Annotated in this window: 444 protein-coding genes, 5 tRNA genes, 1 other RNA gene, 1 riboswitch and 1 other annotated feature (2 of these 452 running past the window's edge); of the genes, 210 read left to right on the top strand and 240 right to left on the bottom strand. The window is 66.6% G+C overall.

Annotated features, from left to right (window positions below; all coding sequences use genetic code 11):
• From ACQY72_RS13610 to ACQY72_RS13600, 3 genes are all read right to left on the bottom strand, one after another.
• On the bottom strand, positions 1-346 hold the start of the coding sequence (locus ACQY72_RS13610; protein WP_428154199.1) for an SLC13 family permease. 1,430 nt of this gene lie to the left of the window's left edge; the window shows 346 of its 1,776 coding nt (coding positions 1-346); its start codon is at positions 344-346; its stop codon lies beyond the left edge, outside the window.
• A gap of 101 nt (positions 347-447) precedes the next feature.
• Positions 448-1,593 (bottom strand): HAAS signaling domain-containing protein, encoded by a 1,146-nt coding sequence (locus ACQY72_RS13605; protein ID WP_428154198.1) that lies wholly within the window; start codon positions 1,591-1,593, stop codon positions 448-450.
• Entirely contained in the window at positions 1,590-1,925 is a 336-nt protein-coding gene (locus ACQY72_RS13600; RefSeq protein ID WP_428154196.1) for a PadR family transcriptional regulator, read from the bottom strand. Before ACQY72_RS13600 ends, ACQY72_RS13605 begins: the two co-directional genes overlap by 4 nt.
• 208 nt (positions 1,926-2,133) lie before the next feature.
• Between ACQY72_RS13600 and ACQY72_RS13595 the strand changes: the two genes are divergently transcribed.
• Both ACQY72_RS13595 and uvrB read left to right on the top strand, forming a co-directional pair.
• The gene (locus ACQY72_RS13595) at positions 2,134-5,529 is read left to right on the top strand and encodes a class I SAM-dependent DNA methyltransferase (protein WP_428154194.1); all 3,396 of its coding nucleotides are present in this window, start codon (positions 2,134-2,136) and stop codon (positions 5,527-5,529) included.
• A 197-nt stretch (positions 5,530-5,726) separates the two neighbouring features.
• The gene (gene uvrB, locus ACQY72_RS13590; RefSeq protein ID WP_428156714.1) at positions 5,727-7,955 is read left to right on the top strand and encodes an excinuclease ABC subunit UvrB; all 2,229 of its coding nucleotides are present in this window, start codon (positions 5,727-5,729) and stop codon (positions 7,953-7,955) included.
• Between the two features lie 7 nt (positions 7,956-7,962).
• Here the strand turns inward: uvrB and ACQY72_RS13585 are convergent, their stop codons facing one another.
• From ACQY72_RS13585 to ACQY72_RS13570, 4 genes are all read right to left on the bottom strand, one after another.
• Positions 7,963-8,886: a hypothetical protein gene (locus tag ACQY72_RS13585; protein WP_428154193.1), complete on the bottom strand. Its 924-nt coding sequence runs from the start codon at positions 8,884-8,886 to the stop codon at positions 7,963-7,965.
• A complete protein-coding gene (locus ACQY72_RS13580) occupies positions 8,883-9,542 on the bottom strand; it encodes a HipA family kinase (protein WP_428154191.1) in 660 nt (219 codons plus the stop codon). Before ACQY72_RS13580 ends, ACQY72_RS13585 begins: the two co-directional genes overlap by 4 nt.
• Positions 9,543-9,800: 258 nt before the next feature.
• Complete coding sequence (locus tag ACQY72_RS13575) at positions 9,801-10,016, bottom strand: hypothetical protein (RefSeq protein ID WP_428154190.1); 216 nt, start codon at positions 10,014-10,016, stop codon at positions 9,801-9,803.
• Positions 10,017-10,152: 136 nt separating this feature from the next.
• Complete coding sequence (locus ACQY72_RS13570; protein WP_428154188.1) at positions 10,153-10,959, bottom strand: hypothetical protein; 807 nt, start codon at positions 10,957-10,959, stop codon at positions 10,153-10,155.
• Between the two features lie 184 nt (positions 10,960-11,143).
• On the opposite strand from ACQY72_RS13570, the gene ACQY72_RS13565 reads away from it, so the two are divergent.
• Both ACQY72_RS13565 and ACQY72_RS13560 read left to right on the top strand, forming a co-directional pair.
• Positions 11,144-11,710 carry a hypothetical protein gene (locus ACQY72_RS13565; protein WP_428154187.1) on the top strand — a complete coding sequence of 189 codons (567 nt, stop codon included), beginning with the start codon at positions 11,144-11,146 and terminating at the stop codon, positions 11,708-11,710.
• Between the two features lie 294 nt (positions 11,711-12,004).
• Positions 12,005-13,489, top strand: a complete 1,485-nt coding sequence (locus tag ACQY72_RS13560; RefSeq protein WP_428156713.1) for a DEAD/DEAH box helicase — start codon at positions 12,005-12,007, stop codon at positions 13,487-13,489.
• Positions 13,490-13,621: 132 nt separating this feature from the next.
• Here ACQY72_RS13560 and ACQY72_RS13555 read toward each other — a convergent pair whose 3' ends face one another.
• Both ACQY72_RS13555 and ACQY72_RS13550 read right to left on the bottom strand, forming a co-directional pair.
• Entirely contained in the window at positions 13,622-14,968 is a 1,347-nt protein-coding gene (locus ACQY72_RS13555) for an OmpP1/FadL family transporter (protein WP_428154186.1), read from the bottom strand.
• 162 nt (positions 14,969-15,130) lie between these two features.
• A complete protein-coding gene (locus tag ACQY72_RS13550) occupies positions 15,131-15,898 on the bottom strand; it encodes a competence/damage-inducible protein A (RefSeq protein ID WP_428154185.1) in 768 nt (255 codons plus the stop codon).
• Positions 15,899-15,997: 99 nt separating this feature from the next.
• Here ACQY72_RS13550 and map (ACQY72_RS13545) point away from each other — a divergent pair, with 99 nt between their 5' ends.
• From map (ACQY72_RS13545) to ACQY72_RS13510, 8 genes are all read left to right on the top strand, one after another.
• Positions 15,998-16,816, top strand: a complete 819-nt coding sequence (gene map, locus ACQY72_RS13545) for a type I methionyl aminopeptidase (protein ID WP_428154184.1) — start codon at positions 15,998-16,000, stop codon at positions 16,814-16,816.
• Between the two features lie 77 nt (positions 16,817-16,893).
• The gene (locus ACQY72_RS13540; protein ID WP_428154182.1) at positions 16,894-17,475 is read left to right on the top strand and encodes a hypothetical protein; all 582 of its coding nucleotides are present in this window, start codon (positions 16,894-16,896) and stop codon (positions 17,473-17,475) included.
• 104 nt (positions 17,476-17,579) lie between these two features.
• Positions 17,580-18,305 (top strand): RadC family protein, encoded by a 726-nt coding sequence (gene radC, locus ACQY72_RS13535; protein ID WP_428154180.1) that lies wholly within the window; start codon positions 17,580-17,582, stop codon positions 18,303-18,305.
• Complete coding sequence (locus ACQY72_RS13530) at positions 18,302-18,826, top strand: GNAT family N-acetyltransferase (protein ID WP_428154178.1); 525 nt, start codon at positions 18,302-18,304, stop codon at positions 18,824-18,826. The genes radC and ACQY72_RS13530 overlap by 4 nt, the downstream gene beginning before the upstream one ends.
• A 57-nt stretch (positions 18,827-18,883) precedes the next feature.
• On the top strand, positions 18,884-19,126 hold the full coding sequence (locus ACQY72_RS13525; RefSeq protein ID WP_426023988.1) for a BolA/IbaG family iron-sulfur metabolism protein: 243 nt from the start codon (positions 18,884-18,886) through the stop codon (positions 19,124-19,126).
• A gap of 3 nt (positions 19,127-19,129) precedes the next feature.
• A complete protein-coding gene (locus ACQY72_RS13520; protein ID WP_428154176.1) occupies positions 19,130-20,032 on the top strand; it encodes an oxidoreductase in 903 nt (300 codons plus the stop codon).
• Positions 20,033-20,126: 94 nt separating this feature from the next.
• Entirely contained in the window at positions 20,127-20,480 is a 354-nt protein-coding gene (gene grxD / locus ACQY72_RS13515) for a Grx4 family monothiol glutaredoxin (protein WP_428154174.1), read from the top strand.
• The gene (locus ACQY72_RS13510) at positions 20,480-20,920 is read left to right on the top strand and encodes an acyl-CoA thioesterase (RefSeq protein ID WP_428154173.1); all 441 of its coding nucleotides are present in this window, start codon (positions 20,480-20,482) and stop codon (positions 20,918-20,920) included. The genes grxD and ACQY72_RS13510 overlap by 1 nt, the downstream gene beginning before the upstream one ends.
• On the opposite strand, the gene ACQY72_RS13505 is transcribed toward ACQY72_RS13510, so the two are convergent.
• A complete protein-coding gene (locus ACQY72_RS13505) occupies positions 20,904-21,284 on the bottom strand; it encodes a hypothetical protein (RefSeq protein WP_428154171.1) in 381 nt (126 codons plus the stop codon). The genes ACQY72_RS13510 and ACQY72_RS13505 overlap by 17 nt on opposite strands.
• Before the next feature lie 277 nt (positions 21,285-21,561).
• Between ACQY72_RS13505 and ACQY72_RS13500 the strand changes: the two genes are divergently transcribed.
• Positions 21,562-22,665, top strand: a complete 1,104-nt coding sequence (locus ACQY72_RS13500) for an NADH:flavin oxidoreductase/NADH oxidase (RefSeq protein WP_428154169.1) — start codon at positions 21,562-21,564, stop codon at positions 22,663-22,665.
• A 13-nt stretch (positions 22,666-22,678) separates the two neighbouring features.
• Here ACQY72_RS13500 and ACQY72_RS13495 read toward each other — a convergent pair whose 3' ends face one another.
• The 3 genes from ACQY72_RS13495 to rpsD form a co-directional block, all read right to left on the bottom strand.
• On the bottom strand, positions 22,679-25,039 hold the full coding sequence (locus ACQY72_RS13495) for a bifunctional diguanylate cyclase/phosphodiesterase (RefSeq protein ID WP_428154167.1): 2,361 nt from the start codon (positions 25,037-25,039) through the stop codon (positions 22,679-22,681).
• A 99-nt stretch (positions 25,040-25,138) separates the two neighbouring features.
• Positions 25,139-25,519 carry a hypothetical protein gene (locus ACQY72_RS13490; RefSeq protein ID WP_428154165.1) on the bottom strand — a complete coding sequence of 127 codons (381 nt, stop codon included), beginning with the start codon at positions 25,517-25,519 and terminating at the stop codon, positions 25,139-25,141.
• A 196-nt stretch (positions 25,520-25,715) separates the two neighbouring features.
• A complete protein-coding gene (rpsD, locus tag ACQY72_RS13485) occupies positions 25,716-26,333 on the bottom strand; it encodes a 30S ribosomal protein S4 (RefSeq protein WP_428154164.1) in 618 nt (205 codons plus the stop codon).
• A gap of 250 nt (positions 26,334-26,583) precedes the next feature.
• On the opposite strand from rpsD, the gene ACQY72_RS13480 reads away from it, so the two are divergent.
• Entirely contained in the window at positions 26,584-26,805 is a 222-nt protein-coding gene (locus ACQY72_RS13480) for a hypothetical protein (RefSeq protein WP_428154162.1), read from the top strand.
• A gap of 16 nt (positions 26,806-26,821) precedes the next feature.
• Here the strand turns inward: ACQY72_RS13480 and ACQY72_RS13475 are convergent, their stop codons facing one another.
• The 7 genes from ACQY72_RS13475 to ACQY72_RS13445 all read right to left on the bottom strand — a co-directional run bounded on the left by ACQY72_RS13475 (position 26,822) and on the right by ACQY72_RS13445 (position 31,630).
• Entirely contained in the window at positions 26,822-27,757 is a 936-nt protein-coding gene (locus tag ACQY72_RS13475; RefSeq protein WP_428154160.1) for an MBL fold metallo-hydrolase, read from the bottom strand.
• An 87-nt stretch (positions 27,758-27,844) separates the two neighbouring features.
• A complete protein-coding gene (locus ACQY72_RS13470) occupies positions 27,845-28,456 on the bottom strand; it encodes a superoxide dismutase (RefSeq protein WP_428154158.1) in 612 nt (203 codons plus the stop codon).
• 107 nt (positions 28,457-28,563) lie between these two features.
• Positions 28,564-28,788 carry a hypothetical protein gene (locus ACQY72_RS13465; RefSeq protein ID WP_428154156.1) on the bottom strand — a complete coding sequence of 75 codons (225 nt, stop codon included), beginning with the start codon at positions 28,786-28,788 and terminating at the stop codon, positions 28,564-28,566.
• 40 nt (positions 28,789-28,828) lie between these two features.
• Positions 28,829-29,668, bottom strand: coding sequence for an S-formylglutathione hydrolase (gene fghA / locus ACQY72_RS13460; protein WP_428154154.1), 840 nt, complete (start codon positions 29,666-29,668; stop codon positions 28,829-28,831).
• A complete protein-coding gene (locus ACQY72_RS13455) occupies positions 29,665-29,826 on the bottom strand; it encodes a hypothetical protein (protein ID WP_428154152.1) in 162 nt (53 codons plus the stop codon). The genes fghA and ACQY72_RS13455 overlap by 4 nt, the downstream gene beginning before the upstream one ends.
• Before the next feature lie 3 nt (positions 29,827-29,829).
• Positions 29,830-30,213 (bottom strand): VOC family protein, encoded by a 384-nt coding sequence (locus ACQY72_RS13450; RefSeq protein WP_428154150.1) that lies wholly within the window; start codon positions 30,211-30,213, stop codon positions 29,830-29,832.
• Positions 30,214-30,523: 310 nt separating this feature from the next.
• Positions 30,524-31,630, bottom strand: a complete 1,107-nt coding sequence (locus ACQY72_RS13445) for an S-(hydroxymethyl)glutathione dehydrogenase/class III alcohol dehydrogenase (protein ID WP_428154148.1) — start codon at positions 31,628-31,630, stop codon at positions 30,524-30,526.
• A 250-nt stretch (positions 31,631-31,880) separates the two neighbouring features.
• Here ACQY72_RS13445 and ACQY72_RS13440 point away from each other — a divergent pair, with 250 nt between their 5' ends.
• Positions 31,881-32,537, top strand: a complete 657-nt coding sequence (locus ACQY72_RS13440; RefSeq protein WP_428154146.1) for a DUF6624 domain-containing protein — start codon at positions 31,881-31,883, stop codon at positions 32,535-32,537.
• A gap of 31 nt (positions 32,538-32,568) precedes the next feature.
• Complete coding sequence (locus ACQY72_RS13435; protein WP_428154144.1) at positions 32,569-33,270, top strand: NAD-dependent deacylase; 702 nt, start codon at positions 32,569-32,571, stop codon at positions 33,268-33,270.
• A 60-nt stretch (positions 33,271-33,330) separates the two neighbouring features.
• Here ACQY72_RS13435 and ACQY72_RS13430 read toward each other — a convergent pair whose 3' ends face one another.
• Positions 33,331-33,882, bottom strand: a complete 552-nt coding sequence (locus ACQY72_RS13430) for an OmpA family protein (protein ID WP_159849344.1) — start codon at positions 33,880-33,882, stop codon at positions 33,331-33,333.
• 375 nt (positions 33,883-34,257) lie between these two features.
• Between ACQY72_RS13430 and ACQY72_RS13425 the strand changes: the two genes are divergently transcribed.
• The 16 genes from ACQY72_RS13425 (at position 34,258) to ACQY72_RS13350 (ending at position 47,562) form a co-directional block, all read left to right on the top strand.
• A complete protein-coding gene (locus ACQY72_RS13425; RefSeq protein ID WP_428154143.1) occupies positions 34,258-35,106 on the top strand; it encodes a hypothetical protein in 849 nt (282 codons plus the stop codon).
• Between the two features lie 436 nt (positions 35,107-35,542).
• A complete protein-coding gene (locus ACQY72_RS13420; protein ID WP_428154141.1) occupies positions 35,543-37,000 on the top strand; it encodes a protein adenylyltransferase SelO in 1,458 nt (485 codons plus the stop codon).
• A 123-nt stretch (positions 37,001-37,123) separates the two neighbouring features.
• Positions 37,124-37,639, top strand: a complete 516-nt coding sequence (locus tag ACQY72_RS13415) for a DUF2975 domain-containing protein (protein ID WP_428154139.1) — start codon at positions 37,124-37,126, stop codon at positions 37,637-37,639.
• Positions 37,640-37,651: 12 nt separating this feature from the next.
• A complete protein-coding gene (locus tag ACQY72_RS13410; protein WP_409719844.1) occupies positions 37,652-37,870 on the top strand; it encodes a helix-turn-helix domain-containing protein in 219 nt (72 codons plus the stop codon).
• 96 nt (positions 37,871-37,966) lie between these two features.
• Entirely contained in the window at positions 37,967-38,407 is a 441-nt protein-coding gene (locus ACQY72_RS13405) for a hypothetical protein (RefSeq protein ID WP_428154137.1), read from the top strand.
• Positions 38,404-38,601, top strand: a complete 198-nt coding sequence (locus tag ACQY72_RS13400; RefSeq protein ID WP_428154135.1) for a helix-turn-helix transcriptional regulator — start codon at positions 38,404-38,406, stop codon at positions 38,599-38,601. The genes ACQY72_RS13405 and ACQY72_RS13400 overlap by 4 nt, the downstream gene beginning before the upstream one ends.
• 57 nt (positions 38,602-38,658) lie before the next feature.
• A complete protein-coding gene (locus tag ACQY72_RS13395; RefSeq protein ID WP_428154133.1) occupies positions 38,659-39,630 on the top strand; it encodes a TraB/GumN family protein in 972 nt (323 codons plus the stop codon).
• Positions 39,631-39,829: 199 nt separating this feature from the next.
• On the top strand, positions 39,830-40,249 hold the full coding sequence (locus tag ACQY72_RS13390) for a DoxX family protein (RefSeq protein WP_428154132.1): 420 nt from the start codon (positions 39,830-39,832) through the stop codon (positions 40,247-40,249).
• Positions 40,250-40,586: 337 nt separating this feature from the next.
• Entirely contained in the window at positions 40,587-41,069 is a 483-nt protein-coding gene (locus tag ACQY72_RS13385) for a MerR family transcriptional regulator (RefSeq protein WP_135193530.1), read from the top strand.
• Between the two features lie 3 nt (positions 41,070-41,072).
• Complete coding sequence (locus ACQY72_RS13380) at positions 41,073-42,857, top strand: acyl-CoA dehydrogenase C-terminal domain-containing protein (RefSeq protein WP_428154131.1); 1,785 nt, start codon at positions 41,073-41,075, stop codon at positions 42,855-42,857.
• Between the two features lie 134 nt (positions 42,858-42,991).
• Positions 42,992-43,207, top strand: a complete 216-nt coding sequence (locus ACQY72_RS13375) for a hypothetical protein (protein WP_428154130.1) — start codon at positions 42,992-42,994, stop codon at positions 43,205-43,207.
• Positions 43,208-43,236: 29 nt separating this feature from the next.
• The gene (locus ACQY72_RS13370) at positions 43,237-44,400 is read left to right on the top strand and encodes an acyl-CoA dehydrogenase family protein (RefSeq protein WP_428154129.1); all 1,164 of its coding nucleotides are present in this window, start codon (positions 43,237-43,239) and stop codon (positions 44,398-44,400) included.
• A gap of 14 nt (positions 44,401-44,414) precedes the next feature.
• Positions 44,415-44,744: a hypothetical protein gene (locus ACQY72_RS13365; protein ID WP_428154127.1), complete on the top strand. Its 330-nt coding sequence runs from the start codon at positions 44,415-44,417 to the stop codon at positions 44,742-44,744.
• Positions 44,745-45,016: 272 nt separating this feature from the next.
• A complete protein-coding gene (locus tag ACQY72_RS13360) occupies positions 45,017-45,301 on the top strand; it encodes a GIY-YIG nuclease family protein (protein WP_428154125.1) in 285 nt (94 codons plus the stop codon).
• Between the two features lie 45 nt (positions 45,302-45,346).
• Positions 45,347-46,066, top strand: a complete 720-nt coding sequence (locus ACQY72_RS13355) for a 16S rRNA (uracil(1498)-N(3))-methyltransferase (RefSeq protein WP_428154123.1) — start codon at positions 45,347-45,349, stop codon at positions 46,064-46,066.
• A 134-nt stretch (positions 46,067-46,200) separates the two neighbouring features.
• Positions 46,201-47,562, top strand: a complete 1,362-nt coding sequence (locus tag ACQY72_RS13350) for a glutamate--cysteine ligase (RefSeq protein ID WP_428154121.1) — start codon at positions 46,201-46,203, stop codon at positions 47,560-47,562.
• Here the strand turns inward: ACQY72_RS13350 and ACQY72_RS13345 are convergent.
• Positions 47,559-48,284 carry a hypothetical protein gene (locus tag ACQY72_RS13345; RefSeq protein WP_428154119.1) on the bottom strand — a complete coding sequence of 242 codons (726 nt, stop codon included), beginning with the start codon at positions 48,282-48,284 and terminating at the stop codon, positions 47,559-47,561. The genes ACQY72_RS13350 and ACQY72_RS13345 overlap by 4 nt on opposite strands.
• A gap of 110 nt (positions 48,285-48,394) precedes the next feature.
• On the opposite strand from ACQY72_RS13345, the gene ACQY72_RS13340 reads away from it, so the two are divergent.
• From ACQY72_RS13340 to ACQY72_RS13310, 7 genes are all read left to right on the top strand, one after another.
• On the top strand, positions 48,395-49,966 hold the full coding sequence (locus tag ACQY72_RS13340) for an ATP-binding protein (RefSeq protein ID WP_428154117.1): 1,572 nt from the start codon (positions 48,395-48,397) through the stop codon (positions 49,964-49,966).
• Positions 49,967-50,021: 55 nt separating this feature from the next.
• Positions 50,022-50,276: a type II toxin-antitoxin system ParD family antitoxin gene (locus ACQY72_RS13335; RefSeq protein ID WP_428154115.1), complete on the top strand. Its 255-nt coding sequence runs from the start codon at positions 50,022-50,024 to the stop codon at positions 50,274-50,276.
• Positions 50,273-50,581: a type II toxin-antitoxin system RelE/ParE family toxin gene (locus ACQY72_RS13330; RefSeq protein WP_428154114.1), complete on the top strand. Its 309-nt coding sequence runs from the start codon at positions 50,273-50,275 to the stop codon at positions 50,579-50,581. Before ACQY72_RS13335 ends, ACQY72_RS13330 begins: the two co-directional genes overlap by 4 nt.
• Positions 50,578-51,327, top strand: coding sequence for a DUF72 domain-containing protein (locus ACQY72_RS13325; RefSeq protein ID WP_428154112.1), 750 nt, complete (start codon positions 50,578-50,580; stop codon positions 51,325-51,327). The genes ACQY72_RS13330 and ACQY72_RS13325 overlap by 4 nt, the downstream gene beginning before the upstream one ends.
• A gap of 75 nt (positions 51,328-51,402) precedes the next feature.
• Positions 51,403-52,464: an NAD(P)-dependent alcohol dehydrogenase gene (locus ACQY72_RS13320; RefSeq protein ID WP_428154110.1), complete on the top strand. Its 1,062-nt coding sequence runs from the start codon at positions 51,403-51,405 to the stop codon at positions 52,462-52,464.
• Positions 52,465-52,595: 131 nt separating this feature from the next.
• Positions 52,596-53,321, top strand: a complete 726-nt coding sequence (gene phbB / locus ACQY72_RS13315) for an acetoacetyl-CoA reductase (RefSeq protein WP_428154109.1) — start codon at positions 52,596-52,598, stop codon at positions 53,319-53,321.
• 100 nt (positions 53,322-53,421) lie between these two features.
• Complete coding sequence (locus ACQY72_RS13310; RefSeq protein ID WP_428156712.1) at positions 53,422-54,138, top strand: DUF4908 domain-containing protein; 717 nt, start codon at positions 53,422-53,424, stop codon at positions 54,136-54,138.
• A 265-nt stretch (positions 54,139-54,403) separates the two neighbouring features.
• Here the strand turns inward: ACQY72_RS13310 and gloB are convergent, their stop codons facing one another.
• Entirely contained in the window at positions 54,404-55,126 is a 723-nt protein-coding gene (gene gloB / locus ACQY72_RS13305) for a hydroxyacylglutathione hydrolase (RefSeq protein ID WP_428154108.1), read from the bottom strand.
• Between the two features lie 46 nt (positions 55,127-55,172).
• Between gloB and ACQY72_RS13300 the strand changes: the two genes are divergently transcribed.
• The 5 genes from ACQY72_RS13300 to ACQY72_RS13280 all read left to right on the top strand — a co-directional run bounded on the left by ACQY72_RS13300 (position 55,173) and on the right by ACQY72_RS13280 (position 59,848).
• Positions 55,173-55,913 carry a class I SAM-dependent methyltransferase gene (locus ACQY72_RS13300; protein WP_428154106.1) on the top strand — a complete coding sequence of 247 codons (741 nt, stop codon included), beginning with the start codon at positions 55,173-55,175 and terminating at the stop codon, positions 55,911-55,913.
• A 48-nt stretch (positions 55,914-55,961) separates the two neighbouring features.
• Complete coding sequence (locus tag ACQY72_RS13295) at positions 55,962-56,486, top strand: SixA phosphatase family protein (protein WP_428154104.1); 525 nt, start codon at positions 55,962-55,964, stop codon at positions 56,484-56,486.
• The gene (locus ACQY72_RS13290; RefSeq protein ID WP_428154102.1) at positions 56,483-56,827 is read left to right on the top strand and encodes a DUF952 domain-containing protein; all 345 of its coding nucleotides are present in this window, start codon (positions 56,483-56,485) and stop codon (positions 56,825-56,827) included. Before ACQY72_RS13295 ends, ACQY72_RS13290 begins: the two co-directional genes overlap by 4 nt.
• Entirely contained in the window at positions 56,824-57,870 is a 1,047-nt protein-coding gene (locus ACQY72_RS13285; protein ID WP_428154101.1) for a quinone-dependent dihydroorotate dehydrogenase, read from the top strand. Before ACQY72_RS13290 ends, ACQY72_RS13285 begins: the two co-directional genes overlap by 4 nt.
• A gap of 70 nt (positions 57,871-57,940) precedes the next feature.
• The gene (locus ACQY72_RS13280; RefSeq protein ID WP_428154100.1) at positions 57,941-59,848 is read left to right on the top strand and encodes an ATP-binding protein; all 1,908 of its coding nucleotides are present in this window, start codon (positions 57,941-57,943) and stop codon (positions 59,846-59,848) included.
• Here the strand turns inward: ACQY72_RS13280 and ACQY72_RS13275 are convergent.
• Positions 59,824-60,252 (bottom strand): very short patch repair endonuclease, encoded by a 429-nt coding sequence (locus ACQY72_RS13275; RefSeq protein WP_428154099.1) that lies wholly within the window; start codon positions 60,250-60,252, stop codon positions 59,824-59,826. The two genes, ACQY72_RS13280 and ACQY72_RS13275, sit on opposite strands and share 25 nt — an antisense overlap.
• A gap of 51 nt (positions 60,253-60,303) precedes the next feature.
• Entirely contained in the window at positions 60,304-60,789 is a 486-nt protein-coding gene (locus ACQY72_RS13270) for a peroxiredoxin (RefSeq protein WP_428154097.1), read from the bottom strand.
• A 126-nt stretch (positions 60,790-60,915) separates the two neighbouring features.
• On the opposite strand from ACQY72_RS13270, the gene ACQY72_RS13265 reads away from it, so the two are divergent.
• Entirely contained in the window at positions 60,916-61,485 is a 570-nt protein-coding gene (locus ACQY72_RS13265; protein ID WP_428154096.1) for a YqgE/AlgH family protein, read from the top strand.
• A 23-nt stretch (positions 61,486-61,508) separates the two neighbouring features.
• Here ACQY72_RS13265 and ACQY72_RS13260 read toward each other — a convergent pair whose 3' ends face one another.
• From ACQY72_RS13260 to ACQY72_RS13240, 5 genes are all read right to left on the bottom strand, one after another.
• Entirely contained in the window at positions 61,509-62,345 is an 837-nt protein-coding gene (locus tag ACQY72_RS13260; protein WP_159846172.1) for an outer membrane protein, read from the bottom strand.
• Positions 62,346-62,484: 139 nt separating this feature from the next.
• Positions 62,485-64,185, bottom strand: a complete 1,701-nt coding sequence (locus ACQY72_RS13255) for a bifunctional protein-serine/threonine kinase/phosphatase (RefSeq protein WP_428154094.1) — start codon at positions 64,183-64,185, stop codon at positions 62,485-62,487.
• Between the two features lie 62 nt (positions 64,186-64,247).
• Positions 64,248-65,030: a sulfite exporter TauE/SafE family protein gene (locus ACQY72_RS13250; protein ID WP_428154092.1), complete on the bottom strand. Its 783-nt coding sequence runs from the start codon at positions 65,028-65,030 to the stop codon at positions 64,248-64,250.
• Positions 65,031-65,034: 4 nt separating this feature from the next.
• Positions 65,035-65,571 carry a rhodanese family protein gene (locus tag ACQY72_RS13245; protein WP_428154090.1) on the bottom strand — a complete coding sequence of 179 codons (537 nt, stop codon included), beginning with the start codon at positions 65,569-65,571 and terminating at the stop codon, positions 65,035-65,037.
• 5 nt (positions 65,572-65,576) lie between these two features.
• The gene (locus ACQY72_RS13240) at positions 65,577-65,909 is read right to left on the bottom strand and encodes an ArsR/SmtB family transcription factor (RefSeq protein ID WP_428154088.1); all 333 of its coding nucleotides are present in this window, start codon (positions 65,907-65,909) and stop codon (positions 65,577-65,579) included.
• Between the two features lie 71 nt (positions 65,910-65,980).
• Between ACQY72_RS13240 and ACQY72_RS13235 the strand changes: the two genes are divergently transcribed.
• The gene (locus ACQY72_RS13235) at positions 65,981-66,847 is read left to right on the top strand and encodes an MBL fold metallo-hydrolase (protein ID WP_428154087.1); all 867 of its coding nucleotides are present in this window, start codon (positions 65,981-65,983) and stop codon (positions 66,845-66,847) included.
• Between the two features lie 4 nt (positions 66,848-66,851).
• Here the strand turns inward: ACQY72_RS13235 and ACQY72_RS13230 are convergent, their stop codons facing one another.
• From ACQY72_RS13230 to ACQY72_RS13220, 3 genes are read right to left on the bottom strand one after another with little or no spacing between them, the layout of a single operon-like run.
• Positions 66,852-68,519, bottom strand: a complete 1,668-nt coding sequence (locus ACQY72_RS13230) for a putative bifunctional diguanylate cyclase/phosphodiesterase (RefSeq protein WP_428154086.1) — start codon at positions 68,517-68,519, stop codon at positions 66,852-66,854.
• Between the two features lie 31 nt (positions 68,520-68,550).
• Positions 68,551-69,129 carry a GNAT family N-acetyltransferase gene (locus ACQY72_RS13225; protein ID WP_428154084.1) on the bottom strand — a complete coding sequence of 193 codons (579 nt, stop codon included), beginning with the start codon at positions 69,127-69,129 and terminating at the stop codon, positions 68,551-68,553.
• A 35-nt stretch (positions 69,130-69,164) separates the two neighbouring features.
• Complete coding sequence (locus ACQY72_RS13220) at positions 69,165-69,752, bottom strand: TetR/AcrR family transcriptional regulator (protein WP_245159315.1); 588 nt, start codon at positions 69,750-69,752, stop codon at positions 69,165-69,167.
• Between the two features lie 65 nt (positions 69,753-69,817).
• On the opposite strand from ACQY72_RS13220, the gene ACQY72_RS13215 reads away from it, so the two are divergent.
• The 4 genes from ACQY72_RS13215 to ACQY72_RS13200 all read left to right on the top strand — a co-directional run bounded on the left by ACQY72_RS13215 (position 69,818) and on the right by ACQY72_RS13200 (position 75,095).
• On the top strand, positions 69,818-70,654 hold the full coding sequence (locus tag ACQY72_RS13215; protein WP_428154083.1) for a metal-dependent hydrolase: 837 nt from the start codon (positions 69,818-69,820) through the stop codon (positions 70,652-70,654).
• Between the two features lie 90 nt (positions 70,655-70,744).
• Entirely contained in the window at positions 70,745-72,253 is a 1,509-nt protein-coding gene (locus ACQY72_RS13210; protein WP_428154082.1) for a DUF1800 domain-containing protein, read from the top strand.
• Entirely contained in the window at positions 72,250-73,443 is a 1,194-nt protein-coding gene (locus ACQY72_RS13205; protein WP_428154081.1) for a DUF1501 domain-containing protein, read from the top strand. The genes ACQY72_RS13210 and ACQY72_RS13205 overlap by 4 nt, the downstream gene beginning before the upstream one ends.
• Before the next feature lie 49 nt (positions 73,444-73,492).
• Positions 73,493-73,556: a sequence feature (sul1 is cis-regulatory element that is thought to sense ions involved in sulfur or methionine metabolism; They are found in Alphaproteobacteria), on the top strand.
• Between the two features lie 54 nt (positions 73,557-73,610).
• Positions 73,611-75,095 carry a SulP family inorganic anion transporter gene (locus tag ACQY72_RS13200; protein ID WP_428154080.1) on the top strand — a complete coding sequence of 495 codons (1,485 nt, stop codon included), beginning with the start codon at positions 73,611-73,613 and terminating at the stop codon, positions 75,093-75,095.
• A 7-nt stretch (positions 75,096-75,102) separates the two neighbouring features.
• Here ACQY72_RS13200 and ACQY72_RS13195 read toward each other — a convergent pair whose 3' ends face one another.
• Positions 75,103-75,330 carry a hypothetical protein gene (locus ACQY72_RS13195; protein WP_428154079.1) on the bottom strand — a complete coding sequence of 76 codons (228 nt, stop codon included), beginning with the start codon at positions 75,328-75,330 and terminating at the stop codon, positions 75,103-75,105.
• Between the two features lie 237 nt (positions 75,331-75,567).
• Here ACQY72_RS13195 and ACQY72_RS13190 point away from each other — a divergent pair, with 237 nt between their 5' ends.
• Positions 75,568-75,780 carry a cold-shock protein gene (locus tag ACQY72_RS13190; RefSeq protein ID WP_008260410.1) on the top strand — a complete coding sequence of 71 codons (213 nt, stop codon included), beginning with the start codon at positions 75,568-75,570 and terminating at the stop codon, positions 75,778-75,780.
• Positions 75,781-76,356: 576 nt separating this feature from the next.
• Here the strand turns inward: ACQY72_RS13190 and ACQY72_RS13185 are convergent.
• The 3 genes from ACQY72_RS13185 to ACQY72_RS13175 form a co-directional block, all read right to left on the bottom strand.
• Positions 76,357-77,199 (bottom strand): alpha/beta hydrolase family protein, encoded by an 843-nt coding sequence (locus ACQY72_RS13185; protein ID WP_428154077.1) that lies wholly within the window; start codon positions 77,197-77,199, stop codon positions 76,357-76,359.
• A gap of 254 nt (positions 77,200-77,453) precedes the next feature.
• Complete coding sequence (locus tag ACQY72_RS13180) at positions 77,454-77,873, bottom strand: BLUF domain-containing protein (RefSeq protein WP_428154075.1); 420 nt, start codon at positions 77,871-77,873, stop codon at positions 77,454-77,456.
• A 78-nt stretch (positions 77,874-77,951) separates the two neighbouring features.
• Positions 77,952-78,320, bottom strand: coding sequence for a winged helix-turn-helix transcriptional regulator (locus ACQY72_RS13175; protein ID WP_428154074.1), 369 nt, complete (start codon positions 78,318-78,320; stop codon positions 77,952-77,954).
• A gap of 94 nt (positions 78,321-78,414) precedes the next feature.
• On the opposite strand from ACQY72_RS13175, the gene ACQY72_RS13170 reads away from it, so the two are divergent.
• On the top strand, positions 78,415-79,293 hold the full coding sequence (locus ACQY72_RS13170) for an SDR family oxidoreductase (protein WP_428154072.1): 879 nt from the start codon (positions 78,415-78,417) through the stop codon (positions 79,291-79,293).
• A 62-nt stretch (positions 79,294-79,355) separates the two neighbouring features.
• On the opposite strand, the gene ACQY72_RS13165 is transcribed toward ACQY72_RS13170, so the two are convergent.
• From ACQY72_RS13165 to coxB, 11 genes are all read right to left on the bottom strand, one after another.
• Complete coding sequence (locus tag ACQY72_RS13165) at positions 79,356-79,910, bottom strand: NADPH-dependent FMN reductase (RefSeq protein ID WP_428154071.1); 555 nt, start codon at positions 79,908-79,910, stop codon at positions 79,356-79,358.
• 212 nt (positions 79,911-80,122) lie between these two features.
• A complete protein-coding gene (locus tag ACQY72_RS13160; RefSeq protein WP_428154070.1) occupies positions 80,123-81,337 on the bottom strand; it encodes a M16 family metallopeptidase in 1,215 nt (404 codons plus the stop codon).
• A 55-nt stretch (positions 81,338-81,392) separates the two neighbouring features.
• Complete coding sequence (locus ACQY72_RS13155) at positions 81,393-82,133, bottom strand: SURF1 family protein (protein WP_428154069.1); 741 nt, start codon at positions 82,131-82,133, stop codon at positions 81,393-81,395.
• Positions 82,130-82,531 carry a DUF983 domain-containing protein gene (locus tag ACQY72_RS13150; RefSeq protein WP_428154068.1) on the bottom strand — a complete coding sequence of 134 codons (402 nt, stop codon included), beginning with the start codon at positions 82,529-82,531 and terminating at the stop codon, positions 82,130-82,132. Before ACQY72_RS13150 ends, ACQY72_RS13155 begins: the two co-directional genes overlap by 4 nt.
• On the bottom strand, positions 82,528-83,436 hold the full coding sequence (locus ACQY72_RS13145; RefSeq protein ID WP_428154067.1) for a cytochrome c oxidase subunit 3: 909 nt from the start codon (positions 83,434-83,436) through the stop codon (positions 82,528-82,530). The genes ACQY72_RS13150 and ACQY72_RS13145 overlap by 4 nt, the downstream gene beginning before the upstream one ends.
• A gap of 271 nt (positions 83,437-83,707) precedes the next feature.
• On the bottom strand, positions 83,708-84,148 hold the full coding sequence (locus tag ACQY72_RS13140) for an NUDIX domain-containing protein (protein ID WP_428154065.1): 441 nt from the start codon (positions 84,146-84,148) through the stop codon (positions 83,708-83,710).
• The gene (locus ACQY72_RS13135; protein WP_428154064.1) at positions 84,145-84,681 is read right to left on the bottom strand and encodes a cytochrome c oxidase assembly protein; all 537 of its coding nucleotides are present in this window, start codon (positions 84,679-84,681) and stop codon (positions 84,145-84,147) included. Before ACQY72_RS13135 ends, ACQY72_RS13140 begins: the two co-directional genes overlap by 4 nt.
• Positions 84,678-84,851 (bottom strand): hypothetical protein, encoded by a 174-nt coding sequence (locus ACQY72_RS13130; protein ID WP_346494853.1) that lies wholly within the window; start codon positions 84,849-84,851, stop codon positions 84,678-84,680. Before ACQY72_RS13130 ends, ACQY72_RS13135 begins: the two co-directional genes overlap by 4 nt.
• A gap of 4 nt (positions 84,852-84,855) precedes the next feature.
• Positions 84,856-85,833 (bottom strand): heme o synthase, encoded by a 978-nt coding sequence (cyoE, locus tag ACQY72_RS13125; RefSeq protein WP_428154063.1) that lies wholly within the window; start codon positions 85,831-85,833, stop codon positions 84,856-84,858.
• A gap of 152 nt (positions 85,834-85,985) precedes the next feature.
• Positions 85,986-87,671 carry a cytochrome c oxidase subunit I gene (gene ctaD / locus ACQY72_RS13120; protein ID WP_428154062.1) on the bottom strand — a complete coding sequence of 562 codons (1,686 nt, stop codon included), beginning with the start codon at positions 87,669-87,671 and terminating at the stop codon, positions 85,986-85,988.
• Positions 87,672-87,686: 15 nt separating this feature from the next.
• Positions 87,687-88,700 carry a cytochrome c oxidase subunit II gene (coxB, locus tag ACQY72_RS13115; RefSeq protein ID WP_428156711.1) on the bottom strand — a complete coding sequence of 338 codons (1,014 nt, stop codon included), beginning with the start codon at positions 88,698-88,700 and terminating at the stop codon, positions 87,687-87,689.
• 254 nt (positions 88,701-88,954) lie between these two features.
• Here coxB and ACQY72_RS13110 point away from each other — a divergent pair, with 254 nt between their 5' ends.
• From ACQY72_RS13110 to ACQY72_RS13085, 6 genes are all read left to right on the top strand, one after another.
• The gene (locus ACQY72_RS13110; protein ID WP_159846234.1) at positions 88,955-89,299 is read left to right on the top strand and encodes a PadR family transcriptional regulator; all 345 of its coding nucleotides are present in this window, start codon (positions 88,955-88,957) and stop codon (positions 89,297-89,299) included.
• On the top strand, positions 89,296-89,895 hold the full coding sequence (locus ACQY72_RS13105) for a DUF1700 domain-containing protein (RefSeq protein ID WP_428154061.1): 600 nt from the start codon (positions 89,296-89,298) through the stop codon (positions 89,893-89,895). The genes ACQY72_RS13110 and ACQY72_RS13105 overlap by 4 nt, the downstream gene beginning before the upstream one ends.
• Positions 89,892-90,674: a GIN domain-containing protein gene (locus ACQY72_RS13100; protein WP_428154060.1), complete on the top strand. Its 783-nt coding sequence runs from the start codon at positions 89,892-89,894 to the stop codon at positions 90,672-90,674. Before ACQY72_RS13105 ends, ACQY72_RS13100 begins: the two co-directional genes overlap by 4 nt.
• Before the next feature lie 251 nt (positions 90,675-90,925).
• Positions 90,926-91,954, top strand: a complete 1,029-nt coding sequence (locus ACQY72_RS13095; protein ID WP_428154059.1) for a UbiA family prenyltransferase — start codon at positions 90,926-90,928, stop codon at positions 91,952-91,954.
• 14 nt (positions 91,955-91,968) lie between these two features.
• Positions 91,969-92,796 carry a DUF3298 and DUF4163 domain-containing protein gene (locus ACQY72_RS13090; protein WP_428154058.1) on the top strand — a complete coding sequence of 276 codons (828 nt, stop codon included), beginning with the start codon at positions 91,969-91,971 and terminating at the stop codon, positions 92,794-92,796.
• On the top strand, positions 92,796-93,008 hold the full coding sequence (locus ACQY72_RS13085; RefSeq protein WP_428154056.1) for a hypothetical protein: 213 nt from the start codon (positions 92,796-92,798) through the stop codon (positions 93,006-93,008). The genes ACQY72_RS13090 and ACQY72_RS13085 overlap by 1 nt, the downstream gene beginning before the upstream one ends.
• 18 nt (positions 93,009-93,026) lie before the next feature.
• Here the strand turns inward: ACQY72_RS13085 and ACQY72_RS13080 are convergent, their stop codons facing one another.
• The 5 genes from ACQY72_RS13080 to ACQY72_RS13060 form a co-directional block, all read right to left on the bottom strand.
• Complete coding sequence (locus ACQY72_RS13080; protein WP_428154055.1) at positions 93,027-93,980, bottom strand: alpha/beta fold hydrolase; 954 nt, start codon at positions 93,978-93,980, stop codon at positions 93,027-93,029.
• A gap of 37 nt (positions 93,981-94,017) precedes the next feature.
• Positions 94,018-94,218, bottom strand: coding sequence for a helix-turn-helix transcriptional regulator (locus tag ACQY72_RS13075; RefSeq protein WP_039244155.1), 201 nt, complete (start codon positions 94,216-94,218; stop codon positions 94,018-94,020).
• Complete coding sequence (locus ACQY72_RS13070; protein ID WP_428154054.1) at positions 94,215-94,622, bottom strand: hypothetical protein; 408 nt, start codon at positions 94,620-94,622, stop codon at positions 94,215-94,217. Before ACQY72_RS13070 ends, ACQY72_RS13075 begins: the two co-directional genes overlap by 4 nt.
• 94 nt (positions 94,623-94,716) lie before the next feature.
• A complete protein-coding gene (locus ACQY72_RS13065) occupies positions 94,717-96,009 on the bottom strand; it encodes a surface lipoprotein assembly modifier (RefSeq protein WP_428154052.1) in 1,293 nt (430 codons plus the stop codon).
• Positions 96,010-96,050: 41 nt separating this feature from the next.
• The gene (locus ACQY72_RS13060; RefSeq protein WP_428154051.1) at positions 96,051-97,796 is read right to left on the bottom strand and encodes a transferrin-binding protein-like solute binding protein; all 1,746 of its coding nucleotides are present in this window, start codon (positions 97,794-97,796) and stop codon (positions 96,051-96,053) included.
• 180 nt (positions 97,797-97,976) lie between these two features.
• Between ACQY72_RS13060 and ACQY72_RS13055 the strand changes: the two genes are divergently transcribed.
• Positions 97,977-98,627 carry a class I SAM-dependent methyltransferase gene (locus ACQY72_RS13055; protein ID WP_428154049.1) on the top strand — a complete coding sequence of 217 codons (651 nt, stop codon included), beginning with the start codon at positions 97,977-97,979 and terminating at the stop codon, positions 98,625-98,627.
• Between the two features lie 22 nt (positions 98,628-98,649).
• On the opposite strand, the gene ACQY72_RS13050 is transcribed toward ACQY72_RS13055, so the two are convergent.
• Positions 98,650-99,198, bottom strand: coding sequence for a type 1 glutamine amidotransferase domain-containing protein (locus tag ACQY72_RS13050; RefSeq protein WP_428154047.1), 549 nt, complete (start codon positions 99,196-99,198; stop codon positions 98,650-98,652).
• A gap of 106 nt (positions 99,199-99,304) precedes the next feature.
• Between ACQY72_RS13050 and ACQY72_RS13045 the strand changes: the two genes are divergently transcribed.
• The 4 genes from ACQY72_RS13045 (at position 99,305) to ACQY72_RS13030 (ending at position 102,788) form a co-directional block, all read left to right on the top strand.
• Complete coding sequence (locus ACQY72_RS13045) at positions 99,305-99,694, top strand: hypothetical protein (protein WP_428154045.1); 390 nt, start codon at positions 99,305-99,307, stop codon at positions 99,692-99,694.
• Positions 99,695-99,771: 77 nt separating this feature from the next.
• Complete coding sequence (gene ypfJ, locus ACQY72_RS13040) at positions 99,772-100,623, top strand: KPN_02809 family neutral zinc metallopeptidase (protein WP_428154043.1); 852 nt, start codon at positions 99,772-99,774, stop codon at positions 100,621-100,623.
• A gap of 63 nt (positions 100,624-100,686) precedes the next feature.
• On the top strand, positions 100,687-102,324 hold the full coding sequence (gene pgm / locus ACQY72_RS13035) for a phosphoglucomutase (alpha-D-glucose-1,6-bisphosphate-dependent) (RefSeq protein ID WP_428154041.1): 1,638 nt from the start codon (positions 100,687-100,689) through the stop codon (positions 102,322-102,324).
• A gap of 5 nt (positions 102,325-102,329) precedes the next feature.
• On the top strand, positions 102,330-102,788 hold the full coding sequence (locus tag ACQY72_RS13030) for a hypothetical protein (RefSeq protein ID WP_428154040.1): 459 nt from the start codon (positions 102,330-102,332) through the stop codon (positions 102,786-102,788).
• 3 nt (positions 102,789-102,791) lie between these two features.
• On the opposite strand, the gene ACQY72_RS13025 is transcribed toward ACQY72_RS13030, so the two are convergent.
• Both ACQY72_RS13025 and ACQY72_RS13020 read right to left on the bottom strand, forming a co-directional pair.
• Positions 102,792-103,580 carry a TSUP family transporter gene (locus tag ACQY72_RS13025; protein WP_428154039.1) on the bottom strand — a complete coding sequence of 263 codons (789 nt, stop codon included), beginning with the start codon at positions 103,578-103,580 and terminating at the stop codon, positions 102,792-102,794.
• Between the two features lie 47 nt (positions 103,581-103,627).
• Positions 103,628-104,575: a retropepsin-like aspartic protease gene (locus ACQY72_RS13020; RefSeq protein WP_428154037.1), complete on the bottom strand. Its 948-nt coding sequence runs from the start codon at positions 104,573-104,575 to the stop codon at positions 103,628-103,630.
• Between the two features lie 327 nt (positions 104,576-104,902).
• On the opposite strand from ACQY72_RS13020, the gene thrC reads away from it, so the two are divergent.
• On the top strand, positions 104,903-106,297 hold the full coding sequence (gene thrC / locus ACQY72_RS13015; protein WP_428154035.1) for a threonine synthase: 1,395 nt from the start codon (positions 104,903-104,905) through the stop codon (positions 106,295-106,297).
• A 66-nt stretch (positions 106,298-106,363) separates the two neighbouring features.
• On the top strand, positions 106,364-107,362 hold the full coding sequence (locus tag ACQY72_RS13010; RefSeq protein WP_428154034.1) for a hypothetical protein: 999 nt from the start codon (positions 106,364-106,366) through the stop codon (positions 107,360-107,362).
• 18 nt (positions 107,363-107,380) lie between these two features.
• Here the strand turns inward: ACQY72_RS13010 and ACQY72_RS13005 are convergent, their stop codons facing one another.
• The 3 genes from ACQY72_RS13005 to ACQY72_RS12995 all read right to left on the bottom strand — a co-directional run bounded on the left by ACQY72_RS13005 (position 107,381) and on the right by ACQY72_RS12995 (position 110,905).
• Complete coding sequence (locus ACQY72_RS13005) at positions 107,381-107,695, bottom strand: CsbD family protein (RefSeq protein ID WP_135194776.1); 315 nt, start codon at positions 107,693-107,695, stop codon at positions 107,381-107,383.
• A 501-nt stretch (positions 107,696-108,196) separates the two neighbouring features.
• Positions 108,197-109,150, bottom strand: coding sequence for a homoserine kinase (gene thrB, locus ACQY72_RS13000; protein WP_428154032.1), 954 nt, complete (start codon positions 109,148-109,150; stop codon positions 108,197-108,199).
• A 3-nt stretch (positions 109,151-109,153) separates the two neighbouring features.
• Positions 109,154-110,905, bottom strand: coding sequence for a Gfo/Idh/MocA family oxidoreductase (locus tag ACQY72_RS12995; protein WP_428154030.1), 1,752 nt, complete (start codon positions 110,903-110,905; stop codon positions 109,154-109,156).
• Positions 110,906-111,323: 418 nt separating this feature from the next.
• Positions 111,324-111,440, top strand: a riboswitch (SAM riboswitch).
• A 75-nt stretch (positions 111,441-111,515) separates the two neighbouring features.
• Here ACQY72_RS12995 and metX point away from each other — a divergent pair.
• The 4 genes from metX to ACQY72_RS12975 all read left to right on the top strand — a co-directional run bounded on the left by metX (position 111,516) and on the right by ACQY72_RS12975 (position 114,346).
• On the top strand, positions 111,516-112,556 hold the full coding sequence (gene metX / locus ACQY72_RS12990) for a homoserine O-succinyltransferase MetX (protein ID WP_428154029.1): 1,041 nt from the start codon (positions 111,516-111,518) through the stop codon (positions 112,554-112,556).
• The gene (gene metB / locus ACQY72_RS12985; protein WP_428154027.1) at positions 112,553-113,749 is read left to right on the top strand and encodes a cystathionine gamma-synthase; all 1,197 of its coding nucleotides are present in this window, start codon (positions 112,553-112,555) and stop codon (positions 113,747-113,749) included. The genes metX and metB overlap by 4 nt, the downstream gene beginning before the upstream one ends.
• Positions 113,750-113,801: 52 nt before the next feature.
• Positions 113,802-113,876, top strand: a tRNA-Glu gene (locus ACQY72_RS12980).
• Between the two features lie 203 nt (positions 113,877-114,079).
• Positions 114,080-114,346: a hypothetical protein gene (locus ACQY72_RS12975; protein ID WP_428154026.1), complete on the top strand. Its 267-nt coding sequence runs from the start codon at positions 114,080-114,082 to the stop codon at positions 114,344-114,346.
• On the opposite strand, the gene ACQY72_RS12970 is transcribed toward ACQY72_RS12975, so the two are convergent.
• The 4 genes from ACQY72_RS12970 to ACQY72_RS12955 form a co-directional block, all read right to left on the bottom strand.
• Complete coding sequence (locus ACQY72_RS12970; protein WP_428154024.1) at positions 114,347-115,291, bottom strand: hypothetical protein; 945 nt, start codon at positions 115,289-115,291, stop codon at positions 114,347-114,349.
• Positions 115,292-115,295: 4 nt separating this feature from the next.
• Positions 115,296-116,456: a glutamine-hydrolyzing carbamoyl-phosphate synthase small subunit gene (gene carA / locus ACQY72_RS12965; RefSeq protein ID WP_428154022.1), complete on the bottom strand. Its 1,161-nt coding sequence runs from the start codon at positions 116,454-116,456 to the stop codon at positions 115,296-115,298.
• An 82-nt stretch (positions 116,457-116,538) separates the two neighbouring features.
• Positions 116,539-118,776, bottom strand: coding sequence for a glycoside hydrolase family 3 N-terminal domain-containing protein (locus ACQY72_RS12960; protein ID WP_428154021.1), 2,238 nt, complete (start codon positions 118,774-118,776; stop codon positions 116,539-116,541).
• A 247-nt stretch (positions 118,777-119,023) separates the two neighbouring features.
• Positions 119,024-119,803, bottom strand: a complete 780-nt coding sequence (locus ACQY72_RS12955; protein ID WP_428154019.1) for a ZIP family metal transporter — start codon at positions 119,801-119,803, stop codon at positions 119,024-119,026.
• Positions 119,804-119,870: 67 nt separating this feature from the next.
• Between ACQY72_RS12955 and proB the strand changes: the two genes are divergently transcribed.
• Genes proB through ACQY72_RS12935 form a run of 4 tightly spaced genes read left to right on the top strand, consistent with a single transcriptional unit; the run spans position 119,871 to position 122,888 of the window.
• Positions 119,871-121,040, top strand: a complete 1,170-nt coding sequence (proB, locus tag ACQY72_RS12950) for a glutamate 5-kinase (RefSeq protein WP_428154017.1) — start codon at positions 119,871-119,873, stop codon at positions 121,038-121,040.
• Positions 121,037-122,314, top strand: a complete 1,278-nt coding sequence (locus tag ACQY72_RS12945; protein ID WP_428154015.1) for a glutamate-5-semialdehyde dehydrogenase — start codon at positions 121,037-121,039, stop codon at positions 122,312-122,314. The genes proB and ACQY72_RS12945 overlap by 4 nt, the downstream gene beginning before the upstream one ends.
• Before the next feature lie 36 nt (positions 122,315-122,350).
• Positions 122,351-122,566, top strand: coding sequence for an AbrB/MazE/SpoVT family DNA-binding domain-containing protein (locus ACQY72_RS12940; RefSeq protein ID WP_039244746.1), 216 nt, complete (start codon positions 122,351-122,353; stop codon positions 122,564-122,566).
• Positions 122,553-122,888 (top strand): type II toxin-antitoxin system PemK/MazF family toxin, encoded by a 336-nt coding sequence (locus ACQY72_RS12935; RefSeq protein ID WP_428154013.1) that lies wholly within the window; start codon positions 122,553-122,555, stop codon positions 122,886-122,888. The genes ACQY72_RS12940 and ACQY72_RS12935 overlap by 14 nt, the downstream gene beginning before the upstream one ends.
• Positions 122,889-122,946: 58 nt before the next feature.
• Here ACQY72_RS12935 and ACQY72_RS12930 read toward each other — a convergent pair whose 3' ends face one another.
• Entirely contained in the window at positions 122,947-125,322 is a 2,376-nt protein-coding gene (locus ACQY72_RS12930; protein ID WP_428154012.1) for a membrane-bound PQQ-dependent dehydrogenase, glucose/quinate/shikimate family, read from the bottom strand.
• Positions 125,323-125,589: 267 nt separating this feature from the next.
• Between ACQY72_RS12930 and ACQY72_RS12925 the strand changes: the two genes are divergently transcribed.
• The 5 genes from ACQY72_RS12925 to ACQY72_RS12905 all read left to right on the top strand — a co-directional run bounded on the left by ACQY72_RS12925 (position 125,590) and on the right by ACQY72_RS12905 (position 133,738).
• Entirely contained in the window at positions 125,590-127,017 is a 1,428-nt protein-coding gene (locus tag ACQY72_RS12925; protein ID WP_428156710.1) for an NAD(P)-dependent oxidoreductase, read from the top strand.
• Positions 127,014-131,525, top strand: coding sequence for a glutamate synthase large subunit (gene gltB, locus ACQY72_RS12920; RefSeq protein WP_428154010.1), 4,512 nt, complete (start codon positions 127,014-127,016; stop codon positions 131,523-131,525). The genes ACQY72_RS12925 and gltB overlap by 4 nt, the downstream gene beginning before the upstream one ends.
• A gap of 35 nt (positions 131,526-131,560) precedes the next feature.
• On the top strand, positions 131,561-132,874 hold the full coding sequence (locus tag ACQY72_RS12915) for an ammonium transporter (protein ID WP_428154008.1): 1,314 nt from the start codon (positions 131,561-131,563) through the stop codon (positions 132,872-132,874).
• Between the two features lie 126 nt (positions 132,875-133,000).
• Positions 133,001-133,423: an Hsp20 family protein gene (locus ACQY72_RS12910; RefSeq protein WP_425986043.1), complete on the top strand. Its 423-nt coding sequence runs from the start codon at positions 133,001-133,003 to the stop codon at positions 133,421-133,423.
• Positions 133,424-133,486: 63 nt separating this feature from the next.
• On the top strand, positions 133,487-133,738 hold the full coding sequence (locus tag ACQY72_RS12905) for a DUF1150 family protein (protein ID WP_135194761.1): 252 nt from the start codon (positions 133,487-133,489) through the stop codon (positions 133,736-133,738).
• 1,237 nt (positions 133,739-134,975) lie between these two features.
• Here ACQY72_RS12905 and ptsN read toward each other — a convergent pair.
• From ptsN to ACQY72_RS12865, 8 genes are all read right to left on the bottom strand, one after another.
• A complete protein-coding gene (gene ptsN / locus ACQY72_RS12900; protein ID WP_428154006.1) occupies positions 134,976-135,440 on the bottom strand; it encodes a PTS IIA-like nitrogen regulatory protein PtsN in 465 nt (154 codons plus the stop codon).
• 79 nt (positions 135,441-135,519) lie between these two features.
• A complete protein-coding gene (gene hpf, locus ACQY72_RS12895) occupies positions 135,520-136,182 on the bottom strand; it encodes a ribosome hibernation-promoting factor, HPF/YfiA family (protein ID WP_425987075.1) in 663 nt (220 codons plus the stop codon).
• A 62-nt stretch (positions 136,183-136,244) separates the two neighbouring features.
• Complete coding sequence (rpoN, locus tag ACQY72_RS12890) at positions 136,245-137,744, bottom strand: RNA polymerase factor sigma-54 (protein ID WP_428154005.1); 1,500 nt, start codon at positions 137,742-137,744, stop codon at positions 136,245-136,247.
• Between the two features lie 251 nt (positions 137,745-137,995).
• Positions 137,996-138,784 carry an LPS export ABC transporter ATP-binding protein gene (lptB, locus tag ACQY72_RS12885; protein ID WP_428154003.1) on the bottom strand — a complete coding sequence of 263 codons (789 nt, stop codon included), beginning with the start codon at positions 138,782-138,784 and terminating at the stop codon, positions 137,996-137,998.
• Positions 138,785-138,811: 27 nt separating this feature from the next.
• Positions 138,812-139,300, bottom strand: a complete 489-nt coding sequence (locus ACQY72_RS12880) for an LptA/OstA family protein (RefSeq protein ID WP_428154001.1) — start codon at positions 139,298-139,300, stop codon at positions 138,812-138,814.
• A gap of 2 nt (positions 139,301-139,302) precedes the next feature.
• Positions 139,303-139,962 (bottom strand): LPS export ABC transporter periplasmic protein LptC, encoded by a 660-nt coding sequence (gene lptC / locus ACQY72_RS12875; RefSeq protein ID WP_346494171.1) that lies wholly within the window; start codon positions 139,960-139,962, stop codon positions 139,303-139,305.
• Between the two features lie 7 nt (positions 139,963-139,969).
• Entirely contained in the window at positions 139,970-140,584 is a 615-nt protein-coding gene (locus tag ACQY72_RS12870) for a ribonuclease D (RefSeq protein ID WP_428153999.1), read from the bottom strand.
• A 180-nt stretch (positions 140,585-140,764) separates the two neighbouring features.
• Positions 140,765-140,851, bottom strand: a tRNA-Leu gene (locus ACQY72_RS12865).
• 224 nt (positions 140,852-141,075) lie between these two features.
• Here ACQY72_RS12865 and ACQY72_RS12860 point away from each other — a divergent pair.
• The 3 genes from ACQY72_RS12860 (at position 141,076) to ACQY72_RS12850 (ending at position 143,955) form a co-directional block, all read left to right on the top strand.
• On the top strand, positions 141,076-141,930 hold the full coding sequence (locus ACQY72_RS12860) for a WecB/TagA/CpsF family glycosyltransferase (RefSeq protein ID WP_428153998.1): 855 nt from the start codon (positions 141,076-141,078) through the stop codon (positions 141,928-141,930).
• Positions 141,931-142,029: 99 nt separating this feature from the next.
• Complete coding sequence (locus tag ACQY72_RS12855; protein WP_428153997.1) at positions 142,030-143,361, top strand: FAD/NAD(P)-binding protein; 1,332 nt, start codon at positions 142,030-142,032, stop codon at positions 143,359-143,361.
• Between the two features lie 57 nt (positions 143,362-143,418).
• The gene (locus ACQY72_RS12850) at positions 143,419-143,955 is read left to right on the top strand and encodes a polysaccharide biosynthesis/export family protein (RefSeq protein WP_428153996.1); all 537 of its coding nucleotides are present in this window, start codon (positions 143,419-143,421) and stop codon (positions 143,953-143,955) included.
• A 17-nt stretch (positions 143,956-143,972) separates the two neighbouring features.
• Here ACQY72_RS12850 and fliE read toward each other — a convergent pair whose 3' ends face one another.
• From fliE to flgB, 3 genes are read right to left on the bottom strand one after another with little or no spacing between them, the layout of a single operon-like run.
• Positions 143,973-144,275, bottom strand: coding sequence for a flagellar hook-basal body complex protein FliE (gene fliE / locus ACQY72_RS12845; protein ID WP_428153995.1), 303 nt, complete (start codon positions 144,273-144,275; stop codon positions 143,973-143,975).
• A 10-nt stretch (positions 144,276-144,285) separates the two neighbouring features.
• On the bottom strand, positions 144,286-144,705 hold the full coding sequence (gene flgC, locus ACQY72_RS12840; protein ID WP_197458415.1) for a flagellar basal body rod protein FlgC: 420 nt from the start codon (positions 144,703-144,705) through the stop codon (positions 144,286-144,288).
• Between the two features lie 27 nt (positions 144,706-144,732).
• Positions 144,733-145,137, bottom strand: coding sequence for a flagellar basal body rod protein FlgB (flgB, locus tag ACQY72_RS12835; RefSeq protein WP_135194750.1), 405 nt, complete (start codon positions 145,135-145,137; stop codon positions 144,733-144,735).
• Between the two features lie 144 nt (positions 145,138-145,281).
• Between flgB and ACQY72_RS12830 the strand changes: the two genes are divergently transcribed.
• The 3 genes from ACQY72_RS12830 (at position 145,282) to ACQY72_RS12820 (ending at position 146,930) form a co-directional block, all read left to right on the top strand.
• Positions 145,282-145,557, top strand: coding sequence for a FliO/MopB family protein (locus ACQY72_RS12830; RefSeq protein ID WP_428153994.1), 276 nt, complete (start codon positions 145,282-145,284; stop codon positions 145,555-145,557).
• Entirely contained in the window at positions 145,554-146,537 is a 984-nt protein-coding gene (gene fliP / locus ACQY72_RS12825; protein WP_428153992.1) for a flagellar type III secretion system pore protein FliP, read from the top strand. The genes ACQY72_RS12830 and fliP overlap by 4 nt, the downstream gene beginning before the upstream one ends.
• Before the next feature lie 114 nt (positions 146,538-146,651).
• Complete coding sequence (locus tag ACQY72_RS12820; protein WP_087120554.1) at positions 146,652-146,930, top strand: HU family DNA-binding protein; 279 nt, start codon at positions 146,652-146,654, stop codon at positions 146,928-146,930.
• Positions 146,931-147,121: 191 nt separating this feature from the next.
• Here ACQY72_RS12820 and ACQY72_RS12815 read toward each other — a convergent pair whose 3' ends face one another.
• A complete protein-coding gene (locus tag ACQY72_RS12815; RefSeq protein WP_428153991.1) occupies positions 147,122-149,965 on the bottom strand; it encodes a tetratricopeptide repeat protein in 2,844 nt (947 codons plus the stop codon).
• A 146-nt stretch (positions 149,966-150,111) separates the two neighbouring features.
• Between ACQY72_RS12815 and ACQY72_RS12810 the strand changes: the two genes are divergently transcribed.
• Positions 150,112-150,501 carry a DUF983 domain-containing protein gene (locus ACQY72_RS12810; protein ID WP_159846369.1) on the top strand — a complete coding sequence of 130 codons (390 nt, stop codon included), beginning with the start codon at positions 150,112-150,114 and terminating at the stop codon, positions 150,499-150,501.
• Here ACQY72_RS12810 and ACQY72_RS12805 read toward each other — a convergent pair.
• The 32 genes from ACQY72_RS12805 to ACQY72_RS12650 form a co-directional block, all read right to left on the bottom strand.
• A complete protein-coding gene (locus ACQY72_RS12805; protein WP_428153990.1) occupies positions 150,498-151,070 on the bottom strand; it encodes a nucleotidyltransferase family protein in 573 nt (190 codons plus the stop codon). The two genes, ACQY72_RS12810 and ACQY72_RS12805, sit on opposite strands and share 4 nt — an antisense overlap.
• Before the next feature lie 453 nt (positions 151,071-151,523).
• Positions 151,524-152,360: a bifunctional hydroxymethylpyrimidine kinase/phosphomethylpyrimidine kinase gene (gene thiD / locus ACQY72_RS12800; protein WP_428153989.1), complete on the bottom strand. Its 837-nt coding sequence runs from the start codon at positions 152,358-152,360 to the stop codon at positions 151,524-151,526.
• Positions 152,357-152,701 carry a DMT family transporter gene (locus ACQY72_RS12795; protein ID WP_112861289.1) on the bottom strand — a complete coding sequence of 115 codons (345 nt, stop codon included), beginning with the start codon at positions 152,699-152,701 and terminating at the stop codon, positions 152,357-152,359. Before ACQY72_RS12795 ends, thiD begins: the two co-directional genes overlap by 4 nt.
• A gap of 42 nt (positions 152,702-152,743) precedes the next feature.
• Positions 152,744-153,100, bottom strand: a complete 357-nt coding sequence (locus ACQY72_RS12790) for a DMT family protein (protein ID WP_428153987.1) — start codon at positions 153,098-153,100, stop codon at positions 152,744-152,746.
• 65 nt (positions 153,101-153,165) lie between these two features.
• Positions 153,166-153,969 (bottom strand): dihydropteroate synthase, encoded by an 804-nt coding sequence (folP, locus tag ACQY72_RS12785; protein WP_428153985.1) that lies wholly within the window; start codon positions 153,967-153,969, stop codon positions 153,166-153,168.
• The gene (locus ACQY72_RS12780; RefSeq protein ID WP_135194741.1) at positions 153,966-154,268 is read right to left on the bottom strand and encodes a winged helix-turn-helix domain-containing protein; all 303 of its coding nucleotides are present in this window, start codon (positions 154,266-154,268) and stop codon (positions 153,966-153,968) included. The genes folP and ACQY72_RS12780 overlap by 4 nt, the downstream gene beginning before the upstream one ends.
• 3 nt (positions 154,269-154,271) lie before the next feature.
• Positions 154,272-154,925 (bottom strand): hypothetical protein, encoded by a 654-nt coding sequence (locus ACQY72_RS12775; protein ID WP_428153984.1) that lies wholly within the window; start codon positions 154,923-154,925, stop codon positions 154,272-154,274.
• Positions 154,926-154,987: 62 nt separating this feature from the next.
• On the bottom strand, positions 154,988-156,202 hold the full coding sequence (locus tag ACQY72_RS12770) for an acyltransferase family protein (RefSeq protein WP_428153983.1): 1,215 nt from the start codon (positions 156,200-156,202) through the stop codon (positions 154,988-154,990).
• Positions 156,203-156,469: 267 nt separating this feature from the next.
• The gene (gene ftsH, locus ACQY72_RS12765; protein WP_428153982.1) at positions 156,470-158,428 is read right to left on the bottom strand and encodes an ATP-dependent zinc metalloprotease FtsH; all 1,959 of its coding nucleotides are present in this window, start codon (positions 158,426-158,428) and stop codon (positions 156,470-156,472) included.
• Between the two features lie 86 nt (positions 158,429-158,514).
• Positions 158,515-159,759, bottom strand: a complete 1,245-nt coding sequence (gene tilS, locus ACQY72_RS12760) for a tRNA lysidine(34) synthetase TilS (protein ID WP_428153981.1) — start codon at positions 159,757-159,759, stop codon at positions 158,515-158,517.
• On the bottom strand, positions 159,750-160,595 hold the full coding sequence (locus ACQY72_RS12755) for a tol-pal system protein (protein ID WP_428153979.1): 846 nt from the start codon (positions 160,593-160,595) through the stop codon (positions 159,750-159,752). Before ACQY72_RS12755 ends, tilS begins: the two co-directional genes overlap by 10 nt.
• 41 nt (positions 160,596-160,636) lie before the next feature.
• Positions 160,637-161,779: a DUF3667 domain-containing protein gene (locus ACQY72_RS12750; RefSeq protein ID WP_428153978.1), complete on the bottom strand. Its 1,143-nt coding sequence runs from the start codon at positions 161,777-161,779 to the stop codon at positions 160,637-160,639.
• A gap of 126 nt (positions 161,780-161,905) precedes the next feature.
• Positions 161,906-162,469, bottom strand: a complete 564-nt coding sequence (gene pal / locus ACQY72_RS12745; protein ID WP_409716593.1) for a peptidoglycan-associated lipoprotein Pal — start codon at positions 162,467-162,469, stop codon at positions 161,906-161,908.
• A 141-nt stretch (positions 162,470-162,610) separates the two neighbouring features.
• Positions 162,611-163,993 (bottom strand): Tol-Pal system beta propeller repeat protein TolB, encoded by a 1,383-nt coding sequence (tolB, locus tag ACQY72_RS12740; protein ID WP_428153976.1) that lies wholly within the window; start codon positions 163,991-163,993, stop codon positions 162,611-162,613.
• 105 nt (positions 163,994-164,098) lie between these two features.
• Positions 164,099-164,929, bottom strand: a complete 831-nt coding sequence (locus tag ACQY72_RS12735) for a hypothetical protein (RefSeq protein ID WP_428153975.1) — start codon at positions 164,927-164,929, stop codon at positions 164,099-164,101.
• A 56-nt stretch (positions 164,930-164,985) separates the two neighbouring features.
• Positions 164,986-165,453 (bottom strand): ExbD/TolR family protein, encoded by a 468-nt coding sequence (locus tag ACQY72_RS12730; RefSeq protein WP_428153974.1) that lies wholly within the window; start codon positions 165,451-165,453, stop codon positions 164,986-164,988.
• 3 nt (positions 165,454-165,456) lie between these two features.
• Positions 165,457-166,209, bottom strand: coding sequence for a protein TolQ (gene tolQ / locus ACQY72_RS12725; protein ID WP_346494221.1), 753 nt, complete (start codon positions 166,207-166,209; stop codon positions 165,457-165,459).
• Positions 166,210-166,375: 166 nt separating this feature from the next.
• Positions 166,376-167,089, bottom strand: a complete 714-nt coding sequence (locus ACQY72_RS12720) for a CPBP family intramembrane glutamic endopeptidase, BDIM_20840 family (protein ID WP_428153973.1) — start codon at positions 167,087-167,089, stop codon at positions 166,376-166,378.
• A gap of 82 nt (positions 167,090-167,171) precedes the next feature.
• The gene (locus ACQY72_RS12715) at positions 167,172-168,266 is read right to left on the bottom strand and encodes a helix-turn-helix domain-containing protein (RefSeq protein ID WP_428153971.1); all 1,095 of its coding nucleotides are present in this window, start codon (positions 168,264-168,266) and stop codon (positions 167,172-167,174) included.
• A 33-nt stretch (positions 168,267-168,299) separates the two neighbouring features.
• Positions 168,300-168,731: a hypothetical protein gene (locus ACQY72_RS12710; RefSeq protein ID WP_428153970.1), complete on the bottom strand. Its 432-nt coding sequence runs from the start codon at positions 168,729-168,731 to the stop codon at positions 168,300-168,302.
• A 28-nt stretch (positions 168,732-168,759) separates the two neighbouring features.
• A complete protein-coding gene (gene ybgC, locus ACQY72_RS12705; RefSeq protein ID WP_428153968.1) occupies positions 168,760-169,221 on the bottom strand; it encodes a tol-pal system-associated acyl-CoA thioesterase in 462 nt (153 codons plus the stop codon).
• 291 nt (positions 169,222-169,512) lie between these two features.
• Positions 169,513-169,896: a hypothetical protein gene (locus ACQY72_RS12700; protein WP_428153967.1), complete on the bottom strand. Its 384-nt coding sequence runs from the start codon at positions 169,894-169,896 to the stop codon at positions 169,513-169,515.
• Positions 169,893-171,359, bottom strand: coding sequence for an alpha/beta fold hydrolase (locus tag ACQY72_RS12695; protein ID WP_428153965.1), 1,467 nt, complete (start codon positions 171,357-171,359; stop codon positions 169,893-169,895). The genes ACQY72_RS12700 and ACQY72_RS12695 overlap by 4 nt, the downstream gene beginning before the upstream one ends.
• 87 nt (positions 171,360-171,446) lie before the next feature.
• Positions 171,447-171,722 (bottom strand): BrnA antitoxin family protein, encoded by a 276-nt coding sequence (locus ACQY72_RS12690; protein ID WP_428153964.1) that lies wholly within the window; start codon positions 171,720-171,722, stop codon positions 171,447-171,449.
• Positions 171,715-171,975 carry a BrnT family toxin gene (locus ACQY72_RS12685; protein WP_428153963.1) on the bottom strand — a complete coding sequence of 87 codons (261 nt, stop codon included), beginning with the start codon at positions 171,973-171,975 and terminating at the stop codon, positions 171,715-171,717. The genes ACQY72_RS12690 and ACQY72_RS12685 overlap by 8 nt, the downstream gene beginning before the upstream one ends.
• Complete coding sequence (gene ruvB, locus ACQY72_RS12680) at positions 171,972-173,009, bottom strand: Holliday junction branch migration DNA helicase RuvB (RefSeq protein ID WP_428153962.1); 1,038 nt, start codon at positions 173,007-173,009, stop codon at positions 171,972-171,974. The genes ACQY72_RS12685 and ruvB overlap by 4 nt, the downstream gene beginning before the upstream one ends.
• A 223-nt stretch (positions 173,010-173,232) precedes the next feature.
• Positions 173,233-173,865 (bottom strand): Holliday junction branch migration protein RuvA, encoded by a 633-nt coding sequence (ruvA, locus tag ACQY72_RS12675; RefSeq protein WP_428153961.1) that lies wholly within the window; start codon positions 173,863-173,865, stop codon positions 173,233-173,235.
• Positions 173,862-174,380, bottom strand: coding sequence for a crossover junction endodeoxyribonuclease RuvC (gene ruvC, locus ACQY72_RS12670; protein WP_428153960.1), 519 nt, complete (start codon positions 174,378-174,380; stop codon positions 173,862-173,864). Before ruvC ends, ruvA begins: the two co-directional genes overlap by 4 nt.
• 59 nt (positions 174,381-174,439) lie before the next feature.
• Positions 174,440-174,805, bottom strand: a complete 366-nt coding sequence (locus tag ACQY72_RS12665; protein WP_428153959.1) for a hypothetical protein — start codon at positions 174,803-174,805, stop codon at positions 174,440-174,442.
• A gap of 24 nt (positions 174,806-174,829) precedes the next feature.
• Positions 174,830-175,348, bottom strand: a complete 519-nt coding sequence (locus ACQY72_RS12660) for a hemerythrin domain-containing protein (protein ID WP_428153957.1) — start codon at positions 175,346-175,348, stop codon at positions 174,830-174,832.
• Between the two features lie 99 nt (positions 175,349-175,447).
• The gene (locus ACQY72_RS12655; protein WP_428153956.1) at positions 175,448-176,794 is read right to left on the bottom strand and encodes a hypothetical protein; all 1,347 of its coding nucleotides are present in this window, start codon (positions 176,792-176,794) and stop codon (positions 175,448-175,450) included.
• 159 nt (positions 176,795-176,953) lie between these two features.
• Positions 176,954-177,727 carry a YebC/PmpR family DNA-binding transcriptional regulator gene (locus ACQY72_RS12650; protein ID WP_428153954.1) on the bottom strand — a complete coding sequence of 258 codons (774 nt, stop codon included), beginning with the start codon at positions 177,725-177,727 and terminating at the stop codon, positions 176,954-176,956.
• Between the two features lie 136 nt (positions 177,728-177,863).
• Between ACQY72_RS12650 and ACQY72_RS12645 the strand changes: the two genes are divergently transcribed.
• Positions 177,864-178,064, top strand: coding sequence for a hypothetical protein (locus ACQY72_RS12645; protein ID WP_428153953.1), 201 nt, complete (start codon positions 177,864-177,866; stop codon positions 178,062-178,064).
• A gap of 89 nt (positions 178,065-178,153) precedes the next feature.
• On the opposite strand, the gene ACQY72_RS12640 is transcribed toward ACQY72_RS12645, so the two are convergent.
• A complete protein-coding gene (locus ACQY72_RS12640) occupies positions 178,154-179,002 on the bottom strand; it encodes a DUF2971 domain-containing protein (RefSeq protein ID WP_428153952.1) in 849 nt (282 codons plus the stop codon).
• Positions 179,003-179,115: 113 nt separating this feature from the next.
• Positions 179,116-179,550 (bottom strand): acyl-CoA thioesterase, encoded by a 435-nt coding sequence (locus tag ACQY72_RS12635; protein ID WP_426024295.1) that lies wholly within the window; start codon positions 179,548-179,550, stop codon positions 179,116-179,118.
• Between the two features lie 133 nt (positions 179,551-179,683).
• Here ACQY72_RS12635 and ACQY72_RS12630 point away from each other — a divergent pair, with 133 nt between their 5' ends.
• Positions 179,684-180,814: a zinc-dependent alcohol dehydrogenase family protein gene (locus ACQY72_RS12630; RefSeq protein WP_428153951.1), complete on the top strand. Its 1,131-nt coding sequence runs from the start codon at positions 179,684-179,686 to the stop codon at positions 180,812-180,814.
• On the opposite strand, the gene ACQY72_RS12625 is transcribed toward ACQY72_RS12630, so the two are convergent.
• Complete coding sequence (locus tag ACQY72_RS12625) at positions 180,804-181,655, bottom strand: ribokinase (protein ID WP_428153950.1); 852 nt, start codon at positions 181,653-181,655, stop codon at positions 180,804-180,806. The two genes, ACQY72_RS12630 and ACQY72_RS12625, sit on opposite strands and share 11 nt — an antisense overlap.
• Positions 181,652-182,590: a nucleoside hydrolase gene (locus tag ACQY72_RS12620; RefSeq protein ID WP_428153949.1), complete on the bottom strand. Its 939-nt coding sequence runs from the start codon at positions 182,588-182,590 to the stop codon at positions 181,652-181,654. The genes ACQY72_RS12625 and ACQY72_RS12620 overlap by 4 nt, the downstream gene beginning before the upstream one ends.
• A 101-nt stretch (positions 182,591-182,691) precedes the next feature.
• Here ACQY72_RS12620 and ACQY72_RS12615 point away from each other — a divergent pair, with 101 nt between their 5' ends.
• Positions 182,692-185,580: a M16 family metallopeptidase gene (locus tag ACQY72_RS12615; RefSeq protein ID WP_428153948.1), complete on the top strand. Its 2,889-nt coding sequence runs from the start codon at positions 182,692-182,694 to the stop codon at positions 185,578-185,580.
• A gap of 449 nt (positions 185,581-186,029) precedes the next feature.
• Positions 186,030-187,859, top strand: a complete 1,830-nt coding sequence (thiC, locus tag ACQY72_RS12610; protein WP_428156709.1) for a phosphomethylpyrimidine synthase ThiC — start codon at positions 186,030-186,032, stop codon at positions 187,857-187,859.
• A gap of 2 nt (positions 187,860-187,861) precedes the next feature.
• On the opposite strand, the gene ACQY72_RS12605 is transcribed toward thiC, so the two are convergent.
• Positions 187,862-189,832, bottom strand: a complete 1,971-nt coding sequence (locus ACQY72_RS12605; RefSeq protein ID WP_428153947.1) for a BbrUII/HgiDII family restriction enzyme — start codon at positions 189,830-189,832, stop codon at positions 187,862-187,864.
• A 180-nt stretch (positions 189,833-190,012) separates the two neighbouring features.
• Here ACQY72_RS12605 and ACQY72_RS12600 point away from each other — a divergent pair, with 180 nt between their 5' ends.
• Positions 190,013-190,696: an AAA family ATPase gene (locus ACQY72_RS12600; protein ID WP_428153946.1), complete on the top strand. Its 684-nt coding sequence runs from the start codon at positions 190,013-190,015 to the stop codon at positions 190,694-190,696.
• Between the two features lie 330 nt (positions 190,697-191,026).
• Positions 191,027-191,923 carry a hypothetical protein gene (locus tag ACQY72_RS12595; protein WP_428153944.1) on the top strand — a complete coding sequence of 299 codons (897 nt, stop codon included), beginning with the start codon at positions 191,027-191,029 and terminating at the stop codon, positions 191,921-191,923.
• A gap of 179 nt (positions 191,924-192,102) precedes the next feature.
• Here ACQY72_RS12595 and ACQY72_RS12590 read toward each other — a convergent pair whose 3' ends face one another.
• The gene (locus ACQY72_RS12590; protein WP_428153943.1) at positions 192,103-192,759 is read right to left on the bottom strand and encodes a DsbA family oxidoreductase; all 657 of its coding nucleotides are present in this window, start codon (positions 192,757-192,759) and stop codon (positions 192,103-192,105) included.
• A gap of 65 nt (positions 192,760-192,824) precedes the next feature.
• The gene (locus ACQY72_RS12585; protein WP_428153942.1) at positions 192,825-193,706 is read right to left on the bottom strand and encodes a DUF1206 domain-containing protein; all 882 of its coding nucleotides are present in this window, start codon (positions 193,704-193,706) and stop codon (positions 192,825-192,827) included.
• A gap of 131 nt (positions 193,707-193,837) precedes the next feature.
• Between ACQY72_RS12585 and ACQY72_RS12580 the strand changes: the two genes are divergently transcribed.
• Both ACQY72_RS12580 and ACQY72_RS12575 read left to right on the top strand, forming a co-directional pair.
• On the top strand, positions 193,838-194,038 hold the full coding sequence (locus ACQY72_RS12580) for a hypothetical protein (RefSeq protein ID WP_428153941.1): 201 nt from the start codon (positions 193,838-193,840) through the stop codon (positions 194,036-194,038).
• A gap of 107 nt (positions 194,039-194,145) precedes the next feature.
• The gene (locus ACQY72_RS12575) at positions 194,146-194,841 is read left to right on the top strand and encodes a Crp/Fnr family transcriptional regulator (RefSeq protein ID WP_428153940.1); all 696 of its coding nucleotides are present in this window, start codon (positions 194,146-194,148) and stop codon (positions 194,839-194,841) included.
• On the opposite strand, the gene ACQY72_RS12570 is transcribed toward ACQY72_RS12575, so the two are convergent.
• Genes ACQY72_RS12570 through ACQY72_RS12560 form a run of 3 tightly spaced genes read right to left on the bottom strand, consistent with a single transcriptional unit; the run spans position 194,838 to position 197,292 of the window.
• Positions 194,838-196,280: a sensor histidine kinase gene (locus ACQY72_RS12570; RefSeq protein WP_428153939.1), complete on the bottom strand. Its 1,443-nt coding sequence runs from the start codon at positions 196,278-196,280 to the stop codon at positions 194,838-194,840. The two genes, ACQY72_RS12575 and ACQY72_RS12570, sit on opposite strands and share 4 nt — an antisense overlap.
• Positions 196,277-196,957: a response regulator transcription factor gene (locus ACQY72_RS12565; protein WP_159846531.1), complete on the bottom strand. Its 681-nt coding sequence runs from the start codon at positions 196,955-196,957 to the stop codon at positions 196,277-196,279. The genes ACQY72_RS12570 and ACQY72_RS12565 overlap by 4 nt, the downstream gene beginning before the upstream one ends.
• Positions 196,957-197,292 carry a hypothetical protein gene (locus ACQY72_RS12560; RefSeq protein WP_428153938.1) on the bottom strand — a complete coding sequence of 112 codons (336 nt, stop codon included), beginning with the start codon at positions 197,290-197,292 and terminating at the stop codon, positions 196,957-196,959. Before ACQY72_RS12560 ends, ACQY72_RS12565 begins: the two co-directional genes overlap by 1 nt.
• Before the next feature lie 217 nt (positions 197,293-197,509).
• On the opposite strand from ACQY72_RS12560, the gene ACQY72_RS12555 reads away from it, so the two are divergent.
• From ACQY72_RS12555 to ACQY72_RS12530, 6 genes are all read left to right on the top strand, one after another.
• Positions 197,510-197,884 carry a hypothetical protein gene (locus ACQY72_RS12555; RefSeq protein WP_428153937.1) on the top strand — a complete coding sequence of 125 codons (375 nt, stop codon included), beginning with the start codon at positions 197,510-197,512 and terminating at the stop codon, positions 197,882-197,884.
• 155 nt (positions 197,885-198,039) lie between these two features.
• The gene (locus tag ACQY72_RS12550) at positions 198,040-199,875 is read left to right on the top strand and encodes a Ca2+-dependent phosphoinositide-specific phospholipase C (RefSeq protein WP_428153935.1); all 1,836 of its coding nucleotides are present in this window, start codon (positions 198,040-198,042) and stop codon (positions 199,873-199,875) included.
• A 141-nt stretch (positions 199,876-200,016) separates the two neighbouring features.
• A complete protein-coding gene (locus tag ACQY72_RS12545; RefSeq protein WP_428153934.1) occupies positions 200,017-202,782 on the top strand; it encodes a TonB-dependent receptor in 2,766 nt (921 codons plus the stop codon).
• A 45-nt stretch (positions 202,783-202,827) separates the two neighbouring features.
• Positions 202,828-203,409 (top strand): RNA polymerase sigma factor, encoded by a 582-nt coding sequence (locus ACQY72_RS12540; protein ID WP_428153932.1) that lies wholly within the window; start codon positions 202,828-202,830, stop codon positions 203,407-203,409.
• 87 nt (positions 203,410-203,496) lie between these two features.
• Positions 203,497-204,486, top strand: a complete 990-nt coding sequence (locus ACQY72_RS12535) for a FecR family protein (RefSeq protein WP_428153930.1) — start codon at positions 203,497-203,499, stop codon at positions 204,484-204,486.
• A gap of 72 nt (positions 204,487-204,558) precedes the next feature.
• Complete coding sequence (locus ACQY72_RS12530) at positions 204,559-207,564, top strand: TonB-dependent receptor (protein ID WP_428153929.1); 3,006 nt, start codon at positions 204,559-204,561, stop codon at positions 207,562-207,564.
• Positions 207,565-207,588: 24 nt separating this feature from the next.
• On the opposite strand, the gene ACQY72_RS12525 is transcribed toward ACQY72_RS12530, so the two are convergent.
• From ACQY72_RS12525 to ACQY72_RS12510, 4 genes are read right to left on the bottom strand one after another with little or no spacing between them, the layout of a single operon-like run.
• Positions 207,589-210,810: an efflux RND transporter permease subunit gene (locus ACQY72_RS12525; protein ID WP_428153927.1), complete on the bottom strand. Its 3,222-nt coding sequence runs from the start codon at positions 210,808-210,810 to the stop codon at positions 207,589-207,591.
• Between the two features lie 10 nt (positions 210,811-210,820).
• Positions 210,821-212,020, bottom strand: a complete 1,200-nt coding sequence (locus tag ACQY72_RS12520) for an efflux RND transporter periplasmic adaptor subunit (protein WP_428153926.1) — start codon at positions 212,018-212,020, stop codon at positions 210,821-210,823.
• Entirely contained in the window at positions 212,017-213,270 is a 1,254-nt protein-coding gene (locus ACQY72_RS12515) for a TolC family protein (RefSeq protein WP_428153924.1), read from the bottom strand. Before ACQY72_RS12515 ends, ACQY72_RS12520 begins: the two co-directional genes overlap by 4 nt.
• A 54-nt stretch (positions 213,271-213,324) precedes the next feature.
• On the bottom strand, positions 213,325-213,666 hold the full coding sequence (locus tag ACQY72_RS12510) for a hypothetical protein (RefSeq protein WP_428153922.1): 342 nt from the start codon (positions 213,664-213,666) through the stop codon (positions 213,325-213,327).
• A gap of 85 nt (positions 213,667-213,751) precedes the next feature.
• On the opposite strand from ACQY72_RS12510, the gene ACQY72_RS12505 reads away from it, so the two are divergent.
• Positions 213,752-214,495, top strand: a complete 744-nt coding sequence (locus ACQY72_RS12505) for an NRDE family protein (protein WP_428153920.1) — start codon at positions 213,752-213,754, stop codon at positions 214,493-214,495.
• A gap of 8 nt (positions 214,496-214,503) precedes the next feature.
• Here ACQY72_RS12505 and ACQY72_RS12500 read toward each other — a convergent pair whose 3' ends face one another.
• Genes ACQY72_RS12500 through ACQY72_RS12490 form a run of 3 tightly spaced genes read right to left on the bottom strand, consistent with a single transcriptional unit; the run spans position 214,504 to position 219,173 of the window.
• Positions 214,504-215,628 carry an osmoprotectant NAGGN system M42 family peptidase gene (locus ACQY72_RS12500; RefSeq protein ID WP_428153918.1) on the bottom strand — a complete coding sequence of 375 codons (1,125 nt, stop codon included), beginning with the start codon at positions 215,626-215,628 and terminating at the stop codon, positions 214,504-214,506.
• Between the two features lie 10 nt (positions 215,629-215,638).
• Positions 215,639-217,408 carry an N-acetylglutaminylglutamine synthetase gene (gene ngg, locus ACQY72_RS12495; protein ID WP_428153917.1) on the bottom strand — a complete coding sequence of 590 codons (1,770 nt, stop codon included), beginning with the start codon at positions 217,406-217,408 and terminating at the stop codon, positions 215,639-215,641.
• Positions 217,398-219,173, bottom strand: a complete 1,776-nt coding sequence (locus ACQY72_RS12490) for an N-acetylglutaminylglutamine amidotransferase (protein ID WP_428153916.1) — start codon at positions 219,171-219,173, stop codon at positions 217,398-217,400. The genes ngg and ACQY72_RS12490 overlap by 11 nt, the downstream gene beginning before the upstream one ends.
• A gap of 64 nt (positions 219,174-219,237) precedes the next feature.
• Between ACQY72_RS12490 and ACQY72_RS12485 the strand changes: the two genes are divergently transcribed.
• The gene (locus tag ACQY72_RS12485; protein WP_428153914.1) at positions 219,238-219,756 is read left to right on the top strand and encodes a MarR family winged helix-turn-helix transcriptional regulator; all 519 of its coding nucleotides are present in this window, start codon (positions 219,238-219,240) and stop codon (positions 219,754-219,756) included.
• 3 nt (positions 219,757-219,759) lie between these two features.
• On the opposite strand, the gene ACQY72_RS12480 is transcribed toward ACQY72_RS12485, so the two are convergent.
• Positions 219,760-220,587 carry a hypothetical protein gene (locus ACQY72_RS12480; protein WP_428153913.1) on the bottom strand — a complete coding sequence of 276 codons (828 nt, stop codon included), beginning with the start codon at positions 220,585-220,587 and terminating at the stop codon, positions 219,760-219,762.
• An 89-nt stretch (positions 220,588-220,676) separates the two neighbouring features.
• On the opposite strand from ACQY72_RS12480, the gene ACQY72_RS12475 reads away from it, so the two are divergent.
• A complete protein-coding gene (locus tag ACQY72_RS12475) occupies positions 220,677-222,086 on the top strand; it encodes an SLC13 family permease (protein ID WP_428153912.1) in 1,410 nt (469 codons plus the stop codon).
• Positions 222,087-222,161: 75 nt separating this feature from the next.
• On the opposite strand, the gene ACQY72_RS12470 is transcribed toward ACQY72_RS12475, so the two are convergent.
• Together ACQY72_RS12470 and ACQY72_RS12465 are read right to left on the bottom strand one after the other, a co-directional pair.
• Complete coding sequence (locus ACQY72_RS12470) at positions 222,162-223,427, bottom strand: PQQ-dependent sugar dehydrogenase (RefSeq protein WP_428156708.1); 1,266 nt, start codon at positions 223,425-223,427, stop codon at positions 222,162-222,164.
• 38 nt (positions 223,428-223,465) lie between these two features.
• Positions 223,466-223,879, bottom strand: a complete 414-nt coding sequence (locus tag ACQY72_RS12465) for a DUF2231 domain-containing protein (RefSeq protein ID WP_428153910.1) — start codon at positions 223,877-223,879, stop codon at positions 223,466-223,468.
• Between the two features lie 201 nt (positions 223,880-224,080).
• Here ACQY72_RS12465 and ACQY72_RS12460 point away from each other — a divergent pair, with 201 nt between their 5' ends.
• Positions 224,081-224,863, top strand: coding sequence for a lysostaphin resistance A-like protein (locus tag ACQY72_RS12460; RefSeq protein WP_428153909.1), 783 nt, complete (start codon positions 224,081-224,083; stop codon positions 224,861-224,863).
• A gap of 68 nt (positions 224,864-224,931) precedes the next feature.
• On the opposite strand, the gene ACQY72_RS12455 is transcribed toward ACQY72_RS12460, so the two are convergent.
• From ACQY72_RS12455 to ACQY72_RS12395, 13 genes are all read right to left on the bottom strand, one after another.
• A tRNA-Arg gene (locus ACQY72_RS12455) sits at positions 224,932-225,008 on the bottom strand.
• A gap of 218 nt (positions 225,009-225,226) precedes the next feature.
• On the bottom strand, positions 225,227-225,697 hold the full coding sequence (locus ACQY72_RS12450; RefSeq protein ID WP_428153908.1) for a hypothetical protein: 471 nt from the start codon (positions 225,695-225,697) through the stop codon (positions 225,227-225,229).
• The gene (locus tag ACQY72_RS12445; protein WP_428153907.1) at positions 225,694-226,284 is read right to left on the bottom strand and encodes a response regulator; all 591 of its coding nucleotides are present in this window, start codon (positions 226,282-226,284) and stop codon (positions 225,694-225,696) included. The genes ACQY72_RS12450 and ACQY72_RS12445 overlap by 4 nt, the downstream gene beginning before the upstream one ends.
• Positions 226,285-226,288: 4 nt before the next feature.
• On the bottom strand, positions 226,289-226,633 hold the full coding sequence (locus ACQY72_RS12440) for a hypothetical protein (RefSeq protein ID WP_428153906.1): 345 nt from the start codon (positions 226,631-226,633) through the stop codon (positions 226,289-226,291).
• 2 nt (positions 226,634-226,635) lie between these two features.
• Positions 226,636-227,178: a chemotaxis protein CheD gene (locus tag ACQY72_RS12435; protein WP_428153904.1), complete on the bottom strand. Its 543-nt coding sequence runs from the start codon at positions 227,176-227,178 to the stop codon at positions 226,636-226,638.
• Positions 227,175-227,564, bottom strand: a complete 390-nt coding sequence (locus tag ACQY72_RS12430; RefSeq protein WP_008262387.1) for a response regulator — start codon at positions 227,562-227,564, stop codon at positions 227,175-227,177. Before ACQY72_RS12430 ends, ACQY72_RS12435 begins: the two co-directional genes overlap by 4 nt.
• Before the next feature lie 15 nt (positions 227,565-227,579).
• A complete protein-coding gene (locus ACQY72_RS12425) occupies positions 227,580-228,617 on the bottom strand; it encodes a protein-glutamate methylesterase/protein-glutamine glutaminase (protein WP_428153902.1) in 1,038 nt (345 codons plus the stop codon).
• Positions 228,614-229,477 carry a CheR family methyltransferase gene (locus ACQY72_RS12420; protein WP_428153901.1) on the bottom strand — a complete coding sequence of 288 codons (864 nt, stop codon included), beginning with the start codon at positions 229,475-229,477 and terminating at the stop codon, positions 228,614-228,616. Before ACQY72_RS12420 ends, ACQY72_RS12425 begins: the two co-directional genes overlap by 4 nt.
• The gene (locus ACQY72_RS12415; RefSeq protein WP_159846579.1) at positions 229,474-229,929 is read right to left on the bottom strand and encodes a chemotaxis protein CheW; all 456 of its coding nucleotides are present in this window, start codon (positions 229,927-229,929) and stop codon (positions 229,474-229,476) included. The genes ACQY72_RS12420 and ACQY72_RS12415 overlap by 4 nt, the downstream gene beginning before the upstream one ends.
• 3 nt (positions 229,930-229,932) lie before the next feature.
• Positions 229,933-232,161 (bottom strand): chemotaxis protein CheA, encoded by a 2,229-nt coding sequence (locus ACQY72_RS12410; RefSeq protein ID WP_428153899.1) that lies wholly within the window; start codon positions 232,159-232,161, stop codon positions 229,933-229,935.
• Between the two features lie 43 nt (positions 232,162-232,204).
• Positions 232,205-232,570: a response regulator gene (locus tag ACQY72_RS12405; RefSeq protein ID WP_428153897.1), complete on the bottom strand. Its 366-nt coding sequence runs from the start codon at positions 232,568-232,570 to the stop codon at positions 232,205-232,207.
• Positions 232,567-232,842, bottom strand: coding sequence for an STAS domain-containing protein (locus tag ACQY72_RS12400; protein WP_428153895.1), 276 nt, complete (start codon positions 232,840-232,842; stop codon positions 232,567-232,569). The genes ACQY72_RS12405 and ACQY72_RS12400 overlap by 4 nt, the downstream gene beginning before the upstream one ends.
• Entirely contained in the window at positions 232,842-234,713 is a 1,872-nt protein-coding gene (locus ACQY72_RS12395) for a methyl-accepting chemotaxis protein (protein WP_428156707.1), read from the bottom strand. Before ACQY72_RS12395 ends, ACQY72_RS12400 begins: the two co-directional genes overlap by 1 nt.
• Before the next feature lie 526 nt (positions 234,714-235,239).
• Here ACQY72_RS12395 and ACQY72_RS12390 point away from each other — a divergent pair.
• Genes ACQY72_RS12390 through ACQY72_RS12375 form a run of 4 tightly spaced genes read left to right on the top strand, consistent with a single transcriptional unit; the run spans position 235,240 to position 240,077 of the window.
• A complete protein-coding gene (locus ACQY72_RS12390; protein WP_428153893.1) occupies positions 235,240-236,673 on the top strand; it encodes a two-component system sensor histidine kinase NtrB in 1,434 nt (477 codons plus the stop codon).
• Entirely contained in the window at positions 236,670-237,281 is a 612-nt protein-coding gene (gene fixJ / locus ACQY72_RS12385) for a response regulator FixJ (protein WP_428153892.1), read from the top strand. Before ACQY72_RS12390 ends, fixJ begins: the two co-directional genes overlap by 4 nt.
• A gap of 34 nt (positions 237,282-237,315) precedes the next feature.
• Positions 237,316-239,805, top strand: a complete 2,490-nt coding sequence (locus ACQY72_RS12380; protein ID WP_428153890.1) for a helicase-related protein — start codon at positions 237,316-237,318, stop codon at positions 239,803-239,805.
• Positions 239,802-240,077 (top strand): RNA-binding S4 domain-containing protein, encoded by a 276-nt coding sequence (locus ACQY72_RS12375; RefSeq protein WP_428153889.1) that lies wholly within the window; start codon positions 239,802-239,804, stop codon positions 240,075-240,077. The genes ACQY72_RS12380 and ACQY72_RS12375 overlap by 4 nt, the downstream gene beginning before the upstream one ends.
• A 32-nt stretch (positions 240,078-240,109) precedes the next feature.
• Here the strand turns inward: ACQY72_RS12375 and ACQY72_RS12370 are convergent, their stop codons facing one another.
• A complete protein-coding gene (locus ACQY72_RS12370) occupies positions 240,110-240,736 on the bottom strand; it encodes a YceI family protein (protein ID WP_428153888.1) in 627 nt (208 codons plus the stop codon).
• Positions 240,737-240,923: 187 nt separating this feature from the next.
• Here ACQY72_RS12370 and fdxA point away from each other — a divergent pair, with 187 nt between their 5' ends.
• The 3 genes from fdxA (at position 240,924) to ACQY72_RS12355 (ending at position 243,423) form a co-directional block, all read left to right on the top strand.
• The gene (gene fdxA / locus ACQY72_RS12365; RefSeq protein WP_159846606.1) at positions 240,924-241,265 is read left to right on the top strand and encodes a ferredoxin FdxA; all 342 of its coding nucleotides are present in this window, start codon (positions 240,924-240,926) and stop codon (positions 241,263-241,265) included.
• Between the two features lie 301 nt (positions 241,266-241,566).
• Positions 241,567-242,097, top strand: coding sequence for a CarD family transcriptional regulator (locus ACQY72_RS12360; RefSeq protein ID WP_428153887.1), 531 nt, complete (start codon positions 241,567-241,569; stop codon positions 242,095-242,097).
• A 456-nt stretch (positions 242,098-242,553) separates the two neighbouring features.
• Entirely contained in the window at positions 242,554-243,423 is an 870-nt protein-coding gene (locus tag ACQY72_RS12355) for a beta-1,6-N-acetylglucosaminyltransferase (protein ID WP_428153886.1), read from the top strand.
• A 72-nt stretch (positions 243,424-243,495) separates the two neighbouring features.
• On the opposite strand, the gene ACQY72_RS12350 is transcribed toward ACQY72_RS12355, so the two are convergent.
• The gene (locus tag ACQY72_RS12350) at positions 243,496-244,005 is read right to left on the bottom strand and encodes a DUF3617 domain-containing protein (RefSeq protein WP_428153885.1); all 510 of its coding nucleotides are present in this window, start codon (positions 244,003-244,005) and stop codon (positions 243,496-243,498) included.
• A gap of 193 nt (positions 244,006-244,198) precedes the next feature.
• Here ACQY72_RS12350 and rpmB point away from each other — a divergent pair, with 193 nt between their 5' ends.
• Together rpmB and ACQY72_RS12340 are read left to right on the top strand one after the other, a co-directional pair.
• Positions 244,199-244,504, top strand: a complete 306-nt coding sequence (gene rpmB / locus ACQY72_RS12345) for a 50S ribosomal protein L28 (protein WP_409716457.1) — start codon at positions 244,199-244,201, stop codon at positions 244,502-244,504.
• 118 nt (positions 244,505-244,622) lie between these two features.
• A complete protein-coding gene (locus ACQY72_RS12340) occupies positions 244,623-246,344 on the top strand; it encodes a M1 family metallopeptidase (protein WP_428153883.1) in 1,722 nt (573 codons plus the stop codon).
• A gap of 7 nt (positions 246,345-246,351) precedes the next feature.
• Here ACQY72_RS12340 and ACQY72_RS12335 read toward each other — a convergent pair whose 3' ends face one another.
• A complete protein-coding gene (locus ACQY72_RS12335; RefSeq protein WP_159846619.1) occupies positions 246,352-247,128 on the bottom strand; it encodes a transglutaminase-like domain-containing protein in 777 nt (258 codons plus the stop codon).
• Positions 247,129-247,361: 233 nt separating this feature from the next.
• Between ACQY72_RS12335 and ACQY72_RS12330 the strand changes: the two genes are divergently transcribed.
• Positions 247,362-249,530, top strand: a complete 2,169-nt coding sequence (locus ACQY72_RS12330; RefSeq protein WP_428153882.1) for a histidine kinase dimerization/phosphoacceptor domain -containing protein — start codon at positions 247,362-247,364, stop codon at positions 249,528-249,530.
• A gap of 48 nt (positions 249,531-249,578) precedes the next feature.
• Complete coding sequence (locus ACQY72_RS12325; RefSeq protein WP_428153881.1) at positions 249,579-250,505, top strand: DMT family transporter; 927 nt, start codon at positions 249,579-249,581, stop codon at positions 250,503-250,505.
• Positions 250,506-250,627: 122 nt separating this feature from the next.
• On the opposite strand, the gene ACQY72_RS12320 is transcribed toward ACQY72_RS12325, so the two are convergent.
• Positions 250,628-250,831, bottom strand: a complete 204-nt coding sequence (locus ACQY72_RS12320) for a cold-shock protein (RefSeq protein ID WP_135194657.1) — start codon at positions 250,829-250,831, stop codon at positions 250,628-250,630.
• A gap of 195 nt (positions 250,832-251,026) precedes the next feature.
• The gene (locus ACQY72_RS12315) at positions 251,027-251,788 is read right to left on the bottom strand and encodes an extensin family protein (RefSeq protein WP_428153880.1); all 762 of its coding nucleotides are present in this window, start codon (positions 251,786-251,788) and stop codon (positions 251,027-251,029) included.
• Between the two features lie 112 nt (positions 251,789-251,900).
• Here ACQY72_RS12315 and ppk2 point away from each other — a divergent pair, with 112 nt between their 5' ends.
• The gene (gene ppk2, locus ACQY72_RS12310) at positions 251,901-252,650 is read left to right on the top strand and encodes a polyphosphate kinase 2 (RefSeq protein WP_428153879.1); all 750 of its coding nucleotides are present in this window, start codon (positions 251,901-251,903) and stop codon (positions 252,648-252,650) included.
• 6 nt (positions 252,651-252,656) lie between these two features.
• Here the strand turns inward: ppk2 and ACQY72_RS12305 are convergent, their stop codons facing one another.
• Genes ACQY72_RS12305 through tsaD form a run of 3 tightly spaced genes read right to left on the bottom strand, consistent with a single transcriptional unit; the run spans position 252,657 to position 255,227 of the window.
• Positions 252,657-253,034 (bottom strand): Rieske (2Fe-2S) protein, encoded by a 378-nt coding sequence (locus ACQY72_RS12305; protein ID WP_428153878.1) that lies wholly within the window; start codon positions 253,032-253,034, stop codon positions 252,657-252,659.
• Positions 253,027-254,025, bottom strand: coding sequence for an NAD(P)H-dependent glycerol-3-phosphate dehydrogenase (locus tag ACQY72_RS12300; RefSeq protein WP_426024400.1), 999 nt, complete (start codon positions 254,023-254,025; stop codon positions 253,027-253,029). Before ACQY72_RS12300 ends, ACQY72_RS12305 begins: the two co-directional genes overlap by 8 nt.
• 26 nt (positions 254,026-254,051) lie before the next feature.
• Positions 254,052-255,227: a tRNA (adenosine(37)-N6)-threonylcarbamoyltransferase complex transferase subunit TsaD gene (gene tsaD, locus ACQY72_RS12295; protein WP_428153877.1), complete on the bottom strand. Its 1,176-nt coding sequence runs from the start codon at positions 255,225-255,227 to the stop codon at positions 254,052-254,054.
• Between tsaD and hemC the strand changes: the two genes are divergently transcribed.
• The 4 genes from hemC (at position 255,226) to ACQY72_RS12275 (ending at position 257,528) form a co-directional block, all read left to right on the top strand.
• Positions 255,226-256,179: a hydroxymethylbilane synthase gene (gene hemC / locus ACQY72_RS12290; RefSeq protein ID WP_428153876.1), complete on the top strand. Its 954-nt coding sequence runs from the start codon at positions 255,226-255,228 to the stop codon at positions 256,177-256,179. The two genes, tsaD and hemC, sit on opposite strands and share 2 nt — an antisense overlap.
• On the top strand, positions 256,176-256,883 hold the full coding sequence (locus ACQY72_RS12285) for a uroporphyrinogen-III synthase (protein ID WP_428153874.1): 708 nt from the start codon (positions 256,176-256,178) through the stop codon (positions 256,881-256,883). The genes hemC and ACQY72_RS12285 overlap by 4 nt, the downstream gene beginning before the upstream one ends.
• Positions 256,884-256,924: 41 nt before the next feature.
• A tRNA-Thr gene (locus ACQY72_RS12280) sits at positions 256,925-257,000 on the top strand.
• A 174-nt stretch (positions 257,001-257,174) separates the two neighbouring features.
• The gene (locus ACQY72_RS12275) at positions 257,175-257,528 is read left to right on the top strand and encodes a helix-turn-helix domain-containing protein (protein WP_159846652.1); all 354 of its coding nucleotides are present in this window, start codon (positions 257,175-257,177) and stop codon (positions 257,526-257,528) included.
• Here ACQY72_RS12275 and ACQY72_RS12270 read toward each other — a convergent pair whose 3' ends face one another.
• Genes ACQY72_RS12270 through ACQY72_RS12255 form a run of 4 tightly spaced genes read right to left on the bottom strand, consistent with a single transcriptional unit; the run spans position 257,529 to position 259,185 of the window.
• On the bottom strand, positions 257,529-257,900 hold the full coding sequence (locus ACQY72_RS12270; RefSeq protein ID WP_372691303.1) for a hypothetical protein: 372 nt from the start codon (positions 257,898-257,900) through the stop codon (positions 257,529-257,531).
• Positions 257,897-258,379: a hypothetical protein gene (locus tag ACQY72_RS12265; RefSeq protein ID WP_428153872.1), complete on the bottom strand. Its 483-nt coding sequence runs from the start codon at positions 258,377-258,379 to the stop codon at positions 257,897-257,899. Before ACQY72_RS12265 ends, ACQY72_RS12270 begins: the two co-directional genes overlap by 4 nt.
• Positions 258,376-258,711: a hypothetical protein gene (locus ACQY72_RS12260; RefSeq protein WP_428153871.1), complete on the bottom strand. Its 336-nt coding sequence runs from the start codon at positions 258,709-258,711 to the stop codon at positions 258,376-258,378. The genes ACQY72_RS12265 and ACQY72_RS12260 overlap by 4 nt, the downstream gene beginning before the upstream one ends.
• 27 nt (positions 258,712-258,738) lie before the next feature.
• Positions 258,739-259,185 (bottom strand): helix-turn-helix domain-containing protein, encoded by a 447-nt coding sequence (locus ACQY72_RS12255; protein WP_428153869.1) that lies wholly within the window; start codon positions 259,183-259,185, stop codon positions 258,739-258,741.
• Positions 259,186-259,342: 157 nt separating this feature from the next.
• On the opposite strand from ACQY72_RS12255, the gene metK reads away from it, so the two are divergent.
• Positions 259,343-260,548 (top strand): methionine adenosyltransferase, encoded by a 1,206-nt coding sequence (metK, locus tag ACQY72_RS12250; RefSeq protein ID WP_428153868.1) that lies wholly within the window; start codon positions 259,343-259,345, stop codon positions 260,546-260,548.
• Positions 260,549-260,554: 6 nt separating this feature from the next.
• On the opposite strand, the gene ACQY72_RS12245 is transcribed toward metK, so the two are convergent.
• From ACQY72_RS12245 to ACQY72_RS12230, 4 genes are all read right to left on the bottom strand, one after another.
• Complete coding sequence (locus ACQY72_RS12245) at positions 260,555-261,823, bottom strand: pentapeptide repeat-containing protein (RefSeq protein WP_428153867.1); 1,269 nt, start codon at positions 261,821-261,823, stop codon at positions 260,555-260,557.
• Between the two features lie 53 nt (positions 261,824-261,876).
• Entirely contained in the window at positions 261,877-262,506 is a 630-nt protein-coding gene (locus ACQY72_RS12240; RefSeq protein WP_428153866.1) for a bifunctional diaminohydroxyphosphoribosylaminopyrimidine deaminase/5-amino-6-(5-phosphoribosylamino)uracil reductase RibD, read from the bottom strand.
• Positions 262,503-263,216: a 2,3-diphosphoglycerate-dependent phosphoglycerate mutase gene (gene gpmA, locus ACQY72_RS12235; protein WP_428153865.1), complete on the bottom strand. Its 714-nt coding sequence runs from the start codon at positions 263,214-263,216 to the stop codon at positions 262,503-262,505. Before gpmA ends, ACQY72_RS12240 begins: the two co-directional genes overlap by 4 nt.
• 241 nt (positions 263,217-263,457) lie before the next feature.
• The gene (locus ACQY72_RS12230) at positions 263,458-265,983 is read right to left on the bottom strand and encodes a TonB-dependent receptor (protein ID WP_428153864.1); all 2,526 of its coding nucleotides are present in this window, start codon (positions 265,981-265,983) and stop codon (positions 263,458-263,460) included.
• 350 nt (positions 265,984-266,333) lie between these two features.
• Between ACQY72_RS12230 and rpsT the strand changes: the two genes are divergently transcribed.
• The 8 genes from rpsT to gyrB all read left to right on the top strand — a co-directional run bounded on the left by rpsT (position 266,334) and on the right by gyrB (position 274,605).
• A complete protein-coding gene (gene rpsT / locus ACQY72_RS12225; protein WP_135194610.1) occupies positions 266,334-266,603 on the top strand; it encodes a 30S ribosomal protein S20 in 270 nt (89 codons plus the stop codon).
• Positions 266,604-267,104: 501 nt separating this feature from the next.
• Complete coding sequence (gene dnaA / locus ACQY72_RS12220) at positions 267,105-268,535, top strand: chromosomal replication initiator protein DnaA (RefSeq protein WP_428153863.1); 1,431 nt, start codon at positions 267,105-267,107, stop codon at positions 268,533-268,535.
• Between the two features lie 108 nt (positions 268,536-268,643).
• The gene (gene dnaN, locus ACQY72_RS12215) at positions 268,644-269,762 is read left to right on the top strand and encodes a DNA polymerase III subunit beta (protein ID WP_428153861.1); all 1,119 of its coding nucleotides are present in this window, start codon (positions 268,644-268,646) and stop codon (positions 269,760-269,762) included.
• 4 nt (positions 269,763-269,766) lie between these two features.
• A complete protein-coding gene (locus ACQY72_RS12210; RefSeq protein WP_428153860.1) occupies positions 269,767-270,279 on the top strand; it encodes an STM3941 family protein in 513 nt (170 codons plus the stop codon).
• Positions 270,276-271,397 carry a DNA replication/repair protein RecF gene (gene recF / locus ACQY72_RS12205; protein WP_428153858.1) on the top strand — a complete coding sequence of 374 codons (1,122 nt, stop codon included), beginning with the start codon at positions 270,276-270,278 and terminating at the stop codon, positions 271,395-271,397. Before ACQY72_RS12210 ends, recF begins: the two co-directional genes overlap by 4 nt.
• A gap of 45 nt (positions 271,398-271,442) precedes the next feature.
• A complete protein-coding gene (locus ACQY72_RS12200) occupies positions 271,443-271,679 on the top strand; it encodes a ribbon-helix-helix domain-containing protein (RefSeq protein ID WP_428153857.1) in 237 nt (78 codons plus the stop codon).
• Positions 271,676-272,008 (top strand): type II toxin-antitoxin system RelE/ParE family toxin, encoded by a 333-nt coding sequence (locus ACQY72_RS12195; protein WP_428153856.1) that lies wholly within the window; start codon positions 271,676-271,678, stop codon positions 272,006-272,008. Before ACQY72_RS12200 ends, ACQY72_RS12195 begins: the two co-directional genes overlap by 4 nt.
• 170 nt (positions 272,009-272,178) lie before the next feature.
• Positions 272,179-274,605, top strand: coding sequence for a DNA topoisomerase (ATP-hydrolyzing) subunit B (gyrB, locus tag ACQY72_RS12190; RefSeq protein ID WP_428153855.1), 2,427 nt, complete (start codon positions 272,179-272,181; stop codon positions 274,603-274,605).
• Between the two features lie 334 nt (positions 274,606-274,939).
• Here the strand turns inward: gyrB and ACQY72_RS12185 are convergent, their stop codons facing one another.
• The 5 genes from ACQY72_RS12185 to ACQY72_RS12165 all read right to left on the bottom strand — a co-directional run bounded on the left by ACQY72_RS12185 (position 274,940) and on the right by ACQY72_RS12165 (position 282,159).
• Positions 274,940-275,191, bottom strand: coding sequence for an excalibur calcium-binding domain-containing protein (locus ACQY72_RS12185; protein WP_428156706.1), 252 nt, complete (start codon positions 275,189-275,191; stop codon positions 274,940-274,942).
• Between the two features lie 198 nt (positions 275,192-275,389).
• Positions 275,390-276,013, bottom strand: coding sequence for a hypothetical protein (locus ACQY72_RS12180; RefSeq protein WP_428153854.1), 624 nt, complete (start codon positions 276,011-276,013; stop codon positions 275,390-275,392).
• A gap of 52 nt (positions 276,014-276,065) precedes the next feature.
• Complete coding sequence (locus ACQY72_RS12175; RefSeq protein WP_428153853.1) at positions 276,066-279,158, bottom strand: AAA family ATPase; 3,093 nt, start codon at positions 279,156-279,158, stop codon at positions 276,066-276,068.
• A complete protein-coding gene (locus ACQY72_RS12170) occupies positions 279,155-279,799 on the bottom strand; it encodes an ABC-three component system middle component 1 (protein ID WP_428153851.1) in 645 nt (214 codons plus the stop codon). Before ACQY72_RS12170 ends, ACQY72_RS12175 begins: the two co-directional genes overlap by 4 nt.
• Positions 279,796-282,159 (bottom strand): ABC-three component system protein, encoded by a 2,364-nt coding sequence (locus ACQY72_RS12165; RefSeq protein WP_428153850.1) that lies wholly within the window; start codon positions 282,157-282,159, stop codon positions 279,796-279,798. Before ACQY72_RS12165 ends, ACQY72_RS12170 begins: the two co-directional genes overlap by 4 nt.
• 172 nt (positions 282,160-282,331) lie before the next feature.
• On the opposite strand from ACQY72_RS12165, the gene ACQY72_RS12160 reads away from it, so the two are divergent.
• Positions 282,332-283,339 carry a hypothetical protein gene (locus tag ACQY72_RS12160; RefSeq protein WP_428153849.1) on the top strand — a complete coding sequence of 336 codons (1,008 nt, stop codon included), beginning with the start codon at positions 282,332-282,334 and terminating at the stop codon, positions 283,337-283,339.
• Positions 283,340-283,800: 461 nt separating this feature from the next.
• Here ACQY72_RS12160 and ACQY72_RS12155 read toward each other — a convergent pair whose 3' ends face one another.
• From ACQY72_RS12155 to ACQY72_RS12135, 5 genes are all read right to left on the bottom strand, one after another.
• On the bottom strand, positions 283,801-284,700 hold the full coding sequence (locus tag ACQY72_RS12155) for a hypothetical protein (RefSeq protein WP_428153848.1): 900 nt from the start codon (positions 284,698-284,700) through the stop codon (positions 283,801-283,803).
• A gap of 101 nt (positions 284,701-284,801) precedes the next feature.
• Positions 284,802-287,309 carry a S8 family peptidase gene (locus ACQY72_RS12150; protein ID WP_428153847.1) on the bottom strand — a complete coding sequence of 836 codons (2,508 nt, stop codon included), beginning with the start codon at positions 287,307-287,309 and terminating at the stop codon, positions 284,802-284,804.
• Positions 287,263-288,300 (bottom strand): AAA family ATPase, encoded by a 1,038-nt coding sequence (locus ACQY72_RS12145; RefSeq protein WP_428153845.1) that lies wholly within the window; start codon positions 288,298-288,300, stop codon positions 287,263-287,265. The genes ACQY72_RS12150 and ACQY72_RS12145 overlap by 47 nt, the downstream gene beginning before the upstream one ends.
• 278 nt (positions 288,301-288,578) lie before the next feature.
• Positions 288,579-288,794, bottom strand: coding sequence for a DUF4287 domain-containing protein (locus ACQY72_RS12140; RefSeq protein ID WP_428153843.1), 216 nt, complete (start codon positions 288,792-288,794; stop codon positions 288,579-288,581).
• A 250-nt stretch (positions 288,795-289,044) separates the two neighbouring features.
• Positions 289,045-289,329, bottom strand: coding sequence for a nucleotidyltransferase family protein (locus ACQY72_RS12135; protein WP_428156705.1), 285 nt, complete (start codon positions 289,327-289,329; stop codon positions 289,045-289,047).
• A 283-nt stretch (positions 289,330-289,612) separates the two neighbouring features.
• Here ACQY72_RS12135 and ACQY72_RS12130 point away from each other — a divergent pair, with 283 nt between their 5' ends.
• From ACQY72_RS12130 to ACQY72_RS12115, 4 genes are all read left to right on the top strand, one after another.
• Positions 289,613-290,032, top strand: coding sequence for a hypothetical protein (locus ACQY72_RS12130; protein WP_428153841.1), 420 nt, complete (start codon positions 289,613-289,615; stop codon positions 290,030-290,032).
• 888 nt (positions 290,033-290,920) lie between these two features.
• Positions 290,921-292,474, top strand: coding sequence for a Mu transposase C-terminal domain-containing protein (locus tag ACQY72_RS12125; RefSeq protein ID WP_428153840.1), 1,554 nt, complete (start codon positions 290,921-290,923; stop codon positions 292,472-292,474).
• On the top strand, positions 292,471-293,535 hold the full coding sequence (locus ACQY72_RS12120; RefSeq protein ID WP_428153839.1) for a TniB family NTP-binding protein: 1,065 nt from the start codon (positions 292,471-292,473) through the stop codon (positions 293,533-293,535). The genes ACQY72_RS12125 and ACQY72_RS12120 overlap by 4 nt, the downstream gene beginning before the upstream one ends.
• Positions 293,532-294,173 (top strand): TniQ family protein, encoded by a 642-nt coding sequence (locus ACQY72_RS12115; RefSeq protein ID WP_428153838.1) that lies wholly within the window; start codon positions 293,532-293,534, stop codon positions 294,171-294,173. The genes ACQY72_RS12120 and ACQY72_RS12115 overlap by 4 nt, the downstream gene beginning before the upstream one ends.
• Here ACQY72_RS12115 and istB read toward each other — a convergent pair.
• The 3 genes from istB to ACQY72_RS12100 all read right to left on the bottom strand — a co-directional run bounded on the left by istB (position 294,154) and on the right by ACQY72_RS12100 (position 296,887).
• Complete coding sequence (gene istB, locus ACQY72_RS12110) at positions 294,154-294,864, bottom strand: IS21-like element helper ATPase IstB (RefSeq protein WP_428156704.1); 711 nt, start codon at positions 294,862-294,864, stop codon at positions 294,154-294,156. The two genes, ACQY72_RS12115 and istB, sit on opposite strands and share 20 nt — an antisense overlap.
• Before the next feature lie 31 nt (positions 294,865-294,895).
• A complete protein-coding gene (gene istA / locus ACQY72_RS12105) occupies positions 294,896-296,434 on the bottom strand; it encodes an IS21 family transposase (RefSeq protein ID WP_428153837.1) in 1,539 nt (512 codons plus the stop codon).
• Between the two features lie 216 nt (positions 296,435-296,650).
• Positions 296,651-296,887: a helix-turn-helix domain-containing protein gene (locus ACQY72_RS12100; protein WP_428153836.1), complete on the bottom strand. Its 237-nt coding sequence runs from the start codon at positions 296,885-296,887 to the stop codon at positions 296,651-296,653.
• A 40-nt stretch (positions 296,888-296,927) separates the two neighbouring features.
• Here ACQY72_RS12100 and ACQY72_RS12095 point away from each other — a divergent pair, with 40 nt between their 5' ends.
• Positions 296,928-297,362 carry a helix-turn-helix domain-containing protein gene (locus ACQY72_RS12095; protein WP_428153835.1) on the top strand — a complete coding sequence of 145 codons (435 nt, stop codon included), beginning with the start codon at positions 296,928-296,930 and terminating at the stop codon, positions 297,360-297,362.
• Positions 297,363-297,400: 38 nt separating this feature from the next.
• Positions 297,401-297,736 carry a hypothetical protein gene (locus ACQY72_RS12090; protein ID WP_428153834.1) on the top strand — a complete coding sequence of 112 codons (336 nt, stop codon included), beginning with the start codon at positions 297,401-297,403 and terminating at the stop codon, positions 297,734-297,736.
• A 14-nt stretch (positions 297,737-297,750) separates the two neighbouring features.
• On the opposite strand, the gene ACQY72_RS12085 is transcribed toward ACQY72_RS12090, so the two are convergent.
• From ACQY72_RS12085 to ACQY72_RS12065, 5 genes are all read right to left on the bottom strand, one after another.
• On the bottom strand, positions 297,751-298,029 hold the full coding sequence (locus ACQY72_RS12085; RefSeq protein ID WP_428153833.1) for a hypothetical protein: 279 nt from the start codon (positions 298,027-298,029) through the stop codon (positions 297,751-297,753).
• Entirely contained in the window at positions 298,026-298,589 is a 564-nt protein-coding gene (locus tag ACQY72_RS12080; RefSeq protein ID WP_428153831.1) for a polymorphic toxin-type HINT domain-containing protein, read from the bottom strand. The genes ACQY72_RS12085 and ACQY72_RS12080 overlap by 4 nt, the downstream gene beginning before the upstream one ends.
• A gap of 71 nt (positions 298,590-298,660) precedes the next feature.
• Positions 298,661-298,927, bottom strand: coding sequence for a hypothetical protein (locus tag ACQY72_RS12075; RefSeq protein WP_428153830.1), 267 nt, complete (start codon positions 298,925-298,927; stop codon positions 298,661-298,663).
• A gap of 2 nt (positions 298,928-298,929) precedes the next feature.
• Entirely contained in the window at positions 298,930-303,135 is a 4,206-nt protein-coding gene (locus ACQY72_RS12070) for an RHS repeat domain-containing protein (RefSeq protein ID WP_428153828.1), read from the bottom strand.
• Complete coding sequence (locus ACQY72_RS12065) at positions 303,135-303,497, bottom strand: hypothetical protein (RefSeq protein ID WP_428153826.1); 363 nt, start codon at positions 303,495-303,497, stop codon at positions 303,135-303,137. Before ACQY72_RS12065 ends, ACQY72_RS12070 begins: the two co-directional genes overlap by 1 nt.
• Before the next feature lie 251 nt (positions 303,498-303,748).
• On the opposite strand from ACQY72_RS12065, the gene ACQY72_RS12060 reads away from it, so the two are divergent.
• Positions 303,749-305,965, top strand: a complete 2,217-nt coding sequence (locus ACQY72_RS12060) for a hypothetical protein (protein ID WP_428153825.1) — start codon at positions 303,749-303,751, stop codon at positions 305,963-305,965.
• Between the two features lie 811 nt (positions 305,966-306,776).
• Here the strand turns inward: ACQY72_RS12060 and ACQY72_RS12055 are convergent.
• On the bottom strand, positions 306,777-307,511 hold the full coding sequence (locus tag ACQY72_RS12055; RefSeq protein ID WP_428153823.1) for a hypothetical protein: 735 nt from the start codon (positions 307,509-307,511) through the stop codon (positions 306,777-306,779).
• Positions 307,512-307,706: 195 nt separating this feature from the next.
• Complete coding sequence (locus tag ACQY72_RS12050) at positions 307,707-308,366, bottom strand: hypothetical protein (RefSeq protein ID WP_428153821.1); 660 nt, start codon at positions 308,364-308,366, stop codon at positions 307,707-307,709.
• Between the two features lie 240 nt (positions 308,367-308,606).
• Here ACQY72_RS12050 and ACQY72_RS12045 point away from each other — a divergent pair, with 240 nt between their 5' ends.
• From ACQY72_RS12045 to ACQY72_RS12035, 3 genes are all read left to right on the top strand, one after another.
• Positions 308,607-309,686 (top strand): hypothetical protein, encoded by a 1,080-nt coding sequence (locus ACQY72_RS12045; protein ID WP_428153820.1) that lies wholly within the window; start codon positions 308,607-308,609, stop codon positions 309,684-309,686.
• Positions 309,687-309,766: 80 nt separating this feature from the next.
• On the top strand, positions 309,767-310,462 hold the full coding sequence (locus ACQY72_RS12040; protein ID WP_428153818.1) for a CPBP family glutamic-type intramembrane protease: 696 nt from the start codon (positions 309,767-309,769) through the stop codon (positions 310,460-310,462).
• Between the two features lie 131 nt (positions 310,463-310,593).
• Entirely contained in the window at positions 310,594-311,316 is a 723-nt protein-coding gene (locus ACQY72_RS12035) for a hypothetical protein (protein WP_428153816.1), read from the top strand.
• A 28-nt stretch (positions 311,317-311,344) separates the two neighbouring features.
• On the opposite strand, the gene ACQY72_RS12030 is transcribed toward ACQY72_RS12035, so the two are convergent.
• Positions 311,345-312,343 carry a L,D-transpeptidase family protein gene (locus tag ACQY72_RS12030; RefSeq protein ID WP_428153815.1) on the bottom strand — a complete coding sequence of 333 codons (999 nt, stop codon included), beginning with the start codon at positions 312,341-312,343 and terminating at the stop codon, positions 311,345-311,347.
• Positions 312,344-312,458: 115 nt separating this feature from the next.
• On the opposite strand from ACQY72_RS12030, the gene ACQY72_RS12025 reads away from it, so the two are divergent.
• Complete coding sequence (locus ACQY72_RS12025; protein ID WP_428153813.1) at positions 312,459-313,013, top strand: hypothetical protein; 555 nt, start codon at positions 312,459-312,461, stop codon at positions 313,011-313,013.
• Between the two features lie 4 nt (positions 313,014-313,017).
• Here the strand turns inward: ACQY72_RS12025 and ACQY72_RS12020 are convergent, their stop codons facing one another.
• The 7 genes from ACQY72_RS12020 to ACQY72_RS11990 form a co-directional block, all read right to left on the bottom strand.
• Positions 313,018-313,335 carry a hypothetical protein gene (locus ACQY72_RS12020; RefSeq protein ID WP_428153811.1) on the bottom strand — a complete coding sequence of 106 codons (318 nt, stop codon included), beginning with the start codon at positions 313,333-313,335 and terminating at the stop codon, positions 313,018-313,020.
• A gap of 1,014 nt (positions 313,336-314,349) precedes the next feature.
• Positions 314,350-314,790 carry a hypothetical protein gene (locus ACQY72_RS12015; RefSeq protein ID WP_428153810.1) on the bottom strand — a complete coding sequence of 147 codons (441 nt, stop codon included), beginning with the start codon at positions 314,788-314,790 and terminating at the stop codon, positions 314,350-314,352.
• Between the two features lie 87 nt (positions 314,791-314,877).
• A complete protein-coding gene (locus ACQY72_RS12010) occupies positions 314,878-315,261 on the bottom strand; it encodes a DUF6491 family protein (protein ID WP_428153808.1) in 384 nt (127 codons plus the stop codon).
• A gap of 26 nt (positions 315,262-315,287) precedes the next feature.
• A complete protein-coding gene (gene mnmC / locus ACQY72_RS12005) occupies positions 315,288-317,120 on the bottom strand; it encodes an FAD-dependent 5-carboxymethylaminomethyl-2-thiouridine(34) oxidoreductase MnmC (RefSeq protein ID WP_428153807.1) in 1,833 nt (610 codons plus the stop codon).
• 83 nt (positions 317,121-317,203) lie between these two features.
• Positions 317,204-317,518, bottom strand: a complete 315-nt coding sequence (locus tag ACQY72_RS12000; protein WP_428153805.1) for a hypothetical protein — start codon at positions 317,516-317,518, stop codon at positions 317,204-317,206.
• Between the two features lie 131 nt (positions 317,519-317,649).
• Positions 317,650-318,516 (bottom strand): flagellar motor stator protein MotA, encoded by an 867-nt coding sequence (gene motA / locus ACQY72_RS11995; protein WP_159846706.1) that lies wholly within the window; start codon positions 318,514-318,516, stop codon positions 317,650-317,652.
• 84 nt (positions 318,517-318,600) lie between these two features.
• Positions 318,601-320,400, bottom strand: coding sequence for a long-chain-acyl-CoA synthetase (locus ACQY72_RS11990; protein WP_428153803.1), 1,800 nt, complete (start codon positions 320,398-320,400; stop codon positions 318,601-318,603).
• A gap of 331 nt (positions 320,401-320,731) precedes the next feature.
• Between ACQY72_RS11990 and ACQY72_RS11985 the strand changes: the two genes are divergently transcribed.
• Complete coding sequence (locus ACQY72_RS11985) at positions 320,732-321,313, top strand: hypothetical protein (protein ID WP_428153801.1); 582 nt, start codon at positions 320,732-320,734, stop codon at positions 321,311-321,313.
• Positions 321,314-321,368: 55 nt separating this feature from the next.
• Here the strand turns inward: ACQY72_RS11985 and ACQY72_RS11980 are convergent, their stop codons facing one another.
• Together ACQY72_RS11980 and ACQY72_RS11975 are read right to left on the bottom strand one after the other, a co-directional pair.
• Positions 321,369-322,691: a PQQ-dependent sugar dehydrogenase gene (locus tag ACQY72_RS11980; protein ID WP_428153800.1), complete on the bottom strand. Its 1,323-nt coding sequence runs from the start codon at positions 322,689-322,691 to the stop codon at positions 321,369-321,371.
• 11 nt (positions 322,692-322,702) lie between these two features.
• A complete protein-coding gene (locus tag ACQY72_RS11975; RefSeq protein ID WP_428153798.1) occupies positions 322,703-323,254 on the bottom strand; it encodes a lipocalin family protein in 552 nt (183 codons plus the stop codon).
• A gap of 147 nt (positions 323,255-323,401) precedes the next feature.
• Between ACQY72_RS11975 and cysD the strand changes: the two genes are divergently transcribed.
• The 3 genes from cysD to ACQY72_RS11960 all read left to right on the top strand — a co-directional run bounded on the left by cysD (position 323,402) and on the right by ACQY72_RS11960 (position 327,411).
• Entirely contained in the window at positions 323,402-324,370 is a 969-nt protein-coding gene (gene cysD / locus ACQY72_RS11970) for a sulfate adenylyltransferase subunit CysD (RefSeq protein WP_428153797.1), read from the top strand.
• Entirely contained in the window at positions 324,370-326,295 is a 1,926-nt protein-coding gene (cysN, locus tag ACQY72_RS11965) for a sulfate adenylyltransferase subunit CysN (protein WP_428153795.1), read from the top strand. The genes cysD and cysN overlap by 1 nt, the downstream gene beginning before the upstream one ends.
• 69 nt (positions 326,296-326,364) lie before the next feature.
• Complete coding sequence (locus ACQY72_RS11960; protein ID WP_428153794.1) at positions 326,365-327,411, top strand: mechanosensitive ion channel family protein; 1,047 nt, start codon at positions 326,365-326,367, stop codon at positions 327,409-327,411.
• Here the strand turns inward: ACQY72_RS11960 and ACQY72_RS11955 are convergent.
• Entirely contained in the window at positions 327,399-329,543 is a 2,145-nt protein-coding gene (locus tag ACQY72_RS11955) for a malate synthase G (protein ID WP_428153792.1), read from the bottom strand. The genes ACQY72_RS11960 and ACQY72_RS11955 overlap by 13 nt on opposite strands.
• Before the next feature lie 240 nt (positions 329,544-329,783).
• On the opposite strand from ACQY72_RS11955, the gene ACQY72_RS11950 reads away from it, so the two are divergent.
• Positions 329,784-330,158 carry a hypothetical protein gene (locus ACQY72_RS11950; RefSeq protein ID WP_346494473.1) on the top strand — a complete coding sequence of 125 codons (375 nt, stop codon included), beginning with the start codon at positions 329,784-329,786 and terminating at the stop codon, positions 330,156-330,158.
• 19 nt (positions 330,159-330,177) lie between these two features.
• On the opposite strand, the gene ACQY72_RS11945 is transcribed toward ACQY72_RS11950, so the two are convergent.
• Positions 330,178-330,324, bottom strand: a complete 147-nt coding sequence (locus tag ACQY72_RS11945) for a hypothetical protein (RefSeq protein WP_428153791.1) — start codon at positions 330,322-330,324, stop codon at positions 330,178-330,180.
• A gap of 199 nt (positions 330,325-330,523) precedes the next feature.
• On the opposite strand from ACQY72_RS11945, the gene ACQY72_RS11940 reads away from it, so the two are divergent.
• Together ACQY72_RS11940 and ACQY72_RS11935 are read left to right on the top strand one after the other, a co-directional pair.
• A complete protein-coding gene (locus ACQY72_RS11940; protein WP_428153790.1) occupies positions 330,524-332,122 on the top strand; it encodes a hypothetical protein in 1,599 nt (532 codons plus the stop codon).
• Between the two features lie 31 nt (positions 332,123-332,153).
• The gene (locus tag ACQY72_RS11935; RefSeq protein ID WP_428153789.1) at positions 332,154-333,785 is read left to right on the top strand and encodes a peptide chain release factor 3; all 1,632 of its coding nucleotides are present in this window, start codon (positions 332,154-332,156) and stop codon (positions 333,783-333,785) included.
• A 35-nt stretch (positions 333,786-333,820) separates the two neighbouring features.
• Here ACQY72_RS11935 and ACQY72_RS11930 read toward each other — a convergent pair whose 3' ends face one another.
• Complete coding sequence (locus ACQY72_RS11930; RefSeq protein ID WP_428153788.1) at positions 333,821-334,489, bottom strand: OmpW/AlkL family protein; 669 nt, start codon at positions 334,487-334,489, stop codon at positions 333,821-333,823.
• 213 nt (positions 334,490-334,702) lie between these two features.
• Between ACQY72_RS11930 and ACQY72_RS11925 the strand changes: the two genes are divergently transcribed.
• Both ACQY72_RS11925 and ACQY72_RS11920 read left to right on the top strand, forming a co-directional pair.
• Positions 334,703-335,041: a hypothetical protein gene (locus ACQY72_RS11925; protein WP_428153787.1), complete on the top strand. Its 339-nt coding sequence runs from the start codon at positions 334,703-334,705 to the stop codon at positions 335,039-335,041.
• A gap of 111 nt (positions 335,042-335,152) precedes the next feature.
• Entirely contained in the window at positions 335,153-336,367 is a 1,215-nt protein-coding gene (locus ACQY72_RS11920) for a hypothetical protein (protein WP_428153785.1), read from the top strand.
• A gap of 4 nt (positions 336,368-336,371) precedes the next feature.
• Here the strand turns inward: ACQY72_RS11920 and cysQ are convergent, their stop codons facing one another.
• Positions 336,372-337,199 (bottom strand): 3'(2'),5'-bisphosphate nucleotidase CysQ, encoded by an 828-nt coding sequence (cysQ, locus tag ACQY72_RS11915; protein ID WP_428153784.1) that lies wholly within the window; start codon positions 337,197-337,199, stop codon positions 336,372-336,374.
• 95 nt (positions 337,200-337,294) lie between these two features.
• On the opposite strand from cysQ, the gene chpT reads away from it, so the two are divergent.
• The 3 genes from chpT to ACQY72_RS11900 all read left to right on the top strand — a co-directional run bounded on the left by chpT (position 337,295) and on the right by ACQY72_RS11900 (position 339,249).
• Positions 337,295-337,966, top strand: coding sequence for a histidine phosphotransferase ChpT (chpT, locus tag ACQY72_RS11910; RefSeq protein WP_428153782.1), 672 nt, complete (start codon positions 337,295-337,297; stop codon positions 337,964-337,966).
• Positions 337,967-338,059: 93 nt separating this feature from the next.
• Positions 338,060-338,437 carry a response regulator gene (locus ACQY72_RS11905; RefSeq protein ID WP_159846751.1) on the top strand — a complete coding sequence of 126 codons (378 nt, stop codon included), beginning with the start codon at positions 338,060-338,062 and terminating at the stop codon, positions 338,435-338,437.
• Positions 338,434-339,249 (top strand): CheR family methyltransferase, encoded by an 816-nt coding sequence (locus tag ACQY72_RS11900; RefSeq protein ID WP_428153781.1) that lies wholly within the window; start codon positions 338,434-338,436, stop codon positions 339,247-339,249. The genes ACQY72_RS11905 and ACQY72_RS11900 overlap by 4 nt, the downstream gene beginning before the upstream one ends.
• A 276-nt stretch (positions 339,250-339,525) precedes the next feature.
• On the opposite strand, the gene cckA is transcribed toward ACQY72_RS11900, so the two are convergent.
• From cckA to ACQY72_RS11870, 6 genes are all read right to left on the bottom strand, one after another.
• Positions 339,526-341,574 (bottom strand): cell cycle histidine kinase CckA, encoded by a 2,049-nt coding sequence (gene cckA, locus ACQY72_RS11895; RefSeq protein ID WP_428153780.1) that lies wholly within the window; start codon positions 341,572-341,574, stop codon positions 339,526-339,528.
• Positions 341,571-342,701, bottom strand: coding sequence for a flagellar biosynthesis protein FlhB (flhB, locus tag ACQY72_RS11890; RefSeq protein ID WP_428153779.1), 1,131 nt, complete (start codon positions 342,699-342,701; stop codon positions 341,571-341,573). Before flhB ends, cckA begins: the two co-directional genes overlap by 4 nt.
• Complete coding sequence (fliR, locus tag ACQY72_RS11885; protein WP_428153778.1) at positions 342,694-343,467, bottom strand: flagellar biosynthetic protein FliR; 774 nt, start codon at positions 343,465-343,467, stop codon at positions 342,694-342,696. Before fliR ends, flhB begins: the two co-directional genes overlap by 8 nt.
• Positions 343,467-343,730 (bottom strand): flagellar biosynthesis protein FliQ, encoded by a 264-nt coding sequence (gene fliQ / locus ACQY72_RS11880; RefSeq protein ID WP_017505641.1) that lies wholly within the window; start codon positions 343,728-343,730, stop codon positions 343,467-343,469. The genes fliR and fliQ overlap by 1 nt, the downstream gene beginning before the upstream one ends.
• Positions 343,731-343,812: 82 nt before the next feature.
• Positions 343,813-345,489 carry a response regulator gene (locus ACQY72_RS11875; protein ID WP_428153777.1) on the bottom strand — a complete coding sequence of 559 codons (1,677 nt, stop codon included), beginning with the start codon at positions 345,487-345,489 and terminating at the stop codon, positions 343,813-343,815.
• Positions 345,486-346,985, bottom strand: a complete 1,500-nt coding sequence (locus ACQY72_RS11870; RefSeq protein ID WP_428153776.1) for an ATPase domain-containing protein — start codon at positions 346,983-346,985, stop codon at positions 345,486-345,488. The genes ACQY72_RS11875 and ACQY72_RS11870 overlap by 4 nt, the downstream gene beginning before the upstream one ends.
• Before the next feature lie 354 nt (positions 346,986-347,339).
• Here ACQY72_RS11870 and folE point away from each other — a divergent pair, with 354 nt between their 5' ends.
• The 4 genes from folE (at position 347,340) to ACQY72_RS11850 (ending at position 354,415) form a co-directional block, all read left to right on the top strand.
• Positions 347,340-347,924 carry a GTP cyclohydrolase I FolE gene (gene folE / locus ACQY72_RS11865; RefSeq protein WP_159846769.1) on the top strand — a complete coding sequence of 195 codons (585 nt, stop codon included), beginning with the start codon at positions 347,340-347,342 and terminating at the stop codon, positions 347,922-347,924.
• 64 nt (positions 347,925-347,988) lie between these two features.
• The gene (locus ACQY72_RS11860; RefSeq protein WP_428153774.1) at positions 347,989-349,146 is read left to right on the top strand and encodes an acyltransferase family protein; all 1,158 of its coding nucleotides are present in this window, start codon (positions 347,989-347,991) and stop codon (positions 349,144-349,146) included.
• 139 nt (positions 349,147-349,285) lie between these two features.
• The gene (locus tag ACQY72_RS11855) at positions 349,286-350,959 is read left to right on the top strand and encodes an MFS transporter (protein WP_428153773.1); all 1,674 of its coding nucleotides are present in this window, start codon (positions 349,286-349,288) and stop codon (positions 350,957-350,959) included.
• Positions 350,960-351,049: 90 nt separating this feature from the next.
• Positions 351,050-354,415, top strand: coding sequence for a hybrid sensor histidine kinase/response regulator (locus tag ACQY72_RS11850; protein ID WP_428153772.1), 3,366 nt, complete (start codon positions 351,050-351,052; stop codon positions 354,413-354,415).
• A gap of 12 nt (positions 354,416-354,427) precedes the next feature.
• Here ACQY72_RS11850 and ACQY72_RS11845 read toward each other — a convergent pair whose 3' ends face one another.
• A complete protein-coding gene (locus ACQY72_RS11845) occupies positions 354,428-355,039 on the bottom strand; it encodes a response regulator transcription factor (protein ID WP_428153770.1) in 612 nt (203 codons plus the stop codon).
• 165 nt (positions 355,040-355,204) lie between these two features.
• Between ACQY72_RS11845 and ACQY72_RS11840 the strand changes: the two genes are divergently transcribed.
• From ACQY72_RS11840 to ACQY72_RS11825, 4 genes are all read left to right on the top strand, one after another.
• Positions 355,205-356,560 (top strand): DcaP family trimeric outer membrane transporter, encoded by a 1,356-nt coding sequence (locus ACQY72_RS11840; RefSeq protein WP_428153769.1) that lies wholly within the window; start codon positions 355,205-355,207, stop codon positions 356,558-356,560.
• Positions 356,561-356,564: 4 nt separating this feature from the next.
• Positions 356,565-358,523 (top strand): acetate--CoA ligase, encoded by a 1,959-nt coding sequence (acs, locus tag ACQY72_RS11835; RefSeq protein ID WP_428153768.1) that lies wholly within the window; start codon positions 356,565-356,567, stop codon positions 358,521-358,523.
• A gap of 69 nt (positions 358,524-358,592) precedes the next feature.
• Entirely contained in the window at positions 358,593-359,588 is a 996-nt protein-coding gene (locus ACQY72_RS11830) for a bile acid:sodium symporter family protein (protein WP_428153766.1), read from the top strand.
• Between the two features lie 39 nt (positions 359,589-359,627).
• A tRNA-Gly gene (locus ACQY72_RS11825) sits at positions 359,628-359,701 on the top strand.
• 47 nt (positions 359,702-359,748) lie between these two features.
• On the opposite strand, the gene ACQY72_RS11820 is transcribed toward ACQY72_RS11825, so the two are convergent.
• The 5 genes from ACQY72_RS11820 to ACQY72_RS11800 all read right to left on the bottom strand — a co-directional run bounded on the left by ACQY72_RS11820 (position 359,749) and on the right by ACQY72_RS11800 (position 363,372).
• Positions 359,749-360,711: a TraB/GumN family protein gene (locus ACQY72_RS11820; protein WP_428153765.1), complete on the bottom strand. Its 963-nt coding sequence runs from the start codon at positions 360,709-360,711 to the stop codon at positions 359,749-359,751.
• 42 nt (positions 360,712-360,753) lie between these two features.
• Positions 360,754-361,404 (bottom strand): hypothetical protein, encoded by a 651-nt coding sequence (locus ACQY72_RS11815; protein WP_428153763.1) that lies wholly within the window; start codon positions 361,402-361,404, stop codon positions 360,754-360,756.
• Positions 361,401-361,607, bottom strand: a complete 207-nt coding sequence (locus ACQY72_RS11810; protein ID WP_039244055.1) for a helix-turn-helix transcriptional regulator — start codon at positions 361,605-361,607, stop codon at positions 361,401-361,403. Before ACQY72_RS11810 ends, ACQY72_RS11815 begins: the two co-directional genes overlap by 4 nt.
• A gap of 3 nt (positions 361,608-361,610) precedes the next feature.
• Positions 361,611-362,069: a hypothetical protein gene (locus ACQY72_RS11805; protein WP_428153762.1), complete on the bottom strand. Its 459-nt coding sequence runs from the start codon at positions 362,067-362,069 to the stop codon at positions 361,611-361,613.
• A gap of 85 nt (positions 362,070-362,154) precedes the next feature.
• Complete coding sequence (locus ACQY72_RS11800; protein ID WP_428153760.1) at positions 362,155-363,372, bottom strand: DNA recombination protein RmuC; 1,218 nt, start codon at positions 363,370-363,372, stop codon at positions 362,155-362,157.
• A 113-nt stretch (positions 363,373-363,485) separates the two neighbouring features.
• Here ACQY72_RS11800 and ACQY72_RS11795 point away from each other — a divergent pair, with 113 nt between their 5' ends.
• On the top strand, positions 363,486-363,842 hold the full coding sequence (locus ACQY72_RS11795) for a hypothetical protein (protein WP_428153759.1): 357 nt from the start codon (positions 363,486-363,488) through the stop codon (positions 363,840-363,842).
• Between the two features lie 6 nt (positions 363,843-363,848).
• On the opposite strand, the gene recR is transcribed toward ACQY72_RS11795, so the two are convergent.
• The 3 genes from recR to ACQY72_RS11780 all read right to left on the bottom strand — a co-directional run bounded on the left by recR (position 363,849) and on the right by ACQY72_RS11780 (position 365,623).
• Positions 363,849-364,451 carry a recombination mediator RecR gene (recR, locus tag ACQY72_RS11790; RefSeq protein ID WP_159846808.1) on the bottom strand — a complete coding sequence of 201 codons (603 nt, stop codon included), beginning with the start codon at positions 364,449-364,451 and terminating at the stop codon, positions 363,849-363,851.
• Positions 364,451-364,780, bottom strand: a complete 330-nt coding sequence (locus ACQY72_RS11785) for a YbaB/EbfC family nucleoid-associated protein (protein ID WP_428153757.1) — start codon at positions 364,778-364,780, stop codon at positions 364,451-364,453. Before ACQY72_RS11785 ends, recR begins: the two co-directional genes overlap by 1 nt.
• A gap of 120 nt (positions 364,781-364,900) precedes the next feature.
• Positions 364,901-365,623, bottom strand: coding sequence for a c-type cytochrome (locus ACQY72_RS11780; RefSeq protein WP_428153755.1), 723 nt, complete (start codon positions 365,621-365,623; stop codon positions 364,901-364,903).
• 142 nt (positions 365,624-365,765) lie between these two features.
• Between ACQY72_RS11780 and ACQY72_RS11775 the strand changes: the two genes are divergently transcribed.
• Positions 365,766-366,488: a 3-deoxy-manno-octulosonate cytidylyltransferase gene (locus ACQY72_RS11775; protein WP_428153753.1), complete on the top strand. Its 723-nt coding sequence runs from the start codon at positions 365,766-365,768 to the stop codon at positions 366,486-366,488.
• Positions 366,489-366,913: 425 nt separating this feature from the next.
• On the opposite strand, the gene nudC is transcribed toward ACQY72_RS11775, so the two are convergent.
• Positions 366,914-367,834, bottom strand: coding sequence for an NAD(+) diphosphatase (nudC, locus tag ACQY72_RS11770; protein ID WP_428153752.1), 921 nt, complete (start codon positions 367,832-367,834; stop codon positions 366,914-366,916).
• Positions 367,835-367,882: 48 nt separating this feature from the next.
• On the opposite strand from nudC, the gene ffs reads away from it, so the two are divergent.
• From ffs to ACQY72_RS11755, 3 genes are all read left to right on the top strand, one after another.
• An RNA gene (gene ffs / locus ACQY72_RS11765) (signal recognition particle sRNA small type) lies at positions 367,883-367,976 on the top strand.
• Between the two features lie 209 nt (positions 367,977-368,185).
• Positions 368,186-368,488, top strand: a complete 303-nt coding sequence (locus ACQY72_RS11760) for a biopolymer transporter ExbD (protein ID WP_428153751.1) — start codon at positions 368,186-368,188, stop codon at positions 368,486-368,488.
• Positions 368,489-368,585: 97 nt separating this feature from the next.
• Positions 368,586-370,430, top strand: coding sequence for a DNA polymerase III subunit gamma/tau (locus ACQY72_RS11755; protein ID WP_428153750.1), 1,845 nt, complete (start codon positions 368,586-368,588; stop codon positions 370,428-370,430).
• Positions 370,431-370,440: 10 nt separating this feature from the next.
• On the opposite strand, the gene ACQY72_RS11750 is transcribed toward ACQY72_RS11755, so the two are convergent.
• Together ACQY72_RS11750 and ACQY72_RS11745 are read right to left on the bottom strand one after the other, a co-directional pair.
• Positions 370,441-370,995, bottom strand: coding sequence for an ActR/PrrA/RegA family redox response regulator transcription factor (locus tag ACQY72_RS11750; RefSeq protein ID WP_135194551.1), 555 nt, complete (start codon positions 370,993-370,995; stop codon positions 370,441-370,443).
• An 87-nt stretch (positions 370,996-371,082) separates the two neighbouring features.
• Complete coding sequence (locus ACQY72_RS11745; RefSeq protein WP_428153748.1) at positions 371,083-372,537, bottom strand: ActS/PrrB/RegB family redox-sensitive histidine kinase; 1,455 nt, start codon at positions 372,535-372,537, stop codon at positions 371,083-371,085.
• Between the two features lie 44 nt (positions 372,538-372,581).
• On the opposite strand from ACQY72_RS11745, the gene ACQY72_RS11740 reads away from it, so the two are divergent.
• From ACQY72_RS11740 to ACQY72_RS11730, 3 genes are all read left to right on the top strand, one after another.
• On the top strand, positions 372,582-373,205 hold the full coding sequence (locus ACQY72_RS11740; protein WP_428153746.1) for an SCO family protein: 624 nt from the start codon (positions 372,582-372,584) through the stop codon (positions 373,203-373,205).
• A gap of 101 nt (positions 373,206-373,306) precedes the next feature.
• A complete protein-coding gene (locus tag ACQY72_RS11735) occupies positions 373,307-374,587 on the top strand; it encodes a polyhydroxyalkanoate depolymerase (RefSeq protein WP_428153745.1) in 1,281 nt (426 codons plus the stop codon).
• Positions 374,553-375,272, top strand: coding sequence for a M48 family metallopeptidase (locus tag ACQY72_RS11730; RefSeq protein WP_428153744.1), 720 nt, complete (start codon positions 374,553-374,555; stop codon positions 375,270-375,272). The genes ACQY72_RS11735 and ACQY72_RS11730 overlap by 35 nt, the downstream gene beginning before the upstream one ends.
• 164 nt (positions 375,273-375,436) lie before the next feature.
• Here ACQY72_RS11730 and ACQY72_RS11725 read toward each other — a convergent pair whose 3' ends face one another.
• Positions 375,437-377,533 carry a PBP1A family penicillin-binding protein gene (locus ACQY72_RS11725; RefSeq protein ID WP_428153743.1) on the bottom strand — a complete coding sequence of 699 codons (2,097 nt, stop codon included), beginning with the start codon at positions 377,531-377,533 and terminating at the stop codon, positions 375,437-375,439.
• 106 nt (positions 377,534-377,639) lie between these two features.
• Entirely contained in the window at positions 377,640-378,590 is a 951-nt protein-coding gene (locus tag ACQY72_RS11720; protein ID WP_428153742.1) for an alpha/beta fold hydrolase, read from the bottom strand.
• 114 nt (positions 378,591-378,704) lie between these two features.
• Here ACQY72_RS11720 and ACQY72_RS11715 point away from each other — a divergent pair, with 114 nt between their 5' ends.
• On the top strand, positions 378,705-379,826 hold the full coding sequence (locus ACQY72_RS11715; protein ID WP_428153741.1) for an aromatic ring-hydroxylating oxygenase subunit alpha: 1,122 nt from the start codon (positions 378,705-378,707) through the stop codon (positions 379,824-379,826).
• A 159-nt stretch (positions 379,827-379,985) separates the two neighbouring features.
• On the opposite strand, the gene ACQY72_RS11710 is transcribed toward ACQY72_RS11715, so the two are convergent.
• Positions 379,986-381,002, bottom strand: coding sequence for an adenosine kinase (locus ACQY72_RS11710; protein WP_428153739.1), 1,017 nt, complete (start codon positions 381,000-381,002; stop codon positions 379,986-379,988).
• Positions 381,003-381,094: 92 nt separating this feature from the next.
• On the opposite strand from ACQY72_RS11710, the gene ACQY72_RS11705 reads away from it, so the two are divergent.
• Positions 381,095-381,967: an ATP-grasp domain-containing protein gene (locus ACQY72_RS11705; RefSeq protein ID WP_428153738.1), complete on the top strand. Its 873-nt coding sequence runs from the start codon at positions 381,095-381,097 to the stop codon at positions 381,965-381,967.
• Here the strand turns inward: ACQY72_RS11705 and ACQY72_RS11700 are convergent.
• Both ACQY72_RS11700 and ACQY72_RS11695 read right to left on the bottom strand, forming a co-directional pair.
• Positions 381,964-382,416: a chemotaxis protein CheW gene (locus ACQY72_RS11700; RefSeq protein ID WP_428153736.1), complete on the bottom strand. Its 453-nt coding sequence runs from the start codon at positions 382,414-382,416 to the stop codon at positions 381,964-381,966. The genes ACQY72_RS11705 and ACQY72_RS11700 overlap by 4 nt on opposite strands.
• Positions 382,416-383,858, bottom strand: coding sequence for a methyl-accepting chemotaxis protein (locus ACQY72_RS11695; protein WP_428153734.1), 1,443 nt, complete (start codon positions 383,856-383,858; stop codon positions 382,416-382,418). Before ACQY72_RS11695 ends, ACQY72_RS11700 begins: the two co-directional genes overlap by 1 nt.
• A gap of 220 nt (positions 383,859-384,078) precedes the next feature.
• Here ACQY72_RS11695 and ACQY72_RS11690 point away from each other — a divergent pair, with 220 nt between their 5' ends.
• Positions 384,079-384,564: a MarR family winged helix-turn-helix transcriptional regulator gene (locus tag ACQY72_RS11690; RefSeq protein ID WP_428153733.1), complete on the top strand. Its 486-nt coding sequence runs from the start codon at positions 384,079-384,081 to the stop codon at positions 384,562-384,564.
• Here the strand turns inward: ACQY72_RS11690 and nth are convergent.
• Both nth and ACQY72_RS11680 read right to left on the bottom strand, forming a co-directional pair.
• Positions 384,561-385,304: an endonuclease III gene (gene nth / locus ACQY72_RS11685; RefSeq protein ID WP_428153731.1), complete on the bottom strand. Its 744-nt coding sequence runs from the start codon at positions 385,302-385,304 to the stop codon at positions 384,561-384,563. The genes ACQY72_RS11690 and nth overlap by 4 nt on opposite strands.
• Entirely contained in the window at positions 385,301-386,602 is a 1,302-nt protein-coding gene (locus tag ACQY72_RS11680; RefSeq protein WP_428153730.1) for a flavin monoamine oxidase family protein, read from the bottom strand. Before ACQY72_RS11680 ends, nth begins: the two co-directional genes overlap by 4 nt.
• 134 nt (positions 386,603-386,736) lie before the next feature.
• Between ACQY72_RS11680 and ACQY72_RS11675 the strand changes: the two genes are divergently transcribed.
• The 5 genes from ACQY72_RS11675 (at position 386,737) to ACQY72_RS11655 (ending at position 391,360) form a co-directional block, all read left to right on the top strand.
• Positions 386,737-387,843 carry an HlyD family secretion protein gene (locus tag ACQY72_RS11675; RefSeq protein WP_428153729.1) on the top strand — a complete coding sequence of 369 codons (1,107 nt, stop codon included), beginning with the start codon at positions 386,737-386,739 and terminating at the stop codon, positions 387,841-387,843.
• The gene (locus tag ACQY72_RS11670; protein ID WP_428153728.1) at positions 387,840-389,450 is read left to right on the top strand and encodes a DHA2 family efflux MFS transporter permease subunit; all 1,611 of its coding nucleotides are present in this window, start codon (positions 387,840-387,842) and stop codon (positions 389,448-389,450) included. The genes ACQY72_RS11675 and ACQY72_RS11670 overlap by 4 nt, the downstream gene beginning before the upstream one ends.
• Positions 389,450-390,070 carry a TetR/AcrR family transcriptional regulator gene (locus ACQY72_RS11665; protein ID WP_428153726.1) on the top strand — a complete coding sequence of 207 codons (621 nt, stop codon included), beginning with the start codon at positions 389,450-389,452 and terminating at the stop codon, positions 390,068-390,070. Before ACQY72_RS11670 ends, ACQY72_RS11665 begins: the two co-directional genes overlap by 1 nt.
• A 49-nt stretch (positions 390,071-390,119) precedes the next feature.
• The gene (locus tag ACQY72_RS11660) at positions 390,120-390,893 is read left to right on the top strand and encodes a creatininase family protein (protein WP_428153725.1); all 774 of its coding nucleotides are present in this window, start codon (positions 390,120-390,122) and stop codon (positions 390,891-390,893) included.
• 68 nt (positions 390,894-390,961) lie between these two features.
• The gene (locus ACQY72_RS11655; protein ID WP_428153724.1) at positions 390,962-391,360 is read left to right on the top strand and encodes a phasin family protein; all 399 of its coding nucleotides are present in this window, start codon (positions 390,962-390,964) and stop codon (positions 391,358-391,360) included.
• Between the two features lie 130 nt (positions 391,361-391,490).
• Here the strand turns inward: ACQY72_RS11655 and ACQY72_RS11650 are convergent, their stop codons facing one another.
• The 4 genes from ACQY72_RS11650 to ftsY form a co-directional block, all read right to left on the bottom strand.
• On the bottom strand, positions 391,491-392,282 hold the full coding sequence (locus ACQY72_RS11650; RefSeq protein WP_428153722.1) for a hypothetical protein: 792 nt from the start codon (positions 392,280-392,282) through the stop codon (positions 391,491-391,493).
• Positions 392,283-392,519: 237 nt separating this feature from the next.
• Complete coding sequence (locus ACQY72_RS11645; protein ID WP_428153721.1) at positions 392,520-393,134, bottom strand: MarR family winged helix-turn-helix transcriptional regulator; 615 nt, start codon at positions 393,132-393,134, stop codon at positions 392,520-392,522.
• Positions 393,135-393,232: 98 nt separating this feature from the next.
• The gene (locus ACQY72_RS11640) at positions 393,233-393,853 is read right to left on the bottom strand and encodes an inner membrane-spanning protein YciB (protein ID WP_428153719.1); all 621 of its coding nucleotides are present in this window, start codon (positions 393,851-393,853) and stop codon (positions 393,233-393,235) included.
• Between the two features lies 1 nt (position 393,854).
• A complete protein-coding gene (gene ftsY / locus ACQY72_RS11635; RefSeq protein WP_428153718.1) occupies positions 393,855-394,790 on the bottom strand; it encodes a signal recognition particle-docking protein FtsY in 936 nt (311 codons plus the stop codon).
• 119 nt (positions 394,791-394,909) lie between these two features.
• Between ftsY and ACQY72_RS11630 the strand changes: the two genes are divergently transcribed.
• The 3 genes from ACQY72_RS11630 to ACQY72_RS11620 all read left to right on the top strand — a co-directional run bounded on the left by ACQY72_RS11630 (position 394,910) and on the right by ACQY72_RS11620 (position 396,219).
• Positions 394,910-395,122, top strand: coding sequence for a ParD-like family protein (locus tag ACQY72_RS11630; protein ID WP_372691386.1), 213 nt, complete (start codon positions 394,910-394,912; stop codon positions 395,120-395,122).
• Positions 395,119-395,886, top strand: a complete 768-nt coding sequence (gene map / locus ACQY72_RS11625) for a type I methionyl aminopeptidase (RefSeq protein WP_428153716.1) — start codon at positions 395,119-395,121, stop codon at positions 395,884-395,886. Before ACQY72_RS11630 ends, map (ACQY72_RS11625) begins: the two co-directional genes overlap by 4 nt.
• A 63-nt stretch (positions 395,887-395,949) precedes the next feature.
• Positions 395,950-396,219: a hypothetical protein gene (locus tag ACQY72_RS11620; RefSeq protein WP_428153714.1), complete on the top strand. Its 270-nt coding sequence runs from the start codon at positions 395,950-395,952 to the stop codon at positions 396,217-396,219.
• Positions 396,220-396,300: 81 nt separating this feature from the next.
• On the opposite strand, the gene pelA is transcribed toward ACQY72_RS11620, so the two are convergent.
• Positions 396,301-397,614: a pectate lyase gene (gene pelA, locus ACQY72_RS11615; protein ID WP_428153712.1), complete on the bottom strand. Its 1,314-nt coding sequence runs from the start codon at positions 397,612-397,614 to the stop codon at positions 396,301-396,303.
• A 221-nt stretch (positions 397,615-397,835) separates the two neighbouring features.
• Here pelA and ACQY72_RS11610 point away from each other — a divergent pair, with 221 nt between their 5' ends.
• The 4 genes from ACQY72_RS11610 to ACQY72_RS11595 all read left to right on the top strand — a co-directional run bounded on the left by ACQY72_RS11610 (position 397,836) and on the right by ACQY72_RS11595 (position 401,887).
• A complete protein-coding gene (locus ACQY72_RS11610) occupies positions 397,836-399,881 on the top strand; it encodes an NAD(+) synthase (RefSeq protein WP_428153711.1) in 2,046 nt (681 codons plus the stop codon).
• Between the two features lie 125 nt (positions 399,882-400,006).
• Entirely contained in the window at positions 400,007-400,231 is a 225-nt protein-coding gene (locus ACQY72_RS11605) for an alkylphosphonate utilization protein (RefSeq protein WP_159846931.1), read from the top strand.
• Positions 400,232-400,272: 41 nt separating this feature from the next.
• A complete protein-coding gene (locus tag ACQY72_RS11600; RefSeq protein WP_428153710.1) occupies positions 400,273-401,409 on the top strand; it encodes a CobW family GTP-binding protein in 1,137 nt (378 codons plus the stop codon).
• A gap of 61 nt (positions 401,410-401,470) precedes the next feature.
• A complete protein-coding gene (locus ACQY72_RS11595; protein ID WP_428153708.1) occupies positions 401,471-401,887 on the top strand; it encodes an endonuclease domain-containing protein in 417 nt (138 codons plus the stop codon).
• A 3-nt stretch (positions 401,888-401,890) separates the two neighbouring features.
• Here ACQY72_RS11595 and ACQY72_RS11590 read toward each other — a convergent pair whose 3' ends face one another.
• From ACQY72_RS11590 to ACQY72_RS11580, 3 genes are read right to left on the bottom strand one after another with little or no spacing between them, the layout of a single operon-like run.
• Entirely contained in the window at positions 401,891-402,931 is a 1,041-nt protein-coding gene (locus ACQY72_RS11590) for a 1,9-bis(guanidino)-5-aza-nonane synthase (protein WP_428153707.1), read from the bottom strand.
• A gap of 42 nt (positions 402,932-402,973) precedes the next feature.
• The gene (locus ACQY72_RS11585; RefSeq protein WP_428153706.1) at positions 402,974-403,348 is read right to left on the bottom strand and encodes a four helix bundle protein; all 375 of its coding nucleotides are present in this window, start codon (positions 403,346-403,348) and stop codon (positions 402,974-402,976) included.
• Between the two features lie 49 nt (positions 403,349-403,397).
• Complete coding sequence (locus tag ACQY72_RS11580; RefSeq protein WP_428153705.1) at positions 403,398-404,663, bottom strand: type III PLP-dependent enzyme; 1,266 nt, start codon at positions 404,661-404,663, stop codon at positions 403,398-403,400.
• Between the two features lie 240 nt (positions 404,664-404,903).
• On the opposite strand from ACQY72_RS11580, the gene ACQY72_RS11575 reads away from it, so the two are divergent.
• The 8 genes from ACQY72_RS11575 to ACQY72_RS11540 all read left to right on the top strand — a co-directional run bounded on the left by ACQY72_RS11575 (position 404,904) and on the right by ACQY72_RS11540 (position 413,296).
• Positions 404,904-406,133 carry a DUF2254 domain-containing protein gene (locus ACQY72_RS11575; protein ID WP_428153703.1) on the top strand — a complete coding sequence of 410 codons (1,230 nt, stop codon included), beginning with the start codon at positions 404,904-404,906 and terminating at the stop codon, positions 406,131-406,133.
• 107 nt (positions 406,134-406,240) lie between these two features.
• Positions 406,241-407,050, top strand: a complete 810-nt coding sequence (gene phnC, locus ACQY72_RS11570) for a phosphonate ABC transporter ATP-binding protein (protein ID WP_428153702.1) — start codon at positions 406,241-406,243, stop codon at positions 407,048-407,050.
• Positions 407,047-408,072, top strand: a complete 1,026-nt coding sequence (phnD, locus tag ACQY72_RS11565) for a phosphate/phosphite/phosphonate ABC transporter substrate-binding protein (protein WP_428153701.1) — start codon at positions 407,047-407,049, stop codon at positions 408,070-408,072. The genes phnC and phnD overlap by 4 nt, the downstream gene beginning before the upstream one ends.
• Positions 408,069-408,881 (top strand): phosphonate ABC transporter, permease protein PhnE, encoded by an 813-nt coding sequence (gene phnE / locus ACQY72_RS11560; RefSeq protein ID WP_428153699.1) that lies wholly within the window; start codon positions 408,069-408,071, stop codon positions 408,879-408,881. Before phnD ends, phnE begins: the two co-directional genes overlap by 4 nt.
• A 91-nt stretch (positions 408,882-408,972) precedes the next feature.
• Complete coding sequence (locus tag ACQY72_RS11555) at positions 408,973-410,034, top strand: substrate-binding domain-containing protein (RefSeq protein WP_428153698.1); 1,062 nt, start codon at positions 408,973-408,975, stop codon at positions 410,032-410,034.
• Positions 410,035-410,117: 83 nt separating this feature from the next.
• A complete protein-coding gene (gene galU, locus ACQY72_RS11550; RefSeq protein ID WP_428153696.1) occupies positions 410,118-410,996 on the top strand; it encodes a UTP--glucose-1-phosphate uridylyltransferase GalU in 879 nt (292 codons plus the stop codon).
• 260 nt (positions 410,997-411,256) lie between these two features.
• Positions 411,257-412,054, top strand: a complete 798-nt coding sequence (locus tag ACQY72_RS11545) for an enoyl-ACP reductase FabI (RefSeq protein WP_428156703.1) — start codon at positions 411,257-411,259, stop codon at positions 412,052-412,054.
• 57 nt (positions 412,055-412,111) lie between these two features.
• Positions 412,112-413,296, top strand: coding sequence for a benzoate/H(+) symporter BenE family transporter (locus ACQY72_RS11540; protein ID WP_428153695.1), 1,185 nt, complete (start codon positions 412,112-412,114; stop codon positions 413,294-413,296).
• Between the two features lie 51 nt (positions 413,297-413,347).
• On the opposite strand, the gene ACQY72_RS11535 is transcribed toward ACQY72_RS11540, so the two are convergent.
• Positions 413,348-413,743, bottom strand: a complete 396-nt coding sequence (locus tag ACQY72_RS11535) for a DUF3597 domain-containing protein (protein ID WP_428153694.1) — start codon at positions 413,741-413,743, stop codon at positions 413,348-413,350.
• A gap of 51 nt (positions 413,744-413,794) precedes the next feature.
• On the bottom strand, positions 413,795-414,496 hold the full coding sequence (locus tag ACQY72_RS11530; RefSeq protein WP_428153692.1) for a glutathione S-transferase N-terminal domain-containing protein: 702 nt from the start codon (positions 414,494-414,496) through the stop codon (positions 413,795-413,797).
• Positions 414,497-414,659: 163 nt separating this feature from the next.
• Here ACQY72_RS11530 and ACQY72_RS11525 point away from each other — a divergent pair, with 163 nt between their 5' ends.
• Positions 414,660-414,833, top strand: a complete 174-nt coding sequence (locus ACQY72_RS11525) for a YegP family protein (protein WP_312084158.1) — start codon at positions 414,660-414,662, stop codon at positions 414,831-414,833.
• Here ACQY72_RS11525 and rimM read toward each other — a convergent pair.
• From rimM to ffh, 3 genes are all read right to left on the bottom strand, one after another.
• The gene (gene rimM / locus ACQY72_RS11520; RefSeq protein WP_428153690.1) at positions 414,830-415,357 is read right to left on the bottom strand and encodes a ribosome maturation factor RimM; all 528 of its coding nucleotides are present in this window, start codon (positions 415,355-415,357) and stop codon (positions 414,830-414,832) included. The two genes, ACQY72_RS11525 and rimM, sit on opposite strands and share 4 nt — an antisense overlap.
• Before the next feature lie 69 nt (positions 415,358-415,426).
• Positions 415,427-415,969, bottom strand: coding sequence for a 30S ribosomal protein S16 (gene rpsP / locus ACQY72_RS11515; protein ID WP_428153688.1), 543 nt, complete (start codon positions 415,967-415,969; stop codon positions 415,427-415,429).
• Between the two features lie 25 nt (positions 415,970-415,994).
• Positions 415,995-417,536, bottom strand: a complete 1,542-nt coding sequence (ffh, locus tag ACQY72_RS11510; protein ID WP_428153686.1) for a signal recognition particle protein — start codon at positions 417,534-417,536, stop codon at positions 415,995-415,997.
• A 313-nt stretch (positions 417,537-417,849) separates the two neighbouring features.
• On the opposite strand from ffh, the gene ACQY72_RS11505 reads away from it, so the two are divergent.
• Together ACQY72_RS11505 and ACQY72_RS11500 are read left to right on the top strand one after the other, a co-directional pair.
• Complete coding sequence (locus ACQY72_RS11505; RefSeq protein WP_428153685.1) at positions 417,850-419,055, top strand: saccharopine dehydrogenase C-terminal domain-containing protein; 1,206 nt, start codon at positions 417,850-417,852, stop codon at positions 419,053-419,055.
• Positions 419,056-419,071: 16 nt separating this feature from the next.
• Entirely contained in the window at positions 419,072-420,244 is a 1,173-nt protein-coding gene (locus tag ACQY72_RS11500; protein WP_428153684.1) for a carboxynorspermidine decarboxylase, read from the top strand.
• Positions 420,245-420,283: 39 nt separating this feature from the next.
• On the opposite strand, the gene ACQY72_RS11495 is transcribed toward ACQY72_RS11500, so the two are convergent.
• The 7 genes from ACQY72_RS11495 to ACQY72_RS11465 all read right to left on the bottom strand — a co-directional run bounded on the left by ACQY72_RS11495 (position 420,284) and on the right by ACQY72_RS11465 (position 426,212).
• Positions 420,284-421,660: a S41 family peptidase gene (locus tag ACQY72_RS11495; protein WP_428153683.1), complete on the bottom strand. Its 1,377-nt coding sequence runs from the start codon at positions 421,658-421,660 to the stop codon at positions 420,284-420,286.
• 297 nt (positions 421,661-421,957) lie between these two features.
• Positions 421,958-423,037: a murein hydrolase activator EnvC family protein gene (locus ACQY72_RS11490; RefSeq protein ID WP_428153681.1), complete on the bottom strand. Its 1,080-nt coding sequence runs from the start codon at positions 423,035-423,037 to the stop codon at positions 421,958-421,960.
• A 1-nt stretch (position 423,038) separates the two neighbouring features.
• Positions 423,039-423,503: a 23S rRNA (pseudouridine(1915)-N(3))-methyltransferase RlmH gene (gene rlmH, locus ACQY72_RS11485; RefSeq protein WP_135194509.1), complete on the bottom strand. Its 465-nt coding sequence runs from the start codon at positions 423,501-423,503 to the stop codon at positions 423,039-423,041.
• 4 nt (positions 423,504-423,507) lie between these two features.
• On the bottom strand, positions 423,508-423,942 hold the full coding sequence (rsfS, locus tag ACQY72_RS11480) for a ribosome silencing factor (protein ID WP_159847318.1): 435 nt from the start codon (positions 423,940-423,942) through the stop codon (positions 423,508-423,510).
• 144 nt (positions 423,943-424,086) lie between these two features.
• Positions 424,087-424,752: a nicotinate-nucleotide adenylyltransferase gene (locus ACQY72_RS11475; protein ID WP_428153678.1), complete on the bottom strand. Its 666-nt coding sequence runs from the start codon at positions 424,750-424,752 to the stop codon at positions 424,087-424,089.
• Between the two features lie 78 nt (positions 424,753-424,830).
• Complete coding sequence (locus ACQY72_RS11470; RefSeq protein ID WP_428153676.1) at positions 424,831-425,706, bottom strand: alpha/beta fold hydrolase; 876 nt, start codon at positions 425,704-425,706, stop codon at positions 424,831-424,833.
• A gap of 17 nt (positions 425,707-425,723) precedes the next feature.
• Complete coding sequence (locus ACQY72_RS11465; RefSeq protein ID WP_428153674.1) at positions 425,724-426,212, bottom strand: transcriptional repressor; 489 nt, start codon at positions 426,210-426,212, stop codon at positions 425,724-425,726.
• Positions 426,213-426,329: 117 nt separating this feature from the next.
• Between ACQY72_RS11465 and ACQY72_RS11460 the strand changes: the two genes are divergently transcribed.
• On the top strand, positions 426,330-427,106 hold the full coding sequence (locus tag ACQY72_RS11460) for a SapC family protein (protein WP_428153672.1): 777 nt from the start codon (positions 426,330-426,332) through the stop codon (positions 427,104-427,106).
• Between the two features lie 60 nt (positions 427,107-427,166).
• Here the strand turns inward: ACQY72_RS11460 and ACQY72_RS11455 are convergent, their stop codons facing one another.
• The 3 genes from ACQY72_RS11455 to ACQY72_RS11445 form a co-directional block, all read right to left on the bottom strand.
• Positions 427,167-427,574 (bottom strand): acyl dehydratase, encoded by a 408-nt coding sequence (locus tag ACQY72_RS11455; protein WP_346494556.1) that lies wholly within the window; start codon positions 427,572-427,574, stop codon positions 427,167-427,169.
• A 23-nt stretch (positions 427,575-427,597) separates the two neighbouring features.
• Positions 427,598-428,629 carry an NADP-dependent oxidoreductase gene (locus ACQY72_RS11450; protein ID WP_428153670.1) on the bottom strand — a complete coding sequence of 344 codons (1,032 nt, stop codon included), beginning with the start codon at positions 428,627-428,629 and terminating at the stop codon, positions 427,598-427,600.
• Between the two features lie 308 nt (positions 428,630-428,937).
• The gene (locus ACQY72_RS11445; RefSeq protein ID WP_372691417.1) at positions 428,938-429,732 is read right to left on the bottom strand and encodes a response regulator; all 795 of its coding nucleotides are present in this window, start codon (positions 429,730-429,732) and stop codon (positions 428,938-428,940) included.
• 198 nt (positions 429,733-429,930) lie between these two features.
• On the opposite strand from ACQY72_RS11445, the gene ACQY72_RS11440 reads away from it, so the two are divergent.
• From ACQY72_RS11440 to obgE, 6 genes are all read left to right on the top strand, one after another.
• The gene (locus tag ACQY72_RS11440) at positions 429,931-430,134 is read left to right on the top strand and encodes a NepR family anti-sigma factor (protein WP_428153668.1); all 204 of its coding nucleotides are present in this window, start codon (positions 429,931-429,933) and stop codon (positions 430,132-430,134) included.
• Complete coding sequence (locus ACQY72_RS11435) at positions 430,131-430,742, top strand: sigma-70 family RNA polymerase sigma factor (protein ID WP_135194501.1); 612 nt, start codon at positions 430,131-430,133, stop codon at positions 430,740-430,742. The genes ACQY72_RS11440 and ACQY72_RS11435 overlap by 4 nt, the downstream gene beginning before the upstream one ends.
• Before the next feature lie 102 nt (positions 430,743-430,844).
• Entirely contained in the window at positions 430,845-432,539 is a 1,695-nt protein-coding gene (locus ACQY72_RS11430) for a sensor histidine kinase (protein WP_428153666.1), read from the top strand.
• A 56-nt stretch (positions 432,540-432,595) separates the two neighbouring features.
• Positions 432,596-432,733, top strand: a complete 138-nt coding sequence (locus ACQY72_RS11425) for an entericidin A/B family lipoprotein (RefSeq protein ID WP_017505506.1) — start codon at positions 432,596-432,598, stop codon at positions 432,731-432,733.
• 96 nt (positions 432,734-432,829) lie between these two features.
• On the top strand, positions 432,830-434,284 hold the full coding sequence (locus ACQY72_RS11420; protein ID WP_428153665.1) for an NAD-dependent succinate-semialdehyde dehydrogenase: 1,455 nt from the start codon (positions 432,830-432,832) through the stop codon (positions 434,282-434,284).
• A 52-nt stretch (positions 434,285-434,336) separates the two neighbouring features.
• On the top strand, positions 434,337-435,383 hold the full coding sequence (gene obgE / locus ACQY72_RS11415) for a GTPase ObgE (protein WP_428153663.1): 1,047 nt from the start codon (positions 434,337-434,339) through the stop codon (positions 435,381-435,383).
• Here obgE and ACQY72_RS11410 read toward each other — a convergent pair whose 3' ends face one another.
• Positions 435,384-436,523 (bottom strand): AI-2E family transporter, encoded by a 1,140-nt coding sequence (locus tag ACQY72_RS11410; protein WP_428153662.1) that lies wholly within the window; start codon positions 436,521-436,523, stop codon positions 435,384-435,386.
• Positions 436,524-436,621: 98 nt separating this feature from the next.
• Here ACQY72_RS11410 and ACQY72_RS11405 point away from each other — a divergent pair, with 98 nt between their 5' ends.
• The 9 genes in view from ACQY72_RS11405 to ACQY72_RS11365 are tightly spaced (at most 55 nt apart) and all read left to right on the top strand, a layout consistent with a single transcriptional unit that may run on beyond the window.
• Positions 436,622-438,184 (top strand): helicase HerA-like domain-containing protein, encoded by a 1,563-nt coding sequence (locus tag ACQY72_RS11405; protein ID WP_428153660.1) that lies wholly within the window; start codon positions 436,622-436,624, stop codon positions 438,182-438,184.
• Between the two features lie 50 nt (positions 438,185-438,234).
• Entirely contained in the window at positions 438,235-438,795 is a 561-nt protein-coding gene (locus ACQY72_RS11400; protein WP_425981774.1) for a NifU family protein, read from the top strand.
• Positions 438,796-438,850: 55 nt separating this feature from the next.
• Positions 438,851-439,435, top strand: a complete 585-nt coding sequence (locus tag ACQY72_RS11395; RefSeq protein ID WP_428156702.1) for a helix-turn-helix domain-containing protein — start codon at positions 438,851-438,853, stop codon at positions 439,433-439,435.
• 45 nt (positions 439,436-439,480) lie between these two features.
• A complete protein-coding gene (locus ACQY72_RS11390) occupies positions 439,481-439,888 on the top strand; it encodes a helix-turn-helix domain-containing protein (RefSeq protein WP_428153658.1) in 408 nt (135 codons plus the stop codon).
• Between the two features lie 10 nt (positions 439,889-439,898).
• On the top strand, positions 439,899-440,579 hold the full coding sequence (gene tsaB / locus ACQY72_RS11385) for a tRNA (adenosine(37)-N6)-threonylcarbamoyltransferase complex dimerization subunit type 1 TsaB (RefSeq protein ID WP_428153657.1): 681 nt from the start codon (positions 439,899-439,901) through the stop codon (positions 440,577-440,579).
• A complete protein-coding gene (rimI, locus tag ACQY72_RS11380) occupies positions 440,576-441,019 on the top strand; it encodes a ribosomal protein S18-alanine N-acetyltransferase (RefSeq protein WP_428153655.1) in 444 nt (147 codons plus the stop codon). Before tsaB ends, rimI begins: the two co-directional genes overlap by 4 nt.
• A gap of 27 nt (positions 441,020-441,046) precedes the next feature.
• Positions 441,047-441,532, top strand: a complete 486-nt coding sequence (locus ACQY72_RS11375; RefSeq protein ID WP_159847368.1) for a Fur family transcriptional regulator — start codon at positions 441,047-441,049, stop codon at positions 441,530-441,532.
• A gap of 44 nt (positions 441,533-441,576) precedes the next feature.
• Positions 441,577-443,013, top strand: a complete 1,437-nt coding sequence (gene miaB / locus ACQY72_RS11370; protein WP_428153653.1) for a tRNA (N6-isopentenyl adenosine(37)-C2)-methylthiotransferase MiaB — start codon at positions 441,577-441,579, stop codon at positions 443,011-443,013.
• Positions 443,013-443,598, top strand: partial view of a PhoH family protein gene (locus tag ACQY72_RS11365; protein WP_428153651.1) — the 5' portion only. 401 nt of this gene lie beyond the right edge of the window; only the first 586 of its 987 coding nucleotides appear in the window; it begins with the start codon at positions 443,013-443,015; the stop codon falls past the right edge of the window. The genes miaB and ACQY72_RS11365 overlap by 1 nt, the downstream gene beginning before the upstream one ends.

Here is a 443,598-nt window from a genome sequence, read left to right as displayed (position 1 = left end):
TGGCCAGGGCCCCGACATTCTTGGTCACCATGGACAGCAGGGTTACCGCCGTCGTCAGCACCGGAACCTGGCTGCGTTCGGTCTTCAGGTGCGGCAGGACCCGCTTCAAGGCCATCTCGACGATGCCCGAACGCGCAAAGGCCGCCGACACCACCAGGGCGCAGGCGATGATCACCGTCACGTCGTTGGCGAAGCCGGCGAACGCGTCCTCCGCCGGGATCACGCCGATGGCGAGACCCGCGACCAGCGCCGCCAGCGCCACCAGATCATAGCGGAAGCGGCCCCAGATGAAGGCCGCCACCGTCAGGCCCACCAGGCCGAACGCCAAACCCTGTTGTAATGTCACGCGATAACCCAGCCCCGATGCGGTCCAGAACGGCGCCGCTTGGCCCCAACGGCGCAACCGCCTGAAGGTTCAGCCCCTACCGTCGCGGAAGGGGCTGATTTTCAGCGACCGACGATAAGGCGCGCCCCCGCCCGAACCACCCGCACCACCTCGGCCGCAAAGGCCCAGGCCACCACGACCATCAGGATCGTCGCCACACCGCCGACGTCCTCGCCGGAACGGCCGATCAGCACCCGCACCCGCTCCACGAAGTCGGTTACGGTTCCGACCCAGATCAGCGGCGACAGCGCCGACCAGAACCAGACCCACAGCAGGCCCCAGGCCGCCGCAATCCCGAACGCCAGATCGCCCAGCGCCGTCAGACGCACGTTTCCGCCCGACGCCGCCCGCATCAGGTCGAACCCGACACGACAGGCCGCGAACAAGGCGACCGGCCAATAGGCGACCCGCACCATCTCGCCCAGGATCCGCCCGTAATCGACGCCGTCGACGACGCCCGCCAGATCCTCTGGCCGGATCGGCGCGACCTGCAGCAGGCCCGTCCACCACAGCAGCACGACGGCCCAGCCGATGGCGCTGGCTACCGCGCGGGCCACCGGCGACATCTCGGCGCTCTTGCGCACCTCCGCGCCGGGCTTGGCCTCGGGTTTTGCCTTGGACGAAGACCAGTCGCCGCGCGCCAGCCGTTGGCCCCACTGATCGGCGTCGAAATCGCCGCCCAGTTCGAACAGGCCCAGATCCTTGACCCGCCACCTCGCGATGAAGTCCGGCTTCTTCTCCTGCCGCTCCAGCACGAAGCCGGCGACGGTCAGCAGTCCGATGATGGTCACGGCCCCGCTGAACAGGCTGGCGATGCCCTGCCCGATCGCCTGGCCCACATAGACATCGCCGACCAGCACCCGCACGGCCAACCCGACCAGGGTCACGCAGGCCATGACCGACAGCCCGACCTTCACCCCGAACATCCACCAGGGATAGAGTTCCGGCCCGATCAGCGCCTGGGGGCCCGAGCGATAGCGCGCCGCCACGGTCAGCGGATGCCCGACCTCGCGCAACAAGGCCTCGACCTCGTCGTCGCTGGGCGCACGACCCAGCCGCGCCTCAAGCGCCTCCAGCCGATCCATGATCTCGTCGCGCAGCTCAGCGACGATGTCGTCGCGACTGTCCTTGGGCAACTGCGCCGCCAAGGCCTTCAGATAACGTTCGACCAGGTCCATGCCCGTCTCTTCCTCTTTCCCGGTGTTCACAGCATCTTCTCCAGCGAGGCCGACAGGCCGCGCCATTCGGTCGCGAGCCGTTCCAGCATCGCCTCGCCGCGCGGCGACAGGCGATAGAAGCGCTTCTTGCGCCGCTCTTCCTCGCGCCATTCGCTGTCGAGGAGGCCCTGACTCTCCAGCCGGCGCAGCAGCGGATAGAGGGTGCTCTCCTCCATCTCGACCCCGACCTCGCCCAAGGCGACCCGCAGCGAATAGCCGTATTGCTCGCGCCGCAAGCTCGCCAGCACCGCCAGGATCAACGACCCCCGCCGCAGCTCCAACCGCAAGCTCTCGAACAGCAGCGCCTCATCATTTTCGCTCACGCGCCATCTCCTTGCATCACATAGTGTGTGATACACAGTGTATGCGGCATACTGTGTGAGGGAGTCAAGCGATGGAAAAGCGTCCCAATGCTTCCAAGGGCGGCCTTAAGCTCAACCTTGGGCTGACACAGGTTGCGACCAATCAACCTTTAATTGTATTCACACATCTTGAGCCTGTAGCGGGAGGCTCGGCCTTTGGGGTAAGGCTGTGCAGTGGGAAGAATTCACGGTGCGTTGGCGCGATTTGGCCGGCGGGGCCGAACGCGCCGACTATCAGATGTTTCTGGGCGAGCTTTGCGACGTCCTCGGGCTGCCGCGCCCCAATCCGGCCAGCGCCGACATCAGGCCGTGGTACCGCTTCGAGCATCCCGTCCAGGGCGATAACGGTCAGCCGAAACGCATCGACCTCTACAAGCAGGACGCCTTCATCCTTGAGGCGAAGCAGACGCGGCTCAAGGGCAAGGATAAGGCCATTCCCGGCCAGATGGATTTGCTGACGCCCGAACAGGACGCGGTCCAGACCAGAGCGCCCGCACTGGACGCCCTGCTGAAGAACGCCTTCGTCCAGGCGCGAGAATACGCCTGGCGGCTGGACCCCGACCACGACCGCCCGCCATTCATTCTGGTCTGCGACGTGGGCCGCAGCCTGGATGTCTACGCCGACTTCACCGGCCAGGGTCGCGCCTATCGTCCATTCCCGAACGCCAAGACGAATTCCATCGCCTTGGCGGATCTGGGCGATCCCGAGGTGCAGGATCGGCTGCGCGCCATATGGACCGATCCGCATTCGCTAGACCCCGCCCTGAAGCGCGCAAAGGCGACGCGAAGCATCGCCGGACATCTGGCCGAGGTCTCGAAAAGCTTGGAGCGCGAGAAGCATCCGCCGCAGGAGGTGGCGACCTTCCTGATGCGCTGCCTCTTCGCCATGTTCGCCGAGGATGTCGGCCTGCTGCCGTCCGACAGCTTCACGGCCATGCTGAAGAGGGCGCAGGACAATCCCGACCCAAACGCCTTCGTTCCGTTGGCGTCCCAACTGTTCGAGGCGATGGACGTGGGCATGTTCGCGTTCGGCCTGGACGCGCAGGTGCGTCGCTTCAATGGCGCCTTCTACAAGAACCGCCGCGCCTTTCCCTTGAGCCGCGAAGCCCTCGGTGCCCTGATCGAGGCCTCGAAGGCCGACTGGAAGGAGGTCGAACCGGCCATCTTCGGCTCCCTGCTGGAACAGGCGTTGAATCCAAAAGATCGGTCGCGTCTGGGCGCGCACTATACGCCTCGGCCCTATGTCGAAAGGCTCGTCAATGTCACGGTGATCGAGCCGCTGCGCGGGGATTGGGAGGCGGTTCAGGGCGCGACCGAACAGGCCAAGACCGAAGGCGATCTCGCCGCCGCTGTGCGTGTCGTCGCTGAATTTCATACCGCGCTGACCGGCATCCGCGTGCTCGACCCTGCCTGCGGTACGGGCAATTTTCTCTATGTCACGCTGGAGCTGATGAAGACGCTGGAGAACGAGGTGCTTCACCTTCTCTCCGCGCTCCAGGCCGAGGCCGGTCTCAAACCTGACCTTCTGCGCCGCGACATTCTGCCGAGCCAGTTCTTCGGGCTCGAACTGAACCCGCGTGCGGCGGCCATCGCCGAACTGGTGATCTGGATTGGCTATCTCCAGTTCCTCTATCGCAACGGCGACATTTCGACTCGCGATCCTGTGCTTGAGGACTATGGCGCCATCAATCCCGTCGCTAGCCGGCGAACGCCGGCCGATCCCTTCGTCGACGCCGTCCTGCTGCATGACGGGCCGATCGTCGGAGGCGGCGGCGACACCTATCCCAATCCCCGCCTGACGCCTTGGCCCGCTGCGGACTTCATCGTCGGCAATCCGCCCTTCATCGGCGGCAAGGACATTCGCGCCGAGCAGGGCGACGCCTATGCCGAGGCGCTGTGGAAGGCGCACCCCGCCATGAACGACAGCGCCGACCTCGTCATGTACTGGTGGGATCGCTGCGCGGCGATCCTGACGGCCAAGGCCTCCAGACTGCGCCGTTTCGGCCTCGTCACGACAAACTCCGTCACACAGGTCTTCCAGCGTCGGGTCATGCAGCGGTGGATGAACGCCAAGTCGCCCTTGTCCTTGGTCTTCGCTATCGACGACCATCCCTGGACCCGCGCGACCAAAGACGCCGCCGCCGTCCGTATCGCCATGACCGTCGCTCAGGCCGGAGCGCACGAGGGGCGGCTGTTGACCGTCTCGCGCGAGGCTGCGCTGGACACCGATCAGCCGGAGATCGAAACGAAGGAACGCATCGGCGTCATCAACGCCGATCTGACGGTGGGTGTGGACGTCACCAGGGCCGCGCCGTTGAAGGCCAATGACGGCCTGTGCTCGCCGGGCGTGAAGCTCCACGGCGCCGGCTTCATCGTCAGCCGGTCGGAAGCCGAGCATCTCGGCCTGGGCCGCCGCGTCGGACTGGAGGCCCATATCCGCCCCTATCTCAACGGGCGGGACATGACGGCCCGTAGTCGCGGCAAATGGGTGATCGACCTGTTCGGCCTGCCCGTTGAACAGGTGCGCGATGCCTATCCTGAGGTTTATCAGCATCTGGCGCAGACGGTAAAACAGGAAAGAATCACCAACAATCGGGCCGCCTATCGTGACAACTGGTGGATTTTCGGGGAACCCCGCAAGGAACTTCGCCCCGCACTTGAGCGCATACCGCGCTATATCGTGACGGTGGAGACGGCCAAACACCGAGTGTTCCAGTTTCTTGACGCGAGCATTTTGCCGGACAATCGACTGGTTTGCTTCGCATTATGCGACGCCTCATCACTGGCGACATTGAGTTCCAGCATTCATGTTGCCTGGGCTCTAGCGACCGGTGGCAGTCTTGAAGATCGACCGATCTATACCAAGAGCCAAGGGTTTAACCCTTTTCCCTTCCCCGCTTGGACCGATGCTCAACGCGCCGCCTTGGCGCAAGCGGGGGAGACGCTTGACGCTTTCCGCAAGCAACGTCTGGCGGAGCAGCCGCAGCTGACCTTGACCCGCCTCTATAATGCGCTGGAGGGCCACCGCGCCCACGTCGCCACGGGGCGAGTGATGACGCCAGAAGAGGCCGCGGACTTCGATGCCGGCTCGGTCCTGATCCTGGACGAGATCCATAACGACATCGACCGGCTGACGCTGGAGGCCTACGGCTGGCCCGCCGAGGAGAGCTCTGAGGATCACCTCGCCCGTCTCGTGGCGCTGAACGCCGAACGCGCGACCGAGGAGGCGCAAGGCCAGATCCGTTGGCTGCGTCCCGACTATCAGGCGCCGCGTTTCGCCCCTCGTCAGGCCGCCGGCGCCGACACGCGCGACCTGATCGGAAATCTGCCAATGGCCAAGGTCGCTCGCCTCACCTTCCCTCCGGATCGTACGGGCCAGCATCTGGAAGTGCTGTCGCGTCTGCATGCCGCCCGCCGCCCCCTATCCGCCGCCGACATCGCCTCCACCTTCAAGGGGCGCGAAGTGTCGCGTCGCGTCGATGGCGCCCTACAAGCGCTCGCGAGACTGGGATACGCCGAGCCCACGCCCGACGGCCGCGCCTATCACGCGCGCCGCGCGGCCTGACAAGCGGGTCGCAACCGTCTGGGCCAAGGCGCGCTATGGCGTGACCCATTCGCACGCACTAAGTTCTGTTCATGAACCGTTCTTCGACGCCGAAGCCCGCCGCCGCCAAGCCGGCCAAGCCCGTTCACGTGCCCAATCCGGGGGTGCAGGAGGCGTCGGCGCAGTTCGTGCGCGATACGGGCAAGTCGGCGAAGTCGATGCCGATGTTCGCTCCGGTCACCGGCCCGCGCCTGACGCCGGAGGAGCCCATCGCGGCGCCGGCCGACTGGGTGCCGCACCGCCCCTCGCACGAGGGCAAGAAGAAGGGCGGCCGCTTCCGGCTGGAGACGAAATACACCCCCGCCGGCGACCAACCGACCGCCATCGCCGAACTGGTGGCCCAGGCGGGCGAAGGCGACCGCGACCAGGTGCTGCTGGGCGTCACTGGGTCTGGCAAGACCTTCACCATGGCCAAGGTCATCGAGGAAACCCAGCGCCCGGCCCTGATCCTGGCCCCGAACAAGACTCTGGCGGCCCAGCTCTACTCCGAGTTCAAGAGCTTCTTCCCCGACAATGCCGTCGAATACTTTGTAAGCTACTACGACTACTATCAGCCAGAAGCTTACGTTCCGAGAACTGACACTTACATTGAGAAGGATTCGTCGATCAATGAGCAGATCGACCGGATGCGGCACTCGGCGACGCGGGCGATACTGGAACGCGAAGATGTCATCGTCGTGGCGTCGGTGTCCTGCATCTACGGCATCGGGTCGGTGGAGACCTATACGGCGATGACGTTCACGCTGAAGGTCGGGGACCAGATCGATGAGGGCAAGCTGCGGGCCGATCTGATCGCGCTGCAGTACAAGCGCAACGACCTGAACTTCGACCGCGGCATGTTCAGGAAGCGCGGGGACGTGATCGAGATCTTCCCGGTCCACCTTGAGGACCGCGCCTGGCGCATCAGCCTGTTCGGGGACGAGCTGGAGGCGATCCAGGAGTTCGATCCCCTGACCGGCAAGAAGACCGCTGACCTGACCGAGATCACCGTCTACGCCGCCAGTCACTATGTCACCCCGCGCCCGACGCTGAACCAGGCGACCAACGGCATCAAGGCCGAGCTGAAGGAGACGCTCGACTGGATGGTCGAGAACGGCAAGCTGCTGGAGGCGCAACGCCTCGAACAACGCACCCGTTTCGACCTGGAGATGATGGAGGCCACCGGCAGCTGCGCCGGCATCGAGAACTATTCCCGCTGGCTGACCGGCCGCGCCCCCGGCGAGCCGCCGCCGACCTTCTTCGAATACATCCCCGACAACGCCCTGCTGTTCGTGGACGAGAGCCACGTCACCATCGGCCAGATCAACGGCATGTTCCGGGGCGACTACCGCCGCAAATCGACGCTGGCGGAATACGGCTTCCGCCTGCCCTCCTGCATCGACAATCGCCCGCTGAAGTTCGAGGAATGGGAGGCCATGCGCCCCCAGACGGTGCACGTGTCAGCCACCCCCGGCCCGTGGGAGATGGAACAGGCCGGCGGCGTCTTCGTCGAACAGGTCATCCGCCCCACCGGCCTGATCGACCCGCCGGTCGAGATCCGCCCCGTCTCGGGCAAGACCCGCAACCAGGTCGACGACGTCATCGACGAGGTCAAGGCGACGACCGCCAAGGGCTACCGCAGCCTGGTCACCACCCTGACCAAGAAGATGGCCGAGGATCTGACCGAATATATGCATGAGCAGGGCATCCGCGTCCGCTACATGCACTCCGACGTCGATACGCTGGAGCGGATCGAGATCCTGCGCGACCTGCGTCTGGGCTCGTTCGACTGTCTGATCGGCATCAACCTGCTGCGCGAGGGGCTGGACATCCCCGAGTGCGGCCTGGTCGCCATTTTGGACGCGGACAAGGAGGGCTTCCTGCGCTCCGAGACCTCATTGATCCAGACCATCGGCCGCGCCGCGCGCAACGTGGACGGCCGTGTCATCCTGTACGCCGACCGCATGACCGGCAGCATGGAGCGCGCCATCGCCGAGACCGACCGCCGCCGCGAACGCCAGGTCGCCTACAACACCGAACACGGCATCACCCCCGAGAGCGTCAAGCGCGACATCAAGGAGATCATGGCCAGCCCCTATGAGTCGCGCGAGATGGACCGGATCACCCGGCCGGGCGTGGCCGAGGCGTCCAAACCCTTCGTCGGCTCCAACTTCCAGGCCGCCCTGCGCGACCTGGAAGGCCGCATGCGCGAGGCCGCCTCCAACCTGGAGTTCGAGGAAGCCGGCCGCCTGCGCGACGAGATCAAGCGCATGAAGCTGATGGACCTGGAGTTCGCCAACGAAGCCCTGACGGGGGCGGGGGAAGAGGTGGACAAGTCGGCGCCGAAGCGCTGGCGGGCGGATGCGGCGGCGGAAGCGCAGGAGCGGTTCAGGAAGGGGCGGCTGTAAGGGGGCTCTAAGCGGCTTCCAGCTTGAGAATATGCTCTCCAATTTCCCTAACTGTTGCCATCGGAAGTAGCCTTATTTGCTTACTATCAGCTTCTTCCTCAAGAACGTTTAGAGCTAATTTTAGATTGTTATGCTGAACATCACTCAATTGAGGATCATTTTTTAACGGAGCCTGGACGATCATTTCATGTTTTCGCTTCAACATAGATCCTTCCTCGCGGCCCATTTCCACGCTTAGATCCCACATCCTTCTCTTTATGTTTGTAACAGACTGAGAACGACTTGCGAATAAAGTTCCAAAATTCGCTACTACCTTAACACCCGCGTAATCGATCGCAGCCTCATAAGAAGGACGGCGCCTACCTGATTTCGAGACGAGCGGACTAAAATATCTTGCGTATGTTGGTCTTTGATCAGCCACATATTCCCAAACCAGAAGCGGCAACCGCTCCTTTGAACCAGAAACGGCCTGTGGAACGACTTTATTCGCCACGATCTCGGCTTGTTCTTGTATTGTCAAATGCTGCTCAGCAGGATGCTCGAAGAGCGGCGATGACGCTTCTAACCATCTCAAAGCCAGTGACCTCCAATCACTTGCCTCTGCATCGCGGAAATCACCGAGATGAACGCCAGACACTGGTGACTCGAAATCTCTCACAGCGCCCACGCCATCCGTCAAAAGTCTCGCCTGGATCGCCTCCAAAGCAACCGAAGCCGCGAATATCGCGTCCTCGGAACGACCCGCAAATAGGCACTCGAGCTTGTTGAGACGATTAGCAGCTAAAAGATGCGCCTCCCGCTCGTCAGTGACAATCAAACCTATCGTCAGCCGGTCTTGGGAGAATTGGACCGGGTGAAAAAGAATAGGGGCCCAGCGAAAGCGCTTGTGGTCTTTGGCTACCGGAAAATCAGCGACGTTGAGATCCATCATGCAACCAAAACACTGAGTGCAGCAGCGGTAATAGATGGGAGGTGAGTTCGACGATCTTTTATGAATGCCGTTACAGCATCTTGCTCCGTAGCAGAAAGGAAACGTCTCGCTTGGGAAAGAGAAACGGCCGTATCTAATAGCACATCAGGAAGCACAACTCGCTCCACAGCCCTCTTCGCTACGACCATGCGCTGGTCAACAGGAATTTTTGGTGTCAGCCATACGGAGATTTTGTTCTGATACGCGGCAGAAGGATCCAAGGCTGTCGCGACCCAAGACGGACCACTAAAACAGCGCCCATGATCAATCATCCAGAAACTTCCGCCATCGACCAACACATTTCCAATATTACGATCAACATTTGCACACCAAGTATCAACACAGTATAGGGCGTCGATATCTTTCCACTGTACGATGCGTTGAACGATGGCGTTATAAACGCTCTGATCAGCAACATTGTAGAATTGCTTCAGAGAAGGTGCCTCCGCGTCTTCGCTAGCCAGTACAAAGGCTGAGCCGTCAGCGGCAGTAGGTGCCTTGCCGACAGGCATGATCCCAATCGGCACCATAGCAAGGTGTACGCGCGGCATGGGCAAACCTAGCGCTTGGCCCAGCGCAGCCACCAAGAGCTCATTCGCCAATTCGCGAGCATCCAAGTCCTTTATTTAAGCCAGTTTGATATCGCCCGACGCGAGCAGAACCTCCCCATGAAAAGTGTCATTAACACCTTTGTGTGCGATCGGCTTCGCACCCCTTTGTACGGTAGCTAAGCCAATCTCAAGACTGGGGTGCGAAGCGGCACCCGGGAAGGGAACGACGTTGTCGCTCATCAAATAATGCCTGCTTATTATTGGTGAAGCGCAGTCGGCACGCTGAGACTGCAAACTTTATTCCGTCAGATTGTAGACCAGAAGTCAACGCAACAGCCGACCCTGCGATGATTCGAGGAAGATCGCGTTGCTGAGCCTTAAACCAAGTCGAACTTTACGCCCACCCCAAGGCCGGCGCAGCGCGTCTAAGGTGGCGTCACAGCGTCCAACTCCAAGGAAATGTTCAAATCGCACGCGGCCGGTCTCCATTTTGGCAGCATTGGCGGTACAGATCAGTCTGCGGGTGTTGATGGTTGCCATGATCCGTCTCCCCGTGAGGAGAAAGCGGGCTGACGCGCGTATGACGGATCGGTTCGACGTAAGCCGCTGAGGCCTGCCCTCATTCGACCTCGCTCCGCTCGCCCACCTTCTCCCGCAAGGGGAGAAGGATCAGGCCTCACAACTCATCCAGCGTCTTCTCCCACTCCTCCATCGTGACGATCCCGCGCCAGGTGCCCAGATAGAGGTCGATCCCCTGGGAGATGCGGCGGTCCTGTTCGCGCTCGATGACGGGGTCGAGGCCGGCTTCGCGGAGTTGGGCCTCAAGCGCGGCGATGCGGCGGTCCAGCTGGACGCGGCGGGCCAGTTGGGCCTCACCCCATTCATCGTTGGCGCGCTCAAGCTTCTGTTTGACCTGCCAGTACTGGCCGCGCAGTTCCCAGTCGCTCTTGTCGCTGGTGTTCATGGCGAAGCGGTTCTCGGCCTCGGCGTGGTTGGTCAGGATGTCGAAGACCAGTTTCAGGGGCGCGGTCTTGAGCGTCAGGCGGGCGCCGCGCGACGAGGCGCTGCGGTCGGCCAGTTTGCGATAGGTCTCGGCCAGGGCCGCCAGGGCGCGGGCCTGGGTGAAGTCCTGGGCGTGGAGGGCGCGGCCCGAGGCCTGGGCCGCAGCCTCGGCCAGGGCGGCGGGGTCGTTGGGGTCGGATTCGGGGGCGTCGGGCGCATCCTCGAACGGGCCGAACTCGTCGGTCGGAACTGGCGCAGGGGCGTCGGGCGTGGGCGATGACGCCTTTGCGGGCCTGGCCGGCGACCGGCGCGGGGCGTGGAGGTATCGGGACCAGCCCTCCTTCGTCGCGCGGGCGCGCAGGGCGGGCACGGTGACGTCGTAGCGGGCGGCGACCTGACGGGCGTCGTCGCCGGCGAGGTAGTCCTTGCGGATCTGGCTCCAGATCTCGGGGGACACGATCTTGTATCTGCGTTTTTCCATGCCGCCAGTATGGGGCGGGCGCTACCTCAGGCCGGAAGACGGCCGATTTTCGATGTCAAACCGCTGATTTCATACAGATCGACATGTAAAGTTGGACGCGCCAGCCAGCGTAATGACGCTGCTTGCCCCTCACCTCTCCCCGCCTGCGACCGATGCTGACGCAGGGGTGGAGCACAAGTGGCGAATGAGCCAGGGCATACATCGCAAGATCCGGCCGGACGCCGTCTGGGCCGAGGTGCGCAAGGCGTGGGAGGACGGCGAGACGGCGCGGTCCGTCGCCGCACGCTATGACGTGGGGGTCCATGCCCTGTGGAAGCGGCGCGAGGCGGAGGGGTGGAAACGGCCCGATCCGGCGCAGGCGGGGCCGATCGAGCCGGCGGAAGGCTGGGACCGGCATATCCAGGCGCGGCGCGACGCCTTTTCCGCACAGCTGGAGGAGGCGCGGGCGCTGGCGGAATGTCTGGCGGCGGCGATGCGGGACGAGCGGCTGACCAGCGCGCCGCACTGGCATATTCCGTGGCTGTATCATTGGCGGGCGACGCATCTGGGGCCGGAGGCGACGGCGCGGGATCGGGCGCGGGCGCGCGAGACGGGACAGCCGTGGGCGGAGCGGTTCTGGGACGACGACGGCAGGCTGAAGCCGCTGGCTTGGCTGGATCTGGAGATGGCGCGGCTGCATCCCGAAGAGTGGCGCGCGGCCATCGGACTGCCCGACGGCCTGCCCGAGGCGGCGACGCGATACGCGCCCTGATGTGTGCGGCAGTTGACTTATCGGCGATAAGCGCCCATTTGCGCTGCGTCGCACAATCGCGATCTCCGGCGTCTCCAGCGCGTGTGGGTCTGATCCAGACCTGTCTGTAGAAGCCGCCGGCCCCTCATATCCATTCGCTGCCCGGACACGCGGGGCGGCGCCCGATCCACCCCGCAGGCCTCGTTTTCGAGGCCCCGTCGGGACTGGCGGTGCGCGGCCCGACGGCGTCATGCCATGGCCGATGCGCGTCGCCGCTACGCGAAAGACAAAGCTGTGAGCATCACCTTCGAATCCATGGGCCTGAACAAGGCCCTTCTGCAGGCCCTGGCGTCGACCGGCTACACCACGCCGACCCCGATCCAGGAAAAGGCCATTCCTGACGTCATGGCCGGCAAGGACCTGTTGGGCATCGCCCAGACCGGCACCGGCAAGACCGCCGCCTTCGCCCTGCCGATCCTGCATCGCCTGGCCGAAAACCGCATCGCGCCCAAGCCGCGCACGACCCGCGTGCTGGTCCTGTCGCCCACGCGTGAGCTGGCCACCCAGATCGGCGACAGCTTCAAGGCCTACGGCGCCCACCTGGGCTTCCGGGTCGCGGTGATCTTCGGCGGCGTGAAATACGGCGGCCAGGAACGCGCCCTGCAACAGGGTCTGGACATCCTGGTCGCGGCGCCCGGCCGTCTGCTGGACCACATCCAGCAGAAGAACCTGGACCTGTCGCAGACCGAAATCTTCGTGCTGGACGAGGCCGACCAGATGCTGGACCTGGGCTTCATCAAGCCGATCCGCCAGATCGTCTCAAAGATCCCGGCCAAGCGTCAGAACCTGTTCTTCTCGGCGACCATGCCGACCGAGATCGGCAAGCTGGCGGGCGAACTGCTGAAGGACCCGGTCAAGGTCCAGGTCACGCCGCAGTCGACCACGGTGCAGCGTATCAGCCAGTCGGTCGTCTATATCGAACAGGGCCGTAAGCGCGCCCTGCTGACCGAGATGTTCTCGGATCCCGAATACACGCGCTGCCTGGTCTTCACCAAGACCAAGCACGGCGCCGACAAGGTCGCGGCCTATCTGGAAGCCGGCGGCGTCGAGGCCGGCGCCATCCACGGCAACAAGTCCCAGCCCCAGCGTGAACGCACCCTGGCCGCCTTCAAGGCCGGCAAGCTGCGCGTCCTGGTCGCCACAGACATCGCCGCGCGCGGCATCGACGTGGACGGCGTCTCGCACGTCGTGAACTTCGAACTGCCGCACGTGCCGGAATCCTATGTCCACCGCATCGGCCGCACCGCGCGGGCGGGCAAGGACGGCACCGCCGTCAGCTTCGTCGCCGGCGACGAGATGAAGCTGCTGAAGGATATCGAAAAGGTCACGCGCCAGAAGATCCCGGCCATCGACCGTCGTAACGACAAGGCCCTGGGCCAGCTGGACGCCACCATCATGGCGACCGGCGTCGGCAAGAAGGCGACCATGCCGGAACGCGAAGGCGGCGACCGTGGCGAAGGCGGGCGCGGTGAAGGTCGCGGCGGTCGTGGACGCAGCCGCGTTCCTCACCGTGACGGCGTGCGCCCGGAAGGCGGCGGCCAACCCCATCGCCAGCGTCGCGCCCGTCCCGGCGAGACCCCGGCGGCCCCGCGTCCCGAACGCGCCTACAACCCCCTGGCCGGCGAGCGCGTCCCGTCGATCAACGACAACGTCAAACCGGCGGAAGGCGAAATGAAGCGCCGCCCCCGTCGCCGCCCGTCCAATGGCGGCAAGGGCTATGTCGGCGGCGCCAAGGCCTGATCCGAAGGACCGGGGGCGTTCGCCCCCTCCACCCCGCTTCGCGCGGTCCCCCTCCCCCGTGAACGGGGGAGGATAAAAAAACGGCGGCTCCTGCGAAGGAGCCGCCGTTCTCATGTCAGGCGTGTGCGGACCTTAGAAGGCCCAGGTCGCGCCCATCGAGAAGCCGACGCCCGAGCCTTGCGATTCGCCGCGCAGGTTCGAGATGACCAGGCCGTTTCCATAGACGTCGCGCGTGTCGTTGATCGTCGCGGTGTCGATGTCGATGTAGGTGACGGCGCCGTCGAAGGTCATCGAGCCGACCGTCTTGGACAGGCCGGCGGCGTAGAGCCAACGGTCGCCGTCCGGGATACGGGCGGTGCGGTGATCGTCCGAGGTCGGGGTCGGGTCGTAGCCCAGACCCGCGCGGAAGGTCATGGACGGATCGATCTTGTAGTCGAAGCCGACCGCGCCGGTGGTGACGTCGTCATAGTCCTGGACGATGGTCGAGCCGCCACCGGTGTAGGCCACGCGGATGGCGTCGAACTCGCTCCAGCCGATCTGGTTGACCTGGGCGTTCAGGGTCAGGCGATCGTTGACGGCGTAGCGGGCCGAGACGGTGGCGTACCAGGGCGTCGTGAAGGAGGCGCCGCCGTCAGCCGAGACGTTGGCGCCGGCCAGGACGCCGGTCAGGCCCGAGATGTTCACCGAACCTTCCAACTCGTGCTCGATCTTGGAACGGTAGGACAGACCCAGGTCCAGCTTGCCGAAATGCATCTGGGCGCCGGCGTTCCATCCGTAATCCCAGCCGTCGCCTTCCAGTTGGTTGCGACCGTCGGTGGACGGCGAGACGGCATAGTCCGCTGCCAGGACAGCGGCTGAGATGTTCGGCAGGGCCGACGACAGGGTCGCCTTGGCGTACTGGGCGTCGAAGCCGACGCCGAGGTCCAGCCAGTCGGTGACCGTCATGGCGGCGACCAGGCTGACGTTGGCCGAACGCAATTCGGACGTCAGGGCGTCGTAGCGCGCGAAGTCGGTCGGCTCATACTTGGTGGTGAAGTTGTAGGGCGCCTGAACGGCCAGGCCGACGTTGAAGCGGTCGCCGATCGGCATGGACACGGCGAAGTTCGGCACGATGCCGCTTTCGACCACTTCGTGGACGTGCGGGTCGCCGTTGACGGGGACGGTTCGGCTGGCCACACCGAAGCGGGGCAAGGGGACGTTGTAGGTCAGGCTGGAGCCGCGGTCATCGACATCGGAATCCAGGATCAGGCCGTGTGCGCCGAGATAGACTTCGCGCTGGGCGCCGGCGATGGCGGCGGGGTTCCACCACAGGGACTGCACGCCCTTGTCGGCGCCGACGCCGGCGTTGGCGCGGCCCTGGGCGCGCGTCGATTGTTCCTGAACATAGAAGGAGCCGGCCATGGCCGGGGCGGCGACGCCGGCCAGAAGGGCGGTCGTCAGGGCGAGCCCGCCCACGCGGGCGAAGTTCCTGGAGGTCATTTCAAACACCTAAGTAAACGTCGACCGCATTCGGCGCGGTCGATCCGGGGAGGAACCCACTCAGCGTTCACGGCGCGAAAGCGTTGCGGGCAAGGCCCCCATCGGACCGGAAACAGGCGAAACCGTGGCGCCTGAGCCGCACATGATCACGGCTTTGCGAGGTTACGTCGCGGCAACATCGATGCTCAGATTACGGAGTTCGGCGATCAAATCTTGCGCTGCAGCCTCGACGAGGCCGGCGTTGCGGCCACGGATGACCAACTGGGTTCCAATCTCGCCGACGCTGCCGTGCCCGAAAGGATAGCTGCCGAACGACAGGTCACGGCGCATATTTGCGGCGGCCCGCAGCACATCTGCCACAGCCCCCTCGCCCACCCCACTGACCTTCAGCGTCCGAGCATGAACGACGGCGCCGGTGCGCAGGCGCGGCGCCACATCCTCAAGCATCGCCTGCATGATCTTCGGCACGCCGGCCATGACGAAGACATTGCCGATCTGGAAGCCCGGCGCATCGGTGACCGGATTGGCGATCAGCACCCCGGCCTGAGGAATGCGGGCCATGCGACGGCGCGCGGCGTTGAAGTCGTCGCCATAGCGGCGCGCCAGGATGGCCATCGCCTCGGGATGCTCGGGCAGGGCCACGTCGAAGGCCGCCGCGACGGCGTCGGCGGTGATGTCGTCATGCGTCGGGCCTATGCCGCCGGTGGTGAAGACATAGTCCCAGCGTGATCTGAGGGCGTCGAGCGCCTCGATGATCCGGTCATGATCGTCGCCGACGACCCGCGCCTCCATCAGGTCGATCCCCAGCGCGGCCAGGAAGCGGGCGATGGTGTTGGTGTTCGTATCCTGGGTGCGGCCCGACAGGATTTCGTCGCCGATGACCAGGACGGCGGCGGTAGGCCCGGCAGCAATAGGATCGACGTCGGTCATGCGGGGAATCCAAACTCGGGGTTGAGGTTTCATGCTATAACGACCATCTGCGGCGAACGGATTGCGCCGTATCATCGCCTTTTGCAGACCGATCGCCCCATGTACGAAACGCCCGAAATCGAAACCGACGTCCTGGTCCGCTCCAGCGCCATCCGCGTCCACGAAGCCGAAGACTTCGAGGGGATGCGCAAGGCCGGCCGTCTGGTCGCCGAGGCGCTGGACATGATCGCCGCCCATGTGAAGCCGGGCGTCCTGACCAGCACGCTCGACGATCTGGTGCGCGAGTTCACCCTGGACAACGGCGGCCTGCCCGCCTGCCTGGGCTACAAGGGCTATGAAAAGACCGTCTGCACGTCGATCAACCACGTCGTCTGCCACGGCATTCCCGGCGACCGGGTGCTGAAGGACGGCGACATCGTCAACATCGACCACACCGTCATCGTCGACGGTTGGCACGGCGATAGCAGCCGCATGTATGCGGTCGGTGAGATCAATGCGCGCGCCAAGAAGCTGATCGACGTGACCTATCAGTCGCTGGATCTGGGCCTGGAACAGGTCAAGCCGGGCAATACCTTCGGCGACATCGGTTTCGCCATCCAGAAGTTCGTCGAGGCCCAGCGCATGAGCGTGGTTCGCGACTTCTGCGGCCACGGCATTGGCCGCGTCTTCCACGACAGCCCCAACGTCCTGCACTACGGCCGTCGCGGCGAGGGGGCGGTGCTGAAGCCCGGCATGTTCTTCACCGTCGAGCCGATGGTCAACCTGGGCAAGCCGCACGTGAAGGTGCTGTCCGACGGCTGGACCGCCGTGACACGCGACAAGTCCCTGTCCGCGCAGTGCGAACACACCATCGGGGTGACGGAAGACGGGCTGGAAATCTTCACGGCGTCGCCGGCGGGGCTGTTCCGGCCGAACTAAGCGCATTACCGGGATTTCATTTGATGCGCAGGCGGCGTCTTCCCATGATCCTTCGGGATCGCGGAGAATAGCCAGATATGATGAAGCGGCTTCTAGTGACGACCGGCATGGTTTTGGCATTCGCCATGCCCGCCTTGGCGCAAGACGCCGCGGTGGTATCCGACAATCCGGAAATGGCGGCGATCCTGGCGTCCGACCAAGCCGTTCGGCAAGACCTCAGCGCGGTTTTGGCGGGAGGGCGGGCTTACGCTGAGCGCATGATCGCCGAGGACGCGATCCGCAGAGGGCAGGTGCGCGCTTTGCTGGAGGCAGATGCTCTGAAGACCGCAGCCGACTTCCACGCTGCCGCCTTCGTCTTCCAGCACGGCTCCACGCCTGACGATTACCTGCTGGCCCATAGCCTGGCCTTGGCCGCCGTCGCGAAGGGCTCGACAGAATCGACCTGGATCGCGGCCGCGACGCTGGACCGATATCTGCAGATGACGGGAAAGCCGCAAATCTACGGCACCCAGACGACGGTGCGGCGAGGACAGCCTCCGACACGCGATCCGTATGACCATGCCCTTGTACCCAACAGCGTTCTCATCGCGCTGGGCGTCCCGACCCAAGCCCGTGAGGAAGCGCTGAACGCGACCCAAGGCGCTTCGACGACGCCATAGCCGGCTTGCTGCGAAATGACGCGGCGCTGGCACACGTTGAGCTTGCGCGCGCGCACGGATCGACCGATCCTGTGACGGTTGCGCATCTGCGAGCCTGACGGCGTATGACTGACGAGATTTCGACCAAGCCGATCCCGCGCCACAGCGGCCATCGCGACCGTCTGCGCGAGCGGGCGGCGAAGGGCGGGCTGGGGGCCCTGCCCGACTATGAGCTGCTGGAGATGCTGCTGTTCCGCAGCGTGCCCTACAAGGACACCAAGCCGCTGGCCAAGGATCTGCTGGCGCGGTTCGGGGGGCTGGAGGGGATCGGGGCGGCCAGCCATGAGGCGATCGAGGATCAGGTCGCGCGGTCGATGGGCTATGCCGTCGGCAAGGCGACGCGGGCGATCGCGCTGGACCTGCAGCTGATCTTCGACGTGACGCGGCGGATCGCGCGCGAGCCGACGGCGAAACGGCCGGTGATCTCGTCGTGGACGGCGCTGCTGGCCTATGTCCGGGTCGCCCTGCAGCACGAGCCGCGCGAGCAGTTCCGGGTGCTGTATCTGGACAAGAAGAACCAGCTGATCCTGGACGAGGTGCAGAACCGGGGCACGGTCGATCATGCACCGGTCTATCCGCGCGAGGTGATCCGGCGCGCGCTGGAGCTGTCGGCCAGCGCCCTGATCCTGGTCCACAACCATCCGTCGGGTGATCCGACGCCCAGCCGCGCCGACGTCGAGATCACGAAACAGGTTGTGCAGGCCGGGCGCGCGCTTAACGTCGAGGTTCACGACCACTTGGTCGTCGGCCGCGACGGGGTGGCCAGCTTCAAGCAACTGGGCCTGATGTGAACGACAGGATTCTGACGACCGAACGACTGATGCTGAGCCCGGTCTCGACCGAGGATTTCGACGATCTGCTGACGCTGTGGTCGAACGAGGACTTCACGCGCCACATCATGGGCCGCGTGCTGGGGCGCGAGGAGGTCTGGTTCCGGCTGTTGCGCGACATCGGCCATTGGGCCGCGATGGGCCACGGCAACTGGACGATCCGGCTGCGCGACGGCGGGGCCTATCTGGGCAGCGTGGGGGTGTTCGACTATCGCCGCGAGCTGGAGCCGCCGTTCGAGGCGCCCGAACTGGGCTGGGGCGTCGCGCCGGCGTTCCAGGGCAAGGGCTATGCGGCCGAGGCCCTGACGGCGGTGCTGGGCTGGGCCGACCAGACGCTGGAGGGGCGCACCGTCTGCATGATCGCACCGGAGAACCTGGCCTCGCTGAAGCTGGCGGCGCGGGTCGGTTATCGCCCCTATGCGACCGCGACCTACAAGGATTACACGGTTCAGCTGTTCGAAAGGCCGGTTCGAGGCGCGTAGGTCGCCATTAAGGTTTATGCGCCAAAATCGCGCCGAACGAACCGCGAGTCCTGTGTCATGCCCATGCCCGTCGAAACGCTGCGCCAGCATCTGGTCGAAGCCTTTCCCGACGCCCAGATCGACATCGAGGACCTGGCGGGCGACGGCGACCACTATCGCGCCCGCATCGTGTCCAGCGCCTTTGCGGGTGTGCCGCGCGTGCGCCAGCACCAGATGGTCTATGCCGCGCTGAAGGGTCAGATGGGCGGCGAGCTTCATGCCTTGGCGCTGGAAACCTCGGCGCCCGAGGCGGGAAACTGACCGATGCGCTATAGGCCCTTCGGCGCCTCGGGCGCCGCCATCTCCAACCTGACGCTGAACTTCGGCGCCGATGCGCTGAAGCGCGGGCGCGAAGCGGGGCTGGACCTGCTGTATTCGGCGCTGGAAGCGGGCGTCAACAGCTACCGCCTGGACAGCGCCGACCCTGTGGCGGCCGAGGTGCTGGGCGAGGCCCTGTCGCACGTGGATCGCAAGCTGGTCTATGTCAGCCTGACTCTGGGGGCCGGCGACGGACGTGGCGAAGACAGGGATTTTTCCGCCCAGGGCATGACGGCCGCCATCGACCGGGTGCTGCACTTCTCGGGACTGGGCTGGATCGACGTGGCGGTGCTGCACGAGCCGGGCGAAACCGAACTGGCCCAGTCGTCGCTGAGCGCGCTGAAGGCCATGCGGGCGACCGGGCGCATCAAGCTGCTGGGCATCGCGGGCGGCGGCGAGGTGATGGACGCCTATGTCTCGACCGGCGCGTTCGACGCCCTGCTGACCCCCTTGGGCATCAATGCCGACTGGAAGGTCCGCAACCGCATCCGCTCGGCGCGCGAACACGACATGTCGGTGTTCGCCTATGACTTCTACACCGACCGGCGCTCCGGTCCGCGCATCGCGCCGATCTTGAAGAAGGGCCTGTTCGGCATCGGCGCGCAGAAGCGGCCGCCGGATTCGCCGCAGAAGGACGCCTTCGGCTTCCTGTATCGCACGCAGAACTGGACGGCCGAGGCGATCTGCCTGGCCTACGTTCTGACCGATCCGACGGTGTCCAGCGTGATCGTCAACGCCACCGACACCGACCGGCTGGCGCAACTGGCGGCCGCGCCCGAGCGCGACATGCCGCCTGGCCTGGCCGCGCAGATCGAGATGGCGCGCGTCGTCGCCAGCCAGGCCGCCTGACGCAGAGCGACCCGCGCCATACAGATCGTCGCGGACGCCTTGACCGCGCCCTCTCGGCTCCCTAGCTGACGGGCTTCACGAAAGGCCCTTTCCCGTGACCGATACTGCCCAGACCGCCGATCCCGCTCACGCCTTCATCGGCGAAACCGTCGCTCAGAACGACGTCGTGCTGTTCATGAAGGGCACGCCCGACCAGCCGCGCTGTGGCTTCTCGTCGCTGGCGGTGCAGATCCTGGACCATGTCGGCGCCGCCTTCGTGGGCGTGGACGTGTTGCAGGACGAGGCCCTGCGCGAAGGCATCAAGAGCTTCACCGACTGGCCGACGATCCCGCAGCTCTATGTGAAGGGCGAATTCGTCGGCGGTTCCGACATCATCCGCGAGATGTTCCAGGCCGGCGAACTTCAGGCCCTGATGGTCGAGAAGGGCGTGCCGCTCGGCGAGGCCTGATGGCCCGCAAGACGCTGACGCCGCGCGAGGACCGCGAGGTCTTCGTCGTGCCGCTGCACGTGCGGCCCGAACACATCGACGCCAATGGACACGTCAACAACGTCGTCTATGTCGGCTGGCTGCAGGACGCAGGCACGGCTCACTGGAACGCGCGCTTCGACGAGGCGACGCGGGCGAAATGGTCTTGGGTCGCAACCCGGCACGAGATCGACTATCTGCGCGGCATCGAACCGGGCGCCCAGGACGTGGTCGCGCGCACCTGGGTCGGCGATCCGCAGGGGCCGCGCTTCACCCGCTATGTCCGCATCGAGGACGCCCAGGGCCGCGTCTGCGCCCAAGGCGTCACCGAATGGGTGCTGGTCGACGCAGCGACCCTGAGGCCCCAGCGCATTCCGCCCACGATGCTGGCGGTGTTCGAGACGCCTATTTCAGCGCATTGAGGATCCGCGCCGGGGTTCCGGGCTCAAGGCCCAGGTCTGCGTAGGTCCAGCGCAGTTCGACGCCGTTCGGGACCAGGGCCTTGCACAGGTCCGGCTTGGTGCGACGCAGGGTGATTTCGGTCGGCGTGTTGTCCGACACTGACACTTCGAAATCGGACGCCTGGGTGCAGCCGTTGGAATCGACACGCGCGATCAGGGCGCCGTCGGCAAAGCGGGCCTCGCGAATGGCCTCGGCCGGCGGGGCGTCGTTGCGGGTGACATTGACCGAGACGTTCTCGCCCGCATCGCTGTCGTAGATGACGCAGGCCGACAGCAGCGGCGCGACCAGGGCCGCGACCGCCAGACCCTTTGCAAGACCCCGCATCACTGACCCGAGGCCGGGGCGGTGATGACCCGCGTGGTCGGCTTTTCGGTCGAGACGATGATGCAGCCCGACAGCAGCGGGGCGGCGATGGCGATGGCGAGAGCGAGACGAAGCATTTGGTGTTCCCCTTTGAAAGCTTGACCCTTTGTGCCGTGAGGGCCGGTCCTGCACACGTGAATAATCGGCAAGCTGGATGAACAATCGGACAGGGTCGGGGTTGAATGCGTCCGCAACCGCCATAGCTACAGTCCCTCCCCTTTCCTTCGGATCGCCTCTCATGAGCCTGCTGTTCTCGCCCCACGCCGTGGGGCCTCTGACGCTGAAGAACCGCGTCGTCATCGCCCCGATGTGCCAGTATTCCGCCGTCGATGGCGTGCCCCAGCCCTGGCACGTGCAGCATCTGGGCAAGCTGGCGATCTCGGGCGCAGGCCTGGTCATCGTCGAGGCGACGGGGGTTGAGGCGGCGGGCCGCATCACGCCGGACGACACCGGCTTGTGGAACGACGCCCAGGAAGCCGCCTTCGCCCGGATCATCAGCGACATCCGCACCTACAGCGACACGCCGATCGGGGTTCAGCTGGGCCACGCCGGGCGCAAGGCCTCGACCAGCGCGCCGTGGAAGGGCGGTCGCGCCCTGGGCGCCGACGAGGGCGCATGGGAGACGTTCAGCGCGTCGGCCGAACCGTTCAAGGACGACTGGCACACCCCGACGGCGATGACCCAGGCCGACATGGACCGCGTCGTCGCAGCCTTCGAGGACGCGGCGCGCCGGGCGGACCGGGCCGGGTTCGACCTGGTCGAGTTGCACGCCGCCCACGGCTATCTGCTGACCCAGTTCCTGTCGCCCCTGTCCAATCACCGCACCGACGACTTCGGCGGCGGGTTCGAGAACCGGGCGCGCTTCCCCTTGCGGGTGGCGCAGGCCCTGCGCGACGCCTGGCCCCGGACCAAGGCGCTGGGCGTGCGGTTCAACGGGTCGGACTGGGTCGAGGGCGGCATCGCGCCGGACGAAGTCACGGCCTTTGGTCAGGCCCTGCACGACATGGGCTATGACTATCTGCACCTGACGTCGGGCGGCAATGTCGCGCGCGCCGACATTCCGGGCGCCGAGCCGGGCTATCAGCTGCAGTTCGCACAAGCCGTGAAGGCCGCGACGCCGGACGCCAGCGTCATGGCCGTAGGCATGATCTTCGATCCGCAACAGGCCGAGGACATCGTGGCCTCGGGTCAGGCCGACCTGATCGCCGTCGCGCGTGCGGCGCTGGACGATCCGAACTGGGCGCACCATGCGGCCGTGGCCTTGGGCGAGGACGAGAACCTGCCGCCGCAGTACGAGCGGGCGGGCAAGAAATATTGGCCGGGCTACGGCAAGGCCGGCTAGGCAGGCGGCCTGATCAGGCCGCCTTCTCCAGCGCGGGATCGACAGCCCACAGCACCCGCGCCGCCGCCTGGACCTCGCTCTCGGCTGTCTTTTGCGGACGGCCGAGCAGATAGCCCTGAACCTCGTCGCAGCCCTGGTCGCGCAGGAAGGTCAGCTGCTCCAGCGTCTCGACGCCCTCGGCCAGAACCGGGATGTCCAGGCTCTCGCCCAAGGCCAGGACAGCGCGGATGATGGCGGCGGATTGCGGTCCGCCGTCCAACTCCGACATGAAAGAGCGGTCCAGCTTGATCTTGTCGAACGGGAAGGCGCGCAGGGTGGACAGCGACGAATAGCCGGTGCCGAAGTCGTCCATGGCGATGGAGACGCCCAGCAGCTTGAGCTGGCGCAGCACATGGGTCGTGCGCTCCATGTCGGTGATCATGGCCGTCTCGGTGATCTCCAGCTCCAGCCGGGCGGGCGACAGGCCGGTCTCGATCAGCACCTGATGCACCAGGCGCGGCAGATCCACGTGGCCCAGCTGGACCGGCGACAGGTTGACGGCGATCTTGTGCGGCTCGGCCCATGTAGCGGCCTCGGCGCAGGCGGTGCGCAGCACCCATTCCCCGATCGGCAGGATCAGGCCATTCTCTTCGGCCAGGGGAATGAAGTCGGCCGGCGATATGAAGGTCCCGTCAGGCTGGATCCAGCGCAGCAGAACCTCGTAGCCCGTGATGTCGCCCGTATCGACGGCGGCCTGAAGCTGCCAGTTCAGGCTGAACTGACCCTGGTCCAGGGCCTCGCGCATCTGCTGGGCCATGCGACGGCGCGTGCGCACCGCCTCGTCCATCTCTTCCTCGTAGAAACAGACATCGGTCCCCAGCGAGGCCTTGGCCCGATACATGGCCAGGTCCGCATCGTTGATCAGGGCGGATACGTCATGGGCGTCGTCGGGCCAGATCGCGATGCCGGTGCTGAGGCCGCAGGCGACCTCGGCATGGTCCAGAACGACGGGTTCGGTGACGGCGTCGCGCAGGCGCGCCACCAGGTCCAGGGCGTCGTCGCGGTGGCGGATCGGCATGACCGCGACGAACTCGTCTCCGCCCAGGCGGGCCACGAACTCGTCATGACGCAGGCAGGCCCGCATGCGCTCGGCGATCTGGACCAGCAGCTGATCGCCGGCGGCGTGGCCGTGGACGTCGTTGACCTCCTTGAACCGATCCAGGTCCATGGCGAGCAGGGCGACCTTGGTCGGCGCCGTGATGTCCGAAGTCTGGCGCGTCAGCCACTCCAGGAAGGACGAACGGTTGGGCAGGCCGGTCAGGCCGTCGTTGCGCGCCAGATGGGCGATGCGACGTTCCTGGGCCAGGCGCATGCGCAGGTCGCGCACGGCATAGATCATGACATCGGTCACGACGGCGTGTCGGCCGTCGCGCCGCACGGCGATCTCGACCGGGATCTCGGTCTCGCCCGCCCCGACCAGTTTGGATTGTGTCAGGCCGCCTACCGTCAGGTCGGCGGTATTGGACAGCCAGCGCGACAGCGGCTCGCCGACCAGGACGTCATGCGCCACGCCCGCCAGGTCGGCGAAGGCGGCGTTGGCGGCCAGGATCAGGCCGCCCTGCTCGACCACCATGCCGTCCACGCTGCCCTCGATCAGATGATCGAGACGCGCCTTGGCCTGAAGCCGGGACTGCATGTCCAGGGCGTGGCTGGCGACGCCGGTGCCCAGCATCATCAGGCCGACGGCGGATGCCGCGAAGGCCAGGACGATGTTGGCGCTGTTGCTGGCGATGAGATCCGCCGACGGCGCGAGCGGAATGACGGTCATGGCCGCCATGCCGGTGAAGTGCAGCGCGACGATGCCCAGCACCATCAACGCGACGGGCGCCACCTGTCCCGAACGCCGCGCGCGGTTGAACGCCAGCCCACCGAACAGGACGGCCCCGACGATGGAGGCGACGACATAGGCGGTCGACCAGTGGATGACGGCGTCGGTCGCAAAGGCCGCCATGCCGGTATAGTGCATCGCCACCACGGTCAGGCCGAACAGCACGCCGCCGATCTCGGCCGAGAAGCGCAGGGTCCGCGAGGCGACCCACAGGGCCAACGCGCTTCCGCCGATGGCCACGCCCAGGGAGACGCCGGTCAGAACCGGCTCGTAGCTGACGCTCGTGCCGGGCTCATAGGCGATCATCGCCACGAAATGGGTGCACCAGATCGTCGCCCCGGTCGCCACGGCGCCCATGAAGGCCCAGGCCAGGCGCGTGCCCTTTTCGGCGGCGCGCAGGCGGCGATAGAGGCGGAAGGTGATGATGGAGCCGATCAGGCAAAGACCGGCGGATAGCGCCACCAGCCAGAGATTATGATCGTCGGTCAGGCACGTGAAAAAACGCATGAAAGCTACAGACCGTGGAGAAGACAGCCTGGCTTCATAACAGCAGAGAATTTAATCAGACGCGCCCGAACAGGCTTAACCAATCCCTACACGGACGGATCAGGAGCGCGGCAGCTGATAGGGGTTGTTGACGCTGATGGGCGAGCCGGGCGGCAGGCCCAGTTCCTCGAACGACCATTTCAGCTCGACGCCCTCGACCAGATCCTGGCGGCACTTGTCCTCGTCGATGCGACGCAGGGTGATGACGGCGGCGCCGCCCTGCAGGCTGACGATGGGGATCAGGTCCTCCTTGGCGGTGCAGCCGTTGGAGCTGACCCAGAAGACGGCCTCGTTCTTGGTGAAGGCGGCGGCGTGGATCGGCTCCAGCGCGCCGGGCATGCCCTGGGTCGAGACGGTCGGCTCGCTGGCGGTGGCGCAGGCGGCAAGGCTCGCTGCCGCGGCGGCGATCAAACCCAAGCGTCCGATGATGGAGTCGCGCACCGACGACCTCCCCTGTCTCTCAAAGCCTGAACGGGCCGAGAATGCGCCTGTTCGCCCGCAGAGGGAACAGGAGAAAAAACGAAAGGCCCCGGACGAATCCGAGGCCCTTCAAACTGAAACCTTCAAAGGGACTATCGACGGGCTCAAGCAGCCCGAAGGGCGATAGCCCCCTCAAAGAGAGCTTCGTAAGCCTTGCTTACGAAGCGTAGTATTCGACGACCAGGTTCGGTTCCATCTTCACGGCGTACGGCACGTCCGACAGTTCCGGCACGCGGACATAGCGGACCGAGAACGAACGGTCCGACAGCTCCAGGTAATCCGGCACGTCGCGTTCCGACGACGTCTGGGCTTCGATCACCAGAGCCATGCTGCGCGACTTTTCCTTCACCGTCACGACGTCGTCCGGCTTCACGCGGTAGGAGGCGATGTCGACCTTCTTGCCGTTGACCAGGACGTGGCCGTGGTTGACGAACTGACGGGCGGCCCAGACGGTCGGGACGAACTTGGCGCGGTAGACGATGGCGTCCAGACGCGATTCAAGCAGGCCGATCAGGTTTTCCGAGGTGTTGCCCTTGCGACGCGTGGCTTCGTCGTAGGTCTTGGCGAACTGCTTCTCGGTGATGTTGCCGTAGTAGCCCTTGAGCTTCTGCTTGGCCTTCAGTTGCAGACCGAAGTCCGAGACCTTGGACTTGCGACGCTGACCGTGCTGACCGGGACCGTAAGAACGCTTGTTGACCGGCGACTTGGCGCGGCCCCACAGGTTCTCACCCATGGCGCGGTCGATCTTGTATTTGGCGCTGTGGCGCTTGGACATTCTATTCTCTTTTCTACGATACGGCCCGGCATCCCCTCGATTGGGAATGCGATCTCAACGGCGGTCCACGCATCTTCCGTCATCAATCCCGCCCCTGGCGAACCAGAGGCATGGAAGGCGGCGCTTATGGCCAGAGGGGCCGACAGAGTCAAGCCGGACGGGCCGTTAAGCACGATGGAATGGAACGATCGTCAGATTCCGCCCTTCATTCGATGCAACCGAACACTGCGCAAGGACAAGGAGGAGTGGAATGCAGACTGAATCCAAAAGCTTTCAAACCGGCCTGTCCGACAAGGCGGTGGAAACCCTGAAGAAACAGCTGGTCGATCTGGTCGAGCCCCTGACCGATCATCAGCTGTTGGACCTCGCCGACGGCATCCACGAGATGCTGCGCCAGCGCCGTGCGGTCAGGCAGCACCATGCCGAACGCATGAACGAGCGCGTTCGGCAAGGCGTGGACCTGAGGGTCTGATCTCTATTTAGCCGCCCTACTTGGCCGACTGAGCCTCCGAGATGAACATCGCCCGCCCCTCTCGCGTGGCGATCTTGCCCAGGCCCGGGAAGGGGAAGTGATAGGCGTAGATGTGGGCGCCCGAGTTGCGCAGCGCCGTCACCTCGTCCAGTCGCGCCTTCTCGCCCGCCGCCTGATCGTCGTCATAGCCGACGTTCCAATCGGGATGTTCAACCGACAGGATCCAGTGGTGCATCAGGTCGCCGGTGTAGAGCAGCTGGTTCTGGCCGTCGGCGATCAGATAGGCGACGTGGCCCGGCGTATGGCCCGCCGTGTCCTGGGACGTGACGCCCGGCGCGACCTCTCCGCCCGGCGCGAAGGCCTGGACCTTGGGCGTGACGATGCGCACCAGATCGGCCAGCTCGGGATTGGCGCGGATCGAGGCCCACTCCGCCTGCGACATCCGGATCGCCGCATTGGGGAAGGCCAGGCCGCCGCTGCGGATCAGGCCGCCGACATGGTCGGGGTGGCCGTGCGAGATCAGCACATCGGTGATGGAGGCCGGATCGACACCGGCCTTTTGCAGGCTGTCCATCAGCTGGCCCTTGCCCTCGCCCAGGCCGGTGTCGAACAGCAGGGTCCGGTCGCCGTTCCTGACCAGCAGCGGGTGGATTTCCAGCATGATCGGGTCGGCTGGCTGGCCGGCGGCGGTCAGGGGCGCGGCGACCGCCTGCGGGTTCAGGCCGACGCCGAACACCTTGTTGTCGTTCGGCACGGGGTTCTCGCCGTCGAACAAGGCGATGGCGTCCAGCGCGCCGATCTTGAACCGATAGACCGGCTTTTCCGCCGGTGCGGCGACCGTCTGCTGAGGCGTCGGCGGGGCGTGATCGCCGGGCCTCTGCTCGCTCGCCGGCTGCTGGCACGCCGCCAAGGTCAGGCAGGCCAGGGCCGCCCCCGTCATCATCATCCGCATCGCTTCAATCTCCGTGTGCAGGAGAAGAATCGAAAACGCCCGCCGGAGGTTCCGGCGGGCGTCGTCATGTCTCGATCCGAAGGCGCCTTACTTGGCGGCGGCGTACAGTTCGTTGACCTTGTTCCAGTTCACCACCGACCAGAACGACTTCAGATAGTCGGCGCGGCGGTTCTGGTATTTCAGATAGTAGGCGTGTTCCCAGACGTCGGCGCCCAGGATGACTTCGCCGCGCTCGTCCACGACATCCATCAGCGGATTGTCCTGGTTGGGGGTCGAGGTGATCTTCAGCTTGCCGTTCTGGACGATCAGCCAGGCCCAGCCCGAGCCGAACTGTGCGGCGCCGGCGGCGTTGAAGTCTTCCTTGAACTTGTCCATGCCGCCCAGGTCGGCGTCGATGGCGGCGGCGAGTTCGGCCGACGGTTCGCCGGCCTGGTCGACCGGGGCCAGCAGTTCCCAGAACAGGCTGTGGTTCCAGTGACCGCCGCCGTTGTTGCGAACGGCCTTGGGCGCAGTCGAGATGCTGGTGAAGATTTCTTCCAGCGACTTGCCTTGCAAACCGGCGTCGGCATCGACGGCCTTGTTCAGGTTGTCGACATAGGTCTGGTGGTGCTTGTCGTGGTGGAAGGTCATCGTCTCCTTGTCGATGGCCGGCTCCAGCGCGTCATAGGCGTAGGGCAGCGGGGGCAGGGTGAAGGCCATGGGAGAGCTCCTTTTCCGACAGATCTTGATAGGCAGCACATAGGCGCCCGTTCGTAAAACCCAAGCGACAAAGCCCGGATTCGTTCCGACTTATCGGCCCGGAACGGTCAAGCTGGCAAGTTCGCCTTCAGGCATTCGCGCACGGCGCGCTTCACGTCGCCCGGCGCATTGGGCTCGTCCACGCCCTCGGCGGCGAAGACGGCGCGCACGGCGGCGTCCAGACCCTTGGGCAGGGCCTCGATCACCTTCTTCTGGCCCTTGGCGTGCAGGCAATAGCCCACCTCGCGGCACAGGGCGGAAAACATCGGTTCGTAGGGATCGGAAGCGCTCATGGCGCCCCTCTATCACCGCCAAGCGATCAGCGACAGTCGGTCACGCCTTCAACCGCTTGGCGTGGAAGGCGACATGGTCGGCGATGAAGCTGGCCATGAAGAAGTAGGAGTGGTCGTAGCCGGGCTGCATACGGATCGTGACCTTCTGGCCGGCGGCGTCGGCGGCGGCTTGCAGCAGTTCGGGTTTCAGCTGGTCGGTCAGGAAGCTGTCGGCGTCGCCCTGGTCGATCAGGATGTCGTCATAGACGCCGCGTGCCGCGCCGGCGGCGATCAGTTTGGCGGCGTCGTGGCGTTCCCAAGTCGTACGGTCGTCTCCGAGATAGGCGGTGAAGGCCTTTTCGCCCCAGGCGCACTGTGTCGGCGAACAGATGGGGGCGAAGGCGGAGACGGATCGGAACAGGTCGGGGTGGTTCAGCGCCAGGGTCAGGGCGCCGTGGCCGCCCATCGAATGGCCGCTGATGGCGCGGGCGCCCGTGGTCGGGAACGCGGCGTCGATCAAGGCGATCAGTTCGTCCGTGACATAGGTTTCCATGCGGAAATGCGCCGCCCAGGGGGCCTGCGTGGCGTCCAGATAGAAGCCTGCGCCCTGGCCCAGGTCATAGGCCGGATCGTCGGCCACGCCGTCTCCACGCGGGCTGGTGTCCGGCGCGACGATGATGACGCCGTGTTCGGCGGCGGCCTGGTAGGCGCCGGCCTTGGTGGTGAAATTGTCCTCGGTGCAGGTCAGGCCGGACAGCCAGATCAGGACAGGGAAAGGCCCCTCCCCGCCCGGCGTGAAGACCGACAGGGTCATGGGCGTGCCAGTCGTTGTGCTGTCGTGCTTCAGATAGCGGAGGGTGCCGCCGTGGACGGCGTGGGTCTTGGTGGTTTCGAAGGTCATTTGGTCTGAACCCCTGTCGTGTCTTTGGCATCGCCCGAACGCGCTTCGGCGATGATGAGATCGCGCAGATAGTCTTCCAGCGCTTGGCCTCGTGATCGTGCAATCAAGCTCAGCCGCGCAATCAGATCGTCGTCGAGTTCGAATGCGAGATCCGCCATCGTTCACCCCACCCGGTGCATGGCGACGATCTTGTTGCCCGATGGATCGCGCAAATAGGCCAGGATCATCGGACCGAACGGGCCCTGGCGCTCGCCGGGCGGGTCTTCGATGGCGCGACCGCCTGCGGCGACGCCGGCGTCATGGAAGGCCTGGACCATCTCGGGCGTCTTGGCGTGAAAGCCGATGGTGCCACCGTTGGCGTGGCAGGCGGGATCGCCGTCGATCGGCGCGCCGACCGCGAAGGCGCCCATGCGGGTGCGCCACCAGTAACGGCCCTTGGGATCCGGCCCCTGCCCAGGCTCGACACCCAGGGCGCCGAGCGCCGCGTCATAGAATTTGCGCGACGCCTCGATGTCGTTGGCGCCGACGATGACGTGGGTAAACATGGTCAAACCTTCCGATCTTTGGATTCTGCTTCTATTACAGCAACATAATGCCACGACGAGTTCGTGGTCATCAGAGCATAGCGATCAGCGATGTCATGCTGGTTTCTAGTGATTTCCAAGTGATGAGATCTGTCCCGAGCATTCTTCCGCAAAGAGGAATTGACAACTTCATCTCCCGTCAGATGCCGCGCCTGAAGACGACGCAGAACCTCGACCATTTCGCTGTCCGACAACGACCCAACCGGCAACCGTCGCTCGTAGGTTACCTTCAGCCCATCGTATCCGGTGATGCGCCAAAAGCTGGCCATGGTCAGAACACCACCACGCTACGAATGCTCTTGCCTTCGTGCATCAGGTCGAAGGCCTTGTTGATGTCTTCCAGGCCGAAGGTGTGGGTGATCATCGGGTCGATCTCGATCTTGCCGTCCATGTACCAGTCGACGATCTTGGGTGTGTCGGTGCGGCCGCGCGCGCCGCCGAAGGCCGAACCGCGCCAGACGCGGCCGGTCACCAGCTGGAACGGGCGGGTGGCGATCTCCTTGCCGGACTCGGCGACGCCGATGACGACGCTCTCGCCCCAGCCGCGGTGGCAGGCCTCAAGCGCCTGGCGCATGACGACCGTGTTGCCGGTGCAGTCGAAGGTGTAGTCCGCGCCGCCGCCGGTCAGTTCGATCAGGTGGGCGACCACGTCGGGCACCTCCTTCGGATTGACGAAATGGGTCATGCCGAAGCGACGGCCCCATTCTTCCTTGTCAGGGTTGATGTCCACGCCGACGATCATGTCGGCGCCGACCATCTTCAGCCCCTGGATGACGTTCAGGCCGATGCCGCCCAAACCAAAGACCACGGCATTGGCGCCCGGCTCGACCTTGGCCGTATTGACCACGGCGCCAACGCCCGTCGTCACGCCGCAGCCGACGTAGCAGGCCTTGTCGAACGGGGCGTCCTTCCTGATCTTCGCTACCGCGATCTCGGGCAGGACGGTGAAGTTCGAGAAGGTCGAGCAGCCCATATAGTGGGCGATGGCCTGACCCTTGTAGCTGAAGCGCGACGTGCCGTCGGGCATGACGCCCTTGCCTTGCGTCGAGCGGATCGAGGTGCACAGGTTGGTCTTGCGCGACAGGCACGACTTACACTGGCGGCATTCCGGCGTGTACAGCGGGATGACATGATCGCCGACCGCGACCGAGGTCACGCCCGGTCCGACCTCGACCACAACGCCCGCGCCCTCATGGCCCAGGATGCTCGGGAAGATGCCCTCGGAGTCCAGACCGTCCAGCGTATAGGCGTCGGTGTGGCAGATGCCGGTGGCCTTGATCTCGATCAGCACCTCGCCGGCGCGCGGCCCCTCCAGATCGACCTCGACGATCTCCAACGGACGTTTGGCCTCGAAGGCGACGGCGGCGCGGGTTTTCATGACGAGGACTCCTTGGTTTGCGCCTGTTTCTCACGAGCGACGCCGGGAAGGCCAGCCCGTCCGCCCATGAAGGCTGCTGAATTTTTTTGAGTGCACTTTCGTGCAGATTTTTGAGATCGGTTCGCAGAAGTTCAGGACATCTGATGTGTAGAGCATGATGACGTCAGGATCGGACGTGTCCTGGCACACGACAGGCTTGCATCATTCACGCGCGACAATAGTCTGACTTGGCAACGAAGAGACTCCTTTCATGCTGGCCTGGTTCCTCGTCGCCGCCTTGAGTTTGGCCGATCTTTCCCCCGCAGCGGAGGCTGCGCTTCGTCCCTTGACCGAGGCCATCGCGACGGCACGCGCCAAGCAGACCGCCCTGCCGGAGAACCCGACACCCAGGGAAAGACTGGAGCTGGCGCTGGCCCTGGATCAGGAGCCGTTGAAGGCGATGCACAGCATCGATCTTTCGGCCCTTTCCGAAACGGATCGACTTGCCGCGCAGGCAGAGGCCAAGGCGCGGCTGGACGTCATCAGTGACGAGACGGTGGTCACGGTTCTGTCGCTGGTTCCGCCCGAGGGCTGGTTCTCCAACGCCGTCTATGGCCAGGATGCAGCGACGGGAGCCTTTCTGGTCATCCAGCACGCCGATACGGCGTTGCAGAAACGGTTCCTGCCCGCGCTGGAAGCGATGTCCAAGCGGGGCGAGGCGCTGAAGTGGCAGTATGCGATGATGTACGACCGCATCGCCGTCGCCGAGAACCGTCCGCAGCGATACGGCACCCAGATGCAATGCGTCGCGGGTCGCATGGTCCCGGCGCCGACAGAAGAGCCGGAACGGCTGGAACAACGCCGCGCGCCAATGGGTTTTCGCTGGCCGGACTACGCCGCCTATCTGGCGAACTTCGGCGCTTGCTGAACGCGCCACAGGTCGGTCAGGAGATCGCGCCATGAACCTCGTCGTCCTGACCGGCGCCGGCATATCGGCCGAAAGCGGCGTGCCGACGTTTCGGGCGGATGACGGGCTGTGGTGCGGGCATCGGGTTCAGGATGTGGCGACGCCGGAGGGTTATGCGGCCGACCCGGCCCTGGTGCAGGACTTCTACAATCAGCGCCGGCGACAGTTGGCGGATGTCCGGCCCAATGCGGCGCATCGGGCGCTGGCGGATCTGGCGGCGCGGTGGGAGGGCGACTTCCTGCTGGTGACGCAGAACGTCGACGATCTGCACGATCGGGCGCACGCGCAGACACCGCCCGGCGCCGGGTTCGAACTGATCCATATGCATGGCGAGTTGTTGAAGGCGCGCTGCACCCGGTCGGGCGTTGTCATCGACTGGACGGCGGACATGGCGGCGGATCAGGCCTCGCCGCATCATCCGCAGGGCCTCATGCGGCCGCACATCGTCTGGTTCGGGGAGATGCCGCTGGAGATGGAGCGGATCGAGGGGGCGCTGGAGGCCTGCGACCTGTTCGTCTCCATCGGCACGTCCGGGGCGGTCTATCCGGCGGCGGGCTTCGTCCAGGCGGCGCGGTATGCCGGGGCGCGGACGGTGGAGATCAATCTGGAGCCGACGCAAGGGGCGCGCCTGTTTGACAAGGGGGTCTATGGGCCGGCGACGCAGGCCGTGCCGGGCTTCTTCGAAGGCCTTTAGAGACGAAAACGGCGGCCGCTGCGAAGCGGCCGCCGTTCCGGTCTTTGAAGTCGAAGGCGGTTAGGCCAGTACGACGATGGTCACGCGGCGGTTCTGCGAACGGCCTTCCGGCGTGTCGTTCGAGGCCACCGGCTGTTCCTGACCATAGGAGATGGTCGCCATCCGGTTCAGGGCGACGCCCTGACGGTTGAGGAAGCGACGCACGGCCTCGGCGCGCTGCTCGCCAAGCTCGTCATTGTGCTGGGGCGTGCCGGTCGCGTCCGTATAGCCCTGGATTTCGAGATAGACGTTCTTGTTCTCGCCAGCCAGACGCTGGGCGAACTGGGCCAGGCGTTGCTCGGCTTCGGGCGACAGAGCCGCCGCGTCGGTGGGGAATTTCACGGAATCGTCCGACAGCACGACCTGATAGAGGAACTTGCCCTCGGCCAGCTTGTGCGCGTCGTTGGCGCGCTGGAGCGCCTGGCCCGCCGTGCCTTCGACGCCGGTCACGCGGGTATCGACGACTTCCACCTGATCACGCACGAAACGATGGCTGGCGCAGCCGCTGGCCGCAAAGCCGAGGGCGATGAGGGCGCCGCCGACGACCGCCGTCCTGAGTTTCGATCTGCTCAAGTTCTGTCTCCTTCTTGCCGGGAGCGCCACACCCGTTTTTGCGCCAGATGAAAATGGCGTAGGGCACAAGGCGGAGTAATGACGTGCTTTGGGCAGGATCATGTCAGCTTGACCATAACAAGATGGGGTATTTCGCGTTATTCTTGCGCCGACATGGAACCGGGCAGTCAGATCAACCGTTGCGCCGCCGACGGTCGAGGCCGGAGGGCGGGCAGGCTGATCTATCGCTGATCTGCAACGCCGCCCGGTTGTATTCGGCTCAGCGCCACTTTCCTGACGCGACCCGATGTTTTCAACAGGGCCTGAAGTTTTTTACAGGCATTCTGTTGTGATGACCATGCGGCACGGTGTTCAACAGTCATCACGGATAGGCGATTGAGCGCCGGCCGATCACGACGCCGGGCACGACGCTGGGCGCTGGCGGCGACGCCGATTCTGGCCGCCCATGCCGGGCTGGCCCTGCTGATGACGGCGCGCGCGTCGCCTGAGCCTCTCTTGTCCGAGCCGCCTCTGGTGATGGTCGAACTGGTCGAACCGCTGCCCCCTCCCCCGCCACCGCCCGCGCGGGTCATCGCCCCCGATCCCTCGCCCAAGCCCGACGCGCCGGCCGCAGCCGCCCAGTCCGCCGCCCCCGCCAAGCCCGCGCCGCAACGCCGGCCGCCTGCGGTTGCTGCGGCCCGTCCACGGCTGGTCGTCGCCAAACGCCCGCCAGATGTCGAACCCCTGCCCGCCGCGCCTGCGCCGCCGGGACCGCCGCTTCCCTTGCTGGGCGCGGCCCAGATCGCCGGCGCCATGACGGTGGGCGCAGGGCCGGGCGGCGGGGGCGGAACGGGGGTGGGCGGCGGCGGCGGATCGGGCGGGACCGGCGCGGGCTCCGGGTCGGGCGGTGGGTCTTGCGACATGGTGCGCTGGGTTCAGGACGCGGTGCGTGACGACCAGGCGGTGCGCCGCGCCGTCATCGCCGCGTCTCAGGACATGGACGCCAACGGACGCGCCATCCTGGTGTGGAACGGCGACTGGCTGCAGAGCCGCAACCAGTCGGGCAAGGGCCTGGCCGGCGTGCGCCAGGCCATCGCCCTGGAAGTCGCCTTCGCCCCCGCCGAGTGCAAGAGCCAGAGGATGACCGGCCTGGCGGTTCTGAAGCTGGAAGACCGCCCCGGCGGCGCGCAGCTGGCGCTGGGCAAGAGCAGTTGGCGGTGGTCGGACCTGCTGGGGGCGGGTTAGGGAAACCCGACACGGTTTCAGACTCTGCGGCGTGAAAAACACCGTCTGAATAGTGCAATTCGTCTGAAATCGGCCCCTCCGGCTGCGCGACGCGTCCGATGCGGACGAGCGGACGCAGGATCGCACGGTTTTGGAGCGCGGGCAGGAAGAGGACGCTGATGGGCGGTAGGGCGTTGAACGCGTTGAGTTCAGGTGGCTGGAATAGGATGGCTGCCCCTTTCTTTCGTCATCCTCCGGCAAGCAGCTTGCGGCGCAGACCGGGGGAGCCAGCGGCGCCGAAGGCAATGCGTCGGCCGCACGATGTTCAAAGCGGCATGTCTGCGACAGGATCGCGCTCGCGCGCGCCGCTGGCTCCCCCGGTCGCTTCGCGCCGGAGGATGACGAAAGAAGAAAGAGGCGGTTGCGCTCCCCCCTTCGGACACGCACCTAGCCTCCCATGCCCGTCTCCCCCGCCTACCGCCCCGAACCGCGCTTCTTCGATCTGGGCTCGGACTATGCCGATGCGGTTCAGGCCGCTGACTTCCCGCAGACGACCTTGCGGTTCCGCAATGACCGCGCCGCAGCAGAAGTCGGGCTGGAGGGGCTGAGCGAGGCGGAATGGATCACCGCCTTCGGCCGGTTCGAACCCCTGCCGGGTCAGCCCGGACCGCTGGCCATGCGCTATCATGGCCATCAGTTCCGCCACTACAATCCAGACCTGGGCGACGGGCGCGGGTTCCTGGCGGCGCAGATGCGCGAAACGCCGCCCGCTCAAGCAACGAGCGACCGCGTCGCGAGAGATAGCGCCCCAGGTCGACTTCTCGACCTGGGAACAAAAGGAACGGGCCGAACGCCGTGGTCGCGCAGCGGGGACGGGCGGCTGACGCTGAAAGGCGGGGTGCGCGAGGTGCTGGCGGCGACGATGCTGGAGGCGCAAGGCGTTCCGACCAGCCGCGCCTTCTCCCTGATCGAGACCGGCGAGGCGCTGGAGCGCGGGGACGAGCCGTCGCCGACGCGGTCCGCCGTTCTGGTGCGGCTGTCGCACTCCCATGTGCGGTTCGGGACGTTCCAGCGCGCGGCCTATCTGGGTCGCCGCGATCAGATCGAGGCGCTGATCGAACATGTCCGCACCCTGTATCACCCCGGCGTCGCCGCCGGGGACGCGCCCGGCCTGCTGACCGCCATCGTCGATGCCTCGGCGAAACTGACCGCGCGCTGGATCGCGGCGGGGTTCGTGCACGGGGTGCTGAACACCGACAATCTGAACGTCACGGGCGAGAGCTTCGACTATGGCCCCTGGCGGTTCCTGCCGGAATACGACCCGGCCTTCACCGCCGCCTATTTCGACCAGACCGGCCTCTACGCCTTTGCGCGCCAGCCCGAGGCCGTGTTCTGGAACCTGACGCAGTTGGCGGGGTGTCTGAAACTGGTCGCCGATGTGGAGCCGTTGACGGCGGCGTTGAACGGGTTCGGGCCGGCCTATATCCGCGAACTGCGCGCCGCCTTCCTGATGCGGCTGGGGGTGCGCAGCCTGGGCGAGGCGGCGGATCAGCGGCTGGTGGATGCGACCCTGGCCCTGTTGAGAGAAGGCGGCGCGGCGATGCGGTGGGAGCCGGTCTTCTTCGACTGGTTCGGCGGCTTCGCCTCGTCGGCCCGCGCCCTGTCGGGACCGCGCGCGAAACTGTATCAGGGCGAGGCCTTCGACGCCTTCCGCTTCGCCTTGATGGAACACGAACCCGACCGGATCGAACGGCTGGAACACCCGATGTTCGCCGCCCGCGAGCCCGAGGAGATGCTTATCGACGAGGTCGAGGCCATCTGGGCCGCCATCGCGACCGACGACGACTGGGGGCCGTTCCAGGCCAAGCTGGCCCGGCTGGAGGCCGCCCGCGTCGCCTGGGGCTTCAGCGCCTGAGGCCGAACCTTACGAAAGCTTCATCTCGTTTATCGATAATGTTCTTGCTCGTTTATCGATAAATCCATATCGATAGTCACCAAGGCGGTCGCGGAGGGCGACCCGATTGGAAGGGCTATCAAGATGAAACTCGTCGGCAAACGATCGGCCGCCAGCGCCCTGCGGTGGCTGCTCGGCTTCCTCAATGTCTTCGTGATGCTGGGCGCCATAGCCGTCGGCTGCGCCCTGATCGCCAGCATGATCGTCGGCGTCGACTGGATGGACGCGCTGCGAAATGGGACGGCTCCTGACGGGAACATCGAAATCACCGGCCGCCTGACATTGCTCGGCGCCGTCATGGCCTGCGGTTTCACCTGGTGGATCATCAATCGGCTGCGGCGCATCCTGCTGTCGGTCAATCAGGGCGACGCCTTCGAGTTCGCCAACGTCAAACGCCTGCAGGGCGTCGGGTTGGGCCTGATCGGGATCCAGTTGACGGCGCTCCTGCTGGTCTTCGTGGCGCCGCAGAGCATAGGCCAGTCGCCGTCCGACTATGACTTCGACCTGGGGTCCTGGCTGGGCATTCTGGTGGTCTTCATCCTGGCCGAGGTGTTCCGGCAGGGGTCGGCCATGCGCGACGAACAGATGACCACGGTCTGAGAGGGGCGCGCCATGATCATGATCCAGCTGGACCGACTGCTGCTCGAACGCCGCATGTCCCTGACCGAACTGTCCGACCGCGTCGGCGTCACCCTGGCCAATCTGTCGATCCTCAAGACCGGCAAGGCCCGCGCCGTCCGCTTCTCCACCCTGGACGCCCTGTGCCGCGAACTGGACTGCCAGCCCGGCGACCTGATCGTCCAGACGCCGGGAGTGCATCCCGACACCTGAAAATAGCAAGCGTCATTGTCTCTATGTAAATGACGCTTGACTTACAGTTGATGCAGATCGTAAAGCTCCCTTGTCACAACGACAGGGGAGCTTGTCATGAAACATCTCGAACGCACCGAATACACCCACGACCAGAAGACCGTCATTTCCATCGCCGCAGCCCTGGCCGCCGTCAGCCTGACCGCCAAGGTCGACACGCCCTTCTGGCCCAGCAGCCTTGGCGTCCCGCCCTCGCTGGGCCTGGTCGTCATGCTGATCGGCCTGACGCTGGCGATGATCCATTATAATGGCGTCTGGTGGCGCGGGCTGGACGAGCCGACGCGCCACGCGCACCGCAAGGCCTGGTGGACGGGCGGCAATCTGGGCGTCGTCGCCGGCGCCGCCGCACTGGTCGCCCTGCTGAACAACGGCGTGACCCTGGCGGAACCGCTGTTGCACGGCCCCGCCGCTTGGGCCGCGACCGGCTTTCTTTGCCTGCTGGGGGGACAGGCGGTCGGCTATGGCCTGGCCCTGCTGCTGAACCGGCGGGCCGGATGAGCCGGGTCGCCAACCGCGTGCGCGACCTGCGCAACCAGCAGCAGATGTCGCTGGGCCAGCTCAGCCGAAGTCTCGGCGTCTCTCACCTGACCCTGCGCGCCATCGAAACGGGTCTCTATGCGCCGTCCCTGATCCTGGCGGTCCGTCTGGCCCGCACCCTGAACCATCCGGTCGAAGACCTCTTCGCCGTCTGACCCGGTGGCGGCATCCCGCGCCGCGCCGCACCCAAACCTGAAACCAAGGATACGACCATGAACCTCCAGATCGTTCTGGGGCGCGCGGCCTCGCGCGTCCAATCCATCGGCGCTGGCATGGCGCTGGGCCTCGCCGCCTGGGCCGCCATCTTCGCCGGCGAAGCCTATGCCGAGACGCCCGTTGCGCCTTCGCCCGTCGCGATGGCCCCCATCGCCCGCGCCGCTGGCGACGGCCCGCCCCTCTGGGTCATCCGGGACGCGGATTCCACCGTCTATCTGTTCGGCACGATCCATCTGCTGAAGCCCGGCACGGCCTGGGGATCGGACAAGGTGGACGCCGCCTTCGACAGCGCGACCGATGTCTGGTTCGAGGTCGCCAACCCGGACGACCAGGCCGCGCTCGTGCCGGTATTCCAGCAATACGGCCTGTCGCCGGATCGCACCCTGTCCAGCTGGCTGACGGTCGACGAACTGGCGACCCTGGCCAAAGCCGCCCCGGCCGCCGGTCTGACTGCACAACAGATCGATCCGTTCCGCCCGTGGTTCGCCGCCCTGATGATCGCCACAGGCCCGCTGACGGCGGCGGGATATGACCCCAAGCTGGGCGTCGAGATGAACCTGCGGACCCGGGCGCTGGCGGCCGGCAAGACCATCCACGGCTTCGAGACCATCGACCAGCAAATCGGCGGCCTGGCCCGGATGAGCGACGCGGGTCAGATGACCTATCTGCGGCATTATCTGAAGACCTATGACAGGGCCGCCGCCGATCTGGACCGCGTGGTCGCCGGCTGGATCGCAAGCGATCAGGCCGCCATGGCGCAATATGCGCACGACAACGGCCGCGCCATCTCCGAAGAGACGCACCAGATCTTCATGGCGCGCCGCAACGCCGACTGGGCCGACCAGATCGAGACCCTGCTGAAGGGGTCCGGCACCAGCTTCATCGCGGTGGGTCTCGGTCACCTCGCCGGGGACGACGGCGTGCAGGATCTGCTGGCGGCGCGTGGAGTATCGGTGATCCAGCACTAGGTCGCCGCGCGTATCGGGGTTGTGAGGCGTCGGGAATCGGATCAGACGCCCCGGCCCGTAACATAAAGTCATCAGCCGATGTCATCAGTTGATGTCATCGCCTGATGACAAATATCGAAAGCGCCGCTATATCCCCCCTTGCGAACGGCGATCCCCAATCCGATATCGCGACTGTTACGAAATCAGGTTCCTCCCCCCGATGACCACCTCAACCTTCACCACCGCCCCCTCGCGCAGCCGCGCCGCCTACGCCAACATCGCCCTTTGGACGCTGCAGGGCTGGATCGCGATGTTCTTCATCGCCGCCGGCTACGCCAAGCTGACCGAGCCGATGACCAACCTCATCAATCTGATGGGCTGGCCGGCGGTGGCGCCCGAGAACATGGTGCGCGGCCTGGGCGTGGTCGAGATCGTGCTGGCCATGGGCGTGCTGAGCCCGCTGATCTCGTGGCGCATCGGACGCCCGCTGCTGATGACGGCGGCGACCGGCCTGGTCGTGCTGGAATCCACCATGCTGGTCGTCCATGCGATGAGCCAGGACGCGGGGCTGGCCGTGGTCAACGCCATCCTGCTGGCCTTCACCGTCCCGGTCCTGCTGGGTCGTCGCAAGGCTATCTGAAAGAGATCGAACGCCGGACTCCTCTCCCCCCTGTAGTCCGGCGTTTGCGCCCGGAACCTCCCCCCAGGTTCCGGGCTTTTTCTTGGCCGCTGCGACGCCCGCGACAGCGGGCTTGGTGCGAACGGAGTGGTTCGTCACAACGATCACGACGAAGCCACAGCGCGCACAACGATATTCGTCGTGTTCGTCGTGAACTCGCCGTGCTCGTTGTGATGAACGCCTTTATACAAGGCCCGCTAGCGCGGGCAGGGCAGCTCCAAAGGCACGGATAAGAAAGCTTACCCTTACGTGCGCGTAAAGCGCTTCCCTTTACGCGCACGTCAAGTTATGTTGGGTCATGGCCACCGCCGACGACCACCGCACCTATTCCATCCGCCAGCTCTGCCGCGAGTTCGGCGCCACGGCGCGCGCCCTTCGCTTCTATGAGGACAAGGGCCTGCTGACCCCTGCGCGCAAGGGACAGACGCGCGTCTATGACGCCCGCGACCGCGCCCGGCTGAAACTGATCCTGAGGGGCCGCCGCATCGGCTTCACCCTTCAGGAGATCCAGGACATGATGGATCTCTATGATCAGAAGGACCACAACGTCCATCAGATGGCGGTGGCCCTGGTGCGGCACCGCGCCCAGATCGCGGCGCTGAAACAGCAGCTGGAAGACATCGAAGGCGCCATCGAGACGGCCGAACAGGCCTGCAACTGGATGGAATCCAAGCTTTCCGAACACCGCCCCGACCTGCTGCCGGGCGCCGAAGACTATGAGAAGCTGCTGCGTGCGCGTCTCAACCACGACCATCACCACCCCTTCAAAGCAAGAGCGTAATCCATGGCCTACAAGGCGCCTGTCCGCGACTTCACCTTCATCCTGAATGAAGTGCTGGAGATCGACCGCTACACCAACCAGCCGGGCTTCCAGGACGTCTCTTCGGATCTGGTCGGCCAGATCCTGGAAGAGGGCGCCAAGTTCGCCGACGAGGTCATCGCCCCGATCAACAATCCGGGCGACAAGGAAGGCTGCCACTGGGCCGAGGGCGGCGTGGTGACCGGTCCCAAGGGCTGGAAGGAAGCCTACAAGGCCATGTCGGAAGCCGGCTGGATGGCGCTGGCCGCCGACCCGGCCTACGGCGGTCAAGGCATGCCCAGCGTGGTGGCCTCGGCCTTTGGTCAGATGACGGCCGGCGCCTCCGCAGCCTTCTCGATGTATCCGGGCCTGACGGCCGGCGCCTATGCGGGCATCCACGCCAACGCCTCGGACGAACTAAAGCAGAAATACCTGCCCAAGATGGCGACCGGCGAATGGTCGGGCACGATGAACCTGACCGAGCCGCAATGCGGCACCGACCTGGGCATGGTGCGGACCAAGGCCGTGCCCAACGGCGACGGTTCCTATTCAATCACCGGCCAGAAGATCTGGATCTCGGCGGGCGAGCACGACTTCGCCGACAACATCATCCACACCGTCCTGGCTCGCGTCGAAGGCGCGGTTCCGGGCATCAAGGGCCTGTCGTTGTTCGTCGTGCCCAAGTTCCTGGTCAACGAGGACGGTTCGCTGGGCGAGCGCAACACGCTGGAATGCGCCGGGCTTGAGCACAAGATGGGCATCCACGGCAACGCCACCGCCGTGATGCAGTACGACGGCGCCAAGGGCTGGCTGATCGGCGAAGAAGGCCGCGGCATGAACAACATGTTCGTGGTGATGAACGAGGCCCGCCTGGGCACCGGCCTGCAAGGTCTGGCCATCGGCAACGCCGCCTATCAGGCCGCCGTCGAGTTCGCCAAGGACCGCCTGCAGGGCCGCAGCCTGACCGGACCCAAGAACCCGGAAGGCCCCGCCGACAGCATCATGGTCCACCCCGATGTGCGCCGCATGCTGCTGGAGGCCCGCGCCTTCGTCGAAGGCGGCCAGGCCTTCATCCTGTGGACCGCGCTGCACGCCGACCTGGAGAAGTCCGAAGACGAGGCCGTCGCCACCAAGGCCAAGGACTACATGGGCCTGCTGACGCCCGTGCTGAAGGCCTATCTGACCGACAAGGGCTTCCACGTCGCCTCGCTGGGCATGCAGGTCCACGGCGGTTCGGGCTACACCGAACACTTCCCCGCCTCGCAGTATCTGCGCGATGCCCGAATCACCATGATCTACGAGGGCACCAACGGCATCCAGGCGCTCGACCTGGTCGGGCGCAAGCTGCCCGCGGCCGGCGGTCGCGCCATCATGACCTGGTTCGGCGAGATCGACGCCTTCGTCGCCGAGAACAGCGGCTATGAGGCCATAAAGCCCTTCGTCGAAGGTCTGGCCGACACCAAGGCCAAGCTGCAAGACGGCACCATGTGGCTGATGCAGAACGGTATGGCCAACCCGGACAACGCCGGCGCCGCATCGACCGACTATCTGAACGTCTTCGGCATCACGGCCCTGGCCTATATGTGGGCCCAGATGGCCAAGGTGGCGCAAGCCCAGGTCCAGGCCGGATCGACAGACCCCTACTACGCCACCAAGCTCCAGACCGGCCGCTACTTCGTCGAACGCATCCTGCCCGACGCGGACGCCCACCTGAAGAAGATGAAGACCGGCGCCGACGTCCTGATGGCCATGCCGGCCGAGGCGTTCTGAGAAAAATGAGACAGGCCGTCACCGCACTTACAATGACCGTGATCCTCGCGGCTTGTGGACAAGGTGGCGGCCAGCGTTTCGATGCTAACGCCTGGAGAAATCAAACCGACGCTCACCCTGTTCGAACAAGCATGGTGGATGATCTGCTCCATAGCGAAACACTACGCGGCAAGGCGCGGGCCGAGGTCGGCGCTCTACTTGGCCCACCCACCCAAACGGACAAATGGAACGACTGGGACCTAGTCTATTGGTTAGGCCCCGAACGCAGCTACATCGCCGTAGATTCCGAGTGGCTGATCGTCCGGTTCGACAATGATCGCGTCTCCGACGCCCGTCTGGTCCGCGACTAATCCGCGTTTAAATAGAGCTGGAACAACCGATGAACGTGCTGGGCAGCCCCGACCCCGATTTCATGCGTGAAGAAGAGATCACCCTCTTCTCCGACAGCGTCGGCAAATGGATCGACGAGCACGCGCCGCCGGAGAAGGTCCAGTCCTGGATCGCAAACTCCAGCGTGCCGCGCGACCTGTGGACCCAGGCCGGGACCGACGGCCTGCTGGGCCTGTCGATGCCGGAAGAAGACGGCGGCATGGGCGGCGACTATCGGCATGAAGTCGTGCTGATGCGCCAGCTGGGCTGGAAGGGCGCGGACCATTTCGGCATCTCGTTGCACAACGCCATCGTCGCCCCCTACATCTGGCACTACGGCACCGAGGAGCAGAAGGCGCGCTGGCTGCCGCGGCTCCAGTCCGGCGAACTGGTCGGCGCCATCGCCATGACCGAACCGGGCGCGGGCTCGGACCTGCAAGGGGTCAAGACCACGGCGGTCAAGAGCGGCAACGGCTATGTCGTCAACGGCTCCAAGACCTTCATCACCAACGGGCAACTGGCCAACTTCATCATCGTGGTGGCCAAGACCGATCCGGCAGAGGGCGCCAAGGGCACGTCGCTGATCGTGGTCGAGACGGACGGGGCGGAGGGCTTCGAACGCGGCCGCAACCTGCACAAGATCGGCATGGAGGGGAACGACACCTCCGAGCTGTTCTTCAATGACGTGAAGGTTCCGGGCGAGAACATCATCGGCGGCGGCGAAGGCCAGGGCTTCGTTCAGCTGATGCAGCAACTGCCCCAAGAACGACTGAACATCGCCGTCCAGGGCGTCGCCGCCGCCGAGCGCGGGCTGGAGGCGACGCTCGCCTACGTCAAGGAACGCAAGGCCTTCGGCAAGCGCGTCATCGACTTCCAGAACACCCAGTTCAAGCTGGCCGAGGTCAAGACCAAGCTCACCGTCGCGAAGGTCTTCGTCGACCACTGCATCGACCTGCACCTAAAGGGTCAGCTCGACGCGGCCACCGCTTCGATGGCCAAATACTGGGTCACCGACATCCAGGGCGAGACCCTGGACGAGATGCTGCAACTGCACGGCGGCTATGGCTACATGAACGAATACGCCATCGCCCAGCTGTACAAGGATGCGCGGGTGCAGAGGATCTACGGCGGCACCAACGAGATCATGAAGCTGTTGATCGCGCGCACGCTTTAAGGCGCGAGGGCAAAATGGCGCTGATCGAAAAAGGGCCGTTCGAACGGTTTCGCGACTGGCTGGCTCAGCGACTGAGGCCGATCGCCAAACCCGTCGCCACGCCCTTCGTCCACCCGCCACGCGACATCATCTGGCGCCAGGAGGGCGCGGGCCCTGGCGAGTGGACGGAACTGGTTCGCCGCGCCGACGGCCTCTACAGCTTCGCCGAATGGAAGCGGCAAACGGTGTCTGCGCCGGGAATTGCGCCTTGGGAGACGGAGTTTCCTGTCTTTGAATCCGGCCTGTATGGAGCCGAGGATGAAGCGCGCCAGGCGATGATCGAGCATATCGAGCGGTTGGCGTGACCATCGACATAAGCGCGCTGAGCGGTTGTAAGCACTGACCGCGACACACGCCAAGTAATGACTTAAGGTTGCTTATGGCGACCGTGAAGAAAGGCATGATCACACCTCCCAACGAATGGTGGAAACACCTTCGATGGGCGAAACGCGCCTTCTGGAAAGGCGAGCGCAAGGCCGCCAAGGCTCAGGCTTCGACCCACGCCGACGACAACTGACACCCAACCTCCGCTCATCCCCGCGAAAGCGGGGACCCAGTGCTTTCGGGACGCACGCTGTTGGCCTTCTTTACCTACATCGTCGCCAGCCAAAGGAACGGAACCCTCTACACGGGCTCGACTGAAGACATCATTCTGCGCACCGCCCAACATCGAGACAAACTGTTCAAAGGCTTTTCCGCAAAGTATGGCTGCGCCACCTTGGTCTGGTTTGAAATGCACGCCAGCCGCCACGCGGCCTTCGTGCGCGAGCGCCAGATCAAGAAATGGAATCGCGTCTGGAAACTGGAGCTGATCGAAAGGTCGAACCCAGGCTGGCGCGATCTGTTCGATGACCTGTTCTGAGGCTCTCACTGGGTCCCCGCTTTCGCGGGGATGAGCGGATTTGAGATGATACGATTACATGTGAAGGGCGACCTGAAAGCCGCCGCCCCCGTCGCCCCGACCCTCGACCAGTCGCGCTATCTGACCCAGGTCATGCGGTTGAAGATCGGCGACGACCTGCTGGTGTTCAACGGCCGCAACGGCGAGTGGCGGTGCTCGGTCGCCGAAGTCCTGAAGAAGGGTGTCATCCTGCGCGCCGAGGAACAGGTGCGGCCCCAGATCCATGGCCCGGACCTTGAGCTGATCGTCGCGGTGGTGAAGAAGGCGCGGATCGAGACCATCGTCGAAAAGGCCGCCGAACTGGGCGCGCGCCGGGTGCGGCTGGTGCTGACCAAACGCACCAACGCCGACCGCATCCGCCTGGACCGGCTGGACGCCATCGCCGAGGAGGCGGCCGAACAGACCGGGCGGATGGACGTGCCCGCCGTCGACGATCCGATGAAGCTGGACGCCGTGCTGGATGGCTGGGAGGCCGGGCGTCGGCTGATGTTTTGTGACGAGACCGGCGGCGCTCCGGCGATGTCGGCACTGCGCGAGGCAGGCGAAGGTCCGTGGTCCATCCTGATCGGGCCGGAGGGCGGTTTTTCGCCGGAAGAAGGCGAGCGGCTGCGGTCCCTGCCCTTCACCACCGCCGTCTCGCTAGGTCCGCGCATCCTGCGCGCCGACACCGCCGCCATCGCCGCCATGACCCTGTGGCAGGCGACCGTGGGTGATTGGGAACGATAAGTGCGCCCCTCAAGCAGCGAGCCGCCGCGCGGCGAGCGTTAGGGAAAGAACAAAGCCCTCTTGAGCCACGCGGCAATCTTGCCCATCTAGCCGCGACACACGGTCGCTTACGATGCGCCCGAAGGGACTGACGCATGACCGACAACGCGCCGCTGACCCGGACCGCCCTCATCGAGGCCATGTCCAAGGGGGCCAAGCCCAAGGACCAGTGGCGCATCGGCGCCGAGCACGAGAAGTTCGGCTTCGACAAGACCACCTTGGCTCGCCCCGGCTACGAAGGCCCGAACGGCATCAAGGCCATGCTGGAGGGTTTGCAACGCTTCGGCTGGTCGCCGGTCGAGGAGAACGGCGTCCTGATCGGGCTGGAGCGCAGGAACGCCGAGGGCTTCATCGCCTCGGTCAGCCTGGAGCCGGGCGGTCAGTTCGAACTGTCCGGCGCGCCTTTGCTGACGATCCACGACATCTGCAACGAGACCGGCCAGCACCTGATGGAGGTCAAGCAGGTCGCCGACCAGATCGGCGTCGGCTTCCTGGGCGCCGGCTTCGACCCGTTGTGGACGCGCGAACAGGTGCCGGTCATGCCCAAGGGCCGCTACGACATCATGCGCGCCTATATGCCCAAGGTCGGGACCCTGGGCCTGGATATGATGCTGCGCACCTGCACCATCCAAGCCAATCTCGACTTCGATTCCGAGGCCGACATGGTGGTCAAGTTCCGCACCTCGCTGGCGCTGCAGCCGATCGCCACCGCCCTGTTCGCCTGTTCGCCCTTCACCGAGGGCCGTCCGAACGGCTTCCTGTCGGCCCGCGCCAACGTCTGGACCGACACCGACGCCGACCGCACCGGCATGCTGGGCTTCGTGTTCGAGGACGGCTTCGGCTTCGAGCGCTATGCCGACTATGCGCTGAACACCCCGATGTATTTCGCCAAGCGCGACGGCCGATACGTCGATGCCTCGGGCCAGTCGTTCCGCGATTTCCAGGCCGGCAAACTGCCCGCCCTGCCCGGTGAATATCCGACCCTCAAGGACTGGAACGACCACCTGACCACCCTCTTCCCCGAGGTGCGGCTGAAGGCCTATCTGGAGATGCGCGGCGCCGACGGCGGTCCGTGGAGCCGGATTTGCGCCCTGCCCGCCCTGTGGGCCGGTGTCCTGTACGACGCCCCGTCGCTGGCCGCCGCGTGGGACCTGGTCAAGGACTGGGACATCGCCGACCACGAGCGCCTGCGCCGCGACGTGACGCGGCTGGGCCTCAAGGCGGAAGTCGCCGGACGCAGCGTGCGCGACATCGCCGTGGATCTGGTCAACATCGCCAAACAGGGCCTGAAGAACCGCGCCAAATTCTCGGGCGGCATGGTGGACGAGCGCGGCTATCTGTCCGAACTGGAGGACATCGCCGACAGCGGCGTCACCCCGGCCGAACGCCTGCTGGACCTGTATCACGGCGCCTGGCAGGGCGATGTGAGGCGGATCTACGCCGACTTCGCCTATTAGGGCACGGTGTAGTCCGAGCAATCCGGCAGCTCGCTGTCCGGCCGGTATTCGCCTGCCACTGCGTCGAAGGTGAAGCGGCGGCTGTAGCTGCATTTCGGATCACGCACGGTGACCAGGTCGGCGGGTTTCAAAGGCGGCTTTTCCAGCGAGTCCTCGGAACGCGAGGCACCGCGCGGATAGGCGGTCGCCGTGGTGACGTAATCGAACACGGGCATGTCGCCCGCCTCGCCTGAGGCCGTCAGCACAGCGTCGAAACTGTATTCGTCGTGACAGGCGCCGGCCCGCTGCTCCATGTCTTCTTCGCTGAAACAGGCGCGGATCGTCAGCGAGCCCCGGATCGGCACGGCCAGGATCGGCGTGGTCCCGGCGTCGCCGCGCGCATCCAGCCGATACAGCCGCAACTCCGTCGCCTGGCCACCGCCGCCGGAATACATGCTGCTGAGCCCAACCTCGACCCCGGCCAGGAAACCGCCGTCGGGCAGGCGCGCCAGCCGGACCCACGGCTGGAAGGTCTCGACCGCGCCGTCCGGGGCGTCCAGCCCCGGCGGCAAGTCGCCGACGGCCCGCACGATGGGTCGCACGACCGGCTCCTCGTCCTGCACCAGCCCCACGCACCACGCCCCGTCGGCCGTGCAGGCCCGGTCGTCGGTGAGGGTCAGCGGCTGCAGCCGGTCGGACGGGGCGGCCTGGACGGCGGCGATCAGGAGAAGGGCTGTGATCATCGCGCCATCCTAGCCGACATCGGCTCGCACGCCAGCGCAGACCGTCGTTCGCTGCAAAGGTCAGCTTAACGGATAGGCCTTAGGGTGACCTCAGTTCGAGAGAGTGCGCCATGACGTGTATGCCTGTGACGGCCCTGGCCTTCCCCACCGCCGACGTGGACCTGGACACCTTCTTCGACGTGTCGCTGGACCTGCTGGTGGTGCGTGAGCTGGACGGGCGGGTCGTCAAGGCCAGCGCCTCGTGGTTGACGATTCTGGGCTATCACCCGGAAGAGATCGAGGGCCGCGACCTGCCGCGTCTCATCCATCCCGACGACCTGCCCGCCACACGCCAGAGCATCGTCGAGGTCGAAAGCCGTCGCCCCGGCGACCCCGTCCTGGGCCAGATCAACCGCTATCGCCACAAGGCCGGCCATTACGTCACCGTGGAATGGCGCGCGCACCGGCTGGGGAACCGGGTCTATGGCATCGCGCGCGACGTGACGGAAAAGGTTGCCGCCGAAAAGGCCCTGCGCGAGGCCACCGCCGCCGCCGAGGCCGCCAACCACGCCAAGTCCGACTTTCTGGCCAATATGAGCCACGAGATCCGCACGCCCCTGAACGGCGTGATCGGCATCGTCGACGCCTTGTCGCGCACCGACCTGACCCCCGAACAGGCCGAGATGGTGGCCTTGATCGCCAGTTCGGGCGTGACGCTGGAACGGCTGGTGTCGGACATTCTGGACGTGTCCAAGATCGAGGCCGGCCATCTGGATCTGGAGACCCGTCCCTTCGATCTGGACGAGGCCCTGGCCGCGCCGCTGGATGTCATGCGCCTGCGGGCCGAGGCCAAGGGCCTAAGCTTCGACATCCGCCGCGACGCCGATGCACGCGGCCTGTTCGTCGGCGACAGCACCCGTATCCGCCAGGTGCTGGACAATCTGTTGTCCAATGCGATCAAGTTCACGCATCAGGGCTCGGTCGGCGTCGCCATCGCGATGGACGAGGGGACCGACGGCCTGACCCAGCTGACGCTGCGGATCGAGGATACCGGCGTCGGCTTCTCGGCCGATCATGCCGCGCGCCTGTTCGACCGCTTCAGCCAGGCGGATGCGACCATCACCCGCCGGTTCGGCGGCACGGGCCTGGGCCTGTCGATCTGCCGGTCACTGGTCGAGCTGATGGGCGGGCGGATTTCCGCCGCCTCGACGCCCGGCGTGGGCAGCCGGTTCACGGTCGAGATCCCGCTGACGCGCGCCGCCTCCCTGACCGACCACGATGCACGACAGCGCGCCCGCGCGGCCGAGGCCGAACGGCCCCTCGCCGCCCTGCGCGTGCTGCTGGCCGAGGATCACCCCGTCAATCAGCGCGTGGTCCAGCTGATCCTGGCGGCCCACGCCATGACGGTCGTCACCGTCGGCGACGGCGAACAGGCCCTCGCCGCCTTTCAGGCCGAGACCTTTGACCTGGTGCTGATGGACATGCAGATGCCGGGGATGGACGGTCTGACCGCCACCCGCGCCATCCGCGGCTTCGAGGCTGACCGCCCCTCCAATCAACGCACTCCCATCGTCATGCTCAGCGCCAACGCCATGGCCGAACACCGCGACCAGGCCCAGGCCGCCGGCGCCGACCTCCACGTCCCCAAACCCATCACCGCCGCCAGCCTGCTGGCCGGGATACAGGCGGCGATGGCGGCCTGACCGACAGGTTGACAAACCTTGCCAAGCGCCCAAACTCTTGGAGAGGAGGCCGACCATGGCGACGATGAACATCTCCCTGCCCGATCCGATGAAGGCCTGGGTCGAGGAACAGGCGAAATCCGGCCGCTACGCCAACACGTCTGACGTGGTGCGCGACCTGATCCGCCGCGAGCAGATCAAGGCCGACAAGATCGCCAATATGCAAAGGCTGATCGACGAAGGCCGCGCCAGCGGCATCAGCGACCGCACGCCTCGTCAAATCTTTGAGGATGTCAAAGCCGAGTTCGAGCGCCGCAAGGGCGCCGCGTGAACGGCTATCGGCTCAGCACCGCCGCCGACATCGATCTTACGGCGATTTTCTGGGACGGGATGGAACGGTTTGGGACTGCACAAACCGAACGATACCTGGAAAAGCTCGAAGGCCTTTTCGCACACATCGCCGAGTTTCCCCGTAGCGCCAGGTTGAGAACGGAACTGACACCGCCAGTCCACGTCTATCCAACTGAGGCGCATATGATCATCTACCAGATTGAGGATGATGGCGTAGCGATTTTACGCATCCGGTCGGCTCGTGAGAACTGGATTGCCGCGCCCTTGGAAGATGACCCACAATGACCCACCCCATCCACGTCGGCGTCGGCGGCTGGACGTTCGAGCCGTGGCGTGGGGTGTTTTATCCCGAGGGCCTGGTCCAGAAGCGCGAGCTGGAATATGCGGCGTCGAAACTGACCTCGATCGAGATCAACGGCACCTATTATTCGACCTTCAAGCCCGACAGCTGGCGCAAGTGGCGCGACGAGACGCCGGCAGATTTTGTCTTTTCGGTCAAGGCCAGCCGCTACTGCACCAATCGCAAAATCCTGTCCGAAGGCGGCGAAAGCTTCAACAAATTCCTGTCCCAGGGCCTGACCGAGCTGGGCGACAAGCTGGGGCCGATCAACTGGCAGTTCATGGGCACCAAGAAGTTCGACGCCGAGGATTTCGAGGGCTTCCTGAAGCTGTTGCCCAGGGAAAAAGACGGGGTGCGGTTGCGCCATGCGCTGGAGGTTCGCAACCCGACCTTCGCTGTCGAACAGTTCTACGACCTGGCCCGCAAATACGGCGCGGCCATCGTCTACGCCGTCGATGACGAGGAGCCGACCTGGCCCCAGATCGACGAAGAAACGTCTGACTTCAGATACGCCCGGCTGATGTCCAGCCGCGAAGACGAGCCGACCGGCATGACGACGGCCGAGCTGGCGGCGGTTGCGGATCAGGCCAGAGCCTGGGCCAAGCGCGGCGAGGTCTTCGCCTATTTCATCTCGGGCGCGAAGGTGCGGAACCCGGCGGCGGCTCAGGCGCTGATCGGCAAGCTGAAATAGGCCGAGCCGTCTTGCGACCGCCCGGCTGGAGCCACATCTAGGCTCCGCCCACCGCAAAGCCTGAAGGACTTTCCCATGCCGATCGCCACACGCGCCTTCGCCGCGACCGCCGCCGACAAGCCGCTGACGCCCTACAGCTTCGATCGCCGCGATCCCGGCCCGGACGACGTGCTGATCGACGTCAAATACTGCGGCGTCTGCCACTCCGACCTGCACGCCGCGCGCGGGGAAATGGGCGGCCAGTCCTATCCGCTGGTGCCCGGCCACGAGATCGCCGGCCTGGTTAAGGCGGTCGGATCGAACGTCACCCGCTTCAAGGAAGGCGACCGCGTCGGCGTCGGCTGCATGGTCGACAGCTGTCGCGAATGCGCCTCGTGCCAGGAAGGCGTCGAGCAGTACTGCATCCCCGGCTTCACCGGCACCTATGGCGGCAATGACAAGAAGGGCGGCACGGCCGAGGCCATCACCCAGGGCGGCTATTCCGACCACATCACGGTCGATCAGCATTTCGTCCTGTCGATCCCCGACAGCCTGGCGCTGGACGTCGCGGCGCCCCTGCTGTGCGCCGGCATCACCACCTATTCGCCGCTGAAGGAATGGGGCGTCGGACCGGGCTCCAAGGTGGCGGTCATCGGCCTGGGCGGTCTGGGCCATATGGCGGTCAAGCTGGCGGCGGCCATGGGGGCGGAGGTCACCGTCCTGTCCACCTCGGACCGCAAGAAGGCGGACGCCGAGCGGATGGGCGCCAAACACTTCCTGATCAACTCCGACAAGGACGCGATGAAGGCGGCGGCAGAAAAGTTCGACCTGATCATCAACACCGTCTCGGCCACGCACGAGATCGCCAGCCACGTCCAGCTTCTGGCGCGTGACGGCACCATGATCATGCTGGGCCTGACGACCGAGGGCCTGCCGGTCTTCGCCCTGCCGCTGCTGTGGCGTCGTCGCCGCATCGCCGGCTCGCTGATCGGCGGCATCAAGGAGACGCAGGAAATGCTCGACTTCTGCGCCGAGCACGGCATCGCCTGCGACATCGAGACCATCGCCCCGGACCAGATCAACGACGCCTACGAGCGGATGCTGAAGTCCGACGTGCGCTATCGCTTCGTCATCGACATGGAAAAGCTGGCCGCCTGACGCCCGAGGAACGCGACGGAAGCATGAAACTTCCGTCGCGTCAGATTCACGCCTTGCACGCATCGGCTGCCTCGTTAATCCTGAGACCCGACAAGGCCTTCCAAGGGCCAGCATAGGGACAGGAGACGATTATGACGCGCGTAGCTTTCGTGACGGGCGGGACCCGCGGCATCGGCAAGGCGATCGTTCAACGCCTCAATGAGGACGGCATCCGCGTCGCCGCCGGCTATTCCGGCAATGACGAGGCCGCCCAGGCCACGGCCAAGGCGCTGGGCGTCATGGTGGTCAAGGGCAACGTCGGCAGTTTCGACGACTGCGCCCGCGCGGTGCAGGAGGTCGAGGCCGAACTGGGCCCGATCGACATCCTGATCAACAACGCCGGCATCACCCGCGACGGCTTCTTCCACAAGATGAGCCACGATCAGTGGTCCGACGTGATCCGCGTCAACATGGACAGCGTCTTCAACATGACGCGCCAGGTGATCAACGGCATGCGCGACCGGGGCCACGGCCGCATCGTCAACATCTCCTCGATCAACGGCCAGAAGGGTCAGATCGGCCAGACCAACTATTCCGCCGCCAAGGCCGGCATGATCGGCTTCACCAAGGCGCTGGCGCTGGAGAATGCGCGCAAGGGCGTGACCGTGAACTGTATCGCGCCCGGCTATATCGACACCGAAATGGTCGGCGCCATGGACCCCAAGGTTTTGGAAAACATCATCAGCCACATCCCCGTCGGTCGCCTGGGCAAGGGCGAGGAGATCGCGGACATGGTGTCCTGGCTGGTCGGCGAGCGTGCCGGATATGTCACAGGCTGCACACTCTCGTTGAACGGCGGTCAGTACCTGGTGGGTTGAGGGCGCCTTCGCCCAAAATCCGCCGCGCGCGGGTTTCATCAAGACAGTCATGAAGTTGTTGGGATCGGTCACGGCGAAAAAATCGCCACGCGTGACTGCGATGGCCGTCGCCGCCATCGCAGTCATCGGCGTGGGCGTTGTCGCGCCTGTGGTCGTCCCGTCCGAAAGCCACGCCCAGTCACGCCGCACGGTCCCTCCGACCGCCCGCTATGTCAGCAGCAACGGCCAGGGCTTCATCCTGGACACCTCCGGCTCGCGTCCCCTGATGCGGCTGGAGCGGTCGACCGAGGTCTGGGTGCTGCGTCCCACGCCCGCGCCGCGCGGCGACATCATCTATCGCAACGACAACGGCGATCAGGTGCTGAAGGTCACGCCCGACGGCGGCGTCACCCTCTATACGACCACGGCGCCCCAGGGCTCGCCCGCTTCGCGCGTCGGCGATGCGCAGGGTTTGGCCAATGCGGCCATGACCGGCGCCCAGCTGGTCGATTACTTCATGCGCCAGAGCTACCGCGCCAGCCAGGCGATGGGGCGGTTGATCGTCATCGACGTGGACATCCAGCCCGGCTCGGAACAGGTCGCCGCCGACACCGTCTCGGCCGCCAGCGACGCCATCGTCCGCATGGCCCGCTCGTCCAACCTGCGCGCCCAGGTAGAGCGCGTCCGTCGCGTCGTCGTCTCCGACCAGGGCCGTCCGTCGGTCACCCTGGTCCAGGGCACTTTGCGGATCGTCATCGACGCCGACGCCGGCATCGCCGGTCGCCCGTCGTCCGCCCGGATCGTGCGGGTCGTGGGCGGCGAGGCCCTGAACCGCTGAATTCTACTTTGGGTTCGGCGGAGGCGGGTCGATGAAACCCATTGGCGCGATTCAAGAAGGGGTTCATCACAGCGATCACGACGAGGTCACGACGAACACGACGGAGCCGTGCCGGTTCGGAGAATCTTGATGGCCTGCGGCGCGGCGAAGCCGCAGTATCAGCGACGGCCTGGCCATGAGGGCGGGCAGCAGACGCGCGTTCGGCGCCGTCGTGGTCGTTGTGACCTCGTCGTGACCGTTGTGATGAACGCCTTCGCCAGCGCCTCTAAAAAGCGTCCTTGCCCGCCCGGCGCGCGGCGAACTGATCCGCATCCGTCGCGGTCAGGAACGGATTGAACCGCTTCTCCACGCCCAGCGTCGTCGGCACGGTCGGTTCGCCCCGGTCCCGCGCCGCAAAGATCGCCTCGGCATGCGACAGGGTTTCGGGCCGGTCGTCCAGGCTCAGGGTGAAGCGGGCGTTCGACGCCGTATATTCGTGCGCGCACCAGATCACGGTCTGATCGGGCCAGGCCTTCAGGCTCTGCAGGCTGGCGAACATCTGCTCCGGCGTGCCTTCGAACAATCGGCCGCAGCCCAGGGCGAACAGGGTGTCGCCGGTGAATGCCAGGTCGTCCGCCGGTGCGTGGAACACGACATGGCCCAGGGTGTGGCCGGGCGTCGCCGTGACCTCGAACCGCGTCTCGCCCACCATCACCACGTCGCCGTCCGCGACCACGCGGTCCAGCGGCGCGACCTTGCGCACCTCTTCCGGCCCTACGATCTCGCAGCCCGTCTCGGCCTTCAACCGTTCGTTGCCCTCGGTGTGATCGGGGTGCCAATGGGTGTTCAGGATCAGGTCCAGCCGTCCCCAGCCCAAGCCTTCCAGCTCCTCCAGAATCCGCGCTGCATCAGGCGTATCGACCGCCGCGACCACGCCCGTCGCGGCGTCGCGGATCAGGAAGCCGTAGTTGTCGCTGCGGCAGGGGAACAGATGCACATCCAGGGTCATGCGCCCATCCTAGCAGCAGGGCCGCCGACAGGCCTATAGTGTGCCCATGCGGCGCAGCATCGACGAGCTTCGAACCTTTTACGGCGAGCCGACCGGGGCGCTTGCGCGACGGCTGGTGGCGCGACGGCTGGACGACGCCTGGGGCGAGGCGGCCGATTGCGACGTTCTGGGCATCGGCTATGCGACGCCGTGGCTGGACGCCTTCGTCGGCGCCCGGCGCGTGGTCGCGGCCATGCCCGGCGGCCAAGGGGTCGAACACTGGCCCACGGTCGGACGCAACCGCACCCTGCTGGTGGACGACCGCCGACTTCCCTTTCCCGCCGGATCGTTCGACCGCATACTGCTGGTCCATGCCCTGGAGGAGGCGGACGATCCCGCCGCCCTGCTGCTGGAAGCCGTGCGGGCGCTGGCCCCCACCGGGCGGATCATTCTGGCGGCGGCGGCGCGGGGCGGCCTGTGGGCGCGGGCCGACAACACCCCCTTCGGTCATGGCCGCCCCTTCACCCGACGCCAGCTGGAAGGTCTGGTGCGCGACGTGGGGCTGGAGCCGATGGCCTGGTCCCAGACGCTGTATGCGCCGCCCTGGGCGCCGATGCTGAGGCTGGCCGACGGGTTCGAACAGGTGGGCCGCCACGTCTTTCCCGGAACCGCCGGCCTGATCCTGCTGGAGGCCTCGCGCCAGAACTATGCCCGCATCCGGCCCAGCGGCCATGCCCAGCGCGTCGCCGCCCCGGTCCTGACGCCCCAACCGGCGGCCCTGTCGTCGCGACGAAAGCCGCACAGCTGACGCGGAGTTGACACCCGCGCCATCTGGTCGCGGAGGGGAAACCGCCTTATGGCGAAGATCATGCACCGACTGATCCTGATGCGGCACGCCCAGGCCGAAACCTCCGCCCCGTCCGGCGGCGGCGACGAGGCCCGCCCCCTGTCCGCCGCCGGCCGCGCCGAGGCCGTGCTGATGGGGCGTGCGCTGGCCGAGCGGGGGCTGAAGCCGGACCTGGCCCTGGTCTCCGGCGCCGTGCGCACCCGCCAGACCTGGGAGCAGATGCACGACGCCTTCGGCGACGTCGAGGTCCGCGACGAGGCCGCCCTGTACAACGCCCCCTCCGACGTGATCCGCCGCTTCGTCGAGGCCAGCGAGGACGAGGCCGGCTGCCTGCTGATCCTGGCCCACAATCCGGGCGTCCATGTGCTGGCGGCCGAATATCTGATCGAGAGCGCCGCCTCTCCGGCGGTCGTGGACCGGCTGTCGGGCGGTTTCCCGACCGGCGCGGCCGCCCTGTTCACCGTCGATGTGGCGGGACGCTGCACCTACGAAGGCTTCCTGACGCCGCGTGCCTTGGGCGCGCCTTCAGCATGACCGACATAGCCTACAAGATCGTCGACGCCGCCGAATGGCGCGCCGCAATCGCCGAGGGCCGCTATGACGGCGCGCCGGTCGATCTGGCCGACGGCTACATCCACATGTCGACCGAGGCGCAACTGGCCGAGACCGCGCGGCGTCACTTCGCCGGGCGCGGCGACCTGCTGCTGCTGACGGTAAATCTGACCCGCTTCGGCGACGACCTGATCTGGGAGCCTTCGCGCGGCGGCGAGCTGTTCCCCCATCTCTATGCGCCACTGCCCGTCGCCGCCGTCACCGCATCGCGCGGCTTCTCGGTCACGGCCGACGGCCACATGGCGTTCGAGGACGACCAATGAGCCTGGCCGATTTGGGCGCCGCCCTGCTGAGACGGCTCGACCCGGAACAGGCGCACCAGCTGGCGATCAAGGGTTTGGCGCTCGCCCCCCTGCCTTCGCCGCCCGCCGACGATCCGATCCTGCATACGCGTCTGGCGGGTCTGGACCTGCCCAATCCGGTCGGTCTGGCGGCGGGTCTGGACAAGAACGGCGAGGCCCTGCGCGGCCTGTCGCGCCTGGGCTTTGGTTTCGTCGAATGCGGCTCGGTCACCCCGCGCGCCCAGGCCGGAAATCTCAAACCGCGTCTGTTTCGCCTCAGCGAGGACCGGGCCATCATCAACCGGATGGGGTTCAACAACGCCGGGCTGGACGCCTTCGCCGCCCGACTGGATCGCCGCCCCTCGGGCGTGGTCGTCGGCGCCAATCTGGGGGCCAACAAGGATACCGAGGACAAGGCGGCGGACTATGTTGCGGGCCTGGAGCGACTGGCCGGTCGCGCATCATACTTCACCGTCAACATCTCCTCGCCCAATACGCCGGGCCTGCGCGCGCTTCAGGGGCGTGAGCAGCTGGACGATCTGCTGGGCCGCATCGACGCCGCCCGCCCCGTCGCCGGCCCCGACCGCGTCCCCGTCTTCCTGAAGATCGCGCCCGACCTGATCGCCGACGAGATCGGCATGATCGTCGAGGCCTCGCTGGCCCACCGGATCGACGGCCTGATCGTGTCCAACACCACGCTGGAACGGCCCGACACCCTGCGCTCAACCGACGCGCACGAGATGGGCGGCCTGTCCGGCGCGCCCATCCGTCCGTTCGCGGAAAAGGCTTTGCGCGCAGCGGCCGAGGCGGCGGCCGGTCGCCTGCCCCTGATCGCGGTGGGCGGCATCGACAGCGGGGCCGAGGCCTATGCCCGCATCCGCCTGGGCGCCACGGCGGTCCAGATCTATTCCGCCCTTATCTACGAAGGGCCGGGCCTGGTCGCCCGCATCAAGCGCGACCTGGCCGCCCGGCTGCGCGCCGACGGTTTTTCCACAGCAACCGAGGCGATCGGCGCGGCCCGTTGACGGAGCGTTAGGCTCGATCGGCATATTTTAGCCGATACGAACGACCGGCGTTCGTCCTTAGAGGGCCTGCATGAAATCGACCGTCGTCGATAAGGCTGAAAGCGGCTGGACCGCCGCCTTGCGCCAACGTCGTAGCGCGCTGGTGCAGCGCGTCGCCTCGGGCTGCGCCGTGGCCCTGGTGGTCACGCCGATGGTGGGCGTCTGGTTCAGCCTGAGCTGGATCGTCCTGTATGTGGCGTGCCAGGGCATCGAACTGGTGGTCTTCGGTCCCTTCACGCGCGGCGACAAGGGCGAGATGTCCAAGGCGCGCAAGATCGCCGGCTGCATCGCCCTGGCCGTCAGCGCTACAGTGTTCGGCGGCCTGTCCCTGGTGATGTGGCAGATCGGCGGCCCTCTGGGCGGGGTCTGCGCGGCCCTGATGCTGCCCGCGATCATGCTGTCGTCCATGACGACCGCCGCGCGTTGCCAGCCGATGATGATCGCCAGCCTGGCGCCTCAACTGCTCTATCTGATGGCGACGCCCTTCTTCGCCTATTCGTTCGGCGCGCCCGCACCGCTGGTGATGACGGCGGCGGCGACGGTGGTCCTGTACGCCTTCTACGTCGTCGTCACCTGGCAGCGAATGAGCGACGCCACGACCGATCTGATCCGCGCCCATGCCGAGGCCCAGGACCTGCGCCTCACGGCCGAACGCAGCCTGGCCGATCACACCGCCTTCCTGGCCGCCGTCGGTCACGACCTGCGCACGCCCATCGGCGCCATCCTGACCGGCGCCGCCGAACTGCGCGCGCCCGACGCCCAGTCTCGCGCCAGCGCCAACCTGATCACCGACGCCGGCCTGATGATGAAGGCCCTGTTGGACGACCTGCTGGACCACAGCCGTATCGGCGCGGGCCGCATGACGGTCGAGGCCAATGACTTCGACCTGCGTCAGATGCTGGCCCAGACGCTTCGGCTGTGGCGCGGCCTGGCCGACGCCAAGGGTCTGAGGCTGCGCGTCGAGGGCGCCAACGGCGTCCCGCGCCAGGTCAAGGGCGACGTGATGCGCATCCGTCAGGTGCTGAACAACCTGATGTCGAACGCGATGAAGTTCACCGAGGAAGGTCAGATCACCCTGCGGGTCCAGGCCTGGTCCGAGGAGCCGTCGGGCTACGCCCTGTTGTTCGAGATCGTCGACACCGGCCCCGGCATGACGACCGACCAGTTGGCGCGCCTGTTCACCCCCTTTGACCAGACGGCCGACGGCGTCAGCGCCCGCTATGGCGGTTCGGGCCTGGGCCTGGCGATCAGCCGCAATCTGATCGACCTGATGGGCGGACGCCTGACGGTGCGCAGCACGCCCGGCCAAGGGTCGCGCTTCACCGTCTCCCTGATCCTGCCCAAGGGCGAGGACGCCGAACCGATCACCGAGATCGTCGAGGAAAGCCGCCTGGACATCGCCCGGTCGCTGGCTCCCTTCATGCCCGCCGTCCAGGCCGTCGTCGCACCCGAGCCCGAGCCGGCGCCCGAACCGACGCCCGAACCTGCGGCGACCGAAGCCGAGGCCGAAGCCGGCGACGCCGACGACGCCGACGACCAACCCCTGCGCCTGCTGGTCGTGGACGACCACGACATCAACCGCCGCGCCGTGCAGTTGATCCTTCAGCCGCTGGGCTGCGAGATCACCACCGCCGCCGATGGTCTGATCGCGCTTCAGCGCTGCGAGGAAGCCGTCTTCGACGTCATCTTCATGGATGTGAGGATGCCCGAGCTGGACGGGCGCGAGACCACGCGCCGCCTGCGCAGCGGCGGCGGACCCAACGCCCGCACGCCCGTCGTCGCCGTCACCGCCGACACCGCGCCCGAGGATGTCGCGGCCTGTCAGGCGGCCGGCATGGCCTATTTCGTCTCCAAGCCCCTGACGCCCACAGCGCTGATCGGCGCCCTGCAACACGTCCTGGACGAGACCGCCGCTCAGGCCCGGACCGAGGCCGCCTGACCTTTCACGGCAGCGACCAAAGTCGTCGCAAAGTCGGGGCGCCGCATCTCGCATTCCCAGACCGTCACCACGCGCCACCCTGACGCCTCCAGCGCCTGAACGGCGGCGGCGTCGCGCACGCGATTGCGGGCGATCTTGGCGATCCAGTATTCGGCGTTGGTCTTGGGCTGGCGCGCGCCGCGTGCGCAGTCATGGCCGTGCCAGAAACAGCCGTGGACGAACAGGGCGATCCGGCGGCCCTTCATCACGACATCCGGACGACCGGGCAGACCCGCCCCGCCCAGCCGATAACCGATCCCGGCCGCACGCAGAGTCCTGCGCACGGCCAGTTCCGGCGACGTATCCTTGCCCTTCACGCGACGCATCACGGCGCTGCGTTTCTCGGGGCTGAAGACGTCCGTCATAACCGTGGGGCCGCGCTCAAGTAGCGAAGCGATAGAGCGGCCCGACAAACATCAAAGCTGAGCCAGCAGATGCTCGGCCGACGAAACCTTGAACTCGCCGCCCTGTTCGATGTTCAGCTGGGTGACGGTGCCGTCCTTGACCAGCATCGAATAGCGCTGCGAGCGCTCGCCCAGGCCAAAGCCCGAACCGTCCAGCACCAGGCCCAGGGCCTTGGTCAGTTCGCCGTTGCCGTCGGCCAGCATGACGATGCTGTCGTCGGTGATGTCCTGGCTGTCGGCCCAGGCCTTCATGACGAAGGCGTCGTTGACCGAGATGCAGGCGACCGTATCGACGCCCTTGCCCTGGATGTCGGCCAGATGATCCTTGAAGCCCGGCAGGTGGCGCGCCGAGCAGGTCGGGGTGAAGGCGCCGGGCACGGCGAACAGGGCCACGGTCTTGCCCGCGAAGATGTCGGCGGTGCTGACGGGCTTGGGCCCCTCGGCGGTCGCCTGGGCGAGGGTCGCGTTCGGGATGCGATCGCCGATCTGGATGGTCATGATTGTCTCGCTGAGGTTGGGGCTGACGGGGTAGGAAACACCGCCTGCGACACATAGAGAGCGCCGCCGGGACCGCAAGCGTCCGCTCGACTTGCAAGCGCCGCTTTCGCGACCGATGATCGGATGATGAGCCAAGCCTCCACCCTGACCGGCCGCCTGCTGGTCGCCATGCCCGGTATCGACGATCCCCGGTTCGAACACGCCGTCATCCTGATCTGCGCCCACGGCCCCGACCATGCCATGGGGCTGCGGCTGGACCGACCGGCGCCGGGGGTGGATCTGAAGACGGTCCTGGACAAGCTGGAGGCCCCGGCCCCGGACCAGTCGATCGGCCGTGCGGTCCTGATGGGCGGGCCGGTCGAGCGCGAGCGCGGGTTCGTGCTTCATACCGACGACTGGATGATCGGCGACGACAGCCTGCCGTTCGGCGACGGCCTGGCCATGACCGGCACGCGCGAGGCCTTGGCCGCCATGACCGACGAGGTCTCGGGGCCGAGCCGTTCCGCCCTGCTGCTGGGCTATGCCGGCTGGGGCGAGGGTCAGTTGGAAGGGGAGTTGGCCGATAACGTCTGGCTGACTGCCGACGCCGATCTCGATCTGATCTTCGACGGCGAACACACGTCGAAATGGACCCGCGCCCTGGCCCAGATGGGCGTGGACGCGGCCATGTTGTCCAGCCAGGGCGGCCGGGCCTAAACCCAGCCGCCCCATTTCAGGACCTAGAAGCGGTAGTTCATGCCGATGCGGAACATGTGGGTTCCGAACTTGCCGTTGCTGCGGATCATATCGGTACCCGTGGTGTTCGGGGCCGAGATGAAGGGGTTGGCGGCCGGGGTCGTGCCGGTGTTGCCGACGCGGATCACCGGGCTTTCCACGTCCAGCGAGGTGTACAGGTATTCGCCGTTGACGGTCAGGCCGCGACCCAGGGCGTATTCCACGCCGCCGCCGGCCTGCCAGCCGTCGCCGTCATCGCTTTCGCTGGTTTCGGTGAAGCTGTTGGCCTGGTTCGAGGTGCGGAACTTGTTCTCGAACTTGCCGTAGGCATAGCCGCCGGTGCCGTAGATCAGGGCCGGGCCATAGGCGTAGCCCAGCTTCAGACGGGCGGCCGCCGTGCTCTCCAGCTCGCGCGTGAAGGTGTAGAAGGCCGGGGTGGTCGAGAAGCCGGTCACCGAGTCCTGGACGTTGTTGACGCTGTATTCCGCCAGGGCGCCGACGACGAAGTTGCCGAACTGCATGTCGTAGCCGGCGCGGACGCCCGCTTCGACACCGTCGTTGTCGTCACGGCAGCCTGTGCCGGGCGCGGTGCTGGTCGCCATGCCGCCGCAGTAGCCGGGGCTGAAGGCGTTGGCGCCGAGGGCGGTCGAGACCTGGTCGCCGTAGCGGCCGTCCAGATTGCGGTCGAAGCCGAGGTTTTCGTCGCCGTCGTCGTTCGACTGGTTATAGCCGCCGAAGATGCCGACGTAGGGGCCGGACCAGTCGGGGGCCACGGACTGCGCCAGGGCGGGGGTGGAGACCATGGCCAGCGCCAGGGCGCTGGATGCGAGTGTCTTGATCATTGGGGGAGGCTTTCGTGCCAAAACTTGCGGGCGCGACGTCCCCGCTCGCCGTCACAAAAGCCAAAACCGGCCACAGGTTCCCTGACGTCGCATCGCTAAATGTCGCACATCCAAAAGCTGTGTTGCGACGTATGGGGGCCTAACGCGTCGTCATCGACACCAGCAGCGCCAGCAAAAGCAGCAGGCTGACCCCCTGCCAGAACCGCACCGGATCGCGTTCGATCAGGGACAGTTGGCGCGGCGGCGGAGCGGCGACGGCGCTGCCGGTTTCCAGCACATGGATCAGCTCCTCCACATCCTCGAACCGCTCGTTCGGATCGACGGCGACGGCGCGCATGATGGCCGCCTCCAGCCAGGCGGGCATGTCCGGCCGATGCCGCGTCGGAGCAACGGGCGCACGGTCGAAGCGTGGCGCATCGGCCGGATCGACCTCGCCCCACGGATAGGTGCGGGTGAACAGCCGATACAGCGTCACCCCCAGGGCGAACTGGTCGGTGGCGGCGTTCCCGCTCTCGCCCGCATACATCTCGGGCGCCTTGTAGCCGGCGGTGCCGGGCGCCTCGGCCTCTGCGAACTCCTCGGCCAGCCTGAGCCGCGCCACCCCCAGATCGACCAGCTTCAGCCCGCCGTTCGTCTCCAGGATCACATTGTCCGGCTTGATGTCGCGGTGGGTCACCCCCGCACGGTGCAGGGCCGACACCGCCCGCGACAGACGCAGGGCCACGCCGATCCCCTCTGCGATCTCGAACGGCCCCTCCTCAGCCAATCGCGCATGCAGGGTCTGACCGGCATAAAAGGGCTGTGCGATATACAGACGGCTCTGGCGGCCCGCATCCAGGCTCAGCACCTTGCCGACGAACGGGCTGTCGATGCGCCGCCCGATGAAGGCCTCGCGCAGGAAGGCGGTGCGCGCGCCGCGCTCTGACACCACGGCGGGCTTGGGAAACTTCAACACCACCATGCTCCCGTCGCCCAGCGTGTCCTTGCCCAGGAACAGTCGCGTATAGCGCCCGTCCGCGACCAGCCGCTGCAAGGCGAAGCCGTCGACATTGTCGCCCACGGCGGGCGGCGGCAGGATGGCCAGACCTTCCGCCTCGGCCGTGATCGCCTCCCAGTCGGGCGCGCCGGTGCGGACCACGTCGATGACGATGGCGGTGGCGTTATCGCGCGCCCCCGCCGCCTCGACCTCGGCCAGAATCGCCTTTGCGTCCGCGTCGGGCGAGCTGCGTCGCCCCAGCAGGCCCGCGATCACCGCGTCGGTCAGCACCCCATGCACCCCGTCGGTGGTCAGCAGCAACCGGTCGTGCGGCTCCAGCCGCACCTGACGCACGTCCAGCTTCACGTCCGCCTCGATGCCCACCGCACGATACAGCACATGGCTGAGCCCCTGCTGGGCGCGCGTATGATCCTCGGTCAGCCGCGTCAGCACCCCGTCACGGAAATGCCAGGCCCGGCTGTCGCCGACATGCAGAGCCGTCGCCTCGCGCCCGCGCAGGATCACCGCCGTGAAGGTGGTCGCCGCCGCCTCCATCGCCGGATCGATCTTGCCGCGCGAATGGAGCCAGCGGTTGAAGCCCCGCAGCGCCTTGATCCCGTTGGCGGCGATGCCGTTCAGCGGGTTCTGGTCCAGATAGCCGTCGATGAAGCTGCGCGTCGTCAGCTCCGCCGCCATCCGCCCCGCCTTGGACCCCGACACCCCGTCCGCGATCACCGCCACCACCCCATGCTCGCGCTGCTCGGCCGCCGTGCCGATATGGACGCCGCCGAAATCCTGATTGTCCGCCTTGGGCCCCTGCAAGGTCGCAAAGCCGGCGGCGATCTCCAGTCTGGCGTCTGTCATGGCGGCGAGTGTCCGGGATTTATGATCCTATGGCTAGACGCCTCACGGACGATGCCTTGGCCTCAAAGCGCCAGAACCGCGCGAACCGCGACATAGGCGGCGACCACCAGGATAAGCCCGGCGAACAGGGCGCGGCCCAGCGCGACATTGGCGCCCAGTCGGCGCGCCAGCGGCAGGCCGGCCGCCGTGCCCGCCACCCCGCCCACGGTCATGGCCGCGACCAGACCCGGATCGATCCAGCCGGATAGGGCGTAGTTGCCGGCCGTCGTGGCCCCGAAGGCCGCCACACTGAGCAGGGACGTCGCCTGGGCGGTCGCCAGGCTCATGCCCGTCGCCGCCATCAGGCCGGGCACGATCAGGAACCCGCCGCCGATGCCGAAGAAGCCCGCCGCCGACCCGACCCCCGCCCCGGCCAGGCCGACATTGGGCGACATGGCCCAGTTGAGTCGGGGCTCGGCGCGAACGACGACGGGCTTGGGCCGCAGCATCGACACGCCCACCGCCGCCATGGCGACCGCGAAGATCAGCAAAAGCTGATGGCCGTCGATCATCTTGGCCAGGGACGACCCGAACCAGGCGCCCGCCGCCCCGGTGACGGCGAACAGGATGGCGCAGGGCCAGCGCACCCGCCCGGCCTTGGCCTGGCCGGCCAGGGCGGTCAGGGCGTTCAGCGACACCCCCGCCGCCGAGACGCCGACGGCGACATGCGGATCACGAACGCCGACGACGTAAAGCAGCAACGGCACCGCCAGCACCGACCCGCCGCCGCCGAACAGCGTCAGCAGCAGGGCGACGACGCCGCCGCTGAAGGCGGCGAGGCTCAGGCTTAACAGGTCGGTCGTCATGGCGTCAGGCGCCCCCAGCCGCGCTTCTGTTCCAGGGCATGACGGCCAGCAGACGCGCCATGCCGCAGAAGCCGGTGGCTCCCGCAAAGAACAGGCCGGCGCCGACGAAGGCGGACAGGCCCCAGAAGGCGGGATGCACCAACAGGCCGAGCGCCGCCCCGGTCAGGATCAGACCGCCGGCTGTCATCTGCACCTGCCGCATCAGCTCGATGGGCTTGGACCGGTCGGTGCGGGTCGCCAGGCCTTGCCTCTTCCAGGCGTCCAGCCCGCCGTCCAGGACGAAGGCCTGACCCGGAACCTGGGCCGCCAGGCGGTCGCAGTTGACGCCCGTCCGGTTTCCGGTCCGGCAAGTGAAGATCACGTCGCGCCCGTCCGCAAGGTTGCGCGCGGACTCATCGAAACTGGACAGCGGCGCATGGACCGCGCCCGCGACATGTTCGCGGACGAACTCGTCCTGTTCGCGAATGTCGATCAGGACGGCGCTGTTTTCCATCAGGCGGCGCGAGACCTCGGCGGGGGACAAGGGGGTCAGGACGGGCATCGGGGTCATTCCTTTTCGGGGACAAGAGGGGGACAGTAGATTTCAGCCAGGACGGCGATCACCTTCAGCACGGCCGGGTCGGCGATGCGGTAGAACACCGCCGTGCCGTCGCGCCGCGTCGCCACCAAGGCCTCGTCCCGCAGCTTGGCCAGATGCTGGGACAGGGCCGACTGCGACAGGCCGACCAGCGGCAGAAGCTGGCCGACCGACATCTCGCCCTCGCCCAGTTGGCACAGGATCATCAGCCGTTTCTCGTTGGACAGAGCGCGCAGCAGGGCCGCCGCCTCGCCCGCGCTGGCCTGGAAACGCTCAAGTCCGATGGTTTGAAGGTCGATCATGAGCCGCAATATATTCGCGCTTGCTAAATTAGCAATACCTAATATGTTGAAGCGCGAAAGGAGCCTTCCCCATGGCCCACAACCCCAACGTTCGCGGCTTCTTCGACCCCGCGACCCATACCGTGACCTATCTGGTCAGCGACCCGGCCACCGGCATGGCCGCCATCATCGACCCGGTGCTGGATTTCGACGCCGCGTCCGCCCGCACCTCCACCCGATCGATCGACGCCGTGATAGCGGCGCTCGAAGGCGCGGGCCTGACGTTGGCGATGGTGCTGGAGACCCACGCCCATGCCGATCACCTGACGGCCGCCGCCCATCTTCGGCGCGCGACGGGCGTCTCCATCGGCATCGGCGCCCATATCACCGAGGTGCAGTCGACCTTCGCCCCCCTGTTCGGGGCCGATGACGTGCGCAGCGACGGTCGGGCGTTCGACCATCTGTATGGCGACGGCGACTCATTCGCTCTGGGCGAGCTTTCGGTCGAGGTGATCCACACGCCGGGCCATACCCCCGCCTGCGTCAGCTACAGGATCGGCGACGCGGTCTTCACCGGCGACACCCTGTTCATGCCGGACTACGGCACGGCCCGCACGGACTTCCCCGGCGGCGACGCGCGAACCCTCTATCGGTCGATCCAGCGCCTGCTGACCCTGCCCGACGACACCCGCGTCTTCGTCGGCCACGACTATCTGCCGCAGGACCGCACCGACTACCGGTTCGAAACCACCGTCGCCGATCAGCGCGCCCATAACATCCACGTCGGCGGCGGGATCTCTGAAGAGGATTTCGTGGCCATGCGCGAAACCCGCGACGCTGCCTTGGGCGCGCCCCAGTTGATCCTGCCGTCGCTCCAGGTCAACATCCGCGCCGGCGACCTTCCGCCGCCCGACGCCGGCGGACAGCGCTATCTGCGCCTGCCGCTAAACGCGATCTGACGCCTTAAGCCGAGCGCTGCTTCAGCGGGGCGGTGCCGTCGGCCAGGCTTTCGGCCAGATAGACCTCCGCCTCCTGGGCCGGGAGCGCCGGCGCATAGCCGAAGCCCTGGCCGTAGTGGCACTGGGCTTCCAGCAGCAGGGCGGCCAGTTCGGCGTTCTCGACCCCTTCGGCGACGACTTCCAGTTCCAGATCGCGGCCCAGGTTGACCACCGACTTGACGATCTTGGCCGAGCCCTCGTCCTTGTTCATCGTCAGCACGAAATAGCGGTCGATCTTCAGCGTATCGAACGGCAGGCGCGCCAGATAGGACAGGGACGAGAAGCCGGTGCCGAAGTCGTCCAGCGCCAGCGACGCCCCGACGTCCTTCAGCGACTGCAGCACCTCGGCGGCGCGCGCGGTGTCGCGCATGATGTCGCCCTCGGTGACTTCCAGCTTCAGCGCGCCCCTGGGCAGGCCGCTTTCCTTGATGATGCGCGCCACGTCCTCGCACAGGTGCGGGCGTTCGATCTCGCCGACCGACAGGTTGACGCTGCAGAACATCTTGCCGGCCAGCGGATGGCGTTCGATCCATTCCGCCAGCTGCCGCGCCGACTGGGTCATCATCAGCAGGCCCAGGTCGTTCATCATGCCCAGATCGGCCGTCAGGCCCAGGAACTCGTCCGGCGGCACCAGGCCGCGCCGCGGGTGACGCCAGCGCGCCAGGGCCTCGAAGCCCGCCACCGCCCCGGTGTTCAGGTTCACGATGGGCTGGAAGAAGGGCACGATCTCGCCGCGCACGAAGGCGTTCCGCAGGTCCGCCTCCAGCGCCAAACGGCTTAAGGAGTCGCTTTCCAGCGCCCGGCCATAGGCGGCCGATCCGCCGCGCCCGGCGCCCTTGGCCGATTCGACCGCCAGCTCGACCCGGCGCAACAGTTCGGCGGCGTCGGGCGCATCCGGCCCGCCCTCCACCATCACCGCCCCGATGGAGACGGTCGGATAGATGTCGAAGCCCGCCACCCGCAGCGGCTGCTCCAGCGCGTCCCGCACGCGATAGCTGGTGTGCGAGGCGGTCCTGGGCACGATGATGGCGAACTCGTCCTCGCCGATCCGCGCCGCCGAGGCGTCCTTGTTGAAGGCGGCGGCCAGGCGCGAACCCAGGGCCGACAGCACCAGGTCGGTGCGTTCATGTCCCAGCGCCTCGTTCAGGCGCCGCAGCCGGTCGACGTCGCCGACCACGATCTCGTATTCGCCGGGCTGGGTCAGAACCTCGCCCACGCGCGCCAGGAAGGCGCGACGGTCCAGAAGGCCCGTCAGCGTGTCGCGATCCGATCCGGCGAACTTGGTCTCCAGCGCCACGACGCCGGCGGCGCGCAGTCCGTCCTCCAGCCAGACGCCGCGCCAAAGGCAGGTCTCGGACCCGCGCATCCGCAGGCGCACGGCGACCTCGGCCCCCTCGTCCTGGGGCTTCAGCATGCGTTCGGCCAGGCTGCGATCCTGAGGCATGGCCAGGGCGACAAAGCCGGCGGCCGTGCATTCCGGGGCCAGCGGCCCCAGGCCCAGCGACCGCGTCGCGCCGGTGAAGCGCAGTTCGTCCGTCGCCGGCGTCCAGACCCACAGCGCCGTATCGGCGGCGGCCAACGCCTCGATGGCGGTCGTGGCGTCCCAGGCCAGCGATCGGGATCGTGGTGTCACGCGTCTCGCCCTTCCAGACGGCCCCCGGCCGTCAACGCTCGTCCTCGACCAGGCCGAACAGCAGATGATCTGCCCACTCGCCGTTAATTTTCAAATAAGCGCGAGCCCGACCTTCGTTGCGAAAGCCCGATTTCTCCAGAACCCGGCGCGATCCGTGGTTGCTCGGCAGGCAGGCCGCCTCCAGCCGGTGCAGTTTCAGCTTGTCGAACGCATAGCCGACCACCGCCTGCACCGCCGCCGTCGCCACGCCTTGGCCGGAATGGGGCTGGCCGATCCAGTAGCCCAGCGTCCCGGTCTCGGCGACGCCGCGCCGCACATTCGACAGGGTCACCGCCCCCGCCAGGGTCTTGCCCCCGTCCACCAGCACGAAGAAGGGCCAGGCGTGGCCCAGTTCCATCTCGCGCGCATAGATCGACAGCCGACGCCGGAACGCCGCCTTGGTCAGGTCGTCCTCGGGCCAGGCCGGCTCCCACGGTTGCAGATAGTCGCGCGACCCGTCACGCAGCGTGGACCAGGCGGCATAGTCGCCCGCGCGCGGCGGCCGCAGCAGCACGCCGTCGCCCCGGACCACCGGCCCGGCCACATCGCTCATCCAGTCCAGCAGGGCCATGACGCCTCATACAACAGGAGGATTGTGGCCTGAACTCACGGTTCCGCCAAGACGGTCGCCGTCAGCTTTAACGCCAGCTCGCGCCCCAGGCCCTCGGGCGCGCCCAGCATCGGCGTCAGGATGTCGCCGATCAGCCCCTCGGCGAAGGCCATATAGGCCGCCGTCATGACCAGGGACCGCGCCCGTTCGGCCGCCCGGGGATCGTCGGGCGCCATGGCCGCCAGCCGGTCGGCTAAATCCCGCACCACCCCGCCGAAGCTTTCCGCCCGCCCCTGTTCGCGCGCCAGGGCCAGCCAGGCCGCCATCTGCGACGCCCCGCCCTTGCCGAAGGCGTCGAAGACGACGGTCATCAACCGATCCGGCTCCACGCCCTCGCGCCCCTCGCCCGACCCTTCGTTCAGGCCCGCCTCGATCCGTTCGGCCAGATCGCGCACCATCGCGTCCATCAGCGCGCCCTGAAGCCCGGCGGCCGAGCCGAAATGGTGGATCAGATTGGCGTGGCCCACGCCCATCCGCTCGCCCACGGCCTTCAGCGTCACCGCCGCCGGGCCGCCGGACAGCAGCAGGTCGCGCGCCGCCTCCAGCGCCTCTTCGCGCGCCACCGCCCCGCGTCGGCGCTTCATCGGACCATTAGTTGACATTGATGTCAGTTAACTCCATATTCCTCTCGACATCGAGGAGCAGAACCATGGCGAAATCCGCCACCCCCGCCGATCTCCAGATCAAGCCGCGCGACCTGCATATCGACCGCGAGGCCCCGACGCCACGCTGGTGGCTGAACGGCGACCCGTTCGGCACGGCCGTGATGAACGCCCTCAGCCTGACCTTCCCCGATGGCGAGCGGTTCTTCATCCAGTCGGTCAAGCGGTTCGCCAAGGATACGCCCGCGAACCTGGCCGCCGACATCCGCGCCTTCACCGTTCAGGAAGGCGCCCACACGCGCGAACACATGGCCTTCAATGCCATCACCGCCCGCGCCGGCTACGAGACCGCCGAGATCGAGGCCTATGTCACGGCCCGCCTGGATCTCGCCCGCGCCCGCCCGGCCATCGCCCAGCTGGCGGCGACGATGGCGCTGGAGCATTTCACCGCCGCCTTCGCCCATCGGCTTCTGGCCGACCCGGACCTGCTGAAGGGCTCGCCCCACGACCTGGCCCGCCTGTGGCGCTGGCACTCCATCGAGGAGATCGAGCACAAGGGCGTGGCCTATGACGTCTTCCTTCACGCCACCCGCGACCTCAGCCCGCTGAAGCGCTGGCGGTTGCGGCGCTGGGCCATGTTCCTGACCACCCTGCTGTTCACCCGGACGGTGCGCGAGACGACCCTGATGCTGCTGAAACAGGACGGCATCGTCGGCTGGAAAGCGCGTTGGGGCCTGTTCCGCTGGCTGTGGCTGAAACCGGGCCTGTATCGCCGCATGCTCGGGGACTATGTCGCCTTCTACAAACCCGACTTCCACCCGTGGCAGGTGGACGACCGCGACCTGATCGCCGACGCCGAGGCAGGCCTGGCCCAGCCCGCCTGACCCAGCCGGCCTGATCCTCTGATCCGATCTCGCGACGGAGTTTTCGCACCGGCTGCGTTACACTCTGCGGGGACGGACGAGGAGAAGGCCATGGCTTCATCACCGACCGACGCCGCCATCGCCCTGACCCGCTTGGGTCTCGGCGCCAGGCCCGGCGAGATCGAACGCGTCGCCGCCGATCCGCGCGGCTGGGCCACGGCCCAAATCCGGCCCCAGGGCGCGCCCCAGCCGTCCGGCCAGTTCGCCGACACCGCCCAGCGCGTCGCCCAGTATGTCGACTATCAGAGCGACGCCGGTCAGGTCCGTCGTGACCGACGCACAGCCCCCGAGGCCGTCTCCGCACCCGCGTCCATGACGGGTGACAGGGTCCCGACCGCGCCCGCCTCCGATCCCGATCCCGATCCTGGGGCCGTCGCCCGGCGCGAGGCCCGTCAGGCCGCCCGCCGCGACATCACCCAGGACACGGCGCAGGAATTCCTCGCCCGCGCCCAACTGGGCGCCACGACCGACGACGGGTTCGCCGAGCGGTGGGCGCTGTTCTGGGCCAACGCCGTCACCGTCTCGGCCGTCAAGTTCGCCAGCGGCGCCTTCGTCGGCCAGTACGAGCGCGAGGCCATCCGCCCGCACGTCTTCGGCCGGTTCGAGGATCTGGTTTTGGCCGCCGAACAGCATCCCGCCATGCTTCTGTATCTGGATCAGGCCCGCTCGGTCGGCCCCGACAGCATGGCCGGCGCGCGCCGCAACGCCGGGCTGAACGAGAACCTGGCCCGCGAGATGATGGAGCTGCACACCGTCGGCGCCGATGGCGGCTACACTCAGGCCGACGTGACCGAACTGGCCCGCGCCCTGACCGGCTGGTCGATCCCCACCGCGCGCGACAACCGCCAGACCGCCCGCCCTCGTCGCGCGCGCACGATGGCCGCTCAGATCGAGCCCGGCCCCGACGGCTTCGTCTTCCGCGCCAATGTCCATGAACCGGGTCCGCGCACGGTGATGGGCAAGACCTATCCGGCGTCAGGCTTGGCCCAGGGTCAGGCCATCCTGCGCGACCTGGCCCGACATCCGGCGACCGCCAAACGCCTGTCGCGCCGCCTCGCCGCCCATTTCGTCGCCGACGATCCGCCACCGGCCCTGGTCGCCCGCCTGGAAGAGGCCTGGACCCGATCCGGCGGCGACCTGGCCCAGGTCGCCCGCGCCCTGGTCGAGGCGCCCGAGACCTGGACGCCACAGCCCGCCAAGATCAAGACGCCGTATGAGTTCGTCGTCTCCACCCACCGCGCTGTGGGAACTCGACCCGAGCGGATTCAGCCGCTGCGTCAGGCCCTGCTGGACATGGGCCAGCCGCCGTTCGCGGCGCCCTCCCCCGAGGGCTGGCCCGACGCGGCCGCCGACTGGGCCGGTCCCGACGCCCTGGTCAAACGGCTGAACTGGTCGCGCACCGCCGCCGACGCGGCCCAGGCGGCGGACCCGAACGCCGTCGCCACCTCCGCCCTCGGTGCGCGCCTCAGCGACCGCACCCGCCTCGCCGTCGCCCGCGCCGAAAGCCGGCCCGAGGCCCTCACCCTTCTCTTCATGTCGCCGGAGTTCCAACGCCGATGACCGCCCTCAATATGAACCGCCGTCATCTGTTGGCCGCCGCCTCGGCCGGGGTCGGCCTGGCCTTCGCCGGGCGGGTCGGCGCCCAGACCGCTGGCCCGGCCAACAAGCTGGTCGTCGTCATCGCGCGCGGCGCCATGGACGGCCTGTCCGTCACCGTCCCCCATGGCGATCCCAACTACGTCCCGTTGCGCGCCGGGCTGGCCATCCCCGCCCCTGGCGAGGCGAACGGCGCCCTGGCGCTGGGCGAAGGTTTCGGCCTGCACCCCGCGCTCGCCGGCCTGCACGACCTGTATGGCGCCGGGCAGATGCGGTTCGCCCCGGCCGTGGCCCTGCCCGTCCGCATCCGCTCCCACTTCGACGCCCAGGACGTGCTGGAAAATGGCGGCGAGGGTCTGCGTCAACAGACCGACGGCTGGCTGAACCGCGCCATCGTGGCGGCGGGCGGCGCGTCGCTGAAGGGCCTGTCGATCGGCGCCCAGACGCCGTTGATCCTGCGCGGCGACGCCCCCGTTTCAAGCTGGGCGCCCGGCGGTCAGGTGCGCGGCGGCGACCGCATTGCTTCCCTGCTTCAGGACCTCTACGTCGAGGATCCGATGCTGGGTCAGAACCTGGCGCGCGGCCTGGCGACCGAGGAACTGGTCGGCCGGGGGCAGAACATGGACGGCGAGGACGGCCGCCTGCGCCGCAACGACGTCCTGGACCTGGGACGCGCCGTCGCCCGGCTGATGTCCGGCGCCGAAGGGGCCGACATCGTCGCCGTCTCCCTGGACGGCTGGGACACCCATGCGGGCCAGCGCGCGCAGCTTCAAACCCGGCTGACTGGCCTGGATCAACTGGTCACGGGTCTGAAGGACGGGCTGGGCGAGACATGGTCGCGCACCGTCGTCGTCGTCGCCACCGAGTTCGGCCGCACCGCCCGCGCCAACGGCACGCAAGGCACCGACCACGGCACCGGATCGTCGCTGTTGCTGGCGGGCGGTGCGATCAGGCGCGGCGGCCCCATAGGCGACTGGCCGACCCTGGCCGACAACCGTCTGTTCGAGAACCGCGACCTGGCGCCGACGATGGACATCCGTTCGGTGTTCAAGGGCGTGCTGCGCGACCACCTGGGCGTCGACCGCGCCGCCCTGGACGGCCGCGTCTTCCCCGGCAGCGCTGCCGAGGCCCCGGTGCTGGAGGGCCTGGCCTAGCCGCCACGCTTGCTTTTCGCGGCGCAACATCGCATCAGGACGCCATCACCTTGGACCCGGCCCTGTTCGCAGGCGACGGGTGGCTATCCCCGCCGCCGATCCGCTGGGAAACCGAACCGCCTTGAAACCGAACTGTCGGGCGCGGCTCATCCAGATGAAATCCTGAAATGTCCATCATCGCCTCCGCGCGCCAGCAATGGCTCGCCAACCCTCGCCGCGACCTGCTGGCCGGGACCGTCGTGGCCCTGGCCCTTATCCCGGAAGCCATCGCCTTTTCCATCATCGCCGGCGTCGATCCGGCCGTCGGCCTGTACGCCAGCGTGGTTATCGCCGTGACCATCGCCTTCGTCGGCGGGCGCCCGGCCATGATCTCGGCCGCCACCGGGGCCATGGCCCTGCTGATGGTCACGCTGGTTCGCGACCACGGCCTCGAATATCTGTTCGCCGCCTCCGTCCTGTGCGGGGTGTTCCAGATCGTCATCGGCCTGCTGAAACTGGGCCGCTACATCAAGTTCGTCAGCCGCAGCGTCATGACCGGCTTCGTCAACTCCCTGGCGATCCTGATCTTCCTGGCCCAGATGCCCGAACTGATCGGCAGGGGCTGGATCACCTACGCTCTGGTCGCAGCCGCCCTGGTCGTCATCTACGGCTTCCCCCGCATCACCAAGGCCGTGCCCTCGCCCCTGGTCGCCATCGTCGCCATCAGCGCGGTGGTGATCGTGCTGAAACTGGACGTGCGCACCGTCGGCGACATGGGCCAGATGCCCACGACCCTGCCCATGTTCCACCTGCCTGGCGTTCCCCTGACGTGGGAGACGCTGGCGATCATCGCCCCGATCTCGGCGACCCTGGCCTTCGTGGGTTTGCTGGAAAGCCTGCTGACCGCCAATCTGATCGACGACATCACAGACACCCCGTCGGACAAGGATCGCGAGACGCGCGGTCAGGGCATCGCCAACATCCTGTCGCCCCTGTTCGGCGGCATGGCCGGATGCGCCATGATCGGCCAGTCGATGATCAACGTCACCTCCGGCGCGCGCGGGCGGCTGTCCACCCTGTGGGCCGGTCTGTTCCTGCTGTTCCTGATGCTGGTGCTTCAGGATTGGGTCGCGCAGATTCCCATGGCGGCCCTGGTCGCGGTCATGATCATGGTCTCGGTCGGGACGTTCGACTGGTCCTCGGTGCGGAACCTGCGCACCCTGCCCTTCCAGTCTTCGGTGGTCATGATCGCCACCACAGTCACCGTCGTCGCCACCCATGACCTGTCCAAGGGGGTGATCCTGGGCGTGCTGCTGTCGGCGGTCTTCTTCATGCGCAAGGTCGGCAAGACGATCACGGTCACCGAGATCGAGACGCCCGAGGACGGCGTGCTGCGCTACCACGTCTCAGGCCAGCTGTTCTTCGCCTCGGCCGACCTGTTCGCCGCCAGCTTCGAGCATCACGGCCATCCCAGGCGCGTCGAGATCGATCTCAGCGACGCCCATCTGTGGGACCTGACCGGCGTCGCCGCGGTGGACAAGGTCGTCTTCCGCTATCGCCGCCAGGGCGCCCAGGTCGAGGTGGTGGGCATGAACGACGCCGCCCGCACCCTGGTCACGCGGGTGGGGCGGTTCGAGAAAATACATTTGCCGGACGGGGCCGGCGCGCACTGAGCAGGGGTCAGGCGGCGTCCGAAGCCTGCTCCGCGTCAGCGTTGGCGACAGCGTCCGGCTTGGGCATCTTGCAGATGCGGTTCAGGTCGGCGCGGATCGAACTGCCCTGGAAATGCGAGATTTCGGCGCCGGAATAGCCCTCGCCGGACAAGGCCTTGACGACGTCGCCGGTGTTCAGACAATCGGGCGAACGGGCGAGCTGGTAGGCGCGCTCCACGACGTGGGTGCGGTTCATGGTGGGAGCCTTTCGTGCCCCCTAATAACGTCCGCCAAGCTAAACCGTTCCGGTCGTTGAATTTCCTTCACATCGCCCGCGCTTGCATCCGTCACAAATATCTGCGCACATATAGCTCGTCGATCTCTCTGCGTAACGCCCACTCTCTCTGCGAACGCACGAGTCAAGGCCGCTCCCATTCAGACCCGACAGGCCGCAGGGGCGTTCCCTCGGTCAACTTCTAACGGAGGTCTTATAATGGCTACCGGCACTGTTAAATGGTTCAACCCCACCAAGGGTTATGGCTTCATCCAACCCGACGACGGCGGCAAGGACGTTTTCGTCCACATCTCGGCCGTTGAAGGCGCTGGCCTGCGCGGCCTGGATGAAAACCAAAAGGTTTCCTATGAGCTGGAGCGCGACAAGCGTTCGGGCAAGGAATCCGCTGGCCAGCTGCAAACCATCGGCTGATTTCAGCTTCACAGCTGATATGGCGACGGCGGCTCCTGATGGAGCCGCCGTTTTCAATTCTGGGCCTAGGCCGCCTTTAGCTCGGGCTCGTCTTCGAAAGATTGGTCGGCAGGCCCGGCAGTGCAATCCTCGGTCCAAATTTCCTTGGGGTCGGCCATCGGGGCTGGGCGGGCTTCATCTCTTCGTTTCATGTGCGCGCCCAGACTTGCGAGCAACGATGACAGGAAGCCACCGAGTTCTAGAACCTGATGGTCAAAGTGATCTTCATCTTGATAGAGAGGCACATGGGTTCGCGTCCAATAACGCTGTTCCCCATATCAGCGTTCTAGAAAGAATTTCGTTCCATTTTACTTGGATATGAGGAAATAAAAATCCGTCAGTCGTCTGGCATCCTGCGTTTATGTCTTTGATATCGACGACGCATATTTGCCGCGAAGACAGAAATCGAAGAGCGACTTCATAGATCTTTCAAAGAAATACTGCCTCGATATCAGGCGCTGACAAATCCCCCAATGACGATGTGCTGTCCGAACAGCCCGGACCCTCTGCGGATGCCTATTCGACGACAGCGCCCGCTCAGCGCCCGAAACAGGTCCGTTCGATGAAGCTCTGCGCGGCGGCCGAGGCTTCGGACGGATTGTGACCGCCGTCGAACTCCAGCGCAGCGAACGGCGCCTTGGCGACGCGCAGGGCCTCGACCAGAGGCGCATAATGGTCCGCAAAGGGCGCCGCCGGATCCTTGCGGCCGCCGGCGACGAAGATCGGACGATCCGCGAGGTCGGGCGCGCGTTGGGCCAGACCGGACGTGGCCGCATCGCGCGTGATCGCAGTCATGAAGCCATCGACGCCGTCGGGACCGAAACGGGTCGTCTCGGGTTCGGCGGCGAAACTGTCCAGATCCGTCTTCCAGGCCGCGCGATAGTCCGCGTCCGTGCCCCAACGCGCGCCGATCACGCCCATGTCGGCGGGAACCAGGGCCACGGCGCAGCGCACGCTGTGATCCGCCGCCGCCGTCTGCAACGCGACCCAGCCGCCATAGCTGACGCCGATCACGCCGATCTTCGCGGGGTCCGCCCCACTGGCGGGATCGGTCTTCAGCCAGGCCACGGCCGCCGCCCCGTCCTCGCGCGAATGCTGCAGGCCGATGGACCCGCCGGAGGTTCCCGTGCCGCGATACTGGGTCAGCAGGACGCTATAGCCGGCCTTCTGCAGATCCGTGGCGATGCGCGGGATGTTCGGCCCGGCCGGGAAGCCGTTGAACAGAACCACGGCCGGGCGCGCGCCTTCGCCGACGCCTTGCAACAACCGCGCCGACATGGCGGCGTCGCCAGACGGTATGGACACGTCCCGCGGCGCTTCCTGCGCCAAGGCCAGAGCCGGCAGCAGCGCAGCGCCCAGCGCGATCATCACAGTCTTCATGTCATCCCCGTCCTTGTTCAGCGCCACGCCGCGAATGCGGAGCGGAAGCCGTCCAGGGCCTAGTGACATGCCTGGCTAAACGGCACAGCTTACCGTTCGCTCATGACAGGGATTTCATGGACTGCGCTACGCACCGCTCAGCCCTTCGTCTTGTCGATCCACGCCGCGAAAGCATCGGTGCAGTTTTTCAGAAAATCGTGCGTGCCGAGCCAAAGGCCCCCTGCGACGCCAATGGACGCCAGCCCAGGCATGGATCAGTACGGGCCGCTTTCGGCCTTCTGCTCGCCGACCATTTCGAACAGGAGTTCGGTCAGATCCGTCATCGAGGGCGTTCTATCGTCGATGATCGCAACCAGCCTGACCTGCCCGTGAGGCGTGAAGCGCGGCGCGATCATGGCCCAGTCGGCAAAGCGCCGATGCTGGATCGGCACACGATCCACGATCACCATGTCGCAGTGACGCGTATCCATCGCGAGCTTCAGCACCAAAACATCCAGCGACCCGTGCGACCCTTCCAGAACCTGGGCAAAGCGGGATGACGTGAACGCCAGGGCTCCGATGATGTTGTTGGCCCGGTTGTTTCGAACCGACTGTTCGACGATGTCGGAGACGCCGATCAGCGCTTCCGCAGGCCCTGTCGAGCGGCTGACGTAAGCCAAGCGTTCCAATTCCATTGGCTTTCGCCCCCTATGCAGGGACGTGGTCACCTTCACCGCAGAGAGTCGAGTCAGAGGCCGGGCCCCTGCACAACATCAGCGCGCCCCCGCATCCGACATGCGCGGCAGTTTGCGGCCCCATACCACCAACCCTTCGATGAGCGGTTGCATCTCTTTGCCGGTCGGGGTGAGGGAGTATTCCACCTTGGGCGGAACCTGGGCGTAGACGGTGCGCAACACGACACCGTCAGCCTCCAACTCCCGAAGCTGTGCGGTAAGCATCTGCTGTGTGACGCCGGAGATTGCACGATGCAGTTCGCTGAAGCGCATCACCCCTCCCATGAGGTGATAAACGATGTGCAGCTTCCACTTGCCGCCGATGGCGCCGACGGCGCGCACGACCGGGCAGTCCAAGCTATCGGGGGCGCAGCACGGCGATACGTCCTCTTCCACCTGAATCTCCATAGTATGATTTTCCATAGTATGACGCAAAATTATGCGTACTACCTATCATCTTGGCAATCCATATATCTCTCGCTCCCACGAAGGAGTGAACGAGATGAAGAACGTCCTGGTTATCGGAGCAACCGGGCCTCAGGGCCACGCGGTCGCCGAACAACTTCTCGCCGCCGGCTTCAGGGTCCGCGTATTGGCGCGCGACCCGGTCAAGGCAGAAGACCTCGCAAACTTGGGCGCGGAAGTCCTAGTCGGCGATCTTGATGACGCAGCCTCAGTCGCGGCCGCAGTCGAAGGGCAGGAGGGAGTTTTCCTCACGGTGGGATTCTTCACGGGAACCCACACGCATGCGAGAAACGTGATCGAGGCCGCCAAAAAGCAAGGCGTTCAGCGCATCGTCTGGAACGTCGCAGGCCGGGTTCTGGAGCAGGACATCGGCAATCCGGCCATCGACAAGTGGCGCCTGATCATGTCGGACCTTCAAGCCAGCGGCGTTCCTTTCACCGTCCTCCAGCCGACGGTTTACATGGAGAACTTCCTCAATCCGGAGATTGCAAGGCAGGTCGCCGCCACAGGCGTGCTTGCCTATCCAATGCCCGCTGTCGCTCGCACCCAATGGATCAGCCACCAGGATGCGGCTGCCTACACGGTTGCCGCCTTTCAGCGCGCCGACAGCGAGAGCATGGTCGTTGACGTCAGCGGGCCCGAGGATCTCACCGGTCCGGAAATCGCCGAAAGATTCGGCAAGGCGCTAGGCCGCGACATCACGTTTCGCCCGATGCCGCCCCAGGAGTTTGCTGGGACGTTCCCACCGGAGATGGACCCCGAACCCATCGTACGACACTACTCGAATGTCTTTGCACATCCCGAGATCATGACGTCCAACGTAGATCATCAGGCCTCGCTTGAGGTGTTGCCGATCACGCCCCTCACATTCGAGGACTGGGTGCGCAGATACCGAGACGCGTTCACCAGCCACTGATCCAGGTGCGGCCAAGCCGTGGCTACTCGCCCAGGCTTGGCCGTTTCGCCAGAGTGGAAGCTTCAAGCCTTCGTCTTGTCGATCCACGCCGCGAACGCATCCGTGAAGCTCTTCAAGAACGCCCTCGTATCGTCCTTCTTCAGCTTGCCGTCGTCGTCCAGCAGGTCGGCGACGTTGCCGATATAGGCCTCGGGCTGCTGCATCGTGGGCATATTCAGGAAGACCAGGGGCTGGCGCAGGTGGTGGTTGGCGCCGAAGGCCCCGATGGCGCCGGGCGAGATGCTGACGATGGCGGCGGGCTTGCCCTGCCAGATACTGTGGCCGTAGGGGCGCGAGCCGACGTCCAGGGCGTTCTTCAGGGCGCCGGGGATCGAGCGGTTGTATTCGGGCGTGACGAACAGCACGGCCTGCGTGGTCTCGACCTCCTCGCGGAACCGTTCCCAGGCGGGCGGCGGGCTGTCCGTCTCCAGATCGGGATTATAGAGCGGCAGATCGCCGATCTCGATCAGTTCAAGTTCCAGCCCCGGCGCGGCGATGGCCTTCATCTCCAGGCCGATGGCGCGGGAATAGGCGCCTTCGCGCAGGCTTCCGACGATCAGGGCGACGCGGACGGGCATGGGAAGTCTCCGGGCTGGACAGGTTCAAGCGCCAGCATAACCGATCCCGACGCCCTACGTTCCCCGAAGATACAACTCCGTCACCCTCGGGCTCGTCCCGAGGGCCCACCTTTCATCAGGCACGATCCGCTGTTGTCGAGACGCGGTTTAGATCAGCGACACATCCGCCGTAGGCCCTTGGGACGAGCCCGAGGGTGACGGGAGTGGAGGGCTTACCCCCCGAACAGCGCCGCCGCGAACGCCTCGCCTGCTGGTCCGGCCGACTTCGGCCCCAGCACGGCGCTGGCCGCCTGACCGGACGCCAGCAACCGTCCGCCGACCGCGCGAACGTCCTCAACCGTCTGAGCTTCCAGCTGTTCGGTCATCGACAGGCTGGAGCGCGGCGCGCCGAAGATCAGGGTCTGGGCGGCGTTGCGGCCTGCCCGGCTCATCGGGTTTTCGTCCGACATCCACAGACCGGCCTTCATCACCGCCTTGGCCCGCGACAGTTCCTTTTCGGTCGGGCCGGTCTCGGCCATGGCCCGCACCTCGCCCGCCGCCACCTCGGCCAGTTCCTTCGCCCGATCCGCCGCCGCCCCGGCGTAGATACCCAGCACGCCGGTGTCCTCGTACGGCTCCTGATAGGCGTCGATGGCGTAGGCCAGACCCCGCTCCTCTCGCGCGCTCTGGAACAGGCGCGAGGCCATGCCGCCGCCCAGGATCTCGCCGAACAGCCGCATGGCCGACAGGGCCGGGTCGGTCGCCGACAGGGCCGGCAGTTGGAACACCAGATTGGCCTGTTCGATCTTGCGCGTCAGCTTGGCATGACCGCCGACGAAGGCCGCCGGGGCCGGGGCGTCGACCGGGGTCGCCACCGCATCGCCGAACCAGCGCTCGGCCAGGGCCAGCAGTTCGGTCTCCTCCACCGCGCCCGACACCGACACCACCATCCGGTCGGGCGAATACAGCCGCGCGCGCCAGGCCTCGACCGTCGCCTTCTCCGCCGGCTTCAGGCTGGCGATGGAGCCCAGGATCGGCCGGCCCAGCGGCTGTCCGGTAAAGGCGCGGGTCTGGACCATCTCGAACACATGGTCGTCGGGCGTGTCGAAGGCCTCGGCGATCTCCTGGGCCACCACGTCCTTTTCCCGCTCGATCTCGGCGGGGTCCAGCGTGGGGCGGAACACAAGGTCCGACAGCACCTGCATCGCCAGCGGCAGCGAACCGTCCAGACCCCGCACCTCGAAACTGGTCCGCTCATATCCGGTGGAGGCGTTGATCGTGCCGCCCTCGGCCTCGATCCGTTCGACGATCTCGCGCGCGGCCATGTCGCCGGCGCCCTTGAACACCAGATGTTCCAGCAGGTGCGACCAGCCCGAGCGATCCTCCGCCTCCCACCGCGCCCCGCCCTTGACGGTGACGACGACGGCCAGGGTCTTGAGCCCCGGCATGGGGTCGCAGATGACGCGGACGCCGTTGGACAGGGTGTGCAGGGAAGTCAGGACTTTATTCTTTCCTATCGCCTCGCACGCGGTGCGAGGCTGCTTGAGGAGCGTCTTTCTTGGCTCGACGCCGAAGCAGGGCCACATAGAAACCCACCAGCGCGATCGCCAGTCCGAACCATGTCATCGCATAGCCCAGATGGTTGTTCGAAAAGGCCGCAGGCGGCGCGGACGGCCTCAGGGCCGGGAACTCGGGATTGACGGCGGTGACGGCGAACACGGCTTCCGGCCGCACTGGACCCGTGACGTTCAGCGCCCTGGCCATGGCGGCGGTGTCGCGGGCGTAGAAGCGGCCGTCCCTCGGTGCGGGGCTCATGGCGCCCGGCTTGTCGAAGGTGCGGAGCTCTCCGACCAACACCAGCGGCAGGGTGGTCTCGACCACGCGCGGCCGCGCCGTCACCCCGTCGCCGACGAAGCCCCGGTCGATCAGCAGGCTGAAGTCCGCGCCTGCCGGTTTGCACGCCGAGATCAGCCGCACGCCGGCCTCCCCGTCATGAATGGACTGAAGCTCGATGAAGGGCGCGCTGGCCAGGCCCGGACAGACGATCAAGGCCTTGCGGAACTCCAGATCGCCCTCGCCCAGAACCTGATCCAGCGGCGCAGGCGGTTTCGCCGCCGCCGCATCGGCCGCCGCGATCAGGCCTTCCTTCCACTTCAGCCGCTCGACCTGCCACACGCCCAGGCCGATCAACAGGATCAGGGCCAGGACCGTCAGCACGGTCAGTATCCAGGGAAAACGCTTCATCGCTGATTCCGGTATTGCAGCCCGATCATCAGCCCCCGTCCCGGCCGCATCAAGGCCAGCGACAGGGCCACGACCAAAGGCAGCCAGACGATCAGATGCACCCACATCGGCGGATGAAATTTAATTTCGACGAACAGGGCCGAGAACCCGACGATAAATCCGGCGATCTGCATGATGAAGCTGGCCGGGCCGTCGCCCGTCTGGATGGTCGAATAATCCAGGCCGCAGACCGCGCAGGCCGGCGCCACCTTCAGAAAGCCCGCGAACAGCGCGCCCTGACCGCACCGGGGACAGCGCCCGCGCAAGGCCGCCCTGACCGGCGTGTCGGAAACGACGACGGCGCGGGACGATCCCTCGTCCCGCGCCGTCTTGAGGTCTTCAGGACCGTCTTGGATCAACCGAAGACGACATAGACGAAGGCGAACAGGAACAGCCAGACCACGTCCACGAAGTGCCAGTACCAGGCCGCCGCCTCGAAGCCGAAATGCTTCTGCGGGGTGAAGTCGCCGGCCAGCAGGCGGATCAGGCAGACCGCCAGGAAGATGGTGCCGATCAGGACGTGGAAGCCGTGGAAGCCCGTCGCCATGAAGAAGATCGAACCATACAGGCCCGAGTTCACGGCCTCTTCGTTGAAGAACAGGTGCTCGTGCAGGATGTGGTGATACTCATAGGCCTGAACGCACGTGAAGATCACGCCCAGCGCCACGGTGATGCCCAAGGCGATCTTGGCGCCCTTGCGGTCGCCGACCTGGATCGCGTGGTGCGCCCAGGTGACGGTGCAGCCGCTCAGCAGCAGGGTCACGGTGTTCAGCAGCGGCAGCTGCCAGGGGCTCAGGACCTCGACGCCCTTGGGCGGCCAGGTCGACCAGGCCTTGGCGGTGTCGGCCCAGGTCCCGACTTCCGGCGTCAACGCCCGCGATTCATGGAACAGGGCCATGTCGAAGAACATCCAGAAGAAGGCGACGAAGAACATCACCTCCGACGCGATGAACAGGATCATGCCGTAACGCAGGCCGATGGAGACGACCGGCGTATGGTCGCCCGCCTTGGATTCCTTGATCACGTCCGCCCACCAGCCGAAGGCCGAGATCAGCACGCCGGCCAGACCGGCGAAGAAGACGCCCGGCTTGCCCTCTGCCAGGAAGTTGGCGGCGATCGGGCCGCCGTCCGCCGGGGCCAGACCCTTCATCCAGATCACCGCGCCGATGAACATGATGGTCGCCGCAACGGACGACAGCAGCGGCCAGGGGCTGGGCGGCACCAGATGATAGTCGTGCTGCGGAGTGGCGTGGGCGTCAGCCATGTATCGCGTCTCTTCGTCGGCCAGAGTCGGTTGTTATAGCGGCTATAGCGTCCCCCTTTCCCCGACGCCAGAGCCGCGCCGCCTTTCGGCCTTGTTCAAGGCTGGGACACGCCGACATCTTTTCTCGTCACCCTCGGGCTTGTCCCGAGGGCCCACGCTGGATGCGTCTCCTATCTCACGGATGTTGCACAAACCGGAGCTCACGACTGGCTTCGAGTCAGACCCGCCGTAGGCTCTCGGGACAAGCCCGAGAGTGACGGTGACTTTGTACTCAGGCGTGGGATGTCTTCAACGCCGCGAACGCCTTGGCGGAAAAGGCCGACAGCGGCTGGGGCAGGTCCACCAGGTCGAACCAGCCGATCTCCGACAGCTTGTCCGGCTCGGTCAGCGTCGCCTCGCCGGTGAAGTCGCGCGTGACATAGATCAGCGACACCCAATGCTGGCCGTCGGCGGGAATGATCTCTTCGGCCAGGCACAGGAAATCGACGGCGCCGATCTTGAGCCCGCTCTCTTCCTCGGCCTCGCGGCGGGCGGCCTCGATGCTGGGCTCCATCAGGTCGACCTTGCCGCCGACGATGTTCCAGAACCCGGCCTCGGGCGCCTTGAGCCGCTTGCACAGCAGCACCCGTCCATCGGCGCGCTGGATCACCAGCCCGCAGCCGACGCCGGGAAAATCGACGCCCGGCCCACCTTTCTTGGCTTGGGGCGTCACGCCTTGGGCGCGTCCGGGGACGGATAGAAGGTGTAGCTCAGGGTGATGTCGCGCACGCCCTTGGCCTCGCGGTCGGCGGCCATTTCGGGGGCGATGAAATATTGCATCGGGAACTGGCGCGTCTCGCCGGGCGCCAGCGTCTGGTCGGTGAAGCAGAAGCATTGCAGCTTCAGGAAATACTGCCCCGTCTGTTCCGGCTCGACATTGTAGCTGGCCCGCACGAACAGCGGCTTGTCCGAGGTGTTGGTCACGTCGAAATAGGCCAGGCCCGTCTCGCCGATCCGCACGCGCTGCGTCGACTGCTCGGCCTTGAAGGTCATCGGCAGGCCGCGGACATTGGTGTCGAACCGCACCAGCACCGTCTCGTCCAGCACGATGTCCGAGGCCTTGTCGGCCTTCATCGTCGTGCCGCCGAAGCCGGTGACCTGGCAGAACATCCGGTACAGCGGCACCGCCGCGAACGCCGCGCCCGTCATCCCCATCACGCCGAAGACGCAGATGATGGCGATCAGATTCTTGCGGTTCGCGTTCATTGCGCCGTGGTCCCCGTCGCCGCCTCCAGCAGCGCCCGCTCGCTCGCCTGGTTCTGCTGCAGCCGCAGGACGGTGGTGCTGAAGACCAGCACGATGAAAGCGACCAGGGCCGCCGCGATCCAGACGTTGCGGCGCTTGCGCGCGCGAAGTTCCTCAGGCGTCAGACGCATGGTTTTACGCTCCCAGACCGGACAAGGCCTCGACCAGAAGGGCCGAGAACAGGGCCATCAGATAGAGGATGGAAAAGGCGAACAGGTCTCGCGCCGGTTTGGCCTGGGCGCGCACATCATACAATGCGGCCTCGCGTCCCACGGCCTCGGCCTTGTCGGGCTCGTCGCCCGCGCGCGAGCGATACAGGCGCAGCGCCAGGCCGAGGAAGCCCACGCCGCCGGCGACCGAAACCACCAGATAGATCAGGCCACCCAGACCCACGAAGGCGGGCGCGATGGCGACCGGCACGAACACCAGGGTGTAGAGCAGGATCTGCAACCGCGTGGATTTCGCCCCGCGCGCCACCGGCATCATCGGAATGCCCGCCTTGGCGTAGTCGCCGGCCGAATAGAGCGCCAGCGCCCAGCTGTGCGGCGGAGTCCACAGGAAGATGATGGCGAACAGCAGCCAGGCCTGCCACGGCGCCTGGCCCGTCGCCGCCGCCCAGCCGATCACCGGCGGAAAGGCGCCCGCCGCCCCGCCGATGACGATGTTCTGGGGCGTCCGACGCTTCAGCAGCAGGGTGTAGAAGCCGGCGTAATAGACGATGGTCATGGCCAGCAGACCCGCCGCCAGCCAGTTGGTGTTCATCCCCAGCAGCATGACCGAGAACAGGCTCAGGATGACGCCGAACGCCATCGCGTCGTTCTTCTTGACCCGCCCCGCCGCCACCGGACGGCCGCGCGTGCGCCGCATCAGGGCGTCGGTCTCGCCTTCCAGCGCCATGTTCAGCGCGCCGGCCGCGCCCGCGCCCACGGCGATGCACAGCACGGCGATGGCCGCGACCAGCGGATTGATCGACCCCGGCGCCACCACCAGGCCTGTCGCGGCGGTGAACACCACCAGCGACATCACGCGTGGCTTCAACAGCTGGAAGAAATCCTCCGGCTGGGCGGTCGAGATGGCGGGTGTGTTGAGGTCAGTCGGGGTCACGATGGTCATCTTCTACACCGTCACCCTCGGGCTTGTCCCGAGGGTCCACACATCCACGATACGAAAAGGGCCTCGAACATTCCGCCCGAGGCCCTTCGCAGTCTTTTGAGTCCGCTTCCGCCTTGGGCCCTCGGGACAAGCCCGAGGGTGACGGGAGGGGTTTAGTGTTCTTCTTCCTTGATCACAGGCAGTTCGTTGAACTGGTGCGTCGGCGGCGGCGAGGACAGGGTCCACTCCAGGGTCGTGGCGCCTTCGCCCCACGGGTTGGCGACGCCCGGACGACGACGGATCGCCGCCTCGGCCAGCATGATCAGGAAGACCAGCACGCCGAAGGCCGTGATCGCATAGCCGACCGACGACACGTGGTTCCACAGGGTGAACGCCTCGGGATAGTCGATGTAGCGGCGCGGCATGCCCTGCAGACCCAGGAAGTGCTGCGGGAAGAACACCAGGTTCACGCCCACGAACATGATCCAGAAGTGGGTCGCGCCCAGGAACTCGTTGTACTTCACGCCGAACATCTTCTCGAACCAGTAGTAGAAGCCCGCGAAGATGGCGAAGACGGCGCCCAGCGACAGGACGTAGTGGAAGTGGGCCACCACGTAATAGGTGTCGTGCAGGCTGTAATCGATGCCGGCGTTGGACAGGACCACGCCGGTCACGCCGCCGACGGTGAACAGGAAGATGAAGCCGATCGCCCACAGCATGGGCGTCTTGAAGCTGATTGACCCGCCCCACATGGTGGCGATCCAGCTGAAGATCTTCACGCCCGTCGGCACCGCGATGATCATGGTGGCGGCGATGAAATAGGCGCGCAGATTGATGCTCATGCCGACCGTGTACATGTGGTGCGCCCACACGATGAAGCCGACGAAGCCGATGGCCACCATGGCGTAGGCCATGGCCAGATAGCCGAACACTGGCTTGCGGCTGAAGGTCGAGACGATGTGGCTGATGATGCCGAAGCCCGGCAGGATCAGGATGTACACTTCCGGGTGGCCGAAGAACCAGAACAGGTGCTGGTACATGACCGGATCGCCGCCGCCGGCGGGATCGAAGAAGTGGGTGCCGAAGTTGCGATCCGTCAGCAGCATGGTGATGGCGCCGGCCAGAACGGGCAGGCTCAGCAGCAGGAGGAAGGCGGTGATCAGCACCGACCAGGCGAACAGCGGCATCCGGTGGATCGTCATGCCCGGCGCGCGCATGTTCAGGATGGTGGTGATGAAGTTGATCGCGCCCAGGATCGAGCTGGCGCCCGCGACGTGCAGGGCGAAAATGGCCAGGTCGAAGGCCGGCCCCACGTGGCCCGTGGTCGACAGCGGCGGATAGGCCGTCCAGCCCCCGCCGAAGCCCTTGCCCGGTCCCCCGTCGACGAACATCGACAGGATCAACAGACACCAGGCCGCGACCAGCAGCCAGAACGAGATGTTGTTCATGCGCGGGAAGGCCATGTCCGGCGCGCCGATCATGATCGGCACGAACCAGTTGCCGAAGCCGCCGATCATGGCGGGCATGACCATGAAGAAGATCATGATCAGGGCGTGGGCCGTGACCACGGCATTGTAGCCGTGCTTGGACTGCTCCACGAGACCCAGCAGCTGGATCGACGAGCCTTCGCGGAAGATCTGGATGCCCGGCTCGGCCAGTTCCCAGCGGATCAGACCCGACAGGGCCCCGCCCACGATGCCCGCCATGATGGCGAACATCAGATACAGGGTGCCGATGTCCTTGTGATTGGTGGACAGGAACCAGCGGGTGAAGAAGCCCACCTTGTGGTCGTCGTGATGATGGTGGTCGTGAGCGTGACCGAGGTCGGTCGCGTCGCGGGTTACGGTAGCGTCAGCCATATGTCTGTTCGCCTCTTACTGGGCGGCCGGCGCGGCGGGCGCCGCGGCGGGAACGGGTTGGGCGGCAGGAGCGCCAACGGGGGCGGTTGCGCCCGCCTCCGGGGTCGCGGCGGCTTCGCCGGCGGCGGGCGTCTCGGAGGTCGCGGCAGCCGGAGCGGCGGCGGCCGGCGCGGGCTCGGCGACCTTGGGGGTCATCGATCCGCCCTTGGAGGCGATCCACTGTTCGAACTGGGCCTGGGTCACGACCCGGATTTCCAGCGGCATGAAGGCGTGGTCGACGCCGCACAGTTCCGAGCACTGGCCATAGAAGACGCCGGTGCGCTCGGCCTTGAACCAGGTGGTGTTGATCCGGCCTGGAACGGCGTCGGTCTTCAGGCCGAACGCCGGCAGGGCGACGGCGTGGATGACGTCGGAGGCGGTGATGACCAGTTGCACGGTCTTGCCGACCGGCACGACCATCGGCTCGGTCGCGGCCAGGCGATACGGCACGCCCTTGGCCTTGGCTTCCTCTTCCGGGAGCATGTTGGAGATGTATTCGGCGACGCCCTGGTCCGGGTACTCATAGGCCCAGTTCCACTGGTTGCCGGTCACCTTCACCGTCACGTCCGGCGTCGGCATGTCGTGATAGGCGAACAGCAGGCGGAACGAGAACAGGGAGATGAAGACCAGGATCACCACCGGCAGCACGGTCCAGATGATCTCGACCGTGGTGTTGTGGCTCCAGCGCGCGGGCGTCGGATTGGACTTCTTGTTGTAGCGGAACACGATCCAGGCCAGCAGGCCCAGCACCAACAGGGTGATGGCCGTGATGATCGGCATCAGGATCACGTCGTGGAAGAAGTGCGCATCGTGCTTCAGCGGCGACGCAGCCGGCTGCAAGCCGATGCCGCCCGGCGTCGGCTGGCCCATCAGGTCCTGCGCCCACGTCGGCGACGCGGCGAACATCGCCAGTCCGGCGCCCAGAACGATCGAAGACGCAGAAGCCGAAGCCCCTTTGAGCGTCCCTAGGGCTCGCTTGCCCATCCCCATACGAGACTTCCCCATAAAACCGTTTTGCAGCAGATACTTGCGAATGGCTCGCAAGAGATCACGCTGGCGCGATTCCCACGCCCGGCGATCTCGGTCACCTATCGGATCGCTTTCGGCTTGCCAAGCGATCAACGCCACACAGGCCGCAAAGCCGCCTCCAACTCGCCTCGATTAAATCGCTGTCATGTTTCGCCAGCTACCTTGCGTCACAAGATACCTTGCCGTAGTCAATGGACATCAACAGGAGAGCCGAGGTGCCTGAAACCATCGAGATACAGCTGAAGAAGGGAGTGCTTGGACTGTGCGTCCTGGCGCTTCTGAACCGGGCGGACAGCTACGCCTACGAGATCGCCAGCCGCCTGTCGGACGCGATCGATATGGGGGAAGGAACCATCTACCCCCTGATGCGCCGCATGCAGTCGGACGGACAGGTGGAGACCTATCTGGTCGAATCCTCCGCCGGGCCTTCGCGCAAATACTACCGACTGACCGAAGCGGGCCGGGGGGCCCTCGCCGCCCAGACTGCCGAATGGTCCGCCTTCACCAAGGCCGTCGACGCCATCGTGGCGAACGACGCCGATCAGGGAGCCGCACAATGACGCGCGCCGAGTTCATCGATCGTCTGAAGGAAGGCCTCGTCGGCCTGCCGACCGCGACCGCCAACGACATCATCGCCGACTATCAGACCCATTTCGACGACGGCATCGCCGCCGGCCGGACCGAGGCCGAGGTCGCAACCGCCCTGGGCGATCCGATCCGCCTGGCCCGCGAGCTTAAGGCCGAGGCCGGCATCCAGCGCTGGCATCAGGAGAAGAACCCCTCCGCCGCCGCCGCCGCCGTCTTCGCGGTCCTGGGCCTGGGGGCGCTCGACATTCTGATCCTTCTGCCCCTGCTGATGGGCGTGGTCGGGACCGTGTTCGGCTTCTTCATCGCCGCCATCGCCCTGTTCATCTGCGGCGGCGTGATCATGGTCGCCGGGCCCTTCGCCGGCTTCCCCGGCGGTCCGTTCGCGGCGATCCTGATGGGTCTGGGCCTGATGGCCGGCTCCGTCTTCATCGGCGCCCTCTTGGCCATCTTCACCATCTGGCTGGTCAACGGCGTCGTCTGGTTCGCCCGCCTGCACTATCGCCTGCTGAAGCCAGCGCTGGAGTCTTCGCCCGTCCAACCCACCTCGACCTCGGGAGTTTCGGCATGATCCGCACATTGTTCATCATCGCCGGCGCCGCCCTGGTGCTGTGCCTGGTCACCGTCGGCGGCGCCCTCGCCATCGGCGGCCACGACCTCCAGCGCCACGGCTGGGCCTGGACTTTCAAGGACGACAACGGCGAAAGCGTCCGCTTCGAGCGGGTCAAGGGCGGCGGGACCGACGACCTCGGCCCCCTCACCACCCGCACCCTCGCCTGGACCGGCGGCGAGAGCCTGACCGTCGATTCCAGCATCGACGTCGAATACATCCAGGGCGACGCGAACACCGTCGTGATCACCGGGCCCAAGGGTCTGACCGACCGGGTCCGCCTGGTCGACGGCCGGCTGGACCTGGGCGACGGCGACGAACGGGTCGTGTTCGGCTGGGACAAGGGTAACTTTTCCGCCCGCTCCGAGCGTGACGAGCTGAAGGTCGTGGTCACCGCGCCGAAAGTGAACCGGTTCAACGCCAACGGTTCGGGCGACCTGCTGATCAACGCCTATGACCAGCCGTCGCTGGCGGTGGACATCGCCGGCTCGGCCGAGGTTACGGCCTCGGGTCGCACAGACGATCTGAAGGTGGAGATCGCCGGCTCGGGCGACGCCTCCCTCGGCGACCTGACGACCCGCGACGCCTCGGTGGACATCGCCGGCTCCGGCGACGCCCGCATCGCCCCGACGGGCCAGGTCAAGGTCGTCATCGCCGGCTCCGGCGACGTCGCCCTGGCCACCCGCGCCGCCAATGTGAACAGCACCGTCACCGGCTCCGGCGAGGTCTATCAGGACTGATCGACGCGACGTCGTCGAACCGAAGGGGGCTGGATCCATCCAGCCCCCTTTTTTTCTTCCCTCTCCCGTTGGGAGAGGGCTTGAGCGCACGACGGCGCAGCCGTCGTTCTGGCGCGAAAGGGTGAGGGTCGAATGGTGCGAACTGGCCCACCGCCCGGCCCTCATCCCGCCCTCCGGGCCACCTTCTCCCACCGGGAGAAGGATATTTCTCCGCCCTTCACCCCCCGCCCCATTCCCGCTAAGTCACCCGCATGACTTTCGCCCCCCTTCCCGACGCCGGCGCCAACTGGGTCGATCGGCATGCGCCGGAGGGGCTGAAGCCCTGGCTGAAGCTTGGGCGGTTCGACCGGCCCATCGGCATCTGGCTGCTGCTGCTGCCCGGCTGGCAGGGGATCGCACTGGCCCTGGCCCAGTATCGGCAACCGCCGGGCCTGTATGACCTGTGGCTGTTCGTCGGCTTCGCCATCGGCGCCTGTCTGATGCGGGCGGCGGGCTGCGCCTTCAACGACATCGTCGATCGCGACTTCGACGCCCAGGTCGCCCGCACCGCCCAGCGCCCCATTCCGTCGGGCCGGATCAGCGTCAAACAGGCCTGGGCCTTCGTGGTGGCGTGCAGCCTGATCAGCCTTTTGATCCTGCTGACCCTGCCGACCGTCGCCATCCTGTTGGGCGTCGGGTCGCTGGCCCTGGTCGCGGCCTATCCCTTCATGAAGCGGATCACCTGGTGGCCGCAGGCCTGGCTGGGCCTGACCTTCAACTGGGGGGCCCTGATGGGGTTCGCCGCCGCCCTGCCGCTGGCGGCTGCGGCGCTCCTGCTGCCCGCCGACATCGCCGGCGAGTTCCGCCCCTTCCTGTGGTCCCCGAGCAGCGACAGCGGCCATGCCATCGCCCTGGCCTGGCAGGCCTATGTCCCCGCCATCCTGCTCTACCTCGGCGGCGTCTTCTGGACCCTGGGCTACGACACCCTCTATGCGCTGCAAGACATCGAGGACGACGCCATGATCGGCGTGAAGTCCTCGGCCCGCCGTCTGGCCTCGGCCGTGCGGCCGGGCGTTGCGGTCTTCTATGTTCTGACGGTGATACTGGCCGCCCTGACCGGAATGGCCGCCGGCCTGGGTCCGCTGTTCTGGCTAGGCCTGGTCGCCTATGCCGCCCATCTGGCGCGTCAGGTCGTCCGCCTCGACCGCAACGACGGCGCCCTGGCGCTGAAACTGTTCAAGTCCAACCGCGAGGCCGGCTTCGTCCTGCTGGCCGCCATCGCGCTCGGATCCCTGGTTTGATGAAGGAGCCTCTCATGCCTCACGCCGCCCGTATCCTGCTGTTGTCGGTCGCCGTCGCCGCCACCCTGGCCGCCTGCCAGCGCAAGGAGGACAAGACCCAGGCCCCGGCCAAGGCGACGCCCGCCGCCGTCGCCGCGCCTGTGTCCAACACCCCGGTCGGCTATGACAGCAAGACCCCCTACGCCACCGTCAAACTGACCCTGCCCCAGGCGGTCAAGACCACGCCCGCCCTGCACGCCGCCCTCTATGCCGACATGGTGCGCGACCTGAAGCAGTTCGAAGAAGGCGCCCAGGCCGATCTCAGCGAGGCCGGCGGCGGCCCCAACCCCTATGAGAAGACCATCGCCTTCGCCCCCGGCGCCGAGACCGCCAAACTGGTCAGCCTGGCCCGCACGAACTTCGAGTTCACCGGCGGCGCGCATCCCAACACCAGTTTCGACGCCGTGATCTGGGACAAGACGACCAACAAACGGCTGGGCTTCGCCGACCTGTTCCGGCCGGGCGCCGACCTGTCGGTGCTGGACAAGGCCCTGTGCGCGGCCGCCAACGCCGCCAAACAGGCCCGCTCGCCGGGGTCTGAAACCGCCACCCTGGACGGCAAGATGTGGACCTGCCCCAAGGCCGTCTCGACCCCGTTTGTCCTGACCCCTGGCACGACGCCGGGCAAGGCGGGCGGCGTCACCTTCCTGATGGGGCCGTATCAGATCGGCCCCTATTCGGACGGCCCCTACTGGATCGCCCTGCCGCAGAGCGCCTTCCGCGCCCTGCTCAACCCCGCCTACGCCGACCAGTTCGACGGCGCCCCCGCCAAGGCCGGCGACGTGACGCCGAAGAACGGCTGATGACCGAGATTTCCGTCAAGATCGCCTATGAGGCCGCCTTCATTTTCATTCGCGAATACTACATTCGCGACGGGGGTAATTCGCAGGACATTGAAAGTCTTCTCAGCTCAATGATTCCGGGTCCTTCTGGACGATCAAGCGATCCTGCGATGAGAGAATTCTTCGAGGACGCCGTGGGCCAAGCGCTGAAGGAAGAATCCTCGCCGCTTTGATGCGGTAATCTTGGTAGCTCACTTCGCCAGGAACGCCTCCACCAGTTCGGCGAACCGCTCCGGCTGGTCGGCCATGATGAAGTGCCGCGACCCATCCACCCGCACCAGCGTCACCCCCGGCAGGGCCGAATACTCCCGCCCCCACATCCCGTCGGCCATCGCCGCCGGCGCGCCGCCGTCCGCATCAGAGGCGTAGATCGCCGTCACCGGCGTCGTCATGGCCGCCAGCCCCGGCCGCGCATCCGTGGTCATCACGTCCTTCAGCGCCGAGGCCACGGCGTGCCGGTCGCTGGCCAGCGACCAGTCGACGATCCGCGCCTGTTCGGCCGGCGTCCGCGACAGCGCCTTGGCCGTCGCCTCCTGCTGGGTGCGGAAGTCGGCGTCGTCGGCGTTCAGGATCATTCCCGCCGCCCGGTCCGCAAAGGGTCGCGCGCTCTCGGCCGTGGCAGTCGGCCCGTACATGGCGCTGTAGAAGGGCAGGGAATCCACCGTCATCAGCCGTCCGACCAGTTCGGGATGCTGCTGCGCCAGCAGCAGGCCGCTCAACCCGCCCATCGAATGGCCGATCACCGCCGGCCGATCCAGTCCGGCCTCGCGGATATAGCGCGCCAACTCTTCGACCTCTGGCTGGACGAAGGCCCCGTCGCCATGCGCCCACGCCTCGCCGGCGAACCCGGCCAGCTGCACCAGATGCACCCGGCGCGTCGCCTTCAGCCGATCCGCCGTCGTCCGCCACACCTCGCGAGACGAGGCCAGGCCGGGGATCAGGATCACGTCAGGCCCCGCCCCGACCACCTCGACCGACAGCCGGTCCGAGACGAAGGGAGCGGCGGCCGCAGGAACCGCGCGGCTCGTCTGAGGCTCGGCCCGCGCCTGATCGTTCGCAACGGCGCAGGCGATCAGAACGCCGAGGATGACGGCAAGGCGTGGCGGGGCGAAGACGCCCCGGCAAGGGCGAATGAAGTTCGACATCACAGTCTCCAATTGTAAGGTTATTCTGACTTTTCGGTCAGCCCGCGTGGGGGTTCTCGAATATCTCTTCGACCGGCCGTTCGAACACGGCGGCGATCCGATAGGCCAGGTCCAGCGACGGATCGTGCCGCTCGGTCTCCAGGGCGATCACCGCCTGGCGCGACACCCCCAGCGCCTGACCCATCTGTTCCTGGGTCCAGCCGCGCTCGACCCGCAGAAGCTTCAAACGGTTCTTCATCGGCTGGTCTTTATGAAGGGCGACACGACGCCATACATCGCCCAGAACACCGGCACGATCAGCCAGGTCTGCATATGCGGCGCCTCGGCGAAACTCTCGCCAAAGCCCCAGAAAGTCGCCACGGCCATCGCCAGGCCCGCCGCCACGATGAACTGTTTGGCGGTCACGCCCCGCACGAACTCGTCGCTTTCGCGCATCAGCGCCAAGGTCGCCCAGATCTGACCGATCACCGGCGCCGACAGCACCGCCGCCAGTCCCCACGCCGCCGGCGTCCCCACGACCTGATCGAACGCGTCGGTCGTCATCATCGATATGCAGATCGCGACATAGGGCACGGAAAACGCCATCGTGCGAATGATATAACGCCGATGCGCGGGCGTTCCGCTTTTCCAGGCAGCAAACATCTTGGGTCTCCTTATGTAACGACAACCTTACACCACGCTAATGTCATGTCAACCTGACCTTTTGTCAGGCTTGGCTAACATCGAGTAGGACCGCCTAGAAGGCTCGCACCACCCCGATTTCCGCTGCGACGCGACTGTAATCATAGATGCCAACGGTGGATTCGTTGTCCTCGAAACTGACCCTGACGGTCGGCGCGAAACCCGCCCAGGAAACCGCCCGCATCGTCATCCCTGCTCGCGCGGTCAGCAGCCACTCGCGCCGGCGCTCGGGAAACAGGAACAGCCGTTCATCGCCCTCGGTTCGCCGCGCCCCGCCCGAGGCGTAGATCGTGCCCCATCGGGTTTCGCGCCAGCCTGCGACCGTGACCCCGCCGGCCCAGGTCGCATAGCCCGGATCATTGGCCGTCTGTCGCGTGACGGAGGTCGCCAACGACAGCCCCGTCGCCGCGCTCAACGCCCGTTCATACGACAGCGACAGATCGTAGATTGCCCCGTCCTGCAGCGCGTTCTTCTCGTATCGCGCCTTGCTGGCGCTGCCTGAGGTCACCAGCTGCGATCGGGCGTCAACGGCGTGGACCCAGTCCACGGTCGCGGTCCGCGTGCGCGCGTAGCTTTCACCCCCGAACCAGCGATAGGTCTGTCCCACCGAGGGGCTCACCTTGTCCGCATCGCCCCGCCACTCCACCCCCAGCAGGGCCGAGGCCGAGATGTCGTTGAATCGGTCGTCACCATAGACATTGGCGAGGCCCGCAAAACGCGGCAGCAGCGAAATCCGATCGTTCAGACGGAGCTTTGCGAAGGCCTGTCCGACCGCGCGGCCACCCAGGCCGGATTGCGCGCGTGCGTCCTCCGACAGGGTCAAGGGCGCGATGATGGTGTCCAAGGTGCGGGCCTGGGTGGCGCGGTTGATGTTGCTGTCCGGCGCCAGGGCCAGCTCGATCGAGCCGCCGAACCGCTTCTGCGAACGCAAGGCCGCTGCGAACCGCTCGACCATCGGCGCGGCGTCGGGCGGAATGCCCGCCGCCTGGGCCTGACGCAACTCCCGTCGCGCCTCAGATTCCCGGCCCAGGGCGGCCAGCATGCGCGCCAACTCCAGCCGCGCGGCGATCACATCCGGCTTCTCGTCCAGCAGGGCGCGAAACGCCACCGCAGCGTCGGAGAACCGCCACAGATCGGCCAGCGTCAGCCCCTTGCGATAGCGCGCCTCGGCCCGGACGTCGGCGTCGGGATCTCTGGCCAAGGCGTCATACAGAGCCAGGGCGTCATCGGCGCTTCCCGCGTCTCGGCGCGCGTCCGCCAGGTCGAACAGCTGCGCCGCGCTCAGTCCCTCGATGGCTTCCTGCGCCTGGGCGTCCACGCCCGCCAGCAAGGCCAGGCACGCGCCCATGGCGACCCCCCGCCACAGGCCGCACCGATCATGCCGCCGCCTCACCGACGGCGTGCGACCGTAGCGCCCGTGATCAGCGTACCGCCCGATTGAACCGCTTCGGGCACGCGCAGGGTGAAGTCGCCGCCGATCTCTTCGCCGGAGGGGCCGAAGAATCGCGTGACCATGTCCCCGACCGACGCACCGTCCCGCGTAATCGTGGCGGCGCTGGTCTGTGATGTCAGCCGACCCGAGAAATCGTAGCGTCCGAAATCGACATTGCCGCTGTCGGCCCGGCCATCGAGGGCCAGGGCGCCGGTAAAGGCCTGGCGGCCGAAATCGACATCGAAGCTCGACGATCCGCGTACGTCATAGTGGACGCCGGAGGTGCGGTTTCCGGCCGCGCCATAGACCACGCCCTCGTATCGCGCATTGCCCGTTCGCGCCGCCAACAGATTGGCCGGCGTCTCCAGGCCATAGACGAAGTGGTGATACTGCCGCTCCGTTTCCACGGCGTTTCGCGCCACGCTCTGCCAGCGCCCCAGGCTTGCATAGGTCAGGGCCAGTTCACGGTTGGCCGGGCCCACCTTGTAAAGCTCCAGCCGAACGTCGGAACTGGCGAACGTCTTCTGGTAGGTGGTGAAGTTCGCATCGCCGCCGGTGATGATCGACGCAGTCGTGAACTCCCCGCCGGCCATGTTGGAGAGACCGGGGCCGAAGGACAGGTTTCCGCTGGTCCGATCCTGCAACTGGCCGATCATGCGATAGGTCCGCACATCCGTGCCGGGGCGACCGACGAGATCGGTCATGAACAGTCCCATGCCCTGCGCATAGAAGAGTTGCGGGGTGACCAGATCCGCCAGCGTCAGGTTGACGGGTTGGGCCGCGCCACGCTGCCCGGTGAAGCTGCCGGCTGCGGTTGCGCCATCGGCGTTTGTCGCGCTGAAACTGGCCCCCAGTTCCTCGGCGCCAGGGCCATAGAACCGGCCGGACAACGAACCGGACAGTTTCGCATTGCGACTGCCGAAGGTCACATTGCCCGAGAAGGTCGGATCGCCGCTGGACACCAGACCGGCGCCGATCAGCTCGATACCGCCGCCGACGACACCGCTTCCGGTAATCAGCCCCGTTTCCGTCAGATAGGTCTGGGTCGAGAAGACGCCGGCCAGGAAATCGACGTCGAACCGGCCCTCTCCCTGCAGCACGCTGGGTTCGAAGCCAGGCACGGTGCTCAGGGCGAAGACGTCGATGGCGAAGTTGGCGCGGCCGGTGCGCGGCGTGGCGGCGACGGGCGTGTTCAGCCCATAGACGAAGGTGGCGAACTTGTCGTTCTGGCGGCCTGCATTCGAGCTGGATTGCTGCCAGATGCCCAGGCCGACATAGCGATTGGGCGTGTTCCCGGAATAGGGGGTCGTAACCAGGGTCAGTCGATCATTACCCGCCGCTCCCGCCTTCAGGAACCGGGTCTCGCCTGGAACGCTCGTCGATACGACATCGGCGTTCGAGAAGGTCTGTGACCGTCCCGGCAAGGTCAGGGTATAGCTCTTGACGGCGGCGTTATAGGCCACAGAGAGGGTGGCGGGCGCGCCGCCGCTGCTGACGGTCGTGCCTGAGACGGTGTTGAACATGCTGTCGGACGTCGCCGCAGGTCCGGTGAAGGTCTGATCGACCCGCAAATCCGTGATCAAACTATTGGTCGGGGTCAGAGGAAGGCCCGGGTCACCGCCGTTTCCACCGCCTCCGCCGCCGCCACAGGCTGCGAGAATTGCCGCCGTCAGCGCCAGCGCGCCAGATTGAAGAATACGCATGTCGGACGCCCCACCTCTTAACGATGCCGATATCGAGCAGGACGCGGCCGGGGTCAAGCCAGCACAATCAGGACTGGATGAAAACGGAATTGGAAATCGCGCTCAGCGCGCAATCCCGCTCAGGCTGAAGCCACAAGACAGGTGAGCCAAAGTCCTCGATTTCAGCTAGTAGGCCACCCGATGACTGTCCTCGACCCCGCCGCCTTCATCCTCGCCAACACGCGTCTCCAGCCTGTGCCGCACGCGCCGGAGATCTCGTTGTGGCTGGCGAACGAGATCACCCCGATCTGGCGGCTGACGGAGGAGGAGCTGGGCGAGATGGGTGTGCCACCGCCCTTCTGGGCCTTCGCCTGGGCGGGCGGACAGGCGCTCAGCCGCTATATTCTGGATCACCCGCATGAAGTCGCCGGAAAGCGGGTGCTGGATTTCGCCGCCGGCTCGGGCCTGGTCGGGGTGGCGGCGATGCAGGCCGGCGCGACATCGGTCCTGTGCGCCGACATCGATCCCTTCTGCCGGGCGGCGGTGGACGCCAATGCAAGAGCCAACGGCGTGACGCTGCACTTCACCCAAGCCAATCTGCTGGACGCCGCCCCGCCGGATGTCGAGGTCATCTGCGCCGGCGACATCTGCTACGAACGCCCGATGACCGACGCCGTCCTGGCTTGGCTGGCCCAGGCCCGCGCCAGGGGAACGCGCGTCCTGATCGGCGATCCGGGGCGCACCTATTTCCCGCGCACGGGCCTGGATTTTCTGGCCGAATACCGCGTCCAGACCTCGCGAGAGCTGGAGGACCAGGAGATCAAACGGTCCTCCGTCTGGGCCATGCCTTAGGTCCCGGCTTACGCAGATTGGCCTAGTGCCGACCCTCGCCGAATTCCTCGATCATCTTGGCGTTGAAGGCCGGGATGTCGTCGGGCTTGCGGCTGGTGACCAGGCCCCGATCCACCACCACCTCTTCGTCCACAACGATCGCGCCCGCGTTCGTCAGGTCGGTGCGGATGCTCTCGAACGCCGTCAGGGTGCGCCCCTCGACCACGCCCGCCTCGATCAGCAGCCAGGGCGCGTGACAGATGGCGGCGACCGGCTTGCCCGCATCGAAGAAGGCCCGCACGAACTTCACCGCATCCGCATCGGCCCGCAGCAGGTCCGGGTTCGCAACCCCGCCCGGCAGCAGCAGGGCGGAGTATGACGCCGCATCCACCGCCGCCACCGCCTTGTCCGCCGTCACCTTCTCGCCCGGCGTCAGATGATCGAAGCCCTGGAACTCGCCGGCCTGCAACGACACGATCTCGACCACGGCGCCCGCATCCTTCAGCGCCTTCATCGGTTCATTCAGTTCGATCAACTCGACGCCGTCGGTCGCCAGGATGGCGACGGTCTTGCCGGAAAGGGTCTGGGCCATGGGATATGCTCCGTGTTGGAAAGAGGTTCGGCGCGATGAACCCACGACAAGTCAAAGGGTTGCGGCTCCGCTTGGCGCGACCGGCCTGCGCCCCCACATCCCCTCCATGCGACGCATCCTGACCCTGACGGCCCTGCTGGCGGCGAGCGCGACGCCCGCCCTGGCCCAGACCTATCCCCAGCCCGGCCGGCCCTATCCGACCTATCCGGGCGGCGTTCCTGCGGCCATCGCCGACCAGCATCGCTACGAAAACGACCGCCTGCGCACCCAATCCCAGTCCAACGCGAACGAGGCCCGCCAGCAGCAGATCGAGACCCAGCTTCGCCTGCGCGCCATCGAATCCGCGCGCGAAGCGGCGGCGTCCTACGCCCTGCCGCCCCGCCCGCTCTACAACCCCGAGCAGGAGCGGGCCTTGCGCCAGTCCGCCGCCGAACGCCGCCAGCAGACGGCCCAGGGCATGAGCCAGATCGACGACTGGCTGAACCGTCCCCAATGAAGCGTCACCCTGACGCATCCCTTCCCTTGCCCTTGCGTTCCGGCCTAGCTTAGGGGCGATCAGGCGGAGAACGACACATGCGCTGGCAGGGCGGACGGACAGGCGGCGGTGTCGAGGATCGGCGCGGCATGGGCGGCGGCGCAATCGCGGGCGGTGGCCTGGGCGTGGGGGTCCTGGCCATCATCGGCTATCTGGTCTTCGGCATCGATCCCTCGACCACGACCCAGTTGGCCAGCCAGTTCGGCGGAGTCGGCGCGGAACAGCAGCAGGGCCAGGTCGGCACGCCGAAGGATCAGGCCGGACGCTTTGTCGATGTCATCGGCAGCAACATCGATGATGTCTGGGCGCAGAAGCTGAAAGGCTATCAGCGCCCCAATGTCGTCATCTACGAACAGGGCACCCAGACCGGCTGCGGCATGGGCCAGTCCGCGATGGGCCCCTTCTATTGCCCGACCGACAAGACCGTCTACCTAGACCTCGGTTTCTGGCAGGAGATGGAGACCCAGTTGGGCGCATCGGGCGCCGACTTCGCCCGCGCCTATGTCATCGCCCACGAGTTCGGCCATCACATCCAGACCCTGACCGGCACATCGGATCAGGTTCGTCAGGCCCAGCAACGCGCCGCCGGTCAGGCCGAGGCCAACCAGTATTCCGTCGCCTTGGAGCTTCAGGCCGACTGCTACGCCGGCGTCTGGGCCAAGAACGCCGCAGCCGTCTCGAACGGTCAGGTCGCCCTTGAACCCGGAGACATCGAGGAAGGCATGAAGACCGCCCAGGCCATCGGCGACGATACCCTGCAGCGCCGCGGCGGCGGTCGGGTGTCGCCCGAAAGCTTCACACATGGCTCTTCGGCCCAGCGGGTCGAATGGCTGCAGCGCGGCTATCAGTCGGGCGACCCGGCGTCCTGCGACACCTTCAGCGGCGCCTGATCGCCTCCACGCGACCCTTCCGCCTGCCCGCGCGTTTTACCGTGCCTGAAAAACGATAGACCCATGCACCCCCACGCCGGCCTGACCGCACGCCCCGAAGACCTGATCGACCTCGACGCCCTGATCGGCGCCTATGAGGCGGTGCGGCCGGACATGACCGACCCGATGCAGCGGGTGGTGTTCGGCACCTCGGGCCACCGGGGCTCCAGCCTGGACGGCGCCTTCAACAAGGCCCACATCCTCGCCATCGCCCAGTCGATCGCCGAATACCGCGCGGCCCAGGGCGTCGACGGCCCGCTGTTTCTCGGTCGCGACACCCACGGCCTGTCCGAGCCCGCCTTCCGCACCACACTGGAAGTCCTGATCGCCAACGGGGTCGAGGTGCTGATCGACGCCCGCGACGGCTTCACCCCCACCCCGGCGGTCTCGCACGCCATCCTGACCTACAACCGCACGAACACGCGTAAAGCCGACGGCGTCCTGATCACCCCGTCGCACAATCCGCCCCGCGACGGCGGCATCAAATACAATCCTCCCTCGGGCGGCCCGGCCGGGGGCGAGGCCACCGCCGCCATCGCCGCCCGCGCCAACCAGTTGATAGAGGGCGGCCTGACCGAGGTCCGGCGCATCCCCTTCGCCCAGGCCCATGCGGCGGCGGGCCGGTTCGACTACCTGTCCGCCTATATTGACGACCTGCCCAGCGTGCTGGACCTGGACGCCATCCGCAACGCCGGGGTCCGCATCGGCGCCGATCCGCTGGGCGGCGCGGCCGTCGCCTATTGGGGCGAGATCGCCACGCGCCACCGGCTGAACCTGACGGTGGTCAACGACGCCGTCGATCCGCGCTGGGCCTTCATGCCGCTGGACGCCGACGGCAAGATCCGCATGGACTGTTCGTCGCCCTGCGCCATGGCCGGTCTGATCGGCATGATGAAGGGCGGCTCGGCCTACGACGTCGCCTTCGGCAACGACGCCGACGCCGATCGCCACGGCATCGTCACCCCCGACGCCGGGCTGATGAACCCCAACCACTTCCTGGCCGCCGCCATCGCCTATCTGTTCGCCAATCGGCCCGCCTGGGGCGCGGACGTGGCGGTGGGCAAGACCCTGGTCTCATCATCGATGATCGACCGCGTCGTCGCCGGAATGGGGCGCCGCCTCTTGGAAGTCCCCGTCGGCTTCAAACATTTCGTGCCCGGCCTGCTGGACGGAACCGTCGGCTTCGGCGGCGAGGAATCGGCCGGCGCCTCCTTCCTGCGCCACGACGGCACGGTCTGGACCACCGACAAGGACGGTCTCCTCCTGTGCCTGCTGGCCGCCGAGATTCAGGCCCGCACGGGCCAGAGCGCCAGCCAGCTCTACGCCGGACTGACCGACCAATACGGCGCGCCCGTCTATGCCCGCGTCGATGCTCCGGCGAACCGCACGCAGAAGGCCCGCCTCGCCGCCCTCAGTCCCTCGGACATCACCGCCACCACCCTGGCCGGCCAGCCGATCACCGACATCCTGACCAAGGCCCCCGGCAACGGCGAGGCCATCGGCGGCCTCAAGGTCGTAACCGCCGACGCCTGGTTCGCCGCCCGCCCCTCGGGCACCGAGGATGTCTACAAGATCTACGCCGAGTCCTTCCTCGGCCCCGACCACCTGGCCACCGTACAGGCCGAGGCCAGGGCCGTGGTGGCGACGGCGCTGGCGGGCTGAAGTCCGTGAGCGTCCGGCGCTTCGAGATCTTCGCAGACTATTTCCAGTTCTACGTCTGCGACGAGACCTACGTCACCGACACCGCCGCCCTGTGGGGCCCGGCCAGCGACCCCATGCTGGCCGTCGGCCCCGACCTGATCGCTGTGGGAACGGCGCGCAACATGCTGGTCCCGGTCGAGCTCGAAATACTGCCCGCAGAGCCGACGCCCGACCCGGACGCCTGGGACCAGGTCCGCGACTGCGGCCTCAACCTGTCCAGCGGAACCCTGATCGTGTTCGGCTGCACCGACGATCCGGCCGAGGCCGAGCGCATCGCCGTGCCCGCCGGCGACTATGCCGCCCGCGTTTCGCACGGCGGACTGGACACCCTCTCCGAAGACGGCCTGGACGGCGACGACCGCTATCGCATCCAGCTCTGGCCCGGCGCGGTGCGTCCGATGACGGTGGTCAAAGGCCCCGCCTAGGCTTCAGATCAGGCCCTCGACCCACGCCCTCAGCGGATTGGCGGGATCGGACAGCAGCTTGATCACCATGCCGATGCAGATCACCACCAGCAGCGGCCGGATCAGCTTGGGCCCGAACCGCATGGCCGCGTGCGAGCCCAGCCAGCCGCCCAGCACCTGACCCACCGCCATGATCAGGCCGATGGCCCACAGCACATGGCCGCCGATGGCGAACACCACCACGGACACCAGATTGCTGGAGAAGTTCAGCGCCTTGGTATGGGCCGTGGCGCGGGTCAGCCCCATCCCCATCAGGGTCACCAGGGCCAGGGCGAAGAACGACCCCGCGCCGGGACCGAAGAAGCCGTCATAAAAGCCGATCCCGCCCGCCACGGCCCCGAAGGCGAAGGGCGTCAGCCGCGCATGGACATCCTCGTCGCTGGCCTTGGGCCCGACCAGGAAATAGACCGCGATCCCCGCCAGCAGAAGCGGCAGCAGCACCATCAGCCAGGTCGCATCGACGAAACTGACCACCACCGCGCCCAGGGCGGCGCCGATAACCGTGGCGATCAGCGGCCATTTCAGCAGGGCGAAATCGATCCGTCCCTTGCGCCAGAAGGTCCAGGTCGCCGAGGCCGTGCCGAAACTGCCCTGAATCTTGTTGGTGGCGATGGCCGCCACTGGATTGACCCCGACCGCCAGCAGCACGGGCACGGTGATCAGGCCGCCGCCCCCGGCGATGGCGTCCACGAACCCCGCCGCCACGGCTGCGGCGAACAACAGGGCGATGATTTCCGGGGCGAACTCGATCATGGCGCGGACCTAGGCCGTTCCCTGACGCCGATCCAGCCTCGATTTCGTCAGGCCCCGACCGTGATCTCCATCGGCCGTTCGACGAACAGGCCCGGCCCGCCCAGGTCCAGCGCCAGACGCCGGTTCTCGAACGCCGCCATCCCCACCAGCGCCTTGGGAAAGCCGGGCACGGCGACGTCGTCATAGATAGCGACTGCCGCCTGGCGATACAGTTCATCGCCAATCGTCAGGGTGCGGACGATCACCGTCTCCGCCCCCACGACGCCGCCCAGGACGATACTCTGGCCCGCCGTCCGTTCGCGCCCGTCCAGCAGCCCCGCCGCCTGCGCCGTCTCGCGCGTCACGGCCAACACGGCCGAGGCGCCGGTGTCGATCACCGCATTGACCGTCGCGCCCTCGACCGTGATCGCCGCCTGCAGCGCCTTGCCCGCGCGGGTCACGGTTATGGGCGCCAGCGACGGAGGCGGCGTCCAGCCTTCGCGCACCAGGAACCGCATTCGATGCTCGGCCGTATCCAGCTCCAGCACCAGCTCGCGCAGCACATCCTGACCCAGGATCAGCGCCGCCCCCAGCCCCTGTTCGCTCGCCAACGGCCCCAGCCCCAGGATCGCCGCCCGCAACCCGTCCAGCCGCAGGCCGCCCACCACAACATCCAGCGTCGTCCCGCGTCCGACCTGCGCATCGCCGCCGACGCCGTAGGCCACCATCGGAATATTGAAGACGTTCGTCAGCCCCAGCGTCTCGACCAGCGACCGATCGATCACCGAATACTGCGCCCCGGAATCGATCAGCGCCCGCACCGGCTTTCCGTTGACCGTCACCTCCACCGTCGGCGTCGCCGCCCGAGGCTCGGCATAGGCCAGCCAGCCGGTCGATCCGCCCGCCGCAAAGACGACCGACGGCCCCTTCCACACCACATGATCGCGCAGCCACCAGGCCCCGCCCACACCGCCGGCGACCAGCCCCAGCCGGATCAGAAGATCGCGTCGTCTCATCGCCCAGACATGGACCGTCGCGACGATCGGCGCCAGCGGGGCAATGGTCGCAACGCCCCTACCTCTCCCCCATCCGTCATCCTCGCCCTCGTGGCGAGGATCCAGACGCCCGGTCTTCCCGCAGCCCGCACTACCGGCATGCACCGGGAGTCTGGATCCCAGGGACAAGCCCTGGGATGACGGAGTGTTTTGACGGCAGTCGTGAGTAAAACCCGGCATGGTTTTGTCGCATACGCCCGCAACTGCCGAACAGCCGACAATTTCCTCCCCCGAACGATCAGAAACCGGGTGACGCAGCGTCCTCCGCTGGCTACGACCTCAACCATCATGAGCACCTCCAGCGCCCGCTACGTCTCGACCCGAGGCCAATCGCCCGACTCCAACTTCGCCGACGCCCTGCTGCGCGGCATCGCGCCCGACGGCGGCCTCTATATGCCGACCGCCTGGCCCACCCTGTCGCCCGCCGCCTGGACCGGAAACGCCGACTACAAGTCCATCGCGCTCCAGACCATCGCCCCCTTCATCGGCGACGCCCTGCCCGCCGGCGCCCTGGACCGCGCACTGGACCGCCTGACCGCCGGCTTCGACCATCCGCTGGTCACGCCCCTGGTCGAGTTGGAGCCGGGCCTGTTCGTGATGGAGCTGTTCCACGGCCCGACCGCCGCCTTCAAGGACCTGGCGATGCAGCTGGTCGCCAGCCTGACGGACGAGGCCCTGGCCGCCTCGGGTGAGCGCCTGACCATCCTGACCGCCACATCCGGCGACACCGGCGCCGCCGCCGTGCGCGCCTTCGCCGGCGCGAAATCCGTCGATCTGGTCGTGCTCCACCCGCTGGACCGCGTTTCGCCGGTGCAACGCAAGCAGATGACCACGGTCGAGGCCGACAACGTCCTGAACCTGGCTGTGCGCGGCGATTTCGACGATTGCCAGCGTCTGGTGAAGAGCCTGCTGGCGGACGAAAGCTTGCGCCAACGCGGTCGCCTGTCCTCGGTCAATTCGATCAACTGGGCGCGGCTGGCGGGCCAGATCCCCTACTATGTCTCCGCCACGGCCCAGCTAGGCGGCCCGGCCACCTTCGTCGTCCCCACCGGGAACTTCGGCGACGCCTTCGCCGGCATCGCCGCGACGAAGATGGGCCTGCCGTCCAACGGCTTCGTCGCCGCCGTGAACCAGAACGACGCCCTGGCCCGCGCCATCAACGACGGCCTCTATTCGCGCCGCGCGGCGGTCGAGAGCGGCAGCGTCTCCATGGATGTCCAGGCGCCCTCCAACTTCGAACGTCTGGTATTCGAGGCGACCGGCCGCGACGCCGACGCCACGCGCGCCGTGTTCGAGACCTTCGCCCGCGACGGCGCCGTCGCCTTCGATCCCGACCTGCTGGCGGCTTTGCGCGCCCAGGTCTCGGCCGTCTCCATCGACGAGACCGAAACCCGCGCCGAGATCGCCCACGCCCATGAGACCTGGGGCCGCGTCGTCTGCCCGCACACGGCCGTGGCCCTCGCCGCCGCCCGTCGTCAGGACCGCTCCAAAGGCCCCGTCGTCGCCCTGTCCACCGCCCACCCGTCCAAGTTCGGCGCCTTCGTCTCCGACGTCCTGGGCTTCGAACCAGAACCCGCAAACGTCATCGCCGCCCTGGGCGATAAGCCCGAGCGGTTGACGGTTATCGATGGAACGATGGAGGCCGCCTTGTCCGCGATCCAACACCGGGCGACAGCGCTTTAACCAAGCCTATGCACCGCGCCTTAGGTTGCGATCCGCCAGACATAAGGCGCAACCACGGGGTGAGTCATGATCCGAACGGATAAGAAGGCTTTCGGCGTCGCCGCTGCGTTTGCGGCCGCCTTCTACTTCTTTTGCTTGAAGAACGGCCTGCTCTTCCTTCCGGTCCTGTTCAAGAGCTTTGACAAGCTGATCATCTGGCTGGCGCTGGGCGCAGCCGGCTACGTCACCCTGTTCGCCGGAGCGCATTTCGCCATGCGCCGCCTCAAGTTCGGCGGACGGGGCGCATATGCCCTCGCAGGGGCCATGTCGCTGGCGATCATGTTCATTCTGCTTGATCTGACGGCCGCAATCGACGCCTTCCAACAGGGCTATGGATTGGTGCGAGTCATAGCGCCCGGCATTTTGGGAGCGATCTTCGGCTTCCTCTACGCCTATCGCGCCGGCTGGGATCAGCCGGATGACATCGAGGGTCTCGCCGAAAGGATTGCATCGACGTCGGGAGACCGGTCTTCACCCGCTTTGGTCGAAACTGGCGTCACGACATATTTCGACGGCCCCGTTCAGGTGCGGACGTCCGTTCCGATCATGTTGCTGGCGGCCTTGTTCGGCTCAATCCTGATGGGCGTCGCCACTGTGCTCAGCAAGGCGGGCTGGGAAGCGCTTATGCTACCCGAGCGAGCGATGGGCCCCGTGTTGCAACATGGAATAAATGCGATCCTGGCTTACTCGCTTGAGGCGACCATGCTCGGCATCATCACGATTTTGCCGATGACAGTCATGATCTGCGCCGGCCACTACGCGCTGCGAGGCCTCGGAAAGACGAGTCCTGTTGCATTCTTCGTCGTGGGCCTCACAGCGCCGATCCTGTTCACCATTTTCACGCTTGGCATGTTTATGGTTATTGGCGTGTCGCTCATTATTCCAATGGGAATAGCGATGGTCGTTTACAGACACATGGCGGGCCTAGAACCTCGCCCTGTTCGCGAGGATATTCTCGCCAAGGATCACAGAAACCTTGTCGGGGCCGACCACCCGCGTCGCCGCTTCGGTCGCGTCATCCGGTAAGCCGGCCCCTTAAGTGTTTTAGCGACGACCGCCGCGGGTCAGCATGCCCAGCAGCATCAGGCCGACGCCTGCGACCGACAGGGTGGTGACCAGCGGACGCTTGCGGGCCTCGGCGGCGACGGTGCGGGCCTTGTCGCGATAGTCGGCGGGCACCTTGTCGACCAGACGATCGACCGAATCCATGGCTTTGCCGAAGGTTTCGAGCGAGCGGCCCTTGGCGTCGTTATAGGCCCCTTCGACCTGCATCTTCTGATCGCCGACCAGATTGCCGAAAGCCTTTTGGGCCTTGCCTTGAGCTTGCGAGGCTGCGCCGTTGATTTGTTCGTCGGTCATGGTGTCATCCTTGGGGAGAGAGCGGCGATCTCGCCGTTGCTGCATCAAAAGCCCGGTGACGCTTTCGGTTCCAGCGACCTGCCGACGCAGGCAGCGCGATCCTTTCCCTCCCCGCTCCGGGGAGGGTGGTCGCGCAGCGACCGGGTGGGGGCGGCCCGGCAGGGACGCGAGTGCTGGATCGGCGACGGATCGGTGCGCGGTCACTCGGCCGCCCCCACCCGACCTCGCCTGCGGCTCGGCCACCCTCCCCGAACGGGGAGGGAAAGGAAGCCGCATCCCTCCTAGTTCTGGAAGCGAGGCGTCGTGATTTCAATCACCTACCGGCCGACAGCGGCAATCGACCATCCAGCCCCAAAACCGTGAGACACTGTCCCTCCGATCTTTGACATCGCCGCCGTCCCCAATTGCACTGTCTTGCACTTTGCACGCGTTTTCCGAGTGCAATGCAATTTCCAGATTGAGACGAAGTGCACACATTGCACTGTGTTTTTCGCAGTCGATTCAGGCCGGCTCCACCGCCCGCCAGTGGTCCATGCGGCGCAGGAAGACCGCCGGATCCTTGGGCGTCACCAGGTTGGCCGGGTCGTGGAAGATCCGGTCGTGCAGCCGCGTCACGGTGAACCGCAGCGCCGCCGCCTCGCCCAGACGCGGCAGGGCCGCCCGCTCGGCCGCGCTCAACGGCCGCACCGTCTCATAACCCCGCTGGAAGGCCGCCAGCGCCTCGGGGATCGCCCGCCCCTCGGCGTCGAACCCCCAGGCGGACAAGGCGATGGCCAGGTCGTAGGCGAAGGCGCCGGTGCAGCCGAAATAGAAGTCGATCACCGCCGATACCGCGCCGTTCTCGAACAGGATGTTGTCGGGGAAATAGTCGGCATGGATCGCCCCGCTCGGCAGATCATCCGTAAACGGATCACCCAGCCTTCCCAGCGCCGCCTCCACCCGGTCCAGCAGCCCCCGATCCTCGACTGACGCCCTCGCCGCGCCCCCCGCACAACGATCCGCCAGCCTGCGCCACATGGCCGGTCCGACCGGGTTGTCACGCCCCAGTTCGAAATCGACCGCCGTCAGATGCAGCCGCGCCAGCACCGCCCCGGCCGCCGCCTGATCGGCCGCAGACGGCGAGCGCAGCCAGGCGCCGGTCTTCCATTCGATCACCGCCGCCGCCCGGCCGTTCAGCCGCCCCAGCCAACCGCCCGCCCGGTTCTCGATCGGCGTGGGGCAGGCGAAGCCTTGCGACGCCAGATGCGCCGTCAGCCCCAGGCAGAAGGGTAGCGACGCTTCGTCCGTCCGCCCCTCGAACAGCGTCAGGACGAAGCGCCCCTGCGTGGTGTCCAGCCGATAGTTGGTGTTCTCCACCCCCTCGGCGATGGCCGTCAGTTGGACCACCTCGCCGATGTCGTAACCGGCCAGGAACCCCTTGGCCTGGGCCAGCGAAACGGGGGTGAAGACGGCCATGACCTAGTTCAGGCCCGCATCGGCGCGGCGCGCACGCACGATTTCGGCCAGGTCCGCCATGATGCTCTCGGTCGTGGCCCAGCGCCCGGCGCCCCGGCCCCGGCAGCGCCAAACCCGGCCGTCGGCGCCGTAGACCTTCAGCGCATTGCCCTCGCCCCGCAGATTGGAGAACAGCGGATCGCCGTGGTCGGCGTTCAGCTTGACCGAGGCCTGGATCACCCCGTCCTTCAGATGGGCGGCGCCGATCTGGCGCACCCCGCCTTCGGCCGAGGTGGCCTCGGTCAGGTGGTCGCGCGGCACCTCGCCGTCGGGCGAGCGGCCAAACGCCTCGTGGCACAGCAGCCGCACCTTGGCCGCCGCATCCAGCCCTTCCAGATCCGACGACGGATCCTCCTCCGCAAAGCCCGCCGCGCGGGCGTCGGCCAGGGCCTCGTTGAAGGCGGCGCCGTCGCCCAGCCGCTCCAGCATGAAGTTGACCGTGCCGTTCAGCACCGCCTCGAACCCGACCACCTCGCCGGCCGCGCGGGCGGCGCGCACCGTCTCGATCATCGGCGATCCGCCCCCGACCGAGGCCGACCAGAAGATGCGCCGACCGTGCGCCTTCGCCAGGGCCTGAAGCCCGCCCGGATCGCGGCTGACGGCCTGTTTGTTGGCGCTGGCCACGTCGCAACCGGCCTCCAGCGCGGCGCGGATCACCGCATGACCGGCCTCGCCTTCCGACAGTGCCTCCAGCACGATGTCGGGCTGCTTGGCCCACAGATCGTCGGCGTTCGCCGTGAACAGCGAGGCCGGACAGGCCACGTCACGCGCCTTCTTGGGATCGCGCACCAGCACCCCGACCACGTCATAGCGCGGATCAGCCAGCAGCCGCCCCAGCACCCCGCCGCCGACCACGCCGCATCCCGCGACCGCAACCTTCAGCGGCGGCAGGGCGGGGGCCGGTCCCGGAGGCGCCGATTTGTCGCTGATGGTCGTGCCGTCGGCCCGGTCCAGCGCCGCGACCTCGATCTCAACCCCCCGGCTTTCGCCCAGGTCGATGGCGTCATGCTGAACCAGCGCCCCGCCCAGCTTGCGCGCCACGTCCCAGGACGCGCGGCGATAGCGCAGGGCCGGGGCCGTATTGTCGTTGGGATCATGGTCGTAAAGGCCGTCCACATCCTTGACCAACCGCACCCGCTTCAGCCCCAGTTCGGCCGCCAGGAAGACCGCCGTCAGGTCCGATCCGCCCCGCCCCAACAGGGCCACCTTGCCGTCGGGCCGCACGGCGCCAAAGCCAGGCACCACCACCACCTCGTGCCGGTCCAGCGCCTGTTTCAGCTGGTCGGGCCGCAGGCCGCAGGGGCGCGAATGCTCCGGCTCGCCCTCCGCCACGATGCCCAGTTCGCGCACCGACAAGGCGCAAGCGTCCAGGCCGATCCGGTCGCAGGCGATGGCCACCAGGGCCGCCGACTTCTCCTCGCCCAGGGCCACATAGCCGGGCAGAAGGTCGTTGGAATGGGCCAGGCCCAGGGCCCGCGCCTCGCCCAGCAGCCGGTCGGTCGCCCCCCCGAAGGCCGAGACCACCGCCACCACCTTGCGCCCCGCCCGCACATGGCCATAGACGGCGGAGGCGACCAGCGGCGCCTCCGCCGGGCTGCGCAGGATGGACGAGCCGAACTTCAGCACCACCACTTCGGGGGCGGCCAAGCCTGGTGAGGGCTGACTGCTGGGGTCGAGGCTCTCGGATTTCTCTACGACGGCGAGGGTGGCGGACATCAGGGTTCTCGAAAAAGTCGGGATGGGGTGGGGTGAAATAGAAAAACCCCGCCAGGCGGACCGGGCGGGGTTCGGGTTCTGCGGTTGCCGGGGTTCGGCGCGCTAAACTCGTCCCGCCCGTATGGGCATGGTGGTGGTGGTCGTGCCGGTGGCGCCAATAATCATGCCGAAACGCGTCGCGGCGAGGCCGGCGACGGTGGAAAGTTCGGCGATGAGCGAGCGCTGTTGCACAGGGCAGGTCCGGTTGAAATCTGAGCCTAGGGTGATCGGACCACCCCCGTCCTGTCAAGCAGCGATGGATGATTTTTCCGCGACAGACCGATTTTCGCTCATTTCACACCCAGCCGCATCGCCCGGCGACTACTAATGGCATGAATTTTCCGCTTGACCGGCGCCGCCTGTTTGATCAACGTAAAGTCACTCATCAAGACCAGCCGAGGGATTAGGCCCTTTGACGCTGGGGCAACCATCGGGTCTTACAACTCGAAACGGTGCCAACTCCTGCGAGATCCTTCGGGATCGCGAGAGATGAGTGGAGCATCGGCGATACGACGCTCCACGATCTGTCACCGCATCGAGCCTTGCTGAGCGAGAACGATGCGGAACGACGATGACACTGGCTGAAACCTCCCTGCTCGAAGACCCCGACTGTCGCATCGCGACAGCCAAGCCTGCCGTCCGTGAACGCGGCGGCGCCCGCGACGTCATCGTCCCCATTCCCGCCGACTTCCGCCTGGCCTCCGGCGAACGGCTGAACCAGCCCAATATCGTCGGCCGCCTGCACGGCCGGATCGGCGCGCCCGTCGTCGTCGTCGCCGGCGGCATCTCGGCCGGTCGGTTCGTCCACCGCACCGAGACCAACGGTCTGGGCTGGTGGTCGGGCGCCGTATCGGTGCGCGGCCCCATCGACCTGAGCCGCTTCCAGGTCCTGGCCGTCGACTTCGCCCCCGGCGCCGAGTTCCTGGAAACCCCCGTCACCATCACCACCCACGACCAGGCCCGTCTGCTGGCCCTGGTGCTGACCCATCTGAAGATCGAGCGCGTCTCCGCCTTCGTCGGCTGCTCCTACGGAGGCATGGTCGGCCTGGCCTTCGCCGAACTGTTCCCCGACTGGGCCGAGCAGCTGATCGTCGTCTCCGCCGCCCACCGCGCCCACCCCCAGGCCACCGCCTGGCGCGGCATTCAGCGCCGGATCCTTCAGTTCGCCGTCGCCGCCGGCCACCCCGAGGAAGGCGTCGCCCTGGCCCGCGAGCTGGCCATGACCACCTATCGCACGGCCGAGGAATTCCACGACCGGTTCGAGACCACCGCGCCTCAGGCCGCCGGCGGCGCCTATCCGGTCTGCGACTATCTGACGGCGCGGGGCCAGGCCTACCGGACCCACACGACCCCGGCCCGCTGGCTGTCGATGTCCGACTCGCTGGACCGCCACAGCGTGACGCCCGAGGCCATCACCACCCCGGTCACCCTGATCGGCTTCACCTCCGACCGGCTGGTGCCGATCGACGACATCCGCGAGCTGGCCGCGCGGTTGCCGACCCTGTGGCGCTTCGTCGAGGCGCCCTCCCTCTACGGCCACGACGCCTTTCTGAAGGAGGACGCCTTCGTCGGCGACATCCTCCGCGCCGCCTTCAAGGATATCAAAGCATGACCCGCCGCCCCCCTTCTTTGCGTCAGGCCGACCCGCACACCATCGCCGCCCGCACGGGCGTGGATACGGACACGGCCCACGGCGCAGTCATGCCGCCGCTCTATCTGTCGTCCAACTATTCCTTCGCCGGTTTCGAGCAGAAGCGGAAATACGACTACAGCCGCTCGGGCAACCCGACCCGCGACGTGCTGGCCGAGACCTTGGCCGAGCTGGAAAGCGGCGCGGGCTGCGTCATCACCGCCACCGGCATGGCCGCGGTCGACCTGCCCCTGGCCCTGCTGGAGCCCGGCGACCTGCTGATCGCGCCGCACGACTGTTACGGCGGCACCTGTCGCCTGCTGAACGCTCGCGCGAAGAAGGGCCATTTCGAACTGCTGCTGGTTGATCAGGGCGATCCCGTCGCCTTCGAGGCCGCCCTGGCGCTGAAGCCCAAACTGGTCCTGGTCGAGACCCCGTCCAACCCCCTGCTGCGCCTGGTCGATGTCGCCGACATCTGCACCCGCGCCCATGCAGCCGGCGCCAAGGTCGTCTGCGACAACACCTTCCTGTCGCCGGCGCTACAGAACCCGATCAAGCTGGGCGCCGACTTCGTCGTCCACTCGACCACCAAGTTCATCAACGGCCATTCCGACGTGGTCGGCGGCGCCGTGATCTCGGCCGACGCCGAGGATCACCAGACCCTGGCCTGGTGGGCCAACTGCACCGGCGTGACCGGCTCGCCGTTCGACGCCTATCTGACCCTGCGCGGGGTCCGGACCCTGTTCGCCCGGATCGAGCGGCAACAGGCCACGGCGGGCAAGATCGCCGAGCTGCTGAACGCCCACCCGGCGGTCAAGGTCGTCCACTATCCCGGCCTGGCGTCCCACCCCAACCACGCCCTGGTCGCCGCCCAGCAGGCCGGGCCGGGCGCCATGCTCAGCTTCGAACTGGAAGGCGGTACGGACGCGGTGCGCGACCTGGTCGAGGCGCTGGAGATTTTCACCCTGGCTGAATCGCTGGGCGGGGTCGAAAGCCTAATCGCCCACCCCGCCACCATGACCCACGCCGCCATGACGCCGGAGCAGCGGGCCACCGCCGGCATCGGCGACGGCCTGGTGCGCCTGTCGGTCGGGCTGGAGCATGTCGAGGATCTGATCGCCGACCTGTTCCCTGCGCTGGACGCCGTCATCCCTGCGAAGGCGCAGGCCGCCTGATTTTTTGCTTGCAGAGGGGGCCGAACCGGGGCAAATGCGCCGCCCCGGCCGCGGTCCCTTCGTCTATCGGTTAGGACGTCAGGTTTTCAACCTGAAAAGAGGGGTTCGACTCCCCTAGGGACTGCCACCGGGTTTCAGATATTCGGAAAGTCGAGCTATCGCTCCGATCCCGGATTAAGATTTCGGTAACTATTTTGTTCGGAACCGAGCATTAAGCCCTTCGATTCACGGACTTTTTTCGGACGCACTCAGGAACTATCCACAGGGACTGTGGTTAACCCACCGTTAGCTCGGCGCAGAAGCGCCTCTCCCTCCTGAACCGAGACACCCATGTTCATCGCCATCGCCCGCCCGGCGGTGGAGCCCCAAGGCCCCGACGCCGTCGCCGTCCCCGGCTCTCCCGCCATCGCCGAAATGTCGCCCCGCGCCCTGCATGCGCGCCTTCTCGAAAACGCCGCCCAGCGCCGCCTGCGCGGACTGGAACGCCGCCGCGAACAGCGGATGGACGACGCCGACTACTGGCTGCACGCCGCCCCCATCGCCGTCAGGAAGGCCAGCGCCCTGCGTGAAGAGCGCAGTTTCGCGCCCCTGCCCTAATCAGCGAAGTTCGGGCGTCCGGCGGCGCAGAGAGGCCTTCAGCTTCTCCAGCTTCTGGCCCGCCGACTTGGGCCGCACGCGCTTGCGGTGCTCCAGCCCGCCGCCCCACAGGGCATGGACCGGCGCATCCAGATGCGGATGGCGGTCGTGCTGGTGGACGATGGGGCTGAACCCGCCGTCGGGATTGATCACCTTGCCGTCCGCAAAGGTCAGGCCCTCGCCGGGCGTCAGGCCCAAGGTCGCCACGCGGCCGTAGTTGGGCCGGATCGACGCGCCGACCAGCCCCTGATGGATCGCCATGTTGAAGCCCGCCTGATCGGCGCCGAAGGCCCCGCCGAACTCCGAACGCGGGGTGGCCGCCAGCGACAGGATCAGCCGCGACAGGCGCGAAACTTCGGCGCGCGGCCCCAGGATCGTGCCGACGCACAGGCAGGCCTTGTCGGCCAAAGACGCCGCGATCCCTTCGCCGAACAGGGCGCGCAGATATTTCATGTTGAAGGCGTGATCGGCAAGCGGCGCCTCGGCCTCGACGAAGGCCTCCAGACCCTCGGGCGCCGGCGCGAACGGCGCGGCCTGGAAGATCACGTCGCGCACGTCGCACGCCAAGGCAGCACCCGGACGATCCCCCAGCAGGCCGGCGAAAGCCACGAACCGCTGCATCACCGGATGCGGCGCCCATTCGCGCCAGACGGGCGCATCGACGGCGGTCACGTCATGCTGAGCCAAGAAGGCGCGCAGCGCCGGCTCGGCGTCCACGACCAGGGCGACCGGCCCGTCGAACACGGCCCTCAGCGACAAGACGAAGGGGGCGATGTCGGCGGCGTCGTATCCGGTGGCGTAGCCGACCACCACGTCGCCATCGGGCAGGGGCGCGATCCCGCGTCCGACCTCCAGCGCCTGGGCCAGCCAGTCCAGATAGTCTGACCGCACCGCACCCTGTTTCATGGCGTCAGCGCGGCCCCATCAGGTCTGCGAACCGGTCGAACAGATACAGGCTGTCGGCCGGGCCGGGCGAGGCCTCCGGGTGGTGCTGGACGCTGAAGATCGGCTTGTCCTTGACGGCGATGCCGCAGTTGGTGCCGTCGAACAGGCTGACGTGGGTTTCGGTCACGGCGTCGGGCAGGCTGTCGCGATCGACGGTGAAGCCGTGGTTCATCGACACGATCTCGACCTTGCCGGTGGTCAGATCCTTGACCGGATGGTTGGCGCCATGGTGGCCCTGTTCCATCTTCACCGTCCGGGCGCCCAGGGCCAGGGCCAGCATCTGGTGACCCAGGCAGATGCCCATCAGGGGCTTGCCGCTGGCGACCAGTTTCTGAATCTCGGGCACGGCGTATTCGCCGGTCGCGGCCGGATCGCCCGGACCGTTGGACAGAACCACGCCGTCGGGATTGCGGGCCAGAACCTCTTCCGCCGTCGTCGTCGCCGGCACTACGGTGATCCGGGCGCCGGTCGAGGCCAGGGCGCGCAGGATGTTGCGCTTCACGCCATAGTCGATGACGACCACGTCCTTGCGGCCTTCAGTCTTCGGATGACCTTCCGGCCATTCCCACAGGCCCTCGTCCCATTCGAACGCCTGCAGCGTCGAGGCGGGCTTGGCAAGGTCCAGGCCGACCAGGCCGGTCCAGGCGCGGGCCTGGGCGATCAGGGCGTCCAGATCGAACTGGCCGTCCGGATTATGAGCGATGACCGCGTGCGGGGCGCCCTTGTCGCGGATGATCTTGGTCAGGGCGCGGGTGTCCACGCCGGCCAGACCCACCACGCCGCGCCGCTTCATCCAGTCGTCGAAACTGGCGTCCGAGCGATAGTTGGCCGGATCGGTCGGCACGTCGCGGAAGATGGCCCCGCGCGCCGAGGTCTCGGACCCGCCGCCGATCTGTTCGATGTCCTCGACATTGGTGCCGGTGTTGCCGACGTGCGGGAAGGTGAAGGCCAAGATCTGGCTCATGTAGGACGGGTCGGTCAGGATTTCCTGATAGCCGGTCATGGCGGTGTTGAAGACCACCTCGCCCAGGGCCGAGCCGGTCGCGCCGACGCCGATCCCCTGCAGGATCGTGCCGTCGGCGAGCGCGAGAACGCCGGTGGCGCCCGGAAGTAGCTTGGTCGTCATGGGCGCGCTCCTAAAACCGAATCCGGCCGATACGAAGGCCGGAGGCAAACGGCGGCGTCGTTAAGCCCTGCAGTCGCCGGGGTCAACGACCATCGGTGATGGAAGCCGGTCCGATCAGCTGGAAAGTCGCCGTCGCCCCGCCCTGGGCGTGCGGCGCCAGCCACACGTCGAACAGGCCCGGCTCGATGCGCCAGGTCTCGTCCGCCCCGATGAAGCCCAGTTGGCGAGGGTTCAGGGTGAAGGTCACCTTCTGGCTCTCGCCCGGACGCAGCGACACCCGCTTGAAGTCCTTCAGCAGCCGCCCCGGCTGGGTCAGGCTGGCGACCCGGTCGTGGATATAGAGCTGAACCAGTTCCTCGGCCGCGTGCGATCCGGTGTTGGTCACGGTCACCGCGACGTCCAGCGTGCCGGCCCACTGCAGCTTGTCGCTTTCCATCTCGATCGGCCCATAGCTGATCGCGCCATACGTCAGGCCATAGCCGAACGGATAAAGCGCCGTATTGGGCGTCTCGCGATAGCGGGACTTGTATTCCTCGGTCGCCAGATCGGGATTGGCCGGGCGGCCGGTCGTCTTGCGGTCGTAGGAATAGGGCTGCTGGCCCGACTTGTGCGGGAAGCTGATCGGCAGACGCGCCGACGGACCGTGATCGCCGAACAGGACGTCGGCGACCGCATGACCCATCTGTTCGCCCAGGAACCAGGTCACGACGATGGCCTGGGCGTTCTTGACGTTGCCTTCCAGCGCCAGGGCACGGCCGTTGCGCAGCAGGATGACGATGGGCTTGCCCAGGGCCGTCATGGCGTCCACCAGCGCGACCTGCGGCGCAGGCACCACGATCTCGGTGCGCGACTGCGCCTCGCCCGACATATTGGTCGCCTCGCCGATGGCCAGGACGATGACGTCGGCGTCGCGGGCGGCCGCGATGGCCTGTTCGATCCCGCCGTCCAACGGCGCCTCGACGCCCGAGCCGCGCGCGATGGTCAGACGCTGGGGATCGCTCATGGCCGCACGGAAGCCGGCCTCCAGCGAGACGCGACGCTCGGGCGCGCCCCAGATGGTCCACGGCCCCCAGACATTGTCCACGTCGTCGGCGAACGGACCGATCAGGGCGATCTTCTGGCTCTTGTTCAGCGGCAGCAGGCCGTTGTCGTTCTTCAGCAGCACGACCGACTTGCGGCCAGCCTCGCGTGACAGTTCGATATGTTCGCGCGCGCCCACGACCGCCTTCTCGCGCACCGGATCGGTGCCGCGATAGGGATCGTCGAACAGGCCCAGCGCCGCCTTGGTGTTCAGGACGCGGCGCACCGCCTCGTCCAGACGCGCCATCGATACCTCGTTCGAGGCCACCAGGCTGGGCAGATGCTCCAGATACAGGCCCGACACCATCGACACGTCCACCCCGGCGTTGAACGCCAGACGCGCAGCGTCGCGGCCGTCCTCGGCGAAGCCGTGGGCCACCAGTTCCTGCTCCGAGGTGTAGTCGGAGAGCACGAAGCCCTCGAAGCCCCACTCCCCGCGCAGGATGTCGGTCAGCAGCTTGCGGCTTCCCGACGCCGGCACGCCGTTCACGTCGTTGAAGGCGCTCATGATCGACAGGGCGCCGGCGTCCACCGACGCCTTGAACGGCGGCAGGAAGACCCCGCGCAGCGTCTGCTCGCTCATGTCTGTGGTGTTGTATTCCATCCCCCCGACGGCGGCGGAATAGGCGGCCATGTGTTTGGCGGTGGCCAGGACGGCGTCGCGGTCGTCCAGCCCCTTGTCGCCCTGGAAGCCGCGCACGCGGGCGGCGGCCAGCAGATTGTTCAGCAGCACGTCCTCGCCGGCGCCCTCGACGTTGCGGCCCCAGCGCTGGTCCCGCGCCACGTCCACCATGGGGGCGTAGGTCTGGTGTACGGCCGAGGCCGCCGTCTCGATGGCCGAGGCGCGCGCGGTGCGACGCGCCAGTTCGGTGTCGAAGGCCGCGGCTTCCGCCAGCGGCACCGGGAAGATGGTCGACAGGCCGTGGATCACATCCGCCGCGAACAGCAGCGGGATCTTCAGCCGGCTTTCTTCCATCGCCACCTGCTGGATCTGGCGGCCCGTCTCGGCGCCGATGCCGTTGAACAGGCTGCCGACCTTGCCTTCGCGGATCAGGGCGGTGACGCGCGCGGGATCCCCCGTGCCGTCCAGCGGGTTGACCGCCGTGGGCATCCAGCGGAACGGATCGGCCAGCAGATTCAGCTGGCCCGCCTTCTCCTCGACGGTCATGGCCGCGATCAGATCCTCGATCTTCTGGCGGTGACGCGCGACGGTGCGGGACGCTTGGGCGGATACAGGCATGGGGAAAACTCCGGCGCCCATCAGGGCCAAAAGCCCCAGGCCAGACAAGAAATTTCTACGGGAAGCCGCAGGCTTGAGAGGTCGCGTCATTTAAGCTGGCGCTCCTTGCGGGGGACTAATCGAGCAGCGAGAGCGCAGGCCTAGCCCTTCGCGCACGACGGCTTCAACCCCCGCCGGCCATGTAAATCGATGTAACGCCCCGGTGCGCGGTCACGCCGCGTTTCATGCAAGGGCTTCATCCCCAGCTTCATCCCAGAGCGATATCAAGGAACATCATCCCCACCAGGCCGATCATCAGGCCGATCATCGAGCCCTCGCCCTTGGACTTCTCGCGGGTCTCGGGAATGATCTCGGCGGTGACGACATAGATCATGGCCCCGGCCGCCAAGCCCAGACCCCACGGCAGGGCGCCGGGAAGCACATCGACCACGCTGGCCCCGATCAGCCCCCCGACCGGCTCGACCAGCCCCGACGCCACGGCGGCCAGGAAGGCGGGCCAACGCCCATAGCCCAGGGTCGCCATCGCTGCCGACACCGCCAGCCCCTCGGGCATGTTCTGGATGCCGATGCCCAGGGCCGTCGACAGGCCCTGATGCATGTCGCCGCCGCCGAAGCTGACCCCCACGGCCGCGCCCTCGGGGAAGTTGTGAAGGGTGATGGCGATGATGAACAGCCAGATGCGCCGCGACAGGTCGCGCGACCCCGCCGGGCCGATGGCCAGCATGTCCACCGGCGCGAACCGGTTCATCAGGCCGATCACCGTCGCCCCGATCAGCACCGCCGCCCCCATGACGCCGGCCGCCGCCGCCTGGCTGGACCCGCCGGCCTGCAGCACGTCCACGCCGGGAATGATCAGCGAGAAGAAGGACGCCGCCAGCATGACCCCGGCGGCGAAGCCCAGCAGCGCGCTCTGGGTCTGCACCCCCGCCTTGCGAAAGAACAGCAACGGCACGGCGCCGACCGCCGTCATCATGCCCGCCGCCAGACTGCCGAGACCGCCAGCCGCGATCGGGGAAAGGGATTCCATCATCCGCCTGCATTGCGGCGCGACGCGGCAAGAGACAAGCCCGAACCGCCGCGTTAGAGAAAGCTTCATGTCCCAGGCTGTCGCCCTTCCCAAAAGCCCAAGCCCTGGAGCCGACGCGGCTTCGGCCCTGGCGGCCGCCCGCCGCGTCGTGGTCAAGATCGGTTCGTCCCTGCTGATCGACGCGGCAACGCGTCGGCCGACGCGCGACTGGCTGGCCGCCGTCGCCTCGGATCTGGCGGCGCTGAAGACCCAGGGGCGCGAGGTCATCGTCGTCTCGTCCGGCTCCATCGCACTGGGGCGGGGACGGCTGCCAAACCTGGGCGCGCGGCTGGAGGACAAGCAGGCGGCGGCCTCGGTCGGTCAGTCCCTGCTGATGGCCGCCTGGTCCGAGGCCCTGGCCCCGCACGGCCTGATCGCTGGTCAGGTGCTGTTGACCCGCGACGACACCGAACGCCGCCGCCGCTGGCTGAACGCTCGCGCCACGGTCGAGGCCCTGCTGGCCCACGGGGTCATCCCCATCGTCAACGAGAACGACACGGTCGCCACCGAAGAGATCCGCTATGGCGACAACGACCGGCTGGCGGCGCGCACGGCCCAGCTGGCGCGGGCGGACCTGCTGGTGCTGCTGTCGGACGTGGACGGCCTCTACACCGCCGACCCGCGCCACGATCCGAACGCCGCTCACCTGCCCCTGATCGAGACCCTCAGCCCCGACATCCTGGCCATGGGCGGGGGCGCCAACGCCGATGCGGGCGTGGGGACCGGCGGCATGGCGACCAAGCTGGCGGCGGCCCAGATCGCGCGCTCGGCCGGCTGCGCCACCATCATCGCCTCGGGCCAGACCCTGTCCCCGCTGTCGGCCGTTCGCGACGGCGCCCGCGCCACATTGATCGCCGCGCCCGACGGACCGATGGCCGCCTACAAACAGTGGATCGCCGGTAGCCTGTCGCCGGCCGGGACCCTGACCCTGGACGCGGGCGCGGTCACGGCGCTGAAGGCCGGCAAGAGCCTGCTGCCCGCCGGAGTCACCGGCGTGTCCGGCGGTTTCGAAAAGGGCGACTGCGTGCGCCTGACCGACCCGGACGGGCGCTCGGTCGGGGTGGGCCTGGCCGCCTACGCCGCCGACGAGGCCGCGCGCATTCGCGGCCGACGCTCTGACGAGATCGAGACCCTGCTGGGCTATCGCGGAGCCTCGGTGCTGATCCACCGCGACGACATGGTGCTGGACGACCGATGACCGACCTGAAGACCCGAATGCTTGCCCCCAAAATGCTAGAAGCGGGCCAGCGCGCCCGCGCCGCCGCTGCCGCCTTGCGCGAAGCCCCCGCCGCCGCCCGCACCCGCGCGCTGGAGCTCTTGTCCGCAAAGCTGGCGGCGGCCGAGCCCGCCCTCCTGGCCGCCAACGCCCGCGACGTGGACGCCGCTCGCAAAGGTGGCATGACCGAGGCCCTGATCGACCGTCTGTCTCTGACGCCCGGCCGCGTCGCCGGCATGGTTCAGGCCGTGGCCACCATCGCCGCCGTGCCCGACCCCCTGGGCGTCGAGACCGAACGCTGGACCCCCGCCAACGGCCTGGACATCGCCCGCGTCCGCACCCCCATCGGCGTGCTGGGCGTGATCTACGAGAGCCGCCCCAACGTCACCGCCGACGCCGCCGCCCTGTGTATCCGCTCGGGCAATGCGGCCATCCTGCGCTGCGGCTCGGACTGCCTGCAATCCTCCCTGGCCATCGCCGCCCTGATCGCCGAGGCTTTAGCCGAGGCCGGCCTGCCTGCCGATGCAATCCAACTGGTCGATACGCCTGACCGCGAAGCCGTCGGCCTGATGCTGACCGGCCTGGACGGCGCCATCGACGTGATCATCCCGCGCGGCGGCAAGAGCCTGGTCGCCCGCGTCCAGGCCGAGGCCCGCACGGCGGTGCTCAGCCACCTGGAAGGCCTGAACCACACCTATCTGCACGAAGCCGCCGATGTGGACGCCGCCCGCGCCATCGTCCTGAACGCCAAGATGCGCCGCGTCTCGGTGTGCGGGGCGACCGAGACCCTGCTGGTGGACCGGGCGGCGGCCGAACGCTTGCTGCCCCCCGTCGCCGCCGACCTGCTCGCCGCCGGCTGCGAACTGCGCGGCGACGCCGCCGCCCGCGTCCTGGTCCCCGAGATGAAGCCCGCGACTGACGCCGACTGGACCACCGAATATCTGGCGCCCATCCTGTCGGTGCGGATCGTGGACGATCTGGACGCCGCGACCGATCACATCGCCCGCTACGGCTCGGGCCACACCGAGGCCATCGTCACCACCGACACGGCCGCCGCCGAACGGTTCGCGGCGCGTGTGGACAGCGCCATCGTCCTGATCAACGCCTCGACCCAGTTCGCCGACGGCGGTGAGTTCGGCTTCGGCGGCGAAATCGGCATCTCCACCAACCGCCTGCACGCCCGAGGCCCGGTCGGCGCCGAACAACTGACCACCTACAAATACGTCGTGCGCGGCCAGGGGCAGATCAGGCCCTGACTTGCCGCCGGTAAGGAAATTCCTTACCTTCTTCCCATGATCAAGAGCCGCCTGACCTCGAAGGCCCAGACCACCATCCCCCAGGCCGTGCGCGCCGCGCTGAGCCTGCAGGACGGCGACGAGCTTCAATACGATCTGGACGGCGACCGGGTGATCCTGCGCAAGGCCCGCAGGGCGCCGGCGGAAGATCCCTTCGCGGCGTTCGACGAATGGGACAGCGACGCGGACCGTAAGGCCTATGCCGGACTTTGAGCGCGGCGACGTCGTCCGCGTCCCCTTCCCCTACACCGACCGCAGCACCCGCCAGCACCGCCCGGCCCTAGTCGTTTCCGATGGACCGCTGGGCGACGGGGACAGGCTGTTGTGGGTCGTCATGATCACCAGCGCGGACAACCGGCCGTGGGCCGACGATGTGCCGTTCGGCGACAGCTATACCGACGCTGGACTGCCCGCGCCCTCCGTCGTCCGCCCCGCCAAGATCGCGGCCATCGATGTAGCTGTTGCGACCCACCTCGGCCGCATCGACGACGAGCGGCTGGCGCGGACGATGGCTGTCATCCGCGCCACGCTCTGACATTCATTTCATCTCGGCCTCAAGCAGCGCGAAGCGCGATAGGCCCAGCACACAGAGCCTATGCTCTGCCCTTGGGCAGGGCGTAGGCGATCACATAATCGCCTTCCGGCGTCTCCATGAAGTGATGGCCGGCGGCCACGATCACCAGATACTGGCGGCCGTTCTGCTCATAGATCATCGGGTTGGCCTGGCCGCCTGCGGGCAGGACGTCGGACCAGACGGTCTTGCCCGTCTCGATGTCGATGGCGCGGATCAGGTCGTCGGTCGCCGAGGCGATGAAGATCAGACCGCCCGCCGTGACCACCGACCCGCCGTTGTTGGGCGTGCCGATCTCCAGCGGCAGCATCGAGGGGATGCCAAACGGGCCGTTCTTGCGGGCCGTGCCGAACGGACGGTCCCACAGAGTCTTGCCGCTCTGCACGTCGATGGCGCGGATCCCGCCATAGGGCGGCTCCTTGCACAGCAGGCCAGTGAAGGGCAGCCGCCAGCCCGCATTCACGTCGATGGCGTAGGGCACGCCCATCTGCGGGTCGCCGGCGCCCTCGGCCTTGGAGCCCTCGCCGGTCTTTTCTTCCTGATAGCGAGGGTCGTCGCGCGGGAACCAGCCCCGCTTGTCGGCCTCGGCGCGGGGCACCAGACGGTTGTAGTTGGGCATGTCGTTATAGTTGGCGATGATCACGCCGCGGCGCGGATCCAGCGCCACGCTGCCCCAGTCCGAACCGCCGTTGTAGCCCGGATATTCGATGAAGCGACGGTCGGCGGTCGGGGCTGTGAATTGGCCCTGATAGGAGGCCTTCTTGAACTGGATGCGGCAGACCATCTGGTCGATGGGCGACATGCCCCACATGTCCGCTTCGCGCAGGTCGGGCTTGGCCAGCGAGTTGAACAACGAATAGGGCTGGGTCGCCGCGCGCTGGGCCGGTTCGACGCCGCCGCGTGGGGCGGGACGATCCTGAACCCCGTGCAGAGGCTGGCCTGTACGGCGATCCAACACGAAGATCTCGCCGCGCTTGGACGGCAGGATTACGGCCGGAACCACGCCCCCTGCGGTCGGCATGTCGACCAGGGTCACCTGCGAGCCCAGGTCATAGTCCCACACGTCGCGACGCACGGTCTGGTAATGCCAGCGCGGCTTGCCGGTCGTGACGTCCAGGGCGACCAGCGAACTGGAATACTGGTCTTCCTGAGGCCGGCGCAGCGACGAATAATAGTCGGCGGCCGAGTTGCCCATCGGCAGATAGACGAGGCCCAGGGCCTCGTCCGCCGTCGCCGTGGTCCACATGTTGGGCGTGCCGGGGGTATAGGTCTGGCCCGCCGGCGGCGTTGTGGTGGTTTCGGGACGCATCATGTCCCAGGCGAAGCGCAGTTGGCCGGTGATGACGTCATAGCCCTGGATCACGCCCGAGGCGTTCCAGCGTTTCTGGCCGTCCAGCACCTGGTGGCCCGTCACGATGACGCCGCGCACGATGACGGGCGGCGAGGTGATCGAAACCATGCCGGGATAGGGGTTCCCCATCCCTTCCTTGATGCTGACTGCGCCATTGGTTCCGAAGGCCGGGCAAGGCACGCCGGTCTTGGCGTCCAGCGAAATGATGCGGCCGTCCAGCGTGCCTTCGATGATGCGGGTCGCGCAGGGCTGGGCCTGATCGACGTTCGGCACGGCGTAATAGGTCACGCCCCGGCAGGCCGCCGTATAGGGGATCTGTTCGTCCGGCACCTTGGGATCATAGGTCCACTTCTGCTTGCCGGTGTTGGCGTCCAGGGCGAACATCCGGTTGCGGGCCGAACACAGATAGACGGTGTCGGCGATCTTCAGCGGCGTGGTCTCCGCGCCGAACCGCTCGCCGGGCAGGTCGCCCGTGCGGAAGGTCCAGGCCCGCTCAAGCTGGCCGACATTGTCCTTGTTGATCTGGTTCAGCGGCGAATAGCGCTGGGCGGCGTCCGAACCGCCATAGGCGGGCCAGTCCATGCCGGCCTTGATCAGGGCGGGATCGCCGAACGGTCCCCGCGCGCCCGGCACCGGGCTGTCGACACGGGCCTGGTTCACCTGGCCGACGACCAGGCCGAACACCACCGTCAGGACCGCCAGGCCCAGGGCGCCGAAGCCGGCCGTCTTGCCTCCGCCACGCGACCGCAGCACCGGCAGGGTCGCCAGCACCAGGAACATCAACACCAGAGGGCCGACCAGGCGTGGCACCATGGCCCAGCCGTTCAGGCCCTTTTCCCACAGCGCCCAGATCACGGTGGCGACGAAGACCGCCCCATAGACCCACGCCCCGCGAACGTCGCGATAGACAAGCAAAAGGCCTGCTGCGATCAGCGCCAGGCCTGCGACCAGATAATACCAGGAGCCGCCCAGGGTCGCGAGTTGCACGCCCCCGACGGTCAGGACCAGACCGATCACGGCCAGCAAAAGACCGAGAAGCAGCGTCAACCACCCTCCCAGTCCGGTCGGGGTTGTCCATCGCGGCATGATCGCACTCTCTGGCTGCAGATTGAGCCTCGGCAACGCTTGGGCGCCGCGTGGGTTCCTAATTGTCGCACCCCGGAACAAAAGGCCGTTGCGCCGCACACGCCTCCACAGAGCAACTTTTGACGACGAAACATCCGCAATTGGATGATTTTTTCTTTTTCAACGGCTGAGAACCGCTCGCGGCAATAATATTTGCCTTGAACCGAGCGTTTGCGGCATATGCGCGGTATGCATAAGACCCTGAAGCAAGGCGGGACTTTCGTCGTCGAACCACGCCGCCTCTCGAAGGCCTCGGCCGAACTGCGCGCTCGCGGGTTCGGCGAGATCACGATTCCGCCGTCCACCGAGACGGCCGAGAAACAGGCGTCGCGCTGCACCGACTGCGGCGTACCGTTCTGCCAGAACGCCTGCCCGCTTCAGAACAACATCCCCGACTGGCTGCGCCTGTCGGCCGAGAACGAGCCGCGCGAGGCCTGGCGCGTCGCGGCCCTGACCTCGACCATGCCCGAAATCTGCGGCCGCATCTGTCCGCAGGACCGGCTGTGTGAGGGCTCGTGCACATTAAACCAGTCCGGCTGGGACGCGGTGACCATCGGCTCGGTCGAGGCCTGGCTGGGCGACCAGGCCTTCGCCAACGGCTGGGTCGAACCGATCCGCCCGGCCGCCGAGCGCGGCGAGAGCATCGGGATCGTCGGCGCCGGCCCGGCCGGTCTGGCCGCCGCCGACCGTCTGCGCACCGAGGGCTATCAGGTCGTCGTCTATGACCGCCACGACCGCGCCGGCGGCCTGCTGATCTACGGCATCCCCGGCTTCAAGCTGGAGAAGCACGTCGTCCAGCGCCGCGTGGATAGGCTGATCGACGGCGGCGTCCAGTTCGCGCTGGGCTGCGAAGTCGGCAAGGACGTGACCCTGACCGAGCTGCGCGAGCGCCACGACGTGGTCCTGCTGGCCATGGGCGTCTATCAGCCGCGCATCCTGTCGGCGCCCGGCCGGGGCGCGGACTCGACCGTCGAGGCCCTGTCCTATCTGACGCACCAGAACCGTCGCGACCTGGGCGACGCCGAACAGGACGGCTGGCACGAGGCGCGCGGCAAGCGAGTGGTCGTGATCGGCGGCGGCGACACCGCCATGGACTGCGTCCGCACCGCCGTCCGTCAGGGCGCTGCCAGCGTCACCTGCCTGTATCGTCGCGACCGCGAGAACATGCCCGGCTCGGCCCGCGAGGTCGTCAACGCCGAGGAGGAAGGCGTCGTCTTCGAATGGCTGGGCGCGCCCAAGGCCCTGTTGTCCCAAGGCGACACCGTCACCGGCGTGCGCGCCGCGCGCATGCAGCTGACCGAGGCCGCCCCCGGCCAGCGTCGCGACATCGTGCCCGTTCCCGGCGCCGACTTCGACATTCCCGCCGACATCGTCATTGAGGCCCTGGGCTTCTCGCCCGAGCCGTTCGCGGCGCACGAGCCCGATCTGCGCCTGCGCGACGACGGCACCATTAAGGTCGGCTCCATCAGCTTCGCCACCAGCCTGCCCGGCGTCTTCGCCGCCGGCGACGCGGTGCGCGGCGCCTCCCTGGTCGTCTGGGCCGTCCGCGAAGGCCAGGACGCCGCCGCCGAGATCGACCGCTACTTCAAGACCCGCACCGAGGAGGTCGCGGCATGACCTGGCTGAACAAGTACAATGAGACCCGCGACCGGCTGGAAGCCGGCCACGCCTATGACCGCGCCTCCGAGCGTGACGCCTGCGGCGTGGGCCTGGTCTGCTCCATCGACGGCACGCCCCGCCGCGACGTGGTCGAATATGCGATCCGCAGCCTGAAGGCCGTGGCCCACCGGGGCGCGGTCGATCCCGACGGCCTGTCGGGCGACGGCGCCGGCATCATGTGCGAACTGCCCCAGGGCTTCTTCGCCGAACAGGTGGCCTCGATCGGCCAGTCCCTGCGGCCCGGCCCGATCTGCGTCGGCCAGGTCTTCCTGCCGCGCACCGACCTGGGCGCCCAGGACCGCGCCCGCGCCATCGTCGAGACCGAGGCCCTGCGCGCCGGCTTCTGGATCTATGGCTGGCGCCAGACGCCCATCGACCTGTCGGTCGTGGGGACCAAGGCCGGGGCGACCCGGCCCGAGATCGAACAGATCATGCTGGCCCCGCCGCTGGACGACGCCGGCCAGCCGCTGGACGGCGAGGCGCTGGAGCGCGAGCTGTATCTGTGTCGCCGCCGCATCGAGAAGACGGTCAAGACCGAAAACCTGGCCGCGGTCTATATCTGCACCCTGTCCGCACGCTCCATCGCCTACAAGGGGATGGTGCGGGCCGAACTGCTGGGCGACCTCTATCCCGACCTGGAGGACCCGCGTTTCGTCTCGGCCTACGCCGTCTTCCACCAGCGCTATTCGACCAACACCTTCCCGGAATGGAAGCTGGCCCAGCCCTTCCGCATGATGGCCCACAACGGCGAGATCAACACGCTGAAGGGCAATCTGAACTGGATGAAGTCGCACGAGATCCGCATGGCCGCACAGGCCTTCGGGGACCGCGACCGCGAGGTGAAGCCGGTGGTTCAGCCGGGCGGGTCGGACTCGGCCGCCCTGGACAATGTCATGGAGGTGCTGGTCCACGCCGGCCGCCCCGCGCCGATGGCCAAGGCCCTGCTGATCCCTGAGGCCTGGGCCAAGGACGACGTCGTCATGCCGCCCGAGCACCGGGCCTTCTACGCCTATTGCAATGCGGTGATGGAGCCGTGGGACGGCCCGGCCGCCATCTGCGCCGCCGACGGCCGCTGGATCGTGGCGGGCAAGGACCGCAACGGCCTGCGCCCCCTGCGCGCGGTCGAGACCGTCGACGGTCTGCTGATGGCCGGGTCCGAAGCCGGCCTGGTGCCCATCCCCGAGAGCCGGGTGAAGCGCCGCCTGCACATCGGTCCCGGCAAGCTGATCGCCGTCGACATGAAGCACGGCCGTCTGTACGACGAGCACGAGGCCATCGACGCCCTGTCCGCCGCCCACCCCTATACCGAGTGGCTGGACAATATGGTCGATCTGGAGCCGATCATCGGCCCCGGACCCGAACCGCGTTCGGCCTCGGGCGAGGCCCTGACCCGTCGTCAGATCGCCGCCGGATACAGCCGCGAGGACCTGGACCTGCTGCTGGACGCCCTGGTGCGTGACGGCAAGGAGGCGGTCGGCTCCATGGGCGACGACGCCCCGCCGGCGGTGCTGTCGGCCCTGCCGCGTCCCCTGTCGCATTACTTCCGCCAGAACTTCAGCCAGGTCACCAACCCGCCCATCGACCCGCTGCGTGAAGCGGGCGCCATGAGCCTGAAGACCCGGTTCAAGAACCTGGGCAACATCCTGGCCGAGGAAGCGGCCCAGACCGACGTCTTCGTTCTGGACAGCCCCGTCCTGACCAACGGCATGTACGAACGGATGGTCGAGACGATTGGCGCCGGTTCGACCGTGGTCATCGACTGCAGCTATGACGTGCCGTCCGAGGACGCGCGCTCAGGCGCCGGCCTGCGCGCCGCCCTGGACCGGATCATGGACGAGGCCGAGGCCGCCGCCCGCGACGGCGCGGCCCTGATCGTGCTGACGGATCAGGCGGGAGCCGTGGATCGCTTGGCCGCCCCGATGATCCTGGCCACCGCCGGGGTCCACGGCCGCCTGACCAAGGCGGGCCTGCGCTCCTACTGCTCCATCGTGGTGCGCACCGCCGAGACGCTGGACCCGCACGGGTTCGCGGTCCTGGTCGGGGTCGGCGCCACCACCGTCAACGCCTGGCTGGCCCAGGATCTGTTCCAGGAGCGTCTGGACCGGGGCCTGTATCCCGGCCTGACGCTGCGCGACGCCTGTCTGAACTACAAGGCCGGCATCGAGGCGGGCCTGCTGAAGACCCTGGCGCGCAAGGGGATCAGCGTCATCTCCGCCTATCGCGGCGGCTGCGAGTTCGAGGTGCTGGGCCTGTCGCGCGCCCTGACGGCCGAGTTCTTCCCCGGCGCCCCGTCGCGGATTTCCGGCATCGGCCTGGCCGGTCTGGAACAGGCGGCGATGAAGCGGCACAAGGTGGCCTGGGGCGAGGCCCTGCCCTCCCCCGCCATCGGCGGCTTCTTCAAGATCCGCTCGGGCGGCGAGGCCCACGCCCACGAGGCCAAGACCATCCACCTGCTGCAGGACGCCTGCAATCGGGGCGACTACCGCCGCTTCAAGCAGTTTTCGGAGGCCGTCCGCGCCCAGGCCGACCTGTCCTTGCGCGACCTGCTGGACTTCCGCGAAGGCACAGCCATTCCGCTGGACCAGGTCGAGAGCGTGTCGGACATCCGCCGCCGCTTCCTGACCCAGGCCATGTCGCTGGGCGCCCTGGGCCCCGAGGCGCACGAGACGCTGAACATCGCCATGAACCGCATCGGCGCCCGCTCGGTCTCGGGCGAGGGCGGAGAAGACCCGGAACGCTATCACCCGCGTCCGAACGGCGACGACGCCAACTCGGCGGTCAAGCAAGTCGCCTCGGGCCGGTTCGGCGTCACCGCCGAATATCTGAACCAGTGCCGCGAGATCGAGATCAAGGTGGCCCAGGGCGCCAAGCCCGGCGAGGGCGGGCAATTGCCCGGCTTCAAGGTCACCGAGTTCATCGCCCGGATGCGCCACGCCGTGCCCGGCACCACCCTGATTTCGCCGCCGCCGCACCACGACATCTATTCGATCGAGGACCTGGCCCAGCTCATCTACGACCTGAAGGCCATCAACCCCGATGCGCGGGTGACGGTGAAACTGGTGTCCGCCTCGGGCATCGGCGCCATCGCCTCCGGGGTGGCCAAGGCCAATGCCGACGCCATCCTGATCGCCGGCCACAACGGCGGCACAGGCGCCTCGCCCCAGACCTCGATCAAGCACGCCGGCCTGCCGTGGGAGATCGGTCTGGCCGAGGCCCATCAAGTGCTGACGCTGAACAACCTGCGTGGCTCGGTCACGTTGCGCACCGACGGCGGGGTCCGCACCGGGCGCGACGTGGTCATCGCCGCCATGCTGGGGGCCGAGGAATACGGCGTCGGCACCGCCGCCCTGATCGCCATGGGCTGTCTGATGGTGCGCCAGTGCCACTCGAACACCTGCCCCGTCGGGGTCTGTTCCCAGGACGACCGCCTGCGCGAGAAGTTCACCGGCACCCCCGACAAGGTGGTCAACCTGTTCACCTTCATCGCCGAGGAGACCCGCGAGATCCTGGCCTCCATCGGCGCGCGGACGATGGACGAGATCATCGGCCGCACCGACCTGCTGCGTCAGGTGCGCCGTGGCGGCTCGCACCTGGACGACCTGGACCTGAACCCCCTGCTGGTTCAGGTGGACGAGGGCGCGGCCGGCAAATGGGCCGACAAGACGACCCGCAAGCCCATCGCCGACAGCCTGGACGCCCGGGTGTTGCAGGACGCCGTCCGCTTCCTGGACCGCGGCCAGACGCTGGAGCTGTCCTATCCGCTGAACAACACCCAGCGCACGGTGGGCGCCGCCGTCTCCTCCGCCATCGTGCGGCGCTTCGGCCCGCAGGGACCGGCCGGGCGGCTGAAGCTGCGTCTGGAAGGCATCGCGGGCCAGAGCTTCGGCGCCTTTGCGGCCAAGGGGCTGGAACTGCATCTGACCGGCGAGGCCAACGACTATGTCGGCAAGGGGCTGTCGGGCGCGGAGATATCGGTCCGCACGCCCGAATGGCGCGAGGATCAGCTGATCTGCGGCAACACCACCCTGTATGGCGCCACCTCCGGTCGGCTGTTCGTGGCCGGCGCGGCGGGCGAGCGGTTCGCGGTGCGCAACTCCGGCGCCGAGGCCGTGGTCGAGGGCCTGGGGGCGCACGGCTGCGAATATATGACCGGCGGCCGGGTGGTGGTGCTGGGCTCGGTCGGATGGAACCTGGCGGCGGGCATGAGCGGCGGCGAGCTGTTCGTGCTGGACCAGCCGGGCTTTGCCGAGCGGGCCTTGAACGGCGACCTGGCGGGCGTGTCCGACATCGACGCGGCGGCGGCCGAACGGCTGCGCGGCCTGGTCGAGGCGCACCTGGCGGCGACCGCATCCCCGCTGGCCCGACGCCTTCTGGGCGACTGGGACAACACGCTGCAAAGGTTCGTGCGCATCGTTCCGTTGACGGACATTGTCACCCGGTCGGAACGGCTTAAGACTTCCGCCTGACCTCGTTTTCTTCCTCTCCTCCCCGAGACGAATTCATGACCCGACATGCCGCCCTCGTCGCCACACTCGTCGCGGGGGCGGCGTCGCTGGCGTCTCCCGTCCTGGCGTCGCCCGCCTTGCTGGCGCACCAGAAGCCGCTGATCATCGATACTGCGGCGACGGCCTGGATCCTGACCTCGACGGCGCTGGTCCTGCTGATGACTTTGCCGGGCCTGGCGCTGTTCTACGGCGGCATGGTGCGCAAGAAGAACATAATCAGCGTCATCGCCCAGTCGGCGGCGGCTTTCGCCATCGTCTCGGTGCTGTGGTTCCTGGTCGGCTACAGCCTGTCGTTCGGCAAGGGGCCGGAGGCCATCAACGGCTTCATCGGCGGGGTCCAGGCGGCCTTCCTGAACGGCGTGACGGCCCAGACGGCCCACAGCCTGCTGCCTGGCTTGCCGGAACTGCTGTTCGTCAGCTTCCAGATGACCTTCGCCATCATCACCCCCGCCCTGGTCGCCGGCGCCTTCGCCGAGCGGATGAAGTTCTCGGCCAGCCTGCTGTTCTTCGCCCTGTGGCACCTGATCGTCTATGCGCCGATCTGTCACCAGGTCTGGGGCGGCGGCTATCTGGGCGGGCTGGGCGTGCTCGATTTCGCGGGCGGGGCGGTGGTCCACGTCAATGCAGGCGTCGCCGGCCTGGTCTGCGCCCTGGTGCTGGGGCCGCGCCACGGCTTCGGACGCGACAACATGGCCCCCGCCAACCTGGTCTATAGCGCCATCGGCACCGGCCTGCTGCTGGTCGGCTGGCTGGGCTTCAACGCCGGGTCTGCGGGCGCCGCCGACGCACTGGCCGCCACGGCCGCCTTCAACACCATCCTGGCCGCCGGCGCTGCGGCGCTCGGCTGGATGACCATCGAATGGTTCGACCGCAAGCGCCCGACCCTGCTGGGCCTGCTGTCCGGCATCGTCGGCGGCCTGGTGGCCATTACACCCGCCGCAGGCTTCGTCGATCCCAAGGGCGCCTTCTTCATCGGCCTGATCGCCGGCCCGGCCTGCTATGCGGGCGCGGTCTGGCTGAAACACGCGCTGAAGTACGACGACACCCTGGACGCCTTCGGCGTGCATGGCGTCGGCGGCATCGTCGGCGCCCTGCTGACCGGCGTCTTCGCCACCACGACCGTCAACGCCCTGTCCGACGGGGCCACGGTGTGGAAACAGGCCATCGGCCTGGGCGGCGTCATCGTCTGGAGCGCGGCGGGCACCTTCGTCGTCCTGATGATCTGCAAGTTCACCACCGGCCTGCGCGTGACCAGGGACGAAGAGGTCGAGGGGCTGGACTATACCCAGCACGGCGAGGCCATCCACTAACCGGCCCACAGGGCCCGGGGCGCGGGCGGTTGATCCCGCCCCCGTCCGCCCCCATCTTCATCTGTGACGGAAGGTCTTGCCGATTGCGGGGGACCGGCCGCTCGGTCGCTTTATTCGAGGACCCAGATGACGACGACGCGCACCATCCTGTTCGACAGCCCCTTCCTGCTGGGGTTCGACCACACCCGCGCCCTGATCGACCGCGCCGCCAAGGCGACGGCCGAAAGCTATCCGCCCTACAATGTCGAACAGATCGGCGAGGCGGGCGTGCGCATCAGCCTGGCCGTCGCCGGGTTCGCGCCCGACGAACTGGCCATCACCCTGGACGGCCGCCAACTGACCATAGCGGGCAAGCGCGACGACGCCGGCAAGGGGGAACAGGCCTTTCTGCACCGAGGCATCGCAGCACGCGGCTTCGTGCGCAACTTCGTGCTGGCCGACGGGCTGGAGGTCGAAGGCGCCCGGCTGGAGCACGGCCTGCTGCACGTCGATCTGATCCGCCCCGAGTCCGAACGCCAGGTGCGTCGAATTCCCATCACGGTCGGCTGAAAAGCATAGCCGTTCGAACCGCCCGGCGATCCGGGCGTTGTCAAACTGAAGGAGGCGGTCCTAATGACGCCGATGACGATGACCAAGGAAGATTTTGCAGGACTGGGCGCCCCCGACCTCGTCTATGTGCGAGAGATCAAGGCGGCCGACCTGCTTGAGGAAGCGGTCGAGATCAAGGACGTGGACCTGAACCCCGGCCAGTCCCTCTATGCCGTCCACAGCGCCGACGGCGAGCGCCTGGCGGTCATGATCGACCGCGACACCGCCTTCGCCGCCGCTGTAGCGCACGAGCTGGAGCCGGTTTCGGTTCACTGATTGCAATGATGGGGTCAGGTTTTCGAGTGGTGCAAGCGGTATCACCGCCAAATCGACAACCCTGCGATGTTTTCTACGATCAAGCAGTTGCGCGCCTTGAGTGTGAAATATAACCTCAAGGTTGAGCTAAAATGCTCGCTCTAGCGGGGAGCTACAGCCGGAGGTTCCGCAGATGCCCCGGCTATCTGCCTTGGGATGGGGACGATGAAGCCCAATAATCCACCACCCTCAACCTCGGAGTGGCCTCCAGAAGACTTAGTTGATCACCACATGGAGGACTGGGCAGAGTATGAGCCTGATTGGCCAAGGACATATTACGAATACATCCTAATTCCGGTGCTCAACGCGTTTCACAAAGTCGGAATGCCTGTAAAAATTGATCCCCGCTTAAAGACCGACCGAGATTACTGCAAGGCTTGGCTTCGATGTTTGCGGCGCAGCCGAGAGCGTGGCGCGAAAGAAAAAGCAGAAACACGCGTTGATCAAATGCCTGATCCAGGCCCCAGAGTGCGATTTAGGGACTTTTTTGACTAAGCCCTTCCGACAGGTCCCGGCGCGATACGTTCTGCCAAAGCTCTCAGATCATGCTCAACCTGAAGGCCTGCGTTAGCTGCAAGGTCAGCCAGGATCAAAAGCGCCCTGTGAATGTGCGCTTCTACGGCATCGCTAGACATACGTATCTCCAACCCGATTCCAGGCTGGTGTTATAATATAAACTAGGCAGGTGGCCTATGATCTTGCTCAGCACCACAATCAGTTAGGCTGAGCGCGAGCTTGCGAGCCTCTGGCGCGAGCGGATCCCCTAACTCTTCCAGCATATCCGCCAGTTGGCGTTGCATGTCTGCGACGTAGGACTTGATTGCGGATCTAGCTACTACGCTACCCATCACACACCCTCCGCGTTTTGTTACACTTGTTACAGGTTGCAATGTTTAGCGCCGCAAGCAAGCGCAAAATGGAATGTCCGCGGGCCTACCGCTGGCGCACCTCACATGCGCGGGCCACCCCAAACTGGGTATGGCGCAGGTCGACTTTTAGGGAATTCCCACGCCAACGATCGCAAACCAGGAAACTGCCAAACTACACTTTCAAACCAAACTGGGAGGTCTGTGGGGGTGCGCCCAAATCCTGCGGGTCAGAACAGCACTGAAATCCACTCAGCACTTGAGTTTTGTGGCCAAGCTTCCATCGAATTCGTAATGATGGGGCGGCGTGACGAACGCCGCCTTCATTATGCTTAGGCGGCGGTGGCGGCCGTGTCCTTGACGAACAGCGCCCGGATCGCATCGGTGGTGCGCGCCTGGCGTAGTTGTTCGCGCAGTTCCGGCGACCGCAGCGCGCGCGACACCGCCGCCAGCGCCCGCAGATGCTCCGCACCCGCCTTGGACGGGGCGTACAGCCCAAAGATCAGGTCCACCGGACGATCGTCCACGGCGTCATAGGCCACGGGCGTATCCAGCCTCACGAAAACGGCCGTCACCTGGCTGACTTCGTCCAGACGCGCATGCGGCACGGCCACGCCGGATCCCAGTCCGGTCGAACCCAGCGCCTCACGCTCCATCAGGGCGTCGAAAATCTTCGATTCGTCGATGCCCAAGGCGTGAGACGTCGCCTCGGCCAGCGCATGCAGCGCCTGTCGTTTGGACGACGCGCCGCCGCGCAGCACCACGCCCTTGGGCGCGAGCAGATCACCGATGTCCATCAGACAACCTCGATACACGCAGAGACAACGGCGCGGGCGCCCGTTTAGAGGCTCCCGCGCCGAAGTCAAACTTGGCTGTTCAGTTCACTGAGCCGTTGGTCTTGGTCTTGCCATTCGTCGCGCTGGCGATTTCAGGGTCGATCCAGCCCACATTGCCGTCCGGGCGACGATAGACGACCGCCAGGCCGCCATGGGCCGCATTGCGGAACAGGACGACGGGGTAGCCCGTCATGTCCAGCTCCAGCACCGCACGTCCGACCGTGATGGTGCGGATTTCGTGCTCGGTCTCGGCGATGACCATGCCCACCGGCGGCGGGCCGTCGTTCTCGCCGGTGTCGCCGAAGACATCGTCCTCCACGCTGTCGGGATCGCGCAGCACGATGCTGCGTGCGACTTCGCGGGCGGCGTTCTCGGTCTTCTCGGGCGACAGACCCTTGGGTCCGATATGGTGATCCTTGAGCCGACGCTTGTAGCGACGGACCCTCTTTTCGAGCCGATCCAGCGCCTCGGTGAAGGCGGAATGAGCGTCGCCGCCCATGCCGGTCGTCACCAAAGTCTGGCCCGACGCGAGGCGGACCCAACAGTCCACCTTGAAGTTGTGGCCGTCCTTGGACACCACGACCTCGGCGTCTTCACCGCCTCGGGCGAAGTATTTTCCGACCCCGTCTTCGAGTTCCTGGGAGATGCGCGAGCCTAACGCTTCGCCGACATCCACTTGCTTGCCGCTCACTTGGACTTGCATACGGATAGAACGCTCCCGACCGCATTTGGTGTCAATCGGGATCACCGTTTTGTGGTTACGCTTCAGGCGGTCTTCATCATCCGGCGGCGCTCGACGGACGACGGAATCCTCAAGGCTTCCCGGTATTTGGCGACGGTTCGGCGCGCGATGTCGATGCCCGTTTCCTTCAGGATTTCCACAATCTTGTCGTCGGACAAAACGTCGCCCTCCAGGCCCTCGCCGTCGATCATGGACTTGATCCGGTGACGGACGGCCTCGGCCGAATGGGTCGATGCGCCGTCCACCGACTGAATGGCGGCGGTGAAGAAGAATTTCAGCTCGAACACGCCGCGCGGGGTGGCGATATATTTGTTCGAGGTGACGCGGCTGACCGTCGATTCGTGCATGCCGATGGCGTCGGCGACGGTCTTCAGATTGAGCGGTCTCAGGAACTCGACGCCGAACGCCAGGAAGGCGTCCTGCTGGCGCACGATCTCCGACGACACCTTCAGGATGGTCTTGGCCCGCTGATCCAGCGACTTGACCAGCCAGTTGGCCTGGGCGGCGCAGTCGGCGACGAAGGTCTTTTCCGTATCGGACCGCGCGCCCGCCTGGACCAGGCCGTGATAGCGCTTGTCCACCAGCAGACGCGGCAGGGTGTCGGCGTTCAGCTCGACCCGCCAGCCGCCGGCCGGGTCGGGCCGCACATGGACATCGGGCACCACCGTCTGGGCCGGCTCGCCGCCGAAGCCGGCGCCCGGGCGCGGGGTCAGCGCCTTCAACTCGGCGATCATGTCGGTCAGGTCCTCGCCGTCGACGTCGCAGACCTTCTTCAGCCCCGCCAGGTCGCGCCTGGCCAGCAGGTCCAGATTGTCCAGCAGGGCCGCCATCGCCGGATCGAACCGATTGCGCTCGATCAGCTGCAGCTTCAGGCATTCCGGCACCGACCGCGCCATGACGCCGGTCGGCTCGAACCCGTGGCAGACGGCCAGCACCGCCTCGATCCGTTCCAGCGGCACGCCCAGCCGGTCGGCGAATTCGGCCAGTTCCCCGCGCAGATAGCCGCCCTCGTCCGTCGCATCGATCAGGGTCAGGGCGACGCCTTGGTCGGCGACCGAAAACCCGGCCGACGAAGCCTGGGCCTGAAGATGTTCCCACAGGGTCGGCTCGTGCGTGTCGGGCCGTTCGCCGTCGCCCTCGAACATCTGGCCGCCCTTGCCGGCGCTGGACCAGTCCGACAGCCCCGGCTGGGCCTCGTCGGTCATCCGGTCGCTGGTGCGCTCGCCCGGCGCCGCGTCGCCATAGACATCGTCCGAGCCGGCATCCATGCCGGACACGGAGTCATGCCCGACCCCGTCGCCGAAAGACATTTCGCTGTCGGACGCCGCCTCGACCCGCTCGACCGGCTCGGGCGTCTCGCCCTCCGGCTCCTCGCGTTGCAGCAGCGGATTGCGTTCCAGCTCGGCCTCGACGAAGTCGTCCAGCTCAAGGTTCGACAGTTGCAGCAGCTTGATCGCCTGCTGCAGCTGGGGCGTGATGACCAGCCCCTGCCCCTGCCTGACCTCTAACCTTTGCCCGATCACGTTCGAAATTTTCCTGCCCAGCCGCCGAGTGGCCCGGAACTTGCTGGGACAGAATGTCGCCTAACCGGTTAACGCGAGACGAACGCCACATCGTCTCCTCCCCGTCGCGTAGCGACGGGGAGGTGGCGCGGCGCTCTTCGCGCCGTGACAGAGGGGTTCTTCACCGCATCACAGACGCCCGTGGGACTTCAAGAGCCCCTCCACCACTTCGTGGCCCCCCTCCCCGCTTCGCAGGGAGGAGACGACGTAGATCAAACGTAGTTTTCGCCCAGATACACCCGGCGCACTTCGGCGTCGTAGACCGCCTCGTCCGACGTGCCTTCGAACAGCACGGCCCCATTCGAGATGATCGAGACCCGGTCGGTGATGTCCAGGGTCTCGCGCACATTGTGGTCGGTGATCAGCACGCCGATGCCCTGGCTGGCCAGGTAGCGGATCACGGTGCGGATGTCGGCGATGGCCAGGGGGTCGATGCCGGCGAAGGGTTCGTCCAGCAGCATGAAGGACGGCCGGCCCGCCAGCGCGCGCGCGATCTCGACCCGACGCCGCTCGCCGCCCGACAGGCCGGTGGCGGGGGCGTGCCGCAGGTGGTCGATGTGCAGCTCGTTCAGCAGCCGGTCGGTCTCGGCGCGAATCTGGTCGCGCGGATAGTTCAGCTCGACCACCGCCTTGACGTTCTGCTCGACGGTCATGCCACGGAAGATCGAGGCTTCCTGCGCCAGATAGCCCAGGCCCATGCGGCTGCGCTGATACATCGGCTGGCCGGTGATGTCCTCGCCGTCCAGCCAGATCGTGCCCGAGTCCGGCGGGATCAGGCCGGTGATCATGTAGAAACAGGTCGTCTTGCCCGCGCCGTTCGGGCCCAGCAGGCCCGCGACCTCGCCGCGCTGCACCGTCAGGGACACGTCACGCACCACCTGACGCGGCCCGAAGGACCGGGCGAGGTTCAGCACCCGCAGACCCTTTTCCGCAGGCGAAACGACGGGCGCCAGTTGGGGCCGGTCGTCCAGGTTCAGGGCTGACAGTTCCTTGCGCGCCAAATGCTCAGGTCCAGACGGCCGACGGCCTCAGTTTGCGTTGGGGTAGAAGACGCCCTGCACGCGGCTTCCGGCCGCGCCGCGCGGCGCGCCGTCCATGCGGGCGGCCTCGGTGTTGATGTTGTAGACCAGACGCGAGCCGGTCAGGACGTTCTTGCCCTGGGTCAGGACCACATTGCCCGTCACCACGATCTCGCCATTGCCCAGATTATAGACGGCGCGATCGCCGCGCATCAACTGATCCGGGGTCACGAAATAGACGGTTCCGGCGGCTTCCGCACGTTCCAGATCGCCGCCCGCGCCGCTGACCAGGGTCAGGGTGTCGGCGCGAAAACGGTTGCCGCCCTGCGTCGCCTCGGCCCGGCCTCTCAGGATGATGCGGTTGGGGCCATATTCGACCGAGTCCGCGCCATAGGCCACGGGCTGGGCGCCCGTTTGTGATTGCGCGTCGCCGACGGCCGGCAGAGCCACGACCGTCACGGCCGCGACCGTCGCCAGAGCCTTTGAAATCTTCGTCATGATCATCCGCCAGACCCCTTGGGCGTCAGCACGCCCATCACCTTGTTGTCGCCCGCGCCGTCGAACACGACGCGCTGTCCCTGATCATAGATCGCATAGGACGATGCGTTGATGGTTCCAATAGGGCCGGAACCCTGAACGCCCTTTGAACCGGTGACGTTTCCGGTCGAGGTGTCGACCACCGCCTCGGGCGTGGTCAGGACGAAGCCGGTGCCGCCGTCCGAGATCCGCACGTTCGGACCGATGGTCACCGTCTTGGCCTGCTCGTTGTATGTGCCGCCGTCGGCGGTCAGCTCGGTCACCTTGCGCCCGCCCAGGTTCAGCTTCAGCGCCGGGCCGATCAGGCGGAAATGGCCGGTGGCCGGATCGCGCACCGCCCCTTGGGCGCCGACGGTGAAGGCGCGGCCCTGGGCGTCCTGGCCGTGGAACAGGGGGCTGTCCAGGCGGACTTCCTGGCTCTGGCTGGCCTTGCGCTCCACCCCCGACATCACGGTGCGGAACACGGTCCAGGTCAGGGCGCCGCCCGCCAGCACCAGGATGATGATCGGCAGCACCCGACGCAGCAGCTTGACCCGCCGCGAGCGCGCACGCCAGCGGGCGCCGGCCAGGGCGACCCTGGCCTCGTCGGCCTCGATGCGGGACTGTTCGCCGGGTTCGGTCAAGCGCGCCTCAGCTGTGGGCGAAGATGTCGATCTCGTCCCAGCCGGCGAGGTCGAGCGCCGACCGCGTCGGCAGGAAGTCGAAACATTGGGCGGCCAGCTCGGCGCGTCCCTCGCGCGCCAGCATCATGTCCAGCTTGGCCTTGGCCGCGTGCAGATACAGGACGTCCGACGCCGCATAATCCAGCTGGGCCTGGGTCAGCGTCTCCGCCCCCCAATCCGACGACTGCTGGGCCTTGGACAGGTCCACGCCCACCGTCTCGCGCACCACGTCCTTCAGCCCGTGCCGGTCGGTATAGGTCCGCGCCAGTTTGGAGGCGATCTTGGTGCAATAGACCGGCCGCGTCTCGACGCCGAGGTGCAGCAGGAACATGCCGATGTCGAACCGGCCGAAATGGAAGATCTTGGTCACCGCCGGATCGGTCAGCACCCGCTTGAGGTTCGGACAGTCGTAGTCCGGCCGCTTCAACCGCACGACATGGGCGTTCCCGTCGCCGGACGACAGCTGCACCACGCACAGTGGATCACGTCGGAAGCGCAGGCCCATCGTCTCGGAATCGATGGCGACCTCGGACCCCAGGTCCAGGTCGTCGGGCAGGTCGCCCTCGTGCAGGTAAACAGTCATGCTCAAGCTCTTACACGGCGAACGCGGGAGACGGAACGCCCTACCGCATCGCAACGGCCACAGGCCAGAACGCGCGGCCCACATTCACGAAACGGCCGCAAGCAACAGAGCGCCGCGCGCGACGCGGTAGGCCAAAACAAAGAAAGCGCCGCACTGTTCGGTGCGACGCTTTCAATAATATGGTGCCCAGAAGAGGACTCGAACCTCCACGGCCGTTAAGCCACTGGCACCTGAAGCCAGCGCGTCTACCAATTCCGCCATCTGGGCCCCGTCGGCAGCGCCTTGCGGCGTTTCCATCGGGAAGGCGCGGACCTCTAAGGCAGCGAAACGACGGGGTCAACAGAGGTTTTTCGCCGCGTGTCGTTTTATTCCGCAAGCGGCGCTTCAAGCCTTGCCGCACGGCCTTTCGGACCCGCGTTCGGCGGCGACTTAACGTCCGCTAAGCCTGTTTTCTAACCCCGTCTTGAGAGCGGACCGCCTAGAAGCGCCCCATGGCGGACCCCTCCCTCAGCCCCCACACGCCCGAACGCCGCGCCAAGCCGCGCGCGCCGTTCCGCCAGCAACGTCGTGCTGGCGAGCGGGTGCAGATGCTGGGCCAGCCGGTCGATCTGGTGAAGCCGGAGGAGGTGCTGCACCATGTGCAGCAGGCGGTGCTTCAGGGCGCGAAAAGCCTGATCGCCAACCATAATCTGCACAGCCTGTATCTGATCCAGAAACGCCCCGAACTGGCTGACTTCTACGACCGGGCCGATCTGATCGAGGTCGATTCCACCCCCCTGCTGTGGTTCTCGCGCGCGCTGGGCCTGCACAGTCGGGGCTTTCACCGCTGCACCTATCTGGACTGGCGCGACCATTTCTGGAGCGTGGCGAACCGCAACGGCTGGCGCGTCATGTCCATCGGCGGCGCGCCCGGCGTCGGCGACGAGGCGGCCCGCAGGCTGAAGGCCCGCTATCCCGGCGCCGACATCGCCATACATCACGGCTTCTTCGACGCCCGCCCCGATTCGCCCGAGAACGCGGCGGTCCTGGCCCAGATCACCGCCTTCCAGCCGAACATCCTGTTCGTCGGCATGGGCATGCCGCGCCAGGAGCTTTGGATCGACGACAATTTCGACCGCCTGCCCGATTGCGTCATCCTGTCGGTCGGCGCCGCCTTCGACTATGAGGCGGGCGTCCAGAGCGCCGCCCCGCGCTGGATGGGTCGGGCCGGAATCGAATGGGCCTATCGCCTAGTTCACGACCCCAAACGGCTGTTCGTCCGCTACTGCGTCGAGCCCTGGACCCTGCTGCCCCTGGCCCTGCGCGACATCCGCGACGCCCGACGCCGCCAGTCTCCCCCCGCCTGATCACTTTATTCCTACTGGCCAGATAGATATTTATCGCCATGATCGGACCCCGCCCGCCGTGTGCTATCGACACGGACGGGAACCGGAACGGGGGCGCGAATGCCACAGCAGAATGGACCGCATGTCGCGATCGTGGGCGCGGGTTTCAGCGGCCTGCTGACCGCCGTCAATCTGCTGAAAGCCTCGCCCCATGTGCGGGTCACCCTGATCGAACGGCGCGGCGTCTTCGGCCCCGGCACCGCCTATGACACCGGCAATCCCGGCCATCTGCTGAACGTCCGCCTGGACAATATGAGCGCCTTTCCCGACCAACCGGGGCATCTCGCCGACTGGCTGGCGGAACAGCCGTCATGGCGCGCCCAGGACGGCTTCATCACCCGCGGCGTCTATGGCGAATATCTTCAATACCTGCTGGACGAGGCGCTGGACGACGCACCCGACCGGCTGAACCTCATCGGCGGCGAGGCCCGCTCCATCGATCGCCAGGACGACGGCTGGCGTATCGCTGCCAGCGACGGCGAAGTCACGGCCGATCAGGTCGTGCTGGCCCTGGGCAATCTGGAACCCGCCTCGCCCCCCGGCGTCGAGGCCGATGTTCGGAACTCTGCCGCCTATGTCGAGAACCCCTGGCGGTTCGACCCCCAGTCGGCCGGCGACGCGCGCAACGTCCTGCTGATCGGTTCGGGCCTGACGATGGTGGATGCGGCCCTGACGCTGCGCCGACCGGGACGACGGCTGACCGCCCTGTCGCGTCACGGCCTCCTGCCCCGCGCCCATGCCACCGTTCCGCCCGGCGCCTATGCCGGGACCTTTGCCGGCAGCCCCGCCCAGATCCTGAAACAGGTCCGCGCCGCCACGGCGCAGGCCGACTGGCGCGCCGTCTTCGATACGTTGCGCCATTCGGCCCGCGACATCTGGCGCAACTGGTCGCAAGTGGAGCGCAGCCGCTTCCTGCGGCACCTTCGCCCCCTGTGGGACGTGCATCGCCACCGCCTGTCGCCCGGCCCGGCGCGCGACATCCACTCCATGCTGGCAGGCGGCGAGCTGACCATCCTGGCGGGCAAGCTGACCGAGCTGAAAAACACCGATGTGATCGAGGTCTCCTGGCGTCCACGCGGGAAGAAACGCGCCATCAAGGAGCGGTTCGACCTAGTGGTGAACTGCACCGGGCCGCTGGGCGTGATCTCCAAAAGCACCGAACCGATGATCCGCGACATTCTGGACAAGGGTTACGGCCGCCCCGACCCCCTTGGTCTGGGCTTGCAGGTCGATGACGACGGCGGCCTGCTGGACGGCGCGGGCGCCCCGGCGCAGGGCCTGCACGCCATCGGCCCCCTGACGCGCGGCGCCTTCTGGGAAATGACCGCCGTGCCAGACCTGCGCGGACAGGCCCGCGATCTGGCCCAGCGCATACTGGCGAACCAACCCTAGACCCAAACAACCGACGCGTTTATCCTCCACACCTAGGTAATTGGAGGGAGCGCCGGCATGCGGCGAGGACTGCGCACCGGCATGATCGGCCTGGCCCTGGCGTTCGCCCTGGCCGGCTTCGCGCCCCAAACGGTCTCGGATTATCGCCTGGCCTCCGCCGACAAGGTGCGCATCGACGTCTTCGGCGAGGAGGCTCTGAGCGGCGACTTCGTCGTCAACGCCGAGGGCAAGGTCGCCCTGCCCCTGATCGGCGAAGTGCAGGCCGCCGGCCTGACGGTCGCCCAGCTTCAGGACGCCGTCACTCAGGCCCTGCGCCAGGGCTATCTGAACCAACCCCGCGTCACGGCTCAGGTCCTGACCTACCGTCCGATCTACATCCTGGGCGAGGTCAATCGGCCGGGCGAATACCCCTATGTCCCGGACCTGACGGTGCTGAACGCCGTGGCGACGGCCCAAGGCTTCACCTACCGCGCCAACACCCGCCGCATCTTCGTGCGCCGCGCAGGCTCGCAGACCGAAGAGCCTCAACCCCTGACCGCCGACACGCGTGTCTCGCCGGGCGACACCCTGCGGATCGGCGAGCGGTATTTCTGAACCCGACGCCTAAAGCCTCAGATCGGCATCGCCATGATTTCCTTATAGGCGGAAATCACCTGATCGCGCACCGAGATCACCGTCTCCAACGACGCCTCGGCCGAGCTGAGCGCGGTCACCACGTCGATCAGATTGCCCTGCCCCTGGACCGATTTCGTCATCTGGGTCTCGGCCGCGCGCGACTGCTGGGTCATGTCGGTCATGGCGTTCTTGACCAGGTCGGCGAAGCCGCCGTCGCCGGCGCCGGGCACTTGCGCCGCTGTCGGCATGGCGCCGCCCTGGACGGCGGCATAGGCCTTGGCGGCCATCATCGGGTTCATGGCCTAGACCTCAGCGTTTGATGATGTCGAGGGTGCGGCTGTCCATCGACCGCGCCGTCTCGATGACGTTCAGATTGGCCTCATAGGCGCGCTGCGCCTCGCGCATGTCCATGGCCTCGACCAGGGTGTCCACGTTCGGCCGCATCACATAGCCCTGGGCGTTCGCGGCCGGGTGCGACGGGTCGTAGTCCATCTTGAAGTCGCCCTGGTCGGGCCGGACCTCGGCTAAAGTCACCCCCGTCGCCCCATCGACTTCGCGCGCCTGGAAGACGGGGATCTGGCGGCGATAGGGCTCGCCGCCCGGGGTGCGGGCCGTGGACTGGGCGTTGGCGATGTTCTCGGCGATCACGCGCATCCGCGACTGCTGCGCCTTCAGGGCCGAGGCCGCCACGGCCATGGTGCTGTTCGAGGGCGCGATGGGATCAGGCATGTGTCAGTCCTTCTTCAGCCAACGGGCTCAGCCGCCGGGCCGCTTGGCGGCCATGCGGATCATGGACATGGATTTCTGGTAGAAGCCGATGGCGGCGTCATAGGCCATGCGGCTCTCGGCCATCTTCAGCATCTGCTCTTCGACCACGACCGAGTTACCGTCCAGCGTGGTTTCCGAATCGGGCGACTTGGTCGGATCGAACCTCACCGGCGAACCGGCGGGCGCGATGTGGGCGGCGTTGGTGCGCACCATCTGCAGCCCCCCGCCCGACCGCATGGCGGCGGCGAAGTCGGTCGGCTGCTTCAGGTCACGGCCGACGAAGCCGGGCGTATCGGCATTGGCGACGTTCTCGGCGATCACGCGCTGACGCTCGTCCAGCCAGCCCAGCCTGCCCTTGATCTGCCCCAGCAGCGGTATGTCGGCGACGCCCATGGCGATCTCCCGTGCGACGCGGATGCGCGCAATGGGCAGAAAATGCCGCCTGCATGGTTAATAACCTCTTATCTCAACGCCTCGTTAACCGTGGTGGTTAACATTCGCCGCCTAAGCGCCGACTGCGCGGGGCCTCAAAGCGTCATGAATTTCCTCGATCTCGTCCGGGCGGTCTTCGGCCTGGCCTTCACCCTCGGCCTGATCGGGATCGTGGCCTGGGCCGCGCGCCGCTATGCGCCCCAGCTGCTGGCCAAACTCAGCGCCGAACGCGGGGCCCGCCGGCTTCAGGTGGTCGAGACCCTGGTCCTGGATCCCGCCCGCCGCCTGGTCCTGGTCCGCGTCGATGACGAGGAACGGCTGATCCTGCTGGGCGAAGGCCGCGAACTGATCGAACCGCGCCAACAGGGGTCCGACAAATGAGCGGCCGCAAAAACCCTCTCCCTCCCCGCTCCGGGGAGGGTCGTCGCGCAGCGACGGGGTGGGGGCGGCCTGGCAAGGCCGCACTGCTGGATGCAGGACAGGTCAGCGGGGCGTCGCCCTGCCGCCCCCACCCGACCTCGCTCCGCTCGGCCACCCTCCCCCGCCGGGGGAGGGAGAGCATCTTCAACACCCCCACCGGCGCCGAGCTGAAACGCGCGGCCCTGCTGTCGCTGTTCACCACTCTGGTCTGCCTGGCCTGGCCCGTCGCGGCCCTGGCGCAACAGGCGGCCCAGAGCGGTTCGGCGCTCAACATCGACCTGGGCACCGGCGCCGGCCTGACCCAGCGGGTGGTCCAGCTGGTCGGTCTGATGACCGTGCTGTCGCTGGCCCCGTCCATCGTCATCATGACCACCAGCTTCGTGCGGATCATCGTGGTCCTGTCGCTGCTGCGCACGGCGCTCGGCCTTCAGCAGTCGCCGCCGAACGCGGTTCTGGTGTCCCTGGCCCTGTTCCTTTCCGCCATCGTCATGGCTCCGACCTGGCAGGACGCCTATGATTCGGGCATCCGCCCGCTGATGGATCAGCAGATCGAACTGCCCCAGGCCTTCGATCAGGCGTCGGAACCTGTGAAAACCTTCATGCTGGCCCAGGTGGACCGCGGGGACCTCGCCCTGTTCACCCGCCTCAGCAAGATCGAGCCGCCCCAGAACGTCCAGGACCTGCCCCTGCGCGTGGTCACCCCGGCCTTCATGATCAGCGAGCTGAAGAAGGCGTTCGAAATCGGATTTCTCCTTTTCGTTCCGTTCCTTGTGATCGATCTGGTGGTGGCCAGCGTGCTGATGTCCATGGGTATGATGATGCTGCCTCCGGTGGTGGTCTCCCTACCGTTCAAGTTGATCTTCTTCGTGCTGGTGGACGGCTGGCGACTGGTCGCCGGGAGCCTGGTCGAGAGCTTCCAGCGTGCGTCCGGTACCGGATAATCCCCCGCCCCATATGGCTTTCCGCGTCATAGGCGCTTGCAAAGCTAATCAAAATCCGTGTTGATCCCTCGGTCCTCGCCCTGAATCGGGCGACTAACACTGGAAACGCTTCTTATGACCACTCAAGCCGAACTGATCGCCGCCGTCGCCAAAGACGCCGGTGTCTCGCAGGCCGACGCCGGCAAGGTGCTGACCGCCATCGTCGAAAACATCCACTCGACCCTGAAGTCGGGCGGCGACATCCGCATCTCGAACCTGGGCGTCTTCGACACCGCCGCCCGCGCCGAGCGCGAAGGCCGCAACCCGGCCACCGGCGCGACCATCAAGATCGCCGCCTCCAAGGCCGTGCGCTTCCGCGTCTCCAAGCCCCTGAAGGACGCCGTCAACGGCTAAGCCTTAGATCCTTCCCCGCATCGCGGGGGAGGGGGACCGCCGTCAGGCGGTGGAGGGGGCGACCGCACCACCGGTGCTTGGGTCCGCCCCCTCCACCACTTCGTGGTCCCCCTCCCCCGTAAAGAACGGGGGAGGATCATTGGATGCAGGACGGGCGGGGGTCGCGACGCGATCTCCGCCCGTTTCAATTTTCAGGCGGCGGCTTTCGCCTCGGCTTCTTTTCTGAACGCCTGTTTGGCGCTGTTGACCCAGCCGACGAAGGTGTCCGCCTGGCTGGACAGGTTGGCGAAGTCGCCGGCCCCCGCCACGCCCGACAGATTGTCGTCCAGGGCCACGCGAAGCGCCGCGGCGGATCGCGCCCCGGCGACGAAGGGCGCATAGCGCGCGTTCAGCCTTTGCAGGGCCGCCCGGTCGCCGCTCAGCGAATAGCCGACGCCCGCCCGGATCAGCCAGCTTTCCTCGGCCGGCGTCAGCGCCCCCGCCGTCTTGTACCGCTCGCCCAGCCGCGCCTCATAGACCGGCGCCGCATCGGCCCATTTCTGCTGCTTCCAGAAGATGTCGGCCCGCACCTCGCGCGCCGGGTTCGACTGGTCGCGGTCCAGCACCTCCAGCGCATGGTCGAACCGGCCCAGGTCCATCAGGGCGCGGGCCTCCAGCGCCCGGCGCTCGCTGTTCATTGCATTGGGCAACAGGGTGGTGCGCGAGCCCCAGATGGCCTGCAACGCCTTCTCCGGCTGGCGATCCATCAGATAAACGGTGGCCAGGTTGGTGGCGACCTGGGCCTTGGCCACCCCGTCCAGCCGCTCGTCCACCTGGTGTTTCAGCAGTTCGGCGGCCTGATCCAGCAGGTCGACGTCGATCAGGCGGCGCGACAGGCGGCGCACCATCTCGTCCCCGTCGGCCCCGATGGGCGTCAGCTCGCGGAAATCATAGAACAGGGCCAGCGCCTGCACCGGCTGCAATCCGTCCGCCGCCCCTTCCAGGAACAGGGCGCGGAAGGCGTTGGACTGATCGGCCTGCACCTCGGCCGCGCCCGGCACGCCCGCCATCCGCTTGCCCGCCCCGCGCAGGGCGTCCAGCGCCTCGCGGTATCGTCCCTGTTGCAGATAGATGCCCGACAGCTTGCGCACGACCGCCATCTCGGTCGCATCCCCGCGCCAGCGCCATTTCAGCTGTTCCAGCTGCGCCGTCGCCTGATCCGGCGTGATCGCGCCCTTGTCCAGCTCCAGACTGATGGCGCCCAGTTTCGCCGGCGTGGCGATCCCGTCCAGCGGCGCGCGCGCCACGGCCTTGTACACCGCCAGCGCCCGGTCCTTGTCGCCGTTCAGGTCGAACATCCGCGCCTGCACCAGTCGCGCCGTCAATTGATCGACGGCCGGCGCATCCTGGCTGAACACATAGGCCAGCAACTGCTGGGCGGCGGGCAGGTCGTTCAACTGGATGGCCGCCATTGCGTGGGCCGCGCCGAACCGCGCGCGCCATTCCTTGGGGAAGCTGTCGATGACCGAGGCCCCGGCGGCGAAGTTGCGACGCGCCCCCTCCCAGTCGCCCATCTCCGAAGCGATATAGCCCAGCCAGACCTTGGTCGCCGGGTCGTTGATCAGGGCGGCGCCCGAGAAATCGACCTGGGCCTCTTCCAGCCGTCCGATGCCGACGCGCGCCACGCCGCGCAGCCCCCGCACCTCCGGCTCGCCCTGCAGATTGGGCGCCTTGGCGATCAGGGCGTTCAAAACCCCGATGGCCTCATAGTTCAGGCCCGACCCGACCAGGAACCGCGCCAGCGCCATCCGCGCCTCGATCGGCGCACGGGGATTGTCGCTCGCCGCGATCGTCTCCAGCCCCGCCGCGTCCTGCAGCCGGCGATAGCGATCCGAAAACCCCGCCTCGCCCGTCGTCGCCCAGGTCTCGTCGATCAGGGCAGGATGGGCCGCCCGCTTGGGCGCATCAGCCGCATGATCGCCGGTCTCCAGCCCCGCCGTCGGCGACGACAGCGCCAGCCCGTTGGGCCGGCTCAGCGTCACCAGATCGCCCGCCGCCTCGATCTTCAGGTCGTCGGCCCCGGTCTCGACCGCCAGGCCCTGGGCCGTCGGGATCAAGGTCAGATCGACCGTGCGGCGCCCCCCAGCATACCCCTTGCCGGGCGCCAGCGCCGTCACCGCCGCGAATCGATCCCCGACCAACGGATCGGTCAGCCAGATCGCCTTGGTCGCCCCGGCCATCTGCGCCACCAGCACCGGCGCGCCGTCGTCGGAACGATCCACTTCGACGCCCTCGACCGCCGACTGGACCCCGCCGAGGGTCACGGTCCAGGTTCCGCCCTGGCCCTGGGCCGAGACGCCCAGGCCGTCCGGCGCCGCGATCCGCATGGCGGTATAGCCCGGCCCCGCCGCCCAGTGCGCATCCTTGACCGGTCCCAGAGCCTTGGCCCCGGTCATGTCCATCCGCGCGGCCGTGTCGAACACGATCCAGACCGCGTCGCCCCGGCGGAAGACGGCGGCCCCCACGGGCGCGCCCCAGTCGAAGGTCAGGACGGTCTTCTGTTCGCTGGATTCGGCCCGCACCGGCACGACGGCCTTGGTCGTCTGCGGCGCGGCCGCGTCGCCGCCTTCCGGGGCCTTGTCGGGCGCATAGAGGTTCAGCCACACCGCCCCGTCCGCAACGCCGGAACGGGCGTCCGCCCCCTCCTCCAGCGTCAGGATCAGGTCCGTGCCGCCCGCCCGCGCCATCCGCGTCTCGACCGACTTCACCCCGGCGGGCGGATCGACCCTCAGGCGCGACACGTCGGGCGCGGCGGTCGTGCCCATCCGCACCACCACCTTGTCGCCCTCGCGGCTGACGCGCGAGCGCACCCCGATGACGCCGCCGAATTCGACGCGGGTGAAGGTGTCGTTCTGGCCGACGCTGATCGACAGCGGATCGCGCGACCGGCCGACCTCCTGGGCCAGCGGCGCCATGGGCGCGAACACGACGGCGCCCGCCGTGGCGGCGGCCACAGTCGTCTTCAGCATGCGCTTGGTCGGCGAGGCCCCGGACATATCTCCCGACCCATGCCCCACAAGGCCTTTAATCGCGGTTAACCGACGTTGACCGTAGTTCTACGGATGCGCCCCTTTCTTTCGTCGCCCGCTAGGACAACCGGTCCACGCGACAGGACCGCCTTCGGGGCGCATACAGTGGTCCCATGACCGACTATCCTCGCCTCAGCACCCTCAAGACCGGCTTGGCCTGTCGTTGCCCCCGTTGCGGCAAGGGTCCGCTGTTCAAGGGTTATCTGACGCTTCAGACCGACTGCCCCGAATGCGGCCTCAGCTACGCCTTCGCCGATCCGGCGGACGGCCCGGCCTTCTTCGTCATGTCGGCGGTGGGGATCATCGGCATGATCCTGCTGATGGTGTTCGACTTCACCGTCCACCCGCCGATCTGGGTCCATCTGGTCGTCACCCTGCCGATCCTGATCGCCATGTGCCTGGGCTGCCTGCGCCCCTTCAAGGCCTGGCTGGTCGCCGAACAATACATCCACAAGGCCGCCCCGCCCGAGTTCTCCTCGAACGGCAAGCACGGCCCCTTCTAGGGTTCGATCACCGTCAGTTCGGGCCAGCGCGCCCGCGCATTCTCGACGGTCCTCGCCCATCCCCTGGCCAGCGGCCGGTTCGGATTGGGCCGGATGGTCATCGCGAACACATCCTCCAGCCCGAAGGGCGCGGCGACGCTGATCGCATCGTCGGCTTCCAGCCGCACCCCGACCGCGAACGTCGGCGCCACGAACCGCCCCAGGGCTTCGTCCGTCGCCCCCAGCGCCTCATAGGGTTCGCCGAACCGATCCTGGAACCACAGATGCACCCGCGCCTGGTTGCGCACCTCGACCTGGCTGCGGAACGGCGCGTCGAAGGCGGCGGCGACGCGTTTGATGACGACGTCCTCGGCCGCGTAGGACAGGTCCGCCCCATCGAAATAGGCCAGGTCGTAATCCTTGACCCCATACCCCGCCGGCCGACCCGTCCGCGCGTTCCACACCGCCTGATAGACCGCCCCCGACACCAGCCGCCAATCCGGCAGGCCCAGCGCCCGCACCGTCGTCAGCACATGCATCAGCCCGGCGTCGGCGCGCACGAGGTCGGTTAGGCGAGATTCCAGCATCATGCTCACGACATACCTGGCTGGACGACTGGATTTTCCGACTCTGGGCTTCCAAGTCGATCCCACGCTTCTTCGTATATCGGCAACGCGTAAGACTTCGGTTGCAACCAATACGAGACCTTCCCGGCATCATTGATGCCCCTGTGGGCAAAGGCCTTCACTTCGTCTCTGGTCAGGACGTAACAGGTCGGCGAAGCCGTATTGGCGTTTATGGTGATAACCCACCAGTGAGATCGCAGCGTTTCGAGAGAGCAGCCTAACGGCACCGGCGCCCGCTTGGACAGAGCCTTTGACTGAACCGGCAAAAGCCGTGTTTCGTCCTCGCTCGCGGCATAGAGATCGGCTCCCCTCGCGTTGCGAACAGTCGGCATCACATGCCAGCCTCGGCGGGATAGTTCTCTAGCCACATGATATAAACCGGCGTTGCCAGTTAGCTGGTGCCGCACAACCTCGCCCCTACCCCCGCACCGGCCAGCCGTGGTCCAGCGGCCCGTGTCCGCCGCCCAGGCCCGGCGCGCGGCGGATCGCCTCGCCGACATAGGCCCAGGCCTCGGCGACCGCGACCTCCAGCGGCCGGCCCAGCGCCAGTCCGGCCGCACACGCACTCGCCAGGGTGCAGCCGGTGCCGTGGGTGTGGCGGGTGTCGATCCGTTCGGCCTCCAGCACCGTCTCGCCGTCGCCGGTCATCAGCAGGTCGATCACCGTCGGCCCCGACACATGGCCGCCCTTCATCAGCACCGCCCGCGCCCCCATGGCCAGCAGGGCCTCGCCCGCCCGCCTCTGGCCGTCCAGATCGTGGACGGAAAACCCGGTCAGGGCCTCGGCCTCGGGCGCATTGGGCGTCAGCAGGGCCGCGCGCGGGACCATCAGGCGCTTTACCGCCTCGACCGCCGCATCGGGCAACAGGGGGTGGCCGCCCTTGGCCACCATGACGGGATCGACCACAGCCGGCGCATCCGCCTCATCCAGCAGGGCGGCGACCGTCTCGACCACCTCGACCGAGCCCAGCATGCCGGTCTTGAAGGCGTCGGTCCCGATATCCTCCAGCACCGCCCGCGCCTGGGCCGCGATCAGATCCAGCGGCAACGGATAGACCCCGTGGACCCCCAGCGTGTTCTGCACCGTGATCGCCGTGATGGCGGTGGCGGCGAACCCGCCCATCATGGTCACGGCCTTGATGTCGGCCTGGATACCCGCGCCGCCGCCGCTGTCCGACCCGGCCAGGATCAAGACGCGTCCCATGTTTCTGGCGCTACCGCCGCCCGCGCGGCGGGCGTCTGCTTGAGCACTCATGCCGCCGCTCCCGAAAACAGTTTCAGCCCCACGATGCCCGCCACGATCAGCAGGATGCACACCGCCCGCACCGCCGTCGCCGGCTCGCCATAGACCAGGACGCCCACCACGGCCGCGCCCACCGCCCCGATGCCGGTCCAGACCGCATAGGCCGTGCCGATCGGCAGCTTCTGCGTGGCGACCCACAACAGGATCATGCTGCCCGCCAGCGCGACCAGCACCCCCAGCGAGGTCCACGGCCGGCTGACGCCCACGTTCTTGAGACCCGAGGCCCACAGGACCTCCAGCAGACCGGCGACGACCAGCGTCGCCCACGGATTGATCGACATCACCCAGGACATGACGACCAGATGGAACAGGCCGCCGTCATGAGCAAGCCGCGATCAACCGCCCAGCGGTCCCTTGAAGATGAAGAAGGCGCCCAGGCCGATGAAGGCGAACCCGACCAGATGGTTCACCGTCAGCTTCTCGCCCAGATACAGCACCGAGAAGCCGGCGAAGACCAGCAGGGTGATCACCTCCTGCATCGTCTTCAGCTCGGCCGGCGAATAGACTTGGATGCCGATCCGGTTGGCCGGCACCGCCAGCCAGTATTCGAAGAAGGCGATGCCCCAGCTGGCCATCACCAACAGCCACAGCGGCTTGTGCTCGAACTTCAGATGCCCGTACCAGGCGAAGGTCATGAAGACGTTCGACAGGGCCAGCATGACGATGGGGGCGATATAGGAACCGAGGTTCATGGCGGCAGACCGAGGTTGTTGCTGTCGTCGCCTCTACACCGGCTGCGACCGTCCGTCGCGGGGGTTCAACCCGCCGCCATCACCGCCGCCTGAACCTTCAGCGCCTGAACCGTCTCGCGCACGTCATGGACCCGCACCATCCGCGCCCCGCGCCGCACGCCTTCCAGCGCCAGCGCCAGCGACCCGCCCAGCCGGTCGGTCGCCTCGACCGCCGTGGGATCTATGGCCTGGATCGTGCGCTTGCGGCTGGCCGCGTACAGCACCGGAAAGCCCAGATCGACCAGCGCCCCCAGCCCCGCCGTCAGCGCCATATTGTGCGCCAGGGTCTTGCCGAACCCGATGCCCGGATCCAGCCAGATCCGCTCGCGCGCCACCCCCGCCACCATCGCCGCCTCGGCCCGCCCGCGCAAATAGTCCCGCACCTCCGCCACCACGTCGTCGTATCGCGGGTCCGCCTGCATCGTCCGCGGCTCGCCCTTCATGTGCATCAGCACCAGGTCGCACCCCAGCTCGGCCGCGACGGTCAGACTATCCAGCGCATGACCCAAGGCCGTCACGTCGTTCCACATCGTCGCCCCGGCCGCGACGGCGGCGCGCGCCACGGCCGGCTTCATCGTATCGACGCTGATCGCCCCGTCCCAGCGCGCGCGGATGCCGGCGATCACCGGCGCGACCCGGTCGATCTCCTCGGCCTCGCCCACAGGCTCCGCCCCCGGCCGCGTGCTCTCGCCGCCGATGTCCAGCACGTCCGCCCCCTCGGCGACCAGCCGCATCGCCCGATCCACAGCCGCGTCCGTCGAGGCCCACCGCCCCCCGTCCGAGAAGCTGTCGGGCGTAACGTTCACGATGCCCATCACCTGAACCGTCATGGCGTCCTCCCGATCAGTCCGCCCAACGCCTCCAGATAGGCGGCGAAGGCCTTGCGGCCGGCGGGGGTGATCGACACGCGGGTCAGGGGCTTGTTGTTCACGAAGCTCTTGGCCACGGCGACATAGCCCGCCTCCTCCAACTTCTTGATATGGACGGACAGATTGCCCTGCGTCGCCTCCAGCACCGTCTTCAGCTCGGTGAAGTCGGCGGCCTCGGCGTCGGCCAGATAGACCATGATCCCCAGCCGCATGCGGCCGTGGATGACCTCGTCGATCTTGCCGAGATCGTTCAGCCCCATGGATCAGCCGGCGTCCGCATCGACGGCGCGCGTCTGCAAGGCGGCGCGCGTCATGATCCAGCCCGGCCCGGCGAAGAGCAGGAACAGGGCGGCGGTGCAGACATAGAGGTAGATTTCGCCATGCCGCACCAGCAGACCCAGCGCCACCGCCGTGACCCAGCCGCCGATCGACGCCGCCAGCATCCAGGGCTTCTTCTTCAGGTTCCAGGCCACGAACCAGGCCGCCGACTGCAGGGCGAAGATCATGGCGGGATAATAGAGCCAGATGGCGAAGTCCCCGTCCCGCCGCGCGCCGAAGCCGAAGACGATGACGATGGCCAGATTGGCCATGCCCGCGCCGCTGAAGGCCGCATTCAGCGTCCGCGTCACGATCGGCCCTGCCGTGCCCGCCTTGCGGTCCTCGCGCACGGCCCACATCAGCACGATGAAGAAGACTACGGTGATCGCGACGATGAAGGCCAGGTTGGCCAGGTCGGGCCAGCGCACGACGCCCCACATCTGGCCGACGTGGAACAGGCACTGCAGCCCATACAGCAGGCCGCCTGCCAGATAGGCCACGCCCAGCGTCAGGGTCGCCTTGGGATTGTTTCCGCCCTGGACGATGGCCTTCAGGAAGGCCAGGTCGGCTTCGGGCGTGCTGCGAGACTTGTCGGACATCGGGTGATTCCTGTGCGACCGGCGCACGTTCTCGGATGAACGCCGCCGTCAGGGTTGGCAAGCTATTCGGCGGGGATCAGGGCGGGCGTCGGCGTCCTGCGCCACGGCACGCGCCGCCCGTTCAGCCACCGCCCCATGAAACTGTGGCGGATCAGCAGTTCATAGCTGGCGAAGGACACGGCCATCGCGCCCCCGACCACGACCACCAGCTTGACCGCCCACGGCAGGTTCCAGTCCTGCACCAGAACCTGCCCGACCATCACCAGCGGCAGGTGGACGATATAAACCCAGTAGGAGGCGTCGGCGACATAGCGGCGCGCCGCGCTGTGACCCGAGCAGAACCGCAGGGCCATCCCCATGGCCGCAAGGGCCGAGGCATAGGTCGCCACGCCGAACGCCGCCGCCGTCAGGGCCTTGGTCGCCGGATCGGTCATCGGCGTCAACACCGGGTTCGGCCCGCCCGCCAGCATCAGGGCCGCGACCCCGGCGGCGACCGCCAGCCCCAGATAGACCACCCACAGGCGCTTGATCCGATCCAGCAAATCACGCCGACGATCCAGCAGGGCGCCGAGCCCGAACGCCAGGCCGAACGCGACCAGGGCCGCCGGATTGGGAACCAGCCCCGCATCCGGCGTCGGCACGCCGAAGAAGGCGAGCCACTTCGGATGCAGCCACAGCGCCACGGCCAGGGGCGCGCCCAGAACGAACGGTCCCAAAGGCCCGATCAGGCCGCCTGTCGCCCGATCCACCGACCGGCCCCACGCCCCGTTGCGATCCAGCGCCTTGAACGGCGCGCGCAGGATCAGCATCCCGGCATAGAGGATCAGCAGCATCCACAGGAACCACAGGTGGGTCAGCGGCATGTTGGTCCAGTCATATTTGGGCGGCGGCGGCGCATCGGCGGCCGTCAGACCGTTCAGCGACGCGTTCCAGATCACCACGGCGATAATGGCGGCCAGGGCCACACCCCAGAAGACGCTCAGCGGCCCGGCGATGCGGATCATCCGGTTCCTGACGAAGCCCCAGACGCCCATCCGCCCCACCATCATGTGCGCGAACAGGCCCGCGATCACGAAGAAGGTCGTCATCCGAAACAGGTGGATGGCGAAGAACAGGCCGCTGGCCCAGGCCGACCTCTGGTCGTCCGCGACGATCCAGATCTGCGTCGGAAAGAACGAAAGGGCGCCATGCAGCACCACCCCCAGCAGCAGCGCCGCGCCCCTCAGCGCATCGAGCCCGTGCAGGCGCTCGGATTGGACAGTTTCGGATAACGACATGGCGACCCCTCCCACTATGGAAGCCGCCATATCTCATAGACTGGTCTGTTTTGCAAACTTGTTCGTCATGCCTACGCCGTCACCCTTGGGCTCGACCCGACGGCCGGGTCGTACGCCGCATTTCGTCAAAGGCGCCGCAGAGCCCGATCCGCACCCGATCCTCGGGTCGAGCCCGAGGATGACGGCTTAGAGAGGGCATCGCCCCAACGAAAAACCCGCCGGGAGATCGCTCTCCCGGCGGGTCCATCTTCAGACCTGAACCTCGGTTCAGTGAACCGTCGGCACGCTGGTCGCGGCGGGCGCAGCGACCGGAACCTCGATGTCAGTGCCGTCCGACACCGGCGTCACCGGCACAGAGACCGAAGGTCCGGCGTTGGGGAAGTTGTTCTCGTCGCGGTTCGGCGCGACGCCCTTCTCCAGCAGGTCCTTGATCTCCTCGCCCGACATCGTCTCGTATTCCAGCAGGGCCTGGGACAGCTTCTCGTGGTCCTCGGCCTTGGTGGTCAGGATGTGACGCGCGTCGTCCCAACCGGCGGACACCAGGCGACGAACCTCTTCGTCGATGGTGCGGGCCGTCTCTTCCGAAACGTTCTGGCTGCGCGCGACCGAGTGACCCAGGAAGACCTCTTCCTGGTTCTCGCCGTAGGCCACAGTGCCCAGCTTTTCGGAGAAGCCCCAGCGCGTGACCATGGCCCGCGCCAGCTTGGTCGCCTGTTCGATGTCCGACGAGGCGCCCGAGGTGATGTTCTCCTTGCCGAAGATCAGTTCCTCGGCGACGCGGCCGCCGGCCATGATGGCGATCCGGTCGATCATCTGCTGGTATTTCATCGAATAGCGGTCGCCTTCCGGCAACTGCATCACCATGCCCAGGGCGCGGCCGCGCGGGACGATGGTCGCCTTGTGCACCGGGTCGGCCATCTTGACGTTCATGGCGACGATGGCGTGACCGGCCTCGTGATAGGCGGTCAGGCGGCGTTCTTCCTCGTTCATCGCCATGGAGCGACGCTCGGCGCCCATCAGCACCTTGTCCTTGGCGTCTTCGAAGTCGCGCTGGGTGACCATGCGACGGTCCTTGCGGGCCGCCGTCAGCGCCGCCTCGTTGACCAGGTTGGCCAGGTCGGCGCCCGAGAAGCCGGGCGTGCCGCGCGCGATGGTCTTGGTGTTCACGTCGGCGGCCAGAGGCACGTCCTTCATGTGGACGCGCAGGATGCGTTCGCGACCCGAGACGTCGGGGTTCGGCACCACCACTTGGCGGTCGAAACGACCGGGACGCAGCAGGGCCGGGTCCAGCACGTCGGGACGGTTGGTGGCGGCGATCAGGATGATGTTCTCTGACGCCTCGAAGCCGTCCATCTCGACCAGAAGTTGGTTCAGCGTCTGTTCGCGCTCGTCGTTGCCGCCGCCCAGGCCGGCGCCGCGATGGCGACCCACGGCGTCGATCTCATCGATGAAGATGATGCAGGGCGCGTTCTTCTTGGCCTGTTCGAACATGTCGCGCACGCGGCTGGCGCCGACGCCCACGAACATCTCGACGAAGTCCGAGCCCGAGATCGAGAAGAAGGGCACGCCCGCCTCGCCTGCGACCGCACGGGCCAACAGCGTCTTGCCGGTGCCGGGAGGGCCCACCAGAAGCGCGCCCTTGGGGATCTTGCCGCCCAGGCGCTGGAACTTGCCCGGATCCTTCAGGAAGTCGACGACCTCCTGCAGTTCGTCCTTGGCTTCGTCCACGCCGGCGACGTCGTCAAAGGTCTTGCGACCCTTGTGCTCGGTCAGCAGCTTGGCCTTGGACTTGCCGAAGCCCATGGCGCCCTTCGCCCCGCCCTGCATCTGGCGCATGAAGAAGATCCACACCCCGATCAGCAGCGCGATCGGCAGGATGCCCAACAGCAGGCTCATCCAGATCGACTGGCCGCCCGACTTGGCGTCGATCTCGACGTTGGCCGCCAGCATCTGGGCCACCAGTTGCTCGTTGGGATAGACTGTCGTGGAGGTGAAGCGTTCGCCGCTCTTCAGTTCGCCGGTCACCTTGTCCAGGCGGATGGTGACCTGCTTCACGTCGCCGGCGTTCACCCGCTGCACCAATGTGGAATAGCTCATCACTTCGGGTTTGCCGCCGGCAGGCTGGCCCGCCACGCCGTTCATGGCGCCGCCCTGGGACAGGGCCGCATAGCCCGCCAGAAGCGCCAGGATGATCACGCCGGTGATCGCCAGATTACGCAGGTTCATTGAGGTCCTCGGTCGTCCGCGAACCCGGATGGGTCGACGGTCTGGATGTGTCTGTCTGGGAAAATAGGAGCTTAATCAGCGTTACGCTATCGGGTGGCGGAAATCAGGTCGTCTTCGTGCGTCGTTTCGTCCAGCGCCAGCCTGAGCCGTTCCGCGACAAGCGCGCGCCGTTCGACCCCTTCGCCTGCAAGAACCGGCGCCAGAGCCCCGTCCCTGATCAACACAGGCCAGGCCCCGCGCGTCGCCGCCGGCAGGCGATTGATCCAGGCCCTGTCGGCGTCCGACAGGCTCGCCAGCCGTCCCCGCGCCGCCACGACCGACCAGCCGGGGTGTTCGGCGCGAAAGGCGAACCGCCCGTCCCACACCGCCTCGACGCCGGGCCTCAACACCAGCGGCGCCGTCCCCCGCCTTCCCAGCTCGCCCGCCTCGCGCATGACCTGCACCGCGTCGCCAGCCGCCTCGATCCGGGCGCCGCACAGGGTCGCAGCGAAATCCTCGCCCGCCTTCAGCCGCGCCGTCAGCCCCTGCAACCGCCCCCCCCGCGGCGGCGTCGCCCCGCCGCCGAGGCAGACTAGGGCCGCCGCCAGCGCCCGCGCCCCGATGTCGCGGTCTGCCCTTGCCATAGCCTCGCCGTCCATCGCCGGACGTCCGCCCTCGCCGACCCGCAGCACATCGGGCACTTCTGGGATTTCCCCCGCCAGCACCTGCCGCGCCCGGCTGCGCCCGAACCTCGGATCGGCGTTGGCGGGATCCTCGATCCAGTCCGCCCCCTGCCCGGCCAGCCAGTCCCGCAACACCCCGCGCCGCTCGCCCAGCAGGGGCCTCAACAGCATCAACCCCCGCCCCTGTGGCCAGGCCGGCGACGGCGACCATTCGCGCACCCGCCCCAGTGTCGAGCCCTCCGCCCGCATCAGATCGGCCTCGGCGATGTCGTCGGCGGTGTGGGCGAACAGCACGACCCGCGCACCCGCCTCGCGCGCCGCCTCGGCGATCAGTCCATGCCGCGCCGCCCGCGCCGCCGACGTCAGCCCGGTCTTCGGCTTGTCCCCGTCCCAGCTCAGCCCGCGCCAGTCCGCCCCCGCAGTCCGCGCGGCCTCTCCAGCGAACGCAGTCCAGCCGCCGCTGTCGGGGTTCAGTCGATGATCCACGGTCAGGGCCAGCACCGACCGCCCGCGCGCGCGCGCCCAGTCGGTCGCCAGCCGCAACAGGGCGATGGAATCCCCGCCGCCCGACAGGGCCAGCGCCACCGGCCGCCCCGTATCCCGCGTCAATCGTGCATCCAGCCGCGCGAACGCCCGCGCCCTCAGATCATTGTCGGGCGTCAGGCGCACCCGCCCGTGGTCTTCAACTGCGCCGCCCGCGCCTTCTGCGGGTCCGAGGCGGCGGGCGCATAGCGGCGCGTGAACTCACCCAGGGCCGCACAGCCCTGCGGCTTCCTCTGCGTCGCGAACAGGGCGTCGGCCAGTTTCAGCGTCGTGTCCGCCGCCCAGCCGATACGCGGCCAGTCCTTCAGCGCGGCGGCGTAATAGGGCACCGCCCCCGCCTTGTCGTTGGCCGCGACCCTCAGGTCACCCAGACGCGAGTTCGCCTCGCGCGACTGCGGCGTGTCGGGCCAGGCCGCGATCACCGTCTCCAGCGCCCGCTCGCCGCGTGGCCGATCGCTGGACAACAGGGCCACAGCCGCCGCCAGATCCCGCGTCGCATCGCCGGTCGGCGAGGTCGCTTCGATCGGCGCATTAAGTTCGGCCGCCGCTTCCAGCTTCTGAAGACGCGCCTCGCTCTCGGTCAGCCGTGCGGTCAGGGCCTGGTTGTCGCGCGTGGCCTCGTCCAGCTGGAACGTCAGCCGCTCGTTGTCGCCGTTGATCCGGCGCACCGTGGCCTCCAGGTCGCCCAGCCGCCGATCCATCAGGGCGAACTGCCCCTGCAGGGTCACCACCTCGGGGTCCGGCTCGACCAGCACAGGCTGACCGGCGGCGTTTCTCTGGGTCAAAGCACGTTCCAGCCGGCGCACATTGCGGTCCAGCTGGTCCAGGCGGCGATTGTCCCACTCGGTCCGCTCCATGATGTTGGGCTGGGCCTGTTGCGCGACGGCGCCGCCGCCGATCAGGACTACCCCGAGGGCGGCGGCGGCGAGAAGGTGAACACGAGAGATCGAGAGCTTGGTCATACTTCTAGCTTTCACCGATTTGGGGCCGCCGCAAGGCCGAGCTAGTGCCCCAGGCCCAGATAGACGATGGCCGTGACGAACAGGCCCACAACGATGTTGCAGAACATCAGCAGCGCCGTCGTCCGCCACAGGGCCGAGAACCAGGACAGCGAATAGGCGCTCTTCATCTGGGCGAACATATGCACCGGCACCGCCAGCACCCCCAGGGTGATGACGATCTGACCCAGCCACCCCGCCAGCGTCGCCGACAACACCATCAGCATCAGCAGCATGGCCATGAAGGTCAGCGAATACAGGACATAGACCCCGTGATCGTACAGGGTGAACCCGCGCTTCCACAGGAACAGCAGGGCCACGAACGGGATCGACAGCGGCACCAGCAGGAAGGCGAACTTGTACATCGTCTGCTGCAACTTGTAGAGCGCCAGGTCCGGGTTCTGCAGCTTCTTCAGCACCGTAGCGCCGACGCCGTGACCGCCCTTTTCGGCGTCTTGGCCCATGACCCTCAACTTGGTCTCACCGCTATCGCCGGTCGCCATGTCCTTGATGCTGGCCTGCCAGCTTCCGGGCTTCAGCCCATCGGCGCGGCCGTCACGCTGTTCCGCCTCCAGCCGCGTCAGCGCCGCACGCCGATCCTGGACCAGTTTCTGACCCGCGCTCAGCGCCATCTGCGTCGCTGAATCCGGCCGGGCGCCGCTGTCCGCACGCACCTGGGCCAGGGCCGTTTCGGCCTCCGTCAGGTTTTGACGCTGGGCGGCGATCCGCTCGCTCATGTCCGCCCCCTCGCCGGTCCTGGATTCCGGGTGCGGCATGAAGCTGAGCGCGAAGAACATCACGAACAGGGTGAACAGGAAGATCGCCAGCGGCGAGACATAGCGCGACCGCTTGCCCTCGACCCATTCGCGCGTCAGCCGCCCGGGGTTCAGCCACAGCAGCGGCAGGGTGCGCCAGATGCGGGCGTCGAAATGCATGACTCCGTGCAGCAGCTCTTCGCCCAGATGCAGCAGGGTGCGGTGGACGTGGGTCGGCTGGCCGCAATTGGCGCAGAAGTTGCCGCTGGTCGGCGCCCCGCAGTCCGAACAGACGCCGTGGACGTGGGCCTCGCCCGCCTTGCCCGTCGGCTTCTCGATCGCGCCCGCGATCAGGCCGCCCGTGACGGCGCCGCCTGCCCCTTCGATGTCCATGTCTTGATCCCCCGATCCCTGTGGCGACGTTCTTGCCGCCCGCCCGGCGTCAGGACAAGCGCCGAAACGAAAAGAGGCGCCGCCCTTTCAGCCGACGCCCCTTCGCTCTGTCTTCTCAGCCGCTGTTTAGCGCGGCGCGCCCGACACGATGGCGGTGTGGGCGTTGCGGTTGCGGGCGAACGAATCCTCGCTCGACCCTTCGGCGATCGGCCGCTCCTTGCCGAAGCTGATGGTGTCGATCCGGCCCGCCGGAATGCCGCGGTTGATCAGATAGGTCCGCACCGATTCGGCGCGGCGGGCGCCCAGGGCCAGGTTGTATTCGCGCGTGCCGCGTTCGTCGGCGTTGCCTTCGATGCGGATCGTGACCTGCGGATAGCGTTGCAGCCACTGGGCCTGGGCGTCCAGGCGCGGCATGGCCTCGGGACGGACCTCATAGGAGTCCAGGTCGAAATAGATGCGGTCGCCGACGTTGACGACGAAGTCCTGTTCGGTGCCGGGCGCGGCCGAACCCATCTCGCCGCCGGTCACAGGGCCGGTCGGGGCGGTCGGATAGGCGGGGCCCGTCGGCTGCGTCGTGCCGTCGTTGGGACCGGGCACGCCGGTCTCGACGGGCGGCTTACGGGTGCAGGCGGCCATGGCGGCGACGGCGCAGCCCACCATCGCCAGCTTGAGAATGCGGGAAGTCTTCATGAGGTCGTCTCCTGACGGTGTTTCTTATGCGAGGCCGCAGCCCTCAAGCTTGGCGTTACTGTCTGCCTTGGGCGATTTTTCGGCGCCAGAGGCGATAACGCACAGTTCAGCTTTAAGGCTCCGATGTGATCGGCGCAGTGTTTACGACGGACAGGCGTCCGCGCCCTGGTTCATGCCCAGATTGGTCGGCGGGCGGTCCAGCAGCGGCGACCAGGCGGGGTCGGTTCCGCGCCCGTTATAGCCGGCCTGCGACACCACCCGGCCCGACAGGTCCACGGTCCACAGACGCGTGTCGCCGCCGCGCGTCTGACGCGCGAACATGACGTAACGGCCGTTGGGCGCCCAGTTCGGGCCTTCCTCGAAATAGCTGGACGACAGGATGCGCTCGCCCGATCCGTCCGCGTTCATCACCCCGGTCGAGAACTGGCCCCCGCCCTGTTTGGTGAAGGCGATCAGATTGCCGGTCGGGCTCCACGACGGCGCCGTATACAGGCCGCCCCCGCGCGAGATCGGCCGCTGGCCCGATCCGTCAGAACGCATGACATACAGGCGCGCCGACCCCGAACGGTCCGAGGTGAAGACGATCTGGCTGCCGTCCGGGCTGAACGAGGGCGAGGTGTCGATGCCCGGATCGTTGGTCAGACGCGTGATCTGGCGGCTCCGCAAATCCATCACATAGACGTCGGTATTGCCGCCCCGGATGATCGAGAAGGCGATCTTGTTGCCGTCGTTGGAGAAGCGCGGCGCCAGCACCTGACCGTCGAACTCGCCCAGGCTCTCGCGCCGGCCTGTCGTCAGATTGTACAGATAGATGCGGCTGTAATCCTTGCCCAGCGCCACATAGGTGATCTCGTCCGGCTGCGACAGCGAGAAGCGCGGCGACATGATCACCTCGTCGCCCTGCGTCAGATAGGTCGGGTTGAACCCGTCCTGGTCGGCGATGGTCAGGCGGTTGATCCGGTTCAACTGCGTGCCCTCTTCGGACACGAAGATCACGCGCGAATCGAAGAAGCCGCTCTCGCCCGTCATCCGCTGATAGATGACGTCCGAAATCTTGTGCGCGATCCGGCGCCACTGTTCCTGCGTCGCCGTAAACTGATAGCTGACCAGCTGACACTGCCGATACGGATCATACAGGCGGAAGCCCACGTCCAGCCGCCCGTCGCCGCGCGTCGTCACCCCGCCGTACAGCACCGCCTGCGCCCCGATCTGGGTCCACTGCGGAAAGTTCGGCGCATTGGCCAGCGTCAGCCCCGTCTCGATGAAGCTGGACGGGTTGAGCGGCTCGAAGAAACCCGACCGCCGCAGATTGGCGCTGACCACGCTGGAAATATCCGACCCGTGCGTCCCCTCAAACGGCACGACCGCGATCTGCAACGGCCGCAATACGCCCTGATCGACCACGACATCCTGGGTCTGGCCCGAGGCGGCAGGCATCGCCGCCTGCGCCTGGACGGAGCTTTGCACCAGGGCGCCGGCCGTCACGATGACGGCGGCGGAGGCCATAAGAAGGTTCAGTCGCATGCTTGTTTCCCTCGGTAGTCCAGAGACACGTTCGACCCTTATCGGCAGGTCGTATCGGTTTCGCCACGCTTCACGGCGATTGGGGCTTATTTTCGGACCGACGCCCTAGCGATTTCCGCATTGGCGCGCGGTTTCGAAACGGAACGGCACTTCCTGAGCCTGGAAGCCCGCCGGTACATTGAAGGGGGCGGTGGCGCGAAGCGCGCGCAACATGGCGTCGGACGCGGCCCTGCCGGTCGCATCGCTGCGCGGCTGTTCCAGCCGGGGCGTGCCGACGATCTGACCGTCGGCGGTCAGCCGCACCGTCACGCGGATCACCAGCGAATCCATGCCGGGCAGGTCGCAGTTCAGGTTCCAGTTCGGCGTGACCTGGGCGCCCAGGGCGGCCAGCTGCGGACCTGTCGCACGGCCGGCCGTTCCCGCGCCCGTCTGACCCGTCGCCGGCCGTCCGCGATTGTTGGTCGTGCGCGTGGGCCCGGCCAGGGCGTCCAGGTCCAGGCTCGGCTCGGGGCGTTGCGGCGCCGGGCGGGCGGGCGCGGGCGTCGCCGGGCGTGGATTGGTCGGGGCCTTGGTCGGCGGCGTGGGCGTCGGCGGCTGGGGCCGGGGGGGCGTCGGGCGCGGCGGGGTCGGGCGCGGCGTGGGGGTGGGGGTCGGTGTAGGCGTCGGCGCCGGGCGCGGCGGCGTGGGTCGCGGCGGCGTCGGGGTCGGGCGCGGTTGAGGTTGCGGCGGCGTCGGCTCGGGCGTCGGCGGAACGGGATCGGGCTGCTGCACCGGGGCGGTCGCGGCGTCGTCGGGCGAGGGTTCGGGCTGCGGATTGTCGGCCGGCGCCGCCTGGATCACCTCCTCCGAAACGATGGTCACCGGCACAGAGGCGACCAGCGGCGTCTCGTCCTCATCCACCTTGTGCGAGAACGTCACGAAGGCGAGCGCAATCATCCCGGCGTGCAAGGCCAGCGATCCGAGTATGGCAGGGCTCGGACGACGCAAGGGGCTCAGGCCTCCGGCGCCGTGTCGGTGATCAGGTTCAGCTTGGTGAAGCCGGACGCGCTCAGCCGCGCCATCACCCGCGCCACCGCCTGATAGGGCGCGCGCCCGTCGGCCCGCACGAACACCGGCCGCTCGGCCGCCTGTTCCGCGCCCCCGGCCTCGGTCAGCAGGCGCGTCGACAGGGCGTCAAACGCCGTCTCGCTGTCGCCGACGAAGATGGCGCCCTGCTGATCGATGCTGACCGACAGGGGTTCCGACTTGATCTCGACCGCGCTGGCCTCGGTCTTGGGCAGTTCGACCGGCACCCCGACCGTCAGCAACGGCGCCGAGATCATGAAGATGATCAGCAGCACCAGCATCACGTCCACCAGGGGCGTGACGTTGATCTCGGTCAGAGGGCCCTTGCGCCCCCGCCGTCCGCGACGCCCGCCGCCGCCGCTCGAACCACCGCCCCCACCGCCACCAAGCGCCATGGCTCAGCCGCCCCGCTTCAGGCTGAGATCGCTGGACGCCACGGGCGGAGGCGGCGGGGCCGAGGGACTGCCCAGGCGGCGCGCCACGGCGGCCTGCAGGTCGTCCGCAAACGCCTCCAGCCGGTTTGAGAACTTGCCCGCGTCGATCGAGAACTTGTTGTAGGCGATATAGGCCGGGATGGCCGCCGCCAGGCCGATGGCCGTGGCGAACAGGGCCTCGGCGATGGCCGGCGCCACCGTCGTCAGATTGGTGTTGCCCGCCGCCGCGATACGGCCGAACGCATTCATGATCCCCCACACCGTGCCGAACAGGCCGATGAAGGGCGAGGCCGTCGCCACGACCGACAGCACGCCCAGACCGTTCTCGATCCGCTGGCTCTCGCGCGTGATCAGGCTGTTCATCGCCCGGTCGATGCGGGTCATCAGCAGGTCGCCCTGGTGTTCGTTCAGCGCCCCGCGCTGACGCGCCTCACGCCAGTCCGACAGGGCGATCACCAGCATGCGCGGCAGGGCGTGGTCCGGCGCCGGCCCGGCCTGGGCCGCGACATCCTCCAGCGACCGGCCCGACTGGACCGCCTTTTCGAAGTCGTCAGCCTGTTTGTTCAACGCCGTGAACCGCACCGCCTTGTCGATGATGATGGTCCACGACCAGATCGAGGCCGCCGCCAGACCGATCATCACCGTCTTCACCACCCAGTCGGCGGTCATGAACAGCTCGACGGGGTTCATCATCGAGGCGTCGACGGGCATTGTCATTCAGGCGCTCCGGGCGGAATCGAGTTCGTTCACGCCCTCTTCGACCCAGCGGACGTGACCATTGTGTGGCGTCCGGCCCGTTTAGCTCCGACCCGACCGCCCGTCATCTGACAGGCGCGTCATAACGGTTAACGGAGGGTTATTCCGACCCCGCTCTGCGCGGATGCTAAACGACCAACGAGAACGCATTGCCGAAGTTATGCAGCAGGATGGGCAGCAGCAGGCTTCCGGTCCGCAGCCGCAGCCAGACGGCGATGAACGACGGCAGGGCCGTCAGCGCCATCGTCATCGGATCGAAAGAAAACGCGCCCTGCGAAAAGCTGAAGGCGTGCGCCAGTCCGAACATGACGCACGACAGGACCGCGCCCCAGCTCCAGTCCACGCCGAGAAACCGCTTCGTGCCGGTGAAGGCCTGGCACAGGGCCAGCAGCAGGACGCCGCGATAGAAGGGTTCCTCCTCCAGGCCGGGCATGGTCAGTTGGAAAGCGATGTCCTCGCCTGTGGACGGCCTTCCGGGAAAGGCCACGGCGATGAAGACGAAGAAGGCGCAGTAGATCGCGGCGACCGGCAAGGCGGCCTTCAGACTTCCTGGAGCCTGAACCAACGTCAGCCCGCTGCGCCGCCACCCGAACGCAGGCGATCCAGCGATCGCCAGGGTGGCGGCCAGGGCGAGCAGCTTGCCCTGCCAGTTCCAGGCCCCGCCGATCACGTTCGGCAGCAATCCATAGAAGCCCGTCAGCAGCGCGTCGTTGACGGCCACCAGCAACGCCGCGACCAGCAGCCAACGCCATGAAAAACGTGTGCGATCGGTCAATCCGATCATGGTTCCCACCACGAGCAGAAGCGACAGCACGCCCCCCAAACCGATCAATCCGTTCACGCGTCCACCCTCATCCCTTTGACGGAGCGAGTGCTATCGGCGGCGGGGCGAGGCGTCTCCTCAGAACCCGGCTTTTCGCTTCTCAGAACCGGGCGTCGTAGGGTGCGGAGCCGGAATCTCCCCGCCGGGCGGCGGTTCGATACTGGCTGGGCGCACATCCTTCGATGGCCCGGAACGCCCGGTTGAAGCTGGCGACCGAAGCGAAACCGCTGTCCAGGGCGACGGCGATCAGCTTGTCGTCGGTGCGACCTGCTTCGCTCAGCAATCGGCGGGCCTCCGCAACCCGATAGTGGCTCAGGAAGCTGCGGAAATGATCGTGGCCCAGTTCACGATTGATCAGGGTTCGCACGGTACGTTCCGGCGCGCCCATCCGCACGACGAACGCCGCGAAGGTCAGCTCTGGATCGAGAAAGACCCGCTCCGTCTCCATCAGGGCGGTCAGCCGGCGATGCAGCACATCGTCACGCCCAAGAACGGCCTGCGTCGCCGTCCCGGCCGGCGACATCCTTGTTTCGGCGACGCCGAACCTGAGCACGTCTGGCCGTACGCTCACAAGCGTCCCCGCCAGCCAGAGCCCGAACCCGAGGACCATCGCATTCTGGGTCAGGGCGAATATCAGCGGACGCCACGCAAATCCGAACAGCACATCCGCCGACAGATCGACGAACAGCATCCCGCCCAGCACGACCGCGACCATGATGCGGGCGTCTTGACGCTGCTGGATCAGGTCGCCCTGACGTTCGGCCAGCAGCCGCCAAACCAGATGGCCGACGATCGCGAAGCCGAGCGGCACCAGTAGACGCGACCACTCCAGCCGCGCCAACGTATCGCCGAACAGTCCGCGATCCAGTGCGGCGATCAGGCCCCACGCCAGGCCGACGCCCAGCACACCCCCCTTCAGCCTGAACCGGCTGTCGAAGCACGACAGGCAGAACCACCACAGGAAGATGACCGTGAACCCGCTCATCACATTGGCGGTGACGCCGACCAATCCGTCGGGCGACAGATCGCTCAAGGGCGTATTGCCGATGATGAAACCGGACAAGCACAGGGCCATCGGCGCGAACAGAACGGCGGGCAGGCCGATCCGCCGTCGTTGGCGCAGCAGCAGCCACGCCAGCAGCAGGATGGTCACCACGGCGCCCGCCCGTAGGGCGACGTCGATCTGGCCGATCATCACGCCGTCACGACCAGGAACGACGCGTCAGGCTCACTCCGCGCCAGACCGCCGCGTCGGATCGACCGCCACCGACACCGGCGCGCCGACGCTGATGATCACGCCCTCGTGGCCTTCCTTGGCGATGGAATAGGTGGCGGCGTCGCGCAGCAGCTGTTCCTCGCAAAGACGGTCTCCGGCCCGGCCCAGTTCGGCGCAGCCGCGCTTGGCCGCGTCGGTCCAGCCCAGCACCCGGCGCGTCGCCGCCTCGGCCCGCTTGATGGCGGCCTCGTCTTCCGCGGCGGCTTGCGCGATCAGCGCCTGGCGCGCGCCCTGCTGATATTGCAGCTCGGCCTGGCCCGCCATCTTGCGTTCCCACACCTTGTAATAGGGACAGCCCACCAGCCCGCCGCCGACCAGCAGCAGGAACAGCAGGACCGTGACGATCACCGCGCTGGTGGACATCTTGTAGGTTTCCGCAGCCATGACGTTCTCCCCCTCGTTTGAGCGAACCTTAATCGGCGCCGGCGCCCGCCGCCAGCCACGGCGTCACCTTCTCTATCAGCCCCTTCGACGGTCGCCTCGGCCGCCCATCCAAATGGATGCAGACCGCCGTCACCTCAGCGCGGCACAGCACCTCGCCCGCCCGCTCCACGCTCTGGCGGATGATCAGCCGCACCCCCTTCACCTGCTCATAGACGGTGCGCACCACCAGGGCGTCGTCGATCCGCGCCGGCTTCAGATACTTGATGTTCATCTCCGACACGACGAAGGCCAGCGGCTCGGCCTCTTCCAGCAGGTCGGCGTGCCCCACGCCGATGGCGCGCAGGAAGTCGGACCGTCCCCGCTCGAAATAGCGCACATAGTTGGCGTGATAGACCAGGCCGGTGAAATCGGTGTCCTCGTAATAGACGCGCACCGGCAACAGGTGATCGCGCCCCTCGAAACGGCCGGCGGTGGGTTGGTCGATGCTCATCCGGCCACTCTAGGGCATTCGGCGGCTGAATTGGACCGGCCAACTCATCAGCGCCGTTCAGAACAAGGTTCATCACAGCGATCACGACGAGGCCACGAAGAACACGACGGAGCCATGCCGGTTGGGCAAAGGCTTGATGGCCTGCGGCGGCGAAGCCGCAGATCGATTGACGGCCTGGACATGGAGCTGCGAGCCGACGCGCGTTCGGTCCCGTCGTGTTCTCCGTGGCCTCGTCGTGCCCGTTGTGATGGAACGCCTTTCAGGACCGCACCAACTCAATCGTCGATGGCTCTAGCGCACCGCCTGCGACGAAGGCCTCTCCAAAAATCCGGGGCAATACCGCTGGCGCATCTCGCGAAACTCGGTCGGCAGGGGATCGTCGCTGAACAGGATGCGGTTGGGGATGGACACGAAGCCCACCGCCGGCCCGCCTGCGACCCGCCCCATATAGCCGCACACCGCCCGCCTCTGGCCGGCCTCGGCATAGCGCAGCTCGGCGCCGGCGCCCGCCTGGATGCGGATCTGGCGCGTGACCCGCGTCGAGGCCGGCTCGGGCGAGGGCGCGTTCGCCGGCCGCATCGCGACCCAGGCGGCGACGGCGCACAGGGCCAGCACGACCGCCGCCGCGATCATCGTCCACCGCTGTCGCGGGCTGCGATGCGGCATCATCCTCATGCGGCGGGCGCACCTAGGGTGAAGTCCAGCGGCGTATCCGCGGCCGGCAGGCAGCTGCGACCCACCGGCTTGGACGGATCACGCAGGAAGTCGCGCGCCATCTTTCGCGTGCAGGGACTGGCGTTGATCACGCCGTGGGTGGCGTTGGTCACGATCACCACCTGGCTGTGGGAATAGCCCTTGGCGGCCGCCTCGGTCAGGGGCGGCGGGCAGCCCGGATCGATCTCGGCGGCGACGAACAGGGTCGGGATGTCGGTCTGGACCGGCAGGTTCTCGATCGGCTTCGCCGGCCGCTCGCCCACCGCCGCACAGACGTCGAACAGCCGCGACAGCGACGGAACCAGAACCTCCGCCACCGGATCGCCCGCGGCCCCCGCCGCCAGCCGCGCCCTGGATTCGAACGGCAGCTCCTCCTTGCACAGGTGCGCCATGTGCTGACCCTCGAAATAATAGGTCCGATCCTCGGCGATCTCGGCGACAGGGCTCAGGTCGCCGGCGATGATCTTCTCCAGATCGGTCGGCAGCCCCCGCACCCCCGTGGCGCTGTATGTCGTGTCCATCAGAAAGGCCGACAGGTCGTCAACGTTGAACGTCCGCCCGTCCTTGCCCGTCACCGGCCCCGCCATCCATTTGCGCGCCTCCGCCTCGAACCGCGCCTGAAGGTCGGGATGCTGCGCCGCGCACGCGACTTGCGCCGTGCATTTGGCCAGGATGATCTTCACCGCCGCCGACACCTGTTCCGGCGTGCCCACGGCCCAGTTGCCCTCGGGCGGCCAGGGGCTGTCCATCACGGCGGCGCGCACGATCTGGGGCTGATGGGTGATGACGGCGGCCTCGATGCGCGGCCCATACGATCCGCCCCACAGGTCGATCTTGGTCAGGCCCAGCGCCTGGACCATGTCCTTCACGTCGTCGGCGATGGCGGCGGCGTTGTACTGGTTCAGATCGACGCCCTGCGCCTGATATCCCTTCAGACAGGCGATCAGCCCGTCGCGATCCGCGTCGGACGGCGGCCCCGCGTCGGTCAGTTGCACCCCCGGACAGTCCATCGACGGCTTGCTCGCCCCGCCGCCGCGTTGGTCGAACAGGATCACGTCCTGATCCACGGCGAAGGCGTCGGGCCTGCGGGTCAGGGCCTGAAGCATCCGCCCCGCGCCAGGCGTCAGATCCCCGCCCGGCCCGCCGTGGAACATCACGATGGGCGGCAGCACCTGTCCCGAGGCGTCCTTGAACGGCGCGCTGGCCTTGACGATCACCACGGCGATGTCGATGCGCCGGTCGCTGACCGACCCGTCACGCGCCTCGTCCACCGTCAAGGCGCCGCACCGCACCTCGCGCAGACCCGTCGGCCAGTCGCTCGGGCAGGGTTTGTCGGTGAACACCGGCGCCGCCGCCTTCGCAGGCGGAGCCAACGCCGTCAGGCCGGACATGACCGCCAGGACGGCCAGGGTGCGCAGGATCATGGGACGGCTCCGGTTCGCCCCCAGCAAACCCCCGCCCGCCCCGCTTGGCAACCGCCTATCGGAGGTCAGACCCCGATCAGCCTTCAATCAGGCCGCATGCTTCTTGCGCGCGGCTTCCGTCAGCGCATCGGCCATCCGCTCGCGCCAGTCCTCGCCCTCTTCGGCGAAGGCGCGAATGGTGGCGGCGGGCAGTTTCAATCCCACCTCGCGCTCGGCATCGAGTTGAGCATACAGGTCAGGCAACACGTCTCGCAGCGGCTGCGCCTTGGCGAAGTCCTCTTGGGTCCATTCCGGGTTGTCCTGATCGTCGATCTCGACATCCACATAGTCGCTCAGATCAAGGCTGAGTTTCGGATCAGCCATAGCGTTTGCTCTCCTTGGCGTTCGCGCGGCGCAGACTGATGGCTCTCACTGTCCCGTCTCGGAAGGTGAAGGCCAGCATATGAAGCCGCCCATCCATCATACCATAGGCCCGCCATCGTGGCTCGCCGTAATCCTGACGGTTGTCCGCAAGGATATATGCGGCGCGGAGATCGATTTCGCCGGCACGGGCCAGCGACAGCCCATGCTTCTCCTGATTGCTCGCATCCTTGCCCGGATCGAACGCAATCCTCATTCGAACAGGTCGCCCGGTATCGGCCCGGCGGGCGGCGGCGCAGGCGCGCTCAGCCCCAGATGGGCATAGGCCTTGGCGCAGGCCACCCGTCCACGCGGGGTGCGCATGATGAAGCCCTGTTGCAGCAGATAGGGTTCGATCACGTCCTCGACGGCGTCGCGCGCCTCGGCGATGGCGGCCGCCAATGTGTCCATCCCCACCGGCCCGCCGCCATAGTTCTCGATCAGCGCCCTCAGGAACCGACGGTCCAGACTGTCCAGCCCGGCCTCGTCCACCTCCAGCCGCGCCAGCGCGCGCGCCGCCACCAGTTTCGAGATCGTCTCCGCCCCCTCGGCCGACGCAAAGTCCCGCACCCGACGCAGCAGCCGCCCGGCGATCCGGGGCGTGCCCCGCGCGCGCGACGCGATCTCGCGCGCGCCCGCCTCGTCGATGGCGGCGCCCATCTTGCGCGCCGTGCCCCGCACCACCGCCGTCAGTTCGTCGGCCGAATAGAACTCCAGCCGCAGCGGAATGCCGAACCTGTCGCGCAACGGCGTGGCCAGCAGCCCCGCCCGCGTCGTCGCCCCGACCAGCGTAAAGGGCGCCAGATCGATCCGCACCGAACGCGCCGACGGTCCCTCGCCGATGATCAGGTCCAGCACATGGTCCTCCATGGCCGGATACAGGATCTCCTCGACGTTCGGGCTCAGCCGATGGATCTCGTCGATGAACAACACATCGCGCGGTTCCAAGTTGGTCAGGATCGCCGCCAGATCGCCCGCCTTGGCCAGGATCGGCCCCGACGTCGCCCGGAACCCCACGCCCAGCTCGCGCGCCACGATCTGCGCCAGCGTCGTCTTGCCCAGCCCCGGCGGTCCGAACAGCAGCACATGGTCCAGCGCCTCGGCCCGCCCGCGCGCCGCATCGATGAAGACCTTCAGATTGCCCTTGGCCTGCGACTGCCCGACGAACTCCGACAGGGTCTGCGGCCGCAAGGCGCGGTCGTAGGCTTCGCCGGGGGAGGCGTCGGCGGCGACCAGTCTGTCATCGCTCATCGCACCGCTCCCCGACGCGACCGGCCTACAGCCCCTTCAGGACCGCGTAACCGACCACCATGGCGATCAGACCGACGGCGAAGACGATCACGACCTGTAGTTTCTTGTTCATTTTCAAATCCACTCTGACGTTTCGGGGGGGCGTCCGCATAGGCCGCGTCGCGCACCCGGCTCAACCCTGACATCCCGAAACCCGGCCCGAAACCTGGGGAGTGTTCCGCCCTCAACGCCCCAACTCCTGCAAGGCCGCGCGGATCACGGCCGGCAGTTCGGCCTCGTCGCCCCCGTTTTTCGACTCAAGCCGGATCAGCGCCTGATCCACGGCCCGGCGCGCATTCACCTCGGCCACGCCCAAGCCCAGCAGGGCCGACACGGCCTCGCCGGTGATGGACGGCGGCGGGGGCGCGATCTCGACATGCATGCCCGGCGCGGTCGGCGCAAAACTGACGTCGCCCAACGGCTTGCCCTTCAGCTCGGTCACGATCCTCAGCGCCAGCTTCGGTCCCACGCCGTTGGCCTGCGCCACGGCCGCCTTGTCCTCGCGCGCCACGGCCCCCGCCAGCTCACCCGGCGGCAACACGTCCAGCACCGCCAGCGCCGCCTTGGGCCCCACGCCCTGGATGGCCAACAGGGTGGTGAAGGCCCGCCGCTCGTCGCGCGTCAGAAATCCATACAGGCGCGGCCCCGCATCCTCGCTCCACTGCGAATGCACATGCACCGTCGCCTCATCGCCCGGCGCCGGCAACCGCCCCAGGGTCCGCGCGCCGCACGACACGACATAGCCCACGCCAGCACAGTCGATCAGGCAGTCCGCCTCCCCGACCTCGGCCAAGACACCCCGCAAACGCCCGATCACGCCGCCCCCCGATGCATCGCTTCCAGCAAGGACCGTTTCCTCAGTTGCGCATGGGTGACCGCCACGGCCAGGGCGTCGGCGGCATCCGCCTTCACCTCCCCGGCGGTCGGCAACAGCCGCTTGATCATGAAGGCGATCTGGCTCTTGTCCGCATGGCCCGCGCCCACCACCGCCTTCTTGATCAGGTTCGGCGAATATTCCGCCACCGTCAGCCCCAGCTTGGCCGGCGCCAGCATCACGGCCGCCCGCGCATGGCCCAGCTTCAGCGTCGAGGACGGGTTCACATTGACGAACACCTCTTCCACCGCCGCCTCCTCGCAGCCGTGGTCGGCGCAGATGACGCCCAGCGCCTCGAACAGATGCAGCAGCCGCTCGCTGAACGGCGCGCTCTCCGGCGGGCTGACGACGCCGTGCGCCACCCACCTCAGGCGCGCGCCGTCGGACACGATCACCCCCCAGCCGGTGCGTCGCAGACCGGGGTCCAGGCCGATGATTCTGACAGGTTCGTTCGCCATCCGTTCCCCTCATGCCGCAAAGAGGGTTATCGGGCAATGAACGGTTTCGGCCGTCGCGCTCAGCGCTGCATCAGCAAGGGCCGCCGACGCTCGGTTTGGGGCGCCACAGGCGCAGGCGGCTCCGGCGGGGGCGGGTCCGCTTCGACCGTCTCCACACTCACAGGAACGGTCACGGGCGCCGGCTGTGGAGGCGCAACGACCGGCGGGGCCTCGACGACCAGCCGTTCAGGCTCAGCCGCCTCCTGTCGATCCACCAGCGCCGTCTGCACCCGCGAGACCAGCCAGGTCGCCACGGCTGCGGCGCACAGCAGCACGACGACAGCCCCGCCCCAGGCGCAGACCTTCACCCACGCCCACCGTCGCCCCTCCACCGGCGGACCGGCGGCGCCCGGCAGATCGGACCTCGGATCGCGATCCTGCTGCATCGTCCGTCGCTCCCCGCCTCAGCCTCAGCCGTGCTTTTCGATATAGGCATCGGGGTCCTTGTTCACCGGCTTGACCCCCGTGATGTGCTCAGCCTCGAAGGCGGCGAACCTGACCGCCAGCGCATGGCGCGTCTCGATGTCCGCATTCATGCGGAAGTCCGTCAGCCCCTGCCGCTCCTCTTCGCCCATATGTTTGGAGTTGACGACGTTCGCCTCGCCCACGGCGTCGAACCAGGCCCTGGTTCCGACCTTGTGCTTCTCGACCGCCTTGACCGCATCGCGCAGCTTGTTGTGATCCTCGATGGCGTCCTCGGTCTCGCCCTCGACCGTGCCGTCCTCGGCGTCGTTGGCGCCCTCGCCCTGTTTCAGCAGCTCGGGATAGAAGAACCGCTCCTCGGCCTCGGCATGCACGTCCAGAAACGCCGACAGCCTCAGCCACACGGCGCTCAACGCATCCACATCCTTGGGATCGATCTGTTCGATGATCGCAAACAGCCGGCGCTGTTCGGCGTGGTCGTCGAGGATCAGCTGGGTGATGTCCATGGGGCGCTCCAGGCGTAACGGTGAAGCCTGGTTACGCCTTCGCCGCCGCCCGGTTCCGTGCGAACGACTCGCGCTGATCGTCAGACGACCGGGCCCCGTTCAGCCGACGATGGCCTGCAGATTGGCCGCCGCTTCGGCGATGACCGGACGACCGCCACGGCCGCGCCGCGCTGCATCCAGCGCGGCGGCCGACATGGCCCCCTCGGCGCGGGCGGTTTCCAGATCGTCGCGCAGGGCGGTCAACTGCTTGCCCATGGCCTGGACGCGCGCATCGTGCTCGTCCTGTGCGGCGGTCAGCTTGGCCTGGATCTTGGTCATCCGCTCTTCGGCGCGGACGATGGCCTTGTCATGCGCCATCGCGGCCTTGGTCAGGGCCTCCGCACGATCGACGGCGGCGGCGCGTGCGGCCTCCATCGATACCTGACGTCGACGCGATTCCTCGACCTCGACCTCAAGCGTGCGCGCCCGTTCCATCGCACGGTCCAGCCCGATCTGCAGCGTGTCGGCGCGCCGTTCGGCGACATGACCGCCGCTCTGCAGATCTTTCAGTTGCACGGTCTGTTCGCCGTTCAGCAGTTCCAGTCCGTTGACGCGCGCCGTGGCGGTATCCAGGCGAGCGGTGACCGCGGCGATCTCGGCGCGGGTCGATTCGACCTGGCTTTCCAGCGAGCGGACGGCGCGGGCCGCCTCGGCCTGTTCGGATGCCGCGCGGGCGCGTTCGTTCGACAGCAGGCCTTCACCCGCCGCAGCGGCGCGGGCCAGCCCCGCCACCTCGATCCCGACCTCGTCGACGCGACGGCGCAGGACCGTGTTTTCTTCCGACACCAGGGCATGGTCGCGCTGGACCTGGCTGCGCGTGGTCTCGGATTCCGAGCGCGCGGCCTCGGCCTGTCTCATCTGGTTGCGCAAGGCCTCATGATCCTGCTCCAGCTCCTTGATCCGCTGGGTCGAGACGCGATCCGCCGTCTCAAGGCTTTCGATCAGAGTGGCGGACTGGGCCATCTCGGCGCGCAGACGACCGATCTCGACGCGAGCCTCCTGCAGGTTGACCGAATGTTCGCCGGCGCGCGCCGCCTGGTCCTCAGCCTTGGCTTCGGTGTCCGCCAGGGCGTCCGACAGCTTGCGCGCCTCTGCGTTCAGCAGGCTTAGCTGCTTGGCCGATTCCGCATTGGCGTGACGCAGGTTGACCAGTTCGACATGGCTGTCGCGACGCGAGCGGAACTCCGCCTCCAGCGGATCGCGCAACTGCCCCAGCAGGGTCTCGAACGTGCCGAACTGCTGCGCCATGTCCGACAGTTGATCCAGGCTGCCCTGAATGGTCTCGAACCGCTCGCCGATCAGGCCGGCGACATCCTGCTCGGACGCGCGATCCGGGGTGACGGACACCTCGTTTGAGACATCGCTCTTGCCGCGCGACAGCACCCTGTCGATCCTGGTCAGTTTCATGGTCGCCCCGCCTCTATGCGATGTGCGGTGACGACCCCGACCCTACCCCCATATGGCGAATCGAAAAGGCTCACCGCCTCATTGCCCAAAAGGTTAACGAGGCGTTAACGAAGTGTCGAGACCTTCGTTCGCCGACCGATGGATCGGGACGACCTAATCTCAGCCCGCGTATTTCGCCGCGTCCTCGTCCGAGATGTCCTCGTTGGAATAGACCGACGACACGTCGTCCTCGGCGTCCAAGGCGTCCAGCAGCTTGAACAGCGTTCCCACCGCGTCGCCGGTGACCGGCACTTCCGACTGCGGCTTCCAGACGATGGCGGTGGATTTCGGATCGCCCAGCACCTTGGACATGGCCTCGGCGACTTCGTTCAAATCCTCGAAGGCGGTCCAGATCGTGTGGCCCGGCGCGTCTTCGTAGATGTCTGGCTTGACCAGGTCGCTCTCGACGTCCTGGGCGCCGGCCTCGATGGCGGCCTCCATGACTTCGTCCTCGGTCCCGGCCTCGGCCTTGTAGATGATCTGGCCGACCTTATCCCACATGAAGGCGACCGAGTTCATCTCGCTCAGCGCGCCGCCGTTCTTCTTGAAGGCCGCGCCGATGTTCGACGCAGCGCGGTTGCGGTTGTCGGTCAGGGCCTCGACGATGATGCCCACGCCGCCCGGCCCCCGGCCCTCGTAGCGGACCTCTTCCATCGTATCGACGTCGCCGCCCGAGGCCTTGTTGATGGCGCGGGTGATCACGTCCTTGGGCAGGCTTTCGGCCTTGGCGTTGTTGACCGCCAGACGCAGGCGCGGGTTCAGCGCCGGATCGGGCATGCCGTTCTTGGCCGCCACGGTGATGTCGCGCGACAGTTTGGAGAACAGCTTGGAGCGCTGCGCATCGGCGCGCCCCTTGCGGTGCATGATGTTCTTGAATTTCGAGTGGCCGGCCATGGGATCGTCTTCGTGCGTTCTGGAACCTGAGCGGGCGGTCCTAAACGATGAGCGTCATCCTGTCACGATGGACGACAGGGGTGGAACCTCGACCGTTTGCGCGTATTGATCCCCCGCAGACAGACGGAGCGCAGCCATGACCGCAGACGACACCATCTACGAAGCCCAAGGCTACATGGACGAAGACCTGCACGAGGCCGACATCGTCGAATGGTACGAGACCCGCCCCGTCACCGTCTCGACCGCCGTCGCCACCGGCGCCATCGTCACCGCCTTCACCCTGGGCGCCCTGGCCGCCGTCGGCGCCCTGTTCCTGATCGGCCGTCTGGACGACTGAAGCTACCGTTACGTAGTCGATCCGCTTTGTGAGCTCGCTCGCAAAGCAGCCTCTATGCCTATGCTATGAGCCAGAAGCCTGATGAAATATCAGGCTGGTATGATCCTTATTCCAAATCGATTTGGTTCAAGGATTGCCCTCCGCATCTCTACCTGGCCATAGCTTGCTGCAACTAGCCCCCGTATAGCGTCCTCATCCTCTGGCAGGATACGCGGGCCTAGCGTCACCGAATCCAGTTCGTTCTCGTGAAATTCTAAATCCTCGAAATCCGCTTCCGCGTTTCGACCATCACCAGAGTAGATGCGCCGTTCCTGCTCGTAAGCAAACGCGTCGGATTTGGTGTAAACCAGCTTGTCTATAACAGCGCTTGCTTCTAGATTTGCCCTTCCCGCCAAGACGTTCGAGAATTCTTCATCGTCTATTAAAGCGGGCATCTGGTCAACGTAGTTAACTGGACGGGCCTCTCCCCATGGGCTGTCTAGTCCAGGCGCATTTCGAAAACCTAAAACAGCTCCCGTGTGCTGCCCAGCATAGTGGGTCCACATTAGAAAATTTTCGGGTGCCGTGGTCAGGCAAAGAATTTTACTGTTTTTGAGTTGCTCGCGCGCTTCTAACTGAAAGCGTAGCCAAGCAGCATCGCCACCATCGAGACTTTTGTCGAGCGCGTCGCCCATATTGTCTTCAAGTTGTTCGATGTTCCAAGCCGGCATCCGTCCACGCATATAGCGCATGATGACTCCGACCTGATTTGCTGGCGGGCCCGGCTCCGCACCATACAAATCATCCCACATCTTCTGAAGCGTAAGCCGGCGAATTTGGGCTCGATCAATAACCATCCGAAGGTCAAACTGAACGTCAAACGGGTCGTTGAAAGTCCGAGGAGTAGACCATCGAAGTCGTCGATTTGCTAAAACGATCCGGGCGATGGGAGCGGTCATAAACTTGAACATAAGCACTCATCGGACCGAGCTACCGCGTTATCAACGGCACTCACGAACACCATCAGCGACACCCGTCTCAGGACCTCCGCTCGGTCAGCTACCCGCCCGCCTCACCCCGCCCGCAGGTTCTCCACCACCGCCCGCAGCTTGGCCGGCAGCGGCTTGGGCCGGCGCGTTTCGGCGTCGACATAGACATGCACGAAATGGCCGATGGCGGCGGGGACGTCGGCGCTGCGCTTGAACACGGCGAAGCCGTAGCTGACGCTGGAGGTGCCGATCTTGTCGACCTTGATCCCGACCTCGATCACGTCGGGGAACTTCAGCGACGAGGTGTAGCGGCAGCCCGAATCCACCACCAGGCCGATGGACTCGTCCAGCGCATTGGCGATCAGCAGGTGGGCGTTCACCGCCGAGTCCACGAACTCGTAGAATTTGGCGTTGTTGATGTGCCCGTACTGGTCGTTGTCGGCCCAGCGCGTCGAGACCATGTGAAAGGCCTTGTAGGTCGCGCGGTGGGCCAGGGCGCCCTCGTCTCGTTTCGGCATCGTCGTCTCCCTCGGCGACGCGAACCGTCGCTCTCGATACCGACGCTCTAGCTTGGACGACGTTGCGTCAAGCGCCTATCGGTAGAAGCCTGATCACGAACGCGCTGGTCTTTTCGGACATGAGGACAAGAGCATGAGCATCCCGACCCGCGCCGCCGTCCTGTCGCGCATGGGCGCCGCCCACCCCTACGCCGACAGCCGTCCGCTGTCGGTCGAGACCGTGACGCTGGACCCGCCCGGCCCAGGCGAGGTCCTGGTCGCGATCAAGGCCGCCGGCCTGTGCCATTCGGACCTCAGCGTCATCAACGGCGACCGCCCCCGCCCCCTGCCCATGGCCCTGGGGCATGAGGCGGCCGGCGTGGTCGAGGCCCTGGGGGCCGGCGTCACCGACCTCCAGATCGGCGATCACGTCGTCATGGTCTTCATGCCGTCCTGCGGCCATTGCGATCCATGCGCCGGCGGCCGCCCCGCCCTGTGCGAGCCCGGCGCCGCCGCCAACGGCAAGGGCGAGCTTCTCTCCGGCGCCCGCCGCATCTTCCGCGAGGGCGAACCGGTCAACCACCACCTCGGCTGCTCCGCCTTCGCCGAGCGCGCTGTCGTCTCGCGCCGCTCACTGGTCAGGATCGACCCGGACCTGTCGTTCGAGGAGGCGGCCCTGTTCGGCTGCGCCGTCCTGACCGGCGTCGGCGCGGTGGTGAATACCGCAGGGGTCAAGGCGGGCCAGAGCGTCGTCGTCATCGGTCTGGGCGGCGTCGGCCTGGCCAGCGTCCTGGGCGCCCTGGCCAGCGGCGCCTCCCCCGTCATCGCCGTCGATCTGTCCGAGGAAAAACTGGCCCTCGCCCGCACCCTCGGCCCGGTCCAGACCGTCAACGGCGCCGACCCCGACGCGGTCGATCAGGTCCGCGCCCTGACCAACGGCGGCGCCGACTTCGCCTTCGAAATGGCCGGCTCGGTCCAGGCGCTGGACAATGCGTGGAAGATGACCCGGCGCGGCGGAACCACCGTCACCGCCGGCCTGCCGCCCGCCGAGGCGGCGCTGGCCGTCAACGTCGTCTCCCTGGTCGCCGAGGAGCGCACGCTGAAGGGTTCCTACATCGGCACCTGCGTCCCCAGCCGCGACATCCCCCGCTATGTCGCCCTGTACCGCCAGGGCCGGCTGCCGGTGGACCGTCTGATGAGCGGCGTCATCCCCCTCGACGACATCAACGCCGGCTTCGACCGCCTCCACGCCGGCGAGGTCGTGCGGCTGATCGTCAGACCCTGACCGCCAGCAGCGCCTCGACCTCATCCCGCTCCGGCGCAGACGGCTGAGCCCCCGCGCGCGTCGCCGCCAACGCCCCGGCCGCACAGGCGAACTTCAGCGCCTCGGCGGCATCCATGCCTTCCAGCAACGCCACGACGATGGCCGCCACAAACGCGTCTCCGGCGCCGGTCGCATCGACCGCCTCGACTGCGGGCGGGGTGGCCCAGGCCATTTCGACGCCGCGCTGGTACATGGCCGCGCCCTTGGCGCCCTTGGTCACCACCACCCGGCCGCCGCCCCGGTGCAGGCTGTCGCCATAGTAGGCGGCCTCGATCTCGTTGACGACGATCAGATCTGCGCGGCGAAGCAGGGCCTCCGACACCGGCGCGGCGGGCGCCAGGTTGGCGCAGACGAAGCCCGTAGCCCGGCCCACCGCCGCCTCCACCGTCTCGATCGGCAGCTCCAGCTGGACGATCAGTGCGCCCTCGATCCGCTGCGGCAGTTGTTCGGGCGTCACCAAATGATTGGCCCCCGCCGCCACCACGATCTGGTTCTCGCCCGTCGGATCGACGGCGATGAGCGCCACGCCCGTCGGCGCCGCCACATCCGTCTCCACCCCCGACAGATCGACGCCCATGTCCGCCATCAGGGCCAGGGCGTCGCCCGACATGGCGTCGTTTCCGACCCGCCCGATCAGGCACACCTCGGCTCCCAGCTTCTCCGCCGCCAGCGCCTGGTTCGCGCCCTTGCCGCCCGGATGCTGCGTCAGCGTCGCCCCCGTCACCGTCTCGCCCGGCGCCGGCAGGCGGGGCGCCGTGGCGACCAGGTCCAGGTTGATCGAGCCGACGACGGTGATCCTCATGCCGCGCCCCTTAACGTCTCCACGATCAGGTCGAACACCCCCTGCCCGTTCGCGGAAACCGCCCAGCGATGCCGCGCCGTCGCCGGATCGACCCGGAACTCCACCGCCGTATGACCGCGCGTCAGTTCCGACGTCGTTTCCACCTCGATCCGGCACGCCCGCGTCTCGAACAGGTCGGGCTTCAGCAGCCAGGCGACGGTGCAGGGATCGTGCAGCGGCGCCGCCTCCCAGCCCACGACCTCGCGCTCGACCCGCTGCGAGAACCTCAGCATCGCCGCCGTCGTCCGCGCCGCCTCGCTGTCGATGGCCTCGATGGCCGCGATCCGGTCCTCGGTCGCGCGCACCTGATGGGTCGCGTCCAGCCCCAGGGCGATCACCTCGCACCCCGATCCGAACACCACCGCCGCCGCATCGGGGTCGGCCCAGATGTTGAACTCGGCCGACGGGGTGATGTTGCCGCCCTCCGAGCGCGCGCCGCCCATGATCACGACCGGCCCCAGCCAGTCGGCCAGCCGCCGCTCGCGCCGCATCGCCAGGGCCAGATTGGTCATCGGCCCCATGACGGCGACGGCGACAGAACCCTGCGGCCGGCTCATGACCAGGTCGACGATGGCGTTGGCGGCCGGCCCGTCGCCGACGATGCCCGTCGGCTGGAACGGCTCTAGATCGCCCAGCCCCTCGGGCCCGTGGAAGGCGCCCGCCCCCGCCGGCGGACGTTTCAGCGGCCGTTCGGCCCCGCCGTGCACCGGCACGTCCTCGCGCCCGGCGATCTGGCGCACGATCCGCGCATTGCGCTGGGTCAGGGCGCCGGGAACATTGCCCCCCACCGTGGTGACCGCCAGCAGGTTCAGCTGAGGCGCCGCAAAGGCCAGGAACAACGCCACGGCGTCATCCACGCCGGGGTCGCAATCGATGATAAGGGACTGAATGGACACTCGCTTCGTTTGACGGGCCGAAGGCCGGGGGGCAAGCCCGTTTTTGCCTCTTGTCCCCGACTGATGTAGCGTTCGCTCCAACAACGCTTGGGGAAGCTTTCATGTGTAAATCAACGCGCCTTTTCGGCCGTCTGCTGCTGGCGGGCGTCGCCGTCGGCGCCTTGACCATGACCTCGCCCGCGTTGGCGCAGACCCCGCCTCAGCCTGCCCAAGCCGACGCCGTCCAGACGCGAGGGGAGCTTATTCCGGTCCAGACCTACACCCTGCCCAACGGCCTGAACGTGGTTTTCCACATTGATCGTTCCGATCCGGTGACCGCCGTGGTCCTGGCCGCCCACGTCGGCTCGGCGCGCGAGACGCCGGGCCGCACCGGCTTCGCCCACCTGTTCGAACACCTGTTCTTCCTGAATTCCGAAAACCTTGGCCCGGGCGGTCTTGACCGCCTCAGCGCCCGCGTCGGCGGCAACGGCGCCAACGGCTCGACCAGTCACGACGCCACAGACTATCTCCAGACCGTGCCCAACGACGCGCTGGAGAAGATGATCTGGGCCGAGGCCGACAAGCTGGGCTATTTCATCAACACCGTCACCGACCCCGTGCTCGCCAAGGAGAAGGAGGTCGTCAAGAACGAGAAGCGTCAGGGCGTCGACAACCGCCCGTACGGTCATGCCGACGACGTCATCCTCAACACCCTTTACCCCAGGGATCACCCCTACAACTGGTCGGTCATCGGCTCTCTGGCCGATCTGAACGCCGCGACACTGGATGATGTGCGCGAGTTCTATCGCCGCTGGTACACGCCCAACAACGCCACGCTGGTCATTGCCGGCGACTTCGATCCCGCACAGGCCCGCGTCTGGATCGACAAGTATTTCGGCGAGATCCCGCGCGGCGCCCCGGCCGAGCGAGCGCAACCTCGCCCGGCGCCCCTGGCCCGAACCGCACGGCTGGTTCACGAGGACAATTTCGCCACTCTTCCCGAACTGACCCTGGCCTATCCGGCCGTGGACCAGACCGCTCCCGACGCCGCCGCGCTGCAGGTGCTGGCCCAGTATCTGACCGACGGCAAGGCCGCGCCGCTGAACGCCGTGCTGATCGACGAAAAGCAGCTGACCTCCACGGTCTCGGCGCGACTGGACGCCGAACAGATCGCCGGCGCCTTCATGCTGTCCGTTCGCGCCTTCGACGGCAAGGATTTGGATGAGGTCCAGGCCGCACTGGACGAAGGCTTCGCCAGGTTCGAGGCTCAGGGCGTCGATCCAGAAGCCTTGCAACGCGTCAAGACCATGCAGGAGGCCGGTTTCTATGGCGGCCTGGGCAGCGTTCTGTCCAAGGGACGGATGTTGGCTCGCAACGACGCCACCACCGGCGACCCCACCTTTACCGACACAGCCCTGGCCCGCCTGCGCGCCGTCACCGCCGATGACGTGATGCGGGTCTATCGTCAGTATGTCGCCGACCGTCCGCACGTCGCCACCAGCTTCGTGCCGAAGGGCCATCCCGAACTGGCCCTGATCGACTCGACCGTCGCCGTCGTGGTCGAGGAGCCGATCGTCGAGGGCGCAGAAGCCCCCGTCGATCAGAACGCCGACCGGACGCCCGTCGCTCGCACACCGTCCAGATTCGACCGCACCATAGAGCCGCCCTCCGGCCCGGCTCCGGTCTTGACCCCGCCGGTCATCTGGAGCGCGAACGCCGCCAACGGACTCAAGATCTCGGGCATAGAGAACACCGAACTGCCCTTGGCGAACTTCCAGCTGTCCATCGACGGCGGCCGTCTACTGGACGATCCGGCAAAGCCGGGCGCCGCCTCCATGCTTGCGCGTATGCTGGATCGCGGCACCGCCCGCCGCACCCCGGCCGAACTCGAAAATGCATTCAAGGCCCTGGGCGCCACCGTTTCCGTCGAGGCCGGCAGCGAGCGTTTCGTGATTTCGGGTCAGACCCTGGCCCGCAATCTCAAGCCTACGCTCGACCTCGTCACGGAAATGCTGGTCGAGCCGCGTTGGGACGCTCAGGAGCTCAGCCTCGCCCGGTCCGCAACCCTCTCCGATCTCAGGGGCAGCCGCGCCGAGCCCGACGCCATGGCGGCCCGGACACTGGCGCTGGTCATGTACGGACCCGACCACATCCTGTCTCGCAACGCCCTCGGGTCCGAAACCTCGATCGCCGCCCTGAGCATGGACGACCTGAAGACCTATCTGCAGCACCTCTCGCCCGACCATGCCCGACTGCGCATCGTCGGCGACGTGGATCAGGCCCAGGCCCAGGCCGCCCTGTCTGATCTGGCGGCGCGTTGGACCGCTCGCCCGACCGTCATCCCCGCCTATCCGATGCCGCCCCGCCCCGCGGTTTCCAGGATCTATTTCTACGACGTTCCCGGCGCCAAACAATCGGTGCTGACCTTCGGCTACCCGGCCCTGCGCCGCGCCGATGCCGACTATTACCCGGCCACCACCCTGAACTATCGCCTCGGCGGCGGAGGCTTCGCCTCGCGGCTGCTCCAGCAACTCCGCGAGGGTAAGGGCTACACCTACGGCGTCGGCACGACATTCTCGGGCGGGCGCGCGATCGGCGAATTCGCCCTGTCCGGCTCGGTGCGCTCGAACGTGACGCTGGAGGCCTCGACCCTGGCCCGCGACATCATGCGCGACTATGGCGCGACCTTTACCGCCGAAGACCTCGCCGTCACCCGTGACGCCCTTGGCAAGAGCCGCGCCCGCGACTTCGAGACTTCGGACGCCAAGCTGGACGTGTTGGCGACCATCGGCGACTACGGACTGCCCGCCGACTACCTGACCGCCGAGGCTCAGGTCATCGACGACTTGACCGTGGATCAGATCAAGGCCCTCGCCGCTCGCTGGATCGACACCGATGCCATGATCTACGTCGTCGTCGGTGACGCCGCGACCCAGGCCTCGCGCCTGACCGGTCTGGGTTACGGCGATCCGGTCATCATCAACCCGGCTGTGACCGACGCGGACGACTAGAAGATCAGCCGCATCCCGTGCTTGTCGATGTTCGGCTCCAAACCGTCGACACCGCCGCCTGCACCCGGCGCTTGACGCAGGCACGGCGCGGCGTCACCCTGATCCTCGTTCTCCGGGGGGTCGCACAGCGCGCCTTCAGCGAGCGGTTCCAGCGAGCGGTTCGAAGGCGCGCCACTTAAGTGGGCGCTTTCCGGGCGGCGAACCGGCGACCACTTCGCCTGAAAGCGCCCAGCGGCTGAGATTGGCGTAGCCGCCTGACCCGTCGAACCTGATCCGGGTCATGCCGGCGAAGGGATGGGAAACGCATTGGTCCACGCAACAGGACCGTTCCGCCCGACGTCGGCAGACCTCAACCGTTTGAGGCCGCCATGAACATCCAAGTCACGCCCCCCGCCCTGCCCGAAGAGCCCAATGTCGAGCTGGCGCTCAAGGACGCGCGCGACGCGGTCATGCGCGAGACCGGAACCATCCCCACCGGCGAACGGGCGGGCAGCCGCAAGGTCTATGTCGGCGGCGAACTCTATCCCGACATCCGCGTCCCCTTCCGCGAGGTCGCCGTCCACCCCTCGGCCAACGAGCCGCCGGTCACCATATACGACAGCTCCGGCCCCTACACCGACCCGACCGTCACCATCGACATCAAGAAGGGCCTGCCCCTGGTCAAGTCCAGCTGGCAGTTGGATCGCGGCGACATCGCCCCCGTCCTGAACCCGCGCGAGGTCAAGCCCGAGGACAACGGCCACGCCAGCGGCAAGAACCTGGCCCCCCGTTTCGACGTCTCGAACCACAAGGTGTTCAAGGGCGTCGAGGGCCGCCCCGTCACCCAGTACGAATACGCCCAGGCCGGCATCATCACGCCCGAGATGGAATATGTCGCCATCCGCGAGAACCTGCGCCGCGAGCAGTCCGCCCCCTGCATCCGCGACGGCGAGGACTTCGGCGCCGCCATCCCCGATTTCGTGACGCCGGAGTTCGTGCGTCAGGAGATCGCCCGCGGCCGGGCCATCATCCCGCACAACATCAACCACCCCGAGGTCGAGCCGATGATCATCGGCCGCAACTTCCTGGTGAAGATCAACGCCAACATCGGCAACAGCGCGGTCCTGTCCTCGGTGGACGACGAGGTCGACAAACTGGTCTGGGCCACCCGCTGGGGCGCCGACAACGTCATGGACCTGTCGACCGGCCGCAACATCCACAACATCCGCGACTGGATCATCCGCAACTCGTCCGTCCCCATCGGCACCGTGCCCATCTATCAGGCGCTGGAGAAGGTGAACGGCGTCGCCGAGGACCTGACGTGGGAGGTGTTCCGCGACACCCTGATCGAACAGGCGGAACAGGGCGTGGACTATTTCACCATCCACGCGGGCGTGCGCCTGCCCTTCGTGCCGATGACGGCGAAACGCGTCACCGGCATCGTCTCGCGCGGCGGCTCCATCATGGCCAAATGGTGCCTGTCCCACCACAAGGAGAGCTTCCTCTACGAGCATTTCGAGGACATCTGCGACATCATGCGCGCCTATGACGTCAGCTTCAGCCTGGGCGACGGCCTGCGCCCCGGCTCCATCGCCGACGCCAATGACGAGGCCCAGTTCGCCGAGCTTCGCACCCTGGGCGAACTGACCAGGATCGCCTGGGCCAAGGGCTGCCAGGTCATGATCGAGGGCCCCGGCCACGTGCCGATGCACAAGATCAAGGCCAATATGGATGAGCAGCTGAAACACTGCCACGAGGCGCCCTTCTATACGCTTGGCCCGCTGACCACCGACATCGCCCCCGGCTATGACCACATCACATCGGCCATCGGCGCGGCCATGATCGGCTGGTTCGGCACGGCCATGCTCTGCTACGTCACGCCCAAGGAGCATCTGGGCCTGCCCGACCGTCAGGACGTCAAGGACGGCGTCATCACCTACAAGATCGCCGCCCACGCCGCCGACCTGGCCAAGGGCCACCCCGCCGCCCGCCTGCACGACGACGCCCTGTCGCGCGCCCGGTTCGAGTTCCGCTGGGAGGACCAGTTCAACCTCGGCCTCGACCCCGAAACCGCCCGCAAATACCACGACGCCACCCTGCCCAAGGAAGCCCACAAGACCGCCCACTTCTGCTCCATGTGCGGCCCCAAGTTCTGCAGCATGAAGATCAGCCAGGACATCCGCCGCGATGCCCAGGCGCAGAATGATGCGGGCGGTTCGCTGGCGGAGGCCGAGGCCGGCATGGCGGAGATGAGCGCGAAGTTCAGGGCGGGCGGCGGGGTGGTGGAGGTGAAGGTGTGAGGTTAGACCTTATCGATCCCGAAGGTTTCCGGTGAAATTTCGCTCAGCAACGAGCTGAGCCGATTAGCCTCCCGGTTCGCGTCCAAGAAGTCCGCATATCTTCCCAAAGCGGTTTCGAGCAGCTCGTCAAAGGTAGTGACTCGGGCGTTAAGCTTAGCTAAATTCTGCTCCTCCATCGACCTGAGCTCCTCATCTTCCCAATCGATCGGTAGAGATCCAAGAACAACAACAAATTCGGCAGGAACCTCTATCTTCTTCAGTTTCAAAACCTTTTTCGTGGCTCTCCAATATTTTTGGACTTGCGTATATAGTTCGGCAGAACGGATTTTTACTTCTGGTCGTTTAAGTTCGATAATGGCCCATTGACCCGATGATGGAATGACCAAAACATCAAGGCGCGCATCCTGCTCTTCCTTGGTAAGGAGTTTATCTGCCTCATCGATAAGTAGAGTTTTAAACGCCTTTTCGGTTTGAACCTTGACTGCTGATCTTTCCCAAGTCGGGTCGAGCAGCCAAGGATAGTCCGAAAGATAGTCCCTAATGACATGCTCCTTGACGTTTATAGATACCTTCTCCTCAAGAGTCCTAATAACGCCAACACGCTCGGTTACTATTTGGTGATATAGCGTCGCTTCGTATTCATCTACAGTGCGAAGCAATTGCTTAAATTTACCGCCGTTATCGTCGGTTATATCTTTTAATATGTTAAGCTCGCGACGATGCCTAAGAACCTCAAATGAAACTACGCCTTGCGCATACATGTGTCGGCGCTCACCTTCGTCGTGAACCAGTGCGGCTATATGCCCAAGAAATGCCTTCGCGCTGGACTGGTCATCGCCTTTGAGTGTTGCGAGCCAAGCCTTGATGGCGGGTAGTTCTGAAGCTTCCTCGGTGCCTTTCTTGTTCCTTAGCGTAGTCCACTCGTTCTTGATTGTTCGGAGTGATTTCCGGACAAATTTCAGAAGCGCTCGAAATCGCTCGTCATCCTCGACAATCGACTGCCTGCTGGATGTCGCAATGTCTTCGAGTTTATCGTCATCGAGAAAATCAGCCTCGATCTCGCCAAACACATATCGGCCGTACACGCCTCCCTCTCCAAAACTAGGCAGTATGTCCTCATCGGCGACCTTACCTCTCATAGTCACCGTGAGCATGTTCAGGCTGCCACCGTCGTCATCCCGCAAATCTTCTGTCGATTTCGCTGTTGCAATCCAACCTCTGATTTGATTTCCGTCCTCAAGAATGCCTTCACTCGAAACTTGATGCTCAAGATTGTTACATTCAGACAGGATGCGGGTTCTATAATCTTGGTCTCCAAAAACCCATATGTACTGTACCTTGTGGAAGTAATCTCTATCAGCAACGCTTATCGGTTTCCCATCGAGTACAATATCGAAACCCTTTTCGGCACCTATCACGCTAAAGCGGCGCGCCAAGCGCCGACGCAACGCTTTGGGTGTGAGGTGCGTTTTTTTGCGAAGGCCGCTTAGAGTGAGACGCGTTCCGCGTTCGAAGTTGATCGTATCGATCGTCTGAGGCGCGGGCTCATAAGCCGAGTTTCGAACCGAAATCGCTGCCTCGATTTCCTGACGATCCATCAGTAGGGCGTCACGAGAGCCGTCGACTGACGTCTCCACCAGGATTTGATCTGCTATTGAAAAGAGGGATAGCTTGCCGATGCCTTTTCGTCCCATCGGCCTGCGGCCATGTTTTGGGGTTACCGCAGGCATGTGTTTTCTTCGCTCGAACCCGACCGTCAGATACCTGTCATTGACCTGATCTCGGGTCATGCCTGATCCGTCGTCGCGGATCACGATTTTATCGGACGAAATATCGACCCACACATGTTCCGCATCGGCGTCCCATGCGTTTGCCACAACCTCAGACAGGACCGCAGCGGTGTTGCTGTAAAGGTTGAATCCTAGGTGACGCAGGACATTGAGGTCGAGCGTCATTTTATACGGTGCAGTCATAGCCCCTCCAGTTACGCAACCTTCGCACGTGTGCAGGTGGGACGGAAGGCGCGCCCCACACCTGAAGCTTGCGGGCTAGATCAAATCTGGGCGGCCATTCCCCGCAACGGCTCTTCAAATACCCCCGCCGGCTCGCTCGACCCAAGTGACAGGCCAACCCCTCGCGGCTAGATTGCGCGAATGCCCACCCTCGTCCTCCTCGCCGGACCGAACGGCGCCGGCAAGACCACCTTCATCAACCGCTTCCTGCGTCAGCGGGCGGAGGCGTTTCGGTTCGTGAACCCGGACGAGGTGGCGCGTGGTCTGACGGGCGAAGGCGCGGCGCGCGATCTGGCGGCGGGGCGGCTGGTGCTGGAGCGGCTGGACGCCCTGTTCGTCGAGCGGGCCGACGTGGTGCTGGAGACGACCCTGGCCACCCGCTCCCATGCTCCGCGCATCCGCCGGTTCAAGGCCGCCGGATACCGGGTCGAACTGATCTATCTGCGCCCGCCCTCGGCGGACTTCTCCGTCGACCGCGTGGCGCGCCGCGTGGCCCAGGGCGGTCACGGTATACCGGAGGACACGCTGCGCCGCCGGTTCGCGCTCAGCCTCGACTATCAGGAGACGGCCTACAAACCGCTGGTGGACTCGTGGGAGGTCTATGCGAGTAGCGACGAGGAGACCGAACGGCTGGATTCGGGGTCCGAAATGAACACGATCTTCGACCGCGAAACCACGCTCAAGGCCCTGCGCGACGCCGCCCGGATCGCCAAGACGGGCACGCGCGAGGAGAAGTCCGGCAAGTTCCTGCCGCCGCCCGGCTGGAAGGGGCATCTGGTCACCGCCGCCGACGCTCCGGCTGCGCCCCGCAAGAAGCGGGCCTAGGCTTCCCTCTCCCGTTGGGAGAGGGCTTGAGCGTCCGAGAGCGAAGCGATTGGAAACGCGAAAGGGTGAGGGTCGGACCTCGCCCCATACGCACAACCCTCACCCTTTCGGCTAACGCATCGCTGCGCTCTGCGAGCCTCAAGCCCTCTCCCAACGGGAGAGGGACCGATGCACAGCTAGCGCCTCTTCCTATACACGACGTCCCCTCCCGGCCCGTTGAAATCCCTCGGCTTTCGGGAAATCGACGGCCTCTACCCTATCACGGTTCGGGACGGCCTTAGACTGGGGGCGCGTCCTGGGATCGGGCGTGGGCGACAGCCGGGGGACGGGATGCACGACGATCAGGCCTATGACGACGGCGAGGGCGGCGGGTTCGATGGGCCGCGAGACCCGCTTTACGATGCGGCCACGCAGCAGGGGCTGGATCAGATCCGCGTCCTGCGCGCGGCGGGTCTGGAACAGGCGTATCGCGACGCGCTTCACCTGGACTGCTCGGCCGAGGCCGAGGTGCGGTTCTGGCGCACGCACGGCCTGCCGATGCATCTGTTGCGCCCGCCGGCCCTCGCCGCCTGCGACGCCGTCGCGCGCGACGCCGACCGGGGCCGGAATCGCGGCTATCGCCGCCTGTCGAAAGAGGCCTGGCAGGCGGCGGGCGAGGCCTATCTGGAGGGCGCCACGGCCGAGGAGGTCAGCGCCCGTTACGGCATGGGGGTCAGCACCTTCCGCGCCCGCGCCAGGGACGAAGGCTGGCGGCGCGAGGACCAGGACGATCCCTCTCCCCTGCCTATGGATGAACCGATCGACCTGCCGTTCGAGACGGCGCAGGGCCTGCCCGACTTTGCAGAGATGGCGGCCCACGCCCTGGTGCGGATGGGTCGGGCGGTCCAGGCCGGGCGCGCGATGGAGGCGGCGCGGTGGGTGCGGCTGCACGCCGATCTGACCCGCCTGGCGCGCGAGGCGGAGCCGCCTGCTCTCCCACCCGCGCCGAAGCCCGAGCCCAAACCGAAAGAACCCGACATGGCCGAACGCGCCACGGCCGTCGCGCGAGAGATCGGCGTCATCGCCCTGGAGGCCGCCGCCCTGACCCCCGGCGACTACGCCGGCCGCGACGCCCTGATGGCGCGAGTTGACGCGCTCGACGACCTGAAACCGCCCCCGATTTCAGACGAATTGCACAGTTCAGACGGTGTTTTTGCAGAGGGAGAGTCTGAAACCGACCCGCCGTGACATCCTCACCTCCCCCTTCGCGAAGGCGAATGGGGAGGACAGGTCGCGCCAGCGACCAGGAGGGGGCGACTCGGTCGTCGGGATGACCCGTATTTCCGTCGCACACCCGGTCGCCCCCTCCTGGCGGCGCACGCGCCGCCTGTCCTCCCCATCGGCCTGCGCCGATGGGGAGGTGAAGCTCACACCTCCGACGCCATCTTCCTCAGCGCCTCTTCGAACACCGACGCCGGCTGGCCGCCGCTGATCAGATACTTGCCCTCCACCACCACGGCGGGGACCGAGGTGATCCCGCGCGACCGCCACAGATCCTCCGACGCTCGCACGGCCTGGGCGTAGCGGCCCGAGGCCAGCACCTCGCCCGCCTCGGCCCGGTCCAGCCCGGCGGCCTGCGCGGCCGTGGTCAGGACGCCGGCGTCGGTCAGGTTGCGGTTGTCGGTGAAGTGGGCGGTGAACAGCGCCTGTTTCAGCGCCTTCTGCTTGTCCGGCGCCGTCTCGTGCGCCCAGTGCAGCAGGCGGTGGGCGTCGAAGGTGTTCCAGATGCGGCTGTCGTCGGTCATCCGCATGTCGAAGCCGACCTCGCCCGCCCGCTCGCGGATCATGGCGCGGTTGGCGGCGGACTGCTCAGGGCTCGCGCCGTATTTGCGGCCGATATGCTCGACGATGTTTTCGCCCTCGGGCGCGATCTGGGGGTTCAGCTCGAACGGCTGAAACGCGATGTCGGCGGCGATCCCCTCGCTCTTGAGGGCGTCCAGCGCCGTCTCCAGCCCGCCTAAGCCCACGACGCACCAGGGGCAGACCACGTCGGAAACGAAGTCGATCTTCAGGGTCTTGGTCATGGCGAGGGCCTTCTGGAACAGCAAGTGTTGCTGGAATATAGGGAGGCCAAGCCCGACGCCAAGCCTCAGCCGATCTTCAGATCGCGCGGCGGCCGGATCCTGCGCCAGCGCGCCTCCATGAAGGCGAAGGCGCCGAAGGCCATCAGCCCCGCCGCCGTCAGCCCCAGGATCCACGACCCGCCCGGCTGGGCCTCCAGCGCGTCCAGCGCCGCCGCCGTCGTCGTCACCTCGCCCGAGCGCGCATGCAGCCCCGCCAGCACCACGAACACCCCCAGCGGCAGATAGGCGAACCCCCGCGCCCCATAGCCCGCCCGCGCCAGCGCCGTCGCCGTCCCGCAGAAGGCCTTGGGACAGGCCAGGGCGTCGTCGAAGTCGTCCCGGAACGCCCGCACGATATTGCCGACGCCGACGCCCAGCACCACCAGCCCCGCCGCGATCAGCAGCGCCTCTCCGAACGGCAGGCCCAGCAGAACGGCCGCCTTCTCCTGATTCTCGGCGACGCTCTCCGCCTGGGCGGAGGATGCGCTGGTCGCCTCGCCGAACTCGTCCAGATACTCGAACACCCCCGACGCCAGCACGCCGTAGAACAGGCCGCTGGCCGCCTGGCCCGCCCGCGTCAGCCAGCCCTTCAGGTCCGTCCCCTCATGGTCGGCGTCGAACACCGCCTGCAGCACCCGCCAGCCGACAAAGGCCCACAGGCCCAGCCCCAGCAGCACCAGCCACACCTTGCCAAAGGGCTGGGTCGCCAGCCAGCCCGCCGCCCCGCTGGTCCCCACGGCCTCGCCGATCCGGTCGGTCGCCGCCAGCAGGGTCAGCGCCCCGGCCGACAGATAGACGAAGCCCCGCGCGCCGTATCCGACCCGCGCCGCCCACTCGACCAGCGTCGCCAGCGGCGGCAGGCGCCGCAGGACAGGGACGCGTCTGAGAAGGGTCTTGGCGGCGGTCATCGCATCCCCGGCGGCGAGAAGCTCCCTAACGCCGCTCGCACAGCAAAGGCTCCCGAACCTGCGCTGTGTCGACATCCGACAGACAGGCCCGCAACCCCAAGGCTAAGGTTCGCCGTCTGGGAGCCGTTCGCTTGCGCATCTACGAGTTTCATTTCTTCGACGAGGCCGACCGCCGCCCCCTGCTCGACTTCTTCGACGGGGCCGACGACGACATCGCTGTGGCGGCGGCCCGCAAGCGCCTGGCCGACCACGCCTCCTGCATCGGGGTCGAGGTTCATCACGCCGAGCGTCTGGTGGCCCGGCTGGAGCGCCCCTCAGCCGACGCCGGCTGATCGGTTTCGTACATATCGCGGTAAAATCAGGGCTTTTCCCCAGAAACCGAAGCTGCATACAGCTACGCTGTGTCGAGTTTCGACAGACGCGCGAAGCAGATCGCCTTATGCGCGAACTCATGCGCAGCCTCCCGCCGGGCAACCGGTTGATCCACGACCTGAATCCCGAAGACCGCGACGCCCTGCTGGCGATCGCCGTCCCCGTCGAATTCGCCCTGGGGCATGTGTTCAACGAACCGGACGACGCCATCGAACACCTGCATTTCATCGACAGCGGCTTCTGCTCGTCGGTGGCGGTGCTGGAGGACGGGCGGACGGTGGAGACGGTCATGATCGGGCGCGAGGGCGTGCTGGGCATCGTCGCCTCGGTCGTGCCACACCACGCCCACACCCGCAGCGTGGCCCAGGTCGCCGGCACGGCGCGGCGGGTGGACGCCGCCCGTTTCCGAGCGCTGTCGGCCCAGCGGCCGGGCGTGCGCGACGCCGTCGGCGACTATATGGCCCGGCTTCAGGGCGAACTGGAGCAGTTGACCGCCTGCAACGCCCTGCACCACGCGGGCCAGCGGTTCGCCAAATGGCTGCTGCGCTGTCACGACCGGGTCGAGGGCGACACCCTGAACCTGACGCAGGAATATCTGGCCTCAATGCTGGGTTCGCAGCGAACCACGGTGAACGAGGCGGCGCAGGGGCTTCAGAAGGCGGGGGCCATCGCCTATTCGCGCGGCCGGATCACGGTGCTGGATCGCGCGGCGCTCGAACGGGCCGCCTGCGAATGCTACCGCCGGGGCGGCGACCCGCTCTAGTCCGCCTGGGCGGCGGGCAGTTCCAGCACGGCCTTCAGCCCGCCCATGTCGCTGTCCGCCAGGTTCAGCCGCCCGCCGTAGGCGCGGGTCAGGTCGTCCACGATCGACAGGCCCAGGCCCGAGCCCGGCGCGCTCTCGTCCAGCCGCGCGCCGCGCTGCATGACCGTGTCGCGCTGATCCGCCGGCAGGCCCGGCCCGTCGTCCTCGACCACCAGGATCATCTGGCCCAGGCCGCTGCCGCCCGCCGAGACGCGCACGCGGCGCTTGGAGAATTTGGCGGCGTTCTCGATCAGATTGCCCAGGATTTCCTGCAGGTCCTGACGCTCGCCCAGGAAGGACAGGCTGTCGGGCGCGCGCCAGTCGATCTCGACGTTCTTGTCGCGGAACACCTGTTCGATCATGACCGCCAGCTCGTCCAGCACCTCGGCGACGGGCGTGGTCTCGCCCAGGCCGTGGGCGGCGCGGGCGGCGGCGCGGGCGCGGCGCAGGTGGTGATCGACCTGGCCCTGCATGACCTTGGTCTGGCGCCGCACCAGTTCGGGCAGGTCGCCCGGGGTAGTCCCGGCCTCGGCCAGCATGACCGAGATCGGCGTCTTCAACGCATGGGCCAGGTTGCCCACGTGGGTGCGCTGACGCTCCACCACCTCCTGGTTATGATCCAGCAGACGGTTGACCTGTTCGGCCAGGGGCTGGATTTCCAGGGGATAGGATCGCCCGATCCGGGCCGACTTGCCCTTGCGCACGTCGGCGATCTCGTCGCGCAGGTCGAACAGGGGACGCAGGCCGATCCGCACCTGGATGAAGACCGCCGACACCAGGCCCAGGCCCAGGATCAGCATCGCGGTCCAGGTCACGCGGGCGAACTGGCGCGTATCCGTATCGACCTCGGACCGGTCGATGGCGGCGATGAAGATGACCGGATGTTCGTGCCGGGGAATGGACTTCATGCTGGCCGCGACGCGCAGGGGCTCGCGCGTCACGTCGTCGTCCTTGGGACCGGTGGTGTTGAAGGTGATCACGTCCCCGAACGCCGCATCCAGCCGGTCGGGCAGATCGGCCGGCAGGGTCAGGTCATAGCTCCACAGCGAGTTGGAGCGGGCCAGGCTGACCAGCCGCCCATCGGGCCGCACCTCCATGATCTGCCAGTATTTGCCCGACAGCAGCCGCAGGGTGCGGGCGTCCTGAATCTGGGGCACGACCTCGCCGGGCGGCGTGCGGCTGGCGGCGACCACGATCTCTTCCGTGGTCTCGTTCAGCATGGTGCCCAGGCGGCGCAGCGCCGATTCCTGGAAGGCCTGGGTCAGGACCAGGGCGGCGATCACCAGGGCGACCAGAATCCAGGCCGAGGCCAGCCAGATCAGCCGTCGGGTCAGCGAGCGGCCGGGCCGCCCGAACCAGCGTCCCCAATCCTTTCGGCTCGAAACCGCCTGCCCGGTCACGCCGCTTCGGATTCGCCCGCCAGAGGCGTCAGCCGGTATCCCAAGCCGCGCACGGTCTCGATGCGGTCGGAGCCGACCTTCTTGCGCACCCGCCCGATGAAGACCTCGATGGTGTTGGAATCCCGGTCGAAGTCCTGATCGTACAGGTGCTCGACCAGCTCCGTGCGGCTGATGACCCGGCCCTGGTGCATCATCATGTAATGCAGCAGCCGGTATTCCAGCGAGGTCAGGCGCAGGGGTTCGCCGTTGACACTGGCCCGCGCCGCGCGCGGATCCAGCCGCAGGCCGCCACAGGCCAGGGTCGCAGAGGCGATGCCGGCCGAGCGGCGCAGCAGGGCCCGCAGGCGCGCCAGCAGCTCCTCGGTATGGAAGGGCTTGGTCAGATAGTCGTCGGCGCCGGCGTCGAAGCCCGCCACCTTGTCCGACCACGAGCCGCGCGCCGTCAGGATCAGGACCGGCGTCGCCTTGCCCTCGCGCCGCCAGCGCTCCAGCACCGACACCCCGTCGATCTTGGGCAGGCCCAGGTCCAGGACGATGACGTCATAGGGTTCGTTCTCGCCCAGATAATGGGCTTCCTCGCCGTCCGGGGCGTGGTCCACGGCATAGCCCGCGTCGCCCAGCGCCGCCTTCAGCTGACGCGACAGGTCCGCGTCGTCCTCGACCAGAAGCACGCGCATCAGTTGGGCCTGCGACGTTGATTGTTGTTGTCGGGGCGTGCCTGCCCGGTCTGGCCATCGACCACGACCTCGCGCACGCGGCCGTCGCGTTCGACCAGGACGGAGTAATTGCCATCGCGGCGCGGTTGGGTGTCGATGGGTCGGCCGCCGCCGGCCTCGCCGCCGCGACGACGCGCCTCGTCAGGGCTGACGCGCGGGCCGCGATCCTGCGAGCGTGGATCAGGGTCGCGCGACTGGGCGACCGCCTGCGTCGTCATGACGGGAGCGAACGCCAGGGCCATGGCCAAAGCCAAGGCGGGCGGGGCGACGATGAGGCTGGCGGGTTTACGGGACATGGCGACCGATCTAGGCCCAATCATCTGAACGGGCGCTGAATACGTCGTATAGTTTAAAGCGACCTTCGCGCCAAACCGACGAACGCCGATCCTGTCGTCCTTGTCATGCCGATGAACCGAACCTGATCGTCGCTGTTCAGAACCGGCTCAGTCGCCGGGTGGTCAACTGTCCTCATCGCTGGTCACCCCGACCCGCAGAACATTTGAGGAGATCGCCATGCGCAAGCTCATCGTCCCCGCCCTGGTCCTGGCCGCCGCCTCGGTCGCCGCACCGTCCATGGCCCAGTCCTATCACCGCCCGGCCCCGCCGCATCACGGCGCCCAGCACGCCGGCTATGGCGCGTGGCAGTCGATCAACGCCCGCCAGGCCAACCTTGACCGCCGCATCGACCAGGGCGTCCGTAACGGCCAGCTCGGCCGCCGCGAAGCCACACGCCTGCGCGGCGAGTTCAACAGCCTGCTGCGCCTGGAGGCCAACTACCGCCGTGGCGGCCTGACCGCCTGGGAGCGCCAGGATCTGGACCGCCGCTTCGACCGCCTGTCGGCCCAGATCCGCAACGAGCGCAACGATCGCGACCACCGTCGCGGCTGAGGTCCCGTCCCGTTGACGCCCTGAGGGCGCGGCCGAAAAGTCGCGCCCTTTTGCGTTCACGCGGCGCCTGTCACGCCGCTGTTGAGGAAGCGTGGTTCACGGTCGTTGTCTGAAGGACGCGCGATTTCCAGCGGCGTCCTCCCCGGAGATCGATCATGAGCGCTCTTGTCATCGCCCTGCTTCTGGGCGCGTCGTCCTGCGAGCCGGCCGCCGCCGATGTGGGTGCAGCGGGCGGGGACGCCTGTGCGCGGGTCTGGATGGATCGGTCGTTGCGGATGAACGACATCGCCTCGGTCGGCACCCACAACAGCTACAAACTGGCCATTCCCGAGGCGGAACTGGCGGCGATGACGGCGGCCGATCCGCGCGCGACGGGGCTGGACTATGCACATCGTCCGTTGACGGAACAACTGGACGCCGGCGCGCGTCAGCTGGAGATCGACGTGCTGAACGACCCCAAAGGCGGACGTTATACGCGCCCGGCCTCGGCACTGGGTCGAGCAGGCCAGGGCGCGCCGACAAGCGCAGGCTTCCAGGACGCCATGGCGCGGCCGGGTATGAAGGTGCTGCATATGCCCGACGTGGATTTCCGCAGTTCCTGCCTGACCTTCGTCGCCTGTCTGACCCAGGTTCGCGACTGGTCGGCCGCCCATCCCGATCACGCGCCGATCCTGATCATGCTGAACGCCAAGACAGGTGGGGCCTCCATGCCGGGCGGCGCAGCGCCCATGGACTTCGACGCGGCGGCCTGGGACGCGCTGGACGCCGAGATCCGCGCGGTGTTCGACGCCGATCGCCTGATCACGCCGGACCAGGTGCGCGGCGACCACGCCACCCTGCGCGAGGGCGTGCTGGCGGGCGGCTGGCCGACGGTGGGCGAGGCGCGCGGCAAGGTCTTCTTCGCCCTGGACGAAAGCCCCGAGAAGGTCGCGGCCTATTCGGCCGGACGACCGTCGCTGCAGGGCCGGGCTATGTTCGTGAACACTGACGAGGCGAGCCCCGCCGCCGCCTATCTGACCCTGAACGATCCAGTGGCCCAGCAGGATCGCATCCGCGCGGCCGTGCGCCAGGGCTTCATCGTGCGCACCCGCGCCGACGCCGACACGGTCGAGGCCAGGACCGCCGACGTGGCGCGCCGCACCGCCGCCTTCGCCAGCGGGGCGCAATATGTCTCGACCGACTACTATTGGGCCGATCCGCGCTTTGCGACCTATGAGGTGCGTCTGCCGGGCGCCCAGGCGGCGGCGTGCAATCCCGTGCGCGCGGCGGCGCGGTGCGACGGACTGGCGGTCGAGATGATCCCGGGGGCGCCGATGCGCGGCTATCTGGCGCCGGCGGACCGACCGGACCTGACGACGGTGCTGGCCCCGCCGCCCGAGTCGGGCTCGCCCCGCGACATCGCCAACGCCGGGGTGTTCCGCGAGACCCGCGCGCTTCAGGGCACGGCGCGCTGGGACGTGGCGACCGCCGATGTCTCGGGCGACAAATACGACCATTTCGCCCAGGCGCTGGGCGTGCGCCTGACGCCGGAACAGGCGCCGGTGCTGACGGCCCTGCTGGACCGGTCCGGCAACGACCGGTCGGTGGTCGGCGTGGCCAAGGAATACTGGGGAACCAAGCGCCCCTACATCGGCACGGACTTACCGATCTGCGAGGCCAAGAGCGATCACCTGGCGGGTAATCCCGACTATCCGTCGGGCCATTCGGCGCACGGCATGCACATCGCCATGATCCTGGCCGAACTGGCGCCTCAGAGGGCCGACGCCCTGTATGCGCGCGGTCGCGAGTTCGCCGAAAGCCGCTTCGTCTGCGGCTCGCACAGCTACAGCGCCGCCGAGGCCGGCATCCTGTCGGGCGCGGTCATCTATGGCGCCGAACAGCGCTCGGAGACTTTCCGCCGCGACATGGAGGCGGCGCGCGCCGAGGTGCAGGCGGCGCTCGCCAAGGCCCGTCTTGAGCCGGTTGCGGGGTCGAACGCGACAGCGCCGTGAACATTGGATGAAATCGGCTGTCACACGCTGAGGGGCGGGGTGACGCCGTCGTTGAGGGCGGTAGATCGGCCGGCGTGACGCCATGGGCCGGTCGACGTGTTTCGCGGGTGAAACGCGTCAAGCTCTCTGGGGGTAGTCCAAATGAAGAACCGAATTCTCGGCACGACGGCGCTGGTCGTCGCGGCCGTCTCGCCGTTCGCCGCCTTCGCGCAAACGGCCGATCAAGTCTCGACCCAGGCCCCGGCTCAGGCGGATGTGTCCCAGGTCGACGAGATCATCGTCACCGGCAGCTATCGCCGGAGCCTGGAAGAGGCCGTCGACATCAAGCGCAAGACGGTCGGCTTCTCCGATTCGATCGTGGCGACCGACGTGGCCAACTTCCCCGAACAGAACCTGGCGGAGGCGTTGCAGCGCATCCCCGGCGTGACCATCGAACGCAACAGGGGCCTGGGCCAGCGCGTCTCGGTGCGCGGCCTGCCCAGCGACTTCACCTTCGTCTCCATCAACGGCCTGGCGACCGCCTCGGGCAGCGGCGGCCGCGATGTCGAGTTCGACATCTTCGCCTCCGAAATCATCCAGCAGGTCACGGTCCAGAAGTCCCCGCGCGCGGCGGACGAGGAAGGCGGCATCGCCGGTTCGGTCAACATCTCGACCGCGCGTCCGTTCGACTACGAGGGGCGTCGCGTCGTGGCGGCGGCCGAGGGCGCCTACAATTCCATCTCGGAAAAGACCGATCCGAAACTGTCGTTCCTGGCCAGCGACACCTGGGGCGACTGGGGCGCGCTGGTGTCCTTCTCGACCGCACGCCGGACCAACCGCACGGACTCGGAATCGGGCATCAACTTCCGTCCCCTGACGCGTTTCCTCAGCGCCAGCGGCACGCGAGGCACCCAGGCTCAGGCCGTCCTGGCGCGCGACGCGGGCGTCATCGTCCAGAACCGCGCCAACGCAGCCGAGACCGACCGGATCATCTTCCAGGACAAGGTCGGCGACCGCGCCTATCTGAACACCCAGGACCAGTGGGGCGGCTCTCTTTCGCTGCAATACCGGCCCTCGGCCAACTTCAGCCTGGCGTTCGACGCCCTGATCGGCCGCTACGAGACCACCGAAGACCAGTATGATGCGGCCGCCTATTCGGCCTCCAGCCGTTCGACGCTTGAGACCATCCACGATTACGACAAGACCACTTTAGCCGACTACGGCATGGTCGTTCTGCGCGACGTCTCCTACACCGCCACCCAGCACGAGATGCTCAGCAAGGAGCAGATCAACGAGACCGACTATCGCCAGTTCGGGACCGAGCTGAACTGGAGCGGCGACAGCTGGAAGCTGCACGCCCTGGCCGGCTATTCCGGCGCCGAAAAAACGCTGGACTACGCCAATCTGAAGCACGTCGCCTATGCGCCGTCGCGGACGCGCTGGACCGCCGACGGCGGCGAGACGATCAAGAGCGCCAACCCCGCCTCGATCGACATGTACAACTCGCCTCAGAGCTATCTGTTCGAAGCCTATGAGACGACGCTGGAACAGATCACCGACGACAAATACGCCGCCCAGATCGACTTCACCAAATACCTGGGCCTGGATTTCTTCCCGGCCCTGACCAGCGTTCAGTTCGGCGCGCGCTATACCGACAAGTCCAAGGAGCGGCAGTACGGCGCCCTGAACATCCAGGGGACCGGGCCGGGTCGCGTCGACTATCTGAACCGTCCGATGTCGCAAAGCGAACTGACGCCGATCGGCGACCTGGTTCCCGGCGGCGCCTTCAGCATTCGTGATCTGAACTGGAGCCAGGTGTCGAACGACTATGCCCGGCGCACCTTCCGCTACGACGGCTTCTCCACGCCGTTCACGCCTGGCGACTACTACGAAGTGTCGGAAAAGGTCCTGTCGCTCTACGCCATGGCGGACCTGAACTTCGACATCGGTCCCGTGCCCGTCTCGGTCAACGGCGGGGCACGTTATGTCGATACCTCAATCACCTCGTCGGGCTATCACCAGATCCAGAACCCGAACGGCACGACCGGCTTCACACCCGCGCCGATTTCCAGCGACGGCGGCTATGACAAGGTCCTGCCCAGCCTGAACGTCACGGCCGAACTGACCGACAGCCTGGTGTTGCGCGCAGCGGCGTCCGAGACCCTGATCCGTCCGGCCCTGACCGACCTGGCCTACAAGCGCACGGCCAGCTTCAACTCGTTCCGCTTCACCGACGGCAACCCCAACCTGAAGCCCACCTACGCCAAACAGTGGGAAGTAGGGTTGGAGCAATATCTGGGCGACGGCGGTCTGCTGGCGGTCTCGTATTTCTGGAAGGAGATCGAGGGCGTGGTGCGTCAGGCCCTGACGGGCACGGTGCCGAACGTGACCAAATACAACGCCAACGGCACGATCGATGGCGTCTACACCTTCGACGTCTATCAGCCGATCAACGAGGCGGGCTCCTATGAGGTCAGCGGGGTCGAGCTGGTCGCCGTGGTGCCGTTCGGACAGTTCTACGCGCCGCTGGAAGGGTTCGGGATCAACGCCAACTACACCGTTCTGGACAGCTCGCTGACCGGCACGTCGAAGCTGGGCATTCCCACCCCGCCGGTCGGCTTGGCCGACAACACCTACAACGTCACCCTCTTCTACGAGAACGCCCGGTTCCAGGCGCGGGCGTCATACAACTTCAAGGACAAATACGTCGAAGCCATCGGCTACGAGATGTACCCGATCTGGCGCGAGGGTTACGGCCAGGTCGATCTGTCGGCCAGCTACCGGGTGACCGACGCCATCCAGATCAACCTGGAAGGCATCAACGTCACCGACGAGGCGACCAAGGGCTACACGATGGATCCGTCCTTCCCCACGATGTACGAAATGTCGGGACGCCGGATCAATCTGGGCCTGCGGATGGAGTTCTGATCCGTTCGTGGACCTGAACCTCTGCCCTGACTGTCAGGCGAGCGCGTGATCCCCGCGCGTTCGCCTCGCCGTGACGCCTCCTCCTTCTCGGGAGGGGGCGTCTTTGCGCGTGCGGGCGACACCGACATTGAGGCCGAGGTGAACCGCCTGCGGACCGATCTGGTCGCCTATCTGCTGCGCAAGACCCGCGGCGCCGGCGACGCCGAGGACGTGGTTCAGGAAGCCTTCGTGCGCTTCCACCGCGCCGGCCACGACCTGAACAGCGCCGACGCTCGCCCCCTGCTGTTCGTCATTGCCCGCAACATCCAGCTGGACCGCTGGAAGGCCGACGGACGCGAGACCGCCCGACGCAGCGCCCATGACATCCATGATCTGGACAACGGACCGCGCGTGATCGCCAGCGAGACGCCCGACGCCGAGACCGGCCTGATCCGCCGACAGGACCTGGCCGCCGCCGCCGCCGTGATCCGGGCCCTGCCGCCCAAGACCCGCGACGCCTTCCTGCTGCACCGCTTCGAGGCTTTGACCTATCGCCAGATCGCCGGACGGCTGGGCGTATCCGTCAGCATGGTCGAAAAACATATCGCCGAAGCCCTCCGTCAACTGAAGAAATCGCGGGGCGACTGAGGTGTCTCGCCGCTGGATCGTTGTGCTTTTTGAGGCGGGCCGCAAAGGCGACCTGCACCGCGCGTCTAAAAGGAAATCGCCACGCTGATGCTGGAGCGCTTAAACATCCTGATCGCCGCCCGTCCCAGGACGGCCGAGGCGTGGCTGGCCCGCATGGCGCGGCCGGGCGCGGGCGCGCGCGAGCAGGCGGCGCTGCTGGCATGGCTTGAGGCCGATCCCGACCATCTGCGTCGGTATGAACAGGCCAAGGCCGACCAGGCCGCGCTGGAGCCGCTGCGCAGCGCCTTCGCCGGCGATCTGGCGGCCCTGCGTCGCACCGAGCGCAAGTCGACGACGTGCCGTCCCCTGCTGGCGTCGGGTCTCGCCGTGGCGGCCGTCGCCGCCGCCGTCGTTCTGGTCCCGATGTTGAAGGGCGCCGAACAGGGTCGGCTTTACGAGGCCGCACCCGGCCGTATCACCGACATCGCCCTGGACGATGGGTCGCGCGTGACGCTGGACGCCGGGTCCGCCATTCGCGTGAACCTGGGCGAAGACGCGCGCCGTGCGACGCTGGAACGGGGCGCGGCCTATTTCGAGGTGGCCCACAACGCCGCCCGCCCCTTCCAGGTGGCGGTCGGCGATCGTCGAGTGATCGTGACCGGCACGCGCTTCGTCACGGCCCTGACCGACGACGGCGCGCAGATTTCGTTGTTGCAGGGGCGCGTCGCGGTGGGGACGCGCGACGCGAAGGCCAGGGATGCGCTGGACGGCGCCCTGATGCTGTCGCCGGGCGAGCGCGCGGACTTCCAGCCGGGCAAGCCGGGCATCCGCAAGACCGCCGCCGACGTCGAGATGGCGACGTCCTGGCGCAAGCGTCGCCTGGTGTTCCAGGATGCGCCCCTGTCGGCCGTGGTCGCCGCCGTCGCCCGTTACTCGGACCATCCCCTGATCCTTGCCGATCCCGCGCTTGGCCGGACACGCGTGACGGTGATCCTGCCGCTTGAGGGCGAGGATGCGTTGGAGGACCGGATGGCGGCCCTGTTGCCGATCCGCATCGTGCAGGACCGGGACGGTCGCCGGCTGATCCGCGCGGAGTGAGCAGGCCGTATCGCAGACCTGTCATGGGACTGCGCTAAGGGCTTCACGGAACATCTCCCCGAGGCCCGCTGTTTGATACCGCTCGCTGCATCGCTGCCCGCCGGCGTGCGACGCAAGCCATGGCGCGTCGTCTGCGGCGTTGCGACCGTCGCCGTGATCTCGGCGCTCGCCCAGCCGGCCTTGGCACACCAGGCTTGGGCCCAGTCTGCATCGCGCGTTCAGGCCTTCGACATCGCCGGCCAGGACGCCTCGTCCGCCCTGTTGCGCCTGTGCCTGGAGGCGGGGTGCGAACTGGCCTTCATCCAACGGCCCGGCCGGGACGTGCGAACGCGCCCAGTCAACGGACGGATGAGCTGGCGCGCCGCCCTGGCGCGGATGCTGGAGGGGACCGACCTGCGCTATCGCTTCGTCGGGTCGCAGGGCGTGCGCATCTGGGCCGTCGCCCCGAGCGCCCGACCTGCTGCCCCGCCCCCGCCCGAAACGACCGAACTGGATGCCGTCGAGGTGGTCGGCCGCCTGTCGGATCGGATCGACGAGGCCTTGCGGCGCAAGCGCGACGCCGACGTCATCTCCGACGGCCTGTCGTCCGAACGGATCGGCGACCTGCCGTCCGCCAATCTGGCCGAGGCCCTGCAGCGCGTGCCGGGCGTGGCCATCGAACGCGAGGTCGGCGAGGGCCAGTTCGTCAGCGTGCGGGGTCTGGGGCCGCTGTTCCAGTCCGTGACCCTGAACGGCGCGCCCGTGGCCTTCAACGAGAACATCCGCAACTCGACCCAGAGCGGGCGGCAGTTCCGGTTTCGCGCCCTGTCCGTCGATCTGCTGGCGGGCGCGCGCCTGACCAAGTCCGCGACGGCGGACCTGACCGAGGGCGGCATCGGCTCCAACATCGACATCGAGACGGCAGGCGGGCTGGACGGCGATCCGTTCCTGACGCTGCGGCTGGGTGGCGAGACCACGACGCGCGACGAACGCATCAGCCCCGATCTGTCCGTAGGCGGACGATGGGTCTCATCGAGCGGTTCCGCCGGCCTGGTCGCCGGTCTTTCGCAAGAGCAGAGATCGGTCCGCTACGACCGGTTTCAGGTCATGCGCTATGGGGAAATCGTCGTTGACGGCCGCACACTGGCGGCGCCCAACGACCTTCGCACCACGGTCGAAAGCGAGGATCGACGCCGCCGCAGCGGTTTCATCGGCGCAGACTGGCAGGTGTCGCCAGACATTCGCCTCGACCTCGACGCTTTGGTCTCGACCTTCGACAACGCCATCCGCGAGGACCGGCTGGTCTTCGGCCTGGGCGAGCGGCTGGTGGCGCCTGGGGCCATTCAGCGGGTTCAGGACGGGGTCGTCACGGCGGGCCGGATCGCCGCCGGCCGCATCGACAACAACACCGAGTTCTCGGACCAGTCGCACCTAAACGTCGCCACATCGCTGGGGGCCGAACTGAAGCTCGGGAACTGGCGGCTGACCCCGCGCCTCAGCGTCTCCAGCGCCCGTTCCGTGCTCGACACGCCGCTGGAGCGACTGTCGGCCCAGTCGCCGGAAGGCGTCGCCTACGTTTTCGATCTGAACGGCGCCGCCGACGCGCGTCGGGCAGACCGGCTGACGACAGACTTCGACCTGCTCGGTCCCTCCCGGCTCGTCTTGGCCCAGTTGAACATCAGGGCGGTCCAATCCCGCGACGAGGACGTGACTGCGGTTCTAGACGTCCGCCGCACCCTGGACCGAACCTGGGGCGGCCTTCGGCTTTCGGCCGTTCAGATGGGGGGTCAGTTCAGCACGCGCAGCCGAGACTATCAGCGCCGCGACAGACGCGCGGCTTTGCGCCCCGGCCATAGCGACATCGCCGAACTCTATGACAGCGCCACGCCGGGGGATGTGTTTTCCGACCTGATCGCGGCGCGTCCCGGTCCCTGGATCACCCCGGCGTTCGACCGGCTGCGCGCCGCATTCGTTCTGCCAGGCGAACGCGACGACGTGGTGTTTCGGCCGGACGACCTGACGGCGACCGGCTCGGACCTGCAGAACTCCTACGGCGTCGAGGAGCGGGTCGTAGCGGCCTATGTCCGGGCGGACTTCGACGGGCGCGGGGGCGGCCTGTCCTATTTCGGCAACGCCGGGCTGCGGCTGGTCGGGACGCGCACCCATGTGGAGGGCGCGCGTATGGCCGGCGTCGGCGGCGTGGCGCACGTCACGCCCCTGACCCACGACGGCGAGGATGCCATCCTGCTGCCCAGCGTGAACCTGGCGTTCGACATCGCGGACGACGCCGTCGTGCGCCTGGCGGCGTCGCGCACCCTCACCCGCCCGTCCCTAGCCGACCTGCGCGCCTCGACGGTGCCCGCCAGCGTCCTGGTCTCGGCGATCTACCAATACGGGCAGGCGGCCGTCGACGACCCCGAACCGGGCGTGATCTTCAGCGGGATCGGCGGCAACCCCGAACTGACGCCCTACGTCTCGACCAATCTGGATTTGTCCTATGAGGTCACCGGCCGCCGAACCAGTTTCAGTCTGGCCCTGTTCCACAAGACGATCCGCGACTTCATCCAGGCGACGTGGGCGACCGAGAACCTGACGTTCGAGACCCAGACCGGCGCGGCGGTCCAGGCGCCGGTCCTGATGTCGCGACCGCGCAATGTCGGCCAGGCCCGGATCGACGGACTGGAGGCGGGCCTCCACCACCGGCTGGGCGGCGGACTGGGCGTCTGGGCCAGCGCGACCTGGACCGACAGCCGCCTGGCGGACGGCGAGCGTCTGACCGGCGTTTCGGACCTCGCCTGGTCGATCAATCCCTATCTGGAACGCGGTCCCTTCGCGCTGAACCTGTCCTGGTCATGGCGATCCGCCTTCCGTTCCGAGGCCGACCTGCAGGGCGGCGGCGTATCGGCCTTCATCGTCGGGCCCGCCGGCTATCTGGACGCCCAGGTCACCTACCGGATCGACGCCCGCACCCGCCTGTCCATCGCCGCCACCAACCTGACCGACACCCGCGACCTGGCCTATGAGCGCACGCCCGCCCGCCTGCTCCAGATCGGCTCGGCCGGCCGACAGCTTTCGTTCGGCCTGGAGCTGAACTGGTAGCTGCCGGCGCGGCGTGCGACGGGGTTAGTCCGTCTGATCCTCCTCCTTGCGACGCCGCACCGCCTTGGCCGCGAACGTCGGCAGGACCAGCAGGGTCAGGGCGGTGGCGGTCAGGAGGCCGCCGATGACCACGGTGGCCAGGGGTTTCTGCACCTCGGCGCCGGCCCCGTGCGCCAGGGCCATGGGGATGAAGCCGACGATGGCGACCAGGGCGGTGGTCAGGACGGCGCGCAGGCGGCTGGCCGCCCCTTCGGTCGCCGCATCGACGGGCGTCAGGCCCGCTTGAAGCCGCTCGCGGATGGCCTGCATCAGCACCAGTCCGTTCAGGGTCGCCACGCCGGACACCGCGATGAAGCCGACCGCCGCAGAGACCGAAAACGGCATACCCCGGAGCAACAGGGCCAGGGCGCCGCCGACCAGAGCCAGGGGCACGCAGGCGAAGACCAGACCGGCCTCCGCGAACGAGCCAAGGGCCATGAACAGCAGCAGGCCGATCAGGATGAAGACCACCGGCACGACCAGGCCCAGACGCTGCTCGGCCCGTTTCAGGTTCTCGAACTGACCGCCCCAGCTCAGGGACTGGCCGGTCGGAAGCTTGACCTGCTCCACCCGCTCTTGAGCCTCGGCGACGAAGCCGCCCAGGTCGCGGCCGCGCACATTGGCCTGGACCACCATGCGACGGCTGCCGTCGTTGCGGCTGATCTGGTTCTGGCCTTCCGCCACCTGAATCCGGGCGACGGAGGACAGGGGCACGGTCAGGCCGGTCGTCGTGGTGATCGGCAGCGCCGCCAGGGCCGCCGGGTCGTTGCGAGCGTCATCAGCCAGACGCACCACCACGTCGAAGCGACGGTCGCCCTCGAAGATCTGACCCGCCGCCGCGCCGCCGATGGCGGCCGAGACGGCCTCGGACACATCCGCCGCCGACAGGCCGTAGTTGGCGGCCGCGAACCGGTCCACGCTGACCGTCAGGGTCGGCAGGCCGGACGCCTGTTCCACCCGCACGTCGGCGGCGCCCGGCGTCTGGCGCAAGGCGTTCGCCACCTGATCCGCCGTCGCCTGCATCTGGGCGAAGTCGTCGCCGTGGACCATGACGGCCAGGTCGGTGCGGACGCCCGAGATCAGCTCGTTGAACCGCAGTTCGATGGGCTGGCTGAACTCGAAGCTGTTGCCGATCTGTTTGGAGGAGACCGCTTCCAGGCGGGCCAGCAGGTCGTCTTTCGACAGTTTGGGATCGGGCCAGTCCTTTCGGTCCTTCAGCACGATCACGGCGTCGGAGATGTTGGGCGGCATGGGGTCCACCGCCGCCTCGGCCGTGCCGGTGCGCGAGAAGATGGTCTCGACCTCCGGCTGGGCCTTGATGGCCCGCTCCAGCGCCATCTGCATCGCCAGGGATTGCTCCAGCGAGGCGGACGGAACGCGCAGCGCCTGCATGGCGATGTCGCCTTCGTCCAACGTCGGAATGAACTCGCGCCCCAGGGTGGAGAAGACGCCGACCCCGACGGCCAGGGTGGCGAGGGCCGAGATCAGCACGACCTTGGGACGGGCCACGGCCGCCCGGATGGCCGGTTCGATCCATTGTCGCGCGAACCGCAGGATGAAGGTCTCGTGTTCCTTGGCCTGGCCTTTCTCATCGACGTGGACTGTCCTGGGATCGCGCACGATCAGGGCCGTCATCGCCGGCACGAAAGTGAAGGAGAAGATGAAGGCGCCGACCAGGGCCAGCATCACCGTCGCCCCCATGGGCACGAAGGTCTTGCCCTCCACGCCCTCCAGCATCAGCAGGGGGGTGAAGACCAGAAGGATGATCAGCTGGCCGAAGGCGGCCGGCTTGACCATCTGGCACGCCGCCGCGCCCGCGACGCCCAGACGTTCGCGCCGGGTCAGCATCCGCCCCAGTTCGGCGCGGCGACGGCCCAGCATCAGCAGGGTGTTCTCCACCACCACCACGGCCCCATCGACCAGCAGGCCGAAGTCGAGCGCGCCCAGGCTCATCAGATTGCCGCTGATGCCGAACCGGTTCATGCCGATGACGGCGAACAGGAAGCTGATCGGGATCATCAGGGCGGTGATGGTCGCCGCCCGGATATTGCCCAGCAGCAGGAACAGCACCACGATCACCAGAAGGGCGCCCTCGATCAGGTTGCGGGCCACGGTCTTGATGGTCGAGTTGACCAAGGCGCTGCGGTTCAGCACCGGCTCGGCGACCACGCTGGGGGGCAGGCTGGCGGAAATCTGCTCCAGCCGTTCCGCCGCGGCCTGGGCCGTCGTGCGACTGTTGCCGCCCGCCAGCATCAGGGCCGTGCCGATGACCGCCTCGTGCCCGTCGCGACTGGCGCCGCCCAGGCGAGGGGCCTGGCCGATCTCGACCGTCGCCACGTCGGCGACCCGCACGACCAGGCCGTTGCGGTTGACCACCGGGGCCTGGGCCAGGTCCGGGATGGATTGCGCCAACGCATCGGTGCGCACCGTCAGCGCCTCGCCCGCCCGCTGAACATAGCCCGCGCCGGCCTGGACATTGGCCCGTTCCAGCGCCGCGATCAGATCGTTCAGGCTGAGGCCATGGCTGGCCAGGCGCGCCGCGTCGGGACGCACGGCGTATTCCTTCACATAGCCGCCGTTGACGTCGATCCCCGCCAGACCCTTAGCCGTGCGCATGCGCGGGGCGATGATCCAGTCCTGGACGGTGCGCAGATAGGTGGCGCGCGCCTGGGGCGTGGTCAGCAGCTCGCCCTCGGGCGTCAGATAGGCGCCGCCCGCCTGCCAGCCCGGCTGACCGGGCCGGGCCAGATTGGCGCTGTTGAACGGCTTGAAGTCGACCGTCCACATCAGCACCTCGCCCAGACCCGTGGTGATTGGCGCAAGCGTCGGCTCGACGCCTTCGGGCAGGCTTTCGCGCGCCTGGGCCATCCGTTCGGCGACCTGCTGGCGAGCGAAGTAGATGTCGGTGCTGTCGGTGAAGATGACCGTGACCTGGCTGAAGCCGTTGCGGCTCAGCGACCTGGTCGATTGCAGGCCGGGGATGCCCGCCATGGCGGTTTCCAGCGGATAGGTGACCTGTCGCTCCATCTGCTCGGGCGCGAGCGCCGGGGCGAGGGTGTTGATCTGGACCTGTCGGTTGGTGATGTCCGGCACGGCGTCGATCGGCAGCCGCGTCAGTTCGAACAGACCCACGGCCGCGACCAGGGCCGTGGCCAGGACCACGAACCAGCGCATGCGTATCGACGCCTCGATTATGGTTTTGAACATGATGGTCCCCTCAGTGACCGTGCTCGGCTTCGCCCTTGGCCATCTCGGCCTTGAGCAGGAAGGCGTTGGTGGAAGCGATGCGTTCGGCGCCGGTCAGGCCGCGCAGGATTTCGGTGCGCCCCGCCGCCTGACGGCCAGCCAGCACCGGCACGGCGCGGAAGCCGCCGTCGATCTGGACGAAGACGACGGTGTTCCCCTCCAGGGTCTGGATGGCCTCGGTCGGCACGGCGACGCCGCCCCCCTGCCCGCCCGTGATCAGCGCGCCGCTGACCGCCGAACCTGCGGGCGGCAGGCCGCCGCCCTCCGGTCGCGCCCGGATCACGGTCGCGCCGCTGGACTGCCCGTCCGCGTTCTGCCCCCCCGCATTGGCGGCGACGCCGGTGATGACGGCGTCGAACTCGCCCGCCGGTCCCGTGACCCGCATCCGCGCGCCGGGCCGGGCCTCGGCCGCCAGTTGCGGCGGGGCGTTGAAGACCAGTTCCACCCGCGCCGGGTTGGTCACCTCGGCGACCACCCCGCCCTGGGCCACGAAGCCGCCCGGCCCGACCTGGACCGAGCTGACCACGCCTGCGATGGGGCTGGAGACGCTGAGCCGGCCGGCGGCATTGGGCGACCCGGCCGCGCTGACGCGGGCGCGGGCCGCGCGGGCGGCGGCCTGGGCGCTGAGAGCCTCGGCGTGGGAGACCTCGGCCTCGCGGCGCGCGATCACGCCCTGATCGGCCAGTTCCTCGTCGCGTCCGTGCGCCTGTTCGGCCGCGACATAGGCGGCCTGGGCCGCGTCGGCCTCGGCGCGCAGCGAGGCCGCGTCGCCGCTGACGATGCTGACCAGGGCCTGGCCTACGCGCACCGTCTGACCCGGCGCGACCAGCACCCGCTCGACCCGCCCGCCGACGACGGCGCCGACGGCGGCGCGGGCGTCGACCATGGTCTCCACCCGGCCGGCCAGACGCGTCTCGGCCCCGCCCCCGCGCGTAACGGCGACGACCTGAATGCCGGCGGCCTGGATCTGTTCGGGGCTGAGGCGCACGACGCCTTCCGGCGCCTCGGCCTCCTCCGCGTGGTCGTCGTCGGCATGACCCGCCTCGCCTTCGACCGGCGTTGGCGTCGGGGCCTCGGATCTGCCGAACGCGAAGTAGAGGCCGCCGCCGCCCAACAGGACCAGCGCGGCGGCGCCGGCGAGCAGATGGGATTTTTTGTAGGTGCGCATCATGGGTTTCCTTCGAAGGGAGCGCGGCCTTCCAGGCGCGCCAGGTCGATCTCTGCGCGGACCCGCGCGAGGCGGGCGTCCACGGCGGCGTTGCGGGCGTTGATCAAGGCGGCGCGGCTGGTGCGAAGCTCCAGCTGGGCGATGCGGCCGGCGTCGAAGCCGATCCGCGACAGGCGATAGGCCTCTTCCGCCGCCGACACTCCTGCATCCGAGGCGGCGACGCGGCTGGCCGACGCCCCCAGCCGCGCCGAAGCGGCGGCCCGGTCGGCGACCGCATCCAGCCGGGCCTGAGCCAGCCGGGCGTCGGCGGCGCGATAATCGGCGCGCGCCGCATCGATATTGCCCCGGTTCCGGTCGAACAGCGGCAGGGGCAGGCTGACGCCGAACGTCAGGGCCGTGGCGTCCTCGGCCTCGAACCGGCGCAGGCCGACGCTGGCGGTCACGTCGGGGCGGGCGGCGATCCGCTCGACGTCGATCCGGCGTTCGGCGGCCGTGCGCCGCGCCTCGGCGACGCGCACCGCCGGCACGGTCGTCAGGCTGGGAACCACCGGACCGGCGGCTTGGTCCAGCAGGCTGACGGCGATGGCCGTGACCGGTCGGCTCAGCATGGCGACCGCCGTCAGGCGTGCGAAGGCGGCGTCGCGTTCGGCCTGGGCCTCGTCGAGCGTGGCGCGGGCGGCGGCGGCCTCGCTCTCGGCCTGGATGCCGCGAAGGACAGGCTCGCGCCCCTTCTCGACCAGGGCCAGGGCGGCGCGGGCGTCGGCAACGGCGAGCGCCAGCCCTTCCTGGGCCAGGACCGCGCGCCGGCCGGCGGCCTCGGCGTCGGCGTAGGTCTGGGCCAGGCGTCCGGCCGTCTCGACCATGGCCAGGTCGCGTTGCAGGGCGGCCGTACCCGCCTCGGCGGTCGCCGCCCCGATCCGGGCGCGCCTGCGGCCCCACAGCTCCAAGTCCTGCGACAGCGACACGGTGGTCTCGGCGCTGGCGTAGCCGTCGAAGGGACCGCTGCCCAGGGCGTTCTCGGCCTCCAGGCTGACGGTCGGATTGGGCCGCGTGCGCGCCTGGCGAACGCGCGCCTCGGCGGCGTCGCTCAGGGCGTCGGCTTCCAGGGCGGACGGCGTCTGGCCGATCCGTTCGAGCAGCGTCGCGAACGACGGCGCCGGTTCAGCCCATGACGGACTGGCGAGCGCGACCGCGAGAGCGGCCAGCGCACAGCCGACCGCGCGATGCGGCGGACGGCGATAGAGGGGATGCATGGTTCATTCTTCCCAGATGATCTGACACGAGACGCGCGCAGGCGCGGGATCGGGTCAGCCTCTGGGAGGGCGCTTCAGGCCTTCGGGCGCATGGGACGTGCGCATGTCGTCGAACGCCCGCGCATGTTCGACGGAACGCAAGGACGCGACGCGCGCCTCGGGCCGATCCGACGGCGCCTTGGCCACATGATGGCAGTGACCGTGCGCGCAGGCGCCGTGAGCCACGTCCGACGGCGAGGAATGGTCTGCGGGGTCTTCGAAGGTCACCGAGGCATGGGCCGGTTCGACCTCTCCGGCGCAGGTCAAGGCGTCGGCGACGGGCGACAGCGCGAACACGCCAAGGAACAGCGCAAAAAGCGCCGCCAGCCACGGAGAATGTCGGCGACGCCGGTCCATGCCCTGCCTTATCATCCCGGCCGGCGAACGCAACGTTACGCCATAACCGGCGCCGCTGGCGTCGCCTCGGAAAGCGGCTGACTGAATGTGCGTTCTGGCCCTCGCCTGGCAGGCCCACCCCCGCTGGCGTCTCGTGCTCGCCGCCAATCGGGACGAAAGGCATGACCGCGCCTCCGCCCCGCTGGCGCGCTGGGCCGACGCCCCGACGGTTTTGGGCGGACGCGATCTGGTGTCGGGCGGAACCTGGCTGGGCGTGTCGGACGAAGGGCGGTTGGCCGTGGTCACCAACCTGCATACCGGCGCGCCGCCCGATCCCCGAGCGCCGTCACGCGGTCAGTTGCTGAAGGATCTGCTGACGGGCACCGAACCGACGCTCGCCCTGTCCCCTGATGCTCTGGCGACCTTCAATCCCTTCAGCCTGATCTTCATCACGGACGGCGAGGCGACCTTCGCCAGCAACCGGCCCGAAGCGACTGCCCATCCGCTGGCGTCCGGTGTGCATGGCCTGTCGAACGCCGCGCTGAACGCGCCTTGGCCCAAGACCGAGCGCCTGAAGGCCGCCGTCTCGGATTGGCTGACGCGGGACAGCGACGACACCGAAACCTTGCTGGACGCCCTCGCCGACGACCGGACAGCCGGCGATGCGCGCGTGCCCGCCCAATCCCCGGTCTTCATCCGCAACCCGGTTTTCGGAACACGCTGCAGCACCGTGGTGACGATCGACGACGCCGGCCAGGGCGCCATCGTCGAACGGCGCTTCCGCCCAGACGGAACGCCCGACGGGCAGACGACGGCGCGCTTCACCTGGCCGGCGTCTGCCTTGCTCTGACGAACGCGCTACTCCCGCTCCTCATCCAGCGGCTGGTGGGTGAAGCCTTTCACGCCGCTCATGGGCTTGGCGTCGCGGCCGATTTCGACGTCGCTTTCGGCATAGGCGATCAGCAGGCGAGAGAGGTCTTCCAGCGCGCTTTCGTGGATGCGTTCGTAGCCGTGACTGGCGTCGATGCCGAAGGTGACAAGCGCCGTGCGGATGTCGGCGCCCGCCTCCAGCGCCGAGGCCGAGTCCGAGCGGTAATAGCGGAACACATCCTTCTGGTGCGGGATGTCGTGGTCTCGGGCCAGCTGGACCAGTTTGCGTGACAGGTGCCAGTCGAACGGCCCGGTCTGGTCGGCCATGGCGATGGTGACGCCGAACTCCGACGAGTTCTGGCCCGGCGCGGTGGTGCCGTTGTCGACCGTGACCATGGCGGCCACATCCGGGATCAGCACGGACGAGGCGCCCAGCCCGACCTCCTCGGCGATGGTGAACAGCCACCAGGTATCGACCGTCGGCGTGCGCTCTTCGCGGATCATGCATTCCAGCGCGGCCAGCAGAGTGGCGACGCCCGCCTTGTCGTCCAGATGGCGCGAGACGATGAAGCCGCTGTCCATGAACTCGGGCTGCGGGTCGATGGCGACGATGTCGCCGACGTCCACGCCCAGAGCCAAGGTGTCGTCTCGCCCGTGGGTCACGGCGTCGATGCGCAGTTCGACCTGACGCCAGTTCACGGGCTGGGTGTCCACCTCCTCGTTGAAGGTGTGGCCCGACGCCTTTAACGGCAGGATGGTGCCGCGATAGGCGCCGCCTTCGGAAAAGATCGTCGCCCGCGCACCCTCGGCGAAACGCGAGGACCAGTGACCGATGGCGACCAGTTCCAGCCGGCCGTTGTCCTTCACCTGTTTGACCTGGGCGCCCAAGGTGTCGACGTGGGCCACGATGGCGCGGGCGGGCTTGGGCGTGCGGCCCGGCAGGCGGGCGCGAATGGCGCCGCGCCGGGTCATCTCGTAATTGAGGCCGAGCCGATCCAGTTCACGACACAGCAGCCAAACGGCCTCGTCCGTATAGCCGGTCGGGCTGGGCGTGTTCAGCAGGTCCGCCAGGCGGGCCTTCAGGTAGTCGAGGTCTATCGCGGGGCGGGCCAAGGGGCCTCCTTCAGGCATCGGATCGGGGGGCCGTCCGCGCAGAGGTCGGCGCGGACAGGGGAAACAGCAGGTCGACGAAACGCTCGGCCGTCGGCTGGGGTTCGTGATTGGCGAGGCCGGGGCGTTCATTGGCCTCGATGAAGGCATATTCAGGCTCGCGCGGCGACTTCACCATGAAGTCGATGCCGGTGACCGGAATGTCGATGGCGCGGGCGGCGGCGATGGCGGCGCGGATCAGGGCGGGATGCACCTCCTCCGTCACATCGTGGATCGTGCCGCCCAGATGCAGATTGGCGGCCTTTCGCACCAGCACCTCGACGCCGTCGGGCTCCACGTCGTCCAGGCCATAGCCGGCTTCGGCCAGGGTGCGTTCGGTCTCGCCGTCGATGGGGATGGTGGATTCTCCGCCTGTCGCGGCGGCGCGGCGGCGGCTCTGATGCTCGATCAAGGCGCGCAAGGTGGACCGTCCGTCGCCGATGACGCGCGGCGGACGACGCAGCGCGCAGGCGACGACCTTGTAGTCGATCACCACCAGACGCAGGTCCTCGCCCTGGACCTGTTCCTCGATCAGCACCTCGGAACAGATGCGGCGCGCCCTGGTCAGGGCCGTTTGAACTTCGTTCATCGTGGTCAAGCCGACGGCGACCCCCTGCCCCTGTTCGCCGCGCGCCGGCTTGACCACCAGGGCGCCGAACCGGGCCAGTGCCGCGTCGATGGCCGAAGGGTTTTCGGGGTCGATCCGTTCGGGCACGCGCACACCGGCCGCCTCGACGATGCGGCGCGTCATCCGCTTGTCGTCGCAGATGCTGAGCGCCACGGCCGAGGTCAGCTCCGACAGGCTCTCGCGACACCGCACCGACCGACCGCCCCAGTTGAGGCGGAACAGCCCGCCCTCGGCGTCGATGATCTCGGTATGGATGCCGCGCCGACGCGCCTCGTCGACGATGATCCGGGCATAGGGATTCAGGTCATGGTCGTCGGTCGGGCCGACGAACAGGGCCTCGTTGATCGGATTCTTGCGCTTGACCCCGAAGAAGGAGACGCGGCGAAAGCCCAGCTTCTCGTACAGGGCGATGGCCTGGTCGTTGTCGTGCATGACCGACAGGTCCATGTGCGCCAGGCCTTGGGTCTTGAAATGCTCGGCCAGACGCCGGACCAGCGCCTCACCGACGCCGGGCTGGGTCGCCTGGGGGTCGACCGCCAGACACCACAGGGACGAGCCGCACTCGGGATCCTGGAACGCGCGGGCGTGGTTGACGCCGGTGACCGTGCCGATCACCACGCCGCTCGCCGTATCCTCGGCGACGAAATAGGTGATGGTCCGGTCGTCGCGGTGGGACCAGAAGAAGTCTGGCGGAACCGGCACCATCTTGCGCTTGGCGTAGATGTCGTTGACCGCCTGAGCGTCCATTTCCGACGTCAGGCGACGCACGGTGAAGCCCCGCGGCTGGCGGCGGCTGGCGCGATAGGTGGCCAGTTCCAGCCGATAGGTGTGCGACGGATCCAGGAACAGCTCCTGAGGCGCAGAGGCCAGCAGGACGTGCGGATTGCGGACATAGAAGGCGATGTCGCGCCGATCCGGCCCCTCGGCGCGCAAGGCCTCGACCAGGGGCTCGGCCGTCTCGAAGGTCTGAGCGAACAGCAACCGCCCCCAACCGCAGTCCAGCACGGCGTCGGGCGCAGGCCCATCGCCCGACTGCACCGGCGGCTTCAGGCCCTCGTCGCGCAGGCGTTTGAGCCGGTGGGCTTTTGACCGCTCGGGACGGATGTCAGACGCCATGCTGCTGCATCCACATTTCGAGGACGGCGACCTGCCACAGCTCCGACCCGCGCAGGGGCGTGATGTGCTCGGTCGGGTTGGCGAACAGGGTGTCCAGATAGGTCTTGTCGAACAGGCCGCGGTCGCGCGCCGCCTGATTGGTCAGGGCCTCGCGCACCATGTCCAGATACGGGCCCTGGATGTATTTCAGCGCCGGCACGGGGAAATAGCCCTTCTTGCGGTCGATCACCTCGGACGGAATCACCAGGCGGGCGGCCTCCTTCAGCACGCCCTTGCCGCCTTGCGACAGCTTGTGCTCCGGCGGGATGCGGCCCGCCAGTTCCACCAGTTCATGGTCGAGGAAAGGCACCCGCGCCTCCAGCCCCCAGGCCATGGTCATGTTGTCCACGCGCTTCACCGGATCATCGACCAGCATCACCTGACTGTCCAGACGCAGAGCCTGATCGACCGGCGTCGCCGCCCGGCCTTGCGCGAAATGGGCCTCGACCAGGGCGCGGCTGACGTCGGTGTCGGCCATGTAGGCGCCGTTCAGCTGGGTCTTCAGCGTCGCGTGGCTGCGGTCGAAAAAGGCCTTGGCGTAGGTCTCCACCGGATCGGTCGCGCCCAGCATCGGCGGGTACCAGTGATAGCCGGCGAACACCTCGTCCGCCCCCTGGCCCGACTGCACCACCTTGATGTGTTTCGAGACTTCCTGGCTCAACAGGTAGAAGCCGACATTGTCGTAACTGACCATCGGCTCGGACATGGCGCCGATGGTGCCCGGCAGGGCCTCCATCAGCCTCTGATGCGGCACGAAGATCTGGTGGTGCTTGGTGCCATAGTGTTTGGCGATCAGGTCGGAATAGACGAACTCGTCGCCCTTCTCGCCATTGGCTTCTTCGAAACCGACCGAGAAGGTCATCAGATCCTTCTGGCCCAGTTCCGCCAGCAGGCCGACGATCAGGCTGGAGTCCACACCGCCCGACAGCAGGACGCCGACCGGCACGTCCGCGACCATGCGGCGCTTCACCGCCTCGCGCAGGCTGTCCAGAACCCGGTCGCGCCAGTCCTCGGCCGTCAGGGACGCGTCCTCGGCGTGGCGGGTCATGTCGGGCTGCCAGTAGAGGCGGTCCTTGGCCGTTCCGTCCGCCTCGATCACGCGGATGGTCGCCGGCGGAAACTTCTTCACGCCCTTCAGGATGGTGTGCGGCGGCGGCACGACGGCGTGGAAGGTCATGTAATGGTGCAGGCCGACCGGATCGATGGTCTTGTCCACATCGCCCGCCGCCAGCAGGGCCGGCAGGGTCGAGGCGAAACGCAGGCGCTGGCCCTGTTCGGCCAGATACAGCGGCTTGATGCCGAACCGGTCGCGGGCGATCACGGTGCGGCCGGTGTCGCGTTCATGCAGGACGAAGGCGAACATGCCCTTGAACCGCTCGACGCAGGCCTCGCCCCAGGCCTTCCAGGCCTTGATGATGACCTCGGTGTCGCCGTGCGAGAAGAAGCGGAACCCCATCCCCTGCAACTCTTCGCGGAGCTCGGGATAGTTGTAGATGCAGCCGTTGAACGCCAGGGTCACGCCCAGGTCGGCGTCCACCATCGGCTGCTGCGCCTTTTCCGACAGGTCGATGATCTTCAGGCGGCGGTGACCCAGCCCCACCGGGCCGCGCATCACGATGCCGGACCCGTCCGGTCCACGGGGCGAGAGCGCATCCGTCATGCGTTGAACCGCGCCGGCGTCGGCCGGTCGTCCGTCGAAATTGATCTCGCCGCTAAGACCGCACATGGGCCCTCCTTGAATTGTGGAAGCAGCGGGTACAAATGGTTCGGACACGAAAGAGTTCAACCCGATGAGCGATTTTCCGACCGCGCCGACCGCCGATGCGCCGGTCGATCCAACGGCGTCACTGGTCCGCTCGGTCCGTCGCATCGCCCAGGCGATCGACGTCAGATCCCGCGAGATCGCGCGCCTGACGGGTCTGACCCTGCCCCAGCTTCTGGTGCTGCAATCCATCCGCGCCCTGGGCGAAGTCAGCACCAGCGCCATCTCGCGCGACGTCTCCATGTCGCCCCCGACGGTGGTCGCCGTGCTGGACAAGCTGGAGGCCAAGGGGATGGCCGTCCGCTACCGCTCCACCATCGACCGCCGCGTGGTCCATGTGCGGCTGACGGATGCGGGACGACAGGCGCTGACCACCTCGCCGGGCCTGCTCGGCGACGGCTTCATCGCAGGCCTGGCTCGCCTGCCTATGGACGAACAGTCCGCCATGGCGATGGCCGTGGATCGACTGGCGACGATGATGCAGTTGCGGCCGTCGCCGACCCTGGAAGCCGTCAGTGCGGATGACACGCCGCTAGGCCCGACCTGAAGTTCAGCCGTCGCGCCATTCGCTGAGCATCTTGCCGTCCGCGTCCTCGAAGGCGACGCGATCCAGTTGGACCGCGCCGATGCAGATCGGCCGTTGGTCGGGGCTGGCGGCGCGGCAACGGACAGCGCGGCCGTCGGCAAAGGCGACCATGCGGCCCTCCAGCACCAAGCGATATCCCTGGGACGGCGCGGCGGGCGGCTGGTCGCCCTCGCCCCGCACGGTGAACTCATAGGCGCGGCCATTGCGGCGGCCGGTCCGCGAACCGCCTTCCTTGAAGACGGCCGCCAGCCCCATGGTCTGCGGCGACGCCTGACCCTGGGCCAAAGGATCGCCCTGCGCGGCCGGACATCCCTCGGCCCGTAGCCAGGGGCGCGTCAGCCAAAAGCCCTCGGCCGCCTCCCAGGTCTCGGCTTCATCGGCGATCAGGGCCGATTGCGACCAATCGCCGGGCGCCAGGCTCAGTTTCAGGCTTTGATTGTGCTCGCCCCATGAGAGGGCCGGCAGACCGTCGCCGGGGGGTGTTTCAGCGGACGACAAGGCCGGACCGCCGCAGCCAAAGGCCTGGCGCACGACAAACCGCCGGCCGGCCAGGGACGCCCCCCCGACCTCCTGCCCCGCCGCAAAGGCCGAGGCGGCGATATCCATGGCCTGCAACAACCCGGCGCGATCCAAGGTCGGTGAGGGAGCGACGGTGACCACAGGCGTCGGCGCCGCAGCGGGCGCGGGGGCCGACGCGGGCGCGGCCTCCTCGCGCTGGCAGGAGCTGAGGACGAGGAGGGACGCCGCAATCGCGACGACCGACGGGCGAGGCGACACGGTCGGTTCGAACATGGAACCACTCTAGCACGCCACTCGCTGATGAGGAGGCGAACACCCGAAAAAGGTTGACGTAAGCGACGGGGGACGCTCTGCACGGGATCATGACTTTCGATCAGATCGCAGCCTTGGCGGTGCTCGTCGGCGTCGTCGGCGTGCTGATCCACGGCAAGGTGCGCGCCGATGTCGTCGCCCTGACCGGCGCGGCCGTACTGCTGGTGCTGGGCGTCGTTCGGCCGGTCGAGGTGCAGGGCGCCTTCGCCAGCCCCGCCGTCATCGCCTTGGCCGGCCTGTTCGTTATCGCCTACGCCATCGAGCTGTCCGGCCTGCTCGGCTGGCTGATCCGCCAGGCGACGCAGTTGGCCGCCCGGATCGGCGCGCGCGGCATCTGGATCGTCATCGGCCTGTGTGGATCGGTCGGCGGCTTCCTGAACAATACGCCGGTGGTGGTGCTGGCCGCGCCGGTGATCCGGGATGTGGCCCAGTCGCTCAAGCTGTCGCCCAAACGCTTCCTGATGCCGTTGAGCCACGTCACGGTGATGGGCGGCCTGCTGACCCTGATCGGCACCTCGACCAATCTGCTGGTCAACGACATGGCCCGCAACGCCGGCCAGCCGGTCTTCGGCCTGTTCGAGATCACGCCGGTGGGCCTGGTCATCGCCGTCGTCGGCGGCCTGTGGCTCTATTTCGTCGGCGCCCGCCAACTGGGTCGATCCGTCGTCAGGGACGAGGCGGAGGCCGCGCGCCTAGCCGAAATGGAGGACGCCCGCCGACGCGCCGAAGCCGAAGCCATATCGCGTCGTAAACGCCTCTTGCCGTTCGGCCTGCCGCGTATGGGCGGCTCTCGCAACCAGGCCGACGGCTCCGGCGATGCGCACCTGGGCGACGTCGATCTGTATGGCGCGGCGGATCGGCCGTTCCGGTTGCGGCCGGCGATGATCTCGCTGGCCATCTTCGCCCTGGTGATCGCTTCGGCGGCCCTGGGGTGGGCGCCCATCGCCGCCTCAGCCTTCGCCGGCGCCGTCGCGCTGATCCTGCTGCGGGTCATCACGCCCGAGGAAGCCTATGCCGGGCTGCGGCCCGAAATCCTGTTGCTGATCGCCGGCATGGTGGTCGTCGGCACGGCTATCGAGGTGACCGGCCTGGCCTCTGCGGGCGCCGAGCGCCTCATCGGCGTGATCCGACCCATGGGACCGCTGGGCGCGCTGATCGTGCTGTACGGCGTGACCCTGTTCGCCACCGAACTGCTGTCCAACGCCACGGTCGCCGTTCTGATCACCCCGATCGCGGTGGCCCTGGCCGAGAGCCTGGGCGTCGATCCTCGCCCCTTCCTGGTCTGCGTCATGATGGCCGCATCGGCCGCCTTCGCCACGCCCTTCGGCTATCAGACCAATGTGCTGGTCTTCAACATGGGCGGCTACAGCTACATGGACTTCGTTCGCGTGGGATTGCCGCTGAACCTGGTCACCTGGGTGGCGGCCATGGTGGCGATCCCGATCTTCTTCCCGTTCTGAACTGACAGTCGCTGATAGGCGTGCCTATCTCCCTCACAGCCTTGAGACTGGTCGCCCAACCGACAAACGCACCGATCAACGTGCAGGAGCGATTCGCCACACCGTGTTGGACAGGTCGTCGGCGACCAGCAGAACGCGCTTGTTCGGGTCGAACGCCACGCCGACCGGGCGGCCGCGCGCCTCGCCGTTCTTCAGGAATCCCGTAGCGAAATCGACTGGCGGGCCGGCGGGGCGACCACCGTTGAAGGGCACCCAGGCGACCTTGTAACCGGACGGATCCTGGCGGTTCCAGCTGCCGTGCATGCCGATGAAGGCGCCGTTGGCGAACGCGCCGCCAAAGCCGCCATTGCGGGCGAAGTCGATCCCCAGCGCCGCGACGTGCGAGCCAAGGGCGTAGTCCGGCGCGATGGCCCTGGCGACCATCTCCGGGTTTTGAGGCATCACGCGCGGATCGCGGTTCTGGCCCCAATAGCTGTAGGGCCAGCCATAGAAGGCGCCGTCCTTCACCTGTGTCAGGTAATCAGGCACCAACTGCGGACCCAGCTCGTCACGCTCGTTGACCACCGACCACAACAGGCTGGTCGTCGGCTCGATCGCCAGGGCGGTCGGGTTGCGGATGCCGGTGGCGAGGGTGCGACGCGCGCCGGTCGCCCGGTCGATCTCCCAGACCACGGCCCGCTCTTCCTCCACGGCCATGCCGCGTTCGCCGATGTTGGAGTTGGAGCCGATGCCGACATAGAGCTTGGTCCCGTCGGCGCTGACGGTCAGGGACTTGGTCCAGTGGTGATTGATGCGCGAAGGCAGTTCGGTGACCCGCTCGGCCGGCGTCGCGATGCCGGTCTGGCCCGGCTGGAAGGCGAAGCGGACCAGTGCGCCCTGTTCGGCGACGTAGAGCGAGCCATCGACATAGGCCAGGCCGTACGGCGCATCCAGGTTCTCGACCAGGACGGTGCGCAGTTCGGGGATGCCGTCATTATTGGCGTCGCGCAGCAGGGTGATGCGGTTGCCGCCGGCGATCTTGGTGTTGCCCTGTTTCTTGATCACGCCGGCGATCACGTCCTTGGGCCGCATAGCCGGAGCATGGCCGCCGCGCCCCTCGGCGATCAGGACATCGCCGTTCGGCAGGACCAGCATCTGGCGCGGAATCTTGAGGTCGGTGGCGAAGGCGCTGACGGTGAAGCCTGCCGGCACAGTCGGCGTCTCGCCGTTCCAGTTTGCGGGCGGGCTGATCTTCATCGCCGGAACCAGGGTTTCGTTGACCTGGGGCAGGTCGGGCGTGGCGCCGGTCTGGTTCAGCTTGGGATCGCTGGCGTTGCCGCACGAGGCGACGGTCAGGGCCATGGCGAGGGTCGCGGCGCTGGCGGCGAGCAGGTTCTTGTTCATCGGACGCTCTCCCGCGCGGCATAGGCGGTCCAGCTGGCGACCAGGACCAGGATTGTGCAGAGGATCGACAGGATCAGGCCGAAGGCCCCGACCGAGCTCCAGGCGTCCTGGCTGTGCTTGAACGCGTTGATCAGGCCCAGCACCCAGGCCAGCGCCAGGGCGACCAAATGGATGAGCGCGCGGCGCGACCGTCCGAAAACGTAATCGACGATGGAGAGGACGCCCGCCAACCCGCCGAACACCAGGGCGCCGGTGATCAACCAGGCCGAGAAGTTGGTCCACTGGATCTCGGCCGTCTTCAGATAGGCGATGTCGGTGAACAGGGCGAAGGTGAACAGGGCGATCGGAAACGCCAGCAACAGGCCGTGCAGCGGTCGGACGACCGCGCCTGATAGTCCGTGGATGCTCATGCCGGCCCTCTCCCTGAAGTCAGGCTTGGCTAACCGTCTGATCGCGAAATGGTTCACCCGACTTGGATATCGGCGCTGCGTCATTTGCGCGTGACCGTGGCCGAGGCCGGACCCAGAACCTTTGCGGGTTTGACGCACCACCCTGGACAAGAACTATTGGCGGGCTGTCGATACGCCCGAAGACCGGAACGGACGCCTAAAATGAACACTGCATTTCGCGCCGATCAGAGGCGAAGGGCGCGCCGATCGGCTGCGCACGACCTTCCCTATTACGACGGCAAACCGGTTCGGATCGGAGGGCTTGGCTGGCTTGTAGTCATGGCGGCCGTGCTGGTCGCCTTTGGCCAGTTGGAGCTGTTGCCGCTGAAGACCTTTCCCTTCGACTTCATTCCGGCGGTTCTGTTCACCGGCCTTCCGCTGTTGGCCCTGATGGCGGTGACGGGTTGGCGTAGCCCGGCCCTGTTTCGGCCCGTTGACCTGAAGGACGGCCTCATCGGGTTGGGTTTCGCCCTGCTGACCATCATCTGTTCGGTGATCGTCGGCCTGCTGCTGACGACCGTCATGGCGATGTCGGCGAACTCGGCCGTCGCCGCCCTGGCCTACGACGGCGTCGGTGATCTGCTGCTCTTTCTGGCGCGGACTTTCATTCAACTGATCGGCGAAGAAGTGGTCACCATCCTGCCGCTTCTGGCGGTGCTTTGGCTTTGCGTCGCCAAGTTCGGCCTTTCGAGGCGCTGGGGTCTGGTGATCGCCGTGATCGCATCCACCCTGTGGTTCGCGGCCATGCATCTGCCGACCTATGACTGGAACCTGTTGCAGTGTCTGACGACCATCGGCACGGCGCGCCTGGTCCTGACGCTGGCCTATGTCGTCACGCGCAATCTTTGGGTCTCTTCAATCGCCCATATCGCCAACGACTGGTCGCTGTTCCTGGTGTCGTTCGTGGGCGGCCACCTGCCCATCGGCATCGACGATCTGCTTTAGAATGAGCATCTTCGCGCGGAACTGTTCAGGCCAGATCGACGCAACCAAAGGCATGGCGAAAAGGGCGTTGGCGACCCCGGAGGGACTCCAACCCCCGACCTCGGCTTTAGGAAAGCCTTGCTCTATGCAGCTGAGCTACGGGGCCACGGGGGTGACCTAGCGTCTTGGGGGGATTTGGAAAAGTGGGCAGCGCCGCTAGCGGAGAAAAAGTCTGGTGTAGGCGGCCACGGTGAGATGGAACGAGCTTGTGGTTAAGGCCCCTTAACCTACCAGATGTCGCGGTGAACAAAGGACGAATGGGGCGGTGTCGGCGATTCGGTCCTGATTCGTTTCACGCTTGTTCCGCGGCATGGGGCCTAGCCGTTAACTCGCTGGCGGGACGTGGGCGGTCAGGGCGCGCAGGCCTTCCAGCAGGCGTTCGGAACCCGGCGTGGCCTTGCCGTCCTCGGCCAAAGTCAGCCTGAGCACGCGGACGTGGACTTCGACCGAAGGCCAGGACCAGACGCCGGCGGCGCGCATCCGGTCGGCGATCTCGCACAGGCTGAAGGCGGCTTCGAAAAAGGCGGGGACGTCCAGATAGCCGGCCATATCGACCATGGCGGAGGCGAAGGCGTAGATCTGGGTCGGGGCGTCGTCGGGACGGCTGGCGCACAGGGCGTCGATGGCGTCGATATTGGTGGCCAGCAGGTCGAAGACATGATCGCGCTGACCCTCCAGCGCCTGATTGGCGCGGGACTCGGCCTCGGCGATCAGCCGTCCGCCGGGGCGGGCCATCTGACGCTGGAGCGAGGTGTGGACCTTGCGGATGGTGGGCTTGGTCGGTGCGTCCGTCACAGGCTGACCTTCATCGGTTTCATCAGCATGTCGATGTCGTCCTGATCCATATTCTCTTCGACGGCGGCGCCCAGTTCGCCGGACAGGTCGCTCTCGCGACGACCGTCGGTTCCGGCCGGCGGGCCATAGTTGCGCACGCGGCGGTCGGGTCCGACGTAGTGTTCGGCCTCGACGAAATCGCGATCCTCGGCGCCCAGCCAGATGATGCGCTTGAGCAGCAGCGCAGGCGACAGGGGCTTGGCGACCATGAAGCTGGCGCCGCAGTCGCGGCCCTGATGGACCTTGGCCTGGGACGCGTGCCCCAGGATCATGATGACGGGCACATAGCGGGCCGGCGTCGGGGCGTCGCGCCGGAGCCAGCGGACGAATTCATAGCCGTCCATGTCGGGCATGATGCAGTCGATCAGGATCAGATCGACGGCGCGGCGGGCCAGCAGTTCCGTCGCGGCCTGGGCCGACGGGCACTTGATCTGTTCCTTGCAGCCGAAGCCCTGAACGATGGAGCCCAGCATATCCAGCGACGTGGGCTGATCGTCGATCAGCAGAACCGTGGTGTGCGCCAGATTGACCCGATCGCTCTTGGCCATGACATCAGAACAGCATCAGGTCGCCGGCGTCGGCCGAAGGCGCCGACGGGGCTTCACCGGCCGCAGGCCGAAGACGGCCGGCCATGTCGGCCAGCGACAGCCGGCTGACGGCCTCGGACGGACTGGCGCCGCCGCCCAGCATACGCAGGACGCCGGACAGGGCCTCCAGTCGCTGGGTCAGGGCGTCCAGGGCCTGGGCCTGGGTCAGGGCGTTGGGGCGTTCCTCGGGCGGGGCGCGGCGGACCAGATCGCTGACCAGGGCCTCGATCCCGTCGATGCCTTCGCGGACCAGCATCAGCTCGTCGGCGACGGCGGCCAGAAGATCGGCATGTTCGGGAGGCGCGCTCATGATCAGAACAGTTCCAGCGCGCCGGTATCGACCGGGGCGACGATGGGCACGGGCCTGGGCGCGACGACATCCGTCACGGCGCGTTGCAGGGCGCGACCGGAGACGGGCCAGTAATGCAGGCGGCGTCCGCCATCGCCACGCAGGCTGCCGCCCACGACCGGAATGCCTTCGTCGCGCAGAAACTTCTCAGCGAAGTCGGCGTTGCTGCGGCCCACGTCGCGCAGACTGTCGAACATGCGACCGCCGCCGAACAGCTTGGCCTCCATCCGCTCGCGTCGGCCGCCGGCCTTGAGCATGTCGTTGATCAGCAACTCCATCGCATAGGCGCCGTAGCGACGCCCGGCGTCGGTCCCCGCCCCCGAGCCTTCCGGCAGCAGGAAGTGGTTCATGCCGCCGACGCCCGCCAGCGGATCGCGCAGGCACATGGCGACGCACGAGCCCAAGATGGTGCTGAGCACGACGTTGGGATCGGACGTGATGTGGTGCTCGCCCTGACCGACGTGAACGCGTTTCTCCACGCTGTCCTTCAGAGCGGCGAAACTCATGTCAGAGGACCGAAGACGGCTTCCAGCTTGCCTTTGAGCTGAGCGACCGTGAACGGCTTGACCAGATAGTTGTTGACGCCGAACTGCACGGCGCGCTGGACCAGTTCGCGGTCGGCGCGGCCAGTCAGCATGATGAAGGCGGTCTTGGACGTGGGCGGGTGGGCGCGCACGGCGCGCAGCAGGCCCAGCCCGTCCAGGTTCGGCATGTTGTAGTCCGAGATGATCAGGTGCGCGGGCTTTGAGATGATGTCGCGCAGGGCGATCTCGCCGTCGGCGGCCTCGCGGATCTCGCGGACGCCGAGCTGTTGCAGACTGGTGCGGACCAGCGAGCGCATCGTCATCTGATCGTCGACGACCAGACAGTGGAGAGAGGCGGCGGCGGGCATGATTTACGCTCCCGGTTAGGCGACTGACCGCGCGGCCGGATCGGCGCACAGTTCGAGGATGGCGGGGGACAGGCGGTGCAGCGGCAACTGCCGCTCCACGGCGCCCAATTCGAAGGCGGCTTTCGGCATGCCGTAGACGACGCAGGTGGCCTCGTCCTGGCCCAGGGTGCGGCCGCCGGCTTCGCGCATGGCCAGAAGACCCTTGGCGCCGTCCTTGCCCATGCCGGTCAGGATGACACCCGTCATCGGACGCTTCAGTCGCACGACCGAATCGAACATCACGTCGACCGAGGGACGGTGACCGTTGACCGGATCGCTGACGACCAGTCGGCAGCGCGGCGACATGCCGGACGCGACCTCCAGATGGGTCGCGCCGCCGGGCGCCAGATAGATATGGCCCGGCTTCAGCGGCGCCCCGTCCACGGCCTCGGTCACCGTCGGGGCGCAGACGCGGTCCAGACGGGCGGCGAAGCTGGCGGTGAAGGTCGCAGGCATATGCTGGGTGATGACCGTGGCGGGACAGTTGGCGGGAAAGCCGCTGAGCACGGTCAGCAGGGCCTCGACCCCGCCGGTGGAGGAGCCGATGGCCAGGATGTGGTTGGGATTGGGCCGATAGGTGCGCGGCGCCTCGGCGGCGGCCGGGGTGTCGCCACGGGCGCGGACGCGCGAGCGGGCGGCCATCTTCACCTTGCCGATCAGATCGTGGAAGGCGTCCACGCTGGCGACCGCCGGCTTGGCCACCGCGTCCACGGCGCCGATTTCCAGCGCGGCCAAGGTCACGTCGGTCCCGGCCGCCGTCAGGGTCGAGACCATGACCACCGGCATGGGCCGCAACCGCATGATCTTTTCCAGGAACTCCAGCCCGTTCATGTTGGGCATTTCGACGTCAAGGGTCAGGACGTCGGGGTTCAGGGCCTTGATCGCGGCGCGCGCCTCGATGGGATCGGCGGCGGTGCCGACGACCTCGATCTCGGGGTCCGATTTCAGCGCGGCCGAGATCAGGCCCCGCATGGTCAGGCTGTCGTCGACGACCAGGACACGAATGATGCTCATGCCGGTCCACCCAGACGATAGGTGGTCAGGCCGGCGGTCTGAAGCTGGCTGGTGGCGCCGCCGGAGACGCGCTCCGAGTGGCCGATATAGAGGGTCGCGCCGGGGTTCATCAGCGGCGTGAACCGCTTCCACACCCGCTCCTGGGTCGCGTCGTCGAAATAGATCACGACGTTGCGGCAGAAGATGACGTCGAACTTGCCCTTCATCGGCCAGTCGCCGATCAGGTTCAGTTCCTTGAAGCTGACCAGACGCTTCAGCTGTTGGCCCGCCGTCCAGTTTCCACGGTCCGCACGGTCGAAATATTTGCGCCACAGGGTGACGGGCGCCGGCTCCAGCGCCTCTTCGGAATAGGTCCCGTCGTGGCCTTGCGCGACCATGTTCGGATCGATGTCGGTGGCCAGGATGCGCACGTCCAGGTCCGCGGCCTCGGGCAGGACCGACAGGATCGTCAGCGCCATCGAATAGGGCTCCTGCCCATTTGAACAGGCGGCCGACCACAGGCGGACCCGACCGCCGGCGCGCGCACGGGCGACCAGTTCGGGCATGACCCGATTGCGCAGGTCGTCGAAATGGTGCGGCTCGCGATAGAAGCGGGTGACGTTGGTCGTCAGGGCCGCCGTCATCCTCTGGCGCTCGTCCACGCCGTCCACGCCCTCGACCAGGGCGCAGTAGTCGCGGAAGCTGGTCAGACCCAGGGTGCGCAGACGCTTGGCCAGGCGCGAATAGACCAGCGCGGCCTTGCCCTCGTTCAGGGCGATGCCGGCGTGGGCATGCAGCATCTCGGCGATGTGGCGGAAATCATCGGCGGTGAAGACGAACTCGCCCTCGACGATGGATCCCCGACCGGCGGCGGCGGTCATGCGGCTTCGGCTTCGACTTGAGGCAGGATGTAATCCAGTTCGATCAGGCTGATCATGCGGCCGTCGATGGAGAAGATGCCTTTGACGAAGGTCTTCACCTGGTCGCTGGCCACGTCGGGCGTCGCCTGGACCGAGGCCTCGCTCATCTGCAGGATGTCTGACACGGCGTCGACCAGCAGACCCACCATTCGGCCGCCGATATGGGCGACCATGATGACGTGGCGGGCCGTCGGTTCCGAGGTCGTCAGACCGAAGCGCGCGCCCAGGTCGATGATCGGCAGGACCGTGCCGCGCAGGTTGATGACGCCCTTCATGTATCCCGGCGAGCGGGGCAGAGGCGTCGCGGGCGTCCAGCCGCGGATTTCACGGACCGACATGATGTCGACGCAGAATTCCTGACTGCCGATGCGGAAGGCGATCAGTTCGCGCTGGGGATCTTTGGCTTCGGTCATGGTTCAGCTCGCGAGCTTGAAATCGGGGCGGATGGATTTGCGGCGCATATCGGTGACGATGACGTCGACGTCGAGGATCAGGGCCACGCGACCGTCGCCAAGGATGGTGGCGGCGGCGACGCCTTCGACCTGCTGGTAGTTGGTCTCAAGGCTCTTGATGACGACCTGGCGCTGGCCCTGGATGGCGTCGAACAGAAGGGCCGCCTGCTGGCCGCTCTCGGTCTCGACGACCACGGCGACGCCGTCGGTCGGGTTCATCGGCTGCTCGCGGAAGCCCATGATCAGGGCCACGTCGATCAGCGGCAGGAAGCGCTCGCGGAAGCGGATGACGGGATCCACGCCGCCGACGAAATGCAGGTCGGCGGCCTGGGGCGTCAGGCTCTCGACGATGGCCGGCAGCGGCGCGATCAGCGTCTGTTCGGCGGCGGCGACGACCATGCCGTCCAGCACCGCCAGCGTCAGCGGCAGGCTGAGGGTGAAGGTCGAGCCCTTGCCGGGGACCGAGCTGATGGAGATACGGCCGCCCAGGGCCTGGATCGAGCGTTTGACCACGTCCATGCCCACGCCCCGGCCCGAGATGTCGGACACGACGGCGGCGGTGGAGAAGCCCGGGGCGAAGATCAGATTGTCGATCTGCTCATCGGTCAGGGGCGCGTCGGCGGCGATCAGCCCCTTGTCGATGGCGATCTTCTTGACGCGTTCGCGGTTGATGCCGCGTCCGTCGTCGGAAATCTCGATGACGATCCGTCCCGAGCGGTGAAGGGCGGCGAGGCGCACGGTGCCCTCGGCCGACTTGCCGGCGGCGATACGCTCGTCGGGCGTTTCCAGCCCGTGGTCGATGGCGTTGCGCAACATGTGGGTGATCGGCTCGGCCAGGCGTTCGACCACGGTCTTGTCGACCTCGGTGTCCTCGCCGACGGTGACCAGGCGGACCTGTTTGGACACCATGTCGGCGACTTCGCGGACCAGACGCGGCATGCGCTGGAACACCGACTTCACCGGCTGGGCGCGGATGGCCATGACGCTGTCCTGGATCTCGCGTGTCAGCAGCTCAAGATCTTCCAGGCCCAAGGCGATGCCGGACGAACGGGCCAGGCCGCTTTCCAGGACGCGTTGCGACAGCATGGCCTGCTGGATGACCAGCTCGCCGACCACGTTGATCAGGCGGTCCACCCGATCCAGATCGACGCGGATCGTCACCGGCGCCGGAGCGACGGGGGCGGAAGCCGGAGCGGCGGCGGCAGGGGCCGGGGTCGGCACCGCAGCCGCAACGGGCGGCGGCGCGACGACGGGCGCCGGCTCGGGCTCGAAGGCTGCAAAGGGGATGGCCTCGGACGGCGTCTCAACGACCGCGCCGCCGGCCTTGGCCAACAGGGCGGCGATGTCCAGATCGTCGCTGGCCGGCAGGATCGCCGCCGGCTCGTCTTCGAACGTCGTGCTCATGTCCGACGCGCCTCCCATGTTGGCGCCAAGTGGCGTGATGGTCAGTTCGCAGTCGCTCTCGACGAAGTCGAAGATCTCGCGCACCGCGGCCTCATCGACGGCGGAGTCCAGATCGATGGTCCAGGTCAGGCAGCCGTCCTCTACCGACAGGGCTTCGAGCGGGGCGACTTCGCCGTCGTCCAGAGCCACCGTGATCGGGCCGAGGCGGCCCAGTTCGCGCAGTAGCAGGCCGGTCTCGTTGGCGTTGGCGTACATCCGGCCCAGCGGCTTGAACACGACGCGCCAGCCGACGGCCGGCGTTTCGGGCGTGGTGGCGGCGGGTTCGTCCAGCGGCATGTCGAAGGCCATCGGCATGAAGCCGAAATCGTCGTCTTCGTCCTCGACCACGGGCGGCGCCTCGCCGCCGTGGGTCAGCATTTCCAGCTCGACGACCAGGGCGGCGGAGCGCCCCTCGTCCACCTGCGGGATCAGGCCCTGCGCCGCCTGGATATGATCGGCCAGCACGTCCGACGCCCGCAGCAGGGTCTTGATCGTGACCGTGTCGCAGGGTTTGCGGCCCGCGCGCAGTTCGTCCATCAGCGTCTCGAAGACGTGGGCGAACCGCACCAGAGCCTCAAGCCCGAAGGCCCCTGCCCCGCCCTTGACGGAGTGGACGGCGCGGAAGACGGCGTTGATCGTCTCCAGGTCGGTCTGACCCTGCTCCAGCAGCATCAGCTTGGCCTCCAGGTCGGCGAGCAGTTCGTCGCATTCCTGGAAGAAGGTGACTTTGATGGCTTCGAAGGCGTCCATTAGGTGCGGGTCCGGCGGGCTTTGGCGATCAGATTGGGGGCGATCAGGCGGCGACGCGGCGGACGGCGTCCACCAGTTTTGCGGGGTCGAAGGGTTTGACGATCCAGCCGGTGGCCCCGGCGGCGCGGGCCCGCGCCTTCTTCTCGACGTCGCTCTCGGTCGTCAGCACCAGAACCGGCGTCGTGCGGTGGTTCGGATCGGCGCGCACGCCCTCGATGACGCCGAAACCGTCCATGCGAGGCATGTTGATGTCGGTGATGATGACGTCGGCGCCCCTGGCCGCCAACGTCTCCAGCCCGTCCACGCCGTCGACGGCCTGGATCACGGTATAGCCCGCGTCTTCCAGCGCCATCAGCAGCATGTCGCGCATGGTGCGGGAATCGTCGATCGTAAGAACGGTCTTGCTCATGCCGTCAGCCCCTCGGTATTGAAGTCGGGCGCGCCGAAAGCCGCCCACTGTTCTGTCCAGTATTGGGACACAGACCCTAAGCTTAGGTTGACGCCGTCGGCGGCCCAGGTCTTACGGGCCGACAGCAGCACTTGCAGGCACAGGCCCCCGAGACGTTCGACGGCCGAAGCGTCCAGCGTCAGGGGATGACCGCGCAGGGCCAGCAGTTCGGCCTTCAGCGGTTCGGCCGCGTTCAGATCGAGAACGTCGGGCAGGATCAGGGTCTCGCTCATCAGAACTCCTCCCAGCCGTCTTCGACGGCCGCAGCTTGGGGTTTCAAGGCCGCGCCGCCGCGGCCGATGGTCTTCAGCGCGGCGACCATGCGGTTGGCAGGTTTGGCGACAGGCGGCGCGACGCGCTTGGGCGCGGGCGCCGAGCGGTGCGACGCCGCCGCGCCCGTCTGGCCCACGTTGAACTGTGCGACGGAGGATTGCAGCGCCTCGGCTTCCTGCGACAGGGAGTGGCTGGCGGCGGTCGATTGCTCGACCATGGCCGCATTCTGCTGAGTGACCTGGTCCATCTGGTTCACGGCGGTGTTGACCTGGGCCAGACCGACGGCCTGTTCCTGGGCCGACGCCGCGATCTCGGTGACCAGGCTGTCGATCTCGGCGACCCGGTCCACGATCCGTTGCAGGGCCTCACCGGTCTCACCGACCAGCTTCACGCCTGCGCCGACCTGACCGGTGGAGGCCGAGATCAGGGTCTTGATCTCTTTCGCGGCTTCCGCCGAACGCTGAGCCAGGGCGCGAACTTCGGAGGCCACCACCGCGAAGCCGCGTCCCGCGTCGCCGGCCCGCGCCGCCTCGACGCCGGCGTTCAGGGCCAGGAGGTTGGTCTGGAAGGCGATCTCGTCGATGACGCCGATGATCTGGTTAATCTGGTTGGACGAGCCTTCGATGGCCTGCATCGCCTGGACGGCGTCGCGCACGACCACGCCGCTCTTTTCGGCGTCGCCGCGTGCGGCCTGGACGACGTCGGAGGCCTGGCGGGCGCCCGAGGCGGTCTTGTTCACCGTGGCGGTGATCTCATCCAGGGCGGCGGCGGTTTCCTCAAGCGAGGCGGCCTGCTGCTCGGTGCGGCGCGACAGGTCGTCGGCGGCCTGAGAGATTTCGCCGGCGCCTGAACGGATGCCCGAGATGTTGCCGACCACGACCGCAATGGCCTGTTGCAGCTGGGCGATGGCGGCGTTGAAGTCCGACTTCAGGTGCGCGGCTTTCGGATTGAACTCAACATCGATGCGGAATGTCATGTCGCCGTTGGCCATGGCCGACAGGCCTTGTCCCAAGGCCGTGATCGCCTGAATGTCTTCCGCCGCCTCGCGCGCCTTTTCGGCCTCGCGTTCGGTGCGCTCCTTCTCGGTCATCGAACGGTGAGAAGCGGCTTCCTTCTCGACGCGGACCTTGTCGACGGCGGCGTCGCGGAAGGCGACGATGGCCTGGCCCATCTTGCCGAACTCGTCCTTGCGGTCGGCGCCGACGATCTGAATCGACGTGTCGCCCGCCATCAGCTTTTGCATATAGCCGATCATCGTGAGGATCGGCCGCGTGATGGCGCGGGTCGCGACGAAGCCGGCGGCCAGAGCGATCAGAAGCGCAGCGACCAGACCGATGACGACGGCATTCATGGCGCTGCGAGTGGCGCCGGACTGGGCCGCGCGCGCCGCTTCAAGAGCAGCGTCGTTGGAGGCCTTGATCTCGTCGATCGCTTCTTCCAGCGGGGCGACATAGGTGTCGGCGACGCCGGTGCGGCCGACCATCTGCACGGCCTCGGCGCCGCGGCCGTCGCGAACCATCGCGCCGCCGACTTCGACGACGTTCTTGTACCAGGTCGCATTGGCCTCGACGGCCTTGTCGACCGGCGCGGCGCGATCGGCTGGCAGATCCTTGCGCAGCTGTTCCATCGCGGCCAGGAACTTGGCGCGGTGAGCATCGACGCGTTCGAGATAATAGGGATCCTTCGACAGCAGATAGCCGCGGAAGGCGTTCTCCTGACGGGTCATGTAGAATTCGGCCGTGGCGGTTGTGCGGTTGTCCTTGTTCTCGACGCTGCGCGTCGCGCCGGCGCTTTCCATCTTCAACAGGCTGGTCACCACGACGGCGCCCATCACGGCGATCGCCGCAAGCACAAGACCGAAAGCCAGGAACAGCTTGCGGCCGACCGGCAGATTCTCAATCAACTTCAACTCTACATCCCCCGATAGTGTCTTTTTATTCAGAACGATTTAGCCGGCGGCGACATCGCGGCCCGGCGTCCGAGCCTGGACCGTGACCGACGACGCAAGGCTTGCAGCCGCGACGATCAGAGGCGAGAGGACGGAAAACGAACGAAGCATTGTGGTCCCTGGAAGCTTCTGCATTGTGCAGTCCAAGGATGAGGCGATGATTAATATTATTTCTGAACCACGCTCTAGGTAGGAATGCGTAGGGCCGGCACAGCTTGGCGCCGGGGCTCAGATCGCGACTGCGCATGGCTTTCGAAGCGAATTACGTATTTCCACGCATAACAAGATCGCGTATGGAAAATGAGTCAAAAAGACGGCAGGTAAATGTCCCAGTGATGTTGCTCACCCACGATTCTTCACAGTGAAACGGGATAACGCCAGTCTTCGAGGGTCTGATCGTCACCTCTGCATGCTGCGACGCACAAAGACTTGGTGGAGCGGCGCTTTCGTCGCCTGTATCTCAGTATTGATCGCCGTCGGCGTGCGCGTGGCGCTCGAACCCTTTGGACATTTCTACTATCTGCCGATGGTGGCGGCCGTCATGGTCACGGCCCTGTTGGCGCGGCGCCTGTCGGTCATTCTGGCGATCACCCTCTCCATAATCGCCAACGAAGTGATGGTGCAGAGGCAAGGCGCGCTCGATGCGACCGTGAACGCCATCCTCTTCGCCGTCGTCGCCTGGGCCATCGCAGAGGTCTGCCGCCGCCTGGGCGGCGCCCTCAGGACTGCGCGGGCGCTGACGCGCGACCTGGCCATGCGGGAAATGCTTCTTGAGACCATCCTGACGTCCGTACCGATCGTGACCCTGGACCGCGAAGGGCGCACACAGCGCGTGACGCCCGCCGCAGCCGCGCTTCTGGGCGTCCGTCGGGAAGAAGCCGCGACCCTGCCCTTTCACACGCTGGTGCCGGGTTTCGATGAGGCCGCCCTGGAGTCTGCACGGCAGGGCGGCGAGGTTCTGGCGCCGTCTCCGGGATTCTGGGCGGTTTGGCGCCCGAACGCCTGTCCTGTGCCGCTGACCATCCACGCCAACGTGCTGCCGGACGACATCTGGCCCGAGCACATCGTTCTGGCCCTTGCCGAACAGAGCCAGTCAGAAGCGATGCGGCAACGCGAACGCGACCTGACCGAAAAACTCAACAGCGTCTGGCGTTTGAACTCCATGGGCGAGATGGCCGCGACCCTGGCGCACGAGATGAACCAGCCTCTGACCGCCGCCGCCGTCTATCTGCATGCCGGCCAGGCCGCCCTGGCCAAGACGGGATCCCCCGCCGACGAAGCGACGCGCGCCTTGGACCTGGCAAAGGCGCAGTTGCTGAGGGCGGGCGAAATCATCCGGCGCATGCGCGAGCTTCTCTCGACCGGATCACGCAGCTTCACCGAGGAGCGCGCCTCGCAGATGATTCAGGACCTGGATCCGGTCTTTACTCTGATCGGGCGTGACACCGATGTCACCATCGACATCCAAGCCGACGGCGACGACGATCATGTGCTGGCGGATCGCATTCAACTGCAGCAGGCCCTGACCAATCTGGTCAAGAACGCCGTGGACGCGGCCATCGGACAGGAAAACGGCCGCGTGTCCGTCGCGGGTCGTTCTTTGGGCGCCGAAGGCTATGAGATCGCGGTCGAGGACAATGGGCGCGGCATTCCCACGGATCAGCGAGACAGCATCTTCCACCCGATGATCTCGACCAAGGCGGGCGGCATGGGCCTGGGTCTTTCGGTGACCCGTTCGATCGTGGAAAGCCACGGCGGCGCCCTGACCGTCGGCCGCAGCAGTCTGGGCGGCGCCGCCTTCACCTTCCGCCTGCCCCACAGCCAGGAGCTCGACGCCGCATGAACCCGCATTCCGTCTTCATCGTCGATGACGACCCAGCCATGCGGGACTCGCTCGTCCTCATGTTGCGCGGGGTAGGCTTTCGGGCGCGGGCCTTCGCCAGCGCCGACGACTTTCTGGAGAACCTGCCGACCGACAAGAGCGCCTGTGTCGTCACCGACGTGCGCATGCCGGGCGTCGAAGGGCCGGAACTGGTGCGCAGGCTGAAGACGCTGAGGGGCGACCGCTGGCCCGTCATCGTCATCACCGGCCATGCCGACGTGCCGCTCGCGGTTCAGCTGATGAAGGCCGGGGTCGTCGACTTCATCGAAAAGCCCTTCGATCCTGAACAGATCCTGGACTGCGTCGGCCGCTGCATCGCCTCGCTGACCAGCCTGGAGGCGGATCGGACGGCGCGCGATGAAGCCAACAGTCGTCTGGCCACCCTGACCACGCGCGAGCGTCAGGTCTTCGACGCCCTGATCGACGGCTGTTCGAACAAGGAAATCGCGCTGCGGCTGGAAATCAGCCCCCGCACGGTGGAGATTTTCCGTGCCAAAGTGATGACCAAGATGCAGGCGTCGAACCTGTCCACCCTGGTTCGTATGGGAATGCGCGCCGGCGACGCTTGAGCCGGAGAAGAATCGTCTCCACTTTAAGGCGGCAATGAGCGACCGGTCCGCAGGCCTCGCCCCGTCCCGCGTCACTGCGGTCCTGGGGCCCACCAACACCGGCAAGACCCATCTGGCGGTCGAGCGGATGCTGGGTCACGCCTCGGGCATGATCGGCCTGCCGCTGCGCCTGCTGGCCCGCGAAATCTACGAGCGCATCGTCAGGCAGCGCGGGGCCGCCGCCGTCGCCCTGATCACGGGCGAGGAAAAGATCGTCCCGCCTCGCCCGCACTATTTCGTCTGCACCGTCGAGGCCATGCCGCTGGAGCGGTCGGTCGAGTTCCTGGCCATCGACGAGATCCAGCTGGTCGCGGACCCCGAGCGCGGTCACGTCTTCACCCAGCGGCTGCTGCACGCGCGCGGCCGGTTCGAGACCATGTTCCTGGGCGCCGGCACCATGGAGCCCCTGATCCGTCGCCTGGTCCCGGACGTCGAGATCGTGACGCGGGATCGCCTGTCCACCCTGTCCTACGCCGGGTCCAAGAAGCTGACCCGCCTGCCCCGCCGCAGCGCCATCGTCGCCTTCTCGACCGAGCGCGTCTACGCCATCGCCGAACTGATCCGGCGTCAGCGCGGCGGGGCGGCCGTGGTCATGGGCAGCCTGTCACCCCGCACCCGCAACGCCCAGGTCGCCCTGTATCAGTCGGGCGAGGTCGATTTCCTGGTCGCCACCGACGCCATCGGCATGGGGCTGAACATGGACGTGGACCATGTGGCCTTTGCGGGTCTGAGGAAGTTCGATGGCCGACGGACCCGCTGGCTGCATGCGCACGAGATCGGCCAGATCGCCGGGCGCGCCGGGCGCCACCTGCGCGACGGGACGTTCGGCGTCACCGCCGAGGCCGAGGATCTGGACGCCGATCTGGTCGAACAGGTGGTCGAGCATCGGTTCGATCCGGTCGAGGGCGCAGAATGGCGTAACGCCAAGCTCGATTTCGACACCCTGCCTGATCTGCTGCGATCGCTGACCGTCACGCCCCAGCGCATCGGCCTGAACCTGACCGGCGAGGCTCTGGACGAGACCCTGCTGCGTCGCCTGATCAAGGACGAGGAGATCGCCCGCATCGGCCGGTCGCGCGGCGCCATCATGCGTTTGTGGGAAGCCTGCCAGCTGCCCGACTTCCAGAAGACGACGCTGGACGAGCATGCGCGGCTGGCCAAGGACGTCTTTCATGCCCTGACCGGCAAGCGGGGTCGGCTGACCGACGACTGGATGGCGCCGCGCTTCGCCTTCGTGGATCGTGACGACGGCCAGATTGACCAGCTGTCGGCTCGGCTCTCGGCCGTCCGCACCCTGTCCTACATCGCCAACCGGCCCGATTGGGTGCACGACGCGCAAGGCTGGCGCGACAGGACGCGGGCGCTGGAGGACCGGCTTTCCGACGTGCTGCACGAGCGGTTGACCGCCCGGTTCGTGGATCGCCGCACCACCGCCCTGATGCGCGCCCTGAACGTGCGCGAAGACACATTCGCCGGGGTCGCCGACGACGGCGAGGTCACGGTCGAGGGCCAGGTGGTCGGCCAGCTGGAGGGCGTCCGCTTCCAGATGGAAAAGGGCGCCTCCGCATTGGAGGACCGCACCCTGCGTCAGGCGGCCGTGCGCGCCGTCACGCCCGAGATCAACCGCCGCCTGGGCAGTCTGGCAGCCGAGACGGACGAGGCCTTCGCCGTGACGCCGGACGGCGCCGTCCTGTGGCGCGGCGTCCTGACCGCCCAGATTCAGGCCACGCCGACCGGCGCCGATCCCTTTTCGCCCCTCGTCCGCCTGCTGGGCGAACTGGGCCCGACGCCCGCCCGCGAGCGCGCCAAGCGTCGGATCGAGGCCTGGCTGGCGTTCGAGGCGGGCCGCGCGCTTCGCGATCTGCGCCGCCTGCGTCAGGCGGTGGAATCCGGCGCGCTCAAGGGCCTGCCGCGCGGCATCGCCTTCCGCCTGATCGAGGCCGGTGGACTGATCGACCGTCGCGACGTGGAGCGCGATCTGGCCGCCCTCAGCCAGGTCGAGCGCCGCACCCTGAAAAGCTTCGCCATCCGTGTCGGGGTTCATTCGGTCTGGCTGCCCGGCCTGCAAAAGCCCCGCGCCCGCCACTTCGCCCAAGCCTTCGTCGCCGCCCCGCTGATCCCGGCGACGCCGGACCTGATCCCGACGCCGGTCGAGGCGCCCTCGTCGCGTCTGCTCTCGGCCTCGGGCCTGCGCCAGGCCGGTCGCTGGCTGGTCTCGGTCGAGGCGCTAGAGAAGATGGCCGACCTGCGCGCCGCTAACCACGGCAGGCTCTCCAACGAAGCCTTGACCGACCTGGGCTGGAGCGCCGATCAGGCCAAACAGGTCATCGCCGCCCTTAAGACCGAACGCGCCCGCCTGCCCGACAAGCCCGGCGCCGCGCCCAGACCGGTGAAGGATTCGCCGTTCGCTGCGCTTGCGGTTCTGACGGAAGCCCCGCCTGCGCGGCCCAAGCGGCGGCGTCCGCGTCGGAAGGCGACGGCTTGAGCGAGGACGCCTGTCGCATCGATCTGTGGCTGTGGCGCGCGCGGTTCGTGAAGACGCGGGGGCTGGCCGCCGATCTGGTCGAGCGGCGGGCGGTGCGGCTGACGCATCATGGGCGGGAGGTGCGGCTCGACAAACCCAGCCGCTGCGTCCACGTCGGCGACTTGCTGACCTTCGCCCAGAACGGCCGCGTCACCAGCCTGAGGGTCGAGGCGCTGGGCGAAAGGCGCGGACCACCCGAGGAGGCCCGCGCCCTTTACTCGCTTATTGCTTGAGGGCTCAATTAGCGCGAAGCGCGATAGCCCGCTTACTGCTTAAGAACGAACTCGCCCTCGATGTGCAGCTTCACTTCGTCGGACACGGCCGGCAGGGCGTAGTTGATGCCGAAGTCCGAGCGCTTGATCGTGGCCTCGCCGTCGAAGCCGGACTTGTAGGCGCCCATGACGGTTCCAGCGCCGTTGAACTCGACCTCGATGGTGACGGGCTTGGTCACGCCGCGCAGGGTCAGGTCGCCGACCACGGTCGCCTCGTTGGCGTCATCTGAATCCACCGTCACCGAGCGCGAGACGAAGGTCGCCGTCGGGTGGTTGGCGGTGTCGAAGAAGTCGGCGGTCTGCAGGTGCGCCTTCAGCCGGTCGTCGTTCGGCGCCACGTCGGTCAGGGGAATGGTGGCGGTCAGGGTCGAGGCCGACGGATTGGCCGGGTCCAGTTTCAGCTCGGCCTTCACGTTCACGAACTGACCCGTGTAGGTCGACAGGCCGAAGTGGTTCACCGACCAGGTGATCTTGCCGTGGCCGGAATCGAGATCGTAGGCGCCGGCGGTGACCTGGGCGGGGGTCTTGGTCAGGGCGGCCTGGGCCACCACCGCGCCGCCTGCGGCGAGGCTGACGGCCAACGCACCGGCGACGGCGTATTTCATGAAGGGAGAGCGCATGGTGGAGTTCCTGTCGATGGGACGGTGAATATGCAATCAATACAGTTGCGATTAAGCCCGACTGTTGTCAAGCGGGCTCAAACCAGCTTGCGAACGTCTCTCGCCTTAAGCCCTGCTGTTGACAGTTGGTTGCGTGCCCGCCATGTCGCAGGCCTCCCGCTCACAGCTTGCCCCCATTCTTCGCCCAATGACCTACATCGTCACCGACGCCTGCGTGAAATGTAAGTTCATGGACTGCGTCGAGGTGTGTCCGGTGGACTGCTTCTACGAGGGCGAGAACTTCCTGGTCATCGCGCCCGACGAATGCATCGACTGCGGCGTCTGCGAGCCGGAATGCCCCGTCGACGCCATCGTGCCCGACACCGAGGACGAGCCGGACGGCAAGTGGCTTCAGGTCAATGCCGAATACGCCAAGGTCTGGCCCAACATCACCGTCAAGGGCACGCCCCCCGCCGACCGCGAACAATACGAACGCGAGACCGGCAAATACGAGAAATACTTCAGCACCAAGCCGGGCAAGGGCTCCTGACTTTACGGCTGGCGGCGCTCAAGCCTTGCCGTAAATCCACGTCCGCCCTGTGGACGTTTTGAAATTCCGCAGATTTGTGATAGGTTCTGTTTCATTGGATCGGGCGGTCCGCGAAATCTTCGCGCCGCCCGTGTTTGCGACAGCATCCCGCCCACAGGCGGGATCGGCCAGAGGTTTGGTGATCCGTTTCCGCATTTGACGCCTGACATCATCCCCTCCGACGGAACGATCCGGCGGATGAGATCCTGTTTGCGTTTCCTGCGCCTTCGCGTCGCCCGGCCCTGACCGGGAAAGGACGATTATGACGAGCAAGACTGGTCTGGAGTTCAAGGTTGGCGACGCGGTCGTCTATCCGGCGCACGGCGTCGGTAAAGTCGCGGCGGTCGAGGTCCAGGAAGTCGCGGGCATGTCGCTGGAAGTCTATGTCGTGACCTTCGACCACGAAAAGATGACCCTGCGCGTTCCGACCAAGAAGGCCGCGACGGCCGGCCTGCGTTCGCTGGCCGCCGACGACGTCGTGACCAAGGCCCTGAGCACCCTGAAGGGTCGCGCCCGCATCAAGCGTACCATGTGGTCGCGCCGCGCACAGGAATATGAAGCCAAGATCAACTCGGGCGACCTGATTTCCATCGCCGAAGTGGTCCGCGACCTGCACCGCGCCGACACCCAGCCGGAACAGTCCTATTCGGAGCGCCAGCTCTATGAATCGGCCCTGGACCGCATGGCTCGTGAAGTCGCCGCCGCCAACAAGATCGACAAGGACGCCGCCGTCGAGCTGCTCGCCAAGTCGCTCAGCGCCAAGAAGCCGATCCCGACCGCCGAAGCCGCCTAGATACAGGTTGGGGCTTCGACCTCGGACGAACGAAAAGGCCCCGGATCGCTCCGGGGCCTTTTTGTTTTCGGGTTCTACTTGCCGGTTTTCCCCGACTTTCCAGGCACGGGAACCAGGTTCTTCAGGCTGGGCTGGGACGCGTTCGCCTTGGGCGGCGCGACCTTCTTGGACTTGCCTTTGCTCTCTTTCACGGTGATGGACCTTTTCTGTGAAAGATCAGCCTAGCAGGCGGCCCACCTCCAAATGAGGCCGCACAGGCCCGCGCCCATGGCTTTTCAGCCAGGACTTCCCAAATAGGAGGATGGTCGCCGAGAGCGAACCGCCCTCAGGCGGTTGATCGGATTCGGTTTGACCACCATGCGAAACCTTCGATCTCATGATCTGGCTCATCGAGCTGTCCGTCGCGCGCGCCGCCGCGACGGGTCTTCTCCTTTCATTCAAGGGGAGGGCAGACGCATGATCGGCTATCTGATCCTGGTTCACCGCTATCCCGAACAGTTCAAACGCCTGTTCGACGCCGTCTATGATCCCGCCAACCACTACGTCGTCCACGTCGATCGCAACTCCGGCCCCGAGCTGGAACAGCAGATCCGCCAGTTCCTGGCCCCCTATGCCAACGCCGACGTCATCGAGAGCCGACGCGCCCTGTGGGGCGGCTACAGCCTGATCGACGCGGAGTTGCGCGGCATGAAGCGGCTGCTGGAAATGAGCGACGACTGGTCGATCTTCATCAACCTGAGCGGCCAGGACTTCCCGTTGAAGTCTCAGGCCGAGATCATGGGCTTCCTGGCGAAACACAAAGGCCAGGAGTTCATTCGCGCGGTCGATCAGCGCAAGATCCGCCCCGACACCATGAACCGGGTCCGCAACATGGTGTTCGAACGTCCCGGCGGCATCCTGCGCACCATCCTGCGCCGCCCGTTCCTGCGCGGCGCCACGCCCTATATCGGCAATCAGTGGATGATGGTCAGCCGCCGGTTCTGCGATTTCGTCTGCAACGACAAGGCGGCGGACCGGTTCAAAGCCTTCTATCGCCACACCTTCATCGCCGACGAAGGCTTCTTCCAGACCGTGATGAAGAACACCGACGTCCATGGGCCGATGGTCAACGACGACATGCGGATGATCGACTGGATCCCCGATGGCGACATCAAGCTGCGCCCGCGCACCTACACGCTGGCGGACCTGCCCGAACTGAAGGCCAGCCCGTCACTGTTCGCGCGCAAGTTCGACGCCGAGGTCGATGACGCAGTCATCGACGCGCTGGAGGACTGGATCGCGCCCGTCGGCGCCAACAGACCGATCCCGACCGCCGAAGCCGCCTAGACTTCGACCTCGGACGAAAGAAAAGGCCCCGGAGCGATCCGGGGCCTTTTTTGCTGCTCGGCTGTACGGGCCTCAGAAATACTCGGCGTTGGCCGGGCACTGGGCGCTGATGCGGCGCGCGGTGATGCTGGCGGGAATATAGGGGGTGCCGCGCACGATCTGGGCGCCTCCGCGGAAGCTGAAGCTGGTGTCCGTATAGGTCCCGTTCAGCCGCACGGCGATGCGGCGGCCCTTGCGGTCCTGACACGTGCCCTCGAAGCGCGCGTTGCCATTACCCACCACGCGGGTCGGATAGGTGCAGCGCCACTTGTTGGTCGACAGGCCGCCGAAGAATCGGTTGATCTCGCTGGGGCGAACGCAGCGTTGCAGCGTGTCGCGCTGGCCCACGGCGCTGGTGGTGTATTCCCAATAGCCGGGCAGGACTTCGGACTGGGCCGCCGTCTGGGCGGGAGCGATGGCGGGCGCGGCCAGCATGAAGCCGCCGGCCATCACCGGGGCCAGGACGGCGAGCGCCCGCTTGGGCAGGCGGTCGATCAGCGACGGACGGGACATGGCGGCCTTCTGTTCAGCTTTGGTCTTCATGGTATGACGCATACAGGGCGGCATTTGAATGACGGCTGAACGAACCGTCTGGATCATGCGTCCAGACTCAGCTTGACGCCGAACCGCCTCTTCCCTTATACGGCCCCCTCTCGCGCGGGCAGGTTCCTGCGCGCAACTGTTCATGCGTCTTCTCCCATGCTCGGGCTGGACGCCGCATCTTAAGGATCTGACGATGTCGCGTCGTTGCGAACTCACCGGTATCGGCCCGATGGTCGGCCACAATGTGAGCCACTCGAACATCAAGACCAAGCGCCGCTTCCTGCCGTCGCTGAAGACGGTCAAGCTGACTTCGGACAGCCTGGGCCAGACGTTCAGCCTGCGGATCTCGAACGCCGCGCTGCGCACCCTGGATTACAAGGGCGGCCTGGACGTCTTCATCGTCAAGGCGCGCGACGAGCAGCTGTCGATCGCCGCCCAGCGCATCAAGCGCCAGGTTCGCGCCAAGATCGCCGAGCAAGCCGCCGCCGCTGCTGCCTGATCGACCCAGTCGGTAACGACAAAAACTTCTGGAAGAGGCCGGTGGAAACACCGGCCTTTTTCTTTGCGGCCTTGCCGGCCCGCGCTAAGCCTTCCTTGCCAGACCAAAGGGAAGTTCGATGCGCATCAAGGTTCTGCTCGCCGCTGCGAGCCTTTTGGCCCTGACTGCCTGCGCCACCGCCCCGGCCTCGACCGCCGCGACCACGCGTGAATCCACCCCCTACACCCTGGCCACCGACCAGCCGTTGACGGCCGAGCAGCAGGCGATGCGGTTCGACAAGGCCGACCTGACGATCAAGGTCATTCCCGCCGACAAGGCCATCGACGCCGTTGCAGTGCTGGACTTCACCGCCAAGGTGCCGCTGGAGGCGCTGATCGTCGATCTGGATACGCTGCTGACCATTTCGTCGGTCCAGATCGACGGGGTCGAGGTCGCCGTCGACCGCTGGTCCAATCCCGAGGGCCGGCTGACGGTGCAACTGGCCCAGACCCTGCCCGCCGGACAGTCCGTCGCCCTGCGCGTCGCCTATGCCGGTCAGCCGCGCGTGGCGCCCCGCGCACCGTGGGACGGCGGTTTCGTCTGGTCCACCGCCCCGTCAGGCGAGCCCTGGATCGCCACCGCTGTTCAGGGCGAGGGCTGCGACATCTTCTGGCCCTGTATCGACAGCCCGCACGGCGAGCCGGGCCGAGTCGATCTGCACATCACCGTCCCGTCCGATCTGTCGGCGCCATCCAACGGCAGGTTCTTGGGCAAGGTCGATCACGGCGACGGCTGGACCACCTGGAGCTGGACCGCCAAGTCGCCCAACACCTACGCCATCGCCCTGAACGTCGGCCCCTATGAGGAGGTCGCTGGCACGTATCGCAGCCGGTTCGGCAATACCATCCCGATGGCCTACTGGCACCTGAAGTCGGACACGCCCGAGCAGGTCCAGGCCCTGTTTGCCCAGTTCCCGAAGATGCTGGACTTCTTCGAGGCCACCGTCGGCCCCTATCCGTTCGGCGACGAGAAGATGGGCGTGGTCGAGACCCCGCACCTGGGCATGGAGCACCAGACCATCAACGCCTACGGCAACGGCTACAAGATCGACGGGCGGGGCTATGACTGGCTGCTGCAGCACGAGTTCGCCCACGAATGGTTCGGCAATCAGCTGACCAACCAGAACGCCGACGACATGTGGCTGCACGAAGGGCTGGGCAGCTATATGCAGCCGCTCTATGCGCGCTGGCTGCTGGGCGACCGCTACATGCAACGCGAACTGGCCAACCAGCGCGAGGGGTTGATCAATAAATACCCCGTCGTCTCGGGCACGCCCAAGACCGAGGACGAGGTCTACAAGGGCGACGTCGGGCCGGGCAACGACATCTATTCCAAGGGCTCGCTGATCAGCCACTCCCTGCGGATGCTGATCGGCGACGCGGCCTTCCACGAGGCGATCACCCGCCTGGTCTATGGCCGCCCCGATCCCCGACCGGGCAATTTCGCGCCGCTGCATCGTTCGACGGGCGACTTCCTGGACATCATCAACTCGGTGACGGGCCAGGATTATGGCTGGTTCTTCCGGGGCTATCTCTACAACGCCGCCCTGCCCGTGCTGACGCAGACGCGTGAGGGCGGGGTGCTGCGGCTGGAATGGACCACCGGCGACGGCGGGGTCTTCCCCATGCCGGTCGAGGTCGAGATCGACGGCGTCGTCCAGACCGTGGCGATGCCCGGCGGCCGGGGCCAGATCGCGGTTCCGGCCGGCGCCCATGTCCTCATCGACCCGCAGAACAAGGTGCTGCGCCAGATGGACGTGATCGACGAACTTCAGGCCTACAAGGCGGCGCAGGCGAAGTAGCGGCCGCTCAGGCCGCCGCCACCGTCACCGACTGGCGCACCATCTGGCACCGTTCCTGGGTCGTCAGGAAGGCGATGTCGGCCGCGTCCCGCCCGCAGGCGATCCGCACCAAACCTTCGACTGGCGCCAAGCCCGTCGCGTCGACCAGCCACCAGCCGTTGTCCAGCCAGACCTCGAAGATGGCGTGGAAATCGGGCGGCTCCAGCTGGTGGGCGAAGGCGCTGACGGCGCGCGCCGGAATGCCCGACGCCCGGCACAGGGTCATGCCCAGGTGGGTGAAGTCGCGGCACACCCCGGCCCGGTCGATGAAGGTCCGCGCCGCCGTGGTCTCTGTGTCCGACACGCCATGCTCGTAATCGACGTTGGCGGTGATCCAGTTCAGGATCGCCAGCACCCGCGCGCCGCCCGCCGTGTCGCCGAACTCGCGCGTCACGAACCGGCCGAACTGGTCCGACGGGCAATACCGGCTGGGCTGGAGGTAGGGCAGGACCTCGGCCGGCAGCTCGCCCCAGTCATGCTGCGACACGCTGGGCGGCAGGCCCTTCAGCACGCCGTTCTCGACCACCGCCTCATAGGTCAGGGTGACCTCGCCCTCGACGTGGCAACGCAGGGTGCGGGCGCCGAAATCGACGTCCTCGTCCTCGTGGAAATCCACGGGCGGATCGAAGGTCAGGGTCTCTTCGATGATGTCCTGGCCCGGCCAGTGGGCGACCTGGATCTTGTAGATGGCGTCCGTCGGCGGATCGAAACGATAGACGAGCTCGGCGCGCACGCGCAGTTTCATGAGGGCCTACCGTTCCGAGCGAAAATGAAAATGGACGAGGCTGCTGAACGCCATGCGCCCTGGGCCGTTCCGTGTCCGTGACGCGCCTTCTAGCGCGGCTTCACGTCCGTGAAAATCGACAAGACAAGACAGTGTGTTAGTCTGGCTCCCATGATCGCTTCCCCTGCCCTTCTCGCTCTTCGGGAAGCTGCCGCAAACGAGTCCTTCCAACCGCTGACGCGGGGCTTCGGCGCATGACCGAGACACTGGAAAACGTCGAACCCGATCTGACCGAATGTGATCGCGAGCCGATCCACATTCCGCAATCCATCCAGCCGCACGGCTTCCTGCTGGTTCTGGACCTGCAAACCCTGACGATCAGACAGGGCGCCGGCGCCATCGAGGACCTGACCGGCCGCAAGACCTGGATCGATCGCGCCATCGCCGACGTGCTGGGCGATGTCACGGACCGGCGCATCCGTTCGATGGCGGCGATGCAGGAGACCGGCTTCGCCTGCCGCTGGCGCGCGACCAACCGGTTGGAATACGATGTCGTCGTCCACCGCGCGCCCAATGCCGGCCCGGCCGACGACCTGATGATCGTCGAGGTCGAACAGAGCTCGCAGCAGGCGCGCCTGGGAATCGACCTGGTCGCCAATCTGGACACCGCCGGCGCGTCGCTGGAACGGGCGGTGACGGTGCAGTCGGTCTGCGAGCGGGCGGCCGAGGCGTTTCGCAAGCTGACCGGGTTCGACCGGGTCATGATCTACCGCTTCCACGACGACGACGCGGGTCAGGTGATCGCCGAGGCGCGTGCGGACGGAACGGGCTCCTTCCTGAACCACCATTTCCCGGCCGCCGACATCCCCAAACAGGCGCGCGCCCTGTATCTGCGCAACCCGGTGCGGGTCATTCCCGACAGTCGCTACAGGCCCCAGCCGTTGAGGCCTGTAGCGCCCGGCGAAGCGCCGCTGGATATGAGCGACAGCGGCCTGCGGTCGGTGTCGCCGATCCACCTGCAATATCTCCAGAACATGGACGTGCGGGCCTCGGCCTCGGTGTCGATCATCGTCGATGACGCGCTGTGGGGGCTGATCGCCTGTCACAACGCCTCGCCCAAACTGCTGCCCTATGAACTGCGGGTCGGCTGCACGACCCTGGCGCGCAACCTGGCGCGCCAGCTGAAGGCCAAGGGTGACGCCGAGCTTTATCGCGAGCGCACCCGTCTGCGCCGCATGGAAGACGAGTTGATCGGGCGGCTTCCGACGGATCGCCCGCTGCGCGAGGCGCTGGCCACGCGCGCCGACCCGCTGATGCAGCTGACGGGCGCCGACGGCCTGGCCATCGTCAGCGACGGCGACGTCCAGACCTTCGGCCATACGCCGCCCAAGGATGCGGTGGGCGCCATCGCCGCCTGGGCTGCGGCGCGGACCGGCCTGCGTCCCGTGTCGTCCCACAATCTGTCCGCCGTCCTGCCCCAGGCCAAGGCCTGGTCGATCCATGGCAGCGGGCTTCTGGCCGTCACCCTGCCCATCGACCAGCCGGTGTCGATCCTGTGGTTCCGGTCCGAAGTGATCGAGACGGTGCGTTGGGCCGGCAATCCCTCGACCGCCGACAAGACCGGCCCCAACGCCGTGCTGACGCCGCGCGCGTCGTTCGAGAGCTGGTCGGAATCGGTGTCGGGCCGCGCCCATCGCTGGAGCCCCGCCGCGATCGAGTCCGCAGGACGGCTTCGCGACGCCCTGGCCGACTATGCCGCCATCGACCAGTTGCGCCGCCTGAACCGTTCGCTTCAGGACCGCTTGTCCGAGCGGGATCTGCGGCTGGAGCAGCAGCAATATCTGATCCGCGAGGTGAACCACCGGGTCCAGAACAGCCTGACCCTGGTGTCCAGCTTCCTGGGTCTTCAGGCGCGCGAGCAGACGGGCAGCGCCGCCGCCACGGCCCTGAACGAGGCACGTCGTCGCGTGCGCGCCGTCTCGGCGGTGCACAGCCGCCTCTATCTCGGCGACCAGGTCGCCTCCATCGACATGGCCCGCTACATCGGCGACCTGATCGTGGACCTCAGCTCCAGCATGGGGCCGGACTGGAGCGCCGTGATCGAGACCGATCTGGACCCGGTCTGCGTCGATGCCGGACGGGCGGTCACCATCGGTCTGATCCTAACCGAGCTGATCATCAACGCCCAGAAATACGCCTACAACGGCAAGCCCGGCCCGCTGCGGATTATCATGGAAGACCAGGGCGCCAACTTCCGCCTGTCGGTCGAGGACGAAGGCGCCGGCGGCCATCTGGCGGGCAAGGGCTTCGGCTCGATGATGATCCAGAGCCTGGTGGGCCAACTGGAAGGAACCATCGACTATCTGGACCGGGCGCCGGGCCTGGCCGTCAGCGTCAAGGCGCGGATCGATCCGCTGATCTGATCGCACGCCCTGTGGCGTCACGCCGCAGGGCGGCGTATGAGCCGCGCCATGTCCGCCCCCGCCCAGCGTTCCCCTCCGCGCCTGTCCCCGCGCGCCTTCGCCCTGATCATCCTGCTGATCGCTGCCTGCGTGCTGGGCCTGGCGCCCATTCTGGTGCGGTTGACCGAGACGGGGCCGGCGGCGGCGGGCTTCTGGCGCTTCCTGTTCGCCCTGCCGCTGCTGACCATCCTGGCGGCGCGTGAGCCCGGCGGGATCGCGACGCCTTCGAAATGGGCGCTATTGGCGGGTTTGTTCTTCGCCCTGGATCTCAGCTTCTGGCACTACGGCATCGTCATGACGTCCGTCGCCAATGCGACGGTGCTGTGCAACCTGACGCCGGTCGTGGTCACCCTGTTCGGCTGGTTCGTGCTGAAGGAGCGGCCGCACCGGCTGTTCCTTGTGGCCCTGGCCCTGGCCATGGGCGGCGCCTTTGCGATGGCGGCGGGGGCGGATGGCGGACAGGGGACAAATCCCCCGCTGGGCGACATTTTCTCGCTGTCGGTGGCGGTCTGGTACTCGGGCTATTTCCTGGCGGTGAAGGCGGCGCGTGCCACGGCCGGCGCCATGCGCGTCACCTTCTGGGCCACATTGCTGGGCGCGCCCCTGCTGCTGATCGTCGCCCTGGCGCTGGGCGAGGACATCATTCCCGCCGGGCCGGCCGGGTGGGCCGCCTGTATCGCCATGGGGGTCATGCACGTCTTCGGACAGGGCGGCGTGGCCTGGGCGCTGGGCAAGCTACCGGCCTCGGTCACGGCCGTCACCATCCTGATCCAGCCGGTGGTCGCGGGCCTGCTGGGCTGGTGGATCTTTGGCGAGACCCTGACGCCGATCCAGGCCCTGGGCGGCGCCCTGGTGCTGGGCGCGATCATGATGGCGCAGAGATCGCAGCGGGTGAAGACGGTCACCGCCGCGGAGGCACCGAACGGGCTCAAGTAGCGCGAAGCGCGATAGCCGGGAACGATGTGCTCAAGTAGCGCGAAGCGCGGTAGCCCAGGAAAAAGAAAACGGGCGCAGGAGAAACTCCCGCGCCCGTCCCTAAGCCTTGAAGGCAGATCGACTCAGAGAAGCTTGAGATCGATCGCCGAAGTCTTGCCGCGCTGGTTTTCCAGCTCGTATTCGACCTTGGCGTTCTCATCGAGACCCTGAAGTCCTGCCTTCTGAACGGCGGTGACGTGAACGAACACGTCTGTTCCGCCGCCATCGGGCTGGATGAAGCCGAAGCCCTTGGTGGGGTTGAACCACTTGACCGTGCCGGTCGCCATGTCTGCGTCTCCGTCAACGCGCTTTTCCAGGCGGATCCCCCTTGGGGTGACCCGACAGTCCTCTGGACAGCTCGTTCAGGCGAAGGAGCGAAACGCGGGTATGGACCCCACGTAAAATCCGGACTGTATCGATGTTGTCACCCGGCTTTTCGAGGCGGTCAACAGCAAAGCGATTCGCGCTGGTCCCATTCAAGATTAACGACAGATGCCCCGCGCGGCGCCGTCGATGTGTAGATGGTTGGCGTGGGCGGCGTTGTAGTCGGGCGTCAGCACGGTCGAGAACAGACGGCAGGCGCCGTCGCGCACAACATGCAGGAAGCGCGAACCCGGCTCGCCCGCAGGACCGTCGCCGCGCCAGTCGTTCAGCACACTGACGGTCCGTCCGTCCTTCAGCGTGACGCCTGCGACGTCCAGCGCATTGGCTTTCGCGTGTTCGCTGGGCCGCTCCTGCTCGTCCTGCGAGCCATAGATGCGGCGGCAGGAATAGGTCCCGTAGTTCTCCACCCGCGCCGGGGCCGACCCCAGGATATCGCGCGACGCCGGACGCAGCACCTGTCGGTCCCAGATGACGTAGCGCACCGCCAGCGGGCACTGCATGACGACGCCGGCGGGCGCGAGAGGCGTCACTTCGCCGCCCGTGATCCGCACCGCCCCGCGCACGACACAGAAGCCGCCGTCGTCTCGGTCCGCCGCCCGTTCGACCTGAACCCCCGCATTGCGCAAGGCCTGCATGCAGGCCTCGGTCGCGCCTTCCACAGCTTGAGGCGTCGCGGCGGTCGGCACGTCGAAGGCGGCGACCTTGGCCGTCGTTGCCCGTCCCAGCGGCCGATCCAGATCCAGCGGCTTCCACGGCAAGTCCTGCGGCGGGGCGAAGACGTTGAGCAGCGCAAAGCCCGCGCAGACCAGCAACGCCAGCTCCCACACCAGATTCCACATGTCCGCCAGATCGCGCTTCATTCCGCCCCGTCACGGGCCGGCAGGCCCCGCGCCTTAACGCCCAGCTTCGCCGTCGGCTCCCTGCGAACGCACGCCCCTTGCCCGCAGGCCCCGTCCGGCCCACTCTTTCATCATGGGAAAGAAATCAGACGCCTATGAAGCCGAGCTGGAGCAGATCCAGCTGGCCATCGTCCAGACCCAAGCTTGGAGCATCGAACACGGCTCGCGCGTGGTCATCGTGCTGGAGGGGCGCGACACCGCCGGCAAGGACGGGGCGATCAAGCGGCTGACCGAACACATGTCGCCGCGCCAGACCCGCGTCATCGCCCTGCCCAAGCCCAGCGACCGCGAAACCAGCCAATGGTATTTCCAGCGCTATGTTCCCCACCTGCCGGGCGCGGGCGAGACGGTGATCTTCAACCGATCCTGGTACAACCGCGCCGGGGTCGAGCCGGTCATGGGATACTGCAAGCCCGAGCAGTACGCCCAGTTCATGACCGACGCCCCGCGCTTCGAGCGGATGCTGACCGACGACGGCATCATCCTGATCAAGATCTGGCTGGACATCTCGCGCGAGGAACAGGCCAAACGGCTGAAGGAACGCCGCGTCGATCCCCTGAAACAGTTCAAGCTGTCGTCTCTGGACGCCGAGGCCGAGGCGCGCTTCGACGCCTATTCCGACGCGCGCGACAGGATGCTGGATGAGACCGACCGCCCCTTCGCGCCCTGGACCGTCGTGGCCACCGACGACAAGAAAACGGCTCGGCTGAACATCGGCCGCTACATCCTGTCGGTCCTGAAACACGCCGGCGTCGAGGTGAAGAAGCCGGACCCGCAGGTCGTCTTCAGCGCCGCCAAGGCCAAGGGCAAGCTGGCGCGCTGATCGGCCTCAGGCCGTCCTGACGATCCCGCCGGTCGCCGCCACCGGCCAGGGCGTCAGCCGCCCGCCCGCGCAGGGGCCGCCCTTGCACTCGCCGGTCAGCGGCTCGAACACCGCCCCGTGCCAGCCGCACAGGATCAGAGACCCGTCGGGCGTCAGATAGCGGTCGATCTCCATGGCGATGGGAAAACCCGCATGGGGGCAGCGGTCGACCCAGCCGGCGACCTGACCGTCTTTGCGCACGACGAAGCCGTGGAAGAAGGCCTCGCCGATCTGCAGCACGAAGCCGCGCGAGCCGGGGTCGGCGATGTCGCCCTCGGCGCACAAAGCCACGTCCGGCGGCGTCTTCCAGACCCGCTTGCGCTCGGCCGGGGCCTCCTCAGACACGTTCGGCCTTCAGCGGACGCGACAGCAGACCGTCGATCAGGCCGTCCACGTCGATCTCGCCGGCCAGCAGGGCGGCGACGCCTTCCGAGATCGGGATTTCCACGCCCAGACGCGCGGCCAGTTCTCGCACGGCCGGCGCGCTCTCGTAACCTTCGGCCACCGAGCGTTTGCCGGCCAGGGCCTGTTCCACCGTCTGCCCCTGGCCCAGGGCCAGACCCAGGCTCATGTTGCGCGACTGGGGGCTGGAGCAGGTCAAAACGAGGTCGCCCAGGCCGCACAGGCCCGCAACCGTCTCGGCCTGACCGCCCATGGCGACGGCGAGGCGGGTCATTTCCGCAAAGCCGCGCGTGATCAGGGCGGCATGGGCGCTGCGGCCCAGTTGACGGCCCTCGGAAATACCGCAGGCGATGGCCAGAACATTCTTCAGCGCCCCGCCCGCCTCGGCCCCGACCAGATCGGTCGCCAGATAGGGCCGGAAGCCCGGCGCCGACAGGGTGTTCAACAGGGCCTGACCCAGCGCCGCATCGGCGCAGGCCAGGGTGACGGCGGTGGGCAGGCCGCGCGACACCTCGCCCGCGAAACTGGGGCCCGACAGGACGGCGGCGGGGGCGTCCGGCAGGGTCTCGGCCAGCACCTCGGTCATCAGCTTCATCGTGCCGCGCTCGACCCCCTTGGAGCACAGCACCACCGGCACGCCGGCGCGGTGATGGGGCGCAAAGGCCGTCAGGGTGGCGCGCATGTGCTGGGCGGGCGGCACCGCCAGGATCACGTCGCAGTCGGCCAAGTCGGCCAGGTCAGCGGTGAACTTCAGTTCGTCCGCCAGCGGCACCCCGGGCAGATACAGGTCGTTGGCCCGCGTCGCCCGCAGCGTCTCGACCAGCTTCTGCTCGCGCGCCTGCAGCGTCGTATCCAGCCCCGCCCGAACGCAGACCTGCGCCAAGGCGGTGCCCCAGGCGCCCGCGCCGATGACCCCTGCCGTGCGGAATTCCATACGCCCTCCCGAGGCTCTGTTCTGGTTCACGCCTTGGCGCCTTTACGGCCCGGCTTGTGCGAAGGATCGGACAGGGCGCGCGCTTCGTCCAGCGGCCATCGCGGCCGGGCGACGACGTCGATGTCGCTGGTCAGGCCCAGCGCCAGCCGCTCAGCCCCCGCCAGGGCGATCATCGCCGCATTGTCGGTGCAATAGGCCATGGGCGGCGCCAGGAAGTCGAAGCCGTGCTTCGCCGCCGTCGCCTGTAGCGTGGCGCGGATGGTCTTGTTGGCCGCGACGCCCCCAGCCACGACGAACAATCGATGCTCATGCGTCTCCGCATAGGCCGCCAACGCGCGCTCCGACCGATCCGACAGCTGGCGCGCGATGGCGTTCTGGACTGCGTCGGCCAGGTCCGCCTTGTCCTGCTCCGTCTCGCAGGTCTGTGCGATGCGGAAGGCCGCCGTCTTCAGGCCCGAGAAGGAGAAGTCGCAATCCTTGCGGCCCAGCAGCGCGCGGGGCAGGTCGAACCGCGACCCATCGCCCTGCATCGCCAGCCGCTCCAGCGCCGGCCCGCCCGGATAACCCAGCCCCAGGGCCTTGGCGATCTTGTCGAACGCCTCGCCGGCCGCATCGTCGATGGTGGCGCCGATCCGGCTCATGTCGCCGATGCCGCGCACCTCCAGAAGCTGGCAATGGCCGCCCGACACCAAGAGCAGCAGGAAGGGATAGGCCACCTCCGCCCCCAGCCGGGCCGACACCGCATGGCCTTCCAGATGATTGACCGCCACCAACGGCAGGCCGCGCGCCAGGGCCGCCGCCTTGCCGAAGCTGAGGCCGACCATGACACCACCGACCAGGCCCGGCCCGGCCGTCGCCGCGATCCCGTCCAGGCCGTCATAACCCAGGCCGGATTCGGCCATGGCGCGGCGCGTGACTTCGGCGATCATCTCGACATGGCTGCGGGCGGCGATTTCGGGCACCACGCCGCCATAGGCCGCATGGTCGTCGATCTGGCTGTGAACCACGGAGGACAGCACCTCGGCCCGACCACCTGTCAGGCGCACCACCGACGCGGCGGTCTCGTCGCAACTGGTCTCCAGGCCCAGCACCGTCAGCGCCCGGACATCGCGTCCAGTTGCTGACTTGGCGCCGCTGCTATAGTCGGCGGAACTCTCCATCGGGTCGAGGTAGCGACCCGGCGACCGGTGCGCAACGCTCATGACTTTTCCTCTCCGCATCGGCACGCGGCGTTCCAAGCTGGCCCTGGCCCAGTCCGGCATGATGCAGCGCGCCATCGGCCGCGCTCTGAACGTGCCCGAGGCCGAGATCGAGACCGCCATCCCCCTGGTCGAGATCGTCACCACCGGCGACCGGATCCAGGACCGCCGCCTTCTGGAAGTCGGCGGCAAGGCCCTGTTCACCAAGGAGATCGAGGAGGCCTTGTTGGCCGGCCGGATCGACATCGCCATCCATTCGATGAAGGACGTCCCCGCCGAACAGCCGCAGGGCCTGTGCATCGCCGCCATTCCCGAACGCGAGGACGCCCGCGACGCCTTCATCAGCCGCGACTTCGACAGTTTCGACGCCCTGCCCTTCGGCGCGCGCCTGGGCACCGCCAGCCTGCGTCGCCAGGCCCAGGCCCTGGCCCTGAGGCCCGATCTGAAGGTCGAGATGCTGCGGGGCAATATCGACACCCGCCTGCGTCGCGCGGCCGATGGCGATTTCGACGCCATATTGCTGGCCGTCTCCGGCATGACCCGCCTGGGCGTCACCGAACACATTCGCGAGAAACTGTCGCTGGACGCCTTTCTGCCTGCGCCGGGCCAGGGCGCCCTGGCGATCCAGACCCGCGCCGCCGACATCCACGCACCCTGGGTCGCCGCCCTGAACCACCCAGAGACGGCCATCGCCGTCGCCGCCGAGCGGGGCGCCATGACGGCGCTTGAGGGGTCGTGCCGCACAGCCGTCGGCGCCTACGCCGTGATCGCCAACGATGCGCTGCACCTGACCACGGAAATGCTCAGCCCCGACGGTTCGGCCCGCTGGCGCCGTGTCGGCGACCTGTCCCAACCGACCGAAGCCGACGCCCGCGCCCTGGGCCAGCGGTTGGGCGGCGAGGTCCACGCCTCCGCCGGCGATCAGGAGGTCGATCCCGCGACCCTGGACGGATGACTGAGGCGCCCGCCCGCATCTGGATCACCCGCGCCGAGCCCGGCGCCTCGCGCACCGCCGCACGGCTGCGCGACATGGGGTTGGAGCCCGTGATCGCCCCCCTGCTGGCGGTCGAAAACCTGACCCCGCCCGTCCCCGACCTGGTTCCCTTCGACGCCCTGGCCTTCACCAGCATCAACGGCGTCACAGCCTTCGCCGCCCTGACACCCCGGCGCAACCGCCCGGTCTTCGCCGTCGGCGATGCGACCGCCCAGGCCGCCCGCGACGCCGGCTTCGACGAGGTCCGTTCCGCCTCCGGCGACCTTCACGCCCTCGCCCGCCTGATCGCCTCCGAGCTGAGCGACGCCTCCGTGCTGGTCCCGCAAGCCGAAACCCCCGCCGGCGACTTCGAAGCCGCCCTGATCATCGCCAGCGCCCGCAACATCTCGATTCAGCCCCTGATCGTCTATCGCGCCCAAAGCACGACCGTCGCCATGCCCACGACATTCGATGCGATCCTGATCCACTCCCCCCGCGCAGCGAAGATCATGGCCGAACAGGACATCGTCCGGCTGTCGCACGCCGTCACGGCCTGTATCTCCCCCGCCGCCGCCGACCCGCTGGTCGCCTTGGGCCTGACGCCAGCCGTGGCCCAAACGCCCGACGAAGCCTCATTGCTCACGATCTTGAAAGCGGCGCTTGGCAAGCGTGATCGGGCCGTATAAAGACCCCGTCTCGCGCGGACCACTTCATCCGTCGCAACCGGGCCGCTTTAGCTCAGCCGGTAGAGCACATCATTCGTAATGATGGGGTCAGGTGTTCGAGTCACCTAAGCGGCACCACTTTTCCTGGGCGCTCACGGCGTCGGGATCAGCCGGACGGGGCGTCACAGATACCCCCGACAGTTGAATTCATCACCATCAGCACACGTATGAATCCCTAGGCGGCAAGCTTTGGCTTGACGGGGTCGGCGTTTTGGGGCCATGGCGCCGCATTAGTCCTGTCCGTAGGCCCAAATGAACGACGCTGTAGATCCCGTAGACATCGCCATCGGCGGACGCATCCGCGCGCGTCGCGAAGAACTTCGTATCACCCAGGCGCAGTTGGCCGCCGGCGCCGGCGTCACCTTCCAGCAGATTCAGAAGTATGAGCGGGGCGTCAATCGCGTGTCCGCCGCCCGTCTTCTGCAGATCGCCTCGGTCCTGAAGTCGACCGGCGCCGCCCTGCTGGGCGAGTTGGAAACGGCCGAGGGCGACGAGCTTGCGCTGGCCGCCCCGGGCGTCGCCGAACTTCTGGCCGCCTTCCGCGGGATCAAGGACGCCGCGCAACGCGACGCCCTTCTGACCGTGGCCAAGGGCCTGCGCGGCTGATCAGGCGCGGTTGCTGACGCTCTTCAGCAACTGCTCCACCTCATCTCGCCGATCCGACGACGCCTCCAGCGCCGTGCCTGCGAGCCATGACTGAATGGCGTCCAACGCGCGCATGTCGCGGCCGTCCGAACGGCCCGCGTCCGCCAGGCTCTGGCGAATGATCTCGATCATGCAGACCGCCTCGACCGCCGTGCTGGGCGCATGATCCAGCAGGGTGGTTTCGGCCGCCTCCATCGGCGCCAGGTCCAGCTCGACCAGCAGGTTTTCGCCGCTGGCCGACAGGGATTGCGATCCGACCTGTTGAGCCAGATTGGCCGTCTCCAGCCACGAGCGGAACAGGGGCATGAAGGCGGTGGGGGTTTGGGTGTTCATTGGACTGTGACCTTGTGTGGCGCGCGAACGGGCGCGAGCCGTGATTTGGGATGGGCGTAGGGGGCGGCGCGGGCCTCCCAGACACCGAAGAGAGCGAGGAGCAAAAGTTCGAACCAGACGACCATCCGGGTCGAAACGATCGACCAGAGAAGGGCATCGGAACCGGCGATGCCGGCCAGATGGGTCGAGACCGCGATAAGCTGGGCGCCGGCCGCAAGAAGCAGCCACCAGCGGTCGTATCGCAGCGCCAGGCCCACCAGCAGGCAGAACATGGCGAACGACAGCCCCGCCACCCCCCATCGGAAATGCCCGATGAACAAGTGATCGACCAACGGCGTGCCCCATTGCAAAGCGAACAGGGCGAGGACGACGATCCGCTCGGGCGTGCGGCCTTTCCACAGCAGAAGCGCCATGACCCCGTAGGTCAGGCCCTCAAGCAGCAGGGATAGCGGCGACCACATTCCGGCGGCAGCGATCAAGCGGCGATGGCGAAGGGGGGGACCGTCGTTCCTGGCCCTGTCTTATCTTCGCGAGGACCGTCCATATACCAGCCGACGTGGTGTTCATCGGCGACCTGGGCCAGTTCGCCATGACTGGCGATGACCGCGCCGCGAACCTCGGCGAGCTGGCTGAGGCCGCGCACCATATTGGCTAGCGCGTCCTGTCCGACTTCCGCCGCCAGACGAGCCTCGACCCGACCCTCCAGCGCCGTCTGGACCAGCCGACAGACCTCGATCATCGCCTGATCGACTGCGTGTTCGGCGGTTCTGACCTGTCGCGCCACGCGGACGCCGACGTGCATGTTCTTCATTAGCTCATCTCCCATCAAGCCGTTTGGTCAGCGCATTTCAGCGGGAGCGAGCCGGTCGAAAAGGGATGGAACCACCATGCCCGCCGTCACGATCCCGATGGCGAACAGCAGGGCGATGGCGGCCCCGGCGACGATGATCCCCACTCTCGCCAGAGCGCCCCGTGGCGGCGCCGGCAGAAGCCAGGAAGTCGTTCGGTCGGAAACCGCATCGTCCGACTGTTCGGCCGACGTGGGATCATTCAGCGGATCGAGGCCGGTGTTGGGAATGAGTATCGACGCCTCTGAGTAGACGCTACTCAGCCGGCGCGCCGCCAGTTTGCGGTCGGACACGCCCAGTTTGGCGTAGGCGCGATGCAGGTGATTGCCGACGGTGCGCGGCGAAATGTCGAGACGCGCAGCGATCTCCTTGTCCTCCAGGCCTTGGCCGGCGAGGTGGACACATTCGCTTTCTCTGGTCGTCAGGCTGTCAGGCATTTGATCCCCCGCATCCTGTTTACCCTAAAATCCACCGGTGTCAGCCGATCTGCTTAGCTTGCAAACCACTTTCCGCGTCATCGCGCGACGTCACATCACTTGAACATATAAGCATATCTTTATATGTCTGATGGCCTGACACAGACAGGAGCCTCTCTTGGCCGCTCGTTCCTCCTTCCTCTTCACCTCGGAAAGCGTTTCCGAGGGCCACCCCGACAAGGTCGCCGACCGCATCTCCGACACCGTCGTCGATGCCTTCCTGGCCAAGGATCCCGAGGCGCGCGTGGCGTGCGAGACCCTGGTCACGACCCAGCGCATCGTTCTGGCCGGCGAAGTCCGCGCCACCCGGCCGGGCGCCACCAAGGAAGAGAACGAGGCTTTCACTCAAGCCATCATCGACAGCCTGGAGCCGCTGGTCCGCGCCGCGGTCAAGGACATCGGCTATGAGCAGGACGGCTTCCACTGGGAAACCGCCGAATACGCCTGCTACCTGCACGCCCAGTCGGCCGATATCGCCGTCGGCGTCGACTCGACCAACGAGAAGGACGAGGGCGCGGGCGATCAGGGCATCATGTTCGGCTATGCGTCGAACGAGACGCCGGAACTGATGCCGGCGACCCTGCAGTACAGCCACAACATCCTGAAGCGCCTCGCCGAGGTCCGCCACGCCGGCGGATCGCAGCTGGAGCCAGACGCCAAGAGCCAGGTCACGATCGAATACCAGGACGGCAAGCCGGTTCGCGCCACCTCGATCGTCCTGTCGACCCAGCACGCCAAGGGCCTCAGCTCCGAACAGGTCGCCGAGATCGTCAAACCCTATATCCTCGAAGTCCTTCCGGAAGGCTTCACCGACGAGAACACTGTCTGGCACATCAACCCGACCGGCATCTTCGAGATCGGTGGGCCTGACGGCGACGCCGGCCTGACCGGGCGCAAGATCATCGTCGACACCTACGGCGGCGCGGCGCCCCACGGCGGCGGCGCCTTCTCGGGCAAGGATCCGACCAAGGTGGACCGTTCGGCGGCCTACGCCTGCCGCTACCTGGCCAAGAACGTGGTCGCCGCCGGTCTGGCCGACCGCTGCACCATCCAGATTTCCTACGCCATCGGCGTGGCCAAGCCCCAGTCGATCCACATCGACCTGCACGGCACGGGCAAGATTTCGGAAGCGGTCCTGGAAGACAAGATCCTGGACCTGATCGGGGGCGCGACGCCGCGTGCGATCCGCGAGCATCTGCAACTGAACAAGCCGATCTACGCCCGCTCGGCCGCCTATGGCCACTTCGGCCGCGAACCCGATGCGGACGGCGGCTTCAGCTGGGAAAAGACCGACCTGGTCGATCAGCTCAAGGCGCTTGCCTAAAAGACGTCAGGCGGCCTGGTCGATGACCAGGCCGCGCACGCCCGTCAGATTGGCGTCGGTCAGGTCGGCCTGACGCATCTGCGCGCCGTGCATCGTCGCCCGACCCAGGTCGGCGCCGACCAACACCGCGCGCTTCAGATCGGCGCCCGACAAGTCCGCCCCGCGCAGCACCGCCCCCGTCAGATCCGCCGGCATCAAGCGATCGGCTGTGATCAGCAGAGGCCCCAACTGGGCCTCGCGCATGTCCGCGCCGTTCAGCCGGGCGCCCTTGAGACGCGCCCCGCGCAAATCGGCGCGACGCAATTTGGCGGACCTCAGATCGGCGTTTTCGAGTTGGGCGCCCTGTAGCTGCACCCCCTCCATGTCCAGGCCGTAAAAGACCGCGCCCTTGGCTGACAGGGCGGTCAGGTTCAGGCCCGTGATCGACTTCAGCGGACGCAGATCGACGCCATCAAAGACCGAAGGCTGGCCCTCCGTCCCGCCGGTCTCGCACCAGCGTGCATGTTCGCGCAGCATTTCGGCGGCGGGCATCCGATCCACGGATTCACACGCCGACTTGTTGTCCGTCAGCGCCCCTTGCATGTCCGCGCCGTCCGCGCGCCACATGGTCATCTTGCAGCCTACCAGAATGGCGTCGCGTAGATCGGCGCCCGACAGGTCCGCACCGGACAGATCGGCCCCGGCGAGGTCCGTGCCGCGGAAGTTGGCCTGTTTCAGATTGGCCCTGACCAGCTTGCAGTCCTTCATCACCGCGCCGGAGAAGTCGGCCTTCATGGCGATGACGCCCGACATCTTGGAGCGTTGCAGATTGGCGCCGGACAGGTTGGCGCCCACGGCCTCGGTCTCTTCGCGATGACGCGGCTCGATGACCCTGAAGCCCAGCCGGGCGTCGGCGGCGGCGATGGTGCCCTCGCGCAGGTCGGCTTCGAACATGTCGGCGCCCGACAGGTCCGCGCCGCGCAGACAGGCGCCGCGCAGGTCCGCGCGACGCAGGCTGGCCTCGGCCAGAATGGCGTCCTGCATGTCCGCGCCGAAGAAGTTGGCGTTGTCGAGCTTGGCGCCCGTCAGGTCGCAGCCTTCCAGACAGGCGGCGGCGAAATCGGCGTCGGCGAGATTGCGGCCCTTCAGGCTGAGGCCCGACAGGTCCATCCAGGCGAAGACCGCACGGGCCCCGCCGGGGCGGGCCTGGAACAGCCGGTCATGCCGGGCGCAGACCAGATCCAGCTCCGCCTGCGTCAGGCGTTTTCTCACGATGGGTTCAGCCGCCAGTGCCATTTCGACACATTGCGCCCGTCTGACTTAAGAAACCCTTGAACGACAGGCGTTCGTCAGACGCTGAGCAGGCCCTGCTCTTCGAGCGCCTCGGCCAGCTCGCCGGGGCCGGTCCACAGGCGGGTGTAACCGGCCTCGCCCAGCCGTTTCAGCTCGGTGACCAGATCGGCCTTGGCCGAGGCGACGAAGCGGCCGTCGAAGCCGACGCCGTCCTCGCTGACCCGCACCATGGGCCGTCCGGTCTCCAGCCGATGCAGGAAGCCTTCGCACAGGGCGGCCCCTTCCTCGCACATCAGGCCGGTCTCGACGGTCAAACTTTGCGCGCGCAGGCGCTCGGTGCCGCGTCCGGCGGCGAAGGGCGACGGATCCAGGCAGGCGATGACCACCCGCGCCACGCCCGCCTCGGTCAGGAAGTGGGCGCACGACTTGCGGCCCGACGACCGGGCGCCGCACGGCTCCAGCGTGACGTAGACGGTCGAACCGACCACTTCTGCGCCGGCGGCGGGCACGGCCTGCTCTTCGGCGTGAGGGCGGCCGCCCGGCGCGGTGGCGGCCTGGGCGATCACCCGACCGTCCTTGACGATGACGCAGCCGACCGCCGGATTGGGCCAGGTCTCGCCCATGCGCCCCGTCGCCAGCGCGATAGCCTGGGCCATGAAGGCCTGGTCGGCGTCGCTCCAGCTCATGATGCGGTCGGCAGCGCTTCGGCGCGGGCGGCGTCGAGATAGCGGGCGGCGGTGGGCTTCAGCTCCGCGTCCAGGTCGATCTCCAGCGGATTGCCCGTGGGGATTTCGACGCCGACGATCTGGTCGTCCGGCACGCCGAACAGCAGTTTGACGATGGCCCGCAGAGAGTTGCCATGGGCGGCGATCAGCACGTCCTCGCCGGCCTTCAGGCGCGGCGCGATCTCGGCGTCCCAATAGGGTTTGACCCGGTCCAGCGTGGTCTTCAGGCTTTCGGTGTCGGGAATGGCCTTGCCGGCATAGCGGGGATCGGCCTCGAAATCGAACTCGCCGCCGGGCGCCAGCGGGGGCGGCGGCACGTCATAGCTGCGGCGCCAGACCTTGACCTGGTCTTCGCCGTGCTTCTGCGCCGTCTCGGCCTTGTTGAGACCCGTCAGCCCACCGTAGTGGCGCTCGTTCAGGCGCCAGTCCTCGATCACCGGCACGTCGGTCAGGCCCGCCGACTGCAGGGCCAGGGCGCCGGTGCGCTGGGCGCGCGTCAGGACCGAGGTGAACATGACCGCCGGCTTGAACCCGGCCTCGGCGATCAGCTCGCCGCCGTGACGCGCCTGGGCCTCGCCCTCCGCCGTAAGATCGACGTCGACCCAGCCGGTGAAGCGGTTTTCGAGGTTCCACTGGCTCTGGCCATGGCGGAGCAGGATCAGGCGCGGCATTCGGTCGGTCCTTTGGAATACGGCCTTTCGGGGTAGGACGCCCTCCGAAGTCGGTCAAGGCTCACCGGGACCAGGCCGCCAGCTCTGCTTGTCGCACCGGACACACAGAGGTAACAGTCGACCGATGTCTGACCGTCTGTTCTTCTCCCTGGCGCTTGCCGCCGCCGTCGTGATGATCGCGCTGGCGAGCGTCTGGCCATAAGGCGGGCTGCAGCCCGCCCCCATCCTTCGCCCTTGTCGCCTAGAACAGGATCTTGCGCAGGTTGATGCGGAAGACCCGGCCCTGCGGGTCCAGATAGTCGCGCTGATAGTTGACCGGCGTGGCGCCGTCGCTGCTGGTCACCGAAACCCGATCGTCAAAGATGTTCTGAACCCCGAAGCCGATCCGCGTCCCCTTCAGGATCGGGAAACGCTCCACCCACGACGTGCGCTGGGTCAGGTCGGCGAAGGCGAACAGATTGACCGTCGTCCGTCCCGAGAAGTCCAGATCGGGCGAGCCGAGGGCGTCGCCGTTGACCGTGGTGCCCGCACGCCAGTTAGCGTTGACGAAGGCGCCCAGCCCGTTTTTGAACAGGCCGGTCTGAACCTGGACCTCGTGGCGCGACTGACCGCCCGAGCCCGAGATCGAGTCGCCGTCCAGCAGGTCCAGCGGCGCCAGACCCTCGCGGATCACGACCTCGTCCTGGACGCGCCAGGTGTGGGTCAGCGAAAGATTGAACATGCCCTGGCCGGGCTGCATCCCCGGCCCGCGCGAGCCGCGCATCCGTCCGCCGCCGCCAGGCCCTCCGGGACCGCCGCCCGCCATCATGGCGCCGCCGCCAGGGCGTCCGCCGCCCGGCCGCTGACCGGCCTCTGCCGGGTTCGGCTTACCGAAGGGACGCGAGAAGTTGAAGCCCCACTGCACGTCCTGCTGCTCGCGCTTGAAGAAGTTCAGCGGCCGGGCGTCGATGGACAGGAGTCGACCCGGAGCGTTCGGGTCGTCGCCAGGTTGAAAAGGCGCGCGCGTGAACCGCTCCGGCAAGGCCGCCTCAAGATCGGGCGTGATGGCTGGGAAGCTGGAAATCTCGTCGTCCGCCTCGGTGCGGGTATAGGCTAGATTCAGCCGGAAATCCCTTGCCGAAAGCGGCTGCCAGTTCACGCCCAGCTTCAGGATGCGCCGATCCTCGGCCTTCAGATTGGGATCGCCGCCGGTGATCTGGTTGATCTCGACCGTCTGGCTGTTGCGGAAGTCGAAGACCGGGGTGTTGGGCGTCGAGACCGTGGGGTCGTTCAACTGCTGGACGGTGGGCGCCTTGCCCTCGTCGGAATAGTTGGCCGACAGCGACAGCCGTTCGACCGGCGTCCAGTTCAGACCCGCGCCGAGCGACGACACGCCGCCGAAGTCGGACAGTTCCTCATAGGCCAGGTTCAGATTGGCCGACAGGTCGCCGATGCGGGGCAGGATGCCGCGCTCGACACTGGAGATCGGCAGATCGATGTTGGCCTGGACGCTGCCCGAGTTGCGCGACTGCGACCGATCCACGGCGACGCCCGAACGCACGCTCTCGGAATCCAGCGACTGATAACCGGCGCCGACTTTGAAGGTCGAGGTGATGTCGCCCGCCGGCAGCTCGTACGGGCGGCCGTTGAGCACCAGTTCGGCCGTCGCGCTCTGGGCCACAGAGTTCGCGGTGTCGCGCGGGCTCACCGTGGCCCGGCCGGTCAGGTCGCCGAAGGGATTGACCGTCAGGTCGCCCGCCGTCACTGCGGCCTGCAGTGCGATTTCGTCCACGCCCCGCCCAACCGAGGTGTCGGTCTCGACGCGGCTGTATTCCCCCGTCGCCGTCCAGCGCCAGTCGCCCACATAGCCGTCGAACACCGTGCCCAGTTCGGCGGTGCGTGTGTCGGTCTCGCGCGTCAGGGCGCCCGGCAGGTTCAGATAGCGGAACAGGACAGCGTCTGCGCCCGACGGCGAAAACGGATTGGTCCCCGGCACGTTCAGGCTCACGCCGGGCAGGCCCTGGTAGCTGAGGTTGCTGGCGTCCTCGATACTGCCGCTCAGCGTCATCCCGATCTTGTCGTTCAGATCATGCTTGTATGTGCCGGCCACCGACGCTTGCGCCGTCTTGGGCAGCAGGGTGCGATAGGCGATCGCCTCCTGACCGTTCGCGCCGCCGCCCGCCGTGTCGCTGCGGTCGATGTCGCGCTCGGTCTCGAACAGGGTGTTGGCGGTCGTGCCGTTGATGTCCAGCGACCAGCGGTCGGTCCCGGCGATGCTCAGGACGTTGTTCTCGCTGGCGGTCGTGGTGCGACCGCCCTGTTCGGGTCGGCTGACGTTGACTGAAGCGGTCAGGGACGTGAAATCCGGCTTCAGGACGATGTTCACCACCCGCTGATTGGCGCTGTAGCCATAGGACAGCGCCGTCTCTTCCGGCAGGACGTCGAAACGGTCGATCGCCTCGGGCGGGATGCCGCGGATCTCGCGGAAGCCCGAGATGCGACGCCCATTGACCAGGAAGACCGGCGAGCCGCCACGCGCGCTGCGGGTCTGGGCTTCCAGCAGCGTCACCAGTTCGCCGATGTTGGTCGCGCCGAACGCCTGGATCTGGGCGGCGTCATAGGAAACGATTGGCTCCTGCCCGCCCAGGGCCACGCCGCGCCGCGCCGCCGTGACCTCGACATCAGGCAGCACCGTCGTGGGCTCTTCCTGTTGCACCTGGGGCTGGGCAGGTTGAACGACACCGGCGGTGGGGGCCAGCGCAAGCAGGAGAAGCGCGGTCTGGGTCATGGAACGACGATCCGGGAGAAGGTTTCAGACCCCCGTGGGACGGCACAAACATGGCCGGAAAACGGCCCAATTCATGAAGTTTCAGAAAGCGTTGCACCCTTTCAACACCACGAAAAAAGCCGCGAAGGAATTGGCGTTCTGGAACGTTGAATATGATCGTGGTGCGTTTGAAACCCCGCCCGAAAGACGCCTTGTGCGACGACATCCGGGTTCGCCGTCGGCCAACCAGAGAGTCGATCAAGAAAGACTCCGCGTTGACCGCCTCCGGGCTTTCGGCTATAGGCCCGCCCTCTTGAGATTTCCGCGCCGTGGACGTGTGCTCCGCGGCGTTTTCCGTTCGAAGGTTTGACATGGCCAACAACCCCGGCGCCCGCAAGGCGATCCGCAAGATCGAAGCGCGTACCGAAGTGAACAAGGCGCGCCGTTCGCGCGTCCGCACCTATCTGCGCAAGTTCCAGGAAGCTCTGGCCGGTGGCGACGCCGCCGTCGCCAAGACCGCTTTCGTTGAAGCTCAATCCGAGCTGATGCGCGCAGTCTCCAAGGGCGTCGTTCACAAGAACACCGGCTCGCGCAAGGTGTCGCGCCTGGCCGCCCAGCTGAAGAAGCTGTCGGCCGCCTGAGCCTGAATTAATCCAACAGCAGACGGAGCAGCTGTCGCTGTTTCGTTGTGGGATTATAAAGCAATATCAACGCCGAAGGAGCGCATGCTCCTTCGGCGTTTTGCGTTGTGTCGCTAAGGTGCAATTTTGAAATCCGCGCTCGTCGAGCAGCAGTTTGCCGGAAATTCCAAGCAGGATCAGGGTTTGACGGAGTCAAACAATTTAACTGCGAATCGACCAACGAATCAGCGTTGACCCACCCGGCTCGCAGCGTAAGTTTTGGCCTCTAACGCACTTCCATCCCAGCACGGATGAAGACGGCGCGGGACTTGGTTTCGCGTCGGCGGGAGATGTCTGTCCAGAGGTTCGACCCCGTCCGAAAAGCATCGCTTTTCGGCGCAGGAGAAGTCGTCCCTGAACCATCGCCCTGAAGCCGCGGAAGGTCGGATTTTGGTTTTGGACTGGGCGGGCAAGATGGTTGGGGGCGCAACGGCGATGGCGGGCGGAACGAAGACGTCGGGAATGACGGACCCGGACCGCATCTGGAGCGAGGCCTCCGTGCGCCTGCGCGCCGAGATCGGCGACGGCCCCTTCTCGTCCTATATCGCCCCGTCGGCGGTCCGGCTGGACAATGCGGGCGGCCTGATCCTGGTCACCCCCACCGCCTATGCTCGCGACTGGGTGCGCAAGAACGCCCTGCGCCGCATGAACGAGTTGTGGCTGGGCCTGGACGGCCTGTCGCGCCGCCTTGAGGTCCGCTGCCGCGCCGAAGTGGGCTCGGCCCCGCCGGCCTCGGCCGTGCTGTCGGGAGCCGGGGCCGGCAATGTGCTTGACGCCGCCCCGCGCCTGGCCGCCTTCGCCGCCGCACCCCAAGCCGCCCCGATCAGCGCCGACGGCGCCCGCGCCGTGCGCGCCGCCGGCCTGCAGGACCGCCTGACCTTCGACAGCTTCGTGGAGGGTCAGGGCAACGCCTTCGCCCTGGCCATCGCCAAACAGGTCGCCAGCTGGGCCGACGGCCACTTCAACCCCGTCTTCTTCTGCGGCCCCTACGGTTACGGCAAGACCCACTTGCTGAACGCCATAGCCTGGGAGGCCCAGCGCCTGCGTCCCGAGGCCAAGGTCGTCTATCTGACCGCCGAACGTTTCCTGTCCACCTTCGTCAAGGCGATGCAGGACCGCTCGACAGCCGCCTTCAAGGAGAGCTTGCGGAGCGCCGACATGCTGCTGCTGGACGACGTCCAGTTCGTGGGCGGCAAGACCTCGACCCAGGAAGAGCTGCTCTCGACCCTGACGGCCCTGATCGAGGACGGCAAACGCATCGTCTTCTCGGCCGACCGCGCCCCGATGGCCCTGACCGAGGTCGAGCCGCGCCTGCGCAGCCACCTCGCCGCCGGCCTGACCTGCCCGGTCGAGGCAGGCGACCGCGAACTGAAGATCGCCGTGGCCCAGAACCGTCTCAAGGCCCTGTCGGCCCTCGGCGTCGTTCAGGGCGAGGCCAACCCCGAGGTTCTGGCCCAGCTGGTGGACCGCACCCCCGGCTCGATGCGTGAGCTTGAGGGCGCCGTGAACACCCTGGCCGCCGCCGCCGGATCGCGCCTGTCTTCCGTCTCGGTGGACGAGGCTTCGATCCTGCTGGGCGCCGCCCTGCGCGGCGGGCCCGAGCGCCGCATCACCGTGGACGAGATCCAGAAGACGGTCGCCGACCACTTCAACATGAAACAGGCCGACCTGCTGAGCGAGCGCCGCACCCGTGCGGTCGCCCGCCCGCGCCAGATCGCCATGTATCTGTGCAAGCAGCACACGACCCGTTCCTATCCCGACATCGGCCGTCGTTTCGGCGGGCGCGACCACACCACGGTCCTGCACGGCGTGCGCAAGATCGAGGAACTGATGCCGCAGGACGACCAGATCGCCCGCGACGTCGAGGCCCTGACGCGCAAGCTTCGCGGTTGAAGCTGTGGAGCAGCGGGACTGACCCGTTGCTCCCGCCGCGCAATCCGCTAGTGTCCAAGGTCACTTAACCGCGGCCATCTGCGAATCGGCCGCGCCGGGCGAGACGATATGCAGCTGACCATCGAACGATCCGCGCTCCTCAAGGCCCTGGGCCACGTGCAGAGCGTCGTCGAACGTCGAAACACCATTCCGATCCTGTCCAACGTCCTGCTGTCCGCAGGGCGCGACCGGCTGGCCTTCGCGGCCACCGATCTGGACATGGAGATGGTCGACGAGGCCGAGGCTCAGGTTCAGGTCGAGGGCCAGATCACCGCCCCCGCCCACACCCTGTACGAAATCGTGCGCAAACTGCCCGAGGGCGCCGAGGTCTCGCTGCTCTATTCGGGCGACGATCCGCGCCTGGTCGTCTCGGCCGGTCGGTCGCGCTTCAACCTGCCGGTCCTGCCGGCGGGCGACTTCCCCGTCATGTCCACCGACAGCACCGGCGCTTCCTACGTCATGCCCAAGGAAGACCTGGCGCGCCTGATCGACAAGACCCGTTTCGCGGTCTCGACCGAGGAAACCCGCTACTATCTGAACGGCCTTTACCTCCACACGGTGTCCGAGGCCGGCGTGCCCCTGCTGCGCGCCGTCGCCACCGATGGTCACCGCCTGGCTTTGGCCGAGACCCCGGCGCCCGAAGGCGCGGCCGGCGGCCCCGGCGTCATCGTGCCGCGCAAGACCATCGATCAGGTCCGTCGCCTGCTGGACGACGCCGGCGGCCCGGTCGAGGTCACCGTCTCTGCCCAGAAGATCCGCTTCTCTATGGGCGAGGCGTCCCTGACGTCCAAGGTCATCGACGGCGCCTTCCCCGACTATCTGCGCGTCATTCCCAAGGGCAACGACAAACAGGCCGACATCGACAACGCCCTGTTCGCCAAGGCCGTCGACCGCGTCGCCACCATCTCGGCCGAGAAGAGCCGTTCGGTGAAGCTGGCCTTCGACAACGACCGGGTAAAGCTGACCGTGCGCAACATGGAAGCCGGTCAGGCCGAGGAAGAGGTCGAGATCGGCTATTCCGACGAACCGTTCGAGATCGGCTTCAACGCCCGCTACCTGCTGGACGTCGCCGGCCAGATCACCGGCGAAAACGCCGCCTTCCGCTTCGCTGACCCGGCTTCGCCGACCCTGGTTCTCGATCCGGCCGATCCGGGCGTTCAGTATGTGCTGATGCCGCTGCGGGTCTAGGTTGATGGAACGCCCCCAACTCGTCCTGACAGGGGTGAGATGGAAGTCTTGTTTACGCGCTTTGGCGTCTCTAACAATTGCCGCAGCGGGTCTTTGGATGTTGTTGAGCGGAGCCGAGACGGCGCGTTATCCAGGGGTTACGGTGAGGATCATTGGTCTTCTCCTCATTCTCGCATTTGGTTTCAACGCGGTGCTAACGACAATTCGCACCGTCAAACCGGCCAAGCTCATTCTAAACGAGAAGGGCTTTCGGATAGAAGGCGTCCGTAGTTCACAGTTGATTCCTTGGGAAGACGTCCAGGCGTTTGAGCAAGTTTCAGTTGGCCTAGCGAGATGGCCTGCATTCCGCTTGAAGCCAGGAATAAGCGTTCGAGACCAAGCTTTCACTCGCAATATCGTTTCCGGTTACGACGGGCTAATCGCTGTACTTCCTAAATGCGGCCTTACTCGAACTGTCGAAATTCTTTCAGAATGGCGTGAGCGCTATGCAAACGGCACTGTATCAAGCACAGCGTGATAGCAACTCTCACCCTCTCCGACTTCCGCTCCTATTCGAACGCGCGGCTGGAGATGACCTCCGGCCCCGTGGTCCTGCATGGGCCGAACGGGGCGGGAAAGACCAATCTGCTGGAGGCGATCAGTCTGCTGACCCCCGGCAAGGGGCTGCGGGGCGCCACAGCGGCCGAGATGGGGCGGCGCGAGCCCGGCGAGGCGACGGGACGCGCCTGGGCCGTCATGGTCGAACTGGACGACGAGACGCGGCTGGGCACCGGCGTCCAGACGGCGGGCGCGGCGCGGCGCATCGTGCGGATCGACGGCGAGACGGCCCAGCCGGGGCGGTTGCTCGATTATCTGCGGCCCGTCTGGGCGACGCCCGAGCAGGACCGGCTGTTCTCGGATGCGCGGGCCGAGCGGCTGAAGTTCTTCGACCGCCTGGTCTTCGCCGCCGATCCCGATCACGCCGCCAGCGTCTCGATCTATGAAAAGGCCCTGCGCGAACGGCTGCGGTTGCTGAACGACGCCCAGGACGGACGTGAAGCCGACCCCGTCTGGCTGGATGCGCTGGAGCTTCGCCTGGGCGAGGCCGGCGCCCGCGCCGCCATCGCCCGCGTCGCCGCCCTGCACGCGCTCCAGGCCGCCATCGACGCCCGCAGCGACCGCCCCTTCCCCCAGGCCGACCTGGGCCTGGACGGTCCTGCCGAACAGATGGCCGAGACGGGCGCAGAGGAAGACGAGATCGCCGCCGCCATTCGCGAAGGTCTGGCCAAGGCGCGCGCCCGCGACGGCGCCGCCGGCCGCTCCCTGTTCGGACCGCACCGCACCGCCCTGACGGCCATCCACCGCGAGAAGCAGCGCCCCGCCGCCGAGGGTTCGTCCGGCGAGCAGAAGGCCCTGGTCCTGAACCTGATCCTGGCCCAGATCGCCCGCCTGTCCGACCAGTCAGCCCGCCCCGTCCTGCTGCTGGACGAAGCCCCCGCACACCTCGACGAACGCCGCCGCGCCGCCCTGTTCGACGAGATCGTCGCGCTGAACCTCCAAGCCTTCATGACCGGCACCGAACGCGACCTGTTCGCCGGCCTGGAAGGCCGCGCCCAGTTCGTCCGCGTCGCCGGCGGCGCGCTGGAAAGCGACTAGATTGCCGAAGGTTCGCCGTTCCGTTATCTTCCGGACATGGCGACGATGATCCTTTCCCTGTCGGATTCATTGAAGGCGTTCATCGACGCTCAGGTCGCCGATCGGGGCCTGACCGCCGACAGCGACTACGTCCTGGCTCTGGTGCGTCAGGAGCAGGATAAGAAGCGCGTCCGCGACATGCTGATCGAAGGTCGAGACTCCGGTCCCGGTGAAACAGTCGATGCTGACTATTTCAAACGCCGCCTGGATCGCATCGAAACCGCTCGGCGTGGCCAAGGGTGAGATCATACGCGATCCGGTCGCTGAGCAGCGCTGATCGCGACTTCGACATCATCGTCGATCATTACGTCCAGGAGGCGAGCTTCGATACGGCAGTGCGCTTCGTCCACGCCCTTGACGCGGCCTATGTCGTTCTGGCCGAAGCGCCTGAGGCTGGATCACCGATTGTCGGCGGCGCCTTGGGCATCCCGAACCTCCGGACATGGACGTTGCGAGGCTTCCCCTACCTGATCTGCTACGCCCCCGTGGAGCATGAGGTCGTGGTATGGCGCATTCTCCACACACGCCGCGATCTGGCTCAGGCTTTCGCCGACACGGCGTTTCCGAACTGACTGGAATTCATCGGTCGCAAACACGGCGCTGAGCCGCCGTTTCGCTCGCAATTCCCGTCAAATTTCCTATATGTTGCGGGCTTCGGCGCGGTGCGACTCCGCCGTCGATTCGAGTGCTCCACGCGGCGCTCCCTCCCCGTCCCGGTCGGGACTTCAGAGCCAATGACTTCATGACCGATCCGATTGCTAACATGCCCGAATACGGCGCCGATTCCATCAAGGTTCTCAAGGGCCTGGACGCCGTGCGCAAACGTCCCGGCATGTATATCGGCGACACCGACGACGGCTCCGGCCTGCACCACATGGTCTATGAGGTGGTGGACAACGCCATCGACGAGGCCCTGGCCGGCCACGCGGACCTGGTCCAGGTCATCCTGAACGCCGACGGCTCGGTGACCGTCACCGACAATGGCCGCGGCATTCCCACCGGCATCCACGAGGGCGAAGGCGTCTCGGCGGCCGAGGTCATCATGACCCAGCTGCACGCGGGCGGTAAGTTCGATCAGAACTCCTACAAGGTCTCGGGCGGCCTGCATGGCGTGGGCGTGTCCGTGGTCAACGCCCTGTCCGACTGGCTGGAGCTGAAGATCTATCGCGACGGCAAGGCGCACCAGATGCGGTTCGAGCGCGGCGACACGGTCAAGTCGCTGGAGATCACCGGCGTCGCCCCCATCCGCGAGGACACCGGCAAGCCGCTTAGCGGCACCGAGGTCACCTTCTTCCCGTCGCTGACGACCTTCAGCCACATCGACTTCGACCTGAAGACGCTGGAACACCGCCTGCGCGAGCTGGCCTTCCTGAACTCGGGCGTGGTCATCAAGCTGGCCGATCAGCGCCACGCCGAGCCGGTCGAGATGATCCTGCACTACGAGGGCGGCGTGGAGGCCTTCGTGCGCCACCTCGACAAGTCCAAGACGCCGATCCTGAAGGACGTCATCGTCATTCGCGGCAAGAAGGAAGGGATCGAACTGGATCTCGCCCTGTGGTGGAACGACAGCTACCACGAGACCATGCTGTGCTTCACCAACAACATCCCCCAGCGGGATGGAGGCACCCACCTGTCGGCCTTCCGCGCCAGCCTGACGCGCGTCATGGGCGGCTATATCGAGAGCTCGGGCGCCGGCAAGAAGGAGAAGGTCTCCGTCACCGGCGAGGACGCCCGCGAGGGCCTGACCTGCGTTCTGTCGGTCAAGGTGCCGGATCCCAAGTTCAGCTCACAGACCAAGGACAAGCTGGTCTCGTCCGAAGTGCGCCCCGCCGTCGAGGCCCTATGCTCCGAAGGCCTGGCCCAATGGTTCGAGGAACATCCGGTCGAGGCCAAACAGGTCGTCGCCAAGATCATCGAGGCGGCGTCCGCGCGTGAAGCCGCCCGCAAGGCCCGCGACCTGACCCGCCGCAAATCGGCGCTGGAAATCTCCAGCCTGCCCGGCAAGCTGGCCGACTGCCAGGAACGCGATCCCGCCAAGTCCGAACTGTTCATCGTCGAGGGCGACTCCGCCGGCGGTTCGGCCAAACAGGCGCGCAACCGCGAGAACCAGGCCGTCCTGCCCCTGCGCGGCAAGATCCTGAACGTCGAGCGCGCACGCTTCGACCGGATGCTGTCGTCGGAATTGATCGGGACGCTGATCCTGGCCCTGGGCACCGGCATCGGCCGCGACGACTTCAACGCCGACAAGCTGCGCTATCACAAGATCATCCTGATGGCGGACGCCGACGTCGACGGCGCCCACATCCGCACCCTGCTGCTGACCTTCTTCTATCGTCAGATGCCCGAGCTGATCACGCGCGGCCACGTCTATATCGCCCAGCCGCCGCTCTACAAGGTCGCCAAGGGCAAGCAGTCGCGCTACCTCAAAGACCAGTCCGAGATGGACTCCTACCTGATAGAGGAAGGCTCGTCCGAGGCCGAGCTGGACCTGTCCACCGGCGAGCGCCGCCTGGGCCTGGACCTGCAATCCCTGGTGCGCGAGGCCAAGGCCTTCAGCGCCAGCGTCGATCGCCTCAGCCAGCGCGCCCCCGCTTTCGCCATCGAACAGGCGGCGCTGGCCGGCCTGTTCGCCGAAACCTCGGACATGACGACCGCATCGGCCGCCGCCGCCGTGCGCCTGAACCTCTATGCCGAAGAGGGCGACGGCGACTGGACGGGCGCACCGGGCGAACAGGGCGCCGTGGTCTTCACCCGCACCCGTCGTGCGGTGCAGGAAACCATCGTGCTGGAAGAGACCCTGATCCGTTCGCTGGACGCCCGTCGTCTGGCCGAACGCGCCCAGGCGTTCGACGGCGTCTTCGTCACGCCCGCCACCTATCGCCGCAAGGACAAGTCCACGACCATTCGCGGGCCTCTGGACCTGCTGAACGCGGTGCTGGACGCCGGCAAGAAGGGCCTGTCGATCCAGCGCTACAAGGGTCTGGGCGAGATGAACCCCGAGCAGCTGTGGGAGACCACGCTGGACGTCAACGCCCGCACCCTGCTGCAGGTGTCGGTCGAGCACGAGGAAGACGCCAACGACCTGTTCGCCAAGCTGATGGGCGACGTGGTCGAGCCCCGTCGCGAATTCATCCAGGAAAACGCCCTGGACGCCGCCGTCGACGTCTAGAGCCTTATCGGCATCTGGTCCGGGTCACAATAGATGAGAACTGAACCACAATTTATGAGAACTGGGTCATAATTAATGAGAATCTTCTGCGGGCCACCCACCCGCGGATGATCGGGCTCGTATGCGTTGAAGCGCGCGAGGAGCGGTGACCTTCGACCACCCCAGACACGAAGCGTGACCGAAGGCCAGCGTGAGCTGGCCTTCCTGTGTCGCGAGTTCTCTCGATGCTTGGCTAAGTCAACATCGCGCCAGCAGCGGACATTGACTTCCAGCCCGCAATTGGACCTTCGCCGAGCTACCCTCGCCCAGTTTGACTCAGCCCCTCAGCGGACGCTCAACGGTGGGGCTCGCAGGCTAGCCCATCGCCATCCCCATCCATTCGGTCCCGGTAGCTTGGCTCCCAGGAAGCGATGTCTTCGTGATTATTGGCGCGCGCTTGTCCGCAGCCGGAGTAGTGCTGATCCGTCGTGCGTTGGCTCCATTCTCGACGAAGCTCCGCCTTTCCGGGCGCGTCGGGCGCGAGGACGTAGGTCGCTCCACCAAAGGTGATGGCGAATGCCCCCGTTCCGGCCAGCCACAGCGGCATTGGCTTTGGATTGGAACGTCTCGACCATCTGCTTGGATGCCGCGCCATCCAGCCACGATAGAGCACTGAAGTTTCCAGACAGTCGATCAGCAAGGTGAACGGCACCTCCGCGCCATTTGCTGACATCGGGACTTCGCCCCAGACGCGACCTTCGTGACCTGCTTCCAAAAACGGCCAAACCGCGTAGCGATGGTGACATCAGTATTTTTCGTGATGCGGTCCGTAAGTGTGGTCGGCAAACTCGCCCAGCATTGAACGTGCTTCATTTAATGCTCGACTGGCCAGTGGCTCCATCAAAACATTTGGATGGTCCGCCGCGAGCGCGTGGATGACTCGAAACAGCGTGGCGAAGGAATCGCGCGTCATCCGCAGCACGCTGTCGTCTGGCGAAAACGATCCGAACGACTGCTTCCGCTGAACACCACCCCATTGCGGATTCCGCATCATCATCGTGCCGCCGGTCGGGAACGGAATGGTCACACCGTGCACGATGTTGTTGCGAATGATGAAGCCGGAGCGGGTGGCCTTACTCCACGTCTCCAGCATTTTACGCTGGTTGTCGTCGGTGAGGTTCGCGACCTCTACATCAAACAGACGTAGCCGATCCGTAACCTTTGTATCGGTGTCAGGCTTAGGCGTCATTGCCTGGCCGCGGAGTTTCCAGATCGCTCCCTCGAGATGGAATTCGATGTTGGCCGCAAAAATGATGATCGCCGCGAGCAGCTCTCCGCTGATAAGGTCGATGCCTAAGCGAGCCTGTATGGCCTCACCGCGTCCAAAGTCTCGGGTCGGCCATACGCGAGAAGGTCTAGCTTGCGTCATCATCGTAACGTGAGGCGAATGCGATGCGGGAAATCTTGCGATTCGTCAGACATTAGCCTGCCACCGCACGCAGTTGTTCGGGCCCAAGGATGGCCTCTTGAACACCGCCCTCGCCCGCGCCCAGCAGATTGACAAACGTGCAAGGTATACCCCGCGCCCGGAACTTGCGGCGCAGGAACTCAGCCTGAGACAACTCATGCGTGGTCAGCAGCACCTGATACTTGCGATCAAGAACAATGTTTCCGACGAAGTCGGCGAACGCCGAGGCGTGAATGGCGTCGTTGTGTTGGAGTGGATCGTCCAGCACCAAGGCCTTCCAGCGTGACCACGGGAATGTCAGGCTGGCGGCGCACAGCAAGCTTACACCCAATGCCGCCATCTGACCTTCGCTGTGCACCAGCAACGGGTTGATGTCGCCACGATCGGTGGGGATCAGGTCGCCCTTCACCGCCGCTTGGTTGACGGCATTGCCGTCAATGCGGAATTCGACGCCGATACGCGGATCACAAAGGATCGAGCGGTTGACCCGCACCAGCAGCCGGGCCAACGGTTGGATATAGTCGTCGTTGAAGGTGCTAAGTTCACCCTCAATGGCCGCACTGGCCTGAGACGCGATCGCCTTGGTGCGGGAGATAACCGCTGAGCGATCGACCTGCGCTTGCCAGTCGGCAGAGGCTGCCGCGCGGACCTGTTCGCGGGTGTGATTGGCGGCACTGCGCACATGGGCGCGAAGACGGTCAAGGGCGGTCTTGTGAGCGCCCTGCTTGGACCAAGCTGCGGCACCATCACGCAACCGGGTCAGTTGCGCCCCGGCGTCCGCCAAGGCGTCTCGCCTCGCCTTGAGTTCCTGCTCCTCCCCGTCAATTGTCGCTTGCGCCGCAGGGCCGAGGTCCCCCGTAAGCCCCAACGAAATCCATTCCTCAGACTGGGCGGCGAATCGTGCGTCAAGCGCCTGCATCGATTGGCGCGTTTCGTCCCGCCGCGCCTCTAACTCGATGCGTTCAAGCCTCTGCCGCGTCACCAGGTGTTCGGCGGCCGCGCGCTCGGCTTGGAACGCCTCCACCCGAGCCTGCGCGGCGGCGGTTGATGTCGCAAGCCGGGCCACCTCGCGCGCCCGCGCCGCAGCATCGGCGTTCGCCTCGCCGAACAGCATCGCAACCAAACGGAGGATGCCGGCCTCCAGCTCCGCCCGACGCCGGTCTAGATCCGCTTGGTCGCGAGCTTCCGCCGCGATGACCCGCACGGCCTCGTCGCGCTGCCGGACGGCGGCCTGCGTCGCCGCCGAGGCGTCAACAGCGCCCAAGGTCGCCTGCCAACGCGAACGTCGGCGCAGGCGGCGCTCCAGTCTGTCGATCTCCTGCCCCAAGGCGGTCGCCACAGCGCTCAGGTCGGCGGCGCCGGGCACCCCAGCAGCCTCAGCCCGGCGCCGAACCCCCTCCCTCTCGAGCCGCCCGGCCGCAAACGATTCCTCAGCGTCATCGACGAGCTTCTTCGCGGCGCGAAGCTCATCGCGTTGAAAGGCACTCGTCTGGCGGCGAGTCTCCGCGATGTCGAGTTGCGATTGCTGCTGACGGATGGCGGGCGCTAGGCGCTCCGCCGCCGCTTCGGCGCGGGCCCGCAGGAGCGAGGGGGCCGGAAACACGGTTGCGCAGACCGGACAGTCGCAGTCCTCAGGGCCGAGGTTAGCGACGATCGTGCTTACCGCTTCGGTGATATCGTCCGCGGCACCGGTCATGACTGACAAGGTCTCATTTAGCGCCTCGACCACGGCGTCAGCGTCCGCCACGGCCTGTTCGGCCGCCGCCAGCCGCGTCGGCAGATTGGGATGCGCCGCGCGCAGGGTGATCAGGGCCGTGGTAAAGTCGTTCAATCGAAGGTCGGCGGATCGCAAGGCGTCGACAGCCTGCTTCTGCCACACTCCCCGCTCGATATCTGCAGCGAGGGCTTCGCGCTCGGTCCCCAAGCGCTGTTCGATCTGCCGTCGGCGCTGGAGCCGATTGATCTGGGCTTCAGCGTCGAGCCGCTGCACCGTGGCCTGGGCTGCCAAGCTTGACGCCGGTTGCGCCGCGATCTGCTGTAGCTCGGCCTCCGCATCCCGCAAGGATTGAAGGGACGCCGATCGCGACGCTGCTGTGGCCAGCTGGGCGAGAAGGGTTTCATGCTCCGCCTGCGCCGTTGTCACCCGGTCGCTGGCCAAGCGGGCTTCCTCAAGCAGCGCAGATAGTCGCGTCTCGGCCGCGGCGACAACTTGTGCGGCGGTAGACCGCTCCACCTGCACACCCCGTCGTTCAATCAGCAGCGCCTTGGCGCGCTCAAGGGCGAGGGCGCGCTGCGCCAGGGCTTGGTGGCTCTCCGCTAAGCGCGCTGCCAGCGCCTGAGGGCTAAGATCCGCCTCGAGCTGTACGGCCGCGGAGCCCGCCGTTGCGATCATTCGGGCAATCGAAAGACCAAGCGCCTTGCGCTCGGTTTCGTCGAGCGCGCCCGACACCTGAGCGTCGGCCCAAGCCGCCTGCTCCTGGTCGAGCAACAACCGTAGTGCCGCGGCTGCGGTGTCGACCTTGTCCTTGAGGGCCTTGAACGCCCGGGCCGGTCGGGTCGTGCCCGCGCCGTGCAGCGCCTTGGCGATCGTTTCCGGCCGCCGGCTTTGCGCGGCGTCTTTGAGAATGTCGAACAGCACAGGCCCGTCCCGGTGGGCGAGCCGCGGCAGGTTAGATTGCGAAAGGAAATGGGTGAGCAGCAAATAGTGACCAAGGTCGCCCACCGACGCTTCCCATTCGGACGCTGTGAGATAGGCGGCCAGATTGTCGTGGCCTGAGAGCTTGGACGTTCGGGTCGTAGGGGTGGCCAGCTCCCGCCTCAGGGTGACGCCATCGGAGAACCCCATGCTGACTGCTGTGGGCTCGGCCACCGGCTTTGTCCAACGACAGAGATAGCTCGCCTTTGGACGGGCCTTGTCGACGAGACGAAACTGTTCGATCTGGTCGGTGAGCAGCCACTCCATGCCTTGGAATAGCGACGACTTGCCGAGTCCGTTGGACCCCTGAACGATCATCACTCCCGGCTCCGGGGCCAGCTCGACATCGAGGGAGGCGAAATTTCGGAAATGCTTCAAACTCAGCCGCGTCAGGAAGATGTCGTCACTCATGGCTTTGCCTCCATCAGCGCAACGAGCTTTTCGACGAGCACGTCCGGGTCGTCGGTGTTCTTATCGACGAGCTGCTCCCACCGAACCGCCATGGCGGCGTCGAGGCCCGCTGCGACCAGTGCGCTCTTAACCACGTTGCGATTGTGGTCCAATGGTGCATCGAGCACTGCGTCGCCGCCCTCCCAAGGTCTCGCCAGGAAGGTGCGCGACACAAACGCGTCGAATGACTGGTCGACATTTTCCGAGGGCGGCACCCAAACCACCTTGCGGCAGACCGATTCATCGCGCTCGGCGATATCAACGATAGATTCCCAGTCGCCTGCGCCGGACTCGGTCGCACAGAGAAATAGGTGCGTATTGATGACCTCGTGCGGTCGCATGTAGGCGCGGGCGATGACCACCTGACCATGCAACGACTTGAGGCGCGCTGCCAGCGCGGCGCGATCGTTAAGGTGAAGCGTAGCCGCTAGCACAGGATAATCTCCAAGCTGCAGCCCGACTACCTCGCCCGACTTCAGCGGTGAGACCTCGTCATCTCCGCTCGGAAACCGTCGCGCAGCATAGTCGTCGACTCGGTTCGCCGTCCAACCCGCGCCCGTGGCGGCGTCGAGCACGCGGTCGCAAAACTCGGTCAGGGTCATGGCTTGGTCACCTTCAGGAGCGCGTCTGTCTGACGTTTTCTCATGGCGGCGAACTCCCCCTCGACGGCCGACGTCCATTCGCTGAGGCCCGCCGCCAATCGTCGGCTCCAGGCCCGGCTGTTTTGAATGAGCGCTGGCTTCACCTGACGAGCCGCCCTGAGGCTTCCAGAATCGGCGTCGGCACCGAGGCGGTCGAAGGGCTCGACGATATCGACCTCGCTCGTTCCCGCCAGGATGAGAGCCTCGACGCCCCACTGCGCGGCGTCAGAACGGTCTCGCAACTCTTCATTGGCAAGCGACCGGCAACCGCTGCCCAAGGCCACGCCTCGGTCGACGAGTTCGAGGTTGCCGCGAATTGGCGACCCCGGGTGCAGCTTCTCGCCCAGATGGGTCGCCAGCATATAAACTAGCGCTGCTACAAGGTCGGGGCTCGACGTGTGGTCGCCGGTCCAAGGCGTCCGACCCGAGGGATCGACGCTGTAAAGCCAACGCAAAAAACGCGAACGGAGGACGGGATTGGCCACCAGCGCCGTGCGCCAAGCCAACCAGGTGGCGCTCAGGCCGCTGGCGATGTCCGGGCTGATCGCGCCGACCCCGGGCACCTTTTCGCTCGCGACCACCGTGGCTAGACCCTGATCCATCAGTCGCAGTAGGCAGGCGTCGATATCGCCCTCCAAGTCGAGCGCGGGCATGGCAACCGGTCGAAAGCCAGCGACCGGCGGTGGCTGCGCTTTGATCAGCGCCGATAGGGCGAACCACTTCGGTTGCACGGCGGCGTCGGCAGACAGAGTGATGCGGCCGGCACTGGCCATGGCTAGTCGCACAAGCGCCTCGGCCTCGGGAAATTTCGAGGGCGGACAGGCCATATGGACCTCGCACGGATCGGCGCGTTCGCAGCGTTCGGCGATCTCCGCCAGACTCACGCGCCCGCGTTCGAATAGCCGCTGCGACGCCATGTCGACGCCTATCACCACGGTCGCTTCGCCACGAGCGGCGGCGCTAGATTGGTCGACGGCTTGGGGCCCTTGCACCAAGGCGCTGATGCGCCGCTCATCGAAGAACTTGAAAGTCTGCGGATCGAGCCGAGGCGGAACGCTCAGTTCAGGTTTGGCACCAAGGGTCGTCTGCATATGCGCGAGATAGGCCTCGAACGGAGTTGCAGCGCAGGAGTAGCAAGCCGCTGTCTCGGGTCCGTGACGCACGATGGCGCGATCAGCGACCACCGCCGCCGGTGCCCCCGACGCGAAAGCAACGCTCCGTCCTTTGCTGTGCACGGAGATCGAGTCGATGGCACCTTGGGTTCGGCCAACCTCCCGCCCTGCGTCCTTCGCGGCTTCAAGGACGGCGTAGGCGAGCACTTGATTGAGCCGCGCGGCGCGGCCAAATGCGAACACGGGACCCACGCTGTTGAGGATCAGTCGACGATCGGCCCGTAAGCGGGTTTGCAGCCACGCCGAGAGCTCTGCTTGCCCGAGTGCGGGCCGCAACTGGGCGTCGAAAGCGCTCTCGAGATCGTCATCCAGCGTTTTCCCCGCGAACGCCGCCTCGGCAGCGCGTGTGAGGGCGTCGCCAGTGAATCGCCCTAAAACCTCTTCGGCGAATGCGACATGCTGAAAGTCGCTGATCAACAGCGACATCAGATCGGTTAGCCCCCCATCTCCAGCGCCGCTGACCATGTACGTGACCTCGGGCGCGGCCTCGATCGCTGCGGCGCTGATGCTACCGGGGCTCCAATATCCCAAGGTCGCAGCGCCGGGCAGCGCCGCTTCTTCGCCGAAACCCATCGCCAGAACCACTTTCGCGAACGACACCGGAAGCGCCGCGCCGCTAAACGTGAGATCCCATCCCCGCGCAGTCGGCACCACCGCCTGCAGCGTCCCCGACTTCGACACCAGACTTGATTTAAGGTGAACCTTGGCCGCCGCGAACTGCTGACTCAGGCCTTCGACAACTTTGCCCGCCGTATCCGCCGTCCAGTCAAGGATGGGCAGGCCAGCTCGCGGGTCCAATGACCCAAGCTCCGGCCATTCATAGACATGAGGATGCAGCAACCGAGGCGAAGCGCTTTGCAGCTGAAATCCGCCGCCGGTGTTGGAGTAGTGGATGACCTCCGCCCCGGCGAGGGCAAGTGCCAAGGCGGCAGTCGTCCCCGCTGCACCAGCCCCGACGACCCCGACCTTTTCCTTCGGCTGAAGTAGGCCGGTCCCAGCAAGCGCATGGACAAGCCGCAAAGCGCGGACCTGTTGCGAATAGAACGTGATGCGGCTTTGACGCGGCCCGAGGAAGTAAAGGCCATCGTGCGCTGGATCGCGGCATAGATCGAGCCAGTCCTCAAAGTCAGGAATCTTAGGAGTCGTCATTTGGCTCGGATCCGTGAGGCGACTCCTTACGCCCGCGATACGCATAACGCAGGGTTGAGCTTAGCTACAAGTCGCTTTGGCACCGCAGTTTTTAGGAGTCTGCATACCATGGACAGCTGCACGACATAGCGTGAAGCAAGCATGCACGTGTCCTCGATCCGGAGAAGCCGTCTTGAAGCCAAGTTTCCGCACCCGTGTCCGCCTAGAAGAGCACCACCGGATCGCGATGAGCGACCCGGCGATCCTGCGCGAACCCGTCACCAACATCATCTACGACCCCGGCGACGCGCCAGAGAAGCAGTGGATCGGCCGCATGACCGAGAAACTCGGCGACTGGCGTGCGGTGTCCCGAAGCGCCTACATTCGCTGGGCGCTGATCATTAACGCCGCCCATGTCTCGGAGGGCTATTACAAGGCGTTGCCGAAGGATCGCGCCTTGATCGTCCACGCCGCGCGCGGGATGGACGGCGAACTCTATCAGACGCCGATGAAACAGTATGACGGCCCTACCGCCGCCGGGGCCTACCGCGAGATCATCCCGACCATCGCGGGATACGCCATCGCCGACCTGTACGGCGTGTTGGAAGAGATTATCTTCGATGCCTACGAGATCTTCCTGAGCCATTCACCGGCCCCTCTCATGGAGGGCGCCGAGTACCGTGACCTACGGCGGCTGTATGCGAGGCGGAATGAGAGTGAGGGCGATCGCGAAGCTTGGGAGACCGCTTGGTCGCAGCGTTTCGACCACTGGCGGCGCAAGCGCACCTATGATCCGCTTCACCGCGTCTTTGTCGGCTTTTTTAACACAGCGGCCCTCAAGCGTCCGAGCGAGTACGTACTCACGGACCTCTCCGATTGGGCCAGGACGATCGAGACGGTCGCCGAGCTTCGACATCTGCTGACCCATGGCGAAGGGACGGTGAACGCGAAGCTGGCCGAGCTCTGCGCCAACGATCCGTCACTGGTCTGGGTCTTCAAGGAGGGTGAGGAGCTAAAGCCCACCCTGTTTCATCTCCAGGCCGTCGAATATTTCATCGAGCAGTTGCTCACGACCCTCAACACCAGCTTGGTCGAAAAGGGCTGGGGGCGGACCATGAAGTCAATCCGCACGAGCTTCGAAGCTCAGGACAAGGCGGCCAGGACGGCGACGCAAGCAAAGCCTGCCACGCCGGCCCAGTGACCGGCTGGCGGCAGAAACGGATGAGGGCGAGCCATCAGGGGCCCGCTTCTGGCCAACGACGCATTGTGTTTGGAGAGAAGTTGTGGCTGAAGCGGACGCGGTCGGCAGACCGCTCAGCAGACATTCCGAACGTCACCTCCGAGTAAGGGGCCGACCTCGGCGGCCGGCCAGCGTCAAAGCCTCCATCTGACTCATCGCTGCGGTTGGCAATGTCTGCTTTCGATGCCGCGCCGATCACCCGCCCCATGCCGTCGTCTTCTGGACTATCTCCGCCGCCGCATCGCCCAGATCAGGGCGGCGGCGGCGGAAATCATCGCGGCGACGGCTTTTAGCAGATCGGGATCGGGCACTTCGGACACTCCAAGAAAGGAAGTGCGGCGTACGCTGGCAAGACCGCCGTCGGCAGAACCGAGCGCGGGCGCGTCGGGATGGAGCGGGGATAGGTCGGGACGGACCGTCGCTCAGTCCGACCGGGAATCGGCCGGACGGCGGGGCCGGTAGGTCCGGCCGTTGTCGTCCTTGATGAACAGAACCCTGATTTTACGGGCCACCCAGCCTTGATCCTTGCCGGTCTCTTCGGCGACCAGCTTCGCACAGGCCGTTAACGACACGGAAGTGCGACGAGCCAAGATTTTGGCGGCGGCGTCGAGAACCGGCTGGGCCTTCTCGCGATCCTTCGCCGCCTTGGCGGCACTAGCGCCCGAGGCGTTCTTGACGGATTTCACACCCCGCTCGGCCGGCAGGAGGAGATGCTGCTCGGCCTCGGCGCGACCGATCATATAGCCGAACGCCGCCATCGCGTGGCCGTCCAGATCGTCCCGATTGGCCAGGGCCACCATCGCCAGGGCGAGCGACCTGGGAAGGTGCGCCGGGAACCGAGGCCAGGTCTCGGGAGGCTGGTCCACCAAATCCTCGACATCCTCGACCTCAAGAGGGCCGCCGAGCCGCGACAGCATGCCCTGATAGGCTGACCCGTAGTCCTGAACCTCGATGAAATGGCCTATGGCGCCGGTCGGCAGATAGGCGAGCGGTCGCTTCACAGGCTGCTCGGTTCCCGACGGCGTGGTCACCTTCAGGAAGGCGAGACGACGATCGCGGTTCTGCGGGTGCTCCAGATCTCCGCGCGCGGTCTCGATCGGCCTTTCGGTGATCTGCCGGATCGATATGGTGGACCCGGCCAGGACCTCGATAATCGGTCCATCCTTTTCCAGCAGCCGGCGCGCGATGGCCGGGGTCCAAGGGAAGACAAGTTCCGGCCCGAGCGGCGCGGACGCGGCCCTGTGAAGGCCAAGGGGGTGAAGCGGCTGCCAGACCTCAGGGTCGAGGTCGGAGCTCAGATCGAAGGTGATGTCGTCGATCACAGCGACCTGCGCCTTTCTGGAGGCGGCCAAGAGCCTGAACCCCCTTACGACATCAGCTTCCCATTTCGCCTGGTCTTCCGCGGACCTAGCCTTCTGCGACCTCATGGGCGCACAGGAACCTGGGCGCGGGGACGAATCTGCGTCCGGTCCCGGACCTGGGCATAGACCTCCGCGACCCCGGGCATAGTGACGGTTGTGACGAGGGCATAGACCACGGGGTCGTCGATCTCATCCAGCTGGCGTTGCACAGTCAGATCGAAGGTCGCGGTGGCGCCGAGGGCGGCGGCGCGGTCGCCGGTCCAGCGACGATGGATGACCGTGCCGCCATGGGCCTGGTTGGCGTCGGGCTGATCTCGGGCCGAAGCGACCGCGAAAGTCTCTTTTCCCGTGGCGGGTTCGAGCAGTTTGAGACGGACGCCGCGATAGGCCGCGGCACCGACCCGAGGCGGCGTGAACCAGGCGACCGTCGCAGTGATCTCATGCGGTCGCGGAAGGCCCGACATCGCCACCGGCAGCGGAATCGAGAAGGTGTGAGCGGCTTCGCGCTGCAGCTGCCCGACCGACCAGAGCGTGGCGCGGTCTTCCGCGCATGCCAGGACTGCGGCTGCATCCACGGCACCATAGCCGAGATAGCGACGAATATTGTCCTTCTGGCGAACATGCTGTCGATTGTCGGCAGGTCCGAGGATCTCGCGGATCAGGTCGCGTGCCGGTGTCCAGCGGGCGCAGTGAACCAGAACAGCCTTGAGAAGCGCAGCGCGCTGCGGGCCGGGGATGGCCAGGAAGTCGTCGTAGGCCGCCTCCAGGAGTTCGTGAGCTCGGGCCGCAATGCCAGTGAGGGTTGCGGCGGCGACGCTGGTGCCGACCGTGCGGCTGACCCGATCAAGGTTCACGGCCGCAGGGCCGGGCGGAGCAGCGACGACGATGCCGCCCATCAGCTCCGAACCCTGGCCGATGGGACGCAGCAGATGGCCCGGCCCGGCCGGCAGCAGGCGAACGTGATGACGGCCGCCGGACACCAGGACGTCCGGCTTGACGCTGTTTCCGTATCCCGGACCTAGGCCGCTTGAGACCGTGCAAAGCCCCGTCTCTTGCCATACATCAAAGGTCGAGGCGGGCAGAGGCCCTAGCGCAAAACCATCGGCGTGCAGGGCCCCTACGGTCAAGGCGTTGACGGACTCGGCGGGCGCCAGCACCCGACGATGAGCGAGGCTCGCGGCGCTGGCCCGGAGCGCCGATCGGGCCTTGGCGGGACCGTCCAAGTCTTCGAAGGCCATATGGTCCAAATCCGGCGTCGCGAGATCGTCCAAATGATTGCCGGCACTGATGATGAACAGCAGGCCGTACTTCTGTGCCAGATAGTCGACGACCCGCGCCCACCCGGATATCCGTCCGGTGAAGGGCTTGTTCCGGTCGCCGACCGAGGCGTTGATCACCAAGACATGAGGGGCCGTGGCGTCGGGACCGGTCTTCATGCGCGCGACAGCGATCTCGAACAGGTCGGCCGGCAGTCTGTCGGGGAAGCGCTCGGCCTCGCCAACGTTCTGCGGTGCGAACATGATGTTCACGAACTGGATGCGGCGCGACAGGCTTTCACTGGCCGGCCCGTTGAGATCGCCGTGCAGCGCCGCCGAGGCCATGGCCGTGCCATGCACGCGGCGTCCGACTGCAAGGGGCTCCAGATCAAAGGGGTCATCCACCGAAAGACGACCGGCCAGCCTTGGGTGACCCGACAACGGCACTGCGTCGAACAGGGCGACAACTGGATCTCCGAGCGCGCCCAGCGGGGCCCCTGCGGCGACCAGAGACGTCACGTCTTCGAAGGCGGTAATGTGGACCGCACTCTGGGGCCGAATGTGCATGACGGCTTCGGAGGCGACCAGCCCCTCCTGACCGCGCGCCAGCACACGCGCGATCTCCGCAGGCGGCACGTCCGCGAGAAGGGCGTGGTATTTCGCCCCGTCAATCCGGCTGCGCGAGACGATGACGCCGCCGGACTGGCGGATGGCGGCGGACGCTTCGGCCTCCGTCGCGCCGCCAGCGGGGCGAAACACCAGCTCCAGTTCGACGCGGACAAAGCCGTCGGCGTTGACCCTCTCCTGAGCTAGAACCTCGAGATCTTCCGGCGAAATCCTGTCCTGCGGCCCCCATACCCGGATGTCGCGCAGCTGTGCGAACAGATTACGCCAGGGTGCGAAGCCCTCGGGGAGCGCGACGCCGTTTCTGAAGCGGCTCCACATCGACACCAGCTGCCTCAGGGCCGCGGCATCGGGGATCATTAGATACACCGATGGCGAGGCGTCAGCGTCGTCGCCCTGGATCTCATCAGATCCCAGAAACTCAAGCCCGGGAATTCGGGCCGCTGCCCGGGCAAAATTCTGGATGTCGCTGGTCAGCTCGAAGACCAGAAGCCGTTCCGGCGCCAGGCCCGTGGCGTCCAGCCTGAGAGCGAGCGGATCGCGTCCCTCGGACAGGGCGTCCGCAAGGCGCTGTAGCGTTCGACCCGGCCCGCGCTCCGCCTGCTCGGCGGCTGTGTAGCGTCGCGGCGGGGGGAAGTTGGCGTTACGGGGCTGCCTTGCGCCGCCTTGCGGCGGGTCGAGGCGTAACATCGGGTATGGCGACGGTGTCAGCATTGGTCCTCGGCGTCACCCGGGACGCCCAAAGTTCAAGTTCTGAAGCAACGACGCGTTTCAGCGACTCACTACCCTGAGCGAGAATATGGCGCCGGCGCACGTTTTGGCAGAACTCAAATACTTCGGCGAAGCTGACTTCGCCTAGACGATCGGCGATGCGGGATGCGCTCAGCCCCGCATCTTCGGGCCAGGCGTCCAGAAACCGCGAGACGAGGACACTGCGGCGGCTTGCGTCCGGCGCCGGCATATCCAGACGAAGCTGGAAACGCCGCCATACGGCGCGATCAAGCAGTTCGGCATGATTGGTCGCCGCCATGGTCACGACATAGCTCGGCAACTGGTCGAGCTGCATCAGCAGGAACGACACAACGCGCTTGATCTCGCCCGTCTCGTGTACGTCTCCCCGCTCTTTCCCGACGGCGTCGAATTCGTCAAAGAACAGGACGCAAGGCGTCGCGCGGGCATACTCGAACAGCTTGGCCAGACGGGCGTTCGTCTCGCCGAGGTAGGCGCCGACCAAGGCATCGTAGCGGACCGTCAGCAAGGGCAGGGCAAGGGCCTGCGCGACCGCCTCCGCGAGCGAGGTCTTGCCGTTGCCGGGCGGGCCGGACAGCAGCACCCGATGACGGGGCTGGAGGCCTTGGGTGCGGAGCAGATCAGCTCGATGTTGCTCTTCGACGAGCTGGCGGGCGAGACGGTCTGCGGGAAGAGGAAGAATGAGATCGTCGAACGTCACTTCGGGCGACGATTCGATGACGAAGTCGCGCCCGCCGGTTTGGGATCGCCGCAACTCGGTGGAGTTGGTCACGGGGACGGACTGCATCGCCCGCTGCAGCCGGTCTGCAAGCGTGTGATGGCTGCGGGATTTCTCTTCAGCCACAAGGGCTTCCACGGTCGAGGCGAGCATCGACCGGTCTCCGGCCGCGCCGGCTTTCACAAGAGATACGAGAAGATCGCTTCTGGCCATGACCTTAAATCCTGCGAAAGGGTGCGAAGCAGGACCTTCAGATCAGATTAACATGACCCGGGCGTGGCGACGAGCCTGTAAGGGCGACTCGATGGCTTTGGTCAGAGGTCGGCCTCGCAACTTCATCAGCAATTAGCGTTGAGCTGCGCCGCGCCGGGTCGAAAGCTGAGGTCAGATCGCCCGACTAACGTCCGGATCTTGGATGCCCGCTTAGGTCCGCTCCTGGCGCTTTTCTCACGTGAGGCCGTAGCCGGCACTGGCCGCATATCTGGTTGCCGCTACTTCAGGCCGTCGCTCGCTAAAGTGTGCGCCACTAGGGCGTTGGCGTGGCCGTGACCGAGGCCGTGCTCGTTCTTGAGAAGCGTGACGAGCTCCATATGCTTGGCGGGGTAACCGGCCTGGATAATCTGCTGCCAGTGAGCGATGGGCTCGCCATACTTCTTCTCGATAGAGGGAAAGTAGGAAGCGGGCCCCTTCGGTGCGGCGTCGCTCATGTAATCTCTCCGAGATGGGGCGTCTGTCGTCCTGAGGGAAGGCTAGCACGAACGTCTTGTCTGCGACCCCGCCTGATGCTGCCTTCATCGCCTCAACCTCCGATCGAAAACCGAGCCTACGCTGCAAACGACCAGCGCTCAACGAACGTCTAACTTTCGCTAGCTGACAACGCCCTCAAACGCCTGGTCGGAGTAACTAGAGATCGGAGCCCAGACCATCTACTTGCGCTGCGTCCGCGACCTCTCAACGTCAGAAGACTTGTATCATATCCTCGGCCGCGCTCCTGGCGATCCTGTCACGTAGTTGGGCCCGCTCCACGAAATCGACCCGTGTGTTCAGTGCGGCGGTAATCTGTCGGTGAATTCGGGATTGGTCGATCAGCGAGAATTTCAACTCGACTTGGGGCTGAACGTCGAACGCGATGTCCACGTCTGAATCGCCGGTCGCATCACCGCGTGCGACTGAACCGAACAAATAGAGATGAGCGATGCCTTGTCCACGTAAAGATGGCCCAAGGCCTCTAAGGGTTTCCATAACGTGAGCGTGCAGCATAACCTATACATACACGATTGGCTCGAAATGCTCACCCATCATTCCCAGCCATATTGCAAACCCGAAGAATGGGTTAGATCGAAATTTAATATTACTCATTATAGCCAATTGACTATATTTCTCGGATCGCGACACAAAGACCTCCCTGTTGACGGCACAGCAGAATCGCACCCCATCTGTTCCGTATAGACATAGAAGAAGAACTACGACTTAGGCATCAGTTCAGCTTCGTTGTTCGTAACGGCACCCCGCTGGGAGTACGCGTATGGATGGCACATCCATTTTTGGTCATTGCGAAACTATCTTTGCCCCTCAAGTATCAAATACGCCATATCAATTGCCGCCCATTGATAGAATGTGGCTGCCACCAAGCAATCAACCTCCTCCATCAAGGATTATCCGCCACCCGAACCTTTTTGACGATGTTTTGCCTGACGTCGATCAAACGTTCCCAATTCGTCGAAGCAGAAGTGCATCTCGTGGCTGGCAGGCCAAACTCCCTAGTAAGAAACTCCAACGGACCGTGCGGGCCAGGTCGCATCTGGAGCAGCGCGCCTTCGAGCGCTGCGAGGTTGATGGCAACATCATCCGCTATTGCGAGCAGCCTATTTTATTTCAGTACATTGATAAAAACGAAACAATCCGCACACACGCCAGATTTATACTACGAGACGTCGAACTATAGGTCTTTTGTCGAGATAAAATGGGAGGCTGATGCTCGCGCGGAAAAGAATGAGATAAGATGGCCGTCTATTGGCTTAAGCGTCGCCGCACTGGGTTTTCGCTATGAGGTGCTAACTGAGCGGCACATTCTTCGCCGGCCACTAGCTGATAACGTCTCTGAGCTCCTTCGTTTCAGACGGTTTGAACCGGTAAGCGCAAATCACAGGGACTGTATCACCGGGATACTTCGCAGAAGACCGCTCTCGTTAGGGGACGTCGTCTCGCTTCTGCCCAGCGTAGAAATGGCCGGCCTTTATCGCGGATTGGTGGATGGGTGGCTCAGCACAAACTTGGAGGCTCCACTCTCTGAGCAATCGATTCTCCGCTTGTCAGAGGCGCGGAGGCAGAACCAGTGAGGCTAGCCAGCTTTGTCCGTGACGCGCTGTTCGATTTTGATGGTCGCCGTCATCGCCTAGCGGCAAAGTTGCCATCAGGTGGGTGGCAAGCCGTTGACGTTGAGACAGGGCTTCTCGCGAACTGGTCATGGGACGACATGACGTCCGCCTACGAAGCGGGTCATTTGACCTTAGTCGCAATAGGCGGGAGTGGTGACGGCGAGAGGACCGTATCCTTCGCAGACTTGCCTGATAAGAGGCGCCGGAAGGCTCGCGAAAGACTAGCCGTTGTCGAGGCCGTGGAGGCAAGACGTGGTCAGGAGCTGACCCCGCCGGCGCTAGCAGCATTACTGGCCGAGGTAAGCATCACACTCGGTCGATCCGCCCCCGTATCCGTCGCCTCTTTCTACCGATGGAGAGCTGCCGCTCAGGGCCAAGGTGCGGTTGGGCTAATAGGGGGTAATCAAGGGCCGCAGTCACGCTGGGTTTCCGGCGGCACGATCTGCAAACAAGTGATGCTAGAGGCGATCATTACGGCGAAGCAGGACAGAAAAGTTGGTCTCGCTCCCGTCACCACTCTCAAGAACATGCGCGCCAAAGCCGCGAAGATCATAAACGACGAGAACACACGACATAGAGCTTTAGGTCAGAGCGGAGCGGCCATAGCAATTCCGTCCGCGTCAACGTTCAATCGTATTTGGAACGACCTTCCCGCGGATGATCGTGCAATCGTTATAAACGGCAAGGTTGAGGCTGCTCGGCTTTTCAGAGGCGGGAAAGGTGTATCGAGACCGCGAGCGTGTCTTGATTTGACCGAGTACGACGAAACACGCGTGCCGATGTTTTTATTCGACGAGAAACTAGGCGTGCCCTTAGGCCGCCCGTGGCTGACTTGGTATATTGACGTCTATTCGACTGCGCCTGTTGGGATTTATGTAGGCTTCGAAAACCCTAGCGACCTTACGATCGCCAGCGCGCTAAGGCACTGCTGTCTGCCCAAGGCCTACGTAGCGCGAGAATATCCCACCATCGTGAACCGCTATGCTCCTGCCGGCGTGCCCAGGCATGTCGTGTTCGACAACGGCTTGGCACAATGGGGCGGAACGATCGAGCAGCTAGCTTTCGATCTGGATATGAGCATCAGCTACACACGTCCTCGCACTCCTTGGTTCAAGGCCCGCGTAGAAGGGATGTTCGAGGTGCTGAACAAGACTCTTCTACGGGAACTGCCCGGCTTCGTCCTGGCCAAGGACATGCATGAATATGATCCGACGATTCACGGCTGCATCGGACTCAGGCACTTCCTCTATATCCTTCATGCGTGGCTTGTGGATGTGTTCATGCAAGAGCCTCAAGGGCTATTCATGCAGTCTCCAGCGATGCTCTGGGAGGAGGGCACGCGAGATCACGCTCCTTCGTTTCTGCCACGCTCTCAGGATCTAGATCTCCTATTTGGCATCAAGCGGATGGGTCGCCTTGATCATCGTGGCGTTCGCTTCGCAAATCTCCGCTACCACTCGGCAGAACTGCAGACCCTTCGTCGTCGGCACGGTGACAAGCTGACGGTAGAGGTGAAAGTCGATCCGTCAAATTTGGCGGTGATCCATGCTCGCCTGCCGAATACCAACAGCGGATGGGTTCGAGCTGAGGCAACGCTTCTCCCTTATGCCGAGAAGCTCAGCCTGCATCGACACCAGCTGAATCAGAAGAACGCTAGAGAACTGTTTGGCGAAGTCTCAGCGGCAAACCTTTGTAGAGCCCACGAGCGTCTGCATGAGCTGATTGCAGAATCCCTGCCGACAGCCCTGAGCATCCGTTCCAACAGCCTCATAGCTCGAGCGTTGGGCATCGGAACCCAGCATATATTCAACAACCTCAATCATGACGGGGAGCTTAGTTCCCTCAGCGGTCCTTTCGCCGGCGAGCCGCTCAACCCATTAGGTGGTCGAGCTAACGACACCCAGCCTGGCAGTACTCATAGGATTCAGGACGTTCCGGCCGGGCCGCCCCGTAAGCGGGTACGGCGCACATTCGACGGCGATCACTCAATGTCGGGAGTGGAGCCATGACGATTGATCTCGATGAAGCCTACTCGCGGATCGACGCCATCTTCATCAACCACCCCAAGTTTTCTGAAGTCAGGGAGGAAGTTCGAGACTTAATCGATTTGCCACAAACTAGAACGGCGCCCTGTATCCATGTGAGCGGTCCATCGGGGGTAGGTAAATCCACCCTCAAAGATCGCATCCAGATGGAGTATCCCCCAGAGCGAGGCGGGGCGAAAGTCCAGCTGCTGGGCGGGGTTTGCATGATCGCCGACAGACACCGCGTCCTTGTCGTTAGGATGCCCTCATCACCGACGGTCAAGGCGCTAGCGCGGGAGATTTTGAAGGCATACGGCGACCAGCTGTGGAACCGAGGGGACGAGTATACCCTTGGGGATCGGGTCGACCGGTACATTGCTGCTAGTCAGACTAAAGCGATCCTGATTGATGAAGCACAAAGGGCCGTGGAGCGCTCCGGCACAGTCGTGTCTGACAAGCTTATCGATTGGATTAAGTCGCGTCACGAAACGAACTCCGTCGCTTTCGTTCTTCTAGGCCTAGGAAGTTTGCGCCATCTTTTTGAGGCTGATCGCCAGATCGAGCGGAGATGGGATGCCGAAATTCGGCTCGAACCGTACCGTTGGTACAGAAAGGATGGGTCTCCCGATCTCTCGGGTCAAGACAACTTCATTACGTTACTCGCAACGTTTCGAGATCTGACGCCGATAACGTTCGAGTTCGATGTGGAAGACGAGGAAGTCGCATTCCGCTTCTTCTATTTGTCTCGAGGCTTGGTAGATGGGGTGAAGAAACTCCTATTAAAGAGCGCTCGCCTGATGAAGCGCCATGGCAAGCAGACCTTAGATTTTGGTCTTCTTGAGATGGCGGCAGAGGGAGCATTTCGCCTTGAGGCAAATGGGATGCAGAACCCCTTCGCTCTCGATTTCATCGCGTCCCCTCCTCCACCCTTGGAGGACGACTACGAAATTCGAATGGCTAAAAGCCGCGCTAAAACGTCTAGCGGACGAAGGCCGGTATCGAAGAAGCGCAGAAATCAGGCGGTCATCAGTCAGCTGATCAAATGACTATGGCCCGCCTTTTCATCACGGGCGATATCCAAGAGGACGAGAGCCTCCCTGGCTACTTGATACGCCTTAGCCACGCGAACGGCGTCCGGCCGTCCTTATTGACCAATTTGACCGGCCTGCCGATTGGCTACGAACACCGGAGTTCAGGCTTCCTCCAGCTCGCCAGCTTGAGCGGATCGGATCCGGAAGTTCTGAGGAGAGCGTCGTTTGCGCCCGAAGGCGGATACGAAGGTTCGAGGTTTAATGGATCCTCGCTGAGCCGCCGTCACCTTGTAACAGACGGAGCAAGAGTATGCCCCGAATGCGTGAAAGAAAGAGGGTATCTTGACCGCCTCTGGCACCTTCGGGCTTTCGCCGCATGTCACCGCCATCAGCTCCTTCTTATCGACCGCTGCAAAGCGTGCGCGCGTCCCATCCAATGGCAGAGGCGAAAGCTAGATCGGTGCGATTGTGGCCACGTGTTCGAGCGTGGCGGTCGCGCGCCCGAATGGTTGGTGGAGTACACGCAGCCACCAAACTGGATGTCTCCGGTCAACGGCGCTGGATGCCGCCGGCCAGACGAACTGGAGGTTCCGCACCAGACGCTGGATGTCTGGCGGAACCTCCATCGCCTGACTACTTCCGCGACGCTGTGAGCCTCCGCATAGACTCCCCGCTGAGCTGGATCCGGTGCGATGTGTTGGCGACCCGGTCGAGGATTGCATCGGCGACCATCGGATTGTCGATGTAGGCGTGCCATTCCTTAAACGGCAGTTGTCCGGCCAGCAGAATGGATGAGGTCCGGGTGCGCGCGTCGATGATGTCGAGCAGATCCTGTTTTCCGCGTTCGGTCATCGGCGCCAGACCGAAGTCGTCAAGGATGAGCAGGTCGAATCGCGCCAAGGCGGTGCGCGCCTTGACGACTGTGCCGTCTTGATGCGCGATGGCGAGGTCTTCCAGCAGTTGATTGGTGCGGGCGTATCGCACCATGAGGCCATGACGTGCGGCCTGGCCGCCGAAGGCGCAGGCTAGATGAGTTTTTCCGGTGCCCGTGGCGCCGGTCAGGATCAGATGCTCATGTGCGGACACCCAGGCGCAGGTCATGAGCTCGGCAACCTGACTGCGATCAAGCCCCCGTGACGGTCTGTAGTCGATGTCCTCCACGGCGGCGGGGATTTTCAGTCGCGCCATCTTCAGGATGCGTTTCAGCCGGCGTTCGTCGCGCCAGGCGCCCTCGGCGTGGAGAAGATGCATCAGACGGTCGTTGAACGGCAGATCAGCGTAGGCGGTCGAAGCGGCGTGATGCTCGACGGCGCCGGCCATGCCGTCCAGACCGAGGTCGCGCATACGGTCGATGATTTGGGTCGTGGTCATGCAATCAGGCTCCGGTAAAATAGTCCGCGCCGCGGACGTTCTCGTTGGTTTCGGCAATGATGTCGGGGGTCACGAAGTCGGCCGGATCGGTGAACTCCAACCCGCGATTGAGGATGTTGCGAACGTGATCCATGCGCGGCCGGCCGCTGCGAACCGCACGGTCGCAGGCCGCCTCAAGCCGCCGTGCTCCGACACGCCGATGTAACTCTCGAAATGCGCGATAGAGCCCGGCCTTGGCGGCGCCGTAGAAGGGCCGATCCGCCTCGGCCTGGGCGACGGCCTGAACGCCCGCCCCCTGAAGCCGCGACCAGAGTAGGAAGTCTTCCTCAACCTCCGCCCTCCGCGCCAGATGGGTGGGTGGCATGTGGGCGGGATCGGTGGATAGGCCGCCTGGTTGGAACAGCCGCGCGTGGAGCGCCACGGCCCGGCCGTCGTGCCAAATCTCGACAGCGTGCGTGTTGGCGCGCAGGTCGAGCTTTCGGCCGATCAGGGTGTGAGGCGCCGAGTAGCGGCATTGGTCGTGGACGAGATGGTAGTCCGACCCAAGCATCAGGTCTCGCCGCACCTCGTGGAAGGCAAACGCATCCTGACGCAATGGTCGCAACGCCGGGAGATCGAGCGTCTCGTAAAGGCTAAACCGGGTCTCGCCCTTAGCGCGCCGGAGCGGCTTGTGGTTCAGCCGTTCGACCAGCTCGGCGAGCAACCCGTTCATGGCCCCCAATCGTAGTCGTGGTCGATCGTTCAACGCCAGGCGCAGCAGCCGTTGGACTAGCTTGACCCCGATCTCGACCTTGGCCTTGTGCGTTGGGCTGTAGACGGCGGCGGGCTTTGCCAGAGTTCCATGGTGGTCGCAGAAGGCCTCGAACGCCGGATTGATCACCGCTGGACCGGCGCGGCCTTTCGGGCGCGACACCGCCGCCTTAAGATTGTCGGAGACGATGGTTTCCGGCACGCCGCCGAAGAAGCGAAGCGCGCGCTCATTGGCCTCCAGCCAGTCGGCGGTCTTCTGCGAGCGCACGACGCAGGCGAACGTGTAGTCCGACGCCGGCAGCACGGCGACGAACAGTTCGAACACAGCCTCCCCGCCCGTCCCGTCATCGCCCTTTGGACGATAACCGGCGTAGTCGGTCATCATCGCACCGCCGGGATGGTGGCGCTGGATCATGATCGGGTGGCTGACGGCGGCGTGGGCGTGATGTCCGCGACAAAAGGCACGATAGGACATAGCTCTGTCCGTCCCGACCTCGGCCTCATACAGACCATGCAAATCGACGAGGTGATGTCCCGCCTTCACCTTCAGCGCGACGCCGTGCCAGTCGGGCTGAACCTTGTTGGACGCCTGGGTGGATTGGCCGGCGCGGAACAGCCGGACAAGGTCGGCGTCGGTGGATTGGTCCAGCCGTGCCGCATCGAAGTCGTGGTCGAGAATGATTTGACGATAACGCGCCACCGTGGTGGCCGACCGGCCCGTCAGGCGGCCGATCTGATGGTTAGAATGCGCCGTGGTGAGCATGAGGCGCACCAGGGCCCGGATGTCGAACATGAGGGTCTCCCCGAAGGATTAATGAACAGCGAAGGGGGCCAGATCAGGCGCGAAGAGCTGCGCTCGTCGCCGTTGACGGGCGGCAAGTTCCTTGACGGCGATGCGATTTTCGGGGAGATTGAATGGGTCGCGTTCAACGACTTCAATCTTCCGAAAGGGCCTGTGCTTTGCCGAGCGCAGGCCTTTTCCCTTTCCGGCCGGATCGAGGTGTCGGGATCAGGTCGGAGGCATAGACATCTCCACGGTTTGATAGCGATCCGGCCAGATCTCAGCCGGACGGAAGCCGATGGCGTCGCCGATGGCCTGTTCGATCCGACGTGATCGGCCCGACCCGCGACTGACCATGCAGACCGTGGTCGGGGTGACAGCCAGGCTGCGGGCGATGTCGGTCATGGAGAGGCCGCGCTTCTTCAAGGCGGTGCGCACCCATTGATGATTGCGGTCGTCGATCATGGCCTTCCCTGGCAAGCACGTTTGAGATACCGTGCGTCACATGGGAAGATTCCGCAAGCCCCCCGAACGCCTCCAGATCGCAGCCAGATTGCTGGAACTGCGCGAGCATCTGAGACTCAGCCAGGCCGAAATGGCAGAGAGCCTCAACTTGTCGCTGCGCGCCTATCGCAACTACGAGCAGGGCCTGCGCGACCTGCCGGGCCAGATCTATTTCACCATTTTCGAACGGTATGATCTGGATCCGATCTGGCTCTATCGAGGCGAAGGTTTGGGGCCGACCGTGCGTCACAAGGGCATGGAAGCCGACCTTTGGCGGATCGCCGTGGATGCGGTGGAGCAGACGCTGGCACATACCGGCATGAACCTGCCCGGCGCCAAGCGGCGGGCGCTGTATGAGGCCGTGGTCGAACATTTGCGCCAAGGGGGCGAGGCTGACGCCAAGGCGGTCGGGGCATTGGTGAGGTTGGCGGCGTGATGCGGGACGGGCCCGACCAACAAGGACCCTACGATCTGATGGGGTATCGACCGCAGTGGGCGATATCGGTCGTCGCGCGCCTCAGCATCGTCAAGGCGGTTCAGAGTCTACAGGAACGCCAAGGCTTGCGACGCGCCAGAGCCCTCGCGGCGGCCGGCGCCATTCACACGATGCAAGATCAGACCAAAGCGATGCGGTGTTTCTTGATGCTCAGTGGGTGGTCAGTTGCAGTCGCGATCGGCTACGGCTGCATCGCTGAGCCAGTGATCAGCGCCATTTGGGCGCTCAATACGCCACTGCTGATTATGAATGCCGAAAAAGCGTGGCGTTTAAAGTCTAGTGCTGCCGAAATTATAGAGCGACATCAGCACTAAACTAGTCGGGTCGGTCACTTCCCAGCATATAAGCTCAACACCTCGTTGACCCTACGCTTAAGCTCCACCAACCCAAACAGACTTGGCTCTGATGCAAGCGCGGATTCATCTGGGATAAAATAGTTCATGTCCACCGATAAATCTAACATCTTTTCGAGGATTTCTAGATCATGCCCGCTCTTGAAAAAGGCATCAACAGCATCCTGAAAATTCCCAACATCTGATTGAGAAATACTATCCATCGATGACAGCTTAGAAAGCATTTCGACTAGATTCTTAATTTCAATGCTCATTGTAACGGAACCATCCGACCACGCACTACGCCATGGTTCACCATCACTGTTGAAACTCGACCACTGACGGCCCCGACTGCGACTCCCAAATCTCGACCTCCATGCATAGCGCCAACCAAGACATGAACAACTGAGCCGTTCTTTGGATCAAAGTATCTCTGCCCTCTGGCGATAGCAGCATTGACCATACCTCGCGTCACTCCTCGCTGCGCCATTCCTTCTAGCACATGGCCTGCAAGCTGAGGCACAGGGCAAGCATTGTGCACCCACACGCCGCTCTCGCCAACGAAGTAGGTGTGGAAGCCCTCGACCTCGAAGTTGTAGGTAGGTTCGACCCGGTCGGTCTTAAGGACGGAGATCACGACGGCGTGGTCGCCATCCGCGCTGACCAGTTCCGTTCCCGGCGTTAAGTCCTTCGTCTTCAGCCAGGGGCCGGCCGCCGTGCGCCAGGGGTGTTCATCCGTCGTGCCGATCGGCTCGCGCTGCACGCGACCTTGAGCATCGGTCGCCTCGACCGTTGCTTCCCATATCTCGCGCTCGCTGCTGGCGATTGGCGCCACGACAGATCTTAAGATTCAGATCACCCGTCGCGTCGACACGCACTTGAAACGCGACTGCTGGAAAGGTCCCCTTACCGATTTTGCCTATCAAGGCTTATTTTGGCCAGCTCAAATTCACGCGTAATACGCTCTCTTTGATCATGTCCATATTTCTGATCTTTATTTCTAATATCAACATCATCTAGAAATTGATAAAACAATCCGTTTAATTTTATTTCATTGCGATCTATTTCTGCAATAGCTTTGTCGGCTAATGCTTGAATACTTTTCCAGTCTGGATTTGGCTTAGATTCTTCTCTTAACATATCAAGAATTATTAACTTGATTGAATTTTCCATAATTACCATCCAGGGAAGTGGAAGTTAAAGTCTTTACCGCCTAATCGTCCTTGAACATTTAAGTGAGTTATAGGTTTTTTTGCATCGATACGGAAAATCAATCGGTTAGTTCCAAACCGCATTTGCCCCATCCGCCCCACGCCATAGCGCGTGTAGCCGGCAGCAGGCCCTTCAAATGCAACAATACCCTGGCGAGCAGCTACGGCGGCGTCCCACAACCCGCTTCCGCTAGCAAAAGCACCAGCTTCTATAGCTGCGGGAGCGGCAAATACCGCCATGATGATCCAGACTGGAGCCTGATTGGCTTCCAACGCGGCGAGCCGACGCTCTTGGTAAGGCTGGAACTGAGGGTCGTTGAAGACCGGCCCTCGGTCGAACTCTTCCCCGCCGCCGGGCAGTCCGCTGTAGAGACCGCCTCGACCGAAGGCGCTCGGGCCGCCAAGCCCCCATGAGGAGACATCACCCGCCGTGAGGCGATCCCTGAGAGGGGATCTTTCGCAAACCTCCGCAGGGACGGAAGTCCATCCCCCTGTGCTTCCGTCGTTGTATTCGGGATTGGAGACGCAGATGATGCTGAAGGACGCCAACCCCATTGGATCGGTGAAGTTCACCGGATCGCCGCCGACATATCCATACAGGTTCGCCCCCGCCTGATACCCGATGGGATCGGTCTGCATGAACCGCCCGAGCGTGGGGGCGTAGGCCCTGGTGCGGTAGTGATAGAGTTGCGCCTGCGGCATCCACATCTGGCCGGTGTACTGGAACCGGCCGCCGTTGCCCGAGCCCGGCTGGCCGTATTCGTCGTAGGTGTTGGTCGTGAGCGCATTAGCCGCGCCGTCGGTGATCGAAACCACTGAGCGTCGCTCGTCCTGGATCAACCAGCGGCGATCATAGCCTGCCCCCTCGTAGGCCGTGACCACATCATCCAGACCCAGCCCTGGCACATAGCGCCGCATTAGACTGCCCGAACCGTTATATTCAGCGATCGCCTGCTGGCCATCATAGAAGAACATGACGTCTTCAGCCGAACCGATGCTGCGCGACATACGGTCAAGCGGATCATAAAACAGCGCTGCGCCGTTGGCCGATGTCAGCTGACTGACTTGGTTGTAGCCGTAGGATCCAACGCCAGGGACCGACGTGATGTTCTGACGACCGTCGTAACTTACGCCTGCGCCATTGACGCTGGTGACGTGGTTTTTGCCGTTGTTGGCATAGGCCGTATTCCCTGTTCCCGGCGTATAGGTATAGGCCGGGTTCGACATGGTCCGGGTGAGGATCTGGCCGGCCGGATTGTAGGTGAAGCCCAGCGTCAGATCATTCGACGTGCCCGCCAAGTTATGGCTCAGACTGGTCAGGCGGCTCGCGCCGTCATAGCCCCAGGTCGTTACCGCGCCGTTTGCGCTGCCCTGCCAGATTTTGCGCCCGAGATTGTCGTAGGACCAGTTGGCCAGCTGCCAGTTCGTTGCGCCATTCTCGCGGATCGACGTCAAGTCGTTGGCGAGGTTGTAGTCGTAGGCGACCCAGAAACCGTCCGGCCACTGGATCGAGGTCCGTCGACTCGCCAGATCATAACCGTAGTTTGCTGTACCCAAGACCGACCCTTGGCTCACCACTCTAGACAGCGCGTCGTAGCCTGTCGTCCATGTTCCACCACCATGCGCGCTCGCGCTGACCATACGGCTCAGATTATCGTAGTTGTAGAGGCCGCCAATAGAAGCGACCGCCCCAGTCACGGCGGTAGGGCGTCCGAGCGCGTCGAACTGGGTGTTGACGACCTCTCCCGCCCGGTTGCGGAAGCTAGTGGCGTTGGAGTTGGCGTCGTACCCGTACTCTTCATAGTCCGTCGTCGACGACCCGCCGCCCGAAGCGTTGGGGTAGCGCATTTGCAACAGTCGGTCGAAGCCGTCGTAGACCATGGTCGAGACATTGCCCGCCCCGTCCGTCAGCGTCTGCGGCAGGCCGTTCGCCGTGTAGGTCGCGCTTTCCGTGATCGCCGAACCGGCGCCGAACCCGCTGGTCGTCGAGATGAGTTGATCGGCGACGTCATAACCATATCGGATGGTCCGGTCCGGCCCGTAGGCGCCTTGCGCACCCAGTTCACAGGCCGATCCCGGCAGGCTGCTGAACGCCGCGGGATTCATCCGCGTCGCCACACAGTCAGATCGGCTGGCGGCGTCGTAACTGGTCTGCACCAGGCTGAAGGTCGTACCCCCCGCTTCGAACCGCTCGTGCGTCGGACGGCCGTAGGCGTCTCGCGTGACGGACACCTGCTGCAGGCTGGAGAAGGCGGTCCAGTCGGGATCGGTCAGGCCGTTGACCGTGCCTTGTTCGATCAGACTTGCACGACCGGCGGCGTCATAGCTGTAACGGACCGCACGCCGGAGCAAAGGCCCGCCTCCGTCCGGGTCAGGACCGATGACGCCGACGGGCTGGCGCTGGACGTCATAGCGATAGGTGGTCGTATCCTCCGCTCCCGTCAGTGGGCCGTCCACCGACCGCGTGTCGCCGCTCGCAGCATAGGTGAGCGTCGTTACTGTCATGGACGGGTCCGCGCCCGAGCCTTCGGCGACAGACATCGGCAGCAGATTGTTGGCGACACCGCCGACGCCGTAACTGAGTGTCGTACGCACCTCGTCCGCAGTATCCACGCAAGCCGCCGCCGTCCCGGTCGCGCAGGCCGAGATCGAGACTGGCAGCACGATTGGGCTGGGAGCTGCAACGACGTTTCCGGCACCGTTCTTGTACCAGGCCGTCTGCGCCGCATAGGCGATCCGCGTTTGCGGTCGCGCAGCGCCGGTCGTCGGCGCGGGCGGCGTCACCGACAGCACACCACCATGGGCCGGGTCATAGGTGTAGTCGGTCACACTGCCGAGTGCATCCGTCGTGGTCAGCGGCTGATTGCAAGTCCGGACATTGGCGCAGGTTGCGTCATAGGTCGCAGAGATCGTGAGATCCGGTTGGTTGGATCCGTCTTTCGCGACCGCCTTGGTCTGTAGAACATTGCCACGACCGTCATAGGCGTATTCGACGAAGTTGCCCTCGGGCGCCGTAGATCGCTTGAGCCGGCCTTGAGCGTCGTATGTGAACTCCGTGCGTTGGTTCAGAGCGTTCTGAGCGATCAGCAACCGGCCATTGGCGATGGTGGTGCGTGCATAGGACGATTGATTGAGAGGGTCGGTGACCTGCGTCACGCGCTCACCGCCCATATCGGTGTAGCCGTAGGTCCAAGTCGATCCCGCCATCGTGACCGACTGAACCCGATAGCCGCCTGCGAATGCGACATTGTCGGCGGCGCTGCCTGGCAACCGAACGCCGATCAGGATCGACGGTGCGTTGGCGTCATAGCGATAGGTCGTCGTGCGACCGAGAGAGTCCGTCACCGTCCGTGTCGAGAGATAGCCCGCTTGAGACAGTGTCTCGGCATAGGTCGCGCTGGGCCAAGCCTGGGTGAAGTTGCAGTGGAAGGCGAGCGCGTCGCAGGCGTCGACCGCCATGTTGAAGCCGGTGGCCTTGGTAATCTTCAACCAGGCATCCAGACCCGAGGAGTCCTCCGCCTCGTCAGCTGCGTATTCGAACTTCAGTGCATAGCCGTGATTGTTGGTCACCCCCTGAAGACGCTGCTGGTTGGTCACCGTCCAAGGCCCTTCGGGGTCTTCGAGGGGCGGGTCCTGAACCTGGATGAAATTGTAATGGTACTGAGTCGATTGCCCCGACGGCTGCGTCACCGAGCGCAGGACGCCGACCACGTTCCATTCGGGGCCGAAGGTATAGGCGGGAGGGGCCGTGAAGCGATAAACCGTCCCCGCACGATCAGTATAGTCGAGGTAGATGCCGCCATTGGCGCGCGCCAGCGTCTGACCATTGGCCTCCACGGGGCTGTAGGTCAGGCCCGAGCGGTTGAACCGAACCGAGGCGCCCCCGATGTTGACTGCGACGGCCGTTCCATACTCGGTGATCGTGGCGCGCGCATTGTCTTCCCAGCCCGACAGCGGCACCCAGTTCGTCTGGTAGGTCAGTCCGGCCGTTCCCGCCGGGCCGATCGCGACATCGGTGGACCAAACGACGGGCCGTCCCGTGGCGAGGTCGATGCCGCGGGCATCCAGACTGTAACGGCTAGGAGGCGGCGGCTCGGCGATCTGGCTCAGCGCAGGGGTGGCGATCAGAGCGCTGCTGACCAGCAGGGCGGCTTTGAGGGTGACGTGCATCAGCGATCACCACGCAAAGGCGTGGAGCGTTCGGAGGTGTCGGAAGTTTCGGCGCGCTGGCTGCTGACGTCGTCTTCGCCGGAGACGGTTTGTGCCGCTGAACCAGTGGCGGGTGCGGCTTCGCGGGTCCGGGATGGTTGGAGCGCAGAGCGAGCCGATGCGGAGGTGGTGTTTCTCTGAACGCGATTGTCAGCGCCGTCGAACTGATAGGCAGTGCTTTGATTGGCGCCACCAGTAGATCGTCCCACCTCGATCAGTCGGCCATGAACGTCGTAGCCATAGGTTTGCGTTTCCTGAGCGGCTGCTCCGCTCGCAGCCACGGTCGCCACGGCGACTACCCCCAAACAAACCGATAGTCGCATGACCTTCCCCTCCACTCAGTAGAACAGCGTTCGGAGATCGGCGCGCGCACGTCAAGGGTGATTTAACATCAATGTAGGAGTGCGATGCCCAACGTATCTGCGACGGCGTCCTTGGCTGACAAGCTAAAGGAAACATCGAGTCTGCGTCATGATCGGGCGACGGCGCTCGATTTGGATAGCTCTGTCGCCCGATCACCGGCAATGGCTAGAAAGCCAGTCTCCAGTGTGATGGCCGAAGACATCCAGTTCTCTTGGCTGAAGACATCCAGTTCAATGGCGCTGTGCAGGTGGAGCTCTCTGCTCGTTTGGCGAATGCCCAAGACAATGAACCGGCGGATGGGATCCAGAGCTTATCGAGCATGGTTTCCATAGCCTGGTATTTTGGATGCTCCCAATATGCAGATGCGCGTCACCGCGGAAATATGGGTCGGTTGTCCGCCAGTGTGCATGAGGCGGTAGAGGTGCTTTCGAGCGGCGCCCCATTCATCACGAACTGGTCACAGAGTTTCGAGCAATGGGCACATCGTCGCTTTCAGGCTCAGAAGGGCCGCATCGGACTTCATCGTGATTTTGGGCAAGAGCTGACACGGCTGAAATATGCTTTTGCGGATCAGCACCCATTCGTAATTGAAGATGTGAGAAGCTACTTCTCGCTACATTGGCAAGGATACCTTCTTCGTCGACAGAGCTATTTCTGCACAGGACCGAAAGTCGTTCGGTTTGTCGCTGCATCAGACGCGGCCAGAACTCTTGGTGTTCGAACACTAAAAATCTGGGATTTTGTAGAGTCTGGGCGGCTTATCGCTGATCAAAGATCCTCTGGCACTCGGATATACCGCGTCATTCGTGCTGAGGGCGTCGAAGCTCTTCGACGCCATTTTGCATCGCTACTAAATCCATCCGAAGCCGCTCGTGCCCTAGGGTTATCCCTGTGTCGATTTCGCCAATTGGAGCGGGCGGGCTTCGTTTCGCCGGCTGAGATGATCAGCCAAACAAAGCGCTTCAGTCCCAAAGCACTTCGTCAGTTTTGTTCCGAGCTCGCAGGTCCCCCCCGATCAAATGCGGCGGGTCATATTCAAATCACTGAAGTTCGGCGGCACCGTTTTGCCAACTTGGTCGCCGACATTGGGGCAGGTCGCTTAGGGGCATGGTTCGGCCCATCCGGGCTGGAGTCTTTTGCCAATTTATTCGTGGACCTCGAAGAAGTTGAAACACTTCGCGGACCAAGCGGCCTCGGGCGCAGTGAAATGGTGTCGGCCAAACAGGCGACACAGCGCCTTCGCGTAGGTCATCGGACTTTGACGGCGCTGATACTGCAACAGCAAACTTGCGCAAACTGGGGTCACAATAGACGCCTCATCGCTGTTTCGAGAAACTCGGTGGATCGCTGGGCACAAGAGTTGGTCACGTCTGCGGATCTCGCGCGCCCCATAGGCGTCGGCCCTGCTTCGATCACGAAACGTCTGAAACAGCTGGGTATTGAGCCCATTTTGAATGCCGATCCTCAGGCGAAGATTGCAGCGCTTTGGTCACGAAACTCGGTCGAAGGGATAAGCTTCGAAACGCAATGGGTCACGGCGTCGGGGACGGTATGCGTCAAACCCAAGCGAAGCAGTATGAAAAAGCTCAAGCTCCGAGATGGACGAACAGTGCCGAAAGGCAATATTTCCCTGACTGAGCTTAAGAGCCTGACCAACATCGACAGTGAGACCCTTCGGCACCTCACCCTGAACGGCTATCTGCAAGCTAAAGCATTCACCACGGCGGGTCATCTGCGGGGAGTTTTGCGAACATCCGCGCAGGCATTTCGGAGAACATACGTCTCCAGCACTGAGATCGCCGCCACGCATGGACTGAACACCATTGCGGTTACGCGACGCCTGCGCGCAAGCGGTCTGCGACCGATCTTAGAACTAGAAAATAATGTCCGCGTGCAATCCTGCTGGCGCAGGGCTGATATCTCAGATTTGGACTTCAGCTCGCAGTATTTGATGCCCTGTGGCCGGCCCTCAACCCCCTCAAGCATAGACGGAGCAACTCTACTGCCCTCGCGCCCTACAGGCAGTCCGCGCCTCGTTGAAGGGTCGATTTACGTCCATGTCGCGGCAGGCATTTTGGGCACGAACTCTTCCGGCATCCGTGCGGCAGTCGATGCGGGACACATCAGCTCACTGAGTCGGTCAACCACTGACAAGGTGCTGACTGTCGTTGAGGCCGACGTGTTGGAATTTGCAGGGCGTTACGCATTCACACCTAAGCTGGCTTCCGAGCTTGGCCTTTCGGTCAGAAGCGTATCACGCAACCTCGCCCGTCTAGGGATTAGTCCAGTCTGGCCGGGCATACGGCCGGTGCATGCGCTCTGGGACCGTCAGTCTTTCGACATTGGTGACCTTCTCGGGCGTTGGACCACGACGGAGGGCGTTCTGTCTGAGCAAAGCTCATTGTTTAATCTTTGCGAGAACCCGTAACCGCTTAGCAACTCAGAATTTCTGATCGACCAAACAGCCTTCTCTTGAATTTGAACGGCGATCTGCGGCGAACCCTATAGCGGACGCTCAGTCGAGCGAGACGCATCAGGTCACAACAGCGCCAAGACCGCACATTGGTGTGTTTCCAGACATCGGTCGTTGCTTGTTAGCAACTCGACGCCAGTCGGACGCACAAGCCGTTCGCAAAAACTATAACCTCGCTCTGATCTTGGCGGCGCAATCACTGAAGCTTATTGGCTCAGTCCCCTTTTAGGAATTCCACCGGAAAGCTGTAGCGTTCAGAATTGAGCTCGACCATGACCCAGCCGCTTGCATCTACACTGCTCGAAAGAGTGCTGGCAGCAGGGATGGACCCTACGACACGATTATCGGCGTCGAAGTGAAGAAGACGCTGCTCCCTGTCTCCAAAGATGATGACGTCAGCGCTACCGTCTTGTCGGCGTATGACACCCGAGCGGCATTGGGTCGTGGTCGAATCGCCGAGCCCAGAGCAACGAATGTCGGCAACGGCGTTGAAGGTGGTCCCCGCAACGTAGGCGTCTTGTTGCGGGGACAACTGCGAGGTTTCAGAGCCAACAGCAGCGTTGGTTGTGCTTGCTGAAGGCGACGATGGGCTACATGCCGCTATGGCAACGCAAGAGAAAACTGCGTTCATTGCGCTGAGCTTCATTCCAAACGCCTTATTTCAATGATCGCGATCGACTTATAAGGGCTAATCGACCGCGGTCTTTGCGGCGAGCGGCGGCGTCAATGCAGCGCGTCTGACGGATCATTGGGCGCGTTTTGGCGATCACCTAGCGGGTTCCAGCCACAACACTTCCCCCGATCCGCTGACGCGGCAAGAATAGCGCGTCCAGCCTGCAGATATGGTCAGTTCATACTGGTTCGGGCCAAGTTCTCGCATGCCGGTTGCCACACTTGAGCCGGATGGCCGATCCGCCTGTCGGTCGGCCCGCTGGGTGCAGGCGTCCTGCGCCGCTGCGGGCACGCCCCGCATCCAGCCGCTGCTGGCGTGGCGACGGTTGGAGCCCTCACGTTCGCCTGCGAGGTAGCCCTCATGATAGCCTTCGCTTTCGTGGCGATCGTCATAGCTGGAACCGTAGAGCGCGGCTTGATAACCGCGCTGGTACTCACGGTCGTGATTGTCGTCGGCGTCGTTGTGATGGCTGTTGTGCGCAGCCAGAGCAGCGGCGAGGCCGACGAGGGCTACACCGGCGACGATCGCCCCTGTGTTGGACGATGACGACCGCCCGCCACACTCATCACGTCCGGCCTGGTTGATGGATTCGTAGCGGCCGTCACGGGTCATGATCGACACGCACTCGTCGCCCCGGCGCCAGTAGCTCAAACGCCCGTCGCCCACGACCTCGCTGCGATCGGTGGCTTGATAACCGCGCCGCTGAAGCTCGGCCTCGGACTGGCCTGCGCGTGCGCCGACCAGATCGTTCAATCGCGATGGCGTCTGGGCGAGAACAGGAGTCGCCGCGAGGCTGAAAACCAGTGCGGCCTTGATCAGGTGGGACATCGTAGCTGCTCCATTCAGCGCTGTCGTCGAACCCAGTCGCTGCCGCAAATGCAATCAATCGGTGACTAAGACTGGCATGGAAAACCGCGTTGCACGAGCCCCGGTTCCCGTTCCAGGCAAGATTAAGGCTGAATTTGGCCTAGGACGCGTGTTCCACCTATTCCGAACTGAGCGTGTCGATGGCCGCGCTCGTACTCAGATATATCCGACCGGGATGACGACCAGGAGCATATAGACCAGCGCCCGCAAGGTCGCCCAGACGGCGATAAGAGCGGCCTTGGGTCTGGGGATATTGAGCTTGGCGGAGAACCAGGCGGACTGAACGACCAAAAACCACAGCACACCGCCGCAGATGATGGTCGCGCCGATGGCGTTATTGAGTTCGGGACGGCGCAGGAAGACATCGCCGGCCGCGACGAAGGCGGCGCAGAAGGCGGCCAGGTAGCACTGCGCATAAAAGGGCGCTCTCAGTGTCTGGCGACTGAGCTTCTTGCCCTGTCGCCGGACGACGCTGGACGCCGCAATCAGCGGGATCAGGCTGAACAGCAGGGTGCGGAACAGGGTCAGGTTCTGCTGTGTCGCGGTGATCGTCTTCAGCATCGACGTCGTGGCGTCCGGGGGCGCGATGTGCACCGCTGTGGAGATCAGGTTGGACAGCAGAATCGTCACCATCAACAACAGCGGCGGGCTCAACGAGTCGTCGTAACGATGCTCGTTGTCGTCGCTCTGCTCACGATCGGAATATTCCATCGCCTTCAGCGGATGCAGCATGATGCGGCCGAGCGTCAGCGGATAGAAGATCAGCCAACTGGCCGCTTCGAAGATAAAATCCTCGAAGCTCTTCAGGAGCTTCATGAAATCCATGATCGCCTCGCGGGTCGCCGTTGGCTGGCCTTGAGCTGGAACAGTCGCAGAGGCGGAGCGCGGGCACAATCCAGAGATCACGACGCCGACAGCCGCCGCCGCGCTGTCTCACGCGATTGACGCAAATCCGAAGATGGGGGCAACTGTTCGCCGAACGGTAGCCGCAGATGCACCTGCGACGGGCCGTGACCTGACTGAGACAGATCGGCTTACGGCGTTCAGGAGACCAGGATGAAAGACACGGCCGAGGTCTGGCGGATCCGACTTTTCGCGATCCTGTGGTTCCTGATCCTGATCGGCATGCTGCTGAGCCTGCCCATCCTGTTCGATGTCGGCTGGTGGGCTGTGCTGGGCTTGATAGTCTTGGCGGCGGTTCTGGCCCTTCCCCTCGCCTGGGGTTTGCGGCGACTGTTTTCGCGACACCGGCGACAATCGTGGCGCGCCTCGCTGCTGAAGACGGCCTTGGCGACCTTCGCCCTGCTGTCGATCCTGGCGGCGACGCCGATCTATTTCCTGGCGTTCAACGCCACCCTGCGCCCCGTCACCGTGCCCCTAGCCACGCTGTCCAACGGCAAGAAGACCGTCGTCTTCCAGGGCATGATGCATATCGGGACGGAGAGCTTCTACAAAGGGGTGGTCTATGACCTGGAACGCGCCCTGACCGAGGGCTACGTCATCTTCTACGAAGGGGTTGTGCCTGATCCCAGCGCGGAAGCGTGGTTCAGCCAGACCTTGGCCGGCGGCGGCGATTTGTCCGCCAACTACACCGCCCTGGGCAGGGCCTGCGGGCTGGATTTCCAGATGAACTACTTCACCCTGCTGGATGCGGACAAGGCGGCGCGCCCTGAGCGACATGTCGCCGCCGACGTCACGACAGGCGATATGAAGCGCGAATATGAGCGGCTCATTCGCACGGATCCCGCGTTCGCCGCCTATGCGCGCTCTGCTGACGTTAAGAAGGATGAGGCGTCCGGCGCCAATATGGCCAAGGCATTGGCGTGGCTGGATCGAACGACGCCTGGCCAGCAGGTTCTCATAGGGACGGCCTGCCGAGGCGTGCTGAACATGATCACAGCGCACGATGACGAAAGCGATCCGATCAACAAGGTCGTCATCGACTATCGCAATCGCGAACTCGCAGCGCGGATCGCTCGGAGCCCAGCAGACAAGATTTATGTGACGTATGGCGCAGGTCACCTGCCCGGCCTGTTGCGTGACTTGAAGGCCATGGATTCCGCCTGGGAGATCAAATCCATCAAATGGGAGCGGACCATCGACGCGCCCGAAACCTTAAGCGGACGGCTGAAATGAGCGCTGCATCATACACACGCCGTCGGGCGAAACGGCCCGTCCCGCCAGCGCGTGATTTTCCCTACTACGCGGGCGATCCCGTGCAGATCAGCGGCCGAGGCTGGCTCGTCATCATGGTCGCCTTGGCCGCCGCGTTTGTTCAACTGGAACTGCTGCCGCTCAAAACCTTCCCGCTGGACTTCATTCCCGCTCTCGTCTTTACCGGCCTGCCGCTGCTGGCCCTGATGGCGGCGACCGGCTGGCGCGCGCCGGCTCTGTTTCGTCCGTTCCGGCCAAAGGGCTTCTTGGCGGGCCTAGGCTTCGCGCTATTGACGATCGCCTGCTCTATGATCGTCGGTCTCTTCGTTTCCCAATTTATGGACCTGGCGCCGAATACGTCCGTCGCCGATCTCGCCGCCGCCAGCTCAATGGATCTCGTGCTGTTCCTGGCGCGCACCTTCATTCAGCTGATCGGCGAGGAACTGATCACCATACTGCCGCTGCTCGCCGTCCTGTGGCTGTGCGTGTCAAGATTTGGTCTGTCGAGGCGAAGCGCGCTCGTCATCGCCTTCATTGTTTCGACATTGCTTTTCGCCGCACTGCATCTGCCGACCTATGACTGGAATGTGGTGCAGTGCCTGGCGACCATCGGAACTGCCCGCATCGTGCTGACGCTAGCCTATGTGGTCACACGCAATCTGTGGGTCTCGGCGACGGCGCATATCGCCAATGACTGGTCGCTATTTCTGATGTCCTTCATAGGCGGCCATCTGCCGATCGGCACGGAGCCGACCTAGGCGTGCGGAACTCGCGGGCGCGCTGTCCGCTTTCGTTTTCAGGCCCGGACGCGATTTGCCTCCGCGCCACCGGTGCGAGTGTTTTTTCAGCGTCATTCGTCGCCAGAGCGCGACCTTTCGGGAGATATGAGATGCGACCTTCAGCCATCGTCATGAGCATGGCCCTCCTATCGCCGCTCGCCCTTCCGGGCGCGGCCTCGGCCCAGAGCACGCCCTCTGATGTGCGCGACCTGGTTGGAGCGCGCGGCAGCAGCGGTGAGACGGCCCTCACGAACCGTGGCTATGTCAACGTCGGCGGCGAGACCGGCGACGACCGGACCTGGACCTACTGGTGGAACGAGCGGCGTGGCGTTTGCCTGTCCGTGGCGACCATGAACGGACGCTACGATTCAATCGTGGCGACGCCTGCGCCGGACTGTCGCCGTTCACGTCCAACGACGCTGCCTGGTCCAGTGGGAGGACCGGTCCATGGCGGACAGCCGACGACTTTGCCCGGGCCGGTCGGCGGCCCCGTCGCCAGCGGCCGGACCGAGACGATCCGCTTTGCGCGCGGCGCCTCGTCCGCGACGCGGCAAGGCGCGGTGTCGGGTTACGAGACCGTGACGTACCTGGTTGATCTTCGGGCCGGCCAGACATTGAATGTGGCTATGCGAACGTCGAACCGGTCCAGCTATTTCAACGTCTCAGCGCCCGGCGCAAATCAGGCCCTGTTCATCGGTTCGACCAGCGGCAACCGTTATCAGGGCCGCACCACGGCCAGCGGAACCTACAAGATCGAGGTCTATCTAATGCGCAATGCGGCGCGTCGAGGCGAACGCGCCAACTACACCTTGACCGTCGGCGCCGGCCGCTGAGACCAGGGGACGGTTAGCCTCGCTGGATTCACGGAGCTCCGGTCGGCTCGTCGATGGCGTCCATCACCGTCAGAGACTGGCCGACCGATCCATCCCCGATCCGCGCAGGCGTTATGACGACCGTGTCGCCGGGTCGCAAGCTCGCCCGAAGCTGGGTGTAAAAGGCGTGCGGGGCGCGCAGTCTGCCGACCATGGCCCCGCTCAGCTCCGACCCTGCCTCGGCCTCGCGTCCGGGCGGGCCGGCGTACAGCCACCGCTGACCGCCATCCACATCAGATGCCAGAGTCAGGACGTGCACCTCTCCATCATGATCGTCGAGGCTGATTGCGCTGCGGCCGATCTCCACGCCATTGCGCAGGACCACAGCGACCCGATCGACCTTTGAGATGATGACCGTGGTCGGCCCCTCTTGCGCCTGCTCCGGTGTCCAGCGCCACGGCGCATCCAGTGAGAACGGCTCGACAGGCCGCCCGTCCGTCGCGAAAGGCGCCAGCACGCCGGCGGGAACCGCGCCCACATGTCGCGCCGCGTCGCCAGCGATCACGACCGTCACGCTGAAGTCGGTCGCCCCATAAAGCAGTCGCGCGAACTGTAGCGGCAGGTGCACGCAGCCATGGCTTTCCGGGAAGCCGGGCAAGCCGCCCGCATGCAGCGCCACGCCGTCCCAGGTGAGCCGCTCCATGTAGAACATCGGCGCATTGTTGTACTTGGTTGAATGGTGCCGGGCGTCCTTCTGAAGAATGGTGAAGACGCCCGTCGGGGTTTCGTGCCCCGGCCGTCCCGACGAGATGGTGCTGACACCGATCCGCACGCCGTTGCGATAGACCGTGGCCCTTTGATCCGACAGGTTCACGTAGATCAGGACCGGCCCGGCCGGTGCGATCTCCGGCGCCCAGACCCACTCGCCTGGCTGAAGGCGTTCCGCCGCTCGTGCGAGATCGACAGCCGAGCTGGCGGGGCGACCCTGCGCCAGCGCGGGTTCGGCGCCCATGATGGCGAAGAGCATCGCCACGACGGAGGGCCGCATCGCGCGCCTTTTGTATCCCGACATGCTCATGTCCGATCTCCTGGGCTTTGGTGCTAGTCTCGCACGAGACTATTCGCGCCGACGTCCTGTCACAACGGCGCGTCGGGAGAAGCGCATGAGCATCATCGTCGCAATCACGCACCTTTGGATGACGGCGCAGGCCGTTCCGCCGCCGATGGAGCAAATGACAGCCGACTGCGACCGGCCCGTCTATGCCTCCGATCAGTTCATCTGCGCCGATCCGGACTTGGCTCGCCAAGAGCGTGACCTGGCCGTCCGCTGGAGGGCGGTCGAGGCGGCGATGCCCAAGAGCGCCTGGATCGAAGATCAGCCCGCCTGGTTCAAACGGCGCGCGATGTGCGCCTTTCAGACTGACCAGGGCTCGTGTCTGCGCGACGCCAACGCTGAGCGCGAACGTCTGTTCGTCGCCGTTCTCGATCCGGCCGACGCCGCCCTCCGGACCGCACGCTGCGTTAGCGATGGCCGCCGCCAAACCTTTCAGCTCGATGTGCGTGACGGCGTCGTGGCGGCCTATGGCGAGGCAGAGCTCTCCTGGATCGCTGGTCAAAGAACCGCTGAATGGACGCCCTTCAACACTGTCATTTCCGGTCGCAGCCTGACCATTCAACGACAGGACGGCATCCGACTTTCATGCCGATTTACGCGCTGAGCCTTTAGGGCGCGGGGCGCCTGGGCACAGAGACCAGAACGACCCCTTCGTATTCGCCGACAACGCGGCCTGCCGCGCTGACCCGAGGATCCTGCATGGCGTTACGAGGGCAGCCGAGCAGATCGGCGCTGTCGTCCAGCAGTTCAGACGTGGCGAAGGTTTCGCCCAGCAGCCTGCATGGTCCGCCGACATAGGGGTATCCACCCTCCATCACCTTAAGCCCTTCAGGAAAGACGAAAGCCTCGGATGTCGTCACCGATGGGGCTGAAGCGCACCCCGCCAAGCTAGCGGCGGCCAGAGCGGCCGGGATGATGGAGCGCATGGAAGATCCTCATTTTTAACGAGCATGTGGTCGAACAGTGCATCTCGTACAGGCTGCCACAACCGCAACCAACCCGCCACGGGTTCCGGGCACATGCAGTCCGCACCATAGGTCGCTAAGCGGACCTTCCGAACGTCACCTTCGCGTCACGAACGGCGGTGGGGCCAAAGTCTCAGAAGCGCCAAGAGAGGACGTTTGCATTGCTCCAGATTTCCGACATTCTACCTTACAGCTGATGGAGGCAGAAGATGTCTGGATTCACTGACGAAGAGGAGGGGCGCACGGATGCCGCGCGACGCCTGCCTTACAGAGCGTCCCAGGCAGATGAAGTCTTCGCCAAGCTGCCAGCCCAAGTGCGCGCAGCAGGCGAAAAACGAGGGCGCGAGCTGATAGTGGAACACCAACGTCGAGAGAACGCGAAAGCAAGGATCTGCTAGGCTGGCTAGAGCGGCTGGATAGTCGTGACGTCTGAATGCCACCATGAGCGGACATCGGCCGTCTAGCGAAAAACGTACATTCGCGCCTGCCCGCATAGAGGTCTGCTACCGATCCGCGAGATCGGCGCGGACAGGTCAAGACGTCCGTGAGTGAACGTTCCTCTATTACGCATCCATTGGGCGATCGCGCGCGTCTCGGCGCTGAAAGTCTTCTCCCCAAGCCAAGACGGTAATGAAGTCTCCGCCACGGCTGCGTGAGCGCGGCGCGTCGGGCTTCCGCAAAAAGCGCTCAGAGCTTACCGTTTTAACCTTTGCGAGGATCCGGCACTGCTCGGCAGCTCAGAAATTCTGGTCGACAAAGCAGCTTTCTCATAAATTTTGAGCGGCGAACGCCAAAATCTCAAAAAATCTGATCCTCGAGTTTCATTATTGGTGAAGCGCGCCGAGGAAAGATGAGTCTTTCCAGACAGGGCAATCTCATTAATTTTGACTCGGACCACATCAGTGGAATCGCTTCGCGATCCGCTGATGCCGTAAAACAGGCTCCAGATTAAAGCGAAACGAAAGGGGGCGCGGCCTACTGGCTGCGCCCGCCCGCGATAAAGGCCTGGATGGTCGGGAAGGCGTCGCCCTGGGGCCGCATCTCGTCGCAGGCGAACGACTTGAGCGCGCCATAGATGCCGCCGCTGGGCGTCGCCTCCCACGGCGTGTCCTCGGAATAGCGGTCGGTTTCCGCGCCGTCCGCGCCGTAGGTCACCGTAGCCCCGGACCGGGACTGGCCGTCCGAACACCGCACCATGACCTCTTCGGTCTCATGGCTAAGGTTGGTGGGTTCGCCTCGCGTGGGCACACGCGCCAGCCGGGTCGTGGCCACGCCGTCGACCGGAGCCAACATATCCAGATCCACAAGATAGATGGTGGTGTCGCTGCGCGTGAACCTCGCCCAGCTTTCCGCCGCTGCCGGCGAAACCAGGACGACCGCCGTCATGGCCGCTGCAAGACCGATTGTTCTGATCATTCTCTTCCCTCCCCAGGCAAGATGATCATCTCATACCCGAGCGCGAAAGAATTCAATCTCCCTGACGGTCCCGCAGCGGTTTTCCGATCAGGGGCGATCCCGCGACGGCAGGGCCGCGGTCTCTTCGGCGGTCAGCTTCCTGGCGATGCGGACGCGGCATGGCTCAGGGCCGGTCGCCGGGCTGCGCAGGGTCGCCTGATCACCGACGCACAGGTTCGATCCCGCCACCGGCTCCAACACGATCGACAGGGCGCGCGTCATGTCGCGACAGAAGGTGGTTTCGATCTGGAACACGTCGGGGCTGGACGTGCGGACATACAGGGTCTGGTCGTTTGGAGCGGTGAAGTTGCGTACCAGATTGGGCCGGAAACATTGGTTGGCGTCGACGCGGCTGGCCGTCGTCGCGCCGGGCGATGGCGCACAGGCCGACAGCGCCAGGACGGCGGCCGAGGACAGGATGAGACGATGCATGTTCAGCTCCCGAAACAGCCCCCGGCTCATCCTGCGCTCGTCGGCGACGGGGGCGCAAGGGGATTGCCGACGACGGCCGCCCGGTGCGGCGAAACGCGCGCCGCCAGATCGCGCGGCAGGGGCGACGGTCGGTTCAGGATCAGGGCGGCGACATGCTCCGCCAACAGCGGTGCCACACAGAAGCCGCGCGACCCCAGCCCGCCCAGCAGATAGAGACCGTCGTCCAAAGCCCCCGCCAGGGGCAGACGATCCGGCGTGGTGGCGCGGATCGCCGCACGGCTCTGCGCCTGTCCCGCCGCCTCGATCCTGTTGGCCAAACCCGGCAGGCGCGCCCCCAAGGTCGCCAGGTTTCTCTCGCTGTCTTCCGCCCGCGGCGCCGTGTCGGTGTCGCCCCGGTCATGGGTCGCGCCATAGAGGACGCCCTGGCCGGTCGGGACGGCATAGCCGCCCCACGCCATTGCGTTGGTCGTGATGTCGCCCTCGACCCAGTCCGCCTGCCCCCGCACGGGCGACAGGCGCGGCGCCGGATCATGCCCATCCAGCAGGGCGGCCGATCCCCAGCCGGCGGCGACCACGACCGCATCGACCTCGGCCAGCACCGCAGCCCCCTCGCCTATCAGCCGCCAGCGGCCGTCGGTCCGCTCCAGTTTCGTCACCCGTTCCGACCGCATCTCGGCATCGCCCAGCCAGTCCGACAGCACGGCGGCGGGGCGCACCGCACAGGCGACCTGCATCGACAGACCGCCCTGCCCCACCGCCTCGCCCGCCAAGGCCGCTGCGGCATCTTCGTCCAGCACGGCCATCGCGCCCTCGGCCCAGATCGACTGACGTGCGATCTTGTCGAACCGGGCCGTATCGCGCGGCGCCTGGGGCAGTTGCAGCACCCCATGACCCGTCACGGCGTCCGGCGTCGCGGCATAGAGATGCCCCGCCCGTTCCAGCGCCTGGGCGTGCAGGGCCGCGATGCCAGTGTCGCCCGCATCCAGGCGCGGCGTGACCAGGGCCGCCGGAAAGCCCGATCCGCCCGCGCCCGGCCGTTCGGCCTCGAACACCACGGCCCTGACGCCCTGATCTCTCAAGGCGCGCACCACCGACGCCCCGGCTACCCCCGCCCCGATCACGGCGATGCTGGGAACCGGCGCAGACGTAAAGGCCGAGGGCATATGCGCCTCCAGCCGCTCGCGCTTGCGGCCATGACCGGGGCGTTTCTCGACCACGAAACCCTGCTCGGCCAAGCCACGCCGCACGGCCCCGGCGACGGTGAAGGTGGCCAGGCGCGCGCCGGGCGCAGATCGCGCGGCGATCAGGGCCATCACCTGTGGCGACCACATGCCGGGGTTCAGCGCCGGAGAGAATCCGTCTAGGAACCAGGCGTCCGCCGCCCCCGACCACTGATCCAGCGCCCAGGCCGCGTCCCCGACCGTCAGGTCCAGCACGGCGTCGAACCCCGGCAGGTCCACACGGTGGAACCCCGGCGTCGCGGACGGCCAGTTTTCGATCAACGCCTGCGTCGCCTCAGCCAACTCAGGCCAGGCGCCCAGCGCCCGCGCCGCCTCGTCCGCCGTCAGCGGAAACCCTTCGATGGAGAAGATATGCAGCCGCCCGCCCTCGGGCCGGGTCTGACGCCACAGGTCCAGCAGGGCGGCGATGTTCAGCCCCGTGCCGAACCCCAGCTCCGCAACCGTAAAACAGTCCCTCCCGGCCCAGGCGTCGGGCAGGCCGCAGCCGTCCAGGAACACCGCCCGCGTTTCCGCCAGTCCGTCGTCGCGCGAGAAATAGACATCGCCGAACCGGCCCGAGCGCGGCTCGCCCTCTTCGGTCCAGGTCAGTTGCGGCGAGGCGTCGTCATCGGAAATCATCGCCCGGCTCTAGCACCTTCGTCGCACAGACGAAAAAGGCCGCCTCGTTCGAGGCGGCCTGATCGATGGCTTGCGGCCGTTCCCTAGTGAGCGGCGGGCGCGTGCGGCGGTTCGGCTGGCGCTGCGGGCGACGGGGCAGCGGCGGAGGCGTCCGCGCCCTGCATCGTCGTTGCCGCCGGGGCGGTGGTGGCGGCGGTGTCGTTCTGGATGGCCTGGTTGGCGGCGGCCTCGGCGTCCTTGGCGGCCTGGTCGACCGTCAGGGCCGCTTCCTCGGCGGTGCCGGCAGCCTCGACCGCATCGGTCGCGGGGGCAGCCTCGGCCTTTTCTTCAGGCGCCTTGCCGCAGGCGGCCAGGACCAGGACCGCAGCCGATGCGGCGACGAGGGCTTTGATACGCATGAGGACTTCTCCGAAGGCTTGCGCGAGGCTGCGCGCCCCGCACCGCAACGATAGGGCCGCCGTGCGCGTCAGGGCAAGTTACGATCCGGCAAGGCGCGATCGGGGCGGCGTCACGCCGCAGCGGCCTAAACCTAGTCGGCGGTGATGTTGTTCAGCGTCTCTTCCATCTCGCCGAAGGACGGCTGGGCGGACGAGGGAATGTCGCCACGGCCGATCTCGACCGAGATCTGGGCGGCGTTGCCGTGCAGGTGGGCCACCAGCACCGACTGGATGATCTTGTAGTAGGCCGCTTCCTCATTGATGATCGCGGTCAGGCGCGCGGCGAACGGGCCGACCAGGCCATAGGCCAGGAACACGCCCATGAAGGTGCCGACCAGGGCGCCGCCGATCATGGTGCCCAGCACCTCGGGCGGCTCGGTGATCGAGCCCATGGTCTTGATGACGCCCAGCACGGCCGCGACGATGCCCAACGCGGGCAGGCCGTCGGCCAGGGTCTGAAGCGCATGGGCGTTTTCGAGATGCTCGTGGTGGTGCTTTTCCAGCTGCTTTTCCATCGCGTCCTCGACCTGGTGCGGATCCTCCAGGTTCATCGTCATCATCCGCAGGGTGTCGCAGATGAAGTCGACGGCGAAATGGTCCTTCAGCACCTTGGGGTACTTCTGGAAGATGGCCGATTCCTTGGGCTTTTCGATGTGGCTTTCCAGCGCCACGACGCCCTTGGACTTCATCGTCTTGGTCAGCTGGAACAGCAGCGACAGCAGGTCCTTGTAGTCCTGCTTCTTCCACTTGGGTCCGGCGAAGCACTTGCCCAGTCCCCCCATGGACCCTTTGATCACGGTCATGGAGTTGGAAATCATGAAGGCCGCAATGCCCGCGCCGCCGATCGCCATCAGTTCGTGGGGCGCGGCGTGCAGGATCACTTCGAACTTGCCGCCGGATATGGCGTAGCTGCCGAAGACGAGGCCGAACAGCAGCACGATGCCGATGATCTGGAACATGAAAGCGAACGATCCTGACGCGAGAGATCGGGATCATCGCCGTTAATCATTAAGACGGCGTTTCGCGAACGCCGTCTCCTGACCTCAGATGCGACCTTCGCCGTTCAGGATGGCGGAGCGCGCCGCCGCCGTCAGCTTCTGATACCCGGCCTTGCCGCCGCGCACATACAGCGCCGCCCCGGTCTTGTCGGGATCGAAGCCGTCCGCGACCAGATCGGCCTTCCTGTATTTGAACGTGCCGGTCGTTTCCGCCGACTTGATCAAGCGCAGGAACACCGGCTGGGCATAGGCCGGCAGCTTGGCCTCGACATGGTCGGAGAAGGCCTGGGCGTCGAACTTGCCCTCGACCACCAGGGCCGCCATGCCCGCCTTGCCGTCCTGGGCCGGCACCGGCACGCCATAGACGATGGCCTCGGTCACGCCGGGCGCATCCATCAGCACCTGTTCGACCTCAGAGGTCGAGACGTTCTCGCCCTTCCAGCGGAAGGTGTCGCCCATCCGATCCACGAAGTAGAAATAGCCCTCGGCGTCCTGTTTCATCAGGTCGCCGGTGCGGAACCAGCGGTCGCTCTTCTTGAACACGTCGGTCAGGATCTTCTTCTGCGAGGCGGCCTTGTCGGCATAGCCCGAGAAGTCGTGGCGGATGTCGTTGCCGATCAGGCCGATGGCCTCGCCCACCTCGCCGACCCGCGCCAGACGGCACAGACCGTCGGGGCCTCGGATAGGCTGTTCGGTTTCGACGTCGAACTGGACCAGTCGGATATTGATCTGTTTCTTCAGATAGCTGGGCACGCGACCGATGGAGCCCTGTTTGCCGTCGAAGTTGAACAGCGAGACATTGCCCTCGGTCGAACCGTAGAACTCCAAGACCTCGGGAATACGGAACCGGCTCTGGAAATCGGGCCAGACATCGGCCCGCAGGCCGTTGCCGAACGCCAGCCGCAGCTTGTGCTTGGTCTCGTCCTCGTGCGGCGGACAGTTGACCAGATAGCGGCACAGCTCGCCGATATAGACGAACATGGTCGCCCCCGACGACCGCACGTCGGGCCAGAAGGTGCTGGCCGAGAATTTCTTGCGGATCACCAGCCGCGCGCCGTTCAGCAGGGCCGCGCCCACCCCGACCAAACCGCCGGTCGAGTGATACAGCGGCAGGACGTTGAAGATTCGATCCTCGGGCGTCGAACGCGTGGCGCCGGCGAAGGCGCGCATATAGGTGCGGGCGCGCGAATGCGGGATGCGCGCCGCCTTGGGCAGGCCCGTCGTGCCGGAGGTGTAGATATAAAGGGCGGTGTCGCGGTTGGTCAGACCCTCGCGCGCCGACTTGGACGGCCGCACCGACGAGCCGCCGCGCACGGGCTTGTCCAGCCCACGCCGGTCGCTGGTCTCCAGATCGTCAGGCAGGCCCAGCACCCAGAGCGCCAGATTGTGATCGACCAGAGGCCGCGCCTCCTCGATCTGGCGCCAGCAGTCCTCGTCGGCGACGACGTTGAAGGCGTTCGAGATGGCCAGACAGTGCGCCAGCCCCTGCCCGCCCAGATTGGTGTTGATCAGGGCCGTGGCGATGCCGACCTTGGAGAAACCGATCCAGGCCGCCAGATATTCGATCCGGTTCGTCATCATCAGGGCGATGGTGTCGCTGCGACGCAGGCCCCGGTTCTTGGCCCAGTGGGCGAAGCGATTGGCCATGGCGTCCAGGTCGCGATAGGTCAGGGTGCGCTGACCGTCGTCGATGGCGATATTGTCGGCGAACTTGTCCACCGCCTCTTCGAAGTCGTCACAAAGCAGGACATCGCTGTCCAGCTCGATCGGCTTGATGCGCTTGAGCAGGCGGAACAGGCCGCGAGCGAACCGGACGTCCCGACGGATATTCGCTACAAAACCCATGCGCGCCGTGCCTCCGGTCAATGCGTGTTCCACCCGGCCCGGTGATGGACGAAGGGGGGGCGTCGGGTCAACCGCGCCGTCCGCGATCCCTCGCGCACCCGACGGATTGGCGTCAGCCGTGACCCATTTGTTCTGTTGACGCGGGGGAAATCCAGAGGCGGCGCCTGCTTTTTATTGCCGCATTCCCCATTGATCCGGCCGTAAAAAGCGCGGTCCTCGCCTCATTCCAGGCAGAAACAGTGTTTCTTCGGGGCTTTTACGCCGACGGCGGAACGACGTTGCGAGACGGCGGGTTGGTTGATCAACGTTATGGAGGACAGAAACAATGTCGATGACCTACGCCAACGCCGAGACTGAAGCCCGCACCGAGGACACCGCCTTCGTGCCGCGCTACGCCCGCAACACCAAGGCCAAGAAGTCGGTGAAGACCTGGATGATCCTGGCCCCTATCGGCGCCGTTGTGCTGCTGGGCAGCGGCGTCGCCATGGTGATGGGCGGCGGCGAACAGACGGCGCCCGCGCCGGCTACCGAGGCTGCGGCCCCTGCTATGCAGACCGCGCCCGCCGCGATGACCGCCGCGGAGACGCCCGTTATGCCGGCCGCTCCGATGGAGACCGCTCCGGCCCCGACCGCCGCGCCGACGCCGGCTGCGCCCGCCCCGGTCGCCCGTCGTACTGAACCGCGCGCTGAGCCGGTCGCCCGTCGCGCCGCCCCGGCTGCTGAACGCCCGGCTGCCGCACGCGTCGAGACCCCGGCCGCGCCGACCGGTCCTCAGCCCTATGCGGCCCCGTCCGTTCCGGCGGTGAGCACAAGCCAGTTGAACACCGCTCCGGCGGCAGCTTCGACCCCGGCTCCGGTCGCCACACCGGCCCAACCGGCCACTCCGGCGATCACGGTTCAACCCTTGAACTGATCGCAGTCAAATAGAAGAAGGCCCCGGTTTCGACCGGGGCTTTTTTGTGCGCGCCTCAAGCACCGGTCACGCGCCAGATCACATTGCCCACGTCGTCGGCGACCAGCAGCGCGCCCAGCCGGTCGATCTGGACCCCAACCGGCCGTCCCTGCGCCTGACCATGGGCGTTCAGAAAGCCGGTCAGCACATCCTGCGGCGGACCGGCCGGACGACCGTCGACAAAAGGCACGAAGATCACCTTGTAGCCGCTGCGCACGCTGCGGTTCCACGACCCATGCTGACCGACGAAGGCCCCGCTCCGCAAGGCGGGCGGCAACAGGATCGCCCCCTCGCCGAACGTCAGCCCCAGAGAGGCGGTATGGGCGCCCAAGGCGTAGTCCGGCCGGATCGCCCGCGCGACCATCGCCGGATTGGCGGGCGGCCGCACATCGACGTGCTGACCATAATAGCTCCACGGCCAGCCGTAGAAGGCGCCCGGCGTCACCGAGGTCATATAGTCGGGCACCAGATCGTCGCCGATCTCGTCACGCTCGTTGACCGCAACCCACAGCCGACCGCTCTGCGGGTTCCAGTCCATGCCGACCGGATTGCGCAGGCCCGAGGCATAAACGCGCCGCGCGCCCGTCGCCGGATCGATCTCAAGAATGGCGGCGCGATCCACCTCTTCGTCCAGGCCGTTCTCGCCGACGTTCGAGTTGGACCCGACCCCGACATAGAGCCGGCTGCCGTCCCGGCTGGCGACGAGACTCTTGGTCCAGTGGTGATTGCGACCGGCGGGCAGGTCCACGACCTTGGTCGCGGCGGCATCGATCCGCGTCTGGCCCGTCCGATAGAGGAAAACCACCACCGCATCGGCGTTGGCGATGTACAGCCGCTCCCCCACCAGGGCCATGCCGAAGGGCGAGTTCAGGCCGGTCAGAAAGTCCGTCTTCGTCTCCGCGACCCCATCACCGTCGGCGTCGCGCAGCAGGACGATCCTGTTGGGACTGGGCACGCCGGCGCCGGCCCTGGCCATGACCTTGCCCATCACCCAGCCCCGCAATCCGCCCTTCTTGTCCTGCGGCGGAGGCGGTGCGTTCGACTCGGCGACCAGAATGTCGCCGTTGGGCAGGCGATAAAGCCAGCGCGGATGATCCAGCCCCGTCGCGAACGCCTGCACCCGCAACCCTGCCGCCGCGGCCGGCGTCGCGCCCTGGGGCCAGCTTGTCGCCGGCGCGATATTGACCGTCGGCAACAGGCTCTGACGCGGCGCGGGCAGTTCCGGGTTCGGGCCAAAACCCGCCTCGGTCGGCAAGGCCGGACCGCCCGCACAGCCCCCCAATCCCAAGGTCGCCGCCAACGCAGTCGAGGCGAGCAGGGATTTGGAGGTCGCGGTCATGATCTTGGCCCTTACCGAGCGGGTTGCGCCGGAAACTCCAGCCGGCTGACATCATAGCCCAACGCCCGCGCCCGGTCCGTCAAGCTTCGAACCTGCGCCTCGGTCGGCAGGTCGCGGGTGTAGATGAACAGGCGCTCGAACGTCGGATCGGCCGAGATGAACCAGCTGTAGTCGTCCGCACGGTCCAACACCCAGTAATCCCAGGTCACGAACCCGGCCAGATACTTGACCCTCAGCTTGGTATTGGTTCCCGGATCCAGGATTTCGCCGCGCCCGCCGATGGCCTTTTCCTTGCCCTGCGGCGTGCCGACCTGACAGGTGTCGCGCACATCGACGCGGGTGCCCTCCACCGGCGCATAGATGGATGCGCCCGCCACGCAGCCGTCCGTCAACCGATCCGGCAGACGCGCGATCTCGTGCCAGCGCCCGGACCACAAGCGCTGAACATCCACCGGCTTGGCGGGCTGGGGCGCGCGATATTCGGAAGGCGACGGGGCCGTCACGCAACCGGCCAGGGCGACGACGGCGACGGCCGAGGCCATCAGGGATTTCAAGCTGGACATGAGCGTTTCCGTTTGAAGCCATAAGCCGCGCTTGGCGACCCTGGTTCCTTTACGTCGCAACGGCGTTCTCGGACGCCACAGGCCGAAAAACTCACAACGCGCGACAGTAACCCTCGCTTGTTCCCGGGCGCGCATTGGCGTTGTCACATGGCGTTCGACGGAGACGCCTCGGTGAATATCGCCACCCTGACCAGAAACAGCTTCGCCCTGCCCGCTGCTCGCCTGACCCACCTGCAGCGGCTGGAGGCCGAGGCCATCCACATCATGCGCGAGGTGGCGGCTGAGGCCGAGCGTCCGGTGATGCTGTATTCGATCGGCAAGGATTCGGCCGTGATGCTGCATCTGGCGAAGAAGGCCTTCTATCCTTCCCGGCCGCCCTTCCCTCTGCTGCACGTCGACACGACGTGGAAGTTCCGCGCCATGTACGCGATGCGCGAACAGGCGGCCGCCGATCTCGGCGTCGAACTGCTGGTCCACCAGAACCCCGAGGCCGTCGCGCGCGGCATCAATCCCTTCGATCACGGCTCGGCCCTGCATACCGACTTATGGAAAACCGAGGGGCTGAAACAGGCCCTGTCGCTGCACGGTTTCGACGCGGCCTTCGGCGGCGCCCGTCGCGACGAGGAGAAGTCTCGCGCCAAGGAGCGGATATTCTCCTTCCGCACGGCCGAACACCGCTGGGATCCCAAGAACCAGCGGCCCGAGCTCTGGCGGCTCTATAATACCAGGAAACGGCCCGGTGAAAGCATCCGCGTCTTCCCGATCTCCAACTGGACCGAGCTGGACGTCTGGCAATACATCCACCTGGAGCAAATCCCGATCGTGCCCCTGTATCTGGCGGCGGAACGGCCGGTGGTCGAGCGAGACGGCGCCCTGATCATGGTCGATGACGACCGCTTCCGGCTGCGTCCCGGCGAGACGCCGCAGATGAAGTCGGTCCGTTTCCGCACCCTGGGCTGCTACCCCCTGACTGGGGCGGTCGAGAGCACGGCCGCGACCCTGCCCGAGGTCATTCAGGAAATGCTGCTGACCACCACCTCCGAACGCCAGGGCCGGATGATCGACCACGACCAGTCCGCCTCGATGGAGAAGAAGAAGCAGGAGGGCTACTTCTGATGGCCCCAGAAACGTACAAAGCGTCCGACCTCATCGCCCGCGACATCGACGCCTATCTGGACGCCCACCAGCACAAGAGCCTGCTGCGCTTCATCACCTGCGGCAGCGTGGATGACGGCAAGTCCACCCTGATCGGCCGGCTGCTCTACGACTCCAAGATGATCTTCGAGGATCAGATGGCGGCGTTGGAGGCCGACAGCCGCCGCGTCGGCACGCAAGGCGGCGACATCGACTTCGCCCTGCTGGTCGACGGCCTGGCCGCTGAGCGCGAACAGGGCATCACCATCGATGTGGCCTATCGCTTCTTCTCGACGGAAAAGCGCAAATTCATCGTCGCCGACACCCCCGGCCACGAGCAGTACACCCGCAACATGGTCACCGGCGCCTCGACCGCCGACGCGGCCGTCATTCTGATCGACGCGCGTCGGGGCGTCCTGACCCAGACGCGGCGGCACGCCTATCTGGTCAGCCTGCTGGGCATTCGCCACGTGATCCTGGCGGTGAACAAGATGGACCTGATGGGCTGGTCCCAGTCGGTGTTCGACGCCATCGTCGCCGACTTCCGCGCCTTCGCCGGGCAGATCGGGCTGAAGACCTTCGACGCCATTCCGATGTCCGCCCTGCGTGGCGACAATATCACCGAGGCCAGCACCCATTCGCCCTGGTACGCCGGCCCGCCTTTGATGAGCCTGCTGGAGACGCTGGAGGTCGGCGACGACCTGCAGGCCGACCCGTTCCGCCTGCCGGTGCAATGGGTCAACCGGCCCAACCTCGACTTCCGCGGATTCTCCGGCCAGATCGCCGCCGGAACCGTGCGCCCCGGCGATCCCGTCCGCGTCCTGCCCTCGGGCCGCACCTCTACCGTCGCCCGCATCGTCACCGCCGACGGCGACCTGGATCAAGCCGTCGCCGGCCAGTCGATCACCCTGACCCTGGCGGACGAGATCGACGTCTCGCGCGGCGACGTCCTGGCCTCGGCCGACGCTCCGCCGGAAGCCGCCGACCAGTTCGAGGCCACCGTGGTCTGGATGGACGACGAGCCCCTGCTGCCGGGCCGCCCTTACTTGCTCAAGATCGGCGCCAAGCTGGTGGGCGCCACCATCACCGAGCCCAAGCACAAGGTGAACGTCAACACCCTGGAGCAGCAGCCGGCCAAGCGGCTGGAGCTGAACGAGATCGGCGTCTGCAACCTGTCGCTGGACGCCCCGGTCGCCTTCGCCCCCTATGTCGAGAACAAGGATCTGGGCGGTTTCATCCTGATCGACCGGATCTCGAACCGCACGGTCGGGGCCGGCCTGCTGAACTTCGCCCTGCGCCGCGCTCACAACATCCACTGGCAGGCCCTGTCGGTCGATAAGGCCGCGCGCGCCACGATCAAGAACCAGAGGGGCCGCGTCGTCTGGCTGACCGGCCTGTCCGGCGCGGGCAAGTCGACCATCGCCGACCTGGTCGAGAAACGTCTCTACGCCGACGGCCGCCACACCTATCTGCTGGACGGCGACAATGTCCGCCACGGCCTGAACCGCGATCTGGGCTTCACCGAGGAAGATCGGGTCGAGAACATCCGCCGCGTCGCCGAGGTGTCGAAACTGATGGTTGACGCCGGCCTGATCGTCCTCGTCAGCTTCATCTCCCCCTTCCGCGCCGAGCGCCGCCTGGCGCGCGACCTGCTGGGGCCGGGCGAGTTCGTCGAGGTCTATGTCGACACGCCGCTGGCCGTCGCCGAGCAGCGCGACGTCAAGGGCCTGTATAAAAAGGCCCGCGCCGGCGAACTGAAGAATTTCACCGGCATCGACAGTCCCTACGAAGCCCCCGAAACCCCCGAGATCGTCGTGGACACCACCACCATGTCGCCGCAGGACGCCGCCGAACGCATCGTCGCCTGGCTGGACGGCCGGTTCTCGACCGAGGATTTCAGCATCTGACCCCTCGACGTTCGGCCGGTTCGGGCGCGAGGGTGGAACCTTGACCGTTCGCCAAACGCTCTGGAGCCAATGACCAATCCGATCAAACAACTGGACCTTGCGGCCATCGAACAGTCGCAGGTCGTGCGGATCGCCGGGGCCAATCTGACGATCGGCGGCCTGACCAGCGCCGGGGTGATCCTGCTGGTCGCCTTCGCCGCCCACTGGCTGGTGACGCGGTCGCTGCGCCGACTGCGCGAACGGGCGGATCGCAGCCGCCAGGCCGTCTATCTGCTGGAGCGGCTGGCGGGTTACGCCATCATCGTCATCGCCGTAATGTCGGCCCTGTCGGCGGCGGGCCTCAACCTGTCGTCCCTGACGGTCTTCGCCGGCGCCCTGGGCATCGGCGTGGGTCTGGGCCTGCAGGGCGTGGTCAAGGAGTTCGTCTCCGGCCTGTTCCTGATCTTCGACCGGATGGTGTCGGTCGGCGACTATATAGAGATCGAGGACATCGGCATTCGCGGCGCCATCATGGAGATCGGCCCGCGGGCCACCCGCGTGCGCACCAACGACAACGTCAATGTCCTGGTGCCCAACTCGCGCTTCATCGAACAGCCGGTGACCAACTGGACGCTGAAGGGCGACACCCGCCGCATCCACGTGCCCTTCTCGGTCGCTTATGGCTCGGACCGGGGCAAGGTGCGCGACGCGGTTCTGGCGGCGGCGCGGGCCAGCCCCTTCACCCTGCCCGAGACCGAGGCGCGCAAGAGCCAGGTCTGGCTGGTGGCATTCGGCGACAAGGGGCTGTCGTTCGAACTGCTGGTCTGGCCGACGCGAGAGGCGGTGAAACGGCCCGCCGCCATGCACGCCGCCTATACCTGGCTGATCGCCGACGCCCTGGACGCCGCCGGCATGGAGGTGCCCTTCCCCCAGACCGACCTGCGCATCCGCAGCGCCTTCGGCCTGGAAGGCGACGAAGCCCTGAAACGGCTCGGCTATGGCGTGGGCGCCGCTCCGCGACCCGTCACCCCCCAACGCAGCGCCCAGACCGCCAACGACGCCGCCGACGACGTGATGGCCGACGACGAGGCCGATGCGCCGGAGCCGACGCCGCCCAAGGCGCGTCAGGCGGACTGAGCCGCCTTCGCCCTCAACCGCCAGGCATGCAGCAGCGGCTCGGTATAGCCGTTCGGCTGTTCCACCCCATCGAACACCAGGGCGCGCGCCGCCTGATAGGCCAGGCTGGCCTCGGGGTTCGTCGCCATCGGCCGATACAGCGGATCGCCCGCATTCTGGCCGTCGACCTTGGCGGCCATGCGCAGGAAAGCCTCCTCGACCTGATCGGCCGTGCAGACCCCGTGCAGCAGCCAGTTGGCGATATGCTGCGAACTGATCCGCAGCGTCGCCCGGTCCTCCATCAGGCCGATGTCGTGGATATCCGGCACCTTCGAACAGCCGACCCCCTGGTCAATCCAGCGCACCACATAGCCGAGGATGCCTTGGGCGTTGTTGTCCAGCTCGGCCGCCACCTCGTCCTCGGACCAGTTGACGCCGTGCGCCAGGGGCGGGGTCAGCAGGGCCTCCAGCCCCGGCGTCTCGCGCTGTGCGACTTCCTTCTGCACGGCGAACACATCGACGGCGTGATAGTGCAGCGCGTGCAGGGTCGCCGCCGTCGGCGACGGGGTCCAGGCGGTGTTGGCGCCCGTCCTGGGGTGGGCGATCTTCTGCTCCAGCATGTCGGCCATCCTGTCCGGCGCCGCCCACATGCCCTTGCCGATCTGGGCCTTGCCCGACAGGCCGCATTTCAGGCCGATGGCGACGTTGCGCGCCTCATAGGCGGTGATCCAGGCGCTGGACTTGATGTCCGCCTTTCGCACCACCGGCCCGGCCTGCATGGCGGTGTGGATCTCGTCGCCGGTGCGGTCCAGGAAACCGGTGTTGATGAAGACGATCCGGTCCTTCACCGCCTGGATACAGGCCGCCAGATTGGCCGAGGTCCGTCGCTCCTCGTCCATGACCCCGACCTTGATCGCATGGCGCGGCAGGGCCAGCAGATCCTCGACCGCGTCGAACAGCCGGTCGGTAAAGGCCGCCTCGTCCGGCCCGTGCATCTTGGGCTTGACGATATAGACCGACCCCGTCGCGCTGTTGCCGAATCCGCCCAGCCCCTTGATGTCGTACAGCGCGATCAAACTGGTCAGGATCGCATCCATGACCCCCTCGGGCGCATCCGACCCGTCGGCCAGGCGGATAGCCGGCGTGGTCATCAGGTGTCCGACGTTGCGCACGAACAGCAGGCTGCGCCCCTTCAGGATCACCGACGAACCGTCCGGCGCCGTCCACTGACGATCCGGCTCCAGCGCGCGGGTCAGGGTCTCGCCGCCCTTCTTGAACGTCGCCGACAGGTCGCCGCGCATCAGGCCCAGCCAGTTGCGATAGGCCTCGGCCTTGTCCGCCGCATCCACGGCGGCGATGGAATCCTCCAGATCGACGATGGTCGTCAGGGCGGATTCCAGCACCACGTCCGCCAGACCCGCCGCATCGCTGCGCCCGACCGGATGGCTGCGGTCGATGACCAGTTCGATATGCAGGCCGTTGTGCGCCAGCAGGATCGACGCCGGCGCCCCCGCCTCGCCGGTAAAGCCGACGAACTGTCCCGCATCCTTCAGCGTCGGCGACAGGGCGCCGTCCACCACCGACCAGCCGGTCACGTCCACATGCGACCCTTCGGCCAGCGGCGCCGCCTCGTCCAGGAAGGCCTTGGCCCGCGCCACGACCCGCGCCCCCCGCGCCGCGTCATAGCCGCCGCCGGTCGGCAGATCGCCCAGGGCGTCCGTGCCGTAAAGGGCGTCATACAGGCTGCCCCAGCGCGCATTGGCGGCGTTCAGCAGGAAGCGCGCGTTCAGCACCGGCACCACCAGCTGCGGCCCGGCCATCTGCGCGATCTCGGCGTCCACGCCCTCGGTTTCGATGGAAAACGCCGCCGGCTCGTCGACCAGATAGCCGATCTCTCTCAGGAAGATCTCCGACGCCCCCACGTCATAGGGCTGGCCCCGCCGCGCCCGATGCCAGTCGTCGATCTGGGCCTGCAAGGCGTCGCGTCGCTCCAGCAGCGCCCGGTTTTCCGGTGCGAACCGCTCGAAGATCGTCGCCGCCCCCGCCCAGAACCTCGCCGCATCCAGCCCCAGCCCCGGCAGCACGTCCTGCTCGATCAGGGCGATCAGTTCGCCTGCGACCTTCAGCCCGGCGCGATCTTCATGGGTCGTCATGACGGCCTCTCCCCGGCGCGACGCCGGTCTGTAACAATGCGTGATCAGGTAAGCCGAGCGCGCGCCGCTCCGCAAGGGTCACGTCGCGTCATCGCCGTCGCTTTTCGTCGAAAGAGCGCGGCGGCGCGCTCCGCCCCTGGTCAGAAACTCTTAACCGCGTCCGTGAACGGGACCGCAAGCGGCGGCGCCTATTGTGAGCTTACGGACGAACTCGCGTCCGGCCAGTCGAGCGTATCGCCCATGCTGTTTCTTCTGAACGATGTCGTGTTCGACCTGGATGAGGCCTGCCCGGCCACGCCCGCCGACACGCGCCGGTTCGAGAAGCTGGAGTTCGACTATGTGCTCGAACTGGGCTGCGAACTGTTCGCCGAAGATCCGCTGCTTCACCGCAACGATCCCGAGCGCGCGCGCCGCCTGGCCTGGCTGATCGCCCAGCGCAGCCCGGACGTGAACGCCGCCCTGTTCGCCGCCCCGGCCGTCGCCTGCAATCCCGACCTGGTCGAGCCGCGATTCTGCGCCCTGCCGCAGCAGGTAATGCATCAGCTTCAGGCCAAGGGCCGTCGCCTCGACGCGGTCTCGGCCGACCGCGCCGTCTGGAACCGCCTGGCCGCCTGATCGCAGCCCGAAAACGCAGTCAGATGACCGCGTTGAAGATCACGTGCACCAACGTCGCCACGACCACGATAAAGCCGAACCCGACCGCCAGCCCCAAGGCCGGATGAAGGGGCGCATGCTCGCGCGGCGTATGGGCGATACGGTCTTGAGGATGGATGACAGCCATCGTCTTTGTCCTTTCCCTATGATCCCGGATCGATCCGGGAGGGGAGCGTCGGACTCTGACGGCCTGATCGTCTCCTCCAGACCGCAGCATGACTCCAATATCCCCTGATGGCGAGGGGTTATTTTTCCTGAACCTCTCGCTGGACGACGGCGCGCCGAAGTTGCACCTTCGCGCCCAAGGGATGTTCAGGGGCGATTTCATGAATTCTAGGCTTTTGACCTGCGCCGCCGCGGCGGTGGGGGCTTTCGTGCTGGCGACCGCCCCACAGCCGGCGCGGGCCGACTGGCTGCGGGCCGAAAGCGAGCGCTTCATCGTCTACAGCGACGGCGGCGAGCGCGCGCTTAGGGACTATGTCCAGAAGCTGGAGATCTTCGATCGCGTGATGCAGTTCCGCACCGGAACCGCAATCACCACCGAACCGCCGCGCAAGATGCCGATCTATCTCGTCGGCAACCGCCGAGGTCTGACGCGGGTGCATCCTCAAAGCGGCGCCAACACGATGGGCACCTATTTCCCGACCGAAGAGGACATCTTCGCAGTCGCGGTGCGGGGCGACGGCTCCGGCGGCGTCTCGGGCGACGACATCCTGATGCATGAATACGCCCACCATTTCATGCTGGGCAACTTCCCCGGCTCCTACCCGGCCTGGTTCGTCGAGGGCTTCGCCGAATACTATATGACCGCCGACATCGACGTTCGCGAACGCAAAGTCGTGTTGGGCAAATACAATCAGAACCGCGCCTACTGGATCATGGCGGAAAACTGGATCCCGCTGGACGTCCTCTTGACCAAGCGGCCTGGCGAAGTTCGATCCGACAGTCAGCAGGCGACCTACTATCCGATCGCCTGGTTGCTGACCCATTGGTTCGTCAGCGATCCGGCGCGACAGGATCAGCTTCAGGACTATCTGGCGCGGCTTGCACGCGGCGAAGACTCCGTGCCGGCGATGGAAGCCGCCACAGGCATGAGTCTGCGCGATCTTCAGGCGGCGCTGCGGCGTTATACGCGTGGTCGGTTGAACGGCAGGAGCATCAGCGGCCAGTTCCCCACGGCCGAGATCGTCGTCACGCGCCTGTCTCCCGCCGCCGACGATCTTCTGCTCATCAACCAGCGGCTCAAGATCGGCGTGCCTGACGAAGATCGCGAGGCTCTCGGCCAGGAAGTCGCCCGACTGGCGGCCCGACATGGCGACGACCCCCTTGCGCTTCTGGCCGCCGGTCATGCCGGCCTGCACTTCGGTGATCGACCCGCAGGCGAACGGGCGCTGCAACGCCTGCTGGAGCTCGATCCCGATCACGTCGAGGCCTTGCAGTTCCTGGCGGAGGATCGACTGAAGCAGGCCCGTGAGGCCGACAACGACGATCAGGCCCAGGCTCTGCGCGTTGAGGCGCGCGGCTATCTGGCCCGCGCCTATTCGGCAGGCCAGAACGACTATCGCACCCTGATGTTGCTGTCCGAGCTTCGTCGGACCCAGCCAGGCTATCCCAACGAGAACGATCTCCTCACCATGGGGTTGGCGCTGGATCGCGCCCCTCAGTTGGCGGCGGTGCGATTCCCCTATGCCGACGCCCTTGTGCAAACCGGCGACAAGGAAGAGGCGGTCAGGGTGCTGAAGCCTCTGGCCAACAATCCCCACGGCGGCAGCGCTTCGACCTTCGCCAGTCGTCTGATCGCCGCCATCGAAGCAGGCCAGGATCTGCCCGAGATCACGGAAGACGCCGACGCGCCTCAGATCAGCGAACCGGAAGCCGAGCCGGAAACCCCACCCGAATCCGCCCCGGCGCCCGCCAGCGAGTGACTTTCGGCGCGTGGCGGGGTAGTCGCGCGCCATGTCCTCATTGACCTTGCCTGAAGAAGCGGCGCGCCGCCGGACCTTCGCCATCATCGCCCACCCCGATGCGGGCAAGACGACCCTGACCGAGCATATCCTGCTGGCCGGCGGCGCCATTCGCGCGGCCGGCGCCGTGCGGGCGCGGGGCGAGAACCGGCGCACGCGTTCGGACTGGATGAAGATCGAGAAGGAACGCGGGATTTCCGTCAGCGCCTCGGTCATGACGTTCGAGCACGACGGCAAGATGTTCAACCTCTTGGACACGCCGGGGCACGAGGACTTTTCCGAAGACACCTATCGCACCCTGACCGCCGCCGACTGCGCCATCATGGTGTTGGACGCCGCCAAGGGGATCGAGCCGCAGACGCTGAAGCTGTTCGAGGTCTGCCGCCTGCGCGACATTCCGATCATCACCTTCATCAACAAGCTGGACCGCGAGGCCCAGGATCCGATGACCCTGCTGGACGACATCGCGTCCCGCCTTCAGCTGGACCCCGCCCCGATCTGGTGGCCGGCCGAGAGCGGCAATCGCCTGCGCGGCATGGTCGAGGTCGGCACCGGCCGGTTCCAGCCCTATACCCGCAAGATCGCCGGCTCCGCCGAAGACCCGGATCACCCACAGGCCCTGCCGCTGGACCAGGCGGCGCAGTATTTCGAAGCGGGGGAGCAGAACAACCTCGCCGAGGCCGTCGAACTGGTCGAGGGCGGCTATCCCGCCTTCGACCGTCAGGCCTTCCTGGAAGGCCACATGACGCCCGTCCTGTGGGGTTCGGCCCTGCGCCACTTCGGCATTGACGAACTGCTGAAGGCCATCGGCGACTGGGCCCCGGCGCCCAAGACGATGAAGGCCAAAAAGGAGTCTCCACCCGAGACTCGCAACGCCCCAGCCCCGGTCGAGACCGTGGTCGAGCCTGGCGCGAACGAGGTCACCGGCTTCGTCTTCAAGGTCCAGGCGAACATGGACCCCAACCACCGCGACCGGATCGCCATGTTCCGCATGGCCTCGGGCGCCTTTAAGCGCGGCATGAAGCTGAAGGTCCAGAACACGGGCAAGTCCCTGTCGGTCAACGCCCCCATCATGTTCTTCGCCTCGGACCGGGAACTGGCCGACGACGCCTTCGCCGGCGACGTGATCGGCATCCCGAACCACGGCGTGCTGCGCGTGGGTGACAGCCTGTCGGAAAGCGGCGTGGTCCGGTTCGCCGGCCTGCCCAACTTCGCGCCCGAGATCCTGCAACGGGTGCGGGTCAAGGATCCGCTGAAGGCCAAACACCTGAAGAAGGCGTTGGAAGGCTTGGCCGAAGAAGGCGTGACCCAGCTGTTCCGCCCCGAGATCGGCTCGGACTTCATCGTCGGCGCCGTGGGTCAGCTTCAGTTCGAGGTCATGGCCGACCGCCTGGGCGAGGAATACGGCCTGGACGTCATCTTCGAACCGTCCCCCTACGCCGAGGCCCGTTGGATCGGCGGCACGGACGCCGAAATCGAGGACTTCAGCGGCAAATACCGCCCGCAGATGGCCCGAGACATCGACCAGGCCCCGGTCTTCCTGGCCAAATCCAGCTGGGAAACCGGCTACGTCGGCGAACGCTTCCCCAAGATCGCCTTCACCAAGACGAAGGAGCGAGGCTGACCCCGCCCCCCTCCTTCGGCATCAGGCCTGCACGATCAGAATTTGCGCGTCAGGCCGATCGACGCGACCAGCGGATCCAGATCGACGTCCGAGCGCAAGGCTCCGCCGTTGATGTCCGCCTGGGTATTGAAGAAGATCTTCTTCACATCGACGTTCAGGCTCCACGGACCGCGAAGGCCGATGTCCGACCCGGCCTGCAAGGCATAGCCCAGGCCGTCGTCCAGATCGACGGTGAAGCCGTTGCGATCCTGGCCGTCGAAAAAGATCATGCCGTTCAGGCCGGCCCCGACATAGGGGCTGATGCGACCCGTGGTCAGGGGCCGATACTGCAAGGTCACGACCGGCGGCAGGACCCAAGTCTCGTGAACCTCTGTGTTCGCCCCATTGCCCCTGGCGTGGATCGTATGGCGGGTGGCGCCCAGGATGGCTTCGACCGCCAGATTGTCCCGCAGGAAATAGGTGAAGCCCAGGGTCGGCATCACGTCGTCGGACACATCGACGTTCAGACCGGTGTCGGTCCCGGCGGCGGTGAAGATGCCGTCCTCCGTGGCAGGGGCCACGCTGGTGACGCGGCCGGTGACCAACACGTCGCCCGCCCGCGGCGGCGACCATTGCGACGACTGGGCGGCGGCGGAACCGACCGACAGGGTCGCGGCGGCGATGACGGCGCTGGACAGGCAGACGAGGCGCTTAAGGGCGGGCAAGGCGATCTCCGATTCATGACGACCCGACGCGGACCGTCTCAGGGCCTCACCGTCGCGCGATCTCGACCATCTTTCGCCTGCCGACAGGCCCCAGCCGGATGACGCCGCCGTTCGGCATAGGCCACGCTCGCCATGTCGTGTTCGGCCTTCTCCACGTCATCATGACGTGGTTGTGTGGCTTACGAACGAGCCAGGCGCGTCGTGGAGGTTTGAATGATCGTGACGACCCTGATGGCGCTAAGCCTGGCGCAGGCCACCCCGTCCGTGGGCCTAGTCTCGTATGACGAGGCCGTGCGCTGTGCGGGGCTGACCCAGGCGGCGTCTGAGCTTGAGGGCGGGGAGAGCGCGCAGGGGCGGCGGCTGTACGATGCAGCCCTCTACTGGTCGCTGGCGGCGATGCAGGCGGCGACGGCGGCGGGCAAGGCGGCGCCGGCCGCCGAGGCGGACCAGACGCGGGCGCGTATCGCGGCTGTGCGGCTGCTGAACGGCGATGCGCCCGAGGCGCGGGCCGCCCTGCAACGCTGTCAGCAGAAGACGCCGAACCTGGACTGACGAAAACCGGGGATACGGCCAAGTCGAACCGCTTTCGCGGCGCTGCGTTTGCATTGAACGCCCCGAGAGACGCAGTCTGCGTCCCGAAGCGGGATAACAGAGGTTCAGCGCATGTTCGAATTCGGCCGCGATCTTCGAAAACTCTTCGCCCAGGCGCGTGAGAGCGAAGACCTGGGCTGGGTCGAGCTGATCGGTGTGGACCTGTTGCAGGCCGAGGCGCGGCGCGAGACGATCGATTCAGGCCGCGTGTCCTGCGCCCGCCCCTTCGAAACCGAGCACCGCGCCTGCGCCCTTTGGCGCGAACATGCCCGGCGCGGCGGCGCATCCGACAGCCTGGAGCGCGCCGAACGCTGCGCCGACAGCCTGGCGCGCACGGCCGTGGGCGAGGATCAGGTCGCCTTGGCCGCCATGGACAAGGCGGCGGTGCTGATGCTGCGTTTCGACCTGTGCGGCGATCCCGCGCGACTGGACCGGGCGCTGGCCACCCTGGCGGCCGTCGGTCGCCCGCGCAGCCGACGCATCGCGGCGGGCATGGCCGCCCTGCACGCCCGGCTCAAGGTCCGAACCGCCCGGCTAAGCGGCGATGTCGCCAGCCTGTCCGACGCCGCCGTACTGATGGACGCAGCGGTGCGCAGCGACGACACGCACAACATGGACCTGCGGATGGACCGCGCGGCCCTGTCGCTGGAGATGGGCGTGGTCCAGCGTGACGTGCGTTTGTTGGATCAGGCCGGTCGCGACCTGGGCGCCCTGGTCGAGACCGCCTCGCCGGATCATCGCCCCCTGACCCGCGCCCGCGCCCTAGCCCTGTGCGGCGCCGGCCTGTCGGCGCTGGCCGCCATCGCGGGACATCAAGAGGCCCGCGCCCAGGGACGGATCATGTTCGACGCCGCCGCCGACCAGTTCACGCCCGACCACAGCCCGCTGGACTGGGCCGCGATTCAGGTGCTGCGCGTCGGCGACGACGCCCAACCGCTGATGCTGCTGACCCAGGCCGAGGCCCTGACGCAGGGCCACGAACTGATCATCGGCGCCCTGGTTCGCGAACGTCGTATCGCGCGCGAGGTCGCTCTGGCCGAAGCGGTCAAGAACCTGACCGCCCTGATGACGCTGGAAACGCGCCTGCGGGCGCGGATGGCGACGGCGACGCCGCTGGACTGGGCCGCCGACCAGATCGGCATGGCCGAGATCATGCAGGCCCGCCATCGTCTGGGCGGCGCGGTCCCTGCCGATCTCGGCCTGATCCTGGCCGAGGCCGCCATGACCGCACGCGAACAGGGCGTCGAGGCCCTGGCCGACCGGGCCGAGGCTCTGCTGAACGCCTGAGGCTTCAGCCGCCCATGGCGACGAAGGCGCCGTTCAGGAACTTGGTCTTGCCATAGGCCAGACGCTGACCGTCGTCGGCCAACACCCGGCCGCCAGCGGCTTCCAGCACGGCCTGACCCGCTGCGGTGTCCCATTCCGAGGTCGGGCCGGTGCGCGGATAGGCGTCGAACCGCCCCTCGGCGATCAGGCAGAATTTCAGCGACGAATCCGTCCCCTGCCAGCGCGAGCAGCCGTGACGCGCCGCTAAACGCGTCGCCTCCTCGTCGGTGACGCTGTGGCTCAACAGGGCCATGCCTTCTTGAGGACGGTCGCGCACCCGGATCGGGCGCCAGTCCTCGCCCGCATGGGCTTCGCCGGCCTGGAGCGCGCCGAACTGACGCCGGAAAGCGCCGCCCTCGGGCTTGTCGGTGCGCCAGGTCGTCGCCGTCGCCGGCGCCGTCACCACGCCCGCCACCGGATGCTGGCCATGGATCAGGGCGATATTGACCGTAAAGGCCTCGCCGCCGCGCACGAAGCCGCGGGTGCCGTCCAGCGGATCGATCAGCCAGAACCATTCCTCGGCGCTGGCGGGTGCGCCGTTCGCCGAAACCGCCTCTTCGGCCACCGTCTGGACGCCGGGATACAGGGCCGCCAGTCGTTCTAGGATCAGGGCCTCGGCCGCGCGATCGGCTTGGGTCACCGGGCTGTCGTCGGACTTGGTCTCGACCGCCGTGCCCGCGCGCCAATAGGGCAGGATCAGCCGCGCGGCCTCCTCCGCGATCTCGGCGATGGCCAGGGAAAGCGCGCCGGACTTCAGATCGCGCGCAAGAACAGTTGTGGAGGAGGTCGTCATTGGCGGGTCGATAGACCATCCGGGCGGTTCCATGAACCGGCAAATCACTCCAACTTCGCGCGCGACACGAACTGTGACCTGAGCGCGCCAGACCTATGACCCCGACCCACGACGCAGACGCCGCTCCGCTGGACCTTCCCGTCGATGGGACGGAGCTGGCTGCCTACATCGCGGCCAAGCTGTGCCATGACTTCATCAGCCCCTCCGGCGCCATCGTTTCCGGCCTGGACCTGATGCAGGATCCGACCGCCCAGGACATGCGCGACGACGCCCTGGCCCTGATCGAACAGAGCGCCAGGAAGATGGTCGCCCTGGTCCATTTCGCCCGCGTCGCCTTCGGCGCCGCCACCACCAGCGAACGGTTCACGGCGCGCGAGATCGAAGGCCTGGTCTCCAACATGGTCCAGGGCGGTCGCGCCTCGCTGGACTGGCGCATCGCCGACGGGGAGTTCACCAAGCCGCAAGCCCGCGCCCTGACCAACCTCGCCTATCTGACGGTCGGCGCCCTGCCGATGGGCGGCGTCGCCGTGATCCAGTCCCGCACCGAAGACGGCTGGCTTTATCTGGAAGGGTTCGCCGAGGGCGCCCGCGCCCGGCTAAAGCCCGAAGCCGTGGTCGGCCTGGCCGGCGAGCGCCTGACCGAGGGCCTGGCCGGACAGTGGATCCAACCCTACTGGTTGTGGCTGACCGTCAAAGAGGCCGGCGGGGCGTTACGCGTCAAGGTTGAAGACGGCAAGGTCTCCCTGATCGCCCGAATGCCCGCCTGATTTCCAATTCCCAACGACTCATTAACTGGCGTCTGAGATAAAAAGGGTCCATGCGCCTCCGGCGAAAGCCGCCGTGTCTTTGAGGGATCGATCTTGGACTTCCGAACCTGCCTGATCGTCGACGACAGCCGCATCATCCGCAAGGTTGCGCGTCGCATCGTCGAGGGCCTGGGCTATGAGGTCGACGAGGCTGCGGACGGCTCCGAGGCCCTGGCCTATTGCACCGGCGCCATGCCCGACGTGCTGCTGGTGGACTGGAACATGCCCGTGATGGACGGCATCACCTTCCTGCGTCGTCTGCGCGCCATGCCGGGCGGCAAACGACCCAAGGTGCTGTTCTGCACGATCGAGACCCGCCCCGAGCGGATCGCTGAGGCTCTGGCCGCCGGCGCCGACGACTATGTCATGAAGCCTTTCGACGGCGAGATCCTGCAATCCAAGCTGACGGAGGTCGGAGCGATCGCCGCATGACCCCAGAGGACTTCGACAAGCTGCAGTCCCTTCTCGCCACCCGCGCCGGCTATCGGCTGTCGCGGGATCGCATCCACCTGGCCGAACACCGACTGGGACCGATCGCGCGGCGCGAGGGCTACGCCAATGTCGAGGCCCTGCTGTCGAACCTGTGGGCCAATCCGGTCGCCTCACTGGCCTGGTCTGTGATCGAGGCCCTGCTGAACGCCGAGACGTGGTTCCGCCGCGACCGCACACCCTTCCGCATCCTGGAAACCGAACTGCTACCGGCCCTGTCCAAGGCGCGGCCCGATGGGCGGATCAAGGTCTGGTCGGCCGGCTGCTCGACGGGGCAAGAGGCCTGGTCCATCGCCATGACCGCGATGGAGGTCGGGGTCGATGTCGATCTGGTCGCCACCGACCTGTCGGCGCGCGCGATCGAAAAGGCGCGCTCGGGCCTCTACACCGGCTTCGAGATTCAGCGCGGCCTGACGGCCAAGACCATGCTGCGTTGGTTCGAACCGATGGACGACCAGTGGATCGTCAAGGCCGAGCTGGCCGACGCCGTGCGCTTCGGCCGCGCCAACCTGCTGGACGAACCCACCGACGACGCGCGGTTCGACGTCATCTTCTGCCGCAACGTCCTGTCCGACATGGAGCCGACGCGGCGCGCTCGCCTGCTGGACGGGCTGGAACGGCGCCTGGTCGACGACGGCTGCCTGTTCCTGGGCGCGGACGAAAAGCTGGAAGGCGAGACCGTCGCCTTCCGCGCCGTCAACGGCCGCCGCGGCCTGTATGTAAAGGCGCCCTCGGCGCTTCGCCGCGCCGCCTGAACATTCGGCGGCTGAGTCAGACCGACCAACGCATCAGCATAACTCAGAAAAGGTTCGTCACAGCGATCCGACGAGGTCACGCGAACACGACGGAGCCGTGTCCGGTTCGGAACGTCTTGATGGCCTGCGGCGGCGAAGCCGCAGATCGATCAACGGCCTGGGCATGAAGTTGAAAGGAGCCGACGCGTATTCGGTCTCGTCGTGTTCGCCGTGACCTCGTCGCGCCCGTTGTGATGAACCCCTCCGAGGCCCCCATCAACTCAAGCGCCGATGGCTCTAGCCCGCGTGCAGTTCCTGCTTCACCCGTTCCGCCAGGGTCTTGATGTCCAGCGGCTTGGGCAGGAAGGACACCCCGACCTCGTCCTGCAACAGGTCCGAGAAATCGCTCTCGGCATAGCCCGAGATGAACATCACCGGGGCATCGCCCAGATACTGCCGCGCCTTCTTCAGCAGCGACGGACCGTCCAGCCCCGGCATGATGACGTCCGAGATCATCATGTCGATCTGGCCCGCATGTTCCTCGGCCAGCAACAGCGCCTCCTCGCCGTCGGCGGCCTCGATCACCTCATAGCCGCGCTGGCGCAACAGGCGGGCGGCGATGCCGCGCACGGCGTCCTCGTCCTCGACGAACAGGATACGGCCGGCGCCCGACAGGTCGCGCGGCGTCTTGACCTTGACCTCGACCGGCAGAACCTCGGCCAGCTCCGCTTCGCCTGCCGCCGGCAGGAAGATGCGGAAGGCCGCTCCGGTGCCTTCGATATTGCTGACGGTGATATGGCCGCCCGCCTGCTGGGCGATGCCGTAGACGGTGGCCAGGCCCATGCCCGTGCCCTCGTTCACCGCCTTGGTGGTGAAGAAGGGTTCGAAGATCTTGTCCACCAGTTCCGGCGGCACGCCGGGGCCGGTGTCCGACACCTCGATCAGAGCCACCTCGTCGGTCGGCGCATCGACCCAGCCCAGGGCCCGCGCCTCGTCGCCCGTCAGGCGGCGCGTGGCGATGGTGACCACGCCGGCGCCCGGCTCGACCACGCCGCGCATGGCGTCGCGGGCGTTGACGGCCAGGTTCATCACCGCCGTCTCCAGCTGTGACTTGTCGGCCAGCACCACCGGCAGGTCGCGGCCGTAATCGGTTTCCAGCCGCACGTCCTCGCGAAGCAGACGGCGCAGCAGGATGGCGAACTCGCCCACCAGTTCGCCCAGGTCCAGCCGCTCGCGGCGAACGGTCGACTTGCGCGAGAAGGCCAGCAGCTTGCGAACCAGATCCGCCGCGCGGATGGCCGTCTGGCGGATTTCGTTCAGCCCCTCATAGGACGGATCGCCCACCGGGTGCCGTTCCAGCAGACCCGACAGCTGGAGCTGGATCGCGGTCAGCAGGTTGTTGAAATCGTGCGCCACGCCCCCGGCCAACTGGCCCACGGCCTGCATCTTCTGGGCCTGGTTGAGCTGCAGCTCCATCGACTTCTGGCCCGACACGTCGAACAGCCAGATCCGCCGCTTGTCGCCCTCGGGCGCCACATACAGGTGCAACATCTTGTCGGGATAGGCCCGCGCGATCAGCTCGATCGGACCCGAAGACCCGGCCGCCAGCTTCAGCCGTGCCTCGGCGACGCCGCCCGGATCGAACAGATGGCCAAAGGCTGCGTCGCGCGCCGCGCCGGGACCGGTCAGCACGGCCAGGGCCGGATTGGCCTCCTCCGCGCGGCCCGAGAACAGGTCGTCGCCGCCGATGACGGCCGAGCCGAACGGCGCCCCGGCGGCCATGGCGCGGGCCTCGCCGGTCGCGGCGGCGGGCGCATGGACGGGCGCCGAGGCGATGGGCAGGACCGCGTCGGGCGCCGCGCGCATCAGGAACCGGCCCTCCCCCGTCCTGCTGTCGCCAACTTGACCGATCACGACCTCGATCTCGCGCGCGCCGATCATGACGATGGCGCGGCCCGGCTCGCCTTTGCGCGCCTGGGCGAAGGCCATGTACAGGGCCTGGGCCGACTTGCCGCGCGGCAGGGCGCCCGTCGCGCCGTTGGCCTCGGCCCAGGCGGCGTTGAAAGCCAGGATCTGTCCTGAATCCCACACCAGCGCCGCCGGCTCGGCCATGGCCTCCAGCACCTCGATGGCGGCGTCGATACTCGGCTTGGCGTTGGCGGCCCGGCGGAAACCGAACAGGCCGATCAGCGCAATCATCCCCACCGTCAGGATCAGCACCAGTCCCGGCGCCGAGGTCGGATTGTCGCGAAACGCCGGATAGGCCAGGGCGGCGATGGCCGCCACCACGCCGAACGCCATCACGGCCGACAGAAGATCGAACGAAGGGCGTCGGGTGGACGTCATGCAGCCTCGCGAATCAGTGGCCAGATCATACGCTCAAATCCTGACGCACCCTTACCGGCGCTTTCTGGACTGGAAGACGAAGCCGATGATCTTGCCGCAGCGTCGAAATGCTCGCGCGGAATGATCTCGTCCACCTCGACCGTGGCGTAGAGCGCGCGCGCCAGCGGCACGTTCTCCACGATCGGCACACCGTGCTCGGTCGCCACTTCGCGGATGCGCAGCGCCAGTGCATCGACGCCCTTGGCCACGCAGATCGGCGCCCCGTCGCCCTGATCCGGCTCATAGCGCAGCGCGACCGCATAGTGGGTCGGGTTGGTCACGATGACGGTGGCCGTGGGCACATTGGCCATCATCCGCTGGCGACCGCGCTGCATGCGGATCTGTTTCAGCTTGGCCTTGATGTGCGGGTCGCCCTCGGACTGTTTGTAGTCTTCCTTCAGCTCTTCCTTGGTCATCCGCATCCGCTTGGCGAAACGCATCTTCTGCCAGACGAAGTCGGCCCCGGCCGTCGCCCCCAGCAACAGAATCGAGGCGAAGAACAGCGACACGGCCATGTCGCGCGCCAGCGGCAGGATCGCCAGCGGGCTCATCGAGACCATATTCTCGAACTCGCGCAGGTGCGGCTTCAGCACCATCCAGCAGACCACGCAGACGGCGATCAGCTTCAGGAAGGTCTTGACGAACTGCATCAGGCCGTCGGGTCCGAAGATCCGCTTGAACCCCTGCAACGGACTGACCGCCGACCATTTCGGCTTCAGCTTCTCTGCGGTGAAGATCAGGCCCGACTGCGCCAGATTGCCCCCGACCCCGCCCAGGATGGTCGCCAGCATGACCGCCCCCAGGAACGGTGCGATGGCCCAGACGGTGCGCACCATGATCTGGTTGCCGGCGCCCGAGTTCAGCGTGCCCAGCATCTCGTGCGGGGCGGCGATGAAGGGCAGCATCTGTTCGGCGATGGACGAGGCGAACCAGCCCCCGCCCATCAGGATCACCGCCGCCGCCCCCGCCAGCGACAGCACCTGGGCGACGTCGGGCGACTTGGCGGAATCGCCCTTCTTTCGGGCGTCCTCAAGCTTTCGCGGGGTCGCCTCTTCGGTTTTCGACTCGGGATCCGCGCCTTCAGCCACTGGGGCCTCCGAACACGAAATACTCCGCCAGACGGCGGTAGCGGTCGATGAAGATGGTGCCCAGCGCCCCCAGGCTCAGCGCGAAGATCGACAAGCCCAGGATGACGCTCAACGGCGCGGCGGCGAAATAGACCTGGAACGACGGCATGACCCGCGCCACCAGACCGGATGCCAGGTTGAAGATCAGGGCGAACACCAGGACCGGCGCCGACAGCTGGATCCCCAGCATGAAGCTGTCGCCGAGCGTCCGCACCGCCATCTGGGTGAAGTCCGCCATCACCAGCGGCTGGGCCGGCGAGATCAGGCGATAGGATCCCACCATGCCGGCGATGAACAGGTGATGGGTGTCGGTGGCGAACAGCAGCGTCACCCCCAACAGGGTCAGGAAGGCGGCGATGGTCGTGCCCGGCATGGCCTGCAACGGGTTGGCGGTCTGCGAAAAGCTCAGCGTCGTCTGCAACGACACGATCTCGCCCGCCGTCGACAGGGCCGTCATGAACATGCGCAGCAACAGGCCGATCATCAGGCCGACGACCACCTCGCGGATGATCCATCCGACCATCAGCCCCACGCTGTCGGGCAGGCCCGGCAGCGATCCGCGCACCACGGGCCACAGCGCCAGACTGATGACCAGGGCCAGCGACAACCGGACGCGCGGCGGCACATAGGCCTCGCCGAAGCCGGGGATCAGCATCAGGATCGCCGCGATCCGGGCGAAGATCAGTCCCCCGGCCCAGACCTGATCGGCGGTCGCATACGCCTCCACTACATCCCCGCGATGCGGGCCGCGATCTGGCGCATGAAGCCGCCCAACAGGGCGCCCATCAGCGGCAGGAACAGGATCAGGGACACGAAGATGGCGATGATCTTGGGCGCATAGATCAGGGTCTGTTCCTGGATCTGCGTCAGGGCCTGAAACAGGCCGATCACCACGCCGACCACCAGCCCGACCAGCAGCACCGGCAGGCACAACTGTATCGTCAGCCAGATGGCGTCGCGCCCGACGTCCAGAACTTCCGCGCCGTTCATCGGCTGCTCCCGCAAACTACTGGGCAGAAAATGCCGACAGGATGGTTAACAGGCCGCTAACCAAACGTGGATTCGACGCGGATCAGGCCGCCAGAGTGCGCGACAGCTTGCGCGCCAGTTCCGCCTGGGTGAACGGCTTGCGCACGATCAGGTCCTCGCCCACGTCAATCAGGGCCTCGGCGTCGGCATATCCCGTGGCGAACAGGATCGGCGCGAACGGTCGGCGCGCCTTCAGTTCCTTCGCCAGCTCGCCGCCGTTCATCCCCGGCATGGCGAAGTCCAGCACCATGGCGTCGATCCGGGCGTGATGGTTCAAGCGCTCCAACGCCGCCCCGCCGCTGTCGGCCTCGATCACGTCATAGCCCAGGTCGCTGAGGTAGCCGGCGGTCACGTTCCTCACCGCCTCGTCGTCATCGACCACCAGGACGACCAGGCCCGCATCGTGGGCCGTCATCAGCTCGCCGCTCGGCTCCCGCTCCTGCATCGGCGCGGCGTCGGCGCGAGGCAGGAAGATGCGGATCGTCGTGCCCGTGCCGACCTCTGTGTCGATACTGACCCCGCCGCCGGACTGTTTGGCCAGGCCGAACACCTGGCTCAGCCCCAGACCCGATCCCTTGCCGACCTCCTTGGTGGTGAAGAAGGGCTCGAACGCGCGCGACAGCACCTCGTCGGTCATGCCCGATCCGGTGTCGCTGACCGACACCACCACATAGTCGCCGGGCGGAAGCTCGTCGGGCCTCCCGGACGCATCGAGCCGCGCGTTCGCGGTGCGGATGGTCAGCGACCCGCCCACCTCCATGGCGTCGCGCGCATTGATAGCCAGGTTCAGGATGACCAGTTCGATCTGCGTCGGATCGATCATCGCCGGCCACAGGTCCGGGGCCAGTTGCGGCGGCTGGATCTGCACGCTGCCGCCGATAGCGCTCTGCAGCATGTCGCCCATGCTGCGCACCGTCTCGTTCAGATCGACGGCCCGCGGCTCCAGCTTCTGGCGGCGCGAGAAGGCCAACATCTGCGCCGTCAGCCGCGCGCCGCGCTGCGAGGCCTCGCGCATCATGTCCAGCCGCCGCAGAACCTTGGGATCGGTCTCGTTCTTCCTCAGCTGATCGACATTGCCCAGAACGACGGTCAGCAGGTTGTTGAAGTCGTGCGCCACGCCACTGGTCAGCTGGCCGACGGCCTCCAGCCGCTGCGCCTGACGCAGGGCGGTCTCCACCTTCTCGCGTTCCACGATCTGCGCGGCCAGCTCGCGGTTGGCGTCTTGCAGTTGGGCGGTGCGATCCGCGACCCGGCGTTCCAGCATCGCCTCCGCGCGCTGGATCTCGGCGATCCGTTCGCGCGCCTCATATTGCCGACGACGCCCCCGCAAAGCCGTATCGACCGCACTGACCAGGGTCGTCGGATGAAACGGCCGCTCCAGAAAGCTGACATTGCCCAAGGTGACCGACAGGCGACGCGCCGCTGGATTGCGCTCGACGCTGCCACCGCGCCGGTTCAGCACCAGAAAGGGAAAATCCGACCAGGACGGCTGCCCCTCGATCCAGGTCGACAGGGCGTTGAGGTCGCCGTTGATCAGCACCTCCTCCACCACCACCGCCAGGGCCGCGCCCTCGATCATCCGCGCCAGAAGATCGTCCAGCGTGTCGCAGACCTGCGCCACCGTCCCCGCTTCGTTCAGGATCTGGGCGGCGACGACGGCGTCGCGCCCAACGGGCGCCAGGACCAGGGCGCGTTCGGAAAGCTCCCCGCCCCGGCTCATGCGGAGCGATCGCCCATCAGGCCTTCGCCGTCCTGGGCCACGAAATTGGGCACGCCGCGCAGCACGCCCTGGAAGCCATACAGCGGCTCGCCCAGCGTCAGGCCGTCGGTCCCGATGTCGAACTCGCGGATGGTCTTCTCGTGACCGCCCGCGCGCTTCTTGATGACCGAGATGGCGCGACGCACCAGACCCGCCGCCTCGAAATAGCGCAGCAGCACCACGGTGTCGGCCAGATAGGTCACGTCCACCGGCGCCTTCATGTCCCCGACCAGCCCGTGTTGGGCCACGGTCAGATAGGTCGTGGCGCCCTGGCGGTTCAGATATTGCAGCAGTTCGTGGATATGCAGCACCAGGAACTGCTCCTGCGGCATGGCCGCCTGATAGCCGTTCAAGCTGTCGATCACGACGGTCTTGATGTTCTGATGGGCGACGCAGTTTCGAACCCGCGCGGCGAACTCGCCCGGCGACAGTTCGGCGGCGTCCACCTGTTCCACGATCAGCGACCCTTGGGCCTCCAGCGCCTCCAGATCGATGCCCATCTGACGCATCCGCGAGAACAGCAGGCCCAGTTCCTCGTCGAACACGAACATGGCCGCCTTCTCGCCCCGCGCGATCGCCGCCGTCACGAAGTTGACCGCGACCAACGACTTGCCCGTCCCCGCCGGCCCCAGGATCAGGGCGCTCGACCCACGCTCGACCCCGCCGCCCAACAGGGCGTCCAGACCCGCCACGCCGCTGGACATCGGTTCGCGCTTGAACTTCGTGCGGTGCTCGGACGCCACAATGCGCGGATAGACCTCCAGCCCGCCGGTCTTGATGGTGAAATCGTGATAGCCGCCGCGGAATCGCCGCCCGCGATATTTCATCACCCGCACGCGGCGACGTTCAGCCCCGTATTCCGGCGTCAGTTCCTGCAACTGGATCACGCCGTGCGCGACGCTGTGAACCGTCTTGTCGTTGGCGTCGGTCGTCAGGTCATCCAGCATCAACACCGTCACGCCGCGCTTGGCGAAATAGTGTTTCAGGGCCAGCACCTGACGCCGATAGCGCAGCGACCCCTGGGCCAGCAGCCGGATTTCCGACAGGCTGTCGATCACCACCCGCTGGGGCTGAAGCCGCTCGACGGCCTCCAGGATCATGCGGCTGGTCTCGCCTAGTTCCAGGTCTGACGAATAGAGCAGGCTCTGCTGCTGCTGTTCGTCCAGCAGGCTTTCCGGCGGCACCAGTTCGAACAGGTCGATACCGTCCAGCGACCATCCGTGCGACCGCGCCGTTGCGCGCAGCTCTTCTTCCGTCTCGGACAGTGTGATGTAGAGGGTCGCCTCGCCCAGCGCGGCGCCGGTCATCAGGAACCGCATGGCGGCGGTCGTCTTGCCCGTGCCGGGGTTGCCTTCCAGCAGATAAAGCCGGTCCCGCTCCAGCCCTCCGGCCAGAATGTCGTCCAGCCCGGCGATCCCGAAGGCGGCCTGGTCTCGCTTGATCTCGCCGTCCGTCATGCCGCCCTCTAGCCTGTAGCTGAGCCGTAACGCACGGAAATGCAGAAGGTTACAAGCGGCGTCTGTCGCACAGCCGCGACCCGGCTCCGAAAGTCTCGCAACAGGCCTTGAACCTCGCCATCCGCATCCCGACTTGACCATTCGGCCGGACTGAACCCGCCTCGGATTTCAGACGAAGTGCACTATTCAGACGGTGTTTTTTGCGCGGCGTCGTCTGGATTTGAGACGAAGTGCACCATTCAGACGGTGTTTTTCGGGGCCAAGTTTCGGGGCCGAGGTCTGAAAACGGCCGCGCTTCGTAAAGGGTCGGCACAGCCCCTCCCATTCCCGTAACCGCCCCGCTATGTAGGCCCCATGACAGACGCCCGCACACCCAAAGTCTCCCAGGCAGACGCCGAAGCCGCCGTCCGCACCCTGATCGAATGGGCGGGCGACAATCCCGACCGCGAAGGCCTGCTGGAGACCCCGGCGCGCGTCGCCCGCAGCTATCGCGAACTGTTCGAGGGCTATGAGGTCGATCCCCTCTCCTACCTGGAGAAGACCTTCGAGGAGACGGGCGGCTACGACCAGCTGGTCGTGCTGAAGGACATCCGCTTCGTCAGCTTCTGCGAGCACCACATGCTGCCGGTCGTGGGCAAGGCGCACGTCGCCTATCTACCGACCGACCGCGTCGTCGGCATCTCCAAACTGGCCCGTGTCGTGCGCGGCTTCGCGCGGCGCCTGCAGATCCAGGAGAAGATGACCTCCGAGATCGCCGAGGCCATCCAGACCGTCCTGCGCCCCCACGGCGTCGGCGTGGTCATCGAGGCCGAACACAGCTGCATGACCCTGCGCGGCGTCAATGCGCCGGGCGCCAGCCTGTCGACCAGCCACCTGATCGGCGTCGTCCGCGACGACCCACGCACCCGCGAAGAGTTCCTGCGACTGGTGCGAGGCTAGGATTTCCCCAATCGCGCGATCTGGCGCGGCTCTTGCGGCGAGACGGCGGAAGGAGGCTCCAACGATGCCCTGGTCCGTGATTTCGACCCGCAATGAGACAGTTCAGATCGCGCGCGGCGGCTGGCTGGACGCGCTGCGTTTCATCGTGGCCTTCCTGATCATCCTGCATCACTTCCAGGCCGCAGGGCCGGCGCCCCTGGCGCACGTGATCAATCCGATCTTCGAACGCGGCGGCTTCCTGCTGACCAACTTCTTCCTGATCGACAGCGGCTATGTGCTGATGCGCGTCTATGGCGCGGCGGTGGACAAGGGCCGGATGTCGCCGGGGGACTTCTTCCTCAAGCGGTTCCTGCGCGTCGTGCCCGCCCACCTGATCATGGGTCTGTCCCTGGTCGGGTTTGTGCTGCTGGCCACCGCCGCCGGCGTCCCGCCCCGCAATCCCGAATGGTTCGCCTGGGACCAGTTGCCCGCCCAGCTGCTGCTGCTGCAATCCTATGGCGTGCATGGCGGCCTGGGCTGGAACGCGCCGACCTGGTCGATCTCGGCCCTGATCGGCTGCTACCTGGCCTTCCCCTGGATCATTCGCGGCCTGATGCGGCTGGGTCCGTGGTCGGCGCTAGCCATGGGCGTCGGCGTCTATCTGGTCGCCAACCAGCTCTGCTGGCATTTCCTGGGCTACCCCGTCTATCAGATGCCCATGCGCTACGGCATCATCCGCGCCCTGCCGCTGTTCTTCCTGGGCATGTGCCTGGCCTGGTTCGCCCAGAAGGTCTGGATCGCGCCGCGCCTAGCCGGTTGGGCCGGCGTCCTGGCCGCCGTCGGCTTCTTCGCGCTTGAGCTTCACGACAAACATGCTCTCGCGGCCCTGACCCTGATCTCGATCATCATCCTGGCCGCCGGCGCCGTGCCGGTGAGGAAACCCTCCAAGCTGGTCGAGACGGCCGCCATGGTCTCCTTCTCCATGTTCATCTCCAACGAGGTGATCCGCATCGTCTGGTTCGGTGTGGTCAACGCCGTGGAGGCCCGCGTCTCCCTGCCCGTCGCCGCCCAATGGGGCCTGTGGGGCCTGGGCGTCGCGGCGGCCGTCGGTTTCGCCTTCGCCTTCCACTTCCTGATCGACAATCCGATCCAGACCCGCATCCGCGGCTGGCTGAAGCGTCGCAGCGCGCGTCGTGGCAAGGTTCAGCCCAAACTGGGCCCCGTCATCTCCATCGACGGCTGATCGACCGGCCTTTGCCTATCGGCGATCCTCGACCAAAGTCGCTCTCTCCAGCCGCCTCCCTCTCGGTCAATGTCGGCGTCCACGTATCCGCAGGGATGCGCAGAACGGCCGATAACGGCGACTTGGGAGGAAATGGATCATGGCTACCGACGCTCCAATTGCGTCTGGGGAAGAGGAACACACCGTCGATCGCAGCGATCGCCTGGTCATCCTCGCCTCATCGGTCGGCACCGTCATCGAGTGGTACGACTTCTATCTTTACGGCTCGCTGGCGGCGATCATCACCGTCCAGTTCTTCTCGGGCGTCAACGAGACGACCGGCTACATCTTCGCCCTGATGGCCTTCGCCGCCGGCTTTGCGGTGCGGCCCTTCGGCGCCATCGTCTTCGGGCGGCTGGGCGACCTTTGGGGGCGCAAGAACACCTTCCTCGTCACCATGCTGCTGATGGGTCTGTCGACCTTCGTCGTCGGCCTGTTGCCGCCCTATGCGGTCATCGGCATCGCGGCGCCCATCATCCTGGTGCTGATGCGCCTGATCCAGGGCCTGGCCCTGGGTGGTGAATATGGCGGCGCCGCCACCTACGTCGCCGAGCACGCCCCCAAGGGCAAGCGCGGCTTCTACACCTCCTTCATCCAGATCACGGCCACCGCCGGCCTGGTGCTCAGCCTGGTGGTCATCCTCGGTGTCCGTCTCGCCGTGGGCGAGGAAGCCTTCGCCTCCTGGGGCTGGCGCATTCCGTTCCTGGTCTCGATCATCCTGCTGGCGGTTTCACTGTGGATCCGCCTGAAGCTGGCCGAGAGCCCGTCGTTCAAGAAGATGAAGGCCGAGGGCAAGGGCTCCAAGACCCCGCTGAAGGACAGCTTCGGCAAATGGCCCAACCTGAAGATCGTGCTGATCGCCCTGATCGGCCTCACCGCCGGCCAGGCCGTCATCTGGTACACCGGCCAGTTCTACGCCCTGTTCTTCCTGGAACGGGTCATGAAGGTCGACGCCACCCTGGTCTACGTCCTGCTGACCATCGCGCTTCTGGCCGCCTCGCCCTTCTTCATCTTCTGGGGCTGGCTTTCGGACAAGGTGGGCAGAAAACCGATCATCCTGGCCGGTTGCCTGATCGCGGCCCTGACCTATTTCCCGCTGTTCAACGCCCTGACCCAGGCCGCCAACCCGCGTCTCGCCGCCGCCGCCGCCTCGGCGCCGGTGACGGTCTATGCCGATCCGGCCGACTGTAATCTGCAGTTCGATCCGGTGGGCAAGACGGTGTTCAACCACTCCTGCGACGTGGCCAAATCCTATCTGGCCAAGGCGGGCGTGACCTACACCAACGTCGCGGCCCCTGCCGGCACGGTCGCCGAGGTCCGTATCGGCGATCAGGCCGTGGTCCCCAGCTTCCGCGGCGACGCCATGACCACCGCCGACTTCGCCGCCCAGAAGAAGACCTGGGACGCCGGACTGGGCGAGGCCCTGACGGCCGCCGGCTATCCGGCCAAGGCCGACAGCGCCCTAGTCAACAAGCCGATGGTGGTGCTGATCCTGTTCATCCTCGGCTTCTACGTGACCATGGTCTACGGGCCGATCGCGGCGGCCCTGGTCGAGATGTTCCCGACCAATATCCGCTACACCTCCATGTCCCTGCCCTATCACATCGGCAACGGCTGGTTCGGCGGCTTCCTACCGACCACCGCCTTCGCCATCGTGGCGGCGACGGGCAACATCTACTCCGGCCTCTGGTATCCGATCATCGTGGCGCTCGCGACGGTCGTGCTGGGCTTCCTGCTGGTCAAGGAAGGCAAGGACGTCGATCTGAACGCCTGACCCTGCTTTCAGGCGGAATGGGGGGCGGGTCGTCGCGAGACGGCCCGCCTTTCGCTTGTGAAACAGCCCCCGCCCGGTTCAGATGCCCCCATGTTCAGCCTGACGATCCTCGGCCTGGTCGCCGCCTATATGGCGGTGCTGTTCGCCGTCGCCTGGTATCAGGAACGGCCGGCGACACGGGCGCGCGGCAAGGGGTTGGGGCCGTCAGTCTATGCCCTGTCCCTGGCCATCTACTGCACCTCCTGGACCTATTACGGCGCGGTCGGCACGGCGGCGCGGGACGGGTGGGAATATCTGCCCATCTACATCGGGCCGGTTATCGGCCTGACGCTGCTGTTCCCGTTGTGGCGCCGTATCGCCGCCGCCGCCCGGCGCGAGAACGTCGGCTCCATGGCCGACTTCGTGGCCTCGCGCTACGGCAAGAGCCAGACCCTGGGCGCGGCGGTCACGGTCGTCGCCATCCTGGGGTCGCTGCCCTACATCGCGCTTCAGCTGAAGTCGCTGTCGATGGCCGGCGCCCTTCTGACCGCCGGCACGCCGGTGGCGGGGTCCGAGCGGCTGACGGTGCTGGTGCTGGCCGGGGTGCTGGCCTTCTTCGCCATCCTGTTCGGCGCCCGCCGCCCCGACCTGACCGAGCACAATCGCGGCCTGATACAGGCCATCGGCCTGGAATCGATGGTCAAGCTGGGCGCCCTGTTGTTCGTCGCCGTCTTCGCCCTGGTCCTGCTGCTGAACGAAGGCTCGCCGCCGCGCATCATCGAAGGCCTGGGCGCACTAGCGTCCCCGCCCGAGGTCACGCCGCGCTTCACCGCCATCACCCTGCTGTCGACCCTGGCGATCTTTTGCCTGCCGCGTCAGTTCCACGTCGCCTTCGTCGAGGGCGCACAGCCGTCGGACGTGAAGCGGGCGCGCTGGATATTTCCCCTCTATCTGCTGCTGACCAGTCTGGCGGTGCTGCCGCTGGTGGCGGCCGGCGCCCTGTTCGCGCCGTCGATGAACCCCGATCTGCTGGTGCTGGCCCTGCCGTTCGGGCGCGGCGAGACGATGCTGACGGCGCTTGTTTTCGTCGGCGGTTTCTCGGCCGCGACCGCCATGGTCATCGTCGAGGCCGTGGCCCTGTCGGCCATGGTGTCCAACAGCCTGATCCTGCCCTTCCTGGCGCGCGACCGCTGGCGTGTGCGGGGCGACGCCTCGGACATGGCGGGAACCATTCTTCAGGTCCGGCGCGGGGCCATCGTCGCCGTCCTGCTGCTGGCCTGGCTCTATTATCAGGCGACGGATCAGTCGCGCGGTCTGGCGGCCATGGGCCTGGTGTCCTTCGCGGCGATGGCCCAGCTGGCGCCCGCCCTGTTCGGCGCGGTGCTGTGGCGCGGCGGCCATGCGCACGGGGCGCTGGCGGGGATGACGGTCGGGATGGCGGTCTGGATCGTCATGCTGGCCCTGCCCCAGCTGTCGCCCGGCGCGCCGTGGCACCTGCACGTCATGCTGGGCGTCAGGGATCCGCTGGCCCTGGGGGTCTTCGTCAGCTTGGGGCTGAACCTGGCGGCCTATGTCGGAGTGTCGCGCTTTGCTCAGCCCCGGCTGATCGACCGGGTCCAGGCCCGCGCCTTCGTGGATCGACTGGGGCCGGACTGGATGGAGGCCAGGCCCTCGCCGTCGGGCGCCTCGGTGGGCGACCTGCGCGCCCTGGTCGCACGCTTCATCGGCGACGAGCGGGCCGAGCGTGCCTTCTCCGCCTGGGGGCGCGAGACCGACACCCGGCTGCGCGACGCCGATCCGGCCGATGCGGCCCTGGCCCGCGCAGCCGAGCGGATGCTGGCGGGCGCCATCGGCGCGGCCTCGGCCCGTCGGGTCATCGCGGCGGCCCTGGCCGGCGTCGGACGCGCGCCCGAGGATGTGGTGCGGATGCTGGACGAGGCGTCGCAAGCCGTTCAGTTCAACCGCGACCTGCTGCAGACCACGCTGGACAACATCGACCAGGGCGTGATCGTGGTGGACGAGGATCTGCGCGTCACCGCCTGGAACCGGCGCTATGTCTCCATGTTCGAACTACCCGTCGGCTTCGTCCACGTCGGCCTGCCCATCGCCAACATCTATCGGCTGAACGCCGAGCGCGGCGAAAGCCCCGACGACATCGAGGCCTGGGTCGAACGCCGGCTGGAGGCGCTGAGCCGCCGCATCCCCCACGACCACGAACGCCAGCAGCCCGACGGCCGGGTGCTGCGCTCATCCGGCGCGCCCATCCCAGGCGGCGGATACGCCACCAGCTACACCGACATCACCGCCCTGCGCCGCGCCGCGCGCGAACTGGAAGAGGCCAACGAACGGCTGGAGGCCCGCGTCGCCGACCGCACCGCCCGGCTGGACGAGGCCCGGCGCGTCGCCGAGGACGCCACGGCGTCCAAGACCCGGTTCCTTGCCGCCGCCAGCCACGACCTGCTGCAACCGCTTCACGCCGCCCGCCTGTTCATCGCCGCGCTGAAGGAGGAGCCGGCGCTGGCCGAGCCGACCAGCCGCACCCTGGCCGTCAACGCCGACCGCGCCATCGACAGCGCCCACCGCCTGCTGACGGCCCTGCTGAACCTGTCCAAGCTGGAGGCCGGCGGAGTGCGGACCAATGTGACCAAGCTGTCGCTGGGCGGCCTGTTCGACGAGTTGCGCCGCGAGTTCGCCCCCGTCGCTGAGGCCAAGGGTCTGCGCCTGACCGTCATGCCCAGCCGCCTGTGGGCGGCGTCCGACCGCGACCTGCTGCGGTCCATGCTGCAGAACCTGGTGGCCAACGCCATCCGCTATACGGATTCCGGCCGAGTGCTGGTCGGGGCGCGTCGGCATGGCGAGACGTTGCAGCTGTTCGTCTGCGACACCGGGCGCGGCATCCCCGATTCCGATCACGAGACCGTCTTCGGCGAGTTCGTGCGTCTGCCCGGCGCGGTGGACGAGCCGGGCGCTGGCCTGGGCCTGGCCATCGTGCGTCGCCTGTCCAGCCTGCTGGACCATCCGCTGGAGCTGAGCTCGCGCATCGGACGCGGCACGATCTTCCGCATCACCGTGCCGCGCAGCCCCGCCGACGTGATCCCCGAGGTCGCGGCGGTGCGCGAAGCGCGTCTGCCGCTGGCGGGTCTGCGAGTGCTGTGCGTGGACAATGAGCCGGTGATCCTGGACGCGCTGAACGCCCTTCTGACCCGCTGGGGGGCGCGGCCGACGCTGGTGTCCAGCGTCGCGGCGGCCAAGGCGGCTCAGGGTCCGTTCGACGCCGCCGTGGTCGATCTGCATCTGGGCGACGGGCCGGAAGGCTTCGCCGTTATCGACTGGCTGCGGCCCCACGGCGTGCGCCGCATCGCCCTGGTCACCGCCGACACCCGCGATGGTTTGAACGAACAGGCGACGGCGGCCGGCGCCGTCCTGCTGCCCAAGCCCATCAAGCCGGCGGCGCTGAAGGCTTTTCTGTCGAGCTAAGGGTCTGTCGAGCTAGCTGGGATCCAGCGACTTGGCCAAGATCACCGCCTGGGTCCGGTTATGGACGCCCAGCTTGCGGAAGACGCTGGTCAGGTGCGCCTTGATCGTGGCCTCGGACACGCCGAGATCAAAGGCGATCTGCTTGTTCAACCGCCCGGCCTTCAGCCCCTCCAGGATCCGCAGTTGCGACGGCGTCAGGCTGGCGACGCGGCCGGCCGGGTCGTCGTCGTCCACCTCGGGCACATCGGGCGCCCAGCTGTCGCCGGCCAGGATGGCGGCGATGGCCTCGACCATCTGGGGCAGGGAGGAGGACTTGGGAATGAAGCCGGCGGCGCCCAGGCCCAAGGCGTGGCGCACCACGGGCGCCTCCTCGCTGGCCGACACCACCGCGACCGGCACGGTCGGCTGTTCGGCCCGCACGGCTGCCAGCCCCGCCATCCCCTCGCTGTCAGAAAGCTTCAGGTCCAGCAGCAGCAGATCGACCGGCCCGGCGACCATCGCCGCCTTGGCCTCGGCTAAACTGGAGCATTCCACCACTTCCGCCCCCGGCGCCGCCTTGTCGACGGCCGAGCGCAGGGCGGCGCGAAACAGGGGATGGTCGTCGGCGACGACGATGCGATCCATGGGCGTCCTTCCGTGCGCGGCGTCTGATCGGCCGCGTCGTCGCCATCATGGCGCGGTTCGACTTTGGTCGAAATTAGACCAATGGCCAATGGCATCACACCTATGGAGGCGGAAAGGTTTTGTCAGGGACGCACGCGTTAGACGGGCGAGGGAGGAATTTTCACCATGATCAAGACCAGCCTTATGGCCGGCGCCGCCGCAGCCGCGCTTCTCGTCACGCCGGGCGCCGCCCTGGCCCAGAGCAGCCAGTCGACGCTGGAGGCCCGCATCGCCCAGCTCGAAAGCGAGCTGAACGCCCTGAAATCCGAAGTCGTCGCCTCGCGCAGCCAGCAGGCCGCGCAACAGCAGGACATCATCCGCCTAGAGACCCGTCCGGCCGCGCCTGCGCCCGTGCAGCAGGCCGCCGCCCCGGCCGCGCCCAGCGACGGCTTCCGCATCGGCAACCAGACGGTCAAATACGGCGGCTTCATCAAGGTCGACGCCTACGCCTCGAACTATTCCGGCGGCGACCCGGTCAACGGCGACGCGCTTCGTGAATTCCACATTCCCGGCTCCATCCCCATCGGCGGCGCCGATGAGGATACGGCGACCGATTTCAACGCCCGTCAGACCCGGTTCTGGCTGACGACCGACGGCCTGATCGGCGGCCACAAGGTCGGCACCCGACTGGAGATGGACTTCCAGACCCTGCCCGGCGTTGCGGACCAGCGCACGACCAGCCCGGCGGACCTGGCCCTGCGTCGCGCCTTCATCACCATCGATAACTGGCTGATCGGCCAGGAGTGGACCAACTTCCAGAACACGGCCGTCCTGCCTGAATCCGCCGACTTCATCGGCGCGGCGGAAGGCACCGTCTTCGCCCGTCAGGTCCAGGTCCGCTATACGCGCGGTCCCTTCTCGGTCTCGGTCGAAAACCCCGAGACGACGGTGACCCCGTTCGGCGGCGGCGCACGCATCATCGCCGACGACAACAGCCTGCCGGACTTCACCGCCCGCTATGCGGTGTCCCGGCCGTGGGGCGACTTCCAGTTCGCGGGCCTGCTGCGCCAGCTGAAATACCAGAACCCGGCGACCAACATCGACACCACCGCGACCGGCTGGGGTGTGTCCGCCTCGACCAAGATCAAGGTCGGGTCCAAGGACGACATCCGCCTGATGCTGACCGGCGGCGAGGGTATCGGCCGCTATGTCGGTCTGAACTTCTCCAACGACGCCGTGCTGGACGCCTCGGGCGAGCTGGACGCGATCGGCGTGGTCGCGGGCTTCGCCGCCTACCGCCACGTCTGGGCGCCCGGCTGGCGGTCCAGCCTGATCTGGTCGGCGCAGAAGGTGGACAACGACACCGGCTTTACCGGCCTGGCCGTCAACCGTTCGGCGCAAAGCATCCATGCCAACTTGATCTGGTCGCCCGTTACGGCGTTTGATGTCGGGGCCGAGCTGATGTTCGCAGACCGCGAGATCGAGACCGGCGCCAGCGGCGACATGACCCGTCTGATCCTGTTCGCCAAATACGGATTCTGATTTGATGCCGGAGACGTCTCGCGTGCCTGATCCCGACCTCTATCCCGTCCCTGCCGACTGGGCCGACAAGGCCCATCTGAACCGGGAGGCCTATGAGGCGGCGCGGATCGCGGCGCGCGAGACGCCCGACGCCTATTGGGCCGAACAGGCCAAACGCCTCGACTGGATCAAGGCCCCGACCAAGATCAAGGACGTCTCCTTCAGGAAGGAAGACTTCCGCATCCGCTGGTTCGAGGACGGGGTGCTGAACGTCTCGGCTGAGTGCATCGACCGCCACCTGCCTCATCGCAAGGACGAGACGGCGATCATCTGGGAAGGCGACGATCCCGCCGACAGCCGCCACATCACCTTCGGCGAACTGCACGCCGAGGTGTGCCGCATGGCCAATGTGCTGAAGGCGCACGGGGCGAAAAAGGGCGACCGGATCACCCTGTATCTGCCCATGATCCCCGAGGCCGCCTACGCCATGCTGGCCTGCGCGCGCATCGGCGCCGTTCACTCGGTGGTGTTCGGCGGCTTCTCGCCCGACAGCCTGTGCGGCCGGATCGAGGACTGCGGCTCCAACCTGGTCATCACCGCCGACGAGGGTCTGCGTGGCGGCAAACATGTGCCGCTGAAGGCCAATGTCGATGAGGCCCTGACGAAGGTGAAGGTCGATACCGTCCTGGTCGTGCGCCGCACCGGCCACGACGTGCCGATGATCGAGGGCCGCGACTTCGACTATGGCCTGGAAGCCGCCAAGGTCGACGACGACTGCCCGCCCGAGCCGATGAACGCCGAGGACCCGCTGTTCATCCTCTACACCTCCGGTTCGACCGGAAAGCCCAAGGGCGTGCTGCACACCACGGGCGGCTATCTGTTCTGGGCCGCCTGGACGCACGAAATCGTCTTCGACTATCGCCCCGGCGAGGTCTTCTGGTGCACCGCCGACGTGGGCTGGGTCACGGGGCATTCCTACATGGTCTATGGACCGCTCGCGAATGCGGCGACGACCCTGATGTTCGAGGGGGTGCCCAACTATCCCGACGCCGGCCGGTTCTGGCAGGTGGTGGACAAGCACAAGGTCGAAATCTTCTACACCGCCCCCACCGCCCTGCGCGCCCTGATGCGCGAAGGCGATGCGCCGGTGAAGGCGTCCTCGCGCGCCTCGCTGCGCCTGCTCGGCACGGTGGGCGAGCCGATCAATCCTGAGGCCTGGCGCTGGTATCACGAGGTGGTCGGCGACAGCCGCTGCCCCATCGCGGACACCTGGTGGCAGACCGAGACGGGCGGCCATCTGATCACCCCCCTGCCCGGCGCCACCGACCTGAAGCCCGGCTCGGCGACCCTGCCCCTGCCGGGCGTCGAGCTTGAAATCGTGGACGCCGAGGGCCAGCCGATGGAGGGCGCCGCGTCCGGCAATCTGTGCATCACCGACAGCTGGCCGGGCCAGATGCGCACCGTCTATGGCGACGACCAGCGCTTCTTCGACACCTATTTCTCGACCTATCCCGGCCGCTATTTCACCGGCGACGGCTGCCGTCGCGACGAGGACGGCTATTACTGGATCACCGGCCGGGTGGACGACGTGATCAATGTGTCCGGCCACCGGATGGGCACGGCCGAGGTCGAGAGCGCGCTTGTGCTGCACGACGTCGTCGCCGAGGCGGCGGTCGTCGGCTACCCCCACGACATCAAGGGCCAAGGCATCTATGCCTATGTCACGCTGAACAACGGGGTGGAGCCGACCGAGGACCTGCGCAAGGCCCTGGTCGCCCACGTCCGCCACGAGATCGGCCCCATCGCGGCGCCCGACGTGATCCAGTGGGCGCCGGGCCTGCCCAAGACCCGCTCGGGCAAGATTATGCGCCGCATCCTGCGCAAGATCGCCGAGAACGAGATCGGGTCATTGGGCGACACCTCGACCCTGGCCGACCCGTCGGTCGTGGACGACCTGGTGAAGAACCGCGCCGGAGCGGAATAGAAGCAAAGGGTTCAATGCGGCGCCGGCTGAGCCTATCTGTGCGTCAGCCTGTCGCAGCCTGAGCCGTCCATGCCCCGTTTCCTGTCCCGCCTGCCCATCGACGGCTATCTGCTGTCCCTGATCGGGATGGTGATCCTGGCGGCGCTGCTGCCCGCCAGCGGACAGGCCGCCGTGGTCATGGATTGGGTGGTCAAGGCGGCCATCGCCCTGCTGTTCTTCCTGTATGGCGCGCGGATGTCGCCAGCGGCCATCGGCGCGGGCCTGATGCACTGGCGGCTTCAGGGCACGGTCTTCCTGTCGACCTTCCTGCTGTTTCCGCTGCTGGGGCTGGGTCTGGTCTTGCTGATGCGGGAATCGCTTCAGCCCGATCTGCTGACGGGGATGCTGTATCTGTGCCTGCTGCCGTCCACGGTGCAGTCGTCCATCGCCTTCACCTCCATTGCCGGCGGCAATGTCGCGGGCGCCCTGACCAGCGCCAGCCTGTCGAACCTGCTGGGCGTGATCGTGACGCCGCTGCTGGTCGCCCTGATGATCGGCGGGGCTGGCGGCGGCATCCACCTGCAATCCATCCTCGACATCGGCCTGCAGATCCTGGTCCCGTTCGCCGTGGGCCAGTTGTGCCGGCCGCTGCTGAAGGACTGGCTGGGTCGTCACGCCAGGCTGACCGGCCTGGTCGATCGCGGCTCCATCCTGCTGATCGTCTATGCCGCCTTTAGCGAGGGCGTCGTCGCCGGCGTCTGGTCCCAGGTGGCGCCTATGGACCTGGCCAAGGTCATCGGCCTGAACATCGTGCTGCTGGCCGTCGTGCTGGGCCTGACCCTTTTCGCGGGGCGTGCGCTGAAGTTCGACCGCCCCGACCGGATCGTCATCCTGTTCTGCGGCTCCAAGAAGAGCATGGCCACCGGCATCCCCATGGCCGGCATCCTGTTCGCCGGTCACGCGGTCCCGCTGATCGTCCTGCCGATCATGCTGTTCCACCAGATCCAGCTGTTCGCCTGCACCATCATCGCCCAGCGCTATGCGCGAGAGAATGAAGCACGCGCCTTGAGCCCCATCTTACCTTGAGACATGGCCTCCCTTGAGATAGACCGCCCTCAGGCCATCGCGGGCATGATGTAGTGGTAGCCTGGCAGCTTCCCATGCTGCTCGTGCGGGTTCGATTCCCGCTGCCCGCTCCAGCCTGTTGGCGAAGGCGCGACAATGCCGCCGCGCCTCCTTCCCGTTCTCAGCTCGCGGCTTCGACCGTCACGCCGCGCTTTTGCAGGATGGCCTGGACGCTGTCTTCGCCGGTCAGGTGTCCGGCGCCCACGGCGATGAAGGCGGTTCCCGAGCCTTCGAGCATCGTCTGGATCTGGTCAGCCCAGTCGGTGTTCCGGTCGACCAGCAGCGCCTGATACAGGGCCGGCGAAGCCGTCTTCATCTCCTCGACCATGACGCGGTCCAGGGTGGCGACGTCGCCCTTGGCCCAGGCCTCGACCATGGTGTCCAGCATGGTGACGGCGTTCTCGTAATCCTTCAGCGTCTCGCGCAGGAAGGCCATCTGCACGTCGTCGGGCAGGTTGGCCAGGATGCCGATCTGCTTGTCGATGGTCTCGAATGCGTGGATCGGCTTGCCGGCCGCCTCGGCGCGCGCCTTCAGCACCAGTTCGACGCCGGACTTGGGATCATAGCCGGCCTTGACCAGGGGGGCGACCGACAGGCTGAGCGCCGCCAGCCAGGGTTTCATCGGCTGAAGCTGGGCGACGGAGGCGCCCATGGCCTGGGCGGCGGCCTCCAGTTCGACGTTCTCCTCGGGCGTCAGACGGCTGGAGAGAGGCGTGTCCAGCGACAGGCCGTGCTGCTGGATCAGCGGCATGACAGCGGCCTGGTCGTCGGGATTGCTGATCTCGAACCAGATGTCCGAGGCGCTGTCGAAGGCGGCCTCGACGCGGGGGCTGGCCCAGCCGGTCGTGGGGCGCAGGACGTGGACCGAGCCGAACAGATACAGGGTCGAATCCGCATCCTTGATCACCCACAGGGCGGGGCCTTCGCCCTGGATGGGCGCCGCGTCAGCGGGGGCCGCCGTCTGGGCCAGGGCGTCGGCCGGAACCCCGGCGATGGCGACGAACAGGGCCAGGCCGCCGGCGACGCCGAGCGCGCCGCGCGCGAGGGTGGAAACGGAGGATCGGAGGCGAGCAGCGAGGGTCATGAGGTCACTCTTGTCTTTGGAAAATATGTGGAAACGAAATGGTCAGGCCAAGCCGCGACGGGCGCTGATCCAGATGGAGACGCCCAGATAGAGCGTCATCAGCACGGCGTAGATGTCCCAGGCGGTAATCGCCGGCGCGGCGCCCAGACGCTCGGCGGCGGCCCACATGAAGAGGACCAGCTGGCCGGCGAAGAAGGTGACGGCGGCGGCCTCCATCACGGCGCGACGCAGCAGTTCGTCGGCCTGGCGATAGACGCGCACGTTCATCACCGTGTGCAGCACCACCAGCAGGCCGATGGCGCCGAGGCCGAGTACGGGACTGACGCCCGTCAGGCTGAATGCGATCGGCAGGGTCAGGATGATGCCAGAAAAGCCCATGACCGCCGCCTGGAACCGGGCCAGGGCGGTTTCCTCGGGCGAGGCGGCGCCTTCCAGATTGTACATCCGGCCCAGGCGTTTGGCGTCCAGGCTGACGTAAAGCGCCCAGAGAGCGCCCAGGATCAGGGCGGCGCCGACCAGCATGGCCAGCATGTCCGACCAGCGTATGGCCTTGTCCATCAGGCCGAACCCGCCCGGCGCGACCTTGGCCAGCCAGCCGCCGACGCCGTAGCCGATCACGCCGAACAGGGCGCCGAAGGCAAAGGCGCGGACCCAGCGGGGCCACGAGGCGGGAGAGAGTGAGCGAGACTTCATTTCGTCGGCTCCTGGTCGTCGGAAAAGATGGATTCGATGGGCTGGCCGAAGACGCGCGCGATCTTGAAGGCCAGCGGCAGGGACGGGTCGTAGCGCCCGGTCTCCAGCGCGTTCACGGTCTGGCGCGACACGCCCAGGTGTTCGGCCAGCTGCGCCTGGCTCCAGTCGCGCTCGGCGCGCAGGACCTTGAGACGATTGTTCATGGCTCAGCCCCGCATCCGCGCCAGCCACCACCAGCCCCAGACGACGGTGTAGCCGATCAGCATGGGGGCGATCATCAAGGCGGCGCCGGCGGACATATAGTCGACGGGGGAGCCGCCCGATCCGACGTGGCGGGCGATGATGTCGCGCCAGGGTCCTGCGGAGGACAGGATCAGGCCTACGCCGCTGACGCACATGCCGGCCGTGCCGCCCCAGTACCAGGCGGCCTTGTGGGCCTCGCGCGCGGCCTCGTCGATCACCCGCATCCATTCGGCGCCGACCCAGAGGGCGCCCGCCATGATGGCGGCGGCGAAGACGCCGGTCACGATCAGCTCACCAAGCTCGGAGGTGATCCAGCCCGAGTTGGAAGCGTAGCCGACCGCAATGCCGCCCAGAAGGGCGAACAGCAGCCCGCCGCCGAACGTGATCACCGTCGCCTTGATTACCGGCCGCCACTTACGCATCAGTCAACACCCCTTGTCCAATTGACAAGCTACATTGACATCACGACGCAGCGCCTGTCAAGCGCCCTTTCCACAAAAAGACGCTCTACTCCGACTTGGACGAGGCGATCAGCTCCGGGCGAGCGATGACGCGCGGCGCCGTCTCCACCGGCGTCAGGTCCGGCAGGGCCTTGCCTTCGTGGTCCACCTGTAGGTCCTCGAACCGGCGGGCCGAGACCATGACCTGGCTCTCCAGCGAACCGACGAACTGGTTGTACTTGCCCACGGCCTGATCCAGGGCGCGGCCGACGGCCGAGGCGTGGCCGCCCATGACCGACAGCCGCTTGTAAAGCTCGCGGCCCAAGGCGGCGACCTTGTCGGCGTTGGCCGCCTGTTCTTCCGCCCGCCAGCCATAGGCGACGGCCTTGCACAGGGCGAACAGGGTCGAGGGGGTGACGATGACGACGCGCGACGCCATCGCCTGGGTCATCAGGTCCGGCTCGTGGTCCAGGGCGGTGACCAGGAAGGCGTCGCCCGGCACGAACAGGACGACGAAATCCGGGCTGGGCTTGAACTGGTCCTGATAGGCCTTGGACGACAGCTGGCGGACGTGGGTCTTCAGGCTGGCGGCGGTGCGCAGGCCGACCGAACGGGCGCGCGCCTCCTCGTCGCCGTCGCCCTCGTCAAAGGCCAGGGGCACCTTTGCGTCGATCACGAACATGCCGCCGCCGGGCAGGCGGACGATGAAGTCGGGTCGGTTCTGGCGACCCTCGTCGTCGGCGCTGGAGGTCTGTTCGGTGAAATCGAACCGGCCGGCCATGCCGGCGGCCTCCAGCACGTTTCGGCAGGTCTGCTCGCCCCAACGCCCGCGCCGGCCGGTGTTGCCGCGCAGGGCCTCGGTCAGCTTGCGGGCTTCGTCCCGCGTCGCCGAGGACGCCGCCATCAGCTGGGTCAGTTGTTCGCGCAGGCCGCCGGTCTCTTCGGAGCGGGTCTTTTCCAGCGCGGCGACATGTTCCTGGAACTTGGTCAGGGTGTCGGCGACGGGCTTGAGCTGGGCCGCCATCCGCTCTCGCGCCAGCTGGTCCTGGGCGCGGAAGGTCTCGGTCGCGCGGCTGACCATCTGGTCCGCCACCACCTGGGCCGACTGCGCCGCCTGGGCCTTGAGCAGTTCGCCCATGGTGACGCGGCTTTCCTCGACCAGGTCGATGCGCGCCTCGGCGGCCGCCAGCGCGCCCTGCGTCCTCTGCCAGCCCATGAAGGCCCACAGGAAGCCGCCCGCGAAGGCGGCGGCGAGAACGGCGAGGATGGGCACGAGCATGTTCATGCTCCGTTCCTAGCGGGAGTCGCCTTGCTTGAGAAGCGCCAGGGCATGGTCAGGAACGCGGCGGTTCCGATGACGTTGGTTTGGCTGACGATATCCACGGAGGAGAGACGCCGATGATCCCGCAAGAGCCCGAACGCCACGACAAGGCCGCCGACGCCGTCCATGAGGGCCGTCCTGTAGACGCCGAACTGGTGCGCAGCGGACGTAAAGGTCCACGCATCCTGGTGCTGCTGGTGGTCTCGACGCTGGCGGCGGCGGTCCTGCTGCTGGGGATCTGGATGGTTTCGAACGGCGGCTTCAACGCCCAAAATGACGAAACGGGGCCGACCGCAGCGGACACTCGCGACTTTGCAGGCGACAGCCAGACGCCGCCTGCGGCTGATGCGCCCACAGACGCGACGGGCCGGGCTGAGCCTGTTCCGACCGGTGAAGCGCCGAACGTCAACGCGCCGACGACGCCGTCGAACTGATCGGCTTCAGGCGGGGCGGCGGGCCTTCAGGGCCTGGACGATAGTGCCGTCGTCCAACCAGTCCAGGTCGCCTCCGACCGGCACGCCGCGCGCCAGGGAGGTGACCTCTACCTCCGGCCCGCCGATCCGCTCGGCAACGTAGTGGGCGGTGGTCTGGCCGTCGACGGTGGCCGGCAGGGCCAGGACGACCTCGCGCACGCCGCCGCCGCGCACACGCCCGACCAGTTCGGTGATGCGCAGATGCTCTGGGCCGACGCCGTCCAGAGCGGACAGCAGCCCGCCCAGCACATGGTATTTACCGCGGAAAGCGCCGGATCGCTCCATCGCCCATAGGGCGCCGGCCTCCTCGACCACGCAGATCAGGCCGTTGTCGCGCGCGCCGTCCGAACAGATGGCGCAGGGGTCGCGCGTGTCGGGCGTGCCGCACACCGAACAGGACACGACCTTTTCCGCCGTCTCGGCCAGAGACGCCGCCAGCGGCACAAGCAGTTGCTCGCGCCGCTTCAGCAAGGCCAGGGCCGCACGCCGGGCGGAGCGCGGACCCAGGCCCGGAAGCTTGGCGAGAAGGGAGATCAGCCGTTCGATCTCCGGCCCGGCGGAGGCGGCCATCAGAACAGTTTCGGCATTCCGGGAATGTTCATCCCGGCCATCGGCCCGGCGGCTTCGCGCATCAGGGCGTTGTTCTGTTCATCCAGCTTACGCTTGGCGTCGGCGTGGGCGGCGACGATCAGGTCGGCCAGAATCTCGCCCTCTCCGGGCGCCAGCAGGCTGTCGTCAATTCTGATCGCGGTGATCTCGCCCGGCCCCTTGAGGGACACCGAGACAAGCCCGCCGCCCGAGGAGCCCTCGGCGGACGTTTCGGCCATCTTGGCCTGGGCGTCCTGCAGCTTTTGCTGCATCGCCTGGGCCTGCTGCATCAGTTGTGTCAGGTCTTTCATGCTCCCTAGATAGGGGCAAGACGGCCGGTGCGACAGGGGGTTTTGCGCCACGCCCACCGCAAACGAAGAAGGGCGGCCCGTCGGGGCCGCCCTTTTGTCGTCCTGGCGTCGCCGTCGCGATCAGTGGTTGGCCGGCGCCGTGCTGGTCGCGGCAGGCGGAGCGGCCGGCGTGGCCTGGGCTGCGGCGGGCGCGCCCTCGGCCGGGGTCGTGCCGGTCGCTTCGGTCGCCGCAGCGCCTTCAGTCACCGGGGCCTCAGCGCCGGCGGCAGGCGCCGCCGCGCCGGGCTGACGGGTCGGATCCGGCGCCGGGATGGCGAAGCCGCCCGAGCCCTGCGTGCGCAGCCAGGCGATCAGGTTGATGCGCGTCTGGGTGTCGCGGATGCCGGCGAAGGACATCTTGGTGCCCGGCACATATTTGGCCGGCGAGGTGATGAAGCTGTTCAGCTGGTCAAAGCCCCAGGTCGGCGCCTCGGCCTTGTGCTTGGTCATGGCGTCGGAATAGGCGAAGCCCGGACGGTGCTCGACCGGACCGCCGACCACGCCCCACAGGTTGGGACCGATCTTGTCGGCGCCGCCCTGGTGCGCATCGTGGCAGGCTTGGCAGCGCGCGAAGGCAGCCTCGCCGGCGGCGAGATCGGCCGTCGGCAGGACCGTGCCCCAGTCGGGCGCCAGTTCGGGCGCTTCACCGCCGGCGGCCTCTTCAGGCGCATCGACGAAATAGCCCATCTTTTCCGGCGGTTCGGAATGATAGACGAGGCCCGAAGCCTGCTGGACGACCAGGATGACGAAGGCCGTCCCCAGAGCCGCACCGAAAATCTTGTTCCACTTAAGATCGCCGCTCATGCGCCTGGTCGAATCCCTCTGACGGCCGGGCCCCTCGAAAACACGCCCCGGACATAATCTTGCTTTGGCGTCTCTGGCACGGTAGCGCCGCCTTCGCAACCAGCCCGGCACGCGGCGGGCAAGACAGGCGTCAGGGAAGTCGATGAATCCGTTGATAATGATACCCGCTCGCATGGCGGCGACCCGCCTGCCGAACAAGCCGCTGGCCCTGATCGGCGACACGCCGATGATCGTGCGCGCCTATCGCCAGGCCGAGGCCTCGGGCCTGCCGGTCGTGGTCGCCGCCGGCGATCCCGAGATCGTCGAGGCGGTCGAGGCGGCGGGCGGCCGCGCCATATTGACCGACCCGGCCCTGCCTTCGGGTTCGGACCGGATCCGCGCCGCCGTGGACGCCATAGACCCGGAGGGCGATTTCGACGCGGTCATCAACGTCCAGGGCGACATGCCGTTCGCCAGCCCGGGCTTAGCCGTCGCCTGCGCCGCCATCCTGCATGGCGAACCGGCGTGCGACATCGCCACCCTGGTCGCGGCCGAGGCCGAGACGTCGGACCGGACCAACCCCGATGTGGTCAAGGCGGTGTTGGCCCTTGGAGAAAATGAGCGTCAGGGCCGCGCCCTCTATTTCACCCGCTCGACCCTGTATGGCGATGCCTCCATCTGGCGGCACATCGGCGTCTATGGCTATCGCCGCGAGGCCCTGAACCGCTTCTGCGCCGCGCCGCAATCGCCGCTGGAAAAGCGCGAGAAGCTGGAGCAGTTGCGCGCCCTGGAGATGGGGATGCAGATCTGGGCCGCCGTCATCGACGAAGCGCCCCTGTCGGTGGACAATCCGGCGGACCTGGAGGCGGCGCGGCGGTTGGCGTGAGTGCGAAGTTGCACTCCTAGAAAATGGTGCAATGGAGTGCAATTACGACGGAGATAGCTGTTTTTATTGTAGAATTTAGTTGCGCCAAATTGCACTGGTGCAACTTTCGCTAGCGGCTTCGTTGCGCGACGATGTCAAAGACCCGGCGGCGATTATAGGCCGGGTCAGACCCGTGTATGGCAGACGGTCGATGCTAAACCACAAGCTGTTGAAATGCGGCAGGTTCGTTGTCTTAGATAGGATGGAGACGGATTTCTCCCTCCCCCTGCGGGGGAGGGTGGCCGAGCGGAGCGAGGTCGGGTGGGGGCGGCAAGGCGACGCTTCACCGATCTGTCCTGCGTCAAACAAGTGCGGCCCTGCTGGGCCGCCCCCACCCGGTCGCTGCGCGACCACCCTCCCCCGCAGGGGGGAGGGAGAGGCTTTGTCTAAGCCTCCTCGACCCACGCCCTGATCAAACTGTGGGCGATGGCGAAGGGGGGCGGGGCCTGGATGGCCGCGTGTTCGCCGGCCAGCACCGCGCGCGCCTCAGCCCGGGTCAGCCAGGCGACCGATTCCAGCTCGGTCTGGTCGGGTCGGGCCTGATCGTCCGAGACCTCGGCGATCAGGCCGATCATCAGTTGCGACGGAAAGGGCCAAGGCTGGCTGGAGTGATAGGCGGTGGCGATCACGGTCAGGCCGGCCTCTTCCTTGACCTCTCTGGCGCAGGCCTCCTCGATCGACTCGCCGGGCTCCAGGAAACCGGCCAAGGCCGACATCCGCCCCTCGGGCCAGGCCGCCTGGCGACCCAGCAGGCAGATCGGCTCCGGTCCGCCCTTGTAGACCGGCAGCATGATGGTGACCGGATCGACGCGCGGGAAATGCTCGGTCCCGCAGGCGGGGCAGCGGCGCTTCCAGCCCCCCGACGCGGTTTCGGTCAGCGTGCCGCAGTTGGCGCAGAAACCGTGCCTGCGCCGCCAGTCGAACAGGCTCTTGGCCCCGCCCGCCATGGCCGCATCCGCCGCAGGCAGGACCGCCACCGCCGCCCGCAACTCATGAAAGGCGCCGACGCCGGCCAGCGGCCCGTCGGTCGGATCAATGGAGCCCTCGAACTCGATGGCGAAGATGGGTTCGTCGTTCCACAGGCCCAGGAACGCCTCGCGGTCCCGCACCAGGGTGCGCGCATGGCTCATCGCCAGCCAGGTCAGGCGCGGCCCCTCGGCCGTCTCTGCGATCAGGGGCCGCCCTTCCCACAGGACCATGGCCTGGGCGTAGGGCTTGCCTGCCTGCTCGGCCAGCCATTCGGGATCGTTGCGCAGGTCGCCGGCCCGATCGAGCGGATTGCCGGCGAAGGTGTTCTGATAGGCCATGCGGGTTTGTAGCCCTTGATTCCGACCGCCGCACCCGTCATATCTCCGCTCGGAGATCGCGGGCGAAGGTTTCGCCAATCTGGTCAGGGCCGGAAGGCAGCAGCCACAACGAATTCCCCTTCGGGTCGCGGTCTCTACTTCTCTCTTTGTTGGTGCGGTACGCTCGCGACGCGGTCGCTCGCTGCTTGAGCGCGTTTGTGCGCCCTAGCGTCCTTCGTTAGCCGTGACTTAGACAACGCGGTTGTGAGAAACCACAACTTCTGCGAACGTCGCCTTATGAAACCTTCGTGGCTTCTCGGATTGTTGGGCTTGTGCGCCTGCGGATCGGCGCCTGCGGAATCGCGCCCGCAGGTGACCGAGTTCAGGCTGTACCGAACGATGGGATGTTACGAGACCGCCCTTCAGACAAATGGCGCGCAGATCGATCTCAACCCTGACGGCACAGTCGAGATTTCGACATGGAACGGACAACAGGCGTCACGAACATCTTCGGAGGAGATCGGTCGCCGTCTTTATGAATTTGGCCTCGACCTCAAAAATCCGATCTACGTGGAGCCAAAGGCGTCCAATCGTTACATGGACGTGGTTGAAATCGTTAAAGACTTGCAGGCGCGCGGTTACAAGCACGTGCGATTGATGAACCTGCCGGCGTGACCGCGCTTCAGCGTCGCGTTTTCGATCCTGGATAATCCAGCCTTTTCGGTGAACGCCCGCTTCGCCGCAGACCTTACCCGCTGTAAGACTTCACCCCATGACGGACAGCGACACGAATCTCGACGGCCCGCCTTGGGAAGAGGACGAGGTCGTCCAGCGCGACGAGAACACCGACGACATGTTCGGCGCGCCCGCTGCGGCGCTTGAGCCGGTCGCGGCGCCCGTTGCTGCGCCTGCCGTCTCCAAGCCCGCCCATGCCGATGTCGAGGCCCATGTGGACGACGGGGCGGCCTATCAGGTGCTGGCGCGCAAATACCGGCCGCGCACATTCGAGGATCTGATCGGACAGGAGGCGATGGTTCGCACCCTGACCAACGCCTTCGCCACCGGCCGGATCGCCCACGCCTTCATGCTGACCGGGGTGCGGGGCGTCGGCAAAACGACCACCGCCCGCCTCTTGGCCCGCGCCCTGAACAACGAGACCGACGTCATCGACCGGCCGTCCCTGACCCTGACCGCCCACGGTCGGCATGACGCCGCCATCATGGCCGGCCAGCACATGGACGTGATGGAGATGGACGCGGCGTCGCACACCGGCGTCAACGACATCCGCGACATTCTGGAGAGCGTCCGCTATGCGCCCGTCGAGGCGCGCTACAAGGTCTATGTGCTGGACGAGGTCCATATGCTGTCGACGCAGGCGTTCAACGCCCTGTTGAAGACGCTGGAGGAGCCGCCGCCCCACGCCAAATTCATCTTCGCCACCACCGAAATCCGCAAGGTGCCGGTGACGATCCTGAGCCGTTGCCAGAGGTTCGACCTGCGCCGGGTCGAGCCGGAGATTTTGGTCGAGCACCTGGGCCGGATCGCCGACCGCGAGGGCATGAAGATCGAGACCGACGCCCTGGCGCTGATTTCGCGCGCGGCGGAAGGGTCGGTGCGCGACGGCCTGTCGCTGCTGGATCAGGCTCTGGTTCAGGCCGAGAGCGGTCAAATGGTCAAGACCGAGACCGTGCGCGACATGCTGGGTCTGGCGGACCGGACCCAGACCATCGCCCTGTTCGAAAGCGTCATGGCCGGCCGCACGCCCGAGGCGTTGGAGAGTTTTCGCACCCTGTACGGCTTCGGCGCCGATCCGGTGCAGGTGACCAACGACCTGCTGGAGCATTGCCACGCGGCGTCGGTCGCCAAGATGCTGGGTCCGAACGCGACGCGGTTGCCGAACGACCAGGCGCAGAAGCTGGCGGCCCTGGGCGCGGCCATTCCGGCGGCGACCCTATCGCGCACCTGGCAGATGCTGTTGAAGGCGCTGGACGAGGTGCGGCGCGCGCCCAATCCGGCCGATGCGGTCGAGATGGCCATCGTGCGCCTGGCCTATGCCGCCGACCTGCCGGGGCCGGAGGAGGCGTTGAAGCGGCTCCAGTCGGGCGAACCGCTGGGCGGCGGATCGGCCCCGCGCGGCGGTGGTGGTGGAGGCGGCGGCGGAACGTCGGCGCAACTGGCGGCGCGGCCGGTGATGGCCCCGGCCCTGCCCGACCCGCAGACCTTCGAACAGGTCGTCGCCCTGATCGGCGAGAAGCGCGAGGTCGGGCTTCAGATGGACGTGGAACGGTATGTGAAGCCGGTCTCGTTCAAGCCCGGCGCTATCGTCTATGAAAGCGTTCAGGGCGCGCCCATCGAACTGGCGCGCAAACTGTCCGCCCGCCTGCGCGAATGGACCGGCCGCACCTGGCTGATCGCCGCCAACGGCCAGGGCGGCGCCGAGACGGTCATCGAACTTCAGAAAAAGGCCCGCGCCACCGAACGCGCCGAGGTCGAGGCCAACCCCTTCATCAAGGCGGTGATGCTGGCCTTCCCCGGCGCCAAGCTGGGCGAGATCAAGACCATCGCCCCGACCGTGGTCACCCCGGAAATCCCCGACGTGGACGACGACGAGGACTGAGGCGCGCCCCCTACCGCGGCGCGCGCTTGGCGAGGATGCGTTGCAGGGTGCGGCGGTGCATGCCCAGGCGGCGGGCGGTTTCCGAGACATTGTGGTCGCACAGCTCGTAGACGCGCTGAATATGTTCCCAGCGGACCCGGTCGGCGCTCATGGGGTTTTCGGGCGGCTCGGGCGAATCGCCTGTGGCCAGCAAGGCCTTGACCACGTCGTCGGCGTCGGCGGGCTTGGACAGATAGTCGACGGCGCCGGCCTTGACCGCCGCGACCGCCGTGGCGATGGCGCCGTAGCCGGTCAGCATGACGATGCGGGCGTCCTCGCGCTTTTCACGCACGGCCTCGACGACCTTCAGGCCGTTGCCGTCCTCCAGCCGCATGTCCAGCACGGCGAAGGCCGGCGCCTTATCGCGCAGAAGCTGGGTCGCCTCGGCGACGGACTCGGCGGTGGTCACCTGAAAGCCGCGCGCCTCCAGCGCGCGACCCATGCGGGTGCGCAGGGCCTGATCGTCGTCCAGCAGCAGCAGGGACTTGTCGGGCAGGGCGGCGATGCGGGCTTCTAGTTCGGACATTCGGTTCTCTCCTGCCGCTTCAAGTCGTGACGGGTAGCGTGTGGGTCAAGGCCAAGGTTTCGCCTGCGACGGTTAGACCCATTTGGCTCACGCCGCGACCTCCAGCGCCGGGCGCGCCCAACGCACCGCCACGCGGGCGCCGCGCGGCGAACCCTTGGCGTCGGACTGCGCCAGCCCCTGCCCCACGCTGACCGATCCGCCAGTGCGTTCCAGCAGGGTGCGGGCGATGAAGAAGCCCAGGCCCATGCCGCCCTGGCTGGGGGCGATGGGCGCCTCTGCGGTCGCGCGGCGCTTGGACGGGCGGGCGGCGGCGGCGATCTGGGCGGCCAGGGCCTGACGCGCCTTGCCCTGGGGCCGGCTGGTCACATAGGGCTCGCCCAGTCTGGGCAGGATATCGCTGGCGAAGCCAGGACCGTCGTCGAGGATGTCGATCTCGATCCAGCCGGCGTCAACCACGGCCTGGACGCGCACGGTGGTCGCAGCGAAGTCGGCGGCGTTCTCCACCAGGGTGGACAGGCCGTGGACCACCTCGGGCAGGCGGCGCACGCGCGGCGCGGGCTGGCCCGGCGGCGTCTTGACCAGCACCTCGAACGCAAGGTCGAAGCCGCGGTGGGGTTCGACCACCTCTTCCAGCAGGGCCTTCAGCGACACATCGGCATAGAGGGCGTCGTCGCCCTCGGGCTGTTGCGACAGCTGGGTCAGGATGCCCCGGCACCGTTCGGCCTGCTGCAGGATCAGGGCGGCATCCTCTGCCGCATCGCTGTCGGGGGCCGAGGCGCGTTGCAGCTCCTTGGCCACGACCTGAATGGTCGCCAGCGGCGTGCCCAGCTCGTGCGCCGCCGCCGCCGCCAGACCGCCCAGGGCCGCCAGCCGTTGCTCGCGTTGCAGCACGTCCTGGGTCGTGGCCAGGGCCAGTTCCAGCTTCTCCGCATCGGCCGCCACCCGCCAGGCGTATCCGGCGGTAAAGACCACCCCGGTCACCAGGGCCATGGCCATGCCAAGCCGATACAGGGTCGGCAGGTGGAAATCCTCGTACGGGCGCCACGGCAGGGGCTCGGACCAGAAGAACAGCACCCCGACCGCGATCAGGGCCAGCACGCCCAGCATCAGGGCCTGACGTGCCGGAAGGGCGGCCGCCGCGATGGTCACGGGCGCGACCAGCAAGAGGCAGAAGGGGTTTTCCAGCCCTCCAGTCAGCGCCAGCAACACGCCCAGCTGGAAGATGTCGAAGCCCAGGTGGATCGCGGTCTGACGCCCATCCGGCAGACTGGCCTCCAGCCGCCGCACTCGCGCCATGGCCCCGACGTTCACCGCAGCGCTGATGGCGATGACGATCAGGCAGGGCCAGAGCGGCAGGGGAAAGTGCAGACCCTGATACGCCGTCAGGATCGCTGCGCTTTGCCCCACGATGGTCAGCCAGCGCAGCACGATCAGGGTTCGCAGCGAAAAGCCCCGCCCGCGACGCGGCGCGTCGCTCCAGCCGTTCAACGGTTCGGAATATGATGCGCCGTGCGGCGCATTGCGGGCTTCTGTCGAGGTCACACCGCTTCTATAGACCGATCAGATCCGTTTCGTGAGAGGCCGTCATGCCGCGTCGTTCCATCCTGCTGTTCGCGGGCGCCTGTATCGCCATCGCCGTGGCCCTGGCCATCATCACCGTCGTGGTGGTGAGCGGACGCACGCCGGCGTCGAACGGCGCCGAGGTCACATCGACCGGCCAGCCGCTGGTCGGCGGCGACTTCCAACTGGTCAATCAGGACGGACAACCGGTCGATCAGACGATGCTGAACGGCAAATGGAGCCTGGTCTTCTTCGGCTTCACCTACTGTCCCGAGTTCTGCCCCACCACCCTGGCGGAAATGGCCGTCGTGCAGCAGCGGCTGGGCGAAAAGGCCAAGGATCTGCAGATCGTCTTCGTCAGCATAGATCCCCAGCGCGACACGCCCCAGGCGCTGAAGGACTATCTGTCGTCGGACGGGTTTCCCAAGGGGACCATCGGCCTGACGGGCACGCCGGAACAGGTGGCGACGGCGGCCAAGGCTTACCGCGCCTTCTACGAGAAGGTCGGCGAGGGCGAGGCCTATACGATGAACCACTCCCTGACCGTCTATCTGATGGGGCCGGACGGCAAGTTCCGCACCGCCGTCGCCTATGGGATGGGGCCGGACAAGACGACCAAGATCATCGAGGATGCGATCGCGCGGGGCTGAAAGAGCGGGATAAGGGCTATTCCGCTGCCTCATAATCCTTTTGCAGGGTGATGCATTATATGTTGCCCTGCACAAACGGCGATGGGCCGTAACGGATCGTCATGCTCTACGCATTTCATGAACTCGCCTACCAATCGGCCCTGCCGTTCCGGGTCGGCGCCCAGATGGCGCGGAACTTCTGGACCTCGCCCTTCAATCCGGCGTCGGACACCGCGATCGGGCGCACGGCCTACGCCTCGGCCGAGCTGTTCGAGAGCGTCACCCGGCGATACGGCAAGCCGGACTGGAAGCTGGAGACCCTGGAGATCGGCGGCAAGACCGTCCGCACCACCGAACAGGTGATCTGGCAGAGCCCGTGGTGTCGCCTGGTCCGGTTCGCGCGAAACATCGGCGACCTGAAACGCGCGGGCAAACCCGTCGCCGCGCCCGCCGTCCTGATCGTGGCCCCTCTGTCGGGTCACTACGCCACCCTGCTGCGCGGCACGGTCGAGGGCTTCCTTCAGGACCACGACGTCTATGTCACCGACTGGATCAACGCCCGCCAGGTGCCGGTGCTGGAGGGTCGGTTCGACTTCTTCGACTATATCGACCACGTCCGCATGATGCTGGCCGAGATCGGCGGCCGCGCCCATGTCGTCGGCGTGTGCCAGCCCGGCCCGCCGGTCCTGGCGGCCGGCGCGGTGATGGCCGAGGACGGCGACGAGAACCGCCCCCTGTCCATGACCTTCATGGGCTCGCCCATCGATGCGCGTCTGTCGCCGACCGTGACCAACCAGCTGGCGGAGGAAAAGCCCTTCACCTGGTTCAAGTCGAACATGATCCACACCGTGCCCCTGCCCTATTCGGGGTTCGGACGGCGGGTCTATCCGGGCTTCGTCCAGCTCTACAGCTTCATGTCGATGAACGGGGCGCGCCACCGCGACGCGCACTGGGACTATTTCAACAGCCTGATCGACGGGGACGGCGACGGGGTCGACAAGCACGAAGAGTTTTATGACGAATATCTGTCGGTGCTGGACCTGACCGAGGAGTTCTATCTCCAGACCATCGACATCGTATTCCAGCAGCATCTGTTGGCGCGGGGCCTGTTGGAGCATCGCGGGCGCAAGGTCGATCTGACCAAGATCACCGACATCGGCCTGATGACCGTCGAGGGCGAGAAGGACGACATCTCGGGCGTCGGCCAGACGCAAGCCGCGCACGGCCTGTGCCCCAACATCCCCGAGGACCGCCGCGTGCTCTATGTCCAGCCGGGCGTGGGCCACTACGGCGTGTTCAACGGCCGTCGCTTCCGTGACGAGATCTATCCCCGCGTCCGCGATTTCATCGCCCAGAACGAGGCCATCGGTGGCGTACCGCAACGATCAGCGGCTGCCGCTTGACGAAGGGGGCGGGCCTGGTCCCGTCCTGAGACTGTCCGTCAATCCGCGTGCGCGGCGCCTGTCGGTGCGGATCGATGCGCGCGCCGGCGAGGCCGTGGTCATCGCTCCGACCGAGCGCGGCCTGACCCAGGCCGTCGCCTTCGCCCGAACCAAGGCCGTCTGGATCAGCCAACGGCTGGCGGTGCAGCCCAAGGGCCGGCCGCTGGAGCCGGGTCAGGTCATCTCCCTGCGCGGTCGCCCCGTTCGGCTGGAGGCCGTGCCCGGCGCCGGGGCCGCACGCCTGGTCGAGGATGGCGCTGTCATCCGTTCGGGCGGCGAGGGCGAGGCTTATGCGCGGCGTGTCGAGAACCTGCTGAAGCGCGAGGCGCGCGACACCCTGCTGGAACGCACCGACCACCACCTGCGCGCTCTGGGCCAAAAGCCGGTGAAGATGTCGATCGCCGACACCCGGTCGCGCTGGGGCTCGTGCAGCCCGCACAACCGCACCATCCGCTATTCCTGGCGCGTCATCATGGCCCCGCCCCCGGTCATCGACTACCTTGCCGCCCACGAGGTCGCCCACCTGGTCCACGCCGATCACAGCCCGGCCTACTGGTCCGTGGTCGAGCGTCTGGTCGGGGATCACAAGCCGTGGCGCAAATGGCTGAAGGACTACGGCGGCGCGCTGCACGCCGTGGGGCGCTAGGCGACGACAGTTTCCTCCCCATAAAATGGGGAGGGGGACCGCGCGTAGCGTGGTGGAGGGGCTCTTGAAGTCCCACAGACGCCTGTGATGCGGTGAAGACCCCCTCCGTCACGGCGCAAGAGCGCCGCGCCACCTCCCCATGAAATGGGGAGGAGACGGGATCATCAGAAGAACAGGGCGTCGCCCCTGCGTTCAGGCGGCTGGCGGCCTTCCGGTTGTTGATTCGGCGTATCACGCGGCGCCGGCTGAGGCGCATTCGGACGCATCATCGGCTGTTTCGGCGACGGCTGCTGAACCTGCGCCTCCGGGTCTTCGACATAGGGCTCGCCCAGCAACGGATCGACGGGTTCGACCGGCAGGCCGTTCTGATCCAGGCCGCTCATCAGGTCGCCGACCGGATCGGGCGCGACCCAGCCCTCGGGCATGGCCGGACCGTCGGGGATGCGCGGCGCGTTCAGGCGCGGCAGGGCCGCCTCCATGAAGCCCTTCCAGATGGCGGCGGGCGACGAGCCGCCGGTCACGCCGCGCATGGCGGTGTTGTCGTCCTTGCCGACCCAGACGGCGGTGACGAAGCCGCCGGTGTAGCCGACGAACCAGGCGTCCTTGTAGTCCGAGGTCGTGCCGGTCTTGCCCGCCAAATCGCGTCCCGAGATCGCCGCCGAACGGCCCGAGCCGCTGGAGACCACGCCCCGCAGCATCTGGTTCATGTAATACAGCGACGGATTGTTGATCGCCTGGCCGCTCTGCCCCGACTGGCGCTGATAGATGACGCGGCCCTGGGGCGTGCGGATGCGGCTGATCCCATAGGCGTCCACGCGGCGGCCGCCGTTGGCGAAGGCGTCATAGGCGGTGGCCATCTCCAGCGGCGAGACCTCGACGGCGCCCAGGGCCATGGCCGGCTCCAGCCCGATGCGGCTTTCGATGCCCAGGCGACGCGCGGCGCGGGCCACGCTGTCGCGACCGACCTGATCGGCGACATAGGCGGCGACCGTATTGGTGGACTGGGCCACGGCCTGGGCCAGGGTCATGTTGCCGCTGAATGTCCCGGAATAGTTGCGGGGTGACCAGTTGCCGATGGTGATCGGCTGATCGACCACCGGGGTCTGGGGCGTATAGCCGGCCTCGACCGCCGCCAGATAGACGAAGGGTTTGAAGGCCGAACCCGCCTGGCGTTTCGCATCGACGGCGCGGTTGAACTGGCTGTCGGCATAGGAGGCGCCGCCGATCATGGCGCGCACCCGCCCGTCGCCGTCCAGCGCGACCAGGGCCGCCTGCTGCACGCCCTTGCCTTCGTCGCGGTCCAGGATGCGGCGCACCGACCGCTCGGCCGAGGTCTGCAGCGTCAGGTCAAGCGTCGTCTCGACCACCATGTCCTCGGTCGGTTCGCCGACCAGGCTGCGGATCGACTTGTCCAGCCAGTCGATGAAATACTGGGCGTGTTGGGTCGCCAGTGTGCGCGAGACGATGACCGGCTGGGTCACGGCCTGTTCGCGCTGGGCGGCGGTGATGACGCCGGCCTCTTCCATCTCGTTCAGGACGACGGTGGCGCGGGCGGCGGCGCGCTCGCTCTCGGACACCGGGGAATAGCGCGACGGCGCCTTCAGCAGGCCCGCCAGAAGCGCGGCCTCGCCCACAGTCAGGTTCTTGGCCGACTTGTCGAAATAGCGTTGCGACGCCGCCTCGATCCCGTAGGCGCCGGCGCCGAAATAGACCCGGTTCAGATACAGGGCCAGTATCTCCTTCTTGGAGAATTTCATCTCCAGCCAGACGGCCAGCATCAGCTCCTGCACCTTGCGGCGCATGTTCTGGTCGGGCGTCAGGAACAGGTTCTTGGCCAGCTGCTGTGTCAGGGTCGAACCGCCCTGAACCACGCGGCCGGCGCGCATGTTCGTCACCATGGCGCGGGCCATGCCGATGGGGTCGAAGCCGGGGTGGTTGTAGAAGCGACGGTCCTCGATGGCGATGAAGGCCGCCGGCACATAGTCGGGCAGGCTGTCGAGATCGGCGGGCGGCGCCATCTGCGTCCCGCGCGTGGCGATCAGGGCGCCGTTGCGGTCCAGATAGGTGATCGAGGGCTGGCGATCGACCTGGTACAGGCTGGAGGTGTCCGGCAGGCCGCGCGCGAAGACGGCGAAGAAGACGACCAGGAAGATCAGCCCCCAGACCGCCAGCACCGCGCTCCAGTAAAACAGCCGTTGCCAGGCCGACCGGCGAGGCTTGCCCTGCGCCTGTTGTCCGCCCACGTTACCTGGACCCGCCATGACTATCCTTCAGATGCCGCGCTGGGCGGGTTTTCGTTCATCGGCTGTGTATCGCGTATGAACGCCCGCCGAAACGGTCCCGCCGACTTCACGGGATCGTGAGCGGCTATTTCGCCGAAAGAAAGGCGTCCAGGTCGGCGTAGAATGACTGCGGCTGGTCGAACATGATGAAATGGGCGCTGTCGTCGATGCGCTTCAGTTCGACGCCTTTCAGATTGGCGAATGAGGCCTGATAGATGGCGTCGGTGACCTGGGGCGTCATGCGCGCATCGTTGAACTTGACGTACAGCACCTCGGTCGGGGCGGTGATCTTCGACAGTTCGGGACGCAGGTCGGTGGCGACCAGTTCACGGAAGGCGGCGGCGGAGACCTTCTGGTCGCTGGTCCGCATGTCCTCCAGCGCCTCTGCGCGGCGGCTTTCGGTATTGATCATGCCGCTGATGCTGGTCGTGGCCTGGGCGACATAGGCCTCGCGCGGGCTGGTGGATTGGGCGGTCCAGATTTGGTCGGCGACGGGGGTCACGCTCTCGGCCGTCGCGCCCGGCGCTGCGAACATCGCGCCCATGAAGGGGATCATGTCCACGACCATCAATTTGCCCACGCTGTCGGGATGGCGCGCGGCCAGCATCAGGCCGATGGTCCCTCCCATCGAATGGCCGACCACGGCCGGCTTGATCAATCCGTTCTCGCGGATGTAGCGGGCGATCTCCTCGGCGACCGGAGCAGCGACGGGTGTCGGCGTCGCGCCTTGGGCGTTGCCCTCGGCCGGCGCGCCGGCAAAGCCCTGGACGTGGATGCGGTGAACGCGCCAGCCCACGCCGTCCTGCGCCGTCAGATGGTCCACCGTCCCCTGCCAGACCTCGGGCGAGGAACTGAGGCCGGGGATCAGGATGATGTCGCGCCCGTCGGTGTCGCCATCGACGCGGACATGGATCCGGTCGGAGGCGAAGGCCGCATGGCTATGGCCGTGTTCGGGATACGTGCCGTGGCCGTCCTGGGCGGAGACGATAGCCGGCGCGCCCAACATGGCGGCGGCGATGGCGAGGATGCGGAACATGGCGAAACTTCCCTTGGACGACCTGAGCGGCATTCTTCGAACAAGACATAACCCCGCCGCGACAGGCAGGGGAAGGGTCTATGGCTGCGACGCCCACGCTGTTAAACAGCGCGGATGACCGCCGCTCCCGTTCAGCCTACCCAAGTCGAAGCCGCCCCGTCCAAGGCGGGCGTCAGTCCGTTCGGCAAGGGGTTCGTCACCGACGCCTGGTATTTCGTCGCCCTTGGCCGCGACGTCGCGCCCGCCAGTCTGAAGCGCTACGAGATCATGGGCGAGCCGGTGCTGGTCGGCCGCACCCGCGCGGGCCAGGTCTATGCGATGCGCGACATCTGTCCCCACCGCGCCGCCCCCCTGTCGGCGGGAAAGCTGGTGGAGAAGCCTGGCGAGGGCGAGACGGTCGAATGCCCATATCACGGCTGGCGTTTCCGCACCGACGGGGTCTGCGCCGCCATCCCTTCGCTGGTCGAGGATCAGGCGTTCGAGGCCGACCGCATCCGCGTGCGGTCCTATCCGGTGCGCGAGAGCCAGGGGATCGTCTTCGTCTGGATGGCGTCCGACGCCCGCAATCCGATGGAGCCGGACCACGAGCCGCCGGTCTTTCCCGGCGTCGTGGGCGGCGAGGCCAAGCTGGTCGAGGCGATGGATTTCGACAGCCACATCGACCACGCCGTCGTCGGCCTGATGGACCCCGCCCACGGGCCCTACGTTCACCAGCAATGGTGGTGGCGATCCGAACATTCGATGCACGAAAAGGCAAAGGCGTTCGCGCCGACCGAGTTCGGCTGGGCCATGGTGCGCCACGCGCCGTCGTCGAACAGCCGACTCTACAAGATCCTGGGCGGGGCGCCGGCGACCGAGATCACCTTCCGCCTGCCCGGCTTCCGCTGGGAGCATATTCAGGTCGGCGAGAAGCAGGTGCTGGCCCTGACCTGCCTGACGCCGATCACCGACACCAAGACGCGCATCACCCAGATCTTCTGGTCCGACCACTGGGTGTTCGACCTGGCCAAACCCTTCCTGCGGATGGGGGTGGTCGCCTTCCTGAAACAGGACGGCGGCATGGTGAATCTGCAGAATGAAGGCCTGCGGTACGACCCCGCCCTGATCTGGATCGACGACGCCGACAGACAGGCGAAATGGTATCAGCAGCTGAAGCGCGAATGGGCCAAGAGCCGCGCCGAGGATCGGCCGTTCGTGAACCCGATCCAGCCGGTGACGCTGAGGTGGAAGAGCTGAAAGCCGTTTCCTTCTCCCCTCGGGGGAGAAGGTGGCCGAGCGCAGCGAGGTCGGATGAGGGGGCTGGTTCCGCAGCCTTAGCCCTCACCGCAGCGAGGCGGATAGATTCCCCTCATCCGAGGCCTTCGGCCCCACCTTCTCCCCCAAGGGGAGAAGGGCTTAAAGCTTCAACCCGACTTCACCGGCCAGATCGGCCAGTTTCACCATTGGGCGAGGTCCCCAGTGGGCGATGACTTCCGACGCCGCCAGCGAACCAAGCTTGCCCGCCTCTTCCAGCGTCAGGCCGCGCGCCAGGCCCAGCAGGAAGCCGGCGGCGTACTGGTCGCCGGCGCCGGTGGTGTCGATCACTTTGGCGACCGGATAGGCGGCGACCACGACGCGCTCGTCGCCCTTGATCACCACCGAGCCGTGTTCGCCGCGCGTAACGGCGGCGATCTCGACGATGGCGGCCAACTTCGCGGCGGCGGCGTCGAAGTCTTCGGTTTCGAACAGGGCGCCCAGCTCGGCCTCGTTGGCCAGGACGATGTCTGCGGACTGGGTGATGAAGTCCAGCAGTTCGGCGCGCCAGCGGGCGACGACGAAGGTGTCGGACAGGGTGATGGCGACCTTGCGGCCCGCCGTGTGCGCGGCGGCGGCGGCGCGTTCGAAGGCGGCGCGGGCGGGCGCCGGGTCGAACAGATAGCCTTCCAGATAGACGATCTGGCTGGAGGCGATCAGGGCCTCGTCGATGTCGTCGGCGTACAGCTGGTTCGCGGCGCCCAGGAAGGTGGCCATGGTGCGCGCGCCGTCCGACAGGACGTTGATCAGGCAGCGGCCTGTGCCGAAGCCCTTGTCCGCCCCGCCCGTCAGGACCGGGGTGGTGAAGTGGACGCCGGCGGCGCGGATGTCGTGGCTGAACACCTCGCCCAGGGTGTCGTCCGCCACCTTGCCGATATAGGCCGCGCGGCCGCCGAACGAGCCGACGCCCGCCACGGTGTTGCCGGCGGAACCGCCCGAGGCCTCGACGCCCGGCGCCATGGCGTCATACAGGGCGGCGCTGCGCTCGGCGTCGACCAGCTGCATCGAGTTGGGGGCCAGGTCCTGGGCCGTCAGGAAGGCGGCGTCGCAGGGGCTGAGGACATCGACGATGGCGTTGCCGACGGCGCAGACGTCATATTGGGCGGTGTTCTGGGTCATGGTCGCGCCTTAGCGGTTGAACGACCCCGCGTCACCCGAAATCATATAAGGAAGCCCTTATATGCCCGCCCCCGCTTCGATATGAAGATCCCATGATCCAGATCGCCGTCCTGATCCCCGATCCGTCCGACCGTTCCTACATCGGCCGCTGGCCCGAGGTGCTGGAGCGACTGAAGGCGACGCTGGAAAGCACGGGGGCGACGGTTTCGCCGACGCCGTGGACCGATCATGTCGAGGACGCCTCGGGTCTGGCGGCCTATGATCTGATCCTGCCGGTCATCGCTTGGGGCTATCACCGCGATCATGGGCGCTGGCTGAAGGCCTGCAAGACCTGGACAGAAGCGGGCCTGCCGGTGGCCAATCCGGCGCAGGTGCTGCGCTGGAACTCGGACAAAGCCTATCTGGCGCGGCTGGCGGACAAGGGCGTGCCCATTCCGCCCACACGTTGGACCGACGGCGTGACCCAGGATCAGGTGGACGCCGCCTTCGCCGAGACCGGCGCGCCACTGCTGATCGTCAAGCCGACCGTGTCGGCCGGGGCGTTTCGCACCCTGCGTCTGGCGCCCGGCCAGGCCTTGGCGGAGGCGCCGGAGGGGGCGGCGATGATCCAGCCCTATCTGAAATCCATCGAGACCGAAGGCGAGACATCGCTGCTGTTCTTCGGCGGCCGGTTCAGCCATGCGGTCAACAAGCGCCCTGTGCCCGGCGACTTCCGCATCCAGATGCAGTTCGGCGGCCTTTATACGACTGTCACGCCGGACGCCGAGGCGATGGCCCTGGCGCAGCAGGTGCTGGCCGCCATCGACGAGCCGCTGCTGTACGCCCGCATCGACCTGGCCCGCGACGACGCCGGGGCCTGGGTGTTGATGGAGGCCGAACTGATCGAGCCGGACTTCTACCTGGACCACGACCCGGCGAACGGCGCCGGCTTCGCCGAGGCCGTGAGGGTGCGGCTGGAAGCCTAGGCCGCCTCGCGCAGCGGGGGCAGCAGATTGTCCAGATCAAGCAGGCTGATCAGGTTGCTGTCGACCGCGAACACGCCTGACACGACACCAGGGCCCTGAGCCTCGCCCATGTTCGGCGGATCCTGACGCGCCGCGTCGTCCAGTTGCATGATGTCCGACACGCCCTCGACCAGCAGTCCGACGGTGCGTTCGCCACAGCGCACGACAACGATGGCGTGACGGGCGGACGGCTCGGTCGAAGGCAGGCCCAGCCGCGAAGCCAGGTCGATGATCGGCAACACCGTTCCGCGCAGATTCACCACGCCCTTCATATAGGCCGGCGCGCCGGGCAGCGGCGTCGTCGCCGTCCAGCCGCGGATCTCCAGCACCGAGGTGATGTCGATGCAGAAGGCCTGTTCGCCGACGCGGAAGCCGACCAGTTCGCGTTGTCCGGGAGCACGGGCGGTCATCAGAACTCCTCCCAATCGGACTGAACCGCGGCGGCGCGACCGCCGCCGACGGCCATGCGCGCCCGAGCGGGCGCGGCCTGGGCGCGGGCGAAGCTTTCAATCCTGGCCTGGGCTTTTCGGATCGGCGTCGGCGCTTGGGCAGCGACCTGGCTGGTCTCGAAACGTCCGACCAGTTCGGCCAGTTCGGCGGCTTCGCGGCTCAGGCTCAGGCTGGCGGCCGTCGACTGCTCCACCATCGCGGCGTTCTGCTGGGTGACCTGATCCATCTGGTTCACGGCGGTGTTGACCTCGGCCAGGCCGACCGCCTGTTCCTGGGTCGAGGCGCGGATTTCGCTCATCAGGGTGGTGATTTCCTCGATCCGGCCGGCGATGCCGGTCAGGGCCTCGCCAGACTGCCGCACCAGAACCACGCCGTCCTTGACCTGACTGCTGCTGGCCGAGATCAGCGTCTTGATCTCCTTGGCCGATTCCGCCGAACGCTGGGCCAGAGCCCGGACTTCCGACGCGACGACAGCGAACCCGCGACCGGCCTCGCCGGCGCGGGCGGCCTCGACCCCGGCGTTCAGGGCCAGAAGGTTGGTCTGGAAGGCGATCTCGTCGATGACGCCGATGATCTGGCCGATTTCATTGGACGAGCGTTCGATCTCGCCCATGGCGGCGACGGCCTTCTGGACGACCACGCCGCCGGTCTCGGCCTGGGTCCGACTTTGGGTGACCACGCCGTCCGCGGCCTGGGCGTTCTCGGCCGTCTTGCGGACGGTTGCCGTGATCTCGTCGAGGGCGGCTGCGGTCTCTTCCAGGCTGGCGGCCTGTTGTTCGGTGCGGCGCGACAAGTCTTCGGCGGCGCTGCTGATCTCGTTGGCGCCGGACTGCATCGATCCGGCGTTGAGCCCGATCACGCCGACGGCCTCGTCCAGCGCGCCCATCGCCTGGTTGAAGTTCTCGCGCAGGACGGCGTAGTCGCCGGGGAAGTCTTCCTCGATCCGATAGGACAGGTCGCCTTCAGCCATGGCCGACAGACCGCGCGCCGTGCCTTCGACGACGGCGGCCTGGACCTGAGCCGCCTGCCGGTCCGCCTCGGCGCGCCGCTCACGTTCGTCTTCGACGGCCGTCACGTCCATGGCGAACTTCACGACCTTGTAGGGGCGGCCCTCCTTGTCGAGGATCGGATTGTAGCTGGCCTCGATCACCGCGCGCTTTCCGCCCTTGCCGTAGCGGACGAACTTGTCGGCGACGAACTCGCCCGCGTTGAGCCGACGCCAGAACTCGGCGTAGGCCGGCGTCTGGGCTTCTGCGGGATCCACGAACATGCGGTGGTGCCGGCCGACGATCTCGCCGAGATCGTAACCGACGACCGACAGGAAGTTGTGGTTCGCGTCCCGGATCGTGCCGTCCAGATCGAACTGGATCACCGCCTGTGAGCGGTCAACAGCCGCCAGCATGCTTTGCAGTTCAATAAGCTTACTGTCGTCTTTCGGCTTACCGAAAACTCGCATCTGCATAACCTCTCAGTTGAATCTATGAGCTTGATCCCACAGAACCAGTTTAAAAGGACTGTAATCTTGGTTAGCACGCTAAGGCTCAACCTTAACGAGTATTCAGTTCGCGTTTTACGTTTTGGATTTAAATTCATGAGCCGCTAGACGGCCTGATGAGGTCGAGTTGCCCAATATCAAATCCTCTTCGCTCGATATTTCGCGCGAGACGCTGCAGCTGAAGGTGGCCTTGCAGGTCATGTTGACCGCACGACGATGGAAATCGTGGGTCGCCGAGATGTTTCGAGACGCCGGGCACACGGGCGCCCCGACTCTCGTCCTTTATTACCTCGTCGATCAGCCCAAGGGGCTTACGCTTTCCGAACTGTCGAGCAGGATGGAGCTGTCCGGCGCCTCCCTGACCCGGCTGGTCCAGAGGCTGGAACGGGACGGCATGGTCAGTCGGCGTCGTATGATGGGCGACGGGCGATCATGGCTGATCGTGATGGAGCCGGCAGGCCGTGCGGAAATGGAGGCGTTCGAGGTTCATGCCGCCGCCATGCGTCAGCGGGTGTTCGAGGGCTTGTCAGACGACGACATGACCGCAGCCCTCAGGGTGCTGGACGCCGTAGCGGCGAAACTGACGCACAGCCCCGACGCACCCGGCAGCTAGCCGGCCTCGCCCAGCGCCAGCAGCCCCGCTCGCGAGGGACACAGGTCAGCGATGAGGCATGACAGGCATTTGGGCTTTCTGGCCGTGCATGTGTAGCGGCCGTGCAGGATCAGCCAGTGGTGCGCCTTGGGCAGCCAATCTTCCGGCACGACCTTGAACAATTGGGCCTCCACCTTGTCCGGCGTTGCGGCGCTGGCCAGGCCCAGCCGGTGCGAGACACGGAAAACATGGGTGTCGACGGCGATGGCCGCCTCGATCCCCAGTTCGTTCAGCACGACCGAAGCGGTCTTGCGCCCCACGCCGGGCAGGGCCTGAAGATCGGCGCGGTTCAGCGGGACCTCGCCCCCATGCTGCTCCAGCACGATGCGGCTCAGGGCGATGACGTTCCTGGCCTTGCCGCGATAAAGGCCGATGGAGGCGATGTAGGGGACAAGCCCCTCTTCCCCCAGGGCCAGCATCTTTTCCGGCGTGTCCGCGACCTTAAACAGTCGGTCGGTCGCTTTGTTCACCGATACGTCCGTGGCCTGGGCCGACAGGGCGACGGCGACGACCAGGGTGTAGGGGTTGGAGAAGTTCAGCTCGGTCCTGGGGTCGGGCATGACGCCGGCAAGGCGTTCGAAGATGGTCTCGACCCGGTCCTCGTCGGGCGGCCAGCGCAGCACGGGAATGGACGCGCCAGTCATGATGGACGGGCGTTTGGCGGGCTTTGCAGCAGGTTTCTTGGCCTTGGCGGGCTTCATGCCTCGCTGTCGCCGTCGCTGCGACGCGGGTCAAGACCCAGGGCCGTCAGGGCGGCATCGGCCGCGCGGCGCCCCTCCATCCAGGCGCCGTGCGCCGTGCCGTAATAGACCGGCGCCGTCGCCTCGCCGGCCAGGAATATCCGGTCCTCGACCGAGGTGCGCAGCTTGGCTCGGTCCGCCGCATGGCCCGGCAGGGCGTGGGAATAGGCGCCGCGCGACCAGGGATCGACGCCCCATCCGCTGACCGCGACCGCCTCCAGCCGTCTGCGCATGTCCGAACCCAAGGCCGCGACCAGTTCGGATAGGGCGAAGTCGAACAGGGCGGCCGGACCCTGCGCCTCCAGCCCCCAGGCCAGGTCGGCGCCGAAATAGGCCTCGATCATCGGACGCCCGAATGGCCGCAGGTGATAGCCGCCCGTCTCGGCCGTATCGGTGCGGGTCCAAAGCTGGGTGTCGGGCTGGAAATCGCCCGCGCCGCGCATCGTCATATGCACCTTGGACGCCAGACCCAGGGGCACGCCCGCCGTCGCCTCCAGCAGGAAGGGGACGGGCGGGTCGATGCGGACGGTCTCGCTGGCGATCAGACTGTTGGGCACGGTCAAGATCACGACTTGCGCAGTCAGTTCGCCGCGGTTGGTTTCCAGCCGCAGCAGGGGCTCGGAACGGTCGATCCGCCGCACGGCGCAGTCCGTCACCGTGACCGACGAAACGGCCTCGCCCAGCCGCGCGATCAGGCGGCCATAGCCCTCGCGCACCCGCCAGTTCACGCCGGTGTCGCCATAGGCGTCGTAATCGAGGCTGGAGACCTCGGCGAAGCGGGCGCCGTTCAGGGCGCCGGAGATGGCGTCCATCCGCGCATTCCAGCGGCTGTCGGGATCGAAGAAATCCGACGCCGGGCGGTCCTCGCCCCTAGCGGCCGCCTCGGTGACGCGCTGGTCGAAGGCGGCGAAGGCCTCGCCGAACTCGGCCTGATCCGCGCGGGTCATCTCGTGGTCGAAGGCCTGGGTGCGCCAGGGCGGCGGGGTCTGGTCCAGCGTCAGCCCCTCGGCCTCGACCCGCCCGGCCAGAACATTGTCGTCGGCCGAGTGCAGCCAGCCGCAGCCCATGTCCAACCCTTCGCCCTCGGCCCTGAGCGTCCAGGCGCGCCCGCCGATCCGCTCGCGGGCCTCAAGGATCAGGATCGACAGATCCGGCCGCATCAGGCGACGCGCGGCGGCGATCCCGGCCGCGCCGGCGCCGATCACGACGACATCAACCTGTGACGGAAGCGGATTCGAGGCCTTGGGGAGATCGGTCATGCAGCGGGAAAGATACACGAAATCCCCCGCCGCCGTGGAAGCGTTCAAACATTCGCACGATTGGACATTGATTTTTGGACGGCGGGGTCCATTTTAGCGCCGCTTCAAAACGTCGCACCCTCCCCGGATGTCCAATGTCGCCTGAACTCAAGAAACGCCTGCCGCTGTTCGCGGCGGTCATCGTCGGCCTCGCCCTGATCGTGGGGGGCGTCATCTGGTGGGTGAACGGCCAGCGGTGGGAGACCACCGACAACGCCTTCGTCCAGGCGGACACGACCTTGGTCAGCCCGCAACTGTCCGGGCGTGTGACCGAGGTTCTGGTCGGCGACAACCAGCGGGTCGAGGCGGGGCAGATCCTGGTCAAGCTGGACGATTCCGATCAGAAGGCCGAACTGGCCCAGGCCGAGGCCAATCTGGCGGCCGCCATCGCCTCCGTCGGCCATGTCGACGCCCAGGCCGAGCAGGAACAGGCGACCATCGCCGCCCGCGCCGCCGCCGTGACCCAGGCGAACGCCCAGGCCGGTCTGGCCCGCGCCGAGGTTGATCGCTACGGCAAGCTGGCCGAACAGGGCTGGGTCTCGCAGCAGCGTATCCAGACCGAACGCGCCTCGGCCGCCACCGCATCCGCCGGCGTGCAGCAGGCCCAGGCCGCCCTGGTCGCTGAACAACGCACCGCCGGGGTGCTGGGCTCGACCCGCCAGCAGAGCGTCGCCGCCGTCGAACAGGCCCGCGCCGTCGTCGATCAGGCCCGAATCGCCCTGGAGCGCACCGTCATCCGCGCCCCCGCCGCCGGCGTCGTCGGCGCCCGCAGCGTCCGCGCCGGCCAGTATGTCAACGCCGGCACCCAGCTGCTGTCCATCGTGCCCCTGACCCAGACCTATATCGTCGCCAACTTCAAGGAGACGCAGCTGGACAAGGTGCGTCTGGGCCAGACCGTCGAGATTTCGGCCGACGCCTTCCCCGGCCGCAAGATCGAGGGCCGGGTCGACAGCTTCGCCCCCGCCACCGGATCCGAGTTCGCCCTGATCCCGGTCGAGAACGCCACCGGCAACTTCACCAAGATCACCCAGCGCGTGCCGGTGCGGATCGTGGTCAGCGGCGCCGACCGCAGTCTGGCCCTGCGTCCCGGCCTGTCGGTGGACGTCAAGATCGACCTGAAGAGCCAGGGCGGCCAGAGCTTCGGCGAGGCCGCGATCGGGGCCGCCCCCTCCTCCGCCGCCCCGGGAGCCGCAGGCCAGTGACAACCGCCGCCCCCGCCGCAGATGGCGGGGCCCCTGCCGCGCCCAAGGGCCCCGTCGCCGGTCATCCCGAAATCAATTGGACCATGCTGCTGCTCGGCTTCGCCGGGATGGTCGTGGGCCAGTTCATGGCCATTCTGGACATCCAGATCGTCGCCGCTTCCCTGCCCCAGATCCAGGCCGGCGTCGGCGCCTCGGCTGACGAGATCAGCTGGATTCAGACGGCCTATCTGATCCCCGAAGTGGTCATGATCCCGCTGTCGGGCTTCCTGTCGCGGCTGTGGGGGACGCAGCGCCTGTTCCTGGCCTCGTGCGCCGGCTTTGTGCTGATGAGCATCGCCACGGGCTTGTCGTCGTCCATCGACATGATGATCCTGTTCCGCGCCATTCAGGGCTTCGTCGGCGGGGCCATGATCCCGACCGTCTTCGCCGTCGCCTTCACCGCCTTTCCGCCGGACAAGCGGGTCACGGCCAGCGTGGTCATGGGCCTGATCGTAACCCTGGCGCCGACCGTCGGCCCGACGCTGGGCGGACACCTGACCGAGTGGCTGAGCTGGCGCTGGCTGTTCTTCATCAATGTCGGGCCAGGTCTGCTGGTGCTGTTTCTTGTCGGGCGGTACGGCAACTTCGACAAGGGCGATCCGACGCTGGCGAAAGGGTTCGACTGGTTGGGCCTGGGCTTCATGGCCGCCTTCCTGATGTCGATGCAGTTCGTGCTGGAGGAAGGGGCCAAGAACGACTGGTTCGACGACACCCATATCCTGCTTCTGGCGGTGGTCGCGGCCGTCGCCGGGCCGGTCTTCATCTGGCGGTCCCTGACCTATCGCCAGCCGATCGTGGAGTTGCGCGCGTTCGGCAACCGCAACTTCCTGGTCGGCTTCATCATGACCTTCATCGTCGGTTTCGCCCTGTTCGGCGGCACCTTCCTGTTGCCGTTGTTCCTGGGCCGGGTGCTGCACTATTCCTCGTCGGAGGTGGGCACCACCATGGTCGTGTCCGGGCTGGCCATGTTCGCCACCGCACCGTTCGCAGGGCGACTGGTGCGCAAGATGGATGCGCGCATCCTGATGTTCGGCGGCTTCATGCTGTGCGCCTGGGGCATGTGGGAGGCGCGGGTCGTCACCCAGAACTGGGGCTTTTGGGAATTCGCCTCGGTCCAGGCTTTCCGGGGCGTGGGCGTCATGCTGGCCATGATCGCCTCGCAACAGGTGACGATGGCGACCCTGCCGCCGCACATGGTCAAGAACGCCTCAGGCCTGGTCAATCTGGCGCGCAACGTCGGCGGCGCCTTCGGCCTGGCGATCCTGAACACCAGCCTGACCACCAACACCGCCCTGCACATGGCCGAACTGACCAGCGCAATCAGTGAAGGCGATCAGGCGATGCGGCAGATGCTGGCGGGAATGGCGTTGCGGTTCTCCGGCTCCATCGACCCGGCCGCCTCGGCGATGAAGGCGGTCTATGGCATTCTGCAACGGCAGGCGACGACGATGGCGTTCGGCGACGCCTTCGCCTTGCTGGGCCTCCTCTGCGCCGGCGCGGCCTTCGTCACCCTGGCGGCCCAGCCGGTGAAGGCCCAGGCGGGCGCGCCGCCCTCGGACGTCCACTGATGGCGCGCCGTCGTGGGCAGGTCGACGAACGAAAGAGCGAGGCGATCCTGGACGCCGCCGCGACCCTGTTCGCCGACAAGGGACTGCAGGCCAAGATGGACGAGATCGCCAAACTGGCCGGTGTCTCGAAACAGACGGTCTACAACCGCTTCGCCTCCAAGCTGGAGATCGCCCAGGCCCTGGCGTCGAAGCGGGTCGAGGACATCGTCGCGCCCCTGCGAGGGACCGGCGATCCGCAGACGGTGCTGGAGACCTTGGCCCTGACCCTGCTGAACCGGGTGTGCAGCGCCGACAAGGTCGGCTCCATGCGCGGCGTGGCCCTGGTGTCGGTCGAGGCGCCCGAGATCGCCCACGCCATCTATGAGGCCGGCCCGCGTCGCAGCCTGAAGGAGGTGGCGCTGTGGCTGGCGGAACAGTCGCGGCTAGGCCGGCTGACCGTCGCCGATCCCGAGGAGGCGGCCGAGATGTTCTCGGGGCTGGTGCTGGGACACGGACACCTGCGCGCCATGCTGGACGTGCCTCAACTGGCGCCCGAGAAGCGCGCCGCGCGGGCCAGGGAGGCGGCCCGGATCTTCGTCGTCGCCCATGCTCCGCGTCCGTCCATGGCGAAGACTTCTTGACCCCGCCGCGTTAGAAGCGCTGGTGTTTTCCTAGCCTGAGAGTGTCGCAATGCTGATCCATCTGTCGTCCTGGCCCGAGATCGACGCCCGGCTGAACGACGGCGGTCCGTTGTCGAAGACGGTGGTCGTGCCCATCGGCTCCAACGAGCAGCACGGGCCGACGGGCCTTCTGGGCACCGACTGGCTGTGCCCCGAGATCATCGCCCATGCGGCCGAGAAGGCCGACGGCAACCTGATCGTGGCTCCGACCTTCAACATCGGCATGGCCCAGCACCATCTGGCCTTCGCCGGCACCATCAGCTTGCGCCCCTCGACCTTCATGGCCGCGATCACGGACTGGGTGTCGTCGCTGAGCCGGCACGGGTTCGAACGAATCTATTTCCTGAACGGACACGGCGGCAATGTCGCCACCATCGAGGCGACCATCTCTGAGATCTACGCCGAGTGGAGTTTCGTCGAGGATCAACCGCCGTTCATTCTTAAGCTGAAGAACTGGTGGGATCTGCCCGGCGTGCATGGGTTGTGCAACCGCCTGTTCCCGACCGGCCACGGGATGCACGCCACCCCGTCAGAGATCGCGGTGACGCAGGCCGCCTATCCCGACCGGATCAAGACGGCTGAGTATTCGCCCAAGATCGCACCCAACGGCCCGATCCGCGACGCCCTGGACTATCGCGCCCGCTTCCCCGACGGCCGCATCGGCTCGGACCCGGCCCAGGCCAGTCCTGAGAAGGGCCGGCAGATCATCGACGCGGCGATCCCCGCCCTGTTGAGCGATATCGCGGCCTTCGCCGCAGAGACCCAACCTGGAGGTCCTCACTGACCCGCAAGACCCCCACCGCCGCCAACGCGGCCATCGTCGGCGCCGAGCTTCTGGCCGCATCGGCCGAGGTGATCGCGGCCCGCACCGGCCTGATGGCCCAGGGCCTGACCAGCGCCAAGGGTCAGGACCTGAAGGAGCTGTCGCTGATGAGTTCGGAGAAGACCGAGGCCCTGTCCGCCTCGGCCGACGCCATGGCCGCCAGCGCCGGGGCCATAGGCCAGCGGCTGGGACGGGCGGCGATGGACGAGGGCGCCCATGCTTTGCGGGCGGCGGCGGCGGTCACCCAGGCGCGCACCCCGGCCAAGGCGGCCGAAGCCCAGTTCAGCTATGCGATGGGCTGGTGGAGCCGGGCGGCGGCCCAGGCCATGACCCTCAACGGCGAACTGATGAAGGCCCAGGTCGAGGCCATGGCCCCCATCCACAAGACGGCGACGGCCAACGCGAAGCGGCTGCGCAAGAAGAGCTAGCGCCTACGGTAATGCTGAGCGCGGGCGCCGCAAGCGGACACGCTTATGGTCCGCAAAGGGGTGGGTAGCGGACCTTGGCGCCGGCTCAGGTCCTAGCCCGCGCCCAGAAGTGATCTGGCGAACGACCGAGTCAGTGACGGATTATCATCGCCGACCGAAGCCGCACGGTTTCGACCTGCTCATCGCCGGTCACGATCACGATCCAAGACCTAGCGCCATGCCCCGAGGTGTCGAACTCGACCTCGGCGGCCTTCCAGTTCCGGGGAGCGTCCGCCTGCACGAACAGCCGCGGTCCCGGTGGCGTCGAGGCGTCGCGCGGCGGCAGGGGTCGGCTTGGCTGAACCCTCAGCAGCTTGCCCAAGGGCAGATTCGCCAAGGCGCGCCTTGGATCGTCACAGGCCGTGGCCGACTCCTGCGGATCACAATCGAGGGCGAACGGCAGCTCATCCGTCCCGGCCGCCAGCCGCATCGCCTCGGCCAGCCGGCCGAGCGTCGCCAGTTGGCTGTCTATCTGCCCCTCGGACCCGCCAATATAGCCGGTCAACTCGGCGCACCGCACCTCAGTCGCCGGCTCGGGATAGGACGGCCCATACTGCACCCCCGAACCCAGGTCGCTGACGGTCAATACGGTCTGCGGATCGTCAGGATTGCCGGGCGCGCTTGGATTGCCAGCCGAGACCACATGCACCCGCCGGGCGCAGATTCCGTCTCGCTCGGGCCGGGACTTTTCCCAGAACAGCGCCCGGTAAACCTGCCCCGGGACCCAGTAGCGTCTCACCCATCCCCCGGTGATCCGCTCCGCCGTCTCAGGTGGCAGCACCTTGGGCGCCAGCACCAGAGGATCGGCTTGTTTGACGTCCGCCAGCGGCAGGGTCCGCTCGGGCTCTTGCGCTGTGAGGGCCATCGCGAACAGCAGTTCCATCATAACGCGCACCCTCCTAGATTTTGCGTCACTATAGCCTCAGCTGGCCGGTAGGGCGACTAATCAACCGGCCACTGAAGGCGCTTGCCGAGCGCTTCATGAAACAAGCTGCACACCCCGTCACGGATCGATTGCATGGAACGTCCGCAAAGGATCGTGAATCGTCTTCAAGATCGCGCCGACAACCGAACCTTCAAAATCATCACTGCTGGGAAGGGCTGGATGAAGCGGCCAGTCTCAGGCCGTCTCGACGACCTTGAGCTTGGGCTTCTTGACCTTGGCGGGTTTGGCCGGGCGGTCGGCCTTCTTGGCGGCCTTCTCGGCCTTCTTGGCTTCTTTTTCGACCGCCTTCAGCGCCTTCTTGGCGGCCTTGGCCTCGGCCTTGGCGGCGTCGGGGGCGGCGTCTGCGGCGGCGGCCAGCTCGGCCAGCTGAGCCAGGAAGGTTTCGCGTTGGCCCTTGGGCAGCAGGGCCATGATCCGCTTGTCGGCGGCGTCCACCAGCGGACGGGCGGCTTCCAGACGTGCGGCCCCTTCCGTGGATAGACGAACGGCCTTGGCGCGGGCGTCCAGGGTCGAGCGTTCCCGCTCCAGCAGGCCCTTGGCCGTCATGCGGGTGACCAGATCGGCCAGGGTCGAGCGGTCGATGCCGGTCATGCGGACCAGTTCGGTCTGGGTCAGACCGGCCTTGATCGACACCGCCTCCAGCACAGCGAACTGGCGCTGGGTCAGGCCGTCGGCGCCGGTCTCTTCGGCATAGATGTCGAGCGCCAGTTGCAGCGCGCGGTGCATCAGATGGCTGGGCGAGGTCGCCAACGGCCCGACCTTCCTTGCCGCTTTTCCAGCCTTCACCATCGCACCACTCCCCTTAAGTTTCGTCCGAACACGTATCAGCTATGCTTTACGATTTGACGGGAAAAGCGCGTCGGTTCCGTGACAGTTCCGCTTGCGCCCTAAAGCCCAGGATCGGGAGAGACGGGCGCAGGCTCCTCGTCCTTGATCATGTGCTTCATGATGAAGAAGACCTGCCAGACGCCGAAAACGGCCGAGGCGATCCACAGGCCGCCGCGGAAGGCGACCCATGTGTCGTCCGACTGAGTGCGCCAGACGATCTCGTTGACGATGCAGACGGCTGCGAAATAGAGGCCATAGCGCAGGGTCAGGCCGCGCCAGCCCAGGTCGGTGATCTTGATGGCGTCGCCCAGCAGATATTTGAAGGGATAGCGGCCCAACGGCAGCGAACCCAGCAGCACGACCGCCAGAAGACCGTTCTGGATCGACAGCTTGATCTTCAACAGGTTCGGGTCGTGGAACACGATGGTCAGGACGCCGAAGATCAGGGCGAAGCCGCCCGTGAGTAGCGGCAGGGGCGCCAGTCGCCGTTCCACCGCATAGCCGACGATCAGCGCGATGGCCGAAGCCCCGACCAGCACCCAGGTCGCCTGAACCAGCGCCTCCTGCCCGTCCAGGCCGCGTGCGAAACGGTTGACGGCGTAGGCGGCCATGAAGGCCAGCAGGGCGCCGAAATCGACGGCCTGGCGGATGCTGGAGGCCTTGCGCGGTGTCTCGGTCATGTCAGTCTTCCAGTCCCACCAGCGAGCGGGAGAAGGCGCGCGCGTCGAACGGCTGCAGATCCTCGACGCTCTCACCCACGCCGATCAGCATCAGGGGGGCGTCGGACGCCTGGGCCACGGGCACCAGCACCCCGCCACGCGCGGTGCCGTCCAGCTTGGTCATGACGATGCCGGTGACGAAGGCGGTGCGACCGAAGATCTGTTCCTGGGCCAGGGCGTTCCTGCCCACCGTGGCGTCAAGCACCAGCAGGGTGTCGTGCGGCGCCTCGGGATCGATCTTCTTCAGCACCCGCACGATCTTGAGCAGTTCGTCCATCAGGGCGGACTTGTTCTGAAGCCGGCCGGCGGTGTCGATCAGGACGACGTCGAAGCCTTCCGCCTTGGCCTTGGTATAGGCGTCGAAGGCCAGGCCGGCGGCGTCGGCGCCGTCCCTCCGGCTCTCGAAATGGGCGCCGGCGCGTTCGGACCAGACCTTGAGCTGTTCGCGGGCGGCGGCGCGGAAGGTGTCGCCGGCGACGATCATCACCTTGGCGCCCTTGCCCGTCAGGTCGGCGGCGATCTTGCCCAGGGTCGTGGTCTTGCCCGAACCGTTCACCCCGACGAACAGGACGACATAGGGTTTGGGACCGCTCAGCGGATCGAAGGTCGCCTGACGCGGCGACAGTTCGGCGGCGACGGCGTCGGCCAGCGCCTCCTTGACCTCATGCTCCTGGGCGTCCTTGCCGAACTTGAGCGTGCGGAAGCGTTCGACGATGCGGGCGGAGGCGGCGGGGCCGAGATCGCTTTCCAGCAGATGCTCTTCCAGCTGCTCCAGCGAGGCCTCGGACAGGGGCTCCTTGACGAAGGTGGCGACGACCTGATCGGTCATCTGTTTGGAGGAGCGCGAGAGCCCAGCGGACAGGCGCTGGAACCAGCCCTTTTTCGGCGTGTCGGTCATGGGATGGCTTTAGCGGGGGTGAAGGCGAACGTCATCCGCATTCGCAAAAAGAGGCGCTTGCATCGGATCGCCGGCAGATTATACGCATCACATACGTTTCATATAGTCGAGACAACCCAATGGGCATCGTCAACATCGAGGACGAACTGCACGAGCAGCTGCGCCGGGCCGCAAAGGCGTCCTATCGCTCGATCAACGCCCAGGCGGCGTTCTGGATCAGGATCGGCATGTTGTGCGAGACCCATCCGGGCGTGACGTTTCAGGAGCTGGTGGCGCGCGAGCTGAGGGCGGCGGGCGTAGATTCACCAGTGCTGACGGACGCCGCCGCGTGATCAAGACGCCGCCTGAGATCGAGCTGATGGCCGAGGCGGGGCGGCTGCTGGCCTGCGTCTTCACCCATCTGGACGGGATGACGCTAGAGGGCCTGAGCACGCTGGAGATCAACGACCGGGTCGAGGCCTTCATCGTCGATAAGCTGAAGGCGCGGCCGGCCAGCAAGGGCCAATACGGCTATGGCTTCGTGCTGAACAGTTCGCGGAACCAGGTCGTCTGCCACGGCGTGCCGTCAGCGGACGAGGTGCTGACGGACGGCGACATCGTCAACCTGGACATCACCCTGGAGAAGGACGGCTTCATCGCCGATTCCTCCAAGACCTATCTGATCGGATCGGTGGGACCACAGGCGCGCCGCCTGGTCCGCACCACCTATGAGGCGATGTGGAAGGGCATCCAGGCCGTGCGGCCGGGCTCCAAGCTGGGCGATATCGGTTTCGCCATCGAGAAACATGCCCGCAAGGCGGGCTATTCGGTGGTGCGCGACTATTGCGGCCATGGCATCGGGCGCGAGATGCACGAAGACCCGCAAGTGCTGCATTTCGGCAAGGCGGGGACCGGCGCGACCCTGCGCGAAGGCATGACCTTCACCATCGAACCGATGCTGAACCAGGGCGTCCGCACGGTCCACACCGAGGACGACGGCTGGACCGTGGTCACCGACGACGGAAAACTGTCGGCCCAGTTCGAACACACGGTTGCGGTGACGAAGGACGGCGTGCGGGTGCTGACCCTGAGGCCGGACGAGAAGCGGGCGGGGTGAGACGAGCGGCCCGGAATCGTCGCTATTGTGGTCTCGGGTAGTCCAAGCGACAGTCATCGCAACATGGAACTCAGCCACTTCCCCTTCATGGCCGTCACGGTCACATCTCTGTTCGCCTACATCATCAGCGGCATGGTCGCCGTAGTTCTGGAGCCTGTCTGGAAGGGCGACACTTTCTTGAGCAGGTGGTGGGCGCCGGCTCAGATGACGCGATTTTTCAGCGTGAAACGAAACCAGGTGAAGTGGCCGATTACGTGGAGCTGCATCATCACGTCACGCGTCTCATTAATTGTCGCCGTCATTTCCTTTGGGCTCGATCTCGTCATTAACTGATGAAGCGGAGCTCCATTAGGACTGCTCCCATCAGTCCCTTTCGCCAACTTGATGTCACCTATCTATCGATGACAGGCAACGTCACCGACCCACCGACCACGCCGTGTAAGCATCCAGCGCCGTTTGGGGCTGGGCGAGCCACCAGGAATAGCCGTTGCGGCGGCCGACGGAGATGCCGTTGACGTCGTCGTGGATGGTCTGGTCCTTGTCGCCGAAGATCGGGCGGCCGGTGACCGGGTCGTAGTTGCGTGACCAGATCGGGCCGGCGCCGGGCTTGTCGATCAGCTTTCGGCCGTCATCGGTCATCTCGAACGACTTGTCGTAGGTGCGGTTCGCCTCCAGCCAGGCGACGCCGCCGCGAATGGCGGCCTGGATTTCAGGCGACGGATCGGGTTCGCCCATCAGGAAGATCAGGATGTCCGTCGTTTCGCCGCTGGCGATCGAGCGGGGTTCGTAGTTGCGGGCGCTGGTGGGAACGAGACGCATCGGCTCGACCTGTTGCGGCCAGCCCAGCAGGCGGTCGGCCCCATTCTCGTCTTTTTGTCTGACCTGGGCGGCCAGGGTGACGTCGATGGCCTTCCTGGTCGCCTCGCCAGCGCGGACCTTCAGTTCGGCGGGGACGAAGTCGAAGCCTTCCGCGCCCCTGGATACGTCGCGCAAGATCATGGCCGCCTCGGCCACGGCATTGTCGTTGAAGGTGATGGAATCGTGGAAGCCGCCCTCCAGCGGCCAGATCTGGGGCCAGCCGCCGTTCGGATACTGGGCGTTCAGCAGATAGTGGACGCCCTTGATCACGCTGGCGCGCCAGGCGTCGCCTTGGGCGCCCGGCGTCCGGGCCGCGACCTTGGCCAGATAGCGCATCTCGGTCCAGGTCGAGTTGTTGTCCAGGGTGCCGACGAAGGTCCAGAACCGGTCGGCGGGGGCGTCAAAGTTGGCCGGGTTCTGCTCCATCGTCTCGGCGTCGTTGGAGAAACGCTGGCCCGGCAGGCGGGCGATGGAGCGGTCCTGGTTCTTGCTCCAGCCGCCGGAGGGTGTCTGGAAGGTGACGACGGCGTCGGCGACGGCGCGGGCTTCGGCCGTGCCATACCAGGCGGCGGGGCGATCCAGCGGCATGTGCGAACTGTTGCCGCGAATGGCCAACGGCGGCGGAGGCGGGGTCGCGCCGGCCGGCAGTTCGGCGGCGAGGGCCGCGCGATCCGCTTGATGGGCGACCTGGGACCGCGCCAGATAGTCCGCCCAGGCGCCGCGCTCCGCATCCGGCAGGGCGCCGATCCGGTCGATGGTCAGGCCCACCGCCGGGGTGTTGGCGCGAATGACCTCGGCCTGGGCCGCGCCGACGGTGAGACCGGCGGCCAGAACGAGGGTCAGGACCGAGGCGGCGAGGGCATGTCTCATGGGGCGTTTCCTGGATACGGTCCGGCTTGCGCGCCAGTCCCATTATTTGCAGCGCACTCTACATATTGAAATCTGGTGCGCAAGGTGGCGATGGCGGATTTGATCGAACCTCCATCTCGTCTCCATGATCGATCCGGTCGAACGACGGATTCTCGCCCTTCACCTTTCCGCCCTATATGAAGGGCGACGACCGGCGCGCGCCGGATGCAGCGGACGATCCGATGGTTGATGCCCCCTCCTTCTTCTCGCCCAAGACGCACGGCTTCGTGCGCGTGGCGGCCGCGACGCCGATCAGCCATGTCGGCGATCCAAAGGCGAATGCGGAGGAGCACGTCGCCCTGATCCGTCAGGCGGGCGAACAGGGCGTGGACCTGATGGTGTTTCCCGAGCTGTCGCTGTCGGCCTATGCCATCGACGACCTGCATATGCAGGCGGCCTTGCTGGAGGAAGTCGAGCGGCAGATCGCGGTCATTGCGCAGGCGACGGGCGACAGCGATCTGGTCGCCGTGATCGGAGCGCCGATCCGCAACGGCGACGCCCTCTATAACTGTGCGGTGGTGATGGGCGCGGGCGAGGTGCTGGGGGTCGTGCCCAAGACCTATCTGCCCAACTACCGGGAATATTACGAGAAACGCTGGTTCGCGCCGGCGACGGCCCGCAGCGAGGACGTGATCCTGCTGAACGGCGAGACGGTGGATTTCGCGCCGGGCCTGCTGTTCGAGGCGGTGAACCGGCCGGGCTTCGTCTTCGCGGTCGAGATCTGCGAGGACTATTGGGCGCCCCTGCCCCCCTCGACCCGCGCGGCCCTGGCGGGGGCGCGGATCCTGCTGAATCTGTCGGCGTCTAACATCGTCATCGGCAAGGCCGACGAGCGCGCCATGCTCAGCGCCAGCCATTCGGCCCGCACCCTGTCGGCCTATGTCTTCACCGCCTCGGGCTGGGGCGAGAGCACCACCGACCTGGCCTGGGACGGTCAGGCGACCATCCATGAGCTGGGCTCCAAGCTGGCCGAGGGCGAGCGGTTCGCCCTGGAGAACCATCTGACCCTCGCCGACGTCGATGTGGACCGGATCGGGCTGGACCGGCTGCGGAACGGCACCTTCGCCGAATGCGCCCGCGTCGAAGGCGAGCCAGCGACGGTCGTGCCCTTCATGGCGCGCGAGGACCATGAGGCCAGCGAGCTGATCCGGCCGTTGGACCGGTTCCCCTTCGTGCCCGACGACGCCGGGCGGCTGGATCAGGACTGCTACGAGGCCTTCAACATCCAGGTCCAGGGCCTGATGCGCCGGATGACGGCGACGGGGGCGAAGTCGTTGGTGATCGGCGTGTCCGGCGGGCTGGATTCAACCCAGGCCCTGCTGGTCGCCTGTCGCGCCTTCGACCGGCTGGACCTGCCGAGGACCCAGATCCTGGGCTTCACCATGCCGGGCTTCGCCACCTCGGACGGGACCAAGTCCAACGCCTGGGCGCTGATGAATGCGTTGGGCGTGACGGGGGCCGAAATCGACATCCGCCCCGCCGCCGAACAGATGTTCAAGGACATCGGCCATCCCTACGCCGAGGGTCAGCCGGTGCACGACATCACCTTCGAGAACGTGCAGGCGGGTTTGCGGACCGACTATCTGTTCCGGCTGGCGAACCAGAACAGGGCCTTCGTCCTGGGCACCGGCGACCTGTCGGAACTGGCCCTAGGCTGGGCCACATACGGCGTCGGCGACCATATGAGCCACTACAACGTCAATGGCGGGGTGGCGAAGACGCTGATCCGCCACCTCATCCGATGGGTGGCGGCCGGCGACCTGATCGGCGGCGAGGCACGCGAGACCCTGCACGCCATTCTGGATACCGAGATCTCGCCCGAACTGGTGCCGGCCAAGGACGGTGTGATCCAGTCCACCGAGGGGACGGTCGGCCCCTATGCGCTGAACGACTTCTTCCTGTTCTACATCAGCCGCTTCGGGCTGAAGCCATCCAAGGTCGCCTTCCTGGCGCACCAGGCCTGGGGCGATGCGGACGCGGGCGACTGGCCGGCGAACACCCCCGAGGACGAAAAGGTCCAATACGATCTGGCGACGATCAAGGGCTGGCTGAGGAAGTTCTTGGTGCGCTTCTTCCAGACCGCCCAGTTCAAGCGCTCGGCCCTGCCGAACGGGCCGAAGGTGGTGACCGGCGGCTCCCTGTCCCCGCGCGGCGACTGGCGCGCCCCGTCGGACGGCAATGCGCGGGCGTGGCTGGACGAACTGGACGCGAACGTGCCCGACGCCTGACGGCGTCGGTTCCTTGTTCGGGCTATCGCGCTTCGCGCTACTTGAGCCCGCGACAGCGCTTATATCCACACGCAGCGCACGGATATTTGATGACGCAGATAGGCTGGCTCGCTAGAAGCTTCGCCATGACCGACGACGTGACCAAAGATTCCAACGGCAATATCCTGGCCGACGGCGACAGCGTGACCCTGATCAAGGACCTGAAGGTCAAGGGTTCGGGCGGGGTGACGCTGAAGCGCGGGACCCTGGTCAAGAACATCCGCCTGACCGGCGACACCGACGAGATCGAGGCCAATGTGGACAAGGTGCGCGGCCTGGTCCTGCGCGTCGAGTTCGTGAAGAAGGCCTGACCCCCTTTTCATCCGGCGACGCAGCCGCCATCTAGCGGCCTATGACCGACACCCTCGCCGCCCCCGTTTCGACCGCCGCATCCTCCCAAGGCTCTGGGGGCAAGATCCCCGTCACCGTCCTGACCGGCTATCTCGGCGCGGGCAAGACGACGCTGCTGAACCGGATCCTGACCGAGGATCACGGCAAACGCTACGCCGTCATCGTCAACGAGTTCGGCGAGATCGGCATCGACAACGACCTGGTGGTCGGCGCCGACGAGGACGTGTTCGAAATGAACAACGGCTGCGTCTGCTGCACGGTGCGCGGCGACCTGATCCGCGTGGTCGCCGGCCTGATGAAGCGCCAGCGCCCCGGCAAGCCCGCCTTCGACGCCATCATCGTCGAGACCACGGGTCTCGCCGACCCCGGCCCGGTAGCCCAGACCTTCTTCGTGGACGAGGACGTCAAGGCCAAGACCCAGCTGGACAGCGTCACCACCCTGGTGGACGCCAAACATGTGATGGCTCGGCTGGACGACTCCAGGGAAGCCCGCGAACAGGTGGCCTTCGCCGACCGGATCATTCTGAACAAGGTCGATCTGGCGACGGCAGAGGAGTTGGACGCGGTCGAGGCGCGTCTGCGGGCGTTGAACCCGCTGGCCCCCATCGTGCGCGCCGAACGCTCGAACGTGCCGCTGGATCAGGTGCTGGGCCTGCACGCCTTCGACTTGGACCGGATCCTGGAGGTCCGACCGGACTTCGTGAACCCACCGCACGGCGCGGATGGCCATGTCCACGACGAGGGCTGCGGTCACGACCACCACGATCATGACCATGATCACGGGCACGATCATCACGATCACGACCATTCACACGGGGCGCGCGGGCACGCCCACCAGGACGACATCAAGGGCATCTCCCTGTCGCTGGACCGACCGCTGGACGGCGCCAAATTCACCGCCTGGCTGGACAAGCTGCTGGGCGAGCAGGGTCAGAACATCCTGCGCGCCAAGGGCATCATCGACGTCCAGGGCGAGAACCGCCGCCTAGTCTTCCAGGCCGTCCACATGATTCTGGAAGGCGACCTGCAACGCGAATGGGGCGTCGCCGAACGCCGCTGGAGCCGCGCGGTCTTCATCGGCCGCGATCTGGACGAGGCCGAACTGCGCAAGGGCTTCGAGGCCTGCGCGGCCTCTTGATCCTTCTCCCCTCGGGGGAGAAGGTGGCCCGTAGGCCGGATGAGGGGGCTGCCGGAAACAGATGTGGCAGTCGCCGAGAAGCACCGGACAGTCACGTCGCCTTCGCGCCGACATGACGGGGGCGGAGGCCGTATTATGGTCGATGCTGCGTAACCGACAGCTGGATGGATTGAAGTTTCGACGGCAGGCGCCGGTTGCGGGCGCCATCGCCGACTTCGCCTGTCATGAGATCAGACTGATCGTCGAACTGGACGGCGGGGTGCATGATCTGCACGAGGCGCGCGATGCGGCGCGGGATGCTCGAATCGAGGCGGCGGGCTATACCGTCTTGAGATTCAGGAACACGGAATTTTCGAAGAATCCGGCGGTCGTGACTGAGGCCATACGTCAGCATGCTGCTATGCGGACACAGCCCCCTCATCCGACCGGCTCCGCCGGCCACCTTCTACCCCGAGGGGAGAAGGGACCAAAAGAGTAGGCCTTACTTACCGAACAGCTTGTTCCAGCGGCGCTTGTCGCGGTTCTTCCACGACCCGCGGTGATAGGCGTCGGAGCCGATCAGGGGAACGACCGTGGTGGCTTCGGCGAAGACCATCTGTTCGTGGGTGGTCTGGACCTTGCCCCACGACGCCGCCTCTTTCAGCGTCGAGGACGAGCAGGCGCCGTCGCGGACGTCAGCGACGGTGATCTGGACCGCATAGCGGTGCATCTCGGCCTCGACGCCCAGGATTTCGGCGCAGACGACCGTGTCCTGGGCGAAGTTCTTGGGCACGCCGCCGCCGACCATGAACAGGCCGGTGACGCCGGCGGCGATCTTGATGTCGGTCAGTTCGCGGAAGTCGGCGATGGCGTCCAGCATCAGATAGGGCAGACCGGCGGCCGCGCGTTCCTTCTGGTGCTTGACCAAGCCGAAGCCGGCCGAGCTATCGACGAAGGCCGGGCAGAAGATCGGCACGCCCTCTTCATAGGCGGTCTGGATCAGCGAGCCGGGCTTCTTGGCGTTGCCCTCGCTCAGCCACTTGCCCATCTCCCAGATGAACTCACGGCTGGAATAGCCGCGCGGCTCAAGCCGATTGGCGATTTCCAGGATGGTGTGGTCGCAGGCCTGAAGCTCTTCCTCGTCGATATAGGTGTCGTAGATCCGGTCGATGTAGTTGTCGCGCAGGACGTTGTCGTCCACCTCGCCGGCGGCCTGATAGTGCTTGAAGCCCAGGGCCTCAAAGAAATCCATGTCCACGATGGAGGCGCCGGTGGCGACGACCGCGTCCACCATGCCGAACTTCACCATGTCGCGGTAGACGTGCATGCAGCCGCCGGCCGAGGTCGAACCGGCCAGGATCAGCCAGGGCGAGCAGTCCTTGTCCTCAATGGCCATGGAGAAGATGTCGGCGGCGCGGGCGGTGTCGCGCGAGCTGAAGGACATCTTGCGCATGCTGTCGATGATCGGCCGGGCGTCGAAGGACGTGATGTCCACGTGCTCGACGACATTCTGCAGCAGCTGGGCCTTGGTGTTGGCGGTCATGGGTGACTCGTGAATCGTAAGGCGTGAACAGGATGAATGCGGTCAGGTCTTGTGGCGTTGCTTCAGTCGTGTCGAAAGGCCGGAGAGCATGCGCCCGATCCGCTCCATGTCGGCAAGCAAAGTCTGGAGATGGTCAGTCGTTAGATAGCCGAGACGCGAGGCGATGAGGAGATGGGTTTCGACCTCGGCGAGCGACCCGCGCGCGATGCCGATGAAGTGAACAAATTCGCCCGTTCCGTTTCGGCCCGCTCCCTCCGCGATATTGGCCGCCACGCTGACGGCTGCACGACGAACCTGACTGATCAGGCCGAACCGCTCGTCAGACGGCCATGAAGCCGAGCACCGATAAACGGCTTCAACCCAATCAAGTGAAAGCTTCCATACATCGAGATCGCGGTGAGTTCGCAAGTCGGTCATGGCTGACAATCACGACTCACGAATTACCTCTCACGATCAGCGTAGCGACCTACTTCCGGCGCGACTTCCTCTGACCGGCCTTACCCTTGGGACGTGACAGACGCACGACCTTGCGGGCGTTCTCTTCCGCCGTAGTGCGCACGGTGGGGATGGAGCGCGGGGCCAGGCCGTAGAGCGAGGCCATCGGGGCGTCCTCGACCACGGCGAGATCGTGCTCGCCATAGCCGTTGAAGCCGGTCGACATCGCAACGCCATAGGCGCCCAGCATGCCGATCTCGATGAAGTCGCCTTCGCGCACATCGGCCGGCAGCCAGAACGGGCCTGGCATATGGTCGATGGAATCGCAGGTCGGGCCGTAGAACTGGAACGCCTTCAGATCGCTCGCCGCCTCGCCATCCCGGACCAGCTTGGTCGGGAAGGGCCAGCGCGAGTGGGTCGCGTCGAACAGCGAGCCGTACGAGCCGTCGTTCAGATACAGGGCGTCGCCCTTGCGCAGATCGACGCGGGCCAGGATCGACGAGGATTCAGCGACCAGCGCCCGGCCGGGCTCGCACCACAGCTCGGTCGTTTCCGACACCGGCATCTCGTTGAAGCCGCGATGGATGGCGTCGGCGTATTCGCTCATGTCGGGCGGGACCATGCCCGGATAGACCGAGGGGAAGCCGCCGCCGACATCGACGATGTCCACGATGACGCCGGCGCGGCTGATCGAACGGCCGACCTGGGCCATGGCGGCCTGGTAGGCGGTCGGACGCATGCACTGGCTGCCGACGTGGAACGAGACGCCCATCAGGCCTTCCTTGACCGCCTGGCGCGTCTCCATCAGCAGGGCCGGAGCCTGATCCGCCGAAACGCCGAACTTGCCCGAAAGCGTATAGGCCGCGCCGTCGGCCGAGACGGCCATCCGCACGATCAGATTCAGGTCGTCCGCGCCGCCGGTGGCGTCGAGGATCTTGTTCAGCTCATCGACGCAGTCGAGCGAGAATGTCCGCACGCCGTGATCGAAATAGGCCTTGGTGATCGCAGACCGGCTCTTGACCGGGTGCATGAAGGCCAGGCGAACGTCATGGCTGACCGAGCGAACAAGCTCGATCTCGGCGATGGACGCCACGTCGAAACCGCGAACGCCCGCCTCGATCAGGGTCTCGACGACCCAACGCGACGGATTGGCCTTCACGGCATAGAAGACGTCGGCCTTTAGATTATCCTGGAACCAGCGCGCCGCTACGGAAACCGAACGCGGTCGCACGAGGGCGACGGGACGTTCAGGGGACCGCTCACGGACCAGGTCCAGGGGAAGCTGATACGTGCGCAATTCACGTAACCCCCTGCTAATTGTTAAACCCAGACCGGCGTTAGCGGCGCAGAAAGGACCTACGGGGTCCGCCGGAAGGCGCGATATGGGGACTTCGAACTGTCATGTAAAGGGGTTTTTTCGTGGCAGGGCCTGGGTTTGACGACGGCGCGACTGTCACAAATGTCCGTCCACCCCATGAAACCCCGTCATGGCGGCAACCTTGGCCTTTCCTTCCCGTTGAGCAGCCGGGAGGCGTGAATGAACCGCTGGATATTCTTGTGGCGCAAGTTGAAACGCCAGCTGTGGGTGCGCGCGACGGCCTATGCGGGCGTCGGGGTGGCTGCGGCGCTGCTGGCGGTCTTCCTGGCGCCGTGGGTTCCCGCCCAGATGGCCGAGCGACTGGGCGGCCAGTCGGTGGAATCCATACTGACGATCCTGGCGTCCAGCCTGCTGGGCGTGGCGACGTTTTCGGTCGGGGCCATGGTCACGGCCTATACCTCCGTATCGTCAGCAGCCAGTCCGCGGGTCGCCGCCCTGGTGACCAGCGACGAGGAGACGCAGAAGTCTCTGGCCACCTTCGTCGGCGCCTTTCTCTACGCCATCGTCGCGGTGACGGCGATCAACGCCCACTATTACGGCCAGAACGGCCGAGCCATACTGTTCCTGTTCAGCCTGGCCATGGTGGGGCTGGTGGCGTTTCGCCTGCTGGCCTGGATCAACAGGCTGTCGAGCCTGGCTCGTGTCGGTCACATGATCGATCTGGTGGAGGGCTATGCGCTCGACGCCCTGACCCAGCGCCGAGACCTTCCGCTTCTTGGGGGCAGGCGGGGACAGCTTTCAGGTGGAGCCGAGGTCAGGGCCCACGCCACCGGCTATGTCCAGAACGTCGATCCCGCAAGGCTTCAGGCGATGGCCGAGGCGCGCGATTGCGAAGTCGAGGTGATCGCCGCACCTGGCGTACTCGTTCGGCGTGGCGGCGTGTTGGCGCGCATTAGCCTGCCGACCTGCGACGACCGTGCCCAGGATGATTTCCGATCCGCCTTCACGATCGGAGATTCGCGCTCATACGATCAGGATCCGCGCTTCGGCCTGATCGTGCTGGGTGAAATCGCAGCCAAAGCCCTGTCGCCTGGCGTGAACGATCCTGGAACCGCGATTCAGGTCATATCCAGCGGCGTACGACTGATCGACATATGGGCGGGCGATGCGGAGGTGCAAAAGCAGACGCCTGTTCGCGACCGGCTGTTCGTGCCGGGCATCGTCGACGCCGACCTTTTGGACGACGTGTTCGGCCCTGTCGCGCGTTACGGGGCGGGCGACCTGGCGGTTTCCATCAGACTGCAAAAAGGCCTAAGGGCGCTTGCAACGATACCGGCGCTGACGCCCGCCATCGAAACCCTCGCGCAAGAGGCGCTGGAAAGATGCCGCGAAGCCCTGCCAATCCCTGCCGATGTCGCACGGGTCGAGGCCGCGGCTGAAGGCCGCTGAATGGGTCGGCTATGGACGAGGTCGCACGCCGTGTGCGATTAAGGCCTTGCCTAGACGCCTTCGTCGCGTCATGCGGCGCCCCTTCGCCACAGCCTCCTAGCGAGTTCATGAGTTCATCCGCAGCCGCCGTCTCCCCCGGGCTCGTCCTGGCGCGCGACGTGTCGAAGACCTTCGGATCGCGAAAGGCGCTGGACGGCGTCTCGATTTCCGTGGCCTCCGGCGAAATGGTCGCCCTGATCGGTCCGTCCGGTTCGGGCAAGTCCACCCTGCTCCGCTCCATCACCGGCCTGCAATCGATCGACGCCGGCGCAGGCACGATCCAGGTCTTCGGCGAGACGGTGCAGAAGGACGGCCGGGTCACCGGTTCCGTGCGCAAGGCGCGCGGCAAGCTGGGCATGATCTTCCAGCAGTTCAACCTGGTCGGCCGCCTCAGCCTGTTCTCCAACGTCATGCTGGGCGCGCTCGGCCGCCTGCCCGCGTGGAAGGGTCTGCTGGGGGCCTGGCCCCAGGCGGACAAGGACAAGGCCATGGCGGCCCTGCACCGCGTCGGCGTGTCCGACTACGCCGCCCAGCGCGCCAACACCCTGTCGGGCGGTCAGCAGCAGCGCGGCGCCATTGCCCGTGCCATCGTGCAGGGCGCCAAGGCCATCCTGGCCGACGAACCCGTCGCCTCGCTGGACCCGGTGTCCGCGCGCAAGGTGATGGAACTGCTGGTCGAGCTGAACAAGCGCGACGGCATGGGCGTGATCGTCACCCTGCACCAGGTCGACTACGCCATCCGCTATTGCGACCGCGTCATCGCCCTGCAGGGCGGCAAGATCGTCTATGACGGTCCGTCAACGGCGCTGGACCAACAACGCCTGATCGAAATCTACGGTCCTGAATTCGAGGACGCGTTCTGGGAGACCAAGGCATGAGCCTGTCCCGTATTTCCCCCGCACCCAAGGCTTTTGGCCGCCTGTTCGCTGCGGCTGGCGCGGCCGTCATGATCATGGGCCTGGCGGCCTGTGGCGGCGGTGACGACAAGAAGGCCGGCGGCGCGCCGACCGAGATCACCTTCTCGATCCTGTCGGCCGAAGGCCAGGCCTCGTCAGGCCCGATGTGGCAGCCGCTGCTGGACGACATGTCCAAGGCCATCGGCGTGCCGGTGAAACCCTATTTCGGCTCGAACTATACGGTTCTGGTCGAGGCCATGCGCGGCAACCACACCCAGGTCGGCTGGTTCTCGGCCAAGCCCGAAGTCGAGGCCATCGATCGCGCCAAGGCAGAGGTCATCGCCCGCACCGTCAACCGCGAAGGTCTGGACAGCTATCAATCGACCCTGATCGTCAAGAAGGGCTCGGGCATCACGCTGGACAAGGTCCTGGCGTGCGGCAAGCAGTACAACTTCGGCATCGGCGACGCCCAATCGACGTCGGGCACCCTGGCCCCGCTGACCTTCCTGTTCAATCCGCGCGGCGTGGTCCCCGCCCAGTGCTTCAAGACCGTGCGCTCGGCCAACCACCAGGCCAACGCCTTCGGCGTCGCCACCGGCGTGATCGAAGTGGCCACGTCCAACAGCGTCAACACCGTCTTCATGCGCCGCGAGAACCCACAGCTGGCCGGCCAGATCGAGGAGATCTGGACCTCGCCCCCCATCCCCGAGAGCGGCATCGTCGTGCGCGAGGACCTGGACCCGGCGTTGAAGGAAAAAATCCGCAGCTTCTTCCTGACCTATGGCCAGGGCGAAGGCGCCGAGGCCGAGCGTCAGCGCAAGGTTCTGGCCGACCTGGAATATTCCCGCTTCGCCGCCGCCGACGACCGCTATCTGGACCCCATTCGCGAGATGATCGCCGACCAGAAGCTGGGCGAGGCCCGCGCCAAGGGCGACACGACCGCCGCCGCCGCCGCCGAGCGCGAGCTTCAACGCCTGCGCAGCCTGCGTGAGGTCCGGCCTTGACCGCAGTCGCGTCCCCCGCCCTCTCCATCCCTGAGGCGCCCAAGAAATCCACCCTGGCGTGGGCGGCCGATATTCTGGTGTGGGGCGGCGTCGCAGCCGTCCTGCTCTACAGCATCGACGCCGTCGATCTGCGGAACATCTCGCGCCTGTTCTCGGGCAACGAGAGCACCCAGTTGTTCGTGCACGACCTGCTGCGCCCCGACTTCAGCGACTGGAAGATGTTCGTCGCCAAGATGTGGGAGACGGTGCAGATCGCCCTGTGGGGCACCTTCCTGGCCGTCTTCCTGGGCGTTCCGCTGGGTCTGGCCGCCGCGCGCAACATCGCCCCCGTCTGGATCGTGACCCCGGTGCGCTGGGTGATGAACCTGCTGCGGTCGGTGCCCGACCTGGTCATCGGCCTGCTGTTCGTGACCGCCGTGGGCCTGGGGCCGCTGGCCGGCGTCCTGGCCATCACCCTGAATACGGCCGGCGTGCTGGCCAAGCTGTTCTCCGAAGCCGTCGAGTCGATCGACAAGGGCCCCGTCGAGGGCGTGCGCGCCACCGGCGCCGGCAAGCTGCACGAGATCGTCTGGGGCGTGTTGCCTCAGGTCGCGCCGCTGTGGACCTCTTTCGCCCTCTATCGTTTCGAGTCCAACAGTCGTTCGGCGACGGTGCTCGGCCTGATCGGCGCGGGCGGCATCGGCCAGGTTCTGTTCGACAGCATGAACGCGTTCGACTTCCGGGCCGTGTCGGCCATCGTGATCGTCGTGGTCGTCGCCGTGACCCTGATCGACACCCTGTCGCAGGTCATGCGTCGTCGCCTGCTGTAGCGGCGGACGGATCCATCGAAAGACCGTTCGCGGGACTGTCATAATCCTCTGCTCTAAGCATCGCGAAATCGATGCTCAGGGAGAGCCAAGGATGATCCGCACACTGAAACTGGCGGCTTCGGCCGCCGCCCTTCTGGCCTTGGCCGCCTGTGGCGACAACGGCGGCGGGTCGTCCGGCACGCGCGCCGGGATCTGGGCGGCCGGCTCGTCCACCGTCTTCCCCTTCGCCACCCGCGTCGCCGAGACCTTCGCCCGCGCCTCCAACGGCGCGGCGCCCCGCGTTGAATCGCTGGGCACCGGCGGCGGCATTCAGGCCTTCTGCCAGGGCGTCGGCCCGACCACCCCGGACATCGCCAACGCCTCGCGTCAGATGAAGCAGTCCGAGTTCGACCTGTGCGCCAAGAACGGCGTCACCGACATCGTCGAGATCAAGATCGGCTTCGACGGCATCGTCATCGCCACGGCCCGTAACGGCAACGGTTTCAACTTCGAACTGAACGACCTGTACGAAGGCCTGGCCAAGGAAGTGCCGGGCCCGAACGGGACCTTCGTCGCCAACCCGGCCAAGACCTGGAACCAGGTCAACGCCGGCCTGCCGAACCAGCGCATCCAGGTCTATGGCCCGCCGCCCACCTCGGGCACGCGCGACGCCTTCCTGGAGCTGGGCATGACGCCGGGCGCCAAGCTGGTGCCGGCCGTCAAGGCGATCGAGGGCGACAAGGACCGGTTCGAGGGCATCGCCCACACCGTGCGCGAGGACGGCGCCTGGATCGACTCGGGTGAGAACGACAACGCCATCGTCCAGACCCTGACCCGCACGCCGGGCTCGCTGGGCGTGTTCGGCTATTCCTTCCTGGAACAGAACCTGGACACGGTGAAGGCCGAGACCATCGACGGCGTCGCCCCCACGGCCGACACCATCGCCAGCGGCGCCTACCCGCTGTCGCGCAGCCTCTACATCTATGTGAAGAAGGCCCACATCGGCGTCATTCCGGGCCTGCAGCAGTTCGTGCAGGAGTTCCTGTCGGAAGGTTCGGCCGGCAAGGGCGGCTATCTGGCCGACCGCGGCCTGATCCCGCTGCCGGAAGATCAACTGCTGACCCAGCGCGCGACCATCGCCGCCATGACCCCGATGACGCGCCCCGCCAAGTAAGGCGGAACCCGACGGCTGTCCCGCCCCTTCTTTCGCCGGCTCGCACCGGTTAGAAGGGGCGGGATAGCTGTCAGGAAATATTGATGACCACCACGCCCGCGCGCCTGCGCAAGGCCGTATTGCCCGTCGCGGGCCTCGGCACCCGCGTTCTCCCCGGCACCAAGACCACGCCCAAGGAACTGCTGAACGTCGTCGATCGGCCGATCCTGTCCTACATCGTCGAAGAGGCGCGCGAAGCCGGGATCGAGCACATCGTCTTCGTCACCGGCCGCTCCAAGGGCGCCATCGAGGACTATTTCGATCACCAGATCGAGCTGGAAGCCCAGCTCCTGGCCAAGGGCAAGATCGAAATCCTTGAGATGATGAACGCCGAACTGGCGTCCGCCGGCGAGATGAGCTTCACCCGCCAGATGCAGCCCAAGGGCCTGGGCCACGCCGTCTGGTGCGCGCGCGACATCATCGGTCATGAGCCGTTCGCCGTCATCCTGCCCGACGTGATCGTGGATTCGCAGCCCGGCGCCCTGAAGCAGTTGGCCGAGGTCTACGCCGAGACCGGCGGCAACATCATCGGCGTGGAATCGGTCGATATCGAACAGGCCCACAAATACGGCATCGTCGATCCCGTCGGCCGCGAGGGCAACCGGATCGAGATGAAGGGGATGGTCGAAAAGCCCGCCCCCGGCACGGCGCCGTCCAACCTGTCGATCTCGGGCCGCTACATTCTGCAGCCGGAAATCTTCGACCTCTTGGCTACCCAGGAACGCGGGGCCGGCAACGAGATACAGCTGACCGACGCCATGGCGCGGCTGATGCAGCACCAGGCCTTCACCGCCGTCGAATACGCCGGCGTGACCCACGACTGCGGCGACAAGATCGGCCTGCTGAAAGCCAATGTCGCCCTGGCCCTGAAACGGCCCGACCTGGGCGACGCCGCCCGCGCGGCGATCTCGGGCTTGCTGTAAGGGCGAACGCGGTGCCTCACCCTCCCCGTCCGGGGAGGGTGGCCGAGCAAAGCGAGGTCGGGTGGGGGCGGCAAGGCGACGCCCCACTGATCTGTCTTGCCTTCAGAAAAGTGCGCCCTTGCCGGGCCGCCCCCACCCGGTCGCTGCGCGACCACCCTCCCCGGAGCGGGGAGGGAGAAGATTGAGCAAGCGCGCTACGCCTGCTAACCCTCCGCCAAATCATCAGGAGACGAACCATGGCCACTTCCGAAGGCTGGGACATGCCGACCGGCGACCTCATGAAGGGCAAGAAGGGCCTGATCATGGGCGTGGCGAACTCCAGCTCCATCGCCTGGGGCATCGCCTCGCAGCTGGCGGCGCAGGGCGCGGAACTGGCCTTCACCTATATGGGCGAAAGCCTGGAGCGGCGCGTGCGCCCGCTGGCCGAAAGCGTCGGCGCCAAGCTGCTGATCCCGGCCGACGTCACTGACGACGCCTCGATGGACGCCGCCTTCGCCGAGCTGGAAAAGACCTTCGGCAACATCGACTTCGTCGTCCATTCGGTTGCCTTCGCCAACAAGGACGAGCTGAAGGGCAGCTTCGTGGACAACACCACGCGCGACAGCTTCCTGCTGGCCATGAACATCTCGGCCTTCAGCTTCGTGGACGTGTCCAAGCGCGCATCGAAGCTGATGCCGAACGGCGGCAGCCTGATCACCCTGACCTATCTGGGGTCCGAGCGGGTCATCCCGAACTACAACACCATGGGCGTGGCCAAGGCGGCGCTGGAGGCGGCAACCCGTTACATCGCGCGCGACCTGGGCCCCAAGAACATCCGCGTCAACGCCATCTCGGCCGGCGCCATGCGCACCCTGTCGCTGGCCGGCATCTCGGGCGGGCGCGGCCTGCACTCCAAGTCGGCCCAGTTCTCGCTGATCAAGGAAGAGACCTCGATGGAGGGCGTTGCGGGCGCGGCCCTGTGGCTGTGCTCGGACCTGGGGCGTTCGACCACGGGCGAGGTCGTCCACGTCGATGCGGGCTTCCACGCCGTGGGCCTGCCGGACGACATGGAAGGTTGATCGGGGCGGCCTGATCAGGCTCTTCCGGCGTTCACGGTGACGGTTTAAGGCCGGGGCATGACTGCCTCGGCCTTTTCCATGCGCGCCCTGCCCGCCTCCGCCTTTTCGTCCGCCGCCGTGGCGACGCTGATCGGGTTCGGCGGAACCGTCGCTCTGGTCGTGCAGGCGGGACAGGCGCTGGGCGCGGACGCCGGTCAGATCGGATCGATGGTGACGGCCCTGTGCCTGGGCATCGGCGTGCCGGGGGCCCTGTTGAGCTGGCGGTTGAGGATCCCCGTGGTCCTGGCCTGGTCAACGCCGGGCGCGGCCCTGCTGGCGGCCTCGACGCTGGGCCTGTCATGGCCGACGGCGATCGGCGCCTTCGTCTTCGCTGCCCTGCTGATGATCCTGACGGGGCTGATCCCGGTCCTGGGGCGGTTGGCGGCGCGGATACCGGCGGCCATCGCCTCGGCCATGCTGGCGGGGGTGCTGCTGCCCTTCGTGCTGCGGCTGTTTAAGGTGGTGCCGGACGAGACAGTTCTGGTCGTCGGACTGGTCGCGCTGTTTCTGGTATCGCGACGCCTGTGGCCGACCTGGGCGCTGCCGGCCGTGCTGGGGGCCGCCTTTGCGGTTCTGGCGATACGGGGACAGTTGGCCCTGCCCGCCGGGACGGGCCTGTTCGGCCAGCTGGAGCCCGTGGCTCCCGTCTTCGACTGGAAGGCGGCCGTCAGCCTGGGCTTTCCGTTGTTCCTGGTGACGCTGGCGGCGCAGAACCTGCCGGGGCTGGTCGTGTTGCAGAGTGCGGGCTATCCACCGCCCGCCAACCGGCTGATCCTGTCCACCGGCGTCGCCAGCCTGCTGATCGCCCCCTTCGGCGGGCATGGGGTCAATCTGGCGGCGATCACGGCGGCGATCTGCACCGGGCCTGACGCACACCCCGACCCCGCGCGACGTTGGGTCGTGGGCGTGATCTATGGCGGCTTCTATCTGGTCGTGGCCCTGTTCGCCGCGCCACTGGCCGGGCTGTTCATCGCCATGCCGCCGGCCGTGCTGGCGGCTGTGACGGGTCTAGCCTTGGTCGCGCCGCTGACCGGCGCTCTGCAAAGAATGGTGGTCGAGACGGCGTCACGAGAGGCAGCCGTGCTGACGTTCGCCGCGGCGGCTTCGGGCCTGGCCCTGTTCGGGGTGGGATCGGCCTTCTGGGGCCTGTTCGTCGGCTTTGCAGCCCTGGCTGCCGGACGCTGGATCAGACCGCAGGCCTGACCCAGCACCTCTCTATTTTAGCCTATCGCGCTTCGCGCGACTTGAGGCGCGTTAGTCGCGCAGCGACGCCGGCACCTGACCGCCGTTTTCAGCCAGCTTCTTCCAGACCGCCTTGGACAGGGCGATGTTCTGTTCGGCCGAACCGTGCTCGCCGGCATGGACGTTCAGCTCTTCCGCCAGTTCCTTGCGGGCCGCCAGGCTGGAATCCAGGTCCAGCAGCTTCAGCAGGTCCACGATGGACGTGCGCCAGTTGCCGCCGCCGCCCTTGGACGCCGCCAGATCGCTGAGCACCGCTTCGACATCGACGGGCGGCAGGGCCGGAGCGGCGGTCGGAGCCGCCGCGCCGGGCGTCGGCGTCACGCTGGCGGTCGGCGTGGGCGCCGATGCGGGGGCCGCCTTGGGCTTGTGGCCCGTGATCTTGTTCCAGATCGAAGAGAAGATACCCATCCGTCGCGCTCCTGTTTGTGTCGTCAGATAATGCCCGCCGGGCACGACGGTTCAGTGACGCGCCGGAATCTCCAGTCCGCGCTGCACGGCGGGGCGCGCCAGACCGCGTTCCAGCCAGGCGGCGACGCGCGGGAAGTCCGCAAAGCCGACGATCTCGCCCGCCTCGTAAAACCCGATCAGGTTGCGGATCCAACCCAATGTGGCGACGTCGGCGATGGAGTAATCCCCGACGATCCAATCCCGGCCCTCAAGCCGCGTCTCCAGCACGCCCAGCAGGCGGCGGCTTTCGGCGACGTAGCGGTCACGCGGGCGCTTGTCCTCGTAGTCCTTGCCGGCGAAGCGGTGGAAGAAGCCCAACTGGCCGAACATCGGGCCGATGGCGCCCATCTGGAACATGACCCACTGGATCGTTTCGTAGCGGGTCGCCGGATCGGTCGAGAGCAGCTTGCCCGTCTTTTCCGCCAGATAGATCAGGATGGCGCCGGATTCGAACAGGGCCAGCGGCTGCCCGCCCGGCCCGTTCGGGTCGAGGATGGCGGGGATCTTGCCGTTGGGGTTCAGCGACAGAAACTCCGCCCCCCAGGTCTCGTTCTTTGTGATGTCGACCAGGTGCGGCTCATAGGCCAGACCGACCTCCTCCAGCATAATGGACACCTTCACCCCGTTGGGCGTCGGCAGGGAATAGAGCTGGAGCCGGTCGGGATGCTGGGCCGGCCAGCGCTGGGTGATCGGGAAAACGGACAGGTCGGTCATGCGTTCAGCCTCGACTTGGTGATGAACATCCATGTCGGGGTCGCGCGCGAGGTTCGCAACTGTCATCGGCACGATTTGATCGCGGGCTTGTGTCTGGAACCGTACGGGAGACGATGCCAGCTTGGCCGTGACCGATCACAGGTCGCAGGAATGGAGACGCCCGATGGCGCACAAGTTCGAAGTCTATCAGGACAAGGCCGGCGAATACCGCGTCCGCTTCAAATACAATTCCGAGGTGATCTTCTCGACCGAAGGCTATTCCGACAAGTCGGGCGCCAAGCGCGCGATCGAGTCGATCAAGAAGCACGTGGGCGACGCCCCTGTTGAAGACGCCTAATCGGGCTCCCGCTCGCCTACCTCGGTCGGCGGCGCGGCCAGAAGCCAGCCGTCGGCCAGGTGCAGCTCGGGCGTCGCTTCCTTGGTGAAGGGCAGATACCAGGTCGGGCCGCCCGTCGCGGGGGCGATCTCCAGCATGTCGTCTGCGCCGAAATTCTGGACCGACTTGACTGTGCCCAGGCCGGCGCCTGCCGTGTCGCGGACCTCGACGCCCAGCAGGTCGGCAAGATAGAATTCGTCCTCTTCCGGTTCCGGGAAGTGGGCGCGGGGGACGTGCAGCTTTAGCCCACGCAGGGCGTCGGCCTGTTCTTTGGTCGTGATCTCCTTGGCCCGGCCGACGACGCCTGCCTTGTCGGGCCGCGTCGAGGTCAGGGTCAGGGCCACCGTGCCGTCGGCGCGCAGCAGCGGACCATAGGCGGTCAGGGCCAGGGGATCGGCGGTGAAGGCGGTCACCCGCACCTCGCCCCGCACGCCGAAAGCGCCGCCGATCTGGCCGACGAGGATCAATCTGCTGTCCGTGGTCATGGTCGTCCTTAGCGCATGAAAAAGGCGGCGTCGAAAGACGCCGCCTCGATCATCGTCAAACCGAAAGGCTTAGCCTTCGGCCTTTTCTTCGGTCGTTTCTTCAGCAGCCGGAGCGTCTTCGGCGGCGGCTTCAGCAGCAGGCGCTTCTTCAGCCGGGGCTTCTTCGACAGCCGGAGCGGCAGCAGCGGCGGCGGCTTCTTCCTTGGCGCGAGCAGCGGCTTCAGCGGCCTCGACCTTGGCGGCGGCTTCGGCTTCCAGGCGGTCGGCTTCGCGCTGGGCGCGTTCAGCGGCGCGCTCTTGCGCCTTCTTGCCGGGCTGGGCCTTGTTCGGGTTGTTGGACTGAGTCCACTTGACCTTCTGGCCCAAGGTCTCGTCCTGCGACAGGAAGCGGGCGACGCGGTCGGTCGGCTGGGCGCCCTTGCCGAGCCATTCGGCGATACGCTCGACCTTCAGGGCGACGCGCGGGGTGGCGCCGTCCTTGGGCAGCATCGGGTTGTAGCTGCCGACCTTCTCGATGAACTTGCCATCGCGCGGCGAGTGCGAGTCGGCGACGACGATGTGATAGTAGGGGCGCTTCTTGGCGCCGCCGCGGGCCAGACGAATCTTCAGCATTTTCAGGTCTCTTTCCAGGTAGTCGTTATTTCTTGGGAGGGAAGCCCGGAAGGCCAGGCAGGCCTCCCGGAAGTTGTCCGCCACCCAATCCGGCGAGCCGGTCCTGGATGGCTTTCAGTTCGTCGGCGCTGGCTTCCGGCGTCTTGCCGCCGCCCAGGGCCTTCAATCGGTTCAGATCGGCGCCGCCGCCCCCCATTCCGGGAATGCCGCCGCCACCGCCGAGGCCGCCCAGCATGGCGGCCATCTGCTGCATCTTCTTGGGTCCGCCGCGCGCCATCGACTTGACCACATCGGCCATCTGGCGGTGCTGCTTCAGGATCCGGTTCACGTCCTGCACATCCACGCCGGCGCCGGCGGCGATGCGCTTCTTGCGGCTGGCGTTCAGCAGGTCGGGCTTCTTGCGCTCGGCCTTGGTCATCGACGAGATGATGGCTTCCTGGCGCAGGATCATGCGGTCGTCGATGCCGCTTTCGGCCATCTGGCCCTTCATCTTGGCCACGCCGGGCAGCATGCCCATTATGCCCTGAAGCCCGCCCATCCGCTTCATCTGCTGAAGCTGGCCAGCCAGGTCGTCCAGATCGAACTGACCCTTGGCCAGCTTCCGGGCCATCTTCTCGGCCTTGGCCTGGTCCAGATCCTGGCTGGCCTTTTCGACCAGGGCGACGATATCGCCCTGGCCCAGGATGCGGCCGGCGACCCGGCGGGCGTCGAACACGTCCAGCGCATCGACCTTTTCGCCGGCGCCCAGATATTTGATCGGCAGGCCGGTGACGGCCCGCATCGACAGCATGGCGCCGCCGCGACCGTCGCCATCGGCGCGGGTCAGGACGAGGCCGGTCAGGGGCAGGCGGGCGTGGAAGGCGGCGGCGGTGCGGACCGCGTCCTGGCCGGTCAGGCTGTCGGCGACCAGCAGGGTCTCGACCGGCTTGGCGATCTCGGCGACCTCGGCCACCTCGTTCATCAGCCCTTCGTCCAGAGTGATGCGGCCGGCGGTGTCGAGGATCAGGACATCGAAGCCCTGAAGCTTGGCCGACTGCAGCGCCCGGCGCGTGATCTGGACCGCGCTCTCGCCCGCCACGATGGGCAGGACGGCGACGTCGATCTGTTTGCCCAGCTGGGCCAGCTGTTCCATCGCGGCCGGACGACGCGTGTCCAGCGAGGCCATCATGACCTTCTTGCGATCAAACTTGGTCAGGCGCAGCGCCAGCTTGGCCGAGGTCGTGGTCTTGCCCGACCCCTGCAGGCCGGCCATCAGCACCACGGCGGGCGGATTGGCGTTGGTGTTGAGCGGGACCGGCTCTTCGCCGCCCAGCATCTCGATCAGGCCGTCATAGACGATCTTGACCACCTGGTCGGCCGGGCGGACCGAACGGATGACCTCTTCGCCCGTCGCGCGCTCGGTGGCGAAGGCGATGAATTCCTTGACGACGGGCAGGGCGACATCGGCCTCAAGCAGGGCCACGCGCACTTCGCGCATCGCCTCGGCGACGTCCTTTTCGGACAGGGCGCCGCGTCCGGTGATCCGGTCGAAGACGCCTGTCAGCCGCTCGTTCAGAGCCTCGAACATTCACTACCTCGTGGCGACGGGTGAAGCGGCTCCATACGACAACGGCCTCTGGCGACGATCACGTCGGCAGAGGGTTCTCGCCGGGCTCGTCTCATCGAAATGAGGGTCGTCCCGGTGGAGACGCAGGTTCACTTGCGTCGGAAGCGGCGGCTTATGGAGGAAAACAAGGCGGAAGGCAACCGGAGCGAGTCGGTCACGCTTTAATCCTGATCTTCGTCACGGCATTTAGCGGATTGTCATCATCGTGCTAAGAGCCCCGCCCTTTATAGGGGCGGCGATGTCGCCAACGTTTTTGACTTCAGGAGAAGCACGCATGAGCAAGGTGCTGGTTATCGGCGCAGGCGGCGTCAGTTCGGTGGCCGTCCACAAGATGGCGATGAATGCGGACATCTTCTCGCATATCACCCTGGCGAGCCGCACCAAGTCGAAGTGCGACGCCATCGCCGAGTCCGTGAAGTCGCGCTTTGGCGTGAGCATCGACACCGCCGCCATCGACGCCGACGACGTGGCGGCGACCACCGCCCTGATCAAACAGGTGCAGCCCGAACTGGTCGTGAACCTGGCCCTGCCCTACCAGGACCTGGCCATCATGGACGCCTGTCTGGCGGCCGGAGTGAACTATCTCGACACCGCCAACTACGAGCCGCGCGACGAGGCCAAGTTCGAATACAAGTGGCAGTGGGCCTATCAGGAGCGTTTCAGGGACGCCGGTCTGATGGCGCTGCTCGGTTCGGGTTTCGACCCCGGCGTGACCTCGGTCTTCGCCACCTACACCAAGAAGCACCTGCTGGATTCCATCGAGACGCTCGACATCCTGGACTGCAACGGCGGCGACACGGGCCTGCCGTTCGCGACCAACTTCAACCCCGAGATCAACCTGCGCGAAGTGACCGCCCCGTCGCGTCATTGGGAAAGCGGCCAGTGGGTCGAGGGCCCGGCGTTGAGCCACAAACAGGTCTTCGACTTCGAGGGCGTGGGTCAGAAGAACATGTACCTCATGTACCATGAGGAACTGGAATCGCTGGCGAAATTCTACCCCGAGATCAAGCGCATCCGCTTCTGGATGACCTTCGGCGACAGCTACCTGAAACACCTCGAAGTGCTGGAAAACATCGGCATGACCTCGATCGAGCCGATGATGTTCCAGGGCCGCGAGATCATTCCGATCGAGTTCCTGAAGGCCCTGCTGCCGGAACCTTCGTCGCTGGGTCCGATCACCAAGGGCAAGACCAACATCGGCACCATCGCCACGGGCGTGAAGGACGGCGTGGCCAAGACGGTCTACGTCAACAACATCTGCGACCACCAGGAAGCCTATGCCGAGACCGGCAACCAGGCCGTCAGCTACACTACCGGCGTGCCCGCCATGATCGGCGCGGCCCTGATGCTGACCGGCCAGTGGAAGGGCGCGGGCGTGTTCAACATGGAACAGCTGGACCCCGATCCCTTCATGGACATGCTGAACAAGCACGGCCTGCCGTGGCAGGTTCAGGACCTGGACGCCCCTCTCGACTTCTAAGGCTCAGACCATGGCCATGCAGACCCAAGCCGGCGGACCGGGCGCCTTCGCCCGGTTCGATCTGAACCGCGTCCCCTCGCCCGCCTTCGTGGTGGACGAGGCGGCGGTGCGTCGTAACCTGTCGGTCCTGAAGGACGTTGGGCAACGCGGAAACGCGCGGGTTCTGCTGGCCCTGAAGGCCTTTTCCATGTGGTCGCTGGCCGACGTCGTCGGGGAATACCTCGACGGCGTCTGCGCCTCTGGCCTGTGGGAGGCGCGGCTGGCGCGGGAGTTCTATCACGGCCACCTGACCACCTATTCGCCGGCCTACAAGCCGGCGGACCTGCCCGAGATTCTGCGTCTGTCGGACACGGTCATCTTCAACGCGCCCGATCAGATCGCCCGTTTCGCCGACATGATCGCGACGGCACGGGGCGAGGGCGAGACGTTCGACATCGGCCTGCGGCTGAACCCCGAACATTCCGAGGCCGAGGTCGCCAAATACGACCCGTGTCAGTTCGGTTCGCGCCTGGGGTTCCCGGTGTCGCAACTGAGGCCGGAACATCTGGACGGCGTCGACGGCCTGCACATCCATGCCCTGTGCGAACAGGGGTTTGAGCCGCTGGAGCGGATCTGGGCGGCGGTGGAGCCGACGCTGGCGCCGCTGCTGGCCGATCTGAAATGGATCAATCTGGGGGGCGGGCACCATGTCACGCGGGCCGATTACCGGCGCGACGATCTGGCCGCCTTCCTGCGCCGCCTGGGCGAGACCCACGGGCTGGAGGTCTATATCGAGCCGGGCGAGGCGGTGGCGCTGGACGCCGGCATACTGATCGGCGAGGTGCTGGACACCTTCGAAAACGGCATCGCGGTCGCCATCACCGACATCTCCGCGACCTGCCACATGCCCGATGTGATCGAGGCGCCCTATCGTCCGGCCATGCTGAACGAGGGCGAGGCGGGCGTGACCTATCGCCTGGGCGGGCCGTCGTGCCTAGCGGGCGACATCATCGGCGACTACGTCTTCGAGACGGCGCCGACGGCGGGGACGCGGATCGCGTTTCTGGACCAGGCCCACTATTCGATGGTGAAGACCAACACCTTCAACGGCGTGCCGCTTCCGGCCATCGCCCTGTGGAACAGCGAGACGGACGCGCTGACGCTGGTGCGTGAATTCGACTATTCGGAATTCCGCGACCGCCTGTCCTAGACGCAAGAAAAAGGGCGGCTCGGACCGCCCTTCCCTGACCTATTCTTCCTTCGGTTCGTCCGCCGCTGGCTCGGCATCGGGCTTGGGCTCGGAGCCCGGCTCGGTGACGACGATGCCTTCGGGCGCAGCCGACAGTTTCGTCAGATCGCCGCCGGCGCGCAGCACGTCCAGCGCCCGCTCCAGCTGGTAATCCTTTTCCTTGTCGAAGCTCTCGCCGGGGGCCTCGCGCGGCGTGTGCGGACCCTTGCGCTCAGCGCCGATGGAGGCGTCCAGCGCCGTGGCGTAGGCGGCCTCGGAATAGATGAAGCTGGAGCGTGAGACGATGCGGGCCTCGGCCTCGGACCGGGCGACCTCCAGGTCCGGCTCGATGCCGATCTTCTGGATCGAGGCGCCCGACGGGGTGTAGTAGCGCGCGGTCGTGATCGACAGGGCGCCGTCCTGGCCCTGGCGCAGCGGGATCACCGTCTGGACCGAGCCCTTGCCGAAGCTGGTCAGACCGACGACGGTCGCGCGCTGATGATCCTTCAGGGCGCCGGCGACGATTTCCGACGCCGAGGCCGAGCCGTAGTTGACCAGCACGACCAACGGCAGGCCGCCGGTGATGTCGCCGGGCTTGGCGGAATAGCGCTGGATCTGCTCAGGCTTGCGCCCGCGCTGGCTGACAATCTCGCCGCGTTCCAGGAAGGCGTCGGACACGTCGATGGCCGCGTTCAGCAGGCCGCCGCCGTTGTTGCGCAGGTCAAGGACATAGCCCTTCACGCCCGGCTTCTCGGCCTTGATCTTGGCGATGGCCTCGTTCAGCTCGCGCCCGGTGTTTTCGTTGAAGGTCGAGACGCGCAGATAGCCGAAGTCGCCTTCAACCCGGCCAGTGACCGACTGGACCTTGATGACCTCGCGGGTCAGGACGACCTCCAGCGGATCCTCGCCGTCGCGCAGGAAGGTCACCTTGACGCTGGTGCCTACCTCGCCGCGCAGCTTTTCCGACACCTGGCTGACCGTCAGGCCAGCCGCGTTCTGACCCTCGATCGAGGAGATGACGTCGCCTGCCTGGACCCCGGCCTTGGCGGCGGGGCTGTCGTCCATCGGCGAGATGACCTTCACCATGCCGCCGTCGGCGCTGATGGTCAGGCCGACGCCCGAATACTGGCCCTCGGTGCGCTCGCGCAGCTCGTCGTAGTTGGAGGGCGGCAGATAGTTGGAGTGCGGGTCCAGCGCTGTCATCATGCCGGCCAGGGCGGCCTCGATCAGCTTCTTGTTGTCGACCGGGACGACATAGGCCTGCTCGACGATGCCGACCACGTCGCCGAAGAGCTCCAGCATGCGGAAGGTTTCGTTGCGAGGGGTCTGGCTGCTGACAGCAGCGGCGGATCCGCCGAGCACCAGTGCGGCGCAGCCGACGAGGAGCAGTTTACGCATTCGGTCTCTTTCGGTCGGGCCGATCATTCAAGGCGCCCGTGGGAAGGGTAAGGCGGTGCAGACACGACCAAATCGTGGCGACGCAGCGTTACGCCGATAAAATCAGCGTCAGGTGGGAAAGCAAGCGCTTATCTTGATACGCATCTTATACGCCCGTCATCCTCGGCCTTGTGCCGAGGATCCACGGTCGGGCTGACACAAACATGGAAGCTCCGCACAAAGTTGGGCACATCTGCATCAACGAGAGGGCTGACAGGTGGGTCCTCGGCACAAGGCCGAGGATGACGGCGGTGAAACCTACTGCAACCACGGTCCCGGATCGATGGGCCGTTCGTCGCGACGCAGCTCGAAATAGATGTCGCCGTCCGGACCGCTGCGGCCCAGGGTCTGGCCGTCCGACACGCGGGCGTCCGATGCCACATCCACGCTGTCCAGCCCGGCGATGACCGCGCGCCAGCCGGGGCCGAGGTCCAGCACCACCACATTGCCCCATCCCGTCAGAGGCCCGGCATAGGCGACCTTGGCGTCGGCGGGGGCCGTCACGGCCGCCCGGTCGGCGCGCCAGCGCCAGCCGGAGGTTCCCGCGCCCCAGGTCTGGCTGGGCGCGCCGGAGAGGGGCGGACTGAGGCGGGCGCGGCCGGCGGGCAGGCGGGCCGTGGGGGTTTCCGCCGCCTGGGTGGTCGGCACGGCCCCGCCCAGCTCGCGGATGCGGCGTTCCAGCACGGCGGCGGCGCGCTCGGCCGCGCGGGCCTCGGCGTTCAGCACGGCGGTCAGGGCGGTCTTGCGCGCCGTCAACCCCTCGATCTCGCCGCGCCGGTCCCCCTGTTCGCTCTCGGTCGTCAGAAGCCGCTCGGAGGACAGGACGGCGAGGCGGCGGATGCGCATGATCTCGGCCTGGCGCGCGCCCAGGGCCTTGGCGCGGTTTTCCAGGTCCGGCGTCATGGCCTTGAGCAGGATGGAGGCGCGCACCGTGTCGATGGCCTTGTCGGCGGGCACCAGCAGCGGCGGAGGCGGGCGGCGGCTCATCATCTGCAGCGCACTGAGCAGACGGCCCTGGGCGCCGCGTTCGCGGGCCAGGTCGGTGACCAGCTCGGCCTCGCGTTCGGTCAGTTGCTGCAGGCGGGCGCGCTGGTCGTCGATCTGGCGGTCGTCGGTCTGTTCGTCGGCGCGCAGCGAGGCAAGGCGGCGCTCCAGCTGGGCCAGTTCGGACTTGGCGGCGTCGGCGTCGGCGCGCAGGCGGCGCGCGCGCACCGCCTCGTCGCGATATTCGGCCTGGATGCGCGACAGCTCGCTCTCGGGCGCCTGACGGCTCATCGCCGGAACGGCGCAGACGAAACCCGTCAGCAGGGCCAGCGATAGGGGAATGGCGCGACGCATGTCAGTCGCGATGATAGGGCGATCCGGCCAGGATGGTCACGGCCCGATACAGTTGTTCCGCCAGCATGGCGCGGGCCAGGGCGTGGGGCCAGGTCTGGGGTCCGAAGGCCAGGGTCGAGGACGCGGCCGCGCGCACGCTCTCGTCCAGCCCGTCCGCCCCGCCGATGGCGAAGACCAGGCGGCGTTCGCCCTGATCGCGCAGCTTGGCGATGTGGTCGGCGAAGGCGCGCGAGGAATAGGTCCTGCCCCGCTCGTCGCAGGCGATCAGATGCGATCCTTCCGCGGCGGCGAGGATCAGCTCGGCCTCCGGCGCCTTGCCCGGCTTGCGGGCTTCTAGGTCGATCAGTTCGAGGGGACCGAGGCCAAGCGCGCGTCCCGACAGGGTGGCGCGCTTGGCGTAGTCGTCGGCGAGCGTCGCCTCAGGCCCCCGGCCCGGTCGGCCGATGGCGACGATGCTCAGCTTCACGGTCTTAGTCGCGGACCATGCGGTGGGCGGAATCGACGGCCCAGATCTTTTCGATATTGTAGAAGGTGCGCACTTCCGGGCGGAACAGATGCACGATCACGTCGCCGGCATCGATCAGGACCCAGTCGCAATGCGGCAGGCCCTCGACCTTGGCCTTGCCCAGACCGTTTTCCTTCAGCGTGCGCAGCAGGTGGTCGGCGATGGCGCCGACATGACGGTGCGAACGGCCAGACGCCACGATCATGGTGTCGGCCATGGCGCTTTTGCCCTTGAGGTCGATCAGCACCATGTCCTGGGCCTTGTCCTCGTCCAAGCGGCTCAGGATGGCTTCTTCAAGCGGGGTTGCGCCGACGGGGCGCGGAGCGGAATCGTCGAAACCGCGCGGGGAGGCGTCGGATTCAAAGCCGTCTTCGGAATGGAGAGGTTCGATAGCGTCCATCTCGTGCGCCGTGTTCGAGACGGCGGCGTCTTGCGTATCATACGCGGGCGAGGGGGTCAGCGGAGGGCTCCGGGAGCGTTGACTAAAGAAGCCCTCTAGCACGGATGGGCCGCAACGTGAACCGGCGCCCGAATCATCCGGCGATCACGAGACCGCGCGTCGCCCCGTCGCGGTCCTGATCGCGGTCGAGGACAGGGGATTGAGCGGCGCCGTCAGATAGGTCCAGGCGGGTGCCTCAAGCGTCGGCAACAGGCCGGCCTGCTGGGCCGGAATGCGGAAACCGGCGAAACGGGCGGCGGCCGGCGCGGTGCGGCTGTCCAGCAGCGAACCAGGCCGGGCGATCACCGCCACGGGCATCAGCCGCATGATGTCGGTCCAGCCTCTCCAGCGATGGAAGCTGGCCAGATTGTCCGACCCCATCAGCCAGACGAAATGCACGCCAGGATGCCGCGCGACCAGCAGGCGCAGGGTGTCCACGGTCCAGGCGACGCCGGCGCGGCTCTCGAAATCAGAGACGATCATCGACGGACCGCGCGCCTGCTGGCGGGCCGACGCCATCCGCTCGTCCAGAGGTGCGCTTTGGCGAGCCTCCTTCAACGGGTTCTGTGGCGATACCAGCCAGACGACGCGGTCCAGGCCGAGGCGACGCATGGCGGTCTCGGCGACATGGGCGTGGCCGTCGTGGGCGGGATTGAAGGAGCCGCCGAACAGACCGACCTTCATGCCCGGCGCCAGGGTCAAGCCATCGCGCAGCGCCCCGGATCGGGGGCCGGCGCCTTTGGGCGCGGGACCGGCGTGGAAGAAGGACAAGCGGCGTCTCGGGCGGCGGGAGTTTTGCTCAGCGGCGCCCTTATAGCGCGGGTGTTTGTTCAGCCTACAGAAATCGTTTCAGACGGCGGCGTCGAACAGGGCGTCGCGCGCGATGTCGGCGTGGGTCATGGGGAACAGGTGACCGCCGCCGGATACGACCTCGACCGTGACGTTGGGCAGGCCCCGAGGCGCGACCGGAACATGGGTCAGGGCGCCATGCTCGGCCTTCAGGATGCGTACCGGCCCGGGGTAGCGCCGCAACGCCCGCCAGGGATCATGCGCCTGGGCCGAATAGTTGGCGGCCTCCCAGGCCGGCGTGGCGCTGAGACTGAGACCGCCCTCCCCCTCGCCCAGGCCTTCCGACAAATAGTCGGCCAGAACCATATCGGGCCAACCCTTGAAGGCGCCGCGCCCGCGATAGGCGGCCATGGCTTGCTCGCGACTGTCGAACAGGCTGCGGCGACGCAGGGTCGCCTTGGCGATCGGGATCGCGCCCATCAGCCGGTGGGCGAAGGGCAGGTTGAAGGCGAAGACGGCCGAGCGTTTCCAGATCACCGGATCGAACAACACCAGGCTGGACACGCGATCCGGCTGCACGGCGGCCGCCATCAGCGACGACGTGCCGCCCATCGAATGGCCGGCCATCACCACCGGCGGACCGTCGATGGCTTTCAGCAGGGCCAGAAGATCGTCGCGATGATCCAGCCAACTGGTCTTGGGCCGGGTGAAGACCGGCAGGGTCGAGCGGCCGTGCCCGCGCAGGTCCGGCGCCCAGATGCGTAACGAGGCCGACAAGGGCGACAGCAGGCTGCGATAGGTGGCGGCGTTGAAGCCGTTGGCGTGGGAGAAGATCAGATCGACCGGACGCTTCGGATCGCCGAAATCCAGCACCGCCATCTCGCCGGCGCCCCAGCGGTTGTCGATGGGGACGGACAGGCGCCGAGGGGGAGACATCAGCGCCGCATCCATGCTCAAGCCGCCTCGCGGCACGCGGCGCAACGACCGTGCGCCTCGATCGTGGTGCGGGCGATGGCGTAACCGGCGGCGGCGGCGGCGGCGTTCATGGCGCTCTGATCCGGGCCGCTGACCTCGCGCGTAGCCCCGCAGCAGTCGCAAATCAGGAAGGCGGCGGCATGGGCGGCGTCGCCGTCGTCGGTGCAGGCGACATAGGCGCTGATGGAGGCGATGCGGTGGGCCATGCCCAGTCGTTCCAGAAACTCCAGCGCGCGGTAGACGGTCGGCGGCTTGGCGGCCTGGCCGTCCTCGCCGAAGCGCGCGATCAGGTCGTAGGCCTTCACCGGCTCGCCGGTTTCCAGCAGCAGGGCCAGAACCCGGCGGCGCTGGGAGGTCATCCGCTCGCTCCGCTGGACCGCGCGCGCCTCGGCCGCCGCCAGGGCGCGATCCAGCGCGCCGCCGTTCAGGCCGGAATGGTCGTGATCGTGATCGCAGGCGGAACCCATGCGCCACAGCTAATGGCTGGCGCCCCCTACTGCAACCGACGCATCGCGGGTTTGCCGGTTGCGCAGGGTTGGGCTAGAAGGCGCGCCTCATATCTCCAATCAGAGCGTCCTCGCTTCATGACCGACACGAACAACTCGCCGCTCGAAGGCAACGTCCTCTTCTACACCAACCCCGAGCCGCTGGATCAGGGCATCCACGGCGGCCTGGGCGTCAACCCGAGCGACAAACCCTATGCCTTCGTGGCCCAGACGAATGTCGTGCCGCTGACGGTGACCGAGTTCTCGGCCGCCGCCCTGTCCTATCCGATCATCTTCACCGGCGAGAACCGCCAGCCGGTGGCCGTGATGGGCCTGCGCCAGAACGAGAACCTGTTCGTCGCCGACGACGGCGAGTTCCGCGGCGACGCCTATGTGCCGGCCTATGTGCGCCGCTATCCGTTCGTCTTCGCCGACGACAAGCAGAACCAGCGCCTGATCCTGTGCATCGACCGCGGCGCCTCGATCGTCGCCGAGGGCGGCCAGAACCCGCTGTTCGTCGATGGCCAGCCCAGCGACTACACCAATATGGCGATGGAGTTCTGCAACAACTTCGAGCAGGAGCGTCTGCGCACCGAAGGCTTCATGACGCTGATCAACGAGCTGGACCTGCTGGACATCCGCGAGGCCCACTTCACGCCCCGCAACCCCGACGGCACGCCGGGCGAGCCGCAGAAGCTGGCCGAATATTATGCGGTGTCGGAAGACAAGCTGCGCGCCCTGCCGGCCGAGAAGCTGGTCGAGCTGCGCGACAACGGCGCCCTGGGCCAGATCTACGCCCACCTGGTGTCGCTGGTCGGTTGGGATCGCCTGATCGCCCTGGCCGTGCTGCGCCAGGCGCCGACGACCGTCAACTAAGCCGACGACCGTTCAAGACGATCAGCCCCGCCGGTTTCGCCGGCGGGGTTTTTCGTGGGCTCAACGGCGTGAGAACAGCGCCCGTGTGAGGCAGGAGAAGACCAGCCGCCCGGACTCGTCCAGCAGATCGTGCGAGGCGATGACGATGCCCTTTTCGTCCCCGACCGGATCCTTGCCCATCACCGTCATCCGCCCGCGCAGCAGCTCGCCGGCGGGCGGATTGCGCATATAGCGCAGGCCATCGACGGCCAGGACCTTGGTCTGGGCCCAGCCGCCGGACTTGTCGGCCGCCAGACGGCTCCACAGCACATAGACCATGGCGTCCGGCGCGCCATAGGCGACGTCCCACCCCGGCGAGAACCGCTCGATGAAGACGTCCAGCGCCGCCTCATCGACGGCGCAGGCGCCCAGCGGCACGACCTGACCCACTTCCAGGTCTTCGAAATGGACGTGCAGCGGATCGCTCATGGGCGGGACTTTCCGTATCGGCTTCAGGCGGGTTCTTCGGATACACGAACCAACAGCTTGCCGTCGTGATCGCCGGTGAACAAGCGGTTCAGCGAATTCACCGCGCCGTCCAGGCCGTCATCGACGTGAACCTTCCACTTCACACGGCCGTCCGCCAGCCACGGCCCCATTTCGGCGACCATCTCTCGGGCGCGCGGGGCATAGTCGAGGACCAGGAAACCCTGGACCTGAAGACGGTGGGTGATGATGCGGGCGAAGTTGGGCGACGGCGGCGCCTTGGTCGCATTGTAGGAGGAAACCAGGCCACAGACCGCCATTCGTCCATGGACCTTCAGCCGGTTGAAGACGGCGATCATGATGTCGCCGCCGACGTTCTCGAAGTTCAGATCGACGCCGTCGGGGGCCAGACGGTCCAGCGCCTCGCCGACATCCTCGTTCTTGTAGTCGATGGCGGCGTCGAACCCGAGTTCGTCGGTCAGCCAGGCGCATTTCTCAGGCCCGCCGGCGATGCCGATGACGCGGCAGCCGCGCTGCTTTGCGACCTGACCAGCGATGGAGCCGACGGCGCCGGCCGCCGCCGAGATGACGATGGTCTCGCCTGCCTTGGCCTTAAGCACGTCGGTGACGCCGAAATAGGCGGTCAGGCCGGTCATGCCGAGCACCGACATATTGGCCGTCAGCGGCAGACCCGGCGCGCGGTGGACGGGCCGCAGGCCGCCTTCAGGCACCACGGCGTAGTCGGCCCAGCCGCCAGAGGTCGGCATGACCACGTCCCCGGACTTGAAGCGGCTGGAGCGCGAGGCCTCAACCACGCCCAAGGTCAGGCCGCGCATGACCTCGCCCAGGCCCACCGGCGGCAGATAGCCTTCGGAATCGTTCATCCAGGTCCGGTTGGTGGGGTCCAGCGACAGATAGACGGTGCGGACCAGCACCTCGTTTTCCTTCAGGTCGGGGATGGCGGTTTCGACCAGTTCGAGGTCGCCGGCCTGGATCAGGCCCTTGGGGCGCTGGCGCAGCACCCATTGTCGGTTCGTCTTGCCATTTACCGAAGCCATACGCGTTTCTCCGTGCGTTTTCTTTGACCACCACCTTGGCCCCAGCGGGCTCGTCGGTCGAGCCATGACAAAGAAAAAAGCGGCCCTTGCGGACCGCTTTGAAGTGGCATCATCGAGAATGAGGCGCGGAGGCGGCATGATCGGCTATCGCTGATCAAGTCGGGGGGCGTCGCCGCCTCCGCATGCCGATAACGACGAGGCGGAACACCGGTTCCCGAGGGTTGCAACTTTTCTGTCGGCGCAAAAGAGAAGGCCCCGTCGCGGATGCGAACGGGGCCTCCTTGTCGTCTGAAAGATGGGCTGCGGCCTTACGCCGCTTCCTTCTGACGCGAAGGGTGGAAGAACAGCGCCTGGCTGATCGCCGCCTTCACCGTTTCCGGTTGGAACGGCTTGGTGATCAGGAAGGTCGGCTCGGGGCGTTCGCCGGTCAGCAGACGTTCCGGGAAGGCTGTGATGAAGATCACCGGCACGTCCAGGGTCTTGAGGATGTCCTTGACGGCATCGATGCCAGAGGAGCCGTCGGCCAGTTGGATGTCGGCCAGAACCAGACCCGGCTTGTGGCGGGCGACGGCGTCGATGGCTTCATCATGCGTGGTGGCGGTGCCGGTGACGCGGTGACCCAGTTCCTTGACCAGACTCTGGATGTCGGCCGAGATGATGGCCTCGTCCTCGATCACCAGCACGTCCGTCGCCAGTTCGGCGTCGATGTCGGACTGGGCGTCGGCGATCAGGCGTTCGACGTCCCGCGGATCGGCGGACAGTATTTGGGCGGCTTCCGAAGGCGTGAAGCCTTCCAGCGCGGTCAGCAGAAAAGCCTGACGCGAGCGCGGTGCGATGCGCAGCAGACGCTGCGAGGCGTCATTGCCCGTGGTCTCCAGCATGCCGGTCTCCAACTGGGCGCCGGTGGACGACCAGATGGCGTGGAAGACGTGATACAGGGCCACGCGCGGCGTCATGTCGGCCGACAACTGCTGCTCGCCGGCCGCCAGGGCTTCGAGGGCGACGCGGACGTAGTTGTCGCCGGTGGATTGGTCGCCAGTCAGCGCACGGGCGTAACGGCGCACATAAGGCAGGTGCGGCGCAAGTCTGGCCAGAAGGCTCATTCAGATAGTCCCCGACAAATCTCCGCCGTCCCGCCAAGGGAAAGCGCTACAGCGGGTCTAAACGTATCATACGCGTCACGGTTCCGCAGTTTGGACAAAGCTTGAGCGTAAAATCGCCGTCACACAGGAACCCCTGCGCGGGGACGACGTTATCGGCGGGCATCTGTGCGAAGACCGTTGGGTGGGCGTGTTCTGTCTATGATTGATTCTACCGACTCCTCGCGCCCCAAGGGCGCCGACAACAAGGGGGAGGCCGGGCTTGAAGAAGCTCGCCTTCGTCAGCAGGCCATCGGCGTAAAGCTGCGGCACATGTTCGACGAGGTCGTCAACGAACCCGTGCCCGACGAGTTTCTCGACATCCTGAAGCGCGCCGATGCGAAGGCTGCGGATGGCGCCGCATGAGTACGTCTCGCCTGGGGGCCGCCCCCAAGCCTGCGTCGGCTGACGACGAAGGCTTCAAGCGTGAGTTGGTGGTGCTGATCCCGCATCTGCGCGCCTTCGCCCGCACCCTGACCGGTGATCCGACCGCCGCCGACGACCTGGCGCAGGACGCTATGATGAAGGCGTGGGACGCTCGCGCCTCCTATCAGATGGGCACGAACATGAAGGCCTGGACCTTCATGATCCTGCGCAACCAGTTCTATTCCGAGAAGCGTCGCTCGTGGCGCCAGTCGCAGCTGGATCAGGAAGCCGCCGAGCGGACCCTGGTCGCCGTAGACGATCCCGAGGCGCCCGTCGCCCTGGACGAGCTGCGTCAGGCGCTAAAGACCCTGCCCGAAGAACAGCGTGAAGCGCTGATCCTGGTCGGCGCCGGCGGCTTCGCCTACGAAGAGGCGGCCGAGATCTGCGGTTGCGCGGTCGGCACTGTTAAGAGCCGGGTCAGCCGGGCGCGCCGCGCGCTTGCGGCCACGCTGGAAAAAGGCGGCTATGGTCGTGACGGCAAGGCGGCAGGCGACGCCATGCGCTCCATCCTGGGCGAGGCCGACAGGCTGGCCGGCGCCCGGAGCTGACCTGCGGTGAATGAGACGACCAGAGACGCCTCAAGGCCGCGCCTCGGTCGCACGTGGAATACGGACCGGTTTCAGGGCATTCGCTTTCGGCTGGGCGCGGCCATGGCCATGGCCCTGCTGCCGATCTTCGTCCTCAGCTTGATCCAGACCCAGGCCGATTTCCGCCGACAAGCCGAGGATCGGCAGGTCGATTTGCAACTGGCGGCCGAACGCAGCGCCTCCAGCGCCAAGGCCCAGCTGGACAGCGCACAGGTTCTGCTGCGCGCGCTCAGCCCGGATGCGCTCGGCCCCTATTGCACGCCCCGCCTGACGGCTCTCGTCGGGCGGTTGGAAGGCTACGAAGGCCTTTATCGCATCAGCCCCACGGGCGAAGCCGTCTGCGCTTCCGGTCGCACGGACGGGCTCCGTTCCGGGGTCGCGCCCGCAGCACAGGCCACATGGTTTCAGCGGCTGCGCAACGGCGAGGAACTGGTCGTGGTGCGCGCGCCGGACGGCGCCGGCTATCAAGGCGCGCTGATCGTGGCGACCCGCGCAGAACGGCCGATGGGCCGGTTCGACGGCGCGATGGTCGCCGTCATTCCCCTGTCTGAGCTGCAACCCGATATCACGGACCCCGCCCTGCCCTCGGGCGCGCAAGCCGCGTTGACCGACGGCGCCGGGCGTATCCTGACCGCCAGCGATCCCGATGTCTTCAAGCTGGCCGACGGCGACGACATCGCCGGATGGGTCGGCCGTGCGCGCGAGCAAGGCTCGGCCGTGTTCGAGGCCAAGGACGCTCAGAACCATCGCCGGGATTATGCCGGCGCGGCCTTGGCGGGCGGCGACCTTTACGCCCTGCTCTCGGCCCCGGCGCCCGGCCTGCTGTCCTGGGCGCGGCTCAATCCGATCGGCACGCTGCTGCTGCCGCTGGGCGCTTGGCTAACGGCGTTCGCGGCGGTGATGCTGCTGTCCGAACGCATCTTCATCCGCTGGCTGGACTATCTGGAGCGGGTCGCCGCCATCTATGCGCGCGGTCGGTTCTCGGTGCGTCCGTTGCAGGCGATGAATGCGCCGGCCGAAATCCGCACCATGGCCCGCACTCTGGACGAAATGGCCGAGGCCATCACGGTTCGAGATCGGGAGCTGACCGACGCCCTGGCGGAGAAGGACGCGCTGATGCGCGAGATCCACCACCGGGTGAAGAATAACCTGCAAATCATCTCTTCCCTGCTGTCGATGCAGCAACGTGCCCTGACCGACGCCCCGGCAAAGGCGGCTCTGGGCGACACGCGTCAGCGGATTTCGGCCTTGGCCCTGATCTATCGCACCCTCTACCAGAGCAACGACATCCGCCACGCCGATGCGCGTGAGTTCCTCAACGAACTGGTGGGGCAGCTTGTCTCCAGCGAGGCGGGACGCGGCCCTGTCGTGCTCAGTTCGGTTGACGCAGATTCGCTGCACGTCGATCCCGACAAGTTGGCGCCCCTGGCGCTTTGGCTGGTCGAGGCGGTGACGAACGCCCAGAAGCATGCCTTCGCCGGTATGGGCGGTGAGTTGAAGGTTCGGTTCCGCGTCGATGGCGACAGCTCGGTTCTGGAGGTCGAGGACAATGGACCCGGCGCCCCCGCCGGCGCCGAGGTCGGGGTGGGCCGCACCCTGATGAGCGCATTCGCCAAACAGCTGCGGGGCGAGACGGATTTCATCACGCCCCCCGGCGGCGGCACCACCGCCCGCATGACCTTCGCCACGCCCGAGGCCCTTGCGCCGGTCGATCCGGCGGACAAGGCGTCCAGCAACGGAACCGGAGCCGTGGCGTAGCGTTAGTGAGGCAAGACCGGCGGAGTTTCACCCCGGCTAACCTTCGGAGTTTCCTCATGCGCAAGATTTTCGTTCTGGTCGCCGCCGCCGCCGCCCTGACCACCGCCGCCTGCAACACAGTCGAAGGCGTGGGCCGCGATACCCAAGCCGCCGGCCAAGCCGTCACCGGCGCCGCCCAAGACGCCAAGAACTAATATCGACGGCCGCAGCCTCGGCTGCATCGTCGGACTTGCAAGGCCCCGCATCGTCGGGGCCTTGTTCGTTTCAGGACCGTGACAGGAGCTTCTCTCGTGAACCACACTGCCCGCCACGCCGGCCTTGCGCTGCTGCGCCAGCACGCCCTGATCGCCGGAGAGCCCATCCTTGCGAACGGTGCCGGCATCGCCGTCGATGATCCGGCAACGGGCGAAATCATCGGCCATGTCCCCGACCTGGGCGCCGCCGAGACAGAGCAGGCGATCGCGGCGGCGGCCGATACGTTCAAGACCTGGTCCCGCTCCGATCCGCATGAGCGCGCCGCCTTCCTGCGCAAATGGGCCGCGCTGATCGACGACAACGTCGAGGGGCTGGGCGCGCTGATGGCGCTGGAGAACGGCAAGCCGTTCGAGGAGGCCAAGGGCGAGGTCACCTACGCCAACAGTTTTCTGAAATGGTTCGCGGGCCAGGCCGAGCGCCTGATCGGCGAGACCCAGAACAGTCCGCTGGGCCATCTGATCCTGACCTATCGCGAGGCGGTCGGGCCGTGCGCCCTGATCACGCCGTGGAACTTTCCCGCCGCCATGCTGACGCGCAAGCTGGGTCCCGCCTTCGCCGCCGGCTGCACCGCCGTGGTGAAACCGGCCAGCCAGACCCCCTTCACCGCCATCGCCCTGGCCGAACTGGCCTATCAGGCCGGCCTGCCCAAGGGCGCCCTGTCCATCGTGACCGGCGACGCCGCGACCATCGGCAAGGTGCTGACCGACAGCCCCCTGATCCGCAAACTGTCCTTCACCGGCTCGACCGGGGTGGGCCGCAAGTTGGCGGAGCAGTGCGCCCCGACCCTGAAGCGGGTGTCGATGGAGCTGGGCGGCGCCGCCCCCCTGATCGTCTTCGCCGACGCGGACCTGGATTTGGCCGTGGCCGAGACCATCAAGGGCAAGTTCCGAAACTCTGGCCAGACCTGCGTTTGTCCCAACCGTGTCTATGTGGAACGTTCGGTCTCAGAGGCCTTTGCCGAAAAGCTCGCGGCGGAAGTGGCCAAGATCAAGGTCGGTCCCGCCTTCGAAGACGGCGTCAAGGTCGGCCCCCTGATCGAGGACAAGGCCATCGACAAGGTCGAGAAGCACGTCGCGGCGGTCAAGGCCGATGGCGGCCGCGTCCTGACCGGCGGCGCGCGTCATGAGCTGGGCGGCCGCTTCTTCCAGCCGACCGTGACCCTGGGCGGGAACGACGAACTGTTCCGCGAGGAAGAGACGTTCGGCCCGATGATCCCCGTCTTCGCCTTCGATACCGAGGACGAGGTTCTGGAGAAGGCCAACGCCAGCGATTACGGCCTGGCCTCCTATCTGTTCACCCGCGACCTGGACCGCGCCATGCGCTTTTCCCGTCGGATCGAGGCGGGAATGTGCGGCGTCAATACGGGCCTGATCTCCACCGCCGTCGCCCCGTTCGGGGGTGTCAAACAGTCGGGCTACGGCCGCGAGGGTTCGATCCACGGCATCGACGAATATGTGGACATCAAGACGGTGACGCTGGCGCTGAAGTAGCGCAGCGCGCGCAGGTCTGTAATTCGCCGCGCTTCTGCGGCATAAGCCCGCGATGAAGTTCCTCGACCAGGCCAAAATCTACATCCGCTCCGGTAACGGCGGCGGCGGTTCCGTGTCGTTTCGACGCGAGAAATTCATTCCCAACGGCGGCCCGGACGGCGGTGACGGCGGGCGCGGCGGCGACGTCTGGATCGAGTCGGTCGATGGACTGAACACCCTGATCGACTATCGCTATCAGCAGCATTTCAAGGCCCAGACCGGCCACCACGGCCAGGGCCGCCAGATGCACGGCGGCAAGGGCGAGGACGTACACCTGAAGGTGCCGGTTGGGACCCAGGTGCTGGACGAGGACAAGGAAACCGTCCTGCTGGACATGGACACGCCCGGCAAGATGGAACTGCTGTTGAAGGGCGGCAACGGCGGCTGGGGCAATGTGCGCTTCAAGGGGCCGACCAACCAGGCGCCGACCTACGCCAACCCAGGCCAGGAGGGCCAGGAACGCTGGATCTGGCTGCGGCTGAAGCTGATCGCCGACATTGGTCTGGCGGGCCTGCCGAATGCGGGCAAGTCGACCTTCCTGTCGGCGGCCAGCGCGGCCAAGCCCAAGATCGCCGACTATCCCTTCACCACCCTGGCGCCGAACCTGGGGATGGTGGACCTGTCGCCGTCCGAGCGGTTCGTCATCGCCGACATTCCCGGCCTGATCGAGGGCGCCAGCGAGGGTGCTGGGCTCGGCACGCGTTTCCTGGGCCACGTCGAACGCTCGGCCAGCCTGATCCACCTGATCGACGGCACTCAGGACGACGTGGCCGAGGCCTACCGGATCATCCGTGGCGAGCTTGAAGCCTATGGCGAGGGTCTGGCCGACAAGGCCGAGATCCTGGCGCTGAACAAGATCGACGCCCTGACGCCGGAAGCGCGCGAGGAGAAGGCCGCCGAACTGGAGGCTGTCGCCGGTCGTCGTCCCATGCTGGTGTCCGGCGTTTCTGGCGAGGGCGTCGCAGCCCTGCTGCGCGCGGCCTGGGCCGAGGTGAAGAAGACGCGCGGCGCGTTGGCCGGCGACAGCGATGCGGACCAGACCAGCGGCTGGCAGCCCTGATCAGGCCTCCGGCGCAGGTTCCGGCTTGGGCCGGGGCTTGCGACGGCTCGGTTTCGTCGCTGAGGTCTTTTCAGTCTCGTCCGCATAGGGTTCGCCGTCGCCGGAGAGCAGGATCGCCATCCAGCGCGACCCCTTGAACTCGGCCAGGATCGCCATGGCCATGACCGCCAGCGGCGTGGACAGGAACATGCCGATCACGCCCCACATCTTGCCCCAGAAGGCCAGGGCCAGCAGCACCACGACCGGATCGATGTTCTGGTTCTCGCCCTGCATGCGCGGCTGAATGAAGTTGCCGACCACGAACAGGATGACCTGCAGGCCCACCAGCAGCACCGCCGCCGGCCAGTAGCTTTCGAACTGGACCAGGGCGAACAACGGCGGCGCCAGGCCAGCCACCGCCCCGCCCAGCACGGGGATGAAGCCTACGATGAAGATGACGAAGGTCCAGAACTCGGCGTTCTGAAGCCCCACGGCCCGCATCAGTATCCAGGCGACGACGCAGATCATCGCCCCCGTCACCGACTGCACCCAGATATAGCCCTCGACCCCGCCGCGCACGCGCTGGAACACGGCGACGGCCTCGTCGCGCTGAGCCTCGGACGGGAACATGGCGATGATCTTGCGGCGAAACCCGATCTGGGACGCCAGCAGAAAGCCCAGATAGATCAGGACGAAAAAGGCGCCCGAGGCGATGCCCTGCACCTGAAACGCCATCGACGTCAGATAGCCGCGCACATCGACGCCGTTGATCAGGTCCTGTGCCGTCGGCGGGTTGTTCAGCCGCACCAACCCATAGACATCGCGAATGATCTGATCGATGCGCGGGCCGATGTTCTGGGACACGCCCGAGGCCTCGCCGAAGAAGCCGGCCGCGCCGTTCACGATGATGGCGATCGAGGCGAAGAAGGCCAGCACCACCAGGGTCAGGGCCGCGATCCCGGCCATGCGGCTGTTCAGCGGCGTGCGCGCCTCGACCGACCGCTTCACCCCGTCGATCATGATCAAGAGGAAAATGGCCATGGCCAGCGGGGTCAGGATGTCCCGCAGCCAGTAGATGGCCGCCCCCGCCGCCACCGTGGCGATGACGCCCAGGGCGTTGCGGGACACGGCCGAGGACGGCATGGCGACGGGGCTTTTCATGCCTGTGTTGTCGAACCGCCCGGCTTCGGCGTCAATCACTGTTCCGACCGCGTTTGGAACGCGCTAGACCTTTCGTCGAGACGCCATCGGAGATCTTCATGACCGACGCCCTGCCCGGCCTGTTCCTCGGCCAGTCCGACGCCGACGAGCCGGAAAGCCTGCTGTTCAACCGCGCCAACCGCCACGGCGTCGTCGCCGGCGCGACCGGCACCGGCAAGACGGTCACGCTGCAGATCATGGCCCAGGGGTTTTCCGACGCCGGGGTGCCGGTCTTTTGCGCCGACGTGAAGGGCGACCTGTCCGGCATTTCCCAGATCGGAACCCCGAACGAGAAACTGATCGCCCGCGCGACCGAGATGGGACTGACCCTGACGCCCCGTGCCGCGCCAACCGTCTTCTGGGACCTGTACGGCCAGAAGGGCCACCCGATCCGCACCACCGTGTCCGAGATCGGCCCGGTGCTGATGGCCCGGATGCTGAACCTGAACGATGTGCAGGAGGGGGTGCTGACCGTCGTCTTCCACGTTGCGGACAAGGAGGGCCTGCTGCTGCTCGACCTCGACGATCTGCGCAGCCTTCTAGTCTATGTCGGCGAGAACGCAGACCGGATCGGGCGCGAGGTCGGCAATGTCGCCCCCGCCTCCATCGCCTCGATCCAGCGCGCCCTGTTGCAGGTCGAGCAACAGGGCGGCGACGCCTTCTTCGGCGAACCGGCGCTGAAGCTGGAAGACATGATCCGCGTCGGCCTGGACGGACGGGGCCAGGTCAATGTGCTGGATTCGACCCGGCTGATGAACAGCCCACGCCTCTATGCGGCCTTCCTGCTGTGGCTGCTGTCGGAACTGTTCGAGCAACTTCCCGAGGTCGGCGACCCGGAAAAGCCGCGCCTGGTCTTCTTCTTCGACGAGGCTCACCTGCTGTTCAACGACGCCCCGCGCGCCCTGCTGGAAAAGGTCGAACAGGTCGTCCGCCTGATCCGGTCCAAGGGGGTCGGCGTCTATTTCGTCACCCAGAACCCGGCCGATATTCCCGACAGCGTCCTGGCCCAGTTGGGCAACCGCATCCAGCACGCGCTGCGCGCCTATACGCCGTCGGAACAGAAGGGGCTGAAGGCCGCCTCGCAAAGCTTCCGCGTCAACGCGGCGTTCGACACGGCCGAGGCGATCCAGGGCTTGGGCGTCGGTGAGGCCCTGGTCTCGGTGCTGGACGAGAAGGGCGCGCCGACCATCGTGGCCCGCACCAAAATTCGCCCGCCCGCCTCTCGCCTGGGTCCGGCGACCGACGCGGAACGCGCGGCGATCATGGCCGCCAGCCCGGTGCGCGGGCTGTACGATCAGGTGCTGAACCGCGAATCCGCCGCCGAAATCCTGGCCAATCGCCACGGCGCCGCCGATCAGGCAGCGGCTCAGGCGAAGGCCCAGGTCGAGGCCGACAAGGCCGCTCAGGTTCAGGCCAAGGCCAATGAGAAGGCGGCCCAGGCCCAAGCCAAGGCTCAGGCTCAGGCCGATGCGCGGGCCGAGCGCGCGACAGCGACCCCGGCCCGTCGTTCCACGCGTGAAACACCGATTGAAGCCATGACCAAGTCGGTCCTTCGCACTGCCGGATCGACCCTGACCCGCGAGCTGATGCGCGGCATCTTGGGCGGGCTGAAACGGCGCTAGCCGACGGTCAGGGTCTTGCAACGGGGCGGGGGCGAGCGCATCTCCCGCCCATGTTCATCCAGACCGAACCCACGCCCAATCCGAACGTGCTGAAGTTCCTGCCCGGCCGCGACGTGTCGCCGGCCGCCGCGCTGGAATACCGCACCATCGACGAGGCGACGGCCTCCCCACTCGCCGAGGCCCTGTTCGAGCTGGAAGGCGTCGACGGCGTCTTCTTCGGCGCCGACTATGTGTCCGTCACCCGCCAGCCCCAGGGGCCGGACTGGTCGGAGATGAAGGCGCCGATCCTGGGCGTCGTCATGGATCATTTCGTCTCGGGCCAGCCGCTGACGCGTGGCGCGAGCGCCGAGGCCGACGGCCATGCCGAGGACGACAGCGAGATCGTCGCCGAGATCAAGGCCTTGCTGGACAGCCGCATCCGCCCGGCCGTGGCCCAGGACGGCGGCGACATCCTGTTCGATTCCTTCGACGAATCGACCGGCGTTCTGAACTTGCGGATGCGCGGCGCCTGCGCCGGCTGTCCCTCGTCGTCGGCCACGCTGAAGGCCGGCGTCGAACAGATGATGCGCCACTATGTGCCGGAAGTGACGCGGGTCGAGCAGACGATCTGATCGACAGAACGGTTTCGTCCTCGCCAGACTCGCCGTCGGGCGCCATCTTAAGTTGGTGCCACGCTTCGTTCCTGATCCTGAAGTTCTACGCCTCGGCGAGGCGCTCGCCGCCCTGCGCCGCGAGCGCGGCCTCTCGCAGGCCGAGGCGGGCGCGCGGCTGAACATGACCAGCCAGGGTTGGGGCCTGTACGAATCCGGCCGTCGTCCCGGCCTGTTCCGGCCCGACGTGCAACGCCGCCTGACCGGCGCGCTCGACTCCAGTCCCGACGCCCTGGCCTTGCTTGTGTCCGGCCAGACCGAACGGCCGACGGCCGCCTCCGACCCCATGGGCGTGGAAGGCCGGGGACGCGCCTTCGAAGGCCACTCCCACCGCCGGACCCGGATCGAGGTTCTGAACGCCGATCTTTCGCCCTGGGCCGAACCCGGCGTCGTGCTGGAGTGCGAACCGGGTCTGTGGCCCCGCCAGGGTCAGGGCTGCGTGATCGAGATGACGGACGGGACGACGCGGGTGCGGCTGTTCGAGGAGGCGGACGCCCAACATATGCATGTGCGGGGCGCGGGCGGGCTGGACCAGGTCGAGACGATCGAGCGGCGCCTGATCCTGAGAACATCCGCCGTCATCGCCAGGCTGGAGCGATGAAACGAAAACGTTGCACTCTCGGTAAGGTTGTGAAACTGTCCTCTTATGGACAAGGCGGACGCTACAACACGCAAGGCGGCCCGCGCGGTCGAGCCTCTGGATGTTCTGGTCGGCGCGCGGATCATGGCGCGACGCACGGCGCTGGGCCTATCGCAGACGACCTTGGGCGAAATGGTCGGCGTCAGTTGCCAGCAACTTCAGAAGTACGAGGGCGGGAAAAATCGGATTTCAGCGGCGCGTCTGCACCGCCTGGCGCTGGCCTTGGGCCTTCCTGTCGAAGCCTTCTTTCCGGATCGGTCGGACGAGAGCGACACCCCCGAGCTTGTGGTGATCCGGTCTCTGGCCGCAACGGCCGAGGGGCGCGCCATGGCGGACGGCTTTTCACGCATTGACGACCGCGCTGTACGCCAGGCTCTGACGCGCCTGGTGGAGGTTCTCGCCAGAGCGGCCTAGAAGGTCGTTCATGAGACTTCTGGTGATCGATACGGCGCTCGGCGCCTGCACGGCGGCGGTGTTCGAGGATGGCCTGGCCCTGGCCGTGCGGTTCGAACCGATGACCAAAGGCCATCAGGAACGGCTGGGCGGCCTGGTTCGCGATGTGATGGCCGAGGCGGGCGGCGGTTTCGACAGCCTGGATCGGATCGGCGTCACGGTCGGGCCGGGATCCTTCACCGGCTTGCGTGTCGGCCTGGCCTTCGCCCAGGGATTGGGCGCGGCGCTGGATCGGCCGGTCGTCGGCCTGTCGGCCCTGGACGCCCTCGCCGCCTCACTGGATGACGCCTCCGGCCCGGTCGCTGCCCTGATCGACGCCCGTCGCGGCCAGGTTTACGCCCGGCTTTTCACGAACGGCGCGCCCCTGGGGCCGGACGAAGCCCTGTCGCTGGAAGAGGCGGCGCGACGGATCGGCGAGATCGACTCCGACGTCTTGCTGGTCGGCAATGGCGCGGCGGTGCTGGCCGAAGCCTTCCCCGATCTGAAGTTCGCCAGGCTGGACGACCGCGTCGCGCCGTCGCCGGAGGCGCTCGCCCGCCTCGCTACCGCCGCCGACCCAGCGATGCATCCGCCCCGCCCGCTCTATCTGCGCGCGCCCGACGCCACCCCCCCCAGCCGCCTGCCGGGCCAGCCCCGCCAACCGGCGTCATGACCGCATCGGACCCGGTCGCCCTCGCCGCCCTTCATGCCCAGGCCTTTGCGGCCCCCTGGAGCGCGCGCGAGTTCGCCGACTTGCTGTCCCAGCCCGGCGTCGTTGCGATCGCGGAAACCGACGGCTTCATCCTGATCCGCATCGTGTTTGACGAGGCCGAAATCCTGACCCTGGCGGTCATTCCAACGGCCCGCGGCCTGGGCCTGGGGCGTCGTCTGGTCGAAGAGGCGGCCGTTGCCGCGACGAAAGGCAGCGCCGCCCGGCTGTTCCTGGAAGTCGCCGAGGACAACGCCCCCGCACGCGGCCTTTATGATCGCGCGGGATTCAGCCAGATCGGCCGTCGAAAGGCCTATTATGCGGCCGCCGACGGGTCTCGGACGGACGCCGTGGTGATGAGCCGCGATCTCTGTGTGGATCAGGCCAACGTGCCGCTTCCCTGATGCGATCCAAGCCCCTATTCTAGGATCATGGACCGGATCGAAAAACTCTGCGCCGACCGCGGCATGCGTATGACCGAACAGCGTCGGGTGATCGCCCGCGTGCTGTCGAACGCCGAAGACCACCCCGATGTCGAGGAGTTGTACCGCCGCGCCTCGGCCATCGATCCGCATATCTCGATAGCCACCGTCTATCGCACCGTGCGCCTGTTCGAAGAGGCGGGCGTAGTCGAGAAGCATGACTTCGGCGATGGCCGCAGCCGCTATGAAGAGGCGGGCGACGACCACCACGACCACCTGATCGACACCAAGTCGGGCGAGGTGATCGAATTCTTCGACGCCGAGATCGAACGCCTGAAGTCCGAGATCGCGGAACGGCTGGGCTTCCAGCTGATCGGCCACAAGCTGGAGCTTTACGGCGTGGCGATCGAGGGCGCCGAGCCGTCCAAGCGCGAAGGCCTGATCTTCACCCGCCACGCCGCACGGGTCGATCCCGCCGACGTGGATGCGGGCTGACCGCCTGTCTTGTCGCCGCACGTCCGGGCGATCATAAGCCCCGGATGACAGAGACCCTGGCTCCCCAAGTCGAGACGACGCCCGAGAAGCGTCTATTCATCAAGACCTACGGCTGTCAGATGAACGTCTATGACTCCGAGCGCATGGCCGATGTGCTGCGCCCGCTCGGCTATGCCGTCACCGAAGACGTGAAGGCCGCCGACTTCGTCATCCTGAACACCTGCCACATCCGCGAGAAGGCGGCCGAGAAGATCTATTCCGAGCTCGGCAAGCTGCGTGAGATGCGCGACGTCCGGCGCGAGACCGGCGGCGACCTGACCATCGCCGTCGCCGGCTGCGTCGCCCAGGCCGAGGGCGAGGAGATCATGCGTCGCCAGCCTGCGGTCGACATCGTCGTCGGCCCCCAGGCCTATCACCAGCTGCCCGAACTGCTGACCCGCACGGCGCGGGCGCGGGGCGAGCGGATCGGCGCCGACTTCGCCCCCGACGACAAGTTCGACGCCTTGCCGGCCGCCCGCTTCACGGAGGGACCGACCGCCTTCCTGACGGTGCAGGAGGGGTGCGACAAGTTCTGCACCTTCTGCGTCGTGCCCTATACGCGCGGCGCCGAATGGTCGCGGCCGATGGTTTCAGTGTTGGAAGAAGCGCGACAGCTGGCCGGACGCGGCGTGCGCGAGGTCACCCTGCTGGGCCAGAACGTCAACGCCTATGACGGCGAGCGGCCGGACGGAAAGACCGCGACCCTGGCGGAGCTAGCCTATGCCCTGGCCGATATCCCCGGCCTGGACCGCATCCGCTATACGACCAGCCACCCCAACGACATGGCCGACGAACTGATCGCCGCGCACGGCGAGCTGGACGCCCTGATGCCCTATCTGCACCTGCCGGTTCAGGCGGGGTCGGACCGGATCCTGCGACTGATGAACAGAAAGCACGGCCGCCAGAAATATTTCGACCTGATCGACCGCATCCGCGCCGCACGGCCGGACATCGCCATCGCGGGCGACTTCATCGTCGGCTTCCCTGGCGAGACGGACAGGGAGTTCGAGGACACGCTGGATCTGGTGCGTCGCGTGAACTACGCAGGGGCGTTCGCCTTCGCCTATTCGCCGCGTCCGGGCACGCCCGCCGCCGGCATGGGCAAACAGGTCGAGCCGGAAGTCGCCAAGGAACGGCTGCACCGACTGATCGCTTTGCTGACCGAGCAGCAGACCGCCTTCAACCTCGCCCAGGCGGGCCGGACCCTGAATGTGCTGTTCGACAAGCCCGGCCGACACGGCCACCGTCGCCAAGCGATCGGTCGATCCCCATATCTGCAATCGGTCCACGTCGATGACGCGGATCATCTGATCGGACAGATCGTTCCGGTCGAGATCGTTGCGGGCCAGCAGAACAGTCTGTCGGGCCGGCTCATAGCAGACGGGCTCATGCAGCCGGGCCCCGCGGGCTCGGCGGTAGCCCAAAGAGAAAAGGCGGCCTAGTGGCGCGAGAATCCGAATTCGTCCCGTTGAATGACGCCGAACTGCGTGCGGTCGTCGGGCCGAACAGTCGTCATGTCGCCCTGATCGAGGACGCCTTCAAGGTGCTGGTCGAGGCGCCCGGCGGCGGGGTCTCGGTCAACGGCGGCACGCGCGACCGCACCGATGCGCGCCAGGTCATCGAGGACCTGGCCAAACGCGCGGCCCTGGGCGCCGAGGTCACCGAAGCCGATGTGCGCGCGGCTCTGGGCCAGGCGCGGGGCGGCAAGGGCACGCCGGGCATGGCGGCGGCGGGCGTATCGCTTCCCGGCGGCAAGCGCGGCTCCATCGTGCCCAAGACCAAGGCCCAGGCGGCCTATCTGGACATGCTGGGCCGATGCGAGCTGTCGTTCGGCGTCGGTCCGGCCGGCACCGGCAAGACCTTCCTGGCCGCCGCCTATGGCGCTTCGCTGCTGCGGCGGGGACAGGTGGACCGTCTGGTCATTACCCGCCCTGCGGTCGAGGCGGGCGAGAAGCTGGGTTTCCTGCCCGGCGATCTGAACGAGAAGGTCGATCCCTATCTGGCCCCTATCTGGGAGGCGCTGAACG

Source organism: Brevundimonas sp. (genome assembly GCF_965279155.1).
Taxonomy (GTDB): domain Bacteria; phylum Pseudomonadota; class Alphaproteobacteria; order Caulobacterales; family Caulobacteraceae; genus Brevundimonas.
This window is presented reverse-complemented; position numbering and strand designations above follow the sequence as displayed.

What these genes read in the sequence shown, in the direction of transcription:
- ACQY72_RS11785 (WP_428153757.1), bottom strand. Translation starts at nt 364,780, where the DNA reads ATGAAAGACCTGACACAACTGATGCAGCAGGCCCAGGCGATGCAGCAA.
- ACQY72_RS12090 (WP_428153834.1), top strand. Translation starts at nt 297,401, where the DNA reads ATGGGGTATCGACCGCAGTGGGCGATATCGGTCGTCGCGCGCCTCAGC.
- ACQY72_RS12445 (WP_428153907.1), bottom strand. Translation starts at nt 226,284, where the DNA reads ATGGCCAAGAGCGATCGGGTCAATCTGGCGCACACCACGGTTCTGCTG.
- ACQY72_RS12600 (WP_428153946.1), top strand. Translation starts at nt 190,013, where the DNA reads ATGCCCACCCTCGTCCTCCTCGCCGGACCGAACGGCGCCGGCAAGACC.
- ACQY72_RS11575 (WP_428153703.1), top strand. Translation starts at nt 404,904, where the DNA reads ATGAACCGCTGGATATTCTTGTGGCGCAAGTTGAAACGCCAGCTGTGG.
- ACQY72_RS11430 (WP_428153666.1), top strand. Translation starts at nt 430,845, where the DNA reads ATGGCCATGGCCCTGCTGCCGATCTTCGTCCTCAGCTTGATCCAGACC.
- ACQY72_RS12355 (WP_428153886.1), top strand. Translation starts at nt 242,554, where the DNA reads ATGATCGGCTATCTGATCCTGGTTCACCGCTATCCCGAACAGTTCAAA.
- flgC (WP_197458415.1), bottom strand. Translation starts at nt 144,705, where the DNA reads ATGCCTGATCCCATCGCGCCCTCGAACAGCACCATGGCCGTGGCGGCC.
- ACQY72_RS12755 (WP_428153979.1), bottom strand. Translation starts at nt 160,595, where the DNA reads ATGACCAAGCTCTCGATCTCTCGTGTTCACCTTCTCGCCGCCGCCGCC.
- ACQY72_RS11390 (WP_428153658.1), top strand. Translation starts at nt 439,481, where the DNA reads ATGGACAAGGCGGACGCTACAACACGCAAGGCGGCCCGCGCGGTCGAG.
- ACQY72_RS11900 (WP_428153781.1), top strand. Translation starts at nt 338,434, where the DNA reads ATGACCCCAGAGGACTTCGACAAGCTGCAGTCCCTTCTCGCCACCCGC.
- ACQY72_RS12170 (WP_428153851.1), bottom strand. Translation starts at nt 279,799, where the DNA reads ATGACCCTGACCGAGTTTTGCGACCGCGTGCTCGACGCCGCCACGGGC.
- ACQY72_RS11845 (WP_428153770.1), bottom strand. Translation starts at nt 355,039, where the DNA reads ATGGATCGCATCGTCGTCGCCGACGACCATCCCCTGTTTCGCGCCGCC.
- ACQY72_RS12045 (WP_428153820.1), top strand. Translation starts at nt 308,607, where the DNA reads ATGAAAGACACGGCCGAGGTCTGGCGGATCCGACTTTTCGCGATCCTG.
- ACQY72_RS12320 (WP_135194657.1), bottom strand. Translation starts at nt 250,831, where the DNA reads ATGGCGACCGGCACGGTCAAGTGGTTCAACCCCACCAAGGGCTTCGGC.
- thiC (WP_428156709.1), top strand. Translation starts at nt 186,030, where the DNA reads ATGCGCGAGACCGGAACCATCCCCACCGGCGAACGGGCGGGCAGCCGC.
- ACQY72_RS12135 (WP_428156705.1), bottom strand. Translation starts at nt 289,329, where the DNA reads ATGGAAACCCTTAGAGGCCTTGGGCCATCTTTACGTGGACAAGGCATC.
- ACQY72_RS13005 (WP_135194776.1), bottom strand. Translation starts at nt 107,695, where the DNA reads ATGACCGACGAACAAATCAACGGCGCAGCCTCGCAAGCTCAAGGCAAG.
- ACQY72_RS12115 (WP_428153838.1), top strand. Translation starts at nt 293,532, where the DNA reads ATGACTATGGCCCGCCTTTTCATCACGGGCGATATCCAAGAGGACGAG.
- ACQY72_RS12150 (WP_428153847.1), bottom strand. Translation starts at nt 287,309, where the DNA reads ATGTTACGCCTCGACCCGCCGCAAGGCGGCGCAAGGCAGCCCCGTAAC.
- ACQY72_RS11495 (WP_428153683.1), bottom strand. Translation starts at nt 421,660, where the DNA reads ATGCGTAAACTGCTCCTCGTCGGCTGCGCCGCACTGGTGCTCGGCGGA.
- ACQY72_RS13050 (WP_428154047.1), bottom strand. Translation starts at nt 99,198, where the DNA reads ATGGCCCAGACCCTTTCCGGCAAGACCGTCGCCATCCTGGCGACCGAC.
- mnmC (WP_428153807.1), bottom strand. Translation starts at nt 317,120, where the DNA reads ATGATTTCCGATGACGACGCCTCGCCGCAACTGACCTGGACCGAAGAG.
- thrB (WP_428154032.1), bottom strand. Translation starts at nt 109,150, where the DNA reads ATGGCCGTCTTCACCCCCGTTTCGCTGGCCCAGGCCAAGGGGTTCCTG.
- tsaB (WP_428153657.1), top strand. Translation starts at nt 439,899, where the DNA reads ATGAGACTTCTGGTGATCGATACGGCGCTCGGCGCCTGCACGGCGGCG.
- carA (WP_428154022.1), bottom strand. Translation starts at nt 116,456, where the DNA reads ATGACGACCAAGCTACTTCCGGGCGCCACCGGCGTTCTCGCGCTCGCC.
- ACQY72_RS12565 (WP_159846531.1), bottom strand. Translation starts at nt 196,957, where the DNA reads ATGCGCGTGCTTCTGGTCGAGGACGACGCGGACCTGTCGCGTCAGCTG.
- ACQY72_RS11600 (WP_428153710.1), top strand. Translation starts at nt 400,273, where the DNA reads ATGACCGACACCCTCGCCGCCCCCGTTTCGACCGCCGCATCCTCCCAA.
- ACQY72_RS12330 (WP_428153882.1), top strand. Translation starts at nt 247,362, where the DNA reads ATGACCGAGACACTGGAAAACGTCGAACCCGATCTGACCGAATGTGAT.
- ACQY72_RS13510 (WP_428154173.1), top strand. Translation starts at nt 20,480, where the DNA reads ATGGCCCGCAAGACGCTGACGCCGCGCGAGGACCGCGAGGTCTTCGTC.
- ACQY72_RS13380 (WP_428154131.1), top strand. Translation starts at nt 41,073, where the DNA reads ATGGCCTACAAGGCGCCTGTCCGCGACTTCACCTTCATCCTGAATGAA.
- ACQY72_RS12615 (WP_428153948.1), top strand. Translation starts at nt 182,692, where the DNA reads ATGTGTAAATCAACGCGCCTTTTCGGCCGTCTGCTGCTGGCGGGCGTC.
- ACQY72_RS13285 (WP_428154101.1), top strand. Translation starts at nt 56,824, where the DNA reads ATGAGCCTGGCCGATTTGGGCGCCGCCCTGCTGAGACGGCTCGACCCG.
- ACQY72_RS13060 (WP_428154051.1), bottom strand. Translation starts at nt 97,796, where the DNA reads ATGCGTATTCTTCAATCTGGCGCGCTGGCGCTGACGGCGGCAATTCTC.
- gloB (WP_428154108.1), bottom strand. Translation starts at nt 55,126, where the DNA reads ATGACCCTGGATGTGCATCTGTTCCCCTGCCGCAGCGACAACTACGGC.
- ACQY72_RS13525 (WP_426023988.1), top strand. Translation starts at nt 18,884, where the DNA reads ATGCCCATGCCCGTCGAAACGCTGCGCCAGCATCTGGTCGAAGCCTTT.
- ACQY72_RS12230 (WP_428153864.1), bottom strand. Translation starts at nt 265,983, where the DNA reads ATGACCCAGACCGCGCTTCTCCTGCTTGCGCTGGCCCCCACCGCCGGT.
- ACQY72_RS11735 (WP_428153745.1), top strand. Translation starts at nt 373,307, where the DNA reads ATGCTCTACGCATTTCATGAACTCGCCTACCAATCGGCCCTGCCGTTC.
- ACQY72_RS11925 (WP_428153787.1), top strand. Translation starts at nt 334,703, where the DNA reads ATGATCGTGACGACCCTGATGGCGCTAAGCCTGGCGCAGGCCACCCCG.
- ACQY72_RS12715 (WP_428153971.1), bottom strand. Translation starts at nt 168,266, where the DNA reads ATGATCGGCCAGATCGACGTCGCCCTACGGGCGGGCGCCGTGGTGACC.
- ACQY72_RS11975 (WP_428153798.1), bottom strand. Translation starts at nt 323,254, where the DNA reads ATGTCCAGCTTGAAATCCCTGATGGCCTCGGCCGTCGCCGTCGTCGCC.
- ACQY72_RS11705 (WP_428153738.1), top strand. Translation starts at nt 381,095, where the DNA reads ATGATCCAGATCGCCGTCCTGATCCCCGATCCGTCCGACCGTTCCTAC.
- ACQY72_RS13010 (WP_428154034.1), top strand. Translation starts at nt 106,364, where the DNA reads ATGATCCGAACGGATAAGAAGGCTTTCGGCGTCGCCGCTGCGTTTGCG.
- ACQY72_RS12360 (WP_428153887.1), top strand. Translation starts at nt 241,567, where the DNA reads ATGACGAGCAAGACTGGTCTGGAGTTCAAGGTTGGCGACGCGGTCGTC.
- ACQY72_RS12655 (WP_428153956.1), bottom strand. Translation starts at nt 176,794, where the DNA reads ATGAAACTGACCAGGATCGACAGGGTGCTGTCGCGCGGCAAGAGCGAT.
- ACQY72_RS12630 (WP_428153951.1), top strand. Translation starts at nt 179,684, where the DNA reads ATGAGCATCCCGACCCGCGCCGCCGTCCTGTCGCGCATGGGCGCCGCC.
- ACQY72_RS11460 (WP_428153672.1), top strand. Translation starts at nt 426,330, where the DNA reads ATGACCGACACGAACAACTCGCCGCTCGAAGGCAACGTCCTCTTCTAC.
- ACQY72_RS12480 (WP_428153913.1), bottom strand. Translation starts at nt 220,587, where the DNA reads ATGTTCGAACCGACCGTGTCGCCTCGCCCGTCGGTCGTCGCGATTGCG.
- ACQY72_RS12590 (WP_428153943.1), bottom strand. Translation starts at nt 192,759, where the DNA reads ATGACCAAGACCCTGAAGATCGACTTCGTTTCCGACGTGGTCTGCCCC.
- ACQY72_RS12180 (WP_428153854.1), bottom strand. Translation starts at nt 276,013, where the DNA reads ATGACGCAAGCTAGACCTTCTCGCGTATGGCCGACCCGAGACTTTGGA.
- folE (WP_159846769.1), top strand. Translation starts at nt 347,340, where the DNA reads ATGACAGACGCCCGCACACCCAAAGTCTCCCAGGCAGACGCCGAAGCC.
- ftsY (WP_428153718.1), bottom strand. Translation starts at nt 394,790, where the DNA reads ATGACCGACACGCCGAAAAAGGGCTGGTTCCAGCGCCTGTCCGCTGGG.
- ACQY72_RS12750 (WP_428153978.1), bottom strand. Translation starts at nt 161,779, where the DNA reads ATGGACATCGAAGGGGCAGGCGGCGCCGTCACGGGCGGCCTGATCGCG.
- ACQY72_RS13265 (WP_428154096.1), top strand. Translation starts at nt 60,916, where the DNA reads ATGAGCCAAGCCTCCACCCTGACCGGCCGCCTGCTGGTCGCCATGCCC.
- ACQY72_RS12140 (WP_428153843.1), bottom strand. Translation starts at nt 288,794, where the DNA reads ATGAGCGACGCCGCACCGAAGGGGCCCGCTTCCTACTTTCCCTCTATC.
- ACQY72_RS12525 (WP_428153927.1), bottom strand. Translation starts at nt 210,810, where the DNA reads ATGTTCAAAACCATAATCGAGGCGTCGATACGCATGCGCTGGTTCGTG.
- ACQY72_RS12050 (WP_428153821.1), bottom strand. Translation starts at nt 308,366, where the DNA reads ATGAAGCTCCTGAAGAGCTTCGAGGATTTTATCTTCGAAGCGGCCAGT.
- ACQY72_RS11525 (WP_312084158.1), top strand. Translation starts at nt 414,660, where the DNA reads ATGGCGCACAAGTTCGAAGTCTATCAGGACAAGGCCGGCGAATACCGC.
- ACQY72_RS11960 (WP_428153794.1), top strand. Translation starts at nt 326,365, where the DNA reads ATGACCAATCCGATCAAACAACTGGACCTTGCGGCCATCGAACAGTCG.
- ACQY72_RS12660 (WP_428153957.1), bottom strand. Translation starts at nt 175,348, where the DNA reads ATGGACATCACCCAGCTGATCCTCGACGACCACGCCGAACAGCGCCGG.
- ACQY72_RS11950 (WP_346494473.1), top strand. Translation starts at nt 329,784, where the DNA reads ATGCTGTTTCTTCTGAACGATGTCGTGTTCGACCTGGATGAGGCCTGC.
- fliE (WP_428153995.1), bottom strand. Translation starts at nt 144,275, where the DNA reads ATGAACCCGATGATGGCCGCCAAGGCCTATGCCGCCGTCCAGGGCGGC.
- ngg (WP_428153917.1), bottom strand. Translation starts at nt 217,408, where the DNA reads ATGGCGTCTGACATCCGTCCCGAGCGGTCAAAAGCCCACCGGCTCAAA.
- ACQY72_RS11545 (WP_428156703.1), top strand. Translation starts at nt 411,257, where the DNA reads ATGCCGACCGGCGACCTCATGAAGGGCAAGAAGGGCCTGATCATGGGC.
- ACQY72_RS11450 (WP_428153670.1), bottom strand. Translation starts at nt 428,629, where the DNA reads ATGGCTTCGGTAAATGGCAAGACGAACCGACAATGGGTGCTGCGCCAG.
- fdxA (WP_159846606.1), top strand. Translation starts at nt 240,924, where the DNA reads ATGACCTACATCGTCACCGACGCCTGCGTGAAATGTAAGTTCATGGAC.
- ACQY72_RS12625 (WP_428153950.1), bottom strand. Translation starts at nt 181,655, where the DNA reads ATGAGGATCACCGTCGTCGGCTCGATCAACCTGGACCTGGTCGCCACG.
- ACQY72_RS11700 (WP_428153736.1), bottom strand. Translation starts at nt 382,416, where the DNA reads ATGACCGCCCGTGCTCCCGGACAACGCGAACTGGTCGGCTTCCGCGTC.
- ACQY72_RS12175 (WP_428153853.1), bottom strand. Translation starts at nt 279,158, where the DNA reads ATGAGTGACGACATCTTCCTGACGCGGCTGAGTTTGAAGCATTTCCGA.
- nudC (WP_428153752.1), bottom strand. Translation starts at nt 367,834, where the DNA reads ATGGCCTATCAGAACACCTTCGCCGGCAATCCGCTCGATCGGGCCGGC.
- ACQY72_RS13215 (WP_428154083.1), top strand. Translation starts at nt 69,818, where the DNA reads ATGGCGAAATCCGCCACCCCCGCCGATCTCCAGATCAAGCCGCGCGAC.
- ACQY72_RS12100 (WP_428153836.1), bottom strand. Translation starts at nt 296,887, where the DNA reads ATGATCGACGACCGCAATCATCAATGGGTGCGCACCGCCTTGAAGAAG.
- ACQY72_RS13450 (WP_428154150.1), bottom strand. Translation starts at nt 30,213, where the DNA reads ATGTTTACCCACGTCATCGTCGGCGCCAACGACATCGAGGCGTCGCGC.
- ACQY72_RS12820 (WP_087120554.1), top strand. Translation starts at nt 146,652, where the DNA reads ATGACCACTCAAGCCGAACTGATCGCCGCCGTCGCCAAAGACGCCGGT.
- ACQY72_RS13270 (WP_428154097.1), bottom strand. Translation starts at nt 60,789, where the DNA reads ATGACCATCCAGATCGGCGATCGCATCCCGAACGCGACCCTCGCCCAG.
- ACQY72_RS13170 (WP_428154072.1), top strand. Translation starts at nt 78,415, where the DNA reads ATGAAGAACGTCCTGGTTATCGGAGCAACCGGGCCTCAGGGCCACGCG.
- ACQY72_RS12370 (WP_428153888.1), bottom strand. Translation starts at nt 240,736, where the DNA reads ATGCGCTCTCCCTTCATGAAATACGCCGTCGCCGGTGCGTTGGCCGTC.
- ACQY72_RS12000 (WP_428153805.1), bottom strand. Translation starts at nt 317,518, where the DNA reads ATGCGTATCAAAGCCCTCGTCGCCGCATCGGCTGCGGTCCTGGTCCTG.
- ACQY72_RS12185 (WP_428156706.1), bottom strand. Translation starts at nt 275,191, where the DNA reads ATGCCGCTGTGGCTGGCCGGAACGGGGGCATTCGCCATCACCTTTGGT.
- ACQY72_RS12130 (WP_428153841.1), top strand. Translation starts at nt 289,613, where the DNA reads ATGGATGGCACATCCATTTTTGGTCATTGCGAAACTATCTTTGCCCCT.
- ACQY72_RS13540 (WP_428154182.1), top strand. Translation starts at nt 16,894, where the DNA reads ATGATGAAGCGGCTTCTAGTGACGACCGGCATGGTTTTGGCATTCGCC.
- ACQY72_RS11465 (WP_428153674.1), bottom strand. Translation starts at nt 426,212, where the DNA reads ATGGGTTCCGCCTGCGATCACGATCACGACCATTCCGGCCTGAACGGC.
- ACQY72_RS12870 (WP_428153999.1), bottom strand. Translation starts at nt 140,584, where the DNA reads ATGACTGTTTACCTGCACGAGGGCGACCTGCCCGACGACCTGGACCTG.
- ACQY72_RS11800 (WP_428153760.1), bottom strand. Translation starts at nt 363,372, where the DNA reads ATGAACATGCTCGTGCCCATCCTCGCCGTTCTCGCCGCCGCCTTCGCG.
- ACQY72_RS13155 (WP_428154069.1), bottom strand. Translation starts at nt 82,133, where the DNA reads ATGAAGCGTTTTCCCTGGATACTGACCGTGCTGACGGTCCTGGCCCTG.
- ACQY72_RS11500 (WP_428153684.1), top strand. Translation starts at nt 419,072, where the DNA reads ATGCAGACCCAAGCCGGCGGACCGGGCGCCTTCGCCCGGTTCGATCTG.
- ACQY72_RS12350 (WP_428153885.1), bottom strand. Translation starts at nt 244,005, where the DNA reads ATGAAGACCAAAGCTGAACAGAAGGCCGCCATGTCCCGTCCGTCGCTG.
- ACQY72_RS12145 (WP_428153845.1), bottom strand. Translation starts at nt 288,300, where the DNA reads ATGGCCAGAAGCGATCTTCTCGTATCTCTTGTGAAAGCCGGCGCGGCC.
- ACQY72_RS13320 (WP_428154110.1), top strand. Translation starts at nt 51,403, where the DNA reads ATGCCGATCGCCACACGCGCCTTCGCCGCGACCGCCGCCGACAAGCCG.
- ACQY72_RS12035 (WP_428153816.1), top strand. Translation starts at nt 310,594, where the DNA reads ATGCGACCTTCAGCCATCGTCATGAGCATGGCCCTCCTATCGCCGCTC.
- ACQY72_RS12960 (WP_428154021.1), bottom strand. Translation starts at nt 118,776, where the DNA reads ATGCCTGTATCCGCCCAAGCGTCCCGCACCGTCGCGCGTCACCGCCAG.
- map (WP_428154184.1), top strand. Translation starts at nt 15,998, where the DNA reads ATGTACGAAACGCCCGAAATCGAAACCGACGTCCTGGTCCGCTCCAGC.
- ACQY72_RS13560 (WP_428156713.1), top strand. Translation starts at nt 12,005, where the DNA reads ATGGGCCTGAACAAGGCCCTTCTGCAGGCCCTGGCGTCGACCGGCTAC.
- dnaA (WP_428153863.1), top strand. Translation starts at nt 267,105, where the DNA reads ATGACGGACCCGGACCGCATCTGGAGCGAGGCCTCCGTGCGCCTGCGC.
- phbB (WP_428154109.1), top strand. Translation starts at nt 52,596, where the DNA reads ATGACGCGCGTAGCTTTCGTGACGGGCGGGACCCGCGGCATCGGCAAG.
- ACQY72_RS12935 (WP_428154013.1), top strand. Translation starts at nt 122,553, where the DNA reads ATGCCGGACTTTGAGCGCGGCGACGTCGTCCGCGTCCCCTTCCCCTAC.
- ACQY72_RS12340 (WP_428153883.1), top strand. Translation starts at nt 244,623, where the DNA reads ATGCGCATCAAGGTTCTGCTCGCCGCTGCGAGCCTTTTGGCCCTGACT.
- ACQY72_RS12575 (WP_428153940.1), top strand. Translation starts at nt 194,146, where the DNA reads ATGCGCGAACTCATGCGCAGCCTCCCGCCGGGCAACCGGTTGATCCAC.
- ACQY72_RS11805 (WP_428153762.1), bottom strand. Translation starts at nt 362,069, where the DNA reads ATGCGTAAGTGGCGGCCGGTAATCAAGGCGACGGTGATCACGTTCGGC.
- ACQY72_RS12645 (WP_428153953.1), top strand. Translation starts at nt 177,864, where the DNA reads ATGACCGCAGACGACACCATCTACGAAGCCCAAGGCTACATGGACGAA.
- ACQY72_RS13020 (WP_428154037.1), bottom strand. Translation starts at nt 104,575, where the DNA reads ATGAGACGACGCGATCTTCTGATCCGGCTGGGGCTGGTCGCCGGCGGT.
- ACQY72_RS11585 (WP_428153706.1), bottom strand. Translation starts at nt 403,348, where the DNA reads ATGACCGACTTGCGAACTCACCGCGATCTCGATGTATGGAAGCTTTCA.
- ACQY72_RS13465 (WP_428154156.1), bottom strand. Translation starts at nt 28,788, where the DNA reads ATGAGCGCTTCCGATCCCTACGAACCGATGTTTTCCGCCCTGTGCCGC.
- ACQY72_RS12700 (WP_428153967.1), bottom strand. Translation starts at nt 169,896, where the DNA reads ATGAGGATGATGCCGCATCGCAGCCCGCGACAGCGGTGGACGATGATC.
- ACQY72_RS11985 (WP_428153801.1), top strand. Translation starts at nt 320,732, where the DNA reads ATGACCTACGCCAACGCCGAGACTGAAGCCCGCACCGAGGACACCGCC.
- ACQY72_RS13365 (WP_428154127.1), top strand. Translation starts at nt 44,415, where the DNA reads ATGGCGCTGATCGAAAAAGGGCCGTTCGAACGGTTTCGCGACTGGCTG.
- ACQY72_RS12910 (WP_425986043.1), top strand. Translation starts at nt 133,001, where the DNA reads ATGACGACGACGCGCACCATCCTGTTCGACAGCCCCTTCCTGCTGGGG.
- ACQY72_RS11715 (WP_428153741.1), top strand. Translation starts at nt 378,705, where the DNA reads ATGACCGCCGCTCCCGTTCAGCCTACCCAAGTCGAAGCCGCCCCGTCC.
- ACQY72_RS12860 (WP_428153998.1), top strand. Translation starts at nt 141,076, where the DNA reads ATGGCGGACCCCTCCCTCAGCCCCCACACGCCCGAACGCCGCGCCAAG.
- ACQY72_RS12585 (WP_428153942.1), bottom strand. Translation starts at nt 193,706, where the DNA reads ATGACCGCCGCCAAGACCCTTCTCAGACGCGTCCCTGTCCTGCGGCGC.
- ACQY72_RS13245 (WP_428154090.1), bottom strand. Translation starts at nt 65,571, where the DNA reads ATGCCCGTCCTGACCCCCTTGTCCCCCGCCGAGGTCTCGCGCCGCCTG.
- ACQY72_RS12945 (WP_428154015.1), top strand. Translation starts at nt 121,037, where the DNA reads ATGACCGACCTGAAGACCCGAATGCTTGCCCCCAAAATGCTAGAAGCG.
- fliP (WP_428153992.1), top strand. Translation starts at nt 145,554, where the DNA reads ATGAGCGGCCGCAAAAACCCTCTCCCTCCCCGCTCCGGGGAGGGTCGT.
- ACQY72_RS12490 (WP_428153916.1), bottom strand. Translation starts at nt 219,173, where the DNA reads ATGTGCGGTCTTAGCGGCGAGATCAATTTCGACGGACGACCGGCCGAC.
- ACQY72_RS11535 (WP_428153694.1), bottom strand. Translation starts at nt 413,743, where the DNA reads ATGGGTATCTTCTCTTCGATCTGGAACAAGATCACGGGCCACAAGCCC.
- ACQY72_RS13190 (WP_008260410.1), top strand. Translation starts at nt 75,568, where the DNA reads ATGGCTACCGGCACTGTTAAATGGTTCAACCCCACCAAGGGTTATGGC.
- ACQY72_RS11375 (WP_159847368.1), top strand. Translation starts at nt 441,047, where the DNA reads ATGGACCGGATCGAAAAACTCTGCGCCGACCGCGGCATGCGTATGACC.
- ACQY72_RS13400 (WP_428154135.1), top strand. Translation starts at nt 38,404, where the DNA reads ATGAGCCGGGTCGCCAACCGCGTGCGCGACCTGCGCAACCAGCAGCAG.
- ACQY72_RS13495 (WP_428154167.1), bottom strand. Translation starts at nt 25,039, where the DNA reads ATGCGTTTTTTCACGTGCCTGACCGACGATCATAATCTCTGGCTGGTG.
- ACQY72_RS13340 (WP_428154117.1), top strand. Translation starts at nt 48,395, where the DNA reads ATGACGTGTATGCCTGTGACGGCCCTGGCCTTCCCCACCGCCGACGTG.
- ACQY72_RS12560 (WP_428153938.1), bottom strand. Translation starts at nt 197,292, where the DNA reads ATGTCCCGTAAACCCGCCAGCCTCATCGTCGCCCCGCCCGCCTTGGCT.
- ACQY72_RS11665 (WP_428153726.1), top strand. Translation starts at nt 389,450, where the DNA reads ATGGCGCGCCGTCGTGGGCAGGTCGACGAACGAAAGAGCGAGGCGATC.
- rpmB (WP_409716457.1), top strand. Translation starts at nt 244,199, where the DNA reads ATGTCGCGTCGTTGCGAACTCACCGGTATCGGCCCGATGGTCGGCCAC.
- flgB (WP_135194750.1), bottom strand. Translation starts at nt 145,137, where the DNA reads ATGGGCGTCGCCGACATACCGCTGCTGGGGCAGATCAAGGGCAGGCTG.
- ACQY72_RS11645 (WP_428153721.1), bottom strand. Translation starts at nt 393,134, where the DNA reads ATGGTGAAGGCTGGAAAAGCGGCAAGGAAGGTCGGGCCGTTGGCGACC.
- gyrB (WP_428153855.1), top strand. Translation starts at nt 272,179, where the DNA reads ATGACCGATCCGATTGCTAACATGCCCGAATACGGCGCCGATTCCATC.
- ACQY72_RS13055 (WP_428154049.1), top strand. Translation starts at nt 97,977, where the DNA reads ATGACTGTCCTCGACCCCGCCGCCTTCATCCTCGCCAACACGCGTCTC.
- ACQY72_RS12595 (WP_428153944.1), top strand. Translation starts at nt 191,027, where the DNA reads ATGCACGACGATCAGGCCTATGACGACGGCGAGGGCGGCGGGTTCGAT.
- ACQY72_RS13565 (WP_428154187.1), top strand. Translation starts at nt 11,144, where the DNA reads ATGAGCCAGGGCATACATCGCAAGATCCGGCCGGACGCCGTCTGGGCC.
- ACQY72_RS12795 (WP_112861289.1), bottom strand. Translation starts at nt 152,701, where the DNA reads ATGTCCTGGGTGATGTCGATCAATCCGTGGGCGACGCTGGTCGTCGCC.
- ACQY72_RS13570 (WP_428154188.1), bottom strand. Translation starts at nt 10,959, where the DNA reads ATGGAAAAACGCAGATACAAGATCGTGTCCCCCGAGATCTGGAGCCAG.
- metB (WP_428154027.1), top strand. Translation starts at nt 112,553, where the DNA reads ATGACCCGCCGCCCCCCTTCTTTGCGTCAGGCCGACCCGCACACCATC.
- ACQY72_RS12520 (WP_428153926.1), bottom strand. Translation starts at nt 212,020, where the DNA reads ATGATGCGCACCTACAAAAAATCCCATCTGCTCGCCGGCGCCGCCGCG.
- ACQY72_RS13310 (WP_428156712.1), top strand. Translation starts at nt 53,422, where the DNA reads ATGGCCGTCGCCGCCATCGCAGTCATCGGCGTGGGCGTTGTCGCGCCT.
- ACQY72_RS12550 (WP_428153935.1), top strand. Translation starts at nt 198,040, where the DNA reads ATGAGCGCTCTTGTCATCGCCCTGCTTCTGGGCGCGTCGTCCTGCGAG.
- ACQY72_RS13300 (WP_428154106.1), top strand. Translation starts at nt 55,173, where the DNA reads ATGCGGCGCAGCATCGACGAGCTTCGAACCTTTTACGGCGAGCCGACC.
- ACQY72_RS11750 (WP_135194551.1), bottom strand. Translation starts at nt 370,995, where the DNA reads ATGTCCGAACTAGAAGCCCGCATCGCCGCCCTGCCCGACAAGTCCCTG.
- ACQY72_RS13345 (WP_428154119.1), bottom strand. Translation starts at nt 48,284, where the DNA reads ATGATCACAGCCCTTCTCCTGATCGCCGCCGTCCAGGCCGCCCCGTCC.
- ACQY72_RS11680 (WP_428153730.1), bottom strand. Translation starts at nt 386,602, where the DNA reads ATGACCGATCTCCCCAAGGCCTCGAATCCGCTTCCGTCACAGGTTGAT.
- ACQY72_RS12475 (WP_428153912.1), top strand. Translation starts at nt 220,677, where the DNA reads ATGACTTTCGATCAGATCGCAGCCTTGGCGGTGCTCGTCGGCGTCGTC.
- cckA (WP_428153780.1), bottom strand. Translation starts at nt 341,574, where the DNA reads ATGACGTCCACCCGACGCCCTTCGTTCGATCTTCTGTCGGCCGTGATG.
- ACQY72_RS12425 (WP_428153902.1), bottom strand. Translation starts at nt 228,617, where the DNA reads ATGAGCATCATTCGTGTCCTGGTCGTCGACGACAGCCTGACCATGCGG.
- ACQY72_RS11505 (WP_428153685.1), top strand. Translation starts at nt 417,850, where the DNA reads ATGAGCAAGGTGCTGGTTATCGGCGCAGGCGGCGTCAGTTCGGTGGCC.
- ACQY72_RS12015 (WP_428153810.1), bottom strand. Translation starts at nt 314,790, where the DNA reads ATGATCAGAACAATCGGTCTTGCAGCGGCCATGACGGCGGTCGTCCTG.
- ruvB (WP_428153962.1), bottom strand. Translation starts at nt 173,009, where the DNA reads ATGAGCGATGACAGACTGGTCGCCGCCGACGCCTCCCCCGGCGAAGCC.
- ACQY72_RS13135 (WP_428154064.1), bottom strand. Translation starts at nt 84,681, where the DNA reads ATGAACGCGAACCGCAAGAATCTGATCGCCATCATCTGCGTCTTCGGC.
- ACQY72_RS11725 (WP_428153743.1), bottom strand. Translation starts at nt 377,533, where the DNA reads ATGGCGGGTCCAGGTAACGTGGGCGGACAACAGGCGCAGGGCAAGCCT.
- ACQY72_RS13080 (WP_428154055.1), bottom strand. Translation starts at nt 93,980, where the DNA reads ATGTCGAACTTCATTCGCCCTTGCCGGGGCGTCTTCGCCCCGCCACGC.
- ACQY72_RS11755 (WP_428153750.1), top strand. Translation starts at nt 368,586, where the DNA reads ATGACGGACAGCGACACGAATCTCGACGGCCCGCCTTGGGAAGAGGAC.
- galU (WP_428153696.1), top strand. Translation starts at nt 410,118, where the DNA reads ATGACCACCACGCCCGCGCGCCTGCGCAAGGCCGTATTGCCCGTCGCG.
- ACQY72_RS12070 (WP_428153828.1), bottom strand. Translation starts at nt 303,135, where the DNA reads ATGCACGTCACCCTCAAAGCCGCCCTGCTGGTCAGCAGCGCTCTGATC.
- ACQY72_RS12095 (WP_428153835.1), top strand. Translation starts at nt 296,928, where the DNA reads ATGGGAAGATTCCGCAAGCCCCCCGAACGCCTCCAGATCGCAGCCAGA.
- ACQY72_RS13470 (WP_428154158.1), bottom strand. Translation starts at nt 28,456, where the DNA reads ATGGCCTTCACCCTGCCCCCGCTGCCCTACGCCTATGACGCGCTGGAG.
- cysN (WP_428153795.1), top strand. Translation starts at nt 324,370, where the DNA reads ATGGCCCCAGAAACGTACAAAGCGTCCGACCTCATCGCCCGCGACATC.
- ACQY72_RS12125 (WP_428153840.1), top strand. Translation starts at nt 290,921, where the DNA reads ATGCTAGAGGCGATCATTACGGCGAAGCAGGACAGAAAAGTTGGTCTC.
- ACQY72_RS13235 (WP_428154087.1), top strand. Translation starts at nt 65,981, where the DNA reads ATGGCCCACAACCCCAACGTTCGCGGCTTCTTCGACCCCGCGACCCAT.
- ACQY72_RS12940 (WP_039244746.1), top strand. Translation starts at nt 122,351, where the DNA reads ATGATCAAGAGCCGCCTGACCTCGAAGGCCCAGACCACCATCCCCCAG.
- ACQY72_RS12665 (WP_428153959.1), bottom strand. Translation starts at nt 174,805, where the DNA reads ATGCAGCAGGATCGCGATCCGAGGTCCGATCTGCCGGGCGCCGCCGGT.
- ACQY72_RS13585 (WP_428154193.1), bottom strand. Translation starts at nt 8,886, where the DNA reads ATGATGGATCTCAACGTCGCTGATTTTCCGGTAGCCAAAGACCACAAG.
- ACQY72_RS12300 (WP_426024400.1), bottom strand. Translation starts at nt 254,025, where the DNA reads ATGGAATTCCGCACGGCAGGGGTCATCGGCGCGGGCGCCTGGGGCACC.
- fliQ (WP_017505641.1), bottom strand. Translation starts at nt 343,730, where the DNA reads ATGAACGGCGCGGAAGTTCTGGACGTCGGGCGCGACGCCATCTGGCTG.
- ACQY72_RS11980 (WP_428153800.1), bottom strand. Translation starts at nt 322,691, where the DNA reads ATGACCGCGACCTCCAAATCCCTGCTCGCCTCGACTGCGTTGGCGGCG.
- ACQY72_RS12470 (WP_428156708.1), bottom strand. Translation starts at nt 223,427, where the DNA reads ATGGCCCTGACCGTCGCCTCGTGCGGCAACGCCAGCGATCCCAAGCTG.
- ACQY72_RS13250 (WP_428154092.1), bottom strand. Translation starts at nt 65,030, where the DNA reads ATGACGACCGACCTGTTAAGCCTGAGCCTCGCCGCCTTCAGCGGCGGC.
- ACQY72_RS11490 (WP_428153681.1), bottom strand. Translation starts at nt 423,037, where the DNA reads ATGCGTCGCGCCATTCCCCTATCGCTGGCCCTGCTGACGGGTTTCGTC.
- ACQY72_RS12695 (WP_428153965.1), bottom strand. Translation starts at nt 171,359, where the DNA reads ATGATCCTGCGCACCCTGGCCGTCCTGGCGGTCATGTCCGGCCTGACG.
- ACQY72_RS11455 (WP_346494556.1), bottom strand. Translation starts at nt 427,574, where the DNA reads ATGAGCGATCCGCTGCACGTCCATTTCGAAGACCTGGAAGTGGGTCAG.
- pal (WP_409716593.1), bottom strand. Translation starts at nt 162,469, where the DNA reads ATGAAGACTTCCCGCATTCTCAAGCTGGCGATGGTGGGCTGCGCCGTC.
- ACQY72_RS13075 (WP_039244155.1), bottom strand. Translation starts at nt 94,218, where the DNA reads ATGAAGAACCGTTTGAAGCTTCTGCGGGTCGAGCGCGGCTGGACCCAG.
- ACQY72_RS12775 (WP_428153984.1), bottom strand. Translation starts at nt 154,925, where the DNA reads ATGTCCGACAAGTCTCGCAGCACGCCCGAAGCCGACCTGGCCTTCCTG.
- ACQY72_RS13145 (WP_428154067.1), bottom strand. Translation starts at nt 83,436, where the DNA reads ATGGCTGACGCCCACGCCACTCCGCAGCACGACTATCATCTGGTGCCG.
- ACQY72_RS12915 (WP_428154008.1), top strand. Translation starts at nt 131,561, where the DNA reads ATGACCCGACATGCCGCCCTCGTCGCCACACTCGTCGCGGGGGCGGCG.
- ACQY72_RS13385 (WP_135193530.1), top strand. Translation starts at nt 40,587, where the DNA reads ATGGCCACCGCCGACGACCACCGCACCTATTCCATCCGCCAGCTCTGC.
- phnC (WP_428153702.1), top strand. Translation starts at nt 406,241, where the DNA reads ATGAGTTCATCCGCAGCCGCCGTCTCCCCCGGGCTCGTCCTGGCGCGC.
- ACQY72_RS12640 (WP_428153952.1), bottom strand. Translation starts at nt 179,002, where the DNA reads ATGACCGCTCCCATCGCCCGGATCGTTTTAGCAAATCGACGACTTCGA.
- ACQY72_RS12995 (WP_428154030.1), bottom strand. Translation starts at nt 110,905, where the DNA reads ATGTCCGCCACCCTCGCCGTCGTAGAGAAATCCGAGAGCCTCGACCCC.
- ACQY72_RS12780 (WP_135194741.1), bottom strand. Translation starts at nt 154,268, where the DNA reads ATGGGGCTGAACGATCTCGGCAAGATCGACGAGGTCATCCACGGCCGC.
- ACQY72_RS12685 (WP_428153963.1), bottom strand. Translation starts at nt 171,975, where the DNA reads ATGAGGATTGCGTTCGATCCGGGCAAGGATGCGAGCAATCAGGAGAAG.
- ACQY72_RS12210 (WP_428153860.1), top strand. Translation starts at nt 269,767, where the DNA reads ATGGAACGCCCCCAACTCGTCCTGACAGGGGTGAGATGGAAGTCTTGT.
- pgm (WP_428154041.1), top strand. Translation starts at nt 100,687, where the DNA reads ATGCACCCCCACGCCGGCCTGACCGCACGCCCCGAAGACCTGATCGAC.
- ACQY72_RS13555 (WP_428154186.1), bottom strand. Translation starts at nt 14,968, where the DNA reads ATGACCTCCAGGAACTTCGCCCGCGTGGGCGGGCTCGCCCTGACGACC.
- ACQY72_RS13415 (WP_428154139.1), top strand. Translation starts at nt 37,124, where the DNA reads ATGAAACTCGTCGGCAAACGATCGGCCGCCAGCGCCCTGCGGTGGCTG.
- chpT (WP_428153782.1), top strand. Translation starts at nt 337,295, where the DNA reads ATGACCCCGACCCACGACGCAGACGCCGCTCCGCTGGACCTTCCCGTC.
- ACQY72_RS13370 (WP_428154129.1), top strand. Translation starts at nt 43,237, where the DNA reads ATGAACGTGCTGGGCAGCCCCGACCCCGATTTCATGCGTGAAGAAGAG.
- ACQY72_RS12710 (WP_428153970.1), bottom strand. Translation starts at nt 168,731, where the DNA reads ATGGCTGCGGAAACCTACAAGATGTCCACCAGCGCGGTGATCGTCACG.
- ACQY72_RS12975 (WP_428154026.1), top strand. Translation starts at nt 114,080, where the DNA reads ATGTTCATCGCCATCGCCCGCCCGGCGGTGGAGCCCCAAGGCCCCGAC.
- ACQY72_RS12335 (WP_159846619.1), bottom strand. Translation starts at nt 247,128, where the DNA reads ATGAAACTGCGCGTGCGCGCCGAGCTCGTCTATCGTTTCGATCCGCCG.
- fghA (WP_428154154.1), bottom strand. Translation starts at nt 29,668, where the DNA reads ATGACCTTCGAAACCACCAAGACCCACGCCGTCCACGGCGGCACCCTC.
- ctaD (WP_428154062.1), bottom strand. Translation starts at nt 87,671, where the DNA reads ATGGCTGACGCTACCGTAACCCGCGACGCGACCGACCTCGGTCACGCT.
- ACQY72_RS11405 (WP_428153660.1), top strand. Translation starts at nt 436,622, where the DNA reads ATGACCGACGCCCTGCCCGGCCTGTTCCTCGGCCAGTCCGACGCCGAC.
- ACQY72_RS11820 (WP_428153765.1), bottom strand. Translation starts at nt 360,711, where the DNA reads ATGACCCTCGCTGCTCGCCTCCGATCCTCCGTTTCCACCCTCGCGCGC.
- folP (WP_428153985.1), bottom strand. Translation starts at nt 153,969, where the DNA reads ATGACGGTTCAGGTGATGGGCATCGTGAACGTTACGCCCGACAGCTTC.
- ACQY72_RS11780 (WP_428153755.1), bottom strand. Translation starts at nt 365,623, where the DNA reads ATGAGCGGCGATCTTAAGTGGAACAAGATTTTCGGTGCGGCTCTGGGG.
- ppk2 (WP_428153879.1), top strand. Translation starts at nt 251,901, where the DNA reads ATGGGAAAGAAATCAGACGCCTATGAAGCCGAGCTGGAGCAGATCCAG.
- ACQY72_RS12420 (WP_428153901.1), bottom strand. Translation starts at nt 229,477, where the DNA reads ATGACCGCCGCCGCCGGTCGGGGATCCATCGTCGAGGGCGAGTTCGTC.
- ACQY72_RS13480 (WP_428154162.1), top strand. Translation starts at nt 26,584, where the DNA reads ATGCAGACTGAATCCAAAAGCTTTCAAACCGGCCTGTCCGACAAGGCG.
- hpf (WP_425987075.1), bottom strand. Translation starts at nt 136,182, where the DNA reads ATGCAAGTCCAAGTGAGCGGCAAGCAAGTGGATGTCGGCGAAGCGTTA.
- ACQY72_RS11540 (WP_428153695.1), top strand. Translation starts at nt 412,112, where the DNA reads ATGACTGCCTCGGCCTTTTCCATGCGCGCCCTGCCCGCCTCCGCCTTT.
- gltB (WP_428154010.1), top strand. Translation starts at nt 127,014, where the DNA reads ATGACCTGGCTGAACAAGTACAATGAGACCCGCGACCGGCTGGAAGCC.
- ACQY72_RS11555 (WP_428153698.1), top strand. Translation starts at nt 408,973, where the DNA reads ATGATCCGCACACTGAAACTGGCGGCTTCGGCCGCCGCCCTTCTGGCC.
- pelA (WP_428153712.1), bottom strand. Translation starts at nt 397,614, where the DNA reads ATGAGACATGCCCTCGCCGCCTCGGTCCTGACCCTCGTTCTGGCCGCC.
- ACQY72_RS11695 (WP_428153734.1), bottom strand. Translation starts at nt 383,858, where the DNA reads ATGCTGGCGGCTGTTGACCGCTCACAGGCGGTGATCCAGTTCGATCTG.
- ACQY72_RS13500 (WP_428154169.1), top strand. Translation starts at nt 21,562, where the DNA reads ATGAGCCTGCTGTTCTCGCCCCACGCCGTGGGGCCTCTGACGCTGAAG.
- ACQY72_RS11710 (WP_428153739.1), bottom strand. Translation starts at nt 381,002, where the DNA reads ATGACCCAGAACACCGCCCAATATGACGTCTGCGCCGTCGGCAACGCC.
- ACQY72_RS11620 (WP_428153714.1), top strand. Translation starts at nt 395,950, where the DNA reads ATGGAACTCAGCCACTTCCCCTTCATGGCCGTCACGGTCACATCTCTG.
- phnD (WP_428153701.1), top strand. Translation starts at nt 407,047, where the DNA reads ATGAGCCTGTCCCGTATTTCCCCCGCACCCAAGGCTTTTGGCCGCCTG.
- coxB (WP_428156711.1), bottom strand. Translation starts at nt 88,700, where the DNA reads ATGGGGATGGGCAAGCGAGCCCTAGGGACGCTCAAAGGGGCTTCGGCT.
- gpmA (WP_428153865.1), bottom strand. Translation starts at nt 263,216, where the DNA reads ATGCCGCGCCTGATCCTGCTCCGCCATGGCCAGAGCCAGTGGAACCTC.
- ACQY72_RS13420 (WP_428154141.1), top strand. Translation starts at nt 35,543, where the DNA reads ATGCCCGTCTCCCCCGCCTACCGCCCCGAACCGCGCTTCTTCGATCTG.
- ACQY72_RS11595 (WP_428153708.1), top strand. Translation starts at nt 401,471, where the DNA reads ATGTGGCAGTCGCCGAGAAGCACCGGACAGTCACGTCGCCTTCGCGCC.
- ACQY72_RS13090 (WP_428154058.1), top strand. Translation starts at nt 91,969, where the DNA reads ATGCCTCACGCCGCCCGTATCCTGCTGTTGTCGGTCGCCGTCGCCGCC.
- ACQY72_RS13025 (WP_428154039.1), bottom strand. Translation starts at nt 103,580, where the DNA reads ATGATCGAGTTCGCCCCGGAAATCATCGCCCTGTTGTTCGCCGCAGCC.
- ACQY72_RS13355 (WP_428154123.1), top strand. Translation starts at nt 45,347, where the DNA reads ATGATACGATTACATGTGAAGGGCGACCTGAAAGCCGCCGCCCCCGTC.
- istA (WP_428153837.1), bottom strand. Translation starts at nt 296,434, where the DNA reads ATGTTCGACATCCGGGCCCTGGTGCGCCTCATGCTCACCACGGCGCAT.
- ACQY72_RS13130 (WP_346494853.1), bottom strand. Translation starts at nt 84,851, where the DNA reads ATGCGTCTGACGCCTGAGGAACTTCGCGCGCGCAAGCGCCGCAACGTC.
- ACQY72_RS12485 (WP_428153914.1), top strand. Translation starts at nt 219,238, where the DNA reads ATGAGCGATTTTCCGACCGCGCCGACCGCCGATGCGCCGGTCGATCCA.
- ACQY72_RS13070 (WP_428154054.1), bottom strand. Translation starts at nt 94,622, where the DNA reads ATGTTTGCTGCCTGGAAAAGCGGAACGCCCGCGCATCGGCGTTATATC.
- ACQY72_RS12245 (WP_428153867.1), bottom strand. Translation starts at nt 261,823, where the DNA reads ATGGCACTGGCGGCTGAACCCATCGTGAGAAAACGCCTGACGCAGGCG.
- rsfS (WP_159847318.1), bottom strand. Translation starts at nt 423,942, where the DNA reads ATGGACGCTATCGAACCTCTCCATTCCGAAGACGGCTTTGAATCCGAC.
- ACQY72_RS12430 (WP_008262387.1), bottom strand. Translation starts at nt 227,564, where the DNA reads ATGCCCGCCGCCGCCTCTCTCCACTGTCTGGTCGTCGACGATCAGATG.
- ACQY72_RS12380 (WP_428153890.1), top strand. Translation starts at nt 237,316, where the DNA reads ATGAGCGACCGGTCCGCAGGCCTCGCCCCGTCCCGCGTCACTGCGGTC.
- ACQY72_RS12855 (WP_428153997.1), top strand. Translation starts at nt 142,030, where the DNA reads ATGCCACAGCAGAATGGACCGCATGTCGCGATCGTGGGCGCGGGTTTC.
- ACQY72_RS13550 (WP_428154185.1), bottom strand. Translation starts at nt 15,898, where the DNA reads ATGACCGACGTCGATCCTATTGCTGCCGGGCCTACCGCCGCCGTCCTG.
- ACQY72_RS12255 (WP_428153869.1), bottom strand. Translation starts at nt 259,185, where the DNA reads ATGCCTGACAGCCTGACGACCAGAGAAAGCGAATGTGTCCACCTCGCC.
- ACQY72_RS13180 (WP_428154075.1), bottom strand. Translation starts at nt 77,873, where the DNA reads ATGGAATTGGAACGCTTGGCTTACGTCAGCCGCTCGACAGGGCCTGCG.
- ACQY72_RS11830 (WP_428153766.1), top strand. Translation starts at nt 358,593, where the DNA reads ATGCCCCGTTTCCTGTCCCGCCTGCCCATCGACGGCTATCTGCTGTCC.
- ACQY72_RS13200 (WP_428154080.1), top strand. Translation starts at nt 73,611, where the DNA reads ATGTCCATCATCGCCTCCGCGCGCCAGCAATGGCTCGCCAACCCTCGC.
- ACQY72_RS13520 (WP_428154176.1), top strand. Translation starts at nt 19,130, where the DNA reads ATGCGCTATAGGCCCTTCGGCGCCTCGGGCGCCGCCATCTCCAACCTG.
- ACQY72_RS12690 (WP_428153964.1), bottom strand. Translation starts at nt 171,722, where the DNA reads ATGGCTGATCCGAAACTCAGCCTTGATCTGAGCGACTATGTGGATGTC.
- ACQY72_RS12410 (WP_428153899.1), bottom strand. Translation starts at nt 232,161, where the DNA reads ATGGACGCCTTCGAAGCCATCAAAGTCACCTTCTTCCAGGAATGCGAC.
- ACQY72_RS12285 (WP_428153874.1), top strand. Translation starts at nt 256,176, where the DNA reads ATGACTGAGGCGCCCGCCCGCATCTGGATCACCCGCGCCGAGCCCGGC.
- ACQY72_RS13455 (WP_428154152.1), bottom strand. Translation starts at nt 29,826, where the DNA reads ATGGCGGATCTCGCATTCGAACTCGACGACGATCTGATTGCGCGGCTG.
- ACQY72_RS11860 (WP_428153774.1), top strand. Translation starts at nt 347,989, where the DNA reads ATGCCCTGGTCCGTGATTTCGACCCGCAATGAGACAGTTCAGATCGCG.
- ACQY72_RS11940 (WP_428153790.1), top strand. Translation starts at nt 330,524, where the DNA reads ATGAATTCTAGGCTTTTGACCTGCGCCGCCGCGGCGGTGGGGGCTTTC.
- ACQY72_RS11675 (WP_428153729.1), top strand. Translation starts at nt 386,737, where the DNA reads ATGTCGCCTGAACTCAAGAAACGCCTGCCGCTGTTCGCGGCGGTCATC.
- ACQY72_RS12440 (WP_428153906.1), bottom strand. Translation starts at nt 226,633, where the DNA reads ATGAGCGCGCCTCCCGAACATGCCGATCTTCTGGCCGCCGTCGCCGAC.
- ACQY72_RS13100 (WP_428154060.1), top strand. Translation starts at nt 89,892, where the DNA reads ATGATCCGCACATTGTTCATCATCGCCGGCGCCGCCCTGGTGCTGTGC.
- ACQY72_RS12270 (WP_372691303.1), bottom strand. Translation starts at nt 257,900, where the DNA reads ATGAACACCCAAACCCCCACCGCCTTCATGCCCCTGTTCCGCTCGTGG.
- ACQY72_RS11720 (WP_428153742.1), bottom strand. Translation starts at nt 378,590, where the DNA reads ATGTTCCGCATCCTCGCCATCGCCGCCGCCATGTTGGGCGCGCCGGCT.
- ACQY72_RS12165 (WP_428153850.1), bottom strand. Translation starts at nt 282,159, where the DNA reads ATGACGACTCCTAAGATTCCTGACTTTGAGGACTGGCTCGATCTATGC.
- ACQY72_RS11815 (WP_428153763.1), bottom strand. Translation starts at nt 361,404, where the DNA reads ATGAAGTCTCGCTCACTCTCTCCCGCCTCGTGGCCCCGCTGGGTCCGC.
- ACQY72_RS11610 (WP_428153711.1), top strand. Translation starts at nt 397,836, where the DNA reads ATGGTTGATGCCCCCTCCTTCTTCTCGCCCAAGACGCACGGCTTCGTG.
- ACQY72_RS12925 (WP_428156710.1), top strand. Translation starts at nt 125,590, where the DNA reads ATGCATAAGACCCTGAAGCAAGGCGGGACTTTCGTCGTCGAACCACGC.
- ACQY72_RS13045 (WP_428154045.1), top strand. Translation starts at nt 99,305, where the DNA reads ATGCGACGCATCCTGACCCTGACGGCCCTGCTGGCGGCGAGCGCGACG.
- ACQY72_RS12955 (WP_428154019.1), bottom strand. Translation starts at nt 119,803, where the DNA reads ATGGAATCCCTTTCCCCGATCGCGGCTGGCGGTCTCGGCAGTCTGGCG.
- rpsT (WP_135194610.1), top strand. Translation starts at nt 266,334, where the DNA reads ATGGCCAACAACCCCGGCGCCCGCAAGGCGATCCGCAAGATCGAAGCG.
- ACQY72_RS12730 (WP_428153974.1), bottom strand. Translation starts at nt 165,453, where the DNA reads ATGGCGCTTGGTGGCGGTGGGGGCGGTGGTTCGAGCGGCGGCGGCGGG.
- ACQY72_RS13225 (WP_428154084.1), bottom strand. Translation starts at nt 69,129, where the DNA reads ATGGCCCTGCTGGACTGGATGAGCGATGTGGCCGGGCCGGTGGTCCGG.
- ACQY72_RS12810 (WP_159846369.1), top strand. Translation starts at nt 150,112, where the DNA reads ATGACCGACTATCCTCGCCTCAGCACCCTCAAGACCGGCTTGGCCTGT.
- ACQY72_RS13505 (WP_428154171.1), bottom strand. Translation starts at nt 21,284, where the DNA reads ATGCGGGGTCTTGCAAAGGGTCTGGCGGTCGCGGCCCTGGTCGCGCCG.
- ACQY72_RS12395 (WP_428156707.1), bottom strand. Translation starts at nt 234,713, where the DNA reads ATGGGCGCCGTCGTGGTGACCAGCCTGTTGAAGATGGAAAGCGCCGGC.
- ACQY72_RS13435 (WP_428154144.1), top strand. Translation starts at nt 32,569, where the DNA reads ATGAACCTCGTCGTCCTGACCGGCGCCGGCATATCGGCCGAAAGCGGC.
- ACQY72_RS11640 (WP_428153719.1), bottom strand. Translation starts at nt 393,853, where the DNA reads ATGACCGAGACACCGCGCAAGGCCTCCAGCATCCGCCAGGCCGTCGAT.
- ACQY72_RS12770 (WP_428153983.1), bottom strand. Translation starts at nt 156,202, where the DNA reads ATGTCGTTATCCGAAACTGTCCAATCCGAGCGCCTGCACGGGCTCGAT.
- rpsD (WP_428154164.1), bottom strand. Translation starts at nt 26,333, where the DNA reads ATGTCCAAGCGCCACAGCGCCAAATACAAGATCGACCGCGCCATGGGT.
- ACQY72_RS13295 (WP_428154104.1), top strand. Translation starts at nt 55,962, where the DNA reads ATGGCGAAGATCATGCACCGACTGATCCTGATGCGGCACGCCCAGGCC.
- cysD (WP_428153797.1), top strand. Translation starts at nt 323,402, where the DNA reads ATGGCGTTCGACGGAGACGCCTCGGTGAATATCGCCACCCTGACCAGA.
- ACQY72_RS13175 (WP_428154074.1), bottom strand. Translation starts at nt 78,320, where the DNA reads ATGGAGATTCAGGTGGAAGAGGACGTATCGCCGTGCTGCGCCCCCGAT.
- recR (WP_159846808.1), bottom strand. Translation starts at nt 364,451, where the DNA reads ATGGCCGCCTCCGCCGGGCCGGAGATCGAACGGCTGATCTCCCTTCTC.
- ACQY72_RS13085 (WP_428154056.1), top strand. Translation starts at nt 92,796, where the DNA reads ATGACCGAGATTTCCGTCAAGATCGCCTATGAGGCCGCCTTCATTTTC.
- ACQY72_RS12850 (WP_428153996.1), top strand. Translation starts at nt 143,419, where the DNA reads ATGCGGCGAGGACTGCGCACCGGCATGATCGGCCTGGCCCTGGCGTTC.
- ACQY72_RS12010 (WP_428153808.1), bottom strand. Translation starts at nt 315,261, where the DNA reads ATGCATCGTCTCATCCTGTCCTCGGCCGCCGTCCTGGCGCTGTCGGCC.
- ACQY72_RS12390 (WP_428153893.1), top strand. Translation starts at nt 235,240, where the DNA reads ATGCTGCGACGCACAAAGACTTGGTGGAGCGGCGCTTTCGTCGCCTGT.
- ACQY72_RS13160 (WP_428154070.1), bottom strand. Translation starts at nt 81,337, where the DNA reads ATGCCGGGGCTCAAGACCCTGGCCGTCGTCGTCACCGTCAAGGGCGGG.
- rimI (WP_428153655.1), top strand. Translation starts at nt 440,576, where the DNA reads ATGACCGCATCGGACCCGGTCGCCCTCGCCGCCCTTCATGCCCAGGCC.
- ACQY72_RS11410 (WP_428153662.1), bottom strand. Translation starts at nt 436,523, where the DNA reads ATGAAAAGCCCCGTCGCCATGCCGTCCTCGGCCGTGTCCCGCAACGCC.
- rimM (WP_428153690.1), bottom strand. Translation starts at nt 415,357, where the DNA reads ATGACCACGGACAGCAGATTGATCCTCGTCGGCCAGATCGGCGGCGCT.
- ACQY72_RS12970 (WP_428154024.1), bottom strand. Translation starts at nt 115,291, where the DNA reads ATGAAACAGGGTGCGGTGCGGTCAGACTATCTGGACTGGCTGGCCCAG.
- ACQY72_RS11810 (WP_039244055.1), bottom strand. Translation starts at nt 361,607, where the DNA reads ATGAACAATCGTCTCAAGGTCCTGCGCGCCGAGCGCGACTGGAGCCAG.
- ACQY72_RS12830 (WP_428153994.1), top strand. Translation starts at nt 145,282, where the DNA reads ATGAATTTCCTCGATCTCGTCCGGGCGGTCTTCGGCCTGGCCTTCACC.
- ACQY72_RS13325 (WP_428154112.1), top strand. Translation starts at nt 50,578, where the DNA reads ATGACCCACCCCATCCACGTCGGCGTCGGCGGCTGGACGTTCGAGCCG.
- ACQY72_RS13440 (WP_428154146.1), top strand. Translation starts at nt 31,881, where the DNA reads ATGCTGGCCTGGTTCCTCGTCGCCGCCTTGAGTTTGGCCGATCTTTCC.
- tsaD (WP_428153877.1), bottom strand. Translation starts at nt 255,227, where the DNA reads ATGAGCGTTGCGCACCGGTCGCCGGGTCGCTACCTCGACCCGATGGAG.
- ruvC (WP_428153960.1), bottom strand. Translation starts at nt 174,380, where the DNA reads ATGGCGAACGAACCTGTCAGAATCATCGGCCTGGACCCCGGTCTGCGA.
- miaB (WP_428153653.1), top strand. Translation starts at nt 441,577, where the DNA reads ATGACAGAGACCCTGGCTCCCCAAGTCGAGACGACGCCCGAGAAGCGT.
- ACQY72_RS11920 (WP_428153785.1), top strand. Translation starts at nt 335,153, where the DNA reads ATGTTCGAATTCGGCCGCGATCTTCGAAAACTCTTCGCCCAGGCGCGT.
- ACQY72_RS13575 (WP_428154190.1), bottom strand. Translation starts at nt 10,016, where the DNA reads ATGGCAACCATCAACACCCGCAGACTGATCTGTACCGCCAATGCTGCC.
- ACQY72_RS13255 (WP_428154094.1), bottom strand. Translation starts at nt 64,185, where the DNA reads ATGACAGACGCCAGACTGGAGATCGCCGCCGGCTTTGCGACCTTGCAG.
- ACQY72_RS12260 (WP_428153871.1), bottom strand. Translation starts at nt 258,711, where the DNA reads ATGAAGAACATGCACGTCGGCGTCCGCGTGGCGCGACAGGTCAGAACC.
- ACQY72_RS11630 (WP_372691386.1), top strand. Translation starts at nt 394,910, where the DNA reads ATGGGCATCGTCAACATCGAGGACGAACTGCACGAGCAGCTGCGCCGG.
- ACQY72_RS13410 (WP_409719844.1), top strand. Translation starts at nt 37,652, where the DNA reads ATGATCATGATCCAGCTGGACCGACTGCTGCTCGAACGCCGCATGTCC.
- ACQY72_RS13335 (WP_428154115.1), top strand. Translation starts at nt 50,022, where the DNA reads ATGGCGACGATGAACATCTCCCTGCCCGATCCGATGAAGGCCTGGGTC.
- radC (WP_428154180.1), top strand. Translation starts at nt 17,580, where the DNA reads ATGACTGACGAGATTTCGACCAAGCCGATCCCGCGCCACAGCGGCCAT.
- ACQY72_RS12635 (WP_426024295.1), bottom strand. Translation starts at nt 179,550, where the DNA reads ATGCCGAAACGAGACGAGGGCGCCCTGGCCCACCGCGCGACCTACAAG.
- ACQY72_RS13065 (WP_428154052.1), bottom strand. Translation starts at nt 96,009, where the DNA reads ATGGGCGCGTGCCTGGCCTTGCTGGCGGGCGTGGACGCCCAGGCGCAG.
- tolB (WP_428153976.1), bottom strand. Translation starts at nt 163,993, where the DNA reads ATGCGACTGAACCTTCTTATGGCCTCCGCCGCCGTCATCGTGACGGCC.
- acs (WP_428153768.1), top strand. Translation starts at nt 356,565, where the DNA reads ATGCCGGAGACGTCTCGCGTGCCTGATCCCGACCTCTATCCCGTCCCT.
- ACQY72_RS13350 (WP_428154121.1), top strand. Translation starts at nt 46,201, where the DNA reads ATGACCGACAACGCGCCGCTGACCCGGACCGCCCTCATCGAGGCCATG.
- cysQ (WP_428153784.1), bottom strand. Translation starts at nt 337,199, where the DNA reads ATGACGACCTCCTCCACAACTGTTCTTGCGCGCGATCTGAAGTCCGGC.
- nth (WP_428153731.1), bottom strand. Translation starts at nt 385,304, where the DNA reads ATGAAGCCCGCCAAGGCCAAGAAACCTGCTGCAAAGCCCGCCAAACGC.
- ACQY72_RS12025 (WP_428153813.1), top strand. Translation starts at nt 312,459, where the DNA reads ATGAGCATCATCGTCGCAATCACGCACCTTTGGATGACGGCGCAGGCC.
- ACQY72_RS12880 (WP_428154001.1), bottom strand. Translation starts at nt 139,300, where the DNA reads ATGACGAAGATTTCAAAGGCTCTGGCGACGGTCGCGGCCGTGACGGTC.
- ACQY72_RS12315 (WP_428153880.1), bottom strand. Translation starts at nt 251,788, where the DNA reads ATGAAGCGCGATCTGGCGGACATGTGGAATCTGGTGTGGGAGCTGGCG.
- uvrB (WP_428156714.1), top strand. Translation starts at nt 5,727, where the DNA reads ATGCCGATGTTCGCTCCGGTCACCGGCCCGCGCCTGACGCCGGAGGAG.
- ACQY72_RS12415 (WP_159846579.1), bottom strand. Translation starts at nt 229,929, where the DNA reads ATGACCGAAGCCAAAGATCCCCAGCGCGAACTGATCGCCTTCCGCATC.
- fixJ (WP_428153892.1), top strand. Translation starts at nt 236,670, where the DNA reads ATGAACCCGCATTCCGTCTTCATCGTCGATGACGACCCAGCCATGCGG.
- ACQY72_RS11660 (WP_428153725.1), top strand. Translation starts at nt 390,120, where the DNA reads ATGCTGATCCATCTGTCGTCCTGGCCCGAGATCGACGCCCGGCTGAAC.
- ACQY72_RS13205 (WP_428154081.1), top strand. Translation starts at nt 72,250, where the DNA reads ATGACCGCCCTCAATATGAACCGCCGTCATCTGTTGGCCGCCGCCTCG.
- ACQY72_RS12120 (WP_428153839.1), top strand. Translation starts at nt 292,471, where the DNA reads ATGACGATTGATCTCGATGAAGCCTACTCGCGGATCGACGCCATCTTC.
- ACQY72_RS12805 (WP_428153990.1), bottom strand. Translation starts at nt 151,070, where the DNA reads ATGATGCTGGAATCTCGCCTAACCGACCTCGTGCGCGCCGACGCCGGG.
- ACQY72_RS12460 (WP_428153909.1), top strand. Translation starts at nt 224,081, where the DNA reads ATGAACACTGCATTTCGCGCCGATCAGAGGCGAAGGGCGCGCCGATCG.
- ACQY72_RS11870 (WP_428153776.1), bottom strand. Translation starts at nt 346,985, where the DNA reads ATGACGGACGGCGAGATCAAGCGAGACCAGGCCGCCTTCGGGATCGCC.
- ACQY72_RS12510 (WP_428153922.1), bottom strand. Translation starts at nt 213,666, where the DNA reads ATGGACCGGCGTCGCCGACATTCTCCGTGGCTGGCGGCGCTTTTTGCG.
- ACQY72_RS12200 (WP_428153857.1), top strand. Translation starts at nt 271,443, where the DNA reads ATGATCCTTTCCCTGTCGGATTCATTGAAGGCGTTCATCGACGCTCAG.
- ACQY72_RS12650 (WP_428153954.1), bottom strand. Translation starts at nt 177,727, where the DNA reads ATGGCCGGCCACTCGAAATTCAAGAACATCATGCACCGCAAGGGGCGC.
- ACQY72_RS13475 (WP_428154160.1), bottom strand. Translation starts at nt 27,757, where the DNA reads ATGCGGATGATGATGACGGGGGCGGCCCTGGCCTGCCTGACCTTGGCG.
- proB (WP_428154017.1), top strand. Translation starts at nt 119,871, where the DNA reads ATGTCCCAGGCTGTCGCCCTTCCCAAAAGCCCAAGCCCTGGAGCCGAC.
- ACQY72_RS11990 (WP_428153803.1), bottom strand. Translation starts at nt 320,400, where the DNA reads ATGGGTTTTGTAGCGAATATCCGTCGGGACGTCCGGTTCGCTCGCGGC.
- ACQY72_RS11435 (WP_135194501.1), top strand. Translation starts at nt 430,131, where the DNA reads ATGAGTACGTCTCGCCTGGGGGCCGCCCCCAAGCCTGCGTCGGCTGAC.
- ACQY72_RS12405 (WP_428153897.1), bottom strand. Translation starts at nt 232,570, where the DNA reads ATGAGCAAGACCGTTCTTACGATCGACGATTCCCGCACCATGCGCGAC.
- ACQY72_RS13105 (WP_428154061.1), top strand. Translation starts at nt 89,296, where the DNA reads ATGACGCGCGCCGAGTTCATCGATCGTCTGAAGGAAGGCCTCGTCGGC.
- rpsP (WP_428153688.1), bottom strand. Translation starts at nt 415,969, where the DNA reads ATGCTGAAGATTCGTCTGGCCCGCGGCGGCGCCAAGAAGCGCCCCTAC.
- ACQY72_RS11945 (WP_428153791.1), bottom strand. Translation starts at nt 330,324, where the DNA reads ATGGCTGTCATCCATCCTCAAGACCGTATCGCCCATACGCCGCGCGAG.
- ACQY72_RS13445 (WP_428154148.1), bottom strand. Translation starts at nt 31,630, where the DNA reads ATGAAAACCCGCGCCGCCGTCGCCTTCGAGGCCAAACGTCCGTTGGAG.
- ACQY72_RS11875 (WP_428153777.1), bottom strand. Translation starts at nt 345,489, where the DNA reads ATGAGCCGGGGCGGGGAGCTTTCCGAACGCGCCCTGGTCCTGGCGCCC.
- ACQY72_RS11740 (WP_428153746.1), top strand. Translation starts at nt 372,582, where the DNA reads ATGCCGCGTCGTTCCATCCTGCTGTTCGCGGGCGCCTGTATCGCCATC.
- cyoE (WP_428154063.1), bottom strand. Translation starts at nt 85,833, where the DNA reads ATGACCATCGTGACCCCGACTGACCTCAACACACCCGCCATCTCGACC.
- tolQ (WP_346494221.1), bottom strand. Translation starts at nt 166,209, where the DNA reads ATGACAATGCCCGTCGACGCCTCGATGATGAACCCCGTCGAGCTGTTC.
- ypfJ (WP_428154043.1), top strand. Translation starts at nt 99,772, where the DNA reads ATGCGCTGGCAGGGCGGACGGACAGGCGGCGGTGTCGAGGATCGGCGC.
- ACQY72_RS12325 (WP_428153881.1), top strand. Translation starts at nt 249,579, where the DNA reads ATGTCCGCCCCCGCCCAGCGTTCCCCTCCGCGCCTGTCCCCGCGCGCC.
- ACQY72_RS12055 (WP_428153823.1), bottom strand. Translation starts at nt 307,511, where the DNA reads ATGTCCCACCTGATCAAGGCCGCACTGGTTTTCAGCCTCGCGGCGACT.
- ACQY72_RS11440 (WP_428153668.1), top strand. Translation starts at nt 429,931, where the DNA reads ATGATTGATTCTACCGACTCCTCGCGCCCCAAGGGCGCCGACAACAAG.
- ACQY72_RS12605 (WP_428153947.1), bottom strand. Translation starts at nt 189,832, where the DNA reads ATGACTGCACCGTATAAAATGACGCTCGACCTCAATGTCCTGCGTCAC.
- metX (WP_428154029.1), top strand. Translation starts at nt 111,516, where the DNA reads ATGACACTGGCTGAAACCTCCCTGCTCGAAGACCCCGACTGTCGCATC.
- ACQY72_RS12240 (WP_428153866.1), bottom strand. Translation starts at nt 262,506, where the DNA reads ATGAGCTGGAGCGACGCCGACCAGGCCTTCATGGCCCAGGCTATCGCG.
- ACQY72_RS12465 (WP_428153910.1), bottom strand. Translation starts at nt 223,879, where the DNA reads ATGAGCATCCACGGACTATCAGGCGCGGTCGTCCGACCGCTGCACGGC.
- ACQY72_RS13405 (WP_428154137.1), top strand. Translation starts at nt 37,967, where the DNA reads ATGAAACATCTCGAACGCACCGAATACACCCACGACCAGAAGACCGTC.
- ACQY72_RS12030 (WP_428153815.1), bottom strand. Translation starts at nt 312,343, where the DNA reads ATGCGGCCCTCCGTCGTGGCGATGCTCTTCGCCATCATGGGCGCCGAA.
- ACQY72_RS11840 (WP_428153769.1), top strand. Translation starts at nt 355,205, where the DNA reads ATGATCAAGACCAGCCTTATGGCCGGCGCCGCCGCAGCCGCGCTTCTC.
- istB (WP_428156704.1), bottom strand. Translation starts at nt 294,864, where the DNA reads ATGCGCGACCTCGGTCTGGACGGCATGGCCGGCGCCGTCGAGCATCAC.
- thrC (WP_428154035.1), top strand. Translation starts at nt 104,903, where the DNA reads ATGAGCACCTCCAGCGCCCGCTACGTCTCGACCCGAGGCCAATCGCCC.
- ACQY72_RS13185 (WP_428154077.1), bottom strand. Translation starts at nt 77,199, where the DNA reads ATGAAGACTGTGATGATCGCGCTGGGCGCTGCGCTGCTGCCGGCTCTG.
- ptsN (WP_428154006.1), bottom strand. Translation starts at nt 135,440, where the DNA reads ATGGACATCGGTGATCTGCTCGCGCCCAAGGGCGTGGTGCTGCGCGGC.
- ACQY72_RS13210 (WP_428154082.1), top strand. Translation starts at nt 70,745, where the DNA reads ATGGCTTCATCACCGACCGACGCCGCCATCGCCCTGACCCGCTTGGGT.
- ACQY72_RS12735 (WP_428153975.1), bottom strand. Translation starts at nt 164,929, where the DNA reads ATGATTGCGCTCGCCTTCGTGACGTTCTCGCACAAGGTGGATGAGGAC.
- ACQY72_RS11605 (WP_159846931.1), top strand. Translation starts at nt 400,007, where the DNA reads ATGACCGACGACGTGACCAAAGATTCCAACGGCAATATCCTGGCCGAC.
- ACQY72_RS12075 (WP_428153830.1), bottom strand. Translation starts at nt 298,927, where the DNA reads ATGGAAAATTCAATCAAGTTAATAATTCTTGATATGTTAAGAGAAGAA.
- ACQY72_RS12275 (WP_159846652.1), top strand. Translation starts at nt 257,175, where the DNA reads ATGAACGACGCTGTAGATCCCGTAGACATCGCCATCGGCGGACGCATC.
- ACQY72_RS12400 (WP_428153895.1), bottom strand. Translation starts at nt 232,842, where the DNA reads ATGAGCGAGACCCTGATCCTGCCCGACGTTCTCGATCTGAACGCGGCC.
- ACQY72_RS12815 (WP_428153991.1), bottom strand. Translation starts at nt 149,965, where the DNA reads ATGTCCGGGGCCTCGCCGACCAAGCGCATGCTGAAGACGACTGTGGCC.
- ACQY72_RS12535 (WP_428153930.1), top strand. Translation starts at nt 203,497, where the DNA reads ATGCTGGAGCGCTTAAACATCCTGATCGCCGCCCGTCCCAGGACGGCC.
- ACQY72_RS11425 (WP_017505506.1), top strand. Translation starts at nt 432,596, where the DNA reads ATGCGCAAGATTTTCGTTCTGGTCGCCGCCGCCGCCGCCCTGACCACC.
- ACQY72_RS12435 (WP_428153904.1), bottom strand. Translation starts at nt 227,178, where the DNA reads ATGAGTTTCGCCGCTCTGAAGGACAGCGTGGAGAAACGCGTTCACGTC.
- ACQY72_RS11850 (WP_428153772.1), top strand. Translation starts at nt 351,050, where the DNA reads ATGTTCAGCCTGACGATCCTCGGCCTGGTCGCCGCCTATATGGCGGTG.
- ACQY72_RS12085 (WP_428153833.1), bottom strand. Translation starts at nt 298,029, where the DNA reads ATGAGCATTGAAATTAAGAATCTAGTCGAAATGCTTTCTAAGCTGTCA.
- motA (WP_159846706.1), bottom strand. Translation starts at nt 318,516, where the DNA reads ATGTTCCAGATCATCGGCATCGTGCTGCTGTTCGGCCTCGTCTTCGGC.
- ACQY72_RS13395 (WP_428154133.1), top strand. Translation starts at nt 38,659, where the DNA reads ATGAACCTCCAGATCGTTCTGGGGCGCGCGGCCTCGCGCGTCCAATCC.
- ACQY72_RS11650 (WP_428153722.1), bottom strand. Translation starts at nt 392,282, where the DNA reads ATGGAACTGCTGTTCGCGATGGCCCTCACAGCGCAAGAGCCCGAGCGG.
- ACQY72_RS13290 (WP_428154102.1), top strand. Translation starts at nt 56,483, where the DNA reads ATGACCGACATAGCCTACAAGATCGTCGACGCCGCCGAATGGCGCGCC.
- ACQY72_RS11400 (WP_425981774.1), top strand. Translation starts at nt 438,235, where the DNA reads ATGTTCATCCAGACCGAACCCACGCCCAATCCGAACGTGCTGAAGTTC.
- ACQY72_RS13240 (WP_428154088.1), bottom strand. Translation starts at nt 65,909, where the DNA reads ATGATCGACCTTCAAACCATCGGACTTGAGCGTTTCCAGGCCAGCGCG.
- ACQY72_RS11855 (WP_428153773.1), top strand. Translation starts at nt 349,286, where the DNA reads ATGGCTACCGACGCTCCAATTGCGTCTGGGGAAGAGGAACACACCGTC.
- ACQY72_RS12790 (WP_428153987.1), bottom strand. Translation starts at nt 153,100, where the DNA reads ATGAACCTCGGTTCCTATATCGCCCCCATCGTCATGCTGGCCCTGTCG.
- ACQY72_RS11955 (WP_428153792.1), bottom strand. Translation starts at nt 329,543, where the DNA reads ATGACGACCCATGAAGATCGCGCCGGGCTGAAGGTCGCAGGCGAACTG.
- obgE (WP_428153663.1), top strand. Translation starts at nt 434,337, where the DNA reads ATGAAGTTCCTCGACCAGGCCAAAATCTACATCCGCTCCGGTAACGGC.
- ACQY72_RS13095 (WP_428154059.1), top strand. Translation starts at nt 90,926, where the DNA reads ATGACTTTCGCCCCCCTTCCCGACGCCGGCGCCAACTGGGTCGATCGG.
- ACQY72_RS12545 (WP_428153934.1), top strand. Translation starts at nt 200,017, where the DNA reads ATGAAGAACCGAATTCTCGGCACGACGGCGCTGGTCGTCGCGGCCGTC.
- ACQY72_RS13275 (WP_428154099.1), bottom strand. Translation starts at nt 60,252, where the DNA reads ATGACGGACGTCTTCAGCCCCGAGAAACGCAGCGCCGTGATGCGTCGC.
- ACQY72_RS12905 (WP_135194761.1), top strand. Translation starts at nt 133,487, where the DNA reads ATGACGCCGATGACGATGACCAAGGAAGATTTTGCAGGACTGGGCGCC.
- ACQY72_RS11775 (WP_428153753.1), top strand. Translation starts at nt 365,766, where the DNA reads ATGAATCCGTTGATAATGATACCCGCTCGCATGGCGGCGACCCGCCTG.
- ybgC (WP_428153968.1), bottom strand. Translation starts at nt 169,221, where the DNA reads ATGAGCATCGACCAACCCACCGCCGGCCGTTTCGAGGGGCGCGATCAC.
- ACQY72_RS13165 (WP_428154071.1), bottom strand. Translation starts at nt 79,910, where the DNA reads ATGCCCGTCCGCGTCGCCCTGATCGTCGGAAGCCTGCGCGAAGGCGCC.
- ACQY72_RS11445 (WP_372691417.1), bottom strand. Translation starts at nt 429,732, where the DNA reads ATGAGCCTTCTGGCCAGACTTGCGCCGCACCTGCCTTATGTGCGCCGT.
- ffh (WP_428153686.1), bottom strand. Translation starts at nt 417,536, where the DNA reads ATGTTCGAGGCTCTGAACGAGCGGCTGACAGGCGTCTTCGACCGGATC.
- ACQY72_RS12505 (WP_428153920.1), top strand. Translation starts at nt 213,752, where the DNA reads ATGTGCGTTCTGGCCCTCGCCTGGCAGGCCCACCCCCGCTGGCGTCTC.
- ACQY72_RS11530 (WP_428153692.1), bottom strand. Translation starts at nt 414,496, where the DNA reads ATGACCGACCTGTCCGTTTTCCCGATCACCCAGCGCTGGCCGGCCCAG.
- ACQY72_RS12515 (WP_428153924.1), bottom strand. Translation starts at nt 213,270, where the DNA reads ATGCATCCCCTCTATCGCCGTCCGCCGCATCGCGCGGTCGGCTGTGCG.
- ACQY72_RS13260 (WP_159846172.1), bottom strand. Translation starts at nt 62,345, where the DNA reads ATGATCAAGACACTCGCATCCAGCGCCCTGGCGCTGGCCATGGTCTCC.
- ACQY72_RS13280 (WP_428154100.1), top strand. Translation starts at nt 57,941, where the DNA reads ATGAAATCGACCGTCGTCGATAAGGCTGAAAGCGGCTGGACCGCCGCC.
- ACQY72_RS11470 (WP_428153676.1), bottom strand. Translation starts at nt 425,706, where the DNA reads ATGTCTCCCCCTCGGCGCCTGTCCGTCCCCATCGACAACCGCTGGGGC.
- ACQY72_RS12020 (WP_428153811.1), bottom strand. Translation starts at nt 313,335, where the DNA reads ATGCGCTCCATCATCCCGGCCGCTCTGGCCGCCGCTAGCTTGGCGGGG.
- ACQY72_RS13195 (WP_428154079.1), bottom strand. Translation starts at nt 75,330, where the DNA reads ATGAACCGCACCCACGTCGTGGAGCGCGCCTACCAGCTCGCCCGTTCG.
- thiD (WP_428153989.1), bottom strand. Translation starts at nt 152,360, where the DNA reads ATGAGTGCTCAAGCAGACGCCCGCCGCGCGGGCGGCGGTAGCGCCAGA.
- ftsH (WP_428153982.1), bottom strand. Translation starts at nt 158,428, where the DNA reads ATGAACCTGCGTAATCTGGCGATCACCGGCGTGATCATCCTGGCGCTT.
- dnaN (WP_428153861.1), top strand. Translation starts at nt 268,644, where the DNA reads ATGCAGCTGACCATCGAACGATCCGCGCTCCTCAAGGCCCTGGGCCAC.
- ACQY72_RS11935 (WP_428153789.1), top strand. Translation starts at nt 332,154, where the DNA reads ATGTCCTCATTGACCTTGCCTGAAGAAGCGGCGCGCCGCCGGACCTTC.
- ACQY72_RS11795 (WP_428153759.1), top strand. Translation starts at nt 363,486, where the DNA reads ATGATCCCGCAAGAGCCCGAACGCCACGACAAGGCCGCCGACGCCGTC.
- ACQY72_RS13220 (WP_245159315.1), bottom strand. Translation starts at nt 69,752, where the DNA reads ATGAAGCGCCGACGCGGGGCGGTGGCGCGCGAAGAGGCGCTGGAGGCG.
- hemC (WP_428153876.1), top strand. Translation starts at nt 255,226, where the DNA reads ATGACTTTTCCTCTCCGCATCGGCACGCGGCGTTCCAAGCTGGCCCTG.
- ACQY72_RS13390 (WP_428154132.1), top strand. Translation starts at nt 39,830, where the DNA reads ATGACCACCTCAACCTTCACCACCGCCCCCTCGCGCAGCCGCGCCGCC.
- ACQY72_RS11590 (WP_428153707.1), bottom strand. Translation starts at nt 402,931, where the DNA reads ATGACCGCCAACACCAAGGCCCAGCTGCTGCAGAATGTCGTCGAGCAC.
- ACQY72_RS12555 (WP_428153937.1), top strand. Translation starts at nt 197,510, where the DNA reads ATGCGCAAGCTCATCGTCCCCGCCCTGGTCCTGGCCGCCGCCTCGGTC.
- ACQY72_RS12065 (WP_428153826.1), bottom strand. Translation starts at nt 303,497, where the DNA reads ATGCGACTATCGGTTTGTTTGGGGGTAGTCGCCGTGGCGACCGTGGCT.